This is a genomic window from Flavobacterium sp. HSC-32F16, from assembly GCF_024171645.1.
Lineage (GTDB): Bacteria > Bacteroidota > Bacteroidia > Flavobacteriales > Flavobacteriaceae > Flavobacterium.
Window position 1 is genome coordinate 1 of sequence record NZ_JALKAC010000004.1, and the last position, 395,394, is coordinate 395,394.

The 395,394-nt window shown below is 33.6% G+C and carries 348 protein-coding genes, 7 tRNA genes and 1 other RNA gene; 163 read left to right on the forward strand and 193 right to left on the reverse strand.

Going from position 1 to position 395,394, the window contains the following annotated elements; all coding sequences use genetic code 11:
* The first annotated feature begins 536 nt into the window (after positions 1-536).
* The gene (pafA, locus tag L1276_RS13285; RefSeq protein WP_253788544.1) at positions 537-2,156 is read left to right on the forward strand and encodes an alkaline phosphatase PafA; all 1,620 of its coding nucleotides are present in this window, start codon (positions 537-539) and stop codon (positions 2,154-2,156) included.
* A 121-nt stretch (positions 2,157-2,277) separates the two neighbouring features.
* On the opposite strand, the gene ald is transcribed toward pafA, so the two are convergent.
* Entirely contained in the window at positions 2,278-3,396 is a 1,119-nt protein-coding gene (gene ald / locus L1276_RS13290) for an alanine dehydrogenase (RefSeq protein ID WP_253788546.1), read from the reverse strand.
* Between the two features lie 200 nt (positions 3,397-3,596).
* Between ald and L1276_RS13295 the strand changes: the two genes are divergently transcribed.
* Positions 3,597-4,055: an Lrp/AsnC family transcriptional regulator gene (locus L1276_RS13295; RefSeq protein WP_053474073.1), complete on the forward strand. Its 459-nt coding sequence runs from the start codon at positions 3,597-3,599 to the stop codon at positions 4,053-4,055.
* A gap of 61 nt (positions 4,056-4,116) precedes the next feature.
* On the opposite strand, the gene L1276_RS13300 is transcribed toward L1276_RS13295, so the two are convergent.
* Together L1276_RS13300 and L1276_RS13305 are read right to left on the reverse strand one after the other, a co-directional pair.
* A complete protein-coding gene (locus L1276_RS13300; RefSeq protein WP_253788548.1) occupies positions 4,117-5,565 on the reverse strand; it encodes a glyceraldehyde-3-phosphate dehydrogenase in 1,449 nt (482 codons plus the stop codon).
* A gap of 209 nt (positions 5,566-5,774) precedes the next feature.
* The gene (locus L1276_RS13305; RefSeq protein WP_253788550.1) at positions 5,775-7,175 is read right to left on the reverse strand and encodes a Do family serine endopeptidase; all 1,401 of its coding nucleotides are present in this window, start codon (positions 7,173-7,175) and stop codon (positions 5,775-5,777) included.
* A gap of 176 nt (positions 7,176-7,351) precedes the next feature.
* On the opposite strand from L1276_RS13305, the gene dapF reads away from it, so the two are divergent.
* The 4 genes from dapF (at position 7,352) to L1276_RS13325 (ending at position 11,008) form a co-directional block, all read left to right on the forward strand.
* On the forward strand, positions 7,352-8,134 hold the full coding sequence (gene dapF, locus L1276_RS13310; RefSeq protein WP_253788552.1) for a diaminopimelate epimerase: 783 nt from the start codon (positions 7,352-7,354) through the stop codon (positions 8,132-8,134).
* A gap of 70 nt (positions 8,135-8,204) precedes the next feature.
* A complete protein-coding gene (locus L1276_RS13315; protein WP_253788554.1) occupies positions 8,205-8,738 on the forward strand; it encodes a GNAT family N-acetyltransferase in 534 nt (177 codons plus the stop codon).
* 10 nt (positions 8,739-8,748) lie between these two features.
* The gene (gene mltG, locus L1276_RS13320) at positions 8,749-9,789 is read left to right on the forward strand and encodes an endolytic transglycosylase MltG (protein ID WP_253788556.1); all 1,041 of its coding nucleotides are present in this window, start codon (positions 8,749-8,751) and stop codon (positions 9,787-9,789) included.
* A 574-nt stretch (positions 9,790-10,363) separates the two neighbouring features.
* The gene (locus L1276_RS13325) at positions 10,364-11,008 is read left to right on the forward strand and encodes a peptidoglycan-binding protein LysM (RefSeq protein ID WP_253788558.1); all 645 of its coding nucleotides are present in this window, start codon (positions 10,364-10,366) and stop codon (positions 11,006-11,008) included.
* A 50-nt stretch (positions 11,009-11,058) separates the two neighbouring features.
* Here the strand turns inward: L1276_RS13325 and scpA are convergent, their stop codons facing one another.
* The 11 genes from scpA to dnaA form a co-directional block, all read right to left on the reverse strand.
* Complete coding sequence (gene scpA / locus L1276_RS13330) at positions 11,059-13,182, reverse strand: methylmalonyl-CoA mutase (protein ID WP_253788560.1); 2,124 nt, start codon at positions 13,180-13,182, stop codon at positions 11,059-11,061.
* A 2-nt stretch (positions 13,183-13,184) separates the two neighbouring features.
* Positions 13,185-13,964: an energy transducer TonB gene (locus L1276_RS13335; protein WP_253788563.1), complete on the reverse strand. Its 780-nt coding sequence runs from the start codon at positions 13,962-13,964 to the stop codon at positions 13,185-13,187.
* 1 nt (position 13,965) lies between these two features.
* The gene (locus tag L1276_RS13340) at positions 13,966-15,330 is read right to left on the reverse strand and encodes a methylmalonyl-CoA mutase subunit beta (RefSeq protein ID WP_253788565.1); all 1,365 of its coding nucleotides are present in this window, start codon (positions 15,328-15,330) and stop codon (positions 13,966-13,968) included.
* 16 nt (positions 15,331-15,346) lie between these two features.
* Positions 15,347-15,679 (reverse strand): septum formation initiator family protein, encoded by a 333-nt coding sequence (locus L1276_RS13345; protein WP_253788567.1) that lies wholly within the window; start codon positions 15,677-15,679, stop codon positions 15,347-15,349.
* Between the two features lie 174 nt (positions 15,680-15,853).
* A complete protein-coding gene (gene udk, locus L1276_RS13350) occupies positions 15,854-16,462 on the reverse strand; it encodes a uridine kinase (RefSeq protein ID WP_253788569.1) in 609 nt (202 codons plus the stop codon).
* Between the two features lie 252 nt (positions 16,463-16,714).
* On the reverse strand, positions 16,715-17,596 hold the full coding sequence (locus L1276_RS13355; protein WP_253788571.1) for an SDR family oxidoreductase: 882 nt from the start codon (positions 17,594-17,596) through the stop codon (positions 16,715-16,717).
* A 74-nt stretch (positions 17,597-17,670) separates the two neighbouring features.
* The gene (locus L1276_RS13360) at positions 17,671-18,798 is read right to left on the reverse strand and encodes a methionine aminotransferase (protein WP_253788573.1); all 1,128 of its coding nucleotides are present in this window, start codon (positions 18,796-18,798) and stop codon (positions 17,671-17,673) included.
* 46 nt (positions 18,799-18,844) lie between these two features.
* Positions 18,845-19,348, reverse strand: a complete 504-nt coding sequence (locus L1276_RS13365) for an energy transducer TonB (RefSeq protein ID WP_253788575.1) — start codon at positions 19,346-19,348, stop codon at positions 18,845-18,847.
* 28 nt (positions 19,349-19,376) lie between these two features.
* Positions 19,377-20,090, reverse strand: a complete 714-nt coding sequence (locus L1276_RS13370; protein WP_253788577.1) for an SAM-dependent methyltransferase — start codon at positions 20,088-20,090, stop codon at positions 19,377-19,379.
* Positions 20,091-20,162: 72 nt separating this feature from the next.
* Entirely contained in the window at positions 20,163-20,630 is a 468-nt protein-coding gene (locus L1276_RS13375; protein ID WP_253788579.1) for a low molecular weight protein-tyrosine-phosphatase, read from the reverse strand.
* 8 nt (positions 20,631-20,638) lie between these two features.
* Positions 20,639-22,066: a chromosomal replication initiator protein DnaA gene (gene dnaA / locus L1276_RS13380; protein WP_091492283.1), complete on the reverse strand. Its 1,428-nt coding sequence runs from the start codon at positions 22,064-22,066 to the stop codon at positions 20,639-20,641.
* Positions 22,067-22,253: 187 nt separating this feature from the next.
* Here dnaA and L1276_RS13385 point away from each other — a divergent pair, with 187 nt between their 5' ends.
* Positions 22,254-22,658: a thioesterase family protein gene (locus tag L1276_RS13385; protein WP_073417011.1), complete on the forward strand. Its 405-nt coding sequence runs from the start codon at positions 22,254-22,256 to the stop codon at positions 22,656-22,658.
* 31 nt (positions 22,659-22,689) lie between these two features.
* On the opposite strand, the gene L1276_RS13390 is transcribed toward L1276_RS13385, so the two are convergent.
* From L1276_RS13390 to ribD, 3 genes are all read right to left on the reverse strand, one after another.
* Entirely contained in the window at positions 22,690-23,322 is a 633-nt protein-coding gene (locus L1276_RS13390; RefSeq protein WP_253788581.1) for a YigZ family protein, read from the reverse strand.
* Positions 23,323-23,431: 109 nt separating this feature from the next.
* Positions 23,432-24,034: an HAD family phosphatase gene (locus L1276_RS13395; RefSeq protein ID WP_253788583.1), complete on the reverse strand. Its 603-nt coding sequence runs from the start codon at positions 24,032-24,034 to the stop codon at positions 23,432-23,434.
* Positions 24,027-25,076 carry a bifunctional diaminohydroxyphosphoribosylaminopyrimidine deaminase/5-amino-6-(5-phosphoribosylamino)uracil reductase RibD gene (ribD, locus tag L1276_RS13400; protein ID WP_253788584.1) on the reverse strand — a complete coding sequence of 350 codons (1,050 nt, stop codon included), beginning with the start codon at positions 25,074-25,076 and terminating at the stop codon, positions 24,027-24,029. Before ribD ends, L1276_RS13395 begins: the two co-directional genes overlap by 8 nt.
* Before the next feature lie 126 nt (positions 25,077-25,202).
* Here ribD and L1276_RS13405 point away from each other — a divergent pair, with 126 nt between their 5' ends.
* From L1276_RS13405 to L1276_RS13420, 4 genes are read left to right on the forward strand one after another with little or no spacing between them, the layout of a single operon-like run.
* Complete coding sequence (locus L1276_RS13405) at positions 25,203-25,688, forward strand: GNAT family N-acetyltransferase (RefSeq protein WP_253788586.1); 486 nt, start codon at positions 25,203-25,205, stop codon at positions 25,686-25,688.
* Positions 25,689-25,692: 4 nt separating this feature from the next.
* Positions 25,693-26,502: a hypothetical protein gene (locus tag L1276_RS13410; RefSeq protein WP_253788588.1), complete on the forward strand. Its 810-nt coding sequence runs from the start codon at positions 25,693-25,695 to the stop codon at positions 26,500-26,502.
* A gap of 34 nt (positions 26,503-26,536) precedes the next feature.
* Positions 26,537-27,403 (forward strand): peptide chain release factor N(5)-glutamine methyltransferase, encoded by an 867-nt coding sequence (prmC, locus tag L1276_RS13415; RefSeq protein WP_253788590.1) that lies wholly within the window; start codon positions 26,537-26,539, stop codon positions 27,401-27,403.
* 23 nt (positions 27,404-27,426) lie between these two features.
* A complete protein-coding gene (locus tag L1276_RS13420; RefSeq protein ID WP_253788592.1) occupies positions 27,427-27,930 on the forward strand; it encodes a hypothetical protein in 504 nt (167 codons plus the stop codon).
* Between the two features lie 33 nt (positions 27,931-27,963).
* Here the strand turns inward: L1276_RS13420 and L1276_RS13425 are convergent, their stop codons facing one another.
* Entirely contained in the window at positions 27,964-29,208 is a 1,245-nt protein-coding gene (locus tag L1276_RS13425; RefSeq protein WP_253788594.1) for an ABC transporter permease, read from the reverse strand.
* A 245-nt stretch (positions 29,209-29,453) separates the two neighbouring features.
* On the opposite strand from L1276_RS13425, the gene hisS reads away from it, so the two are divergent.
* The 12 genes from hisS (at position 29,454) to L1276_RS13485 (ending at position 40,563) form a co-directional block, all read left to right on the forward strand.
* Positions 29,454-30,881, forward strand: a complete 1,428-nt coding sequence (hisS, locus tag L1276_RS13430) for a histidine--tRNA ligase (protein ID WP_253788595.1) — start codon at positions 29,454-29,456, stop codon at positions 30,879-30,881.
* 329 nt (positions 30,882-31,210) lie between these two features.
* A tRNA-Trp gene (locus L1276_RS13435) sits at positions 31,211-31,281 on the forward strand.
* 460 nt (positions 31,282-31,741) lie between these two features.
* A complete protein-coding gene (locus L1276_RS13440) occupies positions 31,742-32,320 on the forward strand; it encodes a nucleotide exchange factor GrpE (RefSeq protein WP_253788597.1) in 579 nt (192 codons plus the stop codon).
* Positions 32,321-32,398: 78 nt separating this feature from the next.
* The gene (gene dnaJ / locus L1276_RS13445) at positions 32,399-33,508 is read left to right on the forward strand and encodes a molecular chaperone DnaJ (protein WP_253788599.1); all 1,110 of its coding nucleotides are present in this window, start codon (positions 32,399-32,401) and stop codon (positions 33,506-33,508) included.
* Positions 33,509-33,669: 161 nt separating this feature from the next.
* Complete coding sequence (locus tag L1276_RS13450; RefSeq protein ID WP_253788601.1) at positions 33,670-34,599, forward strand: ABC transporter ATP-binding protein; 930 nt, start codon at positions 33,670-33,672, stop codon at positions 34,597-34,599.
* A gap of 78 nt (positions 34,600-34,677) precedes the next feature.
* On the forward strand, positions 34,678-35,994 hold the full coding sequence (locus L1276_RS13455; protein WP_253788603.1) for an ABC transporter permease: 1,317 nt from the start codon (positions 34,678-34,680) through the stop codon (positions 35,992-35,994).
* A gap of 111 nt (positions 35,995-36,105) precedes the next feature.
* Positions 36,106-37,269 carry a sigma-54 dependent transcriptional regulator gene (locus tag L1276_RS13460; RefSeq protein ID WP_253788605.1) on the forward strand — a complete coding sequence of 388 codons (1,164 nt, stop codon included), beginning with the start codon at positions 36,106-36,108 and terminating at the stop codon, positions 37,267-37,269.
* Positions 37,270-37,319: 50 nt separating this feature from the next.
* Complete coding sequence (locus tag L1276_RS13465) at positions 37,320-37,982, forward strand: DEAD/DEAH box helicase (protein WP_253788607.1); 663 nt, start codon at positions 37,320-37,322, stop codon at positions 37,980-37,982.
* A gap of 163 nt (positions 37,983-38,145) precedes the next feature.
* Positions 38,146-38,892 (forward strand): alpha/beta hydrolase, encoded by a 747-nt coding sequence (locus tag L1276_RS13470; RefSeq protein WP_253788609.1) that lies wholly within the window; start codon positions 38,146-38,148, stop codon positions 38,890-38,892.
* A gap of 26 nt (positions 38,893-38,918) precedes the next feature.
* Complete coding sequence (locus L1276_RS13475; RefSeq protein WP_012027005.1) at positions 38,919-39,137, forward strand: putative signal transducing protein; 219 nt, start codon at positions 38,919-38,921, stop codon at positions 39,135-39,137.
* Between the two features lie 88 nt (positions 39,138-39,225).
* Positions 39,226-40,029: a Cof-type HAD-IIB family hydrolase gene (locus L1276_RS13480; RefSeq protein ID WP_253788611.1), complete on the forward strand. Its 804-nt coding sequence runs from the start codon at positions 39,226-39,228 to the stop codon at positions 40,027-40,029.
* A gap of 6 nt (positions 40,030-40,035) precedes the next feature.
* Positions 40,036-40,563, forward strand: coding sequence for a GNAT family N-acetyltransferase (locus L1276_RS13485; RefSeq protein WP_253788613.1), 528 nt, complete (start codon positions 40,036-40,038; stop codon positions 40,561-40,563).
* 83 nt (positions 40,564-40,646) lie between these two features.
* Here the strand turns inward: L1276_RS13485 and L1276_RS13490 are convergent, their stop codons facing one another.
* Positions 40,647-41,171 (reverse strand): hypothetical protein, encoded by a 525-nt coding sequence (locus tag L1276_RS13490; protein WP_253788615.1) that lies wholly within the window; start codon positions 41,169-41,171, stop codon positions 40,647-40,649.
* Between the two features lie 502 nt (positions 41,172-41,673).
* Between L1276_RS13490 and mtaB the strand changes: the two genes are divergently transcribed.
* Positions 41,674-43,008 carry a tRNA (N(6)-L-threonylcarbamoyladenosine(37)-C(2))-methylthiotransferase MtaB gene (gene mtaB / locus L1276_RS13495; protein ID WP_253788617.1) on the forward strand — a complete coding sequence of 445 codons (1,335 nt, stop codon included), beginning with the start codon at positions 41,674-41,676 and terminating at the stop codon, positions 43,006-43,008.
* Positions 43,009-43,063: 55 nt separating this feature from the next.
* Here the strand turns inward: mtaB and L1276_RS13500 are convergent, their stop codons facing one another.
* The 8 genes from L1276_RS13500 to L1276_RS13535 form a co-directional block, all read right to left on the reverse strand.
* Positions 43,064-43,573, reverse strand: coding sequence for a hypothetical protein (locus L1276_RS13500; RefSeq protein ID WP_253788620.1), 510 nt, complete (start codon positions 43,571-43,573; stop codon positions 43,064-43,066).
* Between the two features lie 72 nt (positions 43,574-43,645).
* The gene (locus L1276_RS13505; RefSeq protein WP_253788622.1) at positions 43,646-44,362 is read right to left on the reverse strand and encodes a 3-ketoacyl-ACP reductase; all 717 of its coding nucleotides are present in this window, start codon (positions 44,360-44,362) and stop codon (positions 43,646-43,648) included.
* A gap of 113 nt (positions 44,363-44,475) precedes the next feature.
* A complete protein-coding gene (locus tag L1276_RS13510; RefSeq protein WP_253788624.1) occupies positions 44,476-45,063 on the reverse strand; it encodes an LURP-one-related/scramblase family protein in 588 nt (195 codons plus the stop codon).
* Positions 45,064-45,118: 55 nt separating this feature from the next.
* On the reverse strand, positions 45,119-47,215 hold the full coding sequence (locus tag L1276_RS13515) for a von Willebrand factor type A domain-containing protein (protein WP_253788627.1): 2,097 nt from the start codon (positions 47,213-47,215) through the stop codon (positions 45,119-45,121).
* A gap of 80 nt (positions 47,216-47,295) precedes the next feature.
* Positions 47,296-48,270 carry a hypothetical protein gene (locus L1276_RS13520; RefSeq protein ID WP_253788629.1) on the reverse strand — a complete coding sequence of 325 codons (975 nt, stop codon included), beginning with the start codon at positions 48,268-48,270 and terminating at the stop codon, positions 47,296-47,298.
* A gap of 2 nt (positions 48,271-48,272) precedes the next feature.
* Positions 48,273-48,773 carry an RNA polymerase sigma factor gene (locus L1276_RS13525; protein ID WP_253788631.1) on the reverse strand — a complete coding sequence of 167 codons (501 nt, stop codon included), beginning with the start codon at positions 48,771-48,773 and terminating at the stop codon, positions 48,273-48,275.
* Positions 48,774-49,113: 340 nt separating this feature from the next.
* On the reverse strand, positions 49,114-49,950 hold the full coding sequence (locus L1276_RS13530; protein WP_253788633.1) for a hypothetical protein: 837 nt from the start codon (positions 49,948-49,950) through the stop codon (positions 49,114-49,116).
* A 24-nt stretch (positions 49,951-49,974) separates the two neighbouring features.
* Positions 49,975-50,625 (reverse strand): hypothetical protein, encoded by a 651-nt coding sequence (locus L1276_RS13535; protein WP_253788635.1) that lies wholly within the window; start codon positions 50,623-50,625, stop codon positions 49,975-49,977.
* A 326-nt stretch (positions 50,626-50,951) separates the two neighbouring features.
* Between L1276_RS13535 and L1276_RS13540 the strand changes: the two genes are divergently transcribed.
* Positions 50,952-51,830 (forward strand): PPK2 family polyphosphate kinase, encoded by an 879-nt coding sequence (locus L1276_RS13540; RefSeq protein WP_253788637.1) that lies wholly within the window; start codon positions 50,952-50,954, stop codon positions 51,828-51,830.
* 226 nt (positions 51,831-52,056) lie between these two features.
* Here L1276_RS13540 and L1276_RS13545 read toward each other — a convergent pair whose 3' ends face one another.
* Positions 52,057-52,575 (reverse strand): hypothetical protein, encoded by a 519-nt coding sequence (locus tag L1276_RS13545; RefSeq protein ID WP_253788639.1) that lies wholly within the window; start codon positions 52,573-52,575, stop codon positions 52,057-52,059.
* A gap of 190 nt (positions 52,576-52,765) precedes the next feature.
* Here L1276_RS13545 and L1276_RS13550 point away from each other — a divergent pair, with 190 nt between their 5' ends.
* The 3 genes from L1276_RS13550 to L1276_RS13560 all read left to right on the forward strand — a co-directional run bounded on the left by L1276_RS13550 (position 52,766) and on the right by L1276_RS13560 (position 56,628).
* Positions 52,766-54,151 carry an MATE family efflux transporter gene (locus L1276_RS13550; RefSeq protein WP_253788640.1) on the forward strand — a complete coding sequence of 462 codons (1,386 nt, stop codon included), beginning with the start codon at positions 52,766-52,768 and terminating at the stop codon, positions 54,149-54,151.
* A 90-nt stretch (positions 54,152-54,241) separates the two neighbouring features.
* On the forward strand, positions 54,242-54,469 hold the full coding sequence (locus L1276_RS13555; RefSeq protein ID WP_253788641.1) for a hypothetical protein: 228 nt from the start codon (positions 54,242-54,244) through the stop codon (positions 54,467-54,469).
* Positions 54,470-54,693: 224 nt separating this feature from the next.
* The gene (locus tag L1276_RS13560; protein ID WP_253788642.1) at positions 54,694-56,628 is read left to right on the forward strand and encodes an LTA synthase family protein; all 1,935 of its coding nucleotides are present in this window, start codon (positions 54,694-54,696) and stop codon (positions 56,626-56,628) included.
* A gap of 218 nt (positions 56,629-56,846) precedes the next feature.
* On the opposite strand, the gene meaB is transcribed toward L1276_RS13560, so the two are convergent.
* The 3 genes from meaB to L1276_RS13575 all read right to left on the reverse strand — a co-directional run bounded on the left by meaB (position 56,847) and on the right by L1276_RS13575 (position 59,376).
* Entirely contained in the window at positions 56,847-57,941 is a 1,095-nt protein-coding gene (gene meaB / locus L1276_RS13565; protein ID WP_253788643.1) for a methylmalonyl Co-A mutase-associated GTPase MeaB, read from the reverse strand.
* A 328-nt stretch (positions 57,942-58,269) separates the two neighbouring features.
* Positions 58,270-58,911, reverse strand: coding sequence for an NAD(P)-dependent oxidoreductase (locus L1276_RS13570; protein ID WP_253788644.1), 642 nt, complete (start codon positions 58,909-58,911; stop codon positions 58,270-58,272).
* Positions 58,912-58,968: 57 nt separating this feature from the next.
* The gene (locus tag L1276_RS13575; RefSeq protein ID WP_253788645.1) at positions 58,969-59,376 is read right to left on the reverse strand and encodes an Rrf2 family transcriptional regulator; all 408 of its coding nucleotides are present in this window, start codon (positions 59,374-59,376) and stop codon (positions 58,969-58,971) included.
* 117 nt (positions 59,377-59,493) lie between these two features.
* On the opposite strand from L1276_RS13575, the gene L1276_RS13580 reads away from it, so the two are divergent.
* Both L1276_RS13580 and L1276_RS13585 read left to right on the forward strand, forming a co-directional pair.
* The gene (locus L1276_RS13580) at positions 59,494-60,405 is read left to right on the forward strand and encodes an AEC family transporter (protein WP_253788646.1); all 912 of its coding nucleotides are present in this window, start codon (positions 59,494-59,496) and stop codon (positions 60,403-60,405) included.
* A gap of 111 nt (positions 60,406-60,516) precedes the next feature.
* Positions 60,517-61,155 carry a peroxiredoxin gene (locus L1276_RS13585; RefSeq protein ID WP_253788647.1) on the forward strand — a complete coding sequence of 213 codons (639 nt, stop codon included), beginning with the start codon at positions 60,517-60,519 and terminating at the stop codon, positions 61,153-61,155.
* Between the two features lie 106 nt (positions 61,156-61,261).
* On the opposite strand, the gene L1276_RS13590 is transcribed toward L1276_RS13585, so the two are convergent.
* The 4 genes from L1276_RS13590 to L1276_RS13605 form a co-directional block, all read right to left on the reverse strand.
* Entirely contained in the window at positions 61,262-63,499 is a 2,238-nt protein-coding gene (locus L1276_RS13590) for a cation:proton antiporter (RefSeq protein ID WP_253788648.1), read from the reverse strand.
* A 131-nt stretch (positions 63,500-63,630) separates the two neighbouring features.
* Positions 63,631-64,977, reverse strand: a complete 1,347-nt coding sequence (gene purB / locus L1276_RS13595; RefSeq protein ID WP_253788649.1) for an adenylosuccinate lyase — start codon at positions 64,975-64,977, stop codon at positions 63,631-63,633.
* An 89-nt stretch (positions 64,978-65,066) separates the two neighbouring features.
* Positions 65,067-65,759 (reverse strand): sterol desaturase family protein, encoded by a 693-nt coding sequence (locus L1276_RS13600; protein WP_253788650.1) that lies wholly within the window; start codon positions 65,757-65,759, stop codon positions 65,067-65,069.
* A complete protein-coding gene (locus L1276_RS13605) occupies positions 65,756-66,457 on the reverse strand; it encodes an NAD-dependent deacylase (RefSeq protein WP_253788651.1) in 702 nt (233 codons plus the stop codon). The genes L1276_RS13600 and L1276_RS13605 overlap by 4 nt, the downstream gene beginning before the upstream one ends.
* 166 nt (positions 66,458-66,623) lie before the next feature.
* On the opposite strand from L1276_RS13605, the gene cysC reads away from it, so the two are divergent.
* From cysC to L1276_RS13625, 4 genes are all read left to right on the forward strand, one after another.
* The gene (gene cysC / locus L1276_RS13610; RefSeq protein WP_253788652.1) at positions 66,624-67,157 is read left to right on the forward strand and encodes an adenylyl-sulfate kinase; all 534 of its coding nucleotides are present in this window, start codon (positions 66,624-66,626) and stop codon (positions 67,155-67,157) included.
* Between the two features lie 116 nt (positions 67,158-67,273).
* Positions 67,274-67,954 (forward strand): aspartyl/asparaginyl beta-hydroxylase domain-containing protein, encoded by a 681-nt coding sequence (locus tag L1276_RS13615; protein ID WP_253788654.1) that lies wholly within the window; start codon positions 67,274-67,276, stop codon positions 67,952-67,954.
* Positions 67,955-67,965: 11 nt separating this feature from the next.
* On the forward strand, positions 67,966-68,934 hold the full coding sequence (locus L1276_RS13620; protein ID WP_253788656.1) for a sulfotransferase family protein: 969 nt from the start codon (positions 67,966-67,968) through the stop codon (positions 68,932-68,934).
* A gap of 62 nt (positions 68,935-68,996) precedes the next feature.
* A complete protein-coding gene (locus tag L1276_RS13625; RefSeq protein WP_253788658.1) occupies positions 68,997-69,659 on the forward strand; it encodes an RNA methyltransferase in 663 nt (220 codons plus the stop codon).
* Positions 69,660-69,878: 219 nt separating this feature from the next.
* On the opposite strand, the gene L1276_RS13630 is transcribed toward L1276_RS13625, so the two are convergent.
* From L1276_RS13630 to L1276_RS13655, 6 genes are all read right to left on the reverse strand, one after another.
* Positions 69,879-70,781: a YARHG domain-containing protein gene (locus L1276_RS13630; RefSeq protein ID WP_253788660.1), complete on the reverse strand. Its 903-nt coding sequence runs from the start codon at positions 70,779-70,781 to the stop codon at positions 69,879-69,881.
* A complete protein-coding gene (locus L1276_RS13635; protein WP_253788662.1) occupies positions 70,778-71,407 on the reverse strand; it encodes a DUF2306 domain-containing protein in 630 nt (209 codons plus the stop codon). The genes L1276_RS13630 and L1276_RS13635 overlap by 4 nt, the downstream gene beginning before the upstream one ends.
* 158 nt (positions 71,408-71,565) lie before the next feature.
* Entirely contained in the window at positions 71,566-74,907 is a 3,342-nt protein-coding gene (gene secA, locus L1276_RS13640) for a preprotein translocase subunit SecA (RefSeq protein WP_253788664.1), read from the reverse strand.
* 86 nt (positions 74,908-74,993) lie between these two features.
* A complete protein-coding gene (locus L1276_RS13645) occupies positions 74,994-75,215 on the reverse strand; it encodes a DUF2795 domain-containing protein (RefSeq protein ID WP_007138072.1) in 222 nt (73 codons plus the stop codon).
* A 218-nt stretch (positions 75,216-75,433) separates the two neighbouring features.
* Positions 75,434-76,003 carry a cob(I)yrinic acid a,c-diamide adenosyltransferase gene (locus L1276_RS13650; protein WP_253788666.1) on the reverse strand — a complete coding sequence of 190 codons (570 nt, stop codon included), beginning with the start codon at positions 76,001-76,003 and terminating at the stop codon, positions 75,434-75,436.
* A gap of 151 nt (positions 76,004-76,154) precedes the next feature.
* Positions 76,155-76,841, reverse strand: coding sequence for an ABC transporter ATP-binding protein (locus L1276_RS13655; protein WP_253788668.1), 687 nt, complete (start codon positions 76,839-76,841; stop codon positions 76,155-76,157).
* Positions 76,842-77,127: 286 nt separating this feature from the next.
* Between L1276_RS13655 and L1276_RS13660 the strand changes: the two genes are divergently transcribed.
* A complete protein-coding gene (locus L1276_RS13660) occupies positions 77,128-77,787 on the forward strand; it encodes a DUF6565 domain-containing protein (protein ID WP_253788669.1) in 660 nt (219 codons plus the stop codon).
* A 52-nt stretch (positions 77,788-77,839) separates the two neighbouring features.
* On the opposite strand, the gene L1276_RS13665 is transcribed toward L1276_RS13660, so the two are convergent.
* The 4 genes from L1276_RS13665 to L1276_RS13680 all read right to left on the reverse strand — a co-directional run bounded on the left by L1276_RS13665 (position 77,840) and on the right by L1276_RS13680 (position 82,202).
* Positions 77,840-78,631, reverse strand: a complete 792-nt coding sequence (locus L1276_RS13665) for an O-methyltransferase (protein ID WP_253788671.1) — start codon at positions 78,629-78,631, stop codon at positions 77,840-77,842.
* Between the two features lie 16 nt (positions 78,632-78,647).
* Entirely contained in the window at positions 78,648-79,160 is a 513-nt protein-coding gene (locus L1276_RS13670; RefSeq protein WP_253788673.1) for an FKBP-type peptidyl-prolyl cis-trans isomerase, read from the reverse strand.
* A gap of 121 nt (positions 79,161-79,281) precedes the next feature.
* Positions 79,282-81,144 (reverse strand): ATP-binding cassette domain-containing protein, encoded by a 1,863-nt coding sequence (locus L1276_RS13675; RefSeq protein ID WP_253788675.1) that lies wholly within the window; start codon positions 81,142-81,144, stop codon positions 79,282-79,284.
* 92 nt (positions 81,145-81,236) lie between these two features.
* A complete protein-coding gene (locus L1276_RS13680; protein ID WP_253788677.1) occupies positions 81,237-82,202 on the reverse strand; it encodes a T9SS C-terminal target domain-containing protein in 966 nt (321 codons plus the stop codon).
* 133 nt (positions 82,203-82,335) lie between these two features.
* On the opposite strand from L1276_RS13680, the gene L1276_RS13685 reads away from it, so the two are divergent.
* Positions 82,336-83,748, forward strand: a complete 1,413-nt coding sequence (locus L1276_RS13685; RefSeq protein ID WP_253788679.1) for an undecaprenyl-phosphate glucose phosphotransferase — start codon at positions 82,336-82,338, stop codon at positions 83,746-83,748.
* Positions 83,749-83,751: 3 nt separating this feature from the next.
* On the opposite strand, the gene L1276_RS13690 is transcribed toward L1276_RS13685, so the two are convergent.
* The gene (locus L1276_RS13690) at positions 83,752-84,489 is read right to left on the reverse strand and encodes a tyrosine-protein phosphatase (RefSeq protein WP_253788681.1); all 738 of its coding nucleotides are present in this window, start codon (positions 84,487-84,489) and stop codon (positions 83,752-83,754) included.
* A 126-nt stretch (positions 84,490-84,615) separates the two neighbouring features.
* On the opposite strand from L1276_RS13690, the gene L1276_RS13695 reads away from it, so the two are divergent.
* Positions 84,616-85,803, forward strand: coding sequence for a DUF5009 domain-containing protein (locus L1276_RS13695; RefSeq protein WP_253788683.1), 1,188 nt, complete (start codon positions 84,616-84,618; stop codon positions 85,801-85,803).
* 57 nt (positions 85,804-85,860) lie between these two features.
* On the opposite strand, the gene L1276_RS13700 is transcribed toward L1276_RS13695, so the two are convergent.
* Positions 85,861-86,442, reverse strand: coding sequence for a hypothetical protein (locus tag L1276_RS13700; RefSeq protein ID WP_253788685.1), 582 nt, complete (start codon positions 86,440-86,442; stop codon positions 85,861-85,863).
* Between the two features lie 121 nt (positions 86,443-86,563).
* On the opposite strand from L1276_RS13700, the gene L1276_RS13705 reads away from it, so the two are divergent.
* The 14 genes from L1276_RS13705 to L1276_RS13770 all read left to right on the forward strand — a co-directional run bounded on the left by L1276_RS13705 (position 86,564) and on the right by L1276_RS13770 (position 97,529).
* Entirely contained in the window at positions 86,564-87,745 is a 1,182-nt protein-coding gene (locus tag L1276_RS13705; protein ID WP_253788687.1) for a hypothetical protein, read from the forward strand.
* Positions 87,746-87,775: 30 nt separating this feature from the next.
* Entirely contained in the window at positions 87,776-88,939 is a 1,164-nt protein-coding gene (locus L1276_RS13710; protein ID WP_253788689.1) for a glycosyltransferase family 2 protein, read from the forward strand.
* A gap of 83 nt (positions 88,940-89,022) precedes the next feature.
* Positions 89,023-90,360, forward strand: coding sequence for a dihydrolipoamide acetyltransferase family protein (locus L1276_RS13715; protein WP_253788691.1), 1,338 nt, complete (start codon positions 89,023-89,025; stop codon positions 90,358-90,360).
* Positions 90,361-90,565: 205 nt separating this feature from the next.
* A complete protein-coding gene (locus L1276_RS13720; RefSeq protein ID WP_253788693.1) occupies positions 90,566-91,336 on the forward strand; it encodes a 3'-5' exonuclease in 771 nt (256 codons plus the stop codon).
* 91 nt (positions 91,337-91,427) lie between these two features.
* A complete protein-coding gene (locus L1276_RS13725; protein WP_056201799.1) occupies positions 91,428-92,039 on the forward strand; it encodes a fumarylacetoacetate hydrolase family protein in 612 nt (203 codons plus the stop codon).
* Positions 92,039-92,383 carry an Hpt domain-containing protein gene (locus tag L1276_RS13730; RefSeq protein ID WP_012026948.1) on the forward strand — a complete coding sequence of 115 codons (345 nt, stop codon included), beginning with the start codon at positions 92,039-92,041 and terminating at the stop codon, positions 92,381-92,383. The genes L1276_RS13725 and L1276_RS13730 overlap by 1 nt, the downstream gene beginning before the upstream one ends.
* Before the next feature lie 192 nt (positions 92,384-92,575).
* On the forward strand, positions 92,576-93,829 hold the full coding sequence (locus tag L1276_RS13735) for a CinA family nicotinamide mononucleotide deamidase-related protein (RefSeq protein ID WP_253788694.1): 1,254 nt from the start codon (positions 92,576-92,578) through the stop codon (positions 93,827-93,829).
* A gap of 71 nt (positions 93,830-93,900) precedes the next feature.
* A complete protein-coding gene (rpmB, locus tag L1276_RS13740; protein ID WP_008468080.1) occupies positions 93,901-94,137 on the forward strand; it encodes a 50S ribosomal protein L28 in 237 nt (78 codons plus the stop codon).
* 27 nt (positions 94,138-94,164) lie between these two features.
* Positions 94,165-94,347, forward strand: a complete 183-nt coding sequence (rpmG, locus tag L1276_RS13745; RefSeq protein ID WP_008253902.1) for a 50S ribosomal protein L33 — start codon at positions 94,165-94,167, stop codon at positions 94,345-94,347.
* A 74-nt stretch (positions 94,348-94,421) separates the two neighbouring features.
* Positions 94,422-94,574: a DUF4295 domain-containing protein gene (locus L1276_RS13750; protein WP_007805819.1), complete on the forward strand. Its 153-nt coding sequence runs from the start codon at positions 94,422-94,424 to the stop codon at positions 94,572-94,574.
* Between the two features lie 272 nt (positions 94,575-94,846).
* Positions 94,847-95,800 (forward strand): signal recognition particle-docking protein FtsY, encoded by a 954-nt coding sequence (gene ftsY / locus L1276_RS13755; RefSeq protein ID WP_253788696.1) that lies wholly within the window; start codon positions 94,847-94,849, stop codon positions 95,798-95,800.
* 203 nt (positions 95,801-96,003) lie between these two features.
* The gene (locus L1276_RS13760; protein WP_253788698.1) at positions 96,004-96,600 is read left to right on the forward strand and encodes a zinc-dependent metalloprotease family protein; all 597 of its coding nucleotides are present in this window, start codon (positions 96,004-96,006) and stop codon (positions 96,598-96,600) included.
* Positions 96,601-96,811: 211 nt separating this feature from the next.
* Positions 96,812-97,252, forward strand: a complete 441-nt coding sequence (locus L1276_RS13765; protein ID WP_253788700.1) for a hypothetical protein — start codon at positions 96,812-96,814, stop codon at positions 97,250-97,252.
* Positions 97,233-97,529 (forward strand): DUF721 domain-containing protein, encoded by a 297-nt coding sequence (locus L1276_RS13770; RefSeq protein WP_253788702.1) that lies wholly within the window; start codon positions 97,233-97,235, stop codon positions 97,527-97,529. Before L1276_RS13765 ends, L1276_RS13770 begins: the two co-directional genes overlap by 20 nt.
* A gap of 132 nt (positions 97,530-97,661) precedes the next feature.
* Here the strand turns inward: L1276_RS13770 and L1276_RS13775 are convergent, their stop codons facing one another.
* The 3 genes from L1276_RS13775 to bshC all read right to left on the reverse strand — a co-directional run bounded on the left by L1276_RS13775 (position 97,662) and on the right by bshC (position 101,368).
* The gene (locus L1276_RS13775) at positions 97,662-98,081 is read right to left on the reverse strand and encodes a nucleoside-diphosphate kinase (RefSeq protein WP_031456090.1); all 420 of its coding nucleotides are present in this window, start codon (positions 98,079-98,081) and stop codon (positions 97,662-97,664) included.
* 219 nt (positions 98,082-98,300) lie between these two features.
* Positions 98,301-99,572, reverse strand: coding sequence for an acyltransferase family protein (locus L1276_RS13780; protein WP_253788704.1), 1,272 nt, complete (start codon positions 99,570-99,572; stop codon positions 98,301-98,303).
* Between the two features lie 206 nt (positions 99,573-99,778).
* Positions 99,779-101,368: a bacillithiol biosynthesis cysteine-adding enzyme BshC gene (gene bshC, locus L1276_RS13785; protein WP_253788705.1), complete on the reverse strand. Its 1,590-nt coding sequence runs from the start codon at positions 101,366-101,368 to the stop codon at positions 99,779-99,781.
* Between the two features lie 272 nt (positions 101,369-101,640).
* On the opposite strand from bshC, the gene L1276_RS13790 reads away from it, so the two are divergent.
* Positions 101,641-102,918, forward strand: a complete 1,278-nt coding sequence (locus L1276_RS13790; protein WP_253788707.1) for an MFS transporter — start codon at positions 101,641-101,643, stop codon at positions 102,916-102,918.
* Between the two features lie 348 nt (positions 102,919-103,266).
* The gene (locus L1276_RS13795; protein WP_253788709.1) at positions 103,267-105,492 is read left to right on the forward strand and encodes a radical SAM protein; all 2,226 of its coding nucleotides are present in this window, start codon (positions 103,267-103,269) and stop codon (positions 105,490-105,492) included.
* Position 105,493: 1 nt separating this feature from the next.
* Here L1276_RS13795 and L1276_RS13800 read toward each other — a convergent pair whose 3' ends face one another.
* From L1276_RS13800 to L1276_RS13810, 3 genes are all read right to left on the reverse strand, one after another.
* Positions 105,494-106,258 (reverse strand): MBL fold metallo-hydrolase, encoded by a 765-nt coding sequence (locus L1276_RS13800; protein WP_253788711.1) that lies wholly within the window; start codon positions 106,256-106,258, stop codon positions 105,494-105,496.
* A gap of 102 nt (positions 106,259-106,360) precedes the next feature.
* A complete protein-coding gene (locus L1276_RS13805) occupies positions 106,361-107,053 on the reverse strand; it encodes a response regulator transcription factor (RefSeq protein WP_253788713.1) in 693 nt (230 codons plus the stop codon).
* Entirely contained in the window at positions 107,050-108,315 is a 1,266-nt protein-coding gene (locus L1276_RS13810) for a sensor histidine kinase KdpD (RefSeq protein ID WP_253788714.1), read from the reverse strand. The genes L1276_RS13805 and L1276_RS13810 overlap by 4 nt, the downstream gene beginning before the upstream one ends.
* Positions 108,316-108,477: 162 nt before the next feature.
* On the opposite strand from L1276_RS13810, the gene L1276_RS13815 reads away from it, so the two are divergent.
* Together L1276_RS13815 and L1276_RS13820 are read left to right on the forward strand one after the other, a co-directional pair.
* Positions 108,478-108,891, forward strand: coding sequence for a DUF1573 domain-containing protein (locus L1276_RS13815; protein ID WP_253788716.1), 414 nt, complete (start codon positions 108,478-108,480; stop codon positions 108,889-108,891).
* 140 nt (positions 108,892-109,031) lie between these two features.
* A complete protein-coding gene (locus L1276_RS13820) occupies positions 109,032-110,609 on the forward strand; it encodes a murein L,D-transpeptidase (RefSeq protein ID WP_253788718.1) in 1,578 nt (525 codons plus the stop codon).
* A gap of 97 nt (positions 110,610-110,706) precedes the next feature.
* On the opposite strand, the gene L1276_RS13825 is transcribed toward L1276_RS13820, so the two are convergent.
* Positions 110,707-111,216, reverse strand: coding sequence for a C40 family peptidase (locus tag L1276_RS13825; protein ID WP_253788720.1), 510 nt, complete (start codon positions 111,214-111,216; stop codon positions 110,707-110,709).
* A gap of 217 nt (positions 111,217-111,433) precedes the next feature.
* Here L1276_RS13825 and L1276_RS13830 point away from each other — a divergent pair, with 217 nt between their 5' ends.
* The 3 genes from L1276_RS13830 (at position 111,434) to bglX (ending at position 116,383) form a co-directional block, all read left to right on the forward strand.
* Positions 111,434-112,534: an SGNH/GDSL hydrolase family protein gene (locus L1276_RS13830; protein ID WP_253788722.1), complete on the forward strand. Its 1,101-nt coding sequence runs from the start codon at positions 111,434-111,436 to the stop codon at positions 112,532-112,534.
* Complete coding sequence (locus L1276_RS13835; protein WP_253788724.1) at positions 112,524-113,903, forward strand: sialate O-acetylesterase; 1,380 nt, start codon at positions 112,524-112,526, stop codon at positions 113,901-113,903. Before L1276_RS13830 ends, L1276_RS13835 begins: the two co-directional genes overlap by 11 nt.
* Positions 113,904-114,085: 182 nt before the next feature.
* Complete coding sequence (gene bglX, locus L1276_RS13840; protein ID WP_253788725.1) at positions 114,086-116,383, forward strand: beta-glucosidase BglX; 2,298 nt, start codon at positions 114,086-114,088, stop codon at positions 116,381-116,383.
* A gap of 291 nt (positions 116,384-116,674) precedes the next feature.
* Here bglX and L1276_RS13845 read toward each other — a convergent pair whose 3' ends face one another.
* Positions 116,675-116,965 carry a DUF5615 family PIN-like protein gene (locus tag L1276_RS13845; protein ID WP_253788727.1) on the reverse strand — a complete coding sequence of 97 codons (291 nt, stop codon included), beginning with the start codon at positions 116,963-116,965 and terminating at the stop codon, positions 116,675-116,677.
* Positions 116,965-117,195: a DUF433 domain-containing protein gene (locus L1276_RS13850; RefSeq protein ID WP_253788729.1), complete on the reverse strand. Its 231-nt coding sequence runs from the start codon at positions 117,193-117,195 to the stop codon at positions 116,965-116,967. The genes L1276_RS13845 and L1276_RS13850 overlap by 1 nt, the downstream gene beginning before the upstream one ends.
* A gap of 113 nt (positions 117,196-117,308) precedes the next feature.
* On the opposite strand from L1276_RS13850, the gene L1276_RS13855 reads away from it, so the two are divergent.
* On the forward strand, positions 117,309-118,265 hold the full coding sequence (locus tag L1276_RS13855; RefSeq protein WP_253788731.1) for an aldo/keto reductase: 957 nt from the start codon (positions 117,309-117,311) through the stop codon (positions 118,263-118,265).
* A gap of 198 nt (positions 118,266-118,463) precedes the next feature.
* On the opposite strand, the gene L1276_RS13860 is transcribed toward L1276_RS13855, so the two are convergent.
* The 7 genes from L1276_RS13860 to L1276_RS13890 all read right to left on the reverse strand — a co-directional run bounded on the left by L1276_RS13860 (position 118,464) and on the right by L1276_RS13890 (position 128,126).
* The gene (locus L1276_RS13860; protein ID WP_253788733.1) at positions 118,464-120,443 is read right to left on the reverse strand and encodes a glycoside hydrolase family 97 protein; all 1,980 of its coding nucleotides are present in this window, start codon (positions 120,441-120,443) and stop codon (positions 118,464-118,466) included.
* A 109-nt stretch (positions 120,444-120,552) separates the two neighbouring features.
* Positions 120,553-121,842 (reverse strand): cellulase family glycosylhydrolase, encoded by a 1,290-nt coding sequence (locus tag L1276_RS13865; protein WP_253788735.1) that lies wholly within the window; start codon positions 121,840-121,842, stop codon positions 120,553-120,555.
* Positions 121,843-121,905: 63 nt separating this feature from the next.
* Complete coding sequence (locus L1276_RS13870) at positions 121,906-123,135, reverse strand: glycoside hydrolase family 26 protein (RefSeq protein WP_253788737.1); 1,230 nt, start codon at positions 123,133-123,135, stop codon at positions 121,906-121,908.
* Positions 123,136-123,138: 3 nt separating this feature from the next.
* Positions 123,139-124,329, reverse strand: coding sequence for an AGE family epimerase/isomerase (locus L1276_RS13875; RefSeq protein ID WP_253788739.1), 1,191 nt, complete (start codon positions 124,327-124,329; stop codon positions 123,139-123,141).
* 6 nt (positions 124,330-124,335) lie between these two features.
* Positions 124,336-125,526 (reverse strand): glycosidase, encoded by a 1,191-nt coding sequence (locus L1276_RS13880; RefSeq protein WP_253788741.1) that lies wholly within the window; start codon positions 125,524-125,526, stop codon positions 124,336-124,338.
* A gap of 31 nt (positions 125,527-125,557) precedes the next feature.
* The gene (locus L1276_RS13885) at positions 125,558-126,949 is read right to left on the reverse strand and encodes an MFS transporter (RefSeq protein ID WP_253788743.1); all 1,392 of its coding nucleotides are present in this window, start codon (positions 126,947-126,949) and stop codon (positions 125,558-125,560) included.
* Between the two features lie 40 nt (positions 126,950-126,989).
* Complete coding sequence (locus L1276_RS13890) at positions 126,990-128,126, reverse strand: glycoside hydrolase family 26 protein (protein WP_253788745.1); 1,137 nt, start codon at positions 128,124-128,126, stop codon at positions 126,990-126,992.
* A gap of 305 nt (positions 128,127-128,431) precedes the next feature.
* Here L1276_RS13890 and L1276_RS13895 point away from each other — a divergent pair, with 305 nt between their 5' ends.
* The 7 genes from L1276_RS13895 (at position 128,432) to L1276_RS13925 (ending at position 139,006) form a co-directional block, all read left to right on the forward strand.
* Positions 128,432-129,310, forward strand: a complete 879-nt coding sequence (locus L1276_RS13895; protein ID WP_073408829.1) for an AraC family transcriptional regulator — start codon at positions 128,432-128,434, stop codon at positions 129,308-129,310.
* A 312-nt stretch (positions 129,311-129,622) separates the two neighbouring features.
* Complete coding sequence (locus tag L1276_RS13900; RefSeq protein ID WP_253788746.1) at positions 129,623-132,814, forward strand: TonB-dependent receptor; 3,192 nt, start codon at positions 129,623-129,625, stop codon at positions 132,812-132,814.
* An 11-nt stretch (positions 132,815-132,825) separates the two neighbouring features.
* Positions 132,826-134,424: a RagB/SusD family nutrient uptake outer membrane protein gene (locus tag L1276_RS13905; RefSeq protein WP_253788748.1), complete on the forward strand. Its 1,599-nt coding sequence runs from the start codon at positions 132,826-132,828 to the stop codon at positions 134,422-134,424.
* A 19-nt stretch (positions 134,425-134,443) separates the two neighbouring features.
* On the forward strand, positions 134,444-135,481 hold the full coding sequence (locus L1276_RS13910; protein ID WP_253788750.1) for an IPT/TIG domain-containing protein: 1,038 nt from the start codon (positions 134,444-134,446) through the stop codon (positions 135,479-135,481).
* 214 nt (positions 135,482-135,695) lie between these two features.
* The gene (locus L1276_RS13915) at positions 135,696-136,655 is read left to right on the forward strand and encodes a T9SS type A sorting domain-containing protein (RefSeq protein WP_253788751.1); all 960 of its coding nucleotides are present in this window, start codon (positions 135,696-135,698) and stop codon (positions 136,653-136,655) included.
* Positions 136,656-136,791: 136 nt separating this feature from the next.
* The gene (locus L1276_RS13920; protein WP_253788753.1) at positions 136,792-138,027 is read left to right on the forward strand and encodes a glycoside hydrolase family 27 protein; all 1,236 of its coding nucleotides are present in this window, start codon (positions 136,792-136,794) and stop codon (positions 138,025-138,027) included.
* Positions 138,028-138,037: 10 nt separating this feature from the next.
* Positions 138,038-139,006: a glycoside hydrolase family 5 protein gene (locus L1276_RS13925; protein WP_253788755.1), complete on the forward strand. Its 969-nt coding sequence runs from the start codon at positions 138,038-138,040 to the stop codon at positions 139,004-139,006.
* 317 nt (positions 139,007-139,323) lie between these two features.
* Here the strand turns inward: L1276_RS13925 and L1276_RS13930 are convergent, their stop codons facing one another.
* On the reverse strand, positions 139,324-139,461 hold the full coding sequence (locus tag L1276_RS13930) for a hypothetical protein (RefSeq protein WP_253788757.1): 138 nt from the start codon (positions 139,459-139,461) through the stop codon (positions 139,324-139,326).
* A gap of 142 nt (positions 139,462-139,603) precedes the next feature.
* Between L1276_RS13930 and L1276_RS13935 the strand changes: the two genes are divergently transcribed.
* On the forward strand, positions 139,604-140,695 hold the full coding sequence (locus L1276_RS13935) for an outer membrane beta-barrel protein (protein WP_253788759.1): 1,092 nt from the start codon (positions 139,604-139,606) through the stop codon (positions 140,693-140,695).
* 403 nt (positions 140,696-141,098) lie between these two features.
* Here the strand turns inward: L1276_RS13935 and L1276_RS13940 are convergent, their stop codons facing one another.
* The 5 genes from L1276_RS13940 to L1276_RS13960 all read right to left on the reverse strand — a co-directional run bounded on the left by L1276_RS13940 (position 141,099) and on the right by L1276_RS13960 (position 146,691).
* On the reverse strand, positions 141,099-142,004 hold the full coding sequence (locus L1276_RS13940; protein ID WP_253788762.1) for an N-acetylmuramoyl-L-alanine amidase: 906 nt from the start codon (positions 142,002-142,004) through the stop codon (positions 141,099-141,101).
* Positions 142,005-142,035: 31 nt separating this feature from the next.
* Complete coding sequence (locus tag L1276_RS13945) at positions 142,036-142,584, reverse strand: hypothetical protein (protein WP_253788764.1); 549 nt, start codon at positions 142,582-142,584, stop codon at positions 142,036-142,038.
* Between the two features lie 41 nt (positions 142,585-142,625).
* The gene (gene rimO, locus L1276_RS13950) at positions 142,626-143,939 is read right to left on the reverse strand and encodes a 30S ribosomal protein S12 methylthiotransferase RimO (protein WP_253788766.1); all 1,314 of its coding nucleotides are present in this window, start codon (positions 143,937-143,939) and stop codon (positions 142,626-142,628) included.
* A 162-nt stretch (positions 143,940-144,101) separates the two neighbouring features.
* Entirely contained in the window at positions 144,102-145,607 is a 1,506-nt protein-coding gene (locus L1276_RS13955; RefSeq protein WP_253788768.1) for an OmpP1/FadL family transporter, read from the reverse strand.
* A gap of 49 nt (positions 145,608-145,656) precedes the next feature.
* Positions 145,657-146,691 carry a hypothetical protein gene (locus L1276_RS13960; RefSeq protein ID WP_253788770.1) on the reverse strand — a complete coding sequence of 345 codons (1,035 nt, stop codon included), beginning with the start codon at positions 146,689-146,691 and terminating at the stop codon, positions 145,657-145,659.
* Between the two features lie 101 nt (positions 146,692-146,792).
* Here L1276_RS13960 and proS point away from each other — a divergent pair, with 101 nt between their 5' ends.
* From proS to rpsT, 5 genes are all read left to right on the forward strand, one after another.
* The gene (gene proS, locus L1276_RS13965; RefSeq protein WP_253788772.1) at positions 146,793-148,271 is read left to right on the forward strand and encodes a proline--tRNA ligase; all 1,479 of its coding nucleotides are present in this window, start codon (positions 146,793-146,795) and stop codon (positions 148,269-148,271) included.
* Positions 148,272-148,351: 80 nt separating this feature from the next.
* Positions 148,352-148,423 (forward strand) — tRNA-Glu (locus L1276_RS13970).
* Between the two features lie 41 nt (positions 148,424-148,464).
* A tRNA-Glu gene (locus L1276_RS13975) sits at positions 148,465-148,536 on the forward strand.
* Between the two features lie 44 nt (positions 148,537-148,580).
* Positions 148,581-148,652 (forward strand) — tRNA-Glu (locus L1276_RS13980).
* A 155-nt stretch (positions 148,653-148,807) separates the two neighbouring features.
* Positions 148,808-149,059: a 30S ribosomal protein S20 gene (gene rpsT, locus L1276_RS13985; protein ID WP_253788774.1), complete on the forward strand. Its 252-nt coding sequence runs from the start codon at positions 148,808-148,810 to the stop codon at positions 149,057-149,059.
* 176 nt (positions 149,060-149,235) lie between these two features.
* Here the strand turns inward: rpsT and L1276_RS13990 are convergent, their stop codons facing one another.
* Positions 149,236-149,646 carry a response regulator gene (locus L1276_RS13990; protein WP_253788776.1) on the reverse strand — a complete coding sequence of 137 codons (411 nt, stop codon included), beginning with the start codon at positions 149,644-149,646 and terminating at the stop codon, positions 149,236-149,238.
* Between the two features lie 4 nt (positions 149,647-149,650).
* Positions 149,651-151,360, reverse strand: coding sequence for a PAS domain-containing sensor histidine kinase (locus L1276_RS13995; protein ID WP_253788777.1), 1,710 nt, complete (start codon positions 151,358-151,360; stop codon positions 149,651-149,653).
* Between the two features lie 168 nt (positions 151,361-151,528).
* Between L1276_RS13995 and typA the strand changes: the two genes are divergently transcribed.
* Entirely contained in the window at positions 151,529-153,325 is a 1,797-nt protein-coding gene (gene typA, locus L1276_RS14000; protein WP_253788779.1) for a translational GTPase TypA, read from the forward strand.
* Between the two features lie 149 nt (positions 153,326-153,474).
* Here the strand turns inward: typA and L1276_RS14005 are convergent, their stop codons facing one another.
* From L1276_RS14005 to L1276_RS14015, 3 genes are all read right to left on the reverse strand, one after another.
* Positions 153,475-155,739, reverse strand: coding sequence for a T9SS type B sorting domain-containing protein (locus L1276_RS14005; protein ID WP_253788780.1), 2,265 nt, complete (start codon positions 155,737-155,739; stop codon positions 153,475-153,477).
* A 72-nt stretch (positions 155,740-155,811) separates the two neighbouring features.
* Positions 155,812-156,648 carry an ABC transporter permease gene (locus tag L1276_RS14010; RefSeq protein ID WP_253788783.1) on the reverse strand — a complete coding sequence of 279 codons (837 nt, stop codon included), beginning with the start codon at positions 156,646-156,648 and terminating at the stop codon, positions 155,812-155,814.
* A 7-nt stretch (positions 156,649-156,655) separates the two neighbouring features.
* Positions 156,656-157,564 (reverse strand): ABC transporter ATP-binding protein, encoded by a 909-nt coding sequence (locus tag L1276_RS14015; protein WP_253788785.1) that lies wholly within the window; start codon positions 157,562-157,564, stop codon positions 156,656-156,658.
* A 107-nt stretch (positions 157,565-157,671) separates the two neighbouring features.
* Between L1276_RS14015 and L1276_RS14020 the strand changes: the two genes are divergently transcribed.
* Complete coding sequence (locus L1276_RS14020; RefSeq protein ID WP_253788787.1) at positions 157,672-158,724, forward strand: hypothetical protein; 1,053 nt, start codon at positions 157,672-157,674, stop codon at positions 158,722-158,724.
* Positions 158,725-158,871: 147 nt separating this feature from the next.
* Positions 158,872-159,732 (forward strand): hypothetical protein, encoded by an 861-nt coding sequence (locus L1276_RS14025; protein WP_253788789.1) that lies wholly within the window; start codon positions 158,872-158,874, stop codon positions 159,730-159,732.
* Between the two features lie 199 nt (positions 159,733-159,931).
* Here L1276_RS14025 and L1276_RS14030 read toward each other — a convergent pair whose 3' ends face one another.
* Entirely contained in the window at positions 159,932-163,663 is a 3,732-nt protein-coding gene (locus tag L1276_RS14030) for a metallophosphoesterase (RefSeq protein ID WP_253788791.1), read from the reverse strand.
* 27 nt (positions 163,664-163,690) lie between these two features.
* Between L1276_RS14030 and L1276_RS14035 the strand changes: the two genes are divergently transcribed.
* On the forward strand, positions 163,691-164,869 hold the full coding sequence (locus tag L1276_RS14035) for a Pycsar system effector family protein (protein ID WP_253788793.1): 1,179 nt from the start codon (positions 163,691-163,693) through the stop codon (positions 164,867-164,869).
* Between the two features lie 203 nt (positions 164,870-165,072).
* Here the strand turns inward: L1276_RS14035 and L1276_RS14040 are convergent, their stop codons facing one another.
* Complete coding sequence (locus L1276_RS14040) at positions 165,073-167,442, reverse strand: GAF domain-containing protein (protein WP_253788794.1); 2,370 nt, start codon at positions 167,440-167,442, stop codon at positions 165,073-165,075.
* A 231-nt stretch (positions 167,443-167,673) separates the two neighbouring features.
* On the opposite strand from L1276_RS14040, the gene L1276_RS14045 reads away from it, so the two are divergent.
* Both L1276_RS14045 and L1276_RS14050 read left to right on the forward strand, forming a co-directional pair.
* A complete protein-coding gene (locus L1276_RS14045) occupies positions 167,674-168,426 on the forward strand; it encodes an SDR family oxidoreductase (protein WP_253788796.1) in 753 nt (250 codons plus the stop codon).
* A gap of 72 nt (positions 168,427-168,498) precedes the next feature.
* Entirely contained in the window at positions 168,499-169,080 is a 582-nt protein-coding gene (locus L1276_RS14050; RefSeq protein ID WP_253788798.1) for a TetR/AcrR family transcriptional regulator, read from the forward strand.
* Positions 169,081-169,168: 88 nt separating this feature from the next.
* Here the strand turns inward: L1276_RS14050 and L1276_RS14055 are convergent, their stop codons facing one another.
* The 10 genes from L1276_RS14055 to L1276_RS14100 form a co-directional block, all read right to left on the reverse strand.
* Positions 169,169-170,227, reverse strand: coding sequence for a nucleoid-associated protein (locus tag L1276_RS14055; protein WP_253788800.1), 1,059 nt, complete (start codon positions 170,225-170,227; stop codon positions 169,169-169,171).
* A 44-nt stretch (positions 170,228-170,271) separates the two neighbouring features.
* On the reverse strand, positions 170,272-170,631 hold the full coding sequence (locus L1276_RS14060; RefSeq protein WP_253788801.1) for a four helix bundle protein: 360 nt from the start codon (positions 170,629-170,631) through the stop codon (positions 170,272-170,274).
* A gap of 93 nt (positions 170,632-170,724) precedes the next feature.
* On the reverse strand, positions 170,725-171,267 hold the full coding sequence (locus tag L1276_RS14065) for a plasmid pRiA4b ORF-3 family protein (RefSeq protein WP_253788803.1): 543 nt from the start codon (positions 171,265-171,267) through the stop codon (positions 170,725-170,727).
* A gap of 181 nt (positions 171,268-171,448) precedes the next feature.
* The gene (locus L1276_RS14070; protein WP_253788805.1) at positions 171,449-172,048 is read right to left on the reverse strand and encodes an HPP family protein; all 600 of its coding nucleotides are present in this window, start codon (positions 172,046-172,048) and stop codon (positions 171,449-171,451) included.
* Between the two features lie 88 nt (positions 172,049-172,136).
* On the reverse strand, positions 172,137-173,417 hold the full coding sequence (locus L1276_RS14075; protein WP_253788807.1) for a chloride channel protein: 1,281 nt from the start codon (positions 173,415-173,417) through the stop codon (positions 172,137-172,139).
* 318 nt (positions 173,418-173,735) lie between these two features.
* Positions 173,736-174,125, reverse strand: a complete 390-nt coding sequence (locus tag L1276_RS14080) for a VOC family protein (RefSeq protein ID WP_053473869.1) — start codon at positions 174,123-174,125, stop codon at positions 173,736-173,738.
* A gap of 12 nt (positions 174,126-174,137) precedes the next feature.
* Entirely contained in the window at positions 174,138-174,713 is a 576-nt protein-coding gene (locus L1276_RS14085) for a sugar O-acetyltransferase (protein WP_253788809.1), read from the reverse strand.
* 33 nt (positions 174,714-174,746) lie between these two features.
* Positions 174,747-175,178, reverse strand: a complete 432-nt coding sequence (locus L1276_RS14090; RefSeq protein ID WP_253788811.1) for a YciI family protein — start codon at positions 175,176-175,178, stop codon at positions 174,747-174,749.
* Positions 175,179-175,196: 18 nt separating this feature from the next.
* Entirely contained in the window at positions 175,197-175,814 is a 618-nt protein-coding gene (locus L1276_RS14095) for a hypothetical protein (protein WP_253788812.1), read from the reverse strand.
* A gap of 12 nt (positions 175,815-175,826) precedes the next feature.
* Positions 175,827-176,285, reverse strand: a complete 459-nt coding sequence (locus L1276_RS14100) for a DinB family protein (RefSeq protein ID WP_253788814.1) — start codon at positions 176,283-176,285, stop codon at positions 175,827-175,829.
* A gap of 137 nt (positions 176,286-176,422) precedes the next feature.
* Between L1276_RS14100 and L1276_RS14105 the strand changes: the two genes are divergently transcribed.
* The 10 genes from L1276_RS14105 to L1276_RS14150 all read left to right on the forward strand — a co-directional run bounded on the left by L1276_RS14105 (position 176,423) and on the right by L1276_RS14150 (position 183,705).
* Positions 176,423-178,582 (forward strand): TonB-dependent receptor, encoded by a 2,160-nt coding sequence (locus L1276_RS14105; protein WP_253788816.1) that lies wholly within the window; start codon positions 176,423-176,425, stop codon positions 178,580-178,582.
* Positions 178,583-178,947: 365 nt separating this feature from the next.
* Entirely contained in the window at positions 178,948-179,355 is a 408-nt protein-coding gene (locus tag L1276_RS14110; RefSeq protein WP_253788818.1) for a DUF2141 domain-containing protein, read from the forward strand.
* A gap of 49 nt (positions 179,356-179,404) precedes the next feature.
* Complete coding sequence (locus L1276_RS14115) at positions 179,405-180,025, forward strand: hypothetical protein (protein WP_253788820.1); 621 nt, start codon at positions 179,405-179,407, stop codon at positions 180,023-180,025.
* A 20-nt stretch (positions 180,026-180,045) separates the two neighbouring features.
* Entirely contained in the window at positions 180,046-181,386 is a 1,341-nt protein-coding gene (locus L1276_RS14120) for a histidine kinase (protein WP_253788822.1), read from the forward strand.
* Positions 181,386-181,691 (forward strand): 2TM domain-containing protein, encoded by a 306-nt coding sequence (locus L1276_RS14125; protein ID WP_253788824.1) that lies wholly within the window; start codon positions 181,386-181,388, stop codon positions 181,689-181,691. Before L1276_RS14120 ends, L1276_RS14125 begins: the two co-directional genes overlap by 1 nt.
* A complete protein-coding gene (locus tag L1276_RS14130; protein ID WP_253788826.1) occupies positions 181,691-182,017 on the forward strand; it encodes a 2TM domain-containing protein in 327 nt (108 codons plus the stop codon). The genes L1276_RS14125 and L1276_RS14130 overlap by 1 nt, the downstream gene beginning before the upstream one ends.
* A 2-nt stretch (positions 182,018-182,019) precedes the next feature.
* Complete coding sequence (locus tag L1276_RS14135; RefSeq protein WP_253788827.1) at positions 182,020-182,325, forward strand: 2TM domain-containing protein; 306 nt, start codon at positions 182,020-182,022, stop codon at positions 182,323-182,325.
* A gap of 19 nt (positions 182,326-182,344) precedes the next feature.
* Entirely contained in the window at positions 182,345-182,713 is a 369-nt protein-coding gene (locus L1276_RS14140) for a 2TM domain-containing protein (protein ID WP_253788829.1), read from the forward strand.
* Between the two features lie 40 nt (positions 182,714-182,753).
* A complete protein-coding gene (locus L1276_RS14145) occupies positions 182,754-183,521 on the forward strand; it encodes a LytTR family DNA-binding domain-containing protein (protein WP_253788831.1) in 768 nt (255 codons plus the stop codon).
* Positions 183,522-183,537: 16 nt separating this feature from the next.
* The gene (locus tag L1276_RS14150; RefSeq protein ID WP_253788833.1) at positions 183,538-183,705 is read left to right on the forward strand and encodes a hypothetical protein; all 168 of its coding nucleotides are present in this window, start codon (positions 183,538-183,540) and stop codon (positions 183,703-183,705) included.
* A gap of 81 nt (positions 183,706-183,786) precedes the next feature.
* On the opposite strand, the gene L1276_RS14155 is transcribed toward L1276_RS14150, so the two are convergent.
* Both L1276_RS14155 and L1276_RS14160 read right to left on the reverse strand, forming a co-directional pair.
* Complete coding sequence (locus tag L1276_RS14155; RefSeq protein ID WP_253788835.1) at positions 183,787-184,812, reverse strand: COX15/CtaA family protein; 1,026 nt, start codon at positions 184,810-184,812, stop codon at positions 183,787-183,789.
* 12 nt (positions 184,813-184,824) lie between these two features.
* Complete coding sequence (locus tag L1276_RS14160; RefSeq protein WP_253788837.1) at positions 184,825-186,258, reverse strand: HD domain-containing protein; 1,434 nt, start codon at positions 186,256-186,258, stop codon at positions 184,825-184,827.
* 546 nt (positions 186,259-186,804) lie between these two features.
* Here L1276_RS14160 and yaaA point away from each other — a divergent pair.
* Positions 186,805-187,563: a peroxide stress protein YaaA gene (gene yaaA, locus L1276_RS14165; protein ID WP_253788839.1), complete on the forward strand. Its 759-nt coding sequence runs from the start codon at positions 186,805-186,807 to the stop codon at positions 187,561-187,563.
* 210 nt (positions 187,564-187,773) lie between these two features.
* Here the strand turns inward: yaaA and L1276_RS14170 are convergent, their stop codons facing one another.
* The 24 genes from L1276_RS14170 to L1276_RS14285 all read right to left on the reverse strand — a co-directional run bounded on the left by L1276_RS14170 (position 187,774) and on the right by L1276_RS14285 (position 212,455).
* Positions 187,774-189,363: an MDR family MFS transporter gene (locus L1276_RS14170; protein ID WP_253788841.1), complete on the reverse strand. Its 1,590-nt coding sequence runs from the start codon at positions 189,361-189,363 to the stop codon at positions 187,774-187,776.
* A gap of 4 nt (positions 189,364-189,367) precedes the next feature.
* Positions 189,368-190,447, reverse strand: coding sequence for an HlyD family secretion protein (locus tag L1276_RS14175; RefSeq protein WP_253788843.1), 1,080 nt, complete (start codon positions 190,445-190,447; stop codon positions 189,368-189,370).
* 12 nt (positions 190,448-190,459) lie between these two features.
* Positions 190,460-191,779, reverse strand: a complete 1,320-nt coding sequence (locus L1276_RS14180) for a TolC family protein (RefSeq protein ID WP_253788845.1) — start codon at positions 191,777-191,779, stop codon at positions 190,460-190,462.
* Entirely contained in the window at positions 191,769-192,398 is a 630-nt protein-coding gene (locus L1276_RS14185) for a TetR/AcrR family transcriptional regulator (protein ID WP_253788847.1), read from the reverse strand. The genes L1276_RS14180 and L1276_RS14185 overlap by 11 nt, the downstream gene beginning before the upstream one ends.
* Before the next feature lie 120 nt (positions 192,399-192,518).
* Positions 192,519-194,147 carry a M1 family metallopeptidase gene (locus L1276_RS14190; RefSeq protein ID WP_253788850.1) on the reverse strand — a complete coding sequence of 543 codons (1,629 nt, stop codon included), beginning with the start codon at positions 194,145-194,147 and terminating at the stop codon, positions 192,519-192,521.
* Between the two features lie 100 nt (positions 194,148-194,247).
* Positions 194,248-195,009: a tryptophan synthase subunit alpha gene (gene trpA, locus L1276_RS14195; protein WP_253788852.1), complete on the reverse strand. Its 762-nt coding sequence runs from the start codon at positions 195,007-195,009 to the stop codon at positions 194,248-194,250.
* Between the two features lie 85 nt (positions 195,010-195,094).
* Complete coding sequence (locus tag L1276_RS14200) at positions 195,095-196,282, reverse strand: hypothetical protein (protein ID WP_253788854.1); 1,188 nt, start codon at positions 196,280-196,282, stop codon at positions 195,095-195,097.
* 117 nt (positions 196,283-196,399) lie between these two features.
* A complete protein-coding gene (locus L1276_RS14205; RefSeq protein WP_253788856.1) occupies positions 196,400-196,717 on the reverse strand; it encodes a gamma-glutamylcyclotransferase family protein in 318 nt (105 codons plus the stop codon).
* Positions 196,718-196,798: 81 nt separating this feature from the next.
* The gene (gene trpB, locus L1276_RS14210; RefSeq protein WP_253788858.1) at positions 196,799-197,980 is read right to left on the reverse strand and encodes a tryptophan synthase subunit beta; all 1,182 of its coding nucleotides are present in this window, start codon (positions 197,978-197,980) and stop codon (positions 196,799-196,801) included.
* 12 nt (positions 197,981-197,992) lie between these two features.
* Entirely contained in the window at positions 197,993-198,625 is a 633-nt protein-coding gene (locus L1276_RS14215; RefSeq protein WP_253788860.1) for a phosphoribosylanthranilate isomerase, read from the reverse strand.
* 253 nt (positions 198,626-198,878) lie between these two features.
* On the reverse strand, positions 198,879-199,664 hold the full coding sequence (trpC, locus tag L1276_RS14220; RefSeq protein ID WP_253788862.1) for an indole-3-glycerol phosphate synthase TrpC: 786 nt from the start codon (positions 199,662-199,664) through the stop codon (positions 198,879-198,881).
* A gap of 71 nt (positions 199,665-199,735) precedes the next feature.
* Positions 199,736-200,728 carry an anthranilate phosphoribosyltransferase gene (trpD, locus tag L1276_RS14225; RefSeq protein WP_253788864.1) on the reverse strand — a complete coding sequence of 331 codons (993 nt, stop codon included), beginning with the start codon at positions 200,726-200,728 and terminating at the stop codon, positions 199,736-199,738.
* Between the two features lie 121 nt (positions 200,729-200,849).
* A complete protein-coding gene (locus tag L1276_RS14230; protein ID WP_253788866.1) occupies positions 200,850-201,254 on the reverse strand; it encodes a GNAT family N-acetyltransferase in 405 nt (134 codons plus the stop codon).
* 69 nt (positions 201,255-201,323) lie between these two features.
* A complete protein-coding gene (locus tag L1276_RS14235) occupies positions 201,324-201,890 on the reverse strand; it encodes an aminodeoxychorismate/anthranilate synthase component II (protein ID WP_253788868.1) in 567 nt (188 codons plus the stop codon).
* An 88-nt stretch (positions 201,891-201,978) separates the two neighbouring features.
* Positions 201,979-202,422, reverse strand: coding sequence for a hypothetical protein (locus L1276_RS14240; protein WP_253788870.1), 444 nt, complete (start codon positions 202,420-202,422; stop codon positions 201,979-201,981).
* Positions 202,423-202,613: 191 nt separating this feature from the next.
* Positions 202,614-204,014, reverse strand: coding sequence for an anthranilate synthase component I family protein (locus tag L1276_RS14245; protein ID WP_253788872.1), 1,401 nt, complete (start codon positions 204,012-204,014; stop codon positions 202,614-202,616).
* A 296-nt stretch (positions 204,015-204,310) separates the two neighbouring features.
* On the reverse strand, positions 204,311-205,588 hold the full coding sequence (locus L1276_RS14250) for a hypothetical protein (protein WP_253788874.1): 1,278 nt from the start codon (positions 205,586-205,588) through the stop codon (positions 204,311-204,313).
* 199 nt (positions 205,589-205,787) lie between these two features.
* Complete coding sequence (locus L1276_RS14255; protein ID WP_253788876.1) at positions 205,788-206,354, reverse strand: YceI family protein; 567 nt, start codon at positions 206,352-206,354, stop codon at positions 205,788-205,790.
* Positions 206,355-206,384: 30 nt separating this feature from the next.
* A complete protein-coding gene (locus tag L1276_RS14260) occupies positions 206,385-207,017 on the reverse strand; it encodes an NAD(P)H-dependent oxidoreductase (RefSeq protein ID WP_253788877.1) in 633 nt (210 codons plus the stop codon).
* Positions 207,018-207,021: 4 nt separating this feature from the next.
* The gene (locus L1276_RS14265) at positions 207,022-207,483 is read right to left on the reverse strand and encodes a MarR family winged helix-turn-helix transcriptional regulator (RefSeq protein WP_253788878.1); all 462 of its coding nucleotides are present in this window, start codon (positions 207,481-207,483) and stop codon (positions 207,022-207,024) included.
* Between the two features lie 318 nt (positions 207,484-207,801).
* Positions 207,802-208,572 carry a hypothetical protein gene (locus L1276_RS14270; protein WP_253788879.1) on the reverse strand — a complete coding sequence of 257 codons (771 nt, stop codon included), beginning with the start codon at positions 208,570-208,572 and terminating at the stop codon, positions 207,802-207,804.
* A 27-nt stretch (positions 208,573-208,599) separates the two neighbouring features.
* Positions 208,600-209,331 (reverse strand): MIP/aquaporin family protein, encoded by a 732-nt coding sequence (locus L1276_RS14275; RefSeq protein WP_253788880.1) that lies wholly within the window; start codon positions 209,329-209,331, stop codon positions 208,600-208,602.
* Positions 209,332-209,347: 16 nt separating this feature from the next.
* Positions 209,348-210,844, reverse strand: coding sequence for a glycerol kinase GlpK (gene glpK, locus L1276_RS14280; RefSeq protein ID WP_253788881.1), 1,497 nt, complete (start codon positions 210,842-210,844; stop codon positions 209,348-209,350).
* 24 nt (positions 210,845-210,868) lie between these two features.
* The gene (locus L1276_RS14285; RefSeq protein WP_253788882.1) at positions 210,869-212,455 is read right to left on the reverse strand and encodes a glycerol-3-phosphate dehydrogenase/oxidase; all 1,587 of its coding nucleotides are present in this window, start codon (positions 212,453-212,455) and stop codon (positions 210,869-210,871) included.
* Between the two features lie 154 nt (positions 212,456-212,609).
* Here L1276_RS14285 and L1276_RS14290 point away from each other — a divergent pair, with 154 nt between their 5' ends.
* Positions 212,610-213,380 (forward strand): DeoR/GlpR family DNA-binding transcription regulator, encoded by a 771-nt coding sequence (locus L1276_RS14290; protein WP_253788884.1) that lies wholly within the window; start codon positions 212,610-212,612, stop codon positions 213,378-213,380.
* Between the two features lie 267 nt (positions 213,381-213,647).
* Here L1276_RS14290 and L1276_RS14295 read toward each other — a convergent pair whose 3' ends face one another.
* From L1276_RS14295 to L1276_RS14310, 4 genes are all read right to left on the reverse strand, one after another.
* Complete coding sequence (locus L1276_RS14295) at positions 213,648-214,127, reverse strand: DUF6691 family protein (RefSeq protein WP_253788886.1); 480 nt, start codon at positions 214,125-214,127, stop codon at positions 213,648-213,650.
* Positions 214,128-214,139: 12 nt separating this feature from the next.
* Complete coding sequence (locus L1276_RS14300) at positions 214,140-214,703, reverse strand: YeeE/YedE thiosulfate transporter family protein (protein WP_253789157.1); 564 nt, start codon at positions 214,701-214,703, stop codon at positions 214,140-214,142.
* Between the two features lie 176 nt (positions 214,704-214,879).
* Positions 214,880-216,298 carry a rhodanese-like domain-containing protein gene (locus L1276_RS14305; RefSeq protein ID WP_253788888.1) on the reverse strand — a complete coding sequence of 473 codons (1,419 nt, stop codon included), beginning with the start codon at positions 216,296-216,298 and terminating at the stop codon, positions 214,880-214,882.
* Positions 216,299-216,499: 201 nt separating this feature from the next.
* Positions 216,500-217,537 (reverse strand): SMI1/KNR4 family protein, encoded by a 1,038-nt coding sequence (locus L1276_RS14310; protein ID WP_253788890.1) that lies wholly within the window; start codon positions 217,535-217,537, stop codon positions 216,500-216,502.
* Between the two features lie 176 nt (positions 217,538-217,713).
* On the opposite strand from L1276_RS14310, the gene L1276_RS14315 reads away from it, so the two are divergent.
* The 5 genes from L1276_RS14315 (at position 217,714) to L1276_RS14335 (ending at position 222,349) form a co-directional block, all read left to right on the forward strand.
* The gene (locus tag L1276_RS14315) at positions 217,714-218,304 is read left to right on the forward strand and encodes an HD family hydrolase (protein WP_253788891.1); all 591 of its coding nucleotides are present in this window, start codon (positions 217,714-217,716) and stop codon (positions 218,302-218,304) included.
* Positions 218,305-218,687: 383 nt separating this feature from the next.
* The gene (locus L1276_RS14320) at positions 218,688-220,034 is read left to right on the forward strand and encodes a cytochrome ubiquinol oxidase subunit I (protein ID WP_253788893.1); all 1,347 of its coding nucleotides are present in this window, start codon (positions 218,688-218,690) and stop codon (positions 220,032-220,034) included.
* A 2-nt stretch (positions 220,035-220,036) separates the two neighbouring features.
* Complete coding sequence (gene cydB / locus L1276_RS14325) at positions 220,037-221,113, forward strand: cytochrome d ubiquinol oxidase subunit II (protein ID WP_253788895.1); 1,077 nt, start codon at positions 220,037-220,039, stop codon at positions 221,111-221,113.
* A 199-nt stretch (positions 221,114-221,312) separates the two neighbouring features.
* The gene (locus L1276_RS14330; RefSeq protein WP_253788897.1) at positions 221,313-221,744 is read left to right on the forward strand and encodes a hypothetical protein; all 432 of its coding nucleotides are present in this window, start codon (positions 221,313-221,315) and stop codon (positions 221,742-221,744) included.
* Positions 221,745-221,926: 182 nt separating this feature from the next.
* Positions 221,927-222,349 carry a helix-turn-helix domain-containing protein gene (locus L1276_RS14335; protein ID WP_253788899.1) on the forward strand — a complete coding sequence of 141 codons (423 nt, stop codon included), beginning with the start codon at positions 221,927-221,929 and terminating at the stop codon, positions 222,347-222,349.
* Between the two features lie 335 nt (positions 222,350-222,684).
* Here L1276_RS14335 and L1276_RS14340 read toward each other — a convergent pair whose 3' ends face one another.
* Both L1276_RS14340 and L1276_RS14345 read right to left on the reverse strand, forming a co-directional pair.
* Complete coding sequence (locus L1276_RS14340) at positions 222,685-223,470, reverse strand: sulfite exporter TauE/SafE family protein (protein ID WP_253788901.1); 786 nt, start codon at positions 223,468-223,470, stop codon at positions 222,685-222,687.
* Between the two features lie 191 nt (positions 223,471-223,661).
* Entirely contained in the window at positions 223,662-224,303 is a 642-nt protein-coding gene (locus tag L1276_RS14345) for a Crp/Fnr family transcriptional regulator (protein WP_253788903.1), read from the reverse strand.
* A 436-nt stretch (positions 224,304-224,739) separates the two neighbouring features.
* On the opposite strand from L1276_RS14345, the gene L1276_RS14350 reads away from it, so the two are divergent.
* From L1276_RS14350 to L1276_RS14400, 11 genes are all read left to right on the forward strand, one after another.
* Positions 224,740-225,051: a rhodanese-like domain-containing protein gene (locus L1276_RS14350; RefSeq protein ID WP_053473922.1), complete on the forward strand. Its 312-nt coding sequence runs from the start codon at positions 224,740-224,742 to the stop codon at positions 225,049-225,051.
* A gap of 75 nt (positions 225,052-225,126) precedes the next feature.
* Positions 225,127-226,707 carry an NADP-dependent glyceraldehyde-3-phosphate dehydrogenase gene (locus L1276_RS14355; RefSeq protein WP_253788905.1) on the forward strand — a complete coding sequence of 527 codons (1,581 nt, stop codon included), beginning with the start codon at positions 225,127-225,129 and terminating at the stop codon, positions 226,705-226,707.
* Positions 226,708-226,918: 211 nt separating this feature from the next.
* Positions 226,919-228,790, forward strand: coding sequence for a M1 family metallopeptidase (locus L1276_RS14360; RefSeq protein WP_253788907.1), 1,872 nt, complete (start codon positions 226,919-226,921; stop codon positions 228,788-228,790).
* A gap of 88 nt (positions 228,791-228,878) precedes the next feature.
* On the forward strand, positions 228,879-230,141 hold the full coding sequence (locus L1276_RS14365) for an alpha/beta hydrolase-fold protein (RefSeq protein ID WP_253788909.1): 1,263 nt from the start codon (positions 228,879-228,881) through the stop codon (positions 230,139-230,141).
* A gap of 19 nt (positions 230,142-230,160) precedes the next feature.
* Complete coding sequence (locus L1276_RS14370) at positions 230,161-230,553, forward strand: ACT domain-containing protein (RefSeq protein WP_253788911.1); 393 nt, start codon at positions 230,161-230,163, stop codon at positions 230,551-230,553.
* A gap of 159 nt (positions 230,554-230,712) precedes the next feature.
* Positions 230,713-231,330, forward strand: coding sequence for a hypothetical protein (locus L1276_RS14375; RefSeq protein ID WP_253788913.1), 618 nt, complete (start codon positions 230,713-230,715; stop codon positions 231,328-231,330).
* 120 nt (positions 231,331-231,450) lie between these two features.
* Positions 231,451-231,855, forward strand: coding sequence for a GNAT family N-acetyltransferase (locus tag L1276_RS14380; RefSeq protein WP_253788914.1), 405 nt, complete (start codon positions 231,451-231,453; stop codon positions 231,853-231,855).
* Between the two features lie 182 nt (positions 231,856-232,037).
* Complete coding sequence (locus tag L1276_RS14385; RefSeq protein ID WP_253788916.1) at positions 232,038-232,412, forward strand: hypothetical protein; 375 nt, start codon at positions 232,038-232,040, stop codon at positions 232,410-232,412.
* 178 nt (positions 232,413-232,590) lie between these two features.
* Positions 232,591-233,673 carry an efflux RND transporter periplasmic adaptor subunit gene (locus tag L1276_RS14390; RefSeq protein ID WP_253788918.1) on the forward strand — a complete coding sequence of 361 codons (1,083 nt, stop codon included), beginning with the start codon at positions 232,591-232,593 and terminating at the stop codon, positions 233,671-233,673.
* Between the two features lie 106 nt (positions 233,674-233,779).
* A complete protein-coding gene (locus L1276_RS14395; RefSeq protein WP_253788920.1) occupies positions 233,780-236,947 on the forward strand; it encodes an efflux RND transporter permease subunit in 3,168 nt (1,055 codons plus the stop codon).
* Entirely contained in the window at positions 236,940-238,391 is a 1,452-nt protein-coding gene (locus L1276_RS14400; protein ID WP_253788922.1) for a TolC family protein, read from the forward strand. Before L1276_RS14395 ends, L1276_RS14400 begins: the two co-directional genes overlap by 8 nt.
* A gap of 101 nt (positions 238,392-238,492) precedes the next feature.
* Here L1276_RS14400 and L1276_RS14405 read toward each other — a convergent pair whose 3' ends face one another.
* Together L1276_RS14405 and L1276_RS14410 are read right to left on the reverse strand one after the other, a co-directional pair.
* Positions 238,493-239,617 (reverse strand): nuclear transport factor 2 family protein, encoded by a 1,125-nt coding sequence (locus tag L1276_RS14405; RefSeq protein WP_253788923.1) that lies wholly within the window; start codon positions 239,615-239,617, stop codon positions 238,493-238,495.
* Between the two features lie 115 nt (positions 239,618-239,732).
* The gene (locus L1276_RS14410; RefSeq protein ID WP_253788925.1) at positions 239,733-240,482 is read right to left on the reverse strand and encodes a DeoR/GlpR family DNA-binding transcription regulator; all 750 of its coding nucleotides are present in this window, start codon (positions 240,480-240,482) and stop codon (positions 239,733-239,735) included.
* An 88-nt stretch (positions 240,483-240,570) separates the two neighbouring features.
* Here L1276_RS14410 and L1276_RS14415 point away from each other — a divergent pair, with 88 nt between their 5' ends.
* Positions 240,571-241,104 carry a 5'(3')-deoxyribonucleotidase gene (locus L1276_RS14415; protein ID WP_253788927.1) on the forward strand — a complete coding sequence of 178 codons (534 nt, stop codon included), beginning with the start codon at positions 240,571-240,573 and terminating at the stop codon, positions 241,102-241,104.
* A gap of 72 nt (positions 241,105-241,176) precedes the next feature.
* On the opposite strand, the gene L1276_RS14420 is transcribed toward L1276_RS14415, so the two are convergent.
* From L1276_RS14420 to L1276_RS14500, 17 genes are all read right to left on the reverse strand, one after another.
* On the reverse strand, positions 241,177-242,931 hold the full coding sequence (locus L1276_RS14420) for an ATP-binding protein (protein ID WP_253788929.1): 1,755 nt from the start codon (positions 242,929-242,931) through the stop codon (positions 241,177-241,179).
* A gap of 53 nt (positions 242,932-242,984) precedes the next feature.
* Positions 242,985-243,173 carry a hypothetical protein gene (locus tag L1276_RS14425; protein WP_253788931.1) on the reverse strand — a complete coding sequence of 63 codons (189 nt, stop codon included), beginning with the start codon at positions 243,171-243,173 and terminating at the stop codon, positions 242,985-242,987.
* A gap of 1,014 nt (positions 243,174-244,187) precedes the next feature.
* Positions 244,188-245,540, reverse strand: a complete 1,353-nt coding sequence (locus L1276_RS14430) for a GH1 family beta-glucosidase (RefSeq protein WP_253788933.1) — start codon at positions 245,538-245,540, stop codon at positions 244,188-244,190.
* A gap of 211 nt (positions 245,541-245,751) precedes the next feature.
* Positions 245,752-245,961: a hypothetical protein gene (locus L1276_RS14435; RefSeq protein ID WP_253788935.1), complete on the reverse strand. Its 210-nt coding sequence runs from the start codon at positions 245,959-245,961 to the stop codon at positions 245,752-245,754.
* Between the two features lie 9 nt (positions 245,962-245,970).
* The gene (locus tag L1276_RS14440) at positions 245,971-246,384 is read right to left on the reverse strand and encodes a hypothetical protein (RefSeq protein ID WP_253788937.1); all 414 of its coding nucleotides are present in this window, start codon (positions 246,382-246,384) and stop codon (positions 245,971-245,973) included.
* 38 nt (positions 246,385-246,422) lie between these two features.
* Complete coding sequence (locus tag L1276_RS14445) at positions 246,423-246,788, reverse strand: DUF4359 domain-containing protein (RefSeq protein WP_253788938.1); 366 nt, start codon at positions 246,786-246,788, stop codon at positions 246,423-246,425.
* A gap of 105 nt (positions 246,789-246,893) precedes the next feature.
* Positions 246,894-247,175, reverse strand: a complete 282-nt coding sequence (gene yidD, locus L1276_RS14450; protein ID WP_253788940.1) for a membrane protein insertion efficiency factor YidD — start codon at positions 247,173-247,175, stop codon at positions 246,894-246,896.
* Between the two features lies 1 nt (position 247,176).
* Positions 247,177-247,407, reverse strand: a complete 231-nt coding sequence (locus L1276_RS14455; RefSeq protein WP_253788942.1) for a hypothetical protein — start codon at positions 247,405-247,407, stop codon at positions 247,177-247,179.
* Between the two features lie 169 nt (positions 247,408-247,576).
* The gene (locus tag L1276_RS14460; RefSeq protein WP_253788944.1) at positions 247,577-248,476 is read right to left on the reverse strand and encodes a hypothetical protein; all 900 of its coding nucleotides are present in this window, start codon (positions 248,474-248,476) and stop codon (positions 247,577-247,579) included.
* A gap of 4 nt (positions 248,477-248,480) precedes the next feature.
* On the reverse strand, positions 248,481-249,749 hold the full coding sequence (locus tag L1276_RS14465; protein ID WP_253788947.1) for an ABC transporter permease: 1,269 nt from the start codon (positions 249,747-249,749) through the stop codon (positions 248,481-248,483).
* Positions 249,750-249,753: 4 nt separating this feature from the next.
* Positions 249,754-250,149 carry a hypothetical protein gene (locus tag L1276_RS14470; RefSeq protein WP_253788948.1) on the reverse strand — a complete coding sequence of 132 codons (396 nt, stop codon included), beginning with the start codon at positions 250,147-250,149 and terminating at the stop codon, positions 249,754-249,756.
* Between the two features lie 10 nt (positions 250,150-250,159).
* Positions 250,160-250,510 (reverse strand): excalibur calcium-binding domain-containing protein, encoded by a 351-nt coding sequence (locus L1276_RS14475; RefSeq protein WP_253788950.1) that lies wholly within the window; start codon positions 250,508-250,510, stop codon positions 250,160-250,162.
* Between the two features lie 2 nt (positions 250,511-250,512).
* Positions 250,513-250,761, reverse strand: coding sequence for a DUF4236 domain-containing protein (locus L1276_RS14480; RefSeq protein ID WP_253788952.1), 249 nt, complete (start codon positions 250,759-250,761; stop codon positions 250,513-250,515).
* On the reverse strand, positions 250,746-250,952 hold the full coding sequence (locus L1276_RS14485) for a hypothetical protein (RefSeq protein WP_253788954.1): 207 nt from the start codon (positions 250,950-250,952) through the stop codon (positions 250,746-250,748). Before L1276_RS14485 ends, L1276_RS14480 begins: the two co-directional genes overlap by 16 nt.
* A gap of 156 nt (positions 250,953-251,108) precedes the next feature.
* Complete coding sequence (locus L1276_RS14490) at positions 251,109-251,777, reverse strand: response regulator transcription factor (protein ID WP_253788956.1); 669 nt, start codon at positions 251,775-251,777, stop codon at positions 251,109-251,111.
* A 6-nt stretch (positions 251,778-251,783) separates the two neighbouring features.
* On the reverse strand, positions 251,784-253,484 hold the full coding sequence (locus L1276_RS14495) for a tetratricopeptide repeat-containing sensor histidine kinase (RefSeq protein WP_253788958.1): 1,701 nt from the start codon (positions 253,482-253,484) through the stop codon (positions 251,784-251,786).
* A 54-nt stretch (positions 253,485-253,538) separates the two neighbouring features.
* A complete protein-coding gene (locus L1276_RS14500) occupies positions 253,539-253,715 on the reverse strand; it encodes a hypothetical protein (RefSeq protein WP_253788960.1) in 177 nt (58 codons plus the stop codon).
* A 478-nt stretch (positions 253,716-254,193) separates the two neighbouring features.
* Here L1276_RS14500 and L1276_RS14505 point away from each other — a divergent pair, with 478 nt between their 5' ends.
* Together L1276_RS14505 and L1276_RS14510 are read left to right on the forward strand one after the other, a co-directional pair.
* Complete coding sequence (locus L1276_RS14505) at positions 254,194-255,036, forward strand: hypothetical protein (RefSeq protein WP_253788962.1); 843 nt, start codon at positions 254,194-254,196, stop codon at positions 255,034-255,036.
* A gap of 146 nt (positions 255,037-255,182) precedes the next feature.
* Positions 255,183-255,554, forward strand: coding sequence for a lipocalin family protein (locus L1276_RS14510; protein ID WP_253788964.1), 372 nt, complete (start codon positions 255,183-255,185; stop codon positions 255,552-255,554).
* Between the two features lie 78 nt (positions 255,555-255,632).
* Here the strand turns inward: L1276_RS14510 and L1276_RS14515 are convergent, their stop codons facing one another.
* Both L1276_RS14515 and L1276_RS14520 read right to left on the reverse strand, forming a co-directional pair.
* Positions 255,633-259,655 (reverse strand): PAS domain S-box protein, encoded by a 4,023-nt coding sequence (locus L1276_RS14515; protein WP_253788966.1) that lies wholly within the window; start codon positions 259,653-259,655, stop codon positions 255,633-255,635.
* Between the two features lie 11 nt (positions 259,656-259,666).
* A complete protein-coding gene (locus tag L1276_RS14520) occupies positions 259,667-260,116 on the reverse strand; it encodes a response regulator (protein WP_253788968.1) in 450 nt (149 codons plus the stop codon).
* A gap of 550 nt (positions 260,117-260,666) precedes the next feature.
* Here L1276_RS14520 and L1276_RS14525 point away from each other — a divergent pair.
* Positions 260,667-262,103, forward strand: a complete 1,437-nt coding sequence (locus L1276_RS14525; protein ID WP_253788970.1) for a glycosyltransferase family 2 protein — start codon at positions 260,667-260,669, stop codon at positions 262,101-262,103.
* Between the two features lie 53 nt (positions 262,104-262,156).
* Here the strand turns inward: L1276_RS14525 and L1276_RS14530 are convergent, their stop codons facing one another.
* The 3 genes from L1276_RS14530 to L1276_RS14540 all read right to left on the reverse strand — a co-directional run bounded on the left by L1276_RS14530 (position 262,157) and on the right by L1276_RS14540 (position 264,332).
* Positions 262,157-262,564 (reverse strand): DUF5367 family protein, encoded by a 408-nt coding sequence (locus L1276_RS14530; protein ID WP_253788971.1) that lies wholly within the window; start codon positions 262,562-262,564, stop codon positions 262,157-262,159.
* Complete coding sequence (locus L1276_RS14535) at positions 262,551-263,381, reverse strand: NAD(P)H-binding protein (RefSeq protein WP_253788972.1); 831 nt, start codon at positions 263,379-263,381, stop codon at positions 262,551-262,553. Before L1276_RS14535 ends, L1276_RS14530 begins: the two co-directional genes overlap by 14 nt.
* A gap of 72 nt (positions 263,382-263,453) precedes the next feature.
* Positions 263,454-264,332, reverse strand: a complete 879-nt coding sequence (locus L1276_RS14540) for an AraC family transcriptional regulator (protein WP_253788973.1) — start codon at positions 264,330-264,332, stop codon at positions 263,454-263,456.
* A 208-nt stretch (positions 264,333-264,540) separates the two neighbouring features.
* Between L1276_RS14540 and L1276_RS14545 the strand changes: the two genes are divergently transcribed.
* A complete protein-coding gene (locus tag L1276_RS14545; RefSeq protein ID WP_253788974.1) occupies positions 264,541-265,122 on the forward strand; it encodes a TetR/AcrR family transcriptional regulator in 582 nt (193 codons plus the stop codon).
* 65 nt (positions 265,123-265,187) lie between these two features.
* Positions 265,188-266,387 carry an MFS transporter gene (locus tag L1276_RS14550; RefSeq protein ID WP_253788976.1) on the forward strand — a complete coding sequence of 400 codons (1,200 nt, stop codon included), beginning with the start codon at positions 265,188-265,190 and terminating at the stop codon, positions 266,385-266,387.
* A 66-nt stretch (positions 266,388-266,453) separates the two neighbouring features.
* Here the strand turns inward: L1276_RS14550 and L1276_RS14555 are convergent, their stop codons facing one another.
* Positions 266,454-267,944, reverse strand: coding sequence for a PLP-dependent aminotransferase family protein (locus L1276_RS14555; protein ID WP_253788978.1), 1,491 nt, complete (start codon positions 267,942-267,944; stop codon positions 266,454-266,456).
* Between the two features lie 66 nt (positions 267,945-268,010).
* On the opposite strand from L1276_RS14555, the gene L1276_RS14560 reads away from it, so the two are divergent.
* On the forward strand, positions 268,011-269,876 hold the full coding sequence (locus tag L1276_RS14560) for a TonB-dependent siderophore receptor (RefSeq protein ID WP_253788980.1): 1,866 nt from the start codon (positions 268,011-268,013) through the stop codon (positions 269,874-269,876).
* A gap of 107 nt (positions 269,877-269,983) precedes the next feature.
* On the opposite strand, the gene L1276_RS14565 is transcribed toward L1276_RS14560, so the two are convergent.
* The 7 genes from L1276_RS14565 to L1276_RS14595 all read right to left on the reverse strand — a co-directional run bounded on the left by L1276_RS14565 (position 269,984) and on the right by L1276_RS14595 (position 283,543).
* A complete protein-coding gene (locus L1276_RS14565) occupies positions 269,984-271,255 on the reverse strand; it encodes an acyltransferase family protein (protein ID WP_253788982.1) in 1,272 nt (423 codons plus the stop codon).
* 64 nt (positions 271,256-271,319) lie between these two features.
* Entirely contained in the window at positions 271,320-274,313 is a 2,994-nt protein-coding gene (locus L1276_RS14570; RefSeq protein ID WP_253788984.1) for a glycoside hydrolase family 3 N-terminal domain-containing protein, read from the reverse strand.
* 76 nt (positions 274,314-274,389) lie between these two features.
* Positions 274,390-275,898 carry a sodium:solute symporter gene (locus L1276_RS14575; RefSeq protein WP_253788985.1) on the reverse strand — a complete coding sequence of 503 codons (1,509 nt, stop codon included), beginning with the start codon at positions 275,896-275,898 and terminating at the stop codon, positions 274,390-274,392.
* Positions 275,899-276,085: 187 nt separating this feature from the next.
* Positions 276,086-276,913, reverse strand: a complete 828-nt coding sequence (murQ, locus tag L1276_RS14580) for an N-acetylmuramic acid 6-phosphate etherase (protein ID WP_253788986.1) — start codon at positions 276,911-276,913, stop codon at positions 276,086-276,088.
* A 128-nt stretch (positions 276,914-277,041) separates the two neighbouring features.
* Positions 277,042-278,241: an exo-beta-N-acetylmuramidase NamZ domain-containing protein gene (locus L1276_RS14585; RefSeq protein ID WP_253788987.1), complete on the reverse strand. Its 1,200-nt coding sequence runs from the start codon at positions 278,239-278,241 to the stop codon at positions 277,042-277,044.
* 256 nt (positions 278,242-278,497) lie between these two features.
* A complete protein-coding gene (locus L1276_RS14590; protein ID WP_253788988.1) occupies positions 278,498-280,231 on the reverse strand; it encodes a RagB/SusD family nutrient uptake outer membrane protein in 1,734 nt (577 codons plus the stop codon).
* 24 nt (positions 280,232-280,255) lie between these two features.
* Entirely contained in the window at positions 280,256-283,543 is a 3,288-nt protein-coding gene (locus tag L1276_RS14595) for a TonB-dependent receptor (protein WP_253788989.1), read from the reverse strand.
* A gap of 244 nt (positions 283,544-283,787) precedes the next feature.
* Here L1276_RS14595 and L1276_RS14600 point away from each other — a divergent pair, with 244 nt between their 5' ends.
* The 10 genes from L1276_RS14600 (at position 283,788) to L1276_RS14645 (ending at position 300,142) form a co-directional block, all read left to right on the forward strand.
* Positions 283,788-284,537 (forward strand): DeoR/GlpR family DNA-binding transcription regulator, encoded by a 750-nt coding sequence (locus tag L1276_RS14600; protein WP_253788990.1) that lies wholly within the window; start codon positions 283,788-283,790, stop codon positions 284,535-284,537.
* A gap of 139 nt (positions 284,538-284,676) precedes the next feature.
* Complete coding sequence (nagB, locus tag L1276_RS14605; protein ID WP_253788991.1) at positions 284,677-286,605, forward strand: glucosamine-6-phosphate deaminase; 1,929 nt, start codon at positions 284,677-284,679, stop codon at positions 286,603-286,605.
* A gap of 121 nt (positions 286,606-286,726) precedes the next feature.
* On the forward strand, positions 286,727-289,642 hold the full coding sequence (locus L1276_RS14610; protein ID WP_253788993.1) for an FAD-binding and (Fe-S)-binding domain-containing protein: 2,916 nt from the start codon (positions 286,727-286,729) through the stop codon (positions 289,640-289,642).
* Positions 289,643-289,684: 42 nt separating this feature from the next.
* Positions 289,685-290,503, forward strand: a complete 819-nt coding sequence (locus L1276_RS14615; RefSeq protein ID WP_253788995.1) for an alpha/beta hydrolase family protein — start codon at positions 289,685-289,687, stop codon at positions 290,501-290,503.
* Positions 290,504-290,790: 287 nt separating this feature from the next.
* Positions 290,791-292,272, forward strand: a complete 1,482-nt coding sequence (locus L1276_RS14620; RefSeq protein WP_253788997.1) for a glycoside hydrolase family 10 protein — start codon at positions 290,791-290,793, stop codon at positions 292,270-292,272.
* A 12-nt stretch (positions 292,273-292,284) separates the two neighbouring features.
* Complete coding sequence (locus L1276_RS14625) at positions 292,285-294,789, forward strand: beta-N-acetylhexosaminidase (RefSeq protein WP_253788999.1); 2,505 nt, start codon at positions 292,285-292,287, stop codon at positions 294,787-294,789.
* Positions 294,790-294,805: 16 nt separating this feature from the next.
* Complete coding sequence (locus L1276_RS14630; RefSeq protein ID WP_253789000.1) at positions 294,806-296,104, forward strand: serine hydrolase; 1,299 nt, start codon at positions 294,806-294,808, stop codon at positions 296,102-296,104.
* 189 nt (positions 296,105-296,293) lie between these two features.
* On the forward strand, positions 296,294-297,433 hold the full coding sequence (locus L1276_RS14635; RefSeq protein WP_253789002.1) for an exo-beta-N-acetylmuramidase NamZ domain-containing protein: 1,140 nt from the start codon (positions 296,294-296,296) through the stop codon (positions 297,431-297,433).
* Between the two features lie 144 nt (positions 297,434-297,577).
* Positions 297,578-298,984 carry an MFS transporter gene (locus tag L1276_RS14640; protein WP_253789004.1) on the forward strand — a complete coding sequence of 469 codons (1,407 nt, stop codon included), beginning with the start codon at positions 297,578-297,580 and terminating at the stop codon, positions 298,982-298,984.
* Positions 298,985-299,029: 45 nt separating this feature from the next.
* Positions 299,030-300,142, forward strand: a complete 1,113-nt coding sequence (locus tag L1276_RS14645; protein ID WP_253789006.1) for an acyltransferase — start codon at positions 299,030-299,032, stop codon at positions 300,140-300,142.
* Between the two features lie 82 nt (positions 300,143-300,224).
* Here the strand turns inward: L1276_RS14645 and L1276_RS14650 are convergent, their stop codons facing one another.
* The 8 genes from L1276_RS14650 to L1276_RS14685 form a co-directional block, all read right to left on the reverse strand.
* Positions 300,225-301,256, reverse strand: a complete 1,032-nt coding sequence (locus L1276_RS14650) for a hypothetical protein (protein WP_253789008.1) — start codon at positions 301,254-301,256, stop codon at positions 300,225-300,227.
* Complete coding sequence (locus tag L1276_RS14655) at positions 301,247-302,470, reverse strand: hypothetical protein (protein ID WP_253789010.1); 1,224 nt, start codon at positions 302,468-302,470, stop codon at positions 301,247-301,249. The genes L1276_RS14650 and L1276_RS14655 overlap by 10 nt, the downstream gene beginning before the upstream one ends.
* Positions 302,471-302,782: 312 nt before the next feature.
* Positions 302,783-303,838, reverse strand: coding sequence for an AraC family transcriptional regulator (locus L1276_RS14660; protein ID WP_253789012.1), 1,056 nt, complete (start codon positions 303,836-303,838; stop codon positions 302,783-302,785).
* Between the two features lie 166 nt (positions 303,839-304,004).
* On the reverse strand, positions 304,005-304,721 hold the full coding sequence (gene pgl / locus L1276_RS14665) for a 6-phosphogluconolactonase (protein ID WP_253789013.1): 717 nt from the start codon (positions 304,719-304,721) through the stop codon (positions 304,005-304,007).
* Complete coding sequence (gene zwf, locus L1276_RS14670) at positions 304,702-306,234, reverse strand: glucose-6-phosphate dehydrogenase (RefSeq protein ID WP_253789015.1); 1,533 nt, start codon at positions 306,232-306,234, stop codon at positions 304,702-304,704. The genes pgl and zwf overlap by 20 nt, the downstream gene beginning before the upstream one ends.
* Positions 306,235-306,262: 28 nt before the next feature.
* Positions 306,263-307,672, reverse strand: coding sequence for an NADP-dependent phosphogluconate dehydrogenase (gene gndA / locus L1276_RS14675; protein ID WP_253789017.1), 1,410 nt, complete (start codon positions 307,670-307,672; stop codon positions 306,263-306,265).
* 312 nt (positions 307,673-307,984) lie between these two features.
* Positions 307,985-308,382: a transfer-messenger RNA gene (ssrA, locus tag L1276_RS14680) on the reverse strand.
* 143 nt (positions 308,383-308,525) lie between these two features.
* Entirely contained in the window at positions 308,526-309,728 is a 1,203-nt protein-coding gene (locus tag L1276_RS14685) for a serine hydrolase (RefSeq protein WP_253789019.1), read from the reverse strand.
* 241 nt (positions 309,729-309,969) lie between these two features.
* Here L1276_RS14685 and L1276_RS14690 point away from each other — a divergent pair, with 241 nt between their 5' ends.
* Positions 309,970-311,172, forward strand: coding sequence for an NAD(P)-dependent oxidoreductase (locus L1276_RS14690; RefSeq protein WP_253789021.1), 1,203 nt, complete (start codon positions 309,970-309,972; stop codon positions 311,170-311,172).
* An 84-nt stretch (positions 311,173-311,256) separates the two neighbouring features.
* On the opposite strand, the gene fumC is transcribed toward L1276_RS14690, so the two are convergent.
* Positions 311,257-312,642, reverse strand: a complete 1,386-nt coding sequence (fumC, locus tag L1276_RS14695) for a class II fumarate hydratase (protein ID WP_253789023.1) — start codon at positions 312,640-312,642, stop codon at positions 311,257-311,259.
* Between the two features lie 433 nt (positions 312,643-313,075).
* Between fumC and L1276_RS14700 the strand changes: the two genes are divergently transcribed.
* Entirely contained in the window at positions 313,076-313,255 is a 180-nt protein-coding gene (locus L1276_RS14700; protein WP_056202312.1) for a hypothetical protein, read from the forward strand.
* 142 nt (positions 313,256-313,397) lie between these two features.
* Here L1276_RS14700 and L1276_RS14705 read toward each other — a convergent pair whose 3' ends face one another.
* Complete coding sequence (locus tag L1276_RS14705; RefSeq protein WP_253789025.1) at positions 313,398-315,875, reverse strand: outer membrane beta-barrel family protein; 2,478 nt, start codon at positions 315,873-315,875, stop codon at positions 313,398-313,400.
* A gap of 93 nt (positions 315,876-315,968) precedes the next feature.
* The gene (arsC, locus tag L1276_RS14710; RefSeq protein ID WP_253789027.1) at positions 315,969-316,313 is read right to left on the reverse strand and encodes an arsenate reductase (glutaredoxin); all 345 of its coding nucleotides are present in this window, start codon (positions 316,311-316,313) and stop codon (positions 315,969-315,971) included.
* Between the two features lie 110 nt (positions 316,314-316,423).
* Between arsC and L1276_RS14715 the strand changes: the two genes are divergently transcribed.
* Together L1276_RS14715 and L1276_RS14720 are read left to right on the forward strand one after the other, a co-directional pair.
* The gene (locus tag L1276_RS14715) at positions 316,424-317,377 is read left to right on the forward strand and encodes a CPBP family intramembrane glutamic endopeptidase (RefSeq protein WP_253789029.1); all 954 of its coding nucleotides are present in this window, start codon (positions 316,424-316,426) and stop codon (positions 317,375-317,377) included.
* Positions 317,378-317,384: 7 nt separating this feature from the next.
* Entirely contained in the window at positions 317,385-318,431 is a 1,047-nt protein-coding gene (locus L1276_RS14720; protein WP_253789031.1) for an AMP-binding protein, read from the forward strand.
* A gap of 305 nt (positions 318,432-318,736) precedes the next feature.
* On the opposite strand, the gene L1276_RS14725 is transcribed toward L1276_RS14720, so the two are convergent.
* The 3 genes from L1276_RS14725 to L1276_RS14735 all read right to left on the reverse strand — a co-directional run bounded on the left by L1276_RS14725 (position 318,737) and on the right by L1276_RS14735 (position 323,501).
* Positions 318,737-319,966 (reverse strand): RsmB/NOP family class I SAM-dependent RNA methyltransferase, encoded by a 1,230-nt coding sequence (locus L1276_RS14725; protein ID WP_253789033.1) that lies wholly within the window; start codon positions 319,964-319,966, stop codon positions 318,737-318,739.
* Positions 319,967-320,114: 148 nt separating this feature from the next.
* Positions 320,115-322,088, reverse strand: coding sequence for a KUP/HAK/KT family potassium transporter (locus tag L1276_RS14730; RefSeq protein WP_253789035.1), 1,974 nt, complete (start codon positions 322,086-322,088; stop codon positions 320,115-320,117).
* 135 nt (positions 322,089-322,223) lie between these two features.
* The gene (locus tag L1276_RS14735) at positions 322,224-323,501 is read right to left on the reverse strand and encodes a hypothetical protein (protein ID WP_253789037.1); all 1,278 of its coding nucleotides are present in this window, start codon (positions 323,499-323,501) and stop codon (positions 322,224-322,226) included.
* Between the two features lie 239 nt (positions 323,502-323,740).
* Between L1276_RS14735 and L1276_RS14740 the strand changes: the two genes are divergently transcribed.
* Positions 323,741-324,802: an oxidoreductase gene (locus tag L1276_RS14740; protein ID WP_253789039.1), complete on the forward strand. Its 1,062-nt coding sequence runs from the start codon at positions 323,741-323,743 to the stop codon at positions 324,800-324,802.
* 74 nt (positions 324,803-324,876) lie between these two features.
* On the opposite strand, the gene L1276_RS14745 is transcribed toward L1276_RS14740, so the two are convergent.
* The 4 genes from L1276_RS14745 to L1276_RS14760 all read right to left on the reverse strand — a co-directional run bounded on the left by L1276_RS14745 (position 324,877) and on the right by L1276_RS14760 (position 327,595).
* Positions 324,877-325,335 (reverse strand): sensor of ECF-type sigma factor, encoded by a 459-nt coding sequence (locus L1276_RS14745; protein WP_253789041.1) that lies wholly within the window; start codon positions 325,333-325,335, stop codon positions 324,877-324,879.
* A gap of 18 nt (positions 325,336-325,353) precedes the next feature.
* Positions 325,354-325,767: a hypothetical protein gene (locus L1276_RS14750; RefSeq protein WP_253789043.1), complete on the reverse strand. Its 414-nt coding sequence runs from the start codon at positions 325,765-325,767 to the stop codon at positions 325,354-325,356.
* A 33-nt stretch (positions 325,768-325,800) separates the two neighbouring features.
* Positions 325,801-326,343: an RNA polymerase sigma factor gene (locus tag L1276_RS14755; protein ID WP_253789046.1), complete on the reverse strand. Its 543-nt coding sequence runs from the start codon at positions 326,341-326,343 to the stop codon at positions 325,801-325,803.
* A gap of 76 nt (positions 326,344-326,419) precedes the next feature.
* The gene (locus L1276_RS14760) at positions 326,420-327,595 is read right to left on the reverse strand and encodes an SRPBCC family protein (protein ID WP_253789047.1); all 1,176 of its coding nucleotides are present in this window, start codon (positions 327,593-327,595) and stop codon (positions 326,420-326,422) included.
* Between the two features lie 345 nt (positions 327,596-327,940).
* On the opposite strand from L1276_RS14760, the gene L1276_RS14770 reads away from it, so the two are divergent.
* Positions 327,941-328,321, forward strand: a complete 381-nt coding sequence (locus tag L1276_RS14770; protein ID WP_053471798.1) for a nucleoside triphosphate pyrophosphohydrolase family protein — start codon at positions 327,941-327,943, stop codon at positions 328,319-328,321.
* A 60-nt stretch (positions 328,322-328,381) separates the two neighbouring features.
* On the opposite strand, the gene L1276_RS14775 is transcribed toward L1276_RS14770, so the two are convergent.
* The 3 genes from L1276_RS14775 to L1276_RS14785 form a co-directional block, all read right to left on the reverse strand.
* Positions 328,382-328,738: a DUF4406 domain-containing protein gene (locus tag L1276_RS14775; RefSeq protein WP_253789051.1), complete on the reverse strand. Its 357-nt coding sequence runs from the start codon at positions 328,736-328,738 to the stop codon at positions 328,382-328,384.
* Between the two features lie 72 nt (positions 328,739-328,810).
* The gene (locus tag L1276_RS14780; protein ID WP_253789053.1) at positions 328,811-329,407 is read right to left on the reverse strand and encodes a Crp/Fnr family transcriptional regulator; all 597 of its coding nucleotides are present in this window, start codon (positions 329,405-329,407) and stop codon (positions 328,811-328,813) included.
* Between the two features lie 69 nt (positions 329,408-329,476).
* A complete protein-coding gene (locus tag L1276_RS14785; RefSeq protein WP_253789055.1) occupies positions 329,477-330,547 on the reverse strand; it encodes a branched-chain amino acid aminotransferase in 1,071 nt (356 codons plus the stop codon).
* 310 nt (positions 330,548-330,857) lie between these two features.
* On the opposite strand from L1276_RS14785, the gene mnmD reads away from it, so the two are divergent.
* Both mnmD and L1276_RS14795 read left to right on the forward strand, forming a co-directional pair.
* Positions 330,858-331,523, forward strand: coding sequence for a tRNA (5-methylaminomethyl-2-thiouridine)(34)-methyltransferase MnmD (gene mnmD / locus L1276_RS14790; protein ID WP_253789057.1), 666 nt, complete (start codon positions 330,858-330,860; stop codon positions 331,521-331,523).
* Positions 331,524-331,689: 166 nt separating this feature from the next.
* Positions 331,690-331,887, forward strand: coding sequence for a hypothetical protein (locus L1276_RS14795; protein ID WP_017496117.1), 198 nt, complete (start codon positions 331,690-331,692; stop codon positions 331,885-331,887).
* Between the two features lie 35 nt (positions 331,888-331,922).
* Here L1276_RS14795 and L1276_RS14800 read toward each other — a convergent pair whose 3' ends face one another.
* Complete coding sequence (locus L1276_RS14800; RefSeq protein WP_253789059.1) at positions 331,923-332,864, reverse strand: LysR substrate-binding domain-containing protein; 942 nt, start codon at positions 332,862-332,864, stop codon at positions 331,923-331,925.
* Between the two features lie 109 nt (positions 332,865-332,973).
* On the opposite strand from L1276_RS14800, the gene L1276_RS14805 reads away from it, so the two are divergent.
* The 3 genes from L1276_RS14805 (at position 332,974) to can (ending at position 336,355) form a co-directional block, all read left to right on the forward strand.
* Positions 332,974-333,453 carry a Dps family protein gene (locus L1276_RS14805; RefSeq protein ID WP_253789061.1) on the forward strand — a complete coding sequence of 160 codons (480 nt, stop codon included), beginning with the start codon at positions 332,974-332,976 and terminating at the stop codon, positions 333,451-333,453.
* Positions 333,454-333,949: 496 nt separating this feature from the next.
* The gene (locus L1276_RS14810) at positions 333,950-335,599 is read left to right on the forward strand and encodes a SulP family inorganic anion transporter (protein ID WP_253789063.1); all 1,650 of its coding nucleotides are present in this window, start codon (positions 333,950-333,952) and stop codon (positions 335,597-335,599) included.
* Positions 335,600-335,719: 120 nt separating this feature from the next.
* Complete coding sequence (gene can, locus L1276_RS14815; protein WP_253789066.1) at positions 335,720-336,355, forward strand: carbonate dehydratase; 636 nt, start codon at positions 335,720-335,722, stop codon at positions 336,353-336,355.
* Between the two features lie 52 nt (positions 336,356-336,407).
* Here can and L1276_RS14820 read toward each other — a convergent pair whose 3' ends face one another.
* From L1276_RS14820 to L1276_RS14835, 4 genes are all read right to left on the reverse strand, one after another.
* Entirely contained in the window at positions 336,408-337,082 is a 675-nt protein-coding gene (locus L1276_RS14820) for a hypothetical protein (RefSeq protein WP_253789068.1), read from the reverse strand.
* Between the two features lie 312 nt (positions 337,083-337,394).
* Positions 337,395-337,943, reverse strand: coding sequence for a hypothetical protein (locus tag L1276_RS14825; protein WP_253789070.1), 549 nt, complete (start codon positions 337,941-337,943; stop codon positions 337,395-337,397).
* A gap of 150 nt (positions 337,944-338,093) precedes the next feature.
* Positions 338,094-339,296 carry an LETM1-related biofilm-associated protein gene (locus L1276_RS14830; protein ID WP_253789072.1) on the reverse strand — a complete coding sequence of 401 codons (1,203 nt, stop codon included), beginning with the start codon at positions 339,294-339,296 and terminating at the stop codon, positions 338,094-338,096.
* Between the two features lie 105 nt (positions 339,297-339,401).
* On the reverse strand, positions 339,402-339,929 hold the full coding sequence (locus tag L1276_RS14835; RefSeq protein ID WP_253789074.1) for a superoxide dismutase family protein: 528 nt from the start codon (positions 339,927-339,929) through the stop codon (positions 339,402-339,404).
* A 214-nt stretch (positions 339,930-340,143) separates the two neighbouring features.
* On the opposite strand from L1276_RS14835, the gene L1276_RS14840 reads away from it, so the two are divergent.
* The 3 genes from L1276_RS14840 (at position 340,144) to L1276_RS14850 (ending at position 341,720) form a co-directional block, all read left to right on the forward strand.
* Positions 340,144-340,581, forward strand: a complete 438-nt coding sequence (locus tag L1276_RS14840; protein WP_253789075.1) for an META domain-containing protein — start codon at positions 340,144-340,146, stop codon at positions 340,579-340,581.
* Positions 340,582-340,610: 29 nt separating this feature from the next.
* Positions 340,611-341,132, forward strand: coding sequence for a DUF4251 domain-containing protein (locus L1276_RS14845; protein ID WP_253789077.1), 522 nt, complete (start codon positions 340,611-340,613; stop codon positions 341,130-341,132).
* 102 nt (positions 341,133-341,234) lie between these two features.
* The gene (locus tag L1276_RS14850) at positions 341,235-341,720 is read left to right on the forward strand and encodes a hypothetical protein (RefSeq protein ID WP_253789079.1); all 486 of its coding nucleotides are present in this window, start codon (positions 341,235-341,237) and stop codon (positions 341,718-341,720) included.
* 70 nt (positions 341,721-341,790) lie between these two features.
* Here the strand turns inward: L1276_RS14850 and L1276_RS14855 are convergent, their stop codons facing one another.
* The 8 genes from L1276_RS14855 to L1276_RS14890 all read right to left on the reverse strand — a co-directional run bounded on the left by L1276_RS14855 (position 341,791) and on the right by L1276_RS14890 (position 352,025).
* Positions 341,791-342,885: a glycoside hydrolase family 18 protein gene (locus tag L1276_RS14855; RefSeq protein WP_253789081.1), complete on the reverse strand. Its 1,095-nt coding sequence runs from the start codon at positions 342,883-342,885 to the stop codon at positions 341,791-341,793.
* 404 nt (positions 342,886-343,289) lie between these two features.
* Positions 343,290-345,095 carry an acyl-CoA dehydrogenase family protein gene (locus tag L1276_RS14860; protein ID WP_253789083.1) on the reverse strand — a complete coding sequence of 602 codons (1,806 nt, stop codon included), beginning with the start codon at positions 345,093-345,095 and terminating at the stop codon, positions 343,290-343,292.
* A 62-nt stretch (positions 345,096-345,157) separates the two neighbouring features.
* Positions 345,158-345,508: a four helix bundle protein gene (locus L1276_RS14865; RefSeq protein ID WP_253789085.1), complete on the reverse strand. Its 351-nt coding sequence runs from the start codon at positions 345,506-345,508 to the stop codon at positions 345,158-345,160.
* 151 nt (positions 345,509-345,659) lie between these two features.
* Positions 345,660-346,841 (reverse strand): acetyl-CoA C-acyltransferase, encoded by a 1,182-nt coding sequence (locus tag L1276_RS14870; RefSeq protein ID WP_253789087.1) that lies wholly within the window; start codon positions 346,839-346,841, stop codon positions 345,660-345,662.
* Between the two features lie 92 nt (positions 346,842-346,933).
* Positions 346,934-349,324 carry a 3-hydroxyacyl-CoA dehydrogenase/enoyl-CoA hydratase family protein gene (locus L1276_RS14875; RefSeq protein ID WP_253789089.1) on the reverse strand — a complete coding sequence of 797 codons (2,391 nt, stop codon included), beginning with the start codon at positions 349,322-349,324 and terminating at the stop codon, positions 346,934-346,936.
* Between the two features lie 52 nt (positions 349,325-349,376).
* On the reverse strand, positions 349,377-349,835 hold the full coding sequence (locus L1276_RS14880) for a MarR family winged helix-turn-helix transcriptional regulator (protein ID WP_253789091.1): 459 nt from the start codon (positions 349,833-349,835) through the stop codon (positions 349,377-349,379).
* A 221-nt stretch (positions 349,836-350,056) separates the two neighbouring features.
* Complete coding sequence (locus L1276_RS14885) at positions 350,057-351,094, reverse strand: YafY family protein (RefSeq protein ID WP_253789093.1); 1,038 nt, start codon at positions 351,092-351,094, stop codon at positions 350,057-350,059.
* Between the two features lie 316 nt (positions 351,095-351,410).
* A complete protein-coding gene (locus L1276_RS14890) occupies positions 351,411-352,025 on the reverse strand; it encodes a hypothetical protein (protein WP_253789095.1) in 615 nt (204 codons plus the stop codon).
* 485 nt (positions 352,026-352,510) lie between these two features.
* Here L1276_RS14890 and L1276_RS14895 point away from each other — a divergent pair.
* The 8 genes from L1276_RS14895 (at position 352,511) to L1276_RS14930 (ending at position 362,488) form a co-directional block, all read left to right on the forward strand.
* Positions 352,511-352,627, forward strand: a tRNA-OTHER gene (locus L1276_RS14895).
* A 251-nt stretch (positions 352,628-352,878) separates the two neighbouring features.
* Positions 352,879-355,119, forward strand: a complete 2,241-nt coding sequence (locus L1276_RS14900) for a hypothetical protein (RefSeq protein ID WP_253789096.1) — start codon at positions 352,879-352,881, stop codon at positions 355,117-355,119.
* A gap of 266 nt (positions 355,120-355,385) precedes the next feature.
* Complete coding sequence (locus L1276_RS14905; protein WP_253789097.1) at positions 355,386-356,807, forward strand: RtcB family protein; 1,422 nt, start codon at positions 355,386-355,388, stop codon at positions 356,805-356,807.
* A 527-nt stretch (positions 356,808-357,334) separates the two neighbouring features.
* Positions 357,335-358,135, forward strand: coding sequence for a TatD family hydrolase (locus L1276_RS14910; protein ID WP_253789098.1), 801 nt, complete (start codon positions 357,335-357,337; stop codon positions 358,133-358,135).
* Between the two features lie 209 nt (positions 358,136-358,344).
* Positions 358,345-359,112 carry a hypothetical protein gene (locus L1276_RS14915; RefSeq protein ID WP_253789099.1) on the forward strand — a complete coding sequence of 256 codons (768 nt, stop codon included), beginning with the start codon at positions 358,345-358,347 and terminating at the stop codon, positions 359,110-359,112.
* A 2-nt stretch (positions 359,113-359,114) separates the two neighbouring features.
* Positions 359,115-361,604, forward strand: a complete 2,490-nt coding sequence (locus L1276_RS14920; RefSeq protein ID WP_253789100.1) for a DEAD/DEAH box helicase — start codon at positions 359,115-359,117, stop codon at positions 361,602-361,604.
* A 234-nt stretch (positions 361,605-361,838) separates the two neighbouring features.
* Positions 361,839-362,108 carry a hypothetical protein gene (locus L1276_RS14925; RefSeq protein WP_253789101.1) on the forward strand — a complete coding sequence of 90 codons (270 nt, stop codon included), beginning with the start codon at positions 361,839-361,841 and terminating at the stop codon, positions 362,106-362,108.
* Between the two features lie 149 nt (positions 362,109-362,257).
* Positions 362,258-362,488, forward strand: coding sequence for a hypothetical protein (locus L1276_RS14930; protein WP_253789103.1), 231 nt, complete (start codon positions 362,258-362,260; stop codon positions 362,486-362,488).
* Here L1276_RS14930 and L1276_RS14935 read toward each other — a convergent pair.
* The 3 genes from L1276_RS14935 to L1276_RS14945 form a co-directional block, all read right to left on the reverse strand.
* Positions 362,433-363,227, reverse strand: coding sequence for a sensor histidine kinase (locus L1276_RS14935; RefSeq protein WP_253789105.1), 795 nt, complete (start codon positions 363,225-363,227; stop codon positions 362,433-362,435). The two genes, L1276_RS14930 and L1276_RS14935, sit on opposite strands and share 56 nt — an antisense overlap.
* A 631-nt stretch (positions 363,228-363,858) precedes the next feature.
* Positions 363,859-364,503 carry a hypothetical protein gene (locus tag L1276_RS14940; protein WP_253789107.1) on the reverse strand — a complete coding sequence of 215 codons (645 nt, stop codon included), beginning with the start codon at positions 364,501-364,503 and terminating at the stop codon, positions 363,859-363,861.
* A gap of 6 nt (positions 364,504-364,509) precedes the next feature.
* A complete protein-coding gene (locus tag L1276_RS14945; protein ID WP_253789110.1) occupies positions 364,510-365,139 on the reverse strand; it encodes a response regulator transcription factor in 630 nt (209 codons plus the stop codon).
* A gap of 208 nt (positions 365,140-365,347) precedes the next feature.
* On the opposite strand from L1276_RS14945, the gene L1276_RS14950 reads away from it, so the two are divergent.
* The 15 genes from L1276_RS14950 (at position 365,348) to L1276_RS15020 (ending at position 382,169) form a co-directional block, all read left to right on the forward strand.
* Positions 365,348-366,631 carry a hypothetical protein gene (locus L1276_RS14950; protein ID WP_253789112.1) on the forward strand — a complete coding sequence of 428 codons (1,284 nt, stop codon included), beginning with the start codon at positions 365,348-365,350 and terminating at the stop codon, positions 366,629-366,631.
* 175 nt (positions 366,632-366,806) lie between these two features.
* Complete coding sequence (locus L1276_RS14955; RefSeq protein ID WP_253789114.1) at positions 366,807-367,769, forward strand: multicopper oxidase domain-containing protein; 963 nt, start codon at positions 366,807-366,809, stop codon at positions 367,767-367,769.
* A gap of 17 nt (positions 367,770-367,786) precedes the next feature.
* Entirely contained in the window at positions 367,787-368,215 is a 429-nt protein-coding gene (locus L1276_RS14960) for a hypothetical protein (RefSeq protein WP_253789116.1), read from the forward strand.
* Positions 368,216-368,254: 39 nt separating this feature from the next.
* A complete protein-coding gene (locus L1276_RS14965; protein WP_253789118.1) occupies positions 368,255-369,736 on the forward strand; it encodes a tyrosinase family protein in 1,482 nt (493 codons plus the stop codon).
* A 329-nt stretch (positions 369,737-370,065) separates the two neighbouring features.
* The gene (locus L1276_RS14970) at positions 370,066-373,158 is read left to right on the forward strand and encodes a DUF6493 family protein (protein WP_253789120.1); all 3,093 of its coding nucleotides are present in this window, start codon (positions 370,066-370,068) and stop codon (positions 373,156-373,158) included.
* Positions 373,159-373,163: 5 nt separating this feature from the next.
* The gene (locus tag L1276_RS14975; protein WP_253789122.1) at positions 373,164-374,492 is read left to right on the forward strand and encodes an SWIM zinc finger family protein; all 1,329 of its coding nucleotides are present in this window, start codon (positions 373,164-373,166) and stop codon (positions 374,490-374,492) included.
* 776 nt (positions 374,493-375,268) lie between these two features.
* Positions 375,269-375,341: transfer RNA gene (locus L1276_RS14980), tRNA-Asn, on the forward strand.
* Between the two features lie 21 nt (positions 375,342-375,362).
* Positions 375,363-375,435: transfer RNA gene (locus L1276_RS14985), tRNA-Asp, on the forward strand.
* Between the two features lie 173 nt (positions 375,436-375,608).
* Positions 375,609-376,178: a DUF5565 family protein gene (locus L1276_RS14990; RefSeq protein WP_253789124.1), complete on the forward strand. Its 570-nt coding sequence runs from the start codon at positions 375,609-375,611 to the stop codon at positions 376,176-376,178.
* Between the two features lie 229 nt (positions 376,179-376,407).
* Positions 376,408-377,193, forward strand: a complete 786-nt coding sequence (locus L1276_RS14995) for a hypothetical protein (protein ID WP_253789126.1) — start codon at positions 376,408-376,410, stop codon at positions 377,191-377,193.
* An 872-nt stretch (positions 377,194-378,065) separates the two neighbouring features.
* Entirely contained in the window at positions 378,066-379,163 is a 1,098-nt protein-coding gene (locus tag L1276_RS15000) for a slipin family protein (protein ID WP_253789128.1), read from the forward strand.
* A 59-nt stretch (positions 379,164-379,222) separates the two neighbouring features.
* Positions 379,223-379,381, forward strand: a complete 159-nt coding sequence (locus tag L1276_RS15005; RefSeq protein ID WP_253789130.1) for a hypothetical protein — start codon at positions 379,223-379,225, stop codon at positions 379,379-379,381.
* A 109-nt stretch (positions 379,382-379,490) separates the two neighbouring features.
* A complete protein-coding gene (locus L1276_RS15010; RefSeq protein ID WP_253789132.1) occupies positions 379,491-379,994 on the forward strand; it encodes a hypothetical protein in 504 nt (167 codons plus the stop codon).
* A 114-nt stretch (positions 379,995-380,108) separates the two neighbouring features.
* Positions 380,109-380,654: a 3'-5' exonuclease gene (locus tag L1276_RS15015; RefSeq protein ID WP_253789134.1), complete on the forward strand. Its 546-nt coding sequence runs from the start codon at positions 380,109-380,111 to the stop codon at positions 380,652-380,654.
* A gap of 336 nt (positions 380,655-380,990) precedes the next feature.
* Entirely contained in the window at positions 380,991-382,169 is a 1,179-nt protein-coding gene (locus L1276_RS15020) for a hypothetical protein (RefSeq protein WP_253789136.1), read from the forward strand.
* Positions 382,170-382,265: 96 nt separating this feature from the next.
* On the opposite strand, the gene L1276_RS15025 is transcribed toward L1276_RS15020, so the two are convergent.
* Entirely contained in the window at positions 382,266-384,044 is a 1,779-nt protein-coding gene (locus L1276_RS15025; RefSeq protein ID WP_253789138.1) for a long-chain fatty acid--CoA ligase, read from the reverse strand.
* A 177-nt stretch (positions 384,045-384,221) separates the two neighbouring features.
* Complete coding sequence (locus L1276_RS15030) at positions 384,222-384,653, reverse strand: hypothetical protein (protein WP_253789140.1); 432 nt, start codon at positions 384,651-384,653, stop codon at positions 384,222-384,224.
* A gap of 236 nt (positions 384,654-384,889) precedes the next feature.
* Between L1276_RS15030 and L1276_RS15035 the strand changes: the two genes are divergently transcribed.
* Positions 384,890-385,183, forward strand: coding sequence for a hypothetical protein (locus L1276_RS15035; protein ID WP_253789141.1), 294 nt, complete (start codon positions 384,890-384,892; stop codon positions 385,181-385,183).
* A 154-nt stretch (positions 385,184-385,337) separates the two neighbouring features.
* Here the strand turns inward: L1276_RS15035 and purL are convergent, their stop codons facing one another.
* From purL to L1276_RS15055, 4 genes are all read right to left on the reverse strand, one after another.
* A complete protein-coding gene (gene purL, locus L1276_RS15040; RefSeq protein WP_253789143.1) occupies positions 385,338-388,991 on the reverse strand; it encodes a phosphoribosylformylglycinamidine synthase in 3,654 nt (1,217 codons plus the stop codon).
* Between the two features lie 338 nt (positions 388,992-389,329).
* Positions 389,330-391,174 (reverse strand): endonuclease, encoded by a 1,845-nt coding sequence (locus L1276_RS15045; protein ID WP_253789146.1) that lies wholly within the window; start codon positions 391,172-391,174, stop codon positions 389,330-389,332.
* Positions 391,175-391,356: 182 nt separating this feature from the next.
* Complete coding sequence (locus L1276_RS15050) at positions 391,357-391,869, reverse strand: hypothetical protein (protein ID WP_253789147.1); 513 nt, start codon at positions 391,867-391,869, stop codon at positions 391,357-391,359.
* 122 nt (positions 391,870-391,991) lie between these two features.
* Complete coding sequence (locus L1276_RS15055; RefSeq protein ID WP_253789150.1) at positions 391,992-393,500, reverse strand: hypothetical protein; 1,509 nt, start codon at positions 393,498-393,500, stop codon at positions 391,992-391,994.
* A 301-nt stretch (positions 393,501-393,801) separates the two neighbouring features.
* On the opposite strand from L1276_RS15055, the gene L1276_RS15060 reads away from it, so the two are divergent.
* Together L1276_RS15060 and L1276_RS15065 are read left to right on the forward strand one after the other, a co-directional pair.
* Entirely contained in the window at positions 393,802-394,233 is a 432-nt protein-coding gene (locus L1276_RS15060; RefSeq protein WP_253789152.1) for a PaaI family thioesterase, read from the forward strand.
* A 3-nt stretch (positions 394,234-394,236) separates the two neighbouring features.
* The gene (locus L1276_RS15065; RefSeq protein ID WP_253789154.1) at positions 394,237-395,307 is read left to right on the forward strand and encodes a chorismate-binding protein; all 1,071 of its coding nucleotides are present in this window, start codon (positions 394,237-394,239) and stop codon (positions 395,305-395,307) included.
* Positions 395,308-395,394: the final 87 nt, after the last annotated feature.

The window sequence follows — 395,394 nt, forward strand, 5'->3', positions numbered from 1 at the left end:
CCGCCTGCGCAGATGGTACTGCAGTATTGTGGGAGAGTATGTCGTCGCCTTTCTTTTGAAGAATCCTCATCATGTATTTGATGGGGATTTTTTTGATTTTAATCATTTTTGGATTTAGATTCTTTCATTATACTGCGTCACTGTAAACAAAACAACAGGATAGGTTTTAATTTTTGAATTTACTGACCTGTTGTTGTCAAAAAAAATCTCATCAAATTGTATTCGTCTTTGATTTATAAGACAATGTTTTTAAATCAGTTTGAAATTTTTAAAATTTGAAATTCTTCAGCTGTTTATAACCTGAATGGGTTAGGTATGGGAGCGGTATCCTTTGTTTTTCTTTAAACAAGATATAGTGGACAACCCGAACCGTAGAGAAACATCATAATAATTTTTCTGTATTAAATATTTTCAAATCTTAGGAAATACACCGTTCAATTTTTGTTAAATTATAGTCAATTGTCTGTCTTCTGTATGGATACTTTAGAATTTTAGAATTTGAATGAGTATTTTTGTCTTTTAATTATTTATTACACATGAAGAAAATTATTTTACTGTTGGCACTTTTTGTTATCACAAATTTAAGTGCGCAACAACGTCCCAAATTAGTTGTAGGTATAGTGGTGGATCAAATGAAAATGGAGTATTTATATCGATTTTCTGATGATTTTTCTCCAAATGGTTTTAAGAAATTAATGAATAATGGATTTGTTTTCCAAAATATGCATTACAATTATATGCCAACTTATACTGCACCGGGTCATGCTTCAATATACACGGGCACAACACCTGCAACACACGGAATTGTTGGAAACGAATGGTTCAGCAGAACTCTAGGCAAAGAAATGTATTGTACAGATGATGCTGGAGTAAAAACGGTTGGTGATGGTACTGTAGAAGAAGGTGCAATGTCTCCTAAAAATCTTCAAAGCACTACAATTACGGATGAAGTTCGTATGGCTACTAATTTTAATGGAAAAGTTATTGGAATGAGCCTTAAAGATCGTGGAGCCATTCTACCGGCTGGTCATTTTGCAAATTGGGCTTTTTGGTACAGTAAAACGGGATCGTTTATTTCTAGTACTTTTTACGGTGAAAAATTACCAGAATGGGTATCTGAATTCAATAACGAAAAAAATTACTTAAAATATATTAATAAAGGCTGGGACTTATCTAAACCTGCTTTTGTTTATAATGAAAGTCTTCCCGATAATAATCCTTATGAAGGTAAATTATATGGAAGTGCTGCTCCGGTTTTTCCATATGATTTAAAATCTATGTATGAGAAAAATGACGCTGGAATTATTCGTGCAACTCCTTACGGAAATGATCTTTTAGCTGAATTTGCAAAAAGAGCTATTGAAAAAGAAGAACTTGGAAAAGATAACATTACCGATTTTTTAACCGTTAGTTTTTCTTCTACAGATTATGTTGGGCATTTACTTGGACCAAGATCAATGGAACTTCAGGATACTTATTTAAGATTAGATGAAACTATAGCTGACTTTTTAGTTTACTTAGATAAAACGGTTGGGAAAGGAAATTATTTGTTGTTTTTGACTGCGGATCATGCTGGGGCTGAAAATGTAATTTATTTAAAAGACCGAAAATACAATGTAGATAATTACCCTTCAAAAGAGGTCAAAAAAAGTTTACAAGATTTCTCTACAAAAACTTTTGGAGCTGATTTAATTTTAAATTATTCAAATTTTAATGTTTTTTTCAATAGAGAAATTATAAAAGATAAAGGTTTGGAACTAGCTAAAGTTAAACAAGCTTTTAAAGAGTTTTTAATTTCTCAGCCACAAGTTAAAAGAGTTTATACTGAAGAAGAAATTCTGGCTAATGGAGGAAATGATTATTCTTTAAATTTTGTTGCTAAAGGTTACGATGTTATCCAAAATGGTGATTTAGTAATTATTGACAAACCAGGAGATATTGAATATACGGCTACAGGAACATCTCATGGAACTATTTATAGTTATGATACTCATGTTCCGGCGATTTTTTACGGCTGGCATATTAAAAAAGGAGAATCTTACGATAAAAAAGCAATTACGGAAATAGCTCCAACAATTGCTCAGAAAATTAAAGTTACTTTCCCAAATGGAACCGAAGCAAAAGTACTGCAAGAAGTTTTAGATGAAAAGAAATAATATTTCTATATAAAAATTAAATCTGTCCTTAAAGACAGTTTTTTAAGTACAAAAAAAAAGGCTTTTCAGAAATGAAAAGCCTTTTACTATATTGCTTAGTAAGCACTTGTTTAATATTGGCCTATGCGTTTGCCAATACTAACTCTTCATTAAAAGGAAGATTCCATGCTTCAGCAACTCCTTTGTAAAGGATTTTTCCGTTAGCAACATTTAAACCTTTTTTCAATTCTTCATTTTCTGCACAAGCTTTTTCCCATCCTTTGTTTGCTAATTGTACAGCATAAGGCAAGGTAGCATTAGTTAAAGCTAAAGTAGAAGTATAAGGAACAGCGCCTGGCATATTCGCTACACAATAGTGAACAATATCGTCAATAATAAAAGTTGGGTTTTCGTGAGTTGTTGGAGTACACGTTTCAATACATCCGCCTTGGTCTACTGCAACATCAACTACAACTGTTCCCGGACGCATTAATTTTAACATATCACGAGTAATTAAATGAGGTGCTTTTGCTCCTGGAATTAAAACTGCTCCTACAATTAGGTCTGCATCTTTAATTGCTCTAGTTATGTTATAGTGATTAGACATTTCTGTGTTTACATTTGCAGGCATAATGTCATCTAATTGACGTAAACGTGGCAAACTTAAATCCATAATAGTTACCTGAGCTCCTAAGCCTGCAGCCATTTTTGCCGCCTGAGTTCCTACGATTCCTCCACCTAAAACTAAAACTTTTGCTGGTGGAACACCTGGAACACCGCCTAAAAGTATTCCTCTTCCTTTTAATGGTTTTTCAAGATATTTTGCTCCTTGTTGAATAGCCATACGACCTGCAACTTCAGACATTGGAACTAATAATGGTAAACTGCGGTCTGTTTTTTCTACAGTTTCATAAGCTAAACAAACTGCACCTTTTTCAAGCATTGCATGAGTTAATTCTTCTGAAGATGCAAAGTGAAAGTAAGTAAATAACAATTGATCTTTTTTGATTAATGGATATTCAGATGCAATTGGTTCTTTTACTTTGATGATCATTTCTGCAATTGCATAAACTTCTTCAATAGTTGGTAAAATTACTGCACCAGCTTGCGCATATTCATCATCAGCAAAACCACTTCCTAAACCCGCAGCAGTCTGAACATAAACTGTATGTCCATGCTTTTTCATTTCTGAAACACCAGCAGGAGTTAAAGCAACTCTATTCTCATTGTTTTTTATTTCTTTTGGAACTCCTATTATCATTTTGTTATATTTTGTTGTTTTTGTTGAATTTATTTTACAAAGCTACAGAGAGAGAATAAATTATGGTTTCGACAATAATAAATAAGAAAATATTATTTTATTTTTTACTTTTACAGAAAATTATTCTGTTTTGACTCGTTTTTTATTCTTTAAAAAGAAAAAAAAACTAAATAATCTTAATCTAATAAAACGTTTTCGTTATGGCTTTAGATGAAATTGACAAAAAAATCTTACGTCTTTTACAGGAAGATGCGCACTACACTTTAAAAGACATTGCAAACAAAATAAATTTGTCTTTGACTCCAGTTCATGATCGGGTAAAACGACTTGAAAAAGATGGAATTATAGAGAAATATGTAACGATTTTAGACAAGAAAAAGCTTGGAAATAACTTAACCGTTTATTGTCAAGTTACGCTAACCAAACAAACTTATGATACTTCTGAAGGATTTAACCAGTCTATTTTAAATTTGCCTGAGGTTGTAGAGTGTAATTATGTATCAGGAAATTTCGATTATATGCTTAAAATTATAATTCCTGATATGGAAAGCTATCATCATTTTCATCAAAAGAAATTGTCTGTGTTGCCCGAAGTTTCTCTTATAAATACTGTCTTTGTTATTTCAGAAGTAAAAAGTACTACTGTTCTGCCCATTTAGTAAAAGCAAAAACCACCAAGAAAACTTGATGGTTTTAAGAAATGGTTAGTTTGGTTGTGAATTAATAATAAGTATAACGTCTTACTTTGGCAATATATTTTGCTAGACGAATAACTTGATGACTATAGCCATATTCGTTGTCATACCAAATGTAAAGCACAATATTTTTTCCGTCTTTTGAAACAATCGTAGCATTGCTGTCGTATATTGAGGGAGCTGAAGTTCCAACAATATCAGATGAAACCAATTCATTATTCAATGAATATTTTATCTGTTCTACCAACTCTCCTTCCAGAGCATATTTTTTCATGATTTTATTGACGGCGGCAATTGATGTTGCTTTTTTAACTTCTAAATTTAAAACGACCAAAGAACCATTAGGAACAGGAACTCTGATAGCATTTGAAGTTAATTTTCCTTCTAAAGATGGTAAAGCTTTCGCAACAGCACTTCCAGCACCGGTTTCGGTAATAACCATATTTAAAGCAGCAGCTCTGCCCCGGCGGTATTTTCTATGCATATTATCAACCAAATTTTGGTCGTTTGTATAAGCATGAATAGTTTCCAAATGCCCTTTTACAACGCCCAAAGTTTCTTCGATCACTTTTAAAACAGGTGTAATAGCATTTGTAGTGCAAGAAGCGGCAGAAAAAATGTCATTTTCGTCAGGATTATAATCATTATGGTTAACTCCGTGTACAATATTCGGAACACCTTTTCCAGGAGCAGTCAATAAAACTTTATTAACCCCATTTGATGTTAAATGTCTTTTTAAAGCTTCTTCGGTTGTAAAAGCTCCCGTATTATCAATTACTAAAGCGTCATTAATTTCATATTCAGTATAATCAATTTCTTCCGGAGAATTTGCTGAAATAATATGAACTGTAGTTCCATTAATTATTAATGCATTGTTTTTAGCATCAGCAATTACAGAACCTTGAAAATCTCCGTGAATAGAATCATAACGTAATAAAGAAGCACGTTTCTCTAAAGTTGCAGCGTCATTTTTATCTCGGGTTACAATCGCCCTCAAACGCAATTGAGTTCCTTTTCCGGTTTTAGACATTAATTCCCTTGCTAGTAAACGTCCAATTCTTCCAAAACCATACAATACAACATCTTTGGGCTGAATTTCTTTTGAAGATTTCGCCTTTTTTAATTTTTCGATAACAAAATATCTTGCGTCCGGATATTTCTCATCTTCTAAACGGTATTCATAAGTTAATTTACCCAGATCTATTTTTGAAGGCGGAAGATCTAATGATAAAACAACTTTTGCAATTTCTACCGAATCGAAAATGGTAATGGGTTTACCTACAAATTCTCCGGCATATTGATGAAGATTGATAATGTCGCTGACATTTTTATCCAGTAATTGATTTTTAAATAAAACCATTTCAATGGATTTGTCATACCATAAATCACTTATCACTTTAATTAATTCGACACCAGCTCTTCTTCGGTCGACCTGTAATGATACCTCTTTTTGGTATAAATTTTTTTTGCTCATAATTGATAAATTGAAATAATAAAACACTCACTTATTTTATAATTTGGCGCAAAAGTATCTATTTCAATCGATTTCGTAAACTATTTTGGCATTTATTTTTGTAAAAGAAAAAGCCATCTTTAAATTTATTAAAGATGACTTTTTTGAGTTTTCAGTCTCAGTCACAGCTTACAGTTTCGAAGAACTCAATACTGTGACTTAAACGGAGACTAAATAATAATTCTAAATATCTCTCCGTTTTTATTGATCATTTCGATACGAACGCTTTGTCCTTCATCTTTTTTATTCAAAAGTTTAGAAACTGTTTCAACGTTTGTAGCTTTTACGTTATCAATACTCAAAATGATATTTCCTTGTAATTCATTTTGATACTGCATTAAGTTTTCATTTGTGATGTTTTTAATTTTTACACCATAATCAATTCTGAATTTCTTTTTATCAGCAGCATCAATGTTTTCTAATTCAATTCCTTTAAATTCAGTACTGAAGAATTCATTTTTACTTAAAGTAACCGGAACTGTTTTCGTTTTTCCATCTTTGATATAGGTTACTTTTATAACATCATTTGGACGTTTTGTATTAATGTAGCCTGAAAGATCGGCAAAAGTCGAAATATTTTGTTCATCTAGTTTTACAATAATATCACCCTTTGTTAGACCTGCTTTTTCGGCACCAGAATTTTTAGAAACTTTGCTAATATAGAAACCTTGCGTTTCTGTAATTCCCAATTCTTTCGAAGCAGAACTATTTAATTCACCACCTTCAACGCCCAGAATTCCTCTTTGTACGTTTCCATATTCCATAATATCCTCAATAATTTTTCTAGCGATATTCGACGGAACAGCAAAAGAATATCCAACATATGATCCTGTCATAGACGAAATCATAGTGTTAATTCCAATTAATTCCCCTCTTGTATTTACTAATGCACCACCAGAATTCCCTGGATTTACAGCAGCATCAGTTTGAATAAATGACTGTATACCGCTTTGATCTAAATTTCTGGCTTTCGCCGAAACAATTCCGGCAGTAACAGTTGAAGTCAAGTTATACGGATTTCCAACTGCTAACACCCACTCGCCGACTTTTACGCCATCTGAATTTGCAAAAGCTGTATAAGGTAATTTTTCATCAGCATTAATTTTTAATAAGGCGATGTCCATTTTTGAATCTGTTCCTATCAGTTTTGCTTTGTATGATTTTTTATTATTTAAGGTTATTTCAATTTCAGATGCATCTTTAATCACGTGATTGTTTGTTACGATATATCCGTCTTCAGAAATAATAACACCAGATCCCGTTCCTACCTGTTCTTGTTGCTGTTGTCCGCCATATCCGTAGAAAAATTCCATCATAGGGTTACTAACCGTTCTTCTGGAAACATTTTTTACGTGAACAACCGTGTGAATTGTTTTGTCTGCTGCTTCAGTAAAATCAACAGCTTCTCCAGGTAATCCAACCGTTCTTCCATAAGAATTAGAAGCAAGTGTTACGGCAGAATTCCCTTTTCCAAAAAAAGAAGCATTGCCGTCAAATAATAACTTGTAAGCACCAAGCGTAGTAGCACCGCTTAGTAGTGAAACTAAAAATAAGGTTGAAAATTTTTTCATGTTACAGTTTATGTTTTTTAAGTTATTTTAGGTATTTGTTTTTAACATTTATAACGTAAAATTATACCAAAAAATTATTTGGTAAAATGGTTTAACTCTCTTTAACACTGATTAACATTTCATTAATTAATCTTCGTAGTTTCTTCGTACTTTTGTACTTCTTAATGACAAAAAAAATGCAAGTAGAATTTTATAAATATCAAGGTACAGGTAACGATTTTGTGATGATCGATAACAGATTTAATTTCTTCCCAAAAGAAGATGTAAAATTAATTGAACGCTTGTGCGACAGACGTTTCGGAATAGGAGCTGATGGTTTAATTCTCTTAGAAAATGATTCTGAAACAGACTTTAGAATGGTTTACTATAATTCAGACGGAAATCAAAGTTCGATGTGCGGAAACGGCGGTCGTTGTCTGGTAGCTTTTGCAAATCAATTAGGAGTTATTGATGACAAAACGACTTTTGTTGCTACAGATGGATTGCATCACGCATCAGTGGGAAATGACGCCATTGTTTCCCTGCAAATGATTGATGTTGATGAAGTACAAAAAAACAATTCATATACTTTTTTAAATACCGGATCGCCGCATCACGTACAAATTGTTGATGATTTAGAACATTATAATGTAAAAGAAAACGGAGCGGCCATTCGTTACGGTGAATTATATGGTGAGAAAGGAAGCAACATTAATTTTGTAAAAAAAGTTGATGATGATACTTTCTCTCTTCGTACTTACGAAAGAGGTGTTGAAGATGAAACTCTAGCTTGCGGAACCGGAGCAACTGCCGTAGCAATCGCAATGAACGCAATTGGAGAAACAGATAAAACTTCAATTAACTTAAATGTTGAAGGGGGAAAATTAGTAGTTTCTTTTGATAAATTAGGAGATCATTTTACAAATGTGTTCTTAACTGGACCTGCAAAATTTGTTTTCAAAGGAACAATAGAGATATAATTAATGATGTAAATCTGAGCGAAGTCAAAGACAAGTCCGAAAATCAACAATCTAAAATATAAAATTGCAAATGATCACACTCAAAGGCAATACTATTTATCTGCGTGCACTTGAACCTAATGATTTAGAGTTTGTATATGCGATGGAAAATGACCAGAGTATTTGGGAAGTTAGTAACACCAATACTCCTTATAGTCGTTTTTTAGTTCGCCAATATCTTGAAAATGCACAGCAGGATATTTATGAAGCCAAGCAATTACGTCTGGCAATTTGTCAGGATGAAGATTTTCCTGCAATTGGCTTGATTGATTTATTTGATTTCGACCCAAAAAACAGCAGGGCAGGAGTTGGCATCGTTATTCAGAAAGATGAAAACAGAAGACAGAATATTGGTTCTGAGGCATTAGAGCTTCTAATTGATTATTCTTTTTTTAATTTAAATCTGCATCAGCTTTATGCAAATATTAGTACAAAAAATGAAGCAAGTATAGCTCTTTTTACTAAATTTGGTTTCGAGAAAATAGGAATTAAAAAAGACTGGGTTTTGCTGAATAACCAATATCACGATGAAGCAATTTTTCAGTTAATCAATAAAAACATTTAAACTTATAGCTTTGAAATTAAAAAAAATCATTACCATAACTGCTGTAGCCGTAATTTCTGTCCTGCTGATTTACGGTTTTATTTTGATCAGCCAAATTTTTAGCGCCAACACCAAATTTGAAGAAAAAGAAGTTTACGTTCACGTTCCAACCGGAGCGAATTACAGCGATGTAAAAGAAATATTAGCCCCATATATCAAGAATTTTGACAATTTTGAATTGGTTGCCAGCAAAAGAAATTATCCTGAAAATGTAAAATCAGGACGTTTCCTTCTTAAAAAAGATATGAATAATATTGATTTAGTTCGTGCCATGCGTTCTAATGTTCCGGTTAAATTAGCTTTTAACAACCAGGAACGTTTAGAAAATTTTGCAGGAAGAGTAGGTTCAGAAATTGAAGCCGACAGTTTGTCTTTATTAAAAGCTTTTAGAGATCCGGCATTTTTATCAGAAAATGGATTTAATGAAGAAAACGTTTTTGCTATGTTTATCCCAAATACTTATGAAGTATACTGGAACACATCAGCAGAAAAATTCCGTGATAAAATGATCAAGGAATATCATAAGTTTTGGACTCCTGAAAGAATCGAACAAGCAAAAAAACAAGGTTTAACTCCGGTGCAGGTTTCTATTTTAGCATCAATTGTTCACAAAGAGTCAGTTAAAAAAGACGAAAGACCTCGTATTGCAGGAGTTTATTTAAACCGTCTTCGTTTAGAAATGCCTTTACAAGCCGACCCAACTGTAATTTATGCTTTAAAATTGAGAGACAATGATTTTGATCAGGTTATAAAAAGAGTTTTCTATAATGATCTGGTTATGAAATCTCCATATAATACTTATATAAATATAGGTCTTCCTCCCGGACCAATTGCGATGGCTGATATTACAGCACTTGAAGCAGTTTTAAATCCGGAAAAAAACGATTATATTTATTTTTGTGCAAGCGTAGAGCGTTTTGGTTATCATGAATTTGCTTCAAATTATGCCGATCATACAAAAAACGCAAAAAAATACTCGGACTGGATTGCCAGCCAGGGTGTGACAAGATAAAAAATAGATTTCTTCTACTTTAAATAAAATATGACCGAAGCTGCAAAGCTTCGGTTTTTTTATGCAATTGTAAAAATTAAGAGGACAATTTTTCGCTTTTAAATTTTATTATCCCTGAAAAATTTATTCATCCTCGCTTTATCTTACTGTTATTTTTAGGTAAAATGAAGTTGAAAACAATTCAAAAATGATTTTTAGAGAAGGTTTTTTAATCAATAATGTGAAATTTGATCTTAAAAATAGGTTTTTACCTGTTAATAAAAATAGAATTCCTGTAAGTTAAAATATAGTTTCAATAAAAAATAATTAAATATCGTAGGTTTTATCTTTCTATTTTAACAAATTTGATAAATATTTGATAAAAATGCCCATTTTTGAAAATTTAATATTGGCATTTTTAATCTTAATTTCAATTTTGGATAAAGCTTCGAAAAGTGCATTATTAGCGGGTTAAGCAAGATTTTAGAATTTTTAAAAACATGTAAATAGCTGATTAACAGTATTGTTTTGTATTCCGTATCTTTGCATCGTAGAAATTTCAAAAGGGTGACAGCGTTTTGAAGAAAAACAATTTATGATAAAGAAGTGGTATTTTTATGCGAGTTTAATCGTTATTATTACATTTTTGAGTTTGGGTTTTAAACCCTTTAGTGTCGAAACCAAACCGTGGTTTCTAACAGAAAAAACAGATGGATCAGAATACATTTTTCCATCTTTAGAAAAGGATGATTATCCTAAAGTAAATCTAAACATCCCATACACCGGAAATCATTTAATCGGTTTTAAAGAAGCAGTAGCTTTTAAAGAGTCTCAAGGGAAATACCGATTGGTAAATTCACTGGGCTATATGGGAAAATATCAATTTGGTTCAAAAGCCTTGCGCGCCATCGGTGTCAAAAATGAAGAAGCCTTTTTAAAAGATCCTGCCTTACAGGAAAAAGCTTTTGTTGCACTATTATCCAAAAACAAATGGATTTTACGCAGGGAAATCAAAAAGTATGAAGGAAAAGTTATTAACGGCATCCAAATTACAGAATCTGGTATTTTAGCGGCAGCACATTTAGGAGGAGCCGGATCAGTAAAAAACTTTTTTAAACATAATGGGAACAGGCATTTTAAAGATGCTTTTGGTACTTCATTAAAAAGTTATATGCGTGATTTCGGAGGTTATGATCTCTCTTTTATTGAAGCGGATAATAATGCTGTAATAACCAATTAAACAAGTAAAAAAAAAATCCCGAATTAATTCGGGATTTTTTTTGAATTCTTCTAGTCAATTAATATTTCTAAAATTTTAATAGCTGCTTCGCTTATTTTAGTTCCGGGCCCAAATATAGCAGCAGCACCTGCATCAAATAAAAATTGATAGTCCTGCGCAGGAATTACGCCGCCCACAATCACCATTATATCTTCACGATCATGTTTTTTAAGTTCTTCAATTACTTGCGGAACTAATGTTTTATGACCGGCAGCAAGAGATGAAACACCTAAAATGTGAACATCGTTTTCTACCGCTTGTTTTGCCGCTTCGGCCGGAGTTTGAAATAGCGGTCCTATATCTACATCAAAACCAACATCTGCATAACCGGTTGCTACCACTTTTGCGCCGCGATCATGGCCATCTTGCCCCATTTTGGCAATCATAATTCTTGGACGTCTTCCTTCTTGTTTTGCAAAAGCATCAGCTAATTGTTTTGCTTTTTCAAAATTTTCGTCATTTTTTATTGCTGCACTATACACACCGCTAAAGGATTTTATTTGTGCTTTAAATCTTCCGAAAACACTTTCTAAAGCATCGCTTATTTCACCTAAAGTAGCTCTGTTTCTGGCTGCTTCAATGGCGATTTCTAATAAGTTTCCTTCTCCGGTTTTAGCACAATGAATTAATTTATCCAGTGATCGATTTACTTTATCAGTATCTCTTTTTGCTTTAATATCTTCAAGCCGCTCTATTTGCTGCTTACGAACCATTTGGTTGTCAACATCCAAAATATGCAGCGGATCTTCTTTTTCTAACCTAAATTTATTGACACCCACAATTATATCCTGTCCGCTGTCAATTCTAGCTTGCTTTCTTGCTGCGGCTTCTTCAATTCGAAGTTTCGGAATTCCGGCTTCAATTGCTTTTGTCATACCGCCCAATTCTTCCACTTCTTCAATTAACTTCCAGGTTTTATCTAAAATCTCATTTGTTAACGATTCTATATAATAACTGCCTCCCCAAGGGTCAACGGTTTTAGTGATTTTAGTTTCTTCCTGTAAATAAATCTGCGTATTACGTGCAATTCTGGCCGAAAAGTCTGTTGGTAAAGCAATGGCTTCATCAAGAGCATTAGTGTGCAAAGACTGCGTTCCGCCAAAGGCCGCTGCAGTAGCTTCAATACAAGTTCTGGCTACATTGTTAAACGGATCTTGTTCTGTTAAACTCCAGCCGCTGGTTTGACAGTGTGTTCTTAATGCTAATGATTTATCGCTTTTTGGGCTAAATTGCTGAATCAGCTTTGCCCAAATCATTCGGCCTGCTCTCATTTTTGCAATTTCCATAAAATGATTCATTCCAATTGCCCAAAAGAAAGAAAGGCGCGGAGCAAATTCATCAATCGTCATTCCCGTAGATAATCCGGTTCGGATATATTCTAATCCATCTGCTAAAGTATAAGCTAATTCAATATCAGCCGTTGCTCCGGCTTCCTGCATATGATATCCTGAAATAGAGATAGAATTGAATTTTGGCATTTTTTTGCTTGTAAATTCAAATATATCAGCAATGATTTTCATCGAAGGCGCCGGTGGATATATATATGTATTACGTACCATGAATTCTTTCAAAATGTCATTTTGAATCGTTCCTGAAAGTTTGTTCAATTCAACACCCTGTTCTTCGGCAGCGACAATATAAAATGCCATAATGGGTAAAACTGCCCCATTCATAGTCATGGAAACCGACATTTCATCAAGTGGAATCTGATCAAACAATACTTTCATATCTTCTACAGAATCGATGGCAACTCCGGCTTTTCCAACATCGCCAACCACTCTTTCATGATCTGAATCGTAACCGCGATGCGTAGGCAAATCAAAAGCTATGGAAAGTCCTTTTTGACCTGCAGCAAGATTTCTTCTATAAAAAGCATTACTTTCTTCTGCAGTCGAAAATCCGGCGTACTGGCGAATCGTCCACGGACGACGAACGTACATCGTAGCGTAAGGCCCGCGCAAATTGGGCGTAAAGCCAGCTCCGAAATCCAGAAACTCTAAGTCTTCTATATCCTTTTCAGAATATGATTGCTTTATAGCAATTCCTTCAGCAGTGAGGAAGCTATTAGTTTCTTGCTTATTTTCTCTTTTTTCTGGCTTATCTATCTTAATATGCTGAATGTTTTTTCTCGACATAATTATTTTTTTACAGGCTCAGTTTTAATTTCAGATATTGGAAATGGCATTGAATACAGTACCCGTACTATTTTTCCATTTTGTTTTCCTGGAATCCATTTAGGTGAAAGCTTAAGCACACGAATACATTCCTTTCCTGTTCCGTACCCAATGTCACGAAGAATCTTTATTTCCGATAAGGTGCCATCTTTCTCTACGACGAAAGTTGCGTAAATCTTTCCTTTTAAACCTTCTTCATCAGGTATTTGGAAGTTGTTGTTGAAAAACTGATAGAATTTTTCCAATCCTCCCGGGAAGTTAGGTTTTACTTCTATACCAGCCGTATTGTAAATCAAATTGTCATCGTCAGGAATTATTGTAGTCGTAGGACTTGGTTCATCTACAGTAAGCGCACTTATACCACCGTCTTCATCAGCCCAAGGATTGTACATGCCTCTCTTCAGACGACACGGAACAGCTTTTCCTGCCAAGGTTGCCGGAGACCATTTCGGGCTTAATGCCATAACGCGTAATGCCTCTTTTTCGTTTACAGTTGGTTTTGGATTTATTATCTTAATATCGGTAATTGCACCATTTTTTTGTACTGTAAACTCCACTTGGATGTGTTGGGCTCCTTTTCTTTCTGGTGTCCATTGCATGTTTTTTTGAACAAAATCAACCCATTCGTTCCATCCGCCTGGGAAAACCGGATTGTCATTAACTTCTTCCTCAGTGTAAATTTTAGCTTGGGCAAGCATTACTTGTGAGCTCACAAGCAAAATAAGTATGGCAATTTTTTTCATATCATTCTTCGGTTTTTAAACGCTCCTGTTCAAGTTTCTCGGCCAAACGCTTTTCAATGATTGGTGTAATTAATGTTTTTCTAGGTTTGATTTTTACAAAAGGAAACAATTCTAAATCATGTTTCATTCTGTCTTCTTTGTTAGGATATTTATTAGTGCCTAATAAAACTTCTTTTTTAGAATCGAATAATTCCTGTTCTTTGTTGGCGCTTTCCTGAATTTTCTTTTTGATCGTTCCGTCGTTCAAAAGTTTCAGAAAACCTCCGTCAGCTTCAATATCTTTAAATAAGTTTAAACTCTTTTCTGCCAATTGCATCGTCAAACTTTCGATATAATAACTTCCATCGGCGGGATTATCTACTTTGTCAAAATAACTTTCATGTTTTAAAACCAAAAGCTGATTTCGGGCAATTCTATCTCCAAATTCATTGTCTTTGTGATATAACGAATCATAAGGTAAATTGGCAACAGCATCTGCACCGCCCAAAATTGCCGACATACATTCAGTTGTAGTTCTCAGCATATTAACGTTATAATCGTAAATGGTCTTATTTCGTTTGGTTGGCGTAACCAAAAAATGGCAATCTATATCAGGATTGTATTCTGCAGCAATTAATTTGAAAAGCATTCGTAAAGCACGAAGTTTTGCAATTTCAAAAAAGTAATTGGTTCCAACAGATATTTGAAAAACAAGTGGTTTTGATAAAGCAGGAAAACGGTTTAAATATTCATTGGCATGTGCTAAACTGTAGGCAATTTGCTGTGTAATATTCGCTCCGGAATTTTGATACAAACCCAAATCTACACTTAAAAGAGAAAAATTGGTCTGGTTTGAAATTTTGTCCAGTGTTTCAAAATTATTTTTGTCTGATGTTGTAAACCAGTTTCCGTCTCTTGCCAATTGCCCAATTGGGTCTAAATTACAGTAAAAAACCGCTTTTTTCTGGCTTGCAACAGTATCCAGTTTTTTTACGAAATCGATTGAGAGAAAACTTAAATGAAAGTAAATTGTTCTTCCTTCTAAAGGAAGATCTTCTAATAATTTTTGAACGTCGGTATTTTCGTTTTGAATCGTAAAACGCAAACTTTCTGCACCTCTTTCAATAGTATTTATGGCTCTATTAATAGATTTTTCAACATCATGTACAAATATGTTCTGACAGATTTTAAATTCTGAAGCCTGAGTTTGTACAGAAGCAGATTTGGTGAATTCGTCACTGTGATAAAAAGGTTTTACCTGAATATCTTCTGGAGAATTCCAAATTACGGTTTGGTTATAGTCGGCTCCATCCAATTCAAACTGAATTTTTTGTTTCCATTGTTTGGATGAAATCGGATTAAAATCTTCGAATAGGGTAGTGGCCATTGGGTGTTTTTTCTGGTTATTCTTTTTCCTGAATAGTGTCTCCTTCAAAATGAATGATGTAAATATCTTCGCTGTCTTTTTTCATAAAGTACTTTTCGCGAGCATATTTTTCTATTTGTTCAGGATTTTTAAGTTGTTTGATCTGCTCCTGATCTTTTTTTATTTCGTCCTGATAGTATTTTTTATTGTCTTTTAACTCATTGATCTGTCCGTCTAAAAAACGATGATCAAAATAGGAGTAATTGTCTAAAAATAACATCCATATCACAAAAAATAATAATACCCAGACGTATTTATTGCCCAGGAGTTTAAACCATTTTTTGTCTTTATACGGATTTTTAAATTTCATATAACTGAGTTATTTTTTGAATTTGATTGGTCTTTTTAGTCCCGATATTCCTGATCCCGAACCTCGGGACAGGAGAAAATCCTTTTTTGCCGTCCCGATAACTATCGGGAGGCATAAGATTATAACGGATAGCGGGAAATAGCTCCTTATTAAGGTTTAAATTTACGATAAAAATTATAAAATTCTCTGATTAATTACGGCGCGAACCACATCAATTGCTACAGTATTGTATTTATCGTTTGGAATAATAATGTCTGCAAATGCTTTTGTTGGTTCGATAAATTGCTCGTGCATAGGTTTTAAAGTAGTTTGGTAACGGTTCAAGACCTCGTCAATATCACGCCCGCGTTCAGAAATATCTCTTTTTAAACGACGAATTAATCTTTCGTCAGAATCAGCGTGAACGTATACTTTAATGTCAAAAAGCTCTCTTAATTCAGGGTTTGTTAAAATTAAGATTCCTTCAACAATCATTACTTTTCTTGGATGTGTTGAAATAGTATCGTCAGTTCTGTTATGCTGAATAAATGAATAAACCGGCTGATCGATAGTTTCACCTGCTTTTAAAGCTTTTAGATGTCTTACTAATAACTCAAAATCAATAGCACGGGGATGATCAAAATTGATTAATGCTCTCTCATCAAAAGACAAGTTATGGTTTTCTTTATAATACGAATCCTGAGAAATTACACCAACTTCCGTGTCTGGTAATTCATTCATGATTTGATGTACAACTGTTGTTTTTCCGCTTCCAGTTCCTCCTGCAATTCCAATAATGAGCATAAATTTTTTTGTTTGATATTTGTTTGGCAAAAATAATAATTTAACTCAATTGCTAAACATATTAATTTATTTAACCATATAAGTACTTTAAGTAAATTTAAGCTAGAAGATATTTAAACAAAATGTTACTTAACTGAAGTTATATTACTTATATAGTGAAAAAGATAAAAAAAATCCCGAAAGTAAACCTTCGGGATTTCGTGCAATCAGTATAGTTTTAAAAAATATTCTGAATTTAGTAAGCACTTGTAATTATTTATTCTTTTTTGCTTTTATCATCATTTCAAGCTGATCCCAAAGTTCTTCAGGAATTGCTTCTAATAAATTGAATTGTCCGGCACCTTTTAACCATTCGCCTCCATCAATAGTAATGACATCTCCATTTACATAAGCAGAGAAATCGGACACTAAATAAGCAGCTAAATTTGCCAATTCCTGATGATCTCCTACACGTTTTAAAGGCACTTTTTTAGCCATATCAAACTTTTCAGAAAGATCTCCCGGTAATAATCTGTCCCATGCGCCTTTTGTTGGGAATGGTCCCGGAGCAATGGCATTAGAACGAATTCCGTATTTTGCCCATTCTACAGCAAGACTTCTTGTCATGGCTAAAACTCCCGCTTTTGCTGTTGCACTTGGCACCACATAAGCAGAACCTGTCCAGGCATAAGTCGTGACAATGTTTAAAATCGTTGCCGATGTTTGTTTCGTATCGATCCAGTGTTTTCCAAAAGCAAGTGTACAGTTTTTAGAACCTTTAAGTACGATATCGATAACGGTATCGAATGCATTTGCAGATAAACGTTCAGTCGGCGAAATAAAATTCCCTGCCGCATTGTTTAAAAGAACATCTACTTTTCCAAAAGCTTTTAAAGTTTCCTGAAGCATGTTTTCTACTTCTTCGTAATGACGAACATCACATTGAAGCGGTAAACATTTTCCGCCAGTTTCACTTTCCAGTTCTGCTGCCGTTGTTTTCAGCTTTTCTAAGTCTCTGGAAGTAATCGCAACCTGAGCGCCTAATTCTAAAAAATATTTGGTCATTGCTTTTCCTAAACCGCTTCCGCCGCCGGTAACTACAATAACTTTTCCTTTCAAAGCGTCGTCACGTAACATTTTATCTGTATAGCTCATACTTTTCTTTTTTTACAATATTAATTAAAATAATAGGATGCACGCATAATAATGTTATAAAATTTTAATAAACTTTATATAGCACATATTTTTTTTGCGGCAGATTCCAGTGTAAAATTGTCTTTGGCAAAGCAAAAACGTATTAATTTCTGGTCTTTATGATCAGAGTAAAAAGTTGAAATAGGAATCGCAGCAACGCCGTGATTGATGATTAGGTTTTTACAGAAAGTGACATCATCCTCATCTGAAATATTAGCATAAGAAGCCACCTGAAAATAGGTTCCTTCACAGGGTTTCAATTCAAAACGGCTGTTTTGAAGCAGTTTCTGAAAATAATCTCTTTTTTCCTGATAGAATTTGCCAAGTAATTTTACGTCAACAACATCTAAATATTCGCTGATCGCAGCTTGTGAAATACTATTTACGCTGAAAACTAAAAATTGATGTACTTTTTTAATTTCTTTCATTAAATGTTCTGGCGCAACTGTGTAACCAATTTTCCAGCCTGTTATATGAAATGATTTCCCAAAAGACGAAACCATAATACAGCGATCTAAAAGATTTTTTTTGGTATGTGCCGAAATATGTTTTTCTTCGAACGTAATATATTCGTAAACTTCATCGGATAAAATAATGATATCAGGGTATTTTGAAAGTATTTTTTCAAGCTGGAGAAAATCAGCTTCAGTCAATATTTTTCCTGTTGGATTATGCGGATTATTTATGATAATCATTCTGCTTTTCTCCGAACATGCTTTTTCGATTGTTTCCCAATTTGGCGTGTAATCGTCATTTAGTGCTACACGAACAGGTTTTGCTTTGCAAAGTAAAACCGGAGATTCGTACGAATCATAACTTGGATCGAGAATAATTACTTCATCATTTTCTTTTACTAAAGCTAAAATTGAAGTAAAAATTCCTTGTGTTGCTCCGGCAGTAACTAAAAGTTCTAAATCAGGATTGATTGTTCTGTTATAAGAACTATGAATCAGTTTTGCAATTTTGTTCAACAATGGCGGATAACCTGCCATTGGTGTATATTGATGTACATTTTCCTTCGCTAATCGCGCAACAATATCTGTCAATCTTTCGTCAACAGGGAAATTTGGAAATCCCTGCGAAAGATTTATTGCATTATATTCAGCTGCCATTTTTGACATTACCGTGAAAATGCTTGTAGTTACGTTTGGAAGTTTACTCATTATAATAAAATTAGAAGGAAACTGTTGTCTGATAGAATGTAAAGGCTTAGTCTTGATTATTATATGAATTATCCATAGGGATTGATAAGTGATAAAGTACCCTGACAAGTCGGTCATTATCAGTTCCGGGAATCCATTTAGGGGCTTTTTTTAATACACGAATTGCTTCGTTTCCTGTGTTATAACCGACGTCTTTAGTTACTTTTATAGTACTCAAAGTACCGTCTTTTTCTACTATAAAATTTACTTCAACTATTCCTTTTACCGGAATTTCTTCTTCGTAATATTTGAAATTATATCGAATAAATTTCTGAAATCTCTCTATTCCTCCTTCAAAATCAGGTTTTACATCAATTGAATCAATATCGTATATTGTGGTGTCTTTTTTTATTTGAACTTCATTATTATTAATAGATTTATTAACTTCTGAAAGAGACTCGTCAAAGTTATTTTCTTTAGCAATTTTCTGTTCTGTTTTATCTTCTTTTGAAACTTTAGTTTTTGTGGAAGAATTACATTGTGTGAAACAGATCAAAATTAAAATTAGCATCAAAATCTTTTTCATTCTCTTGGATTAATTACATTTTATGAATAATAAAAATCGTCGGTCGATTATGTAAATCTACTTTTAATTTTTTCCAATCTGAAATTTTCATGGTTTTAATAAATTCTGTTGGCAGCGTAATATCTGTCGCAATGCATAAATGTGTTGACGGATTTACGATTTGTAAAATGTCTTCAACTAATTTATTGTTTCTATAAGGTGTTTCAATAAAAATTTGCGATTGGTTTTTATCCTGAGATAATTTCTCAAAATGTCTCAACGCCGATTTTTTCTCGTCTTTGTCAATTGGTAAATAGCCATTAAAAGTAAAACTCTGACCGTTCATTCCAGAAGCCATCATAGCCAATAAGATAGAAGAAGGTCCAACTAAAGGCACAACCTGAATTCCTTTTTCGTGTGCCAGTTTTACAATCACGGCGCCGGGATCAGCAACACCAGGACATCCGGCTTCGCTCATCAATCCCATATTTTTTCCTTCTAATAAAGGTTTTATGAAATCTAAATGTTCGCTTGGTTCTGTTCTTTTGTTTAGGGTAAAAAGCACCAATTCAGACTGCTTTTTTTCAGGATAAACTGCTTTTATAGATTTTCTGGCTGTTTTGTCGTTTTCAACAATATAGTGGTCGATAAGTTCGATTGTTCTTCTTACTGTTTGTGGTAAAACATCCATTGGATCGCTTTCGCCCATTGTGGTTGGAATTAAATAAAGTTTTCCTAGAAGTTTCATTTTTGTGATGTTTTATGATTTAAAGCAAAAATGTATTTTAATTATTTACGAATAACTAAAATACAAATTAAATTATGAATGCTTTTTGATAAGTTTTTGGGCGATAATTTCAGATACTTCGTCCAGCATTTGATATACATTATCAAATCCGTTAACGGCTCCATAATAAGGGTCCGGAACATCTACATTTTCGTCTGGAAATAATTCGTTTAAAATAAGATGAACCTTGTTTTTATGTTCGGGAGTTTTGGCTAGATGTAGGACATCTCGTAAATTCGAACTATCCATAACGTAGATATAATCAAATTCCTCAAAATCAGAAGCTTTAAATTGTCTTCCTTTTTGCCCGTCAATACATAAGCCATTTTTTTGGGCGACGGCAATAGAACGTTTGTCTGGAGCATGACCAACATGCCAAGAACCAGTTCCGGCAGAATCTACACTAAATTTATCAGCAGGTAATTTTGAAGCCAAAATTCCTTCAGCTAAAGGAGATCTGCAAATATTCCCCAAACAAACCATTAAAACTTTTACTGGCATGATTCGCGTTATAGCGTTAGTTTTTTGTTGATATCTTCTACAAATTTCTTAAACTGTTTGTCTGTAGAAACTAAATTATCAACGGTTTTACAAGCGTGTAATACAGTTGCGTGATCACGGTCTCCAATTTGTGAACCAATGTTTGCCAAGGAAGCTTTGGTAAATTTCTTTGCAAAAAACATGGCCAATTGTCTTGCCTGAACAACATGCCTCTTTCTTGTTTTAGATTGAAGCGTTTCAATATCCAGCTGGAAATAATCGGAAACAATTTTTTGGATATAATCAATAGAGATTTCTCTCTTTACGTTTTTAACAAATTTCTCAACTACGCTTTTAGCCAGTTCAATTGTAACTTCCTTTTTATTGAAAGATGACTGAGCGATTAACGAGATAATAGCACCTTCTAATTCTCTTACGTTAGATTTGATATTGCGTGCAACGTATTCTAAAATGTCTTCCGGCATTTCGACACCATCACGATATAAAATATTTTTTAAAATCGAGATACGGGTTTCGTAATCAGGCTGATGAAGCTCAGCAGATAATCCCCATTTAAAACGAGATAATAAACGCTGTTCAATATCCTGCATATCAACAGGGGCTTTATCAGAAGTTAAAATTACTTGTTTTCCGTTTTGGTGCAAATAGTTAAAAATGTGGAAAAATACGTCCTGAGTTCCTGATTTTCCAGATAAAAACTGAACATCATCAATAATCAAAACGTCAATTAATTGGTAAAAGTGAATGAAATCATTACGATTGTTCTTTTTAACCGAATCAATATATTGTTGTGTGAAAATCTCGGCAGAAATATATAAAACCGTTTTTTCAGGATATTTGTCTTTTACTTCAACACCAATAGCATGTGCCAAGTGTGTTTTTCCTAAACCTACTCCTCCAAAAATCAATAACGGATTAAATGAAGTTCCTCCAGGTTTGTTGGCAACAGCCATACCTGCAGAACGAGCTAAACGGTTAGAATCTCCTTCAAGGAAATTATCAAAACTGTAATTAGGATTTAATTGAGACTCAATTTTTAAATTTCTGATTCCAGGAATTACAAAAGGATTCTTAAGTTCAGGATTTAAGTTTTTGAACGGAGCGTCAACCTCTTGCGGTTTCATTGGAACTCTGTTAGAACTTGGCAGCTGCTCGGTAAACGGCTGTTTATTTCCATAAGTGTTCTCCATTTTAATTTTATAGAGTAACTTTGCGTTTTTTCCGAGTTCTTTGGTAAGTGCAACTTTTAATAATTTTACGTAATGCTCTTCGAGCCATTCGTAGAAAAATTTACTTGGTACTTGAATATATAACGCGTTATCGGTTAGCTCAACTGATTTGATTGGTTCAAACCAAGTTTTGTATGCTTGATCTTGAATATTGTCCTTTATAAAAGACAAACAGTTTTCCCATACCGATTGAGCAGTTTTAGTCATAGATTCAAATAAATTTTTATATTATTAATAAAGATTCTCCTGTAAAAAAAGGAGCGATTTTATTCCTTATTTCGGGATAACAAATATGTGAACAAATTTCTGTAAAAAAAAATATTTTGGTATCTAATTTTATAAAAAAATGTTGTAAGAGGACTTGAATAATTTAATTTTTTTTAATACATTAATAATGAAAAATCATCAAACGCAAGTGCGTGTTCGTTACTCCGAAACTGACCAAATGGGAGTCGTTTATCATGGAAATTATGTGCCTTATTTTGAAATCGGACGCGTGGAATGGCTTAGAAACAAAGGGATTTCGTATAAAAGCATGGAAGAAAGCGGTATTGGCCTTCCAATTGTTTCCATGCAGATCAACTATAAAAAATCTGCTCGTTATGATGAGCTTTTAACAATTCATACAACATTCAAAAGTCAGTCATCTGTTAAGATTGAATTTGACTGTGAAATTTATAACGAAGCAAATGAGTTATTAACAACGGCAGTGTTTATTTTAGTATTTATTTCGTTAAAAACGGGCCGCCCGACAGCGCCTCCGGATTATATTTTAGAATTGTTTAAAACGCTGACGTAATTGTTAAAACGGGATACGTTTTTATACTAAATTATATAATTTTAACGTCAATTTCAAACATTAAATCAAAAATGTCGAATATAATTTCGGCATTTTTTTTTCGTGTTTTTGTGATGATTTTCCCAATTGGAAGACCTGAATCTTCATTCATTTCCATTTCCTGAGAAGTTATTTCAAGTTTTTTCTCTTTTATAACACGCATCACTTTGTTCATGTTTTTGTAATCAAAAGAAATTAAAAAATGAACATCAATTGTTTTTTCAATAATTTCACAAACTTCTAATGTCATTTGTGCCGTTGTTCGATACGCAGTAATCAAACCGCCAACACCCAATTTTGTGCCTCCAAAAATACGAACCACTACTAGGAGAACGTTGGTGACTCCAAAAGATTGTATCTGCCCATAAATTGGTGCTCCGGCAGTATTACTTGGTTCTCCATCATCGTTTGCCCGATAAGAAATCTTTGGTGCTGTTCCTAATTGATAAGCATAACAATAATGTACGGCATGAGGATGAAGTTTTCGTAAATCCTCAATAATAGGTTTTACTTCTTCTTCATTTTCTATAGGAAAAGCATAGCCAAAGAATTTACTTCCTTTTTCTTTAAAAAGCACTTCTTCAGATTCTCTGGCAATGGTTTGATACGTATCGTTATATTCCAAATCTAAAATTCTAAATTGTTTTTTTTGCCACAGATTAAAGGGATTAAAAGGATTTTTTTAACTGTTGTAAATAATCTGTGTGAATCCTTTTAATCTGTGGCTAAATATATTATAGTATGTTTTTGTCAAACAAGTTAACAACATCTTCCTTGCCAACTTGTAAATTCCAAACATGTAAGCCTAAAGCTGCTGCTGCATCTGTGTTTTCTTTTTTGTCATCAACAAATAAAGTCTGTTCCGGAACTAAATTATGTTCGTCAATTAAATGTTGATAAGAACTAGCATTCGGTTTTCTCTTTCCAATTTCAAAAGAGAAATGCACTTTCTCAAAGCAATTATAGAAATCAGTATAAAAAGGTACGCCAACCGTTTTTTCGAAAGTGCCAATATGAATAGAATCGGTATTGCTTAATAAAAACAAGCGGTATTTTTTTGAAAGCTCTTTTAGGAAATCTAATCGATAAGAAGGGAAATCTGCTAAAACGGCATTCCAGGCTTTTAGAATTTCTTCTACTGAAGCATTTGGAAGTTGTTTTTGAAATCCATCCACAAAATTATCGTATGAAATATCTCCGGTTTCAAATAATAAATTCAAACGATCCAAATCAGAATTCCATTCTTTCAAGCCTAATTTTTGTAAACCCGAAATTGTTCCTTGCTTGTTTAAATTGATAAAAATATCTCCAAAGTCAAAAATTATAGTATCAATCATGATTTCTTACGTATATTAATTCGTCGTTTTCAATATAGGTTTTAACAGCATTTTTCTTTTGAAGTTCCGGTGCTTTCGTTCCTTTTTCATAAGTGTTCTTTCCAACAAAAATTCGGGCTTCGTCCCAAATATTTTTATCTATAAAAGATTGTAAAGTTTGTCTTCCTCCTTCAATAATTATAGATTGAATTTGATGCTGATATAAAACCGATAAAATATTTTCGATAAGATTTTCATCAAAATCAATCTTTTCAAAAATCGTTTTTTCTGTCGAAATATTGTTTTCAGATTTAGAAAAAACTATCGTTTTAACACTGTCATCAAAAACAAAACTGTCTTTTGATATTCTATTGTTTTGATCTAAAATTACCCGTACCGGATTATTTCCTGACCAATCACGAACATTTAATTTCGGATTGTCATCAATAACCGTTTGTGTTCCTGTTAAAATAGCTTGTTCTTCGCTTCTCCATTTATGAACCAATTGGCGGGAATATTGATTGGTAATCCAAACCGGTTTTCTTTCCTGATCAGTTTCTTTTTCAGGAGCTAAAAATCCGTCCAGACTTTCTGCCCATTTTAGAATAATATAAGGTCGTTTTTTTTGGTGGAAAGTAAAAAAGCGTTTGTTGAGCTCGTTACATTCTTCTTCTAAAATGCCAACTACAACATTTGCTCCGGCTTCAACCAGTTTTTTAATTCCGTTTCCTGCCACTTTTTCGTTTGGATCAACCGTTCCTACCACAACATTTGGGATCTCATTTGCAATAATTAAATCACAGCAGGGAGGGGTTTTTCCAAAATGAGAACAAGGTTCTAAACTAACGTAAATAGTAGCTTTTTTTAATAACGATTTATCTTTTACAGATCTAACCGCATTTACTTCGGCGTGAGGTTCGCCGGATTTTTTGTGCCAGCCCTCGCCAATAATGGTGTCTTCATAAACAATAACGCTTCCTACCATGGGATTTGGGTATGTGGTTCCAAAGCCATTTTTGGCAAGTTCAATGCATCGTTTAATATATTTCTCATGTATATTCACGCTGCAAAAGTAACTATTTTTGAGTTTTGAGTCTAATGTTGAGATGATAGTTATGAAACAATACAAATTGTTATGAAACTATCGGAAAAGTATTTTTATTTTTGTAGATATAAGTGAATAAATAAAATGAAAAATTGGGTTATCAGAAAAATTGAAAAAGAAGACAATCAATCAGTTGCGAAATTAATACGATCTGTTTTTGATGAAATGGAAATTCCAAAAGTAGGTACCGCTTATGAAGATCCATATTTAGATTTAATGTTTGAAGAATATAATAAGCCCAAAGCGGTTTATTTTGTTGTTGAAAGTGAAGGAGAAATTTTGGGATGCGCAGGAATTGCACCTCTAGAGAATGGAGATCCTAAAATATGTGAATTGCAAAAAATGTATTTTTTACCAAAAGTCCGCGGATTAGGAATTGGAAGTAAAATGATGGAGGAATGTTTGGAGAATGCAAGGGATTTTGGATTTGAAAATTGTTACATTGAGACAATGCCTTTTATGCATGCCGCTCAAAAATTATATAAAAAATCAGGATTTGAATATTTAGATGCGCCGTTAGGATGTACGGGGCATGATTCTTGCCCTGTCTGGATGTTGAAAAAATTATAAGCCAATGAAAAAAAATATTTTTGCTATTATTTTAGTTTCTGTTTTATTCTCCTGTAAAGATGCTAAGCAGGAAAAAGTGGTCCAAAATACCCCAACAGTCAAAGATTCAGTAGTTAAAACTGAGGAAATTGAAAATACGGCTGTATCAGAAGAAGTCTTTAAAAAAGAATTCAATATTTTAATACCTCAAAATTACCGAACTTATGAGAATGAAAACCCGGTAAAAGCTTTAAGCCAGAAATGGGTCGAGCTATACCAGGAGAATGGAGAATATTTTTTAGGCAAAGCAAATTTCAAAATTGAAAAAGGATACAGTGAATGTTCCGGTGATTCTACGCTTTCGATTATGCCTGAAAAAAAAGTTTTGTTGTTGATGGATTATCCTAAATTGAAAACAGGAAAAATAAAATCGGTAAAAATAGAAAGAGATAAAATCTGGCCCAAAGAAAAACTGAGTTTTACTTTTAATAATCTGATTTATACTTTACGCGGAGAAGGGAAAGTTTTATCTGAAGAACAAATAAGTACAGATGACGATAAAACAGAGATTTTTAAGAAAGTGGAAGATTATAAATTGTTTATAACGGTTGGAAATAATCCTGAAAAATTACTTTTGACCGAAACTTCGTTTAATGACACTTTTGTTGAGCTCCTTTTTGCGGGTGATATTGACGGCGATGGAAAATTAGATTTTGTTTTTGGAGCAAACAGGGATTATGAAGAAGAACGTGTGATTTTATTCCTTTCGTCAAAAGCTGAAAATGGAGATTCAGTGAAAAAAGTTTCAGAAATAGCCGTGCAGTTCGACTGTTAAATTAAAAAGATTATCTAATAACAGATATATAAAAATGAAAATCAAGCAATATCGTACTCAGTTTATTAAAGAATTATCTTCTTTGTACGATGCGTACGAAGCCGAAAGTTTTTTCTATTTAATTTTAGAAGACAAACACAAACTGCGTCAAATAGATTTGGCTTTAAATCACGAATTGGCTTTTTCCGAAGCCGATTTTGTTGTTTGGGATTCATTGCTGGCACAGTTGAAAAAGGAAGTTCCAATTCAATATTTGCTGGGAAAAACTAATTTCTACGGTCTAGATTTTGAAGTAAACGAAAATGTTTTGATTCCAAGACCGGAAACAGAAGAATTAGTAGAATGGATTATCAGCGAAAATAAAGGAATAGAGAAAAGAGGAAAAATAAAAATTCTGGATATTGGAACAGGAAGCGGCTGTATTGCTGTTTCGCTGGCAAAAAATCTTCCCAATGCAGAAGTATATGCAATTGATGTTTCGAAAAAAGCAATTGAAACCGCTAAACGAAATGCTATTAGAAATGATGTTGAAGTTACTTTTTTGTTTCAGAATATTTTAGAAGCAGAAGAGTTGAAATGTAAATATGATATTATTGTTTCAAATCCCCCTTATGTCCGCAATTTAGAAAAAGAAGAAATCAAGAATAATGTTCTGAATTATGAACCGCATTTAGCTCTTTTTGTAGACGATAATGATGCGTTGATTTTTTACAGGAAAATAGCATCTCTAGCACACAATAATCTTTTGGAAAACGGACAGTTGTATTTTGAAATCAATCAATATTTAGGAAAAGAAATGGTTGATTTGTTAGGTAAAATGGATTTTATAAACATCGATCTCCGAAAAGATATTTACGACAATGACCGAATGATTTCCTGCAAGGTTTCTAAAACCTTGTAGGTATTTTTATTCAATAGCAAAAAATGAAATTACAAATTAGGAATTTTAATGGACATCAAATATCTGAAAGATTTGATATCGAAATTCCTTCTGATGACTCTTCAGATTTAAAGGTTTCCTATGTTGATTTTGAGTTTGATGAAGAACCAAAGCATAACATCACTGCTAAATTTTTTCTTAATGAAAATAATGATGAATTAATTGAGTCGAATTTTTTTCATTTCAAAAATATTGACCTAATTTTCTTCAGATTTATTTATCAATGGGGAATAATTGATTTGAAAAACAGAAGAGTGAAAAGAAATGTAATGGATTACTCCTTAGATTTTCCTTTTTTTTATTTGCATGAAAATTGTATTTTAATTGTGGATGATCTATTTGCTGAAACCATAACATTTGATGGTGAGATAATAGATACAATTCAAAATGAACAGCCTCATGAAATAATTGAGTTTGAAGATTATTTTGAATTTGATATTATAGGAGTTGAGAAAAGAAAACTTATGAAAAATGTTTCAGATTCCTGAAAGGTTTTGGAAACCTTGTAGGAAACATGATGATTACTCGTATCGTAAAGCTTCTATAGGATCTAGTTTTGACGCTTTTATGGCAGGGTATAAACCCGAAACAATGGCAACCATAAAACTGGTGGCAAATGCGGCAAAAATCGCCATCCACGGAATCACGAAAGCAAAACTCATTGCAGCAGCAAAAGCAAAACCTATTAGAATTCCAAGAACAATTCCAACCAAACCGCCAATTTGTCCAATCAATAAAGTTTCAATAAAAAACTGAACGGAAATTGTAATTTTTGTTGCGCCAAGTGCTTTTCTAACACCAATTTCACGGGTACGTTCTGTAACCGAAACAATCATAATATTCATTAAAGCAATTGAAGAACCTAAGATAGTAATGATCGAAATAATCCACGATGCCCAGCCTAAATATTGTGTGATTCCTAAAATTCGGTTGATTAAATCGTCACTTCGGCCAATTCCGAAATTGTTATCACGAACCGGACTTAATTTTCGTACTCTGCGCATTGTACTGGTTGCATTATCGACAGCCTGATCTAAAAGTTCTTTTTTAGAAACCATTACACTAACTGTATAATTAATGTTAGGTGCGGTAAATAAAGAACGTGCTACCTGAATTGGAATTAAAATGCGCAAATCCTGGCTGTTTCCAAAAGTTGAACCTTTCTCTTTTAAAACACCTATGACTTTAAAACGCGCACCACGAATTGAAATTACTTTATCAATTGGATTAACATCTTTTAATAGGCCTTTTTCAAAATCAGAACCTACAACGCAGGAATACGTATTGTTGTCAATATCAAATTGATTAAAAGAACGGCCTAAAGTAGTTTCTAAACCAGAATTTGAAATAAAATGTTCATCAACACCTACAATAGAAATTTCAGGATCAGTTTTAGTGTCTAGATATTTTACTTCGGCTTTTGATGTTGCGGTAAAAGAAAGAGAAGTTTCGGTAAAAGGATATTTGTATTTGTTTTTAAAAGCAACCGCTTCCGGGTACGAAATAATCGGATTAATAACTTCACGTTCTTTTCCGCCACGATTTCGAACCGTATTTTCGTATTGATTAATGTTGAAAGTATTCGCTCCCATTGAGGCAAAATTGGTCGAAACCGTATTTTCAAGTGCGGTTACAACAGTAAGAATTCCTACCAAAGCGGTAATCCCAATTGCGATAATTAAAACTGTAAGAATGGTTCGTAATAATTGAGTTTTGATAGAACCAAAAGCAATTCGGATATTTTCTTTAAATAATTTTAGCATCATGACCAATTTGTCACGAAAATACGGTTTTTGTTACAAGTTTGTTTTCGAACCGCTATTATTTATTTTAAAAAGTAAGATATTTGCAGGCGATTTTAAATTAAGTCGAAAGTTGGAAAGGCATTAAGTCGAAAGTGTAAAAAACCAACAATCAAAAAAATCTAAAAATAAATAATTTTAAAGGTTTTAGATTTTAAGTTTCAAAGAAATCTAAAATCTAAAATCAGAAATGTAAAATAAACAGAAAGATGGCTTCAAAACCAAGTATTCCAAAAGGAACCAGAGATTTTTCACCAGCAGAGGTGTCAAAACGTCAATATATTATTCAGACTATAAAAACTAATTTCGAAAAATTTGGTTTTCAGCCAATCGAAACGCCTTCGTTTGAAAATTCAGATACCTTAATGGGAAAATATGGAGAAGAAGGGGATCGTTTGATTTTTAAAATTCTGAATTCAGGTAACTTTTTTTACAATAAAAGTAAAATTGAACTGCCGGAATCAATAGAAGAATTACAGATAAATTCAGCTGAAAAAATAAGTTTAGAGCAAAGAATCGAATTGAATAAATTCACTGGAAAAATTTCTGAAAAAGCGCTGCGTTACGATTTGACAGTTCCATTTGCAAGATACGTTGTACAGCACCAAAGTGAAATTGAATTTCCTTTTAAAAGATATCAAATTCAGCCGGTTTGGAGAGCTGATAATCCGCAAAAAGGCCGTTTTAGAGAGTTTTTTCAATGTGATGCCGATGTTGTGGGTTCAAAATCACTATGGCAGGAAGTTGAATTGGTTCAATTATACGATACCGTTTTTACGGCTTTGGGTTTAGAAGGCGTTACAATCAAAATCAATAACCGAAAAATATTATCTGGAATTGCTGAAGTAATTGGTGCTTCAGATAAATTAATCGATTTTACAGTTGCACTTGATAAATTAGACAAAATTGGTGAAGACGGTGTAAAGAAAGAAATGATCGAAAAAGGAATTTCTGAAGAAGCTTTGGTAAAAGTACAGCCTCTTTTTAGTTTCTCTGGAACTTTCGCAGATAAAATTAAGCAGCTTTCAGAATTATTAGCTGAATCAGAAGAAGGAATGAAAGGTGTTGAAGAATTGAAATTTATTTGTGACAATGTTGCAGATTTAGGATTGTCAACTGCAATTTTAGATCTTGATGTAACTTTGGCACGCGGATTAAATTATTATACGGGAGCTATTTTTGAAGTTGGAGCACCAAAAACAGTTGCAATGGGGTCTATTGGCGGCGGCGGAAGATACGACGATTTGACTGGTATTTTTGGTTTGAAAAATATGAGCGGTGTCGGTATCTCTTTTGGATTGGATCGTATTTATTTGGTTTTAGAAGAATTACAATTGTTTCCAGAAACTGTTGCAGCGACTTCAAAAGCAATATTCATTAATTACGGAGATAAAGAAGCTTTGTACGCTTCAAAAGCGATTCAGAAATTAAGACAGGAAAATATAAAAGTAGAATTGTATCCAGATAATGTAAAAGTTGGAAAACAATTTCAGTATGCAGATAAACGCTTGATCCCTTTTGCAGTAATTGCCGGTGATCAGGAAATTGCTTCAAATACTTATTCACTTAAGAATTTAGTAACAGGCGAGCAGGTTTCTGTTGATTTCGAAGGATTGAAAAATGCTTTGTTAGGTTAACTGTTTGGGGTGAAGGTTTTTTGCCACAGATTATATAGATTAAAAAGATTTTTTTTTCACGCAGATTAGGCAGATTTTAGCAGATTTAATTTTTATATTAAATAAATCGGCTTTAATCTGCCTAATCTTTTTAAATCTGCGTGAAATAAAATTTTTTAGTAATAAGTAAATATATTTTCAACAATTGAAAAAAAACTTTGTTAGGTTAACTATTTGGAACGGAGCTTTTTGTCGCTGAGTGCACAGATTTAAAGGATTTTCTTTTTAAATCTCTCCGTGAAATAGTTGCTGGAGAAGAAAAAAAACTTTTAATTTGCCGACCTTAAGTTACGGGCGTAGTTCAAGGGTAGAATAGCGGTCTCCAAAACCGTTGATGGGGGTTCGAATCCCTCCGCCCGTGCAATATTTCTTACCGCAAAGAGCGTAAAGGGTTTTTACCAAGAATACTTAAAAATATAAAGTTCGCAAAGCTAGATCGATACAAAGCTTTGCGAACTTCTTTTTTTATAAAAGTTAAAGTGAAAAAATCTTAGGGTTCTTTGCTGTAAAATTTTTTCAAAAAAGCATAAAAAAAAGCTTCGTCTCTATAAGGCGAAGCTTTTTTTAATATAAGGTAAACTTGAATTAATAATTATTTATGAGGCCGAAGCCAACCCTTAAATTCAATTTTGATAGGTAATAATTTAGTTCTTACTTTGGATACCAAATATACGACAAACTAAAACGTAATAGTCTTAAAATTATAATAAAATTTTACAGTCTGCTTTAAGATTTTAAAAGTCTCATAATTAATAAAGTGACAATTTGACATTTTATAACATTTGGCAGTACTTTTGCAATCCAACAGAAAGAAATAAAAAATGAAGTTTAAGAATATTTTTAAAAATAAAAGTAATATGACTACGGAAAATACAGAGTTCGATCAGGAATTAGATGATGTAACGTTAGAGAACAATGCCAACGGTGAACAGTTAATTGTTGAAGAATTAAGTGTTGAAGAGCAATTGGCTCAAGACTTGGCAAAGGAAAAAGATAAGTTTTTGAGATTATTTGCCGAATTTGAAAATTACAAAAAAAGAACTTCTAAAGAACGTATCGATTTGTTTAAAACTGCAAACCAAGAAGTTTTGTTAGCAATGCTTCCTGTTTTGGATGATTTTGACAGAGCGATTGTAGAAATCAACAAATCTGAAGATGAAAATTTAACTAAAGGTGTTGAGTTGATTCACGAAAAATTAAAAAACACTTTGGTAACTAAAGGTTTAGAGCAGGTTGATGTAAAAGCAGGTGATGCTTTTAATGCTGATTTTGCTGAGGCAATTACCCAAATTCCGGCTCCGTCTGAAAAATTAAAAGGTAAAATTGTTGATGTTATTGAAAAAGGATACAAATTAGGAGACAAAATTATTCGTTTCCCTAAAGTAGTAATCGGAAACTAAAAAATGCAAGTAAAATTCTAAAAACCAATTTTTTAATATTGGAATTTGGAATTTATTATTTGGAATTTAAACCTAATTATGAAAAAAGATTTTTACGAAATACTAGGCATTTCAAAAAATGCTGATGCTGCCGAAATTAAAAAAGCTTACCGAAAAAGTGCGCTAAAATATCACCCTGATAAAAATCCGGGCGACAAAGAGGCAGAAGAAAACTTCAAATTAGCGGCAGAAGCTTATGAGGTTTTAAGTGATCCGCAGAAAAAAGCAAAATACGACCAGTATGGACATCAGGCATTTGATGGTTCTGGCGGATTTGGCGGTGGTCACGGCGGTATGAATATGGATGACATTTTCAGCCAGTTTGGCGATATTTTTGGCGGCGGATTTGGCGGATTCGGAGGCGGAGGCGGAGGTCCTCGCCGTGCAAAAGGAAGCAATCTTCGAATTAAAGTAAAATTGACTTTAGAAGAAATTGCAAATGGAGTGGAGAAAAAAGTAAAAGTAAAACGTAAAGTTCAGGCAAAAGGTGTAACGTATAAAACTTGTACAACTTGTAATGGTCAAGGTCAGGTAATGCGTGTAACCAATACCATTTTAGGAAGAATGCAATCTGCATCAACTTGTCCTGCTTGTGGTGGTTCTGGTCAAATTTTAGATAAAAGACCTTCTGAGGCAGATGCACAAGGAATGGTTCAGGAAGACGAAACAGTATCAATCAAAATTCCCGCTGGAGTTGTTGACGGAATGCAGTTAAAAGTTTCTAATAAAGGTAACGATGCACCGGGAAATAGTATTCCGGGTGATTTAATTGTGGCTATTGAAGAAGTAGAACACGAATTCCTTAAACGTGAAGGTGAAAATGTTCACTTCGATTTATATATCAGTTTCCCGGAAGCAGTTTTAGGAGCTTCAAAAGATATTGAAGCAATCAATGGAAAAGTTCGTATTAAACTGGAAGAAGGAATTCAATCTGGAAAAATACTAAGATTAAAAGGAAAAGGAATTCCAAGTTTAAATGGTTACGGAAGCGGAGACTTATTAGTTCACGTAAACGTTTGGACTCCAAAAACTTTAAATAAAGAACAAAAACAATTCTTTGAAAATGCTTTAAACGACGAACATTTTGTTCCAAGTCCTGAAAAGTCAGAGAAATCATTCTTCGAAAAAGTAAAAGATATGTTCTCATAATATGAAATTTTTCTAAAATGTTTATATAAAATTAAAACCCATTCTACACAAATAGAATGGGTTTTTTGCGTATTATAATGTAGATTCGCTATGAATTATTTACTTTTACAGAGTGCTGGCAAAAAAAAAAAAAGCCACTAAAAGAAAACCTAAAAAATAAAATGAGCAACTTACTTGAAGTACATAAAGTCGTAAAACAATATGGCGATTATGTAGCGCTTAACGAAGTTTCATTAAATGTGCCAAAAGGCAGTATATATGGACTTTTAGGTCCAAATGGAGCTGGAAAAACTTCCCTTATCAGAATCATCAATCAAATTACAATGCCAGATAGCGGTGAAGTAATTTTGGATGGAGAAAAACTACAGCCAAAACACGTACAGACAATTGGTTATCTTCCTGAAGAAAGAGGATTGTACAGTTCTATGAAAGTAGGGGAACAATGTTTGTATCTTGCGCAAATGAAAGGTCTTTCGAAAGCCGAAGCCAAAAAGCAATTGGATTATTGGTTTGATCGTTTAGGGATTCAAGGCTGGTGGAACAAGAAAATCCAGGAACTTTCGAAAGGAATGGCACAGAAAATTCAGTTTGTAGTTTGCGTACTGCACCAACCAAAACTATTAATTTTTGATGAGCCTTTTTCTGGTTTTGATCCTGTAAATGCCAATATTATAAAAGATGAAATTTTGGCATTAAAAGAACAAGGATCCACTATTATTTTTTCGACACACAGAATGGAAAGTGTAGAAGAACTTTGTGATCATATTGCTTTAATCCATAAATCAAATAAACTGATCGAAGGAAAAGTAGGCGATGTAAAACGTCAGTTTAAAACCAACAGTTTTGAAGTAGGAATTCTGACTAATAATGTTGAAGGTTTAATGTATGATATTACGCAGAAGTTTACAGTTTCGCCTGCCAATTTTAAATCGCTAAACGACGATTTAAAATTAAACATTCAAATAGGAAATGCAACGCCAAATGAGTTATTAAATATTTTGACGCAACGCGGACAAGTAACACATTTTGTAGAAAAAATCCCGAGTGTAAACGATATTTTTATTCAAACAGTTACTGAAAACAAAGTTTAGATTTCATATTTCAGATTTTAGAGTGAAAACCTAAAATCTAAAATCTAAAGTCAACAATCTAAAATCTAAAATCAAGAAATGAGTATTATTTCATTAATTATAAAAAGAGAATTTATTGCCAAAGTCCGCAATAAATCTTTTGTTGTCATGACTTTTTTGAGTCCGCTTTTATTTGTGGCGATAGCTGTTTTTATTGGCTATTTGAGCTCAATGAAAGCCGAAACAAAGCGTATTGCCATTCATGACGAAACGGGACTTTTTGCTTCCGATTTTTTAAAAGAAAATAAAAAAGGGGCTGAATTTAAATACTATAATTTATCTGAAATTGATGTAAAAGCTTTAAAAGACAGCATTACAAAAGAAAATTTCAGCGGATTGATTGTTATCCCAAAAACAAATAATACAAAAGATTTAGAAGGTAAAATTGAATTTATTTCGAATAACAGTCCAAGTATTTCTTTTATAGAAAACACACAGGATATCATTGGTACAAAAATAACCAAACTAAATCTTGAAAGCGCCAAACTAGACACGCTGGCTATTCAAAAAGCACAGTCAAATGTGAATATTCATTTGGTTAAAGCTTCGGGAGAGGAAAGCTTGAAAGGCTTAAATGAAATAAAAATCGGAATTGGCGGTGCCTTTGGTTACTTGATTATGATGTTTATTATCATTTATGGAAATATGGTAATGAGAAGCGTAATTGAAGAAAAAACAAATAGAATTATTGAAATCATTATTTCATCAGTAAAACCATTTCAGTTAATGATTGGTAAAATTGTAGGAACTTCATTGGCCGGAATTTTGCAATTTATGATTTGGGCTGTTATTGGTTTAGGGTTAATGTTTGCAGCTTCGGCATTTTTTGGTGTAAATGTTGGACCAACAGCCAGAATTTCTCCAGAACTAATGCAATCGGCACAACAGGAACTTTCAGGTTCAGCACAAATGTATATTGCTGAGTTGTGGAATCTTCCAATTGCCAGTATTATAATTGGTTTTATAGTTTATTTTATTGGAGGATATTTTCTATACAGTTCTTTTTATGCTGCAATTGGGGCTGCAGTCGACAATCAAACCGATTCGCAGCAGTTTCTTCTGCCTATATTAATGCCTTTAATTTTAAGTGTATATATCGGATTTTTTACGGTTGTAAATGATCCACACGGAACTGTTGCCGTTGTGTTTTCTATGATTCCGCTTACTTCGCCAATAGTTATGTTAATGCGTATTCCGTTTGGCGTGCCATGGTGGCAAATCGCAATTTCGGTATCATTATTGTTTGCAACCTTTTTCCTTGTAGTTTGGTTTGCTGCAAAAATTTACCGTGTAGGTATTTTAATGTATGGAAAAAAACCAACGTGGAAGGAATTGTATAAATGGCTTAAATATTAATTTTTTTGGAGTTGCTAAGGTTCTAAGGTGCTAAGATGCTAAGATTTTTTTTAGCTTCTTTTAGAAAAACCTCAGAACCTTAGTAGCTTAGAACCTCAGAACCTTAAAAAAATGAGTAAAATACTAATTGTAGAAGACGAAGCAGCGATCAGAAGAGTTTTGGTAAAAATATTATCAGAAGAAAATGACTCGTATCAGGTTGATGAAGCTGAAGATGGAGCTGCGGGACTTGAAAAAATAAAAAACAACGATTACGATTTGGTTTTGTGCGATATCAAAATGCCAAAATTAGATGGTGTTGAGGTCTTAGAAGAAGTAAAAAAGATAAAACCGGAAATTCCAATGGTTATGATTTCGGGTCATGGCGATATGGAAACGGCGATTCATACGATGCGTTTGGGGGCTTTTGATTATATTTCGAAACCGCCAGATTTAAATCGTTTATTAAATACAGTTCGTAATGCTTTAGATAAAAAACAATTAGTTGTAGAGAATAAAATTCTAAAGAAAAAAGTCAGCAAAAATTACGAAATGATAGGCGAGAGCGAGTTAATTAATCATATCAAAGTAATGATTGATAAAGTAGCTCAAACCGAAGCCAGAGTTTTGATTACGGGGCCAAACGGAACCGGAAAAGAATTAGTGGCGCATCAATTGCATGAAAAAAGCGAACGTGCTAATTTCCCTTTAATTGAAGTAAACTGTGCGGCGATTCCGAGTGAATTGATTGAAAGTGAATTGTTCGGACACGTAAAGGGAGCTTTTACATCGGCAGTTAAAGATCGTGCTGGAAAGTTTGAAGCGGCTGATAAAGGAACTATTTTCTTAGATGAAATTGGAGACATGAGCCTTTCGGCGCAAGCCAAAGTTTTAAGAGCACTTCAGGAAAGTATGATAACGAGAGTGGGTGCCGATAAAGATATTAAAGTTGATGTTCGTGTAGTTGCGGCAACCAATAAAGATTTAAAAACAGAAATTGCCGAAGGCCGTTTTCGTGAAGATTTATACCATCGTCTGGCTGTTATTTTGATAAAAGTACCGCCATTAAACGAAAGACGCGATGATATTCCGGCTTTGATACGACACTTTGCAGCTAAAATCGCTTCAGAACAAGGAAACGTGGTTAAAGTATTTTCGGCGCAAGCCATAAAATTATTACAGGAATACGATTGGACAGGAAATATTCGTGAACTTCGAAATGTGGTAGAAAGATTAATCATTTTAGGAGGAAATGAAATCTCTGAAAATGATGTAAAAATGTTTGCCAGTAAATAATGATTTAGTTTTCAATCTGAAATCTAAAATCATAAATCTAAAATTTAGAAATGAAACTAAAAAAAATAAACGAGAAATTACAAGATGCTTTAATTGAAAATGGTTTAACCGAAGCAAACATTTTGCAGATGGAAACTTTTTCAACCATAAAAAGTGGTGCGGATTGTATTGTTATTTCTCCAGAAAAAAGCGGAAAAACAACTACAATTGTTTTGAATGTGATTCAGCAATTGGCAGGAAAAACCGAAGAATCACCTCGCGCTTTGATTATTGTTGAAGATAAAGCAAAAGTGCTTGAAATGGAAGAGCTTTTTGAGAAATATGGAAAATATACTAATCTGGAGGTTTATGGTGTTCATGACAAAGGCGACATGGATTATGATAAAAACTATGTTTCTACAGGAATTGATGTTTTAATTGGTACACCAAATAAATTAAGTGATATGTTCTCTACGGCGGGGTACAACGTAAACCGTTTAAAAATGTTTATTTTGGATGATGCTGACCCAATTTTGAAATTGCGTCATGAAACCAAAATTATGCGTATTTCAAATAGTATTGCAAAAACCCAACGTTTGATTTTTGCTGAAACTTTGACAGAACGTATCGAAATTTTGGCAGATAAAATGTTGCTGGAGCCTTATTTATTTGATATGGATGAAGAAGGTGAGGAAGAACTTGACGAAGAGGAAGACGATATTGAGGAAGAGTAAATAGTCGGAACTTATAGTCTCAGTCGCAGTTTACAGTCACGGTTTACAAGCTTCACTGAAAACTGTGACTGAGACTGAAAACTAACTAATAAATATGGAGATTTTTAAAACACTTAAATTTTTTTCAATCGTACTTTTGTGCTTTTTTCTGATTATTTATGTTTTGATAATTTCTTATGTTTACTTTAATCAGGTTCAATTGGTTTTTCATAGTTCTAGATTGCCAAAAGAGTATAAGTTTGATTATCAGCAAAAGTTTGAAGAGATAAACATCAAATCATTTGACGGAACTATCCTTAACGGATTATTATTTAAGGCTGAAAATTCTAAAGGATTAGTTTTTTATCTTCATGGAAATGCCGGAACACTTGAAACCTGGGGAAAAATCGCCAAAATATATACTTCATTAGGATACGATATCTTTATTTTAGATTATAGAAGTTTTGGAAAAAGCGAAGGAACAATTGAAGATGAAGAACAATTGTCAAAAGATATTTCGATCGTTTATAAATCAATTTCTAAAAGATATTCAGAAGATAAAATTATAATTGCCGGATATTCTATTGGTTCTGGATTCGCCGCAAAGCTGGCTGTAGAGAATAAACCAAAAGCTTTAATGCTTCAGGCTCCTTATTATAATTTTTTAGAGTTATCAAGTTCCCGAGTTCCGTTATTTCCTGATTTTATGAAAAAGTTTAGTTTGGAAACCAATGTGTATCTTCCAAAAGTAAAAGCTCCAATTTATATTTTTCACGGAACGGACGATCAATTAATTCCTTTTAATAATTCAGTTCGGCTAAAAGAACTTTTAAAATCAAAAATCAATTTGTATCCTTTGCAAAATCAAGGTCATATTGGCGTAAATGAGAATGAAGATTTTCAAAATCAGTTAAAAATCATATTAGAATAAATTAATAATTATAAAAAATAAATGCCATGGGATTAATGAAGGTGTATTCAGGAAGTGAAATACTTGCAATTGCTTTGCAGGAAAGATTAGAAGAAGCTGGAGTAGAAACAGTGAAAAAAGATAATATTCAATCGGCTCGTTTAGGAGGTTTTGGCGGTACAGATTTGGCTGTTGAGGTTTTTATTCAGGAAACAGATTTTGCAAAAGCAAATCCGGTTATTGAAGAGTTTAGAATGAGTCTTTAAAAGTATTCAGTATTCAGTCGCAGTTTTCACTTTACAATGCAAAATTGCCTGCTGCGACTGAAAACTGTGACTGAAAACTAAAAAATAAATGCAATACAAAATGTTAGTGCTCGACATGGATGATACCTTGTTGACAGACGATCACAAAATTTCTGATTTAAATAAAAAAGTATTGTTAGAAGCGCAGGCAAAAGGAGTTCATGTAGTTTTGGCTTCTGGACGCCCTACTTCGGCAATGACGGCTTATGCTAAAGAGCTGGAATTGGATTTAAACGATTCTTATATGATTTCGTTCAATGGAGCGATTATCAGCCGTGTTAAGGATGATTTGGTTTTATTTGAACAAAAGCTGACGGTTGAACAAATTCATGATTTGTACGATTACAGCGTTAAAATGAAAACCCATATTATTACTTATCTGGATAATGAAATTATAAGCGAAACGGATTCTGAGTATATAGAAGTAGAAAAAGAAATTACCGGAATGGCGCATAATAAAGTGGCTAGTTTTAAAGATTATGTTAAAAGGCCTGCTGTAAAATGTATTTTATTAGAAAATCCCGCTTATCTAAAAGAAGTTGAAAAAGATTTATTAATTGCTATGCCGCATTTGAGTGTTTCAATGTCTAAACCTTTTTTTCTGGAAGCGGCACAAAACGGTATTGATAAAGCGGCGAGTTTAAGACTTTTAGCAGAAAAGCTGGGTGTTCTTCAAAGTGAAATAATTGCAGTTGGAAATGCCGGAAATGATTTAACCATGATTGAATATGCCGGTTTGGGTGTTTGGGTAGATAATGTAACGCCTGAATTACGTGATAAAGCAGATTTAATTGTAGCTTCAAACAATAACGATGGTGTTGCAGAAGTAGTGCAAAAATATATTCTTAATTAAAGTATAATGAAAAATCCAATCGAAACAGAACGTTTGTTATTAAGGGAAGTGATTTTTTCTGATGTGGATGGAATGTTTGAGTTGGATTCTAATCCGAATGTTCATATTTACGTTGGCAATAAGCCGGTAACCACTATTGAACAAAGTGCAGCATACATCGAAAATCTTCAACAGCAATATAAAGACTATGGAACCGGTCACTGGGCTGTTGTTCTTAAAGAAACCAATGAGTTTATTGGCTGGTCAGGAATAAAATTTATTACTGATGAAATTAATAACCATCAAAACTTTTATGAAATTGGTTATCGTTTTATAGAAAAGCATTGGGGTAAAGGGTATGCAACCGAAGCCGGAAAAGCTTTTATAGATTATGCTTTCGGTGAAATGAAAGTTGATGCAATATATGCTTATGCAGATGAAGGTAATGAAAATTCAAGAAAAATTCTTGAAAAGCTGGGCTTACAATATGTAAACTCTTTTGAATATGAAGGAGAAATTGAGGTCTGGTATGAATTAAAAAATCCAAACCTTTAATTTTCATGCTAAAGAAATGCGCTCCAAATCTTTGTAAGCTTATAAAAACCTGCAAAGATTTGGAAAACGTAGTTTCTTTTAAATTATTTTTTTGCTACAGAAACAAAATACTTGTTTCCGTCACCCATTGTAAGTTTTACACGTTCGTCGCAAAGATCGATTGCAAAATTTGCACTTTCGTAGCAGCTGCAAGTCGTGTTTTTGTCCTTAGACATTTCAGTTTTACAATTGTTATTTTTAAAAGTAGCCAATTGAGGTGTATACAAACTTACTAAATCAGTAGAAGCAGTTACTAATGAAATAATACTTGCTGAATTGTTGTTTGTAATTCTATACACAATTCTGTCTGTATAGTTTACTTCGTTTACAGTTACTTTACGGATATAAGTATAAGCTGTAGATCCTTCACCTGGTTCCTTTACTTCAAATTTAAATCCAACCGCACGAATGGCAATATCAAATTGAGACTGAGAATTTAAACTCGCCCAGTTTGTTAAAGTACTAATAGAAGGAAATGGATTAGCAGTTGCAGCAGGAGTATTAGTTTGCGCTTGCGAACTAAAAATGGTTAAGAACATCAAGCAGATTGTGGGTAAAAATGCTTTCATAGTGGAGCTTTAATTTTTTAATTTTTGCCTACTCTTTCTGGTTTTCGGCGTTCCCATTCGTTTTTTGGTAACAAAACAACAACATAACGTTTGAAATTCAAAATTGTTATGTATGATTTGTTATAATATTAATATAAACAGTCAATTTTTTTATATTTCTAATTAAATCGCGTAAAATATCTAAACAAAGCTAAATGTAAGAAAATTTAAATTTAAAAATCAAAAAAATGTATTTTATCGATAAAATTTGCACTTAATCGATGTTTTTGTCATTTTATTCTTATTGAATCAATTTTTGTTTTCTCATCAAACAATAAAAAATCGTATGAACTTTTTTTAATAGTATACTTTTTATGTACACATTAAAATAGATGTTTAATGCAAATTGTTGATATATAGTGTATTATTGATTTTATTATACAGAATATTGTATGTAAATTTGCAAACTCTTCAAAAGAGATGTAAATATAATATCTTACCACTATAAATGTAGTGTATTCCTATGGAAAATAGAAAAAAAGTTGCTTTTTATACGCTTGGCTGTAAATTAAATTTCTCAGAAACGTCTACGATCGCCAGAAACTTCAATGACGAAGGTTTTGATCGTGTCGATTTTGAAGATGTTGCAGACATATATGTCATCAATACTTGCTCTGTAACCGATAATGCTGATAAGCAGTTTAAGCAGGTTGTAAAAAAAGCAATGAAGTTAAACGACAAAGCTTTTGTAGCTGCAGTTGGATGTTATGCGCAGTTAAAACCAGAAGAATTAGCTGCAGTTGATGGTGTTGATTTGGTTTTGGGAGCTACCGAGAAATTTAAAATTACAGATTATATTCATGATTTGAGCAAAAATGATATGGGTGAAGTTCACTCATGCGAAATTGCCGAAGCTGATTTTTATGTAGGAAGTTATTCTATTGGCGATCGTACTCGTGCTTTCTTAAAAGTTCAGGATGGCTGCGATTATAAATGTACCTATTGTACAATTCCGTTAGCACGCGGTATTTCAAGAAGTGATGCTTTAGAAAATGTTCTAAAAAACGCCAAAGAAATTTCGGCTCAAAATATTAGAGAAATTGTTTTAACCGGTGTAAATATTGGAGATTACGGAAAAGGCGAATTCGGAAATAAAAAACACGAACATACTTTTCTTGATTTAGTTCAGGCTTTAGATAAAGTGGAAGGAATTGAACGTCTTCGTATTTCATCGATTGAACCGAATTTATTGAAAAACGAAACAATCGAATTTGTTTCAAAGAGCAGAACTTTTGTACCACATTTCCATATTCCTTTACAATCAGGAAGCAATGATATTTTGAAATTAATGAAACGTCGTTATTTACGTGAAATATACACAGACCGGGTAAACAAAATTCGCGAAGTTATGCCTGATGCCTGTATTGGTGTTGACGTAATTGTTGGTTTCCCTGGTGAAACCGATGAACATTTCTTAGAAACCTATCATTTCTTAAATGAAATGGATATTTCGTATCTGCACGTTTTTACTTATTCTGAAAGAGATAATACAGAAGCTGTTGGAATGGACGGTGTTGTGCCTGCAAATGTAAGAGCAAAACGAAGTAAAATGCTACGCGGATTGTCTGTAAAAAAACGCCGTGCTTTTTACGAAAGCCAGATAGGAACCAATAGAACGGTTCTTTTTGAAGGAGAAAATAAAGAAGGTTACATTCATGGTTTTACAGAAAACTATGTAAAAGTAAAAACACCATGGAATCCGGAATTGGTAAACACCCTGCAGGAAATCAATCTAACGAAAATTGATGAAGACGGAAGTGTTCGTTTGGAATTTTTAAACAAATTGGCGGAAGCTTAAAAAAATATACAGATAAATACAAAAAGCCTCTTTAAGAGGCTTTTTGTATTTGTAATTACTTCTGATTCTCACTAATCACCAATTTCAAAGAATTAATATAATCCGTATCAAATTCAATAACTCTGATTTTCTCAGGATTAAAACTCAATTCTCCGCCAAAATTACCTCTTGTATCAAGAAAATTAATTAAAAGTTCTTCCTCTGTCAAAGAAATCAGTTTGCCTAAATAAGCCGATTTTGCAGACTTTTTAGAAATCTGGAAAATTCCGTGTTGATTGTTGATGAAATTTAAAATGGAGTTCAAATCCCGAATCGGAATAATATCTTCTGCATTTGTTTTTAAACCTTTTAAACGAATCACTTTTTCGGTGAAAGCCAAATCCTGATCTCGGTGAATTTCTTCTATATTTTTGTTTTTCAGAATTACATAACCATCCAAAATATAATCAACAGGATTGTTTCGGAGTAAAATCCAATCATCAGAGTAATCAATAAGAAAGCCAGTAAAGATTTCTTTCTTGTCCTGAAATTCTATGGCAATTAATTGTCTTAAATATTGTTCCATTTGATTTTGTGTTAAGGCTGTTAAGAACTTTGTCAAAGTTTAAGACCCTGACAAAGCTGCGGAGGAATATTTTTATGGATTTGTTGACCAAATACTGCTGTTCTTAATAAAAACTCTGCGATTTAATTTCAACTGTGCGATAATTAGGTCTGCCATATCTTCAGACTGCATTACTTTATCAGGATTTCCGTCGGTTAAGTTTAGATCTTTTGCCATATCAGTTGCAACGGTACTTGGTGTTAAAGCGGTAACACGAATGTTGTGTTTTCTCATTTCCTGCATCAAAGAATCGGTTAAACCTAAAACAGCAAATTTAGAAGCGCTGTAAGCACTTGTCAAAGCATTTCCGTTTAAACCTGCAGTTGATGAAATGTTAATAATATCACCCGTTTGTCTTTCAATCATATTCGGAATAATGGCACGTGTTGTATAATACGTTCCCATTAAGTTTACCTGAATGATTTTTTCAAAAGCAGCAGGTTCTAAATCCAGAAATTTTCCAAAAGAAGCGATTCCTGCGCTGTTAATTAAAATGTCGATATGTTTAAATTCGGCTAAAGCTTTTTCAACAGCAGAATTGATAGAATTAATATCAGAAACATCAGCAGATAGAGCCAAAGATTTAACGCCTAGTTTATTGGTTTCAGCAGCTAATTGATCAATATCGGCCTGAGTTCTTGAAATTAGAATTAAGTTTACACCTTCTTTTGCCAAAGCAATTGCAACTGCTTTTCCAATTCCTTTACCCGCGCCGGTAATAAGCGCATTTTTATTTTTTAAGTCTGTCATGATTTATTTTTTAGAAATGCAGAAAGCATCATTTTAAGTCTAACAAAAATAAAACTTTTGCCAGCTAAAATGATGCTTTCTTATGTTTTCTTAATCTAAGTTTAACAACTTTATTATTCCTTCAAAACCATGTCGATACACATTACGGCTGCAAGGATTAATTGTCTAAGCGGACTGTCTGATGCTACAGTTTCTTCAATTTGAAGCACATAGTTGTCAGCGCTGGTAAAAAACTCTTTACCTAATCCAGCCCATTTTTTACTTACCTGAGCCAGTTGTTTGTTTTCGTGTGAGAATTTAAAATCCCAGCCAGTCCATTTTCCCTGTAATGTTGCAGCAGGTTTTTCATTTTTATCTAGAATATCAAATTTACCGCCAATAGAAAAGAACTTTTGTTTGAAGGTTCCAATTAATCTGTCCTTTTCGTCAAAAACTTCAACTGTCGAACGGAAGATAGCGACTCCTCTTTTTACAGAAATTAATTTTTCGCCAGTAGCCGTTGTAATTTCAATATTAAAAGGCGTTGCTCTTTTGTAATCTGTAAAACGAAAAACTTTAGTAAAGAAACCAAGATTGTTTTCTCGGCAGTTCATTATAATTTGGTTCGTTTGAGGATCGTAAATATCATAATTGTTAGCGGCTTTAAACATTCCGACATGTTCTTTAACTAAAAATAGATTTTGGCTTAAAATTGGGTTCATACGTTTATATAAAATTTAGTGTTTTGAATAAAGCCCAAATGTAAAGAAATATTTATTAATTATATTGTTCCGAAGTTTCAACAAGACGAATAAATTCGGCTTTATAGCCTCCTTTGTCGAATGACATTCCTTCTTGTGCTAAATCGACAATGCTTTCTGAAGATTTTTCAGAAATTAATTTTGAATCTCTTAATTTTAATCCAAACCAAGCCACGGCTGTACTGAATTTAAAATCATCACTCGCTTTATCTAAACTAACTGATCTGTTATTGATTATCTGAACCATTTCGATACTTTTTTCACCTTCTGGTTTTTTGTAGCGGAATTTTATTGTAGCCAGTTCAGTACTGTAATTAGCAGAATTGGTTTCGGTTTTGGTGTATTTTAAATCATCAGGCTGTACGTTTAAAAAATCACTTTTTACACCGGCAGGAATAATTTCATACAAAGCCGTAACGGTATGATTACTTCCTAATTCTCCAGCATCAATCGCGTCGTTTTTAAAATCTTCGGGACGAAGTTTTCTGTTTTCGTAACCAATCAATCGATAGGCCTGAACTTGTTTTGGATTGAATTCAATCTGGATTTTTACATCTTTTGCAATGGCAAACATAGAACCTTTAAATTCTTTTCCTAAAAAGCGGTTGGCTTCCTGAATGTTATCGATATAGGCATAATTTCCGTTTCCTTTATCAGCAAGAATTTCCATTTTGCTGTCTTTGTAATTTCCCATTCCGTAACCTAAACAAGTTAAGAAAACGCCTGATTTTCTTTTCTCTTCGATTAGTTTTTCCATGTCAGAATTAGAAGAACTTCCTACGTTAAAATCTCCGTCGGTTGCCAGAATTATACGATTGTTACCGCTTTTAATGAAATTTTCAGTGGCAATTTTATAGGCTAGTTCAATTCCTTCGCCTCCGGCCGTACTTCCTCCAGCTTCTAATTTATCAAGAGCTTTGATGATTGTTTTTTTCTCACTTCCAGAAGTTGGAGGCAAAACCATTCCTGCAGCTCCCGCATATACTACGATGGCTACTTTGTCACTTGGACGTAATTCATTTACCAATATTTTCATGGATTGTTTTAGCAAAGGAAGTTTATTTATGTCTTCCATTGAACCAGAAACGTCAATTAGAAAAACAAGATTTGATGATGGAAGATCGTTTGTTGGAATGTTTTTTCCTTGTAAACCAATTTTCAGAATTTTATTATTTGAGTTCCAAGGCGAATCACTTACTTCTGTATTGATGGAAAATGGATGTTCATTTTTTGGCTGCGGATAATTGTATTTAAAAAAGTTTACCATTTCTTCTACACGTACCGCATCTTTTGGTACTTTTTGTCCACTGTTTAAAAAACGTCTGATATTCGTATAAGATGCATTATCAACATCAATAGAAAAAGTAGAAAGCGGTGCTGTTTTTGGGCTTTCAAAAGCATTTTCTACAAAAGCATTATAATCTTCCTGAGTAGGCTGAATAGGATTTGGTCTGATAATATTTAGTTTTTTGTCTAATTCTTCTTCCGAAAGATTTTTGTAAAGCCCATCTTTTGTTACAATAACAATTGCGCCGTTTGCCGCTTTATTTCCGTAAATTGAGGTAGCCGATTCCTCTTTTAAAACTTTTACATCATTAATGTCATTCGGATTAATTTTTGCCATTTGATCGGCTTTTATTGCCACTCCGTCAACAATATACATTGGTTCGTTTTTAGGAACAATAGATTCAAAATTTGGAGACGGAGTATATGAGTTTGATGAGATTTGCATACTCGCAACAGAGCGTGAAGCAGCAGTAATTTTCTTTTGTTTTCTAGAAACAGCATAACCTGTAACTACTACTTCTTGTAAATGATTAGAGCTTTCTGTTAATGTAACATTGATGATGTTTGAATCTTTTACAATAACGTTTTGACTATTCATCCCAATAAAAGCAAATACAAGGACATCTCCTTTTTGAGCTTGAATGCTGTACTTTCCATCAAAATCGGTAGTGGCAGATATTTTCGTTTTTTGAATGGATACATTAACCCCCGGAAGTGCAAGTGAATTTAAATCAGTGACAGTTCCTGTAATCGTTCTTTGCTGTGCCATAGTTACGAAACAAATAAGCATAGCAATGGCTGATGAAATAAGTTTTAGACTTTTCATGATAGTAAGTTTTAAATTAATGTTCGGATTTTTTTTCTTTGTCAAAGCTTAAAACTTTGACAAAGATTTTGTTGTACGGGCTATTTTTTCTGAGCCGGTTTTCCTGTTTTTGTAGTAATAATGACAACTCCTTTTTTTCCTCTTTCGCCATATTTTGCTGTGGCTTCAAGATCCTGAAGAATTGTTATGGTTTTAATTTCCTGCTCGTTTAATGGTGCGTAAGGACTTGTTGGATTTTTTCCGAATAAATCATTTTCTGAATAATATATTCCGTCAATAATATAAAGCGGTTCATCTAATATTACAAGAGATTCAACATTTGAAGGTTCCAGATTTGGAAGTTCTCTTTGCATCATTCTATCTCTTTTTGCATCATCGCTGTGAGAAATGGCATTTCCATTTAGTACAACCAATGGAGCGCTTTTTCGAGGTGCTTGTGCTTGTTTTTCTGCAGAAGCAGCACTAAAAGATTCTTTTGCCGCTTTTTTTGCATAACCCAAACTTGGTTCTGTGTGTATTTTAGATTTTGCCATCATATTTTCTTCATCTTTCATTTCCTCTTCTGCATGTATTGGAGACGGCGCTTCTATTACGGCATCATAATTTGCTCTTTCAGTTACAACAGGAGAAGGAGATGGTGGAATGAAATCTATTTCCTGAATCGCAACTTTTTTTTGTTGTTTAATTTGCTTGTCCAGAATTTTAGCAGCTTCTTCTTTTGTAACCAATTGTGAATCTGATGAAACTACCGCTTTGCTTTTCTCTAAATTTGAATTTTCGATTGTTTGTTTTTCATCTGCATTATCTACAACTTTAGGAGTTTCGATAATCGCTTTTTTATCGGTTTTAAAAAATTGGTACCCTAAAGAGATTACTAATAAAAGAGAAGCAGCGACAGCGATTTTTTTCCACAGAGAAATGGTTTTTCTATCTTCTTTTCTGTCGAGTTTTTCTTCAACGCGGGACCAGACTTTATCCATTCCCGGAAAATCTTTTGGTTCTGCATTATCTGCAGCTTCCTTAAATCTGTTAAATATTTTATCTTGATTGTCCATGACTATTTTGCTTTTTGATAATATAATTTATTTACTAATTCCTTTAGCTTGGTTTTTGAGGCGTTCAATTGTGATTTTGAAGTGCCTTCAGAAATGTTAAGCATTGCTGCAATTTCTTTATGTCCGTAACCTTCAATGACAAAAAGGTTAAAAACAGTTTTACAGCCATCTGGAATATGGTTTAATAAATTGAGTAAGTCTTCTTCTTCTAATGAATTCATTTCCTCTGTAAAAGGCTGCGAAAGAACCTTTACATCATCAAGATACATGTTGAAATTGGTGTTTTTCTTGATAGATGCCAAACAGTAATTAACAGCAATTTTTCTGGCCCAGGCTTCAAAGGCTTTTTCTTCCTTAAGCTGATCTAGTTTTGTAAATATGGTATAGAAAGCGTCGGCCAGAGCTTCTTCAATTTCTTCTTCCTTTTTGAGGTATCGTTTGCAAACGCGATACAATTTTGGAGCCATATGCTCATAAACCTGACGCTGGGCATCGCGGTTCATTTTTTTGCAGTTAGAAATTAGTGTTTCGTTTATCACAGTATTGGTCTTTAATTATAAAGAGAGAGAAAAAGATAAAAAGGTTGGGACGGGTGTGAAAAAAAGTTTTTTTTAGGTTCAAAGGTTTTATGTAGAGACGCACAGCAGTGCGTCTAACGTTTTGTAAATCTACAATCTTGTCATTTTATTTTTTACATTCTTTGCGGAGACGCACTGCTGTGCGCCTCTACGTTACGATTGTAATCGAAATGCTTTGTGAATCTTTGCGTATTTTCTTTGCGAATCTTTGTGGTAAAATTATAACACAAAGCTGCACAAAGATTTTCACAGAGATTCTCAAAGCTTATTTAATCGGCAAAGTCAACTTATAAATCTTAGTCTCTAAAAGTTCTGTGTCATTATCTTCGCAAAGCAAAAACTCAATTTTGTTGTTTTCTTTTTTATAGAAAGTCAAACCTTCAAATTTATTGGTTGAGGTTATTTTTTGTGTAAAATCGATTTTCATTGTTTTAAGATCAATTCTTCCAATGAAACTTCCCAGTATTTCGCCGTCGTCATAAGTCGATTTTGTGTCTTCGGCAGTAGAAAGGAAATAGATTTTATCTTCCACTAAAACGGCATCGGTAAAACTGGAACGAACGCCTTTTATTTTTGGAAGTTTATAATTGACCGCAATCAGGGCAAATTCATCTCCCAGGTTTTTGGCATGAATCGTAAAAATGGTGTTTTTGTTTGAAACCCCGTTTCCGCGATTGAATAAATACCAGTTTTCTCCATCGAAAATTGCGCCTTCCAAATTGAAATCTTCCGGTTTTATTTCGCCAAAACTTTGCATTAAACCGTATATGTCAACCAGATTGTTTTTCTTTAAAACAGTTTTATTTTTAATGTTAAACTCAATCATTTTATTTCGGTTTTCCGTTGAACCAGAGCCAAAAACATAAAGCGTATCATTGTGATGCGTTAAAGATTCAAAATCAGGTTTTAGGTTTTTCGGAATATTCTGCGTCGGATTATCAATTAAAGGATGTTGATTCAATTGCTGGTTTTGCATATTGTATTCGTACAGAAATCCGCTATTGTCGCCAATAACGTAAAGTGCGTCATTATTGTAAAATAATCCTGATGCCGAACCGATTCCGATGATTTGAAATAATATTTCTAATGTGAATTTTTCCATGAATGTTGTTTTGAAAGTCTTTTATTAACGTGACTTTATTTTTTTAAATGTATTGTTTTTTTCTGCTTCTGAAATTGTCTTTTTTAGAATATCAATTACTTGCTTACTTCTTAAGTTGATGTTGTGATCGTAATTAATATTTGTTTTACTACCATTTTCCTTCTGTAAATTGAAACTATCGAAACGTTTTTTGATGATTTGACTGCCTAATAATATTTTGAAATTTTGATGACAAGAATGGCTTACCGCCGAATGATAAATTTTATTGTTAGATTCTTTATAGGCAAACCGTTTAATTTCTTCTTTTTCAATAATGTCTTTGTTTGGAAAAAACATATGCCAAAAAATGTTTTCATCATCTAGACTCTCATTGTATTCAGCACATATACTTATTTTTGTTAAATACTTCCTTCCTTTTTCAATCCAAAAAATGTAGACTGGATCATTTGGAAAATCTTCCATACAAAAATTGTTGACTTCAGATGGGCTTACATCGTAAACTTTTATACTTCCCACACAATAACTTTCATAAACGCAAATAGTGTCTGCTTTTCGAGATTGAAGCAATTTTATATAATTAGAAACTAAATCTTCTGTATTAATTCCGAGATTGGTTTGTGCGTTTCCAATAAACGTTATAGAGAGCAGAAATAAAAATAAAATTCTTTTTGTCATTATTGATTTAGAAATATTGAAAAAGTTCTTTTTGAAAACCAATGCCCAGCCCTGATAGTCCCGAAGCTTCGGGAGAAATACTTTGAAAAGAAATTGAATTTTTTCCTGACAGAACAAAGCGACAAACGCAAGCTCTTGTTATGGCTTTGGAAAAAAACAATTTATTGAAAAAGTATTGCAATGAATAGCAGGAATATGCTTCGTAAAATTACTATATTTATGAGACAAAATTTGAAAATATGAAATCGCTGTTTCAAAAAAATCATTAAAATGAATAACGAGAAAGCGATAACTTATTTTACCGCTTAAAAATAAAATCAAAAAATATGAAATCAATAGATCCGAAAGATTTTAAAGTTACAGATAAAATTAAATTGCGCAAGATTCCGACTTTGCTGAATATCGATGCCGACGACGATGAAAAAGAAGAAAAACTGGATAAAGTTCAGGCAAAATTGAGCGATTTGCAGGATACAATGTATGCGCACAATAAATATTCGGTTTTGATTTGCCTTCAGGGAATGGATACTTCGGGGAAAGATAGTTTGATAAGAGAAGTTTTTAAAGAATTTAATCCGCGTGGAGTAGTGGTTCATAGTTTTAAAACGCCAAATTCAACCGAATTGGAACACGATTATTTATGGCGTCATTATATTGCTTTGCCGGAAAAAGGAAAATTTGCCATTTTTAACCGAACGCATTACGAGAATGTTTTGGTTACACGTGTACATCCGGACTATATTCTGGCAGAGAATTTACCCGATATTAAATCGGTTGAAGATATTAAACCTAAATTTTGGAAAAACAGAATCGAACAAATTAATAACTTCGAAAAACATATTGCACAAAACGGAACTATTGTCATGAAGTTTTTTCTGCATTTGAGCAAAGATGAACAAAAGAGTCGTTTACTGCGTCGTTTAGAAGAAGGAAAGCACAATTGGAAATTTTCTCCCGGCGATCTTAAAGAACGTGAACATTGGGATGAATACCAGCAATATTATGAAGAAGCAATAAATGAAACCTCAAAAGAACATGCACCATGGTACGTTGTTCCCGCAGATGATAAAGATATGGCGCGTTATATTGTTGCAAAAATTATTTGGGAAGAAATGAAACAATACAAAGATATTCAGGTTCCGGAATTGGATAAAGAAATTAAAGACAATTTTGAAACGTATAAGAAGACTTTGGAGAAAAGTTAGGAATTAGTGAATGTGTCAATTTGATAATTAGATAATTTTTCAACGCTGTAAACCCGACAGGTTTTTAAAATCTGTCGGGTTTGATGCATATAAATATTTTTGTAAAAGTTTAAAAAGTTTTACAAAAAATTCTCGATCAAAATCTTTATAAAATACAAAACCCGGAAGACTATGAAAACTTCCGGGTCTGTTACCAAAAACAAAAAAATAAAATAAACCTTTCTTTTTATAATTTAAAACCATAGGCTAAACGAAGAGCCACTTGATTGGTGTTAAATTTGTCGTAGTCCTCATAACGGACACTAATGTCAATGTATTTGTTGGCGTAGCCAATTCCAGGCGCCCATAAAAAACTAGTATCGTTGTAACCGTTTGTTACAGCAAAACCGGCACCTACTTCCCCTAAAACATAAAACTGATCTTCCCAGATAAAAGCTTTAAAACCAGCTTTTGCAGGAATAAATCCTAAGTCTTTTATGTCATTTCCTAAGTCATCTTTTCCTATAAACAAGTTTGTAAAACCAGTTGTTAGTGTTAAAGATGTTTTTTTAGATAAATCATATTGTAAACGAACGTCTCCGCCAAGTGACCAATCGTAATCATTGTCTGTTGGAATCCCGCCATTTAATCCAAATCCTAATCTAAATCCCTGATCGTAATTTGTAGCTTCACTCTCTTGAGCGAAAGTTGTGTTGGAGTATAAAAAAGCAAAAGCAGCTAGGCATATAATTTGTAATTTTTTCATGGCAAATATTTTTGAATTATTAATAATGTAAAAGTAGATTAGAGGTGTTTTGAGCTTGTTATATAATTTTTAAAAATCGTTATATAATATTATGGTATACTGATTTTGGCCTTAATATTGGCTTATATTTTTATTAATAGGATAGAATCCGAACCTTCTGATTATCTTTGCGCACTAAAAAAGAATACAAGTGAATTTTAAGCAGTACACAAAGGAGTTTTCGTATAATTTAAGACTGGCATATCCCGTAATTTTAGGTATGGTAGGGCATACTCTGATTGGTATTGTTGATAATATAATGGTTGGCAAAATAGGGAGTACAGAGTTAGCGGCAGTTTCATTAGGAAACAGCATGATTTTTATTGCAATGTCTCTTGGAATTGGTTTTTCTACAGCCATAACGCCAATTGTAGCTGAAGGTGATGCAGAGAAAAATGATACTAAAATTCGTTCGGCATTTCACCATGGATTGTTTTTATGCACCATTTTAGGATTAGTGCTTTTTGTCGTAATTATGTTTGCAAAACCAATAATGGAATTGTTGAAGCAGCCTGCAGATGTAATTGCCCTTGCAAAACCTTATTTAGGCTGGGTAGCTTTCTCATTGATTCCTTTAATTATGTATCAAGGATATAAACAATTTGCCGACGGAATGTCATTAACCCAATATTCAATGTATGCAATGGTTATGGCTAATGTGCTGCATGTAGGAATTAATTATGTTTTAATTTACGGAATTTGGGTTTTTCCAAAAATGGGAATCATAGGCGCAGCACTGGGGACTGTAATTTCGAGAATATTTTTGGTAATGTTTATGCATATAATGTTGTCAAGAAGAGAAGATTTGAAACGTTTTTTTAAAGGTTTCAGCTTCGAAGAAATTAAAAAATCTACTATAAAAAAAATAATCAGCATTGGATTTCCATCAGCAATGCAAATGCTTTTTGAAGTCGTATTGTTTACCGCTTCAATCTGGCTTTGCGGTAATATTGGAAAAACAAGTCAGGCAGCCAATCAAATTGCATTGAGTCTGGCGTCGATGACTTTTATGTTTGCCATGGGATTAAGCGTAACCTCAATGATTAGAGTCAGCAACCAAAGAGGATTAAATGATTCTAAAAAATTAATAGTTGTAGCCCGTTCTATTTTCTTATTGGCTATCGTACTCGAAACTTTCTTTGCACTTCTATTTATAGTATTCCATAATTACCTGCCACATATCTTTTTGAATATGGAAAATACCGGACAGGTTTTGGATAATACCGAAGTAATTGCCATTGCATCAAAACTCCTTTTAATTGCTGCTGTTTTCCAGATTTCTGATGGAATTCAGGTTGTAGTTTTAGGCGCTTTACGCGGATTGCAGGATGTAAAAGTGCCAATGTATATTACATTTGCAGCCTATTGGATCATTGGTTTTCCCATTTCGTATTATTTAGGAGAACATACAGAACTGAAAGCACAAGGGGTTTGGATAGGACTTTTGGCAGGATTAACAGCAGCAGCAATTTTTCTGTATATTCGCTTTCATTTTCTAACAAAGAAGTTAATCGCAAATTCATCTTCAAATAATTAAGTTTGGAGCTTAAAATAGATTTACCACTCTCGACAACTATCGGGAATGGCAAAAAAACAGACATTATAATTTAAAAATAAACTTAATAATATGGAATTACCTAAATTTTTACTCGGAGATAATACTGATTTTCCAGATGATATTTTCATCATTCACCTTGACTATCCAAGATTTATAATCAATTTAAAAGATGATGAGGTTGAATTTATGGAAGAAGCTGAAGACCTTGATGAAGCAGAATTAAATGCAGAAATGGAAGGCTTGATTGAAAAAGCAAATGAGTTTTACGACAGAGAAGTAAATCGTTACGAAGAGTAAACGTACTTATTTTAAAGTTTCATAAAGTCTCCAGGATATTTTTTTTAAAGTTTTCTGAATGAAATTGTTCGCAAATACGCAGAGCAGCAAAGCTTTCTTTTTTAGGCTTTTAATAAAAACTTTTCTAATCGCGTCTTTTGCGAGATTAAAAAGCACGTAATTAAAGATACTTTGTGAGTTTATGTCTCCGATTTTTCAACCAAAAAATTAATGCATATCATCTAATGAAAAAATTAAGTTTCATAAAACCTATTTTCAATTTTATATTGATCGGATTATTGATTACGACTTTAAGCCGAATATTTTTGTTTTTTCTCTTTAAAGAAAGAGTAGAGCAGACACCAGATTTTTGGTATATTTTTCCAATCGGTTTACGAATGGACTTAATTTTACTTTGTTATCTATCATTTCTGCCAGCCGTTTTAATCACTTTTCTGCCCAATAATTGGATTAAGTTTACTAATTCGTTTTTGGTAATTTACAGTTTCTTATTTCTGTTTCTGATACTTTTTGTAGAATTGGCTTCGCCAGATTTTGTAAAGCAATATGATACACGTCCCAATAAGATTTTCTTAGATTATCTGATTTATCCAAAAGAAGTAGTGGGAATGCTTTTAAAAAGTTACCTGACTTCAATCATTGTGACTTTTTTAATTCTTGGAGCTGTGATTTATTTAGCCTTCAAAAAAGGGAAAAAGTATTTTCATACCACCAATACCGAATATAAATTTAAATTAATGATTTTTCCATTAGTGGCTTTTTTATTGTTTTTTGGAGCACGTTCAAGTCTAACTTCAAAACGACCTATTAATGCCAGTAATGCTGTTTTTTCAACAGATCAGTTGACAAATACTTTAGGATTAAATTCATTTTATACCGTTGCTTTTGCTGCTTATTCTATTAAGAATGAAGGAAACACCAAAATGTATGGTAAAATGGATGAAGCCGAGGCTATTGCTCGTGTAAAAAAATACATGATTGCTGGTCCAAATGATTTTACAGATAAAGAAATTCCGTTTTTACATGTACAGCAGCCAGATTCAGTTTTAAAGAAACCCTATAATCTGGTGATTTTTCTACAAGAAAGCCTGGGGGCAGAATACGTTGGTATTTTAGGGGGAAAACCTTTAACTCCAGAATTTGATAAATTATCAAAAGAAGGATTATTGTTTACCAATTTATATTGTACAGGAACCAGAAGCGTTCGTGGAATCGAAGCTGTTTTAACTGGATTTTTGCCGTCACCATCTGAAAGCGTGGTGAAGCTGGGGAACTCACAGCAAGGATTTTTTACGCTTGCAGATGCTTTAAAGCATAAAGGTTACGACACTAGTTTCATTTACGGCGGAATGGCCAATTTTGACAACATGGCTTCGTTTTTCAACGGAAATGGTTTCAGTGATATTGTAGATCAGGAAGATTTTGAATCCGACGGGAATAAATATGCTTTCAAGGGAACTTGGGGCTACTCTGATGAAGATTTGGTTACTAAAGCGAATAATTATTTCAAATCAAAAGGAGATAAACCCTTTTTCTCTTTAATGTTTTCGACTTCAAATCATGAACCTTTTGAATATCCTGCTGGAAGAATAAAACAGTACGATAAAAAAGCGGCAACGGTAAACAATGCTATGAAATATGCCGATTTTTCAATTGGAAAATTCTTTGAAATGGCTAAAAAAGAAGACTATTTCAAGAATACCATTTTTATTGTAATCGCAGATCATAATACGAGAACATATGGAAAGAATTTAGTACCAATAAACAAATTCCACATTCCGGCATTTATTATGGGGCCGGGAGTTCCAAAAGGGGCTGTTTATAATAGATTAGCAAGTCAAATCGATATTCCGCCAACATTGTTAAGTTATTTAGGACTTACATTTGAAACACCAATGGTAGGTAGAAACTTGAGTAAACTGGATCCAAAAGTTCAGGGAAGATCTATTATGCAGTTTAATGATATCAATGCGTTTAGAGTAGAAAATCAGGTTGTGATTATGCAGCCAAATTTGAAACCATTACAATTTGAAATCAAAAACGATACGACTTTAATTCCGGTTAAATTAAATGAAGAATTAGCAAAAGATGCTTTGGCTCATGTAATTACGGCTGGAAATTTATACAAAGAAAATAAATACAAGCTTAGAGCGAAGTAAGATTCATAGGCTCAAAGCTGCAAAGGGACTAAGGTTCAAAGAAACAGAGAAACAACTTTGTTACTTTGAACCTTTGTCACATTGAACGATGTCGAAATGTTTTACGGTTGTCTTCCCAAGCCTCGGGAAATAAAGAGCCAGTCTTTGTAGATTTACTTGAGAAGATTCCTCGTTCCTCGGAATGACAGGATTGAAGAAAACCTTAGCATATTAGTAACTTATCGGCTTTTATTAAAATAAAATTTTAATAACTCCTGAGCAGCTGCAAAAGGTGAAATCTCATTATTTTGCACTGCTTTTTTGTTTTGTTCTAAAAGCGTAATAATTTCGGGTTTATTGAAGAAGTTCGATTTCAATTGTTCGTTTATGGTTTCCATCATCCAGAACTGATTTTGTTCGTTTCTTTTTTCCTGAAAGAAACCAGTTTCTTTAGTCAGCTCAAAATAATCGGAAATCGTGTTCCAGATATCTGAAATACCCTCTTTAGTAATAGCACTGCAAGTGGTAACTTTTGGCTGCCAGTTTGATTTTTTCGGAGGAAACAAATGCAAAGCCCTGTTAAATTCAAGTTTCGCCTGATTGGCTTTTTTAATATTATCTCCGTCGGCTTTATTTATTACGATCGAATCAGCCATTTCCATAATACCGCGTTTAATACCTTGAAGTTCATCGCCGGCACCAGAAATTTTCAATAAAAGAAAAAAGTCAACCATACTGTGAACAGCAGTTTCACTTTGACCAACGCCAACAGTTTCAATAATTATCGTGTCAAAACCTGCAGCTTCACATAAAATAATCGATTCACGGGTTTTACGTGCTACACCGCCTAAATTTTCGCCAGAAGCACTTGGACGAATAAAAGCATTTTCATCTTTTACTAGTTCCTCCATTCGGGTTTTGTCGCCCAAAATACTTCCATGAGAAATTGAACTGCTGGGATCAACTGCCAAAACAGCGACTTTTTTTCCTGCCTGAGTAAGATAAGTTCCAAAAGCCTCTATAAAAGTACTTTTTCCAACTCCGGGAACTCCCGTAATTCCTATTCTAATAGACTTGTTTGAATAAGGCAGGCAGCCATTTATAATTTCATTTGCTTTTGCACTATGTTCAGGATTTGTACTTTCAATAAGTGTAATCGCCCGACTCAAAGCAGTTCTGTTTCCTGATAGAATTCCAGAGATTAATTCTGCTGCTGAAGGCTGTTGTCTGCGTTTGTTTTTAATTTGATTGATAGCTGAAACATTGGTGATTTCGGGAGATGAAATTCCAGCTTTTTCAGTTAAACTGCTCGACTGTTTTTTAAAACTTGACAAAATACTTTTTTAATAATGTAAAAGTACTGAAAACAAAAACAGTTTCAAAAAGTTAGTTTGCCAAGAATTACACGAATTTGCCCTAATTTGTTACTGTATTTTGCCATCCTCAGCGAAGTCAAAGGAAATAACAAGTAGCTCGACAAAGATTATTTAGCTGTAAAGTTTTGATATAAAGAGACCCTGCAGGTTTTTAAAACCTGCAGGGTCTAAGTAGTATTGTGAAGTTTCTGACGTATCCTTTGACTTCGCTCAGTATGAAATAGACTTAGTTCTTTAATATAAAAACTTAGTATCTCAGCATCTTAGAGCCTTAGCATCTTAAAAATTAGTATCCAGCAGTAAAACGAACTTGGTGATGTTTTGGATTTTCTACTTCATCAGCAATTACAACAGCTAAATCTTCTACAGATAAAATACTTCTTTGTTCGTCGTTAAAAACAGGATTTTCTAAGCCTAAGCGGTATTTTCCAGTTCTTCCTGTTTTAGTTCCGGCGTGCATTTCAAAAGCAGGGCTGAAAAATGCCCAGTCTAAATCTTTTTCCTCTTTAATGATATTCAAATAATTTCTCGCGGCATTTGCTCCGTTAAAAATTTCTTTTGGAAAATCTGGTGTGTCAACCGCTTGTAAATCTGGCGCAACAAACAAACTTCCGGCTCCTCCAATTGTAATAAATCTTTTTACTCCAGATTTTTTAACCGCTTCCTGAATAGCTTTTGATCCGTTAAGAAAATCATCATAAATATTTGGGTTTGTCCATCCTGGATTAAAAGCATTCACAACAACATCGTGTCCTTTTAAAACCTCTGCCAAAGCATCAACATTAAAAACATCTGCTGCAATCCATGTTGCGTTTGCAGTATCTTTTGGATTTCTGGCAATAGCCGTAATATCCTGTTTTCTGTCTGCTAATTCGTTTAAAATTGCTGTTCCAACGAAGCCTGTAGCTCCAATAATTGCGATTTTCATAGTATATAAATTTATTTAGTAATAAAAAATGTTACAGTTTTGTGCAAAAAAATAGTTTTAAAATTGATTCGAAAAATCTTCTAAAGTAATACCCTGTAATTGGGTGCTCACTTTCTCATTCATATCAGCATATAAATTGGCCAGCTGCTGATTAATATTTTTTCCAACAGGACAATCGGGATTAGGCTGATTTTTAGCATAACCTAAACCAATGGTTTCAAAAGTCATTTCGAAAATCTCTTTTAATGTCAGTTTTGATGAATCTATGGCTAATTTTGTTCCGCCATTTTTGCCTTCTTTACTTTCTACAATATGATGCGCTTTTAGGTTTGCAATTTCTTTTCGAACCAAAACCGGATTCAAATTAATACTTCCTGCAATAAACTCTGATGATAAATAATCATTTGGGAATTTAGTCAGCAAAGTAAGAATGTGAATAGTTATGGCAAATTTACCTGAAATCATACTGTAATAAAATATGTTACAAATGTAATGAGTTTTATAACACAAAAACTAATTTTAACTAAAAATTAATGCGCCTAAAGAATTTTTAAATGTCTACTTTTGTTTTGAAGCCTTGATATGAACAACTTTATTATAATATTTTTCTTTTTGTTTTTAGGATTGCTTTTGCAAAATGTAAAGCAGTTTCCAACTCATATCTATAAAACAATTAATAAAATTGTCATTTATGTGTGTCTTCCAGCAATAACTTTATATCATATTCCGAAAATAAAATGGAGTAATGAATTGTTGTTTCCAATAGGAGCGGGCTGGATTAGTTTCTTTCTGGCTTTTGTGTTTTTTCATTTTTTAGGGCGACGATTAGGCTGGTCAAATAAATTAACAGGCTGTTTGATTTTAACAGCTGGATTAAGTAATTCCTCATTTCTTGGTTATCCCATTGTTGAAGCTTTATTTGGAAAGAAAGGTTTAGAAACTGCTGTTTTGGTAGATCAGCCAGGAACTTTTGTTGTGGTTTCGACGTTAGGCGTTTTTGTTGCCGCTTTTTATTCAAAAGGAAGTCCGGATTTTAAAAGCATTACAAAAAAGATACTCTTCTTTCCGCCTTTTATTACATTTATTGCGTCGTGTTTATTAAATGTTTTGAATTACGATTTAAATCAAACTATTCAATCTTCATTATTAAAAATAGGAAGTTTAGTGACACCTCTAGCTTTATTTTCGGTAGGATTGCAATTAACTTTCGATAGAAAGAGTCGACATTGGAAATTTTTATACCTCGGACTTTTCTTCAGACTTATTGTAACGCCGCTTATCATTTTTGTTTTATATGTTTTTATTTTCAACCAGCGTTCTGAGGCTATAAAAATTACTATTATAGAAATTGCAATGGCTCCCATGATTACAGGTGCAATTCTCGCTTCGACTTATGGTTTGAAACCAAAATTAAGCAGTATGATGATTGGTTTTGGAATTCCAATTTCGTTTATAACTCTTGCCATTTGGTACTTTGTGGTTGGTTTTATTTAAATTAGAATAGTAATTAGATAGAGCTGATAGAATTTTAACTTTTTTTTAATTCTTGTGTGTTTTCTACATCTGTTTTTTAGTTAATTTTAGAGGAACTAAAAAATATAAATTATGTCAACATTAAGATTAGGCGATATAGCTCCGGATTTTCAGGCAGAAACCACACAAGGACCAATCAAATTTCATGAATGGTTAGGAGATTCATGGGGCGTTTTATTTTCTCATCCAGCAGATTTTACTCCTGTTTGTACAACTGAATTGGGAACGGTAGCGAATTATGTTCCGGAATTTTCAAAAAGAAATACTAAAGTTATTGCTTTGAGTGTAGACGGTCTGGAATCGCATAAAGAGTGGATTAAAGACATTAACGAAACTCAAAATACTGAGGTTAATTTTCCAATTATTGCTGATGAGGATAAAAAAGTAGCTAATTTATACGATATGCTTCACCCAAATGCAAGTGATAAATTTACAGTACGTTCTGTTTTTGTTATCGGACCAGATAAAAAAATCAAATTAACTTTGACGTACCCAGCTTCAACTGGAAGAAATTTTGACGAATTACTTCGTGTAATCGACAGTTTGCAATTGACTGCCAATTATAGCGTTGCCACTCCGGCTAACTGGAAAGACGGTGAAGATGTAGTAATTGCACCAGCGATTTCAGATAGTGATATTCCGGCGAAATTTCCTAAAGGACATACTCCAATTAAACCTTATTTAAGATTTACGCCGCAGCCAAATAAGTAATTTAAGATTCTAAGTTTTTTTTGGATAGAGGAAAAAAGGCGCTGAGATTTTTCAATTATGAAAATCTCAGCGCCTTTTAAACTTAGTATCTTACAAGCTTAGTATCTTACTTTGCCGTCAACAAAGCTGTCATTCTTTTTTTATCTCCTACAACCCAAAGAATGTCGTTTTTTTCTAATATTAAATTAGATTCGGGATTTAGGATTCGATTTCCGTTTCTTTCAATTCCCACAACCATTCCATTTGTTTTGGCTCTAAACTGGCCAATGCTTTTTTCGATAAATTCTTCCTGAGAAACCTCAAGCTGACGAAGTACAATGTCGGTTTCTTCTACTTTACCGGGAGCTTCTGTTTCGTTTTTGTTTAAATACTTGGTAAATTCGGTAATTTGTTCATCGGTACCAATTACACAAATTTCATCACCAGGGAATAAACGTTCGTTTTTAGTAGGGATCGGAATAGTAACTTCACCTCTTTTGATGTAGGCAATATTGATTCCTAATTGCTCACGAATTTTCAATTCTTCTAAAGTCTTACCCACTAAATTAGACTCTTTTCCAATATCAAAAAATGACATGTGGCCATCCCAAGGCATTAAATTGGCATATCTTCTGTCTATTTTTTTGTTTTCGCGATCGTTTAGGTTTTTCAAAAAATGACTTTCAATTCTATGGTATTGTTCGTTTAATTTTTTAGGGAAGATTTGATAAGCTCCAATCGCAATGATTAATGCTACGAATGCTACTAAAGGCGAGAAGAAAATATTCAATAAGAATCCAACGAAAAATAATCCAAGGCTCATTCTAATTAAAATTAGCATTAAAAGTGCACCTCTGTATTTGCGTTCTTCCCAAAGAGTTTCGACTTCGTCAACTTTTACACGACGCAGAGAAAGCGCCCATAAAAAAGGAGCAATTACAACCAAAGTTAGTAAAGCGGCTAATGTGTTTCCAAATCTTGTGTCAGCTACTAGAGGCGCTACAAATTTTGACGATAATAAAATAATAGCCGTTATGATTATTGTATGCAGTATTATTTGGGTTATAGAAGATCTCAGTACAATCTGCCATGTGCTTACAGATTTAATTGCCTGAGCATTTACACTATATCTGTTGATGTTTTTTACCCATCTTTTAGGCATTTTTTGTTCCAGAAACTGCGCAAAAGATTCTGAATATTTAATTAAAAATGGAGTTGTAAAGGTAGTAATGGCAGAAACTGCTACAATTATAGGATATAAGAAATCGCTTGTAACTTTCAAAGTCATTCCAAGTGTGGCAATAATAAATGAGAACTCCCCAATTTGTGCTAGACTCATTCCGGTTTGAACGGATTGTTTAAGAGGCTGACCAGAGATTAACGCGCCCAGAGATGAACTAAATGCTTTTCCGAAAATAGTTAAAAGTGTAATTAAAGCTACCGGAAGTGCATAGGTTACCAATGTTTCAGGATTAATCAACATTCCCACAGATACAAAGAAAACGGCGCCAAATAAATCTTTTACAGGCTGAATTAAATGTTCAATTTTTTCTGCCTGAGTCGTTTCTGCAATAATAGAACCCATGATAAAAGCTCCCAAAGCCGGAGAAAAACCAACATTTGCAGCAAAAATCACCATCATTAAACATAATGCCAGCGAGATAATAAGCAGCATTTCATCGGTTAAAAGATGTTTGGCTTTTTTCAAAATGGTTGGAATAATAAAGATGCCGCCCAAAAACCATATAATTAAAAAGAAAACTAATTTTAAAACGGATTGTAATAATTCGCCTCCAGAAACCTGGTCGCTTACCGCAATTGTCGATAATAAAACGAGCATTAAAATGGCTACGATATCTTCAACAATAAGGGCTCCAAATACAATCCCAACGAACTTTTTTCCTTTTACACCTAATTCATCAAAAGCCCTGATAATAATTGTTGTTGAGGAAATTGATAGTGTTGCTCCCAGAAAAATACTGTCCATCTGTCCCCAGCCCATCCATTGGCCCACACAATATCCAATGAGTGTCATGAATAATATTTGGGTTATAGCGGTGACGGAAGAAGTACCGCCGACTTTCATTAATTTTTTGAAACTAAATTCGAGTCCTAAACTAAATAATAGAAATATTACTCCAATTTCGGCCCAGACTTCAACACTTTTCATGTCGGTTATGGAAGGGAAAAAATCAAAATGGTTTCCGGCTAGAAATCCTGCAATCAGGTATCCTAAAACCAGAGGCTGTTTCATTTTTTTAAATAAAAGAACTGCGATTCCAGCGGTCATCAAAATCAATCCTAAATCGCTGATTAAGGGTTGTAAGTGATGAGTAGTTTCGGCAGCGGCATTTAAGGCAATCATAAAGTGGTATTTGTTTTCAGGAGTCTATTCAGTTTTTCATCTCCAAAAGGATTCACTGAACTACTCCGGTTAAATAAAAAAAGCTATCTCGATAAAGATAGCTTTTTTTGACAAAATATTTTAGATTTTCTTTAAATTCCTGTGTAATTGCTAGGAGTTATCTGCATTAATTCTGCTCTAACCGCATCTGAAACTTCTAAAGATGCAATGAAATTATGAATTGCATTTTTATCAATTGCTTCATTGGTTCTGGTTAAACCTTTTAAAGCTTCATACGGATTAGGATAGGCTTCGCGACGTAAAATTGTTTGAATAGCTTCTGCCACAACTGCCCAGTTTTTTTCTAGATCTTCAGCAAATTTACCTTCGTTTAAAAGTAATTTGTTTAAACCTTTCAGAGTAGCTTCAAAAGCAATAATGGTATGTCCCATTGGTACACCAACATTACGTAAAACAGTACTGTCAGTTAAATCACGCTGTAACCTTGAAATAGGAAGTTTAGCCGACAAATGTTCGAAAATAGCATTGGCAATTCCTAAATTTCCTTCAGAGTTTTCAAAATCAATAGGATTTACTTTGTGCGGCATTGCAGATGAACCAATTTCTCCGGCTTTGATTTTTTGTTTAAAATATTCCATTGAAACATATGTCCAGATGTCACGATCTAAATCGATAATGATATTGTTGATTCTTTTTAAACCATCAAAAAAGGCAGCAAAATGATCGTAATGCTCGATTTGAGTCGTTGGAAAAGAATGGTGTAAACCCAAATCTGATTCAACAAATTTATTTCCAAATTGTTTCCAGTCGATTTGCGGGTAAGCAACATGATGTGCATTAAAGTTTCCTGTTGCTCCGCCAAATTTAGCGGCAAACGGAATATTGAATAACAAACGCATCTGCTCTTCTAAACGCTCTACAAAAACAAGGATTTCTTTTCCTAAACGAGTAGGAGAAGCCGGTTGTCCGTGTGTACGAGCCAGCATAGGAATGTCTTTCCACTCAACGCTTAATTCTTTCAATTTAGAAATTAAAGCGATTAAAGACGGCATATAAACCTGCTCAAAAGCTTCTTTTGTAGAAAGCGGAATTGCTGTATTGTTAATATCCTGAGATGTTAATCCGAAGTGAATGAACTCTTTATATTGAGACAGACCTAATTTTTCAAAAGCATCTTTAATAAAGTATTCAACCGCTTTTACGTCGTGGTTGGTTACTTTTTCTGTTTCTTTAATCCAAAGCGCATCTTCAGTAGAGAAATTTTTATAAATATTTCTTAAACTGTCGAATAAATCTGAATTTATACCAGAAAGCTGCGGTAACGGAATTTCGCATAAAGCGATGAAATATTCAATTTCAACTAATACGCGATATTTTATTAAAGCTTCTTCTGAGAAGAAAGGTGCCAAATTTTGAGTTTTATTTCTATATCTTCCGTCAATTGGCGATATAGCATTCAATTCGTTTAGAGTAGTCATTGTTATGTTGTTTTTCGAAAGGTGCAAATATAAGGGATTGTTAAAACTTCTGAAAATTACTGAAGCTTTATTATGACCTAACTTTTAATTTAAATCATGGTTTTGAATATTTTATCCCAAAAAGTAAAATAAAATCCAAAATTATGAGCTTGGTTCTTATGATGGTCTGAATGAAATTTAGTGGTAGAAATCAATTTCGTAAAATAACTTTTATACCAAAAGGCGGGAAAAAGATCTTTTTCCAGATGTCCAAAGATTCCATACATCAAGTTTAAAAATAAATAAATAGTAAGACTGATATAATTGAGCTGGAAAATAGAAATCAAAATGAGCCAGATAAAACCAAAACCTAAAGTTTCTACAGGATGAAGTATAAACAAACTGTAAACATTGGTGTCAATATGAGTATGATGCAGTTTGTGAATTGAATGAAACCATTTTAAAGTATGCGCCAGATAATGAAAGCAAAACATAAAAAAATCCATTAATACAATAAGCAATAAAGTATCGAGAATAATAGAAACCCAATTGTTAGAAAAATCAATTTTAATAATCCCTAATTGATACAACTCAAAACCCAGGGAGGTAATAAATATATTGCAGACTAATGTAGAAATAACCCATTTTCGATCTTTTGTGCTTAAAACAGTATTTGCGGGCTCAATTATTTTTCCAATTACAACAGCCATCGCCAAAAGACTTATGTTTTCAAGAGAAAAAATAAGCAATTGAGTCAAAAAACTTAATTGTGATAATTGTTGTAATACTATTTCAATAGTCATGATAGGTTTTCTAATTCGAATAGTTTTGTTCTCATCTCTGCAACACCTTCGGTTGCTGTTTTAGCAATAACTTCAACTTTATTTCTAATATTTGGAATTGAAATAGGTTTTGGGTCGATATAAAAAACCGGTGTAATGCTGTATATATACGAAATCAAACCTGCAGCAGGATAAACCTGAAGCGAAGTTCCGATAACGGCAAAATAGTCAGCATTTTCTACAATAGGAATAGCTTCTTCCAGAGCAGGAACCATTTCTCCAAACCAAACAATATGCGGGCGCAATTGATGTCCGTTTTCGTCTAAATCACCCGTAAACAAATCATCTTGCCAGTCTAAAATTAAATCAGGATTTTGCGTGCTTCTTACTTTTAATAATTCCCCATGTAAATGCAAAACTTTTGTACTTCCGGCACGTTCATGTAAATCATCGACATTTTGAGTGATAATATAAACATCGAAATCTTTTTCTAATTCGGCCAAAATTTGATGACCTAAATTAGGCTGTACTTCTTTGAGCTGCTGACGTCTTTTATTATAAAAATCCAAAACCAGTTCCTGATTTTTGTGCCAGCCTTCTGGAGTTGCGACTTCCATTACGTCATGTCCTTCCCATAAACCATCGCTGTCTCGAAAAGTTTTAATGCCGCTTTCGGCACTAATTCCGGCACCCGTTAAAACCACAAGTTTCTTTTTCATTCGTATTTTAATTAAAAGATAAAAATAACAATTTCGAAAATGTAAGACAGAATTACACGATTCTTTTTTAAATAATTTTAGATATAATAAACCGTACTTATACTTATTGTTTGGGTTTCTCAAATTATTTAGTTTTAATGTCTTAATTAAGAAAAGAAATTTCTAAATGCTTTTAATACAATTTACAGGATTATCGGGTTCGGGAAAAACGACGTTGGCAGAAAATGTTCGGCATTTATTAATTAAAAACAATTATAAAGCCGAAATAGTGGATGGCGATGTTTACCGAAAAACGATTTGTAAAGATTTAGGATTTTCTAAAGAAGACCGATGCGAGAATGTAAGACGTCTTTTTAATGTAGGCCGAAATTTCATCGCAGATAATACAATTGTTCTCATGTCAGTCATAAATCCGTATGAAAACATTCGAAACGAACTGCGAAATCATGAGTTTGTGAGAACTGTTTTTCTGGATTGTTCTGTCGATAATTTAATCGAAAGAGATCCAAAAGGATTGTATAAAAAAGCATTGCTTCCAGATGATAATCTCAATAAAATCCAAAATTTTACTGGAATAAGTGATGTTTTTGAAATTCCCGAAAAGGCGGACTTAACGTTGAAAACTGATGCGGAAACAGTTTCGGTATCGACTTATAAACTCTACAATTTTATAATCTTTAATCTGGACACTTCCATTTAATTTTATATGTTTTGCTGCATTTGTAAAATTTTGCTTATTTATTCTGTATTTAAGTTCTTATAAATTATATATTTACTAGGCAAAAACCACATTGTCAAATTTAATCTTCAGCGTATATGAATCCTTCGTCAAGTCAGCTTCCCATTGCTTTTTCAATAGATAAATTACAACATGAACTCGCATTATGCGAAAGTGAATTGTGGACACCGCACTTTAATACATATCGATATGAAGGAAACTGGACAAGTGTTTCTTTAAGATCACAATCTGGTTTGGTAAACGATATTACTTCTTTTCCTAATAAAGAGTATAAAAACACTTCACTTCTTGATCGCTGTCATTATTTTAAAGAAATTATGGATTGGTTTCAATGCGAAAAAGAAGCCGTTCGACTGCTTCGTTTAGGGCCAGACAGTGCAATAAAAGAACATGTAGATAATGATACTTCTTATGAAGATGGATTTTTCAGGATTCATGTTCCAATTATTACCAATTCGGAAGTTTTCTTTTATGTAGATAGTAAACTGGTTCCAATGAAAATGGGAGAGTGCTGGTACGCTAATTTTCAATTGCCGCATAGTGTAGAAAATAAAAGTTCAGAGCCTAGAATTCACCTTACGCTTGACTGCATTAGAAATGAATGGTCTGATAAACTATTTGCCGAAATGGGCTTTGATATTCATGCTTCAGTTAAAAAAGAATATTCTGAGGAAATGAAACGGCGAATGATCGAGGAACTTTCCCTAAATCCATCAAAAATTAATGCTGAAATCATTGCAAGACTTCAATCAAAATAATTATCATAAAAATGGAAAACATAAATCATCCTCTTTTTAATTGGATTCCGTATAAGTTAATCGAAAAGGATAATGAAGTTTATTTTGAATGGCTTTATCTGTCTGATATAAAATTTGCAGAACCTTTTTTTGATGAAACGGTTTCGAAATGTAAAAGTCATGAGTACAATTCTAAAAGAATAAAAGCAGTAAGTTCTGTAGATAATTTGATAGAATGGTCTCAGGAATTAGAATCTGTTGAATTGAAATCGCTTGTTTTTCATGTGTCAAGATGCGGATCTACAATGTTGAGTCAATGTTTGGCAACTTCGTCAGAAAATATTATGATTTCTGAAGGTCCAATTATTGACCAGATTTTAAGAAGTGATAATTTTGGTTTAGAGAAAAAAGCGACTCTTTTAAAATCTGTTTTAAAGTTTTTAGGACAAAAAAGATTTCATGAACAAAAGAATTTAATTTTAAAACTAGATGCCTGGCATATTTTTAATGCAGGATATTTAAGAACTGTTTTTCCTGAAATCCCTTTTGCGCTTCTTTATCGAAAACCAGATGAGGTTTTGAAATCGCATCAAAAGTTAATGGGAATGCACATGGTTCCGAATTTAATTCCGCCAACAGTTTTTGGGATCACCAATCAGGAAATCGAGGAAACAAATTTTCAACAATATGGCGCTTTGGTTTTGGAGAAATATTTTAAGGGTTTTCTCGATTTTTACGAAACAGATCGAAATACTGCTCTTTTAAACTATAACGAAGGAATGAAAAATGTTATCGAAAAATTCATATCCTTTATCGATGTTGATTATGCTCAGGATGAACTTGAAAAAATGTTTGAGCGATTAAAAAAACATTCTAAAAATGAAAGTGTTGTTTTTAATGGAGATTCGTTTAAAGAAGAGGCTTTGCCTGTAGATTTTACAAGACTCAATATTTTGCATAAAAATTTAAGCAATACACTTTTGGAACATTCAGGACGTTGAAAAAATAAAACAATTTTCATTTTGTTTATTTCTAATGTATTTTTGCGCCAAACACATATAAAATGATTGATTTAGATTACCTGGCATTTCTTGAAAATATATTAACGGATAACCGTAAAGAGAAATTTCTTAAAGTATTAGAAAATCGTACCAAACATTTTACCATTGCGGTCGAAGATGTTTTTCAAATGCATAACACAAGCGCGGTAATGCGCAGCTGCGAAGTTTTTGGAATTCAGGAATTGAATATTATCGAACAGCGTTTTGGAAAAAGAATTGATAAAGAAATAGCAATGGGAGCTCAAAAATGGGTTGATATCAATCAATTTGATTCAATTACAAATTGTGTATCAACTTTAAAAAATAAAGGGTATCAAATTATTGCTACGACTCCACACGAAAATGATTGTCTTTTGGAAGATTTTGATATTACAAAACCGAGCGCTTTATTCTTCGGAACAGAACGTGACGGACTTTCGCAGGAAATATTAGAAAAAGCCGATGGTTTTCTTAAAATTCCAATGGTTGGTTTTACAGAGAGTCTGAATATATCTGTTTCGGCTGCGATCATCATTCAAAATCTTACCAACAGACTGCGAAATTCAGATATTGACTGGCATTTATCTGATAAAGAAATATTAGAAAAACGTCTGGCGTGGGCTAAAAATTCAATTAAAGATATCAAGAGAATCGAAGCACGTTATTATCAGGAAAATCCAATATAGCGATTTCCTGCAAGGTTTCCAAAACCTTGTTTAAGGTTTAAGCTTTTTTCGCCAAGAATTACACGAATTAATTAATTTAAAAATTTGTGAAAATTCGTGGCGAAAATTTTTTCTTATTTAAACAGCTGCTTAAAATACCTGCAAGATTTCCAAAACCTTACAGGAGACTTGTTGAGAAAACCTAGAACCTTAGCATCTCAGCACCATAGTTCCTTTAAGTTACCTTCCAAAAGAATCATAATTGTCTTCTGCGTATTTTTCGAAACGTTTTAAAATCACAATATTTTCTTTCTCAATTTTTGTCAATTGACTGTAAACATCACTTGAAACTGGGATATACCATTCTACCTGGTCAAAAAACTGACGAACCGTTTTTGTTTTAAAAGTAAGCCCGTGTCTGGCAAAAATGGTATTTCTAAGAATTTCTAAATCAATTTTCTTTAGATTTTTTAAATCTGATTCAGTTAATTTTTGTGTTGATGAATTGATTGTCATGATACTTTCAGATGCTATTCTGTATAAAGAGGAGTTTTCATATTCGATTTCACTTTCATCTTTATTTTCACTTTCGTCTCCTTCATCGACAATTGCAACTTTCTCTACTTTTGGATTTTGATAATCAACATACATTCCTTCACTAGGAAGCATTACGTAAGGATTATATCTAAAGTCTTTTTTAGTTAAGGAAAAACTTCTTATTCTAACTGCTTTTTTAGGATTATTGGCTGTCCAGGTGCCAACAAGTAGAGTGTCGTTTTTTATTTCAAATTCAAAAACGCCATCATTTTTATCATCCCCGGGTTCATGAAGAACAAAATGAACCGAATTTCCTTTTTTTGTCATTCGGCCCGTAAGAGGTCTGTTATTTCCAGCAACAATACATCTGCCTGTAACTTCAGAATTCGTTATCTTTTTAATTGAAATATTAATTTTATTGACGTGCATTTCCTGACCGTCATCATGTTGGTTTTCAGATACAAAATCGCCAACCCACGAACCATAAAGTTCGGACATAAGTTCGGTTTCATGTGTTTTTTCAGATAGTTTTTCTTTGGTTATTTTCTCCTTTTGATTACAGGAGAAAAGTATAAAGGCAAGTAATAAACAGAAAAGTTTTTTCATTTTTTTGATTGGTTATAAAGATGATATTCAATGATTAATAAATTGGGAATCCATCCAATCCAAGCAATAATCTGATACAAATCCATTGGAGAGGGATGAAACAAATACACAAGAACAACCTTCCAAAAACGTAAGGTTACTGCAGAAAAGGTTAAGGCAAAACTTCGCAGCATAAATGCTTTATGATCTTTTAAACTTTTATTTTTGATTGAAGTGAATCCCTTAAAAGTAAAATAAAACCATAAAATAGATAAAGTGACAAAAGATATTTTTGAATAGAAACCGCCGTTTGCAAAAATACCAATAAAAAAGCCGGATGGAGCGCTTAAAAACAGCACTACAAAAACATAAAACTTCCCTATGTTTCTATGGATGTTAATCTTTTTTTCTAAAATGTAATTGCTAAACTGTGTAAATCCCGCCATTAAAACAAATAGGGCAGAATAAACATGCAGATAAAAAAAGAATAAATAAAGTGGAATTTCATTAACCTCAGTTTGTTTAATCTGCAGGAAAGCAACATCATTACGAAGCGGAATATATTGCCAGGTAAGCTTAATCATTAAAATGAAAAAATAGCTAAAAACGGCAATCCAGATAAAAGGTAAAAATGCTCTCTTGATCAATTGTATGGCTTATAATTATTACGACTTCAAATATAAGAAAATTCTTTAAAATAAGTTGTTTGAAAAAACAAAACCCGATAGTGAAAACTATCGGGTTTTTTATATGGTTCAAACACAGTCTGTAAACTGAGACTGAGGCTGAAAACTAAAAGGAATTATTATTTAACAAGAACCCAAGTCCCAGCAACAATAAGGCTTTCAGCTTTTTTAAATTTCATTGTTTCTGTTTTACCAGTTGCAACTTCCTGAACTGTTACAGTATCGTTACGGTTAATTTTTGGCATATCTCTAACAATCGTTTCTGTAACCTGACGTTGTTGTGTTTCTCCAGCTTCACGGTTAATTTCTTCGCTGTTAGGAATTTCATCTTTGCTTAATTGAAAATTTTCTTTTTGACGAACTTCTCTGGCTTCATGAATTTCAGGAACGTTTTGAGCAGGTAAATCACCTTTGAATAAGAATGAAATAACTTCTTTGTTAACGTTGTCTAACATTCCTCTAAACAAGTTGAAAGCTTCTAATTTGTAAATAAGCAATGGATCTTTTTGTTCGTGAACAGCCAATTGAACAGATTGTTTCAATTCGTCCATTTTGCGTAAATGTTTTTTCCAAGCCTCATCCACAATAGAAAGAGTGATGTTTTTCTCGAAATCAGCAATTAATTGAGCACCTTCACTGTCGTACGCTTTTTTCAAGTCAGTAACCACATTCAAAGTTTTAATTCCGTCTGTAAATGGAACTACAATTCTTTCGAAATGATTGTTTGGCTCTTCATAAACTCCTCTAATGATTGGGAAAGCTTCTCTTGCGCTTCTTTCTGTTTTTTCAGTATAGAAAGCCAGAGCTTCTTTATATACTTTTCCAGTTACTTCAATATCTGATAATTTTTGAAAATCAGCTTCTGAAATTGGAGAAGTAATTCCGAAATAACGAATTAAGTCAAAATCAAAACCTTTAAAATCATTTGCAATTTTATTGTTGCTTACAATTAATTCGCAAGTATCATAAAGCATATTAGCGATATCCAGTTTTAAACGCTCGCCAAATAATGCATGACGGCGACGTTTGTAAACTACTTCACGCTGAGAGTTCATAACGTCATCATATTCTAATAAACGTTTACGAACACCAAAATTGTTTTCTTCTACTTTTTTCTGAGCACGTTCGATAGATTTAGTCATCATAGAATGCTGAATAACTTCACCTTCTTTCAATCCCATTCTGTCCATTACTTTGGCCACTCTTTCAGAACCAAATAAACGCATTAAGTTATCTTCAAGAGAAACGTAGAACTGAGAACTTCCCGGATCTCCCTGACGACCAGAACGACCACGTAACTGTCTGTCAACACGACGTGAATCATGACGCTCTGTACCCACGATTGCTAAACCTCCCGCAGCTTTAACTTCTGGAGATAATTTAATATCGGTACCACGACCTGCCATATTTGTTGCAATAGTTACAACTCCCGCTTTACCTGCTTCTTCAACGATTTGTGCCTCTTGCTTGTGCATTTTAGCATTCAATACGTTATGTGTAATTCCTCTCATTTTAAGCATACGGCTTAATAATTCTGAAATCTCTACAGAAGTTGTTCCAATTAATACTGGTCTTCCAGCTTGAGATAATTCAGTAACATCTTCAATTACAGCGTTGAATTTTTCACGTGTTGTTTTGTAGATATAATCTTCTTTGTCAATTCTTGAGATGCCGCGATTGGTAGGAATTTCAACAACGTCTAATTTATAAATCTGCCATAACTCGCCGGCTTCTGTAACAGCTGTACCCGTCATACCGCCTAATTTGCTGTACATTCTGAAATAATTCTGTAATGTTACAGTTGCAAAAGTCTGCGTTGCAGCTTCGATTTTTACATTTTCTTTAGCTTCGATCGCCTGGTGTAAACCGTCAGAATAACGACGACCATCCATGATACGACCTGTCTGCTCATCGACAATCATAATTTTGTTGTCCATGATAACGTATTCTACATCTTTTTCAAAAAGAGCATACGCTTTTAAAAGCTGCGTAAGAGTATGGATACGTTCGCTTTTTACTCCAAAATCCTGGAATAATCTTTCTTTAGCTTCGGCTTCAGAATCTTTGTCTAACTTTTGCTTTTCGATAGCAGCAATTTCTGTTCCGATGTCTGGTAAAACGAAGAAATCAGAATCTGTATCGCCAGATAAATATTTGATACCATTATCAGTTAATTCTACCTGATTGTTTTTTTCTTCAATCACAAAGTATAAAGCCTCATCAACTTTATGCATTTCGCGATTGTTATCCTGCATGTATTGATTTTCAGTTTTTTGAAGTAATTGTTTAATTCCTTCTTCACTTAAAAATTTAATTAATGCTTTATTTTTAGGTAAACTTCTGTAAGCTCTTAATAATAAGAATCCGCCTTCTTTAGTATTTCCTTCTTTGATTAATTTTTTAGCTTCAGCTAAGAAACCATTCGCTAACTGACGCTGTTGTGCAACTAAGTTTTCGATTTTTGGTTTCAATTCGTTAAATTCATGACGATCTCCCTGTGGAACTGGTCCTGAAATAATAAGCGGTGTTCTTGCATCATCAATTAATACAGAATCGACCTCATCGACAATAGCATAATTGTGTTTTCTCTGCACTAAATCGCTAGGTGAGTGCGCCATGTTATCTCTTAAATAGTCAAAACCAAATTCGTTGTTGGTTCCGTAAGTGATATCAGCATCGTACGCTTTTTTTCTAGCCTCAGTACTTGGCTGGTGATTATCGATACAATCAACAGATAAACCGTGGAATTCAAATAATGGTGCTTTCCACGTGCTGTCACGTTTTGCTAAGTAGTCATTCACTGTTACTAAGTGAACTCCGTTTCCGGTTAAAGCGTTTAAGTAAAGCGGCAATGTAGCTACTAACGTTTTACCTTCACCCGTTTGCATTTCGGCAACTTTACCTTCATGTAAAACCATTCCTCCAATCAACTGAACATCATAGTGAATCATGTCCCAAGTGATATCTTTTCCGGCAGCATTCCATTGATTAGCCCAAATCGATTTTTCTCCGTCAATTGTAATATAGGGTTTGACTGCAGAAAATTCACGGTCTTTTGCAGTTGCAGTAACTTCAATATGAGAGTTTTCTTTAAAACGACGAGCCGTTTCTTTTACTACAGAAAACGCTTCTGGAAGAATTTCCAATAAAGTTTTTTCAGAGATTTCATAAGCTTCTTTTTCAAGTGCATCTATTGCATCATAAAGATCTTCTCTTTTATCAATATCCTCGATTTTTTCAACCTCAGTTTTAAGAGAAGCTATTTTTGCATCTTTATCTGCTCTTGCTTCTTTAATTCTTTCTTTAAAGTATGCTGTTCTTGCTCTTAATTCATCGTGAGACAAACTCATTAAGCTAGTTTCGAAAGTTTTAATTTTGTTTAAGTAAGGCTGTAGGGCTTTAACGTCTTTTTGAGACTTATCACCTACAAAGACCTTGATGATGCTGTTTATGAAACTCATAATTTATTGTATTTCTTTATTATATAATGTGTATTTGAACCAAAAAAAAAGCCTCTGTGATGAGACTTTTTCCTTTGGTTTATTTTTTAATATTCATCCTCATTCCAAAGATAATCTTCGTCTGTTGGATAATCAGGCCAAATTTCTTCCATTGATTCATATATCTCCCCTTCGTCTTCGATTGATTGAAGGTTCTCTACTACTTCTAATGGAGCACCAGCTCTAATAGCGTAGTCTATAAGTTCGTCTTTGTTAGCAGGCCATGGCGCATCACTTAAATAAGATGCTAATTCTAATGTCCAATACATCTGTTATCTGTTTAGTTTGTGCAAAAATAAATTTTTTACTGAAAAAGACAAGTAAAATTTGATTTATTTTAATAAAATTTAAGAACGTCTTTACTAGTATTCAGTTTTTAGTGCCGGTTTTCAGTGTTAAAACTTAAAATTGCTCCTAATTGCTGTATTTTTTTTGTATCCAGTTTTTATGTGAGTTTGCAGTATGAAAAACTGAAAACTTAGACTGTTTACTTCCTCGGAATCCATTTCACTTCCTCCGCTTTTAAGTCAAACGACAACTTCCGTGCCAAGACAAAAAGGTAGTCAGAAAGTCGGTTTAAGTACATAATTGCAATTTCAGGAACGTGTTCATTATGGCTTAAATGTACTGCCAAACGCTCTGCACGACGACAAATACAACGTGCTATATGACAATGTGACACGGTTGGGTGTCCGCCTGGTAAAACAAAATGAGTCATTTGCGGAAGGCTTTCTTCCATTTTGTCTATTTCGTTTTCAAGCAATTCGATATCTGAATCAATTATTCCGAGATTTTTTAAACGAAGTTCTCCGTTTTTTAAAACTTCTTTTTCCTGCGGAGTTGCCAAAATGGCGCCTACGGTAAAAAGACGATCCTGAATTTCTATTAAAATGGTTTTATAATGGGAATCCATTTCCTGATCGCGAATTAATCCTATATAAGAATTCAGTTCATCAACAGTTCCATAACTGTCAATCCTGATATGATCCTTAGGAACACGCGTGCCTCCAAAAAGAGCTGTTGTTCCTTTGTCGCCTGTTTTGGTATATACTTTCATTTTTTTTTAAAGATGCTAAGGTTCTGAGGTGCTAAGATTCTAAGATTTCTTTTTTGGAGTAAAATTTAAAATCTTTTTAAGATGTTGAGCTTTTTCTTTTTGCGATTAAACGATTAACCAAATAAACGGTCCAACTATTTGAAATCTAAAATTATTTAGTCCTGTCGCTTTCAATTAATCCGTCTCTTAAACGAATAACTCTGTGTGCGTAAGCTGCAATATCTTCTTCGTGAGTTACCAGGATTACTGTATTTCCCTGTGCGTGAATATCTCCAAAAAGCTTCATGATTTCTACAGAAGTTTTACTGTCTAAGTTTCCTGTTGGTTCATCGGCTAAAATAATCGAAGGTTTGTTGACCAAAGCTCTTGCAATGGCAACACGCTGGCGTTGTCCTCCAGATAACTGATTCGGCTGGTGATCCATTCTGTCAGCCAGATTTACTTGTTTTAAAACTTCAGTAGCTCTTGCGTTTCTATCCGATTTTGAATATCCGGCATAAATCATAGGCAGCGCTACATTGTCTAAAGCCGTTGTTCTTGGTAAAAGATTGAAGGTTTGAAATACAAAACCAATTTCAGTATTTCTAATTCCGGCCAATTCATCATCGCGCATTTGGCTGACATCCTTTCCGTTTAAAACATATCTTCCCGAAGTAGGCGTATCCAAACAACCTAATAAATTCATTAAAGTTGATTTTCCAGATCCCGAAGGGCCCATTAAAGCGACATATTCGCCTTTGTTGATTTCTAAATTAACTCCTTTTAAAACATATACGATTTCATTACCAAGTACAAAATTTCGTCTTATGTCGGTTATCTTAATTAATGGATCTGCCATTTTATTTTACAATTTTGGATTTAAAAGTACAAAACACTTTTCAATAAATGATAAGTAGTTTAGAATTGGATTTTGTTACAAAAGCTTTTGATATATGTATTAAAAGAAATATATTTTTTAAAACAGAAAAAAGTTATATCATTTTTGATTTATTTTGCATAATTATCATTATTTTATAAATTTTATAGTTTTAAAATGTTTTTTAATTTACGAATGTGATAATAATGTAATTTGTTTGGTTTTGTAATTGGTAAATTTGATTATGAATTAATTAAAACAATAAATTATGAAAAACATAAAAATCGTATTAGGAATCGCATTAATTGCATTAGGATTTACATCGTGTAAAGATGAAAAACAAGAAAAAGCTCAAAAAACAATCGACTCTTATGTAGCCTACGTCGATTCTGTAAAAAATGTTTCTGCAGAGAATTTAAAAGCCGACTGGAAAGCAGTTGATGCTGAATATGATAGAAGATCTCAAGAAGCTCAGGCAGCCTTAGCAGATTTAAAAGATAATACTGCTGAGACTGAAAAAGTAAATACTAGTAAAGTAAAATATGAAGAGTTTAAAAATGAGATGACCACCGTTTTTGCCCCTCCAGCTCCGAGTCCGAAACAGCAATTGAGAAACGCCTTGTTTGGTGAAGGAAAAATTGGCGACGATATGAGCTTTGCCTGGGTAAACGCTCAAAATATTCATAGTGTTTACCAACAATTTGTACATACTGTAGAAAATAATAAGGATAAATATTCCAGAGAAGACTGGGATGAAATTAAAGTATTGTATGAAGCGCTTGACAGCCGTAAAAATACTGTTGAAAAAGAAGGTTTAACTTCTGAAGACAATAGAAAAATTGCAGGTCTAAAAGTTAAATTTGCACCTATGTATACTTTAAACAGAATGGGAGCTAAAGCCGAAGAGAATAAAGAAGCTAAAAAATAAAGTTTGAATTTTTATTCAAATGAAAAAGACGATCAGAAGTGATCGTCTTTTTTTATGCTCTAATCACAAAATGTTCTTTTTCCTGCTCGTATCTAAAAAATACAAATCCCCATTGAAAAGTATCAATTGTTACTTTTACTTTAGGATGATTTTTAATAATTTCCCAAGCTTGCTCCATTTCTGGAGACCAATGAATATCATCAAAAATCCAAACCGAATCGTTGTTGATTGTGGGTAGTAAAAGCTCAAAATAGGCTAAAGTTGCTTTTTTAGAATGATTTCCGTCAAAATATATTAGATCGAAGTTTTCAGTCTCAGTTTTCAGTCTCAGTTTAATATCCTGTAGATAACTGTCAAATTCGGTTACAACAGAATCTACATTGTCGAGATTGAATTTTTGCAATTGTAATTGACATTGATCTGCCGTTTGCGGACATCCTTCTAAAGTAATTACCTTCGCTTTCGTGTTTCCAAGAGCGAGGGCAGAAGTGGCCAAGCCTAACGAAGTGCCAATTTCGAGAATATTTTTGGGCTGAAAATAATTAGTAACGCGAAATAATAATTCGGCACGTTTAGGAGAAATTCCGGCCGTTGAAGCGATTTTTGAAATCTGCCTTCTGTTAGATTTAAAAACTTTCGAGCCAACGCCAAAATCGGTTACTTCAATAAAATTTTTATTTTCAAGAAGTGATTTTCTGTAGTTCTTTAGAATTTGATATTCGGGTTTTGGCTTTTTATCGTAAAAACATTTCGTAAGTAAATTAAAAACAAATGGCGAATGTACGCCGTGTTCGTTTGTAGAATGCCAAAGAAAGTTGAAATACGATTTGATTGGAAACAACATGAATTTTGAAATAATCTTAATTAACTGACTTTAATGTGATATCAAATATAAGTACTGAGCCTCCAGGGATACTTTTATAATCTTTACTGCCATAGCCTAAGTGGGAAGGAACAAAAAGCTGAATTTCTCCGCCTGTTTTTAAAAATGGAATTCCTTCTTTCCAACCCGGAATAAGACTGCGCAAAACAAAGGAAACTCCTTCTGTAGTTTCGTCAAAAACTTTTCCATTAGTAAAATAACCTTTATAAATAACGGTTACATTAGAATCTAATGTAGGGTGTCCGTCAGTTTCATTTTCACCTGCATTTTCTTCCTCGCCCGCATTCTCTCCTCCACTTTCACTTTCTCCTTCTTTGATTATAATGTAGTATAAACCAGAATTTGTTCTTTGTGCAGTTAAGTTATTCTGTGTCAGATAATCTATAATTTCTTTCTCGTTTTGGGCAGTATAATCTTTAACTTCATCATTATCCTTAGAACAAGAAATAAAGAGAGTTAATGAAAGTAAAGCGGTTAAAAGTTGTTTCATGTTTTATCTTTTTAAATCATTAAATATTCAGTTTCACAGAGCTTCACAAAGAAAACGCAAAGATTGACAAAAAATTTCGTGTAACTCGGTGTGTTTTCTTTGTGAATCTTTGTGTAATAGATTACCCTTCAATCTTCGCTGAAAGCTCAAACCAGCGTTCTTCTTTAGCGTCAATTTTACTTATAATACTTTGAAGTTCATTTGCCTTTTTCTCAATATCAGCATCTGCCACTTTTCCTTCAGAAAATAATTGTTCGATTTTCGTTTTTTCGATTTCTAAATCTTTGATTTCTCTTTCGATTTTTTGATATTCTTTTTGCTCGTTAAAACTTAAATTTCCAGTTGGATTATTTTGTTTCCAGTCTTTCTTTTCTGCTTTATTTTCTTCTTTTTGAGCCACATCGGCACTGTCTTCATAAGCACGGAAATCTGAATAGTTCCCGGGGAAATTCTCTATTTCGCCATGTCCTCTAAAAACAAATAAATGATCGACAATTTTATCCATAAAGTAACGGTCGTGCGAAACTACCAATAAACATCCCGGATAATCTAAAAGGAAACTTTCAAGAACGTTTAGCGTTACAATATCCAAATCGTTTGTAGGCTCATCTAGAATCAAAAAGTTCGGATTCTGAATTAAAACCGTACACAAATACAAACGTTTTAATTCACCACCGCTTAATTTTTCAACGTAATCGTATTGTTTTTTGGCATCAAAAAGAAAACGCTCTAACAACTGCGAAGCCGAAATAATTTTCCCTTTTGCTAACGGAATATATTCGCCGTATTCCTTAATAATATCAATAACACGCTGACCCGGTTTTGGGTTAATTCCAGATTGTGTGTAGTATCCAATTTTTATGGTATCACCTTTTACAACTCGTCCATTGTCTGGCGGAATTGTTCCTGTCAAAAGATTTAAGAAAGTCGATTTCCCAGTTCCGTTTTTACCAATAATTCCGATTCTTTCGCCACGCTGAAAATCAAAACTAAAATTATCCAAGATAACTTTGTCCTTGAATTTTTTAGAAAGTTTATGAAGCTCGATAATTTTGCTTCCCATTCTTTCCATATTAATTTCAAGCTCCACTTTGTTTTCTTTACGTCGGCTTTGGGCTTTTTCTTTAATTACGTAAAAGTCATCCTGACGCGATTTAGATTTGGTTGTTCTCGCTTTTGGCTGGCGGCGCATCCATTCTAATTCTTTTACAAATAAGTTTTTTGCTTTGTCAATGCTGGAATTTTCAGAAGTAATTCTTTCTTCTTTTTTCTCTAAGTAATACGAGTAATTTCCTTTGTATTGGTATAATTTTCCATTGTCAAGTTCTATAATTTCGTTACAGACGCGCTCCAAAAAGAAACGGTCGTGCGTTACCATAAACAAGGTGATATTTTCTTTGGCAAAATAACTTTCAAGCCATTCGATCATTTCAAGATCTAAATGGTTGGTTGGCTCATCCAAAATCAACAAATCAGGTCGATTAATTAAGATAATAGCCAATGAAAGACGTTTTTTTTGTCCTCCCGAAAGATTTTTAACTTTAAGTTTAAAATCTTCAAGTTTTAATTTAAATAAGATTTGTTTGTACTGCGTTTCAAAATCCCACGCATTATGCTGATCCATTCCGTCAAAAGCCTTTTGGTACGCTTCTTCGTCATTTGGGTTTTCAAGTGCTTTTTCGTAAGCCTCAATTATTTTAAGCGTTTCATTATCTGAAGCGAAAATACTTTCTTCAATCGTAAGCTCATCCTGAAGGTTGTTGTTCTGCGAAAGAAAAGCCATTCTAATTCCTTTTCTCAAAACAACTTGTCCTGTATCTGGTTCATCCAAACCATTAATAATGCTCATAATGGTAGTTTTACCAGAACCATTTTTTGCAATAAAAGCGATTTTTTGGTCTTTGTTGATTCCAAAAGAAATGTTGTCAAAAAGGACTTTTTCGCCAAATGACTTCGATATATTTTCTACAGATAAGTAATTCACTTTGTAAATTGTAAGTTATAAATTATGAGTTATGAGTATTCTGAAAAACATAACTTTTTGCAAAAGTAAACTTTTATCTTACTATTTGCGAATTATTTATGGAGATACAAATTCAGGATAGAACTCAAATCTAAATAATGAATTTGCTGCGGATTATTTATAATAGGTTTCCGAACCAAAGATTCATTCGTAATAAAATAATGAAGTCCATCTTTTGCGGCAATTCCTTCTATTTGATGAAACGGAAGTTTGAGGTCGATTTTTCTTTTATTTCCGGATAAAAAATCATGGTTTTTAAAATCATACAAAAGATAAAGAAACGTTTTTCCGGTTTTTGAATAACCGCAAAGAACTACGATTTTATTTTTTTCTAAATACGCTGCGCCCGTAACTAAACCATTTGTGTCTAAAGTGTTTTTAAACTGCGCGATATGATTTCCGGGTTCATTTGGCAAAACATAAATATTGGTTTTAGACGATTTCCATTGTTTTGAAAACAAATAAATACTGTCTTTTGATACTATAAAAGCTTCGCAGTCAAAATTGGTTCCATTTGGTTTTTGTACTGATAAATCAGTTTGATCGGAATATTGAAATGTAATTTTTTCGATAATTGGATTTTGCGCTAAAAACGACTTTTTTTCGATTTTTAAAATATTTAAATCCGCTCGGTTTCCTCTCAAATTATTTCCAAAATCTCCAATATATAAATGAGTGCTGTCTTGAGAAATCTCTTCCCAGTCATGATTGCTGGCATTTTCAAGAATAATTTTCTTTTTTATTTTGCCTAAAGAATCTAATCCGTAAATCGTTTTGTCGTGATCGTCATTATGTGTCCAAAGTAAATTAGCAAATGCAATTAACCCCGAAGTTTCTTTGATCGAATCACTAAGTTTTATGGAATATTGTGGTTTTAGTTTAAGGCTTTTGTAAACACAGCTTCCGTCATTTTCTGTCGCATTTGGATTGTAATTTTTAGAAAGCGGATCTGTACAGCCTGAAATTTGTGACTTAACTGAAAAAGAAAGCAAAAGAAAAAACAATAGAATTCGCAACATTACCGGATCTTAAATTTTGGTTAAGATAAAAGTAAAATTTTTAAGATTAGAGAAAAAAATAAGATTATTAATATAATTAAAATGTTATTTTGCAGCTGCAAGTTTAAGTTTTAAGCTGAGTTTCCCCAAGAATATGAAAATTTTAGAAGAACTGTCACGTTTTAGAATGTCCCGTTATTTCAAACTTTTGTTTGTATGCTGGGATGTCATTTTATTAAATACCGCAATATTGCTTTCAGCTTTAGCTAGATTTGGCAGTTTAAACGAACTCTTAATAAAAGAAGAAAGAACAGTTTCTGTACTGGCTAATTTAATTTGGATAGGATTACTGCTTAATAAAGATTCTTATCGAATGATTCGAATAGAACGCATTGAATCTATTTTAAAACGAACAATAAGAAAGCTTGTTATTCATGCTTCTATAATCTCAATTATTGTTGTTTATCTAAAATTCTCAGATATTTCCAGGCTTCGACTATTGTATTTCTATTTGTTCTTTTTTGTAATTCTGTTGATTTCGCGCTATATCTCAATGAAACTTCTAAAAGAAATACGTGCAAAAGGATATAATTTCAGGAAAATTATCATTGTTGGTGCAAATGAAACAGGCGAACGAATGCGAAAAATTTTAGCCAAAGATTTAACCTACGGCTATAAGTTTTTAGGTTTTTTTGATGAAAATGCAGATCCTGTTTTTTCAGATCAATTAATTGGCGGTTTTAATGAAATTCAGGATTTCATAACTCAAAAAGGAGTCGACGAAATGTATGTCGCCCTGCATATAGATGATATAGCAGTAATCAATAAGCTGGTTAAAATTTGTGAACAAAATATGGTAAGAATTAAATTTGTTCCAGATTTTCAGTTGTACACAAAATCGAGTAAAGTAGAAATTACTTTTTATGAAAATACTCCGGTATTAATGCTTCGCCGCGAGCCTTTAGAATTTGTAACCAATAAATTGATGAAAAAAGCATTTGATGTTTGTTTTGCGGGTTTGGTTATTTTATTGATATTTCCGTGGCTTTTTCCAATCGTAATGCTCATTATAAAATTAGAATCGCCGGGGCCAATATTTTTTAGACAAAAGCGAGCCGGACGTGATAACAGACCTTTTGTGTGTTTAAAATTCAGAAGTATGTATGTTAATGATCTTGCTCATGATAAGCAGGCAGGAAAAGGTGATAGCCGCGTAACCAAATTTGGTGCTTTTATTCGTAAAACAAGTATTGACGAACTGCCTCAGTTTTTTAATGTTTTTTGGGGAGATATGTCGGTTGTAGGGCCAAGACCGCACATGATAAATCTTGCCAAAGAATACAGCGAATTGATAAATAATTATTTAGTGCGTCAGTTTGCAAAACCCGGAATAACAGGCTGGGCGCAGGTTAATGGCTTTCGAGGCGAAACAAAAGAACTTGCTGATATGGAAAACAGAGTAGAATATGATATATGGTATATTGAAAACTGGAGTTTACTGCTGGATATAAAAATCATAGTAAGAACGATAATAAATGTCCTTAAAGGAGAAGAAAACGCCTATTAGTTTTTAAAACTGAAAAAACTGATTATTAGCAATGACCTCTTTTAAAATTGAAACTGAATCTATTTTTATTTTTTGATGCAGAGATTCAATATGAATACTGTGATGAACATCGGTTCCTGTAAAATCGTACATTCCCTTTTTTAGTAAAAGTTCGGCAGTTTTGGTGATTTCACTTCCATAATAACCCATTACAGCTAACAAATTGAGCTGAAATAAACAGCCCGATTTTTTCAGCTTTTCGTATTCGGTAAAATTTTTATGAAAATAAAAATACCTTTCAGGATGTGCCAAAACGGGAATATAACCCGCAAGCTGAATATCAAAAATAATTTTATATAAGTTTAAAGGTGCGCTTAAATACGATATTTCAACTAAAACATAATTGTCCTTTAAAGTAAGAAGTTTTTCTGATTTCAGGTGATTCTCAAACCAGTCATCTATAAAATATTCGGCGGCAGCTTTAAACGGAATGGTAATATTTTCGTCTTTTAATACAATCTGAGTTTCTTCTAGTTTATTCAAAATGTCCTGCTCAGAATTATTCCAGACATAATGGCTGATATGCGGTGTAGTAATAAATTGAGAAATTCCCAATTCCTGAAATGCTTTTGCCAGTTTAATCGTTTTTTTAATAGTCTTTGCCCCGTCATCAATTCCCGGAAGCAGATGCGAATGAATATCGACATAATCGCCCGCTAAAAGATCTTTTAAAAATGGTTTTGATTTAAAGAATGATAACATGCTGCAAAAGTAAAGAATTGATCTTGTTTTTATTTACGCTCAAAAAAAATACTTCAAAATAAAAATAATGTAACAATGTAACCCGCATTTCATAAAATATTATATTTGATAAAAAAGTAATGTTTTATGAAAATTAAAGAGAATTTATATAATCAAAGGATTATTTCTATTGATGCTCTGCGTGGAATTACTATTTTTGTAATGATATTTGTAAATGAACTGGCGAGCATTCAAAATGTGCCTCAATGGATGAAACATATGCCCTCTGATGCTGATGCCATGACCTTTGTCGATTTAGTTTTTCCTGCTTTTTTATTTATCGTCGGAATGTCAGTTCCGTTTGCATTTAACGCCAGATTAATAAAAGGCGACAGCCCAAAAGTAATTTGGAAACATACTTTAAAACGTGCTTTAGCTTTAATTATAATTGGCGTTTATATGGTAAATGCCGAATATGGTTACGATGCTTCAAAAATGATTATAGCACCTGCTTTCTGGGGACTTTTGGCTTACTCAATGCCAATTCCTATTTGGAATAAATATCCAAAAGATTTCTCGGTTTGGTTAAAATATATATTGCAATATGGCGGCATGCTGGTTTTAATAGCACTTTACTTTTTATATGTTCAGGAAGAAACCGGCGAAATAGGAATCACACCAAAATGGTGGGGAATTCTGGGTTTAATTGGCTGGGCATATCTTATTTCTGTAATTTATTATTGGTTAGTTTCAGGCCGATTATGGGCAATGATTGCCTTTTTGGTAGTTTGTGTTGTAGCAAATTCAGCTAATTTGACAAAAGGTTTGGTTTTGCCGGAATGGCTGAGTTTTATCGCCGGACATTTAACACATGCTTCATTAGTCGCAGCCGGAATTATAATTTCGCTTTTATTTTTTGATCGAAAAATGGAAAACAAAATCAATTGGCCCGTAATAGGATTTATTGTTTTATTTTTTGCCGTTGGATTTTTTCTACGTCAATATTATGGAATTTCAAAAATACAAGGAACTCCGGCGTGGACTTTAATTTCGGCTGGAATTTGCACCATCTTGTTCTACTTTTTGTATTGGCTGATGGAAGTTAAAAAACAAACCAAATGGAGCGGGTTTTTTATGCCCGCTGCCGCAAATCCGTTATTGATTTATATTTTGCCGGGCATTATTTATTATTTCTGTAAAGCTTTCAAAATTCATATTATTCCGGGGTATTTTAGAGAAGGTGTTCCGGGAATTCTTTGGGCTTTGGTATTCTCGATTATCATGCTGTATGTAATGAAAATCTTCAACAGATTTAAAATACAATTGCATTTATAATAGTAGCAGTTTTCAGTTAAACATACCGCAAACTGCAACTGAAAACTGAGAATGATACTATTCAATAACAACGGATTTTATTTCTAAAACAGCTCCAGAAACCGGATTATAATTCACAAAATTAAACTTGCAGAGATTATGAATATCTAAAGGCTTTCCGCTTGGATCGCCGTCTTGTTTAAAATCCGTCCACGGAATTTTTATGGTTGTGAACTTTTTAGCAGAAACAGGCAAGTCTATTCTTGGATGCGAGCCGCCGTGCACACATCCCGTTCCTTCAGCGTTTCCTTCACGTGCCTGCAATTTTATTAAATGTGATGATTTATATGTAATGCTGAGGTATTTTGAACTTTCAGACAAATTCGTTGGCTTGCCATCGTTTGAATCAGATTCTGTAAGCAGCACATTCAGCTCAATTTCTCCAGTTGGATTATCTTTTGCCGTAACTTTAATTATACCTTTTTCTTTTCTAATTCTATTAATTGTTTCCTGATTTTCTTTGGCTGGACCGGCAATGTACCAAGTTGAAGTTTTTACCAAATTTATATTTGCATTCGAAACTTTTTCCGCGGAAGCGAAACTTAAAATTGAAAACACAAAAAACAGAGAACTAAGTAAAATAATTGTTTTGATTTTCATTTTAAAAAAAGATTTTGATTTATTTCAAAAATAGAATTTTCTTTTTATTTATTTCGGAAGAAGCGTATATTCTGAATAAAATTTTAAATTTGTAAGAAGTTGTATGTGAAAAGCTTACGTCATGAAAAATGCAAAACTTCTATTGTGTTTCTTTTTCTTTTTTCAAATGCAATTCAGCTATTGCCAAAACGATTCCATTTCACATAATAATAAAGATATTCTGGATGTTTTGTACAAGCTTTTTAATAAAAATGATTCCTTACGAAAAAATCAGGATAAAAAAATAGCATTTTCATTGCTTCCCGTTCCAATCGATGCTAATAAAAATGCCGGTTTGGTAGTTTCTTTTTTAACCACATTTTATCTCGGCGACAGCAATACGACCAAAATGTCGCAGGTTTCATTTTCACCCTATTTTAGTTTTACCAAACAATATGTTTTTCCCATTCAAACCTATATATATACAAAAGATAATTACTGGAATTTTATAGGCGATTATCGGTATATGATCTATCCGCAGGATACATATGGTTTGGGCGGACATAATACAGATAAAAAAATGTCAACTTTGGATTATCAGCAATGGCGTTTTTACCAATTTGCAACCCGAAAAATAATCGGGAATTATCGACTTGGACTTGGATTTTTGTTTGATAATTACCAGAATATTTCTGAAGAATCCTTTATCGATGAAGAAACTGATTATTCTAAATATATGAATGGCAATTTTTCTAACGAAAGTTCCTTCGGAATTGCCATTCAGGGACTTTATGATTCCAGAGAAAATAATGTAAATCCAGAACAAGGTTTATATGTCGAAGCTGATTATCGAATCAATACAAGCGGAGTGGAAGGCAAAAAATGGAATTCAATTTATTTTGATGCCCGCAAATACCATTCTTTTCACAAATACAAACATCGGGTTTTGGCTTACAGAGCTTTTTATTGGTCGACTTTTGGAGGAAAACCACATTATTTAGATCTGCCAAGTATTGGCTGGGATCGGGATGGAAGAACCGGTCGTGGTTTTACCCGAAACAGATTCCGCAGCAATGCGCTGATTTATTTTGAAACTGAATATCGAACTGATATCTCAAAAAATGGTTTTTGGGGTGCTGTATTTTTTGCCAATGTTTCCTCCGTTTCAAAGTTAGATACCTATCAATTTAAAAAATGGAATCCAGCCGTTGGAACCGGATTGCGCATTAAATGGAACAAGAAAAACAACAGTAATTTAGTCCTTGATTACGGAATTAGTAAAAACGATTGGTCGTTGCGATTAGGTTTGGCTGAAAATTTCTAACTTTCCCCAAAATCAATTACAAAAATTTCAATGCAATTATCGGTTATCATTCTTAATTATAATGTGCGTTACTTTCTGGAACAATGTGTTTTAAGTGTTCAGGAAGCAATTGCCAATCTTGATGCCGAAATTATTGTTATCGATAATAATTCATCTGATGACAGTTGTTTGATGATGAAAACCCAATTTCCGGAAGTAAAACTGATTCAAAACCAGGAAAATTTTGGTTTCCCAAAAGGAAATAATATTGGAGTTGAACAAGCCGGTGGAAAATATATCTGCATTTTAAATCCCGATACCGTTGTTGCCGAAGATACTTTTACTAAAATTTTGGCTTTCGCCGAAGAAAAACAAGATTTAGGAATAATTGGGTGTAAATTAATTGACGGAACAGGAAATTTTCTGCCCGAAAGTAAACGCGGTATTCCATCGCCCTGGGTTGCTTTTACCAAGATCTTTGGTTTGTATAAAGTATTTCCAAAATGGAATCTTTTTAATCAATATTATGCACAGCATTTAAATGAAAACCAAACCGGAAAAGTAGAGATTCTCGTTGGTGCATTTATGTTTTTAGAAAAAGATTTATACCAAAAATTAAATGGTTTTGATGAAAAATGCTTTATGTACGCAGATGATATTGATTTGTCTTACAGAGCACTTTTACTAAAAAAATCAAATTATTATTTTCACGAAACAACCGTTTTACATTATAAAGGAGAAAGCACCGTAAAAGACGAATTGTATATGAAACGTTTTCAGGATGCAATGAACTTTTTCTACCAAAAGCATTTTAAGAAATCTTGGTTTTTTAGTTTTTTTATTAAAATAGGAACATGGTTTTTCTCTTTCATAAAAATGTTTCAGGGAAAGCCAAAAGACAAACCATTGCCGGAAAGTTATATTTTGTACTCCGAAAATGCGAATTTGACTGAAAAACTGGCTTCAATTTTAGAAAATAAAGTTAGTTTTTTAGATTTCAAAAAAGAAAAAATGGTAAATTCGTGCCTGATTTTAAAGGGTAAAAAGGCAGAGATCATTTTGGATAATCACTATGTTTCATTCAAAAAATGTATCAATATCATAGAAACTCTTAAAGATAAGAACATTACTTTTAAGATTTTCCCTAAAAAGACAGGTTTCATTATTGGCAGTAATTCGAGAAATGGCAGGGGGCAGGTCATTAAAATTGAGTAAAAATTATATTAAGTGTAATTTATATTTAAAAATTTCAGTAATTTCGCAATCAGAAAATCAAAATCATCCTTTAGAATAACAATATGGCAAGATTTGAATTAAAGCTTCCTAAAATGGGAGAGAGCGTCGCTGAAGCAACCATTACCAACTGGTTGAAAGAAGTGGGAGACAAAATTGAAGCTGATGAAGCTGTACTGGAAATTGCAACTGATAAAGTTGACAGTGAAGTGCCAAGTGAAGTATCGGGAATTTTAGTTGAACAATTATTTGGCAAAGATGATTTAGTTCAGGTAGGGCAGACTATTGCAATTATCGAAACAGAAGGTGGTGATGCGCCGGCTGCAACTCCAGCTGTTGATGCTGCTGCTCCTGCAGAAGCTGTAGAAATAGAAAAGACAATTGAAGCAGTAAAAGAAGAAGTTGCTGCTCCTCAGGATTTTTCAGGATCAGAAAAATTCCTTTCTCCTTTAGTAAAAAATATTGCAAAAGAAGAAGGTGTATCTCTTGCTGAATTAGATAGTATTCAAGGTTCAGGAAAAGACGCCCGAGTAACAAAAGATGATATTTTAAAATATATAGAAGACCGCAAATCTGGTGCTGTACAAGCTCCGAAAGTAGTTGAAGAAGCACCAAAGGCTGTTGTTGAAACTCCAAAAGCGCCAGAACCAGCTGTTCAAAAAAGCCAGCAGGCAGTTCCGGTTTCTGTAAATGGAGGTGATGAAATCATTGAAATGGACAGAATGCGTAAACTGATTTCAGGTTATATGACGGCTTCGGTACAGACTTCTGCTCACGTTCAGTCGTTTATTGAGGTTGACGTAACAAACATTGTAAAATGGAGAGATAAAGTTAAAACAGCTTTCGAAAAAAGAGAAGGTGAAAAACTGACTTTTACACCAATTATGATGGAAGCAGTTGCAAAAGCTTTGAAAGATTTCCCTGGAATGAATATTTCTGTTGATGGAGATTATATCATCAAAAAGAAAAATATCAACTTAGGAATGGCGGCGGCTTTGCCAAACGGAAACTTAATTGTACCTGTAATTAAAAATGCAGATCAGTTAAACCTGGTTGGAATGGCAAAAGCAGTTAACGATTTAGGAAATCGCGCAAAAGCCGGAAAACTGAAACCAGACGATACGCAAGGCGGAACTTATACGGTAACAAATGTTGGAACTTTTGGAAGTGTTTTCGGAACGCCTATTATCAATCAGCCGCAAGTGGGTATTTTAGCACTTGGAGCAATTCGTAAAGTGCCTGCAGTTATTGAAACTCCTGAAGGTGATTTTATCGGAATCCGTCAAAAAATGTTCTTGTCGCACTCTTACGATCATAGAGTAGTTGACGGAGCTTTAGGAGGAAGTTTTGTAAAAAGAGTAGCAGAATATTTAGAAGCTTTTGATGTAGATAGAGATTTCTAATCCATCATAAATAAATGTAAAAACCCGAAAAATTAAAACGTTTTTCGGGTTTTTTTGTTTCCAAGAAAAACGGAAAATCGACCAATTCGGATCTGATTTTGAAAGTTGAAATCAAAAAATAAAGCCTTTTTGGGTCAAAAAAATAGAAATTGGAGTGGAAAATTCGGCTTTAAAAATTACATTTGTAATCTTATAAAAATTAAAAATGGAATTAAAACTTAACAAACCAATTTGCTTTTTTGATCTTGAAACAACTGGAATTGACATCGGTAAAGATCGAATAGTAGAGATTTCGATATTTAAAGTTTTTCCAAACGGAAATAAAGAAAGTAAAACCTGGCTGGTTAATCCCACAATTCCAATTCCTCCGCAAACTACCGCCGTTCACGGAATTACCGATGAAAAAGTAGCAAATGAACCTACTTTTGCAGAACTGGCGCCGCTGGTTCATAATATGATAAAAGACAGTGATTTGGGAGGCTTCAATTCTGATCGTTTTGATATTCCGTTATTGGCAGAAGAATTACTTCGTGCCGGAGTCGATTTTGATATGAAAAATAAAGTATCTGTAGATGTTCAGACTATTTTTCATAAAATGGAAGAACGGACTTTAAGTGCAGCTTTGAAATTCTATTGTGGAAAAAGCCTTGAAAATGCGCACTCAGCAGAAGCTGATACTATGGCAACTTACGAGATTTTAAAAGCGCAGTTAGATCGTTATCCCGAATTGGAAAACGATATGAAATCATTGTCTGAATTTACAACTCGTAAAAGAATTGCTGATTTTGCCGGAATGATTGCTTTTGATAATGATGATGAAGAAATTTTTACTTTCGGAAAACACAAAGGGGCAAAAGTTTTAAAAGTACTGGAAACAGAACCGGGTTATTTCAGCTGGATTCAAAACGCTGATTTTCCTTTGTATACCAAAAAAGTTTTGACAGGAATTAAGTTGAGAAAATTAAATACGAAGTAAAGGTGCTGAGTTGCTAAGATTCTAAGATGCTAAGTTTTTTTTAGTTTTCTCAGAACCTTAGCAACTTAGCAACTTAGAATCTATACAAAGAATGAAAATAATCTGTATCGGTAGAAATTATACCAATCATATCGAAGAATTAAAAAACGAACGTCCGGATGAGCCTGTGGTTTTTATGAAACCGGACTCGGCAGTTTTATTGAAACAACACCCGTTTGTAATTCCTGAATTTTCTGAGGAAGTTCATCACGAATTAGAAATAATTGTGAAAATTAACAAGGTTGGAAAATATATTGAACCCAAATTTGCACATAAATATTATGACGATATAAGTGTAGGTATTGATTTTACTGCCAGAGATTTACAAGATAAATTAAAAGCAAAAGGACTGCCTTGGGAAAAAGCAAAAGCATTTGACGGTTCTGCGGTAATTGGAGATTTTTTACCAAAAAGTGATTTTGTTTCGCTAGAAAATCTTACGTTTGAGCTCAAAAATAATTCTGAAACGGTTCAAAAAGGAAATACAAGCTTTATGCTTTGGAAAATTGATGAACTTGTTTCGTATGTGTCGCAGTTTTTTACCTTAAAAATTGGAGATATTATTTTTACCGGAACGCCTGCAGGTGTTGCGCCTGTTAAACCAAATGATGTTTTGGAAGGCTTTTTAGAAGATAAAAAATTATTTAGAATACAAGTAAAATAATGGCTTTAAAGTACAATCTTTCGAAAGTGTATGCGCTTTCAGACAATGACCCCGAATTTGTAAACGAAATTCTTAAACTATTTGTTACAGAAGTTCCTGAAGATTTAAAACAAATCAAAGAGGGCATCAAGAAAAAGGATCATAAGTATGCTTATTCGTATGCACATAAAATAAAACCTACATTAGATTTAATGGGGTTGAATGTTGCGTTTGAAGAAATTCTGCAAGTTGAAGCATGGACAAAAGCAGAAGGAAAGAAAAAAGATATTATCGAAACTTTTAAAAGTATAAAAGTGCAGGTTAAAGATGCAATCAAAGAAATAAAAAAAGACTTTGATTTGTAAAATTTAAGAAATCCCGCTTTTAACCTAAGGCGGGGTGTTTTTTATTTTGTTTTTATTCTGATCTTAATTGCTTTTAAGATTTTTTACTCCATAATAAACAAAGGATTTTTCTTTTGTTTTCAGCCTCAAATCATTTCCGCAATCCTACTTCATAAATAAACTTATAACTTTATAAGTAAAACTTTTAATACTATGAAAGCAACAATAGTTACCATTGGGGATGAAATTTTAATTGGTCAAATTGTAGATACAAATTCAAATTTTATAGCCAAAGAGCTGGATAGAATTGGTGTCGAAACTTATGAAATGATTTCGATAAGCGATGACAAACAGCATATTTTAAACACTTTTGCGCAATTACAAAACAAAGTTGATATTGTAATTGTAACTGGTGGTTTAGGCCCCACAAAAGATGATGTTACCAAAAAAACTTTCTGTGATTATTTTGATGATGAACTGGTTGTAAATCCAGAAGTTCTGGCGCATGTTACAGAACTGATTGAAGGATTTTATAAAAGACCAATTTCGCAGTTAAATAAAGATCAGGCGCTTGTTCCGTCAAAATGTATCGTTCTTCATAATAAAATGGGAACCGCACCGGGAATGTGGATGAAAAAAGAAAATACCGTGTTTGTTTCACTTCCGGGAGTTCCGTATGAAATGAAATATCTGGTAGAAAACGAGATAATTCCAAAAATTATTAAAGAATACAAACGTCCTTATATCATTCATAAAACTATTTTAACGTACGGTCAAGGCGAAAGTTTAGTCGCAGAGCGTATAGAAAAATGGGAAAACAACCTTCCTGAGTTTATTAAACTGGCCTACCTGCCCAATCCCGGAAGAGTTCGTCTGCGTATGACGGCCCGCGGAACAGATAAAGAAGCGCTTGAAAAAGCAATTGAAGAAAATGTTCAGTCATTAGATGCTATAATTCACGATATTATAGTGGGTTACGAAGAAAATGAAACAATAGAAACCGTAGTGGGTAAACTGCTTGCTAAAAATAATAAAACAATTTCGACAGCAGAAAGTTGTACAGGAGGAAAAATTGCTTCGCTTTTATCCTCTGTGCAGGGGGCGTCGAGATATTTTAAAGGCAGTGTCGTGTCATACGCAACAGAAGCAAAGGTGAATGTTTTGGGCATTTCGCAGGATTTAATAGATGAATTTTCTGTTGTAAGTGCTGAGGTTGCGGCAGCTATGGCTTTGAATGTGAAAAACATACTGAAAACCGACTATGCAATTGCTACAACCGGGAACGCCGGTCCGTCAAAAGGAGATGCAAATGCTGAAATTGGAACTGTTTTTATAGCATTGGCAACTCCAGGCGGAGTAATTACGGAAGAATTTAACTTTGGCCAACCACGTGAAAAAGTGATAGATAGGGCGACGATTAAGAGTTTAGAAATATTACAGAAAGAAATTTTAAAAATTGTGCAATAATTTTTTGCTACAATGGTTTATTTTTCTTTTCTTTGCACCCTGATTTTGAATAACGATAAAAGATAAGTATAATGTCAAGAGTTTGTGACCTTACAGGTAAAAGAGCGATGGTAGGAAATAACGTTTCTCACGCTATGAACAAAACTAAGAGAAAGTTTTCTGTAAACTTAGTTAAAAAGCGTTTTTATCTTCCAGAAGAAGATAGATGGATTACTCTTAGAGTAGCAGCATCTACGATAAAAACAATTAATAAAAATGGAATCACTGCTGTTTTGAAAAAAGCGCAGTCAGAAGGATTTATCAAATAATCTTTTCCTAAATAAATATATAGCAAGATGGCAAAGAAAGGTAATAGAATCCAGGTAATTTTAGAATGTACTGAGCACAAGACTTCTGGTGTTCCAGGAACTTCTAGATATATTACAACTAAGAACAAAAAAAATACTCCAGACAGATTAGAGATTAAGAAATTTAATCCAATCTTAAAAAGAGTAACTGTTCACAAAGAAATTAAGTAATAATTAGAGATTTTTGTAAATCTCAATGGTTTTGCCATTAGAGTTTTATAAAAGCTTCAAATAACATTTGAATCATGGCAAAGAAAACCGTAGCATCGTTACAAACATCTTCTAAGAGATTATCAAAAGCCATCAAAATGGTAAAATCTCCTAAAACTGGTGCATATACATTCGTAGAATCTATTATGGCTCCTGAAGAAGTTGATACTTTCTTGAAAAAGAAATAATTACAATTACAATATATAGAAAAGCTACTTTCATTCGGAAGTAGCTTTTTTATTTTTTATATTTGTTTAAAATTTTGTAGAAACCAAACAATTTGTGTTTTTTTTAAACATTAGTTCCCGTCATACTCTTTATCTTTACTTGCCTAAAGAAGGTAAATAAAAGGATATCGATTCTGTCGGGGTTAAATTAAAATCAATTGGCATTTCTATAAACATCAGGATTTTTTCTAACCTTAAAAAGAAAGAGCCTAAAAACTAACAATAAATAAAAAATGAGTTTTTTTAAAAAATTATTCTCTACCGAAAAAAAAGAGACTTTAGATAAAGGTCTTGAAAAAACCAAAACTACTTTTTTTTCTAAGTTAAGCAAAGCTGTTGCAGGAAAATCTAAAGTCGATGACGATGTTTTGGATAATCTTGAAGAAGTTTTAGTTGCTTCTGACGTTGGTGTAAATACTACGTTAAAAATTATCGAAAGAATCGAAAAACGTGTAGCCGAAGATAAATATTTAGGAACAGAAGAACTAAACCAGATTCTTCGTGATGAAATTGGAGGCTTATTGTCTGAAACCAATACAGGCGAAGCAACTGAATTTGATATTCCAAAAGATAAAAAGCCGTACGTTTTAATGGTGGTTGGAGTTAATGGAGTTGGAAAAACAACTACAATTGGTAAGCTTGCTTATCAGTTTAAAAAAGCAGGTTATAAAGTAGTTTTAGGTGCAGCTGATACTTTCCGTGCTGCAGCAATCGATCAGCTTCAGGTTTGGGCAGATCGTGTTGATGTGCCAATTGTAAGACAAAATATGGGAAGTGATCCAGCTTCTGTAGCTTTTGATACTTTGCAATCAGCCGTAGCTCAAAATGCGGATATTGTAATTATCGATACTGCCGGACGTTTGCATAATAAAATCAATTTGATGAACGAGCTTTCTAAAGTAAAACGTGTAATGCAGAAAGTAGTTGCTGATGCGCCACACGATGTGCTTTTGGTTTTAGATGGTTCTACAGGTCAAAATGCTTTTGAACAGGCTAAGCAATTTACTGCAGCAACAGAAGTAACTTCACTAGCAGTAACAAAATTAGACGGTACAGCAAAAGGCGGTGTTGTAATTGGTATTTCAGACCAGTTTCAAATTCCGGTAAAATATATTGGTGTTGGCGAAGGAATTGAAGATTTACAAGTCTTTAATAAATATGAATTTGTTGATAGTTTCTTTAAATAAAAAATAATGAGTTTGGAATCTTTAAAAAATATATCGGCTGTTGCTTTTTATTTTGCAAGTGTTATATGTTTTGTTTTAGCAAATGTATTAAAAGATGGTAATCTTTCAGTTTATTATATTTTGCTGGTTTTAGGGATAGTTTTTTTCTTTATGGGAGTTCTTAAAAGACTGCGGTCTAAATAATAATTTATTGCTGTTTAATTATGAGATACTATTTTCTTGCTTTTGTTTTGCTTTTATTTTCTTGTAAAAAGGAAAAAAGTGAAAGTGATAATGTAAGTCAAAAAGTAATTGTTATTCAGCCTTTAGGTGGTTTTAAGGTTAAGCAAGCTAAAAAAGTATTTGCAGAAATTAAAGCTCTAAACCCCAATGTAGTTTTGCGGACCGATATTTCCTTTCCTGAAAACTCGTTTTATAAACCCAGAAATAGATATCGGGCTGATAGTATTATTAAACATCTTAAAAATAATATTGGTAAAGATTCTGTAATTGTTGGCTTGTCCAATTATGATATTAGCACAACTTATAAAGGAATTAAAGATTGGGGCGTAATGGGTTTAGGTTACGTACCCGGAAAATCCTGTGTAGTTTCTGATTTTAGATTGTCTGCAAAAACTAAAAATCAACAGTTTTATAAGTTGGTTCTCCATGAACTAGGTCATACAGAAGGTTTGCCGCATTGTTCAGTTAAAACCTGTTTAATGCGAGATGCTGAAGGCGGGAATCCGCTGGATCAAGAAAAAGCTTTCTGCCAGAGTTGTAAAAGCTTTTTAAAAGGCAAAGGCTGGCAATTGATTTAAAATGTTTTTCTTTCTCATATTAAATTAAATTCTTCGTAGTTAAATAAATGGTACTTTAACTTTATAAAGTTACCTTTGTAATTCACTAAATTTCTTTTGAAAATGGGAGTTCTAACCCTGATGGGAGCGTTATCCTTTTTCTGGTTTCTTTAGCTCGAAAAAGATATAGCGGTCAGCAGGAATATGCTTCTTATTAATAGTATAAATTATTATGAAAAATACTTTTATGATTTTGGTTTTATCGCTTTTGCTGATAAGCTGTAAGCAGGAAATAAAACCGGCAGATATTGCAAAACTAAATGGTTATTGGGAAATTGAAAAAGTGGTTTTTGATAAAGGTGAGGAGAAAGCATATGGAATGAACGAGAATTTTGATTTTTTTAAAATTAAAGGTACTAAAGGAACTCGTACGAAAGTGATGGCGCAGCTGGACGGAACTTTTTTAACAACGGATACTTTTGAAGATGTTTCGGTTAGATTCACAGATAAAGGAGCTTTTCTTGATTACAAGACAGATTATGCAAAATGGAGCGAAGAATTAATTTCGATATCAGATGAAGCTTTTGTGGTAAAAAACGATCAGAATAAAGAATATCATTATAAAAAAGCGGGACCAGTAAATATTTTAAACGATGGCAAAAAGACTAAATAATCAAAGTACGATTGGGGCTGTTTTGCAACAGATTATTCAGGTGAATAAATTACAACCCGGAATGGACCAAATTGATGTGCGGGAAGCTTGGAGGCAATTAATGGGAAATGGCGTGAATACGTACACCAGAAACGTTGTATTAAAAGGAAGCACGCTGTATGTTGAACTTGCATCGGCAGTTTTAAGAGAAGAATTAAGTCACGGTAAATCTAAAATTGTTAAAATGATTAATGAAGAATTGGGACGCGAAGTGGTGACGGATGTGGTATTACGCTGATTTTTAGTCGCAGTTTTCAGTGACAGTATTCAGTTTTTATCTTTATAGGAAATAAAAAAACCTGTTTGTAAAACAAACAGGTTTTTTTTTATGATTTACAATCACTGAATACTGTGACTGAAAACTAATTTACTAGAACTGCTCTCTTCCAGCAAAGTGGAATGCACCTTCGATTGCAGCGTTTTCGTCGCTGTCAGAACCGTGAACTGCATTTTCTCCAATAGAAGTTGCGTATGCTTTACGAATAGTTCCTTCAGCAGCTTCAGCTGGATTTGTAGCTCCAATTAAAGTTCTGAAATCTTCTACTGCGTTGTCTTTTTCTAAAATTGCAGCAACAATTGGTCCGCGTGACATGAATTCAACTAATTCTCCGTAGAAAGGTCTTTCTGCGTGAACTGCGTAGAATGCTTTAGCATCTGCTACAGTTAATTGAGTTAATTTTAATGAAACGATTTTAAAACCACCATTAGTGATCATTGCTAAGATATTTCCGATGTGTCCGTTTGCAACAGCATCTGGCTTAATCATTGTAAAAGTTCTATTTGTTGCCATTTTATATTTTATTAAATTTTGTGCAAAAGTAGACTTTTTTTATGAATTGATTTTAATTAATTCGTAATTAAAACATAGTAGAATGATGTTTTAACCAAGAAAAGCTTTTTTTTTGAACCATATAAGTAATATAAGTGCATTTAAAGAGCGGCGCGCAAAATGATCGCAAGCTTTACGTATTTCTAAATGAACTTATATTACTTATATGGTAAAATGTTTTTATACTTTGAATATTAATTTGTTTCTGTAGAATATCCACAAAATAAATGTCCAAATACAAACGTAAACTAATGCGCCGGCCAATGATGCAGTCATTGGATTGCTGAAGAATGGTGCAATACCAAAATTGTACAGGTAACTCAAAAGATTAATTTGTTCTTCAGTATTTTGCGGATTTTTAAATTGAATCATGACTAAAGCCTGCGGAATAATCTGCGAAGTAAAGAAAACAATCATTGGATTTACGCCCCAGATTAAAAACGGTTTGAATCCTTTTTTGCAATTAGCAATATCAATTATGTAGTATAAAATGGTTAGGAATACGGTTGCCAGACCTGTGGTGTATAAAACATAACTGCTTGTCCAAAGTGATTTGTTGATTGGAAAAACCAAATCCCACATTAATCCTAAAAATATAAGGACCGTTCCTGCAATTCCCATTTTTTGTGCTTTTTGAATATTGATGGTATCAGCTTGTAAAAGCTGTCCAATTAATAAACCAATAATTCCGTTAACGATTGACGGAATGGTGCTTAAAATCCCTTCCGGATCCCAGGTAACTGTGCCGCGGTACATATGGCCTTTTAGTAAAACGCTGTCCAGCCATGAAGCTAAATTTGTTCCTTTATCGAGATTGGCTTCTCCAATTCCGGGAACAGGAATTAAAGTCATAATTGCCCAATATCCTAATAATAAAACGATTCCGGTTATGATTTGGGTTCTCTGAGATGTTTTTAAATACAAAAGAGAAACTGCAAAATACACAATTGCAATTCGCTGCAGAACTCCCGGAAGTCTTACGTCATGATAAGCTTCGATACCGCTGTAAGCCAGAAACAGATAAATAAACAGAATTGAAAAGGCTAAAATATTTTTGACTTTTGAGCTAAAATTTCCCATTAAAGCATAACCAACTCCAATAGTAATTGCAAGTCGTCCAATTAAAAGCGGAATTCCTTCAAGTCCAAATAACTGGATTTTTCCGAAAAAATTAAAGAAAATCCCCAAACAAAGCATTCGCAAAGAGCGAACTAAAATTTTGTTGAAAGTAGTGCTGTCATAAAATTTATCAGGCATTGCAAGCGGAACGGCAACTCCCATTATGAAAATGAAAAACGGAAATACTAAATCGGTCGGTGTGCAGCCGTGCCATTCGGCGTGTAGTAATGGCGGGTAAACATTCCCCCAGTCTCCGGGATTGTTTACGATTGTCATCAATAAAATAGTGAGTCCTCTAAAGACATCCAATGAAATCAAGCGCTCTCTGGTCATAGTTTTTGGTAAATAGGTTAATTTTTTGTTATTATAAATTTTCTATTTGGTTTAGAGAGGCAATAATTTCGAGAAGAAGGTGGTTATTTGATTCTCAAAGATTACTACTTATATTTTTTGCCACGAATTTCACGAATTTACACTAATTTCTATTCTTTGCAAGAAAAATAATTCGTGATAATTCGTGTAATTTGTGGCAAACTATTTTAAATTGTTATGATATTAAAATTCATTTCTAAAGGTTTCAGTTTTTGCAGCAAAAGCGGGACTAATTGTTCGCCTTTTTCAAGATAAAATTCAGAAAAATTGCTTTGACGTTCCTGTAAGCTGTTGTTTGGGAATAGTTCACATTGTAAATCGGTTACGCACTGCAATTGATCGCTCAGTTTTCTTTTTTGTGCTTTTAATAAACGTTTTTCTAAATTTTCAAGACCTTTAGTCTGCTTTACTTCTTGGGCTTTTACAGCTCCTGAAAATGATTTGTCGGTTTGATTGGCCAATTCGTAAAGATATTGAAATTGGGTTTTCAGTATTTCTTTTTGAGGCGTTAAATCAATTGGAAATGCAGAAATTTTATGAGTAATCGTGTTTATTAAATTTTCTTGTTTGGTAAAAAGATCGCTCCAGCTTAAGTTTAATTGATCTGCTTTTTTACCTTGTTTTTCGGTTGCCAAAAGAACAGAGTTCCGAACCAAAATCATTGGAAAATTAATTTTTACAGCATCAAAAAATGATTTCAATTCCAGCCAATACGCAATTTCTCCGCCTCCGCCAATGTAGCATAGATTTGGAAGAATAATTTCCTGATAAAGCGGACGCATAATAACATTGGGACTGAATTTTTCAGGATGATTTTCTAATTCAGAAAGAATTTGTTCTTTAGAAAAAGAGATTTTTGTGTTGTTTACAAAGTACTTATCTTCTTCAAAAATGATTCTTTCGCGCAGATTATCTTCAATATAAAATAAATTAATTTCACGCGGATTTACCTGAACGGTGTATTCTTTTAATTGTTCAATGGTTTCCTGAACGGCTTTGTATGAAGTTTGTTTTTCCAGTTCTTCCTTTGCATACGGAATAAAAGCACGTTTTAAATCGGCATCATCAGCATCTATAATTACTAAACCATAATTAGCAAATAAGCTGTTGGCTAAAAATCGGGTTGCATCGGCCAGATTATCGTGTTTTAAATAAGAATCTTCAAAAAGCTTTTTTAGAGTATTCGCATTTGTACTTGAACCTAATTCTAAAGAATAGATTTCTAAGAATTCTGCTAAACCTTCAGTTGAAAGTCGGCCTACAGGACCGTTACTTTCTTTGTTCCATCTGAATTTTTTTCCTTTTAAATTAAAATAATTGATTTCTTCAAAATCATGATCTTCTGTTGCCATCCAATAAATAGGAACAAAATTGTATGATGGATACTTTGATTTTAATTCTTTGGTAAGATTAATGGTCGAAATGATTTTGTATAAGAAATACAAAGGCCCGCTAAATAAGTTTAACTGATGCCCGGTTGTAATTGTAAAGGTATTGTCGAGTGCTAAAAGCTCAATATTTTGTTTGGTTGAATCCGAGATTTCGATATTTTGATATTGCTTTTTTAAAGTTGAAACCAAAGGAATTCTATTACTGTTATCAAAATTGTCTGCTTTTTCGGCAATTTGTTTTTCGAAATTCTCTAAAGTAGGGAAATGGTTGTACAGCGGTTTTAATTCTGATTTCTGATCTAAATAATCTTGTATCAATTTAGAGAAATATCCAGAAGTTTGATAGCTGATACAGTCGGTAGGCATAATTTTAAATTTATTTTTGACAGCTGTAAATTTAATGAAAATATACAGTTAAAAACGGTTTTAACTATTGCTTATGATTTGATTTTTATTTTTTGTTTTAAACTTCCTATAATCAGGTTTTTAATTTAGAATTAAATAAAGTTTGTTTAAAATGTAAAACGCATATAATTTGTTAAAAACACAATGAGGTTTTAAAACTAATTGGTTTAAATGTGAAATATTAATAACGAAACTATATTTTTGTAACCAAAAAAAAGATATATCTATTTTGCATGGAAACTAACCCGAAAAAAAAGAACTCCTTAAAACACGTTCTTTTTGGTTCTTTAATTGGAACTACAATTGAATTTTTTGACTTTTATATTTATGCCAATGCTGCAGTATTGGTTTTTCCACAATTATTTTTTCCAAGTTCCGATTCTACGATGGCAACTCTGGAATCTTTGGCCACTTTTTCAATAGCATTTTTATCTCGTCCGTTAGGTTCAGCTTTTTTTGGACATTATGGAGATAAAATTGGGCGTAAATTTACTCTGGTTGCGGCTTTGTTAACAATGGGTATTTCGACCGTAACAATAGGTTTTTTACCAAGTTATGCCAGTATTGGAGTTGCAGCACCTTTGTTATTAATGCTCTGCCGCTTTGGACAAGGTGTAGGTTTAGGGGGCGAATGGGGAGGAGCTGTTTTATTGGCAATAGAAAATGCACCGCCAAATAAACGTGCCTGGTACGGAATGTTCCCGCAATTAGGTGCTCCAATTGGATTATTGCTTTCAGGCGGGACTTTTTTACTGTTAACCGATTCAATGAGCAATGAAGATTTTATGGATTACGGCTGGAGAATTCCGTTTATTGCCAGTTCGTTATTGGTTGTTGTAGGTTTTTATATCCGAACAAAAATTACAGAAACACCTTCTTTTGAAAATTCTAAAAAAGAACAGGAAGAAGTAAAAGTTCCTTTTTTGGAATTGGTGAAATCATATAAAAATCAACTGATTTTTGGAACTTTCGCCGCAATTACAACCTTTTTGGTTTTCTATTTAATGACCGTCTTTACATTAAGCTGGGCGACTTCAGACTTAGGAATTGTTAAGCGGGACGGATTGTTAATTCAATTATTTTCGGTATTGTTTTTTGCCATTTTTATCCCGGTTTCGGCTGTGGCAGCAGATAAAATAGGCCGTCGAAAAATGCTTATTATGGCTACAGCAGCAATTGCGATTTTCGGATTTTTCTTTTCTTATTTTTTAAGTACTGGAAATATTGTTTTAGTTACCACTTTTGCCTGTATTGGAATGTCTTTGATGGGATTCACTTATGGGCCATTGGGAACTTTTTTATCAGAGTTGTTTCCAACAAATGTTCGATATTCCGGTGCATCTTTAACTTTTAATATGGCAGGAATTCTAGGTGCTGCTTTTGCGCCTATGATTGCTATTTGGCTAGCCAAGACATATGATGTAAGTTATGTGGGATTTTATTTAGTTACTGCTGCACTGATATCCTTAATATCATTTTTGGTTATTAGTAAAGAGGAGCATAAATTTTAAACTTGATTTCACTTAAAATTCGTAATTACGAAACTTCATAATAAAATACAGCCCACAAGATTATTTATAAATTTTGTGGGCTGTGTTTGTTTAAAATTATCTTTTCAAAGTAAAATGACCTCTAAATTCTGTTTTATTTAATCTTGCAGCAATAAACCAATAATCTGAAGAGGGTCAATGCCGGCCAAGACAAGTTCCGCCCCAAGAAGTGTTTGGTCTTAATTCTTTGAGGAATTTTCCATAACGGTCAAAAATTCTGATTCTCAAAAAGGCACAAGACTTATTCAATAAAATCTTTTCTCAAAAAGTCCTTAATAACCTGTATTTTTGCAAAAAAAATAATTCCCTTTGAAAACGAAGCTTTTTGTAATCACACCGCCTTTTACTCAACTCAATACACCGTATCCGGCAACGGCTTATATAAAAGGTTTTTTAAATACAAAAAATATCGAATCGGTTCAGGCAGATTTGGGTATTGATGTGATTTTGGAATTGTTTTCGAAAAAAGGACTTGTTGATTTGTTTCAGTTTTCAAGTTCAAAGTTTCAGGTTGTTGGAAACGAAATCTCTGATAACTCGAAACGTATTTTTGCTTTGCAGGATGAATATATCAAAACGATTGATCCTGTAATTCAGTTTTTACAGGGAAAAAATCCAACTTTGGCATTGCAGATTTGTCAGGAAGATTTTCTTCCAGAAGCTTCTCGTTTTGCACAGCTGGAAGAACTCGATTGGGCTTTCGGAACAATGGGAACTCAGGATAAAGCCAAACATTTGGCTACTTTGTATCTCGAAGATATTTCAGATTTTATTGTAGAATGTGTTGATGAGAATTTTGGCTTCAGCCGATATGCGGAACGTTTAGGCCGAAGCGCGAATTCTTTTGATGAATTATACAACGCTTTACAGCAAAAACCAACTTATATTGATGCAATTTTAATTTCGATTTTAAAAGAAAAAATTGAAGCTGTAAAGCCTACATTATTTTTAATTTCTGTTCCCTTTCCGGGGAACTTATACAGCGCATTTAGATCTGCACAATGGGTAAAACAAAATCATCCCGAAATTAAAATTTCAATGGGAGGTGGTTTTCCAAATACCGAATTACGTTCTCTTTCGGATAAACGTGTTTTCGAATTTTTTGACTTTGTGACTTTGGACGATGGTGAAGTTCCTATTGAAGAATTAATTTTCAATTTAGAAAATCCAAATTCTGTCACTTCGAGCGAAGTCGGGAAGCAGTATAAAAGAACTTTTTTATTAGAAAATGGAGAAGTAGTTTATAAAAATAATTCCTTAAAACACGATTACAAACAGGCTTATGTAGGAACTCCAGATTACTCAGATCTGCCTTTGGATAAATACATTTCGGTTATCGAAATCGTAAATCCAATGCATAGAATGTGGAGCGATGGACGTTGGAATAAACTCACGATGGCGCATGGCTGTTATTGGGGAAAATGTACTTTTTGCGATATTTCTCTGGATTATATAAAAGTTTACGAACCTGTTGCAGCAAGTCTGCTTTGTGATCGAATCGAAGAATTGATTCTTCAAACCGGTCAAAATGGGTTTCATTTTGTTGATGAAGCTGCACCGCCGGCTTTAATGCGTGCTTTAGCTCTTGAAATTCTAAAAAGAAAACTGGCTGTTACATGGTGGACTAATATTCGCTTCGAAAAAAGCTTTTCTAAAGATTTGTGTTTATTATTAAAAGCTTCTGGATGTATTGCCGTTTCGGGTGGTTTAGAAGTTGCTTCGGATAGATTATTAAAATTAATAGACAAAGGCGTAACCGTAGAACAAGTTGCTAAAGTGACCCGCAATTTTACGGAAGCCGGAATTATGGTTCACGCGTATTTAATGTACGGATATCCAACACAAACAATTCAGGAAACGATTGACAGTCTCGAAATGGTCCGCCAGTTATTTGAAGCCGGAGTCTTGCAATCCGGATTTTGGCATCAGTTTGCTCTTACGGCTCATAGTCCGGTTGGATTGTATCCTGAAAAATTTGGGGTGACAAAAAAAACAGAATTAATTGGAACGTTTGCAAACAACGATATTGAATATACCGATTCAACAGGAATCAACCACGATAAATTCAGTTTCGGATTAAAGAAATCTCTTTTTAATTTCATGCACGGAATCTGTTTTGATTATGAATTGCAGGATTGGTTTGACTTTAAAATTCCAAAAACAAAAATTCATCCCGATTTCATTTTTAATGCGCTTGAAGAACAAAATGATTTCAATACAAAGCCAAATGCAAAAGTAGTCTGGCTTGGCGGAAAACCTTCGGCAGAAATCTTTACAAAATCAAAAAAGGGCAGAAGCTGGGAAATGATGTCCTTAACTTTTCATGATAAAAAGCAAAGTTTCAACATTCAAACCAGTAAAGAAGAAGGCGATTGGCTGACTGAAATTTTGACCAAAATATCAATTTCAAACCCTAAAAGCTATACTTTTCAGGAAGTTAAAAATGACTTCGAAACGTCGCTGGACGATTTTGAATTGTTTTGGTATTCTAAACCAATCAATACTTTGCGAGAGTTTGGATTATTGGTTTTGTAAATTAATAATCTACACTCGTCCCGTCACTCGGAATTGCAGTTTTTGATAAAAGATTGTTTTCTGTCAAAGCTCTTTTTAATTGTTCACGAGTTGTTGGGCAATGATTTAAAGCTTCCAGATGATTTGCAAAAACTTTTCCGGGAGCAAGTGCCGTAAATCTCAAAATATCTTCCATTCGCATTAATAAAGGCTGTCCAATATCTAATCTTGCTGTTCCGCAGGCAATTGTAGCAATGTCTGGTTTCAGTTCAATCAAAACTTTTTGCACATCCTCTGTAAAAATAGTATCAGAGCTGATATAAACAGATTTTTCATTCGTAAGTTCAATGAAAAAGCCCATTACATTTCCCATCAGTTTAGATATAAAACCGTAACCATGAAGAGCAGGAATACCAATAATTCTTCCTCCCAAAAAAGGCTGTGGTTCCCAGTAATTTAAAGTCTGAATAATATTAAGACCTCTTTGCAAAAGAGATTTTTCATCTTTTACACTACAGATAACCGGAACACTTTTTCTTCGCAAAAAAACTTCGCCGGCTTTATCTATATGATCCGGATGCAAATGTGTAATGATACAATGCGTTACTCTGCTTAAAATTTCCCTGCTGTTTTTAGGCAGTGCCACCAGCGGATTTCGCTTAGGCTTGTATCGAAAAATAGTAAATGGAGCAATTGTTTTTCGCTTTCCTAACATTGGATCAACCAGAATCACATACTGTTCTGTTTCAATTACCAATGTGGCATTTCGCAAATGATGTATTTTCATATCCGGGAAAATTAGAACTTAAAAATACAAAGTTTTTTGAAAATTGTTTTACAGATTTTTCTTTATTTTTAGCAGAATTGTTATTATTTGAAACAATTCACTTTAGAGCGATTCGATAGAAAACCTAAACCCAATACCATGAAGGTTTTCAATTGAAATTCCTTTTTCATTTGATAAAATTTTACGAAGCCGCGAAATAAAAACATCAAGGCTTCTTCCCATAAAATAATCGTCGGTTCCCCAAAGTGCAGTTAAAATTTGTTCTCTTTTAAGAACTAAATTTTTATTGTCAAGAAACAATTTCAGCAATTCGGCTTCGCGTTGTGTAAGGCCTACTTTTTCTTCGTCATTAAAAAGGATAAAATTTTTGGTGTCAAACTGATATTTTCCAATTTCATAAACTGATTTTTCAACCTTATTATTTTTTTGGGAGCGCTTCAGAAAAACTTCAATTTTCAAGATTAATTCCTCAATGCTGAAAGGTTTTACCAAATAATCATCGGCACCAAGACGAAGTCCTTTTATGCGGTCTTCTTTTAAGGTTTTAGCCGAAAGAAAAATAATGGGTACATCAGTATCAATTTTACGAACTTCTTCAGCCAATTCAAAACCATCCATTTTTGGCATCATAATGTCAAAAATGCAAATATCAAAATCTTCATCTTTAAAAGTTTCTAAACCAGATTTTCCATTGGTACAATGAATTACTTCATAATTATGCTGCTCCAAATTATCTTTGGTTAAAAATGCAAGCGTTTCATCGTCTTCGGTGTAAAGTATTTTGAAATTTTTCATTTTTTATAAGGAATTGACAAAGTTATGGTAACTCCGTTTTCGGTATTATTTTCGGCTTTTATTTTCCAGCTCTGCAAACTGCAGATTTCTTTAACATAATATAATCCAAGTCCAAAACCATTTACTTCATTGCTCTTTTCATTTTGTACACGATAAAATTTATCAAATATAAAGGATAATTTTTTAGAAGAAATTCCAATTCCGTTATCGATGAACTCTAATTTCAAAATTCCGTTTTCTTCCAGAATCCGAATCTTAATTTCTGGTTTTTTATTACAGTATTTTACTGCATTATCTAAAAGATTATAAACCAGATTAGCAAAATGGAAAACATCAGTTTCTAATAGATATTCTTTCGAAGAACTTTCAATTTTAATAACCGCATCAGGATATTTTAACTGAATATTTTCAATCGCTTCCTCAATAACCGGAACAATTAAAACGGGTTCTTTTTTTAATTCTAAAGGAGTATAATCTGATTTTGCAATATTTAAAATCTTCTCGATATGATGATTGAGCTTATTACTTTGATTGATGATAATCTCTGTATAGGTATGCAGTTTTTTATCTTCTTTAATTGGGTTTTGTTCGCTTAAATATTTTGAAGCGATTAAGATAGAAGACAAAGGCGTTTTAAATTCATGCGTCATATTATTAATAAAATCACGCTGTAATTCAGAATATTTTTTTTGCTGCAAAAGGGTGAAAATCGAATAAACGTAAATCAATAAAATCAAAATCAGCATAATCGAAAGTACAAACCAAAAGCGCATTGAGCTGAATAAATAAGTTGTTTCATTAGGAAAACGAACGGCAAAATAGTAAACTAAGTTTTTATGTTTTGGAAAAAAAATAGTCTGTTTGCATTCAGATTTTTTTTTCGACAAAGAAATATAATCACCATAAATCATTTCATCGCTCTGGCAGTTGTACATCGCATATTCAAAATCTGTCGTAATGTTCATTTTTTTGAATTCTGTTCTTAGATAGAATTCTAAAATATCAGGTTCAAATTCGTTATCGACATTTACAATATAATAATCATTGGAAATTTTCTGTACAGGACTTTGTACCGGAAGTTCATGGCTGGTTCCTTCATACAGTTTTTTAGCCACCTCAAGAAGTGCAATATGCGCTTTTTGGCTTAGCTTTTTTTGTTCAATTGTAAAAGCTTCTTTTGTCCAAAGCAATTGCGCGACCAAAATACTAATTATGGCCACCAAACCTAGAACAATAATACTATTGAGTTTATTTATTTTCAAGAAAACAGACTTTGAGAGTGTAATATTAATCAAAAATATACTTATAAATGTCGATTAACAAGTCATTAACAAACATTTGAAACCGGTTAACAGCAATTCGTTTTTGTCTGAATTACCTTTGTAATATAAAATTTGAACTATAAACCATTAATATATTTAACTATGAAAATCATTAAAATTTCTATGTTAGCTGTGACATTAAGCTTAATGTCTTTTTCGGCTATTGCTCCGGTAAAATCTTTAGTTTCTACAGCTACGGCTGGCGAAACGGCTTCTGCGATTGTATGGAAAGCAGAAACAATTGATGTTGGTCAAATTCCGCAGGGAACGCCAAAAGCTATTATTTACGAATTTAAAAATACAGGAAAAACGGCTGTTGTAATTACACAAGTTCAAGGTTCTTGCGGATGTACTGCAACAGATTATACTAAAGAGCCAATTTTGCCTGGTAAATCTGCAAAAGTTACAGCAACGTACAACGCAGCAAACAAAGGGGCTTTTACAAAAACAGTTACAGTAACAACAAGCGCTGAAACAACTCCAAAAATACTTACTTTAAAAGGAACGGTTATTTAAAAATAAGGTTGGTTATAAAGTGAAAGCTCCAAATATGTAATGTATTTGGAGCTTTTTTTTATGTCTGAATTTGATATTTTTTTATTTTTTTAAGGACTTTGTTTTTATCAAAACTTTTCTATTTTTATAAAAAAAATATTATGAAAATTTGGTATTCATTTATTGCTCTTGTACTTCTTTTTTTAGTGGTTTCCTGTAATTCAAAAGGCGGCAAAAAAGAAGAAAATCAAAAAAAAGCAAAAGCTATTGTGCCGGAACTGAAGCTTTCGATAGATACTGCAGCTATCGCCGGGTTTTATGAAACGTATCCAAAATTGAAAAATTTTGAAAGTGAAGTTAAATCCTTATATGAAAAGAAAAATTCTACTCAATTATGGCTGGACAATAAAGGTGTGGTTGAGTTTGGAAACACATTGTACAATAAATATAAAGGATTGGAAAATGAAGGTTTAAAAGCCAATTTCCCGTATAAAGAAATCAATGCTGTTTTTGAAAATAATACAGACAATAAACTTTCAAAAGTCAATACTGACTTGATGATTACCAATTTGTACTTTTATTATGCCGAAAAAGTATATAGAGGATTTGATGAAAAAACTTCCATTTCATTAGAATGGCTTCTGCCGAGAAAAAAACTCAACTATCAGGTTTTCTCCGATTCTATTTTTAAAAAATCGACTATAAACGACGATAAGAAAAGCAAAATGTTCAGCCAGTATTATAAACTGCGCGACGCTTTGCAGCAATATAGAGAAATAGAAAAAAAAGGCGGTTGGAAAAACATTGAAATTGATGATACTTATAAAAATTTAAAACTTGGAGATTCATCGCCAATTGTTTCTCAAATCAGGGAAAGACTTTTTGTAACCAAAGAAATTAAAGAAGACAACAAAAGTGCAGTGTGCGATTCGATTTTAATAAATGCATTAAAGAATTATGAACTGCATCATGGTTTTGCTCCAAAAAATAAAATTCTTCCAGAACATATTGCAGATTTGAATATTCCAGTTTCGGATAGAATTAAAACCATTATTGTTAATATGGAACGCTGCCGATGGATTGATCCTGAACTTGAAAAAGGAAAACAATATATTGAAGTAAATATTCCTGAATTTAAGTTGTATCTTATTAGGGATGGAGAAATTGCATTTACATCTCCGGTTGTAGTGGGAAAAGCAATGACAAAAACCGTTATTTTCAGCGGAACAATGAGTAATATTGTTTTCAGCCCGTATTGGAATGTGCCGCCGAGTATTATTGCTAAAGAAATAAAACCCGGAATGGCTAAAAATAAAAATTATCTGAAACAGAAAAATCTGGAATGGAATAATGGCGCTGTGCGTCAGCTTCCCGGAATAAACAATTCACTTGGGTTGGTGAAGTTTTTATTTCCAAATTCAAGTAATATTTATCTGCATGATACACCTTCAAAAAGTTTATTTGAAAGAGAAAGCAGAGCTTTTAGCCACGGCTGCGTTCGTGTAGCAAAACCTCGTGAACTGGCAATTGAAATATTAAAAGAAGATCCAAAATGGACTGAAGCCCGAATTGATAAAGCTATGCACGCAGGAAAAGAAAACTGGTATACGGTAAAGAAAAAATTTCCGGTTTATGTAGGATATTTCACTGCCTGGGTAGATCGTGATGGACAATTAAATTTCTATAAAGATATTTATCAAAGAGATGAAAGTCTGCTTAAACTGCTTACGGAAGAATAAAAAGGAGTTGCTATAAATTACACGAATTTACACGAATTTTTATCTGCGGAAAGAATAAATAATTATTCATGAAAATTCGTGTAATTTTTGGCAAAAACTACTCAGACAAAACATCAATACACTTATAAAAGCGTTTAGTATAATGTTCTGTATCTAATGCTGTAATGGTAACTTTTTGTGCTTTTCCAGATGAAGCATGAATAAATTTAGACTGCATTCCGTTGGCTTCACAAATTATTCCGAGATGGCCGATAACCGTTCTGTCTTTATATCCGTAAAAAACTAAAATATCACCAACTTTAAAATCTTCAGGTTTTAAGGCAGTTCCCAAATTTTTATAACTACCGGAACTTCTTGGCAAAGTCTTGCCGAAATTTTTAAAAACATAACTCACAAAACCAGAACAGTCAAAACCTTTTTTTGGATCACTGCCGGCATATTTATAAGGCGTATCTAAATACTTCTTAGCATACTCGATAATAGAATCTCTATTGATTTCGGTTTGAATTTTTCGATTATAAATTACGTTTTGCTGTTCGTTCTTTTTTAAGGTAAAAGAAGAAAATAAAGTAATAGAAAATAAAGCGGTAAAAAGATATGACCTCATTTTTGTAAATAAGAAATGTTGAATCGATAAAGATAGGCCCTAAATTTTGTAAATCAAAAGAATAACTTGTTACTGATTGTAAGAATTAACAGTTTTAACGAATGAAATGATGTGTTTATGTGGTGTTTTTTTATTGCTTTTTGACGTTTTAGTATCTTTTTTGAAACAGTATTTCAAATATATTTGTGAATTACATTTATATTTTAACAAATAAATTATGTTTCTTAAAAAAATAGCTTTTTTAATTTTGTTTTTGCTGCATTCACTTATTTCGACTTCACAAACTCAAAATTCAAATCGAACTTTCTTATACGAAGGCCGAATCGAGAAACTTAAAAGTGACAATGTCATTTTAATTGGAACAGCATCTTCTGTTTCCTTTAATTTTACGGGTAAAGAGTGTTCAATTTCTCTCCAAAGTGTAGATTCTTATGAACATCATAATTATGTTCAAATGGTTTTGGATGGAAAGTATATTGGAAAATTCAGAATTGAAAAAGGAACAGTTCAGTCATTTCCAATTCAAGTAACTTCAAACAAAAAAGAACATAATCTTACCATTTATAAAACCACCGAAGCACATAGCGGAGGCATTTTATTTGCAGGAACAACGGCTAAACTAACGTCGATTACTTCAAAAAAGAAAAAGAAAATTGAATTTATCGGCGATTCTATCACCTGTGGTGCAGCGAGCGATCCTTCGGATGTTCCTTGCGATAAAGGAGAATATTTTGATCATCACAACGGATATTACGCTTACGCTCCGATTCTTTCAAGAGAGATTGGAGCAGCTTATTTAATGAGTTCAGTTTCGGGAATTGGAATGTACAGAAACTGGAATGACGAAAATAAAGACGAAGTTATAATGCCGGATGCTTATCCGAATTTATACTTAACTAAAGATTCTTCAAAACCGAAATATGATTTCGCTTTTCAGCCGGATATTATCAGTATTGCTTTAGGAACAAATGATTTTTCGGGCGGAGATGGAAAAAAAGAACGCTTGCCTTTTAATGCAGAAAAGTATGTTTCGAATTATATCAATTTTATAAAAATGTTGTACAAACATAATCCAAATGCTCAGATTGTAATTACAAACAGTCCGATGGTAAATGGACAAAATGCGGTAGTTTTTGAAGATTGTCTGAATAAAGTAAAAAATGCTTTCGCAGAAGACAAACAGCACAAACCAATTCAGATTTTTAAATTCAAACCAATGATTCCAAAAGGCTGTTCAGGTCATCCAGACGTAGCCGATCATAAAATTTTGGCAGATGAATATGCTCCATTTTTAAAAAAGCTGTTAAATGAAAAATAAATTACTCTTCGTTTTCCTGTTTATGATTTTTGGTTCGGCTATGGCCAATGTTACGCTTCCCAATATTTTTGGAGATAATATGGTTTTACAGCGCAATTCTGAAGTTAGAATTTGGGGATGGGCAAATCCTAAGGAAGAAATCAAACTAGTTTCCAGCTGGAACAATCAGGAATATAAAACAGTTACAAACAATCAGGCAAAATGGGAACTTGTAATTAAAACCCCTGAAGCGGGCGGACCGTACACCATTTCGATAAAAGGATATAATGAAGTTGTATTTAAGAATGTTTTAATTGGAGAAGTTTGGCTTTGTTCCGGACAATCAAACATGGAAATGTCGGCAAGCTGGGGAATCGACAATGGCGATGAAGAGGTTAAAAATGCCGCAAATCCGAATATTCGATTTTTTACGGTTTCAAAATCTACAGCCGTAACTCCTCAAAATAATGTATTAGGAAATTGGGTTGAATCGACTCCGGAAACCATGAAATATTTTAGTGCCGTTGGCTATTTTTTTGCAAAACGTTTGCGCGAAGATTTAAAAAATGTTCCCATCGGATTGATTTCTTCAAACTGGGGCGGAACTCCTGCCGAAATCTGGATGACGGAAGAAGTATTTCAAAAAGACCCCATATTATTAGAAAATGCTAAAAAACTAAACGAACAGGAATATGGTCCGCATCAGTCCGGGCGTGCTTATAATGCTATGATTTCTCCAATTACCGGATTTAAAATCGCCGGAACAATTTGGTATCAGGGCGAATCGAATGTAGGTTCTTTGGTTTATGATAAAACGCTTTCGGCTTTGATAACTTCGTGGAGAAAAGCATGGAACGATGAATTTCCTTTTTACTTCGTTCAAATCGCGCCTTATAAGACAGGAACAAATAATTTCTCGAACGTAACGGTTCGAAATTCGCAAAGGAAAGTTTTAAAAGAAGTTCCGAAAACAGGAATGGTTTTGACTTCTGATATTTCAGATACGATAGATATTCATCCGAAGAATAAAAAATCAGTCGGAATTCGACTTGCCAATTTAGCTTTGGCAGAAACATATAAAGTGAATTCTAATTTAGTGAATGGCCCGCTTTTCAATGAAATCAAAATAGAGAAAAACAAAGTCACAGTTTCTTTTGATTATGATGAAGGATTGTATTTTAAGGAGAAAAAATCGAATCAATTTGAAGTGGCTGGAGCTGATGGAATTTTCTATCCTGCGGAAGCTTCAATAAAAAAGAATCAGGTGATTTTGACAAGTAAAAAAGTATTGAATCCTGTAAAAGTCAGGTTTGCGTGGGGAAATACAATTCAGCCGGATTTGTTTAATAAAGCAAATTTGCCGGCTTCGTGTTTTATTTCTGATTTTTAGATTTTAGTACTGAAGCCTCGGGATAGATTTTAGATTTTTTACGCACGGATTTTAATGATTGAACAGATTAACACTAATATTTTATTTGTTTTTATCAGGCTGAGAGAAGTCAAAGCCCGAAAGTTAAAAAAAAGCTTAGAATCTCAGCACCTTAGAACCTTTAAAAAAACTATCTAACCACTATGAAAAATAAAAAAATAATAATTATTGGGGTTTTGTCCCTGTTTACTGTTGGAAATATGAATGCACAAAAAAAACCGTATTTGGATAAAAACAAAACTATTGAGCAAAGAATTGATTTGCTTTTGCCTTTGATGACTTTGGAAGAAAAAGTGGGGCAGATGAACCAATACAACGGTTTTTGGGATGTCACCGGACCAGCTCCAAAAGGAGGAACGGCTGAATTAAAATACGAACACTTAAGAAAAGGATTAGTGGGTTCGATGCTGACAGTTCGCGGTGTGAAAGAAGTTCGTGCCGTGCAGAAAATTGCGGTTGAAGAAACTCGATTGGGAATCCCGCTAATTATTGGTTTTGATGTAATACATGGTTATAAAACGTTAAGTCCAATTCCGCTGGCAGAAGCGGCAAGCTGGGACTTAGAAGCCATTAAAAAGTCGGCTGCCATTGCGGCAGATGAAGCTTCGGCATCCGGAATTAACTGGACTTTTGGTCCCAATGTAGACGTTGCGAACGATGCTCGCTGGGGACGTGTGATGGAAGGTGCGGGAGAAGATCCTTATTTGGGAAGTAAAATTGGTTATGCGAGAGTAAAAGGTTTTCAAGGCGAAACAATTGCCGATCTTCAAAAAGTAAATACGATTGCAGCGTGTGCAAAACATTTTGCAGCGTATGGTTATGTTGAGGCTGGACTGGAATATAATATCGTAGACATTAGTAATTCTAAATTGTACAACTCTGTTTTGCCTCCTTTTGAAGCGACTGTAGAAGCTGGAGTGCGTACGTTTATGAATTCATTTAATACTTTAAACGGCATTCCGGCAACGGGAAATGCTTTCCTGCAAAGAGATATTTTAAAAGCAAAATGGAAGTTTGACGGATTTGTAATTTCTGATTATGCTTCGATTCGAGAAATGATCGCACACGGTTATGCAAAAGACGAAGCCGATGCAACGGCAAAAGCTGTAATCGCAGGTTCTGATATGGATATGGAATCGTATTTGTATGTGGCAAAACTGGTTGATTTAGTAAAGTCAGGAAAAGTAAAAGAATCTTTGGTTGATGATGCTGTTCGCAGAATTCTTCGTGTAAAATTTGAATTGGGTTTATTTGATGATCCGTACAGATATTGCGATGAAAAACGAGAAAAGGCAGTTGTTGGAAGTAAAGCCAATAATGACGGCGTTTTAGATATGGCGAAAAAATCTATCGTTTTGTTGAAAAACGAAAAGAATTTATTGCCGCTAAAAAAATCTGGACAAAAAATTGCTTTGATCGGCGCTTTGGCAAACGATAAAAATAGTCCGTTGGGAAGCTGGAGAATTGCAGCAGATGATAATACGGCGGTTTCGGTTTTAGAAGGAATGCAGCAATATAAAGACAATCAATTGGTTTTTGAAAAAGGAGTTGATTTATTAAAGCAAAAAGCCACTTTCCTAACTGAAACTGTTTTTAACACAACTGATAAAAGCGGATTTGAAGCTGCCAAAACAGCCGCAAAAAATGCAGATGTTGTCGTTATGGTTTTGGGTGAATACGGTTTCCAAAGCGGGGAGGGAAGAAGTAGAACTGACTTGAACTTGCCAGGTTTACAGCAAGAATTATTAGAGGAAATTTATAAAGTAAATCCGAATGTAGTTTTGGTTTTAAATAACGGACGTCCATTGAGTATTCCGTGGGCTGCAGAAAATGTTCCGGCAATTGTTGAGGCCTGGCATTTAGGAACACAAACCGGAAATGCTGTTGCACAGGTTTTATATGGGGAGTATAACCCAAGTGGAAAACTGCCAATGTCGTTTCCCAGAAATGTAGGTCAAGTGCCGATTTATTACAACAAATACAGTACAGGAAGACCAATTGACAGTGATAAAAATGTTTTCTGGTCACATTATATGGATGTAGAGAAAACGCCTCAATTTCCTTTTGGTTTTGGTTTGAGCTACACTAAATTCGATTATAAAGATTTAAAACTGAATAAAACTGTTTTTGCAAAAGGTGAAAAAGTTGAGGTAAGCATTGCTGTTACAAACTCTGGAAATTATGATGGAAAAGAAGTGGTGCAATTGTATATTCATGATGAATTTGCGAGTATCATTCGCCCAATTAAAGAATTAAAAGGTTTTGAATTGGTAAGTCTGAAAAAAGGAAAAACGAAAACCGTAACTTTTACTTTAACAGATAAGGAACTTGGTTTTTATGACAACGAAGGAAATTATTTAGTTGAACCGGGAACTTTTAAAATTATGGTTGGAGGAAGCTCTGATAAAGGTTTGCAGAGTGGTTTTGAAATAAAAGAGTAATTCTTTTTGAGGTTCAAAGGGACATAGAAACAAAGGTTTTTTTGAATAGCCCCTAGCTTCAGCTAGGGGAATAAGATTTTGAAGTTAGAAAGGGCTTTAGCCAAACTTTGTAGGTTTGGCTAAAGCCCTTTTGATTGTCTTTATATTTTCATCCAGCTAAAGCTGGACGCAACTCAAATTTTATTTTTTTTAAATTAAACTTTGCGACTCTGCGTCTTTGTGAGATTAAAAACACACAATTTTAAATTAATAAATCTCTAAAATCATTAAGACGTCATTTAAAATAAACGATTAAATGATTTCTTTTTTTGAAATTAAAAGCTCAGCTATTTGTTTTGTGTTTTTATTAAAAGTCTTTAGAATGATGACTTTTGGAGGAACTCCTTTTAAAAGTAATAGTTTTTCAAAATCATCATCATGCGTAAGAATAGTAAAATTATTTTTTCTCGCATATTCCCAAATTTCTAGATCTTTTGCAGGTTGATCGACAGGAATATCTTTAGAATTAAAACAATCGAAAAAATCATTCTTAATAAGCTTGGTTATTCTCCAAGAAATATTGGCATCAAAAAGCAGTTTCATTATGCCGCAATTATTTTGGTAATATTCTCTCTATTGGCTGCAAAAGCCAGAGCAGCAAGAATATGTTCTTTGTTTAATTCTGGAAAATCTTCAATAATTTCTTCAAAAGACATTCCTGTAGAAAGCCACGAAAGAATATCTGAAACACAAATTCTTGTTCCTGTTATTACAGGTTTACCAAATCTGATGTCAGGATTTATCGAAATTAAAGTTTGCCAATTATTATTCATAATTTTAAAATTTAAACAAATTTACAAAATTAAAAACGAATTAGATTTTTAATTATTGACGTTTGTTTTCTACCTTTAAAATCTATTAAAAACTCCAACTTTAAATTAAAAAAATGAAATATAACAGATGCGGAAAAAGCGGTTTGCTGCTTCCAGAAATTTCTTTAGGATTATGGCATAATTTCGGATCAGTAGATAATTTTGATAATGCAGAAAGTATTGCTGTAGAAGCTTTTGATAAGGGAATTACTCATTATGATTTGGCCAATAATTACGGGCCAGTTCCGGGTTCTGCGGAAACTAATTTTGGTAAAATTTTATGGCATAATTTTCAAGGAAATTTGCGAGATGAAATTATTATTTCGACTAAAGCTGGATACACAATGTGGGATGGACCTTATGGAGATTGGGGGTCAAGAAAATATTTATTGTCAAGTTTAGATCAGAGTTTGAAGAGAATGAAAGTCGATTATGTTGATATTTTTTACTCACATCGTCCAGATCCCGAAACTCCGATTGAAGAAACCATGATGGCGCTGGATTATGCAGTTAGAAGCGGAAAAGCTTTGTATGTTGGAATCAGTAATTATTCGGCAGAGGAGACTCGTGCTGCGGTTGATGTTTTAAAACAGCTGGGAACGCCGTGTTTGATTCATCAGGCTAAATATTCGATGCTGGAACGCTGGGTAGAGAATGGTTTATTAGATGTTTTAGAAGAAAAAGGAGTGGGCTGTATTGCCTTTTCGCCTTTGGCACAAGGACTTTTAACTGATAAATACTTAAACGGAATTCCTGAAAATTCAAGAGCGCATAATCCAAACGGACATTTGAAAGAAAATGAAGTTACGGAAGAGCGTGTTCAGAAATTAATTCAGTTAAATGAAATTGCGAAAAGCAGAAATCAATCTTTGGCGCAATTGGCTCTGGCCTGGCTGCAAAAAGATAAAAGAATTACTTCGGTCTTAATTGGCGCAAGTTCGGTAAAACAATTATGTAATAATATTGATTGTTTGCAGAATACTGAGTTTTCACAGGATGAATTGAATGCGATTGAGAAGATATTAGCTTAATTTGTATTACATAATCTAGACTGGACTGAAGTCCAGCGCTACAATATGGATCGATCCAAAGGCTCTTTTACAGTTCCGAAGGAATAAATTATATTGTAGAGCTGGACTTCAGTCCAGTTTTGTGAGATTTAAAAATTGTAAACCCGACAGGTTTTTAAAACCTGTCGGGTTTGAAAAATGTATAGAATATATTTTCTATTATTTGATAATCATTGCCAATCCACCGCCGTTTGCCAAACGATATTTTAATTTGGTTGATGAATCGACTGTAATAATTTCTTTTTTATAATCGGTTGCGGCTTTGTCGGCGTTTAAACCGTCAGAGAAAATTTCTGCTTGGAATTTTTTTCCTTTTTCAAGGAAAGAAAAATCAATTGTAATGTCTCTCGAATCCCAATTTGTAATAGAACCTAAATACCAAATATTTGCTTTCTTTCTGGCAATCGTTACAAATTTCCCTACTTCGCCATTCAATGCAATTGTTTCATCAAATGTAGTTGGAACTTTAGATATGAAATCAGTGCTTTCCTGTTCCTTCATAAAAGCGGTAGGGCTATCTGCCATCATTTGTAAAGGCGCTTCAAAAACGGTATAAAGTGCCAGTTGATGACATCTGGTTCCCTGACTCATCGGGTTCGAATGACTAGGTTTAAACTCGCTTTTTATGGCATTTCGCATGGCGCCCGGCGTATAATCCATTGGGCCTGCCATCATTCTGATAAATGGAATTGTAGTGTCGTAAAGCGGAACATCATCATTTGGAGTCCATTTATTATTTTCTAAACCTTTTACACCTTCAAAATTTAAAATATTTGGATATGTTCGCTGAATTCCGGTTGGTTTGTACATTCCGTGAAAATCAATTATCAATTTATGATTCGCTGCTTTTTGGGCTATATCATAAACGGAGTTTACCATTTTAGCATCGTCACGATCTATAAAATCAACTTTAAAACCTTGTACGCCTAATTTTGCATAATTGTTGAAAACGGCTTCTGTTTTATTGTGTATTGCCATCCACGAAGCCCAAAGAATAATGCCAACGTTTCTTTCTTTCGCGTAAGCAATCAGGGCTTCCAAATCGACATTTGGGTTGTGTTTCATAATATCGGTTTCTACGCTCCACCCTTCATCTAAAACCACATATTCCACTTTGTTTTTTGAAGCAAAATCAATGTAATATTTATAAGTCTGCGTGTTGATTCCGGCTTTAAAATCAACATTGTAGATATTCCAGTCGTTCCACCAATCCCAAGCCACTTTTCCGGGTTTTATCCATGAAATGTCTTTGATTTTTGAAGGATCGGATAATTTCTGAACCATGTCATTATTGGCTAAAGCCGAATCATTTTCAGCAATTACAATCGCTCTCCACGGAAAAGTTCGCGTTCCTTTGGTTTTAACCAAATAATCGGCTCTTTCAGTAATTAATTTGTTGAGGTTGTTGAATCCTCCGTTGGTTTCCTGAAGCGGATATTTAGAAAAACGAGATTCAAATCCAGATTTTGATTGATTGTTCGTTACAAATAATCCGGGATAATCTTCCAGATTCGCTTCTAAAAAAACAGCTTTTTTATGGTTTTTATAATCAATTAAAAAAGGTAAAAAAGCTAAAGTATCTTTAGAAAATTCACTTATCTTTTTGTTTTCATAATGTGATTCAAACGAAGAAATAAATGGATCTTTCGGATTTCTTAAATCTCGAACGTAAGGCATCAAAGTGTTGTAATCCTGATCGAAATTCAAGACCACTTCTTCGGAATTTACAGTAATATCTTTTTTCTTTTTTGTGATGAATCGATAAGCTGCGCCATCATCAAAAACACGAAATTCAATGCTAAAATCATTTTTGAAATTAATTGTGAGTTTATTATACTGATCTTTTACTGTTTTCTTTTTGTATAAAGGTGTTTCAAAATAAGCGTTCACACTTTCTTTTTTGGAGTTTAAAACGACTGCATTTTTTCCTAAAATCTGATTTTCATCTAAAGTCATCGACATTTCTGATGGCGCTAGAATCACATCGTTTTCATGCGTGATTGTCCAGCTGATTTTATCATTAACAACAATCTTAACCTGAATTTTTCCATTTGGAGAATTCAATGTAAAATCTTGTTTTTTCTGAGCAAAAGAAAAGTTTACGAGTATGAAACAAAAAAGAATAAATGCATTTTTCATATAGATAGTTTTAAACCATATAAGTGATGTAAGTGCATTTTAGTACAAAGCTTAAAAGCCAAACTTATTAAATGAACTTACATCACTTATATGATAAAAGAAAATTAGTTTATTTTTTATTCAATTCTGAATTGTATTTTTTTACAATTTCAAGAGTTGATTTATCGCCATTAAAAACCGAATTTAAACCTTGCGGTTCTTGCGGAGGATCTGTTGTAAGTGGTTCTCCAGGATTCCATTTTCCATCTGGATGAATTGCTTTTCCTTCACCGCCGTAACCCCAGAAATTGGCTGCCTGCAATGGTCCTCCATTTTTATGACTTTCTGCAACTCTTCCAAAAATATAATTATAAAACTGATCGCGATAAACAGAAGGAGCTCCCGCATTTAAGTTTTCATTTTCTCTCGGAAGACCAAATTCTTCAATAATAATAGGTTTTTTTAAATTATTCGCCACCTTAATATGATCGTCAATATATTTTCCTGCGTTTTCGATTGTCTTTGGCATTGTTGCTTCTGCGTTGTCCGCTTTAAACCAATTCCAGTTTTTTGGCCAGATATGCATCGTCAAATAATCGATATTTGGGTTTTGATGTGTTCTTTCGAAGATTTCCATGCTGTCGTTTGAACTGTTTTTCCCTTCAGAACCAGTTGAAACCAAATGATTTTTGTCTAAACTGTCAATCAAATCCACAATATTGTTTAACCATTTCGTGAATTTTGCTTCGTTTTCTACTGTAAAAAGTCTAGGTTCATTTCCAACCTGCCAAGACATAATAGTGTTGTCTTCGTTGTATTTCTTTTTAGAATAGGCATTTGTTCTGCCGATAATAAACTTTACATGATTATTTAAAGCTTCCATACAAGGCTCACAACTGTGAAATTGTTCGGTATAGGACATAAACTGAGGCCATGTATTTGGCGGAATATTTGGAACAGGAATTGCGCCTTTACCATTCCACTCTAAATATTGTGACATACCGCCAGACCATTCCCAGTTATTGGTCAGGTACAAAACGGCGTACATTTTACGTTTGCTCATTTCGCTGATTAAAAAATCTAGTCCGTCCAATAAATCTTCATCGTATTTTCCCTGTTCATATTGTAATGCGGGGCGAACGGTAAAATCATATTTTCCGCCATCGGCACCTACTAAAACACGCAGATTATCGATTCCGTTTTTTTGCATCAAATCCAGTTCGCGAAGCAGTCTTTTTCTGTCTCCCACTTTTTTCGAAGCCAATAAACTTCCATACCAATAATTGGTTCCAATGTAAGCGTATGATTTGTCGCCTTTATAAAATTGGTTTCCTTTAATGGTGATTTTTTCCTGCGCCTGACAACTGATTACAGCAAAAATAAGAGATAATGAAAGTGTTTTAAAAAATCTGTTTTTCATAATTTGTATTTTTAAGGAGCTAAACCCAACAAGTTTTTTAAAACCTGTCGGGTTTGAGTCATATTATTTCGGCATTTCGTACATTTTTGGCAGCGTGTTTAATAATGCTGATTTTGATTTAGAACTATAAGTTTTAAAATCGGCTGCGTTTGAAACCGAACCGGTTGGTACATAATACCCATCTTTATTGTTGTTCCAAAACATTACGTAACTCACCTGAATTTCATTTGTCGTTATGGCATCATATAAATAAGTTGAAAACCAGTTGGCAATTGGGGTATTCGAACTTGTTACACGGAAACCCGTTTCGGTTAAAGCGGCGATTTTCACTTTGGTTTTAGCCAAATCTGATATTATTTTTAATTTGGCATTGGCTCTGCCGGAACCTGCTGTGCCTTGATTGTCAAAATCTCCGTAATTGTCCATTCCAAGAATATCGACATATTTATCGCCTGGATATCGGCTTAAATAATTGGTTTCCGCAGTGTATGAATTGTCGGGAGAAAAAGCGTAGAGAATGTTGTGAACACCTTTTGTGTTTTTTAAATAATCAACTGTAAATTGGTACGCTTGTTTGTATTCTTCGGGCGTGCAAAAATTGGCACCCCACCAAAACCAGCTTCCGTCAAATTCGTGAAAAGGCCTGAAGATTATCGGAATCAATTCGCCGTTTGCACCTTTTAAATTTAAAATTACGCTGGCAATTTTATCTAGTTTTTTCTTGTACCATTCGTTATTGGCCCCTCCGGGTAAAATACTTTTAAAAGCGGCTGCTTTTTGTTCGGCTGTCATGTCGGCTGCATAAAAAGAATCTTCTTTGTTAGGTTCTCTTAAATGCCAGCTAAACGTGTTGATTATGCCTTTCGCGTAAGCGGCTTTAACATCACTTATAATTTTTTGTTCCTGCTGATAAAACCAGTTATCTGCTTGGTTATTATTGTTTTTATCGGTTATAAACATAAAGTCTGAACCTAAAACTGCGGGATCGTAACCTGTGTTTTTTTTGATATCAGAATCTCCGCCTGCATCTTGATAAAAGCTGTTAAAAGCATCTTGCTGGCCAATTGCTGTTTTGGTTTTAGCGAGTTTTTTTAAATTATAAAATAAAGCTACAGTTTCTTTGGCAGCATTGGCGTCGACCATAAATGTTGCAGCATTTTGAGTTGTTAAAGGATCTTCTTGTACCACCGGATCGATTATGATGACAGGATCCGATTCATTATCTGAAGAACAACTTATAAATGTTAAAACAGTGAGGCTTAAAAATGCTGTTTTGAGAAATGTAGTTTTCATTTTTTAGGTTTTAATTCGGTTAATAAGCTCTAGACAAGCGCGGCTGTTATGATACGGACATTTCCAGAATCCGGCTTTGTCTTTTTCTATGGGAGAATAATCTCGATAGATTCCCCAAATCCATTCGCCGTTTTTAAGATCCAGAATGTGTTTTTTAATGAAATTCCAGTTTTCAAAAACGATTTTCAAATACTCTTCATTTTCTGTTAATTGATAGGCATTATAAAAACCTATTAAAGCTTCGGCCTGAACCCACCAATGTTTTTCGGCAATTAATTCATTTTCTTTAGGTTCAAATTCGTACCAAAGTCCGCCATCTTGGTCTAAACCTTCTTTGGTAACTTCGGCAATTTGAATGGCGTGTTTTTTATAATTGGCAATTAGATTTTCATCTTCTAAAACTTCGGCGCAATACAATAGAAGCCAGGCCGCTTCAATATCATGTCCGTATGAAATTACGTCTGGTTTTTCGATCCAGTTTTCATCAAAAAATAAACGAAGATGTCCGGTTTTAGTATTAATGAAATGTTTTTCTATTGTTTCTAAAAGCTCGATGCTGTCTTTTTTAAGCGTTTCATCTTTCCATACTTTAAACAAATTTGCATAAGCCTCAATAATATGCAAATGTGTGTTCATGGTCTTTTTTTCGTTGGCATCTTTATCGCTTAAACGTAAATCTTCAATGGGCAGCCAGTTGCGGGTAAAAGCTTCGAGATAACCTTTGTTTAAAGGATCGTAACTGTATTTTTGTATGCTTTTGTATAAATTAACAGCAATTTCTAAAGCTTCTTGATCGTGAGAAATAACATAATATTCAGATAATCCGTAAATAGCAAAAGCTAAAGCATAAATCTGGTTTTTAGTATCTTTTGGTGTTTTGTCAGCGTTAATGCTCCAAAAAAGACCGTTATATTCCGGATCATAGAAATATTTTGAAAGATATTCAAAAGCCCTTTTGGCAATTTCTTTATGGCTTTCTTTTTTTGTGATCTGATAACTGGATGAAAAAGTCCATAAAATTCGGGAATTCAAAACAGCACCTTTTTCGGCATCGGCAATAATGTCATCATTGAAATCAATCTGGCCTACAAAACCTCCGTTTTGGTCATCAAGCGTATGTTTTGACCAATAATTTAAAATCGAGTCAAGTTCGGTAGTTATTTCAGATTTAAGCTGTTGTAGATTTGCTGGCACGTTGTATTATATTGCGTTATTTTTTTCGATCTGATTGATTATCGTTTCAACAGAACCTGCCGAAATAAAAGTATCTGCAGGAGCATTAGTTACATAATCTACCAATTTAGCTACAGAAGAAACAGCAACGTGCATTCTCGTATCTGATGATGCGTAGTACACATAAACAGTTCCGTTTTCATCCTCAATCCATCCATTAGAAAACAAAACATTCGATACGTCACCAACTCTTTCAATTCCTTCCGGTCCCATAAAATGTCCGGCGGGAACGTAAGTTACTTTGGAAATATCATTTAAATCGGTCATGAACATATATAGAGTGTAGCGTAATCCTGCGGCAGTATTTCGAACTCCGTGTGCCAGGTGTAACCAGCCTTTTTCGGTTTTGATAGGAGCAGGGCCAAGTCCGTTTTTTAATTCATAAATGGTATGATATTGTTTTCCAAAAATGATTTTTTCGTCTTTTACCACCGGATTTGTCATATCATCAACGTATCCTAAACCAATTCCGCCTCCAGCTCCAACATCAATAAAACCGTCTTGTGGACGTGTGTAAAGTGCGTATTTTCCGTTTACAAATTCTGGATGCAATACTACATTTCGCTGCTGTCCTGTATTCGAAATTAAATCGGGTAATCTTTCCCAGTTTACTAAATCTTTAGAACGTACGATTCCTGCATTGGCTACAGCCGAACTTGTATCGCCTTTTGGGGCTTTTGGATCTTTTCTTTCGGTACAAAAAATACCGTAAACCCAGCCGTCTTCGTGGCTTATTAAACGCATATCGTAAACGTTGGTGTCTGGTTCTTCGGTTTGTGGAATTACGCAGGGTTTGTCCCAAAATTTGAAATTATCTACACCATTTGGACTTTCTGCAATGGCAAAGAATGATTTTCTGTCGATGCCTTCTACGCGAACAGCCAAAAGGTATTTTCCGTTCCATTTCATTGCTCCGGCGTTGAAAGCGGCATTCATCCCGATTCTTTCCTGTAAAAACGGATTTGTTTTTTCGTTTAGATCAAAACGCCAGTTTAACGGAACGTGAGATGCGGTAACGACAGGGTTTTGATATCGCTGGTAAATTCCGTTTCCTGCATTTTCCTGTGGTGCATTTTTTTGCTCGATTAATGTTTTATGTTCTTTTTCTAATGCTGCTTTTCGGTTTTGAAAAGTAGTCGAAGAGGATATTGTTGTCATATTTTTTGATTTCGGTATCTGATTTATTTTTTTAGTTTGATTGGTCTCTTTTTTCGTTTAAATCTTGTTCTATCGCTTGCAGTTTTTCTTCGGATAAAGGATAGAATAAAATGAAAAGAACTGATATTGCGGCTGCGATTGCAGGAAGAATGCTTAACATTAACTGAATTCCGTTTTGGGTTACTGCTGTCTGCTCGACATTGGCCTGAAAACCATAATACCCTAAAAGCCATCCGGTTCCGGCTCCGCCAATGGTCCATCCAAATTTTTGCGACATTGATGAAGCTGAGAAAACTAATCCTGTGGCTCTGCGACCTTGTTTCCATTCAGAATAATCGGCGCTGTCTGCGTACATTGACCAGATTAACGGGAAAATACATCCGGCGCAAATGCTGATTAAAACCTGAAAACTCATGATTAGGAATACATCTTCTTTTCCAAAGAAATAGAAAACTAAACTTAGAATTGCAGCGATTGCCATGGCGCCAAAAAAGGTTTTCTTTTTGCCAATTTTATTAGCAATTGGTGTAGCAATAATAACTCCGATGATATTGGCTGCCTGACCCAAAACCAAATAAATTGAAGTTGGAGTCATGTGGAAATCGGTTCCAAAAAGCGAAAAGTCAAAATTAACGTTACTGCTTACATAATATTTGAAATAGTAAACGGCAGCACCGTCTCTGATAGAATTAAAAACCAAAGTCCCGATTCCGGCTCCTAATAAAATCCACCAGGGTTTATTTTTTAAAAGATCTTTTAAATCTTCTTTTAAGTTTGATTGCTCGTTTTCTATAGGTTTTACTCTTTCTTTTGTGAAGGCAAAACAAGCCCAGAAAAAAATAGTCGTAATAATTCCAAAAATGGCAATTGTAGCCAGCCAGCCTGTTTTAGAATTTAGGCTTCCGCCGAAATAATTTACAAGAGGTTCAATCAGCCAAAGGGCTAAAAGACTACCGCCAAATGCGAAAACCATTCTGTAAGAGGATAACGTGTTTCTATCTTTTCTATCAGACGACATTACGCCCAGAAGTGATGCGTACGGAACGTTGATTAAGGAGTAAATCATCATCATTAAAGAATAAGTTACATAGGCGTAGATTATTTTTCCTTTTTCGTCAAAATCCGGAGTATAAAAGGTTAAAACTCCAATCACGGCAAAAGGCACGGCAACCCATAATAAGTAAGGCCTGAATTTTCCCCATTTCGTTTTGGTTCTGTCAGCAATGATGCCCACAATTGGGTCAAAGCAGGAATCCCAAATTCGGGTAATCAAAAACATGGTTCCTACTACGGCAGGCGCTAATCCGAAAACATCGGTATAGAAAAACAGAAGATACATACTAAAGATTTTCCAGAACATAGATGAAGCGGCGTCTCCAAGTCCGTAACCAATTTTTTCTTTTAAACTAATTTTGTCGTGCATTGAGTGGTTATTTTAAGGTTTTGATTTTTGAGTCTGGCAATTATTTTAAAGCTTTTTTAATGTCTTTTTCAAATAAGGTTTTATCAAGATTGTAATACTCAATAAAATCTTTTTCGCTTAGCTGTCCTTTAAAAGGTGCGTAATAATGCATTTTTTTCTCATTTTCCTGCCAGCCATGGTTTCTCCACAATAAAACATATGAAATTTTATAGTCGCCAATGGCTTTAGAAAAAGTTCCTGTCCACCATTTTGGATCTGGAACAGCTTCGTAACCGGCTTCGGCAATAGCAGTTAATTTATGTTTTTCATGACCAATTTCGCTGATTATTTTCAATTGGTTTTGAACTTCTTCAATAAATTTTTTTCCGTCTTTATCGTTATTGTTTTGATAAGAATCAAAGCTTATCATATCGGCAAAATCATCGCCCGGATAATTGGCCAGAAAATCTTCTTTTGTACTGAAACTACTGGTATTGTACACATAGATAAGATTGTGAACGCCTTTTTTCTGAAGATACTCGAAAGTGAATTTCCACGCTGTTTTAAATTCTTCGGGAGTACAATTTCCTTTTCCCCACCAAAACCAGCCTCCGGTAAGTTCATGATAAGGTCTAAAAAGAATTGGAATATTTTTTCCTTTTTTATCTTTTAGTGAAAGAAAGAAATTTGATGCTTTGTCAAGCCAGGAAATGAATTTTTGGTGGTTTTGGCCTCCGGGTAAAATCGTTTTAAGAGAATTTGGCGTATTGTCCCAAGCGTTTTTTCCTGTTGCCGGATTATCAAAATGCCAGCTTATTGTGGAGATTCCACCTCTTTCATTTGCCTGAATAATATATTGTTTCATTTTGTCAAAAGGAACTCCGTCAATATTATTGATATCATCTTTTTCTAAGCCGGCAATGTCCCAGCCGTAAACTGCCGGATAATCTCCTGCGACATCTTTAATGTCGCTTCGGTTGTTTTCGTATTTCCAGTTTACGCCATAAGCTAAGTCATCCTGATGACCAAAAAGATATCCTTTTTGTACTAGTTTGTTTAGATTTTTATATAGAAGAATGGTTTCTGGTGTTGCTTTTTTATCTGAAAGTGACAAATTCGTATTACTATTATTATGCTGGGCAGAACACGAAGTTCCTATAAAAGCAGTGATCAAAAGCTTGTAAAAGTATTTTTTCATTTTTGAAAATGTTGTTTTTCAGCATATTCCTGTTATTTATTAAAAATAACAGATGTTAACTAAAGCTGTTTTTGTCTATTTGTAATTCAGTATTGTTTTCCTGATAAAATTATTAAAACTATAAAAAGATGAAGCATTAAAAATGATTAATGTTTATTATTAATACTGTTTTTGTAAAGTTGATAATTTTATTTTTCAAAGATAAATGTATGTTTATAGCTTAATCAATATTATTTTATCAATTATATATCATATTATTGCAGGAAAAAAAGAAATCTAATTTTGCTAAAACAGTTTTTAAGAAAATGAGTACAGCTAAAAATTTTTATAGAGAGATCGCGCCGCTTTCTGCCGGAGATAGTTTTTTGGTTTTTGACAGAGTAAAAGACAGTTTTGATTTTCCCGTTCATTATCATCCTGAATTTGAGATTAATTTTATTTTGAATGGAAAAGGGGTAAGGCGTGTTGTTGGGGATAATATTGAAGAAATTGACAATGTTGAATTGGTGTTGATTGGGCCAAATTTATATCACGGCTGGGAACTTAATAAGTGTACTAATAAAAAAATTCATGAAATAACGATTCAGTTTCATAATGATTTATTTCATGAATCTTTGCTTGCCAGACGTATTATGAATCCTATTCGTGATATGTTTAATCGTTCAATTCACGGAATTTTGTTTTCTAAAAAAGTCGCCGAAGAATTGACTCCACGGCTTGTGAGGTTGTCTAAACTGGACGGTATTGATTATTTCTTAGAAATTACTTCGTTATTATATGATCTTGCCAATTCCAGAAATCAAAGACTGCTTTCTACTTATACAGTAGATTATGACAAATTTGATGATTATGATAAAATGAAACTGGTTTATGAATATGTGCAAAAACATTTTGCCGAAAAAATTACTTTAGAAGATGTGGCAAATGTTGCAAGTATGTCGATTATTTCTTTTAATCGATTTATAAAAAAACGTACCGGAAAAACTTTTGTCAATTATATAAATGATATACGGATTGGATATGCTGCGCGCTGGCTTGTAGAAAAAGACATGAGTGTTTCTGAGGTTGCGTTCAAATCCGGTTTTAATAATATCGCGAACTTCAACCGCAGTTTTAAAGCTATTAAAAACTGTACACCAAGCCAATACAGGGAAGATTTTTCTGGGTTAAAACGAATATTATAGTGATACTTTTTTTGCACAATTAAATATTATTTTTAACGAAAACGTTTGATTTTGCCAATTTCGTTAACTTTTATTTATAATTTGTAGTAGTTAAGGGTGGTGTCATTGCGAATAATGTATTTTTTGGTTGGTTTTATTTTGATATTTGTTTTTTTAAGGCGATATAGTAAAAATATTATCATTAAATGATGTAATACTATCGATTTGATGTTTTGTTCTGTTATAGATTTGTTAAATAATTTAGAAGATAATTCACGCCACTTTATTACTTAATTATGAATAAAACAAATTTAAACTAACCAAACATTTATTATGAAAAAACTAATGACTAACTTTATTCATTGGAATGCTAACCACAGAGCGGTTCCTTTGATTTTATTCTTGCTGTTGACTAGTAATTTTATTACTGCTCAGGTTAAAATAACAGGAATAGTGTCTGATGAGAAAGGAATGACAATTCCCGGAGCCAACATTTCTGTTGTTGGATCTAAAAACTCTGCATCTTCAGACTTTGATGGTAAATATAGTATCGATGCTCCTGCAAACGGAACTTTGATTGTAACATTTATCGGTTTTGACTCTCAAAGAATTGCCGTTTCGGGTCGAACAAAAATCAATATTTCTTTAAAATCAACTTCAGAAGACTTAAAAGAGGTTGTTGTAATTGGATATGGAACCCAGAAAAAGAAAGATGTAAATGGTGCTATATCTTCGGTAAGAGCAAAAGATATTGAAAATTTAAAGCAGGTTTCTATCGATCAAATGCTTCAGGGTAAAGCAGCCGGTGTTTCGGTTACCAATAACTCTGGACAACCGGGCGGTGCTGCTTCTGTTAGAGTTCGTGGAACTACTTCTATTACAGGAACAAACGAACCTTTGTATGTAATTGATGGTGTGCCAATTTCTGGAGATGCAACTGGTAAATCTACAAGTGGTCAGACTTTAGCTGGTAAAGATGGATTTTCTGCTACTGGTGGAAGTGGTAATACAGCAATGAGCCCGCTGTCGATGATTAATCCAAATGATATTGAGTCGATGGATATTTTGAAAGATGCTTCGGCAACTGCAATTTATGGATCTCGCGGAGCAAATGGTGTTATTATTATTACGACTAAATCGGGTAGAAAAGGAGGCGGAAAAATTTCGTATGAAAACTATACTTCTTTTGCTTCGGTAACAAATAAATTAGATGTTTTAACGCTTTCAGAATATGCGACTTTAAAAACAAATTTAGCGAAACAATGGGGTTTTCAGACTCGTCAGGAGTTTTCTCATCCTGAATTGTTAGGTGCTGGTACAAACTGGCAGGATGAAGTCTACAGGACTGCTATTTCTAACAGTCATCAGCTTTCGTTTTCGGGTGCTAAAGATGGTACAAGTTATTATTTGTCTGGAAGTTATTTAGATAACGAAGGAACAATTATCAATTCTGGATTAAAAAGATATACAGTTAGGTTGAATTTAGATTCTAAAATCAAACCTTGGTTAAGAGTTGGAGGAAATTTAACAGGCGGTATTACAAATGAGAGAATTACTGTAAATCAAAGTTTTTCTGGATTAATTTCAAATACGTTGTTACAATCTCCAGATATTCCGGTTAGAAATACTGACGGATCATTTGCTGGGCCGCCATCTTCTGAGCAAAGTGTTACTTATTATAATCCTGTTGCTGAGGCATTAACCAGAGAAAATAAATTAGTTAGAAAAAATTTCTTAGGAAATGTTTATGCTGAGGCAGATATTTTTAAAGGTTTAAAATACCGTATTGAAATAGCGGCAAATACAGAGTTTTCTGAAAATGATGATTTCAGGCCTTCTTATGCTTGGGGAAGTCAGACTAATGTAACGGCAGATTTAGATGTAAGAAGACAAAACTGGTATTCTACAAACATTAAAAATTTATTGACTTACGACAGGACTTTTGGTAAACATAAAATTACACTTTTGGCTGGTCAGGAAGCAAATGATTCTCATTGGGAAGGTTTAATTGCATCTGCTCATGATTTTAAGACGAACACAATTCACACTATTAATTTAGCAGATCCTGATAATAACACGATTACGCAATATAAAGGAAGTGCTTCGCTTTCGTCTCTTTTTGCGCGTATTATTTATGACTTTAATGATAAATACAGTGTAATGGCTTCAATTAGACAGGATATCTCGTCTAAATTTGATCCATCTACAGGGAATCAAAAAGGGGTTTTCAATGCGATTTCTGGTTCTTGGAAATTATCTAACGAATCTTTCATGGAAGGAACTCGTAAATATGTAGACAATATTAAATTTAGAATTGGTTACGGAGAAACCGGAAACCAGCAAATACCAAACAACAGCTATTCTGCCATGTTAGGAGTTCAAAATTCTGGTTTAGGAAGCGGGTTTTTACCATCAAATTATCCAAATCCGGATTTAGTTTGGGAATCGTTAAACCAAACGAATTTAGGTCTCGATTTTACATTATTAGATAATAAACTTTCTGCAAGTTTTGACGTATATGATAAAAAATCAAAAGGATTTCTGTTTCAAGTGCCATTGCCTCTTTATTTAACAGGCGGCGGAGGTCAGTACGGAGGGGTTTCAGCTCCATACTCTAACTTAGGAACAATGAGTAATAAAGGATATGATATTACTTTAGGCTATGATTTAAGATCTGCAGGGAAATTTAACTGGGATACTTCTTTGGTTATTTCTCATTATAAAAACAATCTGGATGAAATCGCAAATGGAATTGTGTTAACTCAGGAAGTTAATACTAACGGATATCAGCCTGTTGTTGTGACCAATACCACGGTAGGAAACCCAATTGGATTGTTTTACGGATATAAAACAGACGGGATCTTTAAAGATCAAACGGTTTTAAACAACGCGCCGCTTCAGTTTGGACAAGCTGTAGGGACAGGAACAGGAGAAACTGCTTTGGGTGATGTTAAGTATGTTGATGTAAATGGAGACGGAAAAATTGATGCAAATGATAAAACATTTATTGGAAATCCACATCCAAAATTCACTTATGGATTTACAAATAATTTCAGATACAAAAATGTTGATCTTTCTATTTTTCTTCAGGGATCATACGGAAATGATGTTATGAATTTGACTAGAAGAGCAGGTACAACAAATGCTTCATTGTATGATAATCAATTAGTGGAAGCGATGGATTATTATTCGCCAACCAATTCGGCAAGTAATAACCCACGACCAATTGCTGATTCAGCAAATAACAATTTGCTTATTTCTGATCGTTATGTTGAGGATGGTTCATACTTAAGAATTCAAAACATTACACTAGGTTATTCTTTACCTCAGGATGTAATTTCTAAATATAAGATATCGAGATTAAGATTGTATGGATCTGCTCAAAACTTATATACGTTTACGAATTATTCAGGTTATGATCCAGAGATTGGTTCATTTAATCAAAATGTGCTTTTATCAGGAATTGATAACGGAAGATATCCGGTGGCAAGAACATTTTTAGTTGGACTTAACTTAGAATTTTAAAAATTAAAAAAATGAAAAAGAAATCTTTTTTAAATAGATATAGCTTGCTTTTTACAGCAGTGGCATTTTTGACTTTAGGATCTTGTCAGGATGATTTTACTGACAGACCTTCTGAAGACGGAATAAGTTTAGATTCTTATTACAGCACAAATGATCAGGTAGTGTCAGCAACAAATGGTATGTACAGCAGAACCTGGTTTCAAATGTATAATAAGTTTTGGTGGGCACTAGAGGTTGGTTCCGGAAATATGTATTCTGGTTCTCCTGACGTAAGCGGCTTACGAACTTTTTCTTTAAACGGAAGTGATCCGGAATTAGTAAATGGCTGGTCGTCTTTGTGGGCAAATGTGCAGCAGTCTAACATGATTATCAATTTTCTAAGCTCAAGAGTTGGATCAGCTGTATCTCAAGATGTATTGAATAATACTATTGGTGAAGCTTATTTTATAAGAGCAACTGCTTATTTTGATTTAGTTAGACTTTGGGGACCGGTGCCAATTATCGAAAACCCGCTAGATTATACCAGTAATCCGTATGTAAATACAAATACTGTAGCTGATATTTATACCTTAATTACGTCTGATTATCTAAAAGCTATTGATTTATTAGCAGCAAAAAACAGAGGAACGAATTATGCTAATAACGGACACGTTTCTAAAGGTTCTGCAAGAGCTTTGCTGGCAAAAGTATATTTGTATCAAAAAGATTATGCTAAAGCAAGAGCGATGGCAGAGACTGTTATTAACAGCGGTGAATTTAAACTGTTAGGCGGAGATGAGCTTCCTGGAAAAAGTTTTGCAGACTTATTTACTTATGCAAACAATAATAATGAAGAGTCTATTTTCGCTATTCAGTGGAAGGGTGACGGAGGTTATGGATCTGCAAACAATTGTAATACACAATTTGGATTTATTGATGGTAAACTTTCTACTTCAAATGCTTCTTATGCAGGGGTTTTTGGTCCAAGCCAGGAAGTAATCCTTTCTTTGTATGGCGAAGGCGATTTAAGAAAACATGAAACTGTAATGGTTGCAGGAGCAACATATCCAACGATAAAAACAACCGAAGGAATTGGATTTACTGTGCCTTCTAACAAAAATCTGGCTCAGGATTCTGGCGGTGCAATCAAAAAATATTGTATTGGTGTTGTAAATGGAAATGTTACAGGTCCGGTAGATCCTTTTAATATGATGGATAATAATACATATGTAATGCGTTATGCCGAATTATTACTAATTCATGCAGAAGCTGTTTTAGCCGGAGCAGCAAGCACATCTGATGCTTCAGCTTTGAGATCAATCAATGCAGTTAGAAAAAGAGCTGGTCTGGCAGATTTGGCTTCAATTACTTTCGATGATATATTTTTAGAAAGAAGAAAAGAATTGTGTTTTGAAGGAGATTATTGGTTTGATTTAGGACGTATCGATAAAACAAAAGCGATCGCAATTATGTCAGCTCAAAATAGAGGAGATAAATTTGGAGAACGTCATTTTACACCTGTGTATAGCGAAGATCACGCAACAAATGATTTCTATATGGATTATCCGGATAACGAGGTGGCTAAAAACCCTAAGTTATTGCAGGCACCAGTTCCGTATACTTTTAAATAATTTCTAAAATTTGACTAATATGAAAAATATAAAAATAAAATACCTTTTGCCTTTCATCGCGATGGCATGTATGGTAGTAGGTGTGTTTTCATCATGTGATAATGATGATTCTTCTGGCAGTTCAGGAGCACCTGTAATTACAAGTATTGCAAAATCTGTAGAGGGTGATTTGATTCCGGTTACAGTAGGAGATCCTAAAAATTATTATATAATTCAGGGAACAGGTCTTGCTGGTGTAACAAAAATTTATTTTAATGATTTTGATACCTATTTCAATCCTACATTAGTTACTGATACTGCAATTTTTGTTTTAATAGATGAAAAAACACCTTTTGCTAATGCAAGTAATAAATTGAAATTGGTTACAAAGCAAGGGACAATTTTGTATGATTTTGTTATAGCGCCTCCAACACCAAGACTTGACAGCTATAATCCAATTAATGCAGTTGAAGGTGATGTCGTAACGGTTTATGGTGATTATTTTTTAGATCCTGTTGTTAAAGTTGGTACTGTAGATGTTCCGGTTCTTTCTTCAAGCTTAACAGAGATTACATTTAAAATGCCGGCAAATGCGGCAAATAAATATGTGTCAGTTGCTAATATTTCTGGTTCTGCAACTTCTAAGGAAGCAGTTGGAACAGCATTGTTTGATGATGTTTGGTACAACGACTGGATGTTTGACGGTCCAGAAGGTAAAGTTACTTTAGAAAGTTCAGGAGCTGCACAAGGAAAAGTTATGATTAAATCTATTAATGATGGATGGAGCGGCAACCAATTTAGAAATAAAGACTGGGCAACTCTGGACATGGCAAACTACAGTGGTCTTAGATTATGGATAAAAGGAGATAAAGCAGGTAAAGTAGCTGTTATCTTAAACGGAAATTGGTCAGATCCTGATTCTAAAGTTATTGAAGTAACTACACAATGGAAAGAATACAATTTGCCTTGGAGTTCTTGGCCTTTTGCAATAACAGGTTTGCAGACTCTTGTAATAAAAGATTTTACAGGAGAGAAATCAAACTATTATTTGGATAATATTGGTTTTATTTTAAAATAATGAAGTAAAAACAATTTTTGGTTTTGAGTTTTGTTTAAATATTCCCTAATCTACTCAATTAGGGAATATTTTTTTTAAATTATTTGGGTTTGTTTGTTGATATTCAAATTGTTATATGTTTTTATAGTATTGTTTTTTGAAAAAATAGTATCTTTTTTCGTATGTTTTTGTGGTTAAATTTATTGTCATTATAACTAATCAAAAAGAAAAAATTATGAAAAAAAATGACTTTCAATTTTCGACAAAACAAAAACTTAGTTTATTTAGTTTTATGTTGATTTTAATGAGCTTTCATTTGAATGCTCAGGAAATTTTGGGTTTAAATCCTTACTGTTTAGCATCGGGTCCGTCCTATTCAGTTGTAGCCCCAGGTCCATCTTATGATGAAGTAGTATGGAGCTGCAGTGATCCCAGTGTAACATTTTCTGGAAACCCATCGCCATTATCTCTTTCTAAAGTAGTGTACAAAAATCCTGGTACTATTGCCGGAGGACAAACGCTTACCGTACAATTTAAAAATGCAGGAACAGTTGTAGCACAAAGACAAATTGTATTTGTTTCACCGCAAATGCCAGTACAGCCTAGTTACATAGTTTCTAAAACAAATGATTACTGTACACCTCAATATCATATTATAACATTGACCGTGACGCCTAATCCAAATCCAAGTTCAAATACCAATTTTTCAATTACACCAACTATAGCAGATGCAAGTATTATTATAACACAAACGTCTAAAAATATTTTCGAATTAAAACTGCCATTAAACGGTCAGCCTTATTTTATATATAATATAACTGAAACAACCCCAATATCAGGATGTCAGTCAAATAATTTGTCATCGACTTCCTATGGTAATTCGGTTTCATTAAATCTAACAGGTTGTTCTAATACTACGCCTAATCCGGGAACAAATTATGATTTTACTTTGTCTCCAAATCCATATAATAATGGTAATATTACCATTACGGCTAATGCAGTTTCCTCGCAATCTACAGGAACATGCAGGATTTATGATAGTTCAGGTGTTTTAAAGCTAAACTTTTCACTAACAAATTCATATACTTCCATTCCGCTTAAAAGTGCAATACCCTCTTTGACCACAGGGATTTATATTTTTCAGATAACATACGCAAATGGAACTGTAAAGACTAAAAACTTAGCTGTGAATTAAAAAAAAACGTTCTTTTAAAACGAAGAACTCCAACTCGAGACAATCGATTTGGAGTTTTTTATGTCATTAATTAAAGATTTCTGATTTAAAGTTTTCTATAAGCACATAATAAATAAAATATCAAAAATAAATTAAAATGAAAAAAACAATAGTACTCTTAGCTGTTTTGAGCTCATTTAATTTTGGCTTCAGCCAAGGAAATACGCACACACAAACAGGGGGTAAATTTGAAGGTTTAGCCATGACACCGCCAATGGGCTGGAATTCATGGAATACTTTTGCTACGAATATTGATGAAAAACTAGTAAAAGAAACGGCTGATATTATGGTTTCGTCTGGATTGGCGGCTGCAGGTTACAATTATATAGTATTAGATGATGGCTGGATGACGAAAGAACGTGATGCAAATGGAGATTTAGTTCCTGATCCCGTTAAATTTCCAAGCGGAATGCAAGCAGTAATAGATTATGTACACAGCAAAGGTTTAAAATTTGGACTTTATAATTGTGCCGGAACACAAACTTGTGCCGGATATCCGGGAACTCGCGGTTATGAATATCAGGATGCTCGTTTTTATGCTAAACTTGGAATCGATTTTTTAAAATATGATTGGTGCAATACAAAAGGAATAACAGCGCCAGAAGCTTATACTACAATGAGTAATGCTTTGAAAACTGCCGGAAGGCCAATTGTTTTTAGTCTTTGCGAATGGGGTGATAACCAGCCGTGGGAGTGGGGAAAACCTGTAGGGAATCTTTGGAGAATTTCCGGCGATATTTATCCTTGTTTTGACTGCGAATTCAAACATCCGGAAAATTGGTCTTCGTGGGGATTCATGAAAATTGCTGAAATGCGAAAAGATATTCGTAAATATTCAGGCCCGGATCATTGGAATGATTTTGATATGATGGAAGTTGGAAACGAAATGAATGATATTGAAGATAAATCGCATTTTGCTATGTGGTGTATGCTTTCTTCACCATTATTTACAGGAAATGATTACAGAAAAATGTCAAAAGAAACCTTAGCTATTCTAACTAACAAAGATTTAATTGCCATAAATCAGGATAAATTAGGAATTCAGGGATTTAAGCATTCTGCCGATGACGGATTAGAAGTCTGGGTAAAACCTTTATCAGATGGAAATTGGGCAGTTACTTTTTTAAACAGAAGTGATCTCTCTAAAAAGATTAATTTCGACTGGAAAAAGAATGCTTTTAAAGATGTTGATTTTGGTTATGAAGCTGATTTTAACAAAAAAACATTCAAATTAAAGAATCTTTGGACCAATAAGGAAACCGGAAATACAAAAAAGAACTTTACGGCAGAATTGGCTTCTCATGATTGCATAACATTGAAATTATCTCTTTAAAAAGAATTATATGATTAAGTTAAAAAAGAATTTAATTACGGTGGCTTTTTTATTGATTTGCTGTTTTTCGCAAGCACAGTTTGTAAAAAAGCATGGTCAGTTAAGTGTTTTAGGGACTCAGTTGGTAGATAAAAACAATCAGCCGGTTGTTTTACGCGGTTTGAGTTTTGGCTGGCACAGTATGTGGCCAAGATTTTATAATGAAAAAGCGGTAAGCTGGCTGAAAAAAGATTTCAATTGTAATGTGGTTCGGGCAGCAATGGGAATCGAGCTTGGAGAATACTCCTATATTAAAGACCCGCAGTTTTCAAAAGAAAAAATAGAAGCTGTGGTAAATGGTGCTATAAAATCGGATATATATGTAATTATCGATTGGCACAGTCATAATGTAAACCTGAAAGAAGCCAAAGAGTTTTTTGAAGAGATGTCAAAAAAATACGCAAAGTATCCTAATATTATATATGAGATATTTAATGAACCCGATTATGAAACCTGGGCGGAAGTTAAAACCTATTCTGAAGAAGTAATACGTGTTATTAGAAAGAATGACCCAAACAATATTATTTTGGTTGGAAGTCCGCACTGGGATCAGGATGTTAATCTTCCGGCTGAAGATCCAATTTTAGGATACAATAATATAATGTATACCATGCATTTTTATGCTGCAACACACGGCAAAGATCTAAGGGATAAAACAGATGATGCTATAAAAAGAGGTCTGCCTATTTTTATTTCTGAATCTGCGGGTATGGAAGCTACAGGAGACGGACCTTTAAATGTAAAAGCCTGGCAGGAATATATTGACTGGATGGAATCGAAAAAACTCAGCTGGATTACCTGGTCCGTTTCTGATAAAGATGAAACTTGTTCCATTTTAAAAAAGTCTGCAAAATCTGAAGGAAAATGGAAAGAAGAAGATTTAAAAGAATCCGGAATCAAGGTTCGAGAGTTTTTAAGAAAATATAATAGTAAAGAGTAATTTAAAAACTCATTGTATGATTATAAAGCCTGTTCAAATTTGAACAGGCTTTTTTTTGTTTCTATATGGCAAGTTTCTTTGTTATTTATAAATGGTTTTTAGGCTGCTTTTGGATTTTGTTTTTGTAGGAATTTTAACTTATGAGTACTGTGTGGTTTTCTAATACATAATTTGGTTCTTTTTGTAGTTGTTTTTTAATTTTTTATTAGATACCCCTATTTTTTAATGGGGTATTGTGTTTTTTAAAAGAGTTTGTTTTCTATTTTAGTCTGTTTTTTCGTTGTAATTTTATTTTTACCCTTATTTTTTGCTGTCAATTAATAAAAATACGTTGTTGAATTTTCAAAAACAAAACGGTATAAATGCCAAATAACAATTATTGGCAGTTTAATTTTTGTAATCCATAATTCTTCGTTTAAAACGTCAAAAAAGTAGTTTTCAATTATTCTACTCATACAAAAGTTAATAAATTCGCTAATGAAAATGAAGAGGTTTTAGGGGAAGATTCAAGGTTTTAAAAATGACTTATACTATTAAACTAGATATATAAAAGATTAACTAACCAAAATCAATTAATAACTAAAAACCAATTAACACATGAAAAAAGTATTTTACGTTTTAGCTGCCACGTTAACGAGTTCTTTTGCTTTTGCGCAAGAGGATGATACATCAACTCCGCCGGCAACAACCTGGGGAGGGTCTGCAGATGCATACTATAAATATGATTTTTCTAAACAAATGAATGGATTAACGAGCTTTACCAACTCGCAGGATTCATTTGAATTAGGGATGGCTTCGATAGAAGCAAGTCATACTTTTGGGAAAGCCTCTGTTTTTGTAGACTTAGGATTCGGGAAAAGAGCAGGAGAGTTTTCATATAATGAAACAACAGATAAAGATATAAACGCTAAATTTTTAATTAAACAATTATTTTTCACTTACCAGATTACAGATGAATTCAAAGTTGTTGCAGGTAGTTTTGGTACACACATTGGATACGAAGTATTAGACGCGGTAGATAATAAAAACTACAGTATGTCGTATGCTTTTTCTTACGGGCCATTTTTTAATACAGGAGTAAAAGCACAATATACTTCCGGAAAATTCACTGCCATGCTGGGTGTAACAAATCCAACCGATTTTAAATCAGCGATGGATGCCGGATCTAGTCAAAAAACGTATATAGGACAAGTTGGATATATTGGAGAAACAGGAAGCGCTTATTTAAATTTTACATCAGGAAGTACAAATCCTACACCAGGGAGTTTGATTCCAGTTTCAGATGAAAACAAAACTCAATTTGATTTGACTGCTTCAAAAACAATCAGCGATAGTTTCGGATTGGGTTTAAATGCCACTTATGCTAAAACAAAACATGATTTTGACGGTACATTAGATGGAGAATGGTTCTCATTAGTAGGATATGCAAATTATTCATTCAGCCCATCATTATTATTAGCTTACAGAATAGAATATTTTGATGCTAAAGATGCTGCTCCAAGTTTAGGAACCTTAACGGGATCAAGTGTATTCGCTAATACAATTTCATTAAACTATAAAGTAGGGAAGCTTACTATAATTCCTGAGTTAAGATACGATGCTGCTTCTGAAGATATCTTTTTAGATAAAGATGCGGCTCCGACAGGAGGATCATTCTTCGGATTAATTGCTACAACATACTCTTTCTAGAGATAAAGATTGATATTTTTTTTTTTTTTTTGGAGCTGTCGAAACATAGTAATGTTTTGGCAGCTTTTTTATTGGGTTATTATTTTGCAACTCCTGATAACTATTGGCATAAGAGGATTTAAAAGATTTTTTTTGCCACGAATTTTACTAATTTTCAGGAATTAAATTTTGTTTAATTTTGAAAAGAATTACACAACAAACCTTAATAAATTTTCTTGATAGTATTCTGATATTTATTTTTCTCCATAAATAAGTTAGTGAAATTCGTGGTACAAAAAATATCAGTCCAGATAATAATAATCTTTTAAATCCTCTTATGCCGACAGCTGTCAGGAGTGGTTAAAAAAAAACGCATTTCTATAAATTTAGAAATGCGTTTTTTATGTTTTATTAATGGCTGTTCTTACTGAACCTGTTTTTTATAAATCGAATAAATTGTATCGATAGTTTTTCGGTCTAAAGTTGAGGTTGCATCTGTTTGTATATAATGTAATTTAAAAGCCTGAATTGCTGTCGAAAGATTCTTGGTGTTATAACCGATAATTCTCAATGCAGGTTCAATTTTAAAATCAAAAGGGGCTTCTTCTAGAACAGCATCCGGCCAGATTCCGAAACCTTTTTCGGCTAATGTCTTCCATGGAAATAAAGCGCTTGGATCTTGCTTTCTTCCCGGCGCAATATCGGCGTGACCTAAAAAGTTTTGAGTGGGAATATTATAGTCTTTTTTTAACTTGGTCAATAAAGCTACTAAACTGCTTATTTGGGCTTCTGTAAAAGGTTTAAAACCATTATTGTCAAGTTCAATTCCAATAGATGAAGAATTTAAGTCAGTATTCTTTCCCCAAGTTGAATTTCCTGCATGCCAAGCTCTTAAATAATCGTTTAGCATTTGAACTACTTTTCCATTTTCGGAAATAATATAGTGAGAACTAACCTGAGTTCTGGTTTTTGTAAATGTATTGATAGTTTGCTGCAGAGAATCCTGTGCAGTATGATGAATAATTACAAAACTGGGTTTTCTTAGGTTAAAGTTTACAGTACCAATCCATTCTGTACTAATTCCGTTTATTAAAGAAGTAGAACCTGTTTTTGATAAAGTATCTTTTATAATGCCAAGCTGCGACGCATAGGTAGTGTCAATAATAAGCGGACTTACCGATGGTATTGACAGTGCTTCTTTGCTTGTAATTTGATTTTCTAGAGTCTTTAACTGCTGATCATAAGCTTTTTCAGTAGTCTTATAAGGGTTTGTTGAGCAAGAAGTTATGATAATTGCTAAGATCAGATAACAAAAATGTTTTCTTACCATGATAGTTTACATTTTATGAAGTTTTGAACGATTATTCCTGAATTTTTTCAGTTGTTTTTTCTTCTTCTTTATTGTCTTTGTCTTTATCTTTTTTCTTTTTTGATTTAGTTTTTTTAACCTCTTTAAAATTCTCCATAAAATTGGTATACTTTTCTACCTGATCTGGATTTAAAAAAGCCGTTATTTTTTTTGTCATACTTTCTTTTAAAGCTTTCATTTGCTCCATTTTCTGGTCTTGACTACTGCTTTCATTCTTTAAAAGGATTCCTTGTTCTCTCAAACCATCAGCAAAAACATTGGTAATTGCGATAGATTGAAGTTCGTCAAGATTAACAGCTGGTTTCATTTGTTCCACGATTTTAGCTGCAGTTTCCTCTACAGGTATTTCTTTAGGTTTACTGGTGTTGGCTTGTGGTCCAGACATCATGCTTCTGTCCATGCCCATTCCGCCGCTTCTTCCGCCATATCCGCCATAACCATTACCGTAGCCATTGTTGTATCCATTTCCGTATTGAGCAGAAACAGAGTTGAAACAGAATAAGGTAAAAACTAAAATAATTAAGTTTTGTATAGGTTTCATAAAAGTATTTTTCTCTAAGTTAGCAATAGTTTATGGTAAATTTAAGCAGGTTCTCCGTATAAATCAAATTCTGTTGCTTCAATTATCTTGATATTAACAAATTCTCCAGTTTTTACATAATGTTTAGAGGCATCAATTAAAACTTCGTTATCAACATCAGGGCTGTCAAATTCTGTTCTTCCCACAAAATGAGCACCTTCTTTTCTGTCAATAATACATCTAAAAACTTGTCCAACTTTTTCCTGATTCAAATCCCATGAAATCTGCGACTGCAATTCCATAATTTCATTTGCTCTGGCTTGTTTTACATCGTCTGGAACATTATCTTCAAGCAAATAAGCATGAGTATTTTCTTCATGAGAATAAGCAAAACATCCCATTCTGTCAAATTTCATTTCCTGAACAAAATCTTTCAAGATTTCAAAATCTTCCTGTGTTTCACCTGGGTAACCTACAATTAAAGTTGTTCTAATTGCCATTCCCGGAACCGCAGCACGAAAATCCTTCAATAATTGCGTTGTTTTAGCTTGAGTTGTACCACGACGCATCGATTTCAAAATAGAATCTGAAATATGCTGTAATGGAATATCAATATAATTACAAATTTTAGGCTCACGTTTCATTAATTCTAAAACATCCATCGGGAAACCGGTAGGGTAGGCATAATGAAGACGAATCCATTCAATTCCTTCAACTGCAGCTAAAGCTTCTAATAATTCTGCAAGATTTCTCTTTTTATAAAGATCTAAACCGTAATAAGTTAGATCCTGAGCAATTAGTATTAATTCTTTAACGCCATTTTTGGCTAAACCTTGTGCTTCCTTAACTAATTTTTCAATTGGCTGTGAAATATGCGAACCTCTCATTAATGGAATTGCACAGAAACTGCAAGGTCTGTCGCATCCTTCGGCAATTTTTAGATAGGCATAATTTTTAGGAGTTGTGGTTAATCTTTCTCCTAATAATTCATGTTTATAGTCGGCTCCTAAAGCTTTCAATAATTGAGGTAACTCAGTAGTTCCAAAATATTGATCTACATTTGGAATTTCTTTTTCTAAATCAGGTCTGTAACGCTCAGATAAACATCCGGTAACGAAAACTTTATCAACTAAACCTTTGTCTTTTTTATCAGCATATTCCAAAATCATGTTTACTGATTCTGCTTTCGCATTGTCAATAAAGCCACAAGTGTTTATTACAATAATGTTTCCTTCATCCTTTGCAGTGGCTTCGTGAGTAACTTCTTTTCCGTTTGCACGAAGTTGTCCCATAAGCACTTCACTGTCATATACATTTTTTGAACACCCAAGAGTGATTACGTTAATTTTGTTCTTTTTTAAAGACTTGGTTCTCATACTTTTATAAATTGGAGTGCAAAATTACACTTTTTTATTCAAACACCGCTTGTTTCGGTTTCTTTTAGATGTTTTTTATGAAGCTTTCCGGTAGTTTTCGGTCAAAAAAAATCCGCCAAGTATTTACCTGACGGAAATTTCCATTCCTCTATTTATTCTTAATTACAATTCAAATAATAAAGTCAAAGTAACATTGTTTAACTTTGATGTGATGTTTGCGCCATCAGTAAATCCTGTTGCAAAGAAACCTTGATTCGATTTTCTTTCTAAATAAGAGTAAGCTAAATCTAATTTTGTTGATCCAAAGCTGTAGCCTAAACCTCCTGAATAGCTGTTTAAATCTCCAATTGTAGTTCCGTTTCTATAAGGGCTTCCTTCAAAACGATATCCACCGCGTAAACTCAATTGTTTTATTTTATATTCGGCACCAACTCTTAATTCTCCGGTACTGGTAAGTTGATTGCTGATGTCGTTGTTAACTCCTCTAAAACCTAAATCGCTGGTTGGTTTGTATTTAGTATTGCCGTAATCTTTAATAGCGTAATCAACGCTTAATAAACCAGATTTTCCAAATACATAAGCGGCGCTAAAAGTAACTTTTCCCGGAGTTTGTAGAGTATAAGATTCGTATACGTTAACTACATTAGGGTTTATGTTTTCAAAAAGTTCCGGGCCTCCGTTAGCTTGTCTTGTCGAAGTAAGAGTTTGAGATAGTTCATCGTAAAGTTCATACCAGGTATTAGATTCATAAGCCAAACCAAGTCTAAAAGCTTCAGTAACTTTTGCAATAGCTCCTAATTGAAAAGAAAATCCATTTCCGTATGTGTAAAGGTCGTTATTGAATCGCAAGTTAGAAATAGTTGCAGTTGGTTCTAATGCATTATCGTTATCTTCATAAAAACTACTGGATCTTCTGTAATCTGTAACATGTACATTTAAGTTTGCTCCTAAATATATCCTGTCTTTATATGAAGTTGCTATATTGAAGCTTAATTTAGTGTTATATCCTCTGGTATAAATTTCATTTTCCTGATAGTAATTTCCTCCTGCAGGAACATTTGAGGTGTATTGTGTGTTTGAACTGCTGTTTTCATTGACTGGATTGATCACATGACCATAGTACCCAAAATAAGCTTGCTGTTCATCATAAAATTGGTCTCTGTATTGAATACCTGTTATGTCGCCTAAAGGAATTCCGTTAGCATAAGCTAAAAAATAATTAGCAACAGAATTAGTTGGGTTAGTACCTACAGAGACGGTATTGTTGTTGAAATTGTTTGTGCTTTCATAACTTGCCCCAATGGCAATTTTTTTCCAGCTGTTGCTGGGATTTCTGTCATTAAAAACAAAAATAGCTCCTGCTTGATTCAATGTAAAAGAATTGTCTTTGTCGGAAATTTTGGTTCCAAAATAATCAGAGTTATTTTTGATATTTTGATTGCTAAAAGATACTCCAACTTGATTATTGTTGAATATGGCAGATCCGGCTGGATTTACGGTTATAGCAGATATGTCTCCTCCAACTGCTCCAAAAGCACCACTCATGGCTCTGAATCTTGCAGTTCCGGTCAAATTGTCCTGTGCGTATCGTAAGGCGTCAGAGACTTCCTGAGAATGTGAGACGCTCACAGTTAGTCCTGTAATAAATAGGAAGAATATTTTTTTCATTGGGTAAGTTTTTAATGTGTGATATTAGATTGGGAAAAAGGGAAAAATGTTACCTTCTTCCGCCTCCGCCTCCGCCGTATGATCTTCCGCCTCCGCCGCCGCCGCCAGATGATCTCATGCTTCCTCCGCCGCTGTTCGATGAACGTGATGGGCTAGGAGAGTAGCTTCTAGATGAGTTGCTGTTGCTGCTATTGTTGTAGCTTCTGTTAGTTGGTGTACTGCTGCTTGATCTTCTGCTAGAGTCATAAGTGCTGTTTTGACCTTGAGATGAATAGCTTCTTCTGTTAGAGAAATTTGGGCTCGAAGTATTATTATAACTTCTTCCGTTTACAGATGAACTTCTTCTGTAGTCAGAATAGCTGTTTGATCTGTTGGAGTAGTTTCTATTTGTTGTGTAAGTGCTGTTTCTGTTAGAAAAACTGTTTCTGTTTCCAGAATAGCTTCTGTTTGTGTAATTTCTGTTAGAAGCATATGCTCTGTTTGAAGTGTAGTTTCTGTTGCCGTAATAGGCTGCAGATCCTCTTCGGCCGTAGCTGTTTGAGTAGTTTCCATAATAACTGCCTCCCCAATATCCTGGATAACCCCATCCTGGTCCCCAGTATCCTGGGTATCCCCAAGCATATCCCGGGTAACCCCATCCGGCTCCCCAATATGCTCCGCCCCAGTATCCGCCATATCCTCCCCATCCATAATAAGGATATCCCCAACCTAATCCGAATGACCAGTTTGGAGTAGAGTATACGTTTACAGAAACATCTGAATTACTGCTTCCCCATGCAGGATAAGCGGCAGAAGCGGTCTGTGTGCTGTCGCTTTCAGAATAGTTGCTGTAACTGTCTACATCTGTGAAAATTTCTGTAGGCTGATCATCATCTTGTAATGATCTGAAGTAGTCTTTGTATTGATTATTTGCAGCTGCATTGTTGTTTGTTTGAGCATATCTGTTGGTAGAATTACCATAAACCCCATCGCTGTCATAATACGATGTATTTTGGTAAGAACCACATGATGCTAAAAGAAAACTCAGTAATCCAATTAAGTAAAAATGACTCGAGTTTTGGCGGAGAGTAGTATAAGTTTTCATATCTGTGGTGTTTTTTATTGTTGCACATTACAAAAATAGTTAGTTTTGTCAAACTATTTAGTTAAAATTATTAAAACAAAATTTGTGCCAAACTATATAATATGAGTAAGAACCTTACTACGCGATCAGAAGATTATTCTAAATGGTATAATGAGCTGGTTGTCAAAGCAGATTTAGCTGAAAATTCAGGAGTTAGAGGGTGTATGGTAATTAAACCATACGGCTATGCAATTTGGGAAAAAATGCAGGCAGAGTTAGATAGAATGTTTAAGGAAACAGGACATCAAAATGCTTATTTTCCTTTGTTTGTTCCTAAAAGCATGTTTGAAGCCGAAGAGAAGAATGCAGAAGGATTTGCAAAAGAATGCGCTGTTGTAACACATTATAGATTAAAGAATGATCCTGATAAACCTGGAAAATTAATAGTTGATCCTAATGCCAAACTAGAAGAAGAACTTATTGTTCGTCCAACAAGTGAAGCAATTATTTGGTCTACATATAAAGGATGGGTGCAGTCTTATAGAGATTTACCCTTGCTGATCAATCAATGGGCAAACGTAGTTCGCTGGGAAATGCGTACCCGTTTGTTTTTAAGAACTGCCGAATTTTTGTGGCAGGAAGGGCATACGGCTCACGCAACAAAATCAGAAGCGATAGAAGAGTCTGAAAAAATGATGAATGTTTATGCTGATTTTTCAGAAAGTTTTATGGCGATTCCTGTTGTAAAAGGAATTAAAACTGAAACGGAGCGTTTTGCAGGTGCAGATGAAACGTATTGTATTGAAGCCTTAATGCAGGATGGAAAAGCATTGCAGGCTGGAACCTCTCACTTTTTGGGTCAGAACTTTGCAAAAGCTTTTGATGTAAAATTTGCTAACGCAGAAGGTAAACAAGAACACGTTTGGGGAACTTCATGGGGAGTGTCTACTCGTTTGATGGGGGCTTTGATTATGACGCATTCTGATGATCAGGGATTGGTGCTGCCTCCAAACTTGGCTCCAATTCAAGTTGTGATTGTACCTATTCATAAAACAGATGAGCAATTAGCTGAAATTACTACTGCGGTGAATGAATTAACCGCAAAATTGAGAAAACTTAAGATTTCGGTAAAATATGATGACAGAACAACTCAAAAGCCAGGATTCAAGTTTGCGGAATGGGAATTGAAAGGTGTTCCTGTTAGGATTGCTGTTGGTCCAAAAGATTTAGAAAACGGAACTTTTGAGGTTGCAAGACGTGATAATTTAACGAAAGAAGTTGTTGCAAGTGAAAAAATCGTTGAATATATAAATGACTTGTTAGAGCAGATTCAAAAGGATTTATTTGATCGTGCATTAAATTATCGTGATACACATATTACAGAAGTGAATAATTTTGAGGAGTTTAAGCAAGTTTTAGAAGAAAAAGGAGGATTTATTTCAGCTCATTGGGATGGTACTGCAGCAACCGAAGAGAAGATAAAAGATTTGACAAAAGCAACGATTAGATGTATTCCTTTAGGAGCTGTGGAAGAGGCGGGAAGCTGTGTGTTTACAGGGAATCCTTCATCTAAAAGAGTCTTTTTTGCTAAGGCGTATTAAAAAAGTTTAATTTTTTTTGCATCAGCTATTGTGCAACTAAAAAATAGATGTATCTTTGCATCCGCATTAGAGAAATACATGGTCCGTTCGTCTATCGGTTAGGACGCCAGGTTTTCATCCTGGTAAGGGGGGTTCGATTCCCCCACGGACTACTTTTTTTTTCTGCGATTTAAGTTATTTAACTTGATGTAATGGTCCGTTCGTCTATCGGTTAGGACGCCAGGTTTTCATCCTGGTAAGGGGGGTTCGATTCCCCCACGGACTACAATTTCAATTTTGTTTAAAATTGGAGAAAACTTAGAGGATATTGGTCTGTTCGTCTAGGGGTTAGGACTCCAGGCTTTCGTCCTGGTAACAGGGGTTCGATTCCCTTACAGACTACAAAATTAGTTGTAAATAAGTTTTGTAAAATAAAAATTGGTGTCTCGGTTTTTGTTTTATTAGTTAAAACCAAAGTGATTTTTTTATAATTGTGGGAGGTTTTTCTTTTTTAACTAGTATTTATAATAATTATTACATCTAAAATTAAAAAAAAAATGGCAAATCATAAGTCAGCGTTAAAAAGAATCAGAAGTAACGAAAAAAGAAGAGTTCTTAACAGATATCAACATAAAACTACTCGTAATGCTATTAAAGCATTAAGATTAGCTACTGATAAATCTGATGCTACTGCAAAATTATCAACTGTAATTTCTATGATTGATAAATTAGCTAAAAAGAACATTATTCATAATAATAAAGCTTCTAACTTGAAGTCTAAATTAACTAAGCATGTTGCTAAATTGTAATTAATTGCAATTTTTAAATATACAAAAAGTCCTCTTTTAGAGGACTTTTTTTGTTTAGAATAGTATTGAAAACAGCAATGTTTTTAAATCTCATATTTCAATTTTTTAAGGTTAAAAAAAATCCAAATCCAATAAATATATTAGAATTTGGAAATTTAAAATAATTGGAGTTTTATTTAAAAGTCTATTTTCTTTTTTAGATATTCCAGCATTGCCTGAGTAATTGGTTTTGAAAGGAAATCTATTATTATAGGATATTTTTTTGCTTTAGCTAAATCTTCAGGGTCAATTGTAGAAGATAATACGATAACTTTTGCGGTATTAAACTCTGCATAATCGTCAGAGGTGAAATGGTCTAAAAACTCCCATCCGCCCATAACCGGCATATTTAAATCCAGAAAAATTAGTTCAGGCTTTTTGATTACGGTGTTTTTGTTATTGTATTTTAAAGTATTGAAATGGTGTAAAGCCTCTTCGCCATTTTGAGCTGTAATGATTTCATGTGAAAATGAAGATTTTGCGATTACTTTTTTGCATAACAGCAACGTAATAGGATCGTCGTCAATGCATAAAATCTGCTCAAGCATAATATTAATTTTTAAATGTTATGGTAAATGTGGTGCCTTTGTTTACTTCGCTGTCTATAGTAATGGTTCCTCCCATAGTCTCAACCTGAGATTTTACAAGATACAAACCTAATCCTTTACTGTCAGGATAATTATGAAATCTTTGATAAAGACCAAAAATTTTATCCCGATTTCTTTCTAAATCAATCCCAATTCCATTGTCTTTAAAGGTAAGTATAGCTTGATGGTCTATTTGTTCAGCTGTAATTGATATCTTTAGTTTCCTGTTTTCTGATTTGTATTTTATTGAATTGGTAAGCAGATTTAATAAAATGCTTTCAATATAAGCCTTATTTGTATTTAAAAGAGGAACTCTGTCAAATTTAAGTTTAATTATAGGCTTGTGGAGTTCAATTTGAAATGATAACTGACTAAAAACGTTTTCAAAAACTTCTTTTAACGAAACCTCTTCTTTTTGCATTGAAGGGTTATCTTTTATGATGATAACTTTTACTAAGTCATTTATCGTTTCGTTTAATAAATGGGTTGATTTGGTAAAGCCGGCTAAAATTTCTTCAAGCTCTTCATTTTCGATGGGAATGTCTTCGATTAGATTTAAAAGGCCAATTAAGTTTGATAATGGTGCACGCAGGTTGTGCGATGTGATATAAGAAAACTGTTTTAAATCTTTGTTGTTTTGTGTAAGTTCACGAATAAGATGTTCTTTTTCGGTTTCCAGTTTTTTCTCGTCTGTTATATCTCTTTGAATAGAAATCCAGTGTGTAATTACGCCTTCGTTGTTGAAAATTGGAATCATAGCAAAACGAACCCAATATTCTTCTTTCGTTTTAGTATAAGTTATGGTTTCGATAACACATTCTTCTTCATTTTTTATGGCACGTAAAAGCTTTTTTAATTCCTCGGAATCTGATTTTGGGCCTTTGAATATATTAGTCGATTTTCCAATAATTTCGTCTGACTGATAGCCTGACATTTGAGAAAATGCTGGATTTACATAAACAATTCTCGGAATTTTTCGATCAAGCGAATTGGCCTCGGTAATTAAAATGGAATCTTTTGATTGTGTAATTACGGTTTCTAAAAGTTTTAACCGTTGTTCTTCTTCTTTTTGTTTGGTAATATCCTGAATAGCTCCAATCATTCTGATGGCTCTTCCGTTTTCATCTTTTAATAAAAAACCACGGTCTAAAACATATTTATAAGTTCCGTCAGCACATCTAAAGCGATATTGATCCTGCCATTTTTCAGTTTTTTGCTCAATGAAAGAGTATAATTTTATTGACATTCGTATACTGTCTTCAGGATGAATTTTGTCAAACCACCATTTTGAGGTTTTTCCAACTTCCTCCGGATTATAACCAAAAATGCCCTCGATTCCTTTGTTCCAATTTATTCGGTCTTCCTGAATTTTCCAGTCCCAAATCGTATCGCTTGTTGCTTTTGCAACAATATCATATTTTTCGTTAGACTCTTTAATTTCTTCATTTGTTTTTTTTAATTTTTTAAAAACTGAAATATTTTTCTTTTCGTTTCTTGATAGTATATATTTGAAAATAAAGGCTGTAGCTATTATGAAGAAAACATCTTTTAAGAAGAATAAATAGAAGTATTTTGTTTGAAAAAAGTGCTCAGTGATTAAATTATGGCAGACAATTGCCATAATTAGCGATATGATAACGTAAACAAGAGTAATTTGGAGAGTTTTACTTTTCATCACTCAAATATAGTTAAATTAACTATAACTAAACAACAACTAAAGTTCATTTTGACCCCTAAATTAACACTGATTTAAAGAACTAATTACTTGTATATACGCAAACTATCGCAGAAACGTTTTTTTTATCAAAATAAAGTGTACTTTTGCACCCATTAAAAATCACAAATGGAATCTATTAGAAATATTGCAATTATTGCCCACGTCGATCACGGTAAAACCACTTTGGTTGATAAAATTATGTATCACTGTCAATTATTTCGTGACAACGAAAATACAGGTGATTTAATTCTTGATAATAACGATTTAGAGCGTGAGAGAGGTATTACTATTACTTCTAAGAACGTTTCTGTTCAGTACAAAGGAACAAAAATCAACATTATCGATACTCCTGGCCACGCGGATTTTGGAGGTGAAGTAGAACGTGTATTGAACATGGCCGATGGTGTTTGTTTGCTAGTGGATGCTTTTGAAGGCCCAATGCCTCAAACGCGTTTCGTATTACAAAAAGCTATTGATTTAGGTTTAAAACCTTGTGTAGTTATCAATAAAGTTGATAAAGAAAACTGTACTCCTGAAGAAGTTCATGAAAAAGTTTTTGACTTAATGTTTGAATTAGGTGCTGAAGAATGGCAGTTGGATTTTCCAACCGTTTATGGATCTGCTAAAAACAACTGGATGTCTGATGATTGGAAAAACCAAACTGAAAACATTGAGCCGTTATTAGACATGGTTGTTCAAAATGTACCAGCTCCTAAAGTTTCTGAAGGAACACCTCAAATGTTAATTACTTCTTTAGATTTCTCTGCATTTACAGGTCGTATCGCTATTGGTCGTCTTGAAAGAGGAGTTCTTAAAGAAGGTATGCCAATCTCATTAGTAAAAAGAGATGGTACTGTATCTAAATCTCGTATCAAAGAACTTCATACTTTTGAAGGACTTGGCCGTAAAAAAGTACAAGAAGTTATTGCTGGAGATATTTGTGCAATCATTGGAGTTGAAGGTTTTGAAATTGGTGATACTATCGCTGATTTTGAAAATCCGGAAGGTCTAAAAACGATTGATATCGACGAGCCTACTATGAGTATGTTGTTTACAATTAATGACTCTCCTTTCTTTGGTAAAGAGGGTAAATTTGTAACTTCTCGCCATATTAGAGAAAGATTGACAAAAGAATTAGAGAAAAACTTAGCGATGAAGTTAGGTGAAACTGATTCTGCAGATAAATTCATGGTTTTTGGACGTGGAGTACTTCACTTATCTGTTCTTATTGAAACAATGAGAAGAGAAGGATATGAGTTACAAATTGGTCAGCCGCAAGTTATCATCAAAGAAATTGATGGTAAAAAATGTGAGCCAATTGAGGAATTAACAATCGATTTACCAGAAAACCTTTCAGGTAGAGCAGTTGAATTCGTTACTATGCGTAAAGGTGAAATGTTAAGCATGGAAACTAAAGGGGAGCGTATGATTGTAAAATTTAATATTCCATCTCGTGGAATTATTGGATTACGTAACCAATTACTTACTGCAACAGCTGGTGAAGCTATTATGGCACACCGTTTTATTGGATATGAGCCTTACAAAGGAGAAATTGCCGGACGTAACAAAGGTTCATTAATCTCTATGGAAAAAGGAAAAGCTATTCCTTATTCTATCGATAAATTACAAGATCGTGGTAAGTTTTTTGTTGAACCAAATGCCGAAATTTACGAAGGTCAGGTAATTGGAGAAAACTCTCGTGGTGATGATATGTGTGTAAACGTAACAAAAGAGAAAAAACAATCTAACGTACGTTCTTCTGGAAATGATGAAAAAGCGAGAATTATTCCACCAATTATTTTCTCTCTTGAAGAAGCATTAGAATACATTCAAAAAGATGAATATGTAGAGGTAACTCCAAAATCTATTCGTTTGAGAAAAATCTATTTGACAGAAACTGATAGAAAAAGATTTAAAATCTAATTATCCCGAGACTTTGAGATAATTTTCAATATAAAATCCCAAATTCCAATAGGAGTTTGGGATTTTTTTTATGATCTAAATTCAATTTTTTACACAATTTGAGTTTTAAATATGAATTTTAAACTCAAGAGTATTGGGATTTTAAAATCTTATCTTTTTAAGCTAAAATGTCCTTTTACGTTTCTTCCGTCTGCAAAGACCAAAGTAAACCAATAATCGTCAGATGGAAGCTGCTGGCCATTGAACAGCCCGTTCCAACCTGTACTGTTTTGATTCATTTCTTTCAGAAGTTTTCCGTAACGGTCAAAAATATGGATCGTGTAATTAGGAAGTACATTAGAATCTTCGATAACCCATAAGTCATTGTAACCGTCTCCGTTGGGAGTGAAAAATCTAGGATAATCTAAAACATATAACAAAAATGAATTTGATAATCCACATCCGTTTTTATCTCTTGCTATCGCGTAATAAATTCCTGTTGCGATTCCGGTAAATAAAGGATCATTTTGATAAGTTAATCCATCTAAAGAAAATTCATAGTTTCCTGCTCCTGTATATTCAATTAGAACAGAATTATCATTTCCGGAAAAATCTCTAACAACAGCGTTTGTTATAGTTGCCGGTTCAGATAGAATTACTTTAAAAGTTTTAGTTTTTTCACAGCCGTTTGCATCTTTTGCCGTAACTGTATAATCACCAGGAGCAGTAATAACAGTAGAGTTGGTGGTTTCTCCATTACTCCATAAATAACTGCTGAATCCTGTTGCTACAGATAATGTGACGTCACTGTCTCTGCATAAATAAACAGATTCATCCTCAAAATTTGGCGGGTTAAAAGTATTTATAACAAGAGGAACAGGAACAACATCATAACAATCTGGGCCATTTACGACTCTTGCATAAATCGTTTGATTGTAAGCAATTGTGTTTTTGAAAATAACAGGTAATTGATTTGTTTCTGTTAAAGCATCATTAGCTGTTAAATAATAATTTACAGTTAGTCCGCTTGGAAGTCCGGAAGTGATTTGAGGTGTAACTTCTGCATTCAGATCAAATTGATATAATCCGTCCTGAACTTCGTCTCCGTCACACGTGCTTATTGGATCAGGATCTGCAATTGATGTTGCGGCGATTTGTAATGTTACTTCAGCAATTTTAAAACATCCAAACTCATTTTCTAAGCGAGCATATACAATTTGATTATTGGCTGTATTAGTATAGTTATTTGGAGTTGCTATTTTATTAGTTTTAGTTTGTGCATTGGCTAATGTTGTATAATATCCTTCATTAATAATGCTCGCAACATTGTTCTTTACAATATTATTGGCTTTGCTTAAATTGAAAATCGAAATTCCGTCGCTGTTATCATCACATTGCAAAAGAGAAGTATTTGTTGAAAGGATTTCGGGAGCATAATCTATTTTTATCTCACCGGCTAAACTACAGGAAGTTGGTGTTAGAGTTACTTCAACTTTATAATTTCCTGGCTGAGTAACAGTATAGGTTGGTGCAGTTGCAATCTCTACATTGTCTTTATACCACTTATAAGAATATGCAGGAGATAATTTAGGATCCAGTAAATAAGTATCGCCAAAACATAATGGATTGTCGCTAGATGCAGTTCGGTTGGGACCAAAATCAATATTTGAAGCAAAACTGCCAGCTTGTAAAAAAACGGCTGAATCATAATAACGTGTATTAGCATCAGCAACAACTAATTTTATATGATATGTTTTACCTTTAGTTACTGTAGTTTGTGCTGTCATTACAACAGTCTGCCCTGCATAGTTTACTGGGCTAGTGTTTGTATTAAAACCATTAAAATATGTTTCATATGATGCTGGACAGCCAACATATGCATCGCCATTAGGTCTTATCCCCGGAACAATTTGAGGTTTTACATTAAAAGATGAAACAGGGACATTCGTGTTTGGAATTACGGCCAAGTTTTTATAAGGCTCAGTTGTTCCTGCTTCTTTGATTAAAAAAGCAAATCCATCTGAATATTCGCAAGGAAAAACATATTGGTATTCGTTCGACGCAAAAATATAATTGAAGCTTAAATAATCCGTAAGCGGAACAAAGTCAAACTCTAAAACGGTTGCATTTATAGAATTTATACCTAAAATCTGATTTAGATCTGTATCGCCAGCCCAGAATGGACTTCCTCCTCCCATACTGCTTTCATAATATTTGCCAGCATCTGTACTTGTTGAAGTTGTTAAAACAATACCTTCTTCAAAAGGGAAACTGCTGCCATTTCTATTAAAATAGGCAAAACTTTGTTTTCCTGACGTATAAGTATCTCCAAAACCTGTCGAATTCGAAGCAGCAGCACATGAGCTGTTAACTAAAACATTATCAATGAGCTGCTGTGGTGTTTTTGTATCGTCAATAGTAATTTGAGCATTCATTTTTAAAGATGAAATGCAAAAAAACAGGATAATAAAAAAACTTTTTGTCTTGCTCATAGTATAACAAATATACTATAAATCTCGATTTTTTAATAGTTTGTAAGAAAAGTATATAAATATAAATGTCCAGATTAAGACAATAAAAATTGCAAAGTAACTTACACTATAGTCGATGTCTGTATCGATTCCTATTTGTGAACCAATATTTTTTACTACAGATAATCTAGGACCGGGATTAGCAATTAAATTAGACATAGATTCTAAAGGCAGAAACTGTGTAATTTTCTCATCGATATTGCTTTCCGGGAAAACTCTAAAGGCTAAAAAACCTCTAATTATTCCTTCGATTATATTCCAAACTAACAAGAAACCTAATGCAAAAGCAGATCTTTTTACCAAAATTCCAAGAAATAAACAGAAAGAAAAGAATGCGGTTAGTTTTACGAAAAAGGCCAGAAGATAATCTAAATCACTAAAAATGATACCAATTTCAGTGTAAGAAGAAAAAATCAAACCTAAAATCAAACTCATTACAAAAATAAAAACAGTTGATACAAATGAGAATAAAACAACGGTAAGGAATTTTGACAGAATAAATTCTTTTTTACTTAAACCATCAATTAAATTTTGTTTCAATGTTCCGTAGCTGTATTCGTTAGCCATCATAGAAACAATTACAATTGCCAAAAATAATTTCAAAATAGCAGCCACATAAGTATTGAAATGCCATATAAACGGAAAATTAAAAATACCCATTTCTGCCAAATGAAATTTAAAAGGACCAATATCAAATTTAATCGAAGCAATTAAAGCTATAAAAGAAAGCAGTATAAAATAAGTTAAAGTAAGAATACGACTGGCTTTATTCATCCAGATTTTTTGTAATTCTATAGAGATAAGTCTGTTCATGGCCTAGTTAGATTTTTGGATTGGTATTTTTGGTTAATTCTAAAAATTGTGCTTCCAGACTATTTTTACGTTTTACCAAATGACTTAAAACAATATTTTTTGAGAAAAGAAACTGATTCAATTCCGAAGCAGATAAATCGGCTTTTAAATACACTAAAACTTTCCCGTCTTCGTCCTTAATTTGGGCAACAGCCTGATGATCATTTAATGCAGATTTCAGCGTGGCATTATCATTCGAAGAAATCTCAAAAAATCCTTCATTAGCTGACATTCCATCTACAGAACCTGAATATAAAACTTCCCCTTTTCGTAAAACAACAACGTGCGAACATACTTTTTCGACTTCGTCTAATAAATGCGAAGCCAGTAAAATTGTGGTTCCCAGCGAAGCAATTTCTTTAATAATATCTCGAATTTGGTGAATTCCCTGCGGATCTAAACCATTTGTAGGTTCGTCGAGAATTAAAATTTCAGGATCATTTAAAAGTGCCGATGCAATCGCAAGTCGCTGTTTCATACCTAAAGAAAAAGTGCTGAATTTAGAATCTTTTCTTTCGGTTAAACCAACAAGATCGAGTTTTTCTGTAATTTTAGAATAATCAATGTTTTTAATTTTACAAACCAGTTTAAGGTTTTCTTCGGCCGTCATGTACGGGTAAAAGTTTGGACGCTCGATAATTGCACCTACTTTTTTTAAAGCTTCGTGCGTCTGCACAGTTCCGTCAAACCATTTGTAATCGCCGGATGTTTTGTTTACAACATTTAAAACAATTCCAAGAGTTGTTGATTTTCCGCTGCCGTTAGGGCCTAGAATTCCGTAGACATGGCCTTTTTGTATGCTAAAAGACACATTTTTAAGCGCGTGAATACGCCCGTATCTTTTACTGAGATTCTGAATAGTAAGGATGGTTTCCAAATTTATTTCGGTTTTAGTTTTAAGTAAGACGAATCAACTTACATATTGTTACGTCAAATTTATTTTTATAATCTTATTGATGTAAATTTGTAATAAAGATATTCAAAATGAGCGAACCTTTAATGGTGTTAAAGAAACCTTCATATCCTTTAACGCAGCCACTTTTAAGTTATTTAGACAGATTCGAGCGTATTTCGAAAGTATCTGTGTTTTATGATGACTTATTGCGATTTGCAGGTTCCATCAATGTTTATGATAAAAATGAAACCGATACTTTGTGGATTCGCGTTTATTACAGCGAATTTGAAAGAAATGAAATTGATTTGAATCTCAAAAAAATCTATTCTCTTTTACATTCTGACGGAAACAGCGAGATTATTCAGTTTTTAAATGTTGATGCAATTGACTATTGTACTTTTGGAAATTCAAAACCATTTCGAATTAAAGTAAGAAATATTCTAAATGACAATTATGTTCATTTTTATATTAAAAAAGCCGATGCTTCGAGAATCTACGGATTAGAGTTAGAAGATATACTTTCGCCGGATAAAATTAACTTTTTGGTTTACAATGATACATTAATAGAAGAACATATTATAGGGATTCCTGGTGATGTTTTTATGGACACACTCCTTGATAAATGTACCGAAATGGAAAAAGCGCAAATTGCCAAAGAGTTTGTTAAATTTAACGAGCGCTGTATGATTAGGCTTTTGGGCGATATGAGAGCGTATAATTATGTAATTGTCCCAATTCACGATTTTGATCAGGTTGTTTATAAAATCCGCCCTATTGATTTCGATCAGCAGTGTTACGAAGGAAATTTCAAAGTCTATCGTCCGCAGTTTTTCAAGGAAAACTACCCCATGATTAAACTAATTAAAGAGAAATTAGAAGAACGTTCCATTATTCAGTATAAAGACGAAGAAAGAGCGATCTTAGCAAAACGTATCCATTCTGCCGAAACCAGAATCAATAAGTTATTAAATATTATGTGTCACGATACCATTTCGACGCAAGAGCATTTAAATCAGCTAAAAATGGAATTGTACCGTTATACAAATGATATGAAATTTAAAAATGCTAAATCAATGGGACATATCATGCATGCCGCATTTGAATTTATTATACGTAATTTTAAAAATACAAACTTAGTTTAAAGTTAAATCATATAAGTTCATTAAAGCAAAACTTGAGTTTTATTGCATTTGTTATTACTTATAGGATTTAAAAAAAATCAATAAGTGAAGAAGCAAAACTTAAATTTCCTTATATAGCTTATATGGTTTTAAAAAAAAAACAATCTTATGAAAAAGACCTTTTTAGTAGCCGTTTCTATAGTACTATTAGCTTGCCAGCAGCAGTCAAACGATGATTTAAAAACACTTTATTCACTTCCGAAGAAATTAAAAGAAGTTTCGGGAATTACTTATTTTCCTGAAACCAACATACTTTATACTCTTGAAGACAGCGGTAATAAAAATGCTGTTTATGCCCTTAATTCTAAAGGGAAATTAGAAAAAACGATTACAATTTCAAACGCGACAAATGTTGACTGGGAAGATATTACCAAAGATAAAATCGGAAATATTTACATTGGAGATTTCGGAAACAATGATAACGAACGCAGAGATTTATGCATTTATAAAGTAGCCAAGAATCAACTTAATAAAGATGTGGCTTCTGCCGAATATAAAATCTCATTTTCTTATCCGGAACAAACTGAATTTCCTCCAAAGAAAAAAGAGCTGTTTTTTGATGTTGAAGGTTTTTTTGAACATGAAGGATATTTCTACCTTTTTACAAAAAACAGAAGTAAAGGTTTTGATGGAACGGCTTTTATCTATAAAATAAAAAATGCGCAGGGAACCCAAAAAGCAGTAAAAATAGGGGAATTTAAAACCTGTAATAATTACAATCACTGCGTTTTAACCAGCGCCACAATCAGCCCTGATGGAAAAAAAGTCGCTTTATTAAGTCATGATAAAGTTCTTTTATTTAAAGGTTTTAAAGGAGATTTATTCCATAAAGGAACTCAAACGGAATTAAATCTAAACCACTTTTCTCAAAAAGAAGCCATAGTTTTTAAAGACAATAACACACTTTTAATTGCCGACGAAAAAACAAATAAAATAGGAGGAAACGTTTACGAATTTAGATTGAAATAATTTAGGTTCAAAGAGGCAAAGTCTCAGAGGTGCAAAGGTGTTTTTACAAAAAAAATGCCGCGAATTACACCAATTTCCCCGAATTATATTTAATAAAATTAGTGGTAATTGGTGTAATTCGCGACAGAAACCTTTGGGCCTATGCCGCTTTGAACCTAAAAGAAAAACCTTTGAACCTTTGTCTCTCTGAACCTAACAGCTAGAAGCTGTACGCTGCCCCAAAAATAACTCTCCCAATTTCATCCGGAGATTTAAAATAAGAGATCCTGGCAGTTAAAACATTAATTGCATTTAACCAAAGTCCGCCTCCGTAATCCTGATGCCATTTTTTTGAATTTTCGCCATCAAGCCAAACCCTTCCATAATCAAAACCACCTAAAATTCCGTAAGTAAACGGAGCAATTGTTTTTCTGATTCGGCCCAGACTTAAACGTAAATCAGAACTTTGAGAGAAATAAGAGCTTCCTAGAAAACGTTCATTTCTAAAACCACGTAAATCAGTATCGCCGCCTAATGAAGCACCCTGATAAAATTCATAGTTATTGTTTAAAATTGCTTTTCCTTTAAGGTAAGTCGCTAAAACCAGTTTTCCGTTTTTATCAACTCGATGTGTAAAACCTAAAACACTTTCTAATGTTGGAAAGTTTTTCGTTGTTTCATTTAAATTAGTGGTCCATGTTCCGGCAATCATAAAATACATTCCAAGAGTAGGTTTTGCGGCAAAATCGGAATTTTTGAAAAGATATTTTACTTTCAAACTCCCGTAATTTTGACTGTTAAACACATCCGGATTTACAATATTTGGAGTATCAATAAATCGATTATCGGTTTCTTCAACCGTCATTCTCTGGTAAATAGGTTGTATACTAAATTCACTTCCATATCTTCCAACGTGTCGAATAGCACCCGAAGCGTTGAATTTACGAATACGAACACGGTTATAATCCATACTGGAATCATCATCATATTGAGACTCATTTCCGTATCCGAAATAATTCATTGCAAAATTTGGAGTAGTATAAAGCGATTCCACATCAATAACCCATTTTCCTAATAAACCAGGAAAATGTGCGGCATAATTAAACTCTAAACCACCTGTCGCGAAATAGTAAAAAGCATTTAAAACATGTCTTTGTGTATACGGATTCTGTTTGAAATTATTTACCGTATAATTTAGGTTAACACCCAGTTTTACACCATCATCAGGATTAAATCCAATATTTGGCAAGCCTGAAATGACGTTATATTTCGGTTTTTCATAATTATACAAGTTAACATCGTAGTCATCTGTTAACTGAGTTTGAGTTTTGGAATCAAGATTATACGTATTTTCTTTTGATTTAAAATCATAAACAATAACCTTTCTTCCGTTTTCAATATTGTAAGTGTCATTGTTTTGTCCTCCAATTAAACGAACTTTAATTCTTGATTTTTGATCGCCTTTTACTTCAAAAACATCATTGTCATCTAAACCGTAAATCCATAGATTTTTAGTTTTAGCATCAGTTAATGTTTTAGAATATTGCAATTCATCGCCTTCTTTTTTAACTCTGAAAACCTGAACTTCAATACTTTTTTTCGCATTATGATTCAAAACAAATTTATCTTTTTTATCAGTTCCGGCAATCATAACCGTTTTGCTTAAAACATCAGAATATTTTATCGCATATTTTTGAAGTTCTCTTTTTCTGTTTTTTAATTTTCTAATAATTTCTTCAACCGTTTCATCCTGAACTTCCTTAGGCATATTTTTTAACGCATTTTCAATATCGCTGTCAGATAAATTTTCCTGAATAAACTTAGCCTGTTCCACCCATTCTTTTTCTCCTGCCGTTCTTAAAAAAGCCAAATCCATTGGATACGGTTCCCTGCTCAGCCATTTTACATTACCAATTTTATCTTTAAAAGTTCGCATATGTCGAAGTGCCGGAATATTCATTAATATAGAAAGTAAAGCACCATCATATTTTGCAAATGCCTGATCTCTGTCACGCGGAATTGGTTTGTAAATAACTTTACCGTCTTTTTTAAATTCAGCCCAGCGCCATTGATCACTGTGTCTGTCCCAGTCGCCAATCAGCATATCAAACAAACGCGCTTTTATGTATTCTTTTTCATCCACGCTGTATTTTTCATCCTTATGAAGATTCGCCATCATATCATCTGTACTGATAATATTACTTGGATTTCCGAAATTTTTTCCATCCAAATGATTATCGGCAGGTCTTTCTTCCACCATATACAATTGATCTCCAAAACCAGCATTAAATTCGCCTAACCCATTTTGCTTTGGAACATAATATAAAATTGGATTCGTATGCAAAACGCCAATTTTGTCCGCCATACTGCCAATTGTAAATGGAGCATATGGGTGAGAAGTAGTGTAAAAATCAAACAAGAAACTTTCTGTGTAAGTGTCTTCAAAATCATTTACCACATATTGATCCTTAAAAGCAACAGATTGTAAAAATACCGTCGCACTTTTTTTCATGCCTCTTAATACATATTCACGTCCTTTAGGATCTGACATTCTTAAAGAAACAGATTGATGCCCTCCGCCTTCGCGAATGGGTTTTAAACCGCCTTTTAAAGTATCAATCGTTGCCACTTTAACATCAATTGGCATACTGTAGTATTTTCTGTAATGCTGTCCGAAAAGAAATTTATGGAACAAACTTTTATCTGTCATTTTCTTTGAATAGATAGAAGTTGTAATTCTTGAAGGGAAATTATTCGAAATATCCGAGGCCCAATTGATTTCTTTTGCCTTTATAATTTCACGCTCGAAAAGCAGTTTTTCTTTATTGTTTTCATTTCCATAAAAAGAAACTTTCGCATCGCCGCTTTTAAATAAAGTTAAAGTTACGTAGCCGTTTCCGCCATACGAAAAGTCATTTTCGTTTATAGCTCTTGCCGCTTCAGATTTTGATCCGGCACCACTAATAATCTGTTGAATATTTTCTTTGCTGATATATTGCAGATTATGATCATGACCTGAAACTACAATTACATTTTTCTGTTTCTGTAAAAGCGTTTTAATTCGCTTGGCATAAATAGTATATTGTTTATTTTGAATGTCCTGCGGACTTACTCCGGAAGTTTTTCTAAGTAAATTAATAAACGAGCCGATTATCGGAAGGGGAATTTTTTTCTCTAATGGAAATAATTGTTTTTCTAATGAAAATTGCCCTCCGTGCGTACCGTTACTCAGCAAAGGATGATGAATAGCCAAAACAACTGTTTTTTCCTGATTTTTATTTAAGATATTTTCCAGTTCATCAAAAAAGTCTTCTCTGGTTTTTATATCGCAATTGTCATTAATTGTGGGGTGATTGTCCCAATCTTCCAGAAACCATTCACTGTCAATAGTTACTAACGTTGTGATACTATCAATTTTTACATCTTCGATAGCACAGGACTTTCTTGGCAGAAATGCTTTTTTATCATTTAAGCTTTTTGTTACAAAATCAGCCTGGCGTTCAAGACCTTTAATACCGCTGTACCAGTCGTGATTACCCGGAATAAAAATGGTTTTTCCTCTAAAACCTTTGGCTAATTTTAACTGGTTTGTCAGCTTTGTTTCTGCCAAAGCAATATCCTCAGCGTTTTTATCTGCAGGAAAACCTTTAGGATAAATATTATCTCCTAAAAAAAGTAAAGTTGACTTTTTGCTCGCTTTTTTAAGCTTTTGATGCAATAGTTCGAGTGTTTGCTGAGCCTGCTCTTCATCAGCATTTCCGGCATCTCCAACAAGATAAAAAGTATGGGCAATTTTTATAGTATCTGTTGCGTTTTCTGTTTCGTTGGCACTAACATTTTTTCCATATTGAGTTTTGTGCGTTGCACAGGAATAAATGAAAAGCAGTGTTGTAATTGCTAATGAAAAGTTTTTAATCTTAGCAATAAAATGATTATCCAAAAACAATTTCATAATTTAGTGGTATAAATAATATTCTTTATGAATCTAATAGAACAATCCGAAGATTTCGTCAGTAATTTACTCAAAGATAAACTTTCTAATTTATATTCTTATCATAATTTTAACCATACTTTCACCGTAGTTACTGCGGTAAAAGAGCTTTGTAAAAAAGAAGATGTAAAAGACGATGATAAAGAGGCACTTTTGACTGCTGCCTGGTTCCATGATACAGGATATGTTGAAGGTTATGAAAACCATGAAAGTACAAGCGTAAAAATTGCAGCTGATTTTTTAAGGGAAAAAGGAAAATCTGAAAAATTTATTGAGCTTGTTTCCAGTTTAATTTTGGCTACAGCCAAAGAGTATGAGCCAAAAACACATTTAGAAAAAATCATTAAAGATGCCGATTATGCACATTTAATGGGAAATGAATATGTTACAACCTGCGAATTATTGCGTTTAGAATTAAAAAATACCGGAATTGTTGCTTTTTCTAACACCGAATGGACAAAAGAAAATCTGAATTTTTTATTGAATAAACACCGATTTTATACGGATTATGCCTTAAGAAAATGGCAACCTCTAAAAGAGAAAAACCTGCTTTTGATTCAGAAAAAAATTAATAAACAGGAATTAAAAGCAGCGGAAGCCATCGAAAAAGAAAATAAAAAGAACGAAAAAATAGAAAAACCAGATCGTGGTGTTGATACATTATTTCGTGTTACTCTTGGAAATCATACTCGTTTAAGCGGTATTGCCGATAGTAAAGCCAATATTTTATTGTCTGTAAATGCAATTATTATTTCGATTGCCCTTTCGACTATAATTCCAAAATTAGACAGCCCGAAAAATGCACATTTAGTAGTACCTACTTTTATTATGCTGATGTCTAGTGTAATTACGATTATTTTCGCCATTCTTTCTACACGACCAAAAGTAACAACAGGCGTTTTTACAAGAGAAGATATTGAAAACAAAAAGATTAATTTATTGTTCTTTGGAAATTTCTATAAAATGCCTTTAGAAGAATACGACTGGGCGATGAATGAAATGATGAAAGACCGTGATTATCTGTATTCAAATATGATTAAAGATTTGTATTATTTAGGTTTGGTTCTACAGCGAAAGTATAATTTGCTGCGAATTGCTTACAACTTCTTTATGTTTGGAATTATCATTACCGTTATTTCCTTTGTAATCGCTTTTAAGTCACTTTAATTTCTTTGATGATATAATTTTAAACATAGAAACATAGGTTTTAGATATGTAAAAAAAGAACATAAGTTTTTAGTAAATAGTTGTTTATGTTTTTTAAACAAGTGAAGCGCCTTTTTTAAGTTTCAAAAACTATGTTTCTATGTGTATATTATACAGTACAATGAAATTTTGACAAAGTTATCTTAAATAAAAAAGCTCAACTTTTAGTTGAGCTCATCTAATAAATCCTGATAGGTAATTTTCTTTGCTTTTAAATTATTGGTGTTATTAATCACCTTTACACGAATTGCTTTTAAACCAGAAACACCCTGAAGATCTTCAACTTCAAATTGTTCTATTGAAGGTTCGAGTATTTTCTTGTGCTGTAAATATTTAATGTATTTTAAATATTCAGCCTCTTCGCTGTTTTGAGAATATACAATTGTAATTTTCTCTTTTTCGGTAATTCGTTCGTTTGTTCCTTTAATATTCGATTTGTCAATACGTTTTTTAACAACTTCATATCTTGCATTATACGTTCCATCAACATCAAAACGTTTTTCATCCATTCTAAAACGAATAGAAAGCGGCGAACTGAAAACCAAAATCAGTGAAGTAACATCCAATTCATACGGAAGAGATTCTTTCAGCTGATGATGTTCTAATTCCATTTCGCATAAAGTCTGTAACTGCCATAAACGCAAATTGTGCAGGTACATAATATCAAACGGTTTTGTTGGCGAAATCGATGCACCAATATATAAGTTATGTTCTACACCATCCGTTTTAAAACGTTCGTAATAATGCGGATAAATTTGCTGTGCTTCAATTTGTTTTTTATCTAATACAGAAGCCAGTCTTTTATTGATAATTGACATTGCGTTGTCAAACTTTTTTCTTTCCTGATAAAACATTCCGGTTTTTTCATCCAGACTTTCAAAATACAATTCTTCTAATTTTTTATTTTTAGCATTGTCCTTTGTGTTTTTCAATATCGGATGAATTTCTTCTTCAATATAACGCTGAATATGCTGCTCCATATCGGCTTTTAACGGAAAATCCAATTCACTGCGAAGCGATTCCAATTCGAATTTTCTTTGTTCCAATAAAACCAGATTTGAATTTGGTTTTTGATTGTCGAAAATTTCCAAAAGAGCTGTAAGCTGATTTTTTAAGTCGATTTTAACCGTTTCATTTCGATGTTCAGATGAACCTTTAATGTCGATTTGTCCATATAACGGAAATACATTTTTAAATACAATTTCTTTAAAAATATAATCTTTTGTATGATTTATATTTAGAAAATAGTTTTGTGATTCTTTTCTAAATTTCCAATATACGCTTGGGTGAATCGTAGTATATTCTCGCTGAATAATTGCTTCAACCTGATGCTGCATATCGGTATTATAGCGATCAATAGTGTCTGTTAAATACGGTAAAACCAATTCTAGTTTTGTTGCATTTACACTGTTTAATTCGCGGATGTTTTCAGAAACCAGCTCGACAACGCCCAGTAAATGGTCATCTTTTATAACCGGTGCAAAAACACAGCTTTGAATTCCCTGACTTAATAAATGCTCGCCAAGTTTTGGGTTTGCTGATTCTTCGATAAATTTTTTCACATTTGAAATTACAAACGGTTCCTTTTTATCTAAAAGATTTTCAAATGAACATCCAAAAAAAGCATTTTTACAATCTACTTCCTGAGTAGATGAAAGTAAAAAACTTTGCATTTGGTTGTCAAATTTTATTGGTCGTATAAACTTTTCTTCTTCAGGATTGTAGATAATAAAGCCCACTTTTAAACTAGGAATTTTAAAAATTGACCTGAAGATATTTTCTATAATTTCTGTAGAAGCAACTCTTGAAGTTTCTGGTTTTAAAAGATTACTTTTTAAATTGGAGATAGCACTTTCTGTAGTGGCATCAAATAAAGAAACGATTCCAAAACCTTTTAAAAGCCAGCTTCCCGGCGGAAATTTAGATTTCCATAAATCAATATCATTGTAATTGTCAATTAACTGGTCAATATCTTCCTGAGTTAATTCTACAGATCTTTCAGTTGGCGTGATTTCCATGAAATCTGCATTATACAAAATACGATAATGCTTTTCTACACCTTCTTCATCCGGAATATCGTAGAAAAAAGGTTTATTAAAATCAATATTGTAATTGTAATAATACGCTAATATCAAACAGCAGTTGTTTATATAGAATTGATGATCATCAAAATCACGAATTTCCATATAAAATTCATCACCTGCATTGCGCAATATTTTCTTGAAACGTTCTGTATAATTAAAGGATATATTCTGAAAAGGAATTGTTATTGCCTTTATTTCATTGTTTGTCAAAGCTGTAGGAAATAAATCAGCAGCAATATTTTTAATCAGTACTTCATTATTCTTGATAGTACTGTAATCGTGAATTCCGGTTCTTAATTCTGGGTAAGCCTCAATTTCTTTTAAAATGGCTTTAGCATAGTTAGATCGATAATCAACATCAGATAAAGCAATCTGCTCAAAAGACTCGATTAGTTTATGAAATGAGATTATCGTTTCGAAAGGGCTTTCGTTTGGTAAAAGACGATCCATCTTGTTTTTTGTTTTTAGGATACAAAATTAAGCATAAATTAAGAATCAACGGCATTTTACAATTTCTTTCGCTTATAGTTTCATAGAGATAAGCCCTTATAAATCGGCTTTTTTCAAACGACTCAATTATTTTAACTAAAAATTAACAATATTTATAACGGAACGATCGTTCCGTTATAATATCTTTGTACCATAATAATTGAATAATCAATAACTTAAATAATAAATAAAATGAAAAATTTAGAAAACAAGGTAGCTATTGTAACAGGTGGAAATAGTGGAATTGGGTATGCTGCTGCTGCCGAATTAGCATCAAAAGGTGCGAAAGTAATTGTAACAGGAAGAAACAAAGAAGCCTTGGCAAAAGCCGAATCAGAATTGGACGTTACGGGAATTGTTGCAGATCAATCTGATTTAAAATCAATTGATAATTTAGTAGAAGAAGTAAAAGCAAAATTTGGAAAAGTAGATATTCTATTTTTAAATGCCGGAATTGCAGCTTTTGCTCCGGTAGAGACAGCTTCAGAAGAGCATTATGACAGTATTATGAATGTAAATGTAAAAGGGGTTTATTTTACAGTGCAAAAAGTATTGCCAATTTTAAATGATGGAGGTTCTATTATTTTTAATACTTCGGTAAATGCTCAATTAGGAATGCCGGGTTCAAGTGTATACGGAGCAAGTAAAGCGGCCGTTTTATCATTAAACAGAATATTTGCCGGTGAATTAGCACCAAGAAAAATTAGAGTAAATGCAGTTTCTCCTGGTCCAATTGAAACACCTTTATATGGTAAAGTAGGCTTGGAAAAAGAAGAAGTAGAAGGTTTAGGTGCTGCTTTGGGACAAAAGATTTTATTGAAACGTTTTGGACAAGCTTCTGAAGTTGCAAAAACAATCTCTTTCCTTGCTTCAGATGATTCATCATTCATTACAGGAACAGAAATTGTTGTAGACGGCGGACTTACTGTCAATACAGTATTATAATTTTTTGGCTTATTCAGGAACGATTGTTCCGTTTAATTCTTATATTTGCATAGAAATTTAATTTTTGATGTCATGGCTAGAACGAAGGAATTTAATGAAGATCAGGCTTTAGATAAAGCAATAGAAATTTTTTGGCACAAAGGTTACAACGGAACATCGGCTCAGGATTTGGTAACACATTTGGGTTTAAGCCGTTCGAGTTTGTATGATACTTTTGGCGACAAACAAAAATTGTTTTCAAAGTCTTTACAGCGTTATCAACTGCAGGCTCAGGATATTGTGAAAGATCTTTTGGAAAAATCAGATAATGTTAAAGATACTCTTCATGCTATTTTTAAACAAGCTGTTATAGAAAGTCTGGAAGATAGGATTACAAAAGGCTGTTTTATGGTAAATTCTTCTGTAGAATTGGCTATGCACGATGAAGAAATTGCAAAGATTGTAAAAAACAACAGCCAGACAATGGAAGAAGTTTTTACAAATGCAGTAAAGAAAGGGCAGGAGGCAGGGCATATTTCCAAACAACTGGAAGCAAAAGTTCTGGCCCGATTTATCTTTAATAATTATTCCGGGATTCGGGTTTTAGCACGAACAGGAGAAAGAGATAAACAAGTATATGACGATATTGTAAAAGCGGTTTTCTCTGTTTTATAAAAATAGTTTATCTCAATAAAAAATGGCAGTTACATTATGTAACTGCCATTTTTTGTATAGTAAGTAAGTAATAGAAAATGAATGACTCTTAGCTTTTTTCTTCTTTATTGAAATACACTAAGTAGTAATACATTTGTTTTTCTTCATCCCAGCCTTTTTCTACAAATTTTTCTGCACTTTCAGGGTTGATAAAATCCATTTTAATCTGAATATGAGTGTCCAGGTTAATAACGTTTTTAATCGATTTTCTGGCGTCAGAAACTGCTGCGTTTGCAATTGGGAATGAGGTTACATCTTCGATGCTGTATTTTTCTCCTTTATCAACTTTATAGTTTTTGAATTCAGGAATTAAGTCTGGATTGTCTAATACTTCATTCAGGAAATTTTGCTCTTCAAACTGATCATTTTTAGCGAAATAATTCACAGATCGGTTCATAAACATTACTTCCTCTTTCTTATCTTCTGCTGGCAAAACAACATCTTTTGCGAAGTTCTGGCAGAATTTTAAATATTTTTTAGTGATGAAGTTTTCATCTTCAAAAGCATCTACAGATAAAAAGTGCTCTAACCAATAACGCGCATCATAACGGTTACTGTCTACGGTTAAGATTTTATATCCTTCTTCTTTTTTATAGTTAAAAATTAAACACCCTTTATCTAATTTGCTCAAGTTGATACCTTGCTGTAAAATCATTTCAAGGTTGCTGTCTTTTTCTTCAAACTGTAAAAAGTCGGCCTGAAGTTCACTTTTAAAAATCCCGATAGCATCAACGACATTATTATCAATGCTTAAGTTAGTTAAGTACGTTACATAAACCTCTCCGTTTTTAATATGCGGATGATTTGACTGCTCATACAAATGCTTCGTTATTTTTTTTGAAACTTCCTGAATGTTGGCAGGATTAGCAAAAATTTCAGTTGCATATTTAAACATGTCATTGTAATCCAAGTCCACTTCGTGTGCAAACTGATAATAGTTTTCCTCTTTTTCTCTAAAAGGTTTAAAGAAGTACTCTTTTATCAAAGGCACAATTTCATCATTTAGATTAAATGGCTGTTCTGATAAAAAAATGGCTTCGTTACGGCTTTTGTTCCCTACGCGGTGTATCGAAAGCGTCTCGATGTGGGTGTTGAATAAGTTGATCATATTTTGAGTTGCTGAGATTCTAAGTTTCTAAGATTCTAAGTTTTTTAGTTACTGTCTTTTATTTTTCTAATTAACGACGCTAACATCCTTTCGATCTCTCGACTGTCCTCATATAAAAGGTTAAATTCTTCTTCGTTTATGTAAATTATATTTTTTGCAATTTCAAGCTGAGTCTGCATTTCAAATATAGAACCGAGAGAAATATATAAAAATCGTAAAAAATCTTTAGTGCTTTCTCGGCCTGAACCTTCTGCAATATTGCTAGGTATAGATACTGAACTTCGACGTATTTGCGAAGTTAATCCAAACATTTCTTCTTTTGGAAATGTACTTGTTGCTTTGTAAATTTTGGTAACTAAGGAAATTGACTTTTGCCAAACTAAGATTTTTCTAAAATGACTCATTTGTTATTTTTAAATTAATTTATAAAAATAAGAAAAATCTCTCAAAATAAAAAAACTTAGAATCTTAGTATCTCAGAATCTTAGCAACTAACATCAGTTCCAATTTTCCTCAAAACCATAATCTTCGAAGCTGTCATCTCCTTCAAACATATCAAGATCGTCTTCGTCTAAATCGTCTTCAAATTCTCCGTAGATATCGTTGTGCATATCGTCTGCTTCGAAGTTTTTTTCTAGGGCTTCGTCCGGCATTTCTCCGTGAGAAAATAAAGTTTCCGGATAAGTTGCTCCAACCAACTCATCTTCGATAGCGGCCAATTCAACTAAGAAAGTCCACATACTGATAAAATCATAAACGTAGATAATCTTCGTATTTTCTTTATCTAAAATACTCGACAACGGATAATCGTTCATGGTTCTTTGTTCACCCGGAATATCGCCGGTATCAAAAAGAGGAATTTCATCTTCCTGATTCCAGGTTTCATCACAAGTATAAAATGAAGCAACTTCTGATCCGTCAAAACCAAAAGCATTGAAGATAGCATTGTGTAAATCCTCAAGCGTATCTTCTTCAAGAATAGCAATGTCTCTAAAAATATCTTCTTCGGCGTCTAGAATTACTCTAAATTTATAAACCATAATCTTTGTTTTTATTGAGAGGTCAAAGGTAAAATATAAAAAATGAAATACGAATTGTGAATTACGATTTGTTGAAAATATTTTTCTAATGTGAAATGTTCAAAGTTAAATGTCAGACTGAGCGAAGTAGAAGCCCCGAATACTAGTTGTAGAAATGACAAACTGGACTTAGAAAAAAAACTTACTTCCCAGTCAATCTTTTTCTAAGTTTATGATAATGTTTGTGATAAGTACTATGACTTGGATAACTTCTGCTTGAAGTCATGTTGTTAAAAATCAGTGCCGTTAATAACAAAATTAAAACTCCGGTTAAAACAGGAGAAAGTACATACATATAGCCCAATGATTTTACTTTTTCTGTTCCAATAACAGCAATTAGAGCCGTTGCACCTCCCGGCGGATGCAGCGTTTTAGTAATCTGCATTAAAATTATGGCAATAGAAACAGCTAACGGCGCTGCTATATACATAATATCCGGAACCAGTTTATTAACGGTTACGCCTACAAGAGCCGAGATTACGTGTCCGCCAACTAAATTTCTTGGCTGAGAAAACGGACTCTGAATAATTCCGTAAACTAAAACACTTGATGCTCCAAAAGAACCAATCAAGTAAACGGCATCACTTCCTGAAAAATGTATAGATTGTACATAAGCCAAAACCCCAATTCCAACAAATGAACCTATAAACGACCAGAAATGTTCTTTATAATCGATTAAAGTTTCTTTATAAAGAATATAACGTGTTTTGCGATAGCTTCTTTTAATTTTTTGCGTTGGCATAATAATATAATTTGTGGTATTTTTTTGCCACAGATTACACAGATTAGAAGGATTAAATCTGTGTAATCTGCGGGGCTGTAAAGTATATTTATTTCGTCAAACTTGGAGCGTAACTATATACTGTATAAGGATAAATTGTTTTGGCAGTATATTTTGAAATTAAACAAACTACCAAAATTGGCAAAAACAAAGTATAATCGTTCGTTAGTCCGCATACCAAAAAGATTGCAGTAAACGGAGCATGAATACTGGCGCTCAAAACAGCAGCCATTCCGATAATCATAAAGTTAACCGGAATTACATGAACATCGAAAAAGGTATTTAAAACGGAAGCCAATAACAATCCTAAGAAAGCTCCAATAAACAAACTTGGCGCAAAAACACCACCGTCTCCTCCAGAAGCCAAAGTAATCGATGTTACAATTGGTTTTAGAATTAAGATACCTATGAATGTTAAAGCTAATGTTATGGTTAACGGAATTTCTGCAGAATTTCCGAAAATACCTTTTATAGCATGATAGCCTTCGCCATATAATTGAGGGAAAATAAATAGTGAAACACTTAAAACTGCAGAACCAATAATGATTTTATAATAATGGGTATTTATTTTTCCGAATTGAGATTTGAAGAATAATACACATTTGGTTAAATAAACGGAATTCATTCCGGATAAAATTCCCAAAAGAATAAAGTACGGAATTGCCTTTAAATGCCAGGTTGTGATAGAAACTGCAAATAAAGGTTCTTCTTTTAAAATAGAAAGTAAACCAAAAGCAATTGAAACAGCAATGATATTTGAAATAATAAAAGCTCGTGTTACTTTTCTGGAAATAACTTCAAAAGCAAATAAAATTCCCGCAATTGGACTGCTAAAGAGCGCTGTAACTCCAGCTGCAACTCCCGCGCAGATTAATTCAGTTTTGTACTGACGGAAGACATTTTCTTTTTCATGCGCAACAGAACCAATAGTAGCCGTTGCAACAACCGTAGAAACTTCGATTCCGGTTGAACCTCCGAAAATAACGGTTAATAATCCGTTTATGAAATGGGATGGAATTTTATAAGATGGAAGATTTTTGGATTTTGATGCTGTACTTTCAAAAACTTCTTTGATTCCTTTATTTTCTTTTTTCTTAAAAAGATACTGCCTTAGAAAATAAATTACAGATAATCCGAAAACTGGAAAAATGATATAAAATAAGGGATGAACTGATACTTCGTGAAAAAAGATTTCTTCGTAATATTCAGTAATTTTTTTGAGCGAAATTCCAAGAAAAGCAGATAGAAAGCCAATTAGAATAGAAACAATAACTAATTTTCGGAATTTAATGAATTGATGATTTTTTTTGATTTGCGCCGTTTTGTTCATCAGAAGTGAATTTGAATCCGCACTTTTTTTATGCGGATTACAAAATTAAGAATCAAATTCGGTTTTTTATAGAAAATAGTCAATATAATGTGTTAAAACTGATAAAAACAGGAAAATTCTTTCAGTGTGTTTTTCTTAGTATATCGATTATTGAGGAACAAAGAGACAAAGGTTCAGAGGTTCAAAGTTTTTTTTCGGACTTTAAATAAGAATAAATTGCCTCCAGCTAAAGCTGGAAGCAATTGAAACATTCTTTTACATACGTAATGACATAAAATCAAAAAAAACTTCGTGTCTTAGTGCCTTTGTGGCAAAAACTTATCTCTCATAAAACTCAATTGGCAGTAAATCAGGATCTGCAATAAAAGTAAAACGTTTTTCAGTAGTTTCGTCAATTCTAATGGGTTCTGATTCTATGTTTTTTGAAGTCAAAAAAGCAACGGTTTCATTTAAATTAATTACTTCAAAAGCCAAATGACGCAATCCAACGGCTTCGGGCCTTGAAGGTCTTTTTGGCGGATCTGGGAATGAAAACAATTCAATTACATAAATTCCATTTAAAGCTAAGTCTAATTTATACGACTGGCGTTCTTCTCTGTAAATTTCTCTGATAATCGTCAATCCTAAAATTTCGGTATAAAAGGTTTTTGATTTTTGATAATCAGAGCATAAAATGGCAATATGGTGAACTTTATTTAGGGTAAGCATTATGATTTTGATTCAGGTTCTTGATTCAGGTTCTTGATTTAATTTTCGGATTACTTTTGCCGGATTTCCAACCGCGAGTGAATTATCCGGAATGTTTTTTGTAACAACAGATCCGGCGCCAATAACACAGCCTTTTCCAATCGTTACGCCTGGACATATAACAGAATTTCCGCCAATCCAGCAATCATCGCCAATGGTAACGGGATAAGCATTTTCAAGGGATTTTCGTAATTCAGCGTCAAGCGGATGCGATGCGGTATATATTTGAACATTTGGTGCAATAAATACATTAGAACCAATATTTACAGGCGCACAATCCAGAACAACGCAATTCACATTGAAATAAACGTTTTCTCCACAAAAAATATTATACCCATAGTCACAATGAAAAGGGGGTTCTATATAAAAACCTTCTCCTGTATTTGGAATAAGTTCTTTTAAAATTTCTTTTGCTTTTTTGGTAACTCGGTATTCTTTTACATTTAAGCTGTGTAAAAGATTTTTTGCTGTTCGGCGTCCTTTTACTAATTCTTGATCCATAGCGTTGTAATATTCACCGCTGATCATTTTTTCTTTTTCTGTTTTCATATTAGGTATTACATTTTCGTCCTGGCAATCTTCTCATGTATTTTTTACAGTTTCCTGTAAAGCTGCAGTACAGTACCAAGGCGTTAATTCGGCTTCGAGTAAATTTGCTTTTATGGCTGGATCTGTTGCAACAAGAGCTTTCGCTTCGTCTACAGTTTCGACATTAAAAACATAAATTCCTCGATAATTTCGGTCATTTTTCATAAAAGGTCCTGCAACAACGAGTTTTCCTTCTTCTACCAGTTTGTTAATATTCGCCATATGACCTTCAAAAAGCTTTTTGGTTTCTTCTTTTGAAGCCGTTGTATTAGTTCCCGATTTTAAAAGACAGAAAACATATTTCTTCATTCCGTATTCATCTGCATTTAAGGATTTAGCCAGACTTTCATCAAATTTGGCTTCCGTTTTCTGTGAAAATCCAAAGTTGTAAATTAAAAATAAAAGAATTAAAATTGATTTTTTCATCTTCGATAGTTTTAACTATTAATTTTTCAGCATTTTATTTTCTATCAATTCCAGATTTTTAACCGAAGCTACAGGGACTATTCTAATATTTGGATTTTCTTGTGTTAAATAAAAAAAGTACGCAGTATTTGAACCAATTATATATGCATTTTCAGATTCTTTGTCATTGTAATTTAATTTATAATCATAAGTTAGTTTATTGTTTTTTATTTTATTTGAAATTGATCTGCCATCCGCAAATCCATATCCCAAGAAAACACATACTAAAAAGAAACTAAGAAAACTTATTGAATTATCTGTATAATAAACTTTTCTGTCATCGTCTGATAATTGGTCAAAATTTGGATTATCGCTCTCCATACCAAACATTTTATGAATCCATTTCTTGTCTTCATTATTAACTAGTATTTGTGGAAGTTTATAAAAAAAGACAAATAAAACTAATATGGTTATAAAAAATACAGGATGTGAAGTAACTGCGGCAATTGGACTTATTAAAATATCCATAATAGAAGAATATCGTATAATGTTTATTCCAAGTTGATAATAGAATATACCGTCTTTTGTAATTCCTAAAATTATAAGAAAAAGATAACCTAACGGAAGCCAGCTTTGTACTTTATCGATGTTTTTCATATGAATATCAAATCAAAGCAGTTTTTTCAAAATAACAATCTGACCTAAATGATAAACGTCATGCTGAATAATTCCGTGAATATGTTCATAATAGGTATGACCATTGTTGACATAAATTTTGGCTAAATCGGCATCGTCAAAATCTTCAAAAAAGGCATTCCATGCTTCTTGTGATTTTGCCAGACTTTGAAGCGATTGTTCCCAAGCTGCTTCTGAAGGATCTAAAATAGGTACAAAATAATTATGGTCTGGGGTTACTACAGTTTCTCCCTGCATACGGCTTAAAATATTTCTTCGCCATTGTATTAAATGATTGACGATTTCCCAAATGGTGTTTAAGTTGGGATTTATTTTTCTGTAAGCCTGTTCTGCATTTACATTTTCTAAAGTGTGAGCTAAAGTGACTTCAAGCCACGGATTTCCATTATAAATGGATTGATAAAGATTTGAAATTCTTTTGTTTTCTGACATAATCAACGATTTAGCAATTCCTAGCTAAGATACAAATTAGAAATTTACAACTCATCCTTAAAATTCTACAATTGGGTTATTATATATTTTTTAACAGGAATTGTTAAAATACATTTGCTTCATCAAAAACCAATATCATGAAAACCAGAATTACTTTTATTTTATTATTACTAACCACTTTTACTTTTGCTCAAAATATTATTTCGGGAAAAGTTTTGGACCAAAAAGGAAAGCCAGTTGCCGGAGCCAATATTTATATAGACGGAACTTATGACGGAGCAACAAGTTCTGAAACTGGTGATTTCTCTTTTGAAACTTCTTCAGCAGGAAATCAGTTTTTAGTAGTAAGCTTTTTACTTTTCGAAACTTTCAAAAAAGAAATCGATGTTGCCAATTATAAAGATCAAACGGTAAAACTAAGAGAAAACGTAAACGCCCTGGATGCCGTTGTTATTACAGCCGGGACTTTACAATCAGGTGACAAAGCCAGAGTTTCGGTTTTAAAACCTTTAGATATTGTTACAACAGCAGGTTCTGCCGGAAATATTATTGCGGCTTTGCAGACTTTGCCTGGAACACAAAGTGTAGGCGAGGATGGACGTTTGTTTGTACGTGGAGGAGAAGCCAGCGAAACTCAGACTTTTGTTGACGGAATACGCGTGGCACAGCCGTACGGAGCAACAACCAATAACTTGCCGACAAGAAGCCGTTTTTCTCCTTTCTTATTCAGCGGAATCGCATTTTCTACCGGAGGGTATTCGGCAGAATATGGTGAAGCTTTGTCAAGTGTTTTGCTTTTAAATACGCAGGATGAACCAGATAACAACAAAACGGATATTGGTTTAATGACAGTTGGATTGAGTTTAGGAAATACTCAAAAATGGAAAAAAAACTCGTTAAGCGTCAATATGGCTTATATTAATTTAGCGCCTTATCAGGCTGTGATTCCACAGAATGTTGATTGGAATAATCCGTATCAATCTCTTGGAGGTGAAACTGTTTATAGATATCATTTTACAAACGGAATTTTTAAATTATATGCCGCTTTTGATTCTGAAAAATTCGATTTGAACCAGAAAAATATCAATTTTGAAAATCCTGTAAGGACAGATTTAAACAATAATAACTTTTATTTAAACTCTTCTTATAAAGGAACTTTTGGAACAGGGTGGCAGTTAACGTCTGGAATTAGTTATGGTTACAGCAAAAACAAAACGAAATACGATATCAACGATATTAATACAGATGAAAATGCAGCGCAGTTGAAATTGAAATTGGGAAAGAAAGTTTCAAACTATTTCAAATTGTCTTTTGGAACCGATTATTTCATTACCAAATTCAATGAGAATTTTGATGACAATATTGCTATTGATGTTAAAAATGGATATGATTCTAACATTTTTGCAGCTTATACAGAAGCAGATATTTTATTCTCTAAAAAACTGGCAATGAAAGTGGGTTTAAGATATTCAAACAACAGTTTATTAAATGAAAATAATATTGCGCCAAGAGCTTCATTGGCTTACAAAGTTTCAAAAAGCAGCCAGTTTTCATTTGCTTACGGAGATTTTTCTCAAACGCCTGTTGTAGATTATATCAAGTATTCTAAATATCACCAATTTGAAAGCGAAAAAGCGCAGCATTATATTTTAAATTATCAGTTTACGCAGCCGGGACAAACTTTTAGAGCCGAAGCTTATTATAAAGATTACACCAATCTAGTGCAATATGATACGAGAGATATTCAGTATAATTCGGTTTTTAATAATAACGGAAAAGGGTATGCAAAAGGATTGGATTTATTTTGGAGAGACAGCAATTTGTATAAAAACTTAGAATATTGGATATCTTATTCTTACATCGATTCTGAAAGACAATATAAAAATTTCCCAAATATGGTAACTCCAAGTTTTGTTGCAAATCACACTTTATCTGTAGTAACCAAGTATTTTATTACCGACTGGAAATCACAAATTGGATTTACAAACAGTTACAGTTCAGGACGTCCGTACAACGATCCAAACCAAACGCAATTCATGAACGGGAAAACAAAATCATATAATAGTTTGAGTTTTAACTGGGCATATTTATTAACAACACAAAAAATCCTTTATTTCTCAGTTTCAAACCTTTTAGGAACTCAGAATATCTTTGGATACGATTACGCAAAATTACCAGATCCAAACGGAGTGTATAACAGACAAGCAATTACACCAACAGCAGACCGATTTTTCTTCGTAGGTTTCTTCTGGACGATCAGCCAGAATAAGAGTGAAAATCAGTTGAAGAATCTTTAAAAGATGCTAAGTTGCTAAGGTTCTGAGATGCTAAGATTTTAGAAACTAAGAAAAAAAACTTAGAACCTTAGTATCTCAGAATCTTAGAACCTCAAAAAAAAACAACTCAGCAGCAAAAATCAACAACTCAGTATCATTTAATTTTAAAACAGTAAAATCAGATATACTTTTGAAGTATAAAATAAAAGGTACAAAGAAACAAAGCGACAAAGGTTCAAAGTTTTTTTAGAATGTCAATAATAAGAAAATCAAACCTTTGTCCCTTAGCAACTCAGAACCTTAGAACCTTAAAAAAAAGAGTTTTAATCATCAACAAAAAAACTTAGCCCCTTAGCAACTCAGAACCTTTAAAAAAAAAAGAAATCATGACCAAAATTATTACACTAATCACGTTATTTATCTGCAGTTTAATGTCTGCTCAAAATGTAAAATTAACTGTTGCTGTTTCAGGTTTAAAAAATAATACAGGAATTGTTAAAGTAGGTTTGTACAATTCAGACGGTACTTTTCTTAAAACAACATACAAAAGCCTTGCTTCTGAAATTAAAAATAATCAAGCCGTTGTAACTTTTGACAATCTTCCGGCGGGAGAATATGCAATTTCAACGTATCACGATGAAAACAATAACGGAAAACTGGATAGAAATGCAATGGGAATTCCTTCTGAGGATTATGCCGCTTCAAATAATGCAAAAGGATTTATGGGACCGCCTTCCTATAAAGATGCTAAATTTGTTATAGCGAAAGATTCAAAAATTGAAATTGTATTATAAAAATAACGAATTAACAACAAATCAAATCAACCATTTAATTACTTATAAAATGAAAAAAATCATCACATTAATCGCATTATTTGTAGTAGTAGTAAGTTCTGCTCAAACTCAATTTGAACAAGGAATGACTAAAGCTTTCGCACTTTGGAAAGAAGGAAAAAACACAGAAGCTTCGGCATTATTTGAAAGAATTGCTGCTGCTGAGAAAAACAGTTATCTGCCAAACTATTATATTGCTTTAATGAATACAACTGCTGTTTTTACTGAAAAAGATAAAACAAAAATCGATCTTCTTTTAACAAAAGCTCAGGATGCATTAGATGTTGAATTTATTAAAGATCAAAACAATGCAGAATTATATGTACTGCAGGCTTTAATTTATACAGGATATGTTGTGGCTGACCCAATGACAAACGGAATGAAATATTCGAGTAAAGTAATGGAAGCTTACGCAAAAGCGAAAGCGATCGATCCTAAAAATCCAAGAGCTGTTTTTGGAGAAGCTGATTATCAATTAGGTGGAGCGAAATGGACAGGTGTTGACACAAAACCGCTTTGTGCAGAAGTTGACAGATCTATCGAACTTTTTGCTACTTTTAAACCAGAAACTCCTTTTTCTCCTAAATGGGGATTAGACAGAGCTTTGGAAATTCAAAAAACTTGTAAATAATTTAATAAAAAAATAAAAGAATGACCTTGAAACCAAATCTATTAAAAGCGTTTTTAATTGGCGGAGTAGTATTTTTATTCTCTTTCCTGATTCGCTTTGCATCATTTGGAACTACAGTTTTTACCAAAGATCTGTACATCTATTTTTTGTACTGCATGTTGTACAGCGTTGTTTTGTATGTGGTAAATGCGTCTCTATTTGTGTATTTAGATAAGGTTTTTGAAGGAGCAAACAGATTTTCTGCCAGAAGGATTTTTATCGGGTTTATAAGTTCATTTTTCATTTCGCTTTTCGTCATTTTTGTACTGCGGATTTTTACGCAGGTTGTTATCGAAAGACGGCCGTTATTAAGCTTTTTGGCAAATGAAGATCCGGCAAATTATATAGAATCTTCGGTCATTACTTTTATCGTTTTACTGATATTTCATGCATTACATTTTTACAAATTATATCAGGAAAATAAGGTTATACAGCAAAAGATTATTGCGGGAACGGCAAATGCCAAATTCGAAAGTTTAAAAAATCAAATCGACCCGCATTTTCTTTTTAACAGCTTAAATGTTCTTAGTTCCTTAATTGAAGAAAATCCGGATAACGCACAGCGGTTCACAACTTCTTTATCTAAAATTTACAGATATGTTTTAGAACAAAAAGATAAAGAACTGGTTTCTGTAGAAGATGAATTGTCATTTGCAAAAACCTATATGAACCTGCTGAAAATGCGTTTCGAAAACAGTTTGTTTTACGAACTGCCAGCAGGAAATATAAATCCGGATGCCAAAGTGGTTCCGCTTTCGTTACAGCTTTTACTAGAAAATACGGTAAAACATAATGTGGTAAGCGAACAGAAACCATTACATATTAGAATTTTTATTGACAAAGATTATTTGGTTATTCAAAATGATCTTCAGAAAAAAGAAGTTCTGCAGGACAGGCAAGGCGTTGGATTGCAGAATATTGTAAACCGTTACGGAATTATAACCGACAGAAAAGTGCTGATTGAACAGGATGAAAAGAATTTCTCAGTTAAGATTCCAATTTTAACTAAACAAATTACAGTTATGGACATTAGTACAGAATATAACGACGAAGCAAAAGCATATTACAGAGCTAAAAAAAGAGTAGAAGAGTTGAAAGGGTTTTATGGAAATGTAATTTCATATTTATGTGTAATTCCGTTTTTAGTTTTTATCAATTTAAAATTTTCACCTGGATTTCAATGGTTTTGGTTTTCAGCTTTAGGATGGGGATTTGGAGTTGCAATGCATGCTTTCAAAGTTTTTGGTTACAGCTCTGATTGGGAAGAAAGAAAAATCAGAGAGATTTTAGAGAAAGAAAACAACCAAAAAACCTGGAAATAATGACTGAAAAAAATTATGCCGAAGGCGAAAGATATTATCAGGCTCAAAAAAGGGTAAAAGAAATCAGAGAGTTTTATGAGCATTTGACAGTTTATGTACTTGTAAACCCAATTGTAATTGTGGTAAATATTATGACTTCGCCGGGATATTTATGGTTTATATGGTGTTTGATGGGATGGGGAATAGGAGTTGTTTTACACGGATTGAAGGTTTTTAATCTTCCGCCTTTTTTCAATAAAAAATGGGAGGAAAGAAAAATCAGGGAAATTTTAGAAAAAGAACGCAATCAAAAAACTTGGGAATAATGGAAACAAATTCTGATAATTCGGAAGAAAATGTATTGAAAGAGCTGGCAAGCAAAAAAGTGGCAAAACTAAAATCATTTTATAAACACACTTTTCTGTATGCCGCTGCCATGATTCTTTATGTATTGAAAGAATATACGGAACTGCCATTAAACTTTTTTCCGATACAAATTTTAAACGGAGTTGTGGTAATTATTTGGTCTGCAGTATATGTAGGTTCCGCAATTGATATGTTTGTTGCCTTCAAAATACTTGGAAAAGAATGGGAAGAAAGAAAATTGAGAAGCCTTTTAGAAAAGAAAAATAGAACACAAAAATGGGAGTAATCATGGAAATGAATTTTAATGAAGATGATAAATACTTTTTAGCAAAAAAGAAAGTAGAAAGGATTAAAGGATTTTACGGAAATCTTGTTGCTTATATTTTAGTAAATGCAATTTTGATTTTCATTAACCTATATACTTCACCCAAATATTTATGGTTTTTCTGGCCGTTAATGTGGTGGGGGATTGGAGTTGTGTTTCATGGATTGAAGGTTTTTGAAGTATTTCCGGTTTTAGGAAAAGACTGGGAAGAAAGAAAAATCAAAGAGTTTATGGAAAAAGAGAAAGAGAATAAAAATAAATGGAAATAATTTTAAAGAAATAAATATTATGGGACGTTTTAGAAGACGCATGTACGAAGAATATGCACACGAATTCAGCACAGACGAAAGTTATAATAATGCATACAGAAAAGTAAAAAGATTAAAAGGTTTTTACTCGCATTTAAGAATTTATCTTATTGTGAATCTGATAATTATTATTGCAAACTTAAATAAAGATATTTTTACACACGGCATTCATGCCAGTAGTTTGTCAGAATGGGAGACTTATTCTACAGCATTCTTTTGGGGAATTGGTTTAGCGGCTCACGCGATGTCTGTTTTTGGACGTGATATTTTTTTTAGTTCTGACTGGGAACAGAAAAAAATACAAAAATATATGGAGAAAGAAGCTGCAAATACAAATAAATGGGAGTAACTTTGAATTAGTATTTTTTCAAATTTTTGCATTATAGTAAATGATCACATTAATTATAGAAGACGAAAAACCAGCAGCAAGATTGTTGCAAAGAAAGCTTGAAAAGTTAGATGTTACTGTAGAAACCATGCTTCATTCGGTTGAAGAATCGGTTTATTGGTTCAGTAATAATCAACATCCGGATTTAATTTTTTTGGATATCCAATTGTCGGATGGTTTATCGTTTGAAATTTTTGAAAAAATAGACATTAAAAGCGCTATTATCTTTACGACTGCGTATGATGAATATGCATTAAAGGCTTTTAAGCTGAATAGCATAGATTATCTTTTAAAACCAATTGATGAAGATGATCTGGAAGCAGCGGTTTCTAAGTTTAAATCCCGACTTCCGAAAGCAACTTCTGGAACTTCAAGTGTACAGCTTGATTTTGAGCAGATCCGTCAAATGTTGTCAAACCCATTTGAGAAAACATATAAAAAAAGATTTACCGTTAAAATTGGCCAGCATTTAAAAGTAATTACAACAGAAGAAATTGAATGTTTTTTTAGTGAAAATAAAGGAACATACATTCATACCTACGATAATCGAAACTACTTAATCGATTCGACTTTAGAAATTCTGGAACAGGAATTAGACAAAAAGGATTTCTTTCGCGTAAGCAGAAAATTTATTGTCCCGCTTCAGGCTATTAAGGAAATTCAGGTTTATACCAATTCACGTTTAAAAGTAATTTTACCAACCTACAAAGAAGATGAGGTTGTTGTAAGCCGTGAAAAGGTTCAGGATTTTAAAACCTGGCTGGGGTAACATAGATGTGTTTTAAATGAATATCATTTCTGATGCATTGTCTGACGGATTGAAATCCGTCTCTACAATATGGATGGTTCCTTCGGAACTTTTTATGACGTATCATTACGCTTTCTACAGATTAAAATCCGCCGTTGTAATATTTATTATTCCTCCTAAAATTTCAAAATCATCCGAAAAATAGCCAACGGCTCGATTCATATTGTAAGGCCGGATTTTAATCCGGCTTAACCAAACGTATTTTTTTTATTTTATTTCAAAACATTTATTTGCTCAATCTATGTAACGTATACGTCATGGCGCTCAAAAGGAAAAATGCCATAATTTGGTGAATCAATCCTAAAGCTAATGGAACACTGTATAATAAAGTAAAAACACCAAGTAAGAATTGTATAAATACAAAAACGACTAATATATTGATTCCGTTTGACTGTGTATTAGTAAGTGTGTATTTCTTGCTTTTAAAGAAAAGAAAAAGAATAACTGCGACAACTATATAAGCAAAAGTTCTGTGTACGAACTGAACACCGCTTTTACCTTCGATTAAATTTTTTACCAAACTAGACTGTTCAATAAAAACCGATTCGTGAATAAATTCTCCATCGCTCATTAAAGGCCAGTGATTGTGAATTAATCCGGCATTTAATCCTGCAACAAATCCGCCATAAATAATTTGAATTAATAAAGCGGCTAAAGCATATCGTGCAATTGTGCGAAGCGGTAATATTTTATTTATATTTCTTTCAGGATAAATTAAATCCAGTGCAACCCAAAGTGTATAAGCAAAAGTTATAAAAGCAAAAGTTAAGTGCAATGAAAGTCTAAAATGACTTACATCCGGATTGTCAATTAAACCGCTTCTAACCATAAACCAGCCCAAAAATCCTTGAAAACCACCCATTGCCAAAAGAACGATACATTTTTTAATAGTTGGAGTATCTAATTTCTTTTTTGCCAGGAAGTAAACAAATGGCACAAAGAAAACCAATCCGATTATACGACCGATGAAACGGTGAAACCATTCCCAGAAATAAATGAATTTATAATCTGCTAATTGAAAATCGTTGTGAATGTTGATTTTTTGATACTCAGGGAATTTTTTATATTCATCAAAAGCGGCCTGCCATTTTGCCTCAGTTAAAGGCGGGAAGGTGTCGGTAACCAAATGCCAGTCGGTCATTGATAAACCTGAATTGGTTAAACGTGTGATACCACCCACGACAACCATTAAAAACAATAAAACACATCCTGATAGTAACCAAATGATTACTGATTTATTCTCTTTTTTCATTTTATTAAATACTTATTTCTCTACTTTTTTTAAACCCATTTTTTCCGCTCTTTTGATTATAAAATCATAAGCGGCCTGATATTCATTTGGAATATCGCCTTCTAAAATGGCTTCCTTTACAGCTTCTTTTAAAACTCCAATTTCACGAGAAGGTTTTAAATCAAATATTTCCATGATTTCTTCACCTGAGATTGGGGGCTGGAAATTACGAACATGATCGCGTTCTTCAACTTCAACAATTTTCTTGCGGACGATCTCAAAATTCTTATGATATTTCTTGAATTTCGATGGGTTTTTGGTTGTAATATCAGCTTCGCATAATGTCATTAAATCCTCAACATCTTCGCCAGCATCAAAAACCAAACGACGAACTGCGCTGTCGGTTACAATATCCTGCGCCAAAACAATAGGGCGAGAACTCATAATTACCATTTTTTGCACAAACTTCATTTTGTGATTTAATGGCATGTGCAAACGTTCGAATATCTTTTTAGCCATTTTTCCGCCCAAAAACTCATGTCCGTGAAAAGTCCAGCCTTGTTTCTTGTTGAAACGTTTTGTTGGGGCTTTTCCAATATCGTGAAGTAAAGCTGACCATCGTAACCACACATCATCTGTATTTGGGCAAATGTTATCTACAACTTCCAGTGTATGGTAAAAGTTGTTTTTATGCGTGTGACCTTCGATTTCTTCTACCTGATTCAACGCAGTTAATTCGGGTAAGATTAAATCTAAAAGTCCGGTTTTGTATAAAAGTAAAAAGCCGGTTGAAGGTTTTGGTGTAGAAAGAATTTTGTTTAATTCGTCTACAATTCTTTCTCCGGAAATAATTTTGATACGATCTGCATTTTTTGTGATAGCATTCAAAGAGTTTTCTTCAATTTCAAAATTCAGCTGCGTTGCAAAGCGAATGGCGCGAAGCATACGCAAAGGATCATCAGAATACGTTATATCCGGATCTAAAGGTGTTTTGATTGTTTTACTATCTAAATGTGTTAAACCATTAAAAGGATCCAAAAGATCTCCGAAGTTGTTTTCATTTAAAGATAATGCCAAAGCGTTGATTGTAAAATCACGTCGATTTTGGTCATCCTGAAGCGTTCCGTTTTCTACAACCGGATTTCGGCTGTCGAAATTATATGATTCTTTTCGGGCACCAACAAATTCAATATCGGTATCATCAAAACGTAACATTGCCGTTCCGTAAGTTTTAAAAACCTGAACTTTTGGTTTATTCGGAAGTAAATCGGAAACTTTAAGCGCTAATTCGATGCCGCTTCCAACTGCTACAACATCGATATCTTTTTTAGAACCTCGGTTTAAAAGTAAATCACGAACGAAACCTCCTATTACATAAGAGTCTACATTTAATTCCTGAGAAGCTTTCGAAATAATATCGAAGATTTTGTTTTGTAAAGCAGTTTTATAATTTGTTTGTATAGCCACGAATTCACTAATTTTTGAATATAGATGATTTCAATTTTCGAAGAAATGAAATGCATGCAAATTTACAACATAGAAAATCCCTATTATAATCTACAGCTCACTTTTTTGAACAATTTCACATTTTGGTGCGTTGATTTTTATGAATTGAGAAAGGGCTGCCACGAATTTCACAAATTTTCACGAATTATTTTTTTTTCTGCCACAGATTAAAAGGATTAAAAAGATTAAAAAAAATCTGTGGAAATCTTTTAATCTGTGGCAAAAATTTTCGCAATCTATTTGAAAGAATAATTCGTGAAAATTTGTGTAATTCGTGGCAGAAAAATATAGCCACAGATTAAAGGATTAAAAGAATTAAAAAAAAATCTGTGGAAATCTTTTTAATCTGTTGCAAAAATCTTCGCAATCTATGCGAAAGAATAATTCATGAAAATTAGTGGAATTCGTGGCAAAAAAAAACATTTATAACGGCATCAAACAAATCAATTACGATCTCTTATTTTTAAAAATTCAATTTGTATTTTTGAGTCATACAAAAAAGCACAGATGAAAATTGTTATATCGCCGGCGAAATCATTGAATTTCGAAAAAGAATTACCAACTGCAAAACATACTGAACCTGCATTTTTAAAAGAAGCGCGTCAGGTTCATAAAATATTAAAAGAGAAAAAACCTTCTGAGTTATCTGAATTAATGTCAATTTCAGATAAACTAGCCGACTTAAACTGGAAGCGCAATCAAGACTGGAAAACTCCGTTTACGGCAGAAAATGCACGTCCGGCAGTTTATACTTTTGATGGCGATGTTTACACGGGTTTAGATGCCTATTCAATTCCGTTAGAAAAATTAGATATTCTTCAGGATAAATTGAGAATTTTATCAGGACTTTATGGAGTGCTAAAACCACTTGACTTAATGCAGGCGTATCGTTTAGAAATGGGGACAAAATTACCGGTTGATGAATATAAAAATCTTCACGAATTCTGGAAACCTGTTGTAACTAAAGCTTTAAATAAAGAATTGAAAAAAGAGGAGTTATTCGTGAATTTGGCGAGTAATGAATATTTTTCGGCTGTTGATGTCAAAGCTTTAAAAGTTCCTGTAATTACTCCGGATTTTAAAGATTATAAAGACGGGAAATTAAAAATCATTAGTTTTTTTGCTAAAAAGGCGAGAGGTATGATGGTTCGTTATATTATAGATACTAATGCTGAGACTATTGATGATTTAAAGGGATTTGATTACGAAGGGTATAAGTTTGATGCGAATCTTTCTAAAGGAAATCATTTAGTTTTTACGAGATAGGTTTTTTGGAGGTTCTAAGGTTCTGAGGTGCAGAGGGACAAAAGTTTCTTTACTTTGAGATTATTTAAATACAAATGCGCAAAGGTTCGCAAAGTTAGAAAGCGTGAAACCTGAAACTTGAAACCTGAAACAAAAAAAACATAAAAACATAAAAAAGCCGAGTTACAGGAATAAACTCGGCTTTTTCGTATTATAAATAATTATTAAATATTAATGCATCGCATCTGCGGGATTAATTTTATTCTTTCCTTTTTTGATAAAAAGAATAATCGGAATACAGCATAAAAACATAATTCCTAAATACATAAAGATATCCATATAGGCCATTACGGTGCTTTGCTTCATTACAGACATTTCTATAGCCTGATAGGCTTTTTTCAATGCAACATCTGCGCTATATCCTTTTGCCATAAAAGCGTGCTGCATTCCTGCAATGCGCTGCTGAACATCGTATTTTGCTGGATCTAAATTGTTAATTAGATCTACTCTATGTGTCTGACTGAAACGGGTAATGAAAGTGGTAATAATCGCAATACCAAAAGATCCGCCTAATTGACGCATCATTCCTGTAAACGCAGCTCCTTCACCAATTTGTTTACCTTTTAAAGTAGAAAGCGAAAGTGTTGTAATAGGAACGAAAAGCAACCCTAACCCAATTCCTCTTAAGATTAATGGCCAGTACATATGCTCAACACCAGTATCTGGAGTCATACGGCTGTACATCATAAAGGTAAAGAAGAAGAATACTAAAAATCCAACTCCAACCATATAACCTTGAGGTACACCTTTCTGAATCATATTTCCAACAAATGGCATCATGATCGCCGTTGTAATAGATCCCGGAATTAATAACAATCCCGCATCTGTTGCTGTCCATCCTAAAATCGACTGCGTATAAATTGGAATGATTAAAGTCGAACCATATAATCCGAAACCAAGAATGAAACACATTACAGTTCCAATTCTTAAATTTCCATCTTTTAAAACACTTAAGTTTACAATTGGGTGTTTGTAAGTCAGCTCTCTCCAAATAAAAAGAACCAACCCTAAAACAGTCACAACACTTAAAGTTACAATAAGAGAATCGTTAAACCAGTCATCCTGCTGTCCATGTTCAAGAACGAATTGCAAAGAACCAATAAAGGCACTCAACAAAATAATTCCCCACCAGTCAACCTGATTGGCTTTTAATTTTTCACCGTATTTTGGACTTCTAACAAAAGTTAAAGCCAAAATAGTCGCAATAATTCCTAGTGGAATATTGATATAGAAAATATAAGGCCAAGAGTAATTATCTACTAAATATCCTCCTAAAGGCGGACCAAGAGTTGGGCCAACAATTACACCCATTCCGTAAATAGCCTGTGCCATACCACGTTTTGCAACGGGATAACTTTCTGTAATGATCGTTTGGGCTGTTACAAGCAGCGCTCCGCCACCCATACCTTGTACGAATCGAAAGGCTACAAGTTCCCAAATATTACTGGCATTACCACACAAAAAGGAACAAACCGTAAATATAATGATAGAAGCCACAAAATAATTACGTCTTCCAAATTGCTGTGATAACCAGCTTGTCATCGGAATTACAATAACATTCGCAATTGCGTATGCTGTAATAACCCACGCCACATCAGTCAAGGTAGCACCAAGACTTCCGCGCATGTCTGTTAGAGCTACGTTTACAATCGTCGTATCTACAATTTCCAGCAATGCACAAAGTACTGCTGTAATGGTAATAATTACGCGTCGGTAACCGTATTCTACTAAATCGTCGTCTGCTTGTACTGCTGCTGCCATTTATTTATTTTAAATGTACGTCTACATCAACATTCATTCCTGGTCTTAAAAGTTTTACTTTTTCAGGATCGTTTGATTCATCTAAACTAATTTTTACTGGTAATCTCTGAATTGTTTTTACGAAGTTTCCTGTAGCATTATCAGGAGGTAACAATGAAAAACGTGATCCTGTTGCAGGAGAAAATGAAGTTACAATTCCTTTAAATTCATAATTAGGATATGCATCTACTTTTAAGCTTACTTTTTGTCCCACAACCATTTTGTTTAATTGTGTTTCTTTAAAGTTAGCCACAACCCAAGCTTCATTGTTGTTGATAATGTAGAATAAAGATTGTCCCGGCTGTACTAATTGTCCCGGCTGAATATCAACTTTAGAAACCTGACCGTCGATAGCTGCTGTAACTACTGTATAGCTTAAGTTTAAATGAGCAACATCCAGCATTGTTTTTGCTTTTTTGATGTTTGCTGCCGCAACTTCTGTTTGTTTGTCAGAAACTTTAGATTTTGACTGAATAACTGATTTTTGGTATGAAGTTGCTTTTTGTTGTTGTTCTAAAACACGTACCTGGTTTTCAGCCTCTTCTTTTGCTGTTAAAGCCTGCTCATATTGTTGTTTTGTAATCGTATGAGTTTTGTACAAATTATTGTAACGGTTATAATCGTTTGTAAGCTGTCTCAATCTAATTCTTGCACTTTCGATAGAACCGGTTGCAGATCTCATTTGTGCATCAGAAACTGAAATACTTGCATATGCACTTCCAATATCTGCTTTTGCAGCCTCAAACTGACCTTCAGCTCCTAATAAAGCAGCATTTGCTTCATCGATTTTTAACTGATAATCTCTTTTATCTATAGTAAATAAAGTATCTCCTTTTTTTACATAATCATTATCTTTCACATAAACTTTGCTGATATATCCTGATACTCTAGGAATAATCGGATTCATTTTTTTCTCGATTTGAGCATCATCCGTTTCTTCGTGAGCTAATGAGTGCATGTATTTTGATATTCCGTAAGTTCCGCCCACTAAAACCAAAACGGTTAGTATGATGATGAATTTTTTATTTGTCTTTTTCTTTTCCATGAGAGCTATCGATTATATTTTAGAAAGATTGAATGATTGTGATAATTGTCCTGATACTGAAAGTAATTCGTAATATTTTTGAATAATAGTAGCTTTAGATACAGCTGTATTGATTTTAGCGCTTAGTTGTTCAACATCAGCTTCAACCAAATCATTGGTATCTGCCAGACCATTGTCGAATTTGTCTTTTACAAGTCTGTAGTTTTCCGCAGCCTGTTGAAGAGCTTCGTCATAAACCACACTTTGATTGATCGCCAAGTCGTAATCTTCAATAGATTTTTGAACTTCAACTTTTATACGATCCGTCATGATGGCTTCTGTATTTTTTACTTCAAGCGCTTTGCTTTCTGCTTCTTTTACGTGCGAACTATTTTTTAGGATTCCAGATAAATCATAAGATAAACCCAGACCAAAATTCATAGCATATTTTACTGTAATGATATCTTTAAGATCTAAGGCAGTATAACCTCCAAGCAATGAAATTGTTGGATAATATCCCGCTTTTGCTATCTTAACATTCGCTTCAGAAGCTTTTTGCTGTAAACGAATAGCTTCTAAATCTTTTCTGCTTTCAAGTGCCAAAGCATCAGATGTTGGTGCGTTGGTTGTTTTTAAGTTGAAGAAATCATCTTCATTAACCTGAATCTTTACAGAAGGTTCTAATTTAAGTAATGTCGTTAGATAAAAGTTAATGTTATTGATATTATTATTAGCTTCATCAATAGATAATTGTGTTTTTGATACCAACAATTGCGCTTTCAATAAATCATTTCTAGGAATAATTCCATTTTTCTCTAATTCTATAAAATCAGTAACACGTTGTTTAGCGCTTTTTTGATTTTCATTTAAAGCATCTAAAGTTTTTTGAGCTTTGTATAGCGCAGTATAGTACGTAACTACTCTTAAAGCAACATCTTCTTTCGTTTTAACGGCGTTAACGCTTTCAGCTTCGTATAAGCTTTCGTATGCATCAATACTATTCTGGATTTTAAATCCTGCAAAAAGCGGTAAGCTTAAATTTGCCATTCCAAGCATTGCACGATCAGGAGAAGCCAAAGAGGCGCTTTCGCCCTGACCCGGCATATCGATCGAAGCTTTTGTCAAACGTTGATATTGACCAGAAATTTTTAGATCTGGATATTGGTTATTCTTAACCGTTTGTAATTCATATTTCTTTGAGTTTACCTTAGTGTTGGCAAGCGTAACTTCGTTACTCTTTTCCCACGCCATTTTTACGGCTTCATCTAAAGTTAAACTTGTTTTTTCTTGTGCTTCTATTGAAGATATTCCGATAAAGAAAACTCCAAAGAGCATTAATTGACTAATTTTCATAAACAAGTAGCGCTTTTATAGTTTGTTGAATGTGCTTTGTGAGACTGGTTTTAATGTAATTGTTATACATTTCTTCTGTATTTAAATTCAGTAATTCTACGAAGAAAGATTTATTCATATGAAAATGAAAAAAGGTTCCAATTATCGTTGGGGTAAGAAGCGGAATTATAACATCTTTTCTAAAAACACCTTGAGCCTGGCCCTGCGCAATAATGCTTTCTACAGATTTTAGATTTCCTTTTTTTAATTCAGTAAAGGCAATCATGCTTTTTTCTCTCTTCTTTGAGTTTATTTCAAAATGTAAAACTCTAAAAATCCCTTTGTTACAGCTGATTCTGTTAATGTATATTTCGATTAATTTATTGACTTTTTCAATCGGTTCCAGATTTTCGTTCAATAAATTTTCGAGCTGTAACTTTAAATCAGATGTTTTGTAGATAATCAATGATTCTAATAATCTTTCTTTAGAACCAAAATAATACGAAACCATTGCAATATTAATTTTTGCATGTTTTGAGATATCTCGTATTGAAGTCCCTTCGAATCCTTTTTCAGAGAATAGCTTTTCGGCAACCTCAAGAATCTGAATTTTTTTATCGTTTAATTCGACCTGTGACATAGTATTGTTTCTAATCGAATGCAAAATTAAACACTTGTTTAATTTAAACACTTGTTTAATTTTATTTTAACACAATATTAACATAAAACGGTGTAGTTGTTTTAAACAGATTTTTTACGATTATTCGACTTTTTTAAGCGTAATATAAAAGTTAATATCAATTTTTAATTCTGATGTAACATCTTCATTTGCAACTTTTAAAGTTTTCCATGAAGTTGCAGGGTACAGCTGTATATCTTTTGACCAATTGGTTTTAACAGGCATAACAAAGTTTTCATTACAGTTTGAATAACGATAATTAAACTCGCCATTTTTATACTGATATTCTAAAACCGGAACTTTATTCGTTCTTAAATACTGATCAAATAAATAGTCAAAATTAATTCCTGATTTTTTGCTTATATAGGTTTCGATTTCATTTGTTGTAACCGTCTTATTATGAAAATCGTGATTTAAACCACGCAATATTTTTCGGAATACAGCATCGTCATTTATAACTGCACCAATCATATGCATAATTGCCCATCCTTTTACATAATTATCGTTGCTGCCGTCTTCATTTATTCCGTATCTTCCAATAACAGGTTTGTCATTTTCAATTGTTCTAAATCTTCCGGCCATAAACTCATTTCCGGCTTTTATTCCGCATAAATCAGCAATAACCAGTTCTTCGCCCAAGCCGGCAAAACCTTCCTGAATCCATCTGTCTGCAATATCTATTGCAGTAATGTTATTTCCAAACCACTCGTGCGAAATTTCATGAACGATTATTTTATCTGTTTTTTTGCCCCAGCCTGTATTCGAAATATCACCGCCTTTTTTGTTCGTTCCTTTTTTATATGAACTGCCATAAGCAATCGCACTCTGATGCTCCATGCCAATATATGGTGCGTCTACAATTTTAAATCCATCTTCATAAAAAGGATACGGACCAAACCAGTGTTCTAATGATTTCATTGTAGTATTAACTTCCGGAATCATATGCGATTGGGCTTTTTCCTTATTGTAATCTAATATCCAATAATTCATATCCAGCGGGCCTTTTTCTCCATTATAAGTCTGGCTGATGTTGACATAATTTCCAACATAAAATGAAATTCCATAATGACTTATCGGGTTTTTTACTTCCCATTTATATGTTGTGGTAGAATCTGGATTTTTGATTTTACTTTTTAAACGGCCATTGCCAATCGCAATTAAAGTATCAGGAACCGAAATACTGATGCTGGCTCCTTTATCTGGTTCGTCATACATTGTGTTTTTGCAGGGAAACCATAAACTGGCCCCTTTATACTGGCAGGCCACAGAAATCCACGGACGATTTAGAGAATCTTTTTTCCAAACCAAGCCTCCATCCCAAGGTGGTTTTATAGATTCTGTAGGTTTACCGGAGTAATAAATAAGTATTTTGTTGTTTTTAGAAGATTGCTTTTTTGGTAATTTTAAATACCAGATATTTTGATGCTGAGTATAATCGATTTTTTTTCCTTTTTGAAAAACACTATCAATTTTAAGAGGACTTGCTAAATCAATCTGCATTAAATCAGAATGTTTCGATTGGATTACGTTGTATTCAATTTCATTTTTTCCGGAAATGCTTTTATTTACATAATCAGGTTTTATGCTTAAATCATAGTGCTGAATATCCCACCAGATTCTTTCGGGTGTAATCGAACCATTTAAAGTGTCTTGTTTTGTAGGCGTTCTTAAAGTTTCTTTTTGCTGTGCCTGCAGCGAGCAAAACAGCAAATTTAAAAGGAATAGAAAAGCTGTTTTTTTTATTAATTATAAAAGATATCTGCATACACGGATTTTTTAAAATTATAAAATCCGTGTAAATTACATTAAATTATCGAATCTCTCCAACAAATCCCTCAATTTTCCCACTTCCGTTTTCACTCAAATGTTTGATAAAAGCACTTCCAATAATAGCGCCTTTTGCATATTTTGTTGCCTGATTAAAAGTCTCTTTATTTGAAATTCCGAAACCAACAATCTGAGGATTTTTCAAATTCAAATTTGATATTCTCTCAAAATAACTTTCCTGAACATTCCCAAAACCAGATTGAGAACCCGTAACACTTGCAGAACTTACCATATAAATAAAGCCGTTTGAAACGCTGTCAATAAAACGAATACGCTCGTCTGAAGTTTGAGGTGTAATCAGGAAAACATTTATTAAACCGTATTTTTCGAAAATAGCTTTGTATTCATCAGCATAAACATCTACCGGAAGATCTGGAATAATTAATCCGTCGATTCCAATTTCGGCACATTTTTTACAAAAAGCTTCAACTCCGTATTGTAACATCGGGTTAAAATAGCCCATAATAATCAAGGGAATTTTTACGCTTTCGCGGATGTTTTGCAGCTGATCGAAAAGAATCTGCGTTGTCATTCCGTTATGAAGCGCCTGTGTAGAACTCGCCTGAATCGTTGGCCCATCCGCCAAAGGATCACTGAATGGAAGCCCGATTTCGATTAAATCAACACCGTTTTTTTCTAAATCCTGAATAATCTGCACAGTATCGTTTAAGTTTGGATATCCTGCAGAAAAATAGATCGAAAGTATCTTTTTGTCTTCTTGTAATTTTTGAGTTATTCTGTTCATTTTGAATGTGTTTTTCCTCCTGCAAGGTTTTGAAAACCTTGTAGGTATTTTATATAATGATTTTATAATGTTCTTATACTTAGAATTACATCAAAGTATTATTTTTATCTGTTAAAAAGTCTTTTATTTTATTGCTGTTTTTCATTCGGTAAAATCCATATTTTCCATCGATCGAAACTAACATAATATCTGTTTTTTCAAAAAAGACAAACTCAAATGTTTGTTGAGCCGGAAGGTCAGGCATGTTATGTCGGTCGATAAATTCAAAATTTTCCTTAAAAAAAGAAATGTATCCAAAATTTTTAGAACAATCAAGATTCGGAAGATTTTCTATTGGAACATGAATCAAATCGTTAAAAATTTTTGTTATTTTATATTTGTTTGAAACTGCAGAAGATATTCCTGCAACTTTTTTTTCTCCATTAAACAAACCATAGTAAAAATGACAAGTATCTGTGGAAGTGATAAATTTATCCAATTCCGCCTTAATGTTTGAAGAAGTATCGGATAGGTTTAATTTTTCTACTTTTAATTTATTTAATAAGCTGTTATTCCCTATTGTAATATATTCAGAAGAAACTTTATTTCCCGTTTCTTGCATAAGTAATTTGTTAATTTGTACTCCAAAAACTAGCGGTAAAACATAAAAACTGTACTTGTACTCATTATGACTTAATGAGTTTTCAGTAGTAGTTAAGCTACTGAATTCTGTTCTTGTTATATTTGCAACTGTTATATTGTTGTCTTTTAGTAAATTATAGATGAAAATACGATTCGAATCGAAATCGGTTTTGATAGTGTTGCTTTTATAATCAGAAGTACAAAATAAATCATATGCCTTGTCCGCATCTATATTCTTAATAAACATTTTGTAAAATATTTCGTCATCTGTGTTTTCCTTAGACTTTTCTTCATTTAAAGTGTTTATCAAAGTTTTCCATTCAGGAAATGAGTGAAGAGCGTATAAATCGCAGTCTTTTTTTAAATGATCAACATCATAGTATCCATTAGCATGAGCTTTATTTAATAAATTTAATGCCATATTTGGCTGTCCTGATAATGATGCATAACAAGCGGCGTTATATAAATCGCCTGGGTTGTTTTCTTTTATTTTAAAAGCTAACAAATATTTACCAAGAGCCAGAGTGTATTTTTGCTGTTCGTATAAACTACTTCCTTCTTCTATTAAAATTTTATAGCCATTACTATTTTGACTATTTGAAAACTGAACTGTAAAAAAAAAGGTAATGATATATAAAATTTGATATTTCATCTTTTATTTTTTATTCTAACGGCCTCAAGACTTCGGGATAAAACCGGTTAGAAATTTTTGTTTAATTTTTTATAAACCCACAAGGTTTTGAAAACCTTGTAGGAATTTTTATCAGTATCAATTTTCCATATAAACCCAGGCTGTTATTCCTGATTTTAATGTAACCTGAACTCTTTTGTAAGCGTTAGATTCAAATAAATCTACTTTTGCTAAATCTGCATTAGAAACATTGAAAACAACTCCATGTATAATTTCCGAAGGATTTTCACTAGCTACTGCAACAACATAATCTGCCATTCCAAATTCTTCTTCAATTTGAAGGCTTTTTAGTTTGTAACCAAGAAGTTGGTCTGCAGTTCCTGTTAAAACCTTATTGAAAACCTGCATTTGAATTTGTTTAGATCGTAATGTTCCGTATGAGAATAACTGTTCCATAATTATTATTTTTCTCGTTATTTGTTCCTTTAAGAATGTTTTAATCTGCCGTGGCAGAAAACGCACAAATTACGATTTTTATTACAATTTAAAATAGTCAATGTAATTATCTAAATCTTTATCGCCGCGACCCGAAAGACTAATAACGACAACATCTGAAGGCTTAAATTTCTTTTGATCCAGAACTGCAAATGCGTGTGCACTTTCGATTGCCGGGATAATTCCTTCTAATTTTGTTAATTGCAAACCTGCATTCATGGCATCATCATCAGTAACCGAGAAAAATTCACCGCGTCCTGTTTGTGCCAAATGTGCGTGTAAAGGTCCAACTCCAGGATAATCTAAACCTGCTGAGATTGAATAAGGTTCTGTAATCTGTCCGTCAGGAGTTTGCATTAAAAGGGTTTTGCAGCCGTGAATAACGCCTACTTTTCCTAGTTTACTTGTTGCAGCACTATGACCGCTGTCGACACCTTTTCCTGCAGCTTCTACCGCAATAATGCCAACTTCAGGTTCGTGTAAAAAGTGATAATAAGTTCCTGCAGCATTACTTCCGCCGCCAATACAAGCGACCACATAATCAGGATTTTCGCGTCCTTCTTTTTCTTTTAACTGCCATTTTATTTCTTCGGAGATAATGCTTTGAAAACGAGTTACCATATCCGGATAAGGATGAGGTCCAATCGCCGATCCGATAATATAATGTGTATCTACAGGATTATTAATCCAGTCACGAATTGCCTCGTTTGTAGCATCTTTTAAAGTTCGTGAACCCGAAAGTGCCGGACGAACTTCTGCGCCTAACATCTTCATACGAGCTACGTTTGGTGCCTGACGCGCAATGTCGATTTCACCCATGTAAACGATACATTCTATGCCCATTAAAGCGCAGACCGTTGCTGTCGCAACACCATGCTGACCAGCACCCGTTTCGGCAATAATTCTTTTTTTGCCTAAACGTTTTGCTAACAAAATCTGTCCAATTGTATTGTTGACTTTGTGTGCTCCTGTATGATTTAAATCTTCTCTTTTTAGATAAACTTTGGTATTGTATTTTTCAGATAATCGCTTTGCAAAATACAACGGACTTGGACGTCCTACATAATCTTTTAGTAATTGGTTGAATTCCGCTTTAAAATCCGGTTCATCCATTATGCTTAAGTATTTCTGGCGTAGTTCTTCTACATTTGGATATAACATTTCCGGAATATAAGCTCCTCCAAATTCTCCGTAATAACCTTTTTCGTTGACGTTAAAACTCATTTTGTTTAAAGTTTAAAAGTTGGCAACATCAAATTTTCGTTTGAAATTGCTAAATAAATTTCTGTTTTTCAGCCCTGGTTCGATTTCAAATTTACTATTTACATCGACAGCATAAATAGGTAAATTGCTTTTTGAAATTTCTTCAATGGCTTTTAATTCGTTAATTCCGATTCCACCGCTTAAAAAGAAGGGTTTATCCGAATTGTATTTTTTTAATATTGTCCAGTCGAATGTTGTTCCGTTGCCGCCCGGTAATTTTCCTTTGGTATCAAATAGGAAATAATCGCAGAATGGTTCGAAAGGTTTTATCACTTCAAAATCGAAATTCTCATCGGTTGAAAATACTTTTATAATTTCGATTTTTGTTGATAATTGTTTTTTTAGTTCTGATAAAAATTCAACCGTTTCATTTCCGTGTAACTGAACGGCTTGTAAATTGTATTTTGTTACTTTTTCCAGAATTTCTTCCTGACTCTGATTTACAAAAACACCCACTTTTTTGATTGTTTTTATAAGTTCAGGAATGGTTCCGTTAAAATATCGCGCGGACTTTTCCCAGAAAATAAATCCCATATAATCGGGTAGGAGTGCGCCTACTTCGAGAATGTTTTCAGGATATTTCATGCCGCATATTTTGAGTTTCATTTTGTTGTGGTTTTTTAACGCAAAGGGCGCTAAGTTTTTTTCTTTTGTGTTGTGTTTAAAATGCGAAAAAGTTCGTAAAGCGTTGTGTTTAGTTTTGCCACGAAGGCACTAACACACAAAGTTTTTATTTTTTGCCACGAATTTGCTTCGCCTATTCGCTAACGCTCGAGTCACGAATTTTCACTAATTCAATTCGTGCTAATTTGTGTAATTGCTTCGCCTGTTCGCTATCGCTCGGGTCGTGGCGAACTATTTAAGCCTTTAGATTATTTATAAATTCTGTTGCAGCTTGTCCGGCGTTGTCAGTTTTCATGAAGTTTTCTCCAATTAAAAAGCCTTTGTATCCGTAAGGTTTTAATTCTTGGATTGCTTCAATTGATGAGATACCGCTTTCGGAAACTTTTACAAAATCATCCGGAATTTGCGATGCTAATTGTTTACTGAAATCTAAACTTACTTCGAATGTTTTTAGGTTTCTGTTGTTTACGCCAATCATGTCTAAAGTTGGCATAATCGATTTTTCCAGTTCTTCCTGATTGTGAACTTCCAGTAAAACTTCTAAACCTAAATTCTTTGCAAATTCAGATAATGATTTGATTTCTTCGCGAGTTAAAACTGCTGCGATTAAAAGAATCAAATCAGCTCCGTGTGCTTTTGCTTCTAGAATTTGGTATTCGTCGACAATAAATTCTTTTCGCAAAAGCGGAATATTTACGCTTGCTCTTGCTAAAAGTAAATCGTCTAAAGAACCGCCAAAATATTTTCCATCTGTTAAAACCGAAATTCCGCAAGCTCCCGCATTTTCATAACCTTTTACAACTTCTTCAACTGTAAAATTGTGATTAATAACTGATTTTGAAGGAGAACGACGTTTGTGTTCTGCAATAATTCCAGTTGAACTTACTTTTAGTTTCTGGCTTAATGAAATCGTTTCTTTTCCAAAAAACACAGAAGCTTCCAACTGAGAAACCGGAATGATTGATTTCTTGAGAACAACTTCTCGTTTTTTATCAAATATTATTTTATCTAAAATGTTCATTGTTTTTATTTTGCCACAAAGTCACAAAGACGCAAAGTTTAGTGCTAATTCGTGAAATTTGTGTTTGTTTTTTATTTACTTAATTCCTGTAATGTTTGTAATGCTTTCAATCCTTTTCCAGACAATAAACTTTCTTTTGCCTGTTCAAAACCTTCTTTTGGAGAACATTTTGTAACCGTTGCAATTGCCATTGCAGCATTGGCACAAACCACATTATTCTGCGCTTCTTTTCCTTTTCCAGAAATGATATTAGTGAAAATTTCTGCCGATTCTTTGATGGTTTTTCCGCCTTCAATTTCAGTTTGGGACAAAAGTCTAACACCAAAATCTTCTGGTTTCAACATTCCCTCCATGTGCGATGTTATCGTTTTGGTTGGGCCCGTTAAAGAGATTTCATCATATCCATCAAGCGAATGTAAAATCGTAAAATTGATATCGGTATTTTGATATAAATAAGCATACATTCTGGCCAATTCAAGGTTGAAAACTCCAACCAATTGATTTTGCGGGAATGATGGGTTCACCATTGGTCCTAACATATTAAAGAAGGTTTTTACCGCTAATTCTTTACGGATTGGTCCAACATTTTTCATTGCCGGGTGAAATAGGGGAGCGTGCAAAACACAAATTCCTGCTTTGTCGATACATTTTTCTAAAAACGAAGGATCGTTGCTGAATTTAATTCCCATTTTTTCCATTACGTTGCTCGATCCGGAAATAGAGGAAACGCCATAATTTCCGTGTTTGGCAACTTTAATTCCGGCTCCAGCCGAAACAAAAGAAGCTAAAGTTGAGATATTGAAAGTGTCTTTTCCGTCACCGCCTGTTCCGCATAAATCGATTGTATTATAAGCTGATAAATCAACGCGAACGCACAATTCCAATAAAGCTTCGCGAAAACCCGAAAGTTCATCAATTGTAATGCTTCGCATCATAAATACGGTCAAAAATGCCGAAATCTGGCTTGGATTGTATTGACCGGTAGAAATATTAATCAGTACATTTTTGGCTTCTTCTTTAGTAAGCACTTCGTGGTTGATTAATTTGTTTAATATAGTTTTCATTTTTTCTTTTAAGTTGCTAAGGTTCTAAGATGCTAAGTTTATGAGTTTTTTTACTTTGACTGTAAACTGCTGCTGAAATACTATCCCAAAATTTCGGGACTGAACACTGATTACTGCTTTTTTAATGTTCATTTCCTTGATAAATCCACATGGGTTCTGTGTTTCCGGCTCTTTCAAAACCATTCTTTTTATAAAAATCAACCGATTTTCCGTCGGCAGTAAGCATTTGCATATGAAAGTGATTGTATTTTTCCTGCATTTTATCCATAATCAATTTTCCAATTCCTTTTCCCTGATAATCAGGAAGTACTAATAAATGTGGATAATAAACGGTTAAAAATCCATCAGAAATGGCATTTCCGAGTCCAACTAACTTTTTTCCTTCCCAGGCAGTCACTAAAGTTTCTGAATTTAAAAGCCCATTATACAATTCATTTGGTTTGTTGGCTGAACTCCATTCATTTGCCTTGTATAAGATTAAAATATCTTCAATATTAATTTCTCTGGTTTCTGAAATTGTGATCATTTTTTTTTAGATTCTAAGTTGTTAAGGTTCTGAGATGCTAAGTTTTTTATTGTAACTGAATATTGTAAACTAACTCTTAATCCAATTCTCTAAAATCCTTTTTCCTTTTGGAGTAAGCACACTTTCTGGGTGAAACTGAACGCCTCTTACATCAAATTTTTTGTGTCGCAGTGACATAATCTGCCCGTTTTCATCGATTGAAGTTGCTTCTAATTCATCAGGTAAATTGCTGTCAACTACCCATGAATGGTATCTTCCCACTTCAAATTCACTTCCTAAACCTTCAAACAGAATTTCATCATTTACTACTGTTTTTACATTTGTGGCAACGCCGTGATACACTTTGTCAAGGTTTGAAAGTGTTCCGCCAAAAACTTCTCCAATAGCCTGTTGTCCTAAACAAACTCCAAGAATACTTTTTGTTGGTGCATATTTTTGAATAACGGCTTTTAACAAACCTGCTTCAGCGGGAATTCCTGGGCCTGGCGAAAGTAATATTTTATCGAAAGAAGCGATTTCGTCAATTTCGAATTCGTCGTTTCTATAAACTGTTACTTCGCAGTTTAAATCTTCCAGATAGTGTACTAAATTATAAGTGAAACTATCGTAATTGTCTATAACTAATATTTTTTTCATTTTTTTATTTTTGTTTCAGGTTTCAAGTTTAAGGTTTCACGTTCCAACAACTTGAAACTTGAAACAAAGAAAACTTGAAACTAAATTTTTATTTTTCTCGAACGTACTTCTCAGTAATAATTCTGTCGATTCCTAATTTTTCTACTTTTTCAACTCCTTTTTGAGTTAACGTGTCATTTTTGATTTTAACTGTAAACTCAAATTTTCCATTTTCCCATTGACGGTTATTGAAGTACTCCAGATTCTCGGTATAAATACTATCCTTTAAAGTGTATTTTCCGCCTCCGCCAAAGAATACTGCATTTGTTGAATCTTTACCATTATTTAAATCATGATTGAAAAAAGCAAAATGTGTATCATTTATAATTTTAATCATTTTCGTTTTTGAATTGAAAGTCGAAAAAGTTGAATCCTTTTCAGTCGTTTCTGCCGCTATCAAACGCCACGTTCCTTTAATTGGATTCTCTTTTTTTTCCGAATTACAAGAGGTTATAGTAATGATTAAAACTAGAATTAATAATACTTTTTTCATGGTTTTATGGTTTTATTCTTTGTTTGTTAATTGTTTTCAGGTTTTACCAATCTTTGTGTTCCAACGGTTGAAAACGTTGGCTATGTTTATATTGTATTCCTTTTATAATTTGCTTTTCTAACATTGCCCGAGGTTTCAACCTCGGGGACATATAGCTGATCATTTTGTATCTTAGTCACTGTGATTGAAAACTAAATCTTTTCCGCCATTTCCAGCGCTGTATTCAATGCTCTTAATTTATTATACACTTCCTGCATTTCACTTTCTTCATCAGAACTTGCTACGATTCCGGCACCAGCCTGACAATGTAATTGGTGATTTTTTGAAAGGAAAGTTCTGATCATAATAGCATGATTAAAATTGCCTTCAAAATCCATGAAACCAATTGCACCTCCGTAGAAATTACGATTTGTTTTTTCGTAATCTTCAATCAATTGCATCGCTCTGTGTTTTGGTGCCCCGCTTAAAGTTCCGGCTGGGAAAGTATCGGCAACGACTTGCATCGTCGTTGCTTTTTCGTGTAAATGACCTGTAACTTTAGAAACCAGGTGAATTACGTGCGAGAAAAACTGAACTTCTCTGTATTTCTCCACATTTACATCGTGACCATTTCGGCTTAAATCGTTTCTTGCCAAATCGACAAGCATTACGTGTTCGCTGTTTTCTTTTTTATCTTCCGAAAGTTCTTTGGCTAAAAGTGCATCACGTTCATCATTTCCGGTTCTTTTAAAAGTTCCTGCGATGGGATGAATTTCGGCTTTTCTGTTTTTTACGATAATTTGTGCTTCGGGCGAAGACCCAAATATTTTGAAATCGCCATAATCAAAAAAGAATAGATAAGGAGATGGATTAATGCTTCTTAAGGCTCTGTAAACATTAAATTCGTCACCTTTAAAACCTTGTGTAAAACGACGAGATAAAACTAACTGAAAAACGTCTCCGCGGAAACAATGTTTTTTGGCTAAGGCAACATTGTGTTTAAATTCATCATCAGTTAAATTAGAGAAACCTTCGCCTTCTTTTGAAAATTTGTACGAAGCAATATTTCTGGATTGCAATAATTGTTCGATTTCAGAAATATTGTTTTTTCCATCAACACTGTGGCAGAAAATATAGGCTTCATTTTTAAAGTGATTGATGGCGATGATGTTTTGATAAACGGCATAAAAAACATCTGGAATTGAAGTTGCATTGTCTTTTTTAGCAATTGAGACTTTTTCGAAATAACGAACAGCATCATAAGAAATGTATCCGAATAATCCGTTATTGATGAATTTAAAATCGTTTTTCTCCGATTGAAATTGGCTTGAGAATTCCTGAATTACTTCCGGAATATTTGTTGAAGCATCAATTTTAGTCTGTTCCGAAGTTCCGTCAGGGAAAGTTTTTGAGATCGTTTCGTTTTCAATCTTAATCGTTGCAATCGGGTTGCAGCAAACGTAAGAGAAACTGTTGTCATTTCCGTGATAATCACTACTTTCTAATAATAAACTATTTGGAAATTTATCTCTTATTTTAAAATATATACTAACCGGCGTAATGGTGTCTGCCAGAATTTGTTTGTAATGTGTGTTGAGTATAAAAGGTTTCAAAGTATGTTGTTTTTAGTTTTTAATATTTTATGCTAAAGTTTCGACCAAAAAAAAGGGCTTGTCGTGATGACAAGCCCTTTTTGTTTATAGTTTTGAAAATACCATAGGAAGCTTAGTTCACGACGTTTGACGTAAATTGTTCCACCACCAAGTATTGTTCATTATTGTTCTCATATCTTATTTTGATGTAACAAAGATATAAATGTAATTTGAATTAGAATACATAATATCTCAAAAAAAACTTTTCTAATTTTCGAAATTTGTTAAATTTTAAATTCTAAAGAAGACTCAAAACCTTAATTTCCAATAGCCAGTGTATTGTTTATGTTTGCTCTAAAATCTGGTTTTTCTTTGATGTTTGGCAATGTAAATAACTCTATATTTTTTATTTTGGTGTATTCAAGGCCAGAATTCGGGTTGTAATAATTTTGAATTGCTCCATTTGCGCTAGAAGATTCGCTGGTAATACCGCCGTTGCAATTGTTTACAATTGTATTTTTGAAACTCAATTTGGCTAAGTTTTCGTTACCGTTTCCTATATTTCCTTCTAATAAAACAAAAGGAGAAAAACCAGAAACAATACTATTACTTAAACTAAAAAAAGTATTTTCTCTAACAAAAACCGATTCTCTAACCAGCCCCTGATTGTTTTCTTCTAAATTAACTAAAGTGATGTTGCTCGCGTTAATTTTAGTCATTTTTTTACTCATGTCTGTATTCTGAATTTTATCATAAGAATCTACTTCAAAACATCTGGATCCTGAAACGTCTGATGAAAATGGATGACGAATAGCGATACTGTTGTTGATGTTGATTTGTGCGCCTTGTGTAAAATCAAAATCATCATCAGTTGTTCTGTAAGAGATTAAATTATTCATATTTAAATCTCCGCCATAGCATTCAAAAGAATCATCATTTGAAAAGCTGATTTGAATATTGCTCAATGTTGTTTTTCTTCCCACGCCAGCTAATGAAAGCCCGTTAAGTTCTTTATCAGAGCTTAATTTCCTGCCTGCAAATTCTATTCGAATGTATTTTAAAACCCCAGAATTATCCTCAGCATCCTGACCGCCATAATGATTTAATAAAGGTTCTAAGTTGAAAGGAAGAGTATGAAGTCCGCCAAGTGAATTAATAGGTGCTTTTCCTAAAATAATTATACCGCCCCAATCTCCTGGTCTTCTATCAGTAATTTCTTTATTAGATGTAAAAATGATAGGATCTGTTTCAAGGCCTTCGGCTATAAGTTTTGAGCCATTTGTAATGACAAGAGTGCCGCAGGTTTTATCATCGCCTCGTATAACTGTGCCAGGTTCAATTGTTAAGGTTGCGTTGTTAGTTACATAAACAATTCCAACTAACTGATAAGTGTTGCGTTTTACTAATCGGGTATCTTTGTCAATTGTTCCTGCTATTATGTTAGTTGCTTCGCTGTATTCTATTTTAGACGGATTAAAATTGGTCCAATTGTTCATCCAGTTGTTAGTGCCAATTATTCCTTTGGCTTGTTGTTGTGCTTGTATAAAAAAAGTGCTTAGAAGGGTAAAAAATGCAATTCGTAATTTTGTTTTCATAACTATAATTTTAATTTCTAGTTTTTGATTTTTTAATTTTCTCAAAATTAGCCTCCGCATGTTAATCAATACGGGTATAGTTATTATGAAAGCGTTATATAATTGTTACGAATGTTATGTTTTTGAAAAGAGATAAAAAAGAAAACCCCAATAGATCAAACTATTGGGGTTTCTTGTATAGGAATTAAGAAAGCTTAAATTAGAATTTTAAAGCTACAGTTAATTCGAAATCATCATTGATAGTTTTGTCTCCTAAGTTTTCGAAGAAGTTACCAGAGTTGTATTTAATATCGTATTTAGTTCTGTCAACTTTAAAAGCAGTTGTAGCAGTATTTCCGCTTACAGCGATATCAAAAGTTACTGGTTTAGTAATTCCTTTAATAGTTAAATCAGCAGTTACTGTGTAAACGTCAGCAGATTTAGTACCAATTTTTTTGAAAACTAATTTTGCAGTCGGGAATTTATCAGTTCCAAAGAAATCGTCAGCTTTTAAGTGACCGTTTAATTTTCCTTGGTATTCTCCGGTTAAATCAGTTGCAGTTAATGAAGTCATATCAACAGTAAAAGAACCACCAGTTAATTTTGTTCCTTTAAAAACTACAGCTCCGTCTTTGAAATTTACAGTTCCAGAGTGCTCTCCAGTTACTTTTTTACCTACCCATTTGATAGTAGACGCTTTTACGTCGATTTTTTTAGTTTGTGCGCTTACTGAGATACCAGCTGCTGCTACGAATAATGCAATTGCAATTGTCTTTAAATTTTTCATGTTTGTAAAATTGAATTTGATTAATAATAATTATATAGTGATAAATAATTCCTCGTGAGATTTTCTAACTTTTTTGTAGTGCTGAGCGTCGTCCTCATCATGTCTGTAACCTACAGTTGCAATAACGGATGCGTTTAAGCCTAATTTATCTAAACCTAAGATTTCATTAAATGCAGCAGGATTAAATCCTTCCATTGGAGTTGCGTCGATTTTTAATTCAGCAGCAGCAGCCAATAAAGTTCCTAAAGCAATATAAGTTTGTTTTGCTGTCCAGATGTTTTTAGCATCTTGAGATAAGTTTGAAATTACACCATTCATCATATCTGCAAATCCGCCTAAAGCTTCAGTAGGAACGCCTCTGGTTTCGCTGATGTTTTTGATGTAAGCTGCTACAGATTCTGGTCCTGCGTTTAAATCATTTGCAAAAATGAATAATTGCGATGCATCTGTAATTTGAGTTTGTCCATAAGCGGCTGTTTTTAACTGTTCTCTAATTTCTGGATTTTCTACAATAATTACTTTGTAAGGTTGTAATCCGTAAGAAGAAGCAGCTAATCTTACAGCTTCTTTTAAAGTATTTAAATCTGCTGCAGCTATTTTTTTTGAAGCATCAAACTTTTTTGTTGCATATCTCCAGTTCAGATTGTCTAATAATGTGCTCATAATATTAATTTTCTTGGGTTCGGTATTTTTCTAATAATTTATTTAATAATTCTAATTCTTCTTTGCTTATGTTCTCGGCAAATGTACGTTCATGTGCATCCACTTTCGGATCTAATTCTTTTAAAACATCAAGCCCTTTTTGTGTTATTAAAACCTCAATTTTTCGGCGATTGTCCGGACAGACATTTCTAGTAACGAATTCTTTCAGTAATAATTTGTCAACTAATCGGGTGGTGTTACTCGTTTTAGCCAGCATACGTTCTTGTATCACACACATATTAGCAGGATTTCCTTTTTGTCCTCTTAATATACGCAGCACATTATATTGTTCTCCGGATAAATCATACGGTTTTATTAACTCGTTGAAATGATCCTGAATCACATTTTGGGTGTACATAATATTCAGAATAACTTTTTTCGCATTATCCATCTTAACTGTACTCTTAATAACCTCTTCAATTGTCATAGTCGTAAGTGTATAATTTGTATATACAAATGTAGAAGTTTTAATAGTTGTATATACAAATGTTGTGTTAATTTTTTGTTAATTCAAAATAGCGTTAATTCTGTATGCTATAAAATTGGAATAAAAATAGTTTATTTTTTGGATTTAAAGTGTTGATTTTATGATTTTTAACTTAAATTAAAAACTTTGTTTTACTAGTGAAAATTTTAAGTATTGAAATTGCTCAGAAAATAAAAAAACAAACCCTAAAATTTCAAAAACTTTAGGGTTTAAATATTGTTTGTTAAAAAAGCAGATGAATTTCACCTTTAAAAAGTTTTAAAATAATGAAACCCCTAATTGCATACGAGTATATTTTTCTGCAGGATTCCACATAATTCCTGCGTATGCTGGCAGTTTGTATTGTAGAATAGAAATGTTTTTAGAAGCTTTAAGTCCGGCATTTACGATGTTAAAACTTTGATCTGTATTAGTATTGTATAAATTTGATTTTCCGTTAAGCGAAAAACCGGCACCAATGTAAGAATCTAAAGTAATCTGATCATTTTTTATCAGAGGATACCCTAATTCTACATAAGTCGAATATCTATTTTTATAATTTAGATTATGGTCTAACTCACGATCATTCCCGTATAGAATGATATCAGCCTCAATTCTTAAAGGAAACTGATCGGCAAATCGATACGAGCTTCTAAAATCAATAAGATGAGTTGTTGCATTTTTATCGTAATTAAAAACTTCTGGATGTGCAACATTTGTAGTGTTGAATAAATCCCAAAATCCTAATGTAAGTCCTTTATGTTTATATTGAATGTAATAATTTACCTCTGTATATTTACCATCAAAGCCATTACCGCCCCAAATGCCAACTGAAAAGTTTTGTATTTTATCTACTGCATAATGGATATCTCCTGTAATCGTCATGCTTGAATTAATAATTAATCCCCTCCAAAGATGACTCGTTTCAAGTCCCACATTAAAATTCAGCCGGTTTGGTTCTTTGTCAACCGTACCTTCTGGCGTTGAATTTTGGGCATATCCAGTTAATCCTATGATTGCGATCATAGAAGAAATAAAAAGTTTTTTCATGAAATTTTAAATTAAAATAAGACGCGTTTAATTAAGTATAAGATATAGTATGGAGGCTAAAACGCTGCCAATAATTGGTCCCGCTATTGGAATCCAGGCGTATTTCCAATTACTGCTTCCTTTTATGGGAAGAAGGGAATGCATGATTCTTGGCCCCAAATCTCTTGCAGGGTTAATTGCGTATCCGGTTGTACCGCCCAATGAAAGGCCAATGGCCCATACTAATATTGCAACAGGCAAAGCACCTATTGTTCCAAGACCAATTGCAGCATCATGACTGGCTGTAATTTTTAAACTGGGTCCTGCAATATAAAAAATGGTAAAAATTAAAACGAAAGCAGCAATCGTTTCGCTCATAAGATTGGAAAGATTATTCTTTATGGCTGGTCCTGTAGAGAAGCAAGCAAGTTTAGCTCCTTCATCTTCTGTAGCAAAAAAATGATCTTTATAAGATAACCATACTGTAAAAGCTCCCAGCATTGCTCCAATCATTTGAGCAAGAATATAGGCGGGGACTAAACTCCAGCTGAATTTTCCTATAAGTGCCAGGCCAAGTGTAACAGCGGGGTTTAAATGCGCTCCGCTAACGGGCCCTGCAATAGTTACACCTGCAAAGACGGCAAATGCCCATGCGGTAGTAATAACAATCCAGCCTGAATTGTTTCCGTTCGTGTTTTTAAGAGAGACGTTGGCAACAACACCATTTCCTAATAAAATCATTACCATAGTGCCTAAAATTTCTGCTGTAAAAGGAGTCATAATATTATTTTTTTTATTATTCTTCAATCCATTGAGATGCTCTGCTAACTGCTTTATTCCAGTTTTTTACAAGCATATTTACTTTTGTTGTTTCCATTTTAGGAGAAAACACTTTATCAATAATCCATTGTTCTTTTAAGTCATCTAAACTTTTCCAATATCCTACGGCAAGTCCGGCTAAATATGCTGCGCCTAATGCCGTTGTTTCAAGTGTTTTTGGTCTTGTAACTGTTTTTTCAAAAATATCCGACTGAAACTGCATCAACAAATCATTTGTTGCGGCGCCGCCGTCTACTCTTAATTCTTTTCCTTTATCTCCAAAATCAGCTTCCATTGCTTTTACTAAATCATTTACCTGATATGCAATTCCTTCTAAAGTTGCTCGGGCAATATGTGCATCTTTTGTTCCTCTGGTAATTCCAAAGATTGCACCTCTGGCATATTGATCCCAATGCGGGGCTCCTAAACCAGTCAGTGCAGGAACAAAGTAAACGCCGCCATTATCTGGTACAGTAGCAGCCAAAGCCTCGATTTCTTGAGAGGTGTTAATCATTTTTGCTCCATCTCTCAGCCATTGTACAGCCGCGCCTCCAACAAAAACGCTGCCTTCTAATGCGTAGGTTGTTTTTCCGTTAATTTTCCAGGCAATTGTAGTCAATAAATTGTTTGTTGAAAGAATTGGTTTTTCGCCTGTGTTCATTAACATGAAACAGCCGGTTCCATAAGTGTTTTTTACCATTCCCGAACTTGTGCACAATTGTCCAAAAAGTGCAGCTTGCTGATCTCCTGCCACGCCCGCAATTGGAATTTTTGTTGCAAATAGAGTAGTGCTGGTTTCTCCATAAATAGCACTGCTTTCTTTTACTTCGGGAAGCATTGCCCTCGGGATATCAAACAATTCTAATAATTCATTGTCCCATTCCAAAGTATGAATATTGAATAACAAGGTTCTGCTGGCATTTGAAACATCAGTCATGAAAAGTTTACTTCGTGTAAGTTTCCATATCAGCCAGGTATCAACAGTTCCAAAACAAAGTTTTCCTTGTTCTGCTTTTTCGCGGGCTCCTGGAACATTATCCAAAATCCACTTAACTTTTGTTCCCGAAAAATAAGCATCTAGAATTAGACCTGTTTTTTTCTGAATCATTTCAGTATAACCCTGATCTTTTAATTCGTCGCAATATTTTGCAGTTCTTCGGTCCTGCCAAACAATCGCATTGTAGATTGGTTCGCTTGTTTCTCTATCCCATACAATAGTTGTTTCGCGCTGATTGGTTATGCCAATCGCGGCTACTTCTCTTCCTGATATTCCTACTTTTGCAATTACTTCGGCAGCTACGCTAATTTGTGAGGACCAAATTTCGTTAGGATCGTGTTCTACCCATCCTGGTTTAGGAAAAATTTGTTCAAAAGATTTTTGAGATATACTTACGATTTCTCCTTCATGGTTGAAGACAATAGCTCTGGAAGATGTTGTTCCCTGATCAAGAGCTAGTATTAATTTATTTTGCATGATTTGTTTGTACTTTAAATATAATTAATGATTGTATTGAAATTCTTTTAAAAGGAATCCTTTTGAGATTTCTCTGAAATTTGAGATTTCTTTATGTATCCATTCTTCGTTATGTCCTAATTCTTTGGCTAGTAATCGCGCTATTTTTTCAGAAGACTCAATTGCCGCTCTGGCATCTAAGAATAATAAACGAACACGTCTTGCTAAAATATCATCTACGGTTCTTGCCATTTCATAACGGATAGCCCAGGCGGCTTCGGCCATTGTAAATTCGTGATCAGGATGTACTTTTTCGTTTAATTCAGGTTCTTTTTGCTGTAATTCTATTATTTGCGGAATATCAGACCCATAGATATACAAATGATTGTTTCGATCTAATGTTGTAGTGGCTTTGTTTCCATGAATGGCAAGGTGTTCTGTAATGCATTCTTTTGCTGGTATTTTTCGTATTTTAATAGCTTTATCTATAATGTCTTCAGCGATTTTTCTGTACGTAGTCCATTTTCCTCCGGTTATAGTTATTAATCCAGTTTCTGAAACAATTATTTTATGACTTCTGGAAACTTCTTTTGTGCTTTTTCCTTCTTCTTTTGGAGCGGCTAAAGGACGTAAACCTGCAAAAACAGATAAAACGTCGGCTCTGGTTGGTTTTTTTGCTAAAAAACGTTGGGCAGTTTCGAGTACAAATTCAATTTCGCTTTCTAATGCAATAGGTTCTAAGCTGTGTTTTTTGATTAAGGTATCTGTTGTTCCTACTACAATTCGATTATGCCACGGTACTGCAAACAAAACTCTGCCGTCACTTGTTTTTGGAATCATCAAGGCATGATCACCGGGTAAAAATGATTTATCAAAAACCAGATGAATTCCCTGACTCGGAACGATATATTTTTTATAAACCGTATCGTTTAGTTTCATTATAGCATTTGTAAAAACGCCAGTTGCATTAATGATGGCAGATCCTTTTAAATCATATTTTTCACCTGTTTCCTGATCGATTACCTGTACGCCTGTAACTTGATTTTTATCGTCTTTAAGTAAGTTTACAACTTTTGAGTAATTCAAAATACAAGCTCCTTTTTCGGCAGCAGTTTGAGCGATATTAATGGCTAAGCGAGAATCATCAAATTGTCCGTCATGATAAATAACACCGCTTACTAAACCTTTTTCTTCTACGTTGGGAAGCATTTCTATTGTTTTTTTCTTCGAAATGTATTTTGAACGCCCCAAACTTAAACGGCCGGCTAATAAATCATAAATAGTTAAGCCTATGGTATAAAAATAGCCTCCCCACCAATTGTAATTAGGAATTACAAAAGATTGATTTTTAACCAGATGTCCTGCATTTTTGGCCATTAATCCTCTTTCTTTAAGTGCTTCTTTTACTAAATGGACATCTCCTTGTTCTAAATAACGTACTCCTCCATGAACTAATTTTGTGCTTCTGCTGGAAGTTCCTTTTGCGAAATCTACCGCTTCGACTAAAACTGTTTTGTAGCCTCTGCTTGCTGCATCAAGGGCAGTTCCTAAACCACTCGCTCCGCCTCCTATTATTATAACATCCCATTTTTCAGTGCTTTTTAGTTTCGATACCTGTTCTGAACGTTTCATATGGTGTTTCTTTTTGTTTGTTTTTGTAAGATTTGTTTTCTAATAACAAAATTAACGAAACAAAACGAAACAACAATGACTAAGTAAGGTTTTTTTGGAATTATTTTTTGTCGTACATTTAGACTTTGAAAAATCTTAATATTATTAGGTTAGCATGGTTATTATAAACAAAAGACAAGAGGAAATACTTAAAGAGCTGGATAAAAAAGGACATGTGAATGTGGCTGAATTATGTGAAATCCTGAATGTTTCAACTGTAACTATAAGGAAAGACTTAACCTTTTTAGAAAGTGAAAACTTACTGCATCGTACTCATGGAGGCGCAAGTAAACAGCCTATTTATGCTTTTGAAAGAGATTTAAGTGATAAAGAAGGACTGCAGGTTGAGCAAAAAAAGGAGATAGCGAAAGAGGCTTTAAAGTATATTAATAATTTTGATTACATAATATTAGGTTCTGGATCTAATATTCAATACTTAGCACAAATTATTTCTGGGTTTCAGAAATTAACTGTTCTTACACCTTCGTTAAAAGTTTCTTTAGAATTAAGTAAGGAAACCAATGTAGATACAATACAGCTGGGAGGCGATGTTCGCAAAAGTTCAAATTCGGTTATAGGGCCAATTTCAGAGTCGATATTGAATCAGTTTTCTTGTAATAAACTGTTTTTAGGTGCTGATGGTCTTCATTTGGATTTCGGGTTAAGCACTTCGAATGCTTTGGAAGCGCATTTAAATCAAGTGATGATTTCGGTTTCGGAAAAAGTGATTGTTCTTGTAGACTCTACAAAAATGAATGTTAGGGGCTTTGGTAAAATATGTAATTTGGATAAGATTGATGTTTTGATTACAGATGATGGTATCGATACTGAAACTAAAACGAAACTGGAAGAAATAGGAATAGAGGTTATAATTGCATCAAAATAGTGGTGTGTTGTAAATCGAAACAAAATGAAACCTGAGAAGTTTTGAAATTAGCATTTGTTTGTTTGCTCGCGTGAGGGATAGGAGCTGACTGCCGAAGCAGTGTGGATAGCCCGACAGCATCCTGATAAAAGGGCGAATGAGCATAAAGTGAATTAGCCCTTTTATCTGGATGGTGGCACGCCCAGATTGTTATATGCTGTATTTTGTTTTAAATCTCATATCGGTTTTAGTTAGACAGCTTGAAACTTTAAAACCTGATAAAAAAAATTAATGAGGCAGTTTATCTTTTATTAATCCATAAAACCAGGTTCCGGCAATGGCACTTAATAAAGTAACTACGATAACAGTGGCTCCAGTTCCAATTTGAGCGAATAGAGGCCCAGGACAAGCGCCGGTAATTGCCCATCCAAAACCAAATAGCAAGCCACCGTAAATTTGGCCTTTGTTGAAAGTTTTTGGCTGAATTTCGATTTTTTCGCCCTGAAGTGTTTTAATGTTGAATTTTTTAATGATAAAAACAGATATTACACCAACTGCAACTGCACTTCCAATTACGCCATACATAAAGAAAGACTGGAGGTGAAACATTTCCTGAATACGAAACCAGCTGATGATTTCGGCTTTTACGAATACAATCCCGAAAAGAATTCCAATAATTAAATATTTAAGGTTTGCGAATGCTGTTTCTTTCTTATGACTTGCGTTGATTCCTTCGCTGTCGGTATTTTTATTTTCTAAATTACTCATGTTTGGGAATTTTTAAAGTGAAAGAATATATGGTAAAATCAAAAGTGACATTACAAAACCGCCAATCATGAAACAGATTGTAGCTATCACTGAAGGCCATTGTAAATTTGAAATCCCCATAATGGCGTGTCCGCTGGTACATCCGCCGGCATAACGAGTTCCAAAACCAACTAAAAATCCGCCCACGACAATCATAATGAATCCGCGTAGCGTTAATAAGCTTTCCCATGAAAATAACTGAGCGGGAACTAATCCAGAATGATCTGTAATTCCGTATTCTGCTAATTGCGCTGAAAGTTCTGGCGTAATTTGTACCGGATTAGGATTAGACAGGAAATAAGAGGCAATAACACCGCCAAGAAATATTCCGAAAACAAAGAATAAATTCCAACTTTCTTTTTTCCAGTCGTATTTAAAAAACGAAATATTTGCTGGAATACAAGCCGCGCAAATATGACGAAGGGAAGAACTAATCCCGAAAGATTTATTTCCGATGATTAATAAAACGGGAACAGTTAATCCAATTAACGGGCCCGAAACATACCAAGGCCAAGGTTCTTTTAAAATTTCTATTATGTTCATGTTTTACTTTAAAATTAAATGTTTTTTACCATATAAGGAATTATAAGCTTGCGTTTAAATTTTTTTATATAACTTAAGTAATTCAAGCAAATATAAGCAGAGGACTTTAAATAATTTCCAAACTAAAAATGAACTTATATTACTTATACGGTAAAATGTATAATCAATGTTTATGCTTTTAAGACTTTGCTTTGGCAGACAAAATCTGATTTTGGAATTTCGGTTTTTGCAATAGCTCCAAAACCACCGTCAACTTCGCTGAAATTTCTAAAACCTCGTGCCTGTAAAATCGAAGCTGCAATCATACTGCGGTAACCGCCGGCACAATGCAGGAAAAAATGTTCATTTGGGTTTATGTCTTTTACCCAGTCATTTATATAAGCTAAAGGTTTGCTGTAAGCATCTTCGATATGTTCTGCTTCATATTCCGTTTCCTTACGAACATCAATAACTTTATCTTCTTTGATATTAAATTTTCCGGCAAATTCTTCTGCTGAAATTCTGTTTACGGTATCAATTTCAAAACCTGCTTTTTGCCAAGCTTCAAAACCACCTTCAAGATGTCCAATGATGGAGTCAAAACCTACACGGCTTAAACGCGTAACGGTTTCTTCTTCTAAGCCGGCTTCGGTTACTAATATAATAGGCTGTTTTACGTCTCCAATTAAAGTTCCAACCCACGGTGCAAAATCGCCGTTGATTCCAATGTTAATGGACTGCGGAATAAATCCTTTTGCGAAATCACCGCTTTTACGTGTATCTAAGATCAAAGCTCCGGTTTCTTCGGCGACAGCCTCAAATTCTTCTGCTTTAATAGACTTCATTCCGTTATGCAAAACTGTTTCGAAGCTTTCGTAGCCTTGTTTGTTCATGGCAACATTCATGCTGAAATAGGCTGGAGGAGGCAATAAACCGTCAGTTACTTCTTTTATAAATTCTTCTTCAGACATATTGGCTCTCAAAGCATAATTTGTTGCTTTTTGATTTCCAATAGTCGAAACTGTTTCTTTACTCATGTTTTTTCCGCAGGCACTTCCGGCGCCATGCGCTGGATAAACAATTACGTCATCGGCCAAAGTCATGATTTTATCTCTCAAAGAATGAAATAAAATTCCGGCTAATTGATCCTGAGTCATTCCAGAAGCTTTTTGTGCTAAATCCGGACGGCCTACATCGCCAATAAATAAAGTATCTCCAGAAAAAATAGCGTGGTCTTTTCCGTTTTCATCAATAAGCAAAAAAGTAGTACTCTCCATGGTATGTCCCGGAGTATGCAAAACTTTAATGGTTGTTTTTCCAACTTTAAATTCCTGTCCGTCTTTTGCAGAAACACAGTCAAACTCGCAGGCAGCATTTGGTCCGTAAACGATTGGTGCTTTTGTTTCTTTGCTTAAATCTACGTGTCCGGAAACAAAATCAGCGTGAAAATGCGTTTCAAAAATGTATTTCAATGTAACGTTGTCGCGTTCTAAACGATCTAAATACGGTTGAATTTCTCTAAGCGGATCAATAATTGCCGCTTCGCCGTTTGAAGTTATATAGTAGGCACCCTGCGCTAGGCATCCGGTGTAAATTTGTTCTATTTTCATGATACGTGTTGTAAAAATAATGGGATACAAAGGTAACTTTGTTTTTTATTAAAATAGGTGACTAATGTTACAGAAATTTGGTTTTTGTGTAAAAAACAGATATTGGGCATATAAAATGTTTAAGTTAATTTAATGGGCAGCAATAAAGTTAAACCCTGTATTTTCTATATTACGATTATCATTTTCTGTTTAAAAAAAAGATTATTCTGTGATAACTTTTAAAAAATCAACAAACGAGTCAGCGTATTTTTCAAATTCCCATTCGCCTGCACCATGCATACTGGAGTAAACTGGTGCGTCATTAATAGTAATGTCTGCAATATCTATACAAAAGGGATCGGCACCAGAATCTGCAATGACAATATAATTTGCAGGCCAGTCTTTAAAAACTTCCCCTGTAATTCCATTTAATGAATATCCAGATTGGTTTTTTATTAAATCAGATGCACCATACAAGGTTAATCCCTGAAAAAAAGTATCGTTATCAATAAAAACATTTACAGGCGAGAAATTTTTTAAGAATAGAAGATAATTTTCTGGTAAAGTCCATTTTTTCTCTATTTCATTTATTTGGTTTTCGCTGGCAATAACAAGCCAATTTGAAGGGTTTGATAAATCCTGATCTTCTTCTCTTTCTTTTTCGAGAAAGGCATCTAGTTTTGAAACTGCTTTTTCAAGTTCAGTTTTTGGATTTTTTAAGCTCGGGTGAATCGCAGGTTTTTCATAACCAACACCTTCTTTAAAACCTTGTTTTTGCCAGTTTAATATTTCATCAATTCTAAAATTTTCAATTTTCCAATAACCGGGATCTTTTGGTAAATCACGATCAAATGGTTGTTTACTGTAAACAGCAATACTTTTAATTGCTTTTGCACGGGTTTCTATTGATAAAGTTTCATCTAAAACTAGTTTAATCACAGAAGCATATGATTTTTTGCCCAATACTTTAATAAGCCCGTCTATTCCCCAATAGGTTAGTTCTGGTTTGGTAATCGTATATTGAAAGAAATCGGCATATTGTGTTTCATTTTCTTTTACCATTTCAAGAATGTCCGTGAGTAGAAAATTTCTCCAATGCAGCATACTTCCGGTTCTTGAATACTCCATCAAAATCTCAATTGTTTTTTCTCTGTCGGTTTCAGAAAAGCTTTTTATTAGTTTATCTTTTGTTTTGTTGAATTTACTTCCATCCGTTTCTGTAAATAAACTTTCTTCAAATTGTATAATTGTCTTTGCCATTGTATTGTTTTTTCAAGCATTGATAAAATTAAAAGAAAATAAATAGGCAGAAGTTCTTTAAGTTGAATTTTAGCGAAAGTTTAATATGTCCAAAATAACACGTACTTAATTAACTTAAAAGAATAGAATGCTTTGTGGCTGTATTTTGTAAATTTGCAGTGTCTAAAATCAGTTATATGAACACAGAAGATTTATTGAATCAAATTGCTTTTATAAAAGAGATTGATAAATTAAAATATATTCAGAGAAAAACGAAGCTTTTTAACAGCGATCGATGTGAAAATGATGCTGAACACAGCTGGCATTTGGCTTTAATGGCGATTGTTTTAGCAGAACATTCAAATGAACCCATTGATGTTTTAAAAGTCGTAAAAATGGTTTTGATACACGATATTGTAGAAATCGATGCTGGAGACGTTTTTATTTACGATACAGTAAAAAGTCATGATAATACAGATGAAGAGCGTTTAGCTGCAAACAGAATTTTTGGTTTACTGCCTAAAAATCAAGCCGAAGATTTTATTGTCATTTGGGAAGAATTTGAGGCTGGAGAAACCAACGAAGCTAAATTTGCCAGATCGATGGACAGATTAGAACCTTTATTACAGAATACCTCTAATAATGGCGGTACCTGGAAAGAATTTGGAGTAAAATATGATAAAGTCTACGAAAAGAAAAGCATTATTAAAAATGGTTCAGAATCGATATGGAATTACGCCGAAGGTTTGATTAACGAAAGCGTTGAAAAAGGAATTCTAAAAAAATAATCGAACATAACCACATAATAAAACATAGACTGCGGTTTTAACCGCAGGAAACGTATCATGATATGCATTGTGTTCCCGTGGTTTCAAACACGAGCTATGTTTAAATGCGCAAATCTATACGCAATTTTGTCATTTCGACCTAAGGGAAGAACCTTCATAAGTAACTCCGTAACGAAAGTCAAATCTTTGTATAGCTTCTTGCGAAGGTTCTTCCCTTAGGTCGAAATGATAAACTGTACGTAACTCAAAAATGATAAGTGTGAAATTTACTTTTCAAATTGTTGAAAAGTTTAACAAATATAGGGCGATAAACTTTTTTTAAAGGAGGCTAATTCGGGTTCTAATGGTTAAATTTGTGGAACTTCATAAACAAATTACCACTTATGGAAGAAATGCTCTTTTATGACCGAATGCAATTCGCCTTCACCATTACTTTTCATTATCTTTTTCCGCAGCTTACAATGGGTCTTTCCCTCATCATTGTTTACTTCAAATGGAAATACTTAAAAACTAAAAACGAACAATACAATCACGCCACCCATTTTTGGATGAAAATCTTCGCCCTCAATTTTGCAATGGGCGTGGTAACCGGAATTCCGATGGAATTTCAGTTTGGAACCAACTGGGCAAAATTCTCTGAATTAACCGGAGGAATTATCGGCCAGACGCTTGCAATGGAAGGAATGTTTTCTTTCTTCCTCGAATCTTCTTTTCTGGGGTTATTTTTATTTGGAGAAAAACTCCTTGGGCATAAATGGCATTTTGTAACCGGATTATTAATCATGATTGGTTCCTGGGCCAGTGGTTATTTAATTATTGCTACACATTCCTGGATGCAGAATCCTGTTGGATATGAAATCCTCGAAAACGGAAAATTTGTGCTGACTAATTTTCAGGCTTTATTCCTTAATCCTTGGCTTTGGCCTTCTTATTTACACAATCAGGCCGCTTCTTTAGTAACAAGTTCGTTTGTTGTAGCAGGAATTGGTGCTTTTTACATTTTGAGTCAGAAAAATGTTTCTTTTGGGAAATTGTTCCTAAAAACAGGAGTTATCTTCGGATTGATTTCGAGTGTTATTGTAGCGGTTCCTACAGGAGATTTACTGGCAAAAAATGTTGTAAAATATCAGCCTGTAACTTTTGCTGCAATGGAAGGGATTTTTCATACCGAGAAAAAAGGTTCTGAAATTGTTTTAATAGGACAGCCCGATGTAAAAGATAAAAAACTCGATAATAAAATTGCCGTTCCTAATATTTTAAGTTTCCTGACTTACGGAAACTGGGAACAGGAAATCAAAGGTTTAGATCAGTTTGAAGAAGATCTGCATCCAACCAATATTTCAGGATTATATTATGCCTATCATATTATGGTTGGACTTGGAACGGTTTTTATTGGGCTGATGGTACTTTCGCTTTTCCAATTAATTAGAGGGAAATTATTTGAAACCAAATGGATCTTATGGTCTTTAATGTTTATGATGCCATTTCCGTACATAGCCAATACAACGGGCTGGTACACGGCCGAATTAGGAAGACAGCCGTGGCTGGTTTACAATTTAATGCGGACTGCAGCCGGCGCTTCGCCAACGGTTTCGTCAGGAAATACCTTGTTTACATTGCTTGGTTTTATTGGTTTATACCTTTTACTTGGAATGTTGTTTTTGCTTTTAATTGGAAAAATTATTAATAAAGGGCCTCATAATGTAGACCTTTCATCAGAAAAAATATAAATATGGAATTTTTTTGGTACGTAGTTTTAATGGGAATTCTGGCTGTTTATCTGGTTTTAGACGGCTACGATTTTGGAGCAGGAATTATTCATTTATTTTTTGCTGATACAGAAAAAGATAAAAAAGCAATTACAAGCGCTATTGGTCCGTTTTGGGATGCCAATGAAGTTTGGCTTATTGCAGGCGGAGGCGTTTTATTTTTTGCTTTCCCTACTTTGTATGCTTCTTCTTTCAGCGGTTTTTACCTGCCTTTGATTATGATTTTGTGGCTTTTGATTTTCCGTGCTATCGGACTTGAAATGCGCGGGCAGATTCATAACGCAATGTGGGAATCGATTTGGGATAAAGCTTTTGGGATTGCGAGTTTACTTTTGGCACTTTTCTTTGGGATTGCTTTAGGAAATATTGTTCGCGGTGTCAATCTCGGAATGGTGCAAAATGGCGTTTCGACTCAGGAAGCACACTTTTTCTTTCTGCCTTTATGGAATCCTACTTTTAGTCCGCAGGCAGATGAATTGGGAATTATCGACTGGTTTACACTTTTCTTAGGAATTGTAAGTGTTGTCGCTTTAACAATTCACGGTGCGAACTGGATTATTTATAAAACAAATTCATCTTTGAATCCAAAGCTAAAAAAAGTGGTTTTTGCCTTAAATATCGTTTTACTGGTTTTAGTTTGTATATCCTTGCAAATCTGGCATTTTATTGAGCCAAAACCGTTTCATAATTTTGTCGAAAATCCTATTTTGTGGTTTTTTCCGCTTTTAACTTTCGTTGGAATTGCCGGCTTATTTAAAGTGCGTTCCTTTAAAAAAGACGGACAAGGATTTATATTCTCGACTTTATTTTTAGTTGGAGGTTTTGCTTCAACAGCGGTTTCGATTTTTCCAAATGTTCTGCCATCAACGAATAAAGTAAATCCGTCGTTAACAATTTACAACACCGCCGCTCACGAATACGGATTAAACGCCGGATTGAGCTGGTTTTTTATCGCTTTGTTTCTTGTAATTATTTACTTTATTATTCAATATCGCGTTTTTAGCGGTAAAATGGATGATATTGGGTATGGGGAACATTGAGTTTTGTTTGCCACGAATTGCACAAATTTTCACGAATTCAATTTTTATGCTGATATAAAATCAATTGCCTCCAGTTTTAACTGGAGGTTTTTTGTAAATATTAATCAGGGTTTTAGCCAAACTCTATAATTTGGCTAAAGCCTTTTTTATATAAATTTGTTTACCTCCAGCTAAAGCTGGAGGCAATTAATTAGAAGAAATGAAAACCGATATATCGATTAAAAATATTGTAATTGCAGCTATTTGTAGAAAAGTAATGAATCCAGAAGAATGGATTTATTCTAAAATTCATCTAGCAAATAAATCTGTTGAATTTGATCTTGAAAATAATGAGTTTCCAATTTTTCAAATTAGCAGTCCAATTGCTAAAACAATTATTACGACCCGCCGTATAATTGAAAGAAAAAATGAAATACATATTGTATGTTTTGAAGATATAAGTAAAATTAGTTACGGAAACTTTAAAGGGCAGATTAACAAGTCTGAATTATCGTTTTTTAGAATAATTGATATTTCTGGTACAAGCTATGATTTTCAAATGGAAACAGGTAAAGCTTCAATAGGATTGATTAATGCTGTAGATACAGTAATACGATTAAAAGGTTTAAAACCTGAAAAGTTTATAATCTAATTTTGCGTTAGGGATAGAAGCGGAAATAAGTCCGGCCGAAGGAAACGCCATTAAAAAATCTTTCTTGTCCGAAAAATTGTATTTTTGTTGGTTTGAAAATCTTCTGAAATTGTATTTTACAAAGTTGGATTTGTATTTTACCAAAACAGAAAATTTTAAAGAATTTTAAATATCTTTGAATTATGAGTACATTAAACAGACCCAAAAATATTGGCCGAAATATCAGCCGAATTAGAGAGCTTCGCGGTATGAAACAAGGAGCGCTTGCTGATGCTATTGGCACAAACCAGCAGACTATTTCAAGCATTGAAACCAGCGAAACGGTCGATTTTGAAAAACTGGTGCAAATTGCAAAAGCACTTGGCGTGACGGTAGAAGCTATTGAAAATTTTACAGAAGAATCTGTTTTTAACTTCTTCAATAACTTTTATGATAATAGTTCAAGTCAAGGAAATAGTTTTAATCAAGGTATGAATGCTACTTTCAATCCTTTAGATAAAGTAATCGAACTTTATGAGCGTTTGGTTTTGGCTGAAAAAGAATTAGTTCAGGCTGAAAAAGAAAAAGTAGAATATCTAGAAAAGCTATTGAATAAAGAAAAATAAAAACTTTAAGTTTTAATCAAGTTGGCTATCATTAATAAAAAAAAACATTTAACACATAGAAACATAGGTTTTATTATGTGTAAAAGAATATAAAAAGAAACATGTTTCTAACATTAAATAAGTGAAACGCCTTTTTTGAAAGTGCTAAATCTATGTTTCTATGTGTTGAAATTATTTAAAAAATACAAGTCCGTTTATTTTTCAAAATAAATGGATTTTTTAGTTTCACCTTTGTCAAAGTTTAAAACCTTGACAAAGATTACTCTACAAGTGAACTAAATTGAAAATATTTAAAAATCTACACAAATTGCTGAATCTGTGTGATGTTGTAAATTCTAGAATAAAACCTCTTTTGTAATAATATAAAATCCCATTACGAGAACAAACCATCCAAAAAGTGGTTTTAATTTTGTTCCGTCGATTTTTTTAGAAAGCTGGCTTCCAATAAACATTCCCAGAAGTGCCATTCCTGAAACGCCTAATAAAAAAGTATAATCGATTGGAGTTCCAATGTATAAATCGCCTCCAAAACCTATCGAAGAATTAATGGTAATGATTAATAATGAGGTTCCAACGGCTTGTTTCATTGGTAAATTAGCAAAGAACAAAAGTGCCGGAATAATTAAAAATCCGCCTCCGGCTCCCAGAAATCCCGTTACAATCCCGACTAAGAATCCAATTAAGCTCAATTGTATATAATTAGTTTCGGTGCTTTTTATTTCGGGTTGATTTTTTTTGATCATCGAAATCGCCGCCATTATCATCAAAACCGAAAAGACAATCATAATTAGGAAATCTTTTGAAACAGTATAAGATGCAACGCAGAAAAGTGTTGCTGCAATTTGAGGGAAAATAACTTCGCGTATGATCAAAATTGAAATTACTGAAGGAATGGCAAAATACAATGCTGATTTTAGTTTTAGATTTCCCATTTTGTAATGGCTGTAACTCCCAAATAATGCGGTTAATCCAACAATAAATAAAGAGTATGAAGTTGCCTGATCTGGATTTACCTTAAATAAATATACCAAAATAGGAATCGTAAGAATAGAACCGCCTCCGCCAATTAAGCCAAGAGAAATCCCGATTATGATTGAGGCAAAATATCCTAAATATTCCATTGCATTTGTTTTTATGCAAAGTTGGTTCGGAAATTAGAAACCTACAGTAACATTTATCACAGAAGTCTTAAATAGTTTTTGCCATTAAGACATTAAGTTAATTAATCTTCATTTTCTCAATGTAACTAAGAAAATCAAGCACCACTGCTTAATTACCTTAATGTCTTAATGGTTAAATGAAAAACGTAGTATTAATTAGAGTAATTCGTGTTTAATAATTCAATCTGGTTTCGGTTGAGTTTAACCAAACCTCGTTGTTCCATTTTTTTTAGTAATCTTGAAACAACTTCTCTGGAAGTATTTAATTCGGTTGCGATTTCCTGATGCGAAAGATTAACTTCAGAACAGCCGCAGGCATCAGAGTGTCTTTTTAAGTAAAATTCCAAACGTTCGTCCATAGATCTGAAAGCGATATTATCGACAACTTCAAGGACTTCTTCAAAACGGCTTCGGTAGGTTTCGATTACAAACTCGTACCACGATCTGTGTTCCATCATCCATTTGTCCATCATTTGCAGCGGAATCATCATTACCGAAACATCTTCAACCACTTTTGCCATAATTTGGCTTTTTTCGCTTTTGGCAGTACAAATCATCGAAATGGCGCAGGCTTGTCCGGGTTGTAAATAATACATTAAAAATTCGCCCCCATCTTCGCCTTCGCGATAAATTTTGATTTTACCTTTAGTTATCAAAACCGTGTTTTTAATGTACTGTCCGGTGCGCATTAAAATAGTTCCGGTTTCAAAATCCTGATGGCTTCCGTTTTCTTCAATAGTCGCAATAAGTTCGCTGGAAAAACTAGGAAAGATGGTTTTTAATGAATTTTGCATTTATTATATTTTTTTTGCCAAGAATTACACGAATTTACACAAATCAATTCGTGAAAATTTGTGTAATTCTTGGCGAATATTTTTTATCATTATAATCTTTTAATCTGTAGCAAAATAAATTTTAGCATAAATCATCCGTATAATTGGAGGAAAACATTTTATCAAAAAGAGATTAAAAATTATAATTTGTTGTAAAGATAATGGATTCAGATAATATTAATTAGCAGAAAAGTATATTTGAGTTGATTTTTATGTAAATGAAAAAATCCTATTTTCTATCGATTTTGCAGACTATATTTTTAAAAATAGTAAGTAAATTTGTAAATCACTGATTATAATAGTTTCTCTAAAACGTTTTCTGAGAATAATAATCGAAATCGCATTTGGTACGTTTTTAATTAATAGAAACGTCGTAATTTTACAAAAAACACATATTATGAATTTATCACAAGAAGATTGGGTTAATCAGCTTGCTGCTGACGAGAATGCAGTTATACTGGACGTAAGAACTGAAGACGAATTTAATGACGGCTACATTGAAAATGCTTTAAACATTGATATCAATAAAGGTCAGGGTTTTATTTATGAAATAGAGGAATTAGATAAAAATAAAAACTACTATGTGTATTGTCGTTCTGGAGCCAGAAGCGCTAAAGCATGTCAGGTAATGAATGAGTTAGGTATAGAGAATGCCTACAATTTACTTGGCGGTATACTGGACTGGGAAGGCGAAACTGTGCAACCATAAAAATGAAAAAGAGGCGGAAAAAGCCTCTTTTTTCATTAAAAACACTATTAATAACCAAACAAAAATTACCAGATTATGAGTTTAATACCCGAAGAATTTGAAATTAAATCGCTTATAAACCAAGATACTTACCTTGTAAATGGAGAGTTAAAACAATGGACAGGGCAGACTACACCTGTATTTTCGACTATTTCTTCTACAGAAAAATATACGCCTACATTATTAGGATCTATTCCGTTCATGGCCGATGCAGAAGCAGCAGAAGTTGTTGAAGCAGCAAATGCGGCTTATGATAAAGGACAAGGTTTATGGCCAACCATGAAAGTGGCTGACCGTATTAAATGCATGGAGAATTTCGTTACCCAAATGAAAGAAACCCGCGAAGAAGTAGTTAAACTTTTGATGTGGGAGATTGGAAAAAACCTTGGTGATTCGCAAAAAGAGTTTGACAGAACCGTTGAATATATTTATGATACCATTGCCAGTTATAAAGAATTAAACGGACGCAGTTCGCATTTTGAAAAAGTACAGGGTGTAAATGCCATGATTCGCCGCGGACCTCTTGGAGTTGTTTTGTGTCTTGGACCTTACAATTATCCTTTAAATGAAACTTTTTCATTATTGATTCCGGCCTTGATTATGGGGAATACCGTGATTTTTAAACCTGCTAAACATGGTGTTTTATGTATTTCACCATTATTAGAAGCTTTTAGAAGCAGTTTTCCAAAAGGGGTAATCAATATTGTTTACGGAAGAGGACGTGAAGTAGCTTCGCCAATTATGAAATCTGGTAAAATTGATGTTTTGGCATTAATTGGAAACAGTAAATCGGCGATTGCTTTACAGGATCAGCATCCAAATAAAAACAGACTTCGTTTAATTTTAGGTCTTGAAGCTAAAAATCCGGCAATTATTCTTCCGGATGCCGATTTAGATTTGGCTATTCAGGAATGTATCACGGGAACTTTGTCTTTTAACGGACAGCGTTGTACGGCTTTAAAAGTATTATACGTTCACGAATCAATTAGAGAAGAATTTAACAAAAGATTCTCTGAAAAAGTAGATGCTTTACAATTTGGAAATCCGTGGGAAAAAGGTGTGTCTTTAACGCCGCTTCCAGAAACTGAAAAACCAAATTATATTCAGGGATTAATTGACGATGCAACAAGCAAAGGCGCAGAAATCCTGAACGAAAAAGGTGGAAAACATTCAGAAAATTATATTTTTCCAGCCGTTTTATATCCGGTAAACAGCAAAATGCGTGTGTATCACGAAGAACAATTTGGTCCTGTCGTTCCAATTATTTCTTTCAAAGATATTCAGGAACCTTTAGAAGATATGGCCGAATCTAATTATGGACAGCAGGTAAGTTTGTTTGGAAAAGATATTAAGACTTTGGCACCGCTTATTGATGCTTTGGTAAACTTAGTGTGCCGTGTAAACTTAAACAGTTCTTGCCAGAGAGGTCCGGATGCTTTCCCATTTACAGGTCGTAAAGATTCTGCGGTAGGAACATTAAGTATTCCAGATGCTTTGCGCTCTTTCTCAATTCGTACGTTTGTCGCTTCAAAAGATATCGCTTATAATAATGAAATTCTGCAGGAATTGCTAAACAGCAAAGAATCGAATTTTATAAACACCGATTATATTTTGTAGTATCAAAGTTATATATTAATTGTAGATGCCGTCTTTTTCTTTATAGAATGAGGCGGTTTTTATTTTTTAGATTCTAAGCTGCTAAGATTTCGAGATATTAAGCTTTTGATTTTTATAACTTGAAATGATTAATTTTATAAAAGATGTAACTTTATTTTAAAAACTTGGTCTTATATAAAAAAGCATTAAAAATAAAACCAAAAACCAGCTTATGAAAAAAAGACTATTTCAATTTGCATTCTTAGCTTTTTTGTTTTTGGCACAAACAGGCTTTGCACAAGAGCTTTACATGCCTAGAAATATTAAAGAAGCTTACACCAAAGGGACTCGTTCTAAAGACGGAAAACCCGGAAAAAACTATTGGCAGAATCATGGTAAATATACTATGGATATTACGGTTGATGCCAAAACCAAAATCGTTTCTGGAACTGAAACTATTGTGTACGAAAACAATAGCAATACGCCATTGCAAAATTTAGCGATTCGATTTGTAAATAATCTGCATAAACCCTCTTCGCCAAGAAGTGGTAATGTAAGTGATGATTTTTTGAGCAGCGGTTTAACAATTACCGCTCTAAAAGTTGATAACGAAGTTTATAAAGAAGATGCAAGAAGCTGGGGAACAGTGGGGAATGTGAAATTAAAAAAAGCAATTGAACCTCATTCTAAAGTCACAATAAATATTGACTGGAATTATCCTTTATCAAAAGAGAGCGGGAGAGAAGGACAAATCGACGAAACAACTTTTTTTGTAGCCTACAGTTATCCAAGAGTTTCTGTTTTTGATGATTATAATGGCTGGGACAGATTACCGCATACAGATCGTCAGGAATTTTATAATGACTTTAATGACTATACATATTCTGTAAAAGCACCTAAAAATTATGTTGTTTATGCAACTGGAGATTTCTTAAATCCAGATGAAGTTTTACAGCCAGAGTTTGCCGCGCGCCTAAAAAAGTCATATTTAACCGATGAAATTCTGCATATTGCAAACGAGAAGGAAATGAAAAGCGGTATTGTAACCAACCAAAACGAATGGAATGTCTGGAAATTTGAAGCCAATAATATTCCAGATGTCTGCTTTGGTTTAAGCGATCATTATTTATGGGATGCGAGCAGCGTTTTGGTCGACAAAAAAACAAATCGCCGTGCCAGCGTTCAGGCAGCGTATGATATTAAAGGAACTGATTTTGTAAATTCGGTTAAAAATAATCAGTTTGCTTTAGATTGGTTTTCAAATAACTGGCCGGGAATTCCATATCCGTATTCTAAAATGACAGCTTTTCAGGGTTTTGCCGATATGGAATACCCAATGATGTGTAACGACTCACAAATGGATGATCCAAAATTTGCTCAATTGGTTCAGGATCACGAAGTCGCACATACTTATTTTCCGTTTTTCATGGGAATCAACGAAACCCGTTATGCTTACATGGATGAAGGCTGGGCAACCACTTTTGAATATTTAATTGGGATTGCAGAACACGGAAAAGAAGCAGCGGATAAATTTTATAAAGAATTTAGAGTTGAACATTATATCAACGATTTATCAACAGAAGAAGATCAGCCGATTATCTCCATGTCAACGCAAGTTTCTGGACCGGGTTATGGAAATAACTCTTACGGAAAAGCTTCTTTATCTTATTTAGCTTTAAAAGATATGCTGGGAGACGATTTATTTAAAAAATCGCTTCATCATTATATGGATACCTGGAACGGGAAACATCCAATTCCTTGGGATTATTTTAATTCGATGAATACAGGTTCAGGAAAAAACCTGAACTGGTTTTTTAATAATTGGTTTTTCACCAATAACTATATTGATATTTCTGTAAAAACAGTTTCAAAAAACATTGTTTCTGTAGAAAACAAAGGAGGTTTTGCCATTCCGTTTGATGTAAATATTGTTTATACTGATAATTCAACAGAAACAATACATAAAACGCCGGCGGTTTGGGAAAAAAATCAAAAAACAGCCTCGATAGTAATTAACAGTAAAAAACAAATTAAAAATGTTACGGTTGATGGCGGAATTTTTCTAGACGCAACACCAAAGAACAATACTTGGCCAGCTAATTAAAAAATAACAACAGCCGTCTTTTTCTAGTTTTAAGACGGCTGTTTTTATACTACAGAATGTTCTATTATTCAAAATAAACCAATTGATTATGAAAATAAGGTTACCGAATATTTTAAGGAAAAAACAAATAGTATTATTTGTTTTTTTTGTGTTTGCCAATTTCGGATTTGCTCAAAATAATTCAAAAATTGAAATAGGAACAATCGACAGCATTTCTTCAAGGATTTTAAATGAAAATCGTAAAATCTGGGTGCATCTTCCTGGAAGTGCTCAAAATACGGGTTTTGCCAAACAAAAATATCCTGTAGTGTATGTATTAGACGGCGATGCTCATTTTAGCTCAGTTGTTGGAATAATTGAGCAGTTGAGTGAAATAAACGGAAACACGAATTGTCCGGAAATGATTGTTATAGGTATTACTAATACAAATAGAACCCGTGATTTAACGCCGACACATTCAGATGTTGATCCACCATTTGTCCCTGAAAACTTAAGCGAGCAATCTGGCGGAGGCGAAAAATTTACCAATTTTTTAGAAAAAGAATTGATACCTTATATTGAGGGTAAATACCCAACGGCGCCGTACAAAACCTTAATAGGACATTCTTTTGGAGGATTAACGGTTATGAATATTTTAACCAATCATACTTTTCTGTTCAATTCCTATATTGCCATTGATCCAAGTATGTGGTGGAATCACGATCAATTTTTAAAGGAAACAACTAAAAAATTAACCAATAAAAATCTAGCAGGAATTTCTTTGTTTCTAGGAGCTGCAAATACCATGGATGATTCTATGGATCTTATAAAAGTGAAAAAAGATACAACTCTTTTTACAAGACATATACGATCTATTCTAAGCTTAAATGATTTTTTAAAACAAAATAAAAAAAGCAATCTAAACTACGAATACAAATATTATAATGAAGATGATCATGGATCTGTTCCTTTAATTGCGACATACGATGGACTGCGTTTTATATTTAAATTCAATAAACTGATACTTTCAATACCAGAAAAAATGAATTTTGATAAAGCTGTTTTATCTAAAATGGAAAAACATTACGATGAGGTTTCAAAGCACTTAGGATATAAAGTAAGCATGCCTGAAAGTACAGTAAACGCTTATGGATATCAGGCTCTTGGAAAAAAAGATATGGAATTAGCAGGTTATTTATTCAAGATGAATGCGGCTAATTATCCGCAAAGTCCAAATGTACACGATTCGCTTGGTGATTTTTACGAAGCCAGCGGAGATAAGAAAAATGCCATTGCCGGCTACGAAAAGGCTTTGCTGCTGGATAAAAATTTTGCCGAAGCAACAGCTAAACTAGAAAAGCTTAGAAAGTAATTGAACTAATACATATAAAATGTCGGGAGAAAAAGATTTGAAGATATTGCTTAAAAGCATGAGACCGGAACACAAATCTGGAGATTATGTTTTTTGTAAAGTCGAAAAATTAGAAAATCTGAATTTAGATGAAATTGATATGATTTTTCGAGAAGAAGAAGCTGTAACACTGATCCTGAAAAAGGAAATTGCCGATAGACTCAATTTAGAATATTCTGTTGTAATGTGCTGGATTACACTTTCTGTACATTCTTCATTAGAAGCCGTTGGATTGACGGCAGCTTTTTCTAAAGCACTTTCGGATCATGAAATAAGCTGCAATGTTGTGGCAGCATTTTATCATGATCATATTTTTGTAAATAAGAAAGATATGACAAAGGCAATGGGAATTTTAAATTCATTTTCAAACTAACCTCATCTGGAACAATCCTGTTTTCCTGACATCACAATAAAAAGCCAAATCTTTTTTTTTAAGATTTGGCTTTTTTTGATACTTTATTACGGGAAAGCGTATTTGTAAGAAAAATTTATTCACTACGTTTGCAAAAAATAAAAAAACACCCTTAAACCAATGAAAAATTATTTAATTCTTATTATTTTGTTGTTTTCAATGAAAATTGCTGCACAAAATGATGCTAAAGCCAAATTTCAGAAAAATAAATATGAATTGGCTGTTTCTTATTACAAAAAATCAGATTTTATTAATGCCTTAGACCAATTTTCAATTGCATCTAAAATTAAACCGGAAAATGAAATAGGGCAGGAATCAATTAAAAAGGTTGATACTTTGAAAGAAATTTTAAGAAAGGAAATTTTAGAAAAAGTAAACGGAACATGGTTGATGACTGGAGATAAGCCAAGCTGGACAGTAAATGCTAATGACAGTTTTAAGAATAAATTAGTTGATGAATTAGTAGAAATTGGCAACAATAAAATTTTGTTTTATGAGATAGATCGTAAAACAAAAGCTAAAAAACTTATGAAAACCGAAGATTTGGTTTATTATAATATGGATAAAACAGATGCTTTATATTCGGCATTTATTTTATCAGATGGTACAATTTGGAATTGTACTGTTGATGAAAAATCTAAAGTTTTGCATGTAGTTAATATTGCAAAAAAAGGAGAAAATGGAGTTGAAAAAATTACAGAAAATAACGAGGAAGTATATTATAAAAAAGCGATTTAAACTTCACTTCTATCAAAATTTTGAAAAAGGAATCTAATTTTAGATTCCTTTTTTGTTTTTGAAAATCATTGTAAAGTATTTTTTAGCCATAAATTTGTATTTCAATCAATAGACTTTAAAATGGAAATTAAAGAAATTCAAGCATCAGAAACCTGGCACATCAGACATGAAGTGATGTGGCCCAATCAGTCTTTTGAATTTGTACAGCTGGAAGAAGATAATTTAGGATTTCACTTTGGAGTTTTTGAAAATAATAAATTGGTTTCTATAGTTTCCTGCTTTATTGAAGACAGAGAAATGCAGTTTCGAAAATTAGCCACTTTAGAAGAGTTTCAAGGAAAAGGAATAGCTTCTCATCTTTTAAAATATATTCTGCAATTTGCGAAAGATAAAGATTTAGAAAGAGTCTGGTGCAACGCCCGAAACAATAAAAAAACGTTTTATGAGAAATTCGGAATGAAAGATACTTTTAGAACGTTTACTAAAGCAGGTCAGGAGTTTACAATAATGGAAATTTTTATTTGAGAATAAAATTATGTAAACACTTGTTTTTTAAATGTATATGTTTTTAGGCTGTCGCAGAAAATAAATATTTTAATAAAAATGTTGAATATTAAATCAATGAAAACGTTTTCGTTTTATATAACTGTTAAACCTTGTTAAAAATTCTTTTTTTGTTTTAATACTTTTACTACTTTCGCACCCAAATGAGAAAGATAATAGTATTTCTAGTATTCATGAATTTGCTTCTGCTGGGCGGAGGTCAATATCTTAATGCGAATACTTTTTCTCATAATCATCATCTTGCACAAAAGCATAGAGTTAAATTCACAAATCAGGATCGTGGAACTTCAATTATTGAAGATGCCGATATTGATTTAGAAGAAGATCTTCTTGGAAATGATGATGCTGATTTGCTTACGAATAAGTATTTTGCTGCTTCGTATAGTTTGGTAGACACTTTGTATCTGGCACTTTCAGATCAGTCTGCTGCGAATGATTCCAATCGTTTAAAAATTTCTACGCCTTTCTTAGGGCATTCAAATCCTATTTATATTACTCAACGAGTATTAAGAATTTGATTTTAAAGTATACATCGGTTACCTTGTCGTGATCTGCATATCTCGTTGATGTATATTTATTTTTTTACTTCTTCTTATATGAAAGTTAAGTTCTGACTAAGGCTGGCTGATGCATTTAATCATCCAAAAAGGAATCTTTATTCCAAAGCATTCAATCGCTTAATTTCCAAACTAAATCATGAAAAGAATTATCTTGTTCACAGGCTTTATGGCCTTAGTGTGCTTAACTAGCTGTACATCTAAAAAAGAAGAGAAAGAAGAAGCAGAAAAATTCACGGTTACTAATCCGGTTAGAATTGATACTTCATTTACAAAAGAATACGTTTCGCAGATTAAATCTGTTCGAAATATCGAAATCCGCGCCCAGGAAAAAGGGTTTTTACAAAATATTTATGTTGACGAAGGACAGTTTGTAAAAAAAGGACAGCTGCTGTTTAAAATTATGCCCAATATGTATGAGGCTGAATTACTTAAAGCACAGTCTGAACAAAAATCAGTGGAAATTGAATTACAAAATTCAAAATTACTGGCAGATAAAAATATCGTTTCTAAAAACGAATTAAGTGTAGCTCAGGCAAAATTGCAATCTGCAAAAGCTGAGGTTGCGCTGGCAAAACTTCATTTATCATTTACAGAAATCAGAGCTCCGTTTGACGGAACAATCGACAGAATTCCTTTAAAATTAGGAAGTTTAATCGATGAAGGCGAATTGTTGACAAGCCTTTCAGACAACAGTCAGATGTTTGCTTACTTCAACGTTTCTGAACCAGAATATCTTCAGTACGAAACCAACATCAAAGACCGTGCTGATAACAAAGTAAATTTAGTTTTAGCTAACGGTGATACTTTCAAGGACAAAGGAAATGTTGAAGTTATAGAAAGCGAATTTAACAATGAAACTGGAAATATTGCTTTTAGAGCAAGGTTCCCAAACTCAGGGAAATTGCTTAGAAATGGCGAAACGGGACAAGTTCAGATGAACGTTCCATTGAAAAACGCTATTGTAATTCCGCAGAAAGCTACTTACGAAATTCAGGATAAAAAATATGTTTTTGTTATTGATAAAAATGATAAAGTAAGCTCAAGAGAAATAACGATTACAGGTGAAATTCCTGATTTATACGTGATCAAAAGCGGACTTAATGAAAATGACAAAATCTTACTTGAAGGTGTTCAGAAAGTAAAAGAAAACGACAAAATTAAATACGAATTTGAATCTCCTAAAAAGGTAATAAATAACCTGCGCTTGAAAGCAGAGTAAAATTAGTGTTCAGTCGCAGTTTTAAGTATTCAGTTTTATTTTGAAATTCTAGAATTGTACTGATTTATTGATTTCCTTTTGATTTAATCATTAAAAAAATATAAAAATGTTTAATAAATTTATTCAAAGACCTGTATTGTCGATAGTAATATCGCTGATAATTGTCTTTTTAGGAGTATTGTCGGTATTAAATTTACCTATTACGCAATTCCCTACAATTTCGCCTCCAATGGTGAATGTTACCGCAGATTATCCTGGATCTAATGGTGAATTGATGGTTAAGGCGGTTGTTATTCCTTTAGAAAGAGCTTTAAATGGAGTTCCGGGAATGAAATATATGGCTTCTGATGCCGGAAATGATGGTGAAGCTACTATAAAAGTAGTGTTTAACTTAGGAACAGATCCAAATCAGGCTGCTATTAACGTTCAGAACCGTGTGGCTTCAGTTACCAATAAATTACCTCCTTTGGTAATTCGTGAAGGTATTAAAATTACACGTGAAGTGCCGAGTATGTTGATGTACGTGAACCTTTACAGTACAGACAAAAATACCGACATGAAGTTCTTGTATAACTATGCCGATATCAACGTACTTTCTGAATTGAAAAGGGTAAACGGTATTGGTTCTGGAGATATCTTAGGAACACGTGAATATGCTATGCGTATTTGGTTAAAACCTGATCGTATGCTGGCTTATAAAATTTCTGCTGATGAAATAATGGAAGCATTATCTAGTCAGAGTTTGGAAGCTTCTCCGGGTAAAACGGGAGAAAGTTCTGGTAAACGTTCACAGGCATTTGAATACGTTTTGAAATATTCAGGACGTTTTACAACGAAAGAACAATATGAGAATATTGTAGTAAAAGCAAATCCAAACGGTGAACTTTTGAGATTGAAAGATGTTGCTAAAGTTGAATTTGGAAGTTCGATGTACGATATCTATTCGAATTTGAATGGAAGACCATCTGCCGCTATTGTATTAAAACAATCTTTTGGAAGTAATGCCAATCAGGTTATTGAAGAAGTAAAAGCTAAACTGGAAAAAATCAAACAAAGATTTCCAAAAGGAATGGATTACGAAATTTCATATGACGTTTCTAAATTCCTTGATGCTTCTATCGAAAAAGTAATTCACACGCTTGTTGAAGCCTTTATTCTGGTAGGTTTGGTAGTTTTCCTTTTCTTAGGAGACTGGCGTTCTACGGTTATTCCGGCAATTGCGGTACCGGTTTCGTTAGTAGGAACCTTTGTGTTCATGACCTTCTTCGATATTTCGTTGAACTTAATTACGTTATTTGCTTTGGTTTTGGCAATTGGGGTCGTCGTCGATGATGCGATTGTGGTTATCGAAGCCGTTCACGCCAAAATGGAAGAAGAACATCTCTCTCCATTTAAAGCGACTAAAAAAGCAATGCATGAGATTGCAGGAGCAATTATCGCAATTACTTTCTTGATGGCGGCGGTATTTATTCCGGTTGCTTTTATGTCAGGTCCTGTTGGGGTATTTTACAGACAATTTTCTGTAACTATGGCTACTGCGATTATCCTTTCGGGTATTGTGGCTTTAACATTAACACCGGCACTTTGTGCGATGATGTTAAAAAACAATCATAATCAGCCTAAAAAGAAAACTCCAGCAAATAGATTTATTGATGCTTTCAACGAAAAATTCAATTTAGCACAAGGTAAATATCAAAACCTATTAGCTAAAATTGTTAGCAGAAGAGTCGTTACTATCGTAGCGCTTTTAGGTTTCTGTGCCGGAACATGGTTAATAAGCAGTACTGTTCCTTCAGGATTTATTCCGAATGAAGACCAGGGGATGTTTTATGCTGTAATCCAGACACCTCCGGGGTCATCTTTAGAGAGAACTAATAACATTGCAGAAAGAGTTCAAAAAATTGCAGAAGATATCGACGGAGTAAAATCAGTTTCATCATTAGCAGGTTATGAAATTCTGTCTGAGGGTACAGGAGCTAACTCAGGAACTTGTTTGGTTAACTTGAAAGACTGGAGTGACAGAAAAGAATCTGTAGTTGAGATCATGCATGACATGGAGGAAAAATGTAAAGATATTACGGGAGCAAATATCGAGTTTTTCCAACCGCCTGCTGTACCGGGATATGGTGCTGCCGGAGGATTTGAGCTTCGTTTATTAGATAAAACAGGTTCTGTTGATTATAAAAGAATGGAACAGGTAAACAACGATTTTGTCGCTGAATTGAATAAACAGCCGGAATTATCAAACGTATTTAGTTTTTACAGCTCAAGTTTTCCTCAATATATGATGAAAGTCGACAATGATTTGGCACAGCAAAAAGGGGTTTCTATCGAAAATGCGATGAATACTTTGTCAACTCTTGTAGGAAGTAACTATGAGATCAGTTTTATTAAATTCGGAATTAACTATAAAGTAATTGTTCAGGCTTCACCAGAATATCGTGCACAGCCGGATGATATTTTAAAATTGTATGTAAAAAATGATCGTGATGAAATGGTGCCTTTTTCTGCTTTTATGAAATTAGAAAAAGTGTACGGACTTTCAGAAATTACACGTCACAATATGTATACCTCAACACAAATCAGTGGTTCTCCAGCCGCGGGTTATAGTTCTGGCACAGCGATTAAAGTAATTCAGAGAATAGCGGCTGAAAAATTACCAAGAGGATATGACATTGACTGGGCAGGTATTTCTGCCGATGAGGTAGCACAGGGTAACCAGGCTATTTGGGTTTTCTTAATTTGTTTAGGATTCGTTTACTTAGTATTAGCGGCTCAATATGAGAGTTTTATTCTGCCATTGTCAGTAATTCTTTCGTTGCCGGCAGGTATTTTTGGAGCATTCCTTTTGTTAAAACTAACAGGATTAGAGAATAACATTTATGCTCAGGTTGCCATGGTAATGCTGATTGGTTTATTGGGTAAAAATGCCGTATTAATTGTAGAGTTTGCGATACAAAGGCACGCAGCTGGTAAGTCAGTTTTAGATGCTGCAATGGAAGGAGCAAAAGCAAGGTTCCGTCCAATTTTGATGACTTCGTTTGCCTTTATTGCAGGTTTATTGCCGCTTACTTTTGCAACGGGTCCGGGTAAAATTGGTAACAGAACAATTGGTACTGCGGCTGCCGGAGGTATGCTTATAGGAACCATTTGCGGTGTATTTGTAATTCCGGGCTTGTATTTCATTTTTGCCAAAATTGCGGAGAAACACAAGCTGGTAAAACATGAAGAAGAAAATCCATTAACAGAAGAAATTGATAACAATCATGTATAAAGTTAAAACATATCAATACAGTATTGCATTGGGCTTATGTCTTGCCGTGGCAGGATGTAAAGCTCCTGCACCTGAGGCAGCAATAACTACAAACACACCAGTTCCTGAGTCATTTGGAACAACAGCTGTAACTCAGGATGCAAATAATAATACCGCTGCTTTAGCCTGGAAAGATTACTTTAAAGATCAGAATCTAGTAGATTTAATAGATGCTGCCCTTAAAAATAATCAAGAACTAAATATTACTTTACAGGAAATCGAAATCGCAAAGAACGATATTCGTGTAAAGAAAGGACTTTTATTGCCTACAGCTGGTTTACGAGCTGGAGCTGGAGTAGAAAAAGTGGGTAGATATACGAGCCAAGGTGCTGGTGATGCTTCTACAGAAATTAAGCCTGGGAAAGAAATGCCGGACCCGCTGGGAGATTTTACGATTTCGGCGTATGCAAACTGGGAAGTAGATATTTGGAAAAAACTGCGTAATTCTAAAAAAGCGGCCTTAAACAGATATTTAGCTACGGTTGAAGGAAAAAACTTTGTTATTACAAACCTCATCGCCGAAGTTGCTGATTCTTATTATGAATTATTGGCTTTGGATAATCAGTTGGATATTGTAAAACAAACCATCAAATTGCAGACCAATGCTTTAGAAATTGTAAAAGTCCAAAAACAGGCAGCAAGAGCAACTGAATTGGGAGTTAAGAAATTTGAAGCTGAGGTTTTAACTTCACAAAGTATGGAGTTTGATATTTTACAGCAGATAAAAGAAACTGAAAACAAAATTAACTTTTTGCTCGGAAGATATCCTCAGGAAATTAAAAGAACAAACAATACTAATTTTTTAAGTTTACTGCCGGCTGTTGTAACTTCTGGAATTCCGTCTCAATTGTTAGCGAACCGTCCGGATGTTAAACAAGCTGAATTAGAATTGGTTGCTTCAAAATTAGATGTGAAAATTGCTCGTGCTGAGTTTTATCCTTCTTTGGATATTACTGCGGCAATAGGAGTAAATGCTTTTAAACCTTCTTATTTGTTTACAATGCCAGAATCGCTTTTATATTCATTAGCGGGAGATTTAGTTGCACCTTTGATTAACAGAAATGCGATTAAGGCAGAATTTGCAAGTGCCAATGCAAGACAGCTTCAGGCTTTGTATAATTATGATCGTACGGTTTTGAATGCTTATTTAGAAGTTTCAAATCAATTGTCTAAAATTGAGAACCTTCAAAAAGGATATGACCTTAAGTCAAAACAAGTTGATGCGCTGAATACTTCTATTGATGTTTCGAATGATTTATTTAAATCTGCCAGAGTCGATTATTTCGAAGTTTTAATGACACAAAGAGATGCATTAGAAGCCAAACTGGAATTAATAGATACTAAAAAAGAACAATTAAATGCTGCAGTCCATGTTTACAGAGACTTGGGCGGCGGATGGAAATAATTTTGCCTGTTAATTTGTAGAGAAAAAGCCTTTCGGAAGTAAAGTTCTGAAAGGCTTTTTTATTTACTGATAAAAAGAATAATCAAAAATTTGGAAACAAATCATTCATCCTTTTTCGCACCATTTATTAATTCTATAATCTTTAAAGCGACGTCGCTTGACGATTGAAAATTTTGCCCGGTGACGATTCTTCCATCTGTTTCTATATGAGATACATTACGAGCAGAAAACTTAAAAATTCCTCCTCTCTCTTCAATTGTTTTTTGAATTAAGAATGGAAAGTACTTAAAATACTCCCCATCTTGTTTTTCAAATGAATCCGGATAGCCGCTAATTTTTTTCCCTGCTACTAAATACTTTCCATCATTTGTTTTTAAGTTTACAATTCCAGCAGTTCCATGACAAACAGAAGAGATAATACCCTTATTTTCTTCATATACTTTTAAAGTAATAGTTTGAATTTCTTTATTTTCGGGCACATCAAACATAGCAGATCCACCACCAATGTAATGAACTGCTTTATAATTTTTTGTGTCAATTTCGTTGGGCTTTTTAGTGTTTTTTATAGCATACATAAAATCAGGATCAAACAAATACTGCTTTTGTAAAGTATTGGATGTATTGATATAGGCTAACGGAATGCTCCCTCCTTCCGGACTGACAAAATCGACGGTATATCCCGCTGTTTTAAAAGTATCGTAAGCATTGATTATTTCAGAGAAACTATTGCCAGTAACGATAGTTGATTTACCGTAATGATCGGCATTAGAAACAATAAATAGAATGCGCTGTCCTGATTTATTAGTATTTAAACTGCTTGCCGATTTACTGATTATTTTCCATTCACCTTGAAGTTTTTTAAGTAAAAAGAGGTCAATAAATTCCAGTTTTTTTTCAGGAATTAATATTTCGGCTTTTGCTGAGGCTATATTGTTATACACATCAATTGAAATAATTCTGCCCATTCGCCCATTAAACTGACCGGGATTATCTTTTTTAAACCATTTGGTATATTCGGAGGCTGGTACAACCCAGAGTTCTTTGTCTTTATTACTTAAAAAGAGATTGGCTTCTGGATAAAATGCCTTTTCAATATTTTCAGGTTTATTGTAAGAAGTACCATTGATGTAATTTTCAATACATTTTTTAACTAATGCCTCTTCTGTTTGTGCCAATAAACAAGCCGGCAAAAATAACAGAGCGATAAAACAGATAATTTTTTTCATAAACTTTTTTAAAAATTAATTTTTATCAAAGCTATGATTAGGAGAATTTTAAGGAGTACGGATTTATAAATTTAGTACTACTGATTTATAAATTGAGACAAAAAAAGTGATGTAATTAAATAATTGTCACGCCTGTATTTTTATACGCTTTTAAAGTTTCCTCTTCCGGCGAAACATTGGTTACCAAAACATTAATGTCTTTTATCGGACAGACAAAATAGGATTCGGCGGTTTCTACTTTTTCGATTGAACTTAATGCGATCACAAAATTAGAATTCTGAACCATATTTTTTTTAAGCTGCGAATCATCATATAATATTCCGGTAACGCCGCGTTCGTGATGAATACTGCAGATTCCTAAAATGCAGACATCGGCTCTAAAGTTTCTAAAGAAATCTACTGTTTCTATGCTCGAAGTAGTAAAGGAAGTTTTACACATTTTACCGCCTGCAAAAATCAAATCGATATTTGGTAAATCTTCAATCAATGTAGCAACCGGGAAACTATTAGTAATTACCGTTAGTTTTAAATCATAAGGAAAACTTGCAACTAAAGCCAAAGAAGTCGTTCCGCCGTCAATAAAAACAACTTGTCCGTCTTTTAGATATGAAATTGCTTTTTGAGCAATAATTTTTTTGTTTTCTATATCGTGTTTTTCTCTTTTTCTATAATGAAGCGGAATAGGAGAAGGAGCGACCGCACCGCCGCGAACTGCTTTTAAAAGTCCCTGATCTGAAAGTTCTTTCAAATCACGTCGGATAGTATCTTCGGAAACGTTTAGATATTCGCTTAATTCTATGGAGGTTACGCGATGTTCTTTAGATAAATATTCTAAAATTGTTTTTTGACGTTCTTCCTTTTTCATTTTTATTGCGGTTTTATATTGCAAAAATAAGTTAAAAATTGCAATAATTTGCAATTTTTGCATAATTTTACCGCAAAATAGAATTACAATGAAGAAGAAAACAATTGCAATTGATATGGATGGTGTTCTGGCTGATGTAGAATCACAGATAATAAATCATTACAATAAAGCATACGGAACCCATTTGACCAAAGAAAGTATTCAGGGATTAAGTGAAGACGAAGCTTTTAAAGAAAGAGAGTTATTACATGGAATTTTAAATAAAGATAATTTTTTCAGAACATTGCCCGTAATGCCTGATGCTGTCGAAAGTGTACGTGAATTACAAAAGAATTTTGAAATTTTTATAGTTTCTGCTGCGACAGAATTTCCAATTTCACTTGCCGAAAAAGTAGCTTGGCTCGCAGAGCATTTTCCTTTTATAAAATGGGAAAATATTGTTCTATGCGGCAGTAAAAGAATTATCAATACCGATTACCTGATTGACGATCATTGCAAAAATCTAGATTACTGCATGGGTAAACCTATTATGTTTACGGCATTTCATAATATAAACCAAACGCATCATTTAAGAGTAAATAACTGGAAAGAAGCGGTTGCGGTTTTAAACGAAACATTATAAACTGAAAGGGTTATAATAGTTGTTTTTTGAAGATAAAGCCTTTTGGAGTAATCTGAAAGGCTTTTTAATTTGCTAGGTATTAAGTTTTTCTTTGATTTTAATATGAGTTTGTTCTGGTAAAGATATTTTTACTTTAAAACCTTTATCAGGCTCTGTATCGATAATAAATGTGCCATTAGCAGAGAGAATCCGATTTGCCATGTTTTGAAGACCATTTTGCACAATCATACTTTTTTCGCAGCCTTTTCCATTGTCCATATAATTTATTGAAATTGACTTTTGATCACTTTCAAATTTTATTACAACAATTTTTGCTTCGCTGTGCTTTTTCATGTTCACCATTAGTTCCTGTAAAATTCGGCTTATAGTGATCTTTTTAATATCGTCAATGTTTTCCCAATTTATGTGTTCTAAATTGGTTACCATAATATTTCTCTCTCGCGTATTATAGGCAGAGAGCATTTCTTTTATGCTGTGTGTAAAATTTGCACCAGTATCAATACTATTATTTTCTCTCGAAATTCCTCTTACACGGCTGTAAATGTCATCTAATTTTTGCAAGAGATTCTCTTTGGTATTTTCTGAAGCTAATGGCTGAGATTCGGCAAAAGCAATCACCTGAAAAACATCGTTTGCCAATTCATCGTGAATTTTTTTTGCAATTCGGGTTTCCGTGTTGTACGAAGTTTTAAACTCTATGGCTTTGTTCTTGTTTTTATAATAGCGTATTAAAATTGCGATCAATATCATTAAAAAAACAAATATAATTGCAAATACAATACGCAGATAGCTTGCTCTTTGTAAAGACAATTGATTCTCTGCTTTTTCTAAACGAAGTTTTTCATTTTCATCTTTTTCTTTTTTAGAATCATATTTAATTTTAGCAGATTTATTTTTAAAGTTGTTCCTAACTTTTATGATGCTGTCGTTTAATGTAAAATACTTTTGCACATATGCCGAAGTATGAGGGCTATTGTCATTTGAAATTAATATTTGAAGTGCTTCTAACCTTTCGTCTATACTATTGTGTTTTGTGGCTGCATTGTAAGCCAAAAGAGCATTTTTATCTGATTGTTGAAGATCTTTTTTAGAGTAATAGTCAGCAAAGTGCAAATAACTTTCAATACTTCTGTAAGTATCCTTAGTTTCAATTCTGATTTGGAGTCCTTCAGTCATTAAGTTAAATCCTTTCTCATCCATTCCTTTCTTAAAATAGGCATATCCCAAATTATCAAGAAGTACAGATTTGCTAATTGATTCAGTTCTTTCCTTTGAATTTTTATTAGAAAAAGATTTTAAAAGAGATTCTAAGAGTAAGATTGCTTTATCGTATTTTTTTTGTTGAATATAAACAACAGCCATATTCTGCAAAGGAACAAGTTTTTCGAGAGGTGTTGTATACTCATTTGCTGCTTGTTTATAATAAAATATGGCATCATCATAGAGAGAAAGCTCTTTATCTGCAATCCCCAAGGTATTATTTACGCTAGCCGTGTAAACTCCCTTTTTTTTGATATACAATAATGCTTCGGTTGCAGTCTCTTTGCTGCCGTAATAATCGCCATTAATTTGATGAATATTTGCAATTTGAATAAGTATATAAGAGATATTGGCACTATCTTTTAGATTTTCAAAGAGTGCCTTTGACTTGTTGAACTGGTAAAAAGCGGTATTAAATTTTTCTTTGTCAATATTTTTAATAGCTTCATCTCGTAACGCAAAAGCCTCTTTTTGTATAGATGCGGTTTTAGGATTAACGGTCTTTTTTTCTTCACATGAAGAAAGAAAAAGAGCTATAATAAAATAAAAAAACGGGGACCGTAACATATAAATTTACTTTCCCCGAAAATAGTAATTAATTAGATACTAAAAATATATATTTAAGAACCTGGCGGCGGTGGCGGTGGCGGTAATCCTGGAACATCGCCAGGACCATCATTACCAATCGCTTGTATCTTATCAGTAGTTTTTTCTACTTTTTTTGCCGGCTGTGTCTCATACTCATCAGGAGTACAAGAAAATATAGTGAACAATAACGCAAAAGCGATAAATAGTATTAGTTTTTTCATTTTGATTTAATTTAGAAATTAGACATAGGTATTGCTGTCCGGAGTTATCCAGAGTCTATTTGTGACAATACCAAATTGATTTTGGGAAGTAAGGAGTGTAGAACAGTAAGACGTTATTAATACTTCCCGAATAAACTCGGTCTTACGGTTTTTTACACTCTTAATTAGAACTAGCTTTTGCTATTGTTTTAGTCTGCAGACAAAACTTGAACTAATTTCTTGGTGCAAAGTAAAGGCGCTTTAAGCCTTAACTGGCAAGGGATTCCCAGAATTCCCGCGTTTCCCTGAGATTCCCGTGAATTCCCAGAAAAAAGTGTGCAAAGTCTAGTTTGAATTATTAAATGTTATTAATCTGAAAGAAGTCTATATTATATATAGATGCAATAAGCTGCTCAAAAGTTGGAATGAACTATTAAAAAAGAGATAAATATTTTGGGGTTGAAGCGAAAAATGAAATCGCGGGTAAGAATTTAATTGTAGAAGTAGAAAAAAATGGCATATAAAAAATGGTTTTGGTGGAAATGAAAATGAGGAGTCGAAAGAAAATCCTGAAAAGGAAATCTTTTTCTAAAACTTACGGCTTTATTTTCTAAAAATATAATCTAGAAAATTAATCCAAGAAAGAGGATTATGGTTGTAGAGGGAGCAGTCGCCCGGATATTTTCTGTGAGTTTACACTTGGTGCAGAAAAAAGGCTGGACAGCATAATTTCGAAATGAAATGAAGAGACATTTTGAAAAATAAAATGCTTGAAGAGATAAAAAGAATAATTTTGTAAGAGGTAATTTAGAGAATAAAATAGTTTGTTTTTTATCATATTTGAACTGTTATTTATACTATAAAGATAAGCAAAATATAACTATAAAACAACTAAATACCAATGAAATAACAGGTTTTTTTGCTCTAAATACTGTAATTTTTTTTGAGAATTTCTTCGCTTTTAATTACTAATTTAAGAGACAATAAAACTTGTTATTTCTTTTTAAAAATGAAATTTTATCAAAAAGTAAAATTCTAAGATAAAAAATCTTTAAACCACAATCCTGAGTTTTTAATGGTTCTTTTTTGAGTTTCGAAATCGACATGAATTAATCCGAAGCGGGCATTGTAACCTTCGGCCCATTCGAAGTTATCAGTTAAACTCCATACAAAATAACCTTCAACGTTTAAACCGTTTTTTTTGGCCTTTAAAATTTGTTCTAAATGATCCTGAATATAATGTGTTCGTTTGATATCGAATACCTTTCCGTTTGTTACTGTATCCGGAAAAGCAGCACCGTTTTCAGTAATAATAATTTTTTTGATTCCTTTGTATTTATTGAATTTCTCCAGAACGTGATACAAGGCAGGCGGATAAACTTCCCAGCCCATTTCGGTCGAAATTACATTTCTTTTCCCGGCACTTACCAATTCAGCACCAATGTATGGAGTTAAAATAGAAGATTTTACAATTTCCCGTGTATAACATTGCAATCCGATGAAATCAAAATCAAAATCGAGATTGTCTAAATCATCTCCAAGAATGTAATTATTCAGTTTTTTAAGAACCGGAAGGTCTTTCTGCGGATATCCCAATCCTAAAATTGGCTCGATAAAAGTTCTGTTCAGTAAAGTATCTACACGTTTTGCGGCTTCAATATCTTTAGCACTTTCTGTTGCCGGTTCAATATGCGTACACGAAAAAGTAGTGCCGATGTTCGCTTCAGGAATTTTGTTTCGTAATATCTTAGCGCCGGAGGCCGTTGCCAAAGTTACATGATGCATGGCTTTTAGATAGTTAGAAATTCCTTTTTTTCCAGGTGCATGAATACCTAAAAAATATCCGGCTCCGGTAAAAACAGAAGGCTCATTAATAACCATCCAGTTTTTGACACGATCCCCAAAATACTGCGCACAAACTTCTACATATTCTGAAAACCAGGAAACCGATTCACGGTTTGTCCAGCCTCCTTTTACTTCGAGAGCGTGCGGTAAATCCCAGTGATAAAGCGTAACCCAGGGTTCAATTCCAGAGGCGAGCAGCGAATCAATGATTTTATTGTAATAATCAATTCCGGCTTGATTTACAGGATGAACTCCCGTAGGCATAATTCTGGGCCAGCTGATAGAAAATCTGAAATTCGGAATATTTAATTCCCGAATTAAATCAATATCATTTTGGTAAGAATTATAGAAATCGCAGGCAGTTAAGGCATGATGACCATTTTTTATTTTTCCTTTTTGAGAAGTAAAAACATCCCAAATAGAAGAACCTTTTCCGTCTGAATCATGTGCACCTTCAATTTGGAAAGCGGCGGTAGAAACACCCCACAAGAAATCTTCACCAAATTGGTTTTTGTTCAAAAATGAGTTTTCAATTTTATTCATTCAATATGTACTTTCCTTTATTTTTAAATGGTTTGTTAGTGCAGGAAAGAAGATTGCATAGCTCTTAAAAAAAGCCATTCTTTGAATGATACCAGGAATTTTAGGTTAAAGAATTTCATAACGATTAGTTTTATATCAAATTAATAAAACTAATGTGAATTTATTGTAAAGTGATTATTATCAAATGATTAAATAAAAAAAATGGGAAGATTTAATCTTCCCATCCGCATAATGTTAAACCAAGGCCCTGAGCTTGTTTGAGCGATGTTTTTACTGTTTCGCTGCGACAGCTCGATAAACCGCGGCAGGTTTCTTTTAAATGATATTTTTTTGCACCGGTAGATCCGCAGATAAATACACTGCTTTGCGGCGGTGTAAATGAAGTGGCAAAAACAAAAAGTAAGAGTAAAGTATATTTCATGAGATCTTTTTATTTGACAATTAAATTGTATTCGTTTCCTTTTTTATCAATAGCTTTTAATTTTCCGTATGAAATCCATTCGGTATTAATTTCAATTTCAGCAACAGTGTCTCCGGTTAAAATTCCGGCACCGTGTTTTCCCTGCACGTTGATATTCCCACAAACTGAATCGCCTTTGCTGTTTATTCCTTTTACATCATAATTGTATTCATAATTCCCTGGATTTCCGGTTCGGTACTCGTATTGATAGATTTTATTTACATGATACGTTTTGGCTTCTTCCGGCGTAATAGTTTTTCGGTCGTCTGCTGTAATTGTAATCGCAGGTTTATAAAAAGAATTTATTTGTTGGGGAGGAGATGAAGCCTTTTCGCAGGAATAAAATATCAATAGTAAAAGTAAGATGAGGTAGTTTTTTTGCATAGGCTTTGTGGTATTTGGTTAGGGTTAGAATCTTGTTTTTACTGTTTTAATGCTTCATCAATTTTGCTGGATAAAAAGATGTTTCCCAGAATCCCAAAGCCAATAGTTTTAGTTTTTCCTTCGATGGTAACAGTTGTTGTAGAAAAAAGGATATAATTTGATGAAGAAACTAAATTATCTACCATCATATTTATCATTGATTTTGCTAGTACATTTCCCATTAAGCTTCCGGCTGCGGAAAATTCATCATTCTGTGTCGTGTTTTCTTTATTCATTTCTTTTTCGAGAAATGCATTCATTTTCAATTTTACTTCTTCTTTGTGTTTTTCAGTTCCCGGATTTGTTAATGCTGTAATTAATAAGAATAAACAAACTACAATAATTACATAGTGTTTCGTTTTCATAGGGATTTGTTTATGGATTAGTATTTTTGTTTTTTGTAATTCGATAAATCTAATTAGAATTAAGTTCTTTAAAATGAGTACTTATACGGGATTTTGAGGTTTCTTTTATTGAATTAACCTTTCAGCAATTTCTTCCCTATCAATAATTATTTGAGAAGGAAGAATCATCTGAGTATCATTGGTTATTGGATTTTTAAAAATTTGAAAACCAGTTCTGCAATTTTTATATCGAAACCAGAATGCTTTTATTGCATTTATGAAACCGTCTTGTTGGGTCGCTTCAAAAACATAGTTAGAGCAAGATTTTCTAAAAATGCATTTTCTTCTTTTTGCCGAGGGAATTACTATCCAATACAATCGAATAATTAATAAGATGAAATATTTCATCTTATTTTTCAAAAACAATTAAATGCGTGAAAAGTGTTTGAGCAGGTTTTGCTCCAAATCCAAAACATCCTAATTCTGCATGAACAAAAGTTGTAATGTTTTCTACTCGAACATATTTCCAACCTTTTTCAGTATGGTATTTTATAGCACTTTCTAGTTGTTCTGCAATTTGTGCAGATGCATTTTTCTTTAAATCGATTGAAGCTGCAAATGGTATTACTTTGTGTTCCATAATTTTTTTGTTTAGTTAAATTATTTTTATCAAATGTAAACCCAATAAAAACTAGTGTTTTATGGAAATCCGTAATGCAGCAGGAATTTTTAAAGAAAGTTTTTGGGAAGTATTTAAACAGAAAAAAGAGGACATTGAAGTTCCTCTTTAACAAGCATAGTGTAGTTTTTTATTCTTTTTCTAAAATAAAATCCTTTATGATTTTATCCATGTTAGAAGGCAGATCAGCATTTTTAATTTCAAAATGTTTTATATGCATTTCCGAAAGCCATTTAGTCCAATATGCTTTTATAATTTTTTCTTCAAATGGATTATTTTTACTTGGATTTATTCCTAAAACCAATACTTCAAGATTTGACAAATCAGCATTTGTTTTAATGAAACCAAAATTTTCTTTATTGAATTTTTTCTGCCAGTCATTAGTATTTAAACCATTCTGTTTAATTAACTGTGGAGTTAAATAACTGGATAAATTTCCTTCTTTGATTTGTGTTCCTTCATAAAAGATATATCCATCAGTTAAAATAACCAGAATATTTCTGAAACCCTTATCAATACATTGATCCTGTACTTTGCTGTCGAAAAAGTTCCAAATATCTGAACCAATGTATTTGTCATCTTTAATTGCCGATTCATAAATTGAAGCCGTTTTTGAAGAATAAGTATTATTTATAGAATTCAATAATTTTTTAGAAGCATTATCTTTATTAACCGAAATTCTCAATTCTTTAGAAATAGAATTAATTTCAGAGTTTTCCGGTTCAGGATTAAAGAATAATTGCATTTTGTCGTCAATCTGCCTCATTCTTTTTGATTTTAAATGCTGCGTAAAAGCTTCAGAAACTGATTTTATATATCCTAAATCCCGCTGATAAATTTCCATAGTTGAATTTGGATTTTTTTTGAGACTTATTCGATCCGATAAATCAATTAAGATGCTGATATTATAGTTTTCTGAAACGGAACTTTTAACGACTGTTTCTTTTTCGTCATTCTTAGAATCTTCTTTGCACGAAAAGAATAAAATCAATAATAAAGACATCGAGATTCTTAGTGTAATTTTCCTCATGCTGTTAGTTTTTAGAATATACTAAATGTTGGAAATCTGGATCGACTAAATTTAGCTTGCTTAAATGTTCTTCTGAGTAAAGTTCACAGCTTTGTAAAAGTTCTTCTTTCTCTTTGTATGGTAAAGCCAATTCGGTGCCAATTGCCTGAAACCAACCTTCTTTGTATTGATGATGATAATGCAGATATTCTTTTACAGGAAAAACAAAACCATCTATTTTGGATTGAAGTTCAGAGATTTTTCCGTTTATAGTAACAACCTGTTGTTTAAAATCATTGATTTTATTTATGTATTCTGTTTTTAGTTTTTCCAGATTAAGTAAATTTTCTTTTTTACCTCTAATAAACGCTCGTATTTTATCAATGTTTTCAAATTCCTTCATTACAAAATCAAATACAAGTCCCCAGATTATATAGACTACAAAACCAGCAAATATGATCATCCAGAATTCTGGTTCGCCAAGAGCAATGTTTAAATTATATGGCGAAGATTCGGTAGTTTTATTAAACTCGTATATTTTTTTCTCAATGATGTAAGCCAAAAGAGAATCGAATAAAAATGTAATAGCAAAAAGTGAAATGAGTCTAAAAACATTTTTAAGTCCTTTCCCTTTCTGCACCATATGAATAACATAGCCTAATCCCATAAAAACAAACGGAATTGTAACAACCAAAACTCCTTCGAGCCAGCTCGCTTTGAATGCATTTGTAAAAGCATCGGCATCAAAAATGGCCGCGGTTAAGCTGTCATTTGAAAATTCTTTGAAAAAAGCAGAATAAGAAGCAGAAATATAAAACACCAAAACATAAAGTGTGATTGGCAGTAAAAGAATCAAGCCAATATAAAACTGAGCTTTTAAACCCTTTCCTTCCTCAATTCCATATTTGTCAGGATTGCGTTTAACTTCGATAATTTCATTTTTAATTTGGTCGACATTATCATTAATATCCTGTTCTTTTTTCTCATAAATGCCAATTGCAGCTTCAGATTTTTTAAGTTCGGTTCTGTTTTTTTCCTGTTCTTCCCGATAAGGTTGTTTCAGTCTGTCTTGTTCCATTTTTTGTTTTCGGCATTGGTCTTCAAAACTCATATATAAATTTTGCAGACATGCTTTTAAAACAATTGGTTTTCCGGTTGCTTTGACAGATGCGGCGAAACCGCTTTGATAATACGTAATTCTAATTTGTTCCCTGTCATCTTCATTTTCTTCTACAATTTTAAAAGAAGAATCCTCAGATTTTTTTAAACTAAATAATTGAGCTAGTGGTTTCATAAAATTAGGTGTTTAGTTGACTAATAATTTCTTCTTTACCAATGTTTTTCTGAACACAATCAATAAGATAATCAGATAAATCATTGATGTTTTCTTCTAAAAAATCGAATTTTCTACAGTATTTTTTCAGCATATTCAATTCATCATCTGTAATTTTTTCATCTGCCCAAATAATTCTGGCAAGGTCATACAGATATTCAATTTTGGTATTTAAAGCTTCAGGGACTATGAATTCTGTGTTTACTGGATTTTGAAAAAGTTTATCAAGCTCCTCTTTTGGAATTCCTCTTTCGTCTGCAAAATGATATAGCATTTGAAGTTCTAATACGTCAAAATGATCATCTGATAATGCCATTTGGTATAATCTCAAAAAATGGCTTTTAAGTTCAAGTGTTATCATGTTTTTTTGTTTATTTAAGATTTTCACATGCAATTCCGTCTCCGTCTGCATCCAGATTTTTGTAACAGCTTTTGTTACTATTATATGCAGCTTGTGCCTGCGCTCTGGTTGCAAAATCACCGCAGGTTTTTGTTGGACAATTTGAACTTGAACTTGAACCTGAACCTGAACCTGAATTTGTAATGTCGTTTGTAGAATCAGATGATTCTGAGCAAGAAATTATTGAACTAAAAGCAATAAAGACTAAAGTTAGTATTACACATCCGTTGTTTTTGCTTGAAAAAGATTTAGATCTGTTGTTTGCAAAATGACCTTGAACGTACGTTCCATCTTTTCTATAATATCCTCTTCGATATCCCATAATTATAAGTGTTTTATTGTATAAATTAAAAATGTAAAAAGTCCTGTAAAGACAAATAGCACAAGGCATCCGCTGTTTTGATATCGTACGCCCGGGATTCCTGTTTTTGTTGAATAGCCATTTTTGCTAAATGTTCCCATTTTGGTTCTAACACTTGGAGAAATTCCAGATTTACTAATATTCAAACCAAGTCCTCCTCCAAGTTTTATTCTTTTTTGAAATCGAAAGCCCATGACTAAGATGTATGACAATCGTTACAACAAGTTTTACAGCCATTTGATTTTGAGTAAGTTTTTTTTGCTTCATCTACTGCAGGTTTACAATTAGAATAAAGACCAAGATATTTTTTACTTACAATACTTTTAAAATAAGGGCATTCATCAGTATGAACTTCATGATCACCGTTTAACTGTGCAGTGTTGTTTACATAATAATGTTTCATGATTTAAAGTGTTTTTAATTGATATTAAATTGTTTTGTAATTCAAAAGTAAAACCAATCAAAACCAGTATATTACGGAAAACCATAATCTGTAAATTTTAAATTCCGGGAATAAAAAAAGCTCCCGAAGGAGCTTAATAAAATAAGTTTATAAGGATTAAATAATCCCCATATCTTTTGTAATCGAAACCAAATGAACCGTATTATTGGCCTTAAAAAAGTCTTTGAGTTTAGACAATCTTTTTTCTACAGCACTTTTGCTGTTTGGTTTAATATCTGAGGTTTTGAAAATTTCAATAATTTCATCCTGCGAAGTTCCGGCAGATAAATATTTCAGGATTTTGATATCGACATCGTCAATCTCAAAATTGTTTTTTTCCTGTAATGCCGAAGCAACTTCCGGAGAAATAAATTTTTGATCAGAAGTCGAAATAATAGTAATTGCTTTTTTTAACTCTTCAATACTATTTAAACCTTTTAATACAAAGGCATCAATTTCGGCATCTTCAAAAAGTGATTTAATGCGGTAACTTTTATCTTCAACCGAATACGCGATGATTTTAATATCAGGTTGTAAATCTCGAACTTTTTGAACCAGTTCATCTCCATTTGCAATCTCTGGTTTACGATGATCAGCTTTAAATGAAAGATCACTGATTAATAAATCAAAAGGCTCATTTTGCTGAATTGCGGCACGTATTTTTAAAAACGCTTCGTCACAAAATTTCGAGTGCTGAAAATCTACAATATTTAAATCTTTTAAAACTTGCTGAATTCCTAAATTCATGGCATCAAGATCTTCGGCTATTATTACTTTTTTAAACATAGGCTTTTATTTAGGCATTGTTATTTTTACTTTAAAACCTTTATCGGGTTCAGTTTCAAAAGTAATAGTTCCTTTATTAGACAAAATACGGTTTTCCATATTTTGTAAACCATTTTTTATAATTTTTGATTTTTCACAGCCTTTTCCGTTATCGGTATAATTTATAGATAAACTATTTGATGTGTTTTCAAACTTTATAACCACGATAGAAGCGCCGCTGTGTTTTTTCATATTAACCATTAATTCATGCAGCACACGCTGAACAGCTATCTTTTTTAAGTCTTCAACTGAATCCCAATTTATTTTCTCAATACCATTAATAATAACATTGGTTTGGTTACTATTATAGGTAGAAAGCATTTCTTTTAAATTATCCGGGTAGTTTGGACCCGTATTTATATCATTGTTTTCTCTCGAAATACCACGCACACGACTGTAAATATGATCAAGTTTTTGAAGTAAGGTTTCTTTGTTGTTTTCGATCGTTAAAGGCTGCGTCTGTGTATAGGTAATGGCATGAAAAACATCATTTGCCAGTTCGTCGTGAATATCTTTTGCAATTCGGGTTTCGGTATCGTAGGCCGTTTTTATTTTTTCTATTCGGTTTCTATTTTGATAAAACTTCCTTAAGTAAAGCAATAAAAAGAAAAGTGATAAAAGTCCGATTATAAAAAATATCCTTTGATATCTGGCTTTCTGAAGCGATAATTCATTTTCTATTTTTTCTAAACGAAGTTTTTGATTTTCGTCTTTTTCTTTTTTAGAATCGTATTTAATTTTGGCAAACTTGTTTTTAAAGTTGTTTCGGACTTTTATAATGCTGTCATTTAAAGAGATATACTTTTGACCATATTTTACTTCAGATCCATTAGAAATAAGAAAAGATAATGCTCTGAGACGTTCATCAATACTATTGGATTTAGTTGCGGTATCGTAAGCCTTTTTAGCATAATCATTAGATTTTTTTGTATCAGTTTTTGAATAATATTCTGCTAAATGAAGATAACTTTCAATGCTTCCGTAAAAGTCTTCGGTTTTGGTTCTTAATTTCAGACTTTCATTCATAAGAAATAGACCTTTATCTGGTTTTCCTATTTTAAAGTAAGCAAATCCAAGATTATCAGTAATCCTTGATTTACTTTTTGAAGATAGTATGCTGTCTAAATTTTTTTTATCTAAAATAGATTCTAAAATTAGAATTGCCTTATCGTATTTTTTTTGCAGTATATAAACAACAGCAATGTTATTTAGAGGAGATTGTTTTGAAATAGAATCTGTACAATCGTTTATAGCTTCTTTGTAATAGAAAACAGCATCTTCATAAATGGCAAGCTCCTTATCGGCAATTCCAAAGAAATTATTTATAGAGGCACTGTAAATATCTTTTCTTTTTATATAAGGTAAAGCTTCGGTAAGAGTTTCTTTACTGCCATAGTAATCTCCATTTATTTGCTGGATAGAAGCCATTTGAATAAGATTGTATACAATATTGGCACTGTCCTTTATTTTTTCGTAAATAATTTTAGATTTATTGAAAGAATAAAAAGCACTATTGAAATTTTTCTGTTGTAGTTGAGTTATTCCTTTTTCTCTTAAATTGAATGCTTCTTCCTTTACGTTTTTATTATCAATGGGAATAGCTGTTTTTTCTGTGCATGAAAAAAGAAGAAGTGTAATTAGAAGATATAAAAACGGGGATCGTATCATAAAAAATACTTTCCCCGAAATTAATAATAAAATAGAAATGTCCTATTTTATTTACTATTTTTTTGGAGGTGGCGGAACCACGATTGGATCATCGCCAGGACCAGTTTCCTGTGCCACGCCGGCAGGAATATCAACCTTCTTTTTAGTTTCTGTTTCAAATTCGTCAGCAGTACAAGAAAATAATGTAGTTGACAATAATACACACGCTCCCAATAGATATAATGTTTTCATTTTTTTTATAATTTAAAAGTTGAACATGGGTGTAGCTTTCCGGAACTATTCCGGATCATTTTTTTAAAAGCATTACCAATTTTTGTTGGGAAGTGAAGTGCGTAGAACAGTAAGATTTTCATCTATACTTCCCGGATAAAATCCGTCTTACGGTTTTCCACACTTGTTGAATAAACTAGTTTTGTACATTTGTTTTTGACCTGCAGATCAAAGCGCTAACTAATTTTGTTGAGGCAAAGTAACAACCGTTTTGAGCCTGTTTTTATACGGAATTCCGGGAATTCCGATTTAGTTTTTGATGATGTTGAAGAAATCATATGAAGTCCTAAAAAATCTTAAAAAATCCTGAATGCCTATGCGAATTATTACTATTGAAGATTTTAGAAAAGCTGTAAAAGCTCATTATGAAATTGTAAAAAACGGAGAGTATTCAAATCATTTTGATCCTCCATCTCCTGCTAATCTGAGGAAGTTATGTTTGAAATTATTTAGATCAATTGATAATAAAGATGATTTGGATACTTTTTTTCTATTTTTTGGATTCAATTTTGATGGAACAAAAAAGAATCTATTTAAAGATGATTTACATAAGTTTAAACCAGTAGGAGCTTTTTTTAGAGGAGATACAGTTATGCCTGCAGATGAAACAGTATATTTCGCAGCAATACTTGTAGGTTTTCAACCCAGACCTTTTAATAGGTTTAAAAAAGAAATAGAGGATAATGAATTGAAAATAATCAGGCAAACAAACGAGATTAGTAGTTCTGTAAAAGAAATCTCTCTTGTTGATGTAATTGAAGAAATTAAAGATGAAAATTTTAATGAAGAAATATTAGAAGAAAGTTCAACTCAAGTTTTTCAACCAATGCCCAAGCCAATAAAAATCAACCTATTTGTAAATGCGAGGGAAAGAATTTTATACAATTTTAAAAATAGATTAAAGAAAACGGCCGGAGCAACCATATTAATTTTTGGTTTGATAGGTGCAGTAATTTATTTTGCCTTCTTTAAAAATCATTGCATGCAATGGTCTGAAGATCATTATGATGTTGTAGATTGCTCTTCAAAAGATAACGGGAATCCAAATGAAATAATTCCACTTGATGAAAGTCTTTTAGATTTTAAAAAATTAAAAGCCTGTGATACCACAACTTGTTTTAAGAAAAATGGAGAAGCTTTTGTATGGTATGGAAAAACAGGAAATCAAGTTGATTTTTTTAATGATAATGGTAAAGGAAGGCATCCAGAAACAAATGTATCTCTGAGACCAGTTACACATTATATGTTTAATAAATATTTAAAAGGTAAGCCATGTGAGTAAAATGCGATTTATGTAATAAAATCTTTAAATCATGAAATTTTTTGTAAGTATATCCTTTTAATTTAGCATTATTAAATTAAATCAATAAAAAACAAATCAACATGAAAAATAGAAATTTATTATTCGTATTAGCCTTAAGCGTGGGAATGTTCGCAACATCTTGTAGTAACGACGATAATGACGGGGAAACAATAGTTCCAATTCAAGGTAAATATAACCTTAGCCAGACAGGAACAATCATTGACGGAAAAGAAGTATTAATTGACGCTCCTGAAAATGCAAGTGGATGCAGCAGAGATTATTTAGATCTAAGATTAAGTAATGCAGCGGTTATAGGTGATTATAGTGGTGAAAATTGTGCCTTAGTAGAAACTACAGGTACTTATGTAAGATCTCATAATGATTTAACTCTTACAGTTGGTAGTATAAGTTCAACTAGTGATATCATGAATTTAACTAACAAAGAGTTGAAAATCAAAAACAAAACTACTGGTGTAATTACAGTTTACACTAGATAATTAGATTGATTAGGGAATGAAAAAGGGAAATAACTTTTAAAGTTATTTCCCTTTTTTTATGAATTTATATTTTGAAGATTATTTTACAGGAATATAAATATCAAAGGCGGCACCTTTATTTTGTTCTCCCTTTGCGGTTATGATCCCGTTGTGGTTTTCGACTATTTTTTTTACGATTGCCAAACCAATTCCGGTTCCGTTGTAATGATCTCTTCCATGCAGACGCTGGAAAACATCAAATATTTTTTTACTGTATTGCGGTTCAAAACCAATTCCGTTGTCAGATATTTTAATATGACAATACTGGGTTTCACTTTCTAAAGTTTTTTCTTCAAAGTTTGAACCTTTTGCAATTTCACTTTCAATTTTTATTAAAGCCGGAACATCAGGTTTTGAAAATTTAAGCGAATTACTAATCAGATTATAAAGCAATTGTCTAAACTGAAACGGAATAATACTTACATCGGCAATTTCATTGCTTTCGATCACGGCATTTTTTTGTTCCAGTTCTTCGCGTAAATCTTCTTTAACCTCTTCAATTATAGCTGAAAGATTTGTTTTTTCGAATGTCCTTTCCTGAATGTTAGTTCTTGAATATGACAGTAAATCGTTAATCAAAGTCTGCATACGTTTGGCCGCGTTTTGCATTCTCTGAAATTTATCTTTTCCGGAATCAGATAAATTTTCAAATTCTTTCTCAATAATCTGCGAAGCAAAAGTTTGAATTTTTCGAAGCGGTTCCTGCAAATCGTGACTGGAGATATAAGCAAACGACTGAAGTTCCTTGTTCATGTGTTCAAGTTCCGCATTTTTTTGTTCCAGTTCTAATGCGTTTAATTTGATTTTATCGTCAGCTCTCTTTTTCTCCGTTAAGTCGTGTGTTACTTTAGAGAAGCCAATAACCTCATTATCTTTATTATGAATAGCTGTAATTACTACACTTGCCCAAAATAAACTGCCATTTTTGCGCACGCGCCAGCCTTGCTGAACAGCTCTTCCTTTTTCTCTTGCAAACTCAAGTAAAGTACTCGGAAGATTGCTTTTTTGATCTTCAGGAGTATAAAAAACCCCAAAATATTTTCCGGTAATTTCCTGTGCTTTATAACCTTTAATTTTTTCAGCTCCAACATTCCAGTTTTCAACTATTCCGTCGCGGTTTAAGTATAAAATGGCATAATCCTGAACTTCTTCTACCATTAAATGATACCGTTCCTCACTCTTTTTAAGCGATTCGTACATTTGGCTTAATTCTCGCGTTCTTGCCGTAACCTGTTGTTCTAGTTCATGTGTAAATGCTTTTTCGGTATGAATATCTGTAAAAGCGCCAACCCATTTTACAATTTTATTATCGGCGTCTAAAACCGGTTCGCCCAATACGGTATGCCATCTATAGCTTCCGTCTTTTCTTAAGATCCTTACATCCGATCTAAAAATCTGTCCCGTATGTAAACTATGATTCCATATTTTAAAATTTTCTTTAAAATCCTCAGGATGAATCATCGAAATCCATTCAGCATCGGCTGTAGGTTTAATTCCGGTATATTCTGCCCATTTTCTTGAAGCAAATAAACCAATTCCTTTTTCATCGGTTTCCCAAATTAGCTGCGGAATACTTTCGGTTAAAGAACGAAAACGTTTTTCACTTTCTGCGATTTTGTTTCGGGCTTCCACCTTTTCGGTTACATCAACAATTGTTGCTCTAATTCCAGAAATGCTGTTATCTGTATCATACATTGGAGCATATTCAAAATCAATATAAAACAAATGCTCGCCATCGTCGCCATTTATTAAAATAGGAGACTCTATTTCAGAATGTACTTCCCCCGAAGCATATACTTCATTTAATATCCTGCTGTATTTTTGAGATGACAGTTCAGGGAAAATTTCCAGGAGTTTTTTGCCCTGAACATCGTTTTCTTTTTTCTTCCAGATAGTATTCAATAATGCTAAATTGGCTATTTCGACCACCATATCGCTGCCTTTCAAGATAGCTTTTGGCACAGGAGACTGCATCACCAGATTACGGAATCTTTTTTCGCTTTGTTCCAGTTCCTGCTGATGATTTTTTTCGCTTGTAATATCACGTACAGTTCCAATTAACTTGTCGGGATTGTTATCTTCATCATAAAAAACTTTTCCTTTTCCTTCTACCCAGTGAATTGATTGGTCCGGCCAGATAATTCTCGCCTCATAATTAAGGTTTCCAGATAAAATTGCTTTTTTAAAAGCTGCATTGCGAATTTGCATATCATCCGGATGTAAATGCTGCAGTAACTCTTCGTGCGACAAAACAATGTGTTCCTTATAATTGCCGATAATCTCTAAATATCTGAGAGAATAGTGAAGTTCACCCGTTTTTACATTTAAATCCCAAGTTCCTAATTCGCTGGCTTCAACAATTATATTTAAACGATCCTCGTTTTGTTCGATTTTTTTGCGGGCTTCCACTTTTTCACTTACTTCGGTTACGGTAACAATAATTCCGGTTATTTGACCATCTTCTTCTCTAAGCGGATAATACAGAAAATCAAAATACCAGATTCCGTGTTTCCCATATCGGTTTAAAGGAACCGGAACTTCATTTCCGTGATACGGAATACCGGTTTTTAAAACATTTTGTAATAATGAATCTACCGCTTCTTTTACTTCTGGAATAGAATCAAATAAAGGTTTTCCAATAAAAAGACTTTCTTCTCTGTCTACTAATTTTAAATAAGCTTCGTTTGCCGATTCTACAATATAATCTGTTCCGCGCAGAATTGTAATTCCAAGTGGTGCCTGTTTTACAGTATTACGGAAACGTTTGTCGGCGATTTCAATTTTTTTGGATGCCAAAAGTAAATCCGTAACATCGGCAGCAGTATTCATTACAGCATATACCTTTCCATTTGTATCAAATAAAGGCGTAAAACTATAATTGAAATAAAAAGTTTCGAGTTTATTATTGATTGTTAAATCAATGCGGGCATTTTTATTATGAAAAGATTTTCCCGTGTCAAAAACACTTTCGACCTGTTCAAAAACCGATTGACTATTTAGTTCCGGCAGAATTTCCCGATATGATTTTCCAATTACATCATTTCCTTTTCCCCAAACTTGAATAATAGAATCATTAGCGAGTTCAATACGCATTTCTTCTTTTCCCACATAAACACCAATAGGAAAAGGAGCGTTTTCTACCATCTGTCTGATTTTTTGTTCGCTTTCCTGTAATTTTGATCGGGCTTCAACCTGATCTGTAACTTCAATTGCAATTGCTGCAACTCCTGAAATAGTACCGTTGCAGTCTGTTAAGGCTTCATATACAAAATTGACATACGTATGTTCTGTTTTTCCATTTCGAGAAAGCTGTACCAAACGTTCATTGGCAATAAATTTTTTTCCGGTTGAATAAACGTTCTGAATAAGTTCTTCTAAACCCTGATCTTTAATTTCGGGTAAAACATCAAAAATCGATTTGTTGAGAACTTTTTCTGAAGTCGTTCCCCAGAGCTGTATCATTTTTTCGTTGGCAATTTCTACGACATGGTTTTTTCCTCGGAAAACACACATTGCAACCGGTGCCTGTATGATATTGTTTTTAAACCGCTCATTATTTTCTTTTAAAATATCGGCTGCTTTTTTCTTTGCAGTAGTTTCAATTACCGTTATTAAAATACCGCCAACTTTGCCATTTTCTATTTTTATGGGAGAATAAGAAAAATCAAAATAACAGGTTTCAATAACACCATTTCGGTTTAGCGGAATAACGAAGTCCGGAAAATTAATTGATTTTCCATTCATAACCTCATTAAACATGGGCTGTGTAATATGCCATATTTCCGAAAATATCTTATCGGGAGAATTTCCCAAAGCATCAGGATGTTTGTCTGACCCGATTATTTTGCAAAAAGCATCATTGTATAATTGCGTAAATTCATTTCCCCAGGCAATATACATTCCAAAAGGATTATTGAGTATTACCGATGTTAAAGTACGAAGACTTTGAGGCCAGTTTTCAGGATCACCTATGGGGGTTTTGCTCCAGTCTTTGGAACGTATTAATTCGCCCATTTCTCCGCCGTCGGCTAGAAAATAATGTTCCTTATTGGCATGGCTCATTAAAAAATAATTTAAGGTTGAATTATAAAATGTGCCCGCGCGGGTTGCTGGAAATTATTTTCGGATGCTGTAATAAGTGCATTTTCTATTACTGATTTTAATTTTGAAAAATCACCTGGTTTGCGAATATAAAATGTTGCACCCTTGTCGTACATAACATCTACAATTTCACTGTCGAGAGAAGTAGAAAAAATAACTATCGGAAAATCTTTTAGATTTTCAATTTGTCTGATTTCTGCAAGACATTCAGAGCCGTTTTTTCTTGGCATATTCAGATCCAGAAAAAGTAAATCAGGCAAATCGTTTCCAGATTTAGCTGCCAGAAAATCCATTAATTGAACCCCGTCATTTACAGTTACAAGAGTTGTAGCCACTGATAATTCTTCTAAAGCTTCTTCAAAGAAAGAGCAGTCGTCGTCGTCGTCGTCAGCTAATAAAATGTTGTAAATCTGTTTGTTCATTCAGTATAAAATATTTTGATATTCTGCTTATTATTCAAAAAATTAAAGCAAAAAAGGATTGTTTTCTGCTAAGATAAAATTAATTTCGGCAGTATAATTAAATAAATAACCTTAAAATTAACTTATTTAATTGATAATTTATAAACATTAAGTCGAATAGTTTTATTTACGAAATTTTTGTAAGTAAAGTTTTTATTTTTTCACCAAAGATGAGAATCGCATCAACTCTAAAGAAAGAGCATACAATTTTCGGTTCAATTTTACGTTTTTATAATTTACGGCATTACTTCGCCACAACAAAAATCCCTTATTTTACTATAGTTTACACACTAAAAACTGTATAAACATTCTACAAAGTGTAAATTTTTTACACACAATATTTTTGTGCTAAAAACGTAAAACGCTTAAAGTCAGTTTAAAAACTAAATGGCACGTCGCTTGCAAATTGGAAAGTGTCACTCTTTAATTTTTTATGTTGTTTAATCTGCAAACTAAAAAAAAGAGATCATTTGATAAAAGCCATTTTAGAGAATTAATAAACAAACAGGACATGGAAAGCGAAACAATTATCTCGAAACAATTTTATGCAGGCAGTAATACAGCCGACGTACAAATAAGCCCATCTATTTTTAAAATCAACAATAATTCAACAAAAAAACATATAGAAAGACCAAAAAGTGCTTTCGGATTTATGGTTCTTGCAGGAACATTTTTATTACTGCTTGCAGGAGCATTTTTAGTTTTTCAATTTCAGCCTGATTTTGATCAGCTTCATTTAGAGAGATTAAATTCTACAGGAGGAATTATATTTCTTGCAGTTACTATAGCATTATTCGTTTTTAAAGGCGGAATGTTTATGTACAATTTATTTCTTTATTTCAAATACAAACCAATCGAATCAGTATCTGATGAATTACTTCCAACTTGTACGGTAATTGTTCCGGCTTATAACGAAGGAAAATTAGTTTACGAAACCTTAATGAGTTTAGCCGATAGTGATTTCCCTGCACATAAATTAGAGCTTTTAGCCATTGATGATGGTAGTAAAGACGATACTTGGTACTGGATTCAACAAGCAAAAATTAAATTAGGAGACAGAGTTTCAATCTTTCAACAACCGCAGAATAAAGGAAAACGTCACGCATTATACCGTGGATTTAACTTAGGAAAAGGTGAAATTTTTGTAACAGTTGATAGTGATTCAATTGTAAAAAAAGATACTTTAAGAAATTTAGTAAGTCCATTTATTGTAGATGAAAAATGTGGTGCTGTTGCCGGGAATGTTCAGGTTTTGAACAATGAAAAAGCAATTTTACCAAAAATGTTAAACGTAAGTTTTGTAATGAGTTTTGAATTCATGCGTTCTGCAGAAAGTTCACTAGGATCTGTACTTTGTACTCCGGGAGCTTTAGCAGCTTACAAAAGAAATGCTGTTTTTGCCTGTCTTCCAGAATGGATCGACCAGACTTTTATGGGAAAACCTTCAGATATTGGTGAAGACCGCGCAATGACCAATATGATATTAAAACAAGGACACCATGTATTGTTTCAACGTAATGCATATGTTTTAACAAACGTTCCTGAAGATTATAAAGGACTGTACAAAATGTTTATTAGATGGGGAAGAAGTAATGTTCGTGAAAACATTATGATGGCAAAATACGTTTGGAAAGATTTTAGAAAAGAATCTAAAGTTGGAGCAAGATTATTGTTTACAGAACAATCTTTAAGAATCATCATGACGTATCCGTTCTTTATTTTCATGCTTTATTTTGTGGCAGTGCATCCATTATTATTTATCAGCTCTGCGCTGTTAGGAATATTAATTGTATCAAGCTTTTCAGTATTGTTTTATGCAAAAAGATATTCATTTTCAGAAGCTTTCTGGGCATATTCATATAGTGTTTTTTACACTTTCGGATTGTTTTGGATCGCTCCATATTCAATCATTACAGCTCACAAAAGAGGCTGGCTGACTCGAGGTTAAGAAAAATTTCCACTACTACTATTTTATATTAATCCTGAAAAACTCCTGTTCCACTAAGCAGGAGTTTTTTTATGGTTTTGTTTTTGCCAAATAAAAACAGAAAAAGCATTCAGGAAAGCCAGAATCCATAAAGCAGGACTAGTGAAAAAACTTTCGTAACTTCTTCCGTTTGGAATTTCCACAAAAGGAACGGTAATAATTATATCCAGAAACAAAGCCGTAAGGGACATTATGATGCCAAGCTGTAAACCACTCATTTGATAGTTTTTAAAATAATAAAACTTTGCCGAACCAATGGCAAAAAATACAATCCAGATTGACACCATAAAGGACTGCCAGAAAAATGAATCTTTTACAAATAGAGTTTGTTCTAAAATATAAAAAGACAAACTAACTGCAATCCAAACCATAATACCCGAAAAAATGGCTCTGATATATTTCATCGTCTTAATTTTCAGCATTCCAAATTCCAGTTTTGGCTGTTTCTTCCGCGTAAGCGCTAAAATCTTTCGCCTTTCTTCCCAAAACTTTTTCGATATCTGAAGTAACGTTTGAGTTTCTTCCGTCTAAAACCTGTTCAAAAAGATAATTTACCAGCCAGATATGATCATCAGGAACCTGATATTCTTTCAGCATCTGCGTATATTCTTCTAAACTTAAACCCTGAAAAGTGATGTTTTTACCGCTGGCATTTGCAATTTCATTTACAGCATCTTTAAAAGTTAATAATCTTGGTCCCGTTAATTCGTATGTTTTTCCGTTATGACTTTCGTCTAAAAGGGCAGCTGTTACTACATCGGCAATATCATCGGCATCCGTAAAAGGCTCAAGTGCTTCTGCTCTTGGCAAAGCAACAACTCCATAAAGAATTGGATCTAAGAAAAAGCTTTCGCTGAAATTTTGATTGAACCAGCTCGCACGGATAATCGTCCAGTTTTTGGCATTTTTCTTTACAATGTCTTCGCAAACCTGTGCTTCTTTTTCGCCTCTGCCGGAAAGTAAAACTATTTTTTGCACGCCCGATTTTACAGCAATTTTAGTGAAGTTTTCTATCGCTTCTGCCGCAAAAGGAACAGCTAAATCTGGTTGAAACGTGATATAAACCGTGTCAATATCTTTTACGACATTTTCCCAGGTTTCAGGATTTTCCCAGTCAAATGGAATTTTTTCGTTTCGGGAACCTAATCGAATTTCAACTTCAGGGTTATTTTCTAATCTCGTTACAACTCTGCGCCCTGTTTTTCCATTAGAGCCCAGAACTAAAATTTTCTTTTTCATATCAATAGTTTTTTAAATGATTATTGATACAAAGCTGCATGGATTAAAAAGAAATCATTTGTCGCAAAAGAATTATGATTTGTTTGAAAAGAATTGCTGTTTTACTTCATTTGGACGCATTCCGAATTTTTTATGGAAGGCATTCGAAAACGAACTCAAACTTTCGTAACCCACTTCCCAAGCCGATTCCTGAACTGTTTTTTCACTTTCGCGGAGTAATTCATACGCTTTATTTAATCGTTCTTCCTGAACATATTTAAAAACCGGAATTCCAAAAAGTTCCTTGAAATTCTTCTTCAGTTTATTACTGTTGAGGCCAACCATTTGCGACAATTGCGTTATAGAAGGTGGTGTAGAATAATTAATGGTAACAATTTCTTTGGCCTGGAAAAGTTTGTTTTTATCTGTTTCAGACAAATCCGATTTTTTCTCAGAAGCTAAAAGTGCGTAGAAATGTGCCAGAAGTTCGTTAACCTGACTTTTTAAAAACAATAAACGTGTATTTCCGGTATAGTGTGTATTGAATATTTTTTGAACTGCCAATTGCATTTCGAGTGTCATATAAAATGACGGACCTTTTACAAAATGCTCTTTCGGATTTAATAATTGCGGTAAATGACTTTCGAAAATCTCTTTTTCGGCTTGGGGCAATGAATTGAGATTTTTGAGTTTAGTAAAAATACTAATGGATTGTAAAGGGGTATCGGGTTCAATTTTATGTGAGAATTCGACTTTTTGGTTTCCAAAAAAACAAATAGCCAACCCTGTTGTATTCACTAAATATTTTGTCTGTTTATTGTGTTTAATCTCTAACTCAACATTTCCCGAACCATAAAAAGCAAAACCCAGCGCATCGCCGTCGATTTCACATTTTTGAACAATTGTTTTTGTAGTATTCGAATGCTCGATTAAAACAATGCAATCATGTAATTCTAGAATATCTGTCGTCATAATTGAGGTTGAGGTTAGAATAAAAAGCTTGAAAAGTTACTATTTATTTTTTAAACCAATATTTTTTAAAAGAATGATTTTTGGTTTTTTGTGAAACGGAATGTCTTGTTTTTACTTGATTTTTAATGTTTTGTAAAAAATAAATTTAAAAAAGCTTGTTTTTTAAGACCGATCGGTCTAAATTTGCAGTGTCAAAATGAAAAAGATCATGAGTAAAGCAGAACGAACAAAACAGTTTATTATTGAAAAATCGGCTCCAATTATCAATAAAAAAGGAATGGCCGGAACTTCTCTTTCAGATATTATGGAAGCCACAAAACTGGCAAAAGGCGGTATCTACGGGAATTTCGAAAACAAAGAAGAAATCTGTACTGCGTCTTTTTTGTATTTAAGATCGCAGCTTGCTGTTAAATTAGATCATGCTCTTGCAGAAGGAAAATCGGCAAAAGAGAAACTCTATAATATATTGGCAGTTTACGGTAATAAGGAAAATATGGTTGGCGGCTGTCCGATTTTAAATTTTGGAGTAGAAGCAGATGATACTAATCCGGTAATAAAAGAACAAGTTAAAAAGGCGATCCGATCTGCGCAGAAAAGATTTTTTGATTTGGCAGAAAAAGGAATTGCTAATAAAGAGCTTACACCAGAAATTAACCCTGAACATTTTAGCATTAAAACATTTGCCATAATTGAAGGAGCAATTTTATATAGAAAAGTTTTTGATAACGAAGATCAGGTAAAAATTGTTTTAGAAAGTATTAAAACCGAATTTGAAAAATATGTTATATAACCTATTTTTTTTGAAATATTTTAGACCGATTGGTCTATTTTGTAATAAGTAAATTAATAATTAGAATGAGAAATTTAAAAGAGGATCATAAAGGATTCAGCACTATATTGGCTTTGGCCTTAATTCCGTTATCGGGTTTTGCAACCGATGTTTATCTGCCGTCGCTTCCTGCAATGGCAAAAGATTTAAATGTTTCGGCTTCGGCCGTTCAGCTTACCTTAGTATTTTTTATGTTAAGCCTTGGCATAAGTCAGATTTTTATTGGCAGTATATTAGATAGTTTTGGGCGATTCAAAATTAATATTGCTTCGCTTGCAATATTTTCATTATCCAGTTTTGTTATCGCACTTGTTCCCGATATTTATGTAATCTATGCCATGCGTATTGTTCAGGGAATTGCAATTGCGTTTATTGTAATTGCAAAACGGGCTTATTTTGTAGATTTATTTACAGGCGATAAATTAAAAAGTTATATTAGTTTGTTTTCTATAATTTGGGCAAGTGCACCCATTATAGCTCCGTTTGCAGGCGGTTATTTAGAGCATAGTTTTGGATGGAAATCAAACTTTTATTTCCTTGGATTATTATCATTCCTTATTTTACTATTAGAACTTCGCTACAGCGGAGAAACCATAAAAGAATTTCATCCGTTTAAATTAAAGTCGATTTCAAAAACCTATTCAAATATGCTGAAATCCACCGATTTTACTTTAGGATTTATAATTTTGGGAATCACTTTTGCCATAGTGATAATGTTCAATTTATCAAGTCCGTTTATAATAGAACGCATTTTTGGATATTCGGCAATAACAACAGGTTACAGCGCGCTATTATCTGGTTTATCGGTTATGATTGGCGGTATTACGGCAAAATCTCTTATCAAAATCCCTTTGGCAAAAAAAGTCGGAACAGCGATTACAATGCAGCTGGTTTTGGTTTTGCTGATGATTTTGACCTCTTCTTTACAAAGTAATATTTACACTTTAACTGCTTTTACAATGGGCTTAAATCTCTGCGGTGGTTTTATATATAATATTGTCCTTGGTTATTGCTTAAGCCGATTTTCAAAAAATGCCGGAGTTGCCAGCGGATTAACAGGCGGGGGAGCTTATATGGTCAGCGCTCTTTTTAGCTATAGTTTTGTGAATTTGTATACTGTAAAAAGTCAGTTTTTATTAGGATTGGCCAATGTTTCTTTGATCCTGATTGTTGGGATTGTTTTTATCTTTTTTAATAAATACAGAATTAAAAATGCAATTTCGTAATATAAAACTGTGAACAAGTAAACCCGACAGGTTTTAAAACCTGTCGGGTTTGTTGCGAAAATTTTGTTATGTATTTGAAACAGCATCAATCGATTCACATAAAATAGAAACCGCTTTTTCCATTTCTTCTTTTTCTAAATGTCCAAATCCTAAACGTGTAGCCGTAAGATCTTTGGTTTGGTATAAAATGGTTTTAGGCAGAAATAATCCTTTTGAGGCACATTCTTTTTGAAGCGTTATTAAATTAAATGTATCAAGCCATTCAATCCAAACGGCTAGTCCGCGCAAAGGGATTTTAAATTTAATTTTAGAATTTAATTTTTCATTTAACAAGGAAACGAAATAATCCCGGCGTTCTTTATATATCTTTTTATTCTTTTTTGAAAGCCTGTGCACTTCACCTTCATTAATCCATTCAGATAAAACCTGTTCTTTTAGAACATCAATTCCAGGTTCTAGGATGTTTTGATATTTTTCTAATTCCGATATAAATTCAGAAGGCGCCGCCACAAAACCATAACTAAATCCAGAAGGAAGCGATCTTCCAAAAGAACCAATATAAACCACTTTTTGATTGGAATCAAAAGCAGCTAAAGGCAGGATTGGATTATTATCATAATGGAAATCAAAATCGTAATCGTCCTCCAAAATAACAAAACCGTATTGGCTGGCTAATTCCAAAACTTCCATTCGTCTTTTGGCACTTAAGGAAATTGTCGTTGGATAATGGTAGTTGGAAGTAAGATATAATACTCTGATTTTTGATTCTTTGCAGATTTCTTTTAGTCGTTTCGTATCAATTCCGTCCTGATCAACCGGAATCGTAATAATCTGCGCTCCGGTATTGGTCAAAGTCATATTCGAAATATAATAACCCGGAGATGCTACGACTACTTTGTCACCAGGAGAAATAAGAGCTTTAGTAACGAGATACAAACTAATTTCATGGCTGCTTGTAGTGAGAAGGCTGGAGGTAGAGATACGCAAACCCCGCGTAAGATTTAAATAGTTAGAAAAATGGGTTTTAAAATTTAAATGGGATTGAATCTGGATTTGCTCGTAAGTTTTGGACGTTTTCTGCCTTTTTAATTTTGAAACATAAAGCCTTGCTAAAATCTCATTTTGAACCAATCTTAAATCGGGCATTCCGTCATTAAACTGATACGGAAGATTACTGGTTTCTGTGGGGTTTTCAAGTATTGTTGATTTTTTAAAAGTAAATCCAATATTATTTTCTGAATGTTTTTGATTGGAAGGAGCAATAAATTCGTCTTTATTTTTTTGCTTATGCTGAGACAATATAAATGTCCCTTTATTTGGCAGAGTTTCAATCCAGCCCTGTGATTCCAGATCCTGAAAAGCTTTAATTAACGTATTTCGGTTTACAGAAAGCTGTCTGCATAATATACGCGTGCCCGGAAGTTTTGTTCCTTCGGGAAGAAATCCGGTTTGTATCGCTTTTATAAATTCAAAAACGATTTGCAGATAGATTGCTGTATTTTCTTCAGGCTTAATCTGAATGAAGCTTTTAAAAGGAATTTCAACCGGACTACTCATAATTACAAAACTGGTATACTTTATTAGTACGGCAAGGTACTACTTTTGCAAAAATTTTAAACCAAAATGAAAAAAATCTATTTTGCAGTCTTTACATTAGTTTGCACAAATTTTTATGCCCAAACCAAAAGGGATTCTATTATAGAAATTGATGAAGTCATCATTCACGAAAACCGCTTAAGCACGCCAATTTCTAAACAAAACAGAAACGTATACGTTATAAACAGCGAAACAATAAAAAAATTACCGGGACGAACTTTACAGGAAGTTTTGCAATATGCTAATGGAGTCGATATTAGACAAAGAGGGCCATTTGGTGGTCAGGCCGATGTAAGTGTTGACGGCGGAAGCTTTGAACAAACAGTAGTTTTGCTAAATGGAGCTAAAATTATTGATTCGCAAACAGCTCATAATATGCTTAATCTGCCTCTTCCGGTAGAAGTTATTGAAAGAATTGAAGTTTTACGTGGTCCGGCTGCGAGAATTTTTGGAATTAACAGTTTAACAGGAGCGATAAATATCATTACAAAAAAACCAACCGATTCTGGATTTTTGGTAAGTACATATGCAGGATCTAATTTTGAAAAAGATACTCAGGATACAGGCGACACTTTTTATGGAGGCGGTATTCAGGCCGGAGCTGTTTTAGGGAAAGAAAAACAACAGCATTCTATTTTTGCATCGCATGATAAAAGCAACGGATACCGTTACAATACCGGATTTGAAAACAATAAATTATTGTATCAGGGAAATGTGCAGATCAATGATTCTAACGAAATTTTAGGTTCATTTGGTTATGTAAAAAACGGATTTGGTGCCAACGGATTTTACGCTGCACCGGGCGATAGAAATTCAACTGAAATAGTACAAACTACATTTGCCAATATTCAATCGAAACATGCTATTACAGACAGATGGAAAATTATGCCGAGAGTTACCTACAGATATAATTATGATGATTACAGGTATTTAGGAAACGGGAATTTGAATGCAGGAAGAAGTCAGCATTATACAAACTCTATTGCCGCAGAATTAAACTCTTCTGTTAAAACAGAAAATGGTGAAATTGGTTTTGGCGCCGAATTTAGAAATGAGGATATTCATTCGTCTAATATTGGGGATCACGATCGTGAAAATGTTGGACTTTATGCCGAATACAGAACGTATTTTTTTGAAAAATTAAATGTGAATGTGGGGACTTATTTAAACTACAATTCAGATTACAAATGGCAGATTTATCCTGGAATTGATGCGAGTTATGAATTCACGGAGGAATTTAAGATTATTGGAAACATCGGCACAAGCCAAAGAATTCCTTCTTTTACAGATTTATATCTAAATCAGCGCCCGGGAAATATTGGAAATCCTGATCTTGATTCTGAAAATGCTTTTCAAAGTGAAGTTGGGTTTAAATTCAACAGAAAAAGCTTAAATCTTAATGTGAATTATTTCTACAGAGAAATAAGTAATTATATCGATTGGACGCGTATGACAACGGCAGTGCCATGGCAGAGTCAAAACTACGGTGATTTGATTACAAACGGAATCAACATGCGCGGAACTTATAAAATTGATCTTTCTGCCGATTCTAAATTGAATTTCACTTTAGGATATTCGTATTTAGATTCTAAATTTAAAGATACACGTTCTGAACCATTTTCTAAATATTTGATTTCTTCTTTAAAACACCAAATTACAAACACAATTGATTTTCAGCATAAAGATTTTTCAATTTTGTTTGCGACTCGTTTTAATGAAAGAGTTACGGGAGCTTCTTATTGGATAAATGATTTTAGGGTAAGTCAGTCAGTTAAGAAATTTACATTTTTTGTAGATGCTCAAAATATCTTTAATGCGACTTATTTTGAGGTTGGAGCATTTCCGCTGCCGTCAAGATGGTTTAGTGCGGGAGTAAAATTTGTTAGTTTTTAAATTATAAAGGTTAGTTATATAAAAAGGGAAGACGTTTAATGTCTTCCCTTTTTTTGTTTACCATAATTTTTATTGTGAGTAGAAACGAAATATTCTCGGCTTGAAACCTAAACCTTAAAAATCATTTTCTTTTTATAGAAAATCCAAAGTATTACTGACCAGAAAACAGCATATAAAAGCGCATAAGCTAATGATGCATTTAATGGATTTTCAAAACAAGGCGCAATTCCATGTTTATAAATTAAAGTGAGTACACTGATATCTTCTCCGCCTGTTTCCGGATTTTGAACTTGAATAGAACCAAGAACCCTCGGAATTATTCCCGAAAAGAAAAACACAATCATAGGATTGACTCCCCAGATTAAAAACAGTTTAGCCCATTTTTTATAACCCTGAATGTCGATTATATAATACAATAAACTTAAACATAAAGTGGCGATTCCGGCAGTGTACAATACATAAGAACTTGTCCAAAGCGATTTATTGATTGGAAAAATGATATTCCAAAGCAAACCTCCAATTAATAAAATAACTCCTGTAACTGCTGTCTTTTTTAGAATTTCAGTTCTGCTTATTTGAAAGTTCAATAACTGTCCAATATACATTCCAAGAATTCCAGTGCCAATAGCAGGCAGTGTGCTTAAAATTCCTTCCGGATCCCAGGTTTTAGAAACGCTCCATAAATGTCCGTTTAAAAGTGTATTGTCTAACCCAGCGGCAAGATTAGTGCCTTTGTCAAAATTAGCGGGACCAAATCCAGGAACGGGAACGAAGGCCATTAAAAGCCAATACCCAATTAAAAGTACTGCTAAAACAAGAAGCTGCGTTTTTAAATTTGTTTTTAGATATAGAATAGATGTAAAGAAATAGACAATTGCAATTCGCTGCAAAACGCCTGGTATTCGAGTATCTTCAAAATGTTCCAAACCGCTGAAGGCTAAAGAAAGCAGTATTATAAAAATTCCAACCGCAAGAATGGTTTTGACTTTCATCGTAAAGTTTCCTAAAAGGGCATAAGCGACTGCAAATGCAATAACCAATCTTACTGCTAATAACGGAATTCCTTCGAGACCAAATAAATGGATTCTGCTGAAAACGCTCAAGAACAATCCTAAACAGAAAATTCGCAGCGAACGAACCAAAATTTTATTAAAAACCGCTCCGTCAAAATATTTTACCGGCATTGCAAAAGGTATTGCAGTTCCCATTATAAAAACAAAAAACGGGAATACTAAATCAGTCGGTGTACAGCCGTGCCATTCGGCGTGTTCTAACGGCGGATATATCGAAGACCAGCTTCCCGGATTATTTACTATCGTCATCAATAAAATAGTAAATCCTCTAAATACATCGAGCGAGGTTAAACGTTCTTTTGTCATTGGTTATGTTTTTTTAGATGGTTTGTTTTTTTGGAAGAATAAAGAGGAGAGACGTTTGTCTGGATTATTTTATTATTGCTTCCTGTATTATTTTTTGAATTTCTTCTCTGATTTTTCCTTTGGCTAATTTATTCTCGTCATTTATAACTTCTGGATAAGTTCTGTTGGATAGAAATACATATACAATTTCAGTTTCGGGGTCAACCCAGGCCATGTTTCCGGTAAATCCGGTGTGACCAAAACTAGATTCCGAAACACAGCCGCAGGTTGGTCCGTCTTTACCAATTCTTTTATCAAAACCCAAACCTCTTAAAACGCCTTTGTCTTTATAATAGCAGGTATTAAATGCATCGAAAGTCTGTGGGGAAAAATATTGAATACCTCCGTAATTTCCTTTTTGTAAAAACAACTGCATCATTTTAGCAACGTCCATGGCATTAGAAAAAATTCCGGCGTGGCCTGCAACACCGCCTTCCATTGCTGCTGCCATATCATGAACATAACCCTGAATAGTCTGATGTCTGAAATAATTATCGATTTCAGTAGGAGCAATGCTGTTTTTTTCGAATTTATCCAGCGGATTGTAAAGCGTGTAATTCATTCCCAGCGTGTTGTAGAAATTCTCTTTGCTTAAATCTTCCAGTTTTTTATGTGTTTTTCTTTCTAAATATTCTTTTAAAATGATGAAAGTAAAATCACTGTATTTGTATTCAACTTTAGGAGATACGGGACTATCGGCAATGATTTTCATAATCGTGTCGTGATAGTCATTTCGAATATAAAGATTATCGGCTGCTTTTGTGGTAAAGCCGTTTTCAGCTGTTTTTCGATAGTATTTTTCAGAAGGATTAGTATTGCTGTCTAATGTTGCTTTGTAAAATGGAATCCATGCCTGAAGTCCTGCATAATGCGATAACAAATCTTTAAAAATGATATTTTCTTTGTTTGTTTTGGCAAAAAAAGGCAGCATATCCTTCAATTTGGTGTCCAGCGTTACTTTATTTTTATCATACAATTGCATCACATTTGGCAGTGTCGAAATCATTTTTGAGATTGAAGCGACATCATACAAATCAGTATTGGTTACTTTTTTTCCGTTATCGTATGTCTGGGATCCGTATGATTTCTGGAAAATCACATTTCCTTTTCGGGCAACCAAAACCTGCATTCCCGGAGCCATTTTTCCATCAATTGCTTTTTGGGCTACAGCATCAATTTTTGAAAGAATCGCTGGGTTCATATTAACATTTTCAGGAGCGGTAAAAGCCAGACGATTTAGCTTTTCAGTAGTCAATCCGTCATTTACCTTAAAAGAAGTATTAATTGAAACGGGCAGTTTTCCTTTGGCTTCAATGGCTCCAAAAAGTAATTCGGCAGAAACAACCTGACTAATATCTGAATTTTGGTAAGAAACCACTAAACCTTCAATATCATCAAAATCAGTAATAGACAATAATGAATATGGTTTGGCAAAAACATCCAGAATTACTTTATTGTGTTTCGCGATTTCTTTTAACCAAAGCATTTCAGCTAAGGTAAATTCTTGCTTTTCCCAAGGTTTATTCACCTTATGAAAACTTATAATTACTTTGTCAAATTTTTTCAATTCCTGATTCAGACTATCAAGATTATTGTCCTTAACTTCTGTGATTTCTGTATATTTTTTTAAAGTAGAGACAAAAGCGCTGTTGGTGTCATCACCTAATTTTATGTAAGCAATTTTCTGATCCAGTTCTTTTATCGGAAGAATTTCTTTTTCATTTTTTAAAACGGTAACCGCATTTTCATACAATTGATAATGCAAAGCGTCATTTTGTGACGGATTAAGATCATTGTAAATATTTGCCATGTCAATAGGCTTGTAATGATTTAATCCGGCTTTGTATTTATAATGCAGAATTTTTTTAACCGAATGTGCTAAACGTTCTTCAGTTATAGTGTTGTTAGTGTAAGCTTCTTCTAATTTTTGGACGGCTGCAGGAACATTTTCTGGACACAATAAAATGTCATTTCCGGCCAAAAGCACTGCAATTTCTAATTCTCCCGGGCCTTTAAAATTTGATGCGCCTTTCATAGCTAAACCATCTGTAAAAATTAAACCTTCAAAACCTAATTCTTTTTGAAGCAGATTGGTAACCACATTATAAGAAGCCGAAGAAGGCAGATTTGGAGTTGGTTCTAAACTTGGAATATTAAGATGCCCAACCATTACGGATACTAAACCTTCATCAAATAATCGTTTATAAGGATACAATTCAACTAAATCAATTCTTTCTTTTGAAAAATTTACCAAAGGCAATGCGTGATGCGAATCGGTTGCGGTATCGCCGTGTCCGGGAAAATGCTTTCCGGTACTGAAAACGCCTTGACTTTGCACGCCTTTCATTAAAGCAGCAGCTTTGTTGGCTACATTCACTTTGTCTTCGCCAAAAGAACGATTTCCAATAATTGGGTTTTTAGGATTGGTGTTGATGTCCAAAACGGGAGCAAAATTGAAATGGATTCCAATTCGCTTGTTTTCAATGGCCATGTTTCGGCCCACTTTTTCAATTAATTTTAAATCCTGAATTGCACCCAAAGTCATATTCCAAGGATAACGGTACGTCGAATCTAAACGCATTGCTAATCCCCATTCTGCATCAATCCCTACAAATAAAGGAACTTTTGCTTTTGACTGATATAAGTTGGTTAATTTTGCCTGACGAACTGGACCGCCCTGAAAAAAGATAACGCTTCCTACTTTGTATTCTTCAATTAAATTTTTGACTTGATTGACATGAACGGAATCTTTATTGGAATAAGCCGAAATCATAAACAGCTGTCCTACTTTTTCGCGAAGCGGCATTTTGCTGTAAATGCTGTCAACCCAAGCCGTTTCTTTATCTGAATCTTCAAAAAACGTTTTTTTTGCAGATTTGTCTTCTTTGTAAACAACAGTGTCTTTTAATGGAATGTCTTTTTTTGAATCTGTAATTGCATTGTTTTTTTTGACAGCGCAATTGGTGATTAAAAATAAAAATGAAGCACAAAGGCTGATCTTTATGATGTAATCTTTCATAGTAATATGTTTTAAACCATTTGAAGGTTAATTTTCGGCCTTCAATGGTTAGTAAATTATTGTGTTTTTAAGCGGCTTAAAAACTTATTTTTTCATGGCTTCGAGAACTTGTAAGGAATAATCCTAAATAGGTAATTAATCCGTTTAGTACAATTAATTCATTGTCGAAAACGTATCCTGAAAACAGCAGTTTCGAATTTTCATTTATTAAATAGGTAAGAAAAGGTGCAAGGAGACAAATAAACGGTACTAACTTGTCATTTACATGTCTTGATTTCTGGAACAATCCAAAAGCATATAATCCTAATAACGGACCGTAAGTGTAAGAGGCAACTTTAAAAATCATTCCCACAACTGAGCTGTCGTTAATAGAATTAAAAATAAGAATGATGAAAAATATTAATGCCGAAAAGCTGATGTGTACCAAATGCCGGGTTCGAACTGTATTTTTTTTATTGCTGTTTTCGGCTTTGTCCATGCCTAAAAAGTCAACGCAAAAAGAGGTTGTTAATGCTGTTAAAGCTGAGTCAGTAGTGGCAAAAGTGGCAGCAATAATTCCCAGTAAAAATACAATTGCCGGAACTACGGCCAAATGATTTAAGGCGATTTCCGGAAAAAGTAAATCGGTTCTTGGTTTGCCTGTAACTAAATCAGTTGGAACTGCGATTCCGTTTTTATTTGCATAAATGTATAGCAGGGCACCCACACTTAAAAAGAAAATATTGATAATCACGAAGATTCCCGTAAACGTAAACATGTTTTTTTGTGCTTCGCCAATGTTTTTACAGCTCAGGTTTTTTTGCATTAAATCCTGATCCAGACCTGTCATGGCGATGGTTACAAACATTCCGCCCAATATTTGTTTTACAAAGTGGAATTTACTTCCAAGGAAATCATCAAAGAAAAATATCTTAGAATAGTTACTGTTTTTTACTTCTTCAAATGCGCTGACGGCACTTAAATCCATGCGGTCGCAGATAAAATAAATAGTAAGAAAGACAGAGGTTACAAGAAAAAAGGTTTGTAAAGTATCGGTAATAATAATTGTTTTCAGTCCGCCTCTGTAAGTATAGGAAAAAATAAGCAGCAGTGAGATTAATACGGTAAAGGCAAAAGGAATATGATAATAATCAAATACAAATCGCTGCAATACAATAACCACTAAATAAAGTCTGAATGCTGAACTTATGGTTCTGCTGATTAAGAAGATAGAAGCGGCCGTTTTATAGCTGAAAAAACCCATTCTCTGTTCTATATAACCGTAAATTGAGGTTAAATTCATTCGGTAATAAAGAGGCAGTAATAGTTTTGTAATAACAATAAATCCAAGTGCATTACCCAATACAAACTGGAAATATTTGAATTGTTCACCGCTTGGCGCGCCAACTTCTCCGGGTACGGATATAAAAGTAACTCCGGAAAGAGCAGTTCCAATCATTCCAAAAGCAACTAAATACCATTTAGAATTTTTATTGGCTGTAAAAAAAGCTTCGTTTCCGCTGTCTTTTCTGCTCACTCGGTGTGAGATATAGAATAATGTTCCGAAATAAACGATAATAAGAAGAAGGATGGTACTTGGTGTCATTTTATAGTTTTGGTGGTTTTGGTTTTTTTATAAATAAACGGCTTTTTTTAATTGACCTGACGGTTTCAATCCAGAAGCCTCGGTAGACGGGATTAAAACCTGTCAGGTCGCCGTTAAAAACTCAAAAAATGAAAATTCAGTTTTTTGATTTGTATAAATCTATAAAAAGATTTTAATAGTGCGGTTTTTAGATTTCCTGATTTTTGTTTTGAGACAATAAAACAGCTCTTACGCTTTTGTGTTTTTGCAGTAATTCTTCGGCTAAATCATATTCAATATTTAGTTCTTCCATAATCATTTTGATACCGCGTTTCACCAGTTTTTCGTTAGACAGCTGCATGTCGACCATTTTGTTGCCTTTTACTTTTCCTAATTTGATCATTACTGATGTAGAGATCATATTTAAAGTCAGTTTTTGAGCGGTTCCTGCTTTCATTCTGGTGCTTCCGGTTAAGAATTCAGGTCCTACGATTAATTCAATCGGGTAATCGGCTTCCTGAGCAATCAGTCCGTTGCTGATGCAGGAAATACTTCCTGTTTTAATGTTGTATTCTTTGGCTTTTTTTAAAGCTCCTAAAACATACGGTGTATTTCCAGAAGCTGCAATTCCGATGATCATATCCAGACTTGAAATTTCAAATTTGGCTAAATCTTTCCATGCTTGTTCCGTATCGTCTTCAGCATTTTCAACTGCTTTTCTAATGGCAGTATCGCCTCCGGCAATAATTCCGATAATCATATCATGCGGTACGCCAAATGTAGGCGGACATTCTGATGCATCCAGTATTCCAATTCGTCCTGAAGTTCCGGCGCCAATATAAAATAATCGGCCTCCAAGCTGCATTTTTTTTACGATTGCTTTAACCAGTTTTTCGATTTTAGGAATCTGCTCTTCTATAATATGGGGTACTTTTTTGTCTTCGGTGTTGATGTTGGTAAGAAGTTCTTTCACGCTCATTTGATCCAAGTCTTTGTACAAAGATTCTTGTTCAGTTTCAGGATTTTTATTTTTCATTTTTCTTTTCTTTTTTGGTTTTGAAACAGCAGTTTCTGATATTTATGATTTTGATATTTTATATGAAGTTCCTCTATTTTATAAAAAAAGCAGGTTTGAATAAATTTAAATTTTCTGAAAAGCTTGATTTAATAGAGTAAATAGGGTTTTCTCATGATTTGAAAAGCTTCTAAATCTTTTTTCCAGCTTTCTCGAATTTCTTTTTCTGAAACTCCCGATTCGATTTGATGCTGCAGTTTTTTCGTTCCGGCAAGTTTGGTAAAAAAAGCATTAAAGAATTTCGTTTTATCGCTTGTATTTTGATAGGCTTTAAGCAGCCATTTTAATTCTAATTTTGTGAGTTTAGGATAAGAGGTTAAATCTTCACCAAAACATTCTTTTCCGTTATAAAGCGGGTCTTTGGCTCCAAAATTGGGTTTTGGGGTAAAAGTGAAATTGGTTTTTGTTAAATAGGGAGAGCCATAAATTTGAAATTGTTTTTCAGTGCCTCGCCCCATGCTTACGTTTGTTCCTTCAAAAAGGCATAAACTCGCATATAGATTTATAGATTGATCATTTGGCAGGTTTGGAGATGGTTTTACCAATAAACTGTATTCCATTTTTCGGTTATAATTAACACAAGGAATAACGGTTAGTTTGCATTTTACACCATCTTTAAGCCACTTTTGACCGTTTGTCATTTGTGCATATTCGCCAATCGTCATTCCATGCAGAAGAGGAATAGGGTGCATGCCTACAAAACTGGTGAATCCTTTTTCTAAAAGCGGACCGTCAACAATACTTCCGTTAGGATTTGGGCGGTCCAGAATTATGAGCGGTACATTGTTTTCTGCGCAAGCTTCCATTACATAATGCAAAGAAGAAATATAAGTGTAAAAACGGGCACCTACATCCTGTAAATCAAAAATCATAATATCGATTCCGGCTAATTGTGCAGGTTTTGGTTTTTTATTGTCTCCATAAAGAGAGATTATTGATAGACCGGTTTTAGGGTCTTTACCGTCAACGATATGTTCGCCGGCATCGGCAGTTCCTCTAAATCCGTGTTCAGGAGCAAAAATAGTTTGTATCATAACTTTCTTCTCTAATAAAAAATCGACCAAATGGGTTTTGTCAGACAAAATTCCGGTTTGATTGGTTACAATTCCTATTTTCTTATCCTTTAAAAGCGGTAAATATTTCTCATAATTATCGGCACCGGTTTTAATTGCGGGCGGATTCATTTTTGATGTATTGTTTTCTGTAACTGCCGAAACGGAATTGGAATAAGTAGAGGTAAAGATGAAAGAAGTTACAATAAGAACACTTTTTGCTATGAATTTTATCATTTTAATTACAGTTAATAGTTAAGGCAAATAAGGACTAATAAAATTAGTTTATTATTGATTGCTATTTGATGTTTTTTTGATGGTTGTTGTGTGGTATTGCAGCAGATATCTGATTTTGTTCAGATTAAGATTTTATTCGTCATTTTTATCTTCACTTAAGTGATGAAAAAAAGATTTTTAAATACTGCCTCTGGTAAATTTAGGTTCCAGAGGCAGTTTATTATTGTAGGGGCAAAATGTTATTATGATTTTAGAATTACCAGCCAGGGTTTTGTTTTAAATCTACACCTTGAGCTTTGTATAAATCGATATCATTGGTAGGGATATTCATTAAATAATGTTTTGGTTCGAATGTTCTGGTGCTGACAGGATAAATTTTTACGTATCCGTTTGCATCAACCACAGTTTGTGATCCAACAGGAGTTCCAATTCTTGCACCCAGATTTACATCAGGGTTTTTATTTGTATCTAAATAATCTCCTTTTTTCCAACGGTAAATATCGGCTTGTCTTAGAGTTGTCCAGCTCATGAATTCAATTTGACGTTCGCGGCGAACTTCCCAGATTAAAGGATTTACAACTCCCGAAAGCTGCTCTAAAGCCGAAGTTCTTCTTGGGTCGTTAATTTGTACTCCTCCAGCAGAAGCAGTAACACCGTCAGTAGTCAAAGGTGCAATTCCGGCACGAGTACGTACTTTATTGATAGATAAATCAAGATCTGAGTTAGTAGCAGTTCCTAATTCGGCGCAAGCCTCAGCATAATTTAAATATACTTCACTTAATGTAAATAATGGCGCATCCGTATAGTTACGTCCTCCGGTTGTAACATCAGGACCAGTTGTTGCCGGATTGTTGTACAATTCAAATACATACCCCGACATTGAAACTAAAGCTGTTGTTCCAAAAGGTTTTCCTTTGTAACCATAATTAGCCGGATTTACTGTTTTTGCAAAACGCGGATCTCTGTTTGCAAATGTTTTAGCAACAGTTTCGTCACCAGTAAATTGACTGTTTCCAGTTTGCTGAATTGGCAGTCCGTTTGTAGTTACGTAACTGTCTGCAGCCCATTTTGTTAAACCATACTGAATAGTTGAGGTATTGGTGTAGTTTTGAAGAGAGTGCATTAATACGTTTGTTAAATAACGTTTTGCCAAAATAACTTCTGTATTTCCAAGCAATTCAACTGAGTTATAAAGTGATTTCCAATCGGCATTTAATTTATAAGCCGGATTGTTCATAATCGCTGACGAAGCTGTTTTTGCTTTGTTAAGATATGCGCTTCCATCTTGACCTAAATGGTATTTTCTGTATGTTCCTTCATAAAGACAAGCGTTGCTTAAAGCGGCATAAGCGGTGTATTTATTAACTGTAACATTTTTATCATCAGCCGGAAGCATTAAGTTTGCAGCTTCTTCTAACTCGGCAATTACTTTGTCTATGATTTCTGCTCTTGGTTTTGCCGGAGCATATACTTCTGCATCCCCCTGAGCTAAAAATTGATCCGTGTAAGGAACGTCTCCAAATTTTTGTACTAAACGGAAATAGGTATATGCTCTAAAGAATTTAGCAACCCCAATGTAGTGGTTCTTCTTTTCCTGAGGCATTCCAACAGCAGGTACTTTTTCTAACATTAAATTGCAGCGGCGAATAAGGGTGTAATATTCGTTCCAGGAATAAACATTTGTTGTAGACGCTGTAATTGGCATTTGATAAAAAGTAAAAGCCGATAAATTGTCATCTACTCTGTAATCGCTTCCGTGATAATAGAAAAAAGAAAGTCCAATTGTGGTTCCGTTTCCATATCCGTAAAAAGTATCATAGTTCAACCACGAAAAGGTTTTTACATTGTCTTCTGACTGCCAGAAGTTGTCGTTTGTAAATTTATCTGCAGGATCATCTGTTAAATAATCTGAACAGCTGACTGCGGTCATTGATGTTGCGGCAACAGCAAATAGAAGCAGAAATCTTGATTTTATATTTGATTTTTTCATTTTAAAAGTTTTGTATTGTTAGGATTAGAAAGATAGCTCAACACCAAAAGAAACGGTTTTGGTATATGGATAAGCTCTTCCCCAGAAAACTTCTGTTTCATCAATTTCCGGATCAACAGGAAGACGTTTATCTGCCCAGGTTGCTAAATTTTCGCCTGATGCATAAATTCTTACTTTCTCTAAATGAGCTCTTTTTACAATTTCTGCTGGAAGTGAATATCCTAGAGTAACATTTTTTAAACGGAAATATGACATATCTAATAAATATCTTGTAGAGGTAACAAAGTTGTTTGAACCTGAAGTACCTGAACCAAGAGTATTGGCTTCATTTCCATAATATGGGTTTGGCCAGTAAGCCTGAGTATTTTCTGGTGTCCAATAATCAGCTTGGTTTGCATACATTTGCTGAGGCGCACGGTAAAAAGGCAGTACAGCATCTGAAGCCGCCCAGTAATCACGTTTACCAACTCCCTGGAAGAAACCAGAAACATCAAATCCGCGGTATTTCCCGCCTAATGTTATACCATATTTATAACGAGGAGTAGTATTACCAATTTTTTTCAAATCTCCGTGATCGTCAGCTGTTCCTGCACCACGAGTAATGGCTCCGTCTCCGTCAAGATCTACATAATGAACGTCTCCTGCTCCGTATTTAAAGTTACCAACCATTGTTTTAGAATAATCAACACCATTAACCGTTTTACCGTTATTGGTAATTACATCATCAGATTGAAGAAGCCTGTCGCTGGTTAAACCCCAAATCTGGCCAATTTCGTAACCATCATAATATGGATATGTAGTAGGTGTAACTAAAGCTAATAATTTAGAACTATTGTTCCATTTTGTAATAACCGATTTATAATCAGATAAAGCGACATCAACAAATACCGAAGCACTTTCGCTTAATTGTTTATTGAAATTTAAACCAAGTTCCCATCCTCTTGTTCTCATGTTTCCTGAGTTAGTTTGAGCGGCAGATTGTCCAAATGAACCAGGAAGAGTTATGCCAGGAGCAAGCATTCCTTTTGTATCACGCTGGTACCAGTCAAACGAAGCACCAAGCATATCAAATATTTTAATGTCAATACCTAAGTCTTTTGTATATACTTTTTCCCATGTTAATGTTGGGTCAACGTTAGTTGGTAATCCGGTTGATGGAGGTAAAGTACTTCCGCTGTTTATCCACGAAGGATTTGTTGAATTTAATACAGATAAGAAAGCATTGTTTCCTACGTTTTGATTTCCAATTGCTCCAATAGAACCACGTATTTTAAGATCGTTTAACCAGCCTCGTGTGCCTTCCATGAATTTTTCATTCACAATTTTGTATCCAACAGAAGCAGAAGGGAAGAAGCCCCATTGTTCGTTTGTTGGGAATCTTGAAGAACCATCGTAACGAGCATTAAGTTCTAGTAAATAAATTCCGTTATAATCATAATTTACGCGCGCAAAGAAACCTGCAATAGAATAGGTTGTTTCGGCTGGATTAAGAGTTGTATTGGCAGATCCAGAAACAAATTGCTCACCAACGGCAAGATTAAATTCTGGCTTTGATTTGTCTAACAAAGTATTTCTTCTGGCGTAATTACGAGAGAAATCCTGCCACTCAGAGTTAAATCCTGCCAAGAATTTAAAGTTATGACCGCCAAATTGTTTTTTGTAGTTACCGTATATATTTACAACATTTGTAGTCGATTCTGATTTTGACTGTGCTACATAATCATTCCCGGCTTCAAGAGTTGCAGGTGTAGCGTTTTGAATTGTAGTGGCATCATACGGCATAGCAGACCAGCTGTCCCAAGCCAGGAATTTACCGCCATTTTGTTTTCTGTTGTAAAACTCGGTTACATTACTTACTTCAGCTATAATGTTGAAATCCTTTGTAATATCTGCTGTAAGCTTAGCACTCAATCTGTTATTACGTTTGATATTCTCATTTCTGGATGCATTTGATAAATATCCTCCTGCAGTACGAAAATTATATCCTTTGTAAGTTCCAAAGTTTGGAAAATATTGTCCCCAGCGAAGTGCGTAACCAAAATAACCTCCGTAACTAGTGTCATCAGTACCAGAACCTCCATAATAGTTAAAAGGCTGATCGTAAGTACTGTTAATTGTCATTACTTTAAAATCACCAGTAAGCCAGTCGGCTAATTTTGTAGTGAACCCCAAGTTAATGTTTGTTCTCTGTCTTTTTTCCTGATTTACTCTCAACATACCATCTTGATTAGTAAGAGCAATAGAAGCGAAGAAAGAACTTTTTTCTCCTAAATTACCTTGTGCAGATAAGTTGTGCGTAGTCTGCAGCGCATTACTTGCATATAATTCTTTATTAGCATCCCAAACTCTGTAAAAATAAGGAGTACCATTTTTAATTTCCCAATCTTCACCATAAACCATTTCATTGCTGGTACGATTATTTGCATACTTTTCTTTCCAGTTTTTAATTCCGGCCAATAAAGTATTATAATTTGCACCAAAAATCTCAGGGACAGCACCATCTGTACGAGTTCCTGCTGCAACTAATCCCGGAATTTCTTCAGTAGGATCTAAGAATTTTAAAGTAGAAATAGGATTAGTAAAAGCAGTATTAGCCGAATAAGAGAATCTCACTTTTCCTTCTCCCGTTTTTCCTCCTTTAGTAGTAATAAGTACAACCCCAAATGCGGCACGCGCTCCATAAATAGAAGCTGAAGCGGCATCTTTCAGCACCGTCATCGTAGCAATGTCATTGGGATTAATAAGGGATAAATCTGTAGGTATACCATCAACCAATATTAAAGGAGCATCAGAGCCATTAATAGTACCTGCTCCACGAATATTAATAGTTGCAGTACGGTTAATATTCCCTGAGTTAAAACTAACATTAACTCCGGGCGTAGTGCCTTGCAAAGCTTTACTAACATCAGTAAGCGGTCTGCTTCCAATTGTTTTAGCTACATCGATTGAGGCAACAGCGCCGGTTAAGTTTGTTTTCTTTTGAGAAGAGAATCCCACGACTACAACTTCATCTAATTTTGAAGTGCTTTCAGAAAGATCAACGTTGACTTTTTGCTGTCCTTCAATTTTTACTACAGAGGTTTCAAAACCCATATAGCTAAATACAAGGCTTCTTCCAGGTGCGATGCTGATGCTGTAGTTTCCATCAAAATCGGTGGTTGTGCCATTTGATGTTCCCTGAATCAGGACCGTAACTCCGGGAATTGGAATTCCGTCAGCTTTGCTTTTTACAGTTCCAGTGATTGTTTTTGTTTGCCCAAATGTTGCTTGAATGAACAAAACCAACAATGAAATAAGAAATAATTTTTTCATGATTATTTGGTTTTTTTAATGGTTGTTGAGCAAATATATTTATTTATTGCATACAAATGCAGTATTTTGTAATTAATTTCAAAAATTAACTAAAATAACGCAAAATAACGCAGTTTTTATATGTTAATTTTTTCTGATTTTATTTTTATGATTAAAAAACGCAAACTATTGCAGTTTCTGCTTAATCCTACGCGTCCAATAGAATTATTTGATATATTTGTGCTGAATTTTAACTTTTTAAAAAATGCTGAAAGCCGAAAGACATAAATATATAATGACTAAGCTTGTTGAAGAACAGAAAGTTGTCACAACTGATTTAGCTTTGGCTCTGGATTTGTCTGAAGATACCATTAGAAGGGATTTAAACGAACTTGACAGCAAGAAACTGCTGGAAAAGGTTTATGGCGGAGCCGTTGAGATTAAAGAAAAATCGGCAGATGTTTTTAATATAAGTATTTCGGGTGAAGAAGAAAAAAAGCAAATCGTAACAAAAGCATTGTCATTACTTCATGATGACCAGGTTATTATAATGAGCGGTGGAAGTACAAATTTGGTGTTTGCAAAACTTATTCCTTCTGATTTAAAAGCTACAATATATACGTATAGTCTTCCCATTGCAATGCAATTGTCACAACATCCCAATATAGATTTAATATTTATTGGAGGCAAGATGCAGAAAAACGCAATGGTTACAATTGGTATGGATGTAATTCAGGTTGTGTCTAAAATTAAGGCCGATATTTGTTTTATAGGAGCCAGTAGTATTAATATAAAACAAGGGCTTACAGAAGTGGGTTATGAAGTCTCAATGGTTAAAAAAGCTATGATAGAAGCTTCTGACAGAGTTGTGTCGATGTTTTCTTCCAATAAATTAAATACCAAAATGCCTCATGTTGTATGCGATTTAAATCAGCTTGATACTATTGTTACCAATCTGGATCCAGAAGACGTAAGATTGGAAGAATATAGAAAATCTGGGGTATTTATATTATAATTTAAAAATTCAATCAAACTTTTCTGCGTTTTTTTGCGTTATTTAAATTTAATTTTGTTAAATAACGCAAAATAATGTATTTGTTGTCTTTTTTGTATATATATTTGTTAAAACTAATTTTAACTACAACAGATATATTATGAAAACCACTACTTCTTTGGCTTACGATATTCCGGGAAAATTTGAAGAAACACGATTTGAAAAAAATCATAATGTGATCTTTGAAAACTCTGCCGAAGCTTCAAAAAATGTCGCTCAAGAAATAGCTGAATTAATACGTTTAAAACAAACTAACAACGAATCATGTGTACTTGGCCTCGCAACAGGTTCCTCACCAATTAAAGTATACGAAGAACTGGTTCGAATGTATAAAGAAGAAGGTCTTAGCTTTAGTAACGTCATCACTTTTAATTTGGACGAATATTATCCAATGAATAAAGAAAACCGTCAAAGCTATTATTATTTCATGCATCAGCATCTTTTTAATCATATTGATATTAAACATGAAAATGTTAATATTCCAGACGGAACAATTGCTTTAGAACAATTAAATCAATACTGTATTGATTATGAGTTGAAAATCAAACAAGCAGGCGGACTTGATTTTCAATTGCTTGGAATTGGCCGTACGGGTCACGTTGGTTTCAACGAGCCTGGATCGCACATTAATTCAGGAACCCGAATTATTACTCTAGATCATATAACAAGAGTAGACGCTTCATCTGACTTTAACGGAATCGACAATGTTCCTAAAAGAGCGATTACGATGGGGGTTTCTACCATTATGAGATCGAAAAGAATTGTATTAATGGCTTGGGGGCAAAACAAAGCATCTATCATTAAGAGAACTATTCAAGGCGAAATAAGTTCTGATGTTCCTGCAACGTTTTTACAGAATCATCCCAATGCAACTTTTGTACTGGATCAGTCTGCAGCATCAGAATTAACGCGATTTAAAACACCTTGGCTGGTTGGAGAATGTATTTGGACACAGGAATTAAAAAGTAAAGCGATTGTTTGGCTTTGCCAGAAAACAAACCAGTCTATTTTAAAATTGACAGACCGTGATTACAACAACAACGGAATGTCAGATCTATTAGCACAAGAAGGTTCTGCTTACGATTTGAACATCAATATGTTTAACGTATTGCAGCACACTATTACAGGATGGCCGGGCGGAAAGCCCAATACCGATGATTCACATCGTCCGGAAAGAGCCAATCCGGCAAAAAAACGAGTTATCCTTTTCAGTCCGCATCCAGATGATGACGTGATTTCAATGGGAGGAACTTTTTCAAAATTGATAAAACAAGGCCACGATGTACATGTTGTATATCAAACCTCCGGAAATATTGCAGTTACAGACGATGAAGCATTGAAATTTGCTGAGGTCTGCAACGATTTTGCAGGCGGAAATCTTCCAAAAGACATCAACTTCAAATCCGTTATTGAGTTTTTAAATAACAAATCAGAAAATCAGATTGATTCTCTTGAAGTTCGAAAATTAAAAGGCTTAATCAGAAGAAGAGAATCTTACGCGGCAACAAGATACATTGGATTAAAAGATGAAAACACACACTTTTTAGATCTTCCGTTTTATGAAACAGGACAGGTAAAAAAGAATCCGTTAGGTGCTGAAGATATTGCCATTGTAAAAGAAATTATTGCCAGAATAAAACCGCATCAGGTTTTTGCGGCCGGCGATTTGGCAGATCCGCACGGAACACATGAAGTTTGTCTGAATGCGATTTTTGCGGCAATGAAAGAACTCAAACCTGAAAAATACATGGATGACTGCTGGTTATGGCTTTACAGAGGAGCCTGGCACGAATGGGATATTCATGAAATTGATATGGCAGTCCCGCTTTCTCCATCAGAAGTATTATTGAAACGCCACGCCATTTTATATCACCAGTCTCAAAAAGACCGAGTTATGTTTCAGGGAAATGATTCAAGAGAATTCTGGGTTAGGGCAGAAGACCGAAATAAAAATACCGCAATTCTGTATGATGAATTAGGATTGGCAGAATATGAAGCTATTGAAGCTTTTAAACGTTTTGATTATTAATAACATTCGAAAAGTTACTCTTTTCTGCTAAACCTGACGGGTTTTTAAAACCCGTCAGGTTTAAATAACACAATCAAAATAGACTTTTAGATTACCAACCAAAAGCAATACAACCAAATAAATGCCCAATTCTCTCCAATTACAATCATTATCTGATTCCTTAGAAGGAACTCTTTTTTATGATGAACTTCATAAAAAGCTCTATGCTACAGATGCTTCTGCTTATAGAATCATTCCGGAAGCTGTTGCCATTCCTAAAACCGAAGAAGATATTGTGAAAATCATTCGCTTTGCGGCAAAAAACAAAATTTCGATAACGCCCAGAACGGCTGGAACTTCTCTTGCGGGTCAAACCGTTGGAAACGGAATTATAGTAGACGTTTCGAAACATTTTACCAAAATTGTTGCTTTTGATGCCGAAAAGAAAACCATTACCGTACAGCCCGGAGTAATTAGAGATGAACTGAATTTATTTTTAAAACCACACGGATTATTTTTTAGTCCAACTACTTCAACAACCAATCGCTGTATGATTGGAGGAATGGTTGGGAATAATTCATCCGGAACAACCTCAATACGTTACGGTGTAACCCGCGACAAAGTTGTCGAGATAAAAGCGGTTTTGAGTGATGGAAGTCTTGCCGTTTTTAATGATTTGACTTCGGAGGAATTTCTTGAAAAAACAAAAGGCGATTCTTTAGAAAGTAAAATATATAAAACAATTTATGACGAACTTTCGAATAAAGAAAATCAGGAAGAAATTACGAGAGAATTTCCAAAACCTGAAATTCACAGACGAAATACGGGTTATGCCATTGATGCCTTATTAAAATCGGAATTGTTTTCGGGAACAGAAAACACAATTAATTTAGGAAAATTACTTTGCGGAAGTGAAGGAACTCTGGCATTTACAACCGAGATCACTTTGAAAGTAGACGATTTGCCGCCTACAAACAATATCATGGTTGTGGCGCATTTTCATACCATTCAGGAAAGTTTAGAAGCGGTAGTTGTTGCAATGAAGCACCATTTGTACACTTGCGAAATGATGGATGATACGATTTTAGATTGTACCAAAACCAATAGGGAACAAGCTAAAAACCGATTTTTTATTGTGGGAGAACCAAAAGCGGTTATCATGCTTGAAGTAGGATCGCATATTAGTATGGAAGATGCTGAATTGCAAGCCAATTTTTTAATTAAAGACCTGACGGATAATAATTTTGGATATGCACTCCCTAAAATTTACGGAGCTGATATTGATAAAGTAAATGAGGTTCGAAAAGCGGGTCTGGGACTTTTAGGAAGTATTGTAGGCGATGATAAAGCAGCCGATTCTATTGAAGATACGGCAGTAGAACTCAGCGATCTTCCAAATTATATTGCCGATTTTGCCGCTATGATGGAAAGACACGGACAAAGTGCCATTTATTATGCGCATGCCGGAGCAGGAGAATTGCATTTACGTCCGAAGATAAATTTAAAAACAAAAGAAGGATTACACCAGTTTAGGAATATATCCACGGAAGTGGCTCATTTGGTAAAAAAATACAAAGGTTCATTAAGCGGTGAACATGGCGACGGGATTTTACGAGGAGAGTTTCTGCCTTTTATGATTGGCGATAAAAACTATGAACTTCTCAAACGTATAAAAAAAGCATTTGATCCCAATACGATTTTGAATGTTGGGAAAATTGTGAATGCTTCTAAAATGGATGAAAATCTTCGTTTTGAAGCAGGAAGGACAGAACCAGAAATAAAAACGATTCAGGATTTCTCTGATAGTTTAGGAATTTTACGAGCTGCCGAAAAATGCAACGGTTCTGGTGACTGCCGCAAATTACCATCAGCGGGAGGAACTTTGTGTCCGAGCTATCGTGCGACCCGAAACGAAAAAGACACCACTCGTGCCAGAGCCAATGCGCTGAGAGAATATCTGACGCATTCTGAAAAAGAAAATAAATTTGACCACGAAGAATTATATAAAGTATTTGAATTATGCGTAAGCTGTAAAGCCTGTGCCAGCGAATGCCCAAGTAATGTAGATGTGGCGACTTTAAAAGCAGAATTTTTATACCAATACCAAAAAGCAAACGGATTTTCTGTCCGCAATAAAATATTTGCTTTCAATTCAAAACTGAATAAGTTTGGAAGCATTGCACCATCGATGACCAATTTTGTTGCTAATCTGCCTTTGGTTAAAAAAAGTATGGGAATTGCTCCTAAAAGGCAAGTACCGCTTTTAGCACCAAAAACTTTTAAAAAATGGTACGACAAAAATAAAAAGGCAGCAGAAAATAATTCTTTTAAAAACGGAAAAGTATATCTTTTTTGTGATGAGTTTACCAATTACTACGACGTTTCTGTTGGGATTGATGCGTATGAATTATTAACAGCTTTAGGTTACGAAGTCTTTGTTACAGATCATGAAGAAAGCGGAAGAGCTTTTCTGTCAAAAGGTTTCCTGGAACAAGCACAGGAAATCGCCAATAAAAATGTGAATATTTTTAAAGATTTAATTTCCGATAACATTCCATTAATCGGAATTGAACCATCTGCAATATTGACTTTTAGAGACGAATATCTTAGATTGGCAAAAGATAAGGAAGGAGCTGAAAAGCTGTCAAAAAATGTTTTTACTGTCGAAGAGTTTTTCAAAAGAGAAATTACAACAGGAAAAATTCATTCCGGACAATTTTCGGATATGGAGAAAACAATAAAGATCCACGGGCATTGTCATCAAAAGTCATTAAGTACTGTTGAAGCTTCATTTTCGATGTTGAATTTACCGAAAAATAGCACCGTTACAATTTATAATTCGGGTTGCTGTGGTATGGCAGGATCTTTTGGTTATGAAAAAGAGCATTACGAAATCAGTATGCAGATGGGAGAAGATACTTTGTTTCCAAAAATTCGGGCAACGAAACCTGAAACTGCAATTGCAGCAGCCGGAACCAGCTGCCGACACCAGATTTTTGACGGAACAAACAGAAAAGCAATGCATCCGGTAACAATTTTAAGAGATTGTTTGAAATAAGTTTCTCAAATTTGAAGATCTAATAGTTTAAAACAAGATTTTATGAAAAAAGCAATCAGCACTTTACTTCTGGCATTCGTATTTTTTTCTGCAAAAGCAGCAAAAATTGACACAATTCAGGTTTTTAGTCCTTCAATGAATAAGAACATAAAAACCTCTGTAATAGTTCCGGATAATTATAAAAAAAGCAAAGATAGATTTCCGGTCGTGTATCTTCTTCATGGTTACAGCGGCAATTACGGAAGCTGGGCAAAAGACTTTAAAGACCTCGGAAAGCAGGTTGATCAATACGGTTTTATTGCTATTGGCGTTGATGGAAATTATTCAAGCTGGTATTTTGACAGCCCGATTGATCCCAATTTTAAATATGAAACTTATGTAATAAATGAATTAGTTCCTTTTATAGATAAAAATTATAAAACTATTTCCAATCGCGAAGGCAGAGCCATAACAGGTTTGAGCATGGGCGGACACGGAGCATTGTATTTATCATTTAAACATCAGGATATATTTGGTGCGGCAGGAAGTATGAGCGGCGGAGTCGATTTTCGTCCGTTTCCAGAAAATTGGGACATTAAAAAACGTCTGGGTTCTATAACAGATTTTCCTGAAAATTGGAATAAAAACACCGTTACCAATCTGCTTGATCTGGTAAAGGACAATAATTTAAAGCTGATTATAGATTGCGGCGTTGATGATTTCTTTATGAAAGTGAACCGAGAACTTCATGAAAAAATGCTGGAATTAAAAATTAATCACGATTATATCGAACGTCCTGGAGAACATAATCTGGCTTATTGGGAAAATTCATTAAAGTTTCAATTACTGTTTTTTGATAATTTTTTCAAAGAGAAAAAATAAATAAAAGTTATGTGCTGCGATACGATTAAGCAGCATATAAAATTAGGTTGGTTACCTATCCTAAAAGGTTTTTAAAACCTGTTAGGAACTTTTTAACCGTATCAAAATATTTTGTAGCCAAAGATTAAAGGATTGAAATGATTTTTTGTTGTGATGGAAAAAATAGCAAAAGATTAAAAAATACAGCTTTAAAAAATATTGCGAACCCTGCGTAAACCTTTGCGCTCTTTGCGGTTAAATTTTAAGCCACAAATAAAAAATATACTAACTAACCAAAAATAGTACTTATGAAAAGCCTAAAAATTTTAATTCTGATACTGCTGTTTCAAACGAAACTTTTCAGTCAGGAATCACCAAAAAGAGAAATGCGTGCAGCATGGATTTCTACAGTAGACAATATCGACTGGCCGTCTAAACCGGGATTGTCGGACAAACAGATGAAAGCGGAAATGATTATGATTTTAGATAATTTAAGATCCAATAATTTAAACACCGTAATTTTTCAAATCCGCCCAACTGCTGATGCTTATTATAAATCAACAAAAGAGCCGGCATCGCATTGGATAACCGGAACTCAAGGCGTTGCTCCGGGATTTGATCCGCTGCAAATGATGATTGACGAAGCCGGAAAAAGAGGAATGAACGTTCATGTCTGGCTGAATCCATATCGAGTTCAAAAAGATACCGTAAAAGATGTATTGACCAAAACGCACTTGTATTTCAAGAAACCAGAATTATTTCTGACCTACGGAAAATCAAGATATTTTAATCCGGGTTACAAAGAAACCAGAGATTTTGTTGCATCTGTAGTAGGCGAAATAGTTCGAAATTATGATATTCAGGCCGTTCATATGGACGATTATTTTTATCCGTATAAAATTGCCGGACAAGAATTTCCGGATGAAAAAGCATTTGCCAAAGAACCGCGTCAGTTTAAAGACAAAGACGACTGGCGAAGAGACAATGTCGATTTAATCATCAAGCAAATCAGAGACACTATCATTGCCAATAAGCCGGAAGTAGAATTCGGAATTTCGCCTTTTGGCGTTTGGCGAAATATTGCCAAAGATTCAGAAGGTTCGAATACCGTGGCCGGAGCAACCAATTATGACGATTTGTATGCCAATATTTTAAAATGGCAGAAAGAAAACTGGATCGATTATGTAACACCACAATTGTACTGGCACATTGGTTTTGACAGAGCTAATTTTGAAGTTCTGGCAAAATGGTGGGCAGCGCACAAATACGGCGCAAACCTTTATGTAGGCCATGGCGATTATAAGATTTCCAATACTGCCAAAGAACCGGAGTGGAGAAGTCCTGATCAAATCGTGAAACAAATTGAAATGATTCGGAAATTACCTCAAATAGACGGTTCGATGCATTTTACAGCAAATTCATTCTTTAAAAAAGGAGATACGCTTCGAAATCCTCTTATTCAAAAACCATATAAATATATTGCTTTAACTCCCGAAGCAAACAGAATTACAAGAATAAAACCACAAATACCTTCAAATGCTGTAATTACTAAAAAAGGAGATAAAGCCGTTTTGAGCTGGAAAGCAGAATTGGATGATAAGAAATATGTCATTTATAAATTTTCAAAAGGAAAAATAACCGATTTTTCTAATCCGGCGAATATTTATTATGTAACAACAGAAACAAAATTAGAAGTTCCAAATGCTGATTTTGAGAATTATATCTACGCCGTTTCCGCTTTAAGTCAGACCCAGACAGAAAGCGCTCCAATAGAATTTTCAATAAAATAAAAAATAAAAGCCATGAAAAAAAGTGTATTGCTGATAGCCATTTTTCTGAGTTCTTTAAGTACCATACAAGCACAGAAACTAGATATAGTTCCAAAACCGGTAAAGGTGGAACAAAATGAAGGCGTATTTGTTATTCCGTCATCAGTACAAATTATTGTAGACAAAAAAGCAGAAAAAAGTGCTGAGTATATAAAGACCTCTTTTTCAAAATATACAGGGATTAGTCCTATCGTTTCTATCGGAAATAAACATAAAAAAAATACTATTGCATTTTTGGTCGATGAAAAAATGAGCTTCCCCAATGATGGTTATAAATTGAGTATCACCAAAAAAGGAATTTTGGTAAAAGGAAAATCTGCAAACGGAGTTTTAAACGGCCTTCAAACCTTATTTCAGATTTGTTCTGCAAAAGATGTGAAAAAAGGAAGTATCCCGTTTGTAAAAATAGAAGATTATCCTCGTTTTCAATGGCGAGGTATGATGCTCGATTGCTCAAGACAGTTTTTTGATAAACAAACCGTTAAAAATTATATCGACTGGCTGGCTGCACATAAAATGAATATTTTTCACTGGCATTTAACTGATGATAACGGCTGGAGAATTGAAATCAAATCGATGCCTGATTTAACTTTAAAAGGAGCTTGGAGAGGTCCGGGAGAAGTTTTACTGCCATCATACGGATCTGGTGACAAACGTTATGGAGGTTTTTATACGCAGGAAGATATTAAAGAAGTGGTGGCGTATGCTGCCAATCGCGGTATCTCAGTTATGCCTGAAATTGAAATTCCGGGACATTCGCGTGCCGTAACCGCTTCGTATCCGGAAGTGGGATGCGCTATAACGCAGGAACTTAAAAGTGTTCAGGGCGAAGTAAAAAATGTTTGGTGTGTGGGTCGTGAAGAAAATTATGTTCTTCTAGATTCGATTATTAGAGAAGTTTCTGGGCTTTTTCCTTTTGAATATATTCATGTTGCAGGAGACGAAGTCAATCGTGCTAACTGGGAGCATTGCCCAAAATGCCAGGCTTTGATGGCGAAAGAAGGATATACAGATAGTTTTCAGCTTCAAAATTATTTTTTTAGAAGAGTTCAAAAAATTGTAGATAAATACCATAAAAAAACTGATGGCTGGAACGAAATTTTAAAAGGCGGCGAAATCGATCCAAATACTTTGATTTCTGCTTGGCAGGGAATTAGTTACGGAATTGAATCGGCAAAAAAAGGATATCAAACTATTATGATGCCAGGACAATATACCTATTTTGATATGGCGCAGTCTGAAACAGAACGAGGCCATCGCTGGGCCGCTATAACTGATACCAAAAGAGCCTATTCGTTTGAGCCAATTCCTACTGATGATTTAACACCGGAACAGCAAAAAAATATAATAGGTGTTCAGGGTGCCTTGTGGAGTGAATATTTAGACCGTCCAGCCAGAATTATGGAATACCAAAGTTATCCGAGAATCAGCGCTTTGTCTGAAATTGGATGGTCTAAAAAAGAAGACAAAAACTGGGATGATTTTTACGGAAGATTAACGCATAGTCATTTACAGCGTTTGGCGGCTATGGGAATTGCTTTTAGGGATTTTCCGCCAACCGCAATTTATCAAAACGGCACTATTACAGTAACACCGCCTTACGAAGGTGCGGTTGTACGTTATGATGCACAAGGTAATGAACCAACAAGACAATCGGCTTTGTATACAAAACCAATTCAAACAAAGGATTACGAGCATTATATGTTCCGTACTTTTTTTAATGAAGATGTGGCAAGTCCGGCAGTAAAAGTAGAAAAACTGCCTGTTGCAGTTTGGAATACTTCAAAAGCAGAAGTTTTGAATATTTCAGAAAATATTTCAGAACATGTAGACAAAAACGGAATTTGGTATTTAAGCTTTAATTCAATTACAGATGCAAGTTCAAACGGCGTTATAAGGACGGTTTCACTTTTTGAAAATGATAAAGTAATACAAAGTTTTCCTGAAGAAAAAACACTGAAATCAAAACCACGTCTGCGATTTGTAATTGAGAATTACAATGAAAAAAACACGTACCGTTTGGATTTTACAGTTGAAAATAAAGAAGCAAAAGAATCAGCTGCAAAAGTAAATTTCAATTGCTCTCCTTATTTAGAGCCAGAAGTAAAAGTGACGTCGTCGATGGCAGAAAAACCTAAATTTCCAATTTCGACTTTAGAAGATTATAATGCCGAAACTTATTTGCGAACTGATGCTGCGTGTGCCAATGGCGACTGGATTTTATACACTTTTACAAATTCCGTATCTTCTTCTAAAATTGATGTATTAACGGGAATTCCGCATCATCCAAGATTTATTGTGAATAATGGTTATGTTGAATACTCTTATAACGGAATTGATTTTATAAAAGGAGATGCTTTTGATTACGGAAATGCATCAATTTATCCAAAAAAACCTGTAAAGGCAGTAAAAATTGTCATTACAGGAACAAATAACGAGCCTCTTATGGCTGGGCAGGACTTAAGAATTAATCCGTAGCAAATAATATCTAGATATGAAAAAGATAACAGTCAGAATTATACTTGTTTCCTTGTTTTTTTTCGGGATAAATAGTTATTCGCAGATAAAGAAATCTTTTGATGTAAAACGAAATGAAATTTACATTGATTCGATGATGACAAACGCACTCGGAAAAGGCTTTTTTCCCGGAGCACAGATTATAGTGGGAAATAAAGATGCTGTTTTTATTTCGAAAAATTATGGTTTTCATGATTACTCGAAAAAACAGCCCGTAAAAAATGATGATGTTTACGATCTGGCTTCTATGTCGAAAGTTTTAGGAGCGACGCTTGTTACCATGCGTTTAGTTGGAGAAGATAAAATAAATTTAAAAGATAAATTAGGAGATGTCGCTGCAGTTTATAAAAATACCCCAATTGCCGATTTAACACTTTTTGAATTATTAACGCATACTTCAGGATTAAAAGCAAGTATCACTTTTTATCAAAGTCTGCTTTCAACGCCAGATGGTTCACCTTTACTAAGCAAGGAGAAGTCAGATATTTATCCTGATTTGTTTGACACGATGTATGTGAATAAGAATATTGTGTATGATTCGAACTATCTTTCGTTTATACCAAAAGAAAATTGGGTTCAGATTTATAAAAATATGTGGTTAAATCCGGAATTTTATAAAACGGTTTATGCACAAATTGCTGTGGCAAATACGAACACAAGAGGGAAATATGTTTACAGCGATCTGAATTTGCTTTTGGTAAAACAAATGATCGAAGCCAAAACAGGTTTGAAATTAGATGATTTGACAAAAGAAATTTATACTGAATTAGAAATCTCTAAAATTGGTTATAATCCGTTGAAATGGACTTCAGAAGAAAATGTAATGCCAACAGAATTGGATAATTTTTTTAGAAAAGACACTATTAAAGGATATGTTCACGATGAAGCTGCGGCAATTTTTGGCGGTGTTTCCGGAAATGCAGGTTTGTTTGCCAATGCACAATCAATCTCGGTTATCTGTCAGATGCTTTTGAATAATGGAAAATATAACGGTAAACAAATTCTGAAAACATCAGTTGTAAAAGAATTTACAAATTCGCCTCTAGCTAAGGAAGGAATTTACCGCGGATTGGGTTTTGATAAACGAAAACCAGATGAGTTTTTTAAAGCAAATGATTTTGGACACACAGGTTTTACGGGAACTTTTTTCTTTATGAATCCTGATACAGATAGATTTCTGATTATTTTAACCAATCGAGTTAATCCAACAAGAACCAACAGATTGATGTATAAAGATGATTTTACTGCCAAGATATGGAGACAAATTAATAAGTAATTTTTTAGCCACAGATTAAACAGATTAGAAGGATTTTTTTCGCCGCAAATTGCACGAATTTCCACGAATTAAATCTGCTTTATCTGTAATCTGCGTAAAAAATAATTAGTAAAAATTTGTGCAATTCGTGGCAAATAAAAAAAATCATTTTTAATCCTTTCAATCTGTGGCAAGAAAAAAACAAACCGTATGAGAAAACTAGTATTATACATACTGATTACAACAGTATCTTTTGCGCAGAAAATAAAAACAGGAGCTGAAAATTATGTCGCATATCTGCCTTTATTAAAAGGTAAAAGTGTAGGTATTGTAACGAACCAAACCGGAATTATGGAAGATAAAACCCATTTGGTTGATTTTCTAGCATCAAAAAAAATCAAAATCAAGACTGTTTTCGCCCCGGAGCATGGCTTTAGAGGCACTGCCGATGCAGGCGAACATGTGTCTGACGAAACTGATGCCAAAACCGGTTTATCGATTACTTCACTTTACGGGAAAAACAATAAACCAACTCCTGAACAATTAAAAGATATTGACATCATGGTTTTTGATTTGCAGGATGTTGGGACAAGATTATATACTTATGTTTCTACAATGCACAGGATTATGGAAGCCTGCGCAGAGAATAATGTTCCGCTGATTGTATTGGACCGTCCAAATCCGAATATTGCGATTGTCGACGGCCCGGTTTTGGACATTGCTTTTCAAAGCGGTATCGGAATGCATCCAACGCCTTTGCTTCACGGAATGACTTTGGGGGAAGAAGCGAAAATGATTAATGGCCAGAAGTGGCTGAAAAATGGCGTACAATGCAAGCTCACGGTTATTCCGTGTTTGAATTATAACAGAAAAATGACGTATAGTCTGCCTGTTCGTCCTTCTCCAAATTTGCCAAACGACCAATCGGTTAATTTGTATGTAAGTTTATGTCTTTTTGAAGGAACGAATGTAAGCATGGGACGCGGTACAGAAAAGCAATTCCAGATTTATGGTTCCCCTTATCTGCCAAAAAGTGATTTTGCTTTTACCCCAAAACCTAACTTTGGTGATAAAGATCCTTTGTATAATGGTGTAGAATGTAACGGAGAAGATTTATCATCAATTCCGAGAATTAACAGACTTGAAATAAAATGGCTGATTAAAGCATATCAAACTACTTCGGATAAATCAAAATTTTTCGACAAAAGAAAGTTTTCGATCAGAGCCGGAAATGAAAAATTACAGCAGCAAATTGAAGCAGGAATATCTGAAGAAGAAATTAGAAAAGGCTGGCAGCAAGGTTTGAAAAACTTTAAGAAAATGAGAGCGCCCTATTTAATTTATCGTTAAAAGAATACTTTAGCCAAGTTGTAATTCATGATGGGCTAGAATGTTTTTCGTACCTTTATTTTTTAGGATAAAATAGCAGTTTGTATGTCAAAGTTCTTCCTGAAAAAATAAGAATTAAAGATTTTCAGCCTAAAAATATAAGTGATGACAGTAATTACAGAGCAAAATAATGAAGCAATAAAAAAGATATTACCCATTATTTTAGCGACTTCTATTTTTATGCAGATGCTTGATTCAACAATTTTGAATACTTCACTGCCTTCTATTGCCAAAGATTTACACGAATCGCCGCTGGATATGCAGAATGCAATTATCAGTTATGTTTTGACTCTGGCGCTTTTTATGCCTGTGAGCGGTTTTTTATCGGATAAATTTGGGACGAAGAAAGTTTTTATTCTTGCTTTGGTTTTGTTTAGTCTCGGCTCATTATTTTGTTCGCTTTCTCAAAATCTGACGCATTTGGTTTTAGCCCGAATCGTTCAGGGAGTAGGAGGAAGTTTAATGACTCCGGTAGGAAAGCTGGCTCTCATTAAAACATTTCCTAAAAAAGAATTATTGAAAGCCATGAATTTTGCCATCATTCCCGCTTTAATTGGGCCGGTATTAGGACCGTTGGTGGGAGGTTATATGGTCGATTATTTATCCTGGCACTGGATTTTTTTAATAAACATTCCCTTTGGCCTTATTGGTATTTTTTTAAGTTTGAAATACATGCCCAATTATAAATCTAAAATAATCGATTTTGATTTAAAAGGCTTTTTCATTTTTGCTGCAGCTTCACTTTTATTGTCTATTTCGTTGGAATTATTCGGGAATACGGTTCGGGTTTCACCTGTTTTAGCAATCTTAATGTCTGGTTTTTTAATGCTGTATTGGTACTATCGCCATGCATCAAAAGACAATAATCCTATTTTTCCTTTAAATCTGTTTCAGGTAAGAACGTTTCGAGTGGGCATTGTTGGTAATCTGGCAACACGTTTAGGGATCAGTGCGATCCCGCTATTGCTGCCCATGATGATTCAGATAGCTTACGGACAGTCGGCAGTGGTGTCTGGCTGGATTGTGGCGCCAATGGCTCTGACTGCAATGTTTGGAAAATCGGCTGTAATTGGGATTTTGAACACATTTGGTTACCGAAAAACATTAATGGTCAATACTTTTATTATTGGATTCTTAATTTGCTGTCTGGCTATTCCAACAATTCATACTTCTATTTATTGGTATGTTCCCATAATTTCGATATTGGGTTTCTTTAACTCAATACAATTTACCTCTATGAATTCTATTTCTATTGCCGATTTAAGACAGTATCATACCAGCAGCGGAAACTCCTTAATTTCAGTTAATCAACAACTGGCAATTGGTTTTGGAATCGCTTTCGGATTATTAGTTTTAAAGGTTTTTCAAGGTGATGTAAAACTTATTCATCACGAAATTCATAATGCATTTCGATATACTTTTCTGGTTGTAGGTTCTTTAACCATTTTATCCGGGTTCGTTTTTAGAAGACTGCATTTTAAAGACGGAGATAATTTAAAACCAGCCGATTAATCGAACTAAAATATAATTTTAACTTAACCATTTTGCATAAAAGTAATGACTACAAACAATTCTTCAATTCCTATTTTACAAACAAAACAACATTTTGAAATTCTAGACGGACTGCGAGGTGTCGCAGCTCTTGCAGTTGTAATATTTCATTTCATGGAATGGATATTTACCGATCCAAGTAAAAATTTTATAGGACATGGCTTTTTGGCTGTAGATTTCTTTTTCTGTCTTTCCGGATTTGTAATCGGATATGCTTATGATGATCGTATCGCAAAAATGGGACTTCGTAATTTTTTTATATCCCGCATTATCAGGCTTCATCCATTGGTTGTGGCAGGATCTATATTGGGTTTACTGGCATTTTTGTTCGATCCGTTTGGTGGCAATCTTGAATTGTATAGTACAGGCAAAATCATTTTGACATTTATTTGTTCCTTATTTATGATTCCGTTACCGGTAATTGCAGATCGAGGCTTTAACCTTTTCAGCTTCAATGCGCCGGCTTGGTCGCTGTTTTGGGAATACATCGCCAATATTGTGTATGCATTTATACTTTACAGAATTGGGCGCAGTTATCTTTTAATCTTGACTATAATTGCTGCTGGAGCGATTTGTTATGTAGGATATAGTTCCGGGAATTTATTAGGAGGCTGGAGCGGACCGACTTTTTGGGATGGATGCGCCAGAATTTCATATTCATTTTTAGCCGGATTACTTATTTACCGTTCTAATTGGATTATTAAAAACAAACTTGGATTTGCCGGTTTGTCTGTATTATTGTTATTGGCTTTTATAATACCTTCTTCAGAAATGAACTGGATAACAGAACCTTTAATAGTACTGCTTTATTTTCCTTTGCTGGTGTCTTTAGGAGCGGGATCAGTTTTAAATCCGGGGTTGAAAAAGATTTGTGTTTTCTCTGGAAATATATCTTATCCGTTATACATGACACATTATGCTGCTTTATGGATGTTCGGAAATTATTATACTAATTATAAACCAGATACGACACAATTGACATTTGTTGTTATATCTGGAGTGGTTCTGCTTGTTGGATTTGCTTATTTAGTGATGGTCGTTTATGATATTCCGCTGAGGAAATATTTAAGTGATAAGCGAAAAGAAAAACTAGCCAAACTTAAGACTGAAAATATATAAAAACTATTTTCAGAATGCTGTAAAACAAAAGGGAAGACATAAAATCTTCCCTTTTTTATAAATCCAGAGTTTCTAAAATTAATTAGTTTTTCTGTTCAGCAATTGTAGATTTATTGAGTTTGATGATTCTGATTTTCTTATTGGTATTATCCGATAAAAAAATGCGATCGTCCAGTTGAGCATTGCCGACAATAACCCCAAAAGGATTCTGTCCCAAAATATCAGACGCACTCATTACAGCTTTATAATTTTTATTCATAAAATCTTCTTTTGAATATAAACGTACATAATTTGTGCTTCCTGAATTTTCTGAACTTACGGCAAAATCAGTACTAAAAGTTATAGAAATTGGTTTGTTACTGGCAAACGGAGCTGTTGAAGGCTCAATTGGAGTTGTTAAAGATTTTGCAGCATTTGCTTTAATATTGGCAATATCATAATACAAATAGCTTTTAGCATCTCTTCCGGCAACAATTAAATTTCCGGATTGTACATCCATAGAATAAGCTTCTGTCCAGCCGTTTAACGTATTTAATTTCGCTATTGGCGTTAAATTCCAATTACTTGTTTCGGTAATTTGAGAAGTTTCAAACACTTTGATGCTTTTTTCTTTTTCTTTTACAAACACCAATCCGTCTTTTACTACAACACCAAAAACATGAACAAAAGTCTGCCACCATTGACCGTTTCCAACCGTATTGATTCCTAAGCCGGTAGCTTCATCCAAAACAAAAAGTCTTGATTCTTCGCTTCCTAAATAAATTCGCCCATTATCAATACTTATTGATGTTAATAAAGTTAATGGTATAGTGGTGCTTCCTTTAATATAGTTAGAAATTGTTTTTAAATGAGTTAGAGTTAAAGCATCAAAAACTTCCAAAGTACTGCCGTTGCAGACATATAATTTTTCTTTAGAGACAGCTATTCCTTTTGGATCTAATGTTCCCGCACCGTCGCCAATTTGTTTAGCGGTAATTTCGGCGCTTTCAGTTGGATAATAGTAATCGTAGTTTGTAGCTTCTATGTCGTTGCTTTCACTGCAGTTTGTAAAAAAACAAAGCAATAGTAGTAAAAAAGGCAGTCTCTTCATCTTGATTATATTATTTAGTTCCATTTTCCTTCTCCTTTATATTTTAATAAAAATGGATTTTTTTGACTAATTGTAAACACAGGTTTTTTGTAGCTTCCAGACAAATAGCTTGTTTTTGTGTATCCTTTTAAAATATCAGGATCTGTAAACGGAAGGTCATTTAAATAAATTAAATATTTATAAAAATGAGTAAGCATTTCCTGTTGTCCGCCTCCTTCGCCGCTGTTGGCTAAATTACTGCTGTGGTTATAACCGCTGTGATGTGAGTATTCGTGTGACCAAACAGACATTTCTCCAACCCAGTGACCTGTTACATAACCAGATTCCCATTGTGAAGCCAGAGCGCCGCCGCCCCATGCAGAATCTCCGCCCACCATTGCCATATTCAGGTTTCGGCTGTCAATGTAGGTTCCGTAAGCCTGTTCGATTTGAACTTTCGTTAAGTAATCATAAACACCTTCTGCGTCATCTGCATTTCCGTGCCAGTTTAAAGCACCGTTTATTGTTGTTCCTGCCGTTTCTGCCTGTTCTTTTTTGTATCGGTCAAAATTCATGAAAGTATCATAATACATAGGATGGCTGATTGCATACGAGAAATTGATAATCATGGTTATCGCTTCTTTTGCCAAAACGGGATTCATTGGCAGATATTTTCCATATTCATTTTTATGATAATGATCGCTGAACTGAACCAGTCGCGCTGATTTTATTTTTTTGAATTTCTGGAATAAAGGATCACTCGATTCTACAGTAAATTCGATTGAACCAGATGAAAATCCTTCGATTTTATCAATAGTTACTGTGTTTCCTTTTTCGAGTTCGTAATCATTTTTACCTTCTGTCAACGGAATTTTATGAAATGATCTGTGAAAAGCCGGAACTTTAGAAAAATGAAAAAGCACAAATCGTTTGTCATAATTTGGCAGTTTTGCATAGACTTTTACGTCATTTAATTCAACAGGAGAATAAAGAGAAATTTGTACTGAATCTTTTCCTTTTTGAATTACCTGCATAGGCTGATTGACACGAAACCAGCGGTCTTTATTGTCATACATTTTTGATGAATTTTCATCATCTTCAAACATTGTCATAGGATTGTTTCCGGCAGGTAATGTGCTTGCATCGATAGAAGGCAGATAAGCAGGTTTGTATTTGCCGTCTTCATTGTCGTCGCTGCAGGAACTTAAAAGAATACCTGCTGAGAGCGTAAGTAGAAAATAATAAAAGTTTTTTTTCATGTGGTTTTGTTTTGAGGTTTGTGACTTAATTTTTAACGCATTCTTTTTAATTAAATTTTTTAAAGTTTTATATATGATTTTGCGATAGAGACGGGTTGGCAAAAATAAAAGATAAAAGGATTTTAGTATGGTCAAATACGACATAATTGTAATCTTTGCCTGAATGTATTTGTGTCAAATATAAAAACACTTTGCAATACTGTATGTATAAACTTAAAGTTTTGAATAGCGGCATTTACTCCTTAATAAACATCGAATTTGAGAAAGGCCTATTGTTATTCAACCTGAAAAAAATAAATAAAAAAAAGGATTCTATTGTAAACGAACTTGTGAAGGAAGCGTTCCAAATCGTTTTTTAAAAGCAGCAGAGAATCGGCTTGACGAATTATATCCGGTTATATTGGCGATATCTTTTATGCTGATTTCTGGATTTGGAATTAATTGTGTGGCAAAAAGCATATTTTTCTCTTTATGATAATTGAGCATTGAAAAACCATAAATGATTTTAAAATTCGTTTTAAGTTTTGTTGGAGAGGTATTAACTTCTTTTGCAATATATTCAATGCCCTGAAAAGGGAAATGAAGGTTTTTAATAATGATTTTTTCAGCTTTGGCAGCATTACGATAATCAGAATTACTTAAAGACACGTTATCAGCTATGCGGCTGTCAATAGATGAATTTTTAAAAAACTCAAGAATAAGCTGAATGCTTTTTTTTCTTAGATTGATATGATCAAAAGTGCTGTTTTCCTGATTTAAAATTTCTGAAAGTTCTTTTGCCAAAATTTGTGCATTTGGTGCAATATCAACCCATCTGTAAAATCCTCGTTTATTATTTAAAAACGAAATAATTTCTTTTCTTTCCGGAATCGTCTTCGTATTAAGTTCTTTTCTAAGCCAGTCTTTTTTCATGGCAAAGCTGATAATTGTGCCTTCAGTTTCTTTGTAGAAATAGTTTGGAACTTCTGTATACGGTTTATTAAAAGTCCAGGAAGTGTTTAAAAGTGTAACCGATTTAGAATCCTTGATATTAAATTTAAACTCAAAGATGGTTAAATTAAGAAAATAATAATCATTGAAAACATTTTCATCATAACTTGAAATCGTTACTACATTTTGTTTCATGTTCATTTTAGTGAACATTATCCAAAAGCTTTCGTCAATTTTTCTGTAATAAATATTAGAATTATACAACGGGCTGTCAACCGAAATAAATTGACTGGAAGGATTGTGTTTTGCAATGGGCAGACTCACAAGTCCTTTTATCATAGATTGAGGAGAATTGTATAAATAAGGCAATTGAAAAAAATCATCTTTTAACAGAAAAAGATATTTATGAATGTGTTTTGGCCAATTGTCTAAATTCATGATTGAAAAGTTACGTACTAAATTGTATTTGGAACAAGGTTTAACTTTTGAATTATAAATTTATTGCAAGACAATTCAATAAACTCTAAAAATAAGAGGATTTGATTATTCAAAATGAAAACATAAAAAAAGTCCGAAATATGATTTCTTCGGACTTTTTAATTTTTTAGTTTGTGCCTGCTGCACTTTTATCTACGAGAAATAATAAATCTCCGGAAACAGGTTTAATCAACTGCATCGGGTAAAGGGCAGGATTGTATTGTCCTTTTGTTACTTCTTGTAAAGCATGCGCTTTTTTCTCTCCAAAAGTGATTACGATAATCTTTTTCGCTTTGTTTATTAATGGAGCAGTAAGAGTAATTCGGTGCATATTTTGCGGTGCCAGAAAATAGGCATCAACCCATTTGTGCTGTTCATTTAAAACTGCTTCACCCGGAAAAAGAGAAGCAGTGTGTCCGTCGTCTCCCATTCCTAAAAAAATAAGGTCAAACTTTCCTTCTTCTCCTAAAACTTTTCGAATCGATTGCTCATACGTCGCTGCATACTCTTCTGGTGTTACGCCATCTTTGTACATTTCAAAAATGTTTTCAGATGGAATAGGAACGTGGCTTAATAATGCGGCATAAGACATTTTTGCATTACTCAAATCGTCATTAAGCGGAACCCAGCGTTCGTCGCCCCAAAATATGTAAACTTTACTCCAGTCTATTTTAGTTTTGTATTCCTCAGAAGCCAGCAGTTTATAAATTCCTGCCGGAGAAGAACCTCCTGTAAGAACCGCTGTAAATTTTCCTTTTTTTGCAATAGCTTCTTGTGCTGCTGCCGCAAAAAGATCTGCTGCGGTAGTATTAATTTCTTCTGTATTATTGTATATCTGTATCATCTAAAACTTCTTGTTTTGTTTGTGTATTCGGAATCCAGGCGTGTCCTTGTCTTGCTAATAATTCGTCAGCTTCTTCAGGTCCCCAGCTTCCTGCTTTGTAATTTGGGAAATTAGTTGGTGCTGTAGTTTTCCAAACTTGCTGAATGGTATCAATAGCATCCCAAGCTTCTTCTACCTGATCCCAACGCATAAATAGGGTAGGATCTCCTGCCAAGGCATCGGCAATTAAAGTTTCATAAGCTTCCGGTGACATAGTGGAACAAGCAAAATAATCAAATACCATTTCTGCAGGCCTCAAAGCCAATGATAAACCTGGTTTTTTGGTCATAAACTGCAATTTAATGTCCATTGCAGGTTGAATATTGATGATCAAACGGTTTGGTGTCATTCCTTCTTTTCCATAAGAAAAAGCAGAGTGCGGTACTGGTTTAAACTGAATAATGATCGAAGATTGTTTTTCTTCCATTCTTTTTCCAGAACGCAGATAAAACGGAATTCCCTGCCATCTCCAGTTATCCAGATAAATTTTCATTGCGACATAAGTTTCTGTATTAGAATCTGGTGCAATTCCTTTATCCTGGCGATATCCCGGAACCGGAACTCCTTTTATTTCACCGGCATCGTATTGCCCACGTACAATATAGTGATCTACTTCATCCGGTTTAATACGTCGAATTGATTTTAAAACATCGGCTTTACGATTACGAATATCATCTGCGTTTAATGAGGCAGGCGCTTCCATGGCCGTCATACATAAGATTTGAAGCAAGTGATTCTGAATCATATCTTTTAATGCTCCAACGCCTTCGTAGAAACCGCCTCGTTCTTCAACGCCAACTTCCTCTGCAACGGTAATTTGTACGAAATCGATAAAATTACGGCTCCATAAAGGTTCAAACATCGAATTTCCAAATCGGAAAGCCAAAATATTTTGAACAGTTTCTTTTCCTAAATAATGATCGATTCTATAAATCTGTTCTTCCTTGAAAGTCTGCGAAAGCATTTCATTCAATTCAATCGCAGAAGTTTTATCATAACCAAAAGGTTTTTCAATAATAATACGATCTTGTTTCGGGTTTGCCGCAAGTCCGATCTTTTTGATATTGCTTGAAATCGTTGAAATGAAAGAAGGCGTAATCGAAAGATAGAAAAGACGATTGGCACGTTCGCCAAAAGCCAGATCAAAACTGTTGATTTTTTCATTCAATCCGATATAAGATTCCTCTTTATCAATATCAAGACTATGATAGGTTATGTGCGAAAGAAATTTTTCTGTTTCCGGATCCGAAATTCCTTTTTTTCTTGAAAAAAGATTTAGGTTTTCTGCAACATAACTGCGAAAATCTTCATTGGTTTTTTCTGCTCTTCCAAGAGCAATAATCTGAAACTTCTCAGACATACGCCCGTCAAGATACAGATTTTGAAATGCGGGAAAGAGCTTTCTCTTTGCCAGATCTCCGGTTCCTCCAAAAATAACAATGATTGTTGGATTCTTAAGTTTATTTTTAGTCATTGTGTTGTAGTTGTGTTGCTTTAATTGATTATTCAGCCCATTGTGTATGGAAAACGCCTTCTTTATCAATACGTTCGTAAGTATGCGCTCCAAAATAATCACGCTGTGCCTGAATCAAATTTGTTGGAAGATTTGCTGATCTATAAGCATCAAAATAAGCTAATGAATTCATAAGTCCCGCCACAGGTAATCCTTTTTGAACAGCAAATTGAATTACCGCTCTCATTCCTGCTTGATTCTCAGTTAATTTTGAAGCAATTCCAGCATCTAAAAGTAAATTAGGTAAATCAGATTTTGCAACATAAGCTTTTCTGAAATCTTCCAGAATAGTCGCTCGGATAATACAGCCGCCACGCCAGATTTTAGCAACAGTTTCAAGGTTTAATCCGTAATTGTATTCTTTAGAAGCGGTATGAAGCTGAGCCAGTCCCTGCGCATACGTTACAACAATAGAAAGGTATAATGCCGATTTTAAAGCAGCAATTGCTTCACTCGTATTTACATTACTTTCAGGAGTATTCCAAACTAAGTTTTTAGCAGCTTCAATTCTTTCAGGTTTTGTTTTAGACATATCGCGCATTATAACAGCGGCGTCGATAGTTGGAACCGGAACTTGCAAATCCATTGCGTTTTGAGAAGTCCATTTTCCTGTTCCTTTAGATTTTGCCCAATCCGAAATTTTATTAATTAGCAGACTTCCGTCTTCATCTTTTTGTTTTAAAATTTTTCCGGTAATTTCGATCAAATACGACCTAAGATCATCGGTTTGGTTCCATTCTTCAAAAGTTTTCTGAATCGTTTCATCATCCAGATTATAACCTCTTTTCATCAGGTCATAAATCTCAGATATCAATTGCATGATTCCGTATTCAATTCCGTTATGAACCATTTTTACATAGTTTCCGGCAGATCCGTTTCCTAAATATTCTACACAAGGTTCGCCGTCAACTTTTGCCGCAATAGCCTCAAAAATAGGACGGAGTCTTTCGTATGCTTTTTGATCACCGCCCGGCATCATAGCAGGACCGAATCTCGCACCTTTTTCACCGCCTGAAATTCCCATTCCGAAAAAGTGAATTCCTTTTTCAGATAATTCTAAAAATCTTCTGTCGGTATCAGTAAAATAAGTGTTTCCGCCATCGATTATAATATCTCCTTTATCTAAATGAGGAAGTAAGCTTGCAATAGCGCTGTCAACTGGTTTTCCGGCAGGTACCAATAGCATAATTGCTCTGGGCTGCTGAATAAGCTCTACGAAATGTTTTACATCTGTTGTGGCTTCAATTGTGTGGTTGGCGTCAGCTTCATGTTGAAGAGAGTTGACTTTTTCAGTGTCTAAGTCTAAACCTGCAGCCGCAAAGTTATGGCTGGCGATATTTAAAAGTAAGTTACGGCCCATTACACCGAGTCCTACAATTCCAAAATCAAATTTGCTCATAGTTTTCAATTAACTAAAATTATTAAAGAATGTTTTCTGGGAAAAAGTAAGAAAAAAATCAGTAATTCTTTTTCAATCAGTTCTTTGCAGAAAACAACGTTTGTTTTAATCTTACTATTTAAGATTGACTTTGCTAAGTTAGAGAAAAATGATGAAAAACTAGGAGTAAAATAGTCCGCTTTAAGGGTATATTGTGATAGTTTTTTAAGTGTGAGATTTATACTTATTTTTAAAATAGTTGTTTTAAAATAGAATAAATGACTTTGGTGTTATTGAATAAAAAAAGTCCGAAAAACTTTTGTTTTTCGGACTTTGTGGAGTCGCCGGGAATCGAACCCGGGTCCAAACAAGCAACTAAAGAGCTTTCTACACGTTTATTTCCTGATTAGATTTTCGATGTTAAGCTAGGCCAGAAACAGCCACCGAACACTTATCTTCTTAATTTTCGAAACCCACCCGAAGCTCATGGATTTCTAGGTTTATTTTTACGGTTCCCCTGAACGGAACGCCACAAACCAAGGCTTTCCAGGAGAATCCAGCTTCTCTACCTTGTAGAGACGTGGCGCAATCTTACTATGATTCGGATTATGCAGCTAAAGCGTAATTATTTTCGCCGTGTAAAAGTTTAAGATCTTATATTTACGAGCAAGGTCTCAATGCTCGACGTGCTTACTGTTCAATTCGACTTGCTGTCAAAACCAGTCGACCCCAAAATTTGAGTCTGCAAATTTATACTATTTGAAATTACTTTCTATTAAAATTTTCAGAAAAATTAGAAAGTCAAAAATCGAAAGTCGTAAAGTTTTTAAAGTATTCGACTTTAAGACTTTTAACTTTCGACTTTATGACTATTTTATTCTTCGTCTTTAAAATTAAAAGGATAATCTCCAAAAACAGGAGCTAATTTGCGTACTGCATAAGTATTTCTTGTCATTTTGTTAGACAAAGCGATAATCGTAACATGTTCTTTCATTAAAGTAATGTAAGAAGAAGTATTACCATGCCACCAGCCATTATGAAAATAGAAGTTTTGTCCGGTTTCCCAATTAATCATTCTAATTCCTAAACCGTAATTCTTAGTTCCTTTACGTTCATTACTGTAACCTGCATAAACTTGTTTTAGTAATTCAGGTTTTAAGAAGTCAGGCGAATTTCTGGCTCTGTCAAATTTTAAAAGATCTCGTGCTGTCGAGAAGATGTTTTTATCTCCATACACATTATCTAAATAGTCAAAACCTATTTCGACACCGTTTCCTTTATAAGAAGGAACAATTTTTTTTCTGTCTTTATCATCATCAAAAACATACGTATGAGTCATTCCCAAAGGTTTGAAAATCATCTCAGACATTGCTTCTTTATAACTTAAACCCGTAATTTTCTCGATTATAAGTGCCAGCATGGCATAATTAGTATTGCAATAGCTGAAACGTGTTCCGGTTTTAGATTCTAAACCAATATCTTTTGTAGCCAGAATATCTAAAATGTCTTTATTCGTAAGCTGATTATGTCTGTCCCAAATAGATTTATCTCTATCCGTAAAGTAAGCATAATTACGCATTCCGGTACGATGACTCAAAAGCATTCTGATGGTGCAGTCTTCGTAAGGAAATGTTTTTAAAATGGTATTTACTTTTTGGTCTAACTCTATTTTACCTGCGTTAACGAGTTTTAAAATCGCTGTAGCAGTCAAAACTTTACTTACAGAAGCAATTTGCACCGGAGTTTCGGGAGTTATTTTTGTTCCTTCATTTTTATTGGCAAAACCATTATATCTTTCAAAAATAATCTGACCATTTCGGGCTACTAAAAAGCTTCCGTTCATGTTGTTATTAGGCCAGTTTTTGTTGTAAAAATGATTTATTCTGCCTGTAACCGAGTTTTTGTAAGCCTGAGAAATTTTGGGTTCAGGACCTAACGGTTTCATTTTCGGTAAAGTATCTTCGACTATTGGAGTTGTAACTGTTTTTGTTTTATTATCATTACCACAAGCACTTAAAACTAATACAGTGAAAAGTATTTGTGGTATCTTTGTTTTTTTAAGGAAAATCATTTGCATCGTTCTTTAAAAACAAATATATCGAATTCAATTTTGTTGTTTTCTCAATTTAAGGGTCTGTAGAGGCTTGTTTTTAACATTGTTTTAACATCTGTTTTTCTTAGTTGTTTGTTTTTCAGGTTTTAACCATTTTTAAACATTCTAAATAGTAATTTCGAAACAAAATTTTAACTAAATTTGTTATATTTGAAACAAATACGATTCAAAAAGTTATATTATTTAATGTTTTAAATTTATTTAAATGAAGTTTGGAATTATAAAAGAAAGAAAAAATCCGCCGGACAGAAGAGTTGTTTTTTCTCCAAATGAGTTGACAAGACTAAAGCAGCTTTATCCTAAAGCTTCAGTTGAGGTTGAAAGTTCAGATATTAGAATTTTTCCTGATTCAGAATATAAAAACATGGGAATTACAGTTACAGATAATGTTTCTGACTGTGATGTTTTATTTGGTGTAAAAGAAGTTCCTGTAGAAAATTTAATTCCAAATAAAGACTATTTCTTTTTTTCGCACACTATAAAAAAACAGCCTCATAATAGAAAATTACTTCAGGCGGTTTTAGAAAAAAATATTGATTTATACGATCACGAAACCATTGTTGATGAGCATTACCGCCGCTTAATTGGTTTTGGTAAATATGCAGGAATGGTTGGGGTTTATAACGGAATCCGTGCTTTTGGAATTAAATTTGAATTGTTTAAACTCCCAAAAGCAGAATCTCTTTCGGGGAAAGATGCTTTGATTGCACAGTTGAAACGTATTACAATGCCAGCCTTAAAATTTGTAATCACAGGAACAGGAAAGGTTGGGAGCGGCGCCAAAGAAATCTTGGATGCTATTAAGGTAAAAGAAATTACAATTGATAATTATCTGACGAAAAAGTATACACAAGCGGTATATGTTCAGTTAGATGTTTTAGAATACAATAAGCGTATTGACGGACAGGTTTTGGATTTTAAAGATTTTGTTGATCATCCAGAGGAGTATACTTCGGATTTTGAAAGATTTACGAAAGTATCTGATATCTATTTTGCAGGACATTTTCATGCTAATAATGCGCCAATGATTTTAACTAGAGAAATGTTGAATGCAAGTGACTGCAGGCTGAAAGTTGTAGCCGATATTTCCTGTGATGTAAACGGACCTATTGCCTGTACAATTCGTTCTTCGACGATTGAAGAACCTTTATATGGTTATTTTCCGTTTGAAGATGAAGAAGTAGATCTCTTTCATCCTGCTGCAGTAGCGGTTATGGCGGTTGATAATCTGCCATGTGAAATTCCAAAAGACGCCAGTGAAGGTTTTGGAGAACAATTTATGGAATATGTAATTCCGGCTTTCTTCAACGGTGATAAAGACGGAATTTTAAAACGTGCGAAAATCACTGAAAATGGTAAATTAACAGAACGATTCAGCTATCTGCAGGATTATGTAGACGGCAAATAATTGTGAATTGTTAATTAATTAAAAGAGCTTTCTAAATTTTAGAAAGCTCTTTTTTTGTAGTATCAAGAATAATTAACCATTCAATTAAACCATTTCTTCCGGTTTTACCCAAGCGTCAAAATCTTCAGGAGAAACATACCCCAAACGAACGGCTTCTTCTTTAAGCGTGGTTCCGTTTTTGTGAGCGGTTTGGGCAATTTCTGCGGCTTTATAATATCCAATTTTAGTATTTAAGGCCGTAACAAGCATTAATGAGTTGTCTACCAATTCTTTGATGCGTTTATGGTTTGGTTTAATTCCCTGCGCACAGTGTTCGTCAAAAGAAACACAAGCGTCTCCAAGCAAGCGTGCCGATTGAAGAAAGTTTGCAGCCATAACCGGTTTAAAAACATTTAGTTCGTAATGTCCCTGCATACCGCCAACTGCGATTGCCATATCGTTTCCAATAACCTGAGCGCAAACCATTGTTAAGGCTTCACATTGTGTTGGGTTTACTTTTCCAGGCATAATTGAAGAGCCAGGTTCATTTTCCGGAATATGAATTTCGCCAATTCCGGAGCGTGGTCCAGAGGCTAACATTCTAACGTCGTTTGCGATTTTATTTAATGAAACAGCCAGTTGTTTTAAAGCGCCGTGTGTTTCTACTATAGCGTCGTGTGCAGCTAAAGCTTCAAATTTGTTTTCGGCAGTTATAAAAGGATGTTTTGTAAACTGTGCAATATATTCGGCAACTTTTACGTCGTAACCTTTTGGAGTATTTAGTCCCGTTCCAACTGCAGTTCCGCCCAAAGCGATTTCAGATAAATGCGCTAAGGTATTTTTTAAAGCTTTTAATCCAAATGCTAATTGAGCTGCGTAACCTGAAATTTCTTGTCCAAGTGTTAATGGCGTTGCATCCATTAAGTGTGTACGGCCAATTTTTACAACGTCTTTAAACTCCGCAGCTTTTTTTACTAAAGTAGCGTGTAGTTTTTCAATACCCGGAATTGTGGTTTCAACTACCATTTTATAAGCTGCGATGTGCATTCCGGTTGGGAAAGTATCGTTTGATGACTGCGATTTATTAACATCGTCATTTGCTTTGATAAATTGTTCCCCTTCACCAATTTCAAAATCTTTTAGAACCTGAGCGCGGTTAGCAATTACTTCATTGACGTTCATGTTACTTTGTGTTCCTGAACCAGTCTGCCAGATAACAAGCGGAAATTGATCGTCTAGTTTTCCTTCGAGAATTTCGTCGCATACAGCAGCAATAGCATCTCTTTTTTCTATTGGCAGTACTCCTAAATCAAAGTTAGCGTAAGCGGCGGCTTTTTTTAGATAAGCAAATCCTTCGATGATTTCCTGAGGCATCGATCCCGAATTTCCAATTTTAAAATTATTTCTGGAACGTTCTGTTTGTGCACCCCAATATTTATCGGCTGGGACCTGAACTTCGCCCATGGTGTCTTTTTCTATTCTGTATTTCATTTTGTTGTAAATATGTTGTTTGTAAAATGTATTTTGTTAAGTGTGTGAAATGTGAGTTACAAATTGTAAATTTTTTCGGTAAATGAAAGGCGGGTAACACTGATTTACTTCGTAATACGCTGATTGAAACGGATTTTTTATTTTAGGGTTTAAAATTTTTTGAATACGAATCCTAGCCCCGATAGGAGTGGAAATCCTTTTGTGTTTTTTCTTTGAAAACATAAAAGATTGCAGCGGATAGCGGGAAAGAGCTCCTGAAAATACTCATGTTATTCTAATTTAGATAGTTGAATAATTTGCCGAAAAGAAAGCTTATTTAAAATGAGTATAAATATACGTATAAATGTTATTTCATGAAAATTGATTTAGATTTTATTGCTGAGGAAGAATATATAGCCTACATTTGTCGTAACATTCAAAAATTCCGGAAAACATGTTTGAATTTTCACAGTACTTAGGCTTTTTACTTTTCTTAACCATACTAACTATAGGGTTTTGGTTAATGTTTTTCTTAGTTGGTTTCGTATCTTATTGGGTTACGGGAGCTAGCTGGGAAATGTTCAAAGAAAAGAGAGCTAAAAAAAGACAAGAAGAACAATCAGTTAAATATTAATTGATTTCATAAAAAAGGACCCGTGAAAACGAGTCCTTTTTTTTATGGCAAAAAATAAATTTCAAAAAAATAGAATCCCCAATTCCAATTGATTAACTCTCATTGGAATTGGGGATTTTTTAGTATTGCAAATTAACTTATGTTAACCTGGAAATTCTCCGCCGCCTTCTCCGCCGCCTTCATTTCTAGGCTGTGCATTTTTATCTCTTTCGCTTTTAGGTTTGTTGAAACGATACGTGAATGATAAATTGAACTGACGTTTACGAAACTGCATTTCGCTGTATGATTTTTGACTTTCAAGCGTAGTATCATTTTGAAGATACGTATAGGATCTCATGATTCTTGAATTGAAAATATCACTGATATTAAAAGCAATAGTAGCTTTGTCTTTTAAGATATCTTTACTGAAAGCCGTATTCATTGAAAACTGATCCAGGTTTTTACCTTGTGCCGTTTTTTGCTCACCGTTGTAAGTACCGTTTAACTGCCAGTCAATTTTGTATGGCAGTGAGATTTTTGAATTCATTCTCGCAAACCAAGTGTTGGCTTGATTATTTAGATTTTGTACAACCGAATTGCCTTGTGTATCAATATAAGTATTCTCTCCAGTTGTTTTTACGTTGTAAAGGTTGAAGTTACTGTTTAATTTCCACCATTTAAACGGAGTATAATTGAATGTAAATTCGAAACCATACTTCTGCTCTTTTCCTAAGTTAATAGGACGGCTTAGAATAACAGGAATTCCGTCTACATTGTCACCGTTTGGGGTTCTAACAAAGCTGAAAACATCTTTTGTGTCTTCAAAATAAGCCGAAGTACTAAAAGTTACTTTATCCCATCTTTTAATATATCCTACATCATATTTATCTGTCAATGATGGATCTAAGTCCGGATTTCCCTGAAAAATATTAATGTTACTTGAATAGTTAAGTGCCGGATTCATAAAACGTCCTCTTGGTCGTGTTAAACGTTTACTATAGCTGGCAGTCAAGTTGCTTTGATCTGAAATTTCATAGCTGATAAAAGCACTTGGAAAAAGATTGTTATATTTTTTGGTGTTAAATACACTGTTGTCTAATAAATTAACTTCGATATTGGTGTCTTCCCAGCGTAAACCAAATAAGTAAGAGAACTTATTTACCTTTAAACCGTATTGCGCATAAAGTGCATTGATGTTCTCTTTGTACTCTAAAGTGTTTGATTTGGATGGATCTATAACATAGTTTCCATCTATTAAATTAGTAACGTTGTATTCGTTGTTCAAATCTCCAAAGCTTCCTTTATAACCTGCTTCAAACTGACTTCCTTTTCCTAATGGCAGCACATAATCAGCTTGCAGTAAAACTTGTTTCTGAACCTGATCGTTTAGAGTGGTATTAAAAGTTGGCGAGGCTGTAATAACACCATCACTGTCATCAGTGTTTCTGGAAATAGATAAATCGGCAGTAAGTTTATGTCCTTTATCGTTGAAATTTTTGATTAAGTTCGAAGTGAACTCTATGTTTTCGCTTCCAGTATCGGTATTGTTTAAGCGGTATGTACTTCCTGTAAAAGCGCGTGCAGCATCAAAATTGTTATAATTGATCAGGTCTTTATCTTCTCCTGTATTTTTTTGATAATTAATAGCGTTTGTCCAGAATGTAGTAGGGGTAATTGACCATTCAACACCGGCTCTGGCATTAAAACCATCTCTAATTCTTTTTGTATCACGATCTTCGTCTAAATAACCTTTAGGCGATCCATCAGCATTATAATAAGAAGTATTCGTTAAACCACCGCCTTCATTGGTTCTGTAGTTGTAACCGGCAGTAGTGAAGTAGTTTAATTTTTCGGTTTTGTAATTTACGTTGGCACTTACACCATACGTTTCAGGAAGCCCTGTTGAAGCAATAAAAGTTCCGTTGAAACCTTGATTTTTACCTTTTTTAAGAACAATATTAATGATTCCTGATCCACCTTCGGCATCATAACGTGCAGATGGATTAGTGATTACTTCTACTTTTTCGATTGCATCTGCAGGAAGCTGACGCAGTGCTTCGGCAACATTAATGGCTTGTGAAGGTCTTCCGTCAATTAAAATGCGGATATTGTCACTTCCTCTTAAACTTACATTTCCTTCAGAATCCACTGAAACTGATGGAACGTTGTCTAAAACGTCACTTACTGTTCCGCCTTTTACCATCATATCCTGACCAACGTTGTAAACTTTTTTGTCAAGTTTTATTTCGACTGTCGATTTTTCGGCACGAACCACAACTTCATTCAGCTGTGCAGCATCTTCGGATAAGTTTATAACACCTAAATTAGTGTCGTCCTGTATGCTTTTTTGTTTAATTTCAGTAGATTTAAACGAAATGAATTCTACTTTTATATCATAAGTTCCCGGAGCAACGGCAACTTCAAATTCTCCTTTAGGGTTGGTTATACCGCCTGCAATAACTTTTGTGTCATTTGGAGCCATGATCGAAATAGTAGCATATTCAAGAGGTTGTTTGCTTACTTTTTCAAAAACTTTTCCGGTAACCTTAACCTTGTTTTTTGCAGGTGGTCCCTGTTGTGCGTAGTTGTAAAAGCCTGTGAAAAATAGCACAAGCATTACAGCAAAATTGATTTGTTTCATTTTTTTCTGGTTTCTTTTTCTTTTTAGACGGCAAATGTACCTTTTGGTTTAAAGAGAAAGATCACAAAAAAATGTTAACAGTCTATTTTAGAATCAGTCTAAAAAAGAAGCGACTTTATCTAAATCCCTTCCAATGATAGCTTTTCCGTCTTTTACAACAATAGGTCTTTCAATCAAAATGGGATTATCAATCATGGCCTGAACGATTTCATCGTTGCTTAAATCTTTTCCTTTATAATTTTCAATCCAGATTTTTTCTTTTGTTCGGATTAATTCAATTGGTTTTAAATCCAGTTTTTTAAGAAGCTCTTTCAGCTCATCAAAAGTTGGAGTTTCTGTTAAATAAGGAATTATTTCATACTCTTGTTTTGTGTCTTCAACAAAAGCCAGACAATTTCTTGATTTTCCGCAGCGTGGGTTATGGTAAATTTGTATCATTTTCTTATATTTAAAGTCTACTAAATATATTTATTAAAAATAGCATTTTAGTAAAGACAAAAATAAGACTTACTATTTAAATTAAAATCTCATTTCAAAACTTTAATTATATGTTTTTAGAACAAGGAATTAACCCCGAAAATAAATTTTGGAAATATCTTATAGGATCGGTTTTTATTATCACAGCCTCATTTATTGGTCAAATTCCTTTTTCAGTGGCAGTCCTTCTTAAAAACTTCAAGGATAAAAAAGGGTTTCCAACGGATAATGATGCTGCATTAAAAATATTTGAACCCAATTTAACTTTGTTTTTGGTGATGGTTTCGTTTCTTTTTGCCTTTGCCGGGATTTATTTTGTGGTGAAATATCTGCACAATCAAACTTTATTATCAGTAACAACTTCACGGCCAAAAGTAGATTGGAGCAGAGTTGTTTTTTCTTTTGTTATATGGTCGGTATTCTCTATTGTAAGCTTTTTTGTTCTTTATTTTCAATCTCCTGAAGAGTTTGTATTAAATTTTAAACTGATTCCGTTTTTGATATTAGTTCTTGTAGGTACAATTTTAATACCTATTCAAACCAGTACGGAGGAATATGTTTTTAGAGGATATTTAATGCAGGGATTTGCCAATCTGGCCCGCAACAGATGGTTTCCTTTGATGATGACTTCAGTAATATTTGGATCAATGCACATTCTAAATCCTGAAGTAGAGAAAATGGGATATGTTATTATGGTGTATTATATAGGAACAGGATTATTCCTTGGAATTATTACCTTAATGGATGAAGGAATGGAACTGGCTTTAGGATTTCATGCCGCAAATAATCTGATTGGAGCTTTACTTGTTACTTCAGACTGGTCTGTTTTTCAAACGCATTCTATTTTTAAAGATATGTCGGAGCCTTCTGCTGGCTTCGATGTGATTTTACCAGTCGTTATTGTGTATCCAATTTTACTTTTTATTTTCAGTAAAAAATACAATTGGACAAACTGGAAAGAGAAATTAACCGGAACAATTGACGAAAAAAATAATGAAACAGCAGAATTTTTAAACTTAAACTAAAAACGTTATGCCAAACTTAACTCATAGAAACGTACATAATTATTTTAAACTGGACGGTTATCATTTAAACGCCGCCGATTTGTGCCGAATTGCCTATAGTTTTATTAAAGAAGGAGATGCTCACGAACGTTCAATGGGTGAATTTTTTCTGGATTGGTTCGATCATAAAGACTATATCGAAATGACAACTTCTGGAACTACAGGCCTTCCTAAATTAGTAAGGTTAGAAAAACAGGCTATGATTCAGTCTGCATTGGCTACAGGAGATTTCTTTGGATTAGAACCAGGAAATAAAGCTTTATTATGTCTTCCAACGCAATTTATTGCCGGAAAAATGATGCTCGTGCGAAGCTTAATTTTAGGATTGGAATTGGATGTTGTGGTTCCAAGTACTGAACCTTTGGCTTACAATAACAAGCAATATGATTTTGTGGCTATGGTTCCGTTACAGGTTCAAAATTCAATTGAAAAACTGGGAAACATAAAAAAACTGATTATTGGCGGTGCCAAAATGGATAGTGCCCTCGAAGTAAATTTGCTTCCATTAAAGAAAACAGAGATTTATGAAACCTACGGAATGACGGAAACGATTACTCATATTGCGGCTAAAAAAGTGGGTGAAAGTGCTTTTTCGATTCTGCCAAATGTGAAAATTGAAAAAGATGACCGAGGCTGTCTGGTCATTTACGTGGCTTCGATTTCTGAGGAACCAATTGTAACCAATGATTTAGTTGATTTAGTAAATGAAAACCAATTTGTTTTTCTGGGAAGAATTGACAATGTAATTAATAGTGGAGGAGTGAAGTTGATTCCGGAACAGATTGAAGCGAAATTAACGGGCAGAATTACAAATCGTTTTTTTGTAACCGGAGTTCCTGATACAGCTTTAGGAGAGAAACTAATTTTAGTAATCGAAGGAGAGAAATATGATTTTTCAGCAGACTTTTTTGATGTTTTAGGAAAGTTCGAAAAACCAAAAGAAATTGTTTTTGTTCCGAAATTTAAGGAAAATGAAAACGGGAAGCTGCTTCGAAAATCTAGTTTAGTTAAATAAACTTTTTTAATGCTTTTATTTATGTAAGAAAAATTAGATATATTTAATTTGTGTTAATTTCAAAAACAGATAACTATGGAATTTCTTCTAAATCTTCCAAATGTTCAATTGCTTGGTAAAAATGAACTAAAACAAATAAAAAGGTGGTAAACCTCTTACTGCACCACCTACTTGTGCTAATATACCATCATTTTGTTTGGTTTCACCAGATATGTGTCCGGTGTAGATTCAATCTTAGTTATGATATAAAAAAAAGCCTTTAGAAAATTAAATCTAAAGGCTTTTTTGTATTATCTAGTAAGTTATTATTCTTTAATTACTGTTGCTTTGCGTTCCAAAAGTGCCATGTAAAATCCGTCAAAACCAGATTCTGATGCCAGTATTTTACGATCCTGAACAAACGTAAATTCTTTTCCAATATCTGTTTTTAAGAATTTTTCTACTTGTTCTTGATTTTCTGATGGTAAAACAGAACAAGTTGCGTAAACCAATTTTCCGCCTGGTTTTACAATTTTAGAATAGCTTTCTAAAACCTCGCTCTGAACTTTACGAATGTTATCGATAAATTCCGGCTGTAATTTCCATTTAGAATCTGGATTTCTTTTTAAAACTCCTAAACCGCTGCAAGGTGCGTCAATTAAAACACGGTCTGCTTTTTCATGCAGTTTTTTGATCACTTTTGTAGTGTCAATAATACGGTATTCGATATTAAAAGCGCCATTTCTTTTTGCTCTTAATTTCAATTGTTTTAGTTTGCTTTCGTACAAATCCATTGCAATCAATTGTCCTTTGTTTTCCATTAAAGAAGCAATGTGTAATGTTTTTCCACCTGCACCTGCGCAAGTATCTACAACACGCATTCCTGGTTTAACATCAAGAAAACCGGCTACTAATTGTGAGTTAGCATCCTGAACCTCAAAAAGTCCTTGCTTAAAAGCGTCTGTCAGAAATACGTTTGCTCTTTCTTTTAAAACTAAAGCTTCAGGCTGATCTTTTAAATATTCTGTTTCAATATTTAAATCCATCAACGTATTTCTCAGGTTTTCTTTAGTTCCTTTAAGTGTATTGGTTCTTAAAATAACTTTAGCAGGCTGGTTTTGAGCAGCAATTTCTTTTGCCCATACTTTTTCTCCAAGTTCTTTTACGCCTAATTCATCCATCCAGTCCGGAATAGATTCTTTTAATGCTCTAACTTTTGAAAGTTCGTCAAAACGACCTTTTATTTTTCTTTCCGGAGTTCCTTCCAATTGTCTCCAATCCGGAATTGGATATCCTCTTAAAACCGCCCAAACCGCAAACATTCTCCACAAATTGTCTCTGTCGAAAGGTTCTTTTACTTCGGCAATTTCTGCGTATAAACGTTTCCAGCGAACAATTTCATATATCGTTTCAGCAACAAATTTCCTGTCAGAACTTCCCCAACGCTTGTCTTTTTTTAATGCTCTGGCTACCACTTTGTCTGCATATTCTCCTTCATTGAAAATTGCATTCAAAGAGTCGATGGTAGTATAAACTAAATTTCTGTGTAATCTCATTTCTAATATTTGAGCTGCAAAGGTACTATTAATTGATTGAAAGTTAAATTTTTAATTAGGATTGTTGTTTTACTTTCATTCTCAAAACAAAAAACACTCTGATAAAGTTTAAAAGAGTGTTTTGTAAATAGATTTCTGCAAGCAGTTTTTATTTTGTTATTCTTGTTAGTCCGATATTTTCAGGAGCGTGAAGCACCATTGGGAATTTTTCTATTTTTACCGAGCTGCTATCTAAGCCAAAAGCTCTTTCTTCAGATAAACTCAGTTTTTTAATGAAGAAATAGGAGTTCATGATAATATTTTCGTGCCATCTCAAATCATTATCGTTAGATAAGAATTTTTCAGACAATACAAATTTGAAATCTCCAATAATATTGTTTTTGTTTAATGATTCGTAACGGCTGGTAATATCTACTTCTCCGCGTTTTACCATATCACGAATTACTTCTCTAAACATTAAATTGATTTTTGTAGGCTCTCTAAAACCTAAATTAAAATCGATTCTATAAATATCGTCTTTAGCAATTTCGGTAACTTTATATTGTGTTTTATAAGGTTCAGTAAGAATGTTTACGTGTACAAACCAATAAATATCGGCTCTTTTTGGACGTTTTTGTAAAATAGAATAAATCACTTTTTCCTCCAGTTCATCAACACGATTTGCATTGGTCATATATACCAAATGTGTGGCATATTTAGGAATCGATAAGTCTTCACTTAATTCCATTAAAACCTTTTTGTAATCATCAATTTTGATGACTTTAGTATAGTTTTTATTGATTTTCTTAGCTAAATACCAAATCGTCATGATCGAAATAAGTAAAGAAGCAATGATTAATGTTACATAACCGCCTTCTGCAAATTTTGTGATATTGGCAATAAGGAAACTAAATTCGATCAATAAATAGATAGTGATAAGCGGTACCATAAAGTACAGTTTAACACGTTTCATAATTAAATAATAATTCAGCAGAATGGTCGTCATGATCATGCATAAAATAATGGCAAGACCATAAGCATGCTCCATATTTCCTGATTTTTCGAAGTGTAATACGATTCCAACACAACCAAAAAACAACAGCCAGTTAATTGACGGAATATACAATTGTCCTTTAACTTCAGTAGGATATTTAATTTTTACTTTAGGCCAGAAATTTAAACGCATTGCTTCGTTGATCAAAGTAAATGATCCGCTGATAAGTGCCTGAGATGCAATTACTGCTGCTAAAGTTGCCACTACAATCCCAAATGGTAAAAACCAATGCGGCATAATAAGGTAAAATGGATTTCCATTTTCTCCTCCTAATTGCTGTAATGTACTTCCTTCATGATGAATTAAATACGCTGCCTGACCAAAGTAGTTTAATACTAAAGTTGTTTTTACAAACATCCAGCTGATTCGAATATTTTTTCTTCCGCAGTGTCCCATATCTGAGTACAAAGCCTCAGCTCCGGTTGTACATAAAAATACAAAACCAAGCACGAAAAATCCGTCAGGATGAACTGAAAGCAGGTGATAAGCGTAGTAAGGATTTATAGCTTTAACAACTTCTGGGAAATGTATAATTTGTATAACACCCAAAGTACCAAGCATAGCAAACCAAATCAGCATCATTGGAGCAAAAAACTTTCCAACAAGCTTGGTTCCAAATTGTTGTATGGTAAAAAGTATAAAAAGAATTGTAATAACAATGTACACGATAGTCTGTGTTTTCATTGTGGGATAAAACGCCCTGATTCCTTCAACAGCTGATGAAATCGAAATTGGCGGTGTAATAATACCGTCGGCAAGCAAAGCACTTCCTCCAATTATGGCGGGCACAATAAGCCACTGAATTTTAGTTTTCTTGACTAAGGCATATAATGCAAAAATACCACCCTCGCCATGATTATCAGCGCTTAAGGTAATAAGAACATATTTGATTGTAGTTTGTAATGTTAGAGTCCAAAATACACACGAAATACCTCCCAAAACAATATCGGCATTAATAGTATGATTGCCAAGTATGGCTTTCATTACGTATAATGGAGAAGTACCAATGTCTCCATATATTATCCCTAATGTTATCAATAAACCCCCTATAGACAACTTACTATGTAAGTTTTTATGCGATGCGCTCATGTATATTTTTAATAAAAGACGGTTGCAAATTTACTGTTTTAAAACAAATTAGCGTCAATTATAATTAAAAAGATAAAAAAAAGCACAATCCCCAAATTGTGCTTTTAATTTTAAGTAAAAATTGAAATATTTAAATTATCCTCTTCTCCCGCCTCCTCTAGAATTTGAGCCGCTTTCTCTTTGCGGCTGACTGTTTCCTCTTGACTCCTGGCTGGCACGAGGAGATTCAGAACGTTGTGTATTTTGAGGTCTTGCTGTATTTGATCTGCTTTCTGAGTTTCCTCTGCTTTCAGAATAGCTTCTTGGGGCTTCAGTTCTTTGAGCAGGTGCCGCAGATGCAGGTCTGTTTGTGCTGCCTCTGTTTTCAGAATAACTTCTTGGTGACTCACTCGCCGGTGAAGATGTTCTGTTCGTATAATTTCTGTTTTCTGAATTTCCTCTTGGAGCAGTGGTGTTTGAATTGTTTCTTCCGCTTGTTCTTGGAGTGTTTTCAGTTCTTGGCGTGGTTACAGCAGGACTATTTTCTCTATTAGTTACACGATTTGTATTGTTGTAGCTTCTGTTTGTATTTGATCTGTTATCAGTATAATTTCTATTTTCAGCAGAAACTCTTCCTGAATTTGATCTGTTAGAGTTGTATGTGTTTTGAGATCTGTTAGATTCTCTGCTTGCCACTCTTCTTTGATCTAAATCATATCTGTTACTTACATTTGAATGTCTTTGGGCAAAACTATAGTTTGGTCTCATTCTTTCGTAGCCATAAGTGCGTCTTGTTTCATAAATAACCGGAGCTCTGTAACTTCTTCTGGTGTTTACATAGTTATAGCTGTTGTGAACATTGATACATACATTTATGTTATTTCTGTATCTGTAAACAGGATAAGGTGTCCATGCACTATAATAAGTAGGGTAATATCCCCAATACCATGTAGAATAGTAAGGTCTGTAATTTGTAACCCAAAATGAAGTATAAATTACCGGAGCAACGCTGTAAACGGGTTCGTAGATATAGTTTTCCCCATACAAATAAGTGTTACCTACAACCTGAACGCTTACTTTGTTGTAGGTGTCCCTTTCTACGTCAATTGTAGCAACGTCCTGATAAACATCACGATCTAAAACTGCTTGTATGATTACAACGTGAGTTCTGTCTTCTACAGACTCAATTACACGTAAATAATCTACTTCGTTGTCACCGTTTAAGTCAAGGTTAGAAATTTGATATTTAGGATCATTTAATCTTCTTTCAAAATCCTGAAGATTTGCAGATTCTCCAAACATAGAAGCAACTGCTCTTAAATCTAAATTATCGCTTATATCAGAGTTTTTTGCATAAACAGTAGTTTGATTTTGCGCGGCACAAGAACCAAAAACTAATGCTGTAATTGCTATTAAAAGTAGTTTCGTTTTCATGATAAAATCATATTAAATTATTTGTAATATGAGATATCCAATTACTGTGCCACAAATTTTTTTAATGGCTTTTCCAAGTTTAACTATCAGTTTTTTAATATGTTATGTTTTTATTGAGTTCAAGGCAGGTTTTAACTGAATAAAAAAGAGGTAAGAGATATTATTTCCTGAAAAAAATCTAAACCTATTTGAGTTGTTATAAATAATCGTATTTTAGCATGAAACAAATTTTGAATTATATGAAAAAACTGGTTTTATTTTGTGGAGTTTTTATTTTATTAATGTCTTTTACTTCTGTTAATTACAGCAATAAAAAGGCATTTTATGGTGGATTTACATCAATGACAATAGATACTTTGTTTAAAGATAGAATTAGTATAAGAGCAATCGTAGTAGATAAAAATAAAGTTTGGTATGGCGGCGATAATTCTCGTTTTGGATTTTATGATTTAGATAAAAAAGAAAAATTTGAAGAACACATTTATCGTGATACGCTTAAGCTGGAATTTAGAAGCATAGCGCAGACTTCTAAAGATATATTTTTGCTGAGTGTTGCTAATCCGGCTTTGTTGTATTCGGTTTCCAAAAAAGATCACAAAGTTAAATTGGTTTATAAAGAAATTAATCCAAAGGTTTTTTACGACAGTATGCAGTTTTGGAATGATAAAGAAGGAATTGCTATTGGTGACCCAACAGAAGATACTTTTTCTGTAATTGTAACGCGGGACGGAGGAGAAACCTGGACGAAATTACTATCGGATAAATTGCCGACAAACGCCACAGGTGAAGCGGCTTTTGCAGCAAGTAACACCAATATTGTTATAAAAGGAAATGATACATGGCTGGTTTCGGGCGGAAAAAAAGCGCGTGTTTTTTATTCTCCTGATAAAGCAAAAACATGGAAGGTTGTTGAAACTCCAATTGTTCAGGGGAAAACAATGACGGGTATTTTTACTGCTGATTTTTACGATTCTAAACAAGGATTTATTGCAGGCGGAGATTATGAAAATCCAGATAAAAAAATGGATAATAAAGCTTTTACTAAAGACGGCGGAAAAACCTGGGAATTAATAGGACAGGAAATGGGTTTTGGATATGCGTCATGTGTGCAGTATGTTCCGGGAGGAAATGGAAGAGAAATTATTTGTGTAGGTTCTGAAGGAATACAATATTCTCAAAATGGAGGCGAAAACTGGACACAGCTTTCAACTGATTCAAAATTCTTTACAATTCGTTTCGTAAATAGAAATACTGCAATTGCAGCCGGATATAATAAAGTTGTACGTCTTAACTTTAAATAAAAAAAACAAGAACCCTAAATAATAAAGTAAGTATTATTATATAGGGTTCTTATCGCTGTTGTAAGGAATGACAATTAGTTTTTGCCTGCTTTATCTCGATATTGTTTTAACAATTTTCGGTTAAAATCATCTTCTGATTTTTTAAGCTTTAATATTTTTTTTGCTGAAAGTACTTTTTTAAGGTTTGATGAATATTTTTCTCTTAAAAGATACAATTCTTTATCTGTGCTTTCAATTTGTGAGAGCAATACTGATGCTTCTTTTTCTGAGAGCGAGCTCAAATTATCATCATCTAATTTACGCAGATAGGTTTTCATTTTATCGTGGCGCAATTCAAATTGTTTGTCATCGTATGCATTGTAAATTGGCCAGAATTTTTCAGCTTCTGTAGAAGTAAGCTCAAGTTCTGTTGTCAAAAATGAAACTTTAAATGCTTTAACTTTTTCTCGCTTTTCATCGATTTTATCACCTTGTGCATAAAATGATAAAGTCGCTAAAAACAGAAGTACCGTTAATATATTTTTGATTTTCATATCTATATAATTTTGTTTTTATTCAGAAATTAAATTTTCAATATTTGGATTTGTTGCTAGAATATCTTCTAAGGTTTCTTCTTCCAGGGCAATATTTTTATTTAGTTTATCTATGTCTTTCGTATCTAATTCTTTAATTAAATCATATTGATTTAAATTTGACTGATAAGCCAGATAAGTTTCTAAAGTAGCTTCATCCAGTTCTTTTGATGCTTTGTAATAATAATTGGCAGCAGGGATCATAAAGGCAATAAAAATTGCCGCGGCCGCTGCGATCGAAATCACTTTTTTTCGTTTATAAAGAGGAATTACTTTTGTTTCTCTTTCATTTATCTGTTCTAAAACTTTTGCCGAAAAAGTATCAAAATAATGCTCCGGGGTTTTAAATCCATTTGTTATTTTCGGTTCGTTTTCTAATTTAAATTCTTTCATAATGTCTATAAGATAATATTTGCTATAAAAGGTTTAATTTGATGTAACATATAATTCAATTTTTTTTACCGCATGATGGTAGGATGCTTTTAATGCACCAACTGATGTTCCTAGAATTTCTGCAATTTCTTCGTATTTTAATTCTTCAAAATACTTCATCTTAAAAACCAGCTGCTGTTTTTCGGGCAGAGTAACAATTGCTTTTTGAAGTTTGATTTGGATTTCATCACCATCAAAATATACATCAGACTTTAAATTGTCGATGGTTTTATTTTGTAAATCTTCAGAAGTTATGCCTTTTAATTTTGCTTTCTGATTTAAGAAAGTTAATGCTTCATTTGTTGCAATTCGATACATCCAGGAAAAAAGTTTACTTTCTCCTTTAAAGTTTTTTAAATACTGGAATACCTTAACGAAAGTATTCTGCAAAACATCATCTGTATCATCATGATTCAAAACAATGTTTCGAATATGAGAATACAACGGTTTTTGATAATCGGATATAAGTTTTTGAAACGCTGTGTTCTGCGTTTTAGGATTTAATAATTGTTGTATAAATTCCTTCTCGTCGATCAAACTTCTTGATTTATCAAACTTTATAATCAGTTAGAATGAAATTTATGCAAAAGGTTTAATCAACCTTCAAAAAAAATTAAAATTCAGACTGTTCTTCTTCTGGTTTTGCAGCAGGAGTCGTTGCGGCAGGTGTCGCAGGTTTTGGTGTTACAGGCTTTTGTGCTGCTGGTTTTGCCGGAGCAGTTTCTGTTTCTGATGAATAATCCGGAGCAGCCACTGCAGCAGGAACTACTTTTGGTTTAATTGGGAAATAAATATCTGTAACTAATTTAGAAGGACTTTTTACGTCTAGTTTGCTTACTTCTAAAACTTCAAGATGTGACCAGCTCAATTCAGGCATTATTTTTTCATTGTTAATGTAAGCCGTTGTTTTTGCAATTGCTTCAGCAGTATGGTTGTAATCGCCTTTTAAAGTTGTTTTTACAGCATCAAAAGCATTTAGTTTTCCAGATAAAATATCACTTCCTGAACTAATAGATATTTCTTTGTTTATTGGTAAACAAATAGAAATTTTTGCCAGTCCTTTTGCAGTATCATAAGTATGGTAAATGATAAAAGGTTTTCCGCTTGTGCTTAAGCCGTTAGTTTCGCTAAAATGGATAAGTTTCGGAATTACAATTCTGGCATTTTTATTAATCTTCGGAATTTCACTTGTAAAAGTCTGTTTGATATAAGGGGTTTCAGTTTTCTTTACCACTCCGTTTACCTGCACGGCATACGTTTTGGTTTCGTAATCCAGATTTTTATCAATGTTGGCAAGGCTTTTTTCGTAAATAGTTCCAATAACTTTGTCAGAACCGCCGTTTAATGCTGCATACACTTTAAACAAAAAGCTCATTGTTCCTTTCGCTTTCCATGTAACTTTTGTTTTTCCGCCCAAAGTATCTTTAAAAGTCCAGGTAACATCAGCATCTGTACCGTCATATTTCATTTTTTGTTCAATGCTTTCTCCTTCTTTTGTTTTTAAAGTGACAGCATTTCCGGCTCCTTCTTCGCCAGTCCAATAAAAAGACCCTCCGTTGCCGGTAGTTTTATTTGGGAAAGTAAATTTTAATGTTGGATCTTCTACTGCCCAAGATTCAAAATCTTCGTAATTTCTAAAATCATTTACATAATTATACACAGTCACTTTTGGTGAATTGATTACTTTGCTTCTTTCAACAGAAAAAATCCCTTTTTGGGTAGCAACAAAAACGGTAAGAGCAACTAAACTTAATAATAGTAAAAGAAATAAATATTTTAGAATCTTCATTGTGCAGGTTTTTCGTAAAGTTATAAATTTTATTGTGAGACTAAACTAATAACTAAAAATAAAATAATAGATTGTTATCTTTTTAAAAAGATTTTGATGACGAACAAAAGCGCAATAAAGAGCAGAAATACGAGTAATACTTTGTAGTTTCCTTTGTAAAAAACTTTGTGCAGTTTAAGATCTCTGCGGTAAGCGAAAATCATAACGATTACAAATGCAATAAAAAAACACAGTCCGAATATTAATTGTCCTTGACTAAACATACTTAAAAATTATTTTTGACAAATTTAGATAATTGTATACGATTTGTTGCTAATTTGCCATCTCATTTAATAGAATAAAAACATGAAAAAACAACTTGATGCAGTTACTGAATTTCATACTGCTTTTAAAATAGGCCACAGCCAGACTCCAATTGCTGATTTGGGAGAAACTAAAAAACTCCTTCGTTATAATTTAATGAAAGAAGAAAATGAAGAATATCTGGAAGCGGTTCAGAATAATGATTTAGTTGAAATTGCTGACGCTCTTGGTGATATGATGTATATTTTATGCGGAACAATTATTGAACACGGTCTGCAGGATAAAATAGAAGCTGTTTTTGATGAAATCCAGCGCAGTAATATGAGTAAACTTGGAGAAGATGGAAAACCAATTTATCGTGAAGACGGAAAAGTAATGAAAGGTCCAAACTATTTTAAACCTGATTTTTCGAAGTTGTTATAAAAAATAAATCCCTAATAAGTTTTTGAAAAATATATTAGGGATTTTTCATTTGAAAGTTTTTTATTCCGCAGATGGAATATCTTCTAAACGATAATAAATTTTTAATCCTCTTTCCTTGGCAATACGAACATCGTTATCTGCTCCTTTTGATTCACCTTCAAGCCGAAGAACCGCGTCGCATTTTTCAAGAAGTCGATGAGCTGTCGGATATTGTATTTCATCCCAAATACTGTCTCCAATAAATTTAGATCCTGCTAAATGGAGCAATGGCAAAGCCAGCCATTCGCCTATTACAGGTAAATGTCCCATTCTGAATAATGGAAGAGCTGCGGCTTCTAGTTTTTCTAAATTTTGCTGAATCAATTTAGGGTCGTCATTTGTTCCGCCTCTATAAGGCCCTGCAATGAGTATAAGCATATTGTTTTATTTTTTACAAAGCACGTAAAGTAGTTACAGCAAAAAAATAATGTAGTTTAATAAAAACGCTTATTATTTCTTATTTGCTCTTATCATACTTAAAAACTCAGGTGTAATCCCTAAATAAGAGGCGATTTGCTTTTGTTTGATTTGTTTTGAGACTTCGGGATATTTTTCTAAAAAAATATAATAACGTTGTTCTGCCGAAAGTGAAAGGTTTTGAATAACTCTTACTTGTTCCCGTATGTATGCATTTTGCATTATGATTCTAAAAAAGCGTTCAAACTTGGGGATTTTGATATAGAGATTATCTAAATCTTCTTTTTTTAACTGCAATATCAAGCTTTCCTCTATGGTTTCAATATTTAACATTGCAGGCTGCTGGTTTATAAAACACGCCATGTCTGTTATCCACCAATCAGCAGCGGCAAACATAATGGTTGATTCTTTTCCTTCAGAGTCTCTGTAAAATGATCTTAGAGTTCCGGATAAAACAAAATTGATTGATCGGCAGATTTCTCCTTCTTTTAAAATAATGCTTTTTTTTGGGTATTTCTTTTCGGTTAGAATAGAAAGGAAATACGAAATTTCGTTTTCGTCCAGCGAAATGTGTTTGGATACATTTTTTAAAATCAGATTTTGAGGCATTTTATTTTGTAAGATTTTCAAACAAATGTATGTAAAAAAGAAGCCCGACGTATCAAAACGCCGGGCTTAATATCTATAAAAATAGTTTGCTTATTGAACTTTTACAGTCCATCCGTAAGTATCTTCAGAAAGTTTGTTTTGAAGACTTGTTAATTTTTCTTTTAAGAATGAAGCATATGAATTCTCAATTGGAGCTAATTCAAAATATTCATCTTTATATGAGAAACCTTTAATTACACTGATAACTGCGGCAGTTCCAGCTCCAAAAATTTCTTTTAAAGATCCGTTTTTAGCAGCTTCAACTAATTCAGTAACGATAACAGGACGAACTTCAACATTCAATCCTTCTTTTTCTGCCATTGCAATTAAACTTTTTCGGGTAATACCATCTAAAATTCTTTCGCTTGTTGGTGCTGTTAATAAAGTATCGTTGATTCTGAAGAAAACGTTCATTGTTCCCGCTTCTTCCAGTTTTGTGTGTGTAGCATCGTCAGTCCAAATAACTTGCTGGAAACCATCTTTGTTTGCTAAGTTAGTTGGGTAAAACTGCGCAGCATAGTTTCCTGCCGCTTTTGCAGCGCCAATTCCGCCATTTGCAGCTCTACTGTAATGTTCAGCAATAATAACTTTTACTTCACCACCATAATATGATTTTGCAGGAGAAAGTAAAATCATGAATTTATATTCGTCAGATGGATTTGCGATAACGCCAGGTCCTGTAGCAATCATAAAAGGACGGATATACATACTCGATCCGTTTCCTCTCTGGATCCATTCCTGATCGATTTTTAATAATTCATTTAAACCCTCCAGGAAAATATCTTCCGGAACTTCCGGCATTGCCATACGAACAGCAGAATTATTGAAACGTTTGTAGTTTTCATCAGGTCTAAACAACCAAACATCATTATTTTCATCTTTATAAGCTTTCATTCCTTCAAAAATAGCTTGACCGTAATGAAAGACTTTAGAAGACGGATCCATTAAAATAGGAGCATAAGGCTTAATGACCGGAGTCTGCCATTGTCCGTTTTTGTAATCACATTCAAATAAATGGTCTGTAAATACAGCACCAAAGCTTAAGTTTTCAAAGTCTACAGAGCTTATCTTAGACGATTCAGCTTTTCTGATTTCAATTTTGCTTGTTTGAGTTGTACTCATAATTATGTAAAGTTTTTATCTAATTTGTATTCTTTCAAATGAAAATCTAAGGTAATGATCTGATGAAGAATAGGTTTTGTTGAATGCAAAATTACGGAAAAATATATAATTTACTTGGTAAAACTGCATTAATTCCTGTGTTTGACTGAGATTTATTTATCTTATAATAAACCTAAAATTTTTGCGAAGTTTTATAAAGAATTTATGAAAAAACTGTCGTTTTTTAAGGCTTTACGCATTTGTTTTGATTAAATTTGACTGATAAAATGGGCTCAAAATCAGTAAAACTCCATTGTAAAATTCGAAAATTGTGAAAAGAGAAATAATTAAAACGCTAGATGGTTCAACTACAATTCATTTAGAAGAATGGAACGAAAGTTATCATTCTAAACACGGTGCAATTCAGGAAGCGAAACATGTATTTATAAAAAATGGTTTGTCTTTATTTGATAATAATCCTGTTTCTATTCTTGAAATTGGTTTTGGAACTGGCTTAAATGCTTTTATTACTTTTTTAGAATCAGAACATAAGCAACAACCAATAGATTATGTTGGAGTAGAGGCATATCCTGTCAATGCAGATGAAGTTTTGGCAATGAATTATGTTGCGGAACTTGAAGCATTGGAATTTGATAATATTTTCCAAAAAATGCATAAAACAGAATGGGATAAGAAAATAGAAATTAGCAGCAAATTCTCGTTAACCAAAAGGAAACAATTTTTTGATGAAATAGACGATTTAGAAATTTTTGATTTGATTTACTTTGATGCCTTCGGATATCGCGTACAGCCGGAGCTTTGGAGTACTGAAATTTTTCAGAAAATGTATAATAGTTTAAAACCAAATGGAGTCCTTGTTACTTATGCAGCTCGCGGAGTTGTTAAAAGAAGCATGATTTCTGTAGGATTTACTGTCGAAAAATTAGCCGGCCCTCCGGGAAAGCGAGAAATGTTTAGGGCCTTTAAAAAGGTTTAAGTTCTTTATTTATAACGGTTCTATATTGATTTATCCGTTTTAAGAAAACGGTTTCGTTGATAAATGTTTTAAAAAAATAAGTTAAATTAAATACTAATGAATGATATTTGTTTACATTTGTTGCGAGTTTAAAAATATAGATAACCCCCAAAAATCTTATTTTATTATGTCTAAAATGATGTTTGATTACACGAAATCAATACTTGAAAGAGTAAGTTTCGATCCGATACTTTTCTGCAAAGAATTAGAAAAAGCTATCAAAACCCTGTTGCCATACGAAATGGAACAATTGCAAGAATGGTTATTGAATTTTATTATTGAAAAACCAGAATTAAAACAAAGTCTGCTACTAATTAAAGTATAAAAGAAAAGGAGCCCAATTGGCTCCTTTTTTTATGTTTACTTTTTTTGCAGCGGACTAATGATTTGAACATTCTGAAAAACAATGGCGCCCTTTACAACACCGGCAATTGTAGATCGTAATGCATCAATAATTTGCATTTTTAACTCGCTCTTTGGGTAAATCAAACTTACCTCTCGAGCAGGTTTTGGTTCCTTAAAGTTTCGTAGTTTCAGTTTATCAGATTCTTTTAAGTCTAAGGTGTGCAAGTACGGAAGTAATGTTGTGCCCAAACCTTCATCGGCTAATTTTATTAAAGTTTCAAAACTGCCGCTTTGAATCTGAAAATTATTTTGGTCAATGTCAGTGCCGTTTTTGCATAAATTTAAAATTCCGTCTCTAAAACAATGTCCGTCTTGTAAAAGAAGGATTTCATTGATATTCAAATCAGCAACTTCAATTTCTTCTTTTTGAAAACTATGATGATGTTCTGGAATATAAGCTACGAAAGGCTCAAAATACAAGACGATTTCTTTTATCTTTTCATCTTCCAGCGGTGTTGCAGCGATTGCGGCATCAAGATGACCATTTTTTAGTTTTATGATAATTTCATCAGTATTGAGTTCCTCAATAAGTAATTTAACTTTTGGATATTTTTTGATGAAATTATTTAAGAACATTGGCAAAAGCGTTGGCATAATGGTTGGAATAATTCCTAAACGAAATTCCCCTCCAATAAAACCTTTTTGCTGTTCTACAATATCTTTAATTCTGTCAGCTTCATTTACAATATTTTTAGCCTGATTTACAATCTTCTGTCCAATATCTGTAAGCTGGATTGGTTTCTTGCTTCTGTCGAAAATTAAAATATTAAGTTCTTCTTCAATTTTTTGAATCTGCATACTTAATGTGGGCTGTGTTACGAAACACTTTTCGGCAGCAAGTGTAAAGTTTTTATGTTCTGCAACAGCTAATACATATTGTAATTGAGTTATTGTCATTTTGATAGTAATTTTTGATGCAAAAATAAGTAAATATAATTTTTTTTTATAATTTTTTTAATCAAGTTGCTTTAAATTTGTAGTAACTTAGTTATTAAAATACAAGATTATGAAAACAAATATTTTAGGATTACCTGTAAAAGAGTCACAATTGTTAGTAGAAGAATTAAATGTACTATTGTCTAATTTTCAAGTTTACTACCAGAATTTAAGAGGAATTCATTGGAATATTCGTGGAAAACGTTTCTTTGATCTTCATGTAAAATTCGAAGAACTTTATACAGATTCACAATTAAAAATAGATATGATTGCTGAGAGAGTTTTAACAATTGGAGGCACTCCGTTACATACTTTTGAAGATTACATCAAAAACAACAAATTAACAGTTGGAAAAAATATCTCAAACGATGAAAAAGCGGTTCACTTAATTGTAACTTCATTATCAGATTTATTGAAAATTGAAAGAGAAATTTTGAAAAAATCGGATGAAATTAACGATGAAGGTACAAATTCGATGATGAGTGACTTTATTGCAGAGCAGGAAAAAACCATTTGGATGATGAATGCCTGGTTAGACGAAACTTTGTAATAAGTTGTTTGTTAATATATTAAAAAGCAGAATGATCGCGTTTGATCATTCTGCTTTTCTTTTTTTGTTAAAATTGTATAAAATTTTTGCCTTACGGCTTTGATTTTATTTGTTTAACGCTATTTTTGTTTCGATGAAAATACTAGCCCGCATATTATTATTCATATTTGTTGCCTTCTTATCGACCCCGACAATTGTTCAGGCGATAAAGAAAGGGAATAGTACGTGCGTATCTTTTAGTATTGCCGAAGAAGAGGTTCATAAAGAACTTAAAAATATCGTGCATCCTGTTGTATTAGAACATGAAATGCTAATACCGGTTTACATTGAAAAGAAAACGATAGTTTCTGAAAACATCGTAAAATTAGATAATATTTCTCCGAGCATATTTGCTCCCCCTCCCAATTTAGTATAATACTTCCGATTATTTGAAGAATAACTGCATTTATATAAAAGTGCAGCAAGTTTCTAATGTATTCATTTTTAGTATTGTATTATGACAAAAAAAATCAATCTTTTTGCCAACCTTAAATCTGACTTTGCTTCAGGTTTAGTGGTTTTCTTGGTGGCTCTTCCATTGTGTTTAGGTATTGCAATGGCTTCTGGAGCGCCGTTATTTTCTGGAATTATTGCGGGTGTTATTGGTGGTATTGTGGTTGGGTATTTAAGCCAGTCGCATATCAGCGTTTCAGGTCCTGCCGCTGGATTAACAGCTATTATATTAACCGCTATTACTGATTTTGGCGCTTTTGATGTGTTTTTACTGTCTGTATTTATTGCAGGAATAATTCAATTAGCATTAGGATTTTTAAAAGCCGGAAGTATATCTAATTATTTTCCAACTAACGTAATCGAAGGAATGCTGGCGGGTATTGGAATTATTATTATTCTAAAACAAATACCACATGCTTTTGGTTACGATGCTGATTTTGAAGGTGATCAGGCTTTTATTCAAAACGACGGAAGCAATTCATTTTCATTTCTTTTTGATGTCTTAAATCACATTCATTTGGGTGCTGTTTTAATTTCGGTGATTTCACTTGTCATTTTGATTTCATGGGATAAAGTTCAGTTTTTGAAGAGATTAAAATTAGTTCCGGGTGCACTGGTTGCGGTTATCTTAGGAGTAGTATTAAACGAATTTTTTATATCTACAGGAAGCTCATTGGCAATTGCAAAAGAGCATTTGGTTTCGTTGCCAGTTCCAAAATCTTTTGACGAATTTAAGTCTATTCTAATTACACCTAATTTTGCTGCTATAACAAATCCTCAGGTTTGGGTTGTAGCAGTTACAATTGCCATTGTAGCTTCTATAGAAACACTTTTGTGTATTGAAGCTTCGGACAGAATGGACGTTCAAAAACGTTACACAAATACTAACGTTGAGCTTAGAGCACAGGGAGTTGGTAATATTGTAAGTTCACTTTTGGGCGGATTACCAATGACATCAGTTGTAGTTAGATCATCTGCAAACAATAATGCAGGTGCAAAATCTAAAATGTCAGCCATTATTCATGGTGTACTTTTATTAATAAGTGTTTTATCGATTCCGGCAATTTTAAACAAAATTCCATTGGCAACTTTGGCTACTGTTTTAATTTTGGTTGGATATAAATTAGCAAAACCAGCAACCTTTATGCATTTCTGGGAAAAGGGAAAATACCAGTTTGTCCCTTTTATTGCAACTTTGGTCTTTGTCGTTGCGACAGATTTGCTTAAAGGAGTTGCTTTAGGAATTATCATTAGTATCATTTTTGTTTTAAGAGGAAACTTAAAAAGAGCTTACAACTTTAAAAAAGAAGAATACGAAGACGGTGATATTATTCATATCGACTTAGCGCAGGAAGTTTCGTTCTTGAATAAAGCAGCGATAAAACAAACTTTAAGTGAGATTCCTGAAAATTCAAAAGTAGTAATCAATGCACACGATACAGAGTATATTGCACACGATGTACTGGATTTAATTCGTGAGTTTAAAGAAACACGTGCTATTGACGAAAATATTAAAGTAAAGCTTACCGGATTTAAGGAAGCTTATGAATTAGAAAATACCCCTATAAACAACAATCATGTTACAATTGAACATTATTATGATGTTGCAAAAAGAGCTTTGGTGAAAAAAGAAGGAGTTAAAGAAGATTTTTAAACAAATTATATAAATAAAGATATTTATCAGGCTTGAGAACTATCAAAATTTAAATAACTTTACACTAAAAGTCTTTTTGATATGCTTAGGCATTGATAATTCCAAAAAACTAAAAAAAAGATGAGAAAGTTTTATGAACAAATACTAGAGAACAATAAAAAATGGGTCGAAGATTCTTTAGCAAAAGATCCTAATTATTTTGCTGATTTAGCAAAAGGACAATCGCCGCCTTTGTTATGGATTGGATGTTCTGACAGTCGTGTTCCTGCTAACGAAATTATTGGTGCTAAACCGGGAGAAGTATTTGTACACAGAAATATTGCAAACATGGTCGTTCACTCAGATATGAATATGTTAAGTGTACTGGATTATGCAGTAAATGTTTTAAAAGTAAAACACGTTATCGTGTGCGGACATTATGGATGCGGTGGTGTAAAAGCGGCTATGGGACAGCAGTCTGTTGGGATTATTGACAACTGGCTTCGTCATATTAAAGATGAATACCGTTTACATGATAAATATTTAAATTCAATTACTGATGAAACAGAGCGTTTTAATGCCTTTGTAGAAATCAATGCAAAAGAACAGGTTTATAACTTAGCCAAAACTTCGATTGTACAAGGAGCTTGGAAAAGCGGTCAGGATTTAATGCTTCACGGATGGGTTTACGGATTAAATTCTGGTTTTGTAACCGATTTAAATGTTACCATTGGTTCAAACGAAGAACTGGATTCAGTATATCAGCTTGATCTTTAATATATAAAAAAAGAAATCGCCTCAAAAGGGCGATTTTTTTTATTCGTTTCATTTAATCAAAATAGTACATTTCATATATTGACCCAGAATACCAGTACTCGCGAATATCATAGTAAGTAGAATTGTTTAAATAATTTGTAAAAAAACGATAATAATTATCTGTGTCAGAATAATAAATTATGGTTTTATAATTATCAATCTTATATATTGTAGGGTAATTTTTTGTGCTATTCTGTTCGTATAACGGTTTTGTTGGAATGTTAATATTGTGATAGTACTTGAGTATTTTTTCTTTACTTGTTAAATCAGGAATGTTTTTATTTTGATTGTTAAAAGAGATTACATTTATTTCTTTATAAAATAAAGAATCATTTCTAAAAAGATAAGTAATAATTGTATTACCCAATTCTTTTTTTAGATAATCAATATTTTTTTTCTTTTTAATTGAATCTTCATAATCAAAATTCCATAATTGGGTTGGACATACTTTTCCTTCCTTATTTATTTCTGGCTTTACATTGGAATACATATCATATCTTGCAATAGATTTAATAGTATCGTCAACTTTGTCTTCATCATCTAATGTTGCGATGTATGAATATTTATAGAAACCATTTTTAATTAAATCTTGTTGAGTTATTTGTTTGGTTAAGAAATGATTTATTGTGTCTTTTTTTTGACAAGTTATAAGCGTTAGCACAACTAAAAGGATGACTATGTTTTTCATATCAAGTTATTGTTAATCCACATTCTTGTAATTCTTTCAATATATCTCTCATTTTGTTCATTGGCTTGCCCTCTGCTCTTTGAGGGGAAACATATCCATTTGTATTATCTCTTTTGTAATGTTGATATAAAGTTTGATCATCTAGATAAACAGGTCCGTTAACTGGATATGTATATTCTGCAAGACTAAATCGAGGCTATGTACTTAAGGCAAATCCTAAAATTTTTATTGCGTAATCAGCAATTATTGTTGCTTTTCCTGGTACAAAACCAACAGCAGTTGTTGTAATTCCCAAAAGACTTAACTTATTGTTTAATTCATTTCGGTTTTCAGAAACTTTAGATAAGTGTAATTTATATAAGTTTTGCGATTGCAAATAGAAGCTTGTTTAATGTACTCGTGAAATTTTTTAAGTAAATATATTTTACCATTTCTGAATGTAATCTGCTTATTCTTTATCACCAGATTATGGAGTTCATTTTTATCAACACATCGCTCTAATTCTTTTCGTATTTTGAAAGAAGAATCTAAAATATGTTCTCCATTTATATACTTTAATCTAAATGTTGTATTGACTTTCTCTCCTTTTATTATTCGTCCTTTATTGTCCATATAGATGGTTAAGACGCTCAAATAACAATTTCTTGGAGTTGTTGAAACATCGCCTCTTTCAACAGGATCAGTGTAACATTTATTCAATTCTAAAGATGTCAAAGCGGTAATACAATGAAAGAGTCCATTTATTTTCATTGATATGCTTTGTGTATAGTAAGATCTATATAAATCTCTATATTGATATTCTTCCCAAGGTTCAGGTACAATATCTGGCTCATACTTGCCAAGACTAATTGATGGTCCCATTTTTATAACTTTACTGTTTTAGTAAATATATCTTATCTAAATAATGATAAGAGCCAGTAAAAGGTAAAAAAGTAATAAAATAAGTTTTTTTTGAGAAAGCTTTTGTGTTTATTATATAAAGAAAATCGCCCTCAAAAAGGGCGATTTTTTTTATTCGTTTTCGTCTAGATTTTCATTAAATGCAGAGGGTAACATTGTTGGAATAAACTTTATTAAAATCGGCAGTAATAAACTTCCGCCCGGAAGTAAAAATATAGTCAGTGACGGAATTGTTTTGCAAATGTCTAAAAGCTGCTTTTTTACCTTTTTCTTTTCCTTTGCATCTAAATCTCTGGTTGTAGAATAAGCCAGTAAAACCATTAATTCCTTACTCTGAACAATTTCCTTAATTAGTCTGTTTTTGTTTCTTATAATCAGCTTTACAACGCTGTGCGTCATTTGATCGTAGAAATGCTTAACCGGATTGGAATAATTAAAATAGGGGATTTTCTTTTTGTGCGTGGTAATAAAAGTATGTGTTGTATCTATGCTTTTGGTAATAAAATTATCAGAAACACCCATCATAGAACCTAAAGAATATAAAAAGTACGATTCCTCATTTTCAACAACACCATCACTCCACAAAGCCATTCCGGCCATATCGATTAAATAATAATGCTCTAATTTATTTTTGAAATAGTCAAGCTGTAAAGTTTCTAAAGTTTCAACAGTAACTTTTGAGAATTTAGAATAACGTATTGAAGCTTCAAAAAGCTTATTTAATAAATCGTCGTGCTGTGATTTGATTGTTTTGGTTTTTAAAGCCAAGCCTACAATACCCAAAACGGTTTCTTCAATGCGTTTTAGATATTTTTCAGGAATTTCACCATGTTCCAAATATTGTCTGAAAGCCAAAACATCAATAAATAAAAGTGCATTGGTTACTAAATGCGAAAAGTTTTTGCTGATGATACTGTCATTTGTTTGTACTCTTTCGTCAATTATACTTTCTAATGAATGAGAAGGAGTGTCTTTTGGAAGCAGTATTTTAAACAAATTAAACCCTTCCGGATTCATTTGCTTATAGAATTTTACAACTTCGGCAATAAAATTATTAGGTTCAGAACTTCTCTTTTCTAAACAATATACATGGTAAAGTGTATTTAATAAGGCAACTTTAGAAATTTCGGTTTTAAACCAGCCTTTTATAGGAATTGGAATTTGAGAATTAATTTCAATGATATGACCGTAGATAAACCCCGTTTCTCTTACTTTAAAGTAAAACGAATCTGCTGTTTCAAAAGGAATGGCTTCTGAAAACTTCTGTTCACTAAAAAATTTATCTATCCAGCCGTGTGCTGATGGGTTAATCATTGTATTAAATTTATAGCTGCAAAGCTATATCTTTTTCTTGTTTTAGAATGAATTTAAAAAAATAACCACTAGATTTTTGTGAAAATAGTGGTTATAAGTGTTTTATTATTTAATTATTCCTGCACAGGCAGCACGTCCGCCGGCATTTCCGGTTGGCTGAGTTGTAAAATCATCTGTTCCCTGGTGAACAATTAAACCTTTATTAAGTACATTTTTAGTTTCATCATCACATCCTATGCACCATTCATCAGTAGTTAAAGTGATAGATCCGTTACCATTTGCATCTGCAGTAAAGTTTCCAATATCACCTTTATGATATTCTGCCGCTCCCCATTTTCCATGTTTTTTGAAAGTAGGATTCCAGTGTCCGCCTGCAGAACTTCCATCGGCAGAGCTGCAATCTGCTTTTTCGTGAATGTGTATAGCATGGACTCCCGGTTCTAAACCAGTCATTTTTGCTGTAAAAGTAACTTTGCCATTTTTTTCAGTAAAAGTAGCAGTCCCGCCTACTTTACTATTGCTTTTTGGTTCTAAGGCAATAGTCAGAGTCTTGGCATCGTTTGATTTTGTATTTGTCTTGCAGCCAATTACTAAAGCTGCAATTATAGCGAAAGATACGACCAGTTTTTTCATATTTACGGGCATTTTAAATTAAAGATTAAGTAAATTTAACATAAAATAACGGAATAGGCTGACTCTAAAAGTTAAAAAAAAGTCAAACTATACTTTGTAATTTAAGCTCGATTGAGCACAAAACCCGAAAATATTGCTTAAATTCGTAATAGTTTTTGTAGATATTTTCTGAAAACTACCTTCTCTAATTCGTTCATATTTAATTCTTAATATTATGATGAAAAAGATTTTTACTCTCGTTTTTCTTAGTTTAATATTGTTTTCCTGCAATATTTTTAAATGTAAAAAAAGTGATGCCGTTTCTAAACTTGACGGAACTTGGGAACTTAATTATATTACCGGACCTAGAATTACTTTTGATGGTTTGTACCCTAATAAAAAACCAACCATAAATTTCAATACTAAAGACAATCAGGTTTCTGGTAATAATAGTTGTAACAACTATACGGGGAAGTTGGTTTTAGATGGAAATAAAATCGATTTTACACAGCCAATGGCAATGACTAAAATGATGTGTCTAAACGGCCAGCAAGGCGAACTTACATACATGAACACGCTTCAAAAAATAACTTCTTATGATATCACTGATGATGGCAAAACGCTGAATTTAATTTCGGGAGATATTGCTATGATGAGATTTACTAAAAAATAAAATTCTCTTTATTTTAAAATTGAATGCAGATGAAAACTAAATTATCCGTTTTATTCCTGTTGTTTGGCTTTTTAAATTTTTCTGTTACAGCTCAGGAAAAAACGAAAAAAGAATTAAAAGCCGAACGCGAGGTACAAAAACAAAAAGAAATAGAAAATTTAATACAGTCTCGAAACTTTGTCTTTGAGGCTCAAAGAATAACACCGCAAGGCGGACAACTTATCAATCTGGACTATAATATGTATTTTTTAAAATTTAATACAGAAAAAACAACTTCTGATCTGCCGTTTTTTGGAAGAGGTTACAATGTAGGCTATGGCAGTGAAGGCGGAATTAAATTTGAAGGAAAACCAGAAAATGTAAAAGTAGAAAAGAAGAAGAAAAGCTCTATTCTAAAAGCTTCGGTTAAAGGTAAAGATGATGTTTATGATTTGATGTTTACTATTTTTTACAATGGCAGTGCAACACTTACAGTAAATAGTAATAATCGTTCTCCAATATTTTATGATGGAGTAATAAGTGCTCCAAAATCAGATGAAAGCAAGAAATAGAGCTGACTTGTTTTCGCTTGAATTATTTGTTGAACTTAGATTTTAAAAATCAATATATTTTAGAATGCATAATTATTTAGAAACAAATTAAAAATCAAAACTATGAAAAAATTGAGTCTTATTTTTATTATGGTCATTGCCGCGTTTTCATCTTATGCACAATCTTCATTTAAGGAAGATGTAGACGTTTTACAAAGTCTTTACGGAAAAACTAAAAGTGATTTAGTAAAACAGTATATGAATTTATCTGATACACAATCAGCTGCTTTTGCAAAAGTGTATGATGATTACGAAACACAGCGTAAAGCACTTGGGCAGACTAAATTTCAATTAATCAATGATTATGCAGCCAATTATGAAACCCTTACAGACGCGAAAGCTGATGAATTGGCTAAAGGAACTTTAAAAAATCATATTGGCTATGAAAAATTATACTGCAAAACGTATAGTAAAGCAAAGAAAGCTATTGGCGCAATAAATGCAGCTAAATTTATTCAGTTAGAAGTGTATTTGCAAACCATAATTCGATCTGAAATTCTGGAAGCTATTCCGTTTATTGGCGAATTAGATAAATCAAAAGTTCAGTAAAATTTCTATTTATGATATAAAAAAAGGCAGTTATTTTTTAATAACTGCCTTTTTTTTGTGCTTTTAAAATCTATTTAGCTGTTTTAACTTTATAAATCTCATCAACCATTCCGTTGCGGAAACTGTCAAGTGTAAGTTCCCAAAACATAATTCCTCCAAGTTTTTTATCTTTTACATATTCAGTTTTTGCTTTGATAGATTTAAGATCATCAGATGTTGCAAAAGTTTTAGACTGAGCATTATACCAGTGAGGTGCTTTTGCTTTATCATCCCAAAAATATTTCCAGCCGTTAGCTTCTGTATATGTTTTTGCATAATCTTTATAGTTAACACCTTCAACGTGTTTTCCTGCCTGATAAAGTCCATTGTTGATATTTTCTACATTAATCCATTGTCTGGTATAGAAAGCGCCTCCAATTACTAATTTTTCAGCAGGAACTCCTTGCTTTAATAAATAAGTAACGGCCCTGTCTGTAGATTCTTCGTTGGGATTTGTGCTGTATAAAGGCGTATGATGTCCAGTAACCTGAGAATATCCGTTTACTAAATCGTAGCTCATAATATTGATACGGTTTACCAATGGAGTAATAGCTTTCCAGTCAATAGACTCATCTAAATATTTTTGAAAACCTCCTGCAGCAAAACTCAACTCGTATTTTTTACCTAAGGTAGAACGCAGTATTTTTATTAATTCTGTAAAATTAGGTTTGTCAACAGCTTGATATAAATGTCCAGGAAGACCTTCGATTGCAGGATATTCCCAATCTAAATCTAAACCATCCACTTTATAAGAATCACTTAATTCTTTTACCGATTTTGCAAATTTCAAACGTCCCTCAGCAGTAGAAAAAGCAGCAGAACATGGTTCGCAGCCTCCCCAGCCTCCAAGTGATACAATAATTTTTAACTGCGGATTTTTAGCTTTTAAAGAAACTAAATGTTTTATTGTTAAAGAATCTCTAGCAGAGTCTACACTTAGTTTTCCATCTTTTAAATGACAGAAACTAAAGATAATTTGATTTAATTTACTGACTTCATATTCGTCAATTAATTTAGAATCACCGGTATAATAAGCGATGATGTCTAATTTTTTATTCTTCTGCGCAAAAATGTTTGTGGATATAAGGCAGATAAATAAAAGGGCAATTAGGCTAATTTGTTTCATTTTATGTTTTTTGAAGTTTTTGAACGCTAAATTTAAAACATTAGAATCGAAACTTTGCTATCGATTTTGTAACATAACCTCAATTTTAATAAATATTTGTGAAATGTGGGTTAACCATATAAGTGATAAAGTTCATTTTAGATTGAATTTAATTTTATTTCGTTCCAATATTTCGTAGAGATGCACAGCAGTGCGTCTCTAAATAAAAATGCCACAGATTACAGGATTAAAAGGATTAAAAAATCTGTGAAAATCCTGTAATCTTTGGCAAAAATATACGTCTCTACAAAAAAATCTTTTTAAATAAACTTACATAACCTATATGGTTCAAAAAAAAATAAACCCGCACAGTTTCGGACTTGTGCGGGTTTAAACAAATTAAAAGCTAAAAACTATTTTGAATATTAGAAGCAGTATGAATTTTCTGCAACTAATTTTTCTGCAATTTTTTCTCTCAATGCCACTACGTTTGGCAGGTTAGTATATTTTGTGAAACGTTTAAGTCCCATTAACATCATACGTTGTTCGTCACCTTCAGAGAAAGAAGCAATTCCTTCTTTTCCTCTTAAGTTTACAATATCAACTGCTTTGTACAAGTATAATTTTGCCATTGCGATTTGTTCTTGTACTTTATCTTCACCTTGATTTTTAGCTAATTTTTCAGTTCTTAAGATAGTACTTTCAGCCATGTAGATCTCGATTAAGATATCGGCAGCAGCCATCAATAATTGCTGGTGAGAATCTAAATCTGGGCCATATTTTTGAACAGCGCTTCCGGCAACCATTAAGAAAACTTTTTTCAGGTTAGCCACGATTACTTTTTCTTCTGCAAATAATTCAGAGAAGTCCGGAGTATCAAAAGATGGAATTCCCATTAATTCTTCCTGAACTTTCATTGCCGGTCCAAGTAAATCAACGTGACCTTTCATTGCTTTTTTGATCAGCATACCTACAGAAAGCATTCTGTTGATTTCATTTGTACCTTCATAAATACGAGCGATACGAGCATCTCTCCAGGCACTTTCCATTGGAGTATCTTCAGAGAATCCCATTCCGCCAAAAATCTGAATTCCTTCGTCAGAACAGTTTTGAATGTCTTCAGAAACTGCTACTTTCAAGATAGAACACTCGATAGCATATTCTTCGACACCTTTCAATTCTGCTTCTTGGTGACTTGTTCCTTCGGCTTCACGAGCTGCAATTCTGTCTTCGATATCTTTTGCCGCACGGTAAGAAGCACTTTCTCCCGCGTAAGCACTAGTTGCCATTTCAGCCAATTTAGAACGAATAGCTCCAAAAGTTGAAATAGAAGTATTAAACTGAATTCTTTCGTTAGCATATTTTACTGCTCCAGAAGTAACTCTTCTTTGTGCATCTAAACATGCTGCAGCCAATTTAATACGACCAACATTTAAAGCATTCATTGCAATTTTGAAACCGTTTCCTCTTTCAGATAACATGTTTTCAACCGGAACTTTTGTTTCGTTAAAGAAAACCTGACGAGTAGAAGAAGCACGAATTCCTAATTTATGCTCTTCTTCATTCATAGAAATTCCGTTTGAAGGATCGTTTTCTACGATGAAACCTGTAATATTTTTATCATCACCAATACGAGCAAAAACGATGAAAACGCTGCAGAAACCTGCATTCGAAATCCACATTTTTTGTCCTGTAATTAAATAATGAGTTCCGTCTTCAGATAAAACTGCTTTAGTTTTTCCTGAGTTAGCATCAGATCCTGCGCCTGGTTCAGTTAAGCAATAAGCGCCAAACCATTCTCCAGAAGCCAATTTCGGAACGTATTTTTTCTTTTGTTCTTCAGTACCATAAAGAGTAATTGGCATAGTTCCAATTCCTGTATGCGCACCAAATGCAGTTGAGAACGAACCTGTTGCTCCAGAAATGTAGTCACAAACTAACATTGTAGAAACAAACCCCATTCCTAATCCGCCGTATTCTTCTGGAACTGCAACTCCAAGAAGTCCAAGTTCACCAGCTTTACGCATAGATGATTCTGTATAAGCGTAATCTTTTTTCTCAAAACGATCTTTATGCGCCCATAATTCTTTGTCAACGAACTCTTTTACAGAGTCACGCATCATTAACTGCTCTTCCGAAAAATCTTCTGGTGTAAAGATATCTTCGCTCTTTGTTTCTTTAACTAAAAACTGACCACCACGAGTCACGTTTTTTTCGATTGTATCTGCCATTTTGTTTTTGTTTTTTATGAAAGAAAATAGAAAATAGAATATAGAGTACAGAAAATAGACTTTTACTTTAGTCCGTTTTGAAAACCCATTGTCATCCTTTGGAATTCTTCTATTTTAATTTCTAATTGGTTAAATTGTATCTCGTTTATATATTTTCTATGTTTAGCAATCAATAATTGTGTAATTAGTTCAAATGAAGAACCAAGAGAAATGTCTAAAAAGTGACTGAAAGATTTATCAGTTCTTGAAGATCCTTCGGCAATATTACTAGGCATCGAAACCGAACATCTGCTTATTTGAGAACTCAAATCATATCGTTCGTGTTTTGGAAATTCTATTAATACATCTGAAATTTCATTAGCAATTGCAATTCCGATCTTCCAAATCTTTAAGTTCTTATAATTATGTCTCATGTTTTTTTGAGTCAAGTTAAGAAATTAAAATAAAAAAGTAAGATTAATACTATTTTATTTTCCTTTTGAAACAGTTTTCATTCCAAAAAGGTTATCTCTCTATTCTCAAAGAAAAACATCTATTCTCTTTATTCTATATTCTATTCTCTTTTTATAGAACCTCGTAAACCCCCGCAGAACCTTGTCCAGTCCCCACACACATCGAAACGATTCCGTATTTGTTGCCTCTGCGTTTCATCTCATCAAATAACTGAACAGAAAGTTTAGCTCCTGTACATCCTAGCGGGTGTCCTAAAGCGATCGCTCCACCGTTTACGTTTACGATTTCTGGATTTATATTTAATTCACGAGTTACAGCTAAAGCTTGTGAAGCAAAAGCTTCATTTAATTCAATTAACTCAATATCGTTTAGTGTTAATCCCGCTTGTTTCAACGCTTTCGGAATTGCTTTTACAGGACCAATACCCATGATTCTTGGCTCAACACCAGAAGAAGCAAAGTTTACCAAACGAGCGATTGGTTCAAGATTTAATTCTTTTACCATTTCTTCGCTCATAATTAAAACGAATGCAGCACCGTCACTCATTTGAGAAGAGTTACCAGCAGTTACGCTTCCGTCAGCAGCGAAAACCGGTTTTAAACCTGCTAAAGCTTCTTTAGAAGTTCCTGCTCTTGGACCTTCATCTTTATTTACAACGTATGATTTAGTTTCTTTTTTACCATTTTCATTGATGAAAGTCTGCTCAACAGTAATTGGAACAATTTGTTTGTCAAATTTTCCTTCTGCCTGTGCTTTTAAGGCTTTCATGTGAGAATTGTAAGCAAACTCATCCTGATCTTCTCTTGAAATTTTATATTGATTGGCAACTGCTTCAGCAGTTAATCCCATTCCCCAATAGTAATCTTCGTGACCTGCAGCAGCAACTTTATAATCCGGAGTTGGTTTGTAACCTCCCATCGGAATAAAACTCATACTTTCTGCACCACCGGCAATGATACAATCTGCCATTCCTGATTGGATTTTAGCAGTTGCCATTCCGATAGTTTCTAATCCAGATGCACAGTAACGGTTTACTGTAACTCCAGGAACATCTTCCACTTTTAATCCCATTAAAGAGATCAAACGTCCAACGTTTAAACCTTGTTCTGCTTCCGGCATGGCATTTCCTACCATAACGTCATCAATACGTTTTTTGTCAAAATCAGGCAGTTCGTCCATCATAAACTGAATGGTTTCTGCAGCTAATTCATCAGGTCTTTTAAATCTAAAAACACCTTTTGGAGCTTTTCCAACTGCTGTTCTATATGCTTTTACTATATATGCTGTTTTCATTTGTTTTGTTTTTTAAGAGTATAGAAGATAGAATATAGAAAATAGACTTTACAAAGTCTGGAATCTATATTCTATTCTCTTTGTTCTATTTTCTAATTACGAAGTGGTTTTCCTTTAGTCAACATGTACTGGATTCTTTCTAATGTCTTGCGTTCTGTACATAAACTCAAGAAAGCTTCACGTTCGATATCTAATAAGTATTGTTCAGATACTAAAGTTGCTTCAGATAAATCACCACCAGCCATTACATAAGCCAGTTTGTTAGCGATTTTCTTGTCGTGCTCAGAAATGTATTTTCCAGCTTCCATTTGATCTGTTCCTACTAAGAACATCCCAAGAGCTTGTTTTCCTAATACTTTTACATCCGTTCTTCTGATTGGTTGTGTGTAACCAGCTTCTGCCATTAACAAAGCATGTTTTTTAGCTTCCGCAATCTGACGATCTTTGTTTACTACAATAACATCTTTTCCATGCTGCAAAAGTCCAGTATCAAAAGCTTCGTAACCAGAAGTCGAAACTTTTGCCATTGCGATTGTCAAGAAATACTCTTGAAGAACGTTTAATTCCACATCATTTTTGCGGAATAAATCTGAAGCTCTCAAAGCCATTTCTTTAGATCCACCACCACCAGGAAGTACACCAACACCAAATTCAACTAATCCCATGTACGTTTCTGCAGCTGCAACCACTTTATCAGCATGTAAGCTCATTTCGCATCCACCGCCAAAAGTCATTCCGTGAGGCGCAACCACAACTGGAATAGAAGAGTAACGAACACGCATCATGGTATCTTGGAACAATTTAATTGCCATGTTCAATTCGTCGTATTCCTGCTCAACTGCCATCATGAAAATCATTCCGATATTAGCCCCAACAGAGAAATTCGCTGCCTGGTTTCCAATAACTAAACCTTGATATTCTTTTTCAGATAAGTCAATTGCTTTATTGATAGCTTGTAGAACGTCACCACCAATTGTATTCATTTTAGATTGGAATTCTAAGTTCAAAATTCCGTCTCCTAAATCCTGAATGATTGCTCCACTGTTGCTCCAAACTTTTTTGCTTTCGCGAATGTTGTTCAGAATAATGAATGAATCTTGTCCAGGAACTTTTACTTGTGATTTTGTTGGAATGTTATAGAAATAAGTTGCTCCTTCTTTTACAGAATAGAAACTGTCACTTCCAGAAGCCAGCATTTCAGTAACCCATGCAGCTGGTTCTAAACCTTCTGCTTTCATGATTTCAATTCCTTTGGCAACACCAATTGCATCCCAGATTTCGAATGGACCATTTTCCCATCCGAAACCAGCTTTCATGGCATCGTCAATTTTGTATAATTCGTCTGAGATTTCAGGAATTCTGTTTGACACATAAGCAAACATTCCGGCGAAACTCTTACGGTAGAATTCTCCCGCTTTGTCTGTTCCTTTTACTAAAACTTTAAAACGATTGATTGGTTTATCGATAGTTTTTGTTAGTTCAAGTGTAGCAAAATTTGCTTTTTTTGCAGCGCGGTATTCTAATGTATCTAAGTCTAAAGAAAGAATGTCTTTATCTACTTTTTTATAAAAACCTTGACCCGTTTTACTTCCCAACCAATTATTTTCCATCATTTTTGTGATGAAATCAGGAAGCTTGAACAATTCGTGTTGTTCGTCAGTTGGACAGTTTTCATAAATACCATTAGCAACGTGTACCAAAGTATCTAAACCAACAACGTCAACTGTACGGAAAGTAGCTGATTTTGGACGACCAATTACTGGTCCTGTCAATTTATCAACTTCTTCGATCGTTAATCCCATTTCTTTCACTAAATGAAATAAACTCTGGATTCCGTAAATACCAATTCTGTTTCCAATAAACGCCGGAGTATCTTTAGCAACAACCGAAGTTTTTCCTAAGAATTTAGATCCGTATTCGTTTAAGAAATCCAATACTTCGGTTGAAGTTTTTGGGCCAGGAATAATTTCAAATAATTTTAAGTAACGCGCAGGGTTAAAAAAGTGAGTTCCGCAGAAGTGTTGTTGAAAATCTTCGCTTCTTCCTTCACTCATAAAATGAATTGGAATTCCAGAAGTATTAGATGTAACTAAAGTTCCCGGTTTACGGAATTTCTCGATTTGTTCAAAAACTAATTTCTTAATGTCTAAACGCTCTACAACAACCTCGATAATCCAGTCAACATTGGCAATTTTTGCCATATCATCGGTTGTATTTCCAGTCGTAATTCGGTTTGCGAATTTTTGGCTGTAAATAGGAGATGGTTTCGATTTTAATGAATTCGCCAAATGTTCGTTTACCACACGGTTGCGAACGGCTTTACTTTCAAGCGTTAATCCTTTTTTAGCTTCAGCTTCTGTCAACTCGCGTGGAACGATGTCAAGCAGTAAAACTTCAACACCAATGTTGGCAAAATGACAAGCTATACCTGAACCCATAATTCCGGATCCAATTACAGCAACTTTTTTAATTGTGCGTTTCATATTTGTAAAATTTGTTTTTTGGGTAGAATTTGAATTTTTCTCTTAAAAGAGACTATTCATTTTCTGTGTTTTCTGTTTGATTGAATATGTTTTTATCCTGAATTAATTCGTTTATGATTTCAGAAACTTCGATAAAATGTTTCAGCTTTTCATCCGAAACATGTTTTCTAACGCTTTCATTAAACTTCAGAACTGTATTTTTAGATAAATCTCTTTTTTCTTTTCCAAAGTCGGTTAGGTAAATCAATACTCCTCGTCCGTCGCTTGGATTTTTTTTGCGAACAATTAAACCCTTTTCTTCCATCGATTTTAGTGTTCTCGTTAGGCTGGTAGCTTCCATACCCATTCTCGGACCTAAAGCGGTAGATGGAGTTCCTTCTTCTTTGTCCATACTTAAAAGAGCAAATCCTGTCGCCATTGTTGCGTCATATTTAGCAGCTTCTTCATTGTACATTCTTGAAACAGCCTGCCATGTCGCTCTTAAAATATAATCTATCGTTTTGTCTTTCATAGGTAACTATATCGATTTCAAATATAATTAAAAAATACTATGCATGCATATAATTTTTTAATAAATTTTTGGTTAGTTAAAAAATCGCTCTGATTTAGAGTGGTTTGGTGGTTTATTTATAGTGAAATATACTATTCTTTTTTTAGATTTTAACATTTTTTATGCTGTAAAAATCTTTTTTTAGTTTTTAAAACGCATTTAATTCTGTATTCTTTAAAAAATTATGCATTTAATTCAGTTAAATCTTCAGAATCGTAGCGTGAAAGGGCATTTTGGAGAATCTTTTTCATACGATTTCTCAGACCTTCAGGTCTTAAAATCTCCAAACAGCTTCCAAAACCTAATAAAAGCCTTTCCATTTCGTAATTTGGTATTACAAACAAATGCAGAATAACACTTCCATCTTCATTTTCTTTAATTAATCGCTGAGAAGTATGCAAAGGTTTTGTGAGTACGTAAGGCGCATTCGAAGCATCGACCCATATTTCAATTCTTCTTGCGTTCAATCCTGAATTCACCGTTACGCCAATCACATCTTTATAATAATCATCAGCGTCAAAATCTTCCTCTAAATAACGATGATTAAAATCGTAATCAATAGAAATGATTCTGTCCAAAGCCAAATTCGTAATCGGCTGTGAAGCTTTTTTCTTTCCGATTAAAAACCAGCGGTTATTGAATTCCTTTAATATAAAAGGATGAAAATGGAATTTTGTTTCTTCAGCGGATTTAAAAGATTTATAAGTAATAATCAGAACCATTTTTTTGATAATCGCCTGATATATTTCGTCCAGATAATGCAGTCCTTTTAGTTTCTCATTTTTATCCAGGTAAATAACAGGTTTGGTATGTGATTTCTCCGAATAAATTTTATCCTCCAATCGCTGTAAAATATCTGAGACATCATTAAATAAAGAGAAATCTTTAAATTGTTTCAACATCGAAACCGTTTCGGTTAAAACATTCATGTCCGTCTCCGTCAGCGGAATATCAGTTATCGAAAAATCTTCGTCTTCATATTTATAATACTTTTTATCGTAAACCACGATCGGAGCATTATAACCCAATTTCTCACTACGCATCAGCTGAATATCCATCTGAATGGTTCGTTTACTGATGGGGTTTTGGCGTCCTTCATATTCAGATAAAGCTTCAGAACATTCTTCGATTAAATCTTCGAGTGTCCATTGCCTGTATTTATTCTGTAGACATTTATCGATGGTTTTGTAGCGAATTAAGGCATTTTTGTTTTGTGACATGTTTTTATGATTTTGGGCGTGTCCCTCCGGGCCGGGCTTTACGTTCCCGCTTTTTTTAAGGCGAAGAAAAATCGCCTTAAAAAAGAGCTCCACTTCAATCCCTCACGCATTTACGTTAATAATGAAATCTCGTTTTCAATGATTTTATTTTCGTTCCAATTTTCCGTAGAGACGCACCGTAGAGGCGCACAGCAGTGCGTCTCCGCAACGATTAGCCACAACGCATAGCAAAAACCCGACATGTTTAATTATTACGTTATATTGGTGTCGAATTACTTTGCGTAGACGCACTGCAGTGCGTCTCTACAGACATATTTTATGTTAATATTGAAATTTCCTTTTCAATATTAATTCTCGCTTTCTCCTCATATAAATTCCGAAATTCCTCAGTCTGAAAAATAAACTCATTCTCCAGAAAATGTTTCAAAGCTTTCGCACGTCCAGGTTTGTAGAGAAAATCAGGATAAATGCGGTATTCTTTTCTAATCTGTTCAAAATAGATTTTGTAATCATCCCAATCTTTAGCAAGGATTTTCAAATCAAAATCGATTAACCAATTAATATCTTCAATTTCATTTTGCTGATGTTGTTGTGTGGCACAAATGGCATCAAAGACTAATTGTTTATTTAGATTGCTATTTTCAGTTAAAATTGACAAAGCATATTCTGCACTTTTGAGTTCGTTATCTTTTTTGGAAGCCGAATACACAAAATCATGATAAAAAATAGAAAATAATATTTCGTCAGGATTTTGAAGTTTATCACGATACGTTTCAAAACTGGTAATCATTTCTTGTAAATGGGTGAGATTATGATAATGCCTTGATTTTTTGGAATATGCCTTTTCTAAATCCGTCCAGTTTTGCTGAATTTCATTTGCTGAAAAGCCAATATTCGAAAGTAAATCAGAATAAATTTTTTCTAAATTCATAATCGTAAGTGGATTTTTTAGGCTCCAGAGGAGCTAAATATTTATAGCTAATTTATAAGACCCAATCATAAAGCTCCAGCGGAGCGACACTTAAGTTGGGCTTTATTAAAAAATATGTCGCCCCGCTGGGGCTCTTTTTAGGCATAATCAAAGAGTTATAAATATGTCGTCCCTCTGGGACTTACGCGCTTTTTTCAAATTAATATTTACTCAAATTTAAAATTCTTTTTTTACTGCGCAAAATAATTGCGTAGTAGTTTTGAAATCTTTGCTCAAGAAATAAAACAAATTATATTTCTTAAAAAATGGAACAAAATTTTTACTACGCAAAATAACTGCGCACTAGTTTTAAAATCTTTGTTCAGAATTAAAAACAAACGTTCATAGAAATAAAAATAAAGAATAAAACAGGTCAAGTTTGAGTTACTTCGAAAACACTTTCCAATGTACACACTTACACCATTACCTTTTTATTTAATTATCATGAAGCAGTAGCTCAGCGGTAGAGCAGGTAGTTTTGAAATTATCCTTCAAAGGTCAATTAAAACTTACTTCGTACACTTCTAATGTCCGGGTCGTGGGTTCGAATCCCACCTGCTTCACAATTATTGGTCAAGTAAAACTTACTTCTTAGGTTCGATTCCTGACTTCCGAAAGGAAGTTGACGGTTATAAAGTTTTAAAATTATCATTAAAAAAAAACGAGGGTCAAGATCAACTTACTTCTCGGGGAAACCCATCAGATAAAATAGTTCATCAATTACACTCCAATTTCAGGTCAAGTGTTTCTTACTTCAAAACTCTTTTAGGTAGAACTCAGAAACGCAATTATCTAAATTTTAAAAATTAAAAAAATGAAAACAAAAGAATTATTAAAAATCAGTTTACGCCAAAATGCTATTTTCATTCCGTCAGAAATGATTATGAATGACGTTAAAAATTTATCAGGAACAACATCCGTTTTGTTAGCCAATGTTTCAAAACTTGGATTTACATTTTCTGAATCATTATTACATGCTTTAAACAATGTGAGCCCGAATTATAAAATCGAGGTTTTAGAAGTTTTGAGAGCAATTTTAGGAACAGATAAAAACTGGACGCCATTGGTAAAAGAATGGAATATTCCAACAGGCGAATCTGTTGTAGATCATATTATCACATATTTTGGAAATGTTTTTAAAACTAAAAACGGAACAACTTTACAATGCGGACATATTATCCCTGATAATACTTTTCCATTAGAAAGATACAACGGTTGTCCGTTCTGCGGAACTCCTTTTGAATTCGGAAAACTGGAAAATATCGGACAAGGAAGCAAATTGAAAATGTTGGATTTGTGGACAGAAAAAGATTTAAATGATTTCTATATATCATTATTGCAATCTAAAACCGCTTTAGACGCTACTCAGGTAGATAGTTTAAAAATGGCGATGCAATATTTGCCTTTACCAAAAACAGAGGTGGCAATGAAGGAAACTTTAATGCTGGTGATTGATCTTTTGATTGAAAATGGTAAAGAAGCCGAAGCGTCTCAGTTTTTAAAAACGCCAACAGATATCTTACGATACTTGTGGTATAAAAACACAGGTATGCTTCAAATTATCGAGCCAAAAACGATTATCAAAAGAACATCAAAAAATGCACAGCATTTTCATAATGTTTTAGATACAAGCGTTCAGGCGAGAATTGCGTCTCAAAAAGATTTGAAACTAAAATATTCCCGAAAAGAATGTTTAATGGTCGCAAATTGGTTAAACAATATGAATATGGATGTGGAAGCGATGTGCGAAACCATGCATCCAAAAAGAGGAATGTGGGTTCGTTTTATCCGCGCGTTGCGTTTGGCAGAATACAGCAAAAGAAAAGGGTTTGAGAAATTGAACTTTTTAATGGATGTGTTCTACAACCAAGTGTACGATGTTTGGCAGAGCAAAGTAGATTCGTCAAGATTGAAATTTGATGCCGATAAAACATTTGGATTATTGAAACAACGTCCAGGATTATTTGCTCGTTCTTTATTCTCGAACATGCTATGGTTTGGAGCAGAGGAAACTGTTGCTCATTTTGAAGAAATCATCGATAAAGTTCCGGCTCGATTGGTGTTTACATTAAATATGTATGCTCAAAATTATTTTGATAAAAACATGCAGAGAAGTGTGAAACCTTTGGGAGGAACAAACAAACGAATCGAAGCAAATGCTTTATTAAAGTTGTACGAAGATTTTCAGTTGGAAGCGATGAAAAATCAAATCGAAGAATTGTGTCTTTTGGCCATGAAAAAACGATTTGCGAAAATGGCGAACACCAACAAAACAATCTATATCGATCCGCAATTGTTTAATATTCCGGTTTCTATAGGAGATCGAAGCGAAACCGTTCAGGATTTGCCAGTTGCTTTAATGGGAACACGTTTCCCAGTTGAAGGAAACGAATTGCGATTGTTTATGCAATGGGGTAAAGATCTTCCAGCGCAACATTTAGATATGGATTTAAGCTGTCATATCGCTTATGAAGATAAAGCCGATATTTGTTCTTTCAGCCGATTGACTACTACAGGTTGTCAGCATAGCGGAGATATCCGAAGCATTCCAAATAAAATTGGAACTGCCGAATATATCAACATCAACATCGACGAATTGGCGAAAGCCAAAGCAAAATTTGTAACTTTTACTTGCAACGCGTACAGCAATGGAAGTATTACGCCAAATTTAATTGTAGGTTGGATGAACAGCAAACACCCGATGAAAATTTCGGAGAGAACTGGTGTAGCGTACGATCCGTCGTGTGTAGATCATCAGGTTCGTGTGACGCAGAATGTTGCCAAAGGTTTGGTTTTTGGAGTGTTGGATGTAGCCAGAAGAGAAATCGTTTGGTTAGAGATGACTTTCGGAGGTCAGGTTGTAGGCGGATTAGATTTCAAAGGCGTTCAGACATTATTATCAAAACTAAACAGCAAATTGAATATTGGTAGTTTGTTACAGCTTAAAGCGGAAGCTCAAGGTTTAACAATCACCGAAAATGAAATTGCAGATGAGGTTTATACAGCTCAATGGGCGATGAATCCAGCAGTTGTTACACAATTATTAATTGATTAAAAAGGTTCTAAGGTTCTAAGGTTCTGAGGTTCTAAGGTTTTTGTAGAGACGCACTGCTGTGCGTCTCGGCAAAGATTAATGTTTCACGCAGATTTAAAATGATTTTGGCAGATTAGCGCAGATTATTCATAATTTTTTTTTTTTTAATATCTGCTTAAATCTGCAAAATCTGCGTGAAATAAAAACTACGCAAAATAACTGCGCAGTAATATAAAACCTTTGCACCTATGAACCTCTGGACCTTTGTCCCTTTAAAAAACAAAATAATGAAAACACAAATAAACGGTACAGATATATTAGAATTAGGATTCCCGGAAGGAAAAATAATTGGGATTGCCTTAAAAATAAACAGCAAAAGAAACGGATTCACTAGAGACGAAATGATAACAAATTTCAAAAACGTCTTAGAAACTCCGGAAAACTATATCGACGATAAAATCTTCAGCAAATTGGCTGTTGCATTAATCGAAAAATCGAATGAAAAACCGGAAGATTTCATTGCTTTAAATGAAAACCCAAATGCGTATTCGGCTTATGGATTAGATCATATCGAAGACGGAGCCAGAAAACAAATGGAGGTTGCCATGAAACTGCCTGTTACGGTTGCGGGAGCTTTAATGCCAGATGCGCACCAAGGTTACGGATTACCGATTGGCGGAGTTTTGGCGACAAAAAATGCCATTATTCCGTATGGTGTTGGAGTTGATATTGGGTGTAGAATGGCGTTGTCGGTTTATGATATTCCGGAAGACTTTTACTTTGAAAACGAAGCTAAATTCAAAAGAGAATTAATTGCCAATTCTATTTTTGGAGCGGGACACGGATTTCACGGTCAGTACAAATCAGATCATGCGGTTTTGGAGAATGAAACTTTCAATATGAATCCGTTTGTGAAGAATTTAAAAGATAAAGCCTGGTCGCAATTAGGATCTTCGGGTGGTGGAAATCACTTTGTGGAATTCGGAATCATGGAATTTGCAAAAGACGATGCGGTTTTGAATATCCCAAAAGGAAAATACGTCGCTTTGTTAACGCATTCGGGTTCACGCGGAATGGGCGCAACCATTGCGGGACATTATACTAAAATCGCCAAAGACGAATGTAAACTTCCTGATGTGGCAAAAAACTTAGCGTATTTGGATATGAATTCGCAATTAGGACAAGAATACTGGCTGGCGATGAATTTGGCTGGAGATTACGCTTCGGCTTGTCACGAGATTATCCATAACAAAATGGAACGCGCTTTGGGTGCGACCATTTTAGCGAAAGTCGAAAACCACCATAATTTTGCCTGGAAAGAAATCTGGAACGGCGAAGAAGTGATCGTACATAGAAAAGGAGCAACTCCAGCCGGAAAAGGCGTTATGGGAATCATTCCGGGAAGTATGACCGCACCGGGATTTTTGGTGAGAGGAAAAGGTGAGGAGAACGCCATTAATTCGGCTTCGCATGGAGCAGGAAGACAAATGAGCAGAACCCAAGCCATAAAAAACATCACAAAAAATGAGATGAAATCGATTTTGCAGCATCACGGCGTTACACTTATCGGAGCAGGTCTTGACGAAGCACCAATGGCGTATAAAGATATCAATCAGGTGATGGAAGCGCAACAGGATTTAGTAGATGTGGTTGCCAAATTTACGCCGAAACTGGTTAGAATGGCGGATGATGGAAGTCGTGAGGATTAGTGGTCAGTTTTTTAGTGTTCAGTTTTTAGTGTTCAGTCGCGGTCACAGTTTTCAGTGTAGAGGCGCACTGCAGTGCGTCTAACACTTTGTGATAATTTTAACCGCAAAGAGCGCTAAGAATTACGCGAAGGTCGCAAAGAATTTTTCTGCGCAAAGTTTGTCATTTCGACCGAAGGGAGAAATCACACGCGGGATTTGACAAAGATTGGAAACATTCTATGCGGAGTTTCTAGTGTGATTTCTTCTCCGTCGAAATGACAAACTTTGTGGTTAAAGATTTTTTCACGCAGATTTAAAAAGATTTAAGCAGATGCTCGCAGATTATTTATAAAAATTATTTTAAATCTGCTAGAATCTGCAAAATCTGCGTGAAACAAAAACTTGGCAATTCTGCGACTTTGCGAGATTAAAAAGAAAAACTTAGCATCTTAGTATCTCAGAACCTTAGCAACTTTAAAATAATAATAACCAACACAAAGAATAAAAAAACTTTGTGTCTTAGTGCCTTAGTGGCAAAAAACAAAAAAATGAAAACATATATAGATATCGGAATTAATTTGACCAACAAACAATTCCAAAACGACATAGACGATGTCGTACAAGACGCGCTCGACGCCGATGTATCGCAAATGATACTCACGGGAACAAGCGTACGAAACAGCGAAGCTTCATTAGAAATCGCAAAACAATATCCGGGAATATTATATTCGACGGCGGGAATACATCCGCATGATGCGAAGAGTTTTGATGCACAGAGTATTTCGAAACTGCGGAATTTATTAAAGCAGAAACAAGTCGTTTCGGTTGGCGAATGCGGACTCGATTTTGATCGTGACTTTTCGCCCCGAAACAAACAGGAAGAATGTTACAAAGTCCAATTAGAATTGGCGATCGAAGTTCAGAAACCTTTGTTTTTGCACGAAAGAAGTGCTTTTAATTCTTTTATGAATATTACCAAAGACTATTTACCGCAATTACCCAAAGCCGTTGTGCATTGTTTTACGGGAACGTTACAAGAAGCAAAAATCTATCTCGATAACGGATTTTATCTGGGTTTTACGGGAGCGATTTCAGATGCTAAACGTTTCAGTCATTTAAAAGAAGTCATTCAGTACGTACCGCTCGACCGAATGATGATTGAAACCGATGCGCCCTTTATGCTTCCTAAAAATGTCCCGAACAGTCTCTTAAAGAAATACCACGAACGCCTTTGCGAACCTGCTTTTCTGCCGTATGTTGCCGGAACAATTGCCCAGTTTAAAGGAATTACTTTAGCTAAAGTGGCAGAGGAAACGACTCGAAATTCTAAAAGCTTTTTTGGGATTTAGGTTTTGTTTTCCTAACAGGTTTCTAAAACCTGTTAGGATTTTATTTGTTGGCTTTTAAATCAGGTGTTTGTACTTGGTTTGAAGGTTTTTTGTTTATATATATTTGAGGCAAATAATTCTATAAATTATGGAAAACCATAAGATTATTATTAGAATTTTATGCACCTTTGAAAATTGACTTTTTATTAGAAAATGATAAACAATAAATTATGAATATTTTCAATCACTCAGTAATTCAGTTAGATAAGAAAGTAACACTTAACTTTATAAATGTTGAAAATTATTCAAAGGATTTTGTAAAATTAATTGAAGAAGAGATTGGTTTCATTAGAAATGGAATTATTAATGATGAAGATATTAATGATGTTAAGAAGAGAATTAAGATATGGATTGATAGAAAGAAAAAGGATGAAAGAGCTAAGAATGGATTTGTTGCTGAATTTATTTGCCATTTATACTTACGATCTAGAAAATTTGAACAGTATTCTTTATTTAAAAACTTGGAAGAAAGAGGGCCTAAGAAAGGATTTGATGGATTATATATGTTGGATGATGAAATGTGGTTAGTTGAAAGTAAGTCGACTACAGTTCTTACAAATAGTCACCTTAGCGAAATTAATAAAGCATATTCAGATATTAAAACAAAAATAGAATCAAGTGTAAAAGATTTCAAGATAAATGATCCTTGGGAAAATGCAAAGCATCATATTCAAATAGCAAATCCAAATAAAACTTTAACAGAGAATATGAAAAAATTGAGCGCAGATTTTATCAATAACAAAAAACATAAAATTAAAGAATTTAATATAATACCGTGTTCAACAATTTATCTAAAAGGAAGTTGGAAAAAAATTGATAACGATGCACTAAAAAAGAAATTAGAAAAGGAGGTCATTAAAAAAGAAGCTAAAAAATTAAATGTTTTGTGTGTTAATAAAAAGAGTGTTGATGATTTTATAAAGTTTATAAATAGTTAATAGTGGAAAAGGATATTGAGCAATTACGTAGATTAAGAAATAATGAAAAGTTTAGAAATAATTTTAAAAATTTATGTCTAAACAGAGAATTGTCTTTTGATGAAGTAGAATTTCTTTTATGCTGTTCTATATTATTTTTTAAGTTATATGATTCGGACAAAAGATTTACTTCATATTTTAAAATAGGTTACTATATTATTTTAAAATATTCAATTTCATATAGCAAATATCAAGCTTTATATGATATATCTATGCAACTAGGTTTTTATCCACTTATAGAGTTTGTACTTCGAAAAGAATTACTGAAATTAAATACAAAAAATATTATTATTGATGCTTTTGCTTATAGCTTGTTCAAGAATAATTATGAAATTAGACAAGGTTATGTTGAGTCTCTGGAACAAAATAATTCTAGAGAAAATATTATAAGCTTTGAAGGGAATGAGATCGCTTATATCGCTCCGACTTCATATGGAAAAAGTTCAATAGTTAAAGATTATATTAAAATAAATAAGCCAAATAAAATTGCTGTTATTGTACCTACAAAATCATTATTAATTCAAACTTATCTTGATTTAAAAGAATTGTCTGGCGATTACAAATTGGTTTTACATGATGAAATGTATTCTAATGAAAATAAATTTATTGGAATTTTAACTCAGGAAAGAGCAACACGTATTCTAAATAGGAATAAAAGAAATTATTATGATCTTTTATTTGTAGATGAAGCGCATAATATTTTCAAAAGAGATTCGAGAAGTTTTATTTTAGCTAGGTTGTTGCAATTAAATTATAAGAGAAATAGTAATCAAAAAATTATTTATTTATCTCCGCTAATTGGTTCAGTTCAAAACTTAAAATTGAAAAAAACTTTCCAAGGAGAAATTTCAGTCAAAAAAGTGAATCACGATTTTAAAAGTTTTGAAGTTTATTATTTTAATAGTAACAAAAGCTACTTTTTTGATAGGTTTTCCGGAGAAACTTATTCTATTGATTTAAACGTTAAATATTTTGATTATATTAATTATAATTTAAAATCAAAGAATTTCTTTTACCAGAATAAACCACCAACAATCGAACTTTTTGCAGAAAAATTATACAATAATTTGAGAGATTCGAAAGAGGATAATTTGGCAATAAGAAAAATAATCTCCGTATTAAAAAAAGAAGTTCATAAAGATTTTAAACTTGCTAAATTTCTAAGTAAAGGAGTTATTTACTTACATGGTAAGATACCTAATATCGTAAAAGAATATATAGAAAGCAAATATAGAGAAATTGATGAGATCAAATATTTAGTAGCAAATAAGGTTGTACTTGAAGGAATTAATATGCCAATTGAAACAATTTTCATTACAAATAATAGAGTTGGAAAAAAAAACATATCTTATAATGACTTAATTAATTTAATTGGTAGAGCAAATAGATTGAATTTTATTTTTAATGATAAAACTTTAGATAGATTAATTTCAAAAATTCACTTTCTAGATCATGAAATATTTCAAGGAAAAAGATCAATGAAGAGTACAATGGAGAAGTTAAATCGTGAAAATGTAAAAGATGTTGTTGAAAATCCAATTGCTGAAAGTTATAATGTAGAGGAATTGAAACTTACAAGTGATGAAAGAATTACAAAACAAAAGTTGGAAGATCAAAAAATAAATGACTTTTCTGATTTTGTTTTAGAAGAACCAAAAAACGAATTTGAAAGAATTAAGAGGTATTGTATAGAAAATTCCATTGACAATTATTTTGAAAATGTAGATTTAGCTATTCAAATTATAATTAAAAATATTAGGAAATATATTTTCAATGAAAATGATAAAATTGTAGATATCATCAATGAAATTTTCGTTAAAAATCAAGTTGATAATATAACTGATTTTGAAATTTCTCGTTTAAACGAAGTAAAAGCGCGAAATTATTATAATAATTTCATTGAAGTGGTACAGCATATGCATTTGAATCAAAGAATAATCTCAACTAAAGAATATTTTGATAAAAAGGCAAAAACAGATGATCCTTATCTTTTTATCGGAGCAAGCTATGGTCAATTGACGTCAAAAGAAGCAGGGAAAAAATCAAAGTATGATGAAGATGATGAAAAAAAATATGATAGTAAGGTTTATATTGATTTGTCAGATTCTCAAGTAGATTTGATAAATATTGCCATTGTAAAATTAAAAATAGAAGAAGATTTTATAGGATATAAAATAACTCAATTGATTTCATTTCTTCATGATTTTGAAATTATTTCAAATGATTATTATCTCAATATAGTTTATGGCACAACTAATAGTTCAATAATTGATTTAGTTAGATTTGGATTGAGTGTAAGTACAATTTCTGAATTAAGGAAAGATGATCAAATTTCAAATATTGAATTAGATAATAATGGAAATTTAAGAGCAAAGAATAATATTACTTTTAGAGAGTATCTTTCATCAAAACCTGAGTTATTCAAATTTGAAATTGAGAAATATTTAAATTAGAGATCACAGTTTATAGACGCGAACAATAAGTAAGTTTTTTCTTTCTTTTTGAAATAAAAAGCATATATTTGTAATGCAAAAAACACATATCTAGGGAGAAATCCTTGAAACTTTATTAAGTTAACATAAGCGAACCCACGTTACGTTGCAGGTGCTAGTGATAGCCCTAATCACATTCCTTGGAGTGTTTTTTGCACAACCGATCGTGGGTTTCGTGTACATAATATTTTCGATATGCAAAAAGAAAATCAAAAACCAACACATCGTGATGTAGTGCCATCCGTAATTAATTTCCTTTCAGACGAATTGTTTGAGGGAGATTACAAAGAACAGCCCATGTATTTGCAGGAAATCTTCGAGCTCTTAATGCATACAGAGTTTGGCGACGATATCAATTTAAGGCAAAAAATACTGAGCTGTTTAAGAACCAGCCGAAATCTGGCAGAAACGTTATCGCCATTTTCAGACAAGCAAATTCATAAAGCCTGGCTCAACAACAAATAAATTGTGCCAATAAAAACTCAAACCCTGCAAATTGGTTTTGCAGGGTTTAATTCATAAAATAAAAAAATAATAAAGTGTTGAGGTCGTAATGAACTCAGAAAAGAGTATCAATAAAAATTTTTATCTTTGTACTTTAAAATTCATGAAAAATGAATTACAAAATATCATTTCAGGAAAGAGCCAAATTAGGCATGGAAATTCTATCCAAACAGTCTCCCGTTACCTTAGAAAAAGCCAGAGCGCAGGCAGAACGCTTAAGTCAGGCAAGCAAATCAAAAGTGAAGAAACATTTTATAAATGACGATTTAATAAGGGAAAACCTTTTTAATCCTGTAAAGGATACACAAACAATAACCGAAGACCTTTTTGAGCAGAAATAATATTAAAAGTTCCGTTTATGCCTTCCATTCTTAAGGACATATTACTCATGCCGTTTCCCTTTTGTGTGGTTTCAGATAATCCAATTCCGTTATCGATAATCGTGATGCTGAAACAATCTTCATTTTGGTCAAATTCAATAAAAACCTCATTTGCCTGACTGTGTTTGTATATGTTATGAACGGCTTCTTTAACCGCTAAAAAAAGATTCCGTCTGGCTTTTACCGTTAAATTAGTTTCTTTTTCGGGAATATTCGATTTGAAGTGCGAGTCGATACTCGTTTTAATTAGGAAACGTGTAATGTACAAAGTCGTATATTCTATAAAATTACCAACAGTATCATTTTGGGAGTTTAAACTCCAAAGAATTTCCCGCATGGCTAAATTCATCTCTTCAGATGTATTGATAATGGCTTCTAAATCTTCCGAAAAACTTTCCTGTGGCATTTTATATTTTAAAAACTCAGCCTGAAGTTTTATGGCCGAAATTCCCGCGCCCAGATCATCGTGCATATCTTGCGAAATTCGTTCTCTTTCGAGCTGAATGGCTTTTTGGCGTTCTAATTCTTTTTGCAATAACTGGTTCTGGAATTCGCTTTCTTTTATTTGATTTTCCTGATGCTGAATAAGCTGTTTTTTATTGTAAATAAACACCATCATAATAATGAAGCATACAAACAACAGCATTATGATAATGGCGATAATGTAGGTTAATTTTATTTCTGGGGGCAGTTCTCTCATTTTTTTATGTTTTTTGCGATTGTCTCGTATTCAATTAGAGCTTTAAAAAATAAGAGATACATAACGCAGTTTATCGCATATAAAAATTCGCGAAGTAATTCTAAAAAAGCCTGATCTTCGATATTAAAAAAATCTCTTGGAACAACTCTAAAGATAAAAAAGCAACTCCAAAGAAGTAAACCCGTAGAAATCCAAAAATTAGGATCGTCTGTAATTTTAGATTCTGAAGGCAGAGCAATTTTTTGATAAAACCAAAATATGCTAAACATGATATAAAAAATTGGCAATGCTATTATTAACATCGAACTTATATCTTCGTTTAAAAAAAAGGAGAATACCAAAACGCTTAAAGAGATAAAACCAGATACAAAGTGAACTTTGTTTCTTAATTTTTTTTGAAATAACTGAGCATAATAAAACCAGAAAAATGCAATACAGAAAACACAATAAACGGTGTATTGAAAACTCCAATCTTTTTTAATTAAAATAATGATCCAGGAAGATAATTCTATAAGAAAGGTAATAAGAAGATATACAAACAAATAGTTTTGGCTAGAAAGACTAAATTTTCTAACCAAAACTATTGATTTTAATAGTGTTATAAGTAATATTATCTCATAAAGATATATCATTAAGGTCTAAGGTTTCCTAGATCATAGCCTTCGCTTTCACCATAAAGGTCTTCCTTTTTGTCAAATAGCGCATGAACACAAAAAGCAATTCTTTTATCTCTTTCTATAAAATGTGCTGAAAATTCATGTTTTATATCAGTAGGGGAATACTGGAACATGTTGAGTTTTAAAGCATAGATATTAAGGTGTTTCCCCTTCATTTGTTCTAAGAAATTATTAATTTCTTTTAAAGAATATGAAATTAAGGTGTCTTTCTTATTTTCAGGATGATTAGGTAATTTGGCACCTATACCATTCATAAAATCATTTTTCATGTTTGTGAAATCTTCCTTGATAATAGATTTATCATTTAAAATGTATTTTTTATCCTCACTTTTAATCGGACATTGATCATTATCTGAAAAAGATAAACCTAAATTTAACGAGCCGCCTTTTTGAATATAATAAAACTTACAAAATTTTTTATTTTCATTGTCTACAAGTATCTCTTTAAAGATTTCTAAATCTATAAAAAAGGTTTTTGTCAATCCGTCAATGCCTAATTTTTGGTAGTTCTCAATAAAAACGTTTTCGGTTTCTTTATCAATTTTTTTTGCAAAATCAATTCCATCAATTTTTTCTTGTTGTAATTTTTCTAGTTCCATGATTTGTTAGTTTTTGGTGTTAAACTTATTAATAGCTTCAATTTTATTACTTACTTGTAATTTTCTGTAGATATTGCCAATGTGTTTTTTTACAGTGTCGATGGTTACATTTTTTTTATCGGCAATTTCTTTGTAGAGTAATCCTTGTGCCAGCAGTTCAATAACTTCTTTTTCTGTTGGGGTAAGTAAGGCTGTACTTTGAACTTGTACTTTCGATTCCTGAAAATGCTGTAAAACACGCTTTGCGATAGCAAAACTCATTGGTGCGCCTCCATTATGTGCTTCTGTAATGGCTTGGATAATTTTGGTCATCGGATCTCCTTTTACAAGATAACCGCTCGCACCGGCACGCAAGGCCGAAAAGATTTTTTCGTCGTTTTCGAAACTCGTACACATTATAAAATTCGTTCCCGGCATTAATTCTCTTAATTCAAAAACGATATCAATTCCTGATAGGTCCTTAAGTTGAATATCCATCAAAACTATGTCTGGTTCTAAGGCTTCCAGTTTTTGTATTGCACTTTTTCCATTAAAAAACTGAGCTGTACATTCCATGTCTTTTTGAAAATCAATTATGTTTTTCAGCGCTTGACTATAATTTTTATCGTCTTCTACTATGGCAACTTTTATTTTCATGGTCCTACATTTTCATCACAAAGTTGGATAATATGCCATTGACTGCAATTACCCTTTTGGGTGATATTTTGAAATAAAGCTTAACGTGGATAAACTTACAAAAAAATAAAGAAGAATGTAAGAAAAAAAATATCACCCAAAAGGGTAATTGATTGGTGTAGTGATCTCTAAATACATTTGATGCGTTAACTAAAAAACATTAGAAATCATGAAAACAACCTTATTTATTTATTTTTTATTTTTTGGATTTATAGGCTATAGTCAAGATGAAGACAGCCGAATAGTTACTAAAATTATTGAAATCGATTTAAGCGATCCTAATTTAAATAGCATTAAAATGTGTAATGATGTAGGATGTACGCCTGTAAGAAAAAAAAACTGGCTTTCTGCAAAATGTAGTGAAATGATCGCGGTTAAATTATTAAACGCTAATCCTTTTAAATATATTTATAAAATTGATACTCAAAATATCTCTTTTTATGATGAAGGAGCTGAGATGCGAAAGTCAGTTGATAATGCTTCGGAAAAAGCTGCAAAAGTAGAGAAAGAAGGTTTACATGGGGATACAATTGTAATTCGAGAAGTTGAAGCAGATAATTTTAGGATAAATAATATATTAGATCATATAAATGGAGAGATTAGAAATTTTTCTACAACTTTACAGCAAAAAAATACTTTTGTTGAAGCTGACTATCTTAAGAGACAAGAATTGCGCAGTGCGACAGAAGATGAGCTGGCTAAAATTTTAAAATTACTAAATGATTTAGAGAAGAATAACAATGATGCTTATGCAAGTACATATGATTTGTTAAACGCAACCAAACAGAAAGCCTTCGAAACCCTCCAAACGATTATACAAAAATTTTACATTACTGATTTAGCTGTCTACACACTTCCTATTGATGTACAAGGTAAAAATATTGATGCTGTAGAATTTAAATTACGTAGATTTTATAAAGATACAGAAAAAGAAGATCTTAGTTTTGCTTCAAAACCTTACAATGTCTGGATAAGAAAGGGTTTAAAAATTGACGTAAGCGCCGGATTATTTTTTACTTCGCTTTACGATTCAGAACTTAGTACAAAAGACGATCCAGCCATTGCAGGCAATAAAATTATTACTTTAAAAAATGGTGGAGATTACGATTTAGCATTCGGTTCGACAATCAATACTTATGTTCGAATGAATTCCTGGATTGTGCCAACACTTAATTTTGGTGCTGTAATTACACAAAATGAAAAATTACAAGTGCTTTTAGGAGTTGGAGCTATATTAGGTAAACAAGAACGCATTATTTTTTCTACAGGTTTTTCTATGGGAAAAGTCACTAGAATTGCAGATTCTTACCAAGTTGGCGGTTCTTATAATCTGGGCAATTCCGGAGATGTTGCTACACAGAACCAGTTTAAATTTGGACACTTTTTTGGAATTACCTACAATTTAACCAAAGTTAAAAAAATAAGCCTTGATAAAGGAATAGAGCAACAATAGTTCTCATTTGTTAAATCGCCCAATTAGCTGGGCGATTTTTGTATTCTCTTCATGTAATAATAATTCTAATCATAATAAAATACATTTCGGATTTTTACTACAAAATCAGGTATTTCTACGCTGTTTCAAAATCTTCATTAATTCTACATTTGATTGTTATATCAAATAATTGATATTGAATAAATTAAGTTTAGAAATGAAAGAATGCAGTAAAGCCATATTGACATTTTCTTTTGTGTTGATTACTACAATTTTGTTTTCTCAAAATGAACAATTAATCATTGGGAGAACAACAGGCAAACTCATTCTTACCAACAACGCCGAAATTAGAACCTTTGGCTTTGCCAACTCACTTTCCGGACAAATTACTTTTCCGGGATCTTCGGTTGAGGTAAAAGTGGGAGACACGGTAAATATTGATTTCTGGAATATTTCGCAAGGCAATCCGGTTTCTTTACACTGCAAAGAAATTGAGTTTACACAACGGGATAAAGAAAATGAAATCCTGAAAATAAAAGAACCGGTTCATCATATGGAACATGGTTTTTATTCTTTTCAGGCAAAAAAAGCAGGAACGTATTTGTATTACAGTCCTGAAAATTATCCGTTTAATCTTCAGGCCGGAATGTTTGGTGTTATCATTATTCGGCCAAAAGAAAACGATTCTTTACAAAAAAAGCCTTTCCGCGAAATACTTTGGTGCAGTAACGAATTAGATCCAATATGGCATACTGATTCGATTATGGGAACCGAATACGATTCGTCTAATAAACCTATAATCCTGCCTGATTTCAAACCAGATTACTTTCTTCTTAACGGAGAAATAATCCAAAACAAAAAAGGGCTGCAATCATTAGAAAATAAAAACGAAACCATACTTCTTCGTCTTGTAAATGCCGGTTTATACCAGCACGAAATTGTATTTCCGATAAATACAAAAATTCAGTTAGTAACCGGAAACAGCGCTAATTTAAAATTACTGCCAAAAGGATATAAAGTACAGCTTGGCTCAGGCGAATGTCTGGAATTGTATGCGTTTTTGGGTGAAACGGCCGAAAAAGAAAAAATTATCTATCGGTTTATAGATCCCAAATCAAAAAAACTTCGAAGCAAAGCCGTTATTCCGGTTTTCTACTAATATTAAAACAAAGCCTCATGAAAAAACTATTACTTAACCTAATTATTCTGCTTTATTTTTCTTTCTCGTCGGCACAGACTAAACCTACTTTTCTGGTAGTTGGAAATGCAACGAATAAGGAAAGCGTCTTAAAAAACAAACGACTTGATATTTCTAAAATCAAAGTCGAAAATATATCCAATGAACCTATATATCTGGTGTGGGAAACGGTTTCGAATACTTTTCCTAAAGAATGGGACTGCTCAATGTGCCAGCACGGCGCCTGTCAGATTGGAATTCCAAAAGGCTCTGCTTTTAGCAAACTCAATGCAGACCAGCAGGGATTTATTGCCATTCATGTAATTCCTTCTAATAAAAAAGGAAACGGCATTGTAAAATTCAAAATCTACGATAAAGCCAATCCCGATTATGCCCAAATTCTAACCTTCGAAGTAGATGTACTTTAACCCAATAAACAAATCAATATTAACCTTAAACTAAGTAAAATGGAAAAGAAAATTACCTTATTTTTTATTATTCTGATTACGGCTTTTTGCTATCCTCAGAATAAAAATGGTGTACAATTTGTACGGAAGAATGCCAACTCGCCCGAAGCAAAAGCAGATCTTGAGGCTATGAACACGGCTTTTAAAAAAATGCGCGAAATGGGCTGTGAAAAAGGCTTAAGCTGGTATTATCAGGGAGCTATTCATAACATTCCGCCTGTGATTAATGGAAAAAATAATTTATGTCCTGAATATCAAACCATGAAAGATAAATTATGGGCTTGGAGCGATTGCACGCACGACAGGTCAGTAAATGCGTCGCTGAATTTTTTGTTATGGCACAGGATGTACATTTGGTATCTGGAAAAAATTGTACGTGAGCTTTCGGGCAAAAAAGATTTTGCTTTGCCATACTGGAATTACGGAAGCATTGAAAAAACCGATAATTTTATGGCAGAGCCAATAAGAGATAAATCGGGTTCTTTGTATATAGCTTCGCGATACAGTATTTTGAACAACGGACAGTCAATTCTTCCGGGACAGGTAAATCAGATTCAATTATCACTTAATGAATTAAAAACCAATCCTTCGTTTACAGGAAATGCAGGATTCAGCGAAAATCTGGAACAAGCACCGCATGGTTTCATGCACAACCTGATTGGAGGCGGATATGCTAAACCAAGTGAAAGCTATTATAATGAAATTTACCAGAAACAAAATTTCTCAGGTTTAATGGCTAATGTGCCTTCGGCGGGATTTGATCCGGTTTTTTGGCTGCACCACAGTATGATTGACCGTATTTGGGAATCATGGGATGTTTCGATTTACGGACAGCGCCCAACTTTAGAACAGTTAAAAGCCAATCCGTGGCCTTATGAATTTATTGCGCCAAACGGAGATCATATCACATACACGATGGAGGAAGTTTACAATATTGTTTTTAATTTGGATTATAAATACGATACCCTGCTTTACGGTTCTAAAGCTCCAGTTTTGGCCGGAAAAGGTCCAAAAGGAGAAAGTGCAAAAAAAGCCGTTTCATTTCAGGATTCTAAAGAAAAAGTAATCTGGGAACAAAAAATTGGAAAACCAATCGAAGGCACTGGTTTTACTCATAAAGTAGCTTCTAATTTTGCCCAAAACACCAATAAAATTTTTAAAAGTGCCGTAAATGCTAAAATAGTATTGAATTTAGATGTCGTTGTGTACAAAGAACCAAAGGATTATTATACGGTTTATCTTCGTTATCCGGGTAAAGAAGATGAATATGTAGGAACGATGACTTTCTTTGGCGTAACCCATGAACACGGAACCGGCGAAAATCACGAACTGGCAGAAACAGGAGTCAAACTAAATTTCTCGTATTATATTTCAGATGATTTGTCGAAATCAGATGTGAACTTTGATATTATTATTAAAAAGACTGGACAAGGAGATGCAAAAGTTACTCTTGAAAAAATCAGCGTAGCCCAGATTAACTAAAAATAATTCGATACCAATAAAAACCAAAACCCTGCAAATACCAATTTGCAGGGTATTTTTTTAGTACAAAACACTACTTTTAATTCGTAAGATTTTTTAACACTTAAAAGATATTCTTTTAAAGAAAACTTGTTTTAAAATTCTTATTTTACGAATTGAAAATAAAAGTATGTAAAGAGGAATAGAAGTACATGAGGAAAGGATTTACATCACAAAAAATATTTTAGCCAGATAAAAAACGACGTTTTTTTGCCGCAAAACCCCGCCATTGTTTTACAATTTATACGATACTATTTAGAAAATAACACTTGTTTACACTATAAAAAATAATGAAAAAAAGTCTTAAATACATCGACGGAACTTCGGATAAGTTCTGGGAAATCGAAGTTTCAGGATCAGATTACACCGTGACTTACGGTAAAAACGGAACATCGGGAACTACGCAGACGAAAAGCTTCGGATCTAACGAAGAATGCCTGAAAATGGCCGAAAAAGTATTGGCCGAAAAAATAAAAAAAGGATATTCTGAATCTGGTGAAGTAGAGGTGGTTTCGAAACCAAAATCGGCGAAAGCCAAAAACTCAGATGAGGTTATTGAAGAATATGACAGTATTATAAAATCTAAAAAGATTGCGCTGTTGCTCCCGTTCTTAAAAGAAAAATCAAAAGGCAATATTGAAGCTTTAAAAAAGCACATCAAAAAATGCAAACGGTACTGGATGACGTATACTGATTTGTCTAAAGATCCGGGTTATGTAAAAAAAAACAAACACGATTATGGCTGGGGCCGACGAGGCGATATTTTTCAATATGATATTATCACCCTGAGCGCCATTGCTTTATTTGATAAAACTGATATTAATTCCTGGGATGAAGCCCTGCAATTACTTAACGATCTGGATATAAAACCTGAGGTGTTAGAAATTTTACTTTGGGCAAAACCAAACTGGCTGGAAATTTTTATTCTGGACAAAGTAAAAAGGCAGGATTGGGTTAACTTTAATTATTTTAATCTGAGGAAATTGGAAGACGAAGGATTGCTGCAATTTAATCCTGAATTATATGCTTTGAGTCTTGCCGGGACCAATGAGTGGCGTGCCAGAGTGAAAACCAGGGAATTTATCAATATAATTGTAAATGATAAAACAGGATATCAAAGAGATATTCCTGAATTATTCAATTATGAAACGATACTTCATAACAGTTTTTTCCGTGATAATGATAAACAAAAATATGACGAATTCCAGACCTGGAGTATTGTCTACAAAACATTATTAGACGAGAAAAAAATGGAGCGCAGTTTCTTTATCGAAAATGCCATCCAGATTCAAACTAAAGAATGGAACAATAACCTGAAATCGTTTTTTAAAAAAAGAATCGAAGAATTTCAGGCAGCAGAAGATGAACTAATCGTTTTTCAGGAAAATATATTTTCATTTTTACACAACGCATATCCGCCCATAACGAGTTACGGAATCGAATTGATAAAGAAAATCTACAATCATCCAAAATTCAAAACCAAATCATTTTTAGAATGGCTGGAACCTTTAATGATGCGCGGCGACTGCAAAGCGGCAATAAAAAGCGTTCTTCCGGTTTTAGAAAAAATAAGCAAAGCCAATCCGAAAGTAAACAATCAAATTGCTTCAATTCTGGCCGATGTTTATGTAATTTCTGATTTGACTTTACAGGAAAAGGTTTCGAAAATTATTCTGAAAACGGGGTCTGTAAAAGATAAAGTTTTAAAAGAAAAACTGAATTCGTATGTGACTTTAATGCAGGGAAATATAAAATCAGGATTAAGTCAGTTTTTAGATGAAGAAGCTTTAACGGTTGATCATGATACTTTAGAAGAATATCATTTTGAGCCTAAAAAAGAAGCTTTGCTTTTAGAAGAAGTACAGCTTCCAAACGACTGGAATGACATTGTATTTCAGTTTGGAAATTTCATAGCCTCAGAAGAAACTCTGGATACCGAAATTTTAATGAATACCTATATTCAGCAGCGAGATTTGTTTCCGGAAGATTACAAAACACAGTTGCAGCCGTATGAAAAACAACTTCAAAAACATTATTTTGAAGCTTCGCATAAAAATGTGATGAAGGTATTTTTGACTGAGAAAATAGCCAATATTGACAGCAAATTTGATAGTCGTTTCAAACATTATTCAAAAATAAATACCAGTTTTTTAATCAAACCTTTATTAGAAAAAGTGCAGGAGAAGATGGAATCAAAATCGAAGCTTCCGCTGCTTTCTTTTCCAAGTCACAAACCGTATTGGGTAGCTCCAAAAGTTTTACTGGAAAGAGTGATTCAATATCAAAAAAATAACGAAGAAATTGATTCATTAGATCTAGCCATTGCAATGGCGCGTATGCCGAGAGAAAATGTCGAAGAAGCCATTCCGTTATTAGGTCAGGTTGAAGGAGAAATGAAATCGCTTTTAACATTCTGCCTTGGTGTAGATGAAAAACTAAATTTAAATTCTACGAACTTATTCTCAAAAGCGCTGGCTGTTTTAGGAAAAACGACTAAAGAAACCGGAAATTTATCACTTTGGGCAACAGCAGCAAGAACTTTTTATCCAAATGATACTTTTACAGAATTTGAAAACACCTATTTAAAAAACATTCCGTTTGTGGTTTCACCGTTTATTCCAGAGATAAAATTTAAAGAAAAATGGAACGAATGGACGAATTATCAAACCAAAGAAAAAGAAAGAACGCCTTCTTGGTACGAGCTGAAATTTGATCTGCCGAATTATACCAAAATTCCAAACTATTTATTGTACAGTCAGGATATTTATGATCGCGGCAATGGGTGGGATTATTTAGTAAATTACGCCGGAAATACGTATTACTGGCATAGTTTAACGCCGCAAAATTCGGATGCACTTGCTTTAACTTTATTGCAGAATTGTGCTACCGGAGACGGTTCTAAACCTGAATTAAAAGGATTTTTGGACGTAATGAACCGACCGGAATTTAGATCTTCTGAAATTACGCAGGTTTTATTTGCTGCCTGTTTTTTTCAGGAAAAGAAAGATTTAAGATTACTGGCATCTGAAGTTTTAATAAATTTAATAGAAAAACAAGCTATTGATATTGAGGGATTTGCTGAAAAAGCATCCAGACTGGCTTCAGAAAAATATGGTGTTTTCTTAAGATTTTCGGACGGAATAGCAGCTTTAAAAGATATTTCACCGCTTCATAATAATGCTTTATTGAAATTGTTTAACGCATTCTTTGAAAACCTTGATTTAAAAGACAAACTGCCGACTAATTTCAAAAAAATGGCAGAAAATTATGTTGATATTTTAACGAAAACCAATCAAAAGCCTACGCCAAAAGCAATTGCGTTTTTTGAACAATGGAAAGATAATACAGCGCTTAAAACATTAGTGAAGCAGATTTTAAAATAAAGAAAATGACAGATTTAGAATATAATTATAAAGGAGTTTCGACTTACAGTAAAACAAAAGGCATCAATAATTTGGTTTTGGCACATCAAACCGAAATTGAAGAAGTCAATACTATTCCGTGTTTTTTCTGGGGAAGTTTGACGGATCCTTATGTTACGGCGAAATGCTGGAGTACGATTGCAAAAGTGGTTCGTTCGAGTTTTGGCCCAATTCCGCCAAGTCTTCGCGATCCAATTGTTTCTGCAGGTTCAGAAAGACTTCGCTTTGAAGGATTTTCGTCCTGTAACGGAGTTTATGTAAGACTAGACATGAAACCCGAAGCCGTTGACGGTGAGTTTATTGCAAACGGAACGACAAACGTAGACTTCAACGACCCAATGCTGAATGCTTTGAATGCTATTCAGAAAAACGAAAAAGTAACACTTGCAGTTGGTCAGCAGGATGTTCAGGTAATTACCAGCAAAGCAAAAGTGGTCGAGAAAAAAGTGACGCTGCCAATGCGCTGGATAAAAGGCTTAACAAGCGTTCAGTTGTATTTGGCCGATATGGATTTAAAGTTCGAATTGAATAAAATCCAAACCATTCAGCTTTTTCAAAGTCTGCCAAAAGGAAATGTAAAAGGTGATTTTTTCATAACCAAAAGAGCCGGAAAATTTATGTTTTCGACCTTAGCAGCAGCAGACAGTGTTAGAATTGGCGGTGTACAAAGATTACGTTTATTAGAAGGTATTCTGGCAATTGTAGATAAGATTTTTATTTATGAATCTGATGATAAACAAACTTGTGCTGTGGTATGTGAATTTGGAAAAATGCAATTATTAATGGCTTTTTCGCCAGATTCGTACCGCGGATTTTCGGGTGAAGGAAATGTACTCGAAACCATGAGCGAAAACCTGCCGATAGAATGGGTTTACGGATTAAACAGTTTATTAAAATCAAATGAAATGTTTGACCCAACTATGCTTTCTATAGAAAATGATATTGATTTTGGAACAATGGATAATCTGACTTCCAATTTATCTTCAATGGGATTATTAGGTTATGATTTAAGCGAAAAAGCACATTTTTACCGCCGCCTCCCTTTTAAAACGGAACGTATTTTATCTTTAAATCCGAGGTTGAAAAATGCCAAAAAACTAATCGATAACGAAGAAGTTGAAATAGTAGAACGAAAAGCCAATTATATCGAAGCGAAAGTAAAAGGTTCAGGCGTGTTGCATAAAGTAATTATTGACAATGCTTCACAAAGATGCACCTGTGATTGGTTTACGGCTTATCAGGGAAAAAGAGGAATCTGCAAACATATTTTGGCAGTAAAAATGACTATTTCATAGATTTGAAAATCGAATTGATTTTTTAGATTTCCTGAAAATTTGTTAAATTAAGATAAAAAAAGCTACATTTGCTCCCGAAATGAAAATGTCAAACTTACATATCAACCGTTCAATAGAACAAAATAGTGATTTTTTCGCTGGATATCTTCCGGTAGAAAACTATGGATGCAATATGTATTTTGAATTGAAAATGTAAATTTTAGATTTAAATCTTAAAAAAATATATAAAAGCGTCCTGATTTCGGGACGCTTTTTTTGTTTTTAAGCATTTAGATTTCGTTCAGTTTGATAAGAAAAGGATAAATAAAAAACCGTAACTAAAAATAATTAAAAAAATAATTGACCAAATGTTTAATGAATAAATCAAATAGCGAAATATAATCTTGAAAAGTAATCTGATGAGAGACAGTCATTTGATACAAGAAGAAATCTGCATCGATATGCGGACAGGAATTTCTATTGCTTTGATTTAAGGTTAAGTATTTGGTAATCAGTAAAATAATTTCAAAAATGATTTGGATAATTGATTTTTTCGACATTATCTTTGCCGAAGAAAATTTGAAGATAGAATTTCAAATAACAACAATGATTTCAAAATATAATAAAACAAAATATAAAATGAATTTCAATTATAACATACATACAGAACTGCTAATCCCGAGCTCAGATCTAGGGTTTAACATGCTGGTGCATCACTATAGGCAATAGGATAATTATATCGTATTTGTTATGAAGCACCTTTAATTGGGTGCTTTTTTTATGTTTTAAAATTAAATGATTTCGTAGCTCAATTGGCAGAGCGCTTGACTGTTAATCAATAGGTTGAAGGTTCGATTCCTTCCGAAATCGCATTGTTCTCTAGAAGGAACAGGCTCATTGGGGTTACTGGCTAACCTTCCCGACTGTCTCTCGGGAGAAACGGGTTCGACTCCCGTATGAGCCGCAAGTTTTGACACAAAGGCACTAAGGCGAAAAGTTTTTTGTTTCTCGCACATTGAGCAGATTTACTTAAAGTAAAAACTCTGCGACTTTGCGAGAGATTGACAAAGTATTGTATAAAGAGCTTGCGAGCAAGAGAAAAAAACTTAGCGTCTTGAACCTAAAAAAAAATAAAAAATGAAAAAGATAAGTACATTATTCGCTAAAGACCCAAATAACCTAGCAAGAGTAGTAAATAAAATCAATGCAGAAAACGCATGGGTAATAAATGGAGAAGCAGTTGCAACCAGAAAATTTGATGGTACATCAGCAGCTATTATTAATGGGGAAATATTCAAACGATTCGACGCTAAAAAAGGACGTACAATTCCGGCAAATGCAATTCCGTGTCAGGAAGCAGATTTAATTACAGGACATCACCCGCACTGGGTAAAATGCGATCGTACAAAATCTGAGGATAAACATTTCTTTGAAGCATTCAACCGCTTAGAAGATAAAACAGACGGAACATATGAGTTATGCGGACCAAAAGTACAAGGAAATCCTGAAAAATTTGAGAAACATACTTTAGTAAAACACGGCAGTGAAAAACTTGATTTTGTAAGTCTTGATTTCGATGATTTAGAAAAAATCTTATCAGAAAATGATATTGAAGGAATTGTTTTTCACCACATTTCAGATGGAAGAATGTGCAAATTGAGAAAAACAGATTTCGGAATCAAACGCCTAAAACTTGAAGCCGTTTAAAAGTAAAAACAAGTATGTTGAATGTAATTTGTAAAAAAATATTCAATACATAGAAACACAGATTTAAAATAGAGTAAAGAATACAAAAGAGAAATCTATTTCTTTCAGATAGCTAACTCTGTGCATTTAAACAAGTGAAAGGCCTTTTTTGAGGCAGGAAATCTATGTTGTTATGTATTAAAAATTACGTTCAGCAGATAAACACAAGTAACATTTAAAATTAAAAACGATGAAACAAAAATACAACCGAATAGCCCTTGTTGGAATTGAACAGGAAGAATATGATAGTATAAAAGCTCAGTATTCAGGACATATTATCTGGCACCAGTCTATACCAAAAATTGTGGTTAAAGATGCGGTTTTGTATATGGAAAAATCGAATGGAATTGGGATGTTACCTGTTGATAAGGTCGTTTATTACGGAATTTACGACAATGATTTTGATTTTATTGCGGGTCTTGCGATCTGGAATGGCGATTGTTATCTAAAGGCTTCAGCAATGCTGGACTGTCGTTTTAAAATTCCTTGTCTGGTAAAAGCATTATCTCTTTCCAGATTTAGTGCCCCACGCGGATTTATAAGTGCAGGCGCTTCTGTAAACACAACCGAAGATACAATTGCAAAATGGGGAAACTGGCATTGCGGTGAAAACAAACATCGTTTTACAGGTGAATGGGAAAGCGAATTTACGGCAACCATTGAACCTTATTTCGAAGGAGAAGCCGTTCGGATTATGATAATTGGCGATACCTATTGGCAGATTAAATTAGAAGGTGACGATTGGTTAAAATCTATTCATCCTGATAGTGCAGGTTTTATGGTTGTCGATCAGGATTTACTAGACGATACTTTACATATTAAGAATGCTTTGCAAATGGATATGATAGGAAATGATTATATCGTGGCAAAAGACGGTTCGAAATATTTATTAGAAGTAAATCATATTCCAAACATAACCCGATTTGAAGATGTTAGACAAGTCTATTTATCGGCTGTTATAGAATGGATTAAATAATTTTTAACACTGCGCAAAATAATTGCGCAGTATAATTTGAATATTTGTTGAAGAAACAAAATATGTTCTTTTATAAACTGAATCCATCAAAGTTTTGGCTTTGAGTAAAAATATCAAAAAAGTCCAGTTGCGTGTTTCTGTATAGCACCATTGTAGGGAACTTTCCGCGAAAGCGAATTATGTTTTTCTATGCAGCTTGATTTGGAGGTTTTGATGGTTTCCCAAAAAACTATCACACGATCTATGGGTCATGGGTTCGACTCCCATTCGCAGTAATGTGATAGCTCAGTCTGGTTAGAGCAATAGAAATTTGCAGGTTCGAATCCTGCACCGAATACGCTTCGGGTGGACGAATGGTAAGTCAACAGACTGAAAATCTGTATTTCCAGAGACCATCACTCTTAAAAAGATGACCATTAGAAAAAACTGATTTGTCTTTGTCAGTAAAACGAAGATTTTAGAATCTGAAATTTCACACTCACGATAAAGCCAGTGCGAAAAGTAACATTTTTTGAAATGCTTGTTTTCTTTTCGGTTTGATTGTTAAAATGATTTGGGGATTATTTATACAAAATACAATCGACAACAATTCAGGCAGACAACTAACAATTTTTCACCCGTTTTTATCGGAGGATAAAGGCAAAGAGGTTTTTTTATTTAGAAAGAGAGAGTAGAAGAAAGAGAATAGAATAGAGAGAATAGAAGCAAGAGAATAGAAGAAAGAGAATAGAAGCAAGACAATAGAAGCTAGAGAAGAGAATAAAGAGAATCATTTTGATCTGAGAAATCTGTGGCAAAAAAATAAACGAAGATTTTCACTTGTTTTAAAATTTGAAACTTGAAACAAGAAAAACTTGAAACAAAAAAACATCATGATAAAAAGAATTAAAATCGAAGCATACCAAGTGGGTTTGCTTTTCGAAAATAGAAAATTAATAAAAGTATTAGAAGAAGGTCTGCACTGGACTTTTGGTAATAAAAATGTTCTAATCTACGATATGAATGCTGTATTTCAGGCACCATTTGAGTTGAATATTTTATTGCAGAATGAAGTTTTGGCTTCTATGCTTGAAGTTGTTGAAGTTGCCGATAATGAAATTGTATTGCAGTTTGTAAACGGAAACTTTAAAGAGGTTTTAACTCCTGGAAGATATGCTTTCTGGAAAGGAATTGTAAAAAATGAATTTACCAGAGCCGATTTGTCTAAGATTGAAATCACCGAAGACATTAAAATCAATCTATTGGAAAATGTGAAGATGAAATACTTTACAAGAAAGTTTATTGTAGCAAGCAACGACAAAGCTTTGTTGTTTGTTAACGGAACTTTTGTAAAAGAATTAAAATCTGGAACACATTACTTTTGGAATAACGCAATTACAATCGAAGTGAAAACAGTCGATACCAGACAACAGCAAGTAGAAATTTCTGGACAGGAATTGTTGACAAAAGATAAAGCAGGATTAAGAATCAATTTTTTTGTGAGATACCAGGTGGTTGATATTATGAAAGCTTTGCTAGACAATAAAGACTTTGAAAAACAACTATATGTTGCGATGCAATTGGCTTTAAGAGCTTTTGTAGGCGGATTGACTCTGGATGAATTATTGGCAAAAAAAGATACTATTGCAGAAGCAATTTTGGCAGAAGTAACGACTAAAATTGAAGACTTAGGTTTAACAATTTCTGATGCCGGAATTAGAGATGTAATCCTGCCTGGAGATATGAAAGAAATCATGAATCAGGTTTTGGTTGCCGAGAAAAAAGCGCAGGCCAACAGTATCATGAGAAGAGAAGAAACCGCTGCAACAAGAAGTTTGCTAAACACAGCAAAGCTGATGGAAGAAAACGAAATGTTGTGGAAATTAAAGGAGATGGAGTACGTTGAAAAAATCGCTGATAAAATTGGAGAAATCACAATTTCTGGAAGCGGCAACGTAATTGGTCAATTGAAGGAAATCTTCGTGAAGTAAAAAATAGAAACCATTAACGGTAATGTTGATGGTTTTAGTTTAACAATAAAAATTTAAGGATGAATCAAGAAATAGTATTTGCGGCTAACCGTCATTTTGGTCAAACAGATATAGTTGAGTTAAGTGAATGCCCGTTTGCCTCAAGTAAAGGAAAGCGTTTGAAGCTCATTAACGAATGGAATGAAAAGGTAAGATCAAAGGAATTTTATATCATTTAGGGAGATACTTCTCCGGTAAAGCTGTGGTGTTGTACGGCTTTGCAGATATTGGGTTCCCAGAAGTTTTACGTTTTGCTGAGGTTCCCAAGAATTGCAAAGAAAAAATACCATGAATAACAATACATTAAAACAATATAAAAAAGCGATTAGAGCTAAATATGAGATAGAAAAAGAAGGAAAATATTTTGATTATTTGTACAAACCTTCTCGTGGAAAACTACGTGATTTATGCTGGCTGATTTTCGAAAATAACCCGGCTCAGGACGATTTAAATGTTTTTAAAAACCTGCTGGGTTTAGATTTTGATCATACCAAAAAGAATAAGTTTAAGGAAAAGAAAGATAAGTTTAGACCTATTGAAACCTTCTTTAAAGGAGAAACGGATCCATTAAATATCGATGCCATAAATATGGCTGCGATTTTGGTTGATTTTCAGCCGCGTCCTTTCAAAAATTTTTACGAAAATTCTAAAACTCAAGAAACAAAGAAGATAAAAACGATTGACAAAGTTAAAGCAGTTATTGAGAAAAAGAATTCTGCAAAAAAGGAAAAACCTGAGAAAGAGTCCAAGAAAAGAAATTTCTTTCTAGATTTTAAAAGTATGTTTTTCTAAAAAAAAAACAGAAGATATCAGGGCTGCGGAAAACATTAGATATTGAAGAAAATCTTCGTGAAATAGTAGAAACCATGGGTTTAAAACTGATGGTTTCATTTAAAAATAGAAAAAATGAAAACTACAGATAAAATTATTATTATCGATCTAGAAGCCACATGCTGGCAAAGTGCGGTCCCGAAGGGCCAGGAAAATGAAATCATCGAAATCGGGTTAGCGGTTTTAGATACACAAACAGGTGAAATCACAAAGAATAAGGGGATTTTAATTAAACCACAGCGTTCGAGCGTGAGTCCGTTTTGTACAGAATTAACAACCATTACTCAGGATTTATTAGATAAAAGCGGAGTTTCTTTTGAGGAAGCCGTCAATCTCTTAATAGATGAATACAATCCCGATTTATATACTTGGGCAAGTTACGGTCAGTACGATTTAAATATGCTTCAAAAACAATGTAAATCATTCGGTGTTCCTTATCCAATGGCAGATGAACATATTAATGTAAAAACTCATTTTGCCGAGAAATTTGGACTGGTAAAACCTACCGGAATGAATGGCGCTTTACAATTATTGAATATAACGCTTGAAGGAACTCATCACCGCGGAATTGACGATGCAAAAAACATTGCTAAGATCTTGAATTGGTGCCTTAAAAATTAGAATTTAATTTGTTAAAGACAGGTGTCAATAGCAGGTAATTGTAAATGAAACTGTAGATAAGTAATTATCTGCAGTTTTTTGTTTTTATAACAGCTCACAAAATCACGATTCATAATATCACACAAAAGGGTAATTGATTGATATACTGTTCTAAATATACATTTGAATAATTACTAAAAACAGTATAAAATAAATCATTTTGTTAGACTTTTTTCAAAAAACAATTAAGTATACCTAAAAAAAGATATCATGAAAAGTTGTAAAAATTATTCAGTAAGTAAAATTCTTGTATTTATTTTTTTAATAAATATTCCCTGTAAAGGAATCAGCCAGCAGATGATGGGAAGGATTTTTGATCATGTAAGACAACAAAGCTTTGTGCTTTTCGATAATGGATTAATTATACAGGATGGTAATCCTATGAATAGAGGTTTTGTACAACGAGACCCTTCTGGATTTATGTATATTAGGATTCCAGCTGTAAATCCTATTGATAATGCTTATTTTGTTGCCTGGGATAAAAATGTTGTAGAAATTAATCGATATACAGGAACTGCTATCGTAGGACATTATGAAGGTTTTATCCCTGTAAATCCGTATAATGCAGCTTATCATGCACCCAGCTACAATCAAAATTATGGAATTGAGACCTCACCAGGCAATTTTGCTCGAATTCCTGATGGAATAGTTGATGAAAATAAATCTTTTGGAGATATTATGATTACAAATGAAGCCAAAGCGCAGGAATGTTATCAAAGTGCATATTCTCCTTCAACAGGGCTTGATAGAGAAAAATTTACTATGTGTATGATTCAAAATATGGCGGGTAAAAAAGAATTGGAAATTTTAAATTGTGTTCGTAATTCTAACACGCCAGAGGAACAAACTCTTTGTCTATTTGGAAAATTAGGAGGTTCAAAAGAAAAGGAAATTGCTCAAAAAATCTCTGAATGCTATGCAAACTATGGAAATGACTGGAGTAAATATCCATTGTGCATGTCCTCTTCTGTAAATGATCCAACACTATCTAAAGTATTAGCCTGTATGGAGCAGCAAAGTAAATCAGGCAATGTTACCTTTATGGGGACTGCTATGTGCTATGGATTGAAAGAATTTGACATGAATGCTGAAACTCAGATTATATTGCAGTGTGCCGCGGCTTCAGGAGGAGAACCTTATACTTTTGCAGGATGCGCGGGAGGACAGTTACTAGCAAGAGAACTAGACAAATGTTTTACAAACGGTGTTGGAGGTGACAGTGGTTGTTTTGGTAAAAACAATGATATAGTTAAGGGGCTCAAAGCAATTGGTGATGCCCTGAATGTAAAATTTGGACCGAATAATGATATCACAAAATTGTGGAATAATACTGTTAGTGATATAACAAATGGTCCGGGTTATAACCATGAAGCTGTAAAGGCAATAAGGAATATAAGTAATGAAGTTGATAAAACAGCTGATAATGTGAGTAAAGCGGTAAGAAAAGCAGTGCCTAAAATTAAAATTAAATGGTGATTTTTTAAGCGAAAAGATGTTTTTAATTGATATTATTTAAATTAAAAAAGGCTGTTCAGTTGAACAGCCTTTTCCGTTTGGTTATATTATTTTGATTTAATTATGATCGTAGATTTTAGCATAAAGATCTTTGTAGATTTCTTTAATGATTTTACGTTTTAATTTTAGAGTAGGAGTAAGTTGTCCGCCGTCAATAGACCAAACATCCGGAGTTAATTCAAAGCGTTTTATTTTTTCCCAGTTTCCAAATTTTTCATTGATGCTTTCTACTTCTTCATCAATACGTTTTACAACCTGTTCGTTTTTAATTATTTCTTCATTTGTACTGCCAAGAGCAATTTTATGAATTTTAGCCCATTCTTTTACAAATTCAAAATTAGGCTGAATAAAAGCACCAGGCATTTTTTCGCCATCACCAATAACCATGATCTGCTCAATAAAACGAGATTGTTTCATGGCATTTTCAATCAATTGAGGAGCGACATATTTACCTCCGGATGTTTTAAACATTTCTTTTTTACGGTCGGTGATTTTTAAGAAACCTTCGTTGTCGATTTCTCCAATATCTCCAGTGTGGAAATAGCCATTTTGCAAAGCTTCAGCAGTTTTTTCAGGATCTTTAAAATAACCTAACATTACGTTTGGTCCTTTACAAAGAATTTCTCCGTCTTCGGCAATTTTAACTTCCACATTTTGGATTGGTTTTCCAACCGTTCCAATTTTGAAACCTCTGTTTCTCTGGTCGTTAACGGCAATAACCGGTGACGTTTCAGATAAGCCGTAACCTTCCATAACCGGAATTTCTGCGGCTGCAAAAACCCTTGATAAACGAGGCTGTAAAGCAGCACTGCCGGAAACCATTAAATCTAAATTTCCTCCCAAACCTTCTTTCCATTTACTGAAAATTAGTTTGCGGGCAATTTTTAACTGAAATTCATACCAAAAGCCATTTGCTCCGTAGGGTTCATATCGTAAACCTAAATCAATAGCCCAGAAAAACAGCTTTTTCTTGATGCCTGTTAATTCAGATCCTTTTGCGTAGATTTTATCGTAAACTTTTTCTAAAAGTCTTGGAACAGCGGTAATCACTGTTGGTCGTACTTCTTTTAAATTATCGCTGATTTTTTCAATTGATTCTCCAAAATAAACCGAAACACCATAATATTGATAGATATACAAAATCATTCTTTCAAAAATATGGCAGATTGGCAAGAAGCTCAAAGCAGTGCTTTTTCCTGCATCAAACGGGATTCGTGGAGCACTGTCTAAAACATTAGAAACAATGTTTTTATGAGAAAGCATAACTCCTTTTGGTCTTCCTGTAGTTCCGGAAGTATAAATAATAGTGGCTAAATCATCTGTGTGAATACTGTCTTTTCTGGCTTCAACTTCACTTTGGTTGCTTTCGTCTTCGCCTAAAATCAATAAATCAGTCCAATGTTTACAATTATTGATTTCATCAAATGAATATACTTCTTTTAAACTCGGTACATTTGCTTTGATAAGATTTACTTTTTCAAGTACTTCTACATCCGACACAAAACAGTAAATACTGCCGCTATGGTTTAATATATATTCGTAATCTTCTTCAGAAATGGTTGGATAAATAGGAACGTTTTGCGCACCGGTCTGCTGGATACCAATATCCATAACATTCCATTCAGTACGATTATTTGAAGTAATTACGGCAATTTTGTCATCTTTTTGAACGCCCATGCGCAATAATGCTCTCGAAACGGCATTAGCTTTTGCAATATATTCCTGGCTGGATGTTTTTTCCCATACTCCATTTTTTTTGGTTGCAAGAGCAACGGGAAGGTTATAAGTTTCTTGTTGATAATAGGGAAAATCAAAAAGTCGTGTGATTGAAACCATGTTTAATATATTGAATTTTACTGCAAATTAAATAAAAATTAGGTATGATTTTTTATTTTATGAAATTTTATGGGAAAATTTATAGAGACTATTAAAAATCAACGAAAACGTTTTCTTTTTAGTCGTAAAATTTCCAAAAAACCAAGAAAAATTTAATTTGAAGCCGCCTTTTGAAGTCTATTGAACGTTATAGTCTTCATAAGCTTTTACTCTTTCGCCCATTAGGAACATTTTTTTCTTGGCAAAATGAATAGAGAATTGAGAGTAGTACCACTCGTTGCTGTCATTTGGTCTGTACCAAAATGTATAGGATTTACTATTGAAACCTTCTTTAAAAATTGCAACACCTTCTTCGTTACATTCGATTCCCCAATTGATTTTTTTCTTACTTAAATCGTCAGCCTGAATTGATCCTGTTCCATCTGGGTTTAATACCGTAATAGGCTCTTTTAAACCAATTGGAGCATACGTTCCCGGAATTGGAAATCCAATTGTTGTGGTAATATAGCGTTCTTTATTATTGTGGGTAATTTGGTTTACTTCAACTTGTGAATATGATTTTACAGCAATAAAGAAAAAGGCAGCAATAAGTACATGTACAGATTTCATTCTATGTGGATTTAAGTGTTTTTGGCGTTTAAGGAAAAATCAGCGGCAGATTTTTTCAGGGCTAATATAGTTTAAATTTTGATTTAAAAAGCACGATTTAGTAAAACTAATAAATACCGTGTTTTTCCCCTGTTAAAAACGGTAATTTACCTTGATAATGTAATTAAGTCCTTCCATAATTTTACTCCAATCAAATGCGAAAGCCGAAAAGCAAAAGAGTAGGCACAAATCAAATCATGAAAACTATGGAAACTGCTTTATTTTTAGCAATGGGCTGGTGCGGAACCAAATACCCAGGCTGGTGGAGACGTTTTTGGAAAAATCCGCCTCCTCCTCCAGATCCGGAACCTTGGTGGACTATTACATTAATCGGAATTGGGCTTGTGGCTGGAGCTGCAGGCGGATTACTGTTTAGTAATGCCATCATGGATAATCAATTTTTTGCAGGTCAAAATGCAGTTGCTTCAGGGCTCTTTGCTTTTGGTGCTTCAAATGTGGTAACAGGTATTGCTTCTACCTTTAGAAATTAAAAAAAAATGCTTCGACTTAGGGATAGCGTCGGAGCATTTTTTTTATAATGAAGATTATATTTTACAAATATATATTAGCCGCTAATTCGTGTAATTCGTGGCTATAAAAAAAAGCGCCCGAATTTATCGGGCGCTTTTAATAAAAATATATTTCTTAGTTTTTCTCAATCCATTTTCTGGCGTTAACAAAAGCTTCGTGCCAAGGTGAAACCTCGTCATTTCTGTCTTTTGGATAATGCGCCCAGTTCCATTGGAAAGTCGAACGCTCAATGTGAGGCATCATAACCAAATGTCTTCCTGTTTTATCACACATCATTGCCGTGTTGTAATCAGAACCATTCGGGTTTGCTGGATAACCTTCGTAAGCATATTTAGAAACAATGTTGTAGTTTTCTTCAGCAAGAGGTAATTTGAATTTTCCTTCTCCGTGAGAAACCCAAACTCCTAAAGTACTTCCAGCCAATGTCGATAACATCACCGAATTGTTTTCCTGAACTTTTACAGAAGTAAAGATACTTTCGTGTTTCTGGCTTTCGTTATGAAGCATTTTTCCGTGAACTTCATGTTCCGGATTAATCACTTCTAATTCCATAAATAATTGGCAACCGTTACAGATTCCAACAGATAAAGTATCTTCTCTTTTGAAGAAATTATCCAAAGCTGTTTTTGCTTTTTCGTTGTATAAAAATGCTCCGGCCCAGCCTTTAGCAGAACCTAAAACGTCAGAGTTAGAGAATCCTCCAACGGCACCAATAAACTGAATATCTTCAAGGGTTTCACGACCAGAAATTAAATCCGTCATGTGAACGTCTTTTACGTCAAATCCGGCCAAGTACATAGCATTTGCCATTTCACGCTCAGAATTACTTCCTTTTTCACGAATAATAGCCGCTTTTGGTCTTGGTTTAGAATTGTCAATTTCTGGTTTTTTTCCTGTAAAATGTGCAGGGAAAGTATAATTTAAAACCTGATTTTTATAGTTTTCAAAACGTGCCTGAGCTCTTCCGTTTTTAGATTGTTTTTGATCTAATAAATAAGAAGTTTCAAACCAAACATCTCTGTAAGCTGGAATATCCAATTTGTAATCTCCAATCTCTAAAGTTGAAGTTTCCTGAACAGAACCAATTTTGAAGAATTCGATATTGTTTGCTTTTAATTTAGCTTCTACAGCTGAATCAGATTTTGCCTGGAAAACGATTCCGATGTTTTCAGCGAAAAGGATTTTTAATAAGTCTTTTTCCGCGAAAGCGCTGAAATCAATTTTAGCTCCAAGATTTACATCAGCAAAACACAATTCTAATAAAGTAGTGATTAAACCACCGCTTCCGATATCGTGACCCGCTAAAATTTGGCTTTCGCCGATTAATTCCTGAATCGTATTAAATGCATTTTTGAAGAAAGAAGCATCTTTTATAGTAGAAGTTTCGTTTCCAATTGTGTTTCTAATTTGTGCAAAAGAAGAACCTCCAAGTTTGAAATCATCCTGAGACAAATTGATATAATAGATAGAATCTCCGTTTTTCTGTAAAACCGGTTCCACTACTTTTCTAATATCTGTACAGTTTCCTCCAGCCGAAATAATAACCGTTCCCGGCGCGATTACTTCGTCGTTTGGATATTTTTGTTTCATCGAAAGTGAATCTTTTCCTGTCGGAATATTGATTCCCAATTCGATTGCAAATTCTGAACAGCCTTCAACTGCAGCGTACAAACGAGCGTCTTCACCTTCGTTTTTACAAGCCCACATCCAGTTTGCCGATAATGAAATACCTTTTAAACCCTCTTTAATTGGCGCCCAAACAATGTTTGATAACGATTCTGCAATAGCATTTCTGCTTCCCGCAACCGGATCAATCAAAGCAGCAATAGGAGCGTGTCCAATAGAAGTCGCGATTCCTTCTTTCCCTAAATAATCCAGAGCCATAACCCCAACATTATTTAAAGGCAATTGTAACGGACCTGCATTTTGTTGTTTCGCCACTTTTCCACCCACACAACGGTCCACTTTATTAGTCAACCAGTCTTTTGAAGCAACAGCTTCTAAGCGTAAAACGTCTTTTAAATAACTTTCGAAGTCATTTGCTGAATACGAAACAGCAGCATATTTTCTGTCGATAGTTTTATCTGTCATAACCGTTTTAGGAGAACTTCCGAAGAAATCTTCTAAAGCATAATCCATCGGTTTTGAACCATTTGAATGTGATTGAAAAGTAAAACGGTGATCGCCCGTTACATCTCCAACCTGATACATTGGCGAACGCTCTCTGTCGGCAATTCTTTGTAACGTATCAATATCTTTTTGACCAATAACCAATCCCATTCTTTCTTGAGATTCGTTACCAATAATTTCTTTTGCAGAAAGCGTAGGATCTCCAACAGGTAATTTATCTAAATCGATTAAACCACCCGTTTCTTCCACCAATTCCGAAAGACAGTTTAAGTGTCCTCCAGCTCCGTGATCGTGAATAGAAACAATTGGGTTATTATCGCTTTCTACTAAACCACGAATTGCGTTAGCAGCACGTTTTTGCATTTCAGGGTTTGAACGCTGAATGGCATTTAACTCGATTCCTGAACCAAAAGCTCCAGTATCTGCAGAAGAAACCGCAGCACCACCCATACCAATTCTATAATTTTCTCCCCCTAAGATTACGATTTTATCGCCTTCTTGTGGTTTCTTTTTAATTGATTGATCCAGTTTTCCGTATCCAATTCCACCCGCTTGCATGATTACTTTATCGTAACCAATTTTACGGTCGTTTTCTGAATGTTCGAAAGTTAAAACAGAACCTGTAATTAACGGCTGACCAAATTTATTTCCAAAATCAGAAGCTCCGTTTGAAGCTTTGATCAAAATATCCATTGGCGTTTGGTACAACCATTTTCTTTCTTCAAGAGCGTTTTCCCATTTTCTGTCGTCGTTTAAACGAGAATATGAAGTCATGTAAACCGCAGTTCCTGCTAACGGCAAAGAACCTTGTCCACCCGCTAAACGGTCACGAATTTCTCCTCCAGAACCTGTTGCAGCTCCGTTGAAAGGCTCAACTGTTGTTGGGAAATTGTGTGTTTCTGCTTTTAATGAGATAACAGAATCGAATTCTTTTATTTCGTAAAAATCTGGTTTGTCGGCAGATTTTGGTGCAAATTGCTGCACTTTTGGTCCTTTTACAAAAGCAACGTTGTCTTTGTAAGCAGAAACTATATCGTTAGGATTTTCCTGAGATGTTTTTTTGATTAATTTGAAAAGAGAAGTTTCTTTTTCTTCACCGTCGATAACAAAAGTTCCGTTGAAAATTTTGTGACGGCAGTGCTCTGAGTTTGCCTGAGAGAAAGCGAAAATTTCAGAATCAGTTAATTTTCTTCCTAGTTTTGCTGAAAGATTATTTAAATATTCAACTTCTTCTTCGCTTAAAGCCAAACCTTCTACTTTATTGTAAGTGGCAATATCATCAATTTCCAGAATTGGTTCCGGCTGAATGTTGATAGTGAAAATTTCCTGATCTAATTCATTGAATTTTTGGAAAAGCATCGGATCAAAATCAGCGAAATCTTCCGTTGCCGGATGAAATTCTTCAATTCTGATAATGCCCGGAACACCCATGTTTTGAGTGATTTCTACAGCATTTGTACTCCAAGGTGTGATCATAGTGGCGCGGGGACCAACAAAAAAACCCGTCAATGCGGATTTTTCGATCTTATTCGAGTCGGCAAAAAGCCAGTTTAATTTTGAAATGTCTTGAGCTGAAATTTCGTTTTGCGTTTGTACGGCAAAAACAGTTTTGCTTTGGTTTTCAAAGAAATGGATCATTGTGATGTGTAGTTTGTTGTATTGAGCTGCAAATTTAGTTTAAATAAATAGTAAGCGCAAATTTGATAACAAACTCTTTTGAAAAAGATGGGTATTTTTTCACCATCTGTAGAGGCGTACAGGAGTGCGTCTTCTCGTATGTAAGGTTTTCTCGCAAAAAAAAAAAGTATTTAATCTCGTAATTCCGATAACTATCGGCAGTTAAGACGCAAGGTTTAATTTCACGCAGATTTGGCAGATTGAGCAGATTTGTTTTTTTTAGAGGATTTAAAAATCTGTGTCAATTAATTTTTAATTTCTTTGATCTGTTATATCTGCCAAATCTGCGTGAAAAATTATTATTTAATTACTATCTTTTTAATGACAGTTTTTGAATCGTTTGTTATTTTCAGCATATAAATACCGCTTGAAAGATGGTTTACCGAAATAACAGCATCTGTTGTATTTCGCTTTTCGAAAACTTTTTGACCCGAAAAAGAAAGGATTTCTATTGAATACGCATCATCTGAATTGTCTAAGACAACATTAAAAACTCCATTTGAAGGATTTGGAAAAACCACAATTTCATCAGAAAGTTCCACAACTTCTTCTTCGGTTGGTTTAGCCATTTTGCTTGCTAAATTGTTACAGGTATCTTGAGAGTACGAATCCCATTGTGCACTTAAGTTGAAAGTGGTGCTTGGAGAAGTTACGGTCGATTTTCTTCTTAAAGTAACATCAACAGCAAAGTTAGCAGTTCCGCCATTAAAAGTTCCGATGATGTCAATTAGAACTCCGTTTTTGAATAGACCTACGGCGTCATTTCCGTTAAAAGTCAATTCAGTAGCTGTTGTTGAAATATTGGCTGAACTTGGAGAAAAACAGCTTGAAGAAATAGAACTGTTTACAATTACAAATTTGCTTCCGGTTGATAATGTTCCCGTTAAAGTTAAACCGGTACTCCATGAACCTGCTCCATTAGTTTGTTTTTTAATGGTATAAGCTGATAAACTAATGGAACTTCCGGTATTGTTGGCAATTTCAAGTGCTTTGTTATTTCCTGAACCTTCAATGTATTCAGAGAAAAGTAAATCGGTTGCTGTTCCTGTTCCGCTGCTGTCAGTTGTTACTGAAATTGTATTACTTGAAGTGGAAGTATTTCCAGCTGCATCTTTTGCTTTTACATAAATGGAATAAGCAGTTGAAGCTGTTAGACCTGTAATTGCAGCCGAAACTCCCGAAACTGTTGTTTTGAAAACGTTGTTAGCATATATATCATAACCTGTAACGCCTACATTGTCTGTAGAGGCATTCCACGAAAGTGAAATTGAAGTCGAAGTTTTTGAAGTTGATGCTAAACTTGTTGGCGCAGTTGGAGCCTGTGTATCTGTAGAAGATGTTCCGCCCCAAATTTGATTTACATATTCCGGATGATCGATAAACGGATTTCTATTGTTTTGACGAGCGTAGATTGCATTATTTCTTGCAATTTCCCTTGCACTTACAGGATCTTGGGTATGCCACGCCAAAAGAAGGTTTAAGAAAGCAGTTGTAAAAACTTTATTGCTCGAACCGTCAAACATAGGGTAAGAATATCCGGAAACGGTATTTTCATATCGTGTTGCAAAATAAAAATACATTCTGGCAATATCGCCTTTAAAAGCATTGATAGGTTCAAAAACAGTTCCTGAATAGCCAGATACAGCGCTGGATCCTAGTTTACTGCCGTTTTGTGAAGTATAAGTTGCTGAATTTACAGTTCCGTGCGGATAATTAGAACGTATTCCATTTACTTTTCCATCTGTTGGTGTAATAAAATGGGCATCGGCAACCATTGGCGACTGCTCATTAAAAACAGATTGTGGAATAATATGTTCCCGATTGTAGCAATCACCTTCAGCAGAATAATTCCCGCATCTTTGAGTCGTACCGGTTGTATAGGTGTATGGATCTGTTCCTGATGGGTTTTCAGAATACATATCCAGTATTGTTCCGTCATTTTCATAAAAATTATCAACGTCAGAAGTTAGATACGTAGTGTATAAACCCGCATAGCCATTATTAGTATGGCCTTTAATGATATTATACAATTGTGTTTTTAAGGTGTAACCCGTTCCGGCTGCAGTACTGTAATAACCAGAAGGGATTTGTGCAAAACCAATAGAAACAAAAAGTAATAACAGTAAAAAGTAGTTTTTTTTCATAGTCAATAGTTGAAGATTTGGTTGTGATTGCTATTTTAAAAATCTGATTTGTAGAATTTTAAAAATGAATTGTAACAAATCTACTACTTTTATGAATACGCTGCGTTAAGCAATGTTTAATTTTGGATATATTTTCTTACGAGCTGTTTTTATTGCCCAGAAAGTGCTAAAACGTGAAGTTTTTATCTTGTTTCAGAGATTTTTTTTATGGCTTTTTTATATTCTTTTTCATATTTGGCACTGCCGTCGTCAATTATTTCAATGTTAAAATCATGTACTTTATAGTTTTTAATTTTATAAAAGGCGGCCCAATTCGTGCCGGAAACTACATGACTTTCAATAATTTTATATTTTGAATTGTAAGTTGGATTTTTTATCTTTTCAAAGCCCTTCACTTTTGTGAAATTATTGGTTTTGGAATTGTATAAGTACAAATTGTATGTCCAGTTACTTCTTACATCAGAAATATTCTGAATCAAAATATCTTTTATATTATCGTTGTTATAATCTTCGAATTCAATTTTTTGAACTTTGCTAAAAATCGAATCTTTTACTAAAACTGAAATTTTATTTTTAAGTTTTTGAGTAATGATCAAAAGGCAGTTTTTTTCACTATCATAACCCTCTCTATCATCGTCAAAATTTATAAGTTTCAAGGTAATTCCTTTGTTTTTATAAATAGAATCACACTTCACTAGAGTTATTTTTTGAGCAAATGTATAAATACAGCTTAGGAGACAAATAATGGTTATTTTCATTATATGAAGTATTACTTTTTTAAACTTTGCGTCTTAGCGCCTTCGTTACAAAAAAAAAACTACTTAGGAAAATCGTTACTCTGGTAAGCGCCCAAATCGGGTGGTGAAGTTCTTGTGATTCCTAAAATATCCAATGGAATTGTATAGACCTGATTCCCTTTCGCGAAAGCGGCAGAAGTTTTATCGATGTTCAATTGATTTTTAGAAGCATTATAATACTTTGGATTTTCATTTAAAATGATATTGTTATAATGTTCCGTATCGGTTTTAAATTGATAATCAGGATTTGTTGTTGTACCGAATTTCAGCAGACAATTATTTAGCTGATACACAAATGGAGCATTCATGTTTTTTTCTAAATTGAATTCATTGGTGCTTGAACCGTATATGATACAATTGTTGAAAGTCGCATTTGTAAGTGGATTAGTTTCTGGAACTGCGCCGGATAAGCGATTACTTAAATTAACAGCAAAATGAGAGCTGTTAGGCCAATTGTTATTAAAAGTACAATGTGTAAAATTATAATTTCCGCCATAAACACAGGATAGACTGGCTATTCCGGTATAATTTATTACAATGTTTTCGCCAATAATATGTGCATTTTGAGCTAAAATTCCGTATTCGACACAATTGTAAATCTGGGTGTTTTTGATTTCAACGGTATTAAAAGGATTTTTAAAATCTAAACCAATAACGGCATTTTTTAATGTTAAATGATTTATAGAATGATTGCCGCTTCCGTTAGAAAAAATAACAGAGTTCCATTGTCCGGGAATATTAGAATACAGAGATTCTAAACGATCACCTTCAAAAATAACTTCGTTTTCGAGTTTTTCTGTTGCAGAGACTGTTCCGTTAATTTGAAGAGAAGCTTTGTTGCCGACATATAAACCAGAATTAGCATGAAAATGAACTCGCGCTCCTGCTTGAAATGTTACGGTTTTATTTTCAGGTACTCCGGCATAACCGTAAATAACATATGGTTTTTGATTGGTAAAAATCAATTCATTTCCGTTTTCAGGATCATTTTCGTTAAGGTAAAATCCGTCAGTTTCTTTGCCTTCAATCTGGATTTTTTCCTTTGTTCCGTCAGCATTTTGTTTTGGAAATAAAAAAACGGCATCCTGAATTAAAGTTACCAAAGCCACTTGCTGAAGATTTGCACCGCTGTCGAACTGAATTTCATCGGTATATAAAAAATCGGTTGGGTCGGCATCAGTAATATCAGCAGTTGTTTCTATAAAAATATACAAACTGTCTTTTGCTAAAAGGGTAACATCTTTAAAAATTTTTCCATTGTTGCCGTTCATTCCGTCAACCGTCATTCGGTATTTAGAACTCAGACCTTTTTTAAGCTGTACAGTCGGAATTGAAATGTCGTTTTTACTTCGGTTATAAACTTTAAGCTGATATGTGCTTGAACCAATATTTTTAAAAATAGTATCTAAAAAAATGGTATCTCTCGAAAACTTTAAATCTCCGGAACTGGCAACAGTATCAAAATCAGTTCGGCAAGAACTAAAAGCTAGAAGTATTCCAAAAATGAAAAGTATAAAGTATTGACGCATTTAAATGGTTTTTTTAGCCACAGATTAAAAGGATTAAAAAGATTTTTTTCGCCACGAGTTTCACAAATTTTCACCAATTAAATTGAATTAAAACTCGCGTGAATTTTTGAAATTCGCAGCTTTATAATTTTTAAATCCTTTTAATCTGTGTAATCTGTGGCAAAAAACTTTCCAGCCAAAGATTGTTTTTGTAAAAATAGCAAAAAACTGACAAGTTTATAAATGATTTTTAATTTTAGAATCCGAATTTTCGATTTGTGTCTTATCTTTCTTTAATTTTACGATTTTAAAGTTTATTTTAATGAATTATACAAAAGAGCAGATTTTGGCGCATTGTAATGAGTTTTCTAAAAACACATTAATGGAAACGCTGAAAATTGAATATATCGACGCTGGAGAAGATTTTTTAACTGCAAAAATGCCTGTAAATCCAAGTGTTCATCAGCCAATGGGATTGTTACACGGAGGAGCTTCTGTAGCTTTGGCAGAAAGTGTAGGAAGTGCAGCTTCTTTCTTTTTTATCAATCCAAAAGAACAGGAAGTCAGAGGAATTGAAATCTCGGCAAATCATTTAAAAAGTATTCGTGAAGGTTATGTTTTTGGTACAGCCAGAATTATTCACAAAGGCAGAAGTCTTCATCTTTGGGAAATCAAAATTACGGATGAAGCCGGAAATTTGATTTCTCTTTGTAAACTGACGAATATGGTTTTAGAAAGAAAGAAAAGTGAATAAATTATGAATCCATTTTTCTTAAAATTTAAAAATCATAAAGAACAAAATTTACCATTTGTACTTTATTCCAAACCCAATTCAGAAAATCTTATTGGCTTTTTACAGCAAAATGATACCTTACACGAAGTTTCAGATTATACGGAAAGAGGATTTGTTTTTGCTTCTTTTGATGAAAAACAGCTGATTTTAATTCCAGAAAATGAATCGGAAATTGTGAGTGCTGTTAAAGAAACTACAACATTTCAATCTGTCGAAATTGACGATTTAAATTTAGATCCTGATGCTAAAAAGCAATATGAAAACTTAGTTGAAAAAGGGGTTGAGGCTATTAAAAAGGAAGAATTTAAAAAAGTAGTTTTATCAAGAAGCGAAAAAGTTGATTTAGCTGAATTTGATTTTGTTGAGATCTTTCAGCATTTGGTTCAAATCTATCCAGCCACTTTTTGCTATTGTTTTTTTCATCCTAAAGTTGGACTTTGGATGGGAGCAACACCGGAAAAACTGCTGAAAGCTAATGGAAATGTTTTTGAAACCATGGCTTTAGCGGGAACGCAAAAAGATAATTCGGAAATTGTATGGCAGCAAAAAGAAAAAGACGAACAGCAGTTCGTAACCGACTTTATTGTAAAAAGACTCAGAGAGTTTACGGCTTCGGTAGTAGTTTCTGAACCTTATAGTTTAAAAGCCGGGTCTATCTGGCATATTAAAACTGATATTTCGGGAGTTTTAAAGGACAATTCGACTTTAGAAGAAGTTATCGATACGCTTCATCCAACGCCCGCTGTATGTGGTCTTCCTAAGAAAAAAGCAAAAGCATTTATTATTGAAAATGAAAACTACGACAGGACTTTTTACACCGGATTTCTGGGTGAATTAAACAGCAGTTTTGCAGGAAATACGGTAAGTTCTGATTTATTCGTAAATTTACGAAGCATGCAGATTCAGAATAAAACGGCAATTTTATACATGGGATGCGGGATAACTAAAGAAAGTATTCCTGAAAAGGAGTGGGAGGAAAGCGTAAATAAATCAATGACGATGAAAAGGGTTTTGAAGATAGAGGAAAGAAGATAGAGGAAAGAAGATAGAGGAAAGAAGATAGAGGAAAGAAGATAGAGGAAAGAAGATAGAGGAAAGAAGATAGAGGAAAGAAGATAGAGG

Bases quoted from the DNA above. Each gene is read 5' to 3' on its own strand.
- pafA (WP_253788544.1), top strand. From the start codon at position 537: ATGAAGAAAATTATTTTACTGTTGGCACTTTTTGTTATCACAAATTTA.
- ald (WP_253788546.1), bottom strand. From the start codon at position 3,396: ATGATAATAGGAGTTCCAAAAGAAATAAAAAACAATGAGAATAGAGTT.
- L1276_RS13295 (WP_053474073.1), top strand. From the start codon at position 3,597: ATGGCTTTAGATGAAATTGACAAAAAAATCTTACGTCTTTTACAGGAA.
- L1276_RS13300 (WP_253788548.1), bottom strand. From the start codon at position 5,565: ATGAGCAAAAAAAATTTATACCAAAAAGAGGTATCATTACAGGTCGAC.
- L1276_RS13305 (WP_253788550.1), bottom strand. From the start codon at position 7,175: ATGAAAAAATTTTCAACCTTATTTTTAGTTTCACTACTAAGCGGTGCT.
- dapF (WP_253788552.1), top strand. From the start codon at position 7,352: ATGCAAGTAGAATTTTATAAATATCAAGGTACAGGTAACGATTTTGTG.
- L1276_RS13315 (WP_253788554.1), top strand. From the start codon at position 8,205: ATGATCACACTCAAAGGCAATACTATTTATCTGCGTGCACTTGAACCT.
- L1276_RS13325 (WP_253788558.1), top strand. From the start codon at position 10,364: ATGATAAAGAAGTGGTATTTTTATGCGAGTTTAATCGTTATTATTACA.
- scpA (WP_253788560.1), bottom strand. From the start codon at position 13,182: ATGTCGAGAAAAAACATTCAGCATATTAAGATAGATAAGCCAGAAAAA.
- L1276_RS13335 (WP_253788563.1), bottom strand. From the start codon at position 13,964: ATGAAAAAAATTGCCATACTTATTTTGCTTGTGAGCTCACAAGTAATG.
- L1276_RS13340 (WP_253788565.1), bottom strand. From the start codon at position 15,330: ATGGCCACTACCCTATTCGAAGATTTTAATCCGATTTCATCCAAACAA.
- L1276_RS13345 (WP_253788567.1), bottom strand. From the start codon at position 15,679: ATGAAATTTAAAAATCCGTATAAAGACAAAAAATGGTTTAAACTCCTG.
- udk (WP_253788569.1), bottom strand. From the start codon at position 16,462: ATGCTCATTATTGGAATTGCAGGAGGAACTGGAAGCGGAAAAACAACA.
- L1276_RS13355 (WP_253788571.1), bottom strand. From the start codon at position 17,596: ATGAGCTATACAGATAAAATGTTACGTGACGACGCTTTGAAAGGAAAA.
- L1276_RS13360 (WP_253788573.1), bottom strand. From the start codon at position 18,798: ATGAGTAAACTTCCAAACGTAACTACAAGCATTTTCACGGTAATGTCA.
- L1276_RS13365 (WP_253788575.1), bottom strand. From the start codon at position 19,348: ATGCTAATTTTAATTTTGATCTGTTTCACACAATGTAATTCTTCCACA.
- L1276_RS13370 (WP_253788577.1), bottom strand. From the start codon at position 20,090: ATGAAACTTCTAGGAAAACTTTATTTAATTCCAACCACAATGGGCGAA.
- L1276_RS13375 (WP_253788579.1), bottom strand. From the start codon at position 20,630: ATGCCAGTAAAAGTTTTAATGGTTTGTTTGGGGAATATTTGCAGATCT.
- dnaA (WP_091492283.1), bottom strand. From the start codon at position 22,066: ATGACTAAAACTGCTCAATCGGTATGGGAAAACTGTTTGTCTTTTATA.
- L1276_RS13385 (WP_073417011.1), top strand. From the start codon at position 22,254: ATGAAAAATCATCAAACGCAAGTGCGTGTTCGTTACTCCGAAACTGAC.
- L1276_RS13395 (WP_253788583.1), bottom strand. From the start codon at position 24,034: ATGATTGATACTATAATTTTTGACTTTGGAGATATTTTTATCAATTTA.
- L1276_RS13405 (WP_253788586.1), top strand. From the start codon at position 25,203: ATGAAAAATTGGGTTATCAGAAAAATTGAAAAAGAAGACAATCAATCA.
- L1276_RS13410 (WP_253788588.1), top strand. From the start codon at position 25,693: ATGAAAAAAAATATTTTTGCTATTATTTTAGTTTCTGTTTTATTCTCC.
- prmC (WP_253788590.1), top strand. From the start codon at position 26,537: ATGAAAATCAAGCAATATCGTACTCAGTTTATTAAAGAATTATCTTCT.
- L1276_RS13420 (WP_253788592.1), top strand. From the start codon at position 27,427: ATGAAATTACAAATTAGGAATTTTAATGGACATCAAATATCTGAAAGA.
- L1276_RS13425 (WP_253788594.1), bottom strand. From the start codon at position 29,208: ATGATGCTAAAATTATTTAAAGAAAATATCCGAATTGCTTTTGGTTCT.
- hisS (WP_253788595.1), top strand. From the start codon at position 29,454: ATGGCTTCAAAACCAAGTATTCCAAAAGGAACCAGAGATTTTTCACCA.
- L1276_RS13440 (WP_253788597.1), top strand. From the start codon at position 31,742: ATGAAGTTTAAGAATATTTTTAAAAATAAAAGTAATATGACTACGGAA.
- dnaJ (WP_253788599.1), top strand. From the start codon at position 32,399: ATGAAAAAAGATTTTTACGAAATACTAGGCATTTCAAAAAATGCTGAT.
- L1276_RS13450 (WP_253788601.1), top strand. From the start codon at position 33,670: ATGAGCAACTTACTTGAAGTACATAAAGTCGTAAAACAATATGGCGAT.
- L1276_RS13455 (WP_253788603.1), top strand. From the start codon at position 34,678: ATGAGTATTATTTCATTAATTATAAAAAGAGAATTTATTGCCAAAGTC.
- L1276_RS13460 (WP_253788605.1), top strand. From the start codon at position 36,106: ATGAGTAAAATACTAATTGTAGAAGACGAAGCAGCGATCAGAAGAGTT.
- L1276_RS13465 (WP_253788607.1), top strand. From the start codon at position 37,320: ATGAAACTAAAAAAAATAAACGAGAAATTACAAGATGCTTTAATTGAA.
- L1276_RS13475 (WP_012027005.1), top strand. From the start codon at position 38,919: ATGGGATTAATGAAGGTGTATTCAGGAAGTGAAATACTTGCAATTGCT.
- L1276_RS13480 (WP_253788611.1), top strand. From the start codon at position 39,226: ATGCAATACAAAATGTTAGTGCTCGACATGGATGATACCTTGTTGACA.
- L1276_RS13485 (WP_253788613.1), top strand. From the start codon at position 40,036: ATGAAAAATCCAATCGAAACAGAACGTTTGTTATTAAGGGAAGTGATT.
- L1276_RS13490 (WP_253788615.1), bottom strand. From the start codon at position 41,171: ATGAAAGCATTTTTACCCACAATCTGCTTGATGTTCTTAACCATTTTT.
- mtaB (WP_253788617.1), top strand. From the start codon at position 41,674: ATGGAAAATAGAAAAAAAGTTGCTTTTTATACGCTTGGCTGTAAATTA.
- L1276_RS13500 (WP_253788620.1), bottom strand. From the start codon at position 43,573: ATGGAACAATATTTAAGACAATTAATTGCCATAGAATTTCAGGACAAG.
- L1276_RS13505 (WP_253788622.1), bottom strand. From the start codon at position 44,362: ATGACAGACTTAAAAAATAAAAATGCGCTTATTACCGGCGCGGGTAAA.
- L1276_RS13510 (WP_253788624.1), bottom strand. From the start codon at position 45,063: ATGAACCCAATTTTAAGCCAAAATCTATTTTTAGTTAAAGAACATGTC.
- L1276_RS13515 (WP_253788627.1), bottom strand. From the start codon at position 47,215: ATGAAAAGTCTAAAACTTATTTCATCAGCCATTGCTATGCTTATTTGT.
- L1276_RS13520 (WP_253788629.1), bottom strand. From the start codon at position 48,270: ATGGACAATCAAGATAAAATATTTAACAGATTTAAGGAAGCTGCAGAT.
- L1276_RS13525 (WP_253788631.1), bottom strand. From the start codon at position 48,773: ATGAACCGCGATGCCCAGCGTCAGGTTTATGAGCATATGGCTCCAAAA.
- L1276_RS13530 (WP_253788633.1), bottom strand. From the start codon at position 49,950: ATGGAAAAATTCACATTAGAAATATTATTTCAAATCATCGGAATCGGT.
- L1276_RS13535 (WP_253788635.1), bottom strand. From the start codon at position 50,625: ATGACAAAAAGAATTTTATTTTTATTTCTGCTCTCTATAACGTTTATT.
- L1276_RS13540 (WP_253788637.1), top strand. From the start codon at position 50,952: ATGAAATCAATAGATCCGAAAGATTTTAAAGTTACAGATAAAATTAAA.
- L1276_RS13545 (WP_253788639.1), bottom strand. From the start codon at position 52,575: ATGAAAAAATTACAAATTATATGCCTAGCTGCTTTTGCTTTTTTATAC.
- L1276_RS13555 (WP_253788641.1), top strand. From the start codon at position 54,242: ATGGAATTACCTAAATTTTTACTCGGAGATAATACTGATTTTCCAGAT.
- L1276_RS13560 (WP_253788642.1), top strand. From the start codon at position 54,694: ATGAAAAAATTAAGTTTCATAAAACCTATTTTCAATTTTATATTGATC.
- L1276_RS13570 (WP_253788644.1), bottom strand. From the start codon at position 58,911: ATGAAAATCGCAATTATTGGAGCTACAGGCTTCGTTGGAACAGCAATT.
- L1276_RS13575 (WP_253788645.1), bottom strand. From the start codon at position 59,376: ATGATTTCAGGTAAATTTGCCATAACTATTCACATTCTTACTTTGCTG.
- L1276_RS13580 (WP_253788646.1), top strand. From the start codon at position 59,494: ATGAACAACTTTATTATAATATTTTTCTTTTTGTTTTTAGGATTGCTT.
- L1276_RS13585 (WP_253788647.1), top strand. From the start codon at position 60,517: ATGTCAACATTAAGATTAGGCGATATAGCTCCGGATTTTCAGGCAGAA.
- L1276_RS13590 (WP_253788648.1), bottom strand. From the start codon at position 63,499: ATGATTGCCTTAAATGCCGCTGCCGAAACTACTCATCACTTACAACCC.
- purB (WP_253788649.1), bottom strand. From the start codon at position 64,977: ATGACTACTCTAAACGAATTGAATGCTATATCGCCAATTGACGGAAGA.
- L1276_RS13600 (WP_253788650.1), bottom strand. From the start codon at position 65,759: ATGACTATTGAAATAGTATTACAACAATTATCACAATTAAGTTTTTTG.
- L1276_RS13605 (WP_253788651.1), bottom strand. From the start codon at position 66,457: ATGAAAAAGAAACTTGTGGTTTTAACGGGTGCCGGAATTAGTGCCGAA.
- cysC (WP_253788652.1), top strand. From the start codon at position 66,624: ATGCTTTTAATACAATTTACAGGATTATCGGGTTCGGGAAAAACGACG.
- L1276_RS13615 (WP_253788654.1), top strand. From the start codon at position 67,274: ATGAATCCTTCGTCAAGTCAGCTTCCCATTGCTTTTTCAATAGATAAA.
- L1276_RS13620 (WP_253788656.1), top strand. From the start codon at position 67,966: ATGGAAAACATAAATCATCCTCTTTTTAATTGGATTCCGTATAAGTTA.
- L1276_RS13625 (WP_253788658.1), top strand. From the start codon at position 68,997: ATGATTGATTTAGATTACCTGGCATTTCTTGAAAATATATTAACGGAT.
- L1276_RS13630 (WP_253788660.1), bottom strand. From the start codon at position 70,781: ATGAAAAAACTTTTCTGTTTATTACTTGCCTTTATACTTTTCTCCTGT.
- secA (WP_253788664.1), bottom strand. From the start codon at position 74,907: ATGAGTTTCATAAACAGCATCATCAAGGTCTTTGTAGGTGATAAGTCT.
- L1276_RS13645 (WP_007138072.1), bottom strand. From the start codon at position 75,215: ATGTATTGGACATTAGAATTAGCATCTTATTTAAGTGATGCGCCATGG.
- L1276_RS13650 (WP_253788666.1), bottom strand. From the start codon at position 76,003: ATGAAAGTATATACCAAAACAGGCGACAAAGGAACAACAGCTCTTTTT.
- L1276_RS13655 (WP_253788668.1), bottom strand. From the start codon at position 76,841: ATGGCAGATCCATTAATTAAGATAACCGACATAAGACGAAATTTTGTA.
- L1276_RS13660 (WP_253788669.1), top strand. From the start codon at position 77,128: ATGAAAAACATAAAAATCGTATTAGGAATCGCATTAATTGCATTAGGA.
- L1276_RS13665 (WP_253788671.1), bottom strand. From the start codon at position 78,631: ATGTTGTTTCCAATCAAATCGTATTTCAACTTTCTTTGGCATTCTACA.
- L1276_RS13670 (WP_253788673.1), bottom strand. From the start codon at position 79,160: ATGAAACAACTTTTAACCGCTTTACTTTCATTAACTCTCTTTATTTCT.
- L1276_RS13680 (WP_253788677.1), bottom strand. From the start codon at position 82,202: ATGTTGCGAATTCTATTGTTTTTTCTTTTGCTTTCTTTTTCAGTTAAG.
- L1276_RS13685 (WP_253788679.1), top strand. From the start codon at position 82,336: ATGAAAATTTTAGAAGAACTGTCACGTTTTAGAATGTCCCGTTATTTC.
- L1276_RS13690 (WP_253788681.1), bottom strand. From the start codon at position 84,489: ATGTTATCATTCTTTAAATCAAAACCATTTTTAAAAGATCTTTTAGCG.
- L1276_RS13695 (WP_253788683.1), top strand. From the start codon at position 84,616: ATGAAAATTAAAGAGAATTTATATAATCAAAGGATTATTTCTATTGAT.
- L1276_RS13700 (WP_253788685.1), bottom strand. From the start codon at position 86,442: ATGAAAATCAAAACAATTATTTTACTTAGTTCTCTGTTTTTTGTGTTT.
- L1276_RS13705 (WP_253788687.1), top strand. From the start codon at position 86,564: ATGAAAAATGCAAAACTTCTATTGTGTTTCTTTTTCTTTTTTCAAATG.
- L1276_RS13710 (WP_253788689.1), top strand. From the start codon at position 87,776: ATGCAATTATCGGTTATCATTCTTAATTATAATGTGCGTTACTTTCTG.
- L1276_RS13715 (WP_253788691.1), top strand. From the start codon at position 89,023: ATGGCAAGATTTGAATTAAAGCTTCCTAAAATGGGAGAGAGCGTCGCT.
- L1276_RS13720 (WP_253788693.1), top strand. From the start codon at position 90,566: ATGGAATTAAAACTTAACAAACCAATTTGCTTTTTTGATCTTGAAACA.
- L1276_RS13725 (WP_056201799.1), top strand. From the start codon at position 91,428: ATGAAAATAATCTGTATCGGTAGAAATTATACCAATCATATCGAAGAA.
- L1276_RS13730 (WP_012026948.1), top strand. From the start codon at position 92,039: ATGGCTTTAAAGTACAATCTTTCGAAAGTGTATGCGCTTTCAGACAAT.
- L1276_RS13735 (WP_253788694.1), top strand. From the start codon at position 92,576: ATGAAAGCAACAATAGTTACCATTGGGGATGAAATTTTAATTGGTCAA.
- rpmB (WP_008468080.1), top strand. From the start codon at position 93,901: ATGTCAAGAGTTTGTGACCTTACAGGTAAAAGAGCGATGGTAGGAAAT.
- rpmG (WP_008253902.1), top strand. From the start codon at position 94,165: ATGGCAAAGAAAGGTAATAGAATCCAGGTAATTTTAGAATGTACTGAG.
- L1276_RS13750 (WP_007805819.1), top strand. From the start codon at position 94,422: ATGGCAAAGAAAACCGTAGCATCGTTACAAACATCTTCTAAGAGATTA.
- ftsY (WP_253788696.1), top strand. From the start codon at position 94,847: ATGAGTTTTTTTAAAAAATTATTCTCTACCGAAAAAAAAGAGACTTTA.
- L1276_RS13760 (WP_253788698.1), top strand. From the start codon at position 96,004: ATGAGATACTATTTTCTTGCTTTTGTTTTGCTTTTATTTTCTTGTAAA.
- L1276_RS13765 (WP_253788700.1), top strand. From the start codon at position 96,812: ATGAAAAATACTTTTATGATTTTGGTTTTATCGCTTTTGCTGATAAGC.
- L1276_RS13770 (WP_253788702.1), top strand. From the start codon at position 97,233: ATGGCAAAAAGACTAAATAATCAAAGTACGATTGGGGCTGTTTTGCAA.
- L1276_RS13775 (WP_031456090.1), bottom strand. From the start codon at position 98,081: ATGGCAACAAATAGAACTTTTACAATGATTAAGCCAGATGCTGTTGCA.
- L1276_RS13780 (WP_253788704.1), bottom strand. From the start codon at position 99,572: ATGACCAGAGAGCGCTTGATTTCATTGGATGTCTTTAGAGGACTCACT.
- bshC (WP_253788705.1), bottom strand. From the start codon at position 101,368: ATGCCTACCGACTGTATCAGCTATCAAACTTCTGGATATTTCTCTAAA.
- L1276_RS13790 (WP_253788707.1), top strand. From the start codon at position 101,641: ATGGAAACTAACCCGAAAAAAAAGAACTCCTTAAAACACGTTCTTTTT.
- L1276_RS13800 (WP_253788711.1), bottom strand. From the start codon at position 106,258: ATGAAAATACATCATTTGCGAAATGCCACATTGGTAATTGAAACAGAA.
- L1276_RS13805 (WP_253788713.1), bottom strand. From the start codon at position 107,053: ATGAAAAATTTCAAAATACTTTACACCGAAGACGATGAAACGCTTGCA.
- L1276_RS13815 (WP_253788716.1), top strand. From the start codon at position 108,478: ATGAAAATCATTAAAATTTCTATGTTAGCTGTGACATTAAGCTTAATG.
- L1276_RS13820 (WP_253788718.1), top strand. From the start codon at position 109,032: ATGAAAATTTGGTATTCATTTATTGCTCTTGTACTTCTTTTTTTAGTG.
- L1276_RS13825 (WP_253788720.1), bottom strand. From the start codon at position 111,216: ATGAGGTCATATCTTTTTACCGCTTTATTTTCTATTACTTTATTTTCT.
- L1276_RS13830 (WP_253788722.1), top strand. From the start codon at position 111,434: ATGTTTCTTAAAAAAATAGCTTTTTTAATTTTGTTTTTGCTGCATTCA.
- L1276_RS13835 (WP_253788724.1), top strand. From the start codon at position 112,524: ATGAAAAATAAATTACTCTTCGTTTTCCTGTTTATGATTTTTGGTTCG.
- bglX (WP_253788725.1), top strand. From the start codon at position 114,086: ATGAAAAATAAAAAAATAATAATTATTGGGGTTTTGTCCCTGTTTACT.
- L1276_RS13845 (WP_253788727.1), bottom strand. From the start codon at position 116,965: ATGAAACTGCTTTTTGATGCCAATATTTCTTGGAGAATAACCAAGCTT.
- L1276_RS13850 (WP_253788729.1), bottom strand. From the start codon at position 117,195: ATGAATAATAATTGGCAAACTTTAATTTCGATAAATCCTGACATCAGA.
- L1276_RS13855 (WP_253788731.1), top strand. From the start codon at position 117,309: ATGAAATATAACAGATGCGGAAAAAGCGGTTTGCTGCTTCCAGAAATT.
- L1276_RS13860 (WP_253788733.1), bottom strand. From the start codon at position 120,443: ATGAAAAATGCATTTATTCTTTTTTGTTTCATACTCGTAAACTTTTCT.
- L1276_RS13865 (WP_253788735.1), bottom strand. From the start codon at position 121,842: ATGAAAAACAGATTTTTTAAAACACTTTCATTATCTCTTATTTTTGCT.
- L1276_RS13870 (WP_253788737.1), bottom strand. From the start codon at position 123,135: ATGAAAACTACATTTCTCAAAACAGCATTTTTAAGCCTCACTGTTTTA.
- L1276_RS13880 (WP_253788741.1), bottom strand. From the start codon at position 125,526: ATGACAACAATATCCTCTTCGACTACTTTTCAAAACCGAAAAGCAGCA.
- L1276_RS13885 (WP_253788743.1), bottom strand. From the start codon at position 126,949: ATGCACGACAAAATTAGTTTAAAAGAAAAAATTGGTTACGGACTTGGA.
- L1276_RS13890 (WP_253788745.1), bottom strand. From the start codon at position 128,126: ATGAAAAAATACTTTTACAAGCTTTTGATCACTGCTTTTATAGGAACT.
- L1276_RS13895 (WP_073408829.1), top strand. From the start codon at position 128,432: ATGAGTACAGCTAAAAATTTTTATAGAGAGATCGCGCCGCTTTCTGCC.
- L1276_RS13900 (WP_253788746.1), top strand. From the start codon at position 129,623: ATGAAAAAACTAATGACTAACTTTATTCATTGGAATGCTAACCACAGA.
- L1276_RS13905 (WP_253788748.1), top strand. From the start codon at position 132,826: ATGAAAAAGAAATCTTTTTTAAATAGATATAGCTTGCTTTTTACAGCA.
- L1276_RS13910 (WP_253788750.1), top strand. From the start codon at position 134,444: ATGAAAAATATAAAAATAAAATACCTTTTGCCTTTCATCGCGATGGCA.
- L1276_RS13915 (WP_253788751.1), top strand. From the start codon at position 135,696: ATGAAAAAAAATGACTTTCAATTTTCGACAAAACAAAAACTTAGTTTA.
- L1276_RS13920 (WP_253788753.1), top strand. From the start codon at position 136,792: ATGAAAAAAACAATAGTACTCTTAGCTGTTTTGAGCTCATTTAATTTT.
- L1276_RS13925 (WP_253788755.1), top strand. From the start codon at position 138,038: ATGATTAAGTTAAAAAAGAATTTAATTACGGTGGCTTTTTTATTGATT.
- L1276_RS13930 (WP_253788757.1), bottom strand. From the start codon at position 139,461: ATGAGTAGAATAATTGAAAACTACTTTTTTGACGTTTTAAACGAAGAA.
- L1276_RS13935 (WP_253788759.1), top strand. From the start codon at position 139,604: ATGAAAAAAGTATTTTACGTTTTAGCTGCCACGTTAACGAGTTCTTTT.
- L1276_RS13940 (WP_253788762.1), bottom strand. From the start codon at position 142,004: ATGGTAAGAAAACATTTTTGTTATCTGATCTTAGCAATTATCATAACT.
- L1276_RS13945 (WP_253788764.1), bottom strand. From the start codon at position 142,584: ATGAAACCTATACAAAACTTAATTATTTTAGTTTTTACCTTATTCTGT.
- rimO (WP_253788766.1), bottom strand. From the start codon at position 143,939: ATGAGAACCAAGTCTTTAAAAAAGAACAAAATTAACGTAATCACTCTT.
- L1276_RS13955 (WP_253788768.1), bottom strand. From the start codon at position 145,607: ATGAAAAAAATATTCTTCCTATTTATTACAGGACTAACTGTGAGCGTC.
- L1276_RS13960 (WP_253788770.1), bottom strand. From the start codon at position 146,691: ATGAAAACTTATACTACTCTCCGCCAAAACTCGAGTCATTTTTACTTA.
- proS (WP_253788772.1), top strand. From the start codon at position 146,793: ATGAGTAAGAACCTTACTACGCGATCAGAAGATTATTCTAAATGGTAT.
- rpsT (WP_253788774.1), top strand. From the start codon at position 148,808: ATGGCAAATCATAAGTCAGCGTTAAAAAGAATCAGAAGTAACGAAAAA.
- L1276_RS13990 (WP_253788776.1), bottom strand. From the start codon at position 149,646: ATGCTTGAGCAGATTTTATGCATTGACGACGATCCTATTACGTTGCTG.
- L1276_RS13995 (WP_253788777.1), bottom strand. From the start codon at position 151,360: ATGAAAAGTAAAACTCTCCAAATTACTCTTGTTTACGTTATCATATCG.
- typA (WP_253788779.1), top strand. From the start codon at position 151,529: ATGGAATCTATTAGAAATATTGCAATTATTGCCCACGTCGATCACGGT.
- L1276_RS14005 (WP_253788780.1), bottom strand. From the start codon at position 155,739: ATGAATGCTCAAATTACTATTGACGATACAAAAACACCACAGCAGCTC.
- L1276_RS14010 (WP_253788783.1), bottom strand. From the start codon at position 156,648: ATGAACAGACTTATCTCTATAGAATTACAAAAAATCTGGATGAATAAA.
- L1276_RS14020 (WP_253788787.1), top strand. From the start codon at position 157,672: ATGAGCGAACCTTTAATGGTGTTAAAGAAACCTTCATATCCTTTAACG.
- L1276_RS14025 (WP_253788789.1), top strand. From the start codon at position 158,872: ATGAAAAAGACCTTTTTAGTAGCCGTTTCTATAGTACTATTAGCTTGC.
- L1276_RS14030 (WP_253788791.1), bottom strand. From the start codon at position 163,663: ATGAAATTGTTTTTGGATAATCATTTTATTGCTAAGATTAAAAACTTT.
- L1276_RS14035 (WP_253788793.1), top strand. From the start codon at position 163,691: ATGAATCTAATAGAACAATCCGAAGATTTCGTCAGTAATTTACTCAAA.
- L1276_RS14040 (WP_253788794.1), bottom strand. From the start codon at position 167,442: ATGGATCGTCTTTTACCAAACGAAAGCCCTTTCGAAACGATAATCTCA.
- L1276_RS14045 (WP_253788796.1), top strand. From the start codon at position 167,674: ATGAAAAATTTAGAAAACAAGGTAGCTATTGTAACAGGTGGAAATAGT.
- L1276_RS14050 (WP_253788798.1), top strand. From the start codon at position 168,499: ATGGCTAGAACGAAGGAATTTAATGAAGATCAGGCTTTAGATAAAGCA.
- L1276_RS14055 (WP_253788800.1), bottom strand. From the start codon at position 170,227: ATGATCAACTTATTCAACACCCACATCGAGACGCTTTCGATACACCGC.
- L1276_RS14060 (WP_253788801.1), bottom strand. From the start codon at position 170,631: ATGAGTCATTTTAGAAAAATCTTAGTTTGGCAAAAGTCAATTTCCTTA.
- L1276_RS14065 (WP_253788803.1), bottom strand. From the start codon at position 171,267: ATGGTTTATAAATTTAGAGTAATTCTAGACGCCGAAGAAGATATTTTT.
- L1276_RS14070 (WP_253788805.1), bottom strand. From the start codon at position 172,048: ATGCCAACGCAAAAAATTAAAAGAAGCTATCGCAAAACACGTTATATT.
- L1276_RS14075 (WP_253788807.1), bottom strand. From the start codon at position 173,417: ATGAACAAAACGGCGCAAATCAAAAAAAATCATCAATTCATTAAATTC.
- L1276_RS14080 (WP_053473869.1), bottom strand. From the start codon at position 174,125: ATGCTTACCCTAAATAAAGTTCACCATATTGCCATTTTATGCTCTGAT.
- L1276_RS14085 (WP_253788809.1), bottom strand. From the start codon at position 174,713: ATGAAAACAGAAAAAGAAAAAATGATCAGCGGTGAATATTACAACGCT.
- L1276_RS14090 (WP_253788811.1), bottom strand. From the start codon at position 175,178: ATGAAAAAATCAATTTTAATTCTTTTATTTTTAATTTACAACTTTGGA.
- L1276_RS14095 (WP_253788812.1), bottom strand. From the start codon at position 175,814: ATGAAAAACATCGATAAAGTACAAAGCTGGCTTCCGTTAGGTTATCTT.
- L1276_RS14100 (WP_253788814.1), bottom strand. From the start codon at position 176,285: ATGTCAGAAAACAAAAGAATTTCAAATCTTTATCAATCCATTTATAAT.
- L1276_RS14105 (WP_253788816.1), top strand. From the start codon at position 176,423: ATGAAAACCAGAATTACTTTTATTTTATTATTACTAACCACTTTTACT.
- L1276_RS14110 (WP_253788818.1), top strand. From the start codon at position 178,948: ATGACCAAAATTATTACACTAATCACGTTATTTATCTGCAGTTTAATG.
- L1276_RS14115 (WP_253788820.1), top strand. From the start codon at position 179,405: ATGAAAAAAATCATCACATTAATCGCATTATTTGTAGTAGTAGTAAGT.
- L1276_RS14120 (WP_253788822.1), top strand. From the start codon at position 180,046: ATGACCTTGAAACCAAATCTATTAAAAGCGTTTTTAATTGGCGGAGTA.
- L1276_RS14125 (WP_253788824.1), top strand. From the start codon at position 181,386: ATGACTGAAAAAAATTATGCCGAAGGCGAAAGATATTATCAGGCTCAA.
- L1276_RS14130 (WP_253788826.1), top strand. From the start codon at position 181,691: ATGGAAACAAATTCTGATAATTCGGAAGAAAATGTATTGAAAGAGCTG.
- L1276_RS14135 (WP_253788827.1), top strand. From the start codon at position 182,020: ATGGAAATGAATTTTAATGAAGATGATAAATACTTTTTAGCAAAAAAG.
- L1276_RS14140 (WP_253788829.1), top strand. From the start codon at position 182,345: ATGGGACGTTTTAGAAGACGCATGTACGAAGAATATGCACACGAATTC.
- L1276_RS14145 (WP_253788831.1), top strand. From the start codon at position 182,754: ATGATCACATTAATTATAGAAGACGAAAAACCAGCAGCAAGATTGTTG.
- L1276_RS14150 (WP_253788833.1), top strand. From the start codon at position 183,538: ATGAATATCATTTCTGATGCATTGTCTGACGGATTGAAATCCGTCTCT.
- L1276_RS14155 (WP_253788835.1), bottom strand. From the start codon at position 184,812: ATGAAAAAAGAGAATAAATCAGTAATCATTTGGTTACTATCAGGATGT.
- yaaA (WP_253788839.1), top strand. From the start codon at position 186,805: ATGAAAATTGTTATATCGCCGGCGAAATCATTGAATTTCGAAAAAGAA.
- L1276_RS14170 (WP_253788841.1), bottom strand. From the start codon at position 189,363: ATGGCAGCAGCAGTACAAGCAGACGACGATTTAGTAGAATACGGTTAC.
- L1276_RS14175 (WP_253788843.1), bottom strand. From the start codon at position 190,447: ATGGAAAAGAAAAAGACAAATAAAAAATTCATCATCATACTAACCGTT.
- L1276_RS14180 (WP_253788845.1), bottom strand. From the start codon at position 191,779: ATGAAAATTAGTCAATTAATGCTCTTTGGAGTTTTCTTTATCGGAATA.
- L1276_RS14185 (WP_253788847.1), bottom strand. From the start codon at position 192,398: ATGTCACAGGTCGAATTAAACGATAAAAAAATTCAGATTCTTGAGGTT.
- trpA (WP_253788852.1), bottom strand. From the start codon at position 195,009: ATGAACAGAATAACTCAAAAATTACAAGAAGACAAAAAGATACTTTCG.
- L1276_RS14200 (WP_253788854.1), bottom strand. From the start codon at position 196,282: ATGAAATATCAAATTTTATATATCATTACCTTTTTTTTTACAGTTCAG.
- L1276_RS14205 (WP_253788856.1), bottom strand. From the start codon at position 196,717: ATGGAACAGTTATTCTCATACGGAACATTACGATCTAAACAAATTCAA.
- trpB (WP_253788858.1), bottom strand. From the start codon at position 197,980: ATGAGTTTTAACGTCAACGAAAAAGGTTATTACGGAGAATTTGGAGGA.
- L1276_RS14215 (WP_253788860.1), bottom strand. From the start codon at position 198,625: ATGAAACTCAAAATATGCGGCATGAAATATCCTGAAAACATTCTCGAA.
- trpC (WP_253788862.1), bottom strand. From the start codon at position 199,664: ATGAACATTTTAGATAAAATAATATTTGATAAAAAACGAGAAGTTGTT.
- trpD (WP_253788864.1), bottom strand. From the start codon at position 200,728: ATGAAAACTATATTAAACAAATTAATCAACCACGAAGTGCTTACTAAA.
- L1276_RS14230 (WP_253788866.1), bottom strand. From the start codon at position 201,254: ATGATCACAATTTCAGAAACCAGAGAAATTAATATTGAAGATATTTTA.
- L1276_RS14235 (WP_253788868.1), bottom strand. From the start codon at position 201,890: ATGAAAAAAATATTAGTTATAGACAATTACGATAGTTTCACTTATAAT.
- L1276_RS14240 (WP_253788870.1), bottom strand. From the start codon at position 202,422: ATGAAAAAAGTATTATTAATTCTAGTTTTAATCATTACTATAACCTCT.
- L1276_RS14250 (WP_253788874.1), bottom strand. From the start codon at position 205,588: ATGAAAACAAAATTACGAATTGCATTTTTTACCCTTCTAAGCACTTTT.
- L1276_RS14255 (WP_253788876.1), bottom strand. From the start codon at position 206,354: ATGAAAAATTTAAAGACAATTGCAATTGCATTATTCGTAGCAGCAGCT.
- L1276_RS14260 (WP_253788877.1), bottom strand. From the start codon at position 207,017: ATGAGCACATTATTAGACAATCTGAACTGGAGATATGCAACAAAAAAG.
- L1276_RS14265 (WP_253788878.1), bottom strand. From the start codon at position 207,483: ATGACAATTGAAGAGGTTATTAAGAGTACAGTTAAGATGGATAATGCG.
- L1276_RS14270 (WP_253788879.1), bottom strand. From the start codon at position 208,572: ATGAAAAAACTTTTTATTTCTTCTATGATCGCAATCATAGGATTAACT.
- L1276_RS14275 (WP_253788880.1), bottom strand. From the start codon at position 209,331: ATGACTCCTTTTACAGCAGAAATTTTAGGCACTATGGTAATGATTTTA.
- glpK (WP_253788881.1), bottom strand. From the start codon at position 210,844: ATGCAAAATAAATTAATACTAGCTCTTGATCAGGGAACAACATCTTCC.
- L1276_RS14285 (WP_253788882.1), bottom strand. From the start codon at position 212,455: ATGAAACGTTCAGAACAGGTATCGAAACTAAAAAGCACTGAAAAATGG.
- L1276_RS14290 (WP_253788884.1), top strand. From the start codon at position 212,610: ATGGTTATTATAAACAAAAGACAAGAGGAAATACTTAAAGAGCTGGAT.
- L1276_RS14295 (WP_253788886.1), bottom strand. From the start codon at position 214,127: ATGAGTAATTTAGAAAATAAAAATACCGACAGCGAAGGAATCAACGCA.
- L1276_RS14305 (WP_253788888.1), bottom strand. From the start codon at position 216,298: ATGAAAATAGAACAAATTTACACCGGATGCCTAGCGCAGGGTGCCTAC.
- L1276_RS14310 (WP_253788890.1), bottom strand. From the start codon at position 217,537: ATGGCAAAGACAATTATACAATTTGAAGAAAGTTTATTTACAGAAACG.
- L1276_RS14315 (WP_253788891.1), top strand. From the start codon at position 217,714: ATGAACACAGAAGATTTATTGAATCAAATTGCTTTTATAAAAGAGATT.
- L1276_RS14320 (WP_253788893.1), top strand. From the start codon at position 218,688: ATGGAAGAAATGCTCTTTTATGACCGAATGCAATTCGCCTTCACCATT.
- cydB (WP_253788895.1), top strand. From the start codon at position 220,037: ATGGAATTTTTTTGGTACGTAGTTTTAATGGGAATTCTGGCTGTTTAT.
- L1276_RS14330 (WP_253788897.1), top strand. From the start codon at position 221,313: ATGAAAACCGATATATCGATTAAAAATATTGTAATTGCAGCTATTTGT.
- L1276_RS14335 (WP_253788899.1), top strand. From the start codon at position 221,927: ATGAGTACATTAAACAGACCCAAAAATATTGGCCGAAATATCAGCCGA.
- L1276_RS14340 (WP_253788901.1), bottom strand. From the start codon at position 223,470: ATGGAATATTTAGGATATTTTGCCTCAATCATAATCGGGATTTCTCTT.
- L1276_RS14345 (WP_253788903.1), bottom strand. From the start codon at position 224,303: ATGCAAAATTCATTAAAAACCATCTTTCCTAGTTTTTCCAGCGAACTT.
- L1276_RS14350 (WP_053473922.1), top strand. From the start codon at position 224,740: ATGAATTTATCACAAGAAGATTGGGTTAATCAGCTTGCTGCTGACGAG.
- L1276_RS14355 (WP_253788905.1), top strand. From the start codon at position 225,127: ATGAGTTTAATACCCGAAGAATTTGAAATTAAATCGCTTATAAACCAA.
- L1276_RS14360 (WP_253788907.1), top strand. From the start codon at position 226,919: ATGAAAAAAAGACTATTTCAATTTGCATTCTTAGCTTTTTTGTTTTTG.
- L1276_RS14365 (WP_253788909.1), top strand. From the start codon at position 228,879: ATGAAAATAAGGTTACCGAATATTTTAAGGAAAAAACAAATAGTATTA.
- L1276_RS14370 (WP_253788911.1), top strand. From the start codon at position 230,161: ATGTCGGGAGAAAAAGATTTGAAGATATTGCTTAAAAGCATGAGACCG.
- L1276_RS14375 (WP_253788913.1), top strand. From the start codon at position 230,713: ATGAAAAATTATTTAATTCTTATTATTTTGTTGTTTTCAATGAAAATT.
- L1276_RS14380 (WP_253788914.1), top strand. From the start codon at position 231,451: ATGGAAATTAAAGAAATTCAAGCATCAGAAACCTGGCACATCAGACAT.
- L1276_RS14385 (WP_253788916.1), top strand. From the start codon at position 232,038: ATGAGAAAGATAATAGTATTTCTAGTATTCATGAATTTGCTTCTGCTG.
- L1276_RS14390 (WP_253788918.1), top strand. From the start codon at position 232,591: ATGAAAAGAATTATCTTGTTCACAGGCTTTATGGCCTTAGTGTGCTTA.
- L1276_RS14395 (WP_253788920.1), top strand. From the start codon at position 233,780: ATGTTTAATAAATTTATTCAAAGACCTGTATTGTCGATAGTAATATCG.
- L1276_RS14400 (WP_253788922.1), top strand. From the start codon at position 236,940: ATGTATAAAGTTAAAACATATCAATACAGTATTGCATTGGGCTTATGT.
- L1276_RS14405 (WP_253788923.1), bottom strand. From the start codon at position 239,617: ATGAAAAAAATTATCTGTTTTATCGCTCTGTTATTTTTGCCGGCTTGT.
- L1276_RS14410 (WP_253788925.1), bottom strand. From the start codon at position 240,482: ATGAAAAAGGAAGAACGTCAAAAAACAATTTTAGAATATTTATCTAAA.
- L1276_RS14415 (WP_253788927.1), top strand. From the start codon at position 240,571: ATGAAGAAGAAAACAATTGCAATTGATATGGATGGTGTTCTGGCTGAT.
- L1276_RS14420 (WP_253788929.1), bottom strand. From the start codon at position 242,931: ATGTTACGGTCCCCGTTTTTTTATTTTATTATAGCTCTTTTTCTTTCT.
- L1276_RS14425 (WP_253788931.1), bottom strand. From the start codon at position 243,173: ATGAAAAAACTAATACTATTTATCGCTTTTGCGTTATTGTTCACTATA.
- L1276_RS14430 (WP_253788933.1), bottom strand. From the start codon at position 245,540: ATGAATAAAATTGAAAACTCATTTTTGAACAAAAACCAATTTGGTGAA.
- L1276_RS14435 (WP_253788935.1), bottom strand. From the start codon at position 245,961: ATGAAATATACTTTACTCTTACTTTTTGTTTTTGCCACTTCATTTACA.
- L1276_RS14440 (WP_253788937.1), bottom strand. From the start codon at position 246,384: ATGCAAAAAAACTACCTCATCTTACTTTTACTATTGATATTTTATTCC.
- L1276_RS14445 (WP_253788938.1), bottom strand. From the start codon at position 246,788: ATGAAAACGAAACACTATGTAATTATTGTAGTTTGTTTATTCTTATTA.
- yidD (WP_253788940.1), bottom strand. From the start codon at position 247,175: ATGAAATATTTCATCTTATTAATTATTCGATTGTATTGGATAGTAATT.
- L1276_RS14455 (WP_253788942.1), bottom strand. From the start codon at position 247,407: ATGGAACACAAAGTAATACCATTTGCAGCTTCAATCGATTTAAAGAAA.
- L1276_RS14460 (WP_253788944.1), bottom strand. From the start codon at position 248,476: ATGAGGAAAATTACACTAAGAATCTCGATGTCTTTATTATTGATTTTA.
- L1276_RS14465 (WP_253788947.1), bottom strand. From the start codon at position 249,749: ATGAAACCACTAGCTCAATTATTTAGTTTAAAAAAATCTGAGGATTCT.
- L1276_RS14470 (WP_253788948.1), bottom strand. From the start codon at position 250,149: ATGATAACACTTGAACTTAAAAGCCATTTTTTGAGATTATACCAAATG.
- L1276_RS14475 (WP_253788950.1), bottom strand. From the start codon at position 250,510: ATGGGATATCGAAGAGGATATTATAGAAAAGATGGAACGTACGTTCAA.
- L1276_RS14485 (WP_253788954.1), bottom strand. From the start codon at position 250,952: ATGAAACATTATTATGTAAACAACACTGCACAGTTAAACGGTGATCAT.
- L1276_RS14490 (WP_253788956.1), bottom strand. From the start codon at position 251,777: ATGTTTAAAAAAGTAATAATAGCCGAAGATCTTGATGCCATGAATTTA.
- L1276_RS14495 (WP_253788958.1), bottom strand. From the start codon at position 253,484: ATGATACGATCCCCGTTTTTATATCTTCTAATTACACTTCTTCTTTTT.
- L1276_RS14500 (WP_253788960.1), bottom strand. From the start codon at position 253,715: ATGAAAACATTATATCTATTGGGAGCGTGTGTATTATTGTCAACTACA.
- L1276_RS14510 (WP_253788964.1), top strand. From the start codon at position 255,183: ATGTTCGCAACATCTTGTAGTAACGACGATAATGACGGGGAAACAATA.
- L1276_RS14515 (WP_253788966.1), bottom strand. From the start codon at position 259,655: ATGAGCCATGCCAATAAGGAACATTATTTTCTAGCCGACGGCGGAGAA.
- L1276_RS14520 (WP_253788968.1), bottom strand. From the start codon at position 260,116: ATGAACAAACAGATTTACAACATTTTATTAGCTGACGACGACGACGAC.
- L1276_RS14525 (WP_253788970.1), top strand. From the start codon at position 260,667: ATGGAAAGCGAAACAATTATCTCGAAACAATTTTATGCAGGCAGTAAT.
- L1276_RS14530 (WP_253788971.1), bottom strand. From the start codon at position 262,564: ATGCTGAAAATTAAGACGATGAAATATATCAGAGCCATTTTTTCGGGT.
- L1276_RS14535 (WP_253788972.1), bottom strand. From the start codon at position 263,381: ATGAAAAAGAAAATTTTAGTTCTGGGCTCTAATGGAAAAACAGGGCGC.
- L1276_RS14540 (WP_253788973.1), bottom strand. From the start codon at position 264,332: ATGACGACAGATATTCTAGAATTACATGATTGCATTGTTTTAATCGAG.
- L1276_RS14545 (WP_253788974.1), top strand. From the start codon at position 264,541: ATGAGTAAAGCAGAACGAACAAAACAGTTTATTATTGAAAAATCGGCT.
- L1276_RS14550 (WP_253788976.1), top strand. From the start codon at position 265,188: ATGAGAAATTTAAAAGAGGATCATAAAGGATTCAGCACTATATTGGCT.
- L1276_RS14555 (WP_253788978.1), bottom strand. From the start codon at position 267,944: ATGAGTAGTCCGGTTGAAATTCCTTTTAAAAGCTTCATTCAGATTAAG.
- L1276_RS14560 (WP_253788980.1), top strand. From the start codon at position 268,011: ATGAAAAAAATCTATTTTGCAGTCTTTACATTAGTTTGCACAAATTTT.
- L1276_RS14565 (WP_253788982.1), bottom strand. From the start codon at position 271,255: ATGACAAAAGAACGTTTAACCTCGCTCGATGTATTTAGAGGATTTACT.
- L1276_RS14570 (WP_253788984.1), bottom strand. From the start codon at position 274,313: ATGAAAGATTACATCATAAAGATCAGCCTTTGTGCTTCATTTTTATTT.
- L1276_RS14575 (WP_253788985.1), bottom strand. From the start codon at position 275,898: ATGACACCAAGTACCATCCTTCTTCTTATTATCGTTTATTTCGGAACA.
- murQ (WP_253788986.1), bottom strand. From the start codon at position 276,913: ATGAAAAATAAAAATCCTGAAACTGAACAAGAATCTTTGTACAAAGAC.
- L1276_RS14585 (WP_253788987.1), bottom strand. From the start codon at position 278,241: ATGATAAAATTCATAGCAAAAAGTGTTCTTATTGTAACTTCTTTCATC.
- L1276_RS14590 (WP_253788988.1), bottom strand. From the start codon at position 280,231: ATGAAAAAATCAAATATAAAATCAAGATTTCTGCTTCTATTTGCTGTT.
- L1276_RS14595 (WP_253788989.1), bottom strand. From the start codon at position 283,543: ATGAAAAAATTATTTCTTATTTCATTGTTGGTTTTGTTCATTCAAGCA.
- L1276_RS14600 (WP_253788990.1), top strand. From the start codon at position 283,788: ATGCTGAAAGCCGAAAGACATAAATATATAATGACTAAGCTTGTTGAA.
- nagB (WP_253788991.1), top strand. From the start codon at position 284,677: ATGAAAACCACTACTTCTTTGGCTTACGATATTCCGGGAAAATTTGAA.
- L1276_RS14610 (WP_253788993.1), top strand. From the start codon at position 286,727: ATGCCCAATTCTCTCCAATTACAATCATTATCTGATTCCTTAGAAGGA.
- L1276_RS14615 (WP_253788995.1), top strand. From the start codon at position 289,685: ATGAAAAAAGCAATCAGCACTTTACTTCTGGCATTCGTATTTTTTTCT.
- L1276_RS14620 (WP_253788997.1), top strand. From the start codon at position 290,791: ATGAAAAGCCTAAAAATTTTAATTCTGATACTGCTGTTTCAAACGAAA.
- L1276_RS14625 (WP_253788999.1), top strand. From the start codon at position 292,285: ATGAAAAAAAGTGTATTGCTGATAGCCATTTTTCTGAGTTCTTTAAGT.
- L1276_RS14630 (WP_253789000.1), top strand. From the start codon at position 294,806: ATGAAAAAGATAACAGTCAGAATTATACTTGTTTCCTTGTTTTTTTTC.
- L1276_RS14635 (WP_253789002.1), top strand. From the start codon at position 296,294: ATGAGAAAACTAGTATTATACATACTGATTACAACAGTATCTTTTGCG.
- L1276_RS14640 (WP_253789004.1), top strand. From the start codon at position 297,578: ATGACAGTAATTACAGAGCAAAATAATGAAGCAATAAAAAAGATATTA.
- L1276_RS14645 (WP_253789006.1), top strand. From the start codon at position 299,030: ATGACTACAAACAATTCTTCAATTCCTATTTTACAAACAAAACAACAT.
- L1276_RS14650 (WP_253789008.1), bottom strand. From the start codon at position 301,256: ATGGAACTAAATAATATAATCAAGATGAAGAGACTGCCTTTTTTACTA.
- L1276_RS14655 (WP_253789010.1), bottom strand. From the start codon at position 302,470: ATGAAAAAAAACTTTTATTATTTTCTACTTACGCTCTCAGCAGGTATT.
- L1276_RS14660 (WP_253789012.1), bottom strand. From the start codon at position 303,838: ATGAATTTAGACAATTGGCCAAAACACATTCATAAATATCTTTTTCTG.
- pgl (WP_253789013.1), bottom strand. From the start codon at position 304,721: ATGATACAGATATACAATAATACAGAAGAAATTAATACTACCGCAGCA.
- zwf (WP_253789015.1), bottom strand. From the start codon at position 306,234: ATGACTAAAAATAAACTTAAGAATCCAACAATCATTGTTATTTTTGGA.
- gndA (WP_253789017.1), bottom strand. From the start codon at position 307,672: ATGAGCAAATTTGATTTTGGAATTGTAGGACTCGGTGTAATGGGCCGT.
- L1276_RS14685 (WP_253789019.1), bottom strand. From the start codon at position 309,728: ATGCAAATGATTTTCCTTAAAAAAACAAAGATACCACAAATACTTTTC.
- L1276_RS14690 (WP_253789021.1), top strand. From the start codon at position 309,970: ATGAAGTTTGGAATTATAAAAGAAAGAAAAAATCCGCCGGACAGAAGA.
- fumC (WP_253789023.1), bottom strand. From the start codon at position 312,642: ATGAAATACAGAATAGAAAAAGACACCATGGGCGAAGTTCAGGTCCCA.
- L1276_RS14700 (WP_056202312.1), top strand. From the start codon at position 313,076: ATGTTTGAATTTTCACAGTACTTAGGCTTTTTACTTTTCTTAACCATA.
- L1276_RS14705 (WP_253789025.1), bottom strand. From the start codon at position 315,875: ATGAAACAAATCAATTTTGCTGTAATGCTTGTGCTATTTTTCACAGGC.
- arsC (WP_253789027.1), bottom strand. From the start codon at position 316,313: ATGATACAAATTTACCATAACCCACGCTGCGGAAAATCAAGAAATTGT.
- L1276_RS14715 (WP_253789029.1), top strand. From the start codon at position 316,424: ATGTTTTTAGAACAAGGAATTAACCCCGAAAATAAATTTTGGAAATAT.
- L1276_RS14720 (WP_253789031.1), top strand. From the start codon at position 317,385: ATGCCAAACTTAACTCATAGAAACGTACATAATTATTTTAAACTGGAC.
- L1276_RS14725 (WP_253789033.1), bottom strand. From the start codon at position 319,966: ATGAGATTACACAGAAATTTAGTTTATACTACCATCGACTCTTTGAAT.
- L1276_RS14730 (WP_253789035.1), bottom strand. From the start codon at position 322,088: ATGAGCGCATCGCATAAAAACTTACATAGTAAGTTGTCTATAGGGGGT.
- L1276_RS14735 (WP_253789037.1), bottom strand. From the start codon at position 323,501: ATGAAAACGAAACTACTTTTAATAGCAATTACAGCATTAGTTTTTGGT.
- L1276_RS14740 (WP_253789039.1), top strand. From the start codon at position 323,741: ATGAAAAAACTGGTTTTATTTTGTGGAGTTTTTATTTTATTAATGTCT.
- L1276_RS14745 (WP_253789041.1), bottom strand. From the start codon at position 325,335: ATGAAAATCAAAAATATATTAACGGTACTTCTGTTTTTAGCGACTTTA.
- L1276_RS14750 (WP_253789043.1), bottom strand. From the start codon at position 325,767: ATGAAAGAATTTAAATTAGAAAACGAACCGAAAATAACAAATGGATTT.
- L1276_RS14760 (WP_253789047.1), bottom strand. From the start codon at position 327,595: ATGAAGATTCTAAAATATTTATTTCTTTTACTATTATTAAGTTTAGTT.
- L1276_RS14770 (WP_053471798.1), top strand. From the start codon at position 327,941: ATGAAAAAACAACTTGATGCAGTTACTGAATTTCATACTGCTTTTAAA.
- L1276_RS14775 (WP_253789051.1), bottom strand. From the start codon at position 328,738: ATGCTTATACTCATTGCAGGGCCTTATAGAGGCGGAACAAATGACGAC.
- L1276_RS14785 (WP_253789055.1), bottom strand. From the start codon at position 330,547: ATGAGTACAACTCAAACAAGCAAAATTGAAATCAGAAAAGCTGAATCG.
- L1276_RS14795 (WP_017496117.1), top strand. From the start codon at position 331,690: ATGTCTAAAATGATGTTTGATTACACGAAATCAATACTTGAAAGAGTA.
- L1276_RS14800 (WP_253789059.1), bottom strand. From the start codon at position 332,864: ATGACAATAACTCAATTACAATATGTATTAGCTGTTGCAGAACATAAA.
- L1276_RS14805 (WP_253789061.1), top strand. From the start codon at position 332,974: ATGAAAACAAATATTTTAGGATTACCTGTAAAAGAGTCACAATTGTTA.
- L1276_RS14810 (WP_253789063.1), top strand. From the start codon at position 333,950: ATGACAAAAAAAATCAATCTTTTTGCCAACCTTAAATCTGACTTTGCT.
- can (WP_253789066.1), top strand. From the start codon at position 335,720: ATGAGAAAGTTTTATGAACAAATACTAGAGAACAATAAAAAATGGGTC.
- L1276_RS14820 (WP_253789068.1), bottom strand. From the start codon at position 337,082: ATGAAAAACATAGTCATCCTTTTAGTTGTGCTAACGCTTATAACTTGT.
- L1276_RS14825 (WP_253789070.1), bottom strand. From the start codon at position 337,943: ATGGGACCATCAATTAGTCTTGGCAAGTATGAGCCAGATATTGTACCT.
- L1276_RS14830 (WP_253789072.1), bottom strand. From the start codon at position 339,296: ATGATTAACCCATCAGCACACGGCTGGATAGATAAATTTTTTAGTGAA.
- L1276_RS14835 (WP_253789074.1), bottom strand. From the start codon at position 339,929: ATGAAAAAACTGGTCGTATCTTTCGCTATAATTGCAGCTTTAGTAATT.
- L1276_RS14840 (WP_253789075.1), top strand. From the start codon at position 340,144: ATGATGAAAAAGATTTTTACTCTCGTTTTTCTTAGTTTAATATTGTTT.
- L1276_RS14845 (WP_253789077.1), top strand. From the start codon at position 340,611: ATGAAAACTAAATTATCCGTTTTATTCCTGTTGTTTGGCTTTTTAAAT.
- L1276_RS14850 (WP_253789079.1), top strand. From the start codon at position 341,235: ATGAAAAAATTGAGTCTTATTTTTATTATGGTCATTGCCGCGTTTTCA.
- L1276_RS14855 (WP_253789081.1), bottom strand. From the start codon at position 342,885: ATGAAACAAATTAGCCTAATTGCCCTTTTATTTATCTGCCTTATATCC.
- L1276_RS14860 (WP_253789083.1), bottom strand. From the start codon at position 345,095: ATGGCAGATACAATCGAAAAAAACGTGACTCGTGGTGGTCAGTTTTTA.
- L1276_RS14865 (WP_253789085.1), bottom strand. From the start codon at position 345,508: ATGAGACATAATTATAAGAACTTAAAGATTTGGAAGATCGGAATTGCA.
- L1276_RS14870 (WP_253789087.1), bottom strand. From the start codon at position 346,841: ATGAAAACAGCATATATAGTAAAAGCATATAGAACAGCAGTTGGAAAA.
- L1276_RS14875 (WP_253789089.1), bottom strand. From the start codon at position 349,324: ATGAAACGCACAATTAAAAAAGTTGCTGTAATTGGATCCGGAATTATG.
- L1276_RS14880 (WP_253789091.1), bottom strand. From the start codon at position 349,835: ATGAAAGACAAAACGATAGATTATATTTTAAGAGCGACATGGCAGGCT.
- L1276_RS14885 (WP_253789093.1), bottom strand. From the start codon at position 351,094: ATGTCACAAAACAAAAATGCCTTAATTCGCTACAAAACCATCGATAAA.
- L1276_RS14890 (WP_253789095.1), bottom strand. From the start codon at position 352,025: ATGAATTTAGAAAAAATTTATTCTGATTTACTTTCGAATATTGGCTTT.
- L1276_RS14900 (WP_253789096.1), top strand. From the start codon at position 352,879: ATGAAAACAAAAGAATTATTAAAAATCAGTTTACGCCAAAATGCTATT.
- L1276_RS14905 (WP_253789097.1), top strand. From the start codon at position 355,386: ATGAAAACACAAATAAACGGTACAGATATATTAGAATTAGGATTCCCG.
- L1276_RS14910 (WP_253789098.1), top strand. From the start codon at position 357,335: ATGAAAACATATATAGATATCGGAATTAATTTGACCAACAAACAATTC.
- L1276_RS14915 (WP_253789099.1), top strand. From the start codon at position 358,345: ATGAATATTTTCAATCACTCAGTAATTCAGTTAGATAAGAAAGTAACA.
- L1276_RS14925 (WP_253789101.1), top strand. From the start codon at position 361,839: ATGCAAAAAGAAAATCAAAAACCAACACATCGTGATGTAGTGCCATCC.
- L1276_RS14930 (WP_253789103.1), top strand. From the start codon at position 362,258: ATGAATTACAAAATATCATTTCAGGAAAGAGCCAAATTAGGCATGGAA.
- L1276_RS14935 (WP_253789105.1), bottom strand. From the start codon at position 363,227: ATGAGAGAACTGCCCCCAGAAATAAAATTAACCTACATTATCGCCATT.
- L1276_RS14940 (WP_253789107.1), bottom strand. From the start codon at position 364,503: ATGGAACTAGAAAAATTACAACAAGAAAAAATTGATGGAATTGATTTT.
- L1276_RS14945 (WP_253789110.1), bottom strand. From the start codon at position 365,139: ATGAAAATAAAAGTTGCCATAGTAGAAGACGATAAAAATTATAGTCAA.
- L1276_RS14950 (WP_253789112.1), top strand. From the start codon at position 365,348: ATGAAAACAACCTTATTTATTTATTTTTTATTTTTTGGATTTATAGGC.
- L1276_RS14960 (WP_253789116.1), top strand. From the start codon at position 367,787: ATGAAAAAACTATTACTTAACCTAATTATTCTGCTTTATTTTTCTTTC.
- L1276_RS14965 (WP_253789118.1), top strand. From the start codon at position 368,255: ATGGAAAAGAAAATTACCTTATTTTTTATTATTCTGATTACGGCTTTT.
- L1276_RS14970 (WP_253789120.1), top strand. From the start codon at position 370,066: ATGAAAAAAAGTCTTAAATACATCGACGGAACTTCGGATAAGTTCTGG.
- L1276_RS14975 (WP_253789122.1), top strand. From the start codon at position 373,164: ATGACAGATTTAGAATATAATTATAAAGGAGTTTCGACTTACAGTAAA.
- L1276_RS14990 (WP_253789124.1), top strand. From the start codon at position 375,609: ATGAAAAAGATAAGTACATTATTCGCTAAAGACCCAAATAACCTAGCA.
- L1276_RS14995 (WP_253789126.1), top strand. From the start codon at position 376,408: ATGAAACAAAAATACAACCGAATAGCCCTTGTTGGAATTGAACAGGAA.
- L1276_RS15000 (WP_253789128.1), top strand. From the start codon at position 378,066: ATGATAAAAAGAATTAAAATCGAAGCATACCAAGTGGGTTTGCTTTTC.
- L1276_RS15005 (WP_253789130.1), top strand. From the start codon at position 379,223: ATGAATCAAGAAATAGTATTTGCGGCTAACCGTCATTTTGGTCAAACA.
- L1276_RS15010 (WP_253789132.1), top strand. From the start codon at position 379,491: ATGAATAACAATACATTAAAACAATATAAAAAAGCGATTAGAGCTAAA.
- L1276_RS15015 (WP_253789134.1), top strand. From the start codon at position 380,109: ATGAAAACTACAGATAAAATTATTATTATCGATCTAGAAGCCACATGC.
- L1276_RS15020 (WP_253789136.1), top strand. From the start codon at position 380,991: ATGATGGGAAGGATTTTTGATCATGTAAGACAACAAAGCTTTGTGCTT.
- L1276_RS15025 (WP_253789138.1), bottom strand. From the start codon at position 384,044: ATGGTTTCAATCACACGACTTTTTGATTTTCCCTATTATCAACAAGAA.
- L1276_RS15030 (WP_253789140.1), bottom strand. From the start codon at position 384,653: ATGAAATCTGTACATGTACTTATTGCTGCCTTTTTCTTTATTGCTGTA.
- L1276_RS15035 (WP_253789141.1), top strand. From the start codon at position 384,890: ATGAAAACTATGGAAACTGCTTTATTTTTAGCAATGGGCTGGTGCGGA.
- purL (WP_253789143.1), bottom strand. From the start codon at position 388,991: ATGATCCATTTCTTTGAAAACCAAAGCAAAACTGTTTTTGCCGTACAA.
- L1276_RS15045 (WP_253789146.1), bottom strand. From the start codon at position 391,174: ATGAAAAAAAACTACTTTTTACTGTTATTACTTTTTGTTTCTATTGGT.
- L1276_RS15055 (WP_253789150.1), bottom strand. From the start codon at position 393,500: ATGCGTCAATACTTTATACTTTTCATTTTTGGAATACTTCTAGCTTTT.
- L1276_RS15060 (WP_253789152.1), top strand. From the start codon at position 393,802: ATGAATTATACAAAAGAGCAGATTTTGGCGCATTGTAATGAGTTTTCT.
- L1276_RS15065 (WP_253789154.1), top strand. From the start codon at position 394,237: ATGAATCCATTTTTCTTAAAATTTAAAAATCATAAAGAACAAAATTTA.